Origin of the sequence: Halobacillus naozhouensis, from assembly GCF_029714185.1 — a bacterium.
Lineage (GTDB): Bacteria > Bacillota > Bacilli > Bacillales > Halobacillaceae > Halobacillus_A > Halobacillus_A naozhouensis.
Genome location: NZ_CP121671.1, coordinates 3,228,366 through 3,689,738 on the forward strand (window position 1 = coordinate 3,228,366; position 461,373 = coordinate 3,689,738).

The 461,373-nt window shown below is 41.6% G+C and carries 440 protein-coding genes, 3 pseudogenes and 1 riboswitch (2 of these 444 running past the window's edge); of the genes and pseudogenes, 85 read left to right on the top strand and 358 right to left on the bottom strand.

Annotated elements, in window-relative coordinates:
• From P9989_RS16745 to P9989_RS16975, 47 genes are all read right to left on the bottom strand, one after another.
• On the bottom strand, positions 1 to 559 hold the 5' portion of the coding sequence (locus P9989_RS16745; protein WP_283076006.1) for an SDR family oxidoreductase. The gene continues 215 nt to the left of window position 1, outside the view; 559 of the gene's 774 nt are visible here — the first part of the coding sequence; the start codon lies at positions 557 to 559; its stop codon lies off the left edge, out of view.
• A gap of 16 nt (positions 560 to 575) precedes the next feature.
• Positions 576 to 1,781, bottom strand: coding sequence for an acyl-CoA dehydrogenase (locus P9989_RS16750; protein ID WP_283076007.1), 1,206 nt, complete (start codon positions 1,779 to 1,781; stop codon positions 576 to 578).
• Between the two features lie 45 nt (positions 1,782 to 1,826).
• Positions 1,827 to 2,228, bottom strand: coding sequence for a MaoC/PaaZ C-terminal domain-containing protein (locus P9989_RS16755; protein WP_283076008.1), 402 nt, complete (start codon positions 2,226 to 2,228; stop codon positions 1,827 to 1,829).
• Positions 2,225 to 2,674: a MaoC family dehydratase N-terminal domain-containing protein gene (locus P9989_RS16760; protein WP_283076009.1), complete on the bottom strand. Its 450-nt coding sequence runs from the start codon at positions 2,672 to 2,674 to the stop codon at positions 2,225 to 2,227. The genes P9989_RS16755 and P9989_RS16760 overlap by 4 nt, the downstream gene beginning before the upstream one ends.
• Positions 2,675 to 2,707: 33 nt before the next feature.
• Positions 2,708 to 3,472, bottom strand: coding sequence for a 3-oxoacyl-ACP reductase FabG (gene fabG / locus P9989_RS16765; protein WP_283078956.1), 765 nt, complete (start codon positions 3,470 to 3,472; stop codon positions 2,708 to 2,710).
• Positions 3,473 to 3,513: 41 nt separating this feature from the next.
• Complete coding sequence (locus P9989_RS16770; RefSeq protein WP_283076010.1) at positions 3,514 to 4,683, bottom strand: acyl-CoA dehydrogenase family protein; 1,170 nt, start codon at positions 4,681 to 4,683, stop codon at positions 3,514 to 3,516.
• Between the two features lie 229 nt (positions 4,684 to 4,912).
• Positions 4,913 to 5,434 (bottom strand): hypothetical protein, encoded by a 522-nt coding sequence (locus P9989_RS16775; RefSeq protein WP_283076011.1) that lies wholly within the window; start codon positions 5,432 to 5,434, stop codon positions 4,913 to 4,915.
• Positions 5,435 to 5,615: 181 nt separating this feature from the next.
• The gene (locus tag P9989_RS16780) at positions 5,616 to 8,129 is read right to left on the bottom strand and encodes a PIG-L family deacetylase (RefSeq protein WP_283076012.1); all 2,514 of its coding nucleotides are present in this window, start codon (positions 8,127 to 8,129) and stop codon (positions 5,616 to 5,618) included.
• 96 nt (positions 8,130 to 8,225) lie between these two features.
• Positions 8,226 to 9,623, bottom strand: coding sequence for an argininosuccinate lyase (gene argH / locus P9989_RS16785; protein WP_283076013.1), 1,398 nt, complete (start codon positions 9,621 to 9,623; stop codon positions 8,226 to 8,228).
• Positions 9,624 to 9,643: 20 nt separating this feature from the next.
• A complete protein-coding gene (locus P9989_RS16790; protein WP_283076014.1) occupies positions 9,644 to 11,332 on the bottom strand; it encodes an ABC transporter permease in 1,689 nt (562 codons plus the stop codon).
• A 4-nt stretch (positions 11,333 to 11,336) separates the two neighbouring features.
• The gene (locus P9989_RS16795; RefSeq protein ID WP_283076015.1) at positions 11,337 to 12,437 is read right to left on the bottom strand and encodes an ABC transporter ATP-binding protein; all 1,101 of its coding nucleotides are present in this window, start codon (positions 12,435 to 12,437) and stop codon (positions 11,337 to 11,339) included.
• 30 nt (positions 12,438 to 12,467) lie between these two features.
• Positions 12,468 to 13,580, bottom strand: a complete 1,113-nt coding sequence (locus tag P9989_RS16800; protein ID WP_283076016.1) for an extracellular solute-binding protein — start codon at positions 13,578 to 13,580, stop codon at positions 12,468 to 12,470.
• Positions 13,581 to 13,594: 14 nt separating this feature from the next.
• Positions 13,595 to 14,758 (bottom strand): ROK family transcriptional regulator, encoded by a 1,164-nt coding sequence (locus P9989_RS16805; RefSeq protein ID WP_283076017.1) that lies wholly within the window; start codon positions 14,756 to 14,758, stop codon positions 13,595 to 13,597.
• 207 nt (positions 14,759 to 14,965) lie between these two features.
• A complete protein-coding gene (locus P9989_RS16810; RefSeq protein WP_428841957.1) occupies positions 14,966 to 17,455 on the bottom strand; it encodes a rhamnogalacturonan lyase in 2,490 nt (829 codons plus the stop codon).
• A gap of 117 nt (positions 17,456 to 17,572) precedes the next feature.
• Positions 17,573 to 18,880, bottom strand: coding sequence for a TRAP transporter large permease (locus tag P9989_RS16815; protein ID WP_283076018.1), 1,308 nt, complete (start codon positions 18,878 to 18,880; stop codon positions 17,573 to 17,575).
• Positions 18,871 to 19,377: a TRAP transporter small permease gene (locus tag P9989_RS16820; protein ID WP_283076019.1), complete on the bottom strand. Its 507-nt coding sequence runs from the start codon at positions 19,375 to 19,377 to the stop codon at positions 18,871 to 18,873. Before P9989_RS16820 ends, P9989_RS16815 begins: the two co-directional genes overlap by 10 nt.
• Positions 19,378 to 19,401: 24 nt before the next feature.
• Complete coding sequence (locus tag P9989_RS16825) at positions 19,402 to 20,436, bottom strand: TRAP transporter substrate-binding protein (protein WP_283076020.1); 1,035 nt, start codon at positions 20,434 to 20,436, stop codon at positions 19,402 to 19,404.
• A gap of 192 nt (positions 20,437 to 20,628) precedes the next feature.
• Positions 20,629 to 21,819 carry a Gfo/Idh/MocA family protein gene (locus P9989_RS16830; protein ID WP_283076021.1) on the bottom strand — a complete coding sequence of 397 codons (1,191 nt, stop codon included), beginning with the start codon at positions 21,817 to 21,819 and terminating at the stop codon, positions 20,629 to 20,631.
• Complete coding sequence (locus P9989_RS16835) at positions 21,816 to 22,922, bottom strand: Gfo/Idh/MocA family protein (RefSeq protein ID WP_283076022.1); 1,107 nt, start codon at positions 22,920 to 22,922, stop codon at positions 21,816 to 21,818. Before P9989_RS16835 ends, P9989_RS16830 begins: the two co-directional genes overlap by 4 nt.
• 78 nt (positions 22,923 to 23,000) lie before the next feature.
• Entirely contained in the window at positions 23,001 to 23,822 is an 822-nt protein-coding gene (locus tag P9989_RS16840; RefSeq protein WP_283076023.1) for a sugar phosphate isomerase/epimerase family protein, read from the bottom strand.
• Positions 23,819 to 25,003 (bottom strand): dihydrodipicolinate synthase family protein, encoded by a 1,185-nt coding sequence (locus P9989_RS16845; protein ID WP_283076024.1) that lies wholly within the window; start codon positions 25,001 to 25,003, stop codon positions 23,819 to 23,821. Before P9989_RS16845 ends, P9989_RS16840 begins: the two co-directional genes overlap by 4 nt.
• A 14-nt stretch (positions 25,004 to 25,017) precedes the next feature.
• Positions 25,018 to 26,169 carry a Gfo/Idh/MocA family protein gene (locus P9989_RS16850; protein ID WP_283076025.1) on the bottom strand — a complete coding sequence of 384 codons (1,152 nt, stop codon included), beginning with the start codon at positions 26,167 to 26,169 and terminating at the stop codon, positions 25,018 to 25,020.
• 138 nt (positions 26,170 to 26,307) lie between these two features.
• The gene (locus P9989_RS16855) at positions 26,308 to 27,123 is read right to left on the bottom strand and encodes an AraC family transcriptional regulator (protein WP_283076026.1); all 816 of its coding nucleotides are present in this window, start codon (positions 27,121 to 27,123) and stop codon (positions 26,308 to 26,310) included.
• Positions 27,124 to 27,266: 143 nt separating this feature from the next.
• Positions 27,267 to 28,028 (bottom strand): DeoR/GlpR family DNA-binding transcription regulator, encoded by a 762-nt coding sequence (locus P9989_RS16860; RefSeq protein ID WP_283076027.1) that lies wholly within the window; start codon positions 28,026 to 28,028, stop codon positions 27,267 to 27,269.
• 98 nt (positions 28,029 to 28,126) lie between these two features.
• Positions 28,127 to 30,193: a bifunctional aldolase/short-chain dehydrogenase gene (locus tag P9989_RS16865; RefSeq protein ID WP_283076028.1), complete on the bottom strand. Its 2,067-nt coding sequence runs from the start codon at positions 30,191 to 30,193 to the stop codon at positions 28,127 to 28,129.
• Between the two features lie 162 nt (positions 30,194 to 30,355).
• A complete protein-coding gene (gene rhaA, locus P9989_RS16870) occupies positions 30,356 to 31,612 on the bottom strand; it encodes an L-rhamnose isomerase (RefSeq protein WP_283076029.1) in 1,257 nt (418 codons plus the stop codon).
• Complete coding sequence (gene rhaB, locus P9989_RS16875; protein WP_283076030.1) at positions 31,603 to 33,033, bottom strand: rhamnulokinase; 1,431 nt, start codon at positions 33,031 to 33,033, stop codon at positions 31,603 to 31,605. Before rhaB ends, rhaA begins: the two co-directional genes overlap by 10 nt.
• A 91-nt stretch (positions 33,034 to 33,124) precedes the next feature.
• Entirely contained in the window at positions 33,125 to 34,450 is a 1,326-nt protein-coding gene (locus P9989_RS16880; RefSeq protein WP_283076031.1) for an MFS transporter, read from the bottom strand.
• Positions 34,451 to 34,483: 33 nt separating this feature from the next.
• Positions 34,484 to 34,798 carry an L-rhamnose mutarotase gene (gene rhaM / locus P9989_RS16885; protein ID WP_283076032.1) on the bottom strand — a complete coding sequence of 105 codons (315 nt, stop codon included), beginning with the start codon at positions 34,796 to 34,798 and terminating at the stop codon, positions 34,484 to 34,486.
• A gap of 272 nt (positions 34,799 to 35,070) precedes the next feature.
• Positions 35,071 to 35,535, bottom strand: coding sequence for a hypothetical protein (locus P9989_RS16890; RefSeq protein ID WP_283076033.1), 465 nt, complete (start codon positions 35,533 to 35,535; stop codon positions 35,071 to 35,073).
• A gap of 94 nt (positions 35,536 to 35,629) precedes the next feature.
• A complete protein-coding gene (locus tag P9989_RS16895) occupies positions 35,630 to 37,234 on the bottom strand; it encodes an aryl-sulfate sulfotransferase (protein WP_283076034.1) in 1,605 nt (534 codons plus the stop codon).
• 131 nt (positions 37,235 to 37,365) lie between these two features.
• The gene (locus P9989_RS16900) at positions 37,366 to 38,628 is read right to left on the bottom strand and encodes a PucR family transcriptional regulator (RefSeq protein ID WP_283076035.1); all 1,263 of its coding nucleotides are present in this window, start codon (positions 38,626 to 38,628) and stop codon (positions 37,366 to 37,368) included.
• A 261-nt stretch (positions 38,629 to 38,889) separates the two neighbouring features.
• Positions 38,890 to 40,437, bottom strand: a complete 1,548-nt coding sequence (gene pruA, locus P9989_RS16905) for an L-glutamate gamma-semialdehyde dehydrogenase (RefSeq protein ID WP_283076036.1) — start codon at positions 40,435 to 40,437, stop codon at positions 38,890 to 38,892.
• An 18-nt stretch (positions 40,438 to 40,455) separates the two neighbouring features.
• Positions 40,456 to 41,373 carry a proline dehydrogenase gene (locus P9989_RS16910; protein ID WP_283076037.1) on the bottom strand — a complete coding sequence of 306 codons (918 nt, stop codon included), beginning with the start codon at positions 41,371 to 41,373 and terminating at the stop codon, positions 40,456 to 40,458.
• A 414-nt stretch (positions 41,374 to 41,787) separates the two neighbouring features.
• Positions 41,788 to 44,367, bottom strand: coding sequence for an ABC transporter permease (locus tag P9989_RS16915; RefSeq protein ID WP_283076038.1), 2,580 nt, complete (start codon positions 44,365 to 44,367; stop codon positions 41,788 to 41,790).
• Positions 44,364 to 45,047, bottom strand: coding sequence for an ABC transporter ATP-binding protein (locus P9989_RS16920; RefSeq protein ID WP_283076039.1), 684 nt, complete (start codon positions 45,045 to 45,047; stop codon positions 44,364 to 44,366). Before P9989_RS16920 ends, P9989_RS16915 begins: the two co-directional genes overlap by 4 nt.
• A gap of 124 nt (positions 45,048 to 45,171) precedes the next feature.
• Positions 45,172 to 46,176, bottom strand: a complete 1,005-nt coding sequence (locus P9989_RS16925; RefSeq protein ID WP_283076040.1) for a sensor histidine kinase — start codon at positions 46,174 to 46,176, stop codon at positions 45,172 to 45,174.
• Position 46,177: 1 nt separating this feature from the next.
• On the bottom strand, positions 46,178 to 46,867 hold the full coding sequence (locus tag P9989_RS16930; RefSeq protein ID WP_283076041.1) for a response regulator transcription factor: 690 nt from the start codon (positions 46,865 to 46,867) through the stop codon (positions 46,178 to 46,180).
• 253 nt (positions 46,868 to 47,120) lie between these two features.
• Positions 47,121 to 48,431: a GntP family permease gene (locus P9989_RS16935; protein WP_283076042.1), complete on the bottom strand. Its 1,311-nt coding sequence runs from the start codon at positions 48,429 to 48,431 to the stop codon at positions 47,121 to 47,123.
• A gap of 134 nt (positions 48,432 to 48,565) precedes the next feature.
• Complete coding sequence (locus tag P9989_RS16940; protein ID WP_283076043.1) at positions 48,566 to 49,576, bottom strand: LacI family DNA-binding transcriptional regulator; 1,011 nt, start codon at positions 49,574 to 49,576, stop codon at positions 48,566 to 48,568.
• A 79-nt stretch (positions 49,577 to 49,655) separates the two neighbouring features.
• The gene (gene hisD, locus P9989_RS16945) at positions 49,656 to 50,930 is read right to left on the bottom strand and encodes a histidinol dehydrogenase (protein WP_283076044.1); all 1,275 of its coding nucleotides are present in this window, start codon (positions 50,928 to 50,930) and stop codon (positions 49,656 to 49,658) included.
• Positions 50,931 to 50,982: 52 nt separating this feature from the next.
• A complete protein-coding gene (locus P9989_RS16950) occupies positions 50,983 to 51,744 on the bottom strand; it encodes an SDR family NAD(P)-dependent oxidoreductase (protein ID WP_283076045.1) in 762 nt (253 codons plus the stop codon).
• Between the two features lie 24 nt (positions 51,745 to 51,768).
• Positions 51,769 to 52,704 carry a 3-hydroxyacyl-CoA dehydrogenase family protein gene (locus P9989_RS16955; RefSeq protein ID WP_283076046.1) on the bottom strand — a complete coding sequence of 312 codons (936 nt, stop codon included), beginning with the start codon at positions 52,702 to 52,704 and terminating at the stop codon, positions 51,769 to 51,771.
• 165 nt (positions 52,705 to 52,869) lie between these two features.
• Positions 52,870 to 54,330 carry a CoA-acylating methylmalonate-semialdehyde dehydrogenase gene (locus tag P9989_RS16960; protein WP_283076047.1) on the bottom strand — a complete coding sequence of 487 codons (1,461 nt, stop codon included), beginning with the start codon at positions 54,328 to 54,330 and terminating at the stop codon, positions 52,870 to 52,872.
• 53 nt (positions 54,331 to 54,383) lie between these two features.
• Positions 54,384 to 55,721: a GntP family permease gene (locus tag P9989_RS16965; RefSeq protein ID WP_283076048.1), complete on the bottom strand. Its 1,338-nt coding sequence runs from the start codon at positions 55,719 to 55,721 to the stop codon at positions 54,384 to 54,386.
• Between the two features lie 18 nt (positions 55,722 to 55,739).
• Positions 55,740 to 56,933 (bottom strand): iron-containing alcohol dehydrogenase, encoded by a 1,194-nt coding sequence (locus P9989_RS16970; RefSeq protein WP_283076049.1) that lies wholly within the window; start codon positions 56,931 to 56,933, stop codon positions 55,740 to 55,742.
• A 150-nt stretch (positions 56,934 to 57,083) separates the two neighbouring features.
• Positions 57,084 to 58,895 (bottom strand): sigma-54-dependent Fis family transcriptional regulator, encoded by a 1,812-nt coding sequence (locus tag P9989_RS16975; protein ID WP_283076050.1) that lies wholly within the window; start codon positions 58,893 to 58,895, stop codon positions 57,084 to 57,086.
• Between the two features lie 200 nt (positions 58,896 to 59,095).
• Between P9989_RS16975 and P9989_RS16980 the strand changes: the two genes are divergently transcribed.
• Positions 59,096 to 59,275 carry a hypothetical protein gene (locus P9989_RS16980; RefSeq protein ID WP_283076051.1) on the top strand — a complete coding sequence of 60 codons (180 nt, stop codon included), beginning with the start codon at positions 59,096 to 59,098 and terminating at the stop codon, positions 59,273 to 59,275.
• Between the two features lie 132 nt (positions 59,276 to 59,407).
• On the opposite strand, the gene P9989_RS16985 is transcribed toward P9989_RS16980, so the two are convergent.
• From P9989_RS16985 to P9989_RS17005, 5 genes are read right to left on the bottom strand one after another with little or no spacing between them, the layout of a single operon-like run.
• Positions 59,408 to 60,100: an ABC transporter ATP-binding protein gene (locus tag P9989_RS16985; RefSeq protein ID WP_283076052.1), complete on the bottom strand. Its 693-nt coding sequence runs from the start codon at positions 60,098 to 60,100 to the stop codon at positions 59,408 to 59,410.
• Positions 60,100 to 60,855 carry an ABC transporter ATP-binding protein gene (locus P9989_RS16990; protein ID WP_283076053.1) on the bottom strand — a complete coding sequence of 252 codons (756 nt, stop codon included), beginning with the start codon at positions 60,853 to 60,855 and terminating at the stop codon, positions 60,100 to 60,102. Before P9989_RS16990 ends, P9989_RS16985 begins: the two co-directional genes overlap by 1 nt.
• A gap of 14 nt (positions 60,856 to 60,869) precedes the next feature.
• The gene (locus P9989_RS16995; RefSeq protein WP_283076054.1) at positions 60,870 to 61,850 is read right to left on the bottom strand and encodes a branched-chain amino acid ABC transporter permease; all 981 of its coding nucleotides are present in this window, start codon (positions 61,848 to 61,850) and stop codon (positions 60,870 to 60,872) included.
• Entirely contained in the window at positions 61,847 to 62,719 is an 873-nt protein-coding gene (locus P9989_RS17000; protein ID WP_283078958.1) for a branched-chain amino acid ABC transporter permease, read from the bottom strand. The genes P9989_RS16995 and P9989_RS17000 overlap by 4 nt, the downstream gene beginning before the upstream one ends.
• Positions 62,720 to 62,746: 27 nt before the next feature.
• A complete protein-coding gene (locus P9989_RS17005) occupies positions 62,747 to 63,964 on the bottom strand; it encodes an ABC transporter substrate-binding protein (RefSeq protein ID WP_283076055.1) in 1,218 nt (405 codons plus the stop codon).
• Positions 63,965 to 64,452: 488 nt separating this feature from the next.
• On the opposite strand from P9989_RS17005, the gene rbsK (P9989_RS17010) reads away from it, so the two are divergent.
• Both rbsK (P9989_RS17010) and P9989_RS17015 read left to right on the top strand, forming a co-directional pair.
• A complete protein-coding gene (gene rbsK, locus P9989_RS17010) occupies positions 64,453 to 65,376 on the top strand; it encodes a ribokinase (RefSeq protein ID WP_283076056.1) in 924 nt (307 codons plus the stop codon).
• 53 nt (positions 65,377 to 65,429) lie between these two features.
• Positions 65,430 to 66,353 (top strand): nucleoside hydrolase, encoded by a 924-nt coding sequence (locus tag P9989_RS17015; RefSeq protein ID WP_283076057.1) that lies wholly within the window; start codon positions 65,430 to 65,432, stop codon positions 66,351 to 66,353.
• A gap of 98 nt (positions 66,354 to 66,451) precedes the next feature.
• On the opposite strand, the gene P9989_RS17020 is transcribed toward P9989_RS17015, so the two are convergent.
• From P9989_RS17020 to P9989_RS17045, 6 genes are all read right to left on the bottom strand, one after another.
• On the bottom strand, positions 66,452 to 66,955 hold the full coding sequence (locus P9989_RS17020; RefSeq protein ID WP_283076058.1) for a hypothetical protein: 504 nt from the start codon (positions 66,953 to 66,955) through the stop codon (positions 66,452 to 66,454).
• A 115-nt stretch (positions 66,956 to 67,070) separates the two neighbouring features.
• Complete coding sequence (locus tag P9989_RS17025; RefSeq protein WP_283076059.1) at positions 67,071 to 68,867, bottom strand: M3 family oligoendopeptidase; 1,797 nt, start codon at positions 68,865 to 68,867, stop codon at positions 67,071 to 67,073.
• 112 nt (positions 68,868 to 68,979) lie between these two features.
• Entirely contained in the window at positions 68,980 to 69,450 is a 471-nt protein-coding gene (locus P9989_RS17030) for a hypothetical protein (RefSeq protein ID WP_283076060.1), read from the bottom strand.
• Between the two features lie 471 nt (positions 69,451 to 69,921).
• Complete coding sequence (locus P9989_RS17035) at positions 69,922 to 71,523, bottom strand: ABC transporter permease (RefSeq protein ID WP_283076061.1); 1,602 nt, start codon at positions 71,521 to 71,523, stop codon at positions 69,922 to 69,924.
• On the bottom strand, positions 71,523 to 72,440 hold the full coding sequence (locus P9989_RS17040; RefSeq protein WP_283076062.1) for an ABC transporter ATP-binding protein: 918 nt from the start codon (positions 72,438 to 72,440) through the stop codon (positions 71,523 to 71,525). The genes P9989_RS17035 and P9989_RS17040 overlap by 1 nt, the downstream gene beginning before the upstream one ends.
• A gap of 12 nt (positions 72,441 to 72,452) precedes the next feature.
• Entirely contained in the window at positions 72,453 to 73,085 is a 633-nt protein-coding gene (locus tag P9989_RS17045) for a TetR/AcrR family transcriptional regulator (RefSeq protein WP_283076063.1), read from the bottom strand.
• Between the two features lie 332 nt (positions 73,086 to 73,417).
• On the opposite strand from P9989_RS17045, the gene P9989_RS17050 reads away from it, so the two are divergent.
• The 4 genes from P9989_RS17050 to P9989_RS17065 all read left to right on the top strand — a co-directional run bounded on the left by P9989_RS17050 (position 73,418) and on the right by P9989_RS17065 (position 78,487).
• A complete protein-coding gene (locus P9989_RS17050; RefSeq protein ID WP_283078959.1) occupies positions 73,418 to 74,410 on the top strand; it encodes a glycosyltransferase family 2 protein in 993 nt (330 codons plus the stop codon).
• Positions 74,346 to 74,732 carry a GtrA family protein gene (locus P9989_RS17055; RefSeq protein ID WP_283076064.1) on the top strand — a complete coding sequence of 129 codons (387 nt, stop codon included), beginning with the start codon at positions 74,346 to 74,348 and terminating at the stop codon, positions 74,730 to 74,732. Before P9989_RS17050 ends, P9989_RS17055 begins: the two co-directional genes overlap by 65 nt.
• 13 nt (positions 74,733 to 74,745) lie before the next feature.
• Positions 74,746 to 77,337: a YfhO family protein gene (locus tag P9989_RS17060; RefSeq protein WP_283076065.1), complete on the top strand. Its 2,592-nt coding sequence runs from the start codon at positions 74,746 to 74,748 to the stop codon at positions 77,335 to 77,337.
• Between the two features lie 385 nt (positions 77,338 to 77,722).
• Entirely contained in the window at positions 77,723 to 78,487 is a 765-nt protein-coding gene (locus P9989_RS17065) for a sulfite exporter TauE/SafE family protein (RefSeq protein ID WP_283076066.1), read from the top strand.
• 99 nt (positions 78,488 to 78,586) lie between these two features.
• Here the strand turns inward: P9989_RS17065 and P9989_RS17070 are convergent, their stop codons facing one another.
• The 4 genes from P9989_RS17070 to P9989_RS17085 all read right to left on the bottom strand — a co-directional run bounded on the left by P9989_RS17070 (position 78,587) and on the right by P9989_RS17085 (position 81,752).
• Positions 78,587 to 78,751, bottom strand: coding sequence for a hypothetical protein (locus tag P9989_RS17070; RefSeq protein WP_283076067.1), 165 nt, complete (start codon positions 78,749 to 78,751; stop codon positions 78,587 to 78,589).
• Between the two features lie 184 nt (positions 78,752 to 78,935).
• Positions 78,936 to 80,300: an amidohydrolase gene (locus P9989_RS17075; RefSeq protein WP_283076068.1), complete on the bottom strand. Its 1,365-nt coding sequence runs from the start codon at positions 80,298 to 80,300 to the stop codon at positions 78,936 to 78,938.
• 24 nt (positions 80,301 to 80,324) lie between these two features.
• On the bottom strand, positions 80,325 to 81,029 hold the full coding sequence (locus tag P9989_RS17080) for a small-conductance mechanosensitive channel (protein WP_283076069.1): 705 nt from the start codon (positions 81,027 to 81,029) through the stop codon (positions 80,325 to 80,327).
• Between the two features lie 12 nt (positions 81,030 to 81,041).
• Positions 81,042 to 81,752, bottom strand: coding sequence for a DUF5058 family protein (locus P9989_RS17085; RefSeq protein WP_283076070.1), 711 nt, complete (start codon positions 81,750 to 81,752; stop codon positions 81,042 to 81,044).
• A gap of 212 nt (positions 81,753 to 81,964) precedes the next feature.
• Here P9989_RS17085 and P9989_RS17090 point away from each other — a divergent pair, with 212 nt between their 5' ends.
• Positions 81,965 to 84,088 (top strand): helix-turn-helix domain-containing protein, encoded by a 2,124-nt coding sequence (locus P9989_RS17090; RefSeq protein ID WP_283076071.1) that lies wholly within the window; start codon positions 81,965 to 81,967, stop codon positions 84,086 to 84,088.
• Positions 84,089 to 84,188: 100 nt separating this feature from the next.
• Here the strand turns inward: P9989_RS17090 and P9989_RS17095 are convergent, their stop codons facing one another.
• Positions 84,189 to 85,703 carry an AbgT family transporter gene (locus P9989_RS17095; RefSeq protein WP_283076072.1) on the bottom strand — a complete coding sequence of 505 codons (1,515 nt, stop codon included), beginning with the start codon at positions 85,701 to 85,703 and terminating at the stop codon, positions 84,189 to 84,191.
• Positions 85,704 to 85,894: 191 nt separating this feature from the next.
• Between P9989_RS17095 and P9989_RS17100 the strand changes: the two genes are divergently transcribed.
• The 6 genes from P9989_RS17100 to P9989_RS17125 all read left to right on the top strand — a co-directional run bounded on the left by P9989_RS17100 (position 85,895) and on the right by P9989_RS17125 (position 90,124).
• Entirely contained in the window at positions 85,895 to 86,341 is a 447-nt protein-coding gene (locus P9989_RS17100) for a hypothetical protein (RefSeq protein WP_390304730.1), read from the top strand.
• Between the two features lie 636 nt (positions 86,342 to 86,977).
• On the top strand, positions 86,978 to 87,253 hold the full coding sequence (locus P9989_RS17105; RefSeq protein ID WP_283076073.1) for a hypothetical protein: 276 nt from the start codon (positions 86,978 to 86,980) through the stop codon (positions 87,251 to 87,253).
• Positions 87,254 to 87,342: 89 nt separating this feature from the next.
• The gene (locus tag P9989_RS17110; protein WP_283076074.1) at positions 87,343 to 88,116 is read left to right on the top strand and encodes an ATP-binding cassette domain-containing protein; all 774 of its coding nucleotides are present in this window, start codon (positions 87,343 to 87,345) and stop codon (positions 88,114 to 88,116) included.
• Positions 88,085 to 89,482, top strand: coding sequence for a hypothetical protein (locus P9989_RS17115; protein ID WP_283076075.1), 1,398 nt, complete (start codon positions 88,085 to 88,087; stop codon positions 89,480 to 89,482). The genes P9989_RS17110 and P9989_RS17115 overlap by 32 nt, the downstream gene beginning before the upstream one ends.
• Positions 89,479 to 89,850, top strand: a complete 372-nt coding sequence (locus tag P9989_RS17120) for a hypothetical protein (RefSeq protein ID WP_283076076.1) — start codon at positions 89,479 to 89,481, stop codon at positions 89,848 to 89,850. Before P9989_RS17115 ends, P9989_RS17120 begins: the two co-directional genes overlap by 4 nt.
• Positions 89,843 to 90,124: a hypothetical protein gene (locus P9989_RS17125; protein ID WP_283076077.1), complete on the top strand. Its 282-nt coding sequence runs from the start codon at positions 89,843 to 89,845 to the stop codon at positions 90,122 to 90,124. Before P9989_RS17120 ends, P9989_RS17125 begins: the two co-directional genes overlap by 8 nt.
• A gap of 490 nt (positions 90,125 to 90,614) precedes the next feature.
• Here P9989_RS17125 and P9989_RS17130 read toward each other — a convergent pair whose 3' ends face one another.
• The 3 genes from P9989_RS17130 to P9989_RS17140 all read right to left on the bottom strand — a co-directional run bounded on the left by P9989_RS17130 (position 90,615) and on the right by P9989_RS17140 (position 95,131).
• Positions 90,615 to 92,585, bottom strand: coding sequence for a PTS fructose transporter subunit IIABC (locus P9989_RS17130; protein WP_283076078.1), 1,971 nt, complete (start codon positions 92,583 to 92,585; stop codon positions 90,615 to 90,617).
• A gap of 98 nt (positions 92,586 to 92,683) precedes the next feature.
• The gene (locus P9989_RS17135) at positions 92,684 to 94,600 is read right to left on the bottom strand and encodes a BglG family transcription antiterminator (RefSeq protein WP_283076079.1); all 1,917 of its coding nucleotides are present in this window, start codon (positions 94,598 to 94,600) and stop codon (positions 92,684 to 92,686) included.
• A gap of 183 nt (positions 94,601 to 94,783) precedes the next feature.
• Complete coding sequence (locus P9989_RS17140) at positions 94,784 to 95,131, bottom strand: hypothetical protein (RefSeq protein ID WP_283076080.1); 348 nt, start codon at positions 95,129 to 95,131, stop codon at positions 94,784 to 94,786.
• A gap of 393 nt (positions 95,132 to 95,524) precedes the next feature.
• Between P9989_RS17140 and P9989_RS17145 the strand changes: the two genes are divergently transcribed.
• On the top strand, positions 95,525 to 96,355 hold the full coding sequence (locus P9989_RS17145) for an STAS domain-containing protein (RefSeq protein ID WP_283076081.1): 831 nt from the start codon (positions 95,525 to 95,527) through the stop codon (positions 96,353 to 96,355).
• A gap of 264 nt (positions 96,356 to 96,619) precedes the next feature.
• Positions 96,620 to 97,144, top strand: coding sequence for an SRPBCC family protein (locus P9989_RS17150; protein WP_283076082.1), 525 nt, complete (start codon positions 96,620 to 96,622; stop codon positions 97,142 to 97,144).
• A gap of 60 nt (positions 97,145 to 97,204) precedes the next feature.
• On the opposite strand, the gene P9989_RS17155 is transcribed toward P9989_RS17150, so the two are convergent.
• Complete coding sequence (locus P9989_RS17155; protein ID WP_283076083.1) at positions 97,205 to 98,122, bottom strand: aldo/keto reductase; 918 nt, start codon at positions 98,120 to 98,122, stop codon at positions 97,205 to 97,207.
• Between the two features lie 271 nt (positions 98,123 to 98,393).
• On the opposite strand from P9989_RS17155, the gene P9989_RS17160 reads away from it, so the two are divergent.
• Complete coding sequence (locus P9989_RS17160; RefSeq protein WP_283076084.1) at positions 98,394 to 99,248, top strand: STAS domain-containing protein; 855 nt, start codon at positions 98,394 to 98,396, stop codon at positions 99,246 to 99,248.
• 552 nt (positions 99,249 to 99,800) lie between these two features.
• Here the strand turns inward: P9989_RS17160 and P9989_RS17165 are convergent.
• From P9989_RS17165 to P9989_RS17220, 11 genes are all read right to left on the bottom strand, one after another.
• Positions 99,801 to 100,853, bottom strand: a complete 1,053-nt coding sequence (locus tag P9989_RS17165; protein ID WP_283076085.1) for a galactitol-1-phosphate 5-dehydrogenase — start codon at positions 100,851 to 100,853, stop codon at positions 99,801 to 99,803.
• Between the two features lie 215 nt (positions 100,854 to 101,068).
• On the bottom strand, positions 101,069 to 102,100 hold the full coding sequence (locus tag P9989_RS17175; protein ID WP_283076087.1) for a zinc-binding dehydrogenase: 1,032 nt from the start codon (positions 102,098 to 102,100) through the stop codon (positions 101,069 to 101,071).
• 43 nt (positions 102,101 to 102,143) lie between these two features.
• The gene (locus tag P9989_RS17180) at positions 102,144 to 103,403 is read right to left on the bottom strand and encodes a galactitol-specific PTS transporter subunit IIC (protein WP_283076088.1); all 1,260 of its coding nucleotides are present in this window, start codon (positions 103,401 to 103,403) and stop codon (positions 102,144 to 102,146) included.
• Between the two features lie 72 nt (positions 103,404 to 103,475).
• Positions 103,476 to 103,760 carry a PTS sugar transporter subunit IIB gene (locus P9989_RS17185; protein ID WP_283076089.1) on the bottom strand — a complete coding sequence of 95 codons (285 nt, stop codon included), beginning with the start codon at positions 103,758 to 103,760 and terminating at the stop codon, positions 103,476 to 103,478.
• A 2-nt stretch (positions 103,761 to 103,762) separates the two neighbouring features.
• The gene (locus P9989_RS17190) at positions 103,763 to 104,248 is read right to left on the bottom strand and encodes a PTS sugar transporter subunit IIA (protein WP_283076090.1); all 486 of its coding nucleotides are present in this window, start codon (positions 104,246 to 104,248) and stop codon (positions 103,763 to 103,765) included.
• Between the two features lie 39 nt (positions 104,249 to 104,287).
• Positions 104,288 to 106,345: a BglG family transcription antiterminator gene (locus P9989_RS17195; RefSeq protein WP_283076091.1), complete on the bottom strand. Its 2,058-nt coding sequence runs from the start codon at positions 106,343 to 106,345 to the stop codon at positions 104,288 to 104,290.
• 317 nt (positions 106,346 to 106,662) lie between these two features.
• On the bottom strand, positions 106,663 to 107,037 hold the full coding sequence (locus tag P9989_RS17200) for a hypothetical protein (protein ID WP_283076092.1): 375 nt from the start codon (positions 107,035 to 107,037) through the stop codon (positions 106,663 to 106,665).
• Positions 107,037 to 107,573, bottom strand: a complete 537-nt coding sequence (locus P9989_RS17205) for an acyl-CoA thioesterase (RefSeq protein WP_283078960.1) — start codon at positions 107,571 to 107,573, stop codon at positions 107,037 to 107,039. Before P9989_RS17205 ends, P9989_RS17200 begins: the two co-directional genes overlap by 1 nt.
• A 225-nt stretch (positions 107,574 to 107,798) precedes the next feature.
• Positions 107,799 to 108,695 (bottom strand): cidABC operon transcriptional activator CidR, encoded by an 897-nt coding sequence (gene cidR, locus P9989_RS17210; RefSeq protein WP_283076093.1) that lies wholly within the window; start codon positions 108,693 to 108,695, stop codon positions 107,799 to 107,801.
• 136 nt (positions 108,696 to 108,831) lie between these two features.
• Entirely contained in the window at positions 108,832 to 109,215 is a 384-nt protein-coding gene (blaI, locus tag P9989_RS17215; protein ID WP_283076094.1) for a penicillinase repressor BlaI, read from the bottom strand.
• Positions 109,216 to 109,267: 52 nt separating this feature from the next.
• Positions 109,268 to 111,061: a BlaR1 family beta-lactam sensor/signal transducer gene (locus tag P9989_RS17220; RefSeq protein WP_428841942.1), complete on the bottom strand. Its 1,794-nt coding sequence runs from the start codon at positions 111,059 to 111,061 to the stop codon at positions 109,268 to 109,270.
• Between the two features lie 449 nt (positions 111,062 to 111,510).
• On the opposite strand from P9989_RS17220, the gene bla reads away from it, so the two are divergent.
• Positions 111,511 to 112,410: a class A beta-lactamase gene (gene bla / locus P9989_RS17225; protein WP_283076095.1), complete on the top strand. Its 900-nt coding sequence runs from the start codon at positions 111,511 to 111,513 to the stop codon at positions 112,408 to 112,410.
• A 263-nt stretch (positions 112,411 to 112,673) separates the two neighbouring features.
• Here the strand turns inward: bla and P9989_RS21720 are convergent, their stop codons facing one another.
• The 4 genes from P9989_RS21720 to P9989_RS17240 all read right to left on the bottom strand — a co-directional run bounded on the left by P9989_RS21720 (position 112,674) and on the right by P9989_RS17240 (position 116,397).
• Positions 112,674 to 112,997 (bottom strand): DUF4181 domain-containing protein, encoded by a 324-nt coding sequence (locus tag P9989_RS21720; RefSeq protein ID WP_390304715.1) that lies wholly within the window; start codon positions 112,995 to 112,997, stop codon positions 112,674 to 112,676.
• A gap of 51 nt (positions 112,998 to 113,048) precedes the next feature.
• On the bottom strand, positions 113,049 to 113,804 hold the full coding sequence (locus tag P9989_RS17230) for a hypothetical protein (protein WP_283076096.1): 756 nt from the start codon (positions 113,802 to 113,804) through the stop codon (positions 113,049 to 113,051).
• Between the two features lie 215 nt (positions 113,805 to 114,019).
• On the bottom strand, positions 114,020 to 114,679 hold the full coding sequence (locus P9989_RS17235) for a carboxymuconolactone decarboxylase family protein (protein ID WP_283076097.1): 660 nt from the start codon (positions 114,677 to 114,679) through the stop codon (positions 114,020 to 114,022).
• Between the two features lie 158 nt (positions 114,680 to 114,837).
• The gene (locus P9989_RS17240; RefSeq protein ID WP_283076098.1) at positions 114,838 to 116,397 is read right to left on the bottom strand and encodes a sodium:solute symporter family protein; all 1,560 of its coding nucleotides are present in this window, start codon (positions 116,395 to 116,397) and stop codon (positions 114,838 to 114,840) included.
• A gap of 315 nt (positions 116,398 to 116,712) precedes the next feature.
• Positions 116,713 to 116,828: riboswitch (SAM riboswitch) on the bottom strand.
• 393 nt (positions 116,829 to 117,221) lie between these two features.
• On the opposite strand from P9989_RS17240, the gene P9989_RS17245 reads away from it, so the two are divergent.
• From P9989_RS17245 to P9989_RS17260, 4 genes are all read left to right on the top strand, one after another.
• Positions 117,222 to 118,046, top strand: a complete 825-nt coding sequence (locus P9989_RS17245) for a pyruvate, water dikinase regulatory protein (protein WP_283076099.1) — start codon at positions 117,222 to 117,224, stop codon at positions 118,044 to 118,046.
• Positions 118,039 to 120,705, top strand: coding sequence for a pyruvate, phosphate dikinase (ppdK, locus tag P9989_RS17250; protein WP_283076100.1), 2,667 nt, complete (start codon positions 118,039 to 118,041; stop codon positions 120,703 to 120,705). Before P9989_RS17245 ends, ppdK begins: the two co-directional genes overlap by 8 nt.
• Positions 120,706 to 120,799: 94 nt before the next feature.
• Positions 120,800 to 121,036 carry a hypothetical protein gene (locus P9989_RS17255; protein WP_283076101.1) on the top strand — a complete coding sequence of 79 codons (237 nt, stop codon included), beginning with the start codon at positions 120,800 to 120,802 and terminating at the stop codon, positions 121,034 to 121,036.
• Positions 121,037 to 121,246: 210 nt separating this feature from the next.
• Positions 121,247 to 122,200, top strand: a complete 954-nt coding sequence (locus P9989_RS17260) for a D-2-hydroxyacid dehydrogenase (protein ID WP_283076102.1) — start codon at positions 121,247 to 121,249, stop codon at positions 122,198 to 122,200.
• Between the two features lie 454 nt (positions 122,201 to 122,654).
• Here P9989_RS17260 and P9989_RS17265 read toward each other — a convergent pair whose 3' ends face one another.
• From P9989_RS17265 to P9989_RS17460, 41 genes and pseudogenes are all read right to left on the bottom strand, one after another.
• Entirely contained in the window at positions 122,655 to 123,131 is a 477-nt protein-coding gene (locus tag P9989_RS17265) for a DinB family protein (protein ID WP_283076103.1), read from the bottom strand.
• Between the two features lie 221 nt (positions 123,132 to 123,352).
• A complete protein-coding gene (locus tag P9989_RS17270; RefSeq protein ID WP_283076104.1) occupies positions 123,353 to 124,051 on the bottom strand; it encodes a class I SAM-dependent methyltransferase in 699 nt (232 codons plus the stop codon).
• 355 nt (positions 124,052 to 124,406) lie between these two features.
• Positions 124,407 to 125,711 (bottom strand): hypothetical protein, encoded by a 1,305-nt coding sequence (locus tag P9989_RS17275; RefSeq protein ID WP_283076105.1) that lies wholly within the window; start codon positions 125,709 to 125,711, stop codon positions 124,407 to 124,409.
• A 275-nt stretch (positions 125,712 to 125,986) separates the two neighbouring features.
• A complete protein-coding gene (gene larE / locus P9989_RS17280; protein ID WP_283076106.1) occupies positions 125,987 to 126,823 on the bottom strand; it encodes an ATP-dependent sacrificial sulfur transferase LarE in 837 nt (278 codons plus the stop codon).
• Between the two features lie 39 nt (positions 126,824 to 126,862).
• Complete coding sequence (gene larA / locus P9989_RS17285) at positions 126,863 to 128,137, bottom strand: nickel-dependent lactate racemase (protein WP_283076107.1); 1,275 nt, start codon at positions 128,135 to 128,137, stop codon at positions 126,863 to 126,865.
• Between the two features lie 32 nt (positions 128,138 to 128,169).
• A complete protein-coding gene (locus tag P9989_RS17290) occupies positions 128,170 to 129,327 on the bottom strand; it encodes a UxaA family hydrolase (protein ID WP_283076108.1) in 1,158 nt (385 codons plus the stop codon).
• A 44-nt stretch (positions 129,328 to 129,371) separates the two neighbouring features.
• Positions 129,372 to 129,677, bottom strand: a complete 306-nt coding sequence (locus P9989_RS17295) for a UxaA family hydrolase (RefSeq protein WP_283076109.1) — start codon at positions 129,675 to 129,677, stop codon at positions 129,372 to 129,374.
• 21 nt (positions 129,678 to 129,698) lie between these two features.
• Positions 129,699 to 130,820 (bottom strand): UxaA family hydrolase, encoded by a 1,122-nt coding sequence (locus tag P9989_RS17300; protein ID WP_283076110.1) that lies wholly within the window; start codon positions 130,818 to 130,820, stop codon positions 129,699 to 129,701.
• Positions 130,821 to 130,922: 102 nt separating this feature from the next.
• A complete protein-coding gene (locus P9989_RS17305; protein ID WP_283076111.1) occupies positions 130,923 to 131,837 on the bottom strand; it encodes a dihydrodipicolinate synthase family protein in 915 nt (304 codons plus the stop codon).
• A 42-nt stretch (positions 131,838 to 131,879) separates the two neighbouring features.
• Positions 131,880 to 132,782 carry a fumarylacetoacetate hydrolase family protein gene (locus P9989_RS17310; protein WP_283076112.1) on the bottom strand — a complete coding sequence of 301 codons (903 nt, stop codon included), beginning with the start codon at positions 132,780 to 132,782 and terminating at the stop codon, positions 131,880 to 131,882.
• Positions 132,783 to 132,856: 74 nt separating this feature from the next.
• A complete protein-coding gene (gucD, locus tag P9989_RS17315) occupies positions 132,857 to 134,323 on the bottom strand; it encodes an alpha-ketoglutaric semialdehyde dehydrogenase GucD (protein WP_283076113.1) in 1,467 nt (488 codons plus the stop codon).
• A gap of 83 nt (positions 134,324 to 134,406) precedes the next feature.
• Positions 134,407 to 135,312 (bottom strand): fumarylacetoacetate hydrolase family protein, encoded by a 906-nt coding sequence (locus P9989_RS17320; RefSeq protein ID WP_283076114.1) that lies wholly within the window; start codon positions 135,310 to 135,312, stop codon positions 134,407 to 134,409.
• Positions 135,313 to 135,400: 88 nt separating this feature from the next.
• The gene (locus P9989_RS17325; RefSeq protein ID WP_283076115.1) at positions 135,401 to 136,177 is read right to left on the bottom strand and encodes an IclR family transcriptional regulator; all 777 of its coding nucleotides are present in this window, start codon (positions 136,175 to 136,177) and stop codon (positions 135,401 to 135,403) included.
• 84 nt (positions 136,178 to 136,261) lie between these two features.
• Complete coding sequence (locus P9989_RS17330; RefSeq protein WP_283076116.1) at positions 136,262 to 137,206, bottom strand: U32 family peptidase; 945 nt, start codon at positions 137,204 to 137,206, stop codon at positions 136,262 to 136,264.
• Between the two features lie 18 nt (positions 137,207 to 137,224).
• Positions 137,225 to 138,499, bottom strand: coding sequence for a nickel pincer cofactor-dependent isomerase, group 22 (locus P9989_RS17335; protein ID WP_283076117.1), 1,275 nt, complete (start codon positions 138,497 to 138,499; stop codon positions 137,225 to 137,227).
• A 14-nt stretch (positions 138,500 to 138,513) separates the two neighbouring features.
• Positions 138,514 to 139,557 carry a TRAP transporter substrate-binding protein gene (locus P9989_RS17340; RefSeq protein WP_283076118.1) on the bottom strand — a complete coding sequence of 348 codons (1,044 nt, stop codon included), beginning with the start codon at positions 139,555 to 139,557 and terminating at the stop codon, positions 138,514 to 138,516.
• A gap of 17 nt (positions 139,558 to 139,574) precedes the next feature.
• Complete coding sequence (locus P9989_RS17345) at positions 139,575 to 140,624, bottom strand: C-terminal binding protein (protein WP_390304698.1); 1,050 nt, start codon at positions 140,622 to 140,624, stop codon at positions 139,575 to 139,577.
• Positions 140,625 to 140,645: 21 nt separating this feature from the next.
• Entirely contained in the window at positions 140,646 to 141,926 is a 1,281-nt protein-coding gene (locus P9989_RS17350; RefSeq protein WP_283076119.1) for a TRAP transporter large permease, read from the bottom strand.
• A gap of 20 nt (positions 141,927 to 141,946) precedes the next feature.
• Positions 141,947 to 142,474 (bottom strand): TRAP transporter small permease, encoded by a 528-nt coding sequence (locus P9989_RS17355; RefSeq protein ID WP_283076120.1) that lies wholly within the window; start codon positions 142,472 to 142,474, stop codon positions 141,947 to 141,949.
• Between the two features lie 13 nt (positions 142,475 to 142,487).
• The gene (locus P9989_RS17360; RefSeq protein ID WP_283076121.1) at positions 142,488 to 143,516 is read right to left on the bottom strand and encodes a TRAP transporter substrate-binding protein; all 1,029 of its coding nucleotides are present in this window, start codon (positions 143,514 to 143,516) and stop codon (positions 142,488 to 142,490) included.
• An 81-nt stretch (positions 143,517 to 143,597) separates the two neighbouring features.
• On the bottom strand, positions 143,598 to 145,799 hold the full coding sequence (locus P9989_RS17365; RefSeq protein ID WP_283076122.1) for a dihydroxy-acid dehydratase domain-containing protein: 2,202 nt from the start codon (positions 145,797 to 145,799) through the stop codon (positions 143,598 to 143,600).
• 209 nt (positions 145,800 to 146,008) lie between these two features.
• Entirely contained in the window at positions 146,009 to 146,428 is a 420-nt protein-coding gene (larC2, locus tag P9989_RS17370) for a nickel pincer cofactor biosynthesis protein LarC2 (protein WP_283078963.1), read from the bottom strand.
• 55 nt (positions 146,429 to 146,483) lie between these two features.
• Complete coding sequence (gene larC / locus P9989_RS17375; RefSeq protein WP_283076123.1) at positions 146,484 to 147,227, bottom strand: nickel pincer cofactor biosynthesis protein LarC; 744 nt, start codon at positions 147,225 to 147,227, stop codon at positions 146,484 to 146,486.
• The gene (gene larB, locus P9989_RS17380) at positions 147,224 to 147,994 is read right to left on the bottom strand and encodes a nickel pincer cofactor biosynthesis protein LarB (protein ID WP_283076124.1); all 771 of its coding nucleotides are present in this window, start codon (positions 147,992 to 147,994) and stop codon (positions 147,224 to 147,226) included. Before larB ends, larC begins: the two co-directional genes overlap by 4 nt.
• A 25-nt stretch (positions 147,995 to 148,019) precedes the next feature.
• On the bottom strand, positions 148,020 to 148,664 hold the full coding sequence (locus tag P9989_RS17385; RefSeq protein ID WP_283076125.1) for a sulfite exporter TauE/SafE family protein: 645 nt from the start codon (positions 148,662 to 148,664) through the stop codon (positions 148,020 to 148,022).
• A gap of 642 nt (positions 148,665 to 149,306) precedes the next feature.
• Positions 149,307 to 150,149: an aldo/keto reductase gene (locus P9989_RS17390; RefSeq protein ID WP_283076126.1), complete on the bottom strand. Its 843-nt coding sequence runs from the start codon at positions 150,147 to 150,149 to the stop codon at positions 149,307 to 149,309.
• 140 nt (positions 150,150 to 150,289) lie between these two features.
• Positions 150,290 to 151,359 (bottom strand): annotated as a pseudogene (gene cobT, locus P9989_RS17395) (nicotinate-nucleotide--dimethylbenzimidazole phosphoribosyltransferase).
• 387 nt (positions 151,360 to 151,746) lie between these two features.
• Positions 151,747 to 152,748, bottom strand: coding sequence for a LacI family DNA-binding transcriptional regulator (locus P9989_RS17400; RefSeq protein ID WP_283076127.1), 1,002 nt, complete (start codon positions 152,746 to 152,748; stop codon positions 151,747 to 151,749).
• 197 nt (positions 152,749 to 152,945) lie between these two features.
• Positions 152,946 to 153,572 carry a bifunctional 4-hydroxy-2-oxoglutarate aldolase/2-dehydro-3-deoxy-phosphogluconate aldolase gene (locus tag P9989_RS17405; protein WP_283076128.1) on the bottom strand — a complete coding sequence of 209 codons (627 nt, stop codon included), beginning with the start codon at positions 153,570 to 153,572 and terminating at the stop codon, positions 152,946 to 152,948.
• Between the two features lie 24 nt (positions 153,573 to 153,596).
• Positions 153,597 to 154,445 carry an SDR family oxidoreductase gene (locus P9989_RS17410; protein ID WP_283076129.1) on the bottom strand — a complete coding sequence of 283 codons (849 nt, stop codon included), beginning with the start codon at positions 154,443 to 154,445 and terminating at the stop codon, positions 153,597 to 153,599.
• Positions 154,445 to 155,521, bottom strand: a complete 1,077-nt coding sequence (gene uxuA / locus P9989_RS17415; RefSeq protein ID WP_283076130.1) for a mannonate dehydratase — start codon at positions 155,519 to 155,521, stop codon at positions 154,445 to 154,447. Before uxuA ends, P9989_RS17410 begins: the two co-directional genes overlap by 1 nt.
• 33 nt (positions 155,522 to 155,554) lie before the next feature.
• Entirely contained in the window at positions 155,555 to 156,571 is a 1,017-nt protein-coding gene (locus P9989_RS17420; RefSeq protein ID WP_283076131.1) for a zinc-binding alcohol dehydrogenase family protein, read from the bottom strand.
• 20 nt (positions 156,572 to 156,591) lie between these two features.
• Positions 156,592 to 157,866, bottom strand: a complete 1,275-nt coding sequence (locus tag P9989_RS17425; RefSeq protein ID WP_283076132.1) for a TRAP transporter large permease — start codon at positions 157,864 to 157,866, stop codon at positions 156,592 to 156,594.
• Complete coding sequence (locus P9989_RS17430; protein ID WP_283076133.1) at positions 157,863 to 158,351, bottom strand: TRAP transporter small permease; 489 nt, start codon at positions 158,349 to 158,351, stop codon at positions 157,863 to 157,865. The genes P9989_RS17425 and P9989_RS17430 overlap by 4 nt, the downstream gene beginning before the upstream one ends.
• Positions 158,352 to 158,417: 66 nt before the next feature.
• Positions 158,418 to 159,416: a TRAP transporter substrate-binding protein gene (locus P9989_RS17435; protein ID WP_283076134.1), complete on the bottom strand. Its 999-nt coding sequence runs from the start codon at positions 159,414 to 159,416 to the stop codon at positions 158,418 to 158,420.
• Between the two features lie 53 nt (positions 159,417 to 159,469).
• Positions 159,470 to 160,483: an ureidoglycolate dehydrogenase gene (gene allD / locus P9989_RS17440; protein ID WP_283076135.1), complete on the bottom strand. Its 1,014-nt coding sequence runs from the start codon at positions 160,481 to 160,483 to the stop codon at positions 159,470 to 159,472.
• Between the two features lie 64 nt (positions 160,484 to 160,547).
• Entirely contained in the window at positions 160,548 to 161,504 is a 957-nt protein-coding gene (locus tag P9989_RS17445; protein WP_283076136.1) for a sugar kinase, read from the bottom strand.
• A gap of 1,050 nt (positions 161,505 to 162,554) precedes the next feature.
• Positions 162,555 to 163,028, bottom strand: coding sequence for an RsfA family transcriptional regulator (locus P9989_RS17450; RefSeq protein WP_283076137.1), 474 nt, complete (start codon positions 163,026 to 163,028; stop codon positions 162,555 to 162,557).
• A gap of 151 nt (positions 163,029 to 163,179) precedes the next feature.
• Positions 163,180 to 163,347, bottom strand: coding sequence for a hypothetical protein (locus P9989_RS17455; RefSeq protein WP_283076138.1), 168 nt, complete (start codon positions 163,345 to 163,347; stop codon positions 163,180 to 163,182).
• A 131-nt stretch (positions 163,348 to 163,478) separates the two neighbouring features.
• Complete coding sequence (locus P9989_RS21605) at positions 163,479 to 163,799, bottom strand: hypothetical protein (RefSeq protein WP_390304683.1); 321 nt, start codon at positions 163,797 to 163,799, stop codon at positions 163,479 to 163,481.
• A 20-nt stretch (positions 163,800 to 163,819) separates the two neighbouring features.
• The gene (locus tag P9989_RS17460; RefSeq protein WP_346274864.1) at positions 163,820 to 164,212 is read right to left on the bottom strand and encodes a COG4315 family predicted lipoprotein; all 393 of its coding nucleotides are present in this window, start codon (positions 164,210 to 164,212) and stop codon (positions 163,820 to 163,822) included.
• 607 nt (positions 164,213 to 164,819) lie between these two features.
• Here P9989_RS17460 and P9989_RS17465 point away from each other — a divergent pair.
• Positions 164,820 to 166,307, top strand: coding sequence for an APC family permease (locus tag P9989_RS17465; protein WP_283076139.1), 1,488 nt, complete (start codon positions 164,820 to 164,822; stop codon positions 166,305 to 166,307).
• Between the two features lie 375 nt (positions 166,308 to 166,682).
• On the top strand, positions 166,683 to 167,393 hold the full coding sequence (locus P9989_RS17470) for an amidohydrolase family protein (RefSeq protein WP_283076140.1): 711 nt from the start codon (positions 166,683 to 166,685) through the stop codon (positions 167,391 to 167,393).
• Positions 167,394 to 167,617: 224 nt separating this feature from the next.
• On the opposite strand, the gene xsc is transcribed toward P9989_RS17470, so the two are convergent.
• The 7 genes from xsc to pdxR form a co-directional block, all read right to left on the bottom strand.
• Complete coding sequence (gene xsc / locus P9989_RS17475) at positions 167,618 to 169,396, bottom strand: sulfoacetaldehyde acetyltransferase (RefSeq protein ID WP_283076141.1); 1,779 nt, start codon at positions 169,394 to 169,396, stop codon at positions 167,618 to 167,620.
• Positions 169,397 to 169,442: 46 nt separating this feature from the next.
• Positions 169,443 to 170,363, bottom strand: a complete 921-nt coding sequence (locus tag P9989_RS17480; protein WP_283076142.1) for a selenium metabolism-associated LysR family transcriptional regulator — start codon at positions 170,361 to 170,363, stop codon at positions 169,443 to 169,445.
• A 57-nt stretch (positions 170,364 to 170,420) separates the two neighbouring features.
• Entirely contained in the window at positions 170,421 to 171,812 is a 1,392-nt protein-coding gene (locus tag P9989_RS17485; protein ID WP_390304678.1) for an aspartate aminotransferase family protein, read from the bottom strand.
• Positions 171,813 to 171,910: 98 nt separating this feature from the next.
• Positions 171,911 to 173,047 (bottom strand): alanine dehydrogenase, encoded by a 1,137-nt coding sequence (ald, locus tag P9989_RS17490; protein WP_283076143.1) that lies wholly within the window; start codon positions 173,045 to 173,047, stop codon positions 171,911 to 171,913.
• Positions 173,048 to 173,160: 113 nt separating this feature from the next.
• A complete protein-coding gene (locus P9989_RS17495) occupies positions 173,161 to 173,883 on the bottom strand; it encodes a GntR family transcriptional regulator (RefSeq protein WP_283076144.1) in 723 nt (240 codons plus the stop codon).
• A 349-nt stretch (positions 173,884 to 174,232) separates the two neighbouring features.
• Positions 174,233 to 175,297 carry a YeiH family protein gene (locus P9989_RS17500; RefSeq protein ID WP_283076145.1) on the bottom strand — a complete coding sequence of 355 codons (1,065 nt, stop codon included), beginning with the start codon at positions 175,295 to 175,297 and terminating at the stop codon, positions 174,233 to 174,235.
• 674 nt (positions 175,298 to 175,971) lie between these two features.
• Positions 175,972 to 177,360, bottom strand: a complete 1,389-nt coding sequence (gene pdxR, locus P9989_RS17505) for a MocR-like pyridoxine biosynthesis transcription factor PdxR (protein WP_283076146.1) — start codon at positions 177,358 to 177,360, stop codon at positions 175,972 to 175,974.
• A 126-nt stretch (positions 177,361 to 177,486) separates the two neighbouring features.
• On the opposite strand from pdxR, the gene P9989_RS17510 reads away from it, so the two are divergent.
• Both P9989_RS17510 and P9989_RS17515 read left to right on the top strand, forming a co-directional pair.
• On the top strand, positions 177,487 to 178,416 hold the full coding sequence (locus P9989_RS17510) for a DMT family transporter (protein WP_283076147.1): 930 nt from the start codon (positions 177,487 to 177,489) through the stop codon (positions 178,414 to 178,416).
• A 67-nt stretch (positions 178,417 to 178,483) separates the two neighbouring features.
• Positions 178,484 to 179,401: a DMT family transporter gene (locus tag P9989_RS17515; RefSeq protein WP_283076148.1), complete on the top strand. Its 918-nt coding sequence runs from the start codon at positions 178,484 to 178,486 to the stop codon at positions 179,399 to 179,401.
• A 129-nt stretch (positions 179,402 to 179,530) separates the two neighbouring features.
• Here the strand turns inward: P9989_RS17515 and P9989_RS17520 are convergent, their stop codons facing one another.
• The 14 genes and pseudogenes from P9989_RS17520 to P9989_RS17585 form a co-directional block, all read right to left on the bottom strand.
• On the bottom strand, positions 179,531 to 179,698 hold the full coding sequence (locus P9989_RS17520) for an ATP-binding protein (protein WP_283076149.1): 168 nt from the start codon (positions 179,696 to 179,698) through the stop codon (positions 179,531 to 179,533).
• Between the two features lie 188 nt (positions 179,699 to 179,886).
• On the bottom strand, positions 179,887 to 180,438 hold the full coding sequence (locus tag P9989_RS17525; protein WP_283076150.1) for a DUF4871 domain-containing protein: 552 nt from the start codon (positions 180,436 to 180,438) through the stop codon (positions 179,887 to 179,889).
• 231 nt (positions 180,439 to 180,669) lie between these two features.
• A complete protein-coding gene (locus P9989_RS17530; RefSeq protein WP_283076151.1) occupies positions 180,670 to 181,092 on the bottom strand; it encodes a nucleoside 2-deoxyribosyltransferase in 423 nt (140 codons plus the stop codon).
• Positions 181,093 to 181,094: 2 nt separating this feature from the next.
• Positions 181,095 to 181,286, bottom strand: coding sequence for a hypothetical protein (locus tag P9989_RS17535; RefSeq protein WP_283076152.1), 192 nt, complete (start codon positions 181,284 to 181,286; stop codon positions 181,095 to 181,097).
• Positions 181,287 to 181,379: 93 nt separating this feature from the next.
• On the bottom strand, positions 181,380 to 181,535 hold the full coding sequence (locus P9989_RS17540) for an SRPBCC family protein (protein ID WP_283076153.1): 156 nt from the start codon (positions 181,533 to 181,535) through the stop codon (positions 181,380 to 181,382).
• 2 nt (positions 181,536 to 181,537) lie between these two features.
• Positions 181,538 to 181,875, bottom strand: a pseudogene (locus P9989_RS17545) (ArsR/SmtB family transcription factor).
• Positions 181,876 to 182,089: 214 nt separating this feature from the next.
• The gene (locus P9989_RS17550) at positions 182,090 to 182,434 is read right to left on the bottom strand and encodes an SRPBCC family protein (protein WP_283076154.1); all 345 of its coding nucleotides are present in this window, start codon (positions 182,432 to 182,434) and stop codon (positions 182,090 to 182,092) included.
• Positions 182,435 to 182,628: 194 nt separating this feature from the next.
• Complete coding sequence (locus tag P9989_RS17555; RefSeq protein ID WP_283078965.1) at positions 182,629 to 184,188, bottom strand: BCCT family transporter; 1,560 nt, start codon at positions 184,186 to 184,188, stop codon at positions 182,629 to 182,631.
• 371 nt (positions 184,189 to 184,559) lie between these two features.
• Complete coding sequence (locus P9989_RS17560) at positions 184,560 to 185,936, bottom strand: alpha/beta hydrolase family protein (protein ID WP_283076155.1); 1,377 nt, start codon at positions 185,934 to 185,936, stop codon at positions 184,560 to 184,562.
• A 162-nt stretch (positions 185,937 to 186,098) separates the two neighbouring features.
• The gene (locus P9989_RS17565) at positions 186,099 to 186,449 is read right to left on the bottom strand and encodes a VOC family protein (RefSeq protein WP_283076156.1); all 351 of its coding nucleotides are present in this window, start codon (positions 186,447 to 186,449) and stop codon (positions 186,099 to 186,101) included.
• A 528-nt stretch (positions 186,450 to 186,977) separates the two neighbouring features.
• Positions 186,978 to 187,661 carry a hypothetical protein gene (locus tag P9989_RS17570; protein ID WP_283076157.1) on the bottom strand — a complete coding sequence of 228 codons (684 nt, stop codon included), beginning with the start codon at positions 187,659 to 187,661 and terminating at the stop codon, positions 186,978 to 186,980.
• Positions 187,662 to 189,101: 1,440 nt separating this feature from the next.
• Positions 189,102 to 189,521, bottom strand: a complete 420-nt coding sequence (locus P9989_RS17575; RefSeq protein WP_283076158.1) for a DUF3888 domain-containing protein — start codon at positions 189,519 to 189,521, stop codon at positions 189,102 to 189,104.
• A 581-nt stretch (positions 189,522 to 190,102) separates the two neighbouring features.
• On the bottom strand, positions 190,103 to 190,216 hold the full coding sequence (locus P9989_RS17580; protein ID WP_283078966.1) for a pentapeptide repeat-containing protein: 114 nt from the start codon (positions 190,214 to 190,216) through the stop codon (positions 190,103 to 190,105).
• A 136-nt stretch (positions 190,217 to 190,352) separates the two neighbouring features.
• Positions 190,353 to 190,928: a hypothetical protein gene (locus tag P9989_RS17585; protein ID WP_283076159.1), complete on the bottom strand. Its 576-nt coding sequence runs from the start codon at positions 190,926 to 190,928 to the stop codon at positions 190,353 to 190,355.
• 459 nt (positions 190,929 to 191,387) lie between these two features.
• On the opposite strand from P9989_RS17585, the pseudogene P9989_RS17590 reads away from it, so the two are divergent.
• Positions 191,388 to 192,250 (top strand): annotated as a pseudogene (locus P9989_RS17590) (IS110 family RNA-guided transposase); the annotation flags it as partial.
• A 230-nt stretch (positions 192,251 to 192,480) separates the two neighbouring features.
• On the opposite strand, the gene P9989_RS17595 reads toward P9989_RS17590, so the two are convergent.
• The gene (locus P9989_RS17595) at positions 192,481 to 193,473 is read right to left on the bottom strand and encodes a DUF3231 family protein (protein ID WP_283076160.1); all 993 of its coding nucleotides are present in this window, start codon (positions 193,471 to 193,473) and stop codon (positions 192,481 to 192,483) included.
• Between the two features lie 527 nt (positions 193,474 to 194,000).
• Positions 194,001 to 194,453: a hypothetical protein gene (locus P9989_RS17600; protein WP_283076161.1), complete on the bottom strand. Its 453-nt coding sequence runs from the start codon at positions 194,451 to 194,453 to the stop codon at positions 194,001 to 194,003.
• A 372-nt stretch (positions 194,454 to 194,825) separates the two neighbouring features.
• Between P9989_RS17600 and P9989_RS17605 the strand changes: the two genes are divergently transcribed.
• Positions 194,826 to 195,692: an AraC family transcriptional regulator gene (locus P9989_RS17605; RefSeq protein WP_283076162.1), complete on the top strand. Its 867-nt coding sequence runs from the start codon at positions 194,826 to 194,828 to the stop codon at positions 195,690 to 195,692.
• Between the two features lie 126 nt (positions 195,693 to 195,818).
• On the opposite strand, the gene istB is transcribed toward P9989_RS17605, so the two are convergent.
• Together istB and istA are read right to left on the bottom strand one after the other, a co-directional pair.
• Complete coding sequence (istB, locus tag P9989_RS17610) at positions 195,819 to 196,541, bottom strand: IS21-like element helper ATPase IstB (protein ID WP_283075641.1); 723 nt, start codon at positions 196,539 to 196,541, stop codon at positions 195,819 to 195,821.
• Positions 196,538 to 197,983: an IS21 family transposase gene (istA, locus tag P9989_RS17615; protein ID WP_346274861.1), complete on the bottom strand. Its 1,446-nt coding sequence runs from the start codon at positions 197,981 to 197,983 to the stop codon at positions 196,538 to 196,540. Before istA ends, istB begins: the two co-directional genes overlap by 4 nt.
• 633 nt (positions 197,984 to 198,616) lie before the next feature.
• On the opposite strand from istA, the gene P9989_RS17620 reads away from it, so the two are divergent.
• Complete coding sequence (locus P9989_RS17620; protein ID WP_283076163.1) at positions 198,617 to 198,805, top strand: YjzC family protein; 189 nt, start codon at positions 198,617 to 198,619, stop codon at positions 198,803 to 198,805.
• A gap of 130 nt (positions 198,806 to 198,935) precedes the next feature.
• Entirely contained in the window at positions 198,936 to 199,349 is a 414-nt protein-coding gene (locus P9989_RS17625; RefSeq protein ID WP_283076164.1) for a CBS domain-containing protein, read from the top strand.
• A 528-nt stretch (positions 199,350 to 199,877) separates the two neighbouring features.
• Here P9989_RS17625 and P9989_RS17630 read toward each other — a convergent pair.
• From P9989_RS17630 to P9989_RS17645, 4 genes are all read right to left on the bottom strand, one after another.
• Entirely contained in the window at positions 199,878 to 200,261 is a 384-nt protein-coding gene (locus tag P9989_RS17630; RefSeq protein WP_283076165.1) for a DUF2512 family protein, read from the bottom strand.
• Between the two features lie 163 nt (positions 200,262 to 200,424).
• Positions 200,425 to 200,697, bottom strand: a complete 273-nt coding sequence (locus tag P9989_RS17635) for a KGG domain-containing protein (RefSeq protein WP_390304637.1) — start codon at positions 200,695 to 200,697, stop codon at positions 200,425 to 200,427.
• 84 nt (positions 200,698 to 200,781) lie between these two features.
• Positions 200,782 to 201,063, bottom strand: a complete 282-nt coding sequence (locus tag P9989_RS17640; RefSeq protein WP_283076166.1) for a hypothetical protein — start codon at positions 201,061 to 201,063, stop codon at positions 200,782 to 200,784.
• Entirely contained in the window at positions 201,039 to 201,713 is a 675-nt protein-coding gene (locus P9989_RS17645; RefSeq protein ID WP_283076167.1) for a DUF2254 family protein, read from the bottom strand. Before P9989_RS17645 ends, P9989_RS17640 begins: the two co-directional genes overlap by 25 nt.
• Positions 201,714 to 202,001: 288 nt before the next feature.
• Between P9989_RS17645 and P9989_RS17650 the strand changes: the two genes are divergently transcribed.
• The gene (locus tag P9989_RS17650; protein WP_283076168.1) at positions 202,002 to 202,181 is read left to right on the top strand and encodes a hypothetical protein; all 180 of its coding nucleotides are present in this window, start codon (positions 202,002 to 202,004) and stop codon (positions 202,179 to 202,181) included.
• A gap of 143 nt (positions 202,182 to 202,324) precedes the next feature.
• Here P9989_RS17650 and P9989_RS17655 read toward each other — a convergent pair whose 3' ends face one another.
• The 4 genes from P9989_RS17655 to P9989_RS17670 form a co-directional block, all read right to left on the bottom strand.
• Entirely contained in the window at positions 202,325 to 202,846 is a 522-nt protein-coding gene (locus P9989_RS17655) for a DUF3231 family protein (RefSeq protein ID WP_283076169.1), read from the bottom strand.
• Between the two features lie 747 nt (positions 202,847 to 203,593).
• Positions 203,594 to 203,794 (bottom strand): hypothetical protein, encoded by a 201-nt coding sequence (locus tag P9989_RS17660; RefSeq protein ID WP_283076170.1) that lies wholly within the window; start codon positions 203,792 to 203,794, stop codon positions 203,594 to 203,596.
• A gap of 219 nt (positions 203,795 to 204,013) precedes the next feature.
• Positions 204,014 to 204,304 (bottom strand): hypothetical protein, encoded by a 291-nt coding sequence (locus P9989_RS17665; protein ID WP_283076171.1) that lies wholly within the window; start codon positions 204,302 to 204,304, stop codon positions 204,014 to 204,016.
• Positions 204,305 to 204,540: 236 nt separating this feature from the next.
• A complete protein-coding gene (locus tag P9989_RS17670; RefSeq protein ID WP_283076172.1) occupies positions 204,541 to 205,218 on the bottom strand; it encodes a hypothetical protein in 678 nt (225 codons plus the stop codon).
• A 271-nt stretch (positions 205,219 to 205,489) separates the two neighbouring features.
• Here P9989_RS17670 and P9989_RS17675 point away from each other — a divergent pair, with 271 nt between their 5' ends.
• The 3 genes from P9989_RS17675 (at position 205,490) to P9989_RS17685 (ending at position 209,159) form a co-directional block, all read left to right on the top strand.
• Positions 205,490 to 206,020 (top strand): sigma-70 family RNA polymerase sigma factor, encoded by a 531-nt coding sequence (locus tag P9989_RS17675; RefSeq protein ID WP_283076173.1) that lies wholly within the window; start codon positions 205,490 to 205,492, stop codon positions 206,018 to 206,020.
• Complete coding sequence (locus P9989_RS17680) at positions 206,001 to 207,419, top strand: DUF4179 domain-containing protein (RefSeq protein ID WP_283076174.1); 1,419 nt, start codon at positions 206,001 to 206,003, stop codon at positions 207,417 to 207,419. The genes P9989_RS17675 and P9989_RS17680 overlap by 20 nt, the downstream gene beginning before the upstream one ends.
• Before the next feature lie 540 nt (positions 207,420 to 207,959).
• Positions 207,960 to 209,159 carry an IS110 family RNA-guided transposase gene (locus P9989_RS17685; RefSeq protein ID WP_283076175.1) on the top strand — a complete coding sequence of 400 codons (1,200 nt, stop codon included), beginning with the start codon at positions 207,960 to 207,962 and terminating at the stop codon, positions 209,157 to 209,159.
• A 156-nt stretch (positions 209,160 to 209,315) separates the two neighbouring features.
• On the opposite strand, the gene P9989_RS17690 is transcribed toward P9989_RS17685, so the two are convergent.
• From P9989_RS17690 to P9989_RS17755, 14 genes are all read right to left on the bottom strand, one after another.
• Positions 209,316 to 210,077, bottom strand: a complete 762-nt coding sequence (locus P9989_RS17690; RefSeq protein ID WP_283076176.1) for a class I SAM-dependent methyltransferase — start codon at positions 210,075 to 210,077, stop codon at positions 209,316 to 209,318.
• A gap of 176 nt (positions 210,078 to 210,253) precedes the next feature.
• Positions 210,254 to 210,736, bottom strand: coding sequence for a DUF4871 domain-containing protein (locus P9989_RS17695; protein WP_283076177.1), 483 nt, complete (start codon positions 210,734 to 210,736; stop codon positions 210,254 to 210,256).
• A gap of 283 nt (positions 210,737 to 211,019) precedes the next feature.
• A complete protein-coding gene (locus tag P9989_RS17700) occupies positions 211,020 to 211,514 on the bottom strand; it encodes a DinB family protein (RefSeq protein WP_283076178.1) in 495 nt (164 codons plus the stop codon).
• 236 nt (positions 211,515 to 211,750) lie between these two features.
• Positions 211,751 to 212,245, bottom strand: a complete 495-nt coding sequence (locus P9989_RS17705) for a GNAT family N-acetyltransferase (RefSeq protein WP_283076179.1) — start codon at positions 212,243 to 212,245, stop codon at positions 211,751 to 211,753.
• Between the two features lie 209 nt (positions 212,246 to 212,454).
• A complete protein-coding gene (locus tag P9989_RS17710) occupies positions 212,455 to 213,036 on the bottom strand; it encodes a DUF1062 domain-containing protein (RefSeq protein ID WP_283076180.1) in 582 nt (193 codons plus the stop codon).
• A 409-nt stretch (positions 213,037 to 213,445) separates the two neighbouring features.
• Complete coding sequence (locus P9989_RS17715) at positions 213,446 to 213,904, bottom strand: DUF3995 domain-containing protein (RefSeq protein ID WP_283076181.1); 459 nt, start codon at positions 213,902 to 213,904, stop codon at positions 213,446 to 213,448.
• Positions 213,886 to 214,044, bottom strand: a complete 159-nt coding sequence (locus tag P9989_RS17720) for a hypothetical protein (protein ID WP_283076182.1) — start codon at positions 214,042 to 214,044, stop codon at positions 213,886 to 213,888. Before P9989_RS17720 ends, P9989_RS17715 begins: the two co-directional genes overlap by 19 nt.
• A gap of 309 nt (positions 214,045 to 214,353) precedes the next feature.
• Positions 214,354 to 214,698: a hypothetical protein gene (locus tag P9989_RS17725; RefSeq protein WP_283076183.1), complete on the bottom strand. Its 345-nt coding sequence runs from the start codon at positions 214,696 to 214,698 to the stop codon at positions 214,354 to 214,356.
• A 140-nt stretch (positions 214,699 to 214,838) separates the two neighbouring features.
• Entirely contained in the window at positions 214,839 to 215,096 is a 258-nt protein-coding gene (locus P9989_RS17730) for a SunI/YnzG family protein (RefSeq protein WP_283078967.1), read from the bottom strand.
• A gap of 185 nt (positions 215,097 to 215,281) precedes the next feature.
• Complete coding sequence (locus tag P9989_RS17735) at positions 215,282 to 215,602, bottom strand: hypothetical protein (protein ID WP_283076184.1); 321 nt, start codon at positions 215,600 to 215,602, stop codon at positions 215,282 to 215,284.
• A gap of 98 nt (positions 215,603 to 215,700) precedes the next feature.
• On the bottom strand, positions 215,701 to 215,958 hold the full coding sequence (locus tag P9989_RS17740; protein WP_283076185.1) for a DUF3953 domain-containing protein: 258 nt from the start codon (positions 215,956 to 215,958) through the stop codon (positions 215,701 to 215,703).
• Positions 215,959 to 216,185: 227 nt separating this feature from the next.
• Positions 216,186 to 216,668: a small multi-drug export protein gene (locus tag P9989_RS17745; protein WP_283075648.1), complete on the bottom strand. Its 483-nt coding sequence runs from the start codon at positions 216,666 to 216,668 to the stop codon at positions 216,186 to 216,188.
• 296 nt (positions 216,669 to 216,964) lie between these two features.
• Positions 216,965 to 217,276: a hypothetical protein gene (locus P9989_RS17750; protein WP_283075649.1), complete on the bottom strand. Its 312-nt coding sequence runs from the start codon at positions 217,274 to 217,276 to the stop codon at positions 216,965 to 216,967.
• 173 nt (positions 217,277 to 217,449) lie between these two features.
• Positions 217,450 to 217,875, bottom strand: coding sequence for a hypothetical protein (locus tag P9989_RS17755; protein ID WP_283076186.1), 426 nt, complete (start codon positions 217,873 to 217,875; stop codon positions 217,450 to 217,452).
• A 179-nt stretch (positions 217,876 to 218,054) separates the two neighbouring features.
• Between P9989_RS17755 and P9989_RS17760 the strand changes: the two genes are divergently transcribed.
• Entirely contained in the window at positions 218,055 to 218,279 is a 225-nt protein-coding gene (locus P9989_RS17760) for a hypothetical protein (RefSeq protein WP_283076187.1), read from the top strand.
• Positions 218,280 to 218,721: 442 nt separating this feature from the next.
• Here P9989_RS17760 and ppsA read toward each other — a convergent pair whose 3' ends face one another.
• Positions 218,722 to 221,346, bottom strand: a complete 2,625-nt coding sequence (gene ppsA / locus P9989_RS17765; RefSeq protein ID WP_283076188.1) for a phosphoenolpyruvate synthase — start codon at positions 221,344 to 221,346, stop codon at positions 218,722 to 218,724.
• A gap of 891 nt (positions 221,347 to 222,237) precedes the next feature.
• On the opposite strand from ppsA, the gene P9989_RS17770 reads away from it, so the two are divergent.
• Positions 222,238 to 223,512, top strand: coding sequence for an MFS transporter (locus P9989_RS17770; protein WP_283076189.1), 1,275 nt, complete (start codon positions 222,238 to 222,240; stop codon positions 223,510 to 223,512).
• Positions 223,513 to 223,589: 77 nt separating this feature from the next.
• On the opposite strand, the gene P9989_RS17775 is transcribed toward P9989_RS17770, so the two are convergent.
• Positions 223,590 to 224,171 (bottom strand): DUF4256 domain-containing protein, encoded by a 582-nt coding sequence (locus P9989_RS17775; protein ID WP_283076190.1) that lies wholly within the window; start codon positions 224,169 to 224,171, stop codon positions 223,590 to 223,592.
• Between the two features lie 573 nt (positions 224,172 to 224,744).
• On the opposite strand from P9989_RS17775, the gene P9989_RS17780 reads away from it, so the two are divergent.
• Positions 224,745 to 224,951: a hypothetical protein gene (locus tag P9989_RS17780; protein ID WP_283076191.1), complete on the top strand. Its 207-nt coding sequence runs from the start codon at positions 224,745 to 224,747 to the stop codon at positions 224,949 to 224,951.
• Between the two features lie 185 nt (positions 224,952 to 225,136).
• On the opposite strand, the gene P9989_RS17785 is transcribed toward P9989_RS17780, so the two are convergent.
• Together P9989_RS17785 and P9989_RS17790 are read right to left on the bottom strand one after the other, a co-directional pair.
• On the bottom strand, positions 225,137 to 225,982 hold the full coding sequence (locus P9989_RS17785; RefSeq protein ID WP_283076192.1) for an endonuclease/exonuclease/phosphatase family protein: 846 nt from the start codon (positions 225,980 to 225,982) through the stop codon (positions 225,137 to 225,139).
• Between the two features lie 205 nt (positions 225,983 to 226,187).
• Positions 226,188 to 227,567 carry an alkaline phosphatase gene (locus P9989_RS17790; RefSeq protein ID WP_283076193.1) on the bottom strand — a complete coding sequence of 460 codons (1,380 nt, stop codon included), beginning with the start codon at positions 227,565 to 227,567 and terminating at the stop codon, positions 226,188 to 226,190.
• Positions 227,568 to 228,136: 569 nt separating this feature from the next.
• Between P9989_RS17790 and P9989_RS17795 the strand changes: the two genes are divergently transcribed.
• Complete coding sequence (locus P9989_RS17795; protein WP_283076194.1) at positions 228,137 to 228,283, top strand: hypothetical protein; 147 nt, start codon at positions 228,137 to 228,139, stop codon at positions 228,281 to 228,283.
• Entirely contained in the window at positions 228,238 to 228,441 is a 204-nt protein-coding gene (locus tag P9989_RS21725) for an IS3 family transposase (protein ID WP_390305280.1), read from the top strand. Before P9989_RS17795 ends, P9989_RS21725 begins: the two co-directional genes overlap by 46 nt.
• Before the next feature lie 4 nt (positions 228,442 to 228,445).
• Here P9989_RS21725 and tkt read toward each other — a convergent pair whose 3' ends face one another.
• The 8 genes from tkt to P9989_RS17835 form a co-directional block, all read right to left on the bottom strand.
• On the bottom strand, positions 228,446 to 230,455 hold the full coding sequence (gene tkt / locus P9989_RS17800; RefSeq protein WP_283076195.1) for a transketolase: 2,010 nt from the start codon (positions 230,453 to 230,455) through the stop codon (positions 228,446 to 228,448).
• Between the two features lie 13 nt (positions 230,456 to 230,468).
• Complete coding sequence (gene fsa, locus P9989_RS17805) at positions 230,469 to 231,125, bottom strand: fructose-6-phosphate aldolase (protein ID WP_283076196.1); 657 nt, start codon at positions 231,123 to 231,125, stop codon at positions 230,469 to 230,471.
• Between the two features lie 16 nt (positions 231,126 to 231,141).
• Entirely contained in the window at positions 231,142 to 232,095 is a 954-nt protein-coding gene (glpX, locus tag P9989_RS17810) for a class II fructose-bisphosphatase (protein ID WP_283076197.1), read from the bottom strand.
• Between the two features lie 22 nt (positions 232,096 to 232,117).
• Positions 232,118 to 232,606, bottom strand: a complete 489-nt coding sequence (rpiB, locus tag P9989_RS17815; RefSeq protein WP_283076198.1) for a ribose 5-phosphate isomerase B — start codon at positions 232,604 to 232,606, stop codon at positions 232,118 to 232,120.
• 218 nt (positions 232,607 to 232,824) lie between these two features.
• Positions 232,825 to 233,481, bottom strand: coding sequence for a dihydroxyacetone kinase subunit DhaL (gene dhaL / locus P9989_RS17820; RefSeq protein WP_283076199.1), 657 nt, complete (start codon positions 233,479 to 233,481; stop codon positions 232,825 to 232,827).
• 19 nt (positions 233,482 to 233,500) lie between these two features.
• The gene (locus P9989_RS17825) at positions 233,501 to 234,505 is read right to left on the bottom strand and encodes a dihydroxyacetone kinase subunit DhaK (RefSeq protein WP_283076200.1); all 1,005 of its coding nucleotides are present in this window, start codon (positions 234,503 to 234,505) and stop codon (positions 233,501 to 233,503) included.
• Positions 234,506 to 234,617: 112 nt separating this feature from the next.
• Positions 234,618 to 235,898: an MFS transporter gene (locus P9989_RS17830; RefSeq protein ID WP_283076201.1), complete on the bottom strand. Its 1,281-nt coding sequence runs from the start codon at positions 235,896 to 235,898 to the stop codon at positions 234,618 to 234,620.
• A gap of 28 nt (positions 235,899 to 235,926) precedes the next feature.
• Positions 235,927 to 237,036, bottom strand: a complete 1,110-nt coding sequence (locus P9989_RS17835) for an MDR/zinc-dependent alcohol dehydrogenase-like family protein (protein WP_283076202.1) — start codon at positions 237,034 to 237,036, stop codon at positions 235,927 to 235,929.
• Positions 237,037 to 237,295: 259 nt separating this feature from the next.
• On the opposite strand from P9989_RS17835, the gene P9989_RS17840 reads away from it, so the two are divergent.
• Both P9989_RS17840 and P9989_RS17845 read left to right on the top strand, forming a co-directional pair.
• Complete coding sequence (locus P9989_RS17840) at positions 237,296 to 238,084, top strand: DeoR/GlpR family DNA-binding transcription regulator (RefSeq protein WP_283076203.1); 789 nt, start codon at positions 237,296 to 237,298, stop codon at positions 238,082 to 238,084.
• A 72-nt stretch (positions 238,085 to 238,156) separates the two neighbouring features.
• Positions 238,157 to 238,924 (top strand): SDR family oxidoreductase, encoded by a 768-nt coding sequence (locus P9989_RS17845; protein WP_283076204.1) that lies wholly within the window; start codon positions 238,157 to 238,159, stop codon positions 238,922 to 238,924.
• Positions 238,925 to 239,048: 124 nt separating this feature from the next.
• On the opposite strand, the gene P9989_RS17850 is transcribed toward P9989_RS17845, so the two are convergent.
• Both P9989_RS17850 and P9989_RS17855 read right to left on the bottom strand, forming a co-directional pair.
• The gene (locus tag P9989_RS17850) at positions 239,049 to 239,810 is read right to left on the bottom strand and encodes a DeoR/GlpR family DNA-binding transcription regulator (RefSeq protein WP_283076205.1); all 762 of its coding nucleotides are present in this window, start codon (positions 239,808 to 239,810) and stop codon (positions 239,049 to 239,051) included.
• Between the two features lie 268 nt (positions 239,811 to 240,078).
• Positions 240,079 to 241,173, bottom strand: coding sequence for an alcohol dehydrogenase catalytic domain-containing protein (locus tag P9989_RS17855; RefSeq protein WP_283076206.1), 1,095 nt, complete (start codon positions 241,171 to 241,173; stop codon positions 240,079 to 240,081).
• 197 nt (positions 241,174 to 241,370) lie between these two features.
• Between P9989_RS17855 and P9989_RS17860 the strand changes: the two genes are divergently transcribed.
• Positions 241,371 to 243,071 carry a ribulokinase gene (locus P9989_RS17860; RefSeq protein ID WP_283076207.1) on the top strand — a complete coding sequence of 567 codons (1,701 nt, stop codon included), beginning with the start codon at positions 241,371 to 241,373 and terminating at the stop codon, positions 243,069 to 243,071.
• Positions 243,072 to 243,164: 93 nt separating this feature from the next.
• On the opposite strand, the gene P9989_RS17865 is transcribed toward P9989_RS17860, so the two are convergent.
• The 16 genes from P9989_RS17865 to P9989_RS17940 form a co-directional block, all read right to left on the bottom strand.
• On the bottom strand, positions 243,165 to 244,604 hold the full coding sequence (locus P9989_RS17865; protein WP_283076208.1) for an aldehyde dehydrogenase family protein: 1,440 nt from the start codon (positions 244,602 to 244,604) through the stop codon (positions 243,165 to 243,167).
• Positions 244,605 to 244,610: 6 nt separating this feature from the next.
• Positions 244,611 to 245,663 carry a homoserine dehydrogenase gene (locus P9989_RS17870; protein ID WP_283076209.1) on the bottom strand — a complete coding sequence of 351 codons (1,053 nt, stop codon included), beginning with the start codon at positions 245,661 to 245,663 and terminating at the stop codon, positions 244,611 to 244,613.
• A complete protein-coding gene (locus P9989_RS17875) occupies positions 245,653 to 246,894 on the bottom strand; it encodes a M20 metallopeptidase family protein (protein ID WP_390305269.1) in 1,242 nt (413 codons plus the stop codon). Before P9989_RS17875 ends, P9989_RS17870 begins: the two co-directional genes overlap by 11 nt.
• An 18-nt stretch (positions 246,895 to 246,912) precedes the next feature.
• The gene (locus P9989_RS17880) at positions 246,913 to 248,127 is read right to left on the bottom strand and encodes a cystathionine gamma-synthase family protein (protein WP_390305308.1); all 1,215 of its coding nucleotides are present in this window, start codon (positions 248,125 to 248,127) and stop codon (positions 246,913 to 246,915) included.
• A gap of 33 nt (positions 248,128 to 248,160) precedes the next feature.
• On the bottom strand, positions 248,161 to 249,357 hold the full coding sequence (locus tag P9989_RS17885) for a M24 family metallopeptidase (protein WP_390305266.1): 1,197 nt from the start codon (positions 249,355 to 249,357) through the stop codon (positions 248,161 to 248,163).
• Positions 249,358 to 249,577: 220 nt separating this feature from the next.
• Positions 249,578 to 249,880, bottom strand: coding sequence for a hypothetical protein (locus P9989_RS17890; protein WP_283076212.1), 303 nt, complete (start codon positions 249,878 to 249,880; stop codon positions 249,578 to 249,580).
• Positions 249,881 to 250,154: 274 nt separating this feature from the next.
• A complete protein-coding gene (locus tag P9989_RS17895) occupies positions 250,155 to 250,697 on the bottom strand; it encodes a hypothetical protein (protein ID WP_283076213.1) in 543 nt (180 codons plus the stop codon).
• A gap of 21 nt (positions 250,698 to 250,718) precedes the next feature.
• Positions 250,719 to 252,347: a sodium:solute symporter family protein gene (locus tag P9989_RS17900; RefSeq protein WP_283076214.1), complete on the bottom strand. Its 1,629-nt coding sequence runs from the start codon at positions 252,345 to 252,347 to the stop codon at positions 250,719 to 250,721.
• Positions 252,344 to 253,501 carry a glycerate kinase gene (locus P9989_RS17905; RefSeq protein ID WP_283076215.1) on the bottom strand — a complete coding sequence of 386 codons (1,158 nt, stop codon included), beginning with the start codon at positions 253,499 to 253,501 and terminating at the stop codon, positions 252,344 to 252,346. Before P9989_RS17905 ends, P9989_RS17900 begins: the two co-directional genes overlap by 4 nt.
• Positions 253,501 to 255,219 (bottom strand): sugar phosphorylase, encoded by a 1,719-nt coding sequence (locus P9989_RS17910; RefSeq protein ID WP_283076216.1) that lies wholly within the window; start codon positions 255,217 to 255,219, stop codon positions 253,501 to 253,503. The genes P9989_RS17905 and P9989_RS17910 overlap by 1 nt, the downstream gene beginning before the upstream one ends.
• Positions 255,220 to 255,356: 137 nt before the next feature.
• On the bottom strand, positions 255,357 to 256,565 hold the full coding sequence (locus P9989_RS17915; RefSeq protein WP_283076217.1) for a CdaR family transcriptional regulator: 1,209 nt from the start codon (positions 256,563 to 256,565) through the stop codon (positions 255,357 to 255,359).
• A 128-nt stretch (positions 256,566 to 256,693) separates the two neighbouring features.
• Complete coding sequence (dnaB, locus tag P9989_RS17920) at positions 256,694 to 258,013, bottom strand: replicative DNA helicase (protein WP_283076218.1); 1,320 nt, start codon at positions 258,011 to 258,013, stop codon at positions 256,694 to 256,696.
• Entirely contained in the window at positions 258,003 to 258,335 is a 333-nt protein-coding gene (locus P9989_RS17925) for a replicative helicase loader/inhibitor (protein ID WP_283076219.1), read from the bottom strand. Before P9989_RS17925 ends, dnaB begins: the two co-directional genes overlap by 11 nt.
• Positions 258,314 to 259,006, bottom strand: a complete 693-nt coding sequence (locus P9989_RS17930; RefSeq protein ID WP_283076220.1) for a DnaD domain-containing protein — start codon at positions 259,004 to 259,006, stop codon at positions 258,314 to 258,316. Before P9989_RS17930 ends, P9989_RS17925 begins: the two co-directional genes overlap by 22 nt.
• Positions 259,007 to 259,303 carry a hypothetical protein gene (locus tag P9989_RS17935; protein WP_283076221.1) on the bottom strand — a complete coding sequence of 99 codons (297 nt, stop codon included), beginning with the start codon at positions 259,301 to 259,303 and terminating at the stop codon, positions 259,007 to 259,009.
• Positions 259,304 to 259,537: 234 nt separating this feature from the next.
• Entirely contained in the window at positions 259,538 to 260,002 is a 465-nt protein-coding gene (locus P9989_RS17940; protein ID WP_283076222.1) for an RNA polymerase sigma factor, read from the bottom strand.
• 197 nt (positions 260,003 to 260,199) lie between these two features.
• Between P9989_RS17940 and P9989_RS17945 the strand changes: the two genes are divergently transcribed.
• Both P9989_RS17945 and P9989_RS17950 read left to right on the top strand, forming a co-directional pair.
• Positions 260,200 to 260,694, top strand: a complete 495-nt coding sequence (locus P9989_RS17945) for a sigma-70 family RNA polymerase sigma factor (protein ID WP_283076223.1) — start codon at positions 260,200 to 260,202, stop codon at positions 260,692 to 260,694.
• 65 nt (positions 260,695 to 260,759) lie between these two features.
• Positions 260,760 to 261,059 (top strand): hypothetical protein, encoded by a 300-nt coding sequence (locus P9989_RS17950; RefSeq protein ID WP_283076224.1) that lies wholly within the window; start codon positions 260,760 to 260,762, stop codon positions 261,057 to 261,059.
• 183 nt (positions 261,060 to 261,242) lie between these two features.
• On the opposite strand, the gene P9989_RS17955 is transcribed toward P9989_RS17950, so the two are convergent.
• The 3 genes from P9989_RS17955 to dcuS all read right to left on the bottom strand — a co-directional run bounded on the left by P9989_RS17955 (position 261,243) and on the right by dcuS (position 265,041).
• Positions 261,243 to 262,511: a 2-hydroxycarboxylate transporter family protein gene (locus tag P9989_RS17955; RefSeq protein ID WP_283078969.1), complete on the bottom strand. Its 1,269-nt coding sequence runs from the start codon at positions 262,509 to 262,511 to the stop codon at positions 261,243 to 261,245.
• A gap of 212 nt (positions 262,512 to 262,723) precedes the next feature.
• Positions 262,724 to 263,437 carry a response regulator gene (locus tag P9989_RS17960; RefSeq protein ID WP_283076225.1) on the bottom strand — a complete coding sequence of 238 codons (714 nt, stop codon included), beginning with the start codon at positions 263,435 to 263,437 and terminating at the stop codon, positions 262,724 to 262,726.
• Positions 263,434 to 265,041 carry a DcuS/MalK family sensor histidine kinase gene (dcuS, locus tag P9989_RS17965; RefSeq protein WP_283076226.1) on the bottom strand — a complete coding sequence of 536 codons (1,608 nt, stop codon included), beginning with the start codon at positions 265,039 to 265,041 and terminating at the stop codon, positions 263,434 to 263,436. Before dcuS ends, P9989_RS17960 begins: the two co-directional genes overlap by 4 nt.
• 232 nt (positions 265,042 to 265,273) lie before the next feature.
• On the opposite strand from dcuS, the gene P9989_RS17970 reads away from it, so the two are divergent.
• The 4 genes from P9989_RS17970 to P9989_RS17980 all read left to right on the top strand — a co-directional run bounded on the left by P9989_RS17970 (position 265,274) and on the right by P9989_RS17980 (position 268,882).
• The gene (locus P9989_RS17970) at positions 265,274 to 265,804 is read left to right on the top strand and encodes a CBO0543 family protein (protein ID WP_283076227.1); all 531 of its coding nucleotides are present in this window, start codon (positions 265,274 to 265,276) and stop codon (positions 265,802 to 265,804) included.
• Complete coding sequence (locus P9989_RS17975) at positions 265,792 to 266,274, top strand: CBO0543 family protein (protein ID WP_283076228.1); 483 nt, start codon at positions 265,792 to 265,794, stop codon at positions 266,272 to 266,274. Before P9989_RS17970 ends, P9989_RS17975 begins: the two co-directional genes overlap by 13 nt.
• Positions 266,275 to 267,188: 914 nt before the next feature.
• Complete coding sequence (locus P9989_RS21730; protein ID WP_428841958.1) at positions 267,189 to 267,299, top strand: hypothetical protein; 111 nt, start codon at positions 267,189 to 267,191, stop codon at positions 267,297 to 267,299.
• The gene (locus tag P9989_RS17980; protein WP_283076229.1) at positions 267,296 to 268,882 is read left to right on the top strand and encodes a sodium:solute symporter family protein; all 1,587 of its coding nucleotides are present in this window, start codon (positions 267,296 to 267,298) and stop codon (positions 268,880 to 268,882) included. Before P9989_RS21730 ends, P9989_RS17980 begins: the two co-directional genes overlap by 4 nt.
• Positions 268,883 to 269,061: 179 nt before the next feature.
• Here the strand turns inward: P9989_RS17980 and P9989_RS17985 are convergent, their stop codons facing one another.
• The 11 genes from P9989_RS17985 to paaA all read right to left on the bottom strand — a co-directional run bounded on the left by P9989_RS17985 (position 269,062) and on the right by paaA (position 277,521).
• Positions 269,062 to 269,301 carry a DUF362 domain-containing protein gene (locus P9989_RS17985; protein ID WP_283076230.1) on the bottom strand — a complete coding sequence of 80 codons (240 nt, stop codon included), beginning with the start codon at positions 269,299 to 269,301 and terminating at the stop codon, positions 269,062 to 269,064.
• Positions 269,302 to 269,375: 74 nt separating this feature from the next.
• The gene (locus P9989_RS17990) at positions 269,376 to 270,575 is read right to left on the bottom strand and encodes an acetyl-CoA C-acyltransferase (RefSeq protein ID WP_283076231.1); all 1,200 of its coding nucleotides are present in this window, start codon (positions 270,573 to 270,575) and stop codon (positions 269,376 to 269,378) included.
• A 13-nt stretch (positions 270,576 to 270,588) separates the two neighbouring features.
• Positions 270,589 to 271,443, bottom strand: coding sequence for a 3-hydroxyacyl-CoA dehydrogenase (locus P9989_RS17995; protein ID WP_283076232.1), 855 nt, complete (start codon positions 271,441 to 271,443; stop codon positions 270,589 to 270,591).
• Positions 271,444 to 271,464: 21 nt separating this feature from the next.
• A complete protein-coding gene (locus P9989_RS18000; RefSeq protein WP_283076233.1) occupies positions 271,465 to 272,991 on the bottom strand; it encodes an aldehyde dehydrogenase family protein in 1,527 nt (508 codons plus the stop codon).
• A 19-nt stretch (positions 272,992 to 273,010) separates the two neighbouring features.
• Positions 273,011 to 273,793 (bottom strand): enoyl-CoA hydratase/isomerase family protein, encoded by a 783-nt coding sequence (locus P9989_RS18005; protein ID WP_283076234.1) that lies wholly within the window; start codon positions 273,791 to 273,793, stop codon positions 273,011 to 273,013.
• 3 nt (positions 273,794 to 273,796) lie between these two features.
• A complete protein-coding gene (locus tag P9989_RS18010) occupies positions 273,797 to 274,570 on the bottom strand; it encodes an enoyl-CoA hydratase/isomerase family protein (protein ID WP_283076235.1) in 774 nt (257 codons plus the stop codon).
• A complete protein-coding gene (locus tag P9989_RS18015) occupies positions 274,563 to 274,868 on the bottom strand; it encodes an EthD family reductase (RefSeq protein WP_283078970.1) in 306 nt (101 codons plus the stop codon). The genes P9989_RS18010 and P9989_RS18015 overlap by 8 nt, the downstream gene beginning before the upstream one ends.
• Positions 274,869 to 274,889: 21 nt before the next feature.
• The gene (gene paaD, locus P9989_RS18020; protein WP_283076236.1) at positions 274,890 to 275,390 is read right to left on the bottom strand and encodes a 1,2-phenylacetyl-CoA epoxidase subunit PaaD; all 501 of its coding nucleotides are present in this window, start codon (positions 275,388 to 275,390) and stop codon (positions 274,890 to 274,892) included.
• Between the two features lie 22 nt (positions 275,391 to 275,412).
• The gene (gene paaC / locus P9989_RS18025; RefSeq protein ID WP_283076237.1) at positions 275,413 to 276,228 is read right to left on the bottom strand and encodes a 1,2-phenylacetyl-CoA epoxidase subunit PaaC; all 816 of its coding nucleotides are present in this window, start codon (positions 276,226 to 276,228) and stop codon (positions 275,413 to 275,415) included.
• Positions 276,225 to 276,587, bottom strand: coding sequence for a 1,2-phenylacetyl-CoA epoxidase subunit PaaB (gene paaB / locus P9989_RS18030; protein ID WP_428841943.1), 363 nt, complete (start codon positions 276,585 to 276,587; stop codon positions 276,225 to 276,227). The genes paaC and paaB overlap by 4 nt, the downstream gene beginning before the upstream one ends.
• Positions 276,588 to 276,609: 22 nt before the next feature.
• On the bottom strand, positions 276,610 to 277,521 hold the full coding sequence (paaA, locus tag P9989_RS18035; protein WP_283078972.1) for a 1,2-phenylacetyl-CoA epoxidase subunit PaaA: 912 nt from the start codon (positions 277,519 to 277,521) through the stop codon (positions 276,610 to 276,612).
• Between the two features lie 312 nt (positions 277,522 to 277,833).
• Here paaA and P9989_RS18040 point away from each other — a divergent pair, with 312 nt between their 5' ends.
• Entirely contained in the window at positions 277,834 to 279,168 is a 1,335-nt protein-coding gene (locus tag P9989_RS18040) for a phenylacetate--CoA ligase family protein (RefSeq protein WP_390305247.1), read from the top strand.
• Between the two features lie 242 nt (positions 279,169 to 279,410).
• Positions 279,411 to 280,262 (top strand): phenylacetic acid degradation operon negative regulatory protein PaaX, encoded by an 852-nt coding sequence (paaX, locus tag P9989_RS18045; RefSeq protein WP_283076238.1) that lies wholly within the window; start codon positions 279,411 to 279,413, stop codon positions 280,260 to 280,262.
• Between the two features lie 54 nt (positions 280,263 to 280,316).
• Here the strand turns inward: paaX and P9989_RS18050 are convergent, their stop codons facing one another.
• Positions 280,317 to 280,847, bottom strand: coding sequence for a gamma carbonic anhydrase family protein (locus P9989_RS18050; protein WP_283076239.1), 531 nt, complete (start codon positions 280,845 to 280,847; stop codon positions 280,317 to 280,319).
• A gap of 68 nt (positions 280,848 to 280,915) precedes the next feature.
• Between P9989_RS18050 and P9989_RS18055 the strand changes: the two genes are divergently transcribed.
• The 4 genes from P9989_RS18055 (at position 280,916) to P9989_RS18070 (ending at position 284,365) form a co-directional block, all read left to right on the top strand.
• Positions 280,916 to 281,866 (top strand): NAD(P)H-dependent flavin oxidoreductase, encoded by a 951-nt coding sequence (locus P9989_RS18055; protein WP_283076240.1) that lies wholly within the window; start codon positions 280,916 to 280,918, stop codon positions 281,864 to 281,866.
• Positions 281,867 to 282,027: 161 nt separating this feature from the next.
• A complete protein-coding gene (locus P9989_RS18060; RefSeq protein ID WP_283076241.1) occupies positions 282,028 to 283,041 on the top strand; it encodes an NAD(P)/FAD-dependent oxidoreductase in 1,014 nt (337 codons plus the stop codon).
• 46 nt (positions 283,042 to 283,087) lie between these two features.
• A complete protein-coding gene (locus P9989_RS18065; RefSeq protein WP_283076242.1) occupies positions 283,088 to 283,864 on the top strand; it encodes an enoyl-CoA hydratase-related protein in 777 nt (258 codons plus the stop codon).
• 51 nt (positions 283,865 to 283,915) lie between these two features.
• On the top strand, positions 283,916 to 284,365 hold the full coding sequence (locus P9989_RS18070) for a PaaI family thioesterase (protein ID WP_283076243.1): 450 nt from the start codon (positions 283,916 to 283,918) through the stop codon (positions 284,363 to 284,365).
• A 264-nt stretch (positions 284,366 to 284,629) separates the two neighbouring features.
• Here P9989_RS18070 and P9989_RS18075 read toward each other — a convergent pair whose 3' ends face one another.
• The 6 genes from P9989_RS18075 to P9989_RS18100 are packed head-to-tail and all read right to left on the bottom strand — an operon-like array spanning position 284,630 to position 292,861.
• Positions 284,630 to 286,582 carry a beta-galactosidase gene (locus tag P9989_RS18075; RefSeq protein WP_283076244.1) on the bottom strand — a complete coding sequence of 651 codons (1,953 nt, stop codon included), beginning with the start codon at positions 286,580 to 286,582 and terminating at the stop codon, positions 284,630 to 284,632.
• Position 286,583: 1 nt separating this feature from the next.
• Positions 286,584 to 287,519, bottom strand: a complete 936-nt coding sequence (locus P9989_RS18080) for an aldose epimerase family protein (RefSeq protein WP_283076245.1) — start codon at positions 287,517 to 287,519, stop codon at positions 286,584 to 286,586.
• Positions 287,520 to 287,542: 23 nt separating this feature from the next.
• Positions 287,543 to 289,063, bottom strand: a complete 1,521-nt coding sequence (galT, locus tag P9989_RS18085; protein ID WP_283078974.1) for a UDP-glucose--hexose-1-phosphate uridylyltransferase — start codon at positions 289,061 to 289,063, stop codon at positions 287,543 to 287,545.
• Between the two features lie 21 nt (positions 289,064 to 289,084).
• Positions 289,085 to 290,074: a UDP-glucose 4-epimerase GalE gene (galE, locus tag P9989_RS18090; RefSeq protein ID WP_283076246.1), complete on the bottom strand. Its 990-nt coding sequence runs from the start codon at positions 290,072 to 290,074 to the stop codon at positions 289,085 to 289,087.
• Between the two features lie 16 nt (positions 290,075 to 290,090).
• The gene (locus tag P9989_RS18095; protein ID WP_283076247.1) at positions 290,091 to 291,248 is read right to left on the bottom strand and encodes a galactokinase; all 1,158 of its coding nucleotides are present in this window, start codon (positions 291,246 to 291,248) and stop codon (positions 290,091 to 290,093) included.
• 26 nt (positions 291,249 to 291,274) lie between these two features.
• Positions 291,275 to 292,861 (bottom strand): solute:sodium symporter family transporter, encoded by a 1,587-nt coding sequence (locus P9989_RS18100; protein ID WP_283076248.1) that lies wholly within the window; start codon positions 292,859 to 292,861, stop codon positions 291,275 to 291,277.
• A gap of 315 nt (positions 292,862 to 293,176) precedes the next feature.
• Between P9989_RS18100 and P9989_RS18105 the strand changes: the two genes are divergently transcribed.
• From P9989_RS18105 to rbsB, 7 genes are all read left to right on the top strand, one after another.
• Positions 293,177 to 294,391 carry an ROK family transcriptional regulator gene (locus P9989_RS18105; protein WP_283076249.1) on the top strand — a complete coding sequence of 405 codons (1,215 nt, stop codon included), beginning with the start codon at positions 293,177 to 293,179 and terminating at the stop codon, positions 294,389 to 294,391.
• A gap of 270 nt (positions 294,392 to 294,661) precedes the next feature.
• Positions 294,662 to 295,657, top strand: coding sequence for a LacI family DNA-binding transcriptional regulator (locus P9989_RS18110; protein ID WP_283076250.1), 996 nt, complete (start codon positions 294,662 to 294,664; stop codon positions 295,655 to 295,657).
• Complete coding sequence (rbsK, locus tag P9989_RS18115; protein WP_283076251.1) at positions 295,654 to 296,550, top strand: ribokinase; 897 nt, start codon at positions 295,654 to 295,656, stop codon at positions 296,548 to 296,550. Before P9989_RS18110 ends, rbsK (P9989_RS18115) begins: the two co-directional genes overlap by 4 nt.
• Positions 296,547 to 296,936 carry a D-ribose pyranase gene (gene rbsD / locus P9989_RS18120; RefSeq protein WP_283076252.1) on the top strand — a complete coding sequence of 130 codons (390 nt, stop codon included), beginning with the start codon at positions 296,547 to 296,549 and terminating at the stop codon, positions 296,934 to 296,936. The genes rbsK (P9989_RS18115) and rbsD overlap by 4 nt, the downstream gene beginning before the upstream one ends.
• Positions 296,937 to 296,952: 16 nt before the next feature.
• Positions 296,953 to 298,452, top strand: coding sequence for a sugar ABC transporter ATP-binding protein (locus P9989_RS18125; protein WP_283076253.1), 1,500 nt, complete (start codon positions 296,953 to 296,955; stop codon positions 298,450 to 298,452).
• Positions 298,453 to 298,454: 2 nt separating this feature from the next.
• The gene (locus tag P9989_RS18130) at positions 298,455 to 299,390 is read left to right on the top strand and encodes an ABC transporter permease subunit (RefSeq protein WP_283076254.1); all 936 of its coding nucleotides are present in this window, start codon (positions 298,455 to 298,457) and stop codon (positions 299,388 to 299,390) included.
• A gap of 59 nt (positions 299,391 to 299,449) precedes the next feature.
• Positions 299,450 to 300,397 (top strand): ribose ABC transporter substrate-binding protein RbsB, encoded by a 948-nt coding sequence (rbsB, locus tag P9989_RS18135; protein WP_283076255.1) that lies wholly within the window; start codon positions 299,450 to 299,452, stop codon positions 300,395 to 300,397.
• A 209-nt stretch (positions 300,398 to 300,606) separates the two neighbouring features.
• Here rbsB and P9989_RS18140 read toward each other — a convergent pair whose 3' ends face one another.
• Positions 300,607 to 301,650, bottom strand: a complete 1,044-nt coding sequence (locus P9989_RS18140) for an N-acetylmuramoyl-L-alanine amidase family protein (RefSeq protein ID WP_283076256.1) — start codon at positions 301,648 to 301,650, stop codon at positions 300,607 to 300,609.
• Positions 301,651 to 302,195: 545 nt separating this feature from the next.
• Positions 302,196 to 302,381: a hypothetical protein gene (locus tag P9989_RS18145; protein ID WP_283076257.1), complete on the bottom strand. Its 186-nt coding sequence runs from the start codon at positions 302,379 to 302,381 to the stop codon at positions 302,196 to 302,198.
• 154 nt (positions 302,382 to 302,535) lie between these two features.
• Here P9989_RS18145 and P9989_RS18150 point away from each other — a divergent pair, with 154 nt between their 5' ends.
• A complete protein-coding gene (locus P9989_RS18150) occupies positions 302,536 to 302,766 on the top strand; it encodes an AbrB/MazE/SpoVT family DNA-binding domain-containing protein (protein WP_283076258.1) in 231 nt (76 codons plus the stop codon).
• A 224-nt stretch (positions 302,767 to 302,990) separates the two neighbouring features.
• Here the strand turns inward: P9989_RS18150 and solA are convergent, their stop codons facing one another.
• From solA to P9989_RS18185, 7 genes are all read right to left on the bottom strand, one after another.
• Positions 302,991 to 304,130, bottom strand: coding sequence for an N-methyl-L-tryptophan oxidase (gene solA, locus P9989_RS18155; protein ID WP_283076259.1), 1,140 nt, complete (start codon positions 304,128 to 304,130; stop codon positions 302,991 to 302,993).
• Positions 304,131 to 304,184: 54 nt separating this feature from the next.
• Complete coding sequence (locus tag P9989_RS18160) at positions 304,185 to 305,615, bottom strand: sodium:solute symporter family protein (RefSeq protein ID WP_283076260.1); 1,431 nt, start codon at positions 305,613 to 305,615, stop codon at positions 304,185 to 304,187.
• A 128-nt stretch (positions 305,616 to 305,743) separates the two neighbouring features.
• Entirely contained in the window at positions 305,744 to 306,838 is a 1,095-nt protein-coding gene (locus P9989_RS18165; protein ID WP_283076261.1) for an NAD(P)/FAD-dependent oxidoreductase, read from the bottom strand.
• Positions 306,835 to 307,164 carry a (2Fe-2S)-binding protein gene (locus tag P9989_RS18170; RefSeq protein WP_283076262.1) on the bottom strand — a complete coding sequence of 110 codons (330 nt, stop codon included), beginning with the start codon at positions 307,162 to 307,164 and terminating at the stop codon, positions 306,835 to 306,837. The genes P9989_RS18165 and P9989_RS18170 overlap by 4 nt, the downstream gene beginning before the upstream one ends.
• On the bottom strand, positions 307,165 to 308,265 hold the full coding sequence (locus P9989_RS18175; protein ID WP_283076263.1) for an NAD(P)/FAD-dependent oxidoreductase: 1,101 nt from the start codon (positions 308,263 to 308,265) through the stop codon (positions 307,165 to 307,167).
• Positions 308,255 to 308,578, bottom strand: coding sequence for a (2Fe-2S)-binding protein (locus tag P9989_RS18180; protein ID WP_283076264.1), 324 nt, complete (start codon positions 308,576 to 308,578; stop codon positions 308,255 to 308,257). The genes P9989_RS18175 and P9989_RS18180 overlap by 11 nt, the downstream gene beginning before the upstream one ends.
• A 44-nt stretch (positions 308,579 to 308,622) precedes the next feature.
• Positions 308,623 to 309,345 (bottom strand): GntR family transcriptional regulator, encoded by a 723-nt coding sequence (locus P9989_RS18185; protein WP_283076265.1) that lies wholly within the window; start codon positions 309,343 to 309,345, stop codon positions 308,623 to 308,625.
• A gap of 419 nt (positions 309,346 to 309,764) precedes the next feature.
• Between P9989_RS18185 and P9989_RS18190 the strand changes: the two genes are divergently transcribed.
• Positions 309,765 to 310,979 carry an MFS transporter gene (locus P9989_RS18190; protein WP_283076266.1) on the top strand — a complete coding sequence of 405 codons (1,215 nt, stop codon included), beginning with the start codon at positions 309,765 to 309,767 and terminating at the stop codon, positions 310,977 to 310,979.
• Positions 310,980 to 311,168: 189 nt separating this feature from the next.
• Here the strand turns inward: P9989_RS18190 and P9989_RS18195 are convergent, their stop codons facing one another.
• From P9989_RS18195 to P9989_RS18255, 13 genes are all read right to left on the bottom strand, one after another.
• On the bottom strand, positions 311,169 to 311,339 hold the full coding sequence (locus P9989_RS18195) for a DUF1427 family protein (protein WP_283076267.1): 171 nt from the start codon (positions 311,337 to 311,339) through the stop codon (positions 311,169 to 311,171).
• A gap of 37 nt (positions 311,340 to 311,376) precedes the next feature.
• A complete protein-coding gene (mtnA, locus tag P9989_RS18200; RefSeq protein ID WP_283076268.1) occupies positions 311,377 to 312,453 on the bottom strand; it encodes an S-methyl-5-thioribose-1-phosphate isomerase in 1,077 nt (358 codons plus the stop codon).
• 53 nt (positions 312,454 to 312,506) lie between these two features.
• The gene (locus tag P9989_RS18205; protein ID WP_283076269.1) at positions 312,507 to 313,115 is read right to left on the bottom strand and encodes a class II aldolase/adducin family protein; all 609 of its coding nucleotides are present in this window, start codon (positions 313,113 to 313,115) and stop codon (positions 312,507 to 312,509) included.
• 12 nt (positions 313,116 to 313,127) lie between these two features.
• Entirely contained in the window at positions 313,128 to 314,573 is a 1,446-nt protein-coding gene (locus P9989_RS18210) for an amidohydrolase family protein (RefSeq protein WP_283076270.1), read from the bottom strand.
• Positions 314,574 to 314,582: 9 nt separating this feature from the next.
• Positions 314,583 to 315,389: an MTAP family purine nucleoside phosphorylase gene (locus P9989_RS18215; RefSeq protein WP_283076271.1), complete on the bottom strand. Its 807-nt coding sequence runs from the start codon at positions 315,387 to 315,389 to the stop codon at positions 314,583 to 314,585.
• A gap of 21 nt (positions 315,390 to 315,410) precedes the next feature.
• Positions 315,411 to 316,265 carry a nucleoside phosphorylase gene (locus P9989_RS18220; RefSeq protein WP_283076272.1) on the bottom strand — a complete coding sequence of 285 codons (855 nt, stop codon included), beginning with the start codon at positions 316,263 to 316,265 and terminating at the stop codon, positions 315,411 to 315,413.
• Complete coding sequence (locus tag P9989_RS18225) at positions 316,249 to 317,097, bottom strand: energy-coupling factor ABC transporter ATP-binding protein (protein ID WP_283076273.1); 849 nt, start codon at positions 317,095 to 317,097, stop codon at positions 316,249 to 316,251. The genes P9989_RS18220 and P9989_RS18225 overlap by 17 nt, the downstream gene beginning before the upstream one ends.
• Before the next feature lie 21 nt (positions 317,098 to 317,118).
• Entirely contained in the window at positions 317,119 to 317,979 is an 861-nt protein-coding gene (locus P9989_RS18230; RefSeq protein WP_283076274.1) for an energy-coupling factor ABC transporter ATP-binding protein, read from the bottom strand.
• On the bottom strand, positions 317,966 to 318,871 hold the full coding sequence (locus tag P9989_RS18235) for an energy-coupling factor transporter transmembrane component T family protein (RefSeq protein ID WP_283076275.1): 906 nt from the start codon (positions 318,869 to 318,871) through the stop codon (positions 317,966 to 317,968). The genes P9989_RS18230 and P9989_RS18235 overlap by 14 nt, the downstream gene beginning before the upstream one ends.
• Before the next feature lie 39 nt (positions 318,872 to 318,910).
• Entirely contained in the window at positions 318,911 to 319,939 is a 1,029-nt protein-coding gene (locus P9989_RS18240) for a LacI family DNA-binding transcriptional regulator (protein WP_283076276.1), read from the bottom strand.
• 234 nt (positions 319,940 to 320,173) lie between these two features.
• The gene (locus tag P9989_RS18245) at positions 320,174 to 320,956 is read right to left on the bottom strand and encodes a fumarylacetoacetate hydrolase family protein (protein WP_283076277.1); all 783 of its coding nucleotides are present in this window, start codon (positions 320,954 to 320,956) and stop codon (positions 320,174 to 320,176) included.
• A gap of 205 nt (positions 320,957 to 321,161) precedes the next feature.
• Positions 321,162 to 321,773 (bottom strand): hypothetical protein, encoded by a 612-nt coding sequence (locus P9989_RS18250; protein WP_283076278.1) that lies wholly within the window; start codon positions 321,771 to 321,773, stop codon positions 321,162 to 321,164.
• A gap of 504 nt (positions 321,774 to 322,277) precedes the next feature.
• Entirely contained in the window at positions 322,278 to 323,234 is a 957-nt protein-coding gene (locus P9989_RS18255) for an LCP family glycopolymer transferase (RefSeq protein ID WP_283076279.1), read from the bottom strand.
• A gap of 344 nt (positions 323,235 to 323,578) precedes the next feature.
• Between P9989_RS18255 and P9989_RS18260 the strand changes: the two genes are divergently transcribed.
• Positions 323,579 to 323,677, top strand: coding sequence for a putative holin-like toxin (locus P9989_RS18260; RefSeq protein WP_240339660.1), 99 nt, complete (start codon positions 323,579 to 323,581; stop codon positions 323,675 to 323,677).
• 513 nt (positions 323,678 to 324,190) lie between these two features.
• Here the strand turns inward: P9989_RS18260 and P9989_RS18265 are convergent.
• From P9989_RS18265 to P9989_RS18280, 4 genes are all read right to left on the bottom strand, one after another.
• The gene (locus P9989_RS18265; protein WP_283076280.1) at positions 324,191 to 324,523 is read right to left on the bottom strand and encodes a T7SS effector LXG polymorphic toxin; all 333 of its coding nucleotides are present in this window, start codon (positions 324,521 to 324,523) and stop codon (positions 324,191 to 324,193) included.
• A gap of 65 nt (positions 324,524 to 324,588) precedes the next feature.
• Positions 324,589 to 325,029: an SMI1/KNR4 family protein gene (locus P9989_RS18270; protein WP_283078975.1), complete on the bottom strand. Its 441-nt coding sequence runs from the start codon at positions 325,027 to 325,029 to the stop codon at positions 324,589 to 324,591.
• 483 nt (positions 325,030 to 325,512) lie between these two features.
• Complete coding sequence (locus tag P9989_RS18275; RefSeq protein ID WP_283076281.1) at positions 325,513 to 325,764, bottom strand: hypothetical protein; 252 nt, start codon at positions 325,762 to 325,764, stop codon at positions 325,513 to 325,515.
• A 14-nt stretch (positions 325,765 to 325,778) separates the two neighbouring features.
• Entirely contained in the window at positions 325,779 to 327,539 is a 1,761-nt protein-coding gene (locus P9989_RS18280; RefSeq protein WP_283076282.1) for a ribonuclease YeeF family protein, read from the bottom strand.
• 360 nt (positions 327,540 to 327,899) lie between these two features.
• Here P9989_RS18280 and P9989_RS18285 point away from each other — a divergent pair, with 360 nt between their 5' ends.
• A complete protein-coding gene (locus tag P9989_RS18285; RefSeq protein WP_245804749.1) occupies positions 327,900 to 327,998 on the top strand; it encodes a putative holin-like toxin in 99 nt (32 codons plus the stop codon).
• Positions 327,999 to 328,210: 212 nt separating this feature from the next.
• Here P9989_RS18285 and P9989_RS18290 read toward each other — a convergent pair whose 3' ends face one another.
• Positions 328,211 to 328,750: an NUDIX hydrolase gene (locus P9989_RS18290; protein WP_283076283.1), complete on the bottom strand. Its 540-nt coding sequence runs from the start codon at positions 328,748 to 328,750 to the stop codon at positions 328,211 to 328,213.
• Between the two features lie 348 nt (positions 328,751 to 329,098).
• Here P9989_RS18290 and hmpA point away from each other — a divergent pair, with 348 nt between their 5' ends.
• The 3 genes from hmpA to P9989_RS21735 all read left to right on the top strand — a co-directional run bounded on the left by hmpA (position 329,099) and on the right by P9989_RS21735 (position 330,935).
• Positions 329,099 to 330,319 carry an NO-inducible flavohemoprotein gene (gene hmpA / locus P9989_RS18295; RefSeq protein WP_283076284.1) on the top strand — a complete coding sequence of 407 codons (1,221 nt, stop codon included), beginning with the start codon at positions 329,099 to 329,101 and terminating at the stop codon, positions 330,317 to 330,319.
• Positions 330,320 to 330,368: 49 nt separating this feature from the next.
• Positions 330,369 to 330,524, top strand: coding sequence for a hypothetical protein (locus P9989_RS18300; RefSeq protein WP_283076285.1), 156 nt, complete (start codon positions 330,369 to 330,371; stop codon positions 330,522 to 330,524).
• 159 nt (positions 330,525 to 330,683) lie between these two features.
• The gene (locus P9989_RS21735) at positions 330,684 to 330,935 is read left to right on the top strand and encodes a TIGR04104 family putative zinc finger protein (protein ID WP_428841959.1); all 252 of its coding nucleotides are present in this window, start codon (positions 330,684 to 330,686) and stop codon (positions 330,933 to 330,935) included.
• A 173-nt stretch (positions 330,936 to 331,108) separates the two neighbouring features.
• Here P9989_RS21735 and P9989_RS18305 read toward each other — a convergent pair whose 3' ends face one another.
• The 4 genes from P9989_RS18305 to P9989_RS18320 form a co-directional block, all read right to left on the bottom strand.
• Positions 331,109 to 331,831 carry an amino acid ABC transporter ATP-binding protein gene (locus tag P9989_RS18305; protein WP_283076286.1) on the bottom strand — a complete coding sequence of 241 codons (723 nt, stop codon included), beginning with the start codon at positions 331,829 to 331,831 and terminating at the stop codon, positions 331,109 to 331,111.
• On the bottom strand, positions 331,831 to 332,490 hold the full coding sequence (locus tag P9989_RS18310; RefSeq protein ID WP_283076287.1) for an amino acid ABC transporter permease: 660 nt from the start codon (positions 332,488 to 332,490) through the stop codon (positions 331,831 to 331,833). The genes P9989_RS18305 and P9989_RS18310 overlap by 1 nt, the downstream gene beginning before the upstream one ends.
• A 71-nt stretch (positions 332,491 to 332,561) precedes the next feature.
• Positions 332,562 to 333,359, bottom strand: a complete 798-nt coding sequence (locus P9989_RS18315; protein ID WP_283076288.1) for a glutamine ABC transporter substrate-binding protein — start codon at positions 333,357 to 333,359, stop codon at positions 332,562 to 332,564.
• Positions 333,360 to 333,703: 344 nt separating this feature from the next.
• On the bottom strand, positions 333,704 to 335,149 hold the full coding sequence (locus tag P9989_RS18320) for a YfcC family protein (RefSeq protein ID WP_283076289.1): 1,446 nt from the start codon (positions 335,147 to 335,149) through the stop codon (positions 333,704 to 333,706).
• A 130-nt stretch (positions 335,150 to 335,279) separates the two neighbouring features.
• Between P9989_RS18320 and P9989_RS18325 the strand changes: the two genes are divergently transcribed.
• Together P9989_RS18325 and P9989_RS18330 are read left to right on the top strand one after the other, a co-directional pair.
• On the top strand, positions 335,280 to 336,116 hold the full coding sequence (locus tag P9989_RS18325; protein WP_283076290.1) for a MurR/RpiR family transcriptional regulator: 837 nt from the start codon (positions 335,280 to 335,282) through the stop codon (positions 336,114 to 336,116).
• Positions 336,117 to 336,143: 27 nt separating this feature from the next.
• On the top strand, positions 336,144 to 337,268 hold the full coding sequence (locus tag P9989_RS18330) for a M20 peptidase aminoacylase family protein (protein ID WP_390305215.1): 1,125 nt from the start codon (positions 336,144 to 336,146) through the stop codon (positions 337,266 to 337,268).
• Between the two features lie 222 nt (positions 337,269 to 337,490).
• Here the strand turns inward: P9989_RS18330 and P9989_RS18335 are convergent, their stop codons facing one another.
• The 27 genes from P9989_RS18335 to P9989_RS18465 all read right to left on the bottom strand — a co-directional run bounded on the left by P9989_RS18335 (position 337,491) and on the right by P9989_RS18465 (position 367,134).
• Complete coding sequence (locus tag P9989_RS18335; protein WP_283076292.1) at positions 337,491 to 337,715, bottom strand: hypothetical protein; 225 nt, start codon at positions 337,713 to 337,715, stop codon at positions 337,491 to 337,493.
• A gap of 176 nt (positions 337,716 to 337,891) precedes the next feature.
• Positions 337,892 to 339,055 carry an aminotransferase class I/II-fold pyridoxal phosphate-dependent enzyme gene (locus P9989_RS18340; RefSeq protein ID WP_283076293.1) on the bottom strand — a complete coding sequence of 388 codons (1,164 nt, stop codon included), beginning with the start codon at positions 339,053 to 339,055 and terminating at the stop codon, positions 337,892 to 337,894.
• A 27-nt stretch (positions 339,056 to 339,082) separates the two neighbouring features.
• The gene (locus P9989_RS18345; protein WP_283076294.1) at positions 339,083 to 339,706 is read right to left on the bottom strand and encodes an acetyltransferase; all 624 of its coding nucleotides are present in this window, start codon (positions 339,704 to 339,706) and stop codon (positions 339,083 to 339,085) included.
• Positions 339,703 to 340,317, bottom strand: coding sequence for a sugar transferase (locus P9989_RS18350; RefSeq protein ID WP_283076295.1), 615 nt, complete (start codon positions 340,315 to 340,317; stop codon positions 339,703 to 339,705). Before P9989_RS18350 ends, P9989_RS18345 begins: the two co-directional genes overlap by 4 nt.
• A 73-nt stretch (positions 340,318 to 340,390) precedes the next feature.
• Positions 340,391 to 341,557, bottom strand: a complete 1,167-nt coding sequence (locus tag P9989_RS18355; RefSeq protein WP_283076296.1) for a glycosyltransferase family 2 protein — start codon at positions 341,555 to 341,557, stop codon at positions 340,391 to 340,393.
• Between the two features lie 514 nt (positions 341,558 to 342,071).
• Entirely contained in the window at positions 342,072 to 342,782 is a 711-nt protein-coding gene (locus tag P9989_RS18360) for an acyltransferase (protein WP_283076297.1), read from the bottom strand.
• Positions 342,779 to 343,870 (bottom strand): non-hydrolyzing UDP-N-acetylglucosamine 2-epimerase, encoded by a 1,092-nt coding sequence (gene wecB / locus P9989_RS18365; protein WP_283076298.1) that lies wholly within the window; start codon positions 343,868 to 343,870, stop codon positions 342,779 to 342,781. The genes P9989_RS18360 and wecB (P9989_RS18365) overlap by 4 nt, the downstream gene beginning before the upstream one ends.
• A 9-nt stretch (positions 343,871 to 343,879) precedes the next feature.
• Complete coding sequence (locus P9989_RS18370; protein WP_283076299.1) at positions 343,880 to 345,001, bottom strand: DegT/DnrJ/EryC1/StrS family aminotransferase; 1,122 nt, start codon at positions 344,999 to 345,001, stop codon at positions 343,880 to 343,882.
• A gap of 19 nt (positions 345,002 to 345,020) precedes the next feature.
• Complete coding sequence (locus P9989_RS18375; RefSeq protein ID WP_283076300.1) at positions 345,021 to 346,118, bottom strand: glycosyltransferase family 4 protein; 1,098 nt, start codon at positions 346,116 to 346,118, stop codon at positions 345,021 to 345,023.
• Positions 346,118 to 347,413: an oligosaccharide repeat unit polymerase gene (locus P9989_RS18380; RefSeq protein WP_283076301.1), complete on the bottom strand. Its 1,296-nt coding sequence runs from the start codon at positions 347,411 to 347,413 to the stop codon at positions 346,118 to 346,120. The genes P9989_RS18375 and P9989_RS18380 overlap by 1 nt, the downstream gene beginning before the upstream one ends.
• Before the next feature lie 24 nt (positions 347,414 to 347,437).
• Positions 347,438 to 348,049 (bottom strand): oligosaccharide flippase family protein, encoded by a 612-nt coding sequence (locus P9989_RS18385; protein WP_283076302.1) that lies wholly within the window; start codon positions 348,047 to 348,049, stop codon positions 347,438 to 347,440.
• A gap of 41 nt (positions 348,050 to 348,090) precedes the next feature.
• Positions 348,091 to 348,753, bottom strand: a complete 663-nt coding sequence (locus P9989_RS18390; RefSeq protein ID WP_283076303.1) for a lipopolysaccharide biosynthesis protein — start codon at positions 348,751 to 348,753, stop codon at positions 348,091 to 348,093.
• A gap of 29 nt (positions 348,754 to 348,782) precedes the next feature.
• Positions 348,783 to 350,123 carry a nucleotide sugar dehydrogenase gene (locus P9989_RS18395; RefSeq protein ID WP_283076304.1) on the bottom strand — a complete coding sequence of 447 codons (1,341 nt, stop codon included), beginning with the start codon at positions 350,121 to 350,123 and terminating at the stop codon, positions 348,783 to 348,785.
• A complete protein-coding gene (locus P9989_RS18400) occupies positions 350,110 to 351,147 on the bottom strand; it encodes a Gfo/Idh/MocA family protein (protein ID WP_283076305.1) in 1,038 nt (345 codons plus the stop codon). The genes P9989_RS18395 and P9989_RS18400 overlap by 14 nt, the downstream gene beginning before the upstream one ends.
• Positions 351,148 to 351,182: 35 nt before the next feature.
• Positions 351,183 to 352,511, bottom strand: a complete 1,329-nt coding sequence (locus P9989_RS18405) for a UDP-glucose dehydrogenase family protein (RefSeq protein WP_283076306.1) — start codon at positions 352,509 to 352,511, stop codon at positions 351,183 to 351,185.
• Between the two features lie 21 nt (positions 352,512 to 352,532).
• Positions 352,533 to 353,411, bottom strand: coding sequence for a UTP--glucose-1-phosphate uridylyltransferase GalU (galU, locus tag P9989_RS18410; protein ID WP_283076307.1), 879 nt, complete (start codon positions 353,409 to 353,411; stop codon positions 352,533 to 352,535).
• Between the two features lie 23 nt (positions 353,412 to 353,434).
• Entirely contained in the window at positions 353,435 to 355,282 is a 1,848-nt protein-coding gene (locus P9989_RS18415) for a polysaccharide biosynthesis protein (RefSeq protein WP_283076308.1), read from the bottom strand.
• A 69-nt stretch (positions 355,283 to 355,351) separates the two neighbouring features.
• Positions 355,352 to 356,119: a tyrosine-protein phosphatase gene (locus tag P9989_RS18420; RefSeq protein ID WP_283076309.1), complete on the bottom strand. Its 768-nt coding sequence runs from the start codon at positions 356,117 to 356,119 to the stop codon at positions 355,352 to 355,354.
• 354 nt (positions 356,120 to 356,473) lie between these two features.
• On the bottom strand, positions 356,474 to 356,773 hold the full coding sequence (locus P9989_RS18425; protein WP_283076310.1) for a VanZ family protein: 300 nt from the start codon (positions 356,771 to 356,773) through the stop codon (positions 356,474 to 356,476).
• Between the two features lie 402 nt (positions 356,774 to 357,175).
• Positions 357,176 to 358,294, bottom strand: coding sequence for a GntR family transcriptional regulator (locus P9989_RS18430; protein WP_283076311.1), 1,119 nt, complete (start codon positions 358,292 to 358,294; stop codon positions 357,176 to 357,178).
• Between the two features lie 127 nt (positions 358,295 to 358,421).
• Positions 358,422 to 361,529, bottom strand: a complete 3,108-nt coding sequence (locus P9989_RS18435; protein WP_283076312.1) for an alpha-mannosidase — start codon at positions 361,527 to 361,529, stop codon at positions 358,422 to 358,424.
• Between the two features lie 24 nt (positions 361,530 to 361,553).
• A complete protein-coding gene (locus P9989_RS18440; protein ID WP_283076313.1) occupies positions 361,554 to 362,378 on the bottom strand; it encodes a carbohydrate ABC transporter permease in 825 nt (274 codons plus the stop codon).
• 14 nt (positions 362,379 to 362,392) lie between these two features.
• Entirely contained in the window at positions 362,393 to 363,247 is an 855-nt protein-coding gene (locus tag P9989_RS18445) for a carbohydrate ABC transporter permease (RefSeq protein ID WP_283078976.1), read from the bottom strand.
• Between the two features lie 125 nt (positions 363,248 to 363,372).
• On the bottom strand, positions 363,373 to 364,755 hold the full coding sequence (locus tag P9989_RS18450; protein ID WP_283076314.1) for an extracellular solute-binding protein: 1,383 nt from the start codon (positions 364,753 to 364,755) through the stop codon (positions 363,373 to 363,375).
• Between the two features lie 498 nt (positions 364,756 to 365,253).
• The gene (locus tag P9989_RS18455; protein ID WP_346274868.1) at positions 365,254 to 365,958 is read right to left on the bottom strand and encodes a tyrosine-protein phosphatase; all 705 of its coding nucleotides are present in this window, start codon (positions 365,956 to 365,958) and stop codon (positions 365,254 to 365,256) included.
• A 285-nt stretch (positions 365,959 to 366,243) separates the two neighbouring features.
• Entirely contained in the window at positions 366,244 to 366,573 is a 330-nt protein-coding gene (locus P9989_RS18460; protein ID WP_283076316.1) for a helix-turn-helix domain-containing protein, read from the bottom strand.
• 231 nt (positions 366,574 to 366,804) lie between these two features.
• Positions 366,805 to 367,134 carry a helix-turn-helix domain-containing protein gene (locus P9989_RS18465; RefSeq protein ID WP_283076317.1) on the bottom strand — a complete coding sequence of 110 codons (330 nt, stop codon included), beginning with the start codon at positions 367,132 to 367,134 and terminating at the stop codon, positions 366,805 to 366,807.
• Positions 367,135 to 367,307: 173 nt separating this feature from the next.
• Here P9989_RS18465 and P9989_RS18470 point away from each other — a divergent pair, with 173 nt between their 5' ends.
• On the top strand, positions 367,308 to 367,460 hold the full coding sequence (locus P9989_RS18470; protein WP_283076318.1) for a hypothetical protein: 153 nt from the start codon (positions 367,308 to 367,310) through the stop codon (positions 367,458 to 367,460).
• 68 nt (positions 367,461 to 367,528) lie between these two features.
• Entirely contained in the window at positions 367,529 to 368,239 is a 711-nt protein-coding gene (locus P9989_RS18475; RefSeq protein WP_283076319.1) for a CBS domain-containing protein, read from the top strand.
• Positions 368,240 to 368,331: 92 nt separating this feature from the next.
• On the opposite strand, the gene P9989_RS18480 is transcribed toward P9989_RS18475, so the two are convergent.
• The 4 genes from P9989_RS18480 to P9989_RS18495 all read right to left on the bottom strand — a co-directional run bounded on the left by P9989_RS18480 (position 368,332) and on the right by P9989_RS18495 (position 372,121).
• On the bottom strand, positions 368,332 to 368,775 hold the full coding sequence (locus P9989_RS18480; protein WP_283076320.1) for a hypothetical protein: 444 nt from the start codon (positions 368,773 to 368,775) through the stop codon (positions 368,332 to 368,334).
• A gap of 269 nt (positions 368,776 to 369,044) precedes the next feature.
• Complete coding sequence (locus P9989_RS18485) at positions 369,045 to 370,067, bottom strand: phosphotransferase enzyme family protein (RefSeq protein ID WP_283076321.1); 1,023 nt, start codon at positions 370,065 to 370,067, stop codon at positions 369,045 to 369,047.
• Between the two features lie 15 nt (positions 370,068 to 370,082).
• Complete coding sequence (locus P9989_RS18490) at positions 370,083 to 370,832, bottom strand: MerR family transcriptional regulator (RefSeq protein ID WP_283076322.1); 750 nt, start codon at positions 370,830 to 370,832, stop codon at positions 370,083 to 370,085.
• 590 nt (positions 370,833 to 371,422) lie between these two features.
• Complete coding sequence (locus P9989_RS18495; protein ID WP_283076323.1) at positions 371,423 to 372,121, bottom strand: YetF domain-containing protein; 699 nt, start codon at positions 372,119 to 372,121, stop codon at positions 371,423 to 371,425.
• Positions 372,122 to 372,444: 323 nt separating this feature from the next.
• Here P9989_RS18495 and P9989_RS18500 point away from each other — a divergent pair, with 323 nt between their 5' ends.
• Positions 372,445 to 372,921: a YndM family protein gene (locus P9989_RS18500; protein ID WP_283076324.1), complete on the top strand. Its 477-nt coding sequence runs from the start codon at positions 372,445 to 372,447 to the stop codon at positions 372,919 to 372,921.
• A gap of 61 nt (positions 372,922 to 372,982) precedes the next feature.
• Here P9989_RS18500 and P9989_RS18505 read toward each other — a convergent pair whose 3' ends face one another.
• Genes P9989_RS18505 through P9989_RS18515 form a run of 3 tightly spaced genes read right to left on the bottom strand, consistent with a single transcriptional unit; the run spans position 372,983 to position 374,300 of the window.
• Complete coding sequence (locus tag P9989_RS18505; protein ID WP_283076325.1) at positions 372,983 to 373,249, bottom strand: FAD-dependent oxidoreductase; 267 nt, start codon at positions 373,247 to 373,249, stop codon at positions 372,983 to 372,985.
• A gap of 2 nt (positions 373,250 to 373,251) precedes the next feature.
• Complete coding sequence (locus P9989_RS18510) at positions 373,252 to 374,160, bottom strand: FAD-dependent oxidoreductase (protein ID WP_283076326.1); 909 nt, start codon at positions 374,158 to 374,160, stop codon at positions 373,252 to 373,254.
• Between the two features lie 5 nt (positions 374,161 to 374,165).
• Positions 374,166 to 374,300 (bottom strand): NAD(P)-binding protein, encoded by a 135-nt coding sequence (locus tag P9989_RS18515; RefSeq protein WP_283076327.1) that lies wholly within the window; start codon positions 374,298 to 374,300, stop codon positions 374,166 to 374,168.
• Between the two features lie 222 nt (positions 374,301 to 374,522).
• Between P9989_RS18515 and P9989_RS18520 the strand changes: the two genes are divergently transcribed.
• The 3 genes from P9989_RS18520 to P9989_RS18530 all read left to right on the top strand — a co-directional run bounded on the left by P9989_RS18520 (position 374,523) and on the right by P9989_RS18530 (position 377,544).
• Positions 374,523 to 375,995 carry a spore germination protein gene (locus tag P9989_RS18520; protein ID WP_283076328.1) on the top strand — a complete coding sequence of 491 codons (1,473 nt, stop codon included), beginning with the start codon at positions 374,523 to 374,525 and terminating at the stop codon, positions 375,993 to 375,995.
• Between the two features lie 199 nt (positions 375,996 to 376,194).
• Positions 376,195 to 376,569: a hypothetical protein gene (locus P9989_RS18525; protein WP_283076329.1), complete on the top strand. Its 375-nt coding sequence runs from the start codon at positions 376,195 to 376,197 to the stop codon at positions 376,567 to 376,569.
• Positions 376,570 to 376,848: 279 nt separating this feature from the next.
• A complete protein-coding gene (locus P9989_RS18530; protein WP_283076330.1) occupies positions 376,849 to 377,544 on the top strand; it encodes a hypothetical protein in 696 nt (231 codons plus the stop codon).
• A 113-nt stretch (positions 377,545 to 377,657) separates the two neighbouring features.
• Here the strand turns inward: P9989_RS18530 and P9989_RS18535 are convergent, their stop codons facing one another.
• The 5 genes from P9989_RS18535 to P9989_RS18555 form a co-directional block, all read right to left on the bottom strand.
• Positions 377,658 to 377,777, bottom strand: a complete 120-nt coding sequence (locus P9989_RS18535; protein ID WP_283076331.1) for a YjcZ family sporulation protein — start codon at positions 377,775 to 377,777, stop codon at positions 377,658 to 377,660.
• Between the two features lie 198 nt (positions 377,778 to 377,975).
• On the bottom strand, positions 377,976 to 378,734 hold the full coding sequence (gene kduD / locus P9989_RS18540; RefSeq protein WP_283076332.1) for a 2-dehydro-3-deoxy-D-gluconate 5-dehydrogenase KduD: 759 nt from the start codon (positions 378,732 to 378,734) through the stop codon (positions 377,976 to 377,978).
• 21 nt (positions 378,735 to 378,755) lie between these two features.
• The gene (locus P9989_RS18545; RefSeq protein WP_283076333.1) at positions 378,756 to 378,902 is read right to left on the bottom strand and encodes a hypothetical protein; all 147 of its coding nucleotides are present in this window, start codon (positions 378,900 to 378,902) and stop codon (positions 378,756 to 378,758) included.
• Between the two features lie 65 nt (positions 378,903 to 378,967).
• Complete coding sequence (locus P9989_RS18550) at positions 378,968 to 379,972, bottom strand: class F sortase (RefSeq protein WP_283076334.1); 1,005 nt, start codon at positions 379,970 to 379,972, stop codon at positions 378,968 to 378,970.
• 299 nt (positions 379,973 to 380,271) lie between these two features.
• Complete coding sequence (locus tag P9989_RS18555; RefSeq protein WP_283076335.1) at positions 380,272 to 381,609, bottom strand: copper amine oxidase; 1,338 nt, start codon at positions 381,607 to 381,609, stop codon at positions 380,272 to 380,274.
• A gap of 584 nt (positions 381,610 to 382,193) precedes the next feature.
• On the opposite strand from P9989_RS18555, the gene P9989_RS18560 reads away from it, so the two are divergent.
• Positions 382,194 to 382,883 (top strand): sulfite exporter TauE/SafE family protein, encoded by a 690-nt coding sequence (locus tag P9989_RS18560; protein ID WP_283078977.1) that lies wholly within the window; start codon positions 382,194 to 382,196, stop codon positions 382,881 to 382,883.
• Positions 382,884 to 382,965: 82 nt separating this feature from the next.
• Here P9989_RS18560 and P9989_RS18565 read toward each other — a convergent pair whose 3' ends face one another.
• On the bottom strand, positions 382,966 to 383,976 hold the full coding sequence (locus P9989_RS18565) for a DUF3231 family protein (protein ID WP_283076336.1): 1,011 nt from the start codon (positions 383,974 to 383,976) through the stop codon (positions 382,966 to 382,968).
• Positions 383,977 to 384,233: 257 nt separating this feature from the next.
• Between P9989_RS18565 and P9989_RS18570 the strand changes: the two genes are divergently transcribed.
• Together P9989_RS18570 and P9989_RS18575 are read left to right on the top strand one after the other, a co-directional pair.
• Positions 384,234 to 384,539, top strand: coding sequence for a PadR family transcriptional regulator (locus tag P9989_RS18570; protein WP_283076337.1), 306 nt, complete (start codon positions 384,234 to 384,236; stop codon positions 384,537 to 384,539).
• 18 nt (positions 384,540 to 384,557) lie between these two features.
• On the top strand, positions 384,558 to 385,760 hold the full coding sequence (locus P9989_RS18575) for a chromate transporter (RefSeq protein ID WP_283076338.1): 1,203 nt from the start codon (positions 384,558 to 384,560) through the stop codon (positions 385,758 to 385,760).
• A gap of 79 nt (positions 385,761 to 385,839) precedes the next feature.
• On the opposite strand, the gene P9989_RS18580 is transcribed toward P9989_RS18575, so the two are convergent.
• The 3 genes from P9989_RS18580 to P9989_RS18590 form a co-directional block, all read right to left on the bottom strand.
• Positions 385,840 to 388,914 carry an efflux RND transporter permease subunit gene (locus tag P9989_RS18580; RefSeq protein ID WP_283076339.1) on the bottom strand — a complete coding sequence of 1,025 codons (3,075 nt, stop codon included), beginning with the start codon at positions 388,912 to 388,914 and terminating at the stop codon, positions 385,840 to 385,842.
• Positions 388,915 to 390,258 (bottom strand): efflux RND transporter periplasmic adaptor subunit, encoded by a 1,344-nt coding sequence (locus P9989_RS18585; protein WP_283076340.1) that lies wholly within the window; start codon positions 390,256 to 390,258, stop codon positions 388,915 to 388,917.
• 318 nt (positions 390,259 to 390,576) lie between these two features.
• The gene (locus P9989_RS18590; RefSeq protein ID WP_283076341.1) at positions 390,577 to 391,200 is read right to left on the bottom strand and encodes a hypothetical protein; all 624 of its coding nucleotides are present in this window, start codon (positions 391,198 to 391,200) and stop codon (positions 390,577 to 390,579) included.
• 206 nt (positions 391,201 to 391,406) lie between these two features.
• Between P9989_RS18590 and P9989_RS18595 the strand changes: the two genes are divergently transcribed.
• Positions 391,407 to 391,643, top strand: coding sequence for a YjfB family protein (locus P9989_RS18595; RefSeq protein WP_283076342.1), 237 nt, complete (start codon positions 391,407 to 391,409; stop codon positions 391,641 to 391,643).
• A 264-nt stretch (positions 391,644 to 391,907) separates the two neighbouring features.
• On the opposite strand, the gene P9989_RS18600 is transcribed toward P9989_RS18595, so the two are convergent.
• The 4 genes from P9989_RS18600 to fabZ form a co-directional block, all read right to left on the bottom strand.
• A complete protein-coding gene (locus P9989_RS18600; protein ID WP_283076343.1) occupies positions 391,908 to 392,204 on the bottom strand; it encodes a hypothetical protein in 297 nt (98 codons plus the stop codon).
• Positions 392,205 to 392,390: 186 nt separating this feature from the next.
• Positions 392,391 to 393,749 carry an N-acetylmuramoyl-L-alanine amidase gene (locus P9989_RS18605; protein ID WP_283076344.1) on the bottom strand — a complete coding sequence of 453 codons (1,359 nt, stop codon included), beginning with the start codon at positions 393,747 to 393,749 and terminating at the stop codon, positions 392,391 to 392,393.
• Between the two features lie 137 nt (positions 393,750 to 393,886).
• Positions 393,887 to 395,203 carry a S8 family peptidase gene (locus tag P9989_RS18610; protein ID WP_283076345.1) on the bottom strand — a complete coding sequence of 439 codons (1,317 nt, stop codon included), beginning with the start codon at positions 395,201 to 395,203 and terminating at the stop codon, positions 393,887 to 393,889.
• Between the two features lie 349 nt (positions 395,204 to 395,552).
• Entirely contained in the window at positions 395,553 to 395,975 is a 423-nt protein-coding gene (gene fabZ / locus P9989_RS18615) for a 3-hydroxyacyl-ACP dehydratase FabZ (protein ID WP_283076346.1), read from the bottom strand.
• 91 nt (positions 395,976 to 396,066) lie between these two features.
• Here fabZ and P9989_RS18620 point away from each other — a divergent pair, with 91 nt between their 5' ends.
• The gene (locus P9989_RS18620) at positions 396,067 to 396,216 is read left to right on the top strand and encodes a lmo0937 family membrane protein (RefSeq protein WP_283076347.1); all 150 of its coding nucleotides are present in this window, start codon (positions 396,067 to 396,069) and stop codon (positions 396,214 to 396,216) included.
• A 94-nt stretch (positions 396,217 to 396,310) separates the two neighbouring features.
• Here P9989_RS18620 and P9989_RS18625 read toward each other — a convergent pair whose 3' ends face one another.
• Positions 396,311 to 397,393, bottom strand: a complete 1,083-nt coding sequence (locus P9989_RS18625; protein WP_283076348.1) for a class I SAM-dependent methyltransferase — start codon at positions 397,391 to 397,393, stop codon at positions 396,311 to 396,313.
• Position 397,394: 1 nt separating this feature from the next.
• Positions 397,395 to 398,723 carry an FAD-dependent oxidoreductase gene (locus P9989_RS18630; protein ID WP_283076349.1) on the bottom strand — a complete coding sequence of 443 codons (1,329 nt, stop codon included), beginning with the start codon at positions 398,721 to 398,723 and terminating at the stop codon, positions 397,395 to 397,397.
• Positions 398,724 to 399,027: 304 nt separating this feature from the next.
• Between P9989_RS18630 and P9989_RS18635 the strand changes: the two genes are divergently transcribed.
• Positions 399,028 to 399,807 carry a hypothetical protein gene (locus P9989_RS18635; RefSeq protein ID WP_283076350.1) on the top strand — a complete coding sequence of 260 codons (780 nt, stop codon included), beginning with the start codon at positions 399,028 to 399,030 and terminating at the stop codon, positions 399,805 to 399,807.
• A 410-nt stretch (positions 399,808 to 400,217) separates the two neighbouring features.
• On the opposite strand, the gene P9989_RS18640 is transcribed toward P9989_RS18635, so the two are convergent.
• From P9989_RS18640 to rpoE, 43 genes are all read right to left on the bottom strand, one after another.
• Positions 400,218 to 400,481, bottom strand: a complete 264-nt coding sequence (locus P9989_RS18640; RefSeq protein ID WP_283076351.1) for a DNA-directed RNA polymerase subunit beta — start codon at positions 400,479 to 400,481, stop codon at positions 400,218 to 400,220.
• A 19-nt stretch (positions 400,482 to 400,500) separates the two neighbouring features.
• A complete protein-coding gene (locus P9989_RS18645) occupies positions 400,501 to 401,343 on the bottom strand; it encodes a flagellar hook-basal body protein (RefSeq protein ID WP_283078978.1) in 843 nt (280 codons plus the stop codon).
• A 57-nt stretch (positions 401,344 to 401,400) separates the two neighbouring features.
• Positions 401,401 to 402,228, bottom strand: a complete 828-nt coding sequence (locus P9989_RS18650) for a flagellar hook-basal body protein (RefSeq protein WP_283076352.1) — start codon at positions 402,226 to 402,228, stop codon at positions 401,401 to 401,403.
• Between the two features lie 27 nt (positions 402,229 to 402,255).
• A complete protein-coding gene (gene mreB, locus P9989_RS18655) occupies positions 402,256 to 403,257 on the bottom strand; it encodes a rod shape-determining protein (protein WP_283076353.1) in 1,002 nt (333 codons plus the stop codon).
• Positions 403,258 to 403,427: 170 nt separating this feature from the next.
• Entirely contained in the window at positions 403,428 to 403,706 is a 279-nt protein-coding gene (spoIIID, locus tag P9989_RS18660; protein WP_283076354.1) for a sporulation transcriptional regulator SpoIIID, read from the bottom strand.
• A 321-nt stretch (positions 403,707 to 404,027) separates the two neighbouring features.
• Positions 404,028 to 405,059, bottom strand: coding sequence for a stage II sporulation protein SpoIIQ (gene spoIIQ / locus P9989_RS18665; RefSeq protein WP_283076355.1), 1,032 nt, complete (start codon positions 405,057 to 405,059; stop codon positions 404,028 to 404,030).
• 376 nt (positions 405,060 to 405,435) lie between these two features.
• Positions 405,436 to 406,479 (bottom strand): stage II sporulation protein D, encoded by a 1,044-nt coding sequence (gene spoIID / locus P9989_RS18670; RefSeq protein WP_283076356.1) that lies wholly within the window; start codon positions 406,477 to 406,479, stop codon positions 405,436 to 405,438.
• Between the two features lie 135 nt (positions 406,480 to 406,614).
• Positions 406,615 to 407,925 carry a UDP-N-acetylglucosamine 1-carboxyvinyltransferase gene (murA, locus tag P9989_RS18675; RefSeq protein ID WP_283076357.1) on the bottom strand — a complete coding sequence of 437 codons (1,311 nt, stop codon included), beginning with the start codon at positions 407,923 to 407,925 and terminating at the stop codon, positions 406,615 to 406,617.
• Positions 407,926 to 407,959: 34 nt separating this feature from the next.
• Positions 407,960 to 408,676, bottom strand: a complete 717-nt coding sequence (locus P9989_RS18680) for a YwmB family TATA-box binding protein (RefSeq protein WP_283076358.1) — start codon at positions 408,674 to 408,676, stop codon at positions 407,960 to 407,962.
• 84 nt (positions 408,677 to 408,760) lie between these two features.
• The gene (locus P9989_RS18685; protein WP_283076359.1) at positions 408,761 to 408,994 is read right to left on the bottom strand and encodes a DUF1146 family protein; all 234 of its coding nucleotides are present in this window, start codon (positions 408,992 to 408,994) and stop codon (positions 408,761 to 408,763) included.
• 556 nt (positions 408,995 to 409,550) lie between these two features.
• On the bottom strand, positions 409,551 to 409,955 hold the full coding sequence (locus tag P9989_RS18690) for a F0F1 ATP synthase subunit epsilon (RefSeq protein ID WP_283076360.1): 405 nt from the start codon (positions 409,953 to 409,955) through the stop codon (positions 409,551 to 409,553).
• A 91-nt stretch (positions 409,956 to 410,046) separates the two neighbouring features.
• Positions 410,047 to 411,438, bottom strand: a complete 1,392-nt coding sequence (atpD, locus tag P9989_RS18695; RefSeq protein WP_283076361.1) for a F0F1 ATP synthase subunit beta — start codon at positions 411,436 to 411,438, stop codon at positions 410,047 to 410,049.
• Between the two features lie 42 nt (positions 411,439 to 411,480).
• Positions 411,481 to 412,347 (bottom strand): ATP synthase F1 subunit gamma, encoded by an 867-nt coding sequence (gene atpG / locus P9989_RS18700; RefSeq protein WP_283076362.1) that lies wholly within the window; start codon positions 412,345 to 412,347, stop codon positions 411,481 to 411,483.
• A 127-nt stretch (positions 412,348 to 412,474) separates the two neighbouring features.
• Positions 412,475 to 413,983 carry a F0F1 ATP synthase subunit alpha gene (gene atpA / locus P9989_RS18705; RefSeq protein ID WP_283076363.1) on the bottom strand — a complete coding sequence of 503 codons (1,509 nt, stop codon included), beginning with the start codon at positions 413,981 to 413,983 and terminating at the stop codon, positions 412,475 to 412,477.
• Positions 413,984 to 414,005: 22 nt separating this feature from the next.
• Positions 414,006 to 414,548 (bottom strand): F0F1 ATP synthase subunit delta, encoded by a 543-nt coding sequence (locus P9989_RS18710; RefSeq protein ID WP_283076364.1) that lies wholly within the window; start codon positions 414,546 to 414,548, stop codon positions 414,006 to 414,008.
• Positions 414,545 to 415,009 carry a F0F1 ATP synthase subunit B gene (gene atpF / locus P9989_RS18715; RefSeq protein ID WP_283078979.1) on the bottom strand — a complete coding sequence of 155 codons (465 nt, stop codon included), beginning with the start codon at positions 415,007 to 415,009 and terminating at the stop codon, positions 414,545 to 414,547. The genes P9989_RS18710 and atpF overlap by 4 nt, the downstream gene beginning before the upstream one ends.
• A 240-nt stretch (positions 415,010 to 415,249) precedes the next feature.
• Positions 415,250 to 415,462 carry a F0F1 ATP synthase subunit C gene (atpE, locus tag P9989_RS18720; RefSeq protein WP_079528275.1) on the bottom strand — a complete coding sequence of 71 codons (213 nt, stop codon included), beginning with the start codon at positions 415,460 to 415,462 and terminating at the stop codon, positions 415,250 to 415,252.
• Between the two features lie 39 nt (positions 415,463 to 415,501).
• A complete protein-coding gene (gene atpB, locus P9989_RS18725; protein ID WP_283076365.1) occupies positions 415,502 to 416,224 on the bottom strand; it encodes a F0F1 ATP synthase subunit A in 723 nt (240 codons plus the stop codon).
• Between the two features lie 24 nt (positions 416,225 to 416,248).
• Positions 416,249 to 416,620, bottom strand: coding sequence for an ATP synthase subunit I (locus P9989_RS18730; RefSeq protein WP_283078980.1), 372 nt, complete (start codon positions 416,618 to 416,620; stop codon positions 416,249 to 416,251).
• 542 nt (positions 416,621 to 417,162) lie between these two features.
• Positions 417,163 to 419,388 carry a S8 family serine peptidase gene (locus tag P9989_RS18735; protein ID WP_283076366.1) on the bottom strand — a complete coding sequence of 742 codons (2,226 nt, stop codon included), beginning with the start codon at positions 419,386 to 419,388 and terminating at the stop codon, positions 417,163 to 417,165.
• Between the two features lie 269 nt (positions 419,389 to 419,657).
• Positions 419,658 to 420,806, bottom strand: coding sequence for a non-hydrolyzing UDP-N-acetylglucosamine 2-epimerase (gene wecB / locus P9989_RS18740; protein WP_283076367.1), 1,149 nt, complete (start codon positions 420,804 to 420,806; stop codon positions 419,658 to 419,660).
• Between the two features lie 12 nt (positions 420,807 to 420,818).
• Positions 420,819 to 421,451: a uracil phosphoribosyltransferase gene (upp, locus tag P9989_RS18745; RefSeq protein WP_283076368.1), complete on the bottom strand. Its 633-nt coding sequence runs from the start codon at positions 421,449 to 421,451 to the stop codon at positions 420,819 to 420,821.
• 386 nt (positions 421,452 to 421,837) lie between these two features.
• Positions 421,838 to 423,091: a serine hydroxymethyltransferase gene (locus tag P9989_RS18750; RefSeq protein ID WP_283076369.1), complete on the bottom strand. Its 1,254-nt coding sequence runs from the start codon at positions 423,089 to 423,091 to the stop codon at positions 421,838 to 421,840.
• A 20-nt stretch (positions 423,092 to 423,111) separates the two neighbouring features.
• Positions 423,112 to 423,657 (bottom strand): TIGR01440 family protein, encoded by a 546-nt coding sequence (locus tag P9989_RS18755; protein ID WP_283078981.1) that lies wholly within the window; start codon positions 423,655 to 423,657, stop codon positions 423,112 to 423,114.
• Between the two features lie 209 nt (positions 423,658 to 423,866).
• Positions 423,867 to 424,310 (bottom strand): ribose 5-phosphate isomerase B, encoded by a 444-nt coding sequence (gene rpiB, locus P9989_RS18760; RefSeq protein WP_283076370.1) that lies wholly within the window; start codon positions 424,308 to 424,310, stop codon positions 423,867 to 423,869.
• A 91-nt stretch (positions 424,311 to 424,401) separates the two neighbouring features.
• A complete protein-coding gene (locus P9989_RS18765; RefSeq protein ID WP_283076371.1) occupies positions 424,402 to 425,016 on the bottom strand; it encodes a low molecular weight protein arginine phosphatase in 615 nt (204 codons plus the stop codon).
• A gap of 65 nt (positions 425,017 to 425,081) precedes the next feature.
• On the bottom strand, positions 425,082 to 425,621 hold the full coding sequence (locus P9989_RS18770; RefSeq protein WP_283076372.1) for a manganese efflux pump MntP: 540 nt from the start codon (positions 425,619 to 425,621) through the stop codon (positions 425,082 to 425,084).
• 54 nt (positions 425,622 to 425,675) lie between these two features.
• Positions 425,676 to 426,713 carry an L-threonylcarbamoyladenylate synthase gene (locus P9989_RS18775; RefSeq protein WP_283076373.1) on the bottom strand — a complete coding sequence of 346 codons (1,038 nt, stop codon included), beginning with the start codon at positions 426,711 to 426,713 and terminating at the stop codon, positions 425,676 to 425,678.
• A 285-nt stretch (positions 426,714 to 426,998) separates the two neighbouring features.
• Positions 426,999 to 427,325 (bottom strand): hypothetical protein, encoded by a 327-nt coding sequence (locus tag P9989_RS18780; RefSeq protein WP_283076374.1) that lies wholly within the window; start codon positions 427,323 to 427,325, stop codon positions 426,999 to 427,001.
• Between the two features lie 87 nt (positions 427,326 to 427,412).
• A complete protein-coding gene (gene spoIIR / locus P9989_RS18785) occupies positions 427,413 to 428,030 on the bottom strand; it encodes a stage II sporulation protein R (RefSeq protein ID WP_283076375.1) in 618 nt (205 codons plus the stop codon).
• Between the two features lie 110 nt (positions 428,031 to 428,140).
• Positions 428,141 to 429,001, bottom strand: a complete 861-nt coding sequence (gene prmC, locus P9989_RS18790; protein ID WP_283076376.1) for a peptide chain release factor N(5)-glutamine methyltransferase — start codon at positions 428,999 to 429,001, stop codon at positions 428,141 to 428,143.
• The gene (prfA, locus tag P9989_RS18795; protein ID WP_283076377.1) at positions 428,994 to 430,064 is read right to left on the bottom strand and encodes a peptide chain release factor 1; all 1,071 of its coding nucleotides are present in this window, start codon (positions 430,062 to 430,064) and stop codon (positions 428,994 to 428,996) included. The genes prmC and prfA overlap by 8 nt, the downstream gene beginning before the upstream one ends.
• Before the next feature lie 224 nt (positions 430,065 to 430,288).
• Positions 430,289 to 430,690 (bottom strand): hypothetical protein, encoded by a 402-nt coding sequence (locus tag P9989_RS18800; protein WP_283076378.1) that lies wholly within the window; start codon positions 430,688 to 430,690, stop codon positions 430,289 to 430,291.
• Between the two features lie 272 nt (positions 430,691 to 430,962).
• On the bottom strand, positions 430,963 to 431,583 hold the full coding sequence (locus P9989_RS18805; protein ID WP_283078982.1) for a thymidine kinase: 621 nt from the start codon (positions 431,581 to 431,583) through the stop codon (positions 430,963 to 430,965).
• 210 nt (positions 431,584 to 431,793) lie between these two features.
• Positions 431,794 to 432,039 (bottom strand): type B 50S ribosomal protein L31, encoded by a 246-nt coding sequence (locus P9989_RS18810; RefSeq protein WP_079528299.1) that lies wholly within the window; start codon positions 432,037 to 432,039, stop codon positions 431,794 to 431,796.
• A 164-nt stretch (positions 432,040 to 432,203) separates the two neighbouring features.
• Entirely contained in the window at positions 432,204 to 433,493 is a 1,290-nt protein-coding gene (gene rho, locus P9989_RS18815; RefSeq protein WP_283076379.1) for a transcription termination factor Rho, read from the bottom strand.
• 374 nt (positions 433,494 to 433,867) lie between these two features.
• Complete coding sequence (gene glpX / locus P9989_RS18820) at positions 433,868 to 434,833, bottom strand: class II fructose-bisphosphatase (protein ID WP_283076380.1); 966 nt, start codon at positions 434,831 to 434,833, stop codon at positions 433,868 to 433,870.
• A gap of 305 nt (positions 434,834 to 435,138) precedes the next feature.
• Entirely contained in the window at positions 435,139 to 436,425 is a 1,287-nt protein-coding gene (gene murA, locus P9989_RS18825) for a UDP-N-acetylglucosamine 1-carboxyvinyltransferase (RefSeq protein ID WP_283076381.1), read from the bottom strand.
• A gap of 69 nt (positions 436,426 to 436,494) precedes the next feature.
• Positions 436,495 to 437,136: a fructose-6-phosphate aldolase gene (gene fsa, locus P9989_RS18830; RefSeq protein ID WP_283076382.1), complete on the bottom strand. Its 642-nt coding sequence runs from the start codon at positions 437,134 to 437,136 to the stop codon at positions 436,495 to 436,497.
• 101 nt (positions 437,137 to 437,237) lie between these two features.
• Positions 437,238 to 438,101 (bottom strand): class II fructose-1,6-bisphosphate aldolase, encoded by an 864-nt coding sequence (fba, locus tag P9989_RS18835; RefSeq protein ID WP_283076383.1) that lies wholly within the window; start codon positions 438,099 to 438,101, stop codon positions 437,238 to 437,240.
• Between the two features lie 394 nt (positions 438,102 to 438,495).
• A complete protein-coding gene (locus P9989_RS18840; RefSeq protein ID WP_283076384.1) occupies positions 438,496 to 438,864 on the bottom strand; it encodes a response regulator in 369 nt (122 codons plus the stop codon).
• Between the two features lie 258 nt (positions 438,865 to 439,122).
• Positions 439,123 to 440,733, bottom strand: a complete 1,611-nt coding sequence (gene pyrG / locus P9989_RS18845; RefSeq protein WP_283076385.1) for a CTP synthase — start codon at positions 440,731 to 440,733, stop codon at positions 439,123 to 439,125.
• A 153-nt stretch (positions 440,734 to 440,886) separates the two neighbouring features.
• The gene (gene rpoE / locus P9989_RS18850; RefSeq protein ID WP_283076386.1) at positions 440,887 to 441,435 is read right to left on the bottom strand and encodes a DNA-directed RNA polymerase subunit delta; all 549 of its coding nucleotides are present in this window, start codon (positions 441,433 to 441,435) and stop codon (positions 440,887 to 440,889) included.
• A 286-nt stretch (positions 441,436 to 441,721) separates the two neighbouring features.
• Between rpoE and P9989_RS18855 the strand changes: the two genes are divergently transcribed.
• Complete coding sequence (locus tag P9989_RS18855; protein ID WP_283076387.1) at positions 441,722 to 442,039, top strand: hypothetical protein; 318 nt, start codon at positions 441,722 to 441,724, stop codon at positions 442,037 to 442,039.
• A 334-nt stretch (positions 442,040 to 442,373) separates the two neighbouring features.
• Here P9989_RS18855 and icmF read toward each other — a convergent pair whose 3' ends face one another.
• The 8 genes from icmF to P9989_RS18895 all read right to left on the bottom strand — a co-directional run bounded on the left by icmF (position 442,374) and on the right by P9989_RS18895 (position 453,902).
• A complete protein-coding gene (icmF, locus tag P9989_RS18860) occupies positions 442,374 to 445,619 on the bottom strand; it encodes a fused isobutyryl-CoA mutase/GTPase IcmF (protein WP_283076388.1) in 3,246 nt (1,081 codons plus the stop codon).
• Positions 445,620 to 445,633: 14 nt separating this feature from the next.
• On the bottom strand, positions 445,634 to 446,263 hold the full coding sequence (locus tag P9989_RS18865; protein ID WP_283076389.1) for a TetR/AcrR family transcriptional regulator: 630 nt from the start codon (positions 446,261 to 446,263) through the stop codon (positions 445,634 to 445,636).
• Positions 446,264 to 446,265: 2 nt separating this feature from the next.
• The gene (gene meaB / locus P9989_RS18870) at positions 446,266 to 447,198 is read right to left on the bottom strand and encodes a methylmalonyl Co-A mutase-associated GTPase MeaB (RefSeq protein ID WP_283078983.1); all 933 of its coding nucleotides are present in this window, start codon (positions 447,196 to 447,198) and stop codon (positions 446,266 to 446,268) included.
• Positions 447,199 to 447,219: 21 nt separating this feature from the next.
• Positions 447,220 to 448,359 (bottom strand): acyl-CoA dehydrogenase, encoded by a 1,140-nt coding sequence (locus tag P9989_RS18875; protein ID WP_283076390.1) that lies wholly within the window; start codon positions 448,357 to 448,359, stop codon positions 447,220 to 447,222.
• A 15-nt stretch (positions 448,360 to 448,374) separates the two neighbouring features.
• Complete coding sequence (locus P9989_RS18880; protein WP_283076391.1) at positions 448,375 to 449,520, bottom strand: acyl-CoA dehydrogenase; 1,146 nt, start codon at positions 449,518 to 449,520, stop codon at positions 448,375 to 448,377.
• A 21-nt stretch (positions 449,521 to 449,541) separates the two neighbouring features.
• Entirely contained in the window at positions 449,542 to 450,393 is an 852-nt protein-coding gene (locus P9989_RS18885; RefSeq protein ID WP_283076392.1) for a 3-hydroxybutyryl-CoA dehydrogenase, read from the bottom strand.
• 12 nt (positions 450,394 to 450,405) lie between these two features.
• Positions 450,406 to 451,593: an acetyl-CoA C-acetyltransferase gene (locus tag P9989_RS18890; protein ID WP_283076393.1), complete on the bottom strand. Its 1,188-nt coding sequence runs from the start codon at positions 451,591 to 451,593 to the stop codon at positions 450,406 to 450,408.
• Between the two features lie 176 nt (positions 451,594 to 451,769).
• The gene (locus P9989_RS18895) at positions 451,770 to 453,902 is read right to left on the bottom strand and encodes a heterodisulfide reductase-related iron-sulfur binding cluster (RefSeq protein ID WP_283076394.1); all 2,133 of its coding nucleotides are present in this window, start codon (positions 453,900 to 453,902) and stop codon (positions 451,770 to 451,772) included.
• A gap of 203 nt (positions 453,903 to 454,105) precedes the next feature.
• Between P9989_RS18895 and cls the strand changes: the two genes are divergently transcribed.
• Complete coding sequence (cls, locus tag P9989_RS18900; protein WP_283076395.1) at positions 454,106 to 455,290, top strand: cardiolipin synthase; 1,185 nt, start codon at positions 454,106 to 454,108, stop codon at positions 455,288 to 455,290.
• Here the strand turns inward: cls and P9989_RS18905 are convergent, their stop codons facing one another.
• From P9989_RS18905 to speE, 6 genes are all read right to left on the bottom strand, one after another.
• Positions 455,291 to 455,470, bottom strand: coding sequence for a XapX domain-containing protein (locus tag P9989_RS18905; RefSeq protein WP_283076396.1), 180 nt, complete (start codon positions 455,468 to 455,470; stop codon positions 455,291 to 455,293).
• 194 nt (positions 455,471 to 455,664) lie between these two features.
• Entirely contained in the window at positions 455,665 to 457,332 is a 1,668-nt protein-coding gene (gene argS, locus P9989_RS18910; RefSeq protein WP_283076397.1) for an arginine--tRNA ligase, read from the bottom strand.
• The gene (locus P9989_RS18915; protein ID WP_283076398.1) at positions 457,329 to 457,757 is read right to left on the bottom strand and encodes a YwiB family protein; all 429 of its coding nucleotides are present in this window, start codon (positions 457,755 to 457,757) and stop codon (positions 457,329 to 457,331) included. Before P9989_RS18915 ends, argS begins: the two co-directional genes overlap by 4 nt.
• 79 nt (positions 457,758 to 457,836) lie before the next feature.
• Positions 457,837 to 458,283, bottom strand: a complete 447-nt coding sequence (locus P9989_RS18920; protein WP_283076399.1) for a hypothetical protein — start codon at positions 458,281 to 458,283, stop codon at positions 457,837 to 457,839.
• A 667-nt stretch (positions 458,284 to 458,950) separates the two neighbouring features.
• Positions 458,951 to 459,823, bottom strand: a complete 873-nt coding sequence (gene speB, locus P9989_RS18925; RefSeq protein WP_283076400.1) for an agmatinase — start codon at positions 459,821 to 459,823, stop codon at positions 458,951 to 458,953.
• Positions 459,824 to 459,826: 3 nt separating this feature from the next.
• On the bottom strand, positions 459,827 to 460,660 hold the full coding sequence (gene speE / locus P9989_RS18930; RefSeq protein WP_283076401.1) for a polyamine aminopropyltransferase: 834 nt from the start codon (positions 460,658 to 460,660) through the stop codon (positions 459,827 to 459,829).
• Between the two features lie 144 nt (positions 460,661 to 460,804).
• On the opposite strand from speE, the gene P9989_RS18935 reads away from it, so the two are divergent.
• Positions 460,805 to 461,373: the 5' end (the start) of a transglycosylase domain-containing protein gene (locus P9989_RS18935; RefSeq protein WP_283076402.1), read on the top strand. It continues 1,483 nt past the right edge of the window; only the first 569 of its 2,052 coding nucleotides appear in the window; the start codon lies at positions 460,805 to 460,807; its stop codon lies off the right edge, out of view.

Sequence of the window (461,373 nt, forward strand, 5' to 3'; positions counted from 1 at the left end):
TGCCTCTTGGTCCCCATTTGACAGCTAAGTCTTTTGTAAACGTCAAGACGGCTCCTTTACTAGAGTTATACCCGATCGTATCCATGAACTTCGGATCAGAACCCTTAAGTCCGGCTACAGAAGCGATGTTGAGAATTTTGCCTTCTCCTTGCTCAAGCATCACTTTTCCAACAGCCTGTGACATGAGAAAAGTTCCGGTCACATTGACATTAATGACCTTCTGCCAAGCTTCTAGTGGCATTTCCTCAACAGGTGCTCCCCAAGTAGCTCCACTATTGTTCACTAAAATATCGATGCGGCCGAACCGTTCCACCGTCTTCTCAACCACATGTTGAATATCATCTGTATTCGTAACGTCACATGGTAAAGCGAGAGACTCAACGCCGTGCTCCGTAAGCGCCTCACTCACTTCCTGACACGCCTCGAGCTTCCTCGAACAAACGACAACATTGGCTCCGGATTCGGCAAATCCCTCAGCGATCTGTTTTCCTAAACCTCGACCTCCTCCCGTTACAATGGCGGTCTTACCTTTCAGGTTAAATAGTTCTTGTACATGCATGAACGTTCCTCCCTTGCTATTGATATTTTTTCAGTTCTGCTCGGGCAATCGCTCGGCGGTGAACTTCATCCGGCCCGTCGGCTAAACGCAATGTGCGGATATTCGCCCATTTAGCGGCTAACGAGTAGTCATCGCTTACCCCCGCTGCCCCAAAGGCCTGAATGGCGCGGTCAATCACCTTTAAGGCCATGTTTGGCGCTACCACTTTGATCATCGCGATTTCCGCTTTGGCCTCTTTGTTGCCAACCGTATCCATCATGTAAGCGGCTTTTAACGTTAGTAATCTAGCTTGCTCAATATCGATGCGAGAATCAGCAATCCATTCCCTGATCACACCTTGATCAGCAAGCTTTTTGCCAAAAGTCTCCCGTTCATTGACCCGCTTGCAGAGATCCTCGAGCGCCCGCTCGGCGGCACCGATCGTTCGCATGCAATGATGAATGCGTCCCGGTCCGAGCCTTCCTTGTGCGATGGCGAACCCCTTTCCTTCGCCCCAAATCAGATTCGCAGCAGGAACTCGGACGTTGTCGTAGTCAATCTCAGCATGACCATGTGGAGCATGATCATACCCGAACACCGGAAGCGTTCTTTTAATCGTGACCCCAGGTGTATCCAGAGGAACGAGAATCATCGATTGCTGCTCATGTTTTGCGGCATCTGGATTGTTTTTGCCCATGACGATGGCAATCTTGCACCGCGGATCTCCCGCCCCGGATGACCACCATTTCGTTCCATTGACCACATACTCATCGCCGTCGCGAACAATACTCGTTTTAATGTTCGTCGCATCTGAAGAAGCCACATCAGGTTCTGTCATAGAAAAACAAGAACGGATTTCTCCATCCAGTAACGGAGCCAGCCACTTTTCCTTCTGCTCCTTTGTGCCATACCGTTCCAGCAGCTCCATATTGCCTGTATCAGGGGCTGCACAATTGAACACCTCAGGGGCAATGCTCGAACGTCCCATAATTTCACATAACGGAGCATATTCGATGTTCGATAACCCAGCCCCGGCTTCGCTGTCCGGTAAAAATAAATTCCACAAGCCTTGCTCCTTCGCCTTCTCTTTCAATTCTTCTATAATTGGCGGAACTTCAGAGAAACGTGCGTTCTCGTTTAGCTGCTCTTCATACACCGACTCATTCGGATAGACGTATTCTTCCATAAACGCATTTAGTCGTTCCTGCAACTGTTGAACTTTTTCCGAGTATTCAAATTGCATAGCGAACCTCCTTAAGATGGGCCAACCTATATGTAGCGCGTTTCTTTACGCTTTGCGAAAGGCTACATTGCCCTTAATGACTTCTTTGCCATCCTGATTAGTCGCCTTCACGTCAAAATTCAGTTTTTCTTCCTTGTTTTCGATTAAAACAGCATGTAACGTTACTTCATCGTTTAGAAAAACCATGCCTTTAAACCTGATCGTGTAATCCTCGATAAACCCTTCCTCATAATAGGGAGTGAAAAGTTTAGATAGATTCCCCATCGTCCACATGCCGTGGGCGATAATCCCTGGCAAACCAGCCTTCTCTGCTTCTTCATCAATTGTATGAATTGGATTATAATCCCCCGATGCCCCGGCATATTTAATCAAATCCAGACGCGAAACTGGGTCAAGCGTAACTGGCTGTAGCGACTCACCAACTGCTAGCTCCGTTAGCACACTCACACCTTCATCCCCTTTCGAACCGCCTCCGTAATGATGACGACCTGCTCTTCAGTAAAAATCAGCTGGCCATCAGAGTCTTCCCCATAGCGTTTAATTTGCAAAAATCCCATTTCACCACTTTTTCCATTTCGCTCATAGTAGTCATGTACTTCCTGATAACAGTGGATTTCCTCGCCTACGAGCAGCGGCCGTTCATAATGATAGAGTTGTTCACCGTGGATCAACCCTTTTTTCGGCAAATCCAAACCTTCGATGACTCCATAATCAAACACTCTTGGAAAAGTAGGCGGAGCAATGTTAGCGCGATAACGTGATTGCCGCCCAGTTTTCTCGCAAATGAAGATCGGATGGGCATCGTCAATTGCCTCCGCAAACTTCTTGACCGCCCCTCTTTCGACTATGTTCTTTACTTTTCCGGATCGTTTTCCAATACTATCCGTTAACATGTGACCACCTCGCTTTAGATTTGGATACACCCTTTAATCTTTTGGACCCCCAGCTACATACAGAACCTGACCATTCACAAAAGAAGACCTTTCATCCGCATAAAAAGCAACCGCATTCGCAATATCTTCAGGCTTACCGCTTCTTCCAGCAGGGATTTTGTCCACACTCGCTTTCACCAAATCTTCAAAGGAAATGCCAATGCGTGCAGCCGTCTCCTTCGTCATTTCCGTTTCAATAAACCCTGGAGCAACCGCATTGACAGTGATCCCAAATTTGCCTAATTCAATCGCAAGCGTTTTCGTAAACCCTTGCAGCCCAGCTTTAGCCGTGGCATAGTTAGCCTGACCGCGGTTGCCGAGAGCTGATGTTGAGGAAATATTAATGATTCTTCCATATTTATTTTCGACCATATACGTCTGAGCTGCCCGTGCAGCATTAAATGAGCCCTTCAAATGCACGTCCATCACAGTCTCCCAGTCCGAATCGGTCATCTTAAACAACATATTGTCACGAATAACCCCGGCATTATTAACGAGAATATCAATCGAGCCGAATCGCTCATGAGCCTCTGCCATAGCAGCTTTCACCTCGTCAAACTCTATCACATTGGCCACCTGCGTGAAGACCTCGACGCCCTTTCCTTCGAGTTCATGCTTCGTCTCACTAAGGGCTTCCTCGTTTACATCGATGATCGCTACCCTGGCGCCTTCATCGGCAAACCGCTCCACAATTCCTTTTCCAATCCCACGACTTCCACCTGTTACAAATGCTACCTGGTTATCAAATCTACCTGCCATCATTTATACCTCCCATATTTTCCTTGAAAAAGTTCCTTCTCTTATCCTATTTTTACATGTCCCCGTAATAGATTCCTAGAAATAATTAAACGCTGGATCTCATCTGTACCATCATAAATTCTCCACAACCGCGCCTCCCGGTACCAGCGCTCAATCGGCAGCTCTCTTGTATAGCCCATGCCACCGTGAATCTGCAACACACGATCTACAACCCGATTTCCCATATTAGAACCATATAACTTAGCCATTGAAGCCGCATGACGGTTGTCCTCACCCTGATCTAGTGTGAAGGCCGCATTAAGCACAAGCCATTTAGCCGCTTCAATTTCCACAGCTGAATCGGCAATTTGCCACTGAATCGCCTGCCTGGCCGCGATTGGTTTTCCAAACGTTTTGCGCTCATTCGCATAGTCAATCGCCATGTTTAACAGCCGCTCCGCTGAACCAACGGCACGCGCTCCAACAATCCACCTCGCGAAGCCAATCCACTCAAGACCGAGGTCATATCCACCATTCACTTCGCCTAAAATATTCTCCTCCGGAACCCTGACATTATCGAAAACTAACCCCGCCGGACCCCATTCACCCATCGTATCAATATACTCAGATTTCCAACCCATCGACCGATCCGCAATGAAGCAGGTTACCCCTTTACGACCTCCAGAAGACTGGTGCAGCTCCTTATCAGTGATCGCAATCACCATGACAAAATCAGCCTCGTTCCCGCCGGTTATAAAAGTTTTTTCACCATTTAACACCCACTCGTTGGCATCTTTGACAGCCGTCATGCGAATATTCCTTGTATCCGAACCCGCATCCGGTTCCGTCATGGCAAAACAAGACTTTTTCTCCCCATTGATGGTGGGGAGGAGGTATTTCTCCTTCTGCTCCTCATTTCCATAATAAAGGATGTTATCCGCCGAACCGCCAAACTGGAACGGTACGAATGTCCTCGCCACCTCCATTTGAACAATTGCCAGCATCATTTGGCCAAGATCAGCCCCACCGTATTCTTCCGGAGTATTGATTCCCCAGAACCCGGCTTCCTTCGCTTTCAGCTGCAGCTCTTGCATTTTTTCGGGCGAGAGACTCGGCTTGCCCTCCCGTTCATTGCGGAGCACCTTATTTTCTAAAGGCATTAACTCCTTTTCTACAAACTTCCTTATCGTTTCTTTCACCATTTGCTGTTCATCTGTTAACCGTAAATGCATATGAAAATCCCCATTCTCTTAAGTATTTTTTCATAAAAATGCAAGACTCAATATTACATACCGACTGGTTAGTACGTCATGATTCTATACTATTTTAAACTTTCAGAAAATACAACCCATAAATTCGTCTTATTATGTCGAGAAATGGAATCCAGTAAAAGATATAAGTTATTTCAAAGAATGAAAATCACGGCATGTGAGAGGGGTTTTCTCCAAGATCATTTCTCCTCTAAAACTGATTAATCGACATAGCGTTAACCTTCCATTTGTCATTTTCTTTTATTATTTCAACCCTAAGGTAGGAATCGATAGTACTAGTTACATCACTTACAGTAAATCTGTTGTTAAACGTGAAAAATAGAGACTGAGTGGTGCTTGTATGCATTCCATAATAAACAGTTAAATCGCTTATAGTCGACTTAACACCACCAGCGTATTTCCGTTTTGATTCCTGGAATGTTAAATCCTTCATAAGGTTATCGGTTACATACGTTTCCACTTCCTCTTTTACAGGATGACGAGTATACCCAAAATAAGAATGCACAAAACGTTCAGCTATAGAGACAGCTTTTTGCTGAGGGGTGGTCATAACAGGTATTTGATTATCTTCTTTTGATTTCAATTCTTGTTGAAGTGCGTTTACTTTTTCCTCAGCTTGTTTGCGTTCATCCCTTAAACCCAGGTTGTTGTGTACTACCACAAAAAGAAAAACTACTAATACTCCTATAGTAACCAGCTGTAAAATCCTCATAATATCCCCCTATTCTTAATGTAAATGAGCTCTATGCCCCCTTCTTTATCTCTAAGTAAGCACTGGGATCTTACTAGGGCATGGACATATTACCAGATATATACTCGATAAATTCATAAATTTATTACACTAATATAAAAAAAGAGTTACCAGTCATTACCGGTAACCCTTCTAGAATTTCTTATTCGTTATGCAATGGGTAACTCACAAGATTGGTAAAAATACGATAGCCGCCCGGAACCTGATTCTGAATTTGCCGATACCAGACAAGATTCGTATACAAGTAGGTTCCATCTCCGTAATCTGCCATCAATATTCCGCCCTCATAATGTTCTCCATTCGGATCAGCCATGCTGACAAACGTTTCAAATCTCTCATCCCATTCCATTGGATAGTACAAACCGCGTTCTTGAATCCAATTGGACCAATCCTTCTCTGTAATGGAGTTTGGATAATTAAATAGTGGGTGATTTGGTTTTTGCACAGCGACTTCAGCTGTTTCGTCTGTAACTCGCCACTGAATCGATGGCTGGCCAATCACAAGGTTGTATGGCGGTGTTTGTTCTGGATCCCAGTTATCCCATGGTTTATTGTACTGTACAACAAGGTGTCCGCCATCTTCCACATATTGAAGCAGTAGTTCATTATTCTTTCTCAAATCTTCACGTGATAGGTACGCCCTGACGCCGGTGACGATGGTGTCATATTGGGTTAAATCTCCAGATTGCAAATTTTCAACTCCGAGTTTAGTGACATCCATTCCAATGCCTTGCAAATGATTGGCTACTTTATCAAAGCCGCTGTCGATGTAGCCGACCTTTAGTTTGTCGGGCAGTTTCAAATCGAAAGCTACTCCTTCAATTTTAGCCGGCTGCAAGTAGTACGAGGTATTGATATGTTCATAATCAATTTTTTGTACGTGTGTACTTAACGACTTTCCATTCGCTTTTACTACGGGCTGAAGAGTAAATTTCCCTTTACTAACTTTTTCTCCAGGGGAAACTGTGAAGACGATTGTTTTTGTTTCGTTCTCTTCAATAAAAGTTACAGGCTTCGCTGCAGGATCTACCGACCAGCCATCAGGTACATCAAGTTCCACGGATGCCTTAAGCGATCCGGAAGTATTATTTTGAACTTCGGCTTCTATGGTCACTTTTTTCGGAATGTCTAGTGTATTCACTACTAAGCTGGTTGGATTCGTCTGTACGGAAACATCGGGTAAAATAGCCACTGTACTCTCGGTCTGGTAACTTTGTTTTACCTTGGTAGGACCAACCGAATAGGTTAGTTCTGACTGAATACTAGGATCATCATATGGTTTAAAGTATTCAGCGTTAGAAGGGACGTTGACAACAAATTCTATGGTTTTATTCTCCCCGGCTTTCAAATGGAAAGTTTCCAAAGTATGTTCAATCGTCCACCCTCTAGGAAGGCTTAAAGTCGCATGAACATTTCTGAGAAGGTATTTTCCATTATTTTTCATAGTAACGGTTACCTTCGTCTGCCCATCTTGAACGAGTGTTGCATCTTCAACCATTGTTTCAACTTCCAAACTGGAAGCGACTTTACTTACTTCAGTAAGCTGCTTCTCTTTCACGTCAAGGCGGAACAAGATGTCTTCTTTTTCCTTGGCTTTCAAACCGCTTTCTTCAATTTTTGATTGTAAACGTCTCACTTCTTTAAGCGCTACATGAGATTTTTTCAAAGCTTGAGAGCGATCTGGATATTGTTCGATCACTTTATCAAGTGTTTTCTGGAAGTGTGTCAGTTTAGCACTAACAGCCGGATGTCCATTCTTTAGGCGAGCACTGATTTCCTTGAAGTCGTAAGCTAAACCATCAAACATGCCTTCCTTACTTGGAATCTCCGTAACCGATTTGGCTAGTTTTAAATGCACCGTCTCAGGTTCAGCCGGGATGTCTTCCCCCATTCCCTGACTCTTGTGAAGATAACGCGATTTCTCACCCAACTGCGGGTAGGTCATGCCATAAATAGGATCCTTTTTTCCAATTTCGAGTGAGGTTGTTGCCTTTTCTGAGTTGGCAGGAAGATACAGTTTCTTCACTTGCCATGTAGACAGCCCTTCTTCAAGCTGTTCTGGAAAAACAGTGGGGTCGGCTGCGTCCTCAAATGCTTTTACTGTTAATAGGTTAATCGCCCTGTGATGGCCATGCTGCGATTCAACATTTAAAAACGACGGGAATAAGATATCAGGCTTATAGGTTCGAATTCTACGGATAAATCGTTCGTAAGTAAGTTCTTCTCCCCATTTTTCTAGCGTCTCTTCAGGACTCTTGGAAAAACCAAAATCGTAAATAGGATCATTGGTCGTTTGGCTCAAATGAAACACCTCGACACCTGTAACCTTTGAGGCTTCCTTCATTTCGTTTGAGCGGATGATTCCCAATGCATTGCCAAGCTCTTTACCGATCTCATTTTGTCCGCCTTCTCCGCGATTGGCAATCAAGCTGGCTGTTCGGATTCCAAGTCCTCTCGACAAATAAGCAAGCAAGTGACTGCGCTCATCGTCAGGGTGCGCTCCCGTATTCAAGAAACTGAGTGTCGTATCTAACGGCTTCAGTGTATTCCAGAGCTCAACATCCGGTTTCGCTTTCTCTTCCCCATATGATGATATTCGAGCAGCCAATGGAACAAGCAACATCACGATCAGAAATAATAACGAAAACTTTTTCATCCCATTCCCCTTTCTAAGTTGACACGTTCAATAGATTTCGAGAAGATGAGGAAACTTAAATCAGAATCACCCCCTAAGCGGGTTTAGGCAGTATAATCATTTCCTTCTCGTAATCATTTCCCTCACAACATCGGGATTTGGCCCGCCCGTCACCTTTCTTCTTTCTACAAAACAAACGGGGTCAATAATCGCTTCCCAATCTTCTTTCTTAAGTTCCACATCACCTATCCACTCATTAATTTGGGATAACGATACTTCGTATAATTCCTTTTTCAAGTGCATAGCTTTTTTGGCGATCATACTAGCTTTTTGATGCGCTGTTCTAAATGCAATCCCATAGTCACGAGCGAGCACATCTGCCAGTTCTGTAATCGTAATCAGATTTTCACGGGCTTGCTTCCGGGCCCTTTCCTTGTCAAACTCCATCGTTAAAATGACAGCATGCATAAGACGTAACACGCGTGAACCCTTCCTGTATCCATTATAAATATGCGGCTGCAAGTCATCCTCCGTATCATTAATATCTCCGTAAGGTGTATTGTGAACCATATGAACCACCGCCATCCCTTCAGCCGCTGCACTGCTAGCTAACGCCCGAGAATGTTCAACCGAAACAGGATTTCGTTTTTGCGGCATGATGCTGCTGACTTGAACATAGGCATCGGAAACTTTTAACAAACCAACTTCCCTGGAAGCCATTCGGAGTAGTTCTTGTATCCATCGACCGATATTGGTCATTAAGCTGACCAGTGCCTGCCCCGCTTCAATCAAATAGTCTCCCGCTGCAATCGCATCATAGGAGTTTTCGATCAAACCATCAAAGCCAAGCAGCTCAACCATCCGCTCTCGATTGATCGGGAATCCAGTTGTTGTAATGGCCGCCGCTCCCATCGGTGATTGATTAACCGTCTGATACGCCTGCTTTAACCGTGTTATATCTCTTTGCAAATTGTCATAAACCGCCACTAAATAGTGCCCTAGCGTTGTCGGCTGGGCTGGCTGTGTATGAGTATGTGCTGGCATTACGGAATCAACGTGTTGTTCTGCCTGCGTTAAAAGGGCTTCACTAAGATTCTCTGTCTCATGTATCACCCTTTTTATATAATCCCGAATCACGATTCGATACATTGCCTCGCCCATATCGTTTCGGCTTTTAGCGATGTGCATTTTTCCCGCCAATTCTTCACCGATGCATTCACCTATTCTGCTTTCTACTAAAAAAAATAAATCCTCGTAAGCCGAGGAATATTCTAGTTGATTTGGATCAGCACTTGCTATTTGTTCAATCCCTTTTAGAATGTTCACTTTCTCTTCGTGAGTCAGTATTCCTTGTTCCTCAAGCATAATCGTGTGCGCCCTATGAATCCTAAACATAGCGTGAAATAAATGGTCTCTTTGATCGTAAAATACAGGCTTCAGTAAAGCTTCCACATACATTTTTCCTGGAAAAGTCATCCCGTCACTCAATTCGAAATCTTCTTTTGCACGGCTCATTAGAAACATGCACCTCAAATTTATAATGTATTTTCAGATTTGACACCTAGGAACTTGTAAGCCACAAAAAGTACGATTGCGATTAAGCTTACCTGAATCATTCCATAGGCTGCTGCCTGACCGATGTTAAACTGCCTTAATTGGTTCATGATCTCAATCGAAATAGGCCGGTTCCCAATAGTATAAAGCAATACGGACGTTGGAAATTCTCCTACAGCTTGAACAAAAGCGAGTAACGTACCACTCAGCACACCCGGCATGATAATCGGAATAACGACACGTCTAAAGGTGTAAAGCCACCTGGCACCTAAATTTTGTGCCGCCTCTTCAATCGAATCATCCATTTGTTCTAGTACAGCAGATGTTGATCTGACCACCAGGGGGATGAACCGAATAAAATAGGCAAGTGGCAAGATCCAGAATGTCCCTACGAGCACTTTTCCAAATGAGAAGGGAGACGCCTGGTTAAATGCCAGTATTAGATTCATACCGACAACGGTAGCGGGTAAAGCCCAAGGAATCATAACGAGAATATCAAGCAGATTCTTCCCTATAAAACTACGCTTTACAAGGGCATAAGACGTGATAATACCAAATATGAACACACCTATACACGCGAGTGCTGACATGATCAAACTATTTTTTACTGGGTCCCAAATATCTGGATCTTCAAATAAAAGCCTGAAGTTTTCAAGGCTAAAGGCTTGCGGATAAGTCTGCCATGTCCATCCTCCCTCAGGCACAAGGGATAGAATAAGTAAAGTAGCATGTGGCAGTAACAAAATAATCATCGCCACTATTCCTAGTGACACCAGACACCACTTCAATACTGAATTACTCACTTCACTGCGATGAGCACCGATCCCTTTGCTGGCCATCCGATAATCCTTGCGCCCCTGATACCAGCGCATAAATAATAGAAAAGAGATGGAGACAGCTGATAGAATAACAGATTGGGTTGCTGCCATTTCCAGATTGCCATTTACTTTTGAAAAATAGATTTGAAGACTTAACACCCGATAGCCCCCTGCAAGTAGAAAGGGTGCACTGAAGGACGCCATGGAAACCATAAACACTAATAAAGAGGCGGCCACCAATCCCGGGGTTAATAAAGGAAAAGTCACTTTTCTAAACACACTAGTTTTACTAGATCCTAGATTGTAGGCTGCTTCTTCCAAAGAAGGATCAATGTTATTTAAAGCGGATGAAGTGGTCATATAAAAATAAGGGTACATCGTATAAGCATGCACGAGTAAAATCCCGGAAACTCCCCCGATACTAAAGGGGATCTCAGCTAAGTTGAATAAATCTTTAATCGCGTTAGGAATTAATCCTGCTTCCCCATATAAAAACATAAAGGCCATGACCCCAACCAGAGAAGGTAGAACAATCGGCATAATAGCAATGTTTGAAAAAAATTGACGTCCCGGGAAATCATAACGGTTAAATATATACGCTAAAGGAATCCCAATTAGAGCACTTAAGAGTACCGATAGTAGGGAAATATAGACGGAGTGCCAAAGTGCTTCTAAATTGGCAGCGGCCTTTGTTCCAAAGAAATCTTGATAGTTTTGCAGCGAAAAAAGTCCATTTTTTCTAAAACTCTCAAGCAGTGTTTCGATCGATGGATAGAGGACATACCCTATCAATACGACAAGTACAGGGATTAATAGAAGTAATGTTTTTCTATTTTCAGCATTTAATTTCATCGTGTCACTCCCTTGCCCTTGGAATCACGCGTATTTGGTCCTCCGGCATGTGAACACGGACTGTTGTCCCCTCTTCGAAATACGTACTTGGTCCTTGATTTAAACCGGTAGCCCTAATTGTAGTTTCTTCATTTATCTTTATAAATGTATGAACAGATGCACCCGTGAACTGCACGAGAGAAACTTCACCTGTCCATACATTGTGCTGATCCGTTAACGCCGTATCGCTGACATGAATTGCTTCAGGTCTGATAGATATCAACAATTCATCACCTTCGTCGTAGGCTGCTATGTTCTGTTTAGAATCCTTCACACGGATGGGACTTTCAAGAGGTTCGGAATGAAAAATGAATTCCGCCTCCTGCTTCTCCTTAAAAGTAACTGGTGACAAATTGGTTTCTCCAATAAACTCCGCTACAAAGTCATTCACAGGCTCGTTATAAATATCGGTTGGGGTCCCCATCTGCTGGCACTCCCCATCCTTAAATACGGCGATTCGATCACTCATCGTTAAAGCTTCGACTTGATCATGGGTAACATAAATGGTTGTAATGCCATATTCACGCTGCAACCTTAGGATTTCCGTACGCATTTCATCTCGCAATCTAGCATCCAAATTACTTAGCGGTTCGTCTAAAAGTAAAATATCAGGTTCAATTACGAGTGCCCTGGCTAAGGCAACTCGTTGCTGCTGTCCCCCACTTAGCTGGCTAACCTGACGCTGTATAAATGAATCCAGACGAACTTTTTTGAGGACATCTTCCACCCTTTTCCTCATATCCGTCTTATTAACTTTTCTTACTTTCAAACCAAAAGCCACATTTTCAAACACAGTCATATGAGGAAAAAGGGCATAGTTTTGAAACACCATGCCCGTATTCCTTTTTTCAGGCGGGACTGTCGTCATATCTTTGTCGTTAAATTTGACTTTACCACGGGTAGGGTAATAGAATCCGGCAATCATTCGAAGCGTTGTCGTTTTCCCGCATCCGCTAGGACCTAGAAAGGTGAAGAACTCGCCTTCTTCGATTAATAAATCTAGGTTCCTGACTGCCGTTACATCACCGAATTGTTTTGTAATCGTTGATAAATTCACTGTTGACATGAATCAACAACTCCCTTTATCTAAAGAATTCTATTGCTGGCTTTTATCCTTCTCTGTGTTCTTTATTTTTGTATCCCAGTGTTCCATCCACTCTTGTGACTTCTCCTGGAAAAGACCCCAGTCAATATCCATTGGCTTAATATCAGTTTCCGTTATCCAACCAGGCAAATCCTCTATATCCTCACGTGTTGGAATACGATAATACTTTTCAGCCAATAGTTTGGCAGCTTCTTTCGTATTCACAAATTCGTAAAAGGCTTTAGCAGCTTTAGGGTGCGGCGCATCTTTTACAAGGGCAATTCCTTCCGTCAACACAGGTGTCCCACTCTCTGGAATAACATAGTCAAACGGATACCCTTTCTCTTTTGCTAACATGACCGTGTCCGGCATATTCCAGACGGATAAGGAACCGACACCTTTTGCGACCTGGTTATACATAATTTCCGGGTTAGCGGCGTATTCCTTCGTATTCTCATCAAGTTTCTGCAGCCACTCATACCCTTCTTCAGGACTTTCGGTTTCTTGATACGTACGATAAACCATTGCTGAGAATATCGTGCGCATCGTCCCTGAAGCTAAGGGATAGCGAATGATGATTTCGTCTTTCCACTTAGGATCCAGAAGATCGTCCCAATCCTGAGGTGCTTCTTCTGGAGAGATCTCTTTTGTATTGTACAAAATAACTTCTGGCGTAATGGATGTTCCTGACCACATCCAATCCTCATCATGGTACATATCAGGAAGGGCATCTGCATAAGAAGGTTTGTATTTAGCCAACAAGCCTTCTTCTTTGGCTTTATCAAAATTTACCTGAGGTGCACCCCACCATACATCAGCCTGAGGATTATTTTTCTCCGAACGAACCCGGTCTAAGATTTCCTGGGATCCCATATCTAAAAATTGCATGTCAACGTCATACTCAGCCTCGAACTGCTTTTCAAAGTCACTTAAAATGTCACTGCCATGCGGCGAATAAACAACAACCTTGTCTTCCAGCTTTTCAGAGGACCCAGCGTTCCCTTCATCCTTACTTGCTTTTTCGGGTGTTTCCTCACTTGACCCCCCTGCCATACATCCCGCAAGAACAAAAAGTAGTGCCCCTACGAAGAAACAGATAATCCAATTCTTTTTAAAGCTATCCATAATACAACCCCCTATTAAATTTCAATTAAGGTATCGGACTCTTTTAAAAACAATGCCACAGCTCCAACAACCCCCGATTCTTTACCAAAGGCAGTAGGCAGCACTTCGTATGTTCCTGGAGTATAACGATCGATAATCTTCACCATCTGCTCCCTGATGATTGAATAAGATCCGCTAACACCACCCCCTAATATCACGAGCTCGGGATCAAATAATGACACGTAATTGGCAATCCCAAGCGCTAAATTCTCCAGGGCAAAATCTATTACTTCTACAGCCTGCCTGTTTAGCTGCTGGTAAAGGTCGAACGCCTCTTTCGCCGTAACTTTTTTACCTAGCAGTTCAGATAACCGGTTCCCAATAGATGAGCCACTGGCTATACTCTCCAAAAACCCATACCCTTCATAAACGGGGTGGTATTGATCTGCATATACTCGATCGGTGACTAAATAACCAATCTCCCCTGCACTATAATTACTCCCTCTAAATAACCTTCCGTTCACCATGATTCCACTGCCAATTCCTGTACCGATCGCAATGTAAATGAGATTATTCTTGCCGCGCCCGACTCCTTTCCAATGCTCACCAAGCACATTTATATTCACGTCATTATCAATATATATGGGAAAGTCAAATATCTCCTTTAGCTTTTCTCTTACGGGGAAACTGTTCCATTTAAGGGCAGGAGCCTCTTTTACTATTCCTGTTTCTATGTTGGTGATCCCAGGTATTCCAGCCCCAACACCCAGGATTTTTTGACTATCTATATTCAACTCCTTTTTCATGATGTCCACATGCTGTTTGATGACGTTGAACAAATCATTATTCAAATGTTCCTGAGTTGGAAAATCCCGATAGGCGCAAACATGCCCATTTAAATCAGTTATGCCAAGGGCTACATTTGTCCCACCAAAGTCTATTCCGATCATGAAAGCTTTTTCAGGATTAAAGGTGAGATTTACCGGCTTTCTCCCCCCATTAATGGAAGCCTCCCCACTTCCGATCTCCCGAATCCACCCTTCTACCAATAATGTATCAACAAGAGTGGATACGGTTGGTTTGCTAAGTGAAAGCTTTTTGGCAATATTGGCTCGGGAAATAGATCCCTCCTCCCGTACACATGTTAAAATTCGCTTTTGATTGACTTTTTTAATGTAACTGGCATTTCCTCTCTGCATTGAACGAGCCCCTTAGCCTACGGATTTAGACTTACGATTTAGTTAGTTAAGCTTACTTACTAATTTGATATGTATGCCAAGGAATATGGACTTAGAACTTTTCTAATAGGAGAAAAGCTTTTATGGGCACGCTTAAAAAGCCTATTAACACAAAAAAACTCCGAACAGCTATAAAGCCATTCAGAGCCTCTCAAATCTAAATTTATGTTACTTACTTTCCAACATCCGCACTATATATTCAGCCTGACTAGCCAAGTCAATTTTAGCCTTATTAGAAATGTAGGGGGCACTAGATTTTCGTTCAAGATGAAACAGAAATTTTTTCACAAGTCTAATAGCATTCTTAGTCGAACCTTTTTCAAGATGGTGATTAGCTTGATCGATTGTTTTGCTCAATTGAACAGCTAAAGGACCTGTCAACTCCCCAATAACTTCATATTCGTTTACTTGTTTTTGCAAAGTTGACAAAGTACTAGGAGTCTGTATGTTCGGAAGCGGCACACTTCCCCATTCTATATCAGATCCAAAGTAGAAACTTGGATAGGAAGGCTGGTTGTAGCCTGAATTTTGCCAGGCGATTCCTGTTCTATATTGAACATCCTGCATAAGTGTGTATAATTTGTGGTCTGTTTCTTCCGTACTTACATACATTCGTATCGAAGAGCTGTCCTTAGTTCGAACTAGAAGCTCTTCCCTCCAGTCACCAAAGACATCAGCGACCAGTGACGGGTTCCCTTTTGTACCGTTATTTGTTCTTGTTCCGGTAGCCGTCAATACAGTCCCTTTCACTGTATTTTCAATAGTAGGGGTCTCCTCCAATTCACCATTTACGATTTGCGTAGTCATGTCTGCAGACCATTTGATGTTCATATTTGTACCAGGAGTATCGGAAGCGAGCCGTTCTCCATCGGTTGTTCGCAGGTCTACTGCCCATGTTTCCAGCCCTCTATAATTAGGGTCAATATCACCAATCATCCCACGTCCTGTATCTTTCCCCGTATATTTACCATAAATGACTTCTCCAGTTTCCGCGTCACGTAATGAATAACCATATGGAGCCGAAGTCGCGCGTTCGTGCACTGCGTATATTTCTAACCCTGATCGATCAGGGTCAATATCCGCTACATGAAGAGCATCACCATGACCTAGCCGAGCTTTTGCCCCAGGGTCTGCACTTCCTTCAGGCAATGTATCAAACGAACTATATAACAACGAACCATCATGATCAATCGTTGCCGAACCATAAATTACTTCCTGGTTTCCATCATTATCCACATCAGCTGTACTCATCGAATGGAAGCCTTGCGTCGTTAGGGAACTAAATTCATTATTCGTTCCAGGGGTACCATGTGGACTATCATTAAAAGGGTTACTCATGGGTGTCCATCCGCTATCAACCGTCCAATACTCCTCTAAATCTTCTCCATTCCAACTATAAGAAACAATCGCTGCTCTTGTATAATATCCGCGAGAAAATATGGCATATGGTTTTTCACCGTCAAGGTAGGCCACTCCTGCAAGGAAACGATCTACTCGGTTACCCGGTTCAATTCTCGATGTCGCGTAGTCCCCCCACATTAAACCATCGTCATGACGGCCAGGCTTATAATGAATGGTGTCTAGTTCATCACCTGTTTCTCCATCAAAAACAGTTAAGTATTCTGGTCCTTCTAAAATAAAGCCCTCAAATTCTCTGAGGTTGTTATGGCTACTTCTTTTCGGCGCATACTCATCAATGAAGTAGTCTGCCAAGCTTTCAGCATCTTCCTTTGACAGTGGATAATCATACTTCGGTTCGATTCCAAAACATTCTTCAAGAGTCTCAGGCCAGTTTCCCTTCACAACTTCTTCATGCTCGTGCCAGCCCATAAACATCTCCACAATATGCTCATAATAATCTTTGCTGCTCATACGGTAATCATCCTGATGACTGTACCCTGCTTCACTATCCTTCTGGGGCATCGTGATATATTCTTCTGAGGTAATATTACCCTTCTCATCATACTTAATGATCTTTGTCCCAGGGGCGGTTTTCATCATTATTTCTGCTTTTCCATTTCCATCAAAATCATAAACTAAGAATGGAGTATAGTGTGCACCCGACCTGATATTCACCCCAAGGTCAATTCTATACAACAATTCTCCGTCAAAGGTGTACGTGTCAATATACGTTTTTCCAGTATATCCTGATTGCGATACATCTTTTGAATTTGTTGGATCCCATTTGACTACAAATTCATATTGACCATCACCATTCACATCCCCCACGTTCATGTCATTAGCATTATAAGAGTATGATTCGCCTGTAGGAGTAACTCCCCCTTCTGGCTTTTGTAATGGTAGCTCATAATAGGAATTCTTCCATGGGGAAACCGGTGAACTTTTCTCTACTTCTTCTCCATCTATTACTTTAGCAACAACATACTCAGAATCTAGATTCCCCTCCTCATCCAAATAATTCGTGCTATCATTGACTGTAGCAATTTTCGCCCCATCTCGATAAACATTAAAATTTGCCCCTGTCAAACCTGTGTCTGAGTGACCTGTTACCTCGTCCGCCATAAGCCTCCAGCTTATGAAAACACCTTCTGAGGTCGTAACAGCCACCAGCCCTCGATCGAGATGTTCTAGCATCGCTCCCTTCTCTGCATGTCTTTCTGCACCTTTTTCTTTCGTTTCCGCTCTACTGTACCCCATACTTCCAATCTGGGGAAGCAATGAAAAAAGCATGATAAACGCCAAAAGTATTGATAGTTTTCTCACCCTTATTACATCCTTCCTATATCATAATCTACAGGACTTCCCAATTTGTATTTATTCCACCAATCCAAACAACCGAGGTAGAAACAAACTGATTTCCGGAATAAATGTGACTAGGACCAAAGCAACTACCAACGGGACATAAAAAATAATTAGTTTTGGAATTACTTTTTCAATACGAACACCACTAACACTGCTGCCGATAAACAGCACGGTACCAATTGGCGGTGTCGTTACACCGATCGCAAGGGCAATAGCCATAATTGTTCCAAAGTGTACGGGGTCAATTCCCATTTGAGTAGCTACCGGGAAAAGAATTGGTGTAAATATTAATAATGCTGGAGCTACATCCATAAACGTTCCGACAATTAATAGAATTAAAAGCATAATCAATAGAATCAAAACTTTACTATCGGTTATAGAAAGCATGGCATTCGTAATCGCCTGTGGGATACCTGCATAGGCGAGCACCCATGACATGGATGTTGATACACCGATCAACAGCAAAATAATGCCGGAATAAATCACAGTTTCTTTAAGTATCTTTGGGATATCCGAGATTGTTAACTGGCGATAAATCAAACTGAGGATTGCTGCATACAGCACGGCCACTGCAGCACCTTCAGTGGCTGTAAAAATTCCAAATGTTATCCCGCCAATTACGACAACAATCAATAACAAACTGGGGATTGATTGCATGACGACTTTGAGAGCCTCCCTACTGCTTGTCTTTGAAGAGACAGGATAATTTGCTCTTTTTGCTAAAATATAGGCAACAATCATAAGCAATAAAGCCATAAGAATGCCTGGTAAATATCCAGCAACAAATAAAGCACCGATTGATGTCCCTCCACTAAGTAAGGAGTAAATGATTGGTATCCCACTGGGGGGAATAATTAAACCTGTCGGGGCAGAAGCAATATTGACAGCGGCTGAATAGGAGGGGTCATATCCTTCCTTGGTTTCTTGTGGATGCATAATGCGCCCCATCGTTGCAGCAGCTGCAATGGCAGATCCAGAGATAGCACCAAATAACATATTTCCAATTATATTCGTATGGGCCAAAGAACCAGACATTCGTCCGCCGATAAGTTTAGCTACATTAATTAACCGATCGGCAATCCCGCCGTTATTCATAATACTTCCGGCTAACATAAAGAAGACAAGAGCTAACAGAACTGTGCTATCTACCCCTGTTATTAGCTGTTGGGAAATGGCCAACAAGGAAGATGACATAGGAAGCACGATCAATAGTGCTGCAAAGGCTGCTACAGCAATGCTTACTGAAATGGGTACACCGATAAAAAGAAATAAGAAAAACAAACCGAATAAAACAATTCCTGTCCAAACCGTTACATCCATTCATGCTCACCGCCTTCCAACGGATTTGAATCTTCTACCTCTTTGCGTTTGGTCATATTTACGACCTGATAAAAAATAATAATGACTCCACAGATCGGTAAAATACCATAAATCATTCCCATCGGTATGCTCAGAATAGGAGATAGTTCAGCCATCGTTGCATTGGATATTTTAAATCCTCCAATGACTAATACAAATAGAGCAAAGGCAATGACTAATAAATCAATCAACCAGCGCAGTACTTTGTGTGATTGACCTTTTATTTTATCTCTCATAAATGTTAATGCTAAATGTTCGTCCTGACCAAAGGCGTATGTGGCTCCAATAAAAGCAATCCAAATCAGGGAAAATCTCAGTACCTCTTGGGTAATAATACTCGGATCCTGCAATACAAAACGAGTAAACACCTGCCAAATCGCACCTACAACTAAAAATAAAATAAGAATGCTGGCAACTGTTAATAACACTAGATCCAGCCAACGTTTAAAATTATTCAAAGCAGTACCCCTCTCACCTAACATTTATTGTAATGCTTCAATTTTATCTAATAGTCTATCTATCTCGGGATTCTCTTCACGTTGTTCTTCAATGAGTGGTTCTACTTTTTCACGGAAAGGTGCTTGATCTGGATGTGAGAACTCCACTCCCATTTCCTTTTTCGCCTTTTCTATACTTTCTTGAATCATCTTATCCCATCGCTTATTGTGCGCCTTCGTGGTTTCTCTCCCTGCTTCTATGATTGCTTGCTGCTCCGACCCACTTAATTTGTCCCATGAAGCGTCACTCATAATAAGGAAGTCGGGAATTCGTGTATGCTTATCGAATGAAAACTGCTTGGCCACTTCCCCGTGATTGGCATCGGTCAACGCGATTGGACTACTTTCAGCCCCATCAATAATTCCTTGTTGTAAGCTGGTGTACACTTCAGTAGCAGACATTGGCGTCGGTGCTGCCCCTAACATTTCTACCATCTTAATAGCTGTCACGTTGTTCATCACTCTAATTTTCAAGCCTTTGAGATCCTCAGGAGTTTTAATTTTTGTACTGGCCGTATAGAAACTTCTTGCCCCGGCATCATAATACGTAATTCCACGCAACTGTATCTCCTCTAGACTTTTGTACATCTGTTGAACTGTATCGGTCTTCATAAAATTACGGAAATGCTCATCACTTTGGAAAACGTAAGGAAGACTAAATGCAGCGAACTTTTCATCAAATTTTGATACAACCCCTCCGTTTACCTTGGTCATATCAATAACACCGCTCTGTACTAGTTCCATTACTTTTGTCTCGCCGCCCAAAACCCCTTCGGCATAAATTTTCACTTTTACACTACCATTCGTTTTTTCCTCTACCTTATCTGCAAATGCTTCTAGACTGTGATAAACCGGACTTGCATCATTATGAATATGGGCCAGTGTGAGTGTTTGAGTTTCTTTAGTTGAAGTACCACTACCGGAAGCCACCTTTTCCGCACCGGAACAGGCTCCTAATACCAGTAATAACGACGTAACCGCTACAGCCAAACCGCTTTTTATTAAACGCCTTCTACTCATGTTGTAACCCCTTTCAATTTTTCCATTTGCAACTCGTTTGACTTTTCAAATTATTACCTCCATTTTAAGCGCTTTCAAAATACAAGTCTTATTAATATAAGAATTTCACTCTCAATTTCGGAAATAAGGATATAATTTTCACAAATGTTCCCTTCATAACCTGCAAGGGGCGAGCATTTAGGCTTGATTTTATTAATAAGTGTAATCTCTATTTGAAATGACAACATGTTTACCGGTTTGAGCCCATGGGTATCCCCTTTCACTTGGCAGCTCCCATTCTTTGTAGCAATTCAAAAGAGCTTCAGCTAAACCCGGTACATATGTAGTCATAGTTTCTGGATCTTTTTTCACTAGTTTTGGCGGAAAAGCCGGTACTTCTGGTACGGCTTCATGCATACCCTTAATAGCAAGTAATTGAGAGTAAGATGCTTCTATACCACAACAGATTTCCTGGTGCCCTTTTAATACGGCTTGTATACAGACTTCCAACTTGCGAATATGTTCGGTTTCTGGATCACCATAATCCTTAACTGACCCATCCCCCCAACGGGCTTTCATCGTATCCCCATCCTCATAACGTATAGTGGCTTTTTCAAATTCCATCTCAAATTGAGGTCCACTCTCCTGGTTAATGGCATGAGAGGCAATATAGGAAAGTTCTACGGACTGATCCGTCTTTGCACGCAGTGCGCATGTGTCAAATGTTTCGATCGGGTTGGCTCGATATAACTCTATATTCATTGATCGTAATTTGGCACTGTGTTCCTTGGAGTCTCCCAATACATAAAGCAAATTGTGCAGGAAATGAGAAGCAGCATTATTAGCGATACTGTCGAAAATAGCCTCCCCATTTGGACCTTGAAGTTTTCCAGCCCAGTGAGAGCGATTATAATAATGTTGATTCCTGGGCCATAATACAATGGTCTTCCCTCGAATTGGTGCACCGAACAAGCCTTTTTGAATGTCCTGCTTCCATTCTTGAACCGATTGACTAAAGGACCAATTAAACCCGATCGCTACAAAGCGTCCAGTCCGATTACGCACATGGCGCATGTGCTCCGCTTCCTCCCATGATCCAGTCATCGGCTTCTCGCAAAGGACGTGACTACCATTCTCCATCGCCGTTATTGCCTGTGGGGCGTGTAAATGAATAGGCGTTGAGATAATGGCCAAGTCTGCTGTATGATTCTGATAAAATGATTCGAGTGTGGAGTAAATCGGAATTTTTTGCTTCTTTATTTGGTCAAAAAAAGCACTACGCTCTGGATTAATATCAACCACTCCCTCAACCCAAGAAAGCCTATTCTGCTCGTAGAGCGCTTTTAAATATATTTCACCATAGCCAGCTATTCCTACTAATACAATCCCGCACTTTTCCTTCATACGCCCTCACCTCCCTTTCTTTGAAAATTAGTTGCCTGCTCCTGGGCCAACAAACAGAGCTCAGCAGCTTTAAAAATATGATTTTGTGGCATAGCGTTTGACGTATTCTCCAGGACATCATGGGCGAGTCTGTAAAAATACGGGTACCCCACTTTTCCCTTCAAACCATATTTCCTTTCTCCTCCATGATTTACTAAATATAACTGTTCCCCTTCGGACTGATGGGTGATATCAATATATTTTCGCAATTCAATATATCCATCTGTGCCCAGTATTGTCGTTCGACCGTCTCCCCAGTTTCTCAGTCCATCTGGTGTAAACCAATCCACTCGAAAATAATGGACAGCACCGTTATCTGCAACCAAATGAGCATCACCATAATCCTCAAATTCCGGGTATTCGGGGTGAGACATATTTATGGCTGTGCTGCTTAGTATCCTCGCATTGTTAGCTTTCGCAAACCAGAGAAACTGTTCAATTTGGTGGCTGCCGATATCGCACACAATCCCTCCATACGTTTCTTTCCAGAAGAACCACTCGGGACGTTGGTCGATATTTAATCTATGCGGTCCCATGCCAAGTACTTGTACAACATCACCGATAGCTCCTTTGTCTATAAGTTGTTCGGCAAAACCGGCACATTCAACTTGCAAACGTTCGCTGTAAAATACTGCCCAGTGAAGCCCTGTTTCTTTTACCTTTTGTTCAGCCGCTCTCAGTTGACTCATTGTCGTAAAAGGAGCTTTTGCTGAAAAGAAGTGCTTGTCAGCATCCAATACTTGTAATCCTATATCACAACGGGTTGAAGGTATGGCAGCACTAGCCACCATTTGCACGGATTGATCCTGTAAAATTTGTGAAAGGGATGTGGCTTGACTGGCCTCAGGAAACACTTGCTGAAAAGCTTCTATTTTCTTTGGATCTTCATCCCAAACCCAACGAATAGTCGCTCCTGCCTCCTTCATTCCCTTGCACATGCTGTAAATATGGCCATGCTCTAAACCGAAGGCTCCAATAAAAAGCCTATTTTCCTTTACAGGTGTCTCCTGGTGATGTTCAGGTTCAAATTTTGTATGCTGTGTGGATTCTGTTGCGTTCGACATAATCTATCTCCTCCTTTGCACTCCATTAATTAGGAACGAAAGAGAACGGAGCAATGAATTGCCCCGTTCCACTTTTAGTTATACATGTTCAACAAAGCTTTTCTTCATTAGCTTTAAAGTCTCATCTCCAGGCATATCCCAAATGTCCTGATTAATAATTTCAACTTCGATTGGACCATGATAATCATTCTCTTCTACTGCCTGCCTAATCCGAGGAATCTCAATCACACCATCCCCCATCATGGAACGTCCTTTAAAAATATCTGGAAGTGGTACTTTCCAATCTGAAACGTGAAAACCTAAAATATTTCCCCTCGCGTTCTCTATTTCTTGATATAAAAAAGGGTCCCACCAAACATGAAATACATCGACTATGACACCAACTTGGGAGCTGGCCAGTGAGTTCTGCAAGGCATTTGCTTCCCCAAGTGTCGTAATCACAGACCTGTCAGCAGCATACATTGGGTGCAGCGGTTCAATGCCCAATTTCACCTTATGTTGTTCGGCAAAGGGAATAAGTGTTTCAATCCCTTCCTGTACCCACTTGCGGCTTTCTGGTAAATTTTTATCCGGGGCAGCCCCACATACTAGTACAAGCACATCAGTACCCAGTTCAGCAGCCTCTTCAATTGCTCGTTTATTGTCATCAATACGCTGCACGCGCTCTGAAGCTGTAAGTGCTGGAAACATACCTCCACGACAGACGCTTGAAACACCAAGTCCAGATTCTTTTATCATTTTCTTGCTTTCTTTCAAGCCAACTTCAGAGATTTTGTGACGCCACACGGATATCGTAGGAATTTCATTTCGAACACAGCCGTCTATGGCTTCCCTTAGTGACCAATTTTCTGTCGTAATTTGATTTAAACTGATTCGATTTACATTTACAACTCCACTCATTTTACGGCCTCCATTTGCTGAACACCGGCTAATTGAAGAACCGGATGCATCCTTGCAATCGCTTGCTCCGGATCAATCAGTACATTTGCTTTATCCGCTAGTTCAAACAGCTCCGTAAAATGCAGGATAGACCGTGCACTTTCCGCTCCTGCAATCATTCGAAAATGAGGCTGATGTCCGTTCAAATACGCCAAAAATACTACACCCGTCTTATACGCATAAGTAGGGTTTTGAAAAATGTGACGAGCTAGCGGAACCGTACGATCTAACGTTTCCCGGAAACCTTTCACATCTCCCTGATCCAACTCCTGTAAGGCAGCAGAAGCAGCTGGTGCAATCGCATCAAAAATTCCTAACAGGGCGTGACTATACCCTTGTTCATCTCCTTCAATCAGGGATGGGTAGTTAAAATCATCCCCCGTGTACATTCTCACGCTCTCCGGCAGGCGCCTGCGCATCTTTATTTCTTTTTGATCGTCTAATAACGATATTTTGATCCCCTCAATTTTATCGGCATGCATTTCGATTATACGGAGGCAAACCTCCATGGCTTTATCTGAATCATGGTGTCCCCAATATCCAGATAAATTAGGATCAAACATTTCACCTAGCCAATGCAGGATGACCGGCTGGGATACTTGGTCTAATATTTTGCCGTAAACGTATTCATAATCTTCTGGTGACTTAGCACACGCTGCAAGAGCGCGGCTAGCCATTAAGATAACTTTACTTCCGACTCCTTCGACATGTGAAACTTGCTCTTCATAAGCGTTTACAACATCTTCTAAACTTATATTTGGCCTTGGCTCTAGGTGATCGGTACCAGCTCCACTGGCAATCTTTCCGCCCACACTTTTGGCTTCTTTTACTGAGCGAGTAATTAATTCTTTGGCGTGTTTCCATTGCAGCCCCATTCCGCGTTGTGCGGTATCCATTGCTTCAGCCACCGACAGACCAAGCGACCATAAATAATGGCGGTATTGCATGGTTTGCTCCCAGTCTATCGCTGGCTTTTTTACCGGGTCATCACTTCCAAACGGATTTGCCACTACATGTGCCGCTGAATAAGCAACACGAGATTTAAAGGTGCCTTCAGAAGGTTCAGGTAATGGTTCTTTTTGTGACAATTCGTATTTATACGTGGACCCGTCTTGTTTAGGCAAATAAATAAAATGAGTCATAAACTATACCTCCTTCACACATTCAAGCTGGGTACGTCAAGCCAGCAGCGTTCTTTGGAAGACTGCAGACCTAGGTCAGCTAACTGGGTCCCTTTAGCCCCTTCTAATAGATCCCACGGGAAAGCTTCATCTTGATACACATGCTTTAAAAACATCTCCCATTGGATTTTAAATGCATTTTCAAAGAGTTGATTATCTGGAACCTCTACCCACTGATCTTGAAAATCTATCGTGTTTTCTAAATCTGGGTTCCAAACTGGCTTTGGTGTGTTCACTCTATGCTGGGTTTTACAGCCTCTAAGTCCCGCTACAGCACTTCCTTCCGTCCCATCTACTTGAATCGTCAGCAGGTCATCACGATCCACGCGAACCGTCCATGAAGAATTCACACTGGCTATGACACCATTTTCAAGTTCAAAAGTAGCGTACGCTGCATCATCAGCGGTAGCATTATAAGTATTTCCAGCCTCATCTACTCGCTCGGCAATATGTGTAGCTGTCACTGCCGATAATGCTTGAACAGACCCGAATAGGTGATCCAGTACATAACGCCAGTGAGGGAACATATCAACAACGATCCCTCCGCCGTCTTCTTTTTTATAGTTCCAAGAAGGTCGTTGACACTCTTGCCAATCTCCTTCAAACACCCAATAACCGAATTCCATACGAACGGATAAAATATCTCCAAAAAACCCTGCATCTATTAACCTTTTCAGTTTCATGACACCTGGTAAAAACAATTTATCTTGAACCACACCATTTTTCACGCCAGCTTCTTTTGCAAGCTCTGCCAGCTCAAGAGAACCCTCTAATGAAGTAGATGTCGGTTTTTCACAATAAATATGTTTGTTTGCTTGGATAGCCTGTTTAATAGCTTCTTCTCTTCGGGTAGTTGTTTGAGAGTCAAAGTAAATGACATTATTCTCATCTGCTAATGCTTCTGATAGATCAGTTGTCCAACGTTCGATAGCATATTTCTCAGCAAGTGTTTTTAATTTCCCTTCATTACGACCGACAAGGATTGGGTCTGGCATGATGTAATCTCCGTTACCGAGTGCAACTCCTCCCTGTTCACGGATTGCGACTATAGAACGGATTAAGTGTTGTCTCGTTCCCATGCGGCCGGTTACCCCATTCATGATGATTCCTATATTATGTGTACTCATATGATTCCCTCCTCTAATGGTTACATTTAGTGTAAACCTAACTGTAAGCGGTGTCTTATTAGAAGGGGAAGCTAATTCTCAATTTCGGAAATCATTTAATTTAAATGCTAATGATTAGGGCAGGGACTTTTGAAAAACTCATTTACCTCTTTGCGTGGTACGGTACATATTGGGGGGGACACCTATGTGTCTTTTAAATAAGCGATAAAAAGTTGAAAGGGATTCAAAGCCAACTTCAAAACATATGGAGACAATATCTTTTTCTGTTTCTACTAGTAATTGCTTCACTAAGCCTAGACGAACCTCTGTCAAATATTGCATTGGCGTACTATCATAATAGTCGTTAAAAATACTTTGCATATAACGTTTACTCATACCCATTCGATTCGCAATATCCTCTGCATTTTTGATATCAAAATAACGTGTATCGATATAATGACGTAACTGTTCTACTCGTAAGGTATTCATATCCGTTTGAGGCGTATCCTGAGGAGATCGTGCTATGGTGAAAAGCAGTTCTGCCATATATAACTTTAACCCCATTTTCCAAAGGCGATCACCGTGGGACTGTTCATATAACATCTTCCGAAGAAGTTGGCGAAGCTCACTGCTATCAAACATATTGAGTTTTTGTACCCATGCCTTTTGGAAAACTGACTCAACTAATTGTTGCTGAATATCATCACCCAACACTGTTGCGTCAAACTCAAGCACTAAGACAGTCATTTTTGACTCTGCGGCTATTGAATGTTCGGTCAAAGGGGGGATAATAATAAAACTGTCTCGTGCAATTTGATATGGATGCTCATCCAGCGTACATTTCCCTTTTCCCTCCAATGTGTACAAAATTTGATGAGTCCTATGATGATGTGACTTCACTCTATCATTTTCATTGTGTTTACTTTCATAAAGAGAGATGATAGCAGAACGTTTATTTCCTGTGTGGTCATACACTTTTATTCCTCCTCACTGAAAGAGCTAAATAAAGGTCGATGTGTCAATACATTTTAATAACTGTGGCTTCAGCAGTGAGTAATAACATTCAAAGAAAGTTATAAAAAAGAGGCCATAATTATGAGCCTCCCTACCCTTTCTATTTAAACTCTTATTAAATTTAATGATTTATCGTGTAGTTGTTGAACAATACGGCTATCCATTTTTTGATCCGTAATAATATGGTCTACAACTTCCAAATCATAAAGTTTTGAAAAGGCTTGTACACCAAATTTACTAGAATCAATCATAATGAAAACCACATCAGCACTATCAATCATTTTTTTCTTAATTCGAGCCTGCTGTTCATTTGATTCACTAATACCCCGTTCTAAATGAACCCCTTTGCATGAGATAAATGCTTTATTTACATGATAGGTGTCTAATGATGCTTCAGCTAAAGGACCAACATAGGACAACGATTTGGGTAACAAGACACCACCCGTTGAGATCACAGTGACTTGTTTTTTAGAACTCAATTCCATGGCTACTTTTATCGAATTGGTCAATACAGTTATCTGTATATCTGGTAATGCTTTAGCCATATACCAAGCCGTAGTACTAGCATCTAAAATAACTTTATCTCCTTCATGGACTTGCTTGACTGCCTCGAGAGCTATTTCTTTTTTCTCCTCTACATTAGTTACTTCCCTTTCAGCATATGGGATCTCAAGAGAGTCCGAAGAATTAACACTTATTGCACCACCATGACTTCTAGATAGCTTTTTCTCTCTTTCCAATTTCTCTAAATCTCTGCGAATGGTTTCTTCTGTAACGGAAAAGGCCTGACTTAATTCCGTAACACGAATACTTTTTCGTTCATTTACAAGTTCAACAATTTTTTGTTGTCTCTCAGCAACGAGCATTTTTCCCCTTCTTTCTTACCTGGATACCTTTACGGCAATAGTTTTATATTAAATGATAGACTTCCTGCCAAAACAAGAAATCTATCATTTATACTTCTTTATCTAGTAAACGCTGCTGCTACTCCCCCATCAACAGTTACCATACAGCCTGTTGTTTTGGCTGCTTTAGTAGAGGCTAGGAAAGCAATCGATTCAGCAATATCTTGTGGCAGGATATTTTCATTTAATAGAGTTCTTTTACGATAATGCTCTTCTAATTGATCCGCCTCAATGCCGTAAGATGATGCCCTTTCTTCCTTCCACTCAGAATCCCAAATTTTTGATCCGCGAATCACAGCATCAGGCAGTACTGAGTTTACACGAATACCATATTGGCCACCATCAGCAGCAATTGTTCTGGCAAGGTGTACTTCTGCTGCCTTTGCAGTACTGTAAGCTGCAGCATTTTTTCCTGCATAGATTGAATTTTTAGATCCAACAAATACCATACTACCACCAATAGCTTGATCCTTCATCAACTTAAATGCTTCTCTTGCGACAAGGAAGTAACCAGTCACTAATACATTCATATTTACATTCCATTTATCAATGGTGGTTTCTTCAAACGGGCTTGAACTTGCTAATCCAGCGTTATTCACAATAATATCTAAACCACCATATTTTAAGACAGCTGTTTGGAGAGCAGCACTGACTTCCTCTTCCTTAGTCACATCCATCTTGACTGCGAGGACTCGATTTTCATCGAAACGCTCATTCATTTCAGAAGCAAGCTGTTCTGCTCCTTCGTGATTAATATCAGCTACGACAACGTGCGCACCTTCCGTTAGCAGACGATAACAAGTTGCACTACCTATTCCACCAGCACCGCCCGTTACAAATGCTACATGACGTGAAAACTCTGCTTCCGGTGGAGCTAAGCTTAACTTGTAAAGTTCTAACGGCCAATATTCAATTGCAAACGACTCTGCTTCATTTAACGATACAAAGTTACCAAGGATAGTGGCACCTCTCATTACAGATACTGCCCTATGAAATAAAGATTGACTTACATTTGCCGCACTCCAACTTTTTCCTGTATTAATCATACCAATACCAGGAATTAATAAAACACGAGGAACTGCTTCAACCATTTGATCTCCTTCAGATTTGTTCCGGTTAAAGTAAGCAACGTACTCCTCCTTAAAGGCATTAATTCCTTCTTTAACACTTTCAATTAAACGGTCCACATCCTTGCTGGCTGGATCCCACTCCACATACAACGGTACTCTTTTTGTATGTACTAAGTGATCAGGACACGCTGCTCCAACTTGTGACAGCTCCTTAGCGTCTTTACTATTTACAAAAGAAAGTATATTTTCATGATCATCATTCGTAACGATCATCTTCTTCTCTTCGCTAACTTGACCTCTTATAACAGAAAGCACACGACTCAGTATTTCGTCTCTCTCCTCCTGAGTCAATGAGTTATATTTTCTCCCCCCAAAGAGTTGTTTTCCTTCTGCTTTAGTTTCTATATAATCCTCAGCTTCTTGAATGATGGAAATGGTTTTATGATAACTTTCTTTAGACGTTTCCCCCCAGGTAACAAGACCATGTTTCTCCATGATAACTAGTTCGGCATTTGGATTGTTTTGGACACCTTCAGCAATCATCTTTGATAGCTTGAATCCTGGACGTATGTATGGCACCCATACAAAACGATCACCATAAATCTCCTTTGCAATCTCTTGCCCATTGTCTGCACATGCAATACTGATAATTGCATCTGGATGGGTATGATCGACATGTTTGTAAGGTAGAAACGCATGCAGAAGTGTTTCTATAGAAGAACGTGGATGTTTAGCATCAATCATACAATGAGCTAAATAGTCAACCATTTCTTCGTCTGTCATATCATCTCTTTCCATTAACGGTTTAATGTGATCCATTCTTAACCCGGTAAAGTTCTTACTTTTCATTGTAGCTAAGTCTGAACCGCTTCCTTTTACCCACATTACCTCAATTTCATGACCCCGAAAGTCCGTTTCTGTGGATTTTGCAGAAGTATTTCCACCACCCCAATTGGCCACTGACCTGTCTTTCCCTAATAAATTTGATCGATATACTAACTCATCTAAACCATCTTCAAGGCTTGATTCACTATCGTTCCATCGATTTTGTACCAATTGAAATTCCTCCTGGTTTTGTTTGTTTTAAACAGCATATCATGTTTCTGTTTGTTTTTGAATTATTATTTTTATGTTTGTTTAATTCTTTGTTGAAGGGATCTAAAAGAAGCAAAACCAAATATCCTTTCTAAAAAATTAATCTAAGCGATTCGTATAAAACTATCCTCTCTTAGAAAGGACTGATTCTTCATAACTCTTAACTTCCTCCAACCACTCTTCCCCTACAGGTACCCCCATTTCATCACAATAATAATTCCATATTGCACCAAAAGGATAGGTTTTGAATTCTTCCATCAATGCTAATCTTTCTGTGAAATTGCCTTCTTCTTGCAGTTGTTTAAGATGTTCGTTAGGTGTTAGCAGTGCATATAACAAAGCTTTTATCATATTCCGAGTACCAATCGTCCACGCTGCAACTCGATTAATACTAGCATCAAAGAAATCCAGCCCGATCGACACTTTATCTAACGCATTATTTCGAACAAGCTCTAAACCGATTTCACGGAGTTCGTCATCTAAAATGACTACATGATCACTATCCCATCTCACCGGTCTAGATACGTGTAGAGCTAACTTATCACTGTATAGCAGCATGGCTGAAATTTTATTGGACACGACTTCAGAAGGGTGATAATGCCCAGTATCAAGCAAACACAACTTATTGTTTTTCAATGCATACCCCATGTAAAATTCGTGAGAACCCACAACATAAGCTTCGGATCCGATGCCGAATAATTTACTTTCAACTGCATCCAAGTTATATTCTTCATCTATTTCTACAGCATAGATCTCATCCAAGGACTCTTTTAATCTTTTCCGTGGAGTTAATCGATCACTTGGAATATCCTTATAACCATCAGGGATCCAAATGTTCGTCAAAGCCGGCGTGCCTAATTCCTTACCAAAGTAGGCTGCTATTTCCCGACTAGCTATACAATGTCTAATCCAAAAATCTCTAATGTTTTTATCGGGATGGGCCAGCGTTAAGCCATCATCTGCTTTTTTATGGGAAAATAGTGTTGGGTTAAAATCTAAGCCGAGTCCATTTTCCTTTGCCCAACGAACCCAGCTTTCAAAATGCTTAGGTTCTAGTTGATCTCTCTCTACTACCTCTCCCTCTGTTTCTGCATAAATCGCATGTAAGTTAACACGATGTTTGCCAGGAATAAGAGACAGAGCCTTTTCCAAATCATCCCTTAGTTCTTCTGGCGTAGTGGCTTTACCAGGGTAGTTTCCTGTAACATCAATACCTCCTGATAACTCTTGTTGATTTACTTCAAAGCCAGCAATATCATCTCCCTGCCAGCAATGAATCGATATCGGGATGCTTTTTAAACGTTGGAACACTTTTTCAACATCGATGCCCCATTTTTCATATTGTTTTTTCGCAGCCTGGAAATCTTCTTTTACTGCCATGTGAACCCCTCCAATTTATTTTGACTAGAATATCTCTTCATCTTAAAAGAATCCTTTATCATCTTCCTGGCCTCATTAAGTCCATCTATTTCACCTAAAGTTATTAGTTGTGAAGCAATATTACCAATCGAAGTCGCTTCAACTGGACCAGCTGCTACTTGCTTATTTGTCATATCAGCGATTAATTGGTTTAACAATTCGTTTTGCGCTCCCCCGCCAATGACATTTATAGTTTTGAATTCCCTTTCATAAATTTCCTCAATCTGATGGATTGCTTCCCGGTAACTAACAGCCAGACTATCAAACACACATTTAGCCACTTGTCCAGGTGTCTCCGGGACATCTTGCTCTGTCTGCTCACAGTATCTTTGAATTTCCTGGATCATATGATCGGGTTTTAAGAATCTATCTTCATCTACATTAATTTTCGAATCAAAACTAGTTTCTTGATTAGCTAATCGCGCTAATTCTGCAAAAGAATAGTGATCGTCATAGTTTCTTTTGACTTCCTGAATCATCCAGAGGCCCATAATATTTTTTAAGAAGCGAAAGCGATACTCAAATCCGCCTTCGTTTGTGAAGTTGTAATCCAAGGCTTTTGTAACACAAATCGGAAAGTGATTTTCTGCACCGATTAAGGACCACGTACCTGAGCTAATATAAATTGTATCTTCTAATTCAGGTACAGCTACAACAGCCGACCCCGTATCGTGTGTGGGTGGCAGCAATACTTTCATATCGAAACCAAATTCATCAATTAAGTCCTCCCTTAGGTTTCCTAAAACAGATTTAGGTGGCTGTATTTCTTGGAACATTTCCTTGTTCAAACCTAATTGATCTAATAGCTCTGTGTCCCAATTTTTTGTAAAAGCGTTAACCAGCTGTGTGGTCGTGGCATTCGTATATTCATTTACTTTTCTCCCCGTCAGTAAATAATTTAAATAGTCCGGAATCATGAGGAAGGATTTGGCTTTCCTAATTAATTCGGGCCTATTTTTTTGGAGATAGTACAATTGATAGATCGTGTTAAATTTTTGGAATTGTATCCCTGTTTCTAAATACAACCGTTCTTTACTTACAATCTTAATAACTTCTTCCATCATTCCATCTGTTCTAGGATCACGATAAGCCACGGCATCTGTAAGCAACGCATCATTTTCATCTAATAGCACAAAGTCTACTGCCCACGTATCGATGCCGATACTTTCAGGTTGAAATCCGTGTCTAAAACATTGATGGATGCCTTTTTTAATCTCAAGGAAAAGTACTTCGAGATCCCAGCAAAAATGATTGTTCTTTTTAATAATTTTATTATCAAAACGATGAATTTCTGTCAGCTTTAATTGGCCACCCTGGATATAACCTGCAATCAGTCTTCCACTGGATGCACCTATATCCACTGCCAAACTACATTTGTTCATAAAATCCCCCTTGAACATTTACTTTTTACCATCCCTTCTGCTTATAGGGAGAAGGAGTTTACTAGTAGCACTCCAAATTTAATTGCTTTCTTTACTTAGATTGCGAGATCTCTTCACTTTCCATATCAGATAGGTCTCCATAACGTTCTCTTTCAATTCGTTCTAAGGATTTCCCCTTTGTATTGGGTGCCATTGCTAAACCAATAACCATATGAATAATCAGGAATATAATCATGACTATTCCAGCCACTTTGAACCCTAGAGTCATCATTAACGAGGGCAGGACAAAGGACCATATGGCGATACCAGTTCTTACGAAGAAATACATTATCCCCTGCGCACTAGCACGATACCGCGTCGGAAATACTTCACTTGTCCATAATGCATAGAATGCCTGAGCTCCAATACCTGCAGCACATCCCCACAAGACCACAAACGCAATTAATGTAGGCCATGTCATCGGCATGAAGGTCAAGATCACCCAAGCTACGATCCCCATTCCGGCTCCTATCCCAAACAGTAGTTTCCTGCTGTATTTATCACCTAGTTTCATAAACACAAAGTAAGTTGTAAGGACTGTAAACATCCACAAAAACGCCTGTAGTAAGTTAGCCTGCAGTGTACTCAGGCCACCGACATTTTCATAAATGTAAGGCATGAAGTATCCCATAGCTCCAGCTGTTAAATTCCAAAATAAATAGATTCCAAATAGCAGGAATAAAGCTTGACGATTGGGTTTAAGTGTAAATAATTCTTTTAATGAGCTTTTTTGAATCTTACCTTGCGCAAGCTCTCTCTTCTCTTGTTCTTTTTGTTTTTCCCAAATTTTTGATTCATCCAATCCCCTTCTTATGTACCAAGCTACAAAGGCGATCACTAACAAATGAAGGAAGATAATCCTTGAACCAAGCAATCCGAGCGGCGCTACCAATACGGCTAAAGCAAATGTAATCATCGGACCAATTGACCAAGCCAGCTGGGCTGTTCCAACCCTTGCTGCACGTTTATTTTCAGGGGCTTCCTCTGCGATATATGTCCAAGAAACGGGTACTCCGACACCGACAGCGATTCCTGTAATAATTGTACCTATTAATAACATCGGGAAGTTAACGGATGCAGCAATCAAAGCAACACCAACCATATATACAAGTAGATCATAACTAAAAATAAATTTCCTGCCATATTTATCGGTTAAAGGACCGCCAATTATCGCACCGATCGCGGCACCTAGGGCATTTGCACTTAAGGCACTTAATAAACCGACTCCCATACTCTCAATGTTAAGATATGCTTGCCAAAGCGTTAAGCTGCTAGCAGCTGCTATAATGGAGCCTGCTTCAATGTAATTGGCCATCGCTACAGCAACAGTGGCTTTCCAGCCCGTCACATTTTTTGCAGCAAATCTTTTATTCGCCATCTTCTCTCCTCCTAATAACTGGTCTCCCTTTCCTTAATCCATATGAAATACTAGTTTAAGATCTTTAGAAACCGGACTATTATCTGAATGCGTTTCCATAACTGGTTCCATAAAGTCCCACCATTTTTGATTAATTTCGGTGAAAGCCAACTTGTTCCAGGTTTCCTCATTCTCTACCTCTACATATCCAAATAGTTTATCTGTCTCCTCGTCTAGAAAAATAGAATAATTGCTTACTCCATGCCGATGAAGTTCGTCAACCATTTCAGACCAAATTTCCTTATGGCGTTTTTCATATTCTTCGTGCTTGTCCGGATAAACAGCCATTACAAAAGCTTTTCGAATCATTCATATCATCCCCCTGATTGGTAACGGTTACATTTTTAATTAACTGAAAACTCCATTTGTATATAGAATAAGGTTATTAGATTTAAAAGTCAACATAAATAAAAATAAAACAAAGTAAAACAAATAATTAAAGGTTTGTTTGTTTGGATGCTTAATAGTTGAGTGATTCTATTTTTTTAAGCATATAAAGTGAAAGATTCACTAAGCAAGAAAAGGAGACTGTCCCACATGTTAGGACAGTCTCCTTTTAAATTAAGTATAGAAGCCCAGTATTACTTCTTATAATCCCACAAAACCTTCCACTCTTCTTTTACCTTCGCAACAAAAACATCCTGGTGCAGCGCAAAGTTCCCATATTCTCCTTTATACGTTTGGGTAACAGTAGTGGCGTACACCAAATCGATCGGTTCCGCTTCTTTTGTCATCGACCATCCTTCTATTTTTTCCATATCACTTAAAGAATACGTAAAAGTAGTGACGCCAAAATGATTCATAAATACATGAGCACGGTCCTGAATGTAGTGGCCTTTGGCAAACCTTTCTTTCATGAGCGGGTGAAAGAGTTGCCAGGATGAGGCAAATTCCCCTTTTTGCTCATGGTCGTAAAAGGTTTCAACTGCTTCCCTTGCCTGTTCACTCGGCGATTGCCGCAGTATAAATATCCCCAGCACCACAAGTCCGATGACCACTACTGCTGCTATGAGGAAGACTGGTAGTTTGCTTTTCTTCTGATGCACGGCTGCCTCCACCCCCGTGATGACCTTTATATCACTAAACTATGCAGAAACACGGAGCGTTTAGTACAAGGGCCGTGGAGATTAAAACTGCTTTCTACAGTTCAAAATTCACTTGTTCAGGATAAAGGGGCATTCGTTCCGACCGATAAATCTGGCGATGGCTTCCTTCTTCAAATCCAGTCACCTTCAACTCATATACAACTTCGGCTTGATCGTCCTCAGTTACCTCGACGATGATACTGCGCATGTTGTCATCTTCGCTGTACGTGTAACCCGCTGTAATCAGACGGTTTCCTGTTTCGCTTAAATAATTCGCATCACTGACGATGCGTGAGTAGAATGATTTTCCTCGTTGTTTACCGTAAGACCAGACTTCTTTTACCGTCATCTCTTCCGTGTTGATACGGTACTGAACGCCACGGCTGTACTCTTCACTTACGCTTTCGTCCCCTCTTGTAATCGCAATATTGTTATCAAACAGCAAAATATCCTTTGTCGCTTCATCATTATCCTGATCCAGCAAGGTCATGACGGCATGAGGACCACCTGGAAATTTGAAATCCTCACCAATCGGTTCGAGTAAATACTGTTCGTACTCCTCTGGCCATCCTTCATGGGCAGCTAAAATCCAGTCAATTTCCCCTTCAGGATAACTCATTTCCATAATGAGACTTTGATGGCGGCTCGAGACGAGAATGTCCTCTTCTGATTCATCGTACCAAATCGCATTTTGATGAAACCAATCGCCATCTTCTGCTGATGGACCATCATACTCCTCGTAAAAATCTTCCGGTAGAATGTTTCTCATGTTCAACTGGTCGACCAACTCCCCCGTTCCCCTGTCAATTTCAACCATTTCATCTTCAATATATTGTGAGGTATCATGTGCTGTCGCCAGTAAGTTTCCATTCGGGAGTTCCACTGCATCGTGATGAATAATTCCCCATCCCTCATAATTACTGACCTCGACGACATAGGAATTAGAAACTTGGCCCATCATGTTCATTTCTACTAACTGATTATATTTATCTGTTTTTCTCGTAAGAAAAAGAAAATTGTTGTTGTCCATCCTTTTTAAAATATGACTGTTGTACAAGGTGGAATACCAGCGCACATCGGCATTGGCATCTACAGCGTACGCATACATGCTGCTAGGGATAATGAACGTCAACCCATTTTCCATCTTTCCCTTCTCGACCTTAACCAATTCCGTGTTGAGAAAGTCTTCCGGCAGCGGCTCAGTGCTGATCGTTAATTCTTTCTTTGTAATGGTACCATCCTTGCTTTCTCCTTCGAGAATTACCGTATTTTTATAATCAGGATATAACCCGAGAACCGGGATTTCATGACTCGTTTCATACCCTGAAAATGTCTTCGTTATCGTTGAGGCCTGATCTTTTCCTTTTACCGTAACCGTTATTTTAAGCGGCTCGTCTGTTTCGAATTTAACGAGAGCCGTCAAAGGAGCTATTCCATAAGGATCAGGAATAACGTATGGGTCCTGTAAATTATAATTTCTTTGTTTGTATGTAGTTTGAATCACATCTTCGATCGAGGCTTGTTCTGTGATCAGCTCTGTGTCTGCTGATACCGTTCTCGTTCCTCCCGCTACTCGTTGTTCTTCACGCATGTTAAAAAAAATCAATGCGACCCCGACTACGACGGCCACACTGAAGACTCCAATTAACCACTTCTTCATAGTGTTGTTTCTCCCCTTAACTTCCAAAACTATTTACCTATCTAGAATAACATACTAGTCTTTGTTACCCAGAGGTTGTATTTTTTTCACAAAAAAAAGAAAACCCATGTTAAACATAGATTCTCTTTCATTTACAAAGCATCCCGATATCGCTGGTAATAAGCTTCCACATTATTAAGCAGCAACAACTCCGTATACAGGTAGGTCTTCATGTTAAAGTCGTGGAAATCAATCGCCGTCAATTCCTGAATTTGTTTGATCCGATAATTTAACGTGTTCGGATGAATGAACAATTCATTGGCGGTCTGTTTGCCTTTTCCATTATTAGCTAAATAAACTTCAAGCGTCCGCAACAAGTCCGTCTGTTTTTCTGTATCCTTCTGGATCAAGGTCAATAAATCATCACTGTAATAATCTTCTGAGCTATTTTTCTCATAAAGTGTAGCTAAATAACGGTAAATCCCCAGCTTGGTGAACTCGCGCGGCATCGATTCAGGACGTGGCGTGATGAAGTTGGCAATCTCAATCACTTCAAGTGCTTCAAGAAAACTTTTCCTCATTTGATACAGAGTCGTGTACTCTTTTCCAACCCCGATTAGGAAGTTGTAAAACTCTTCTTCCCCAGCCTCAGATTTGACCTCTTCAATCAATTCCCTGGCCATGTCCCGAGTAGACAACTTGTTCCCCGACTCGCCATGAAGGACAATAATCATTTGAAATTCCGTTTTCAAATAAATAATGCTCTTCTTATTGGAGGATTGGTGGACCGTTCTCTCCAAATAATCCAACATGTAATTATGCTGGGCAGCGGTTACCGAAAAAACCACTACCGAAAAGCGTTCCGGCAAGGTCAGCTTGGCAAGAGAAGCATCGTGACGGAACTGACTCTCGCTGCCATATTCATGGTGCAACAGTTTCCACAACAACTCTTCTCTTCGCCCTTCTTTGGCGTTGGCCTTTTCATACACGTCGTAAATCAATTTTCCAAGATGCGGGGTGACCTCTTCCAGTAAAGTCAACTCCTCATTGGTCAAAAGATGATCTGATTCCTGTACCCAAATGTACCCCATCGTATGACCAATATGCTTGGCAGCCGTAACGACCCGCTGGTGAAATCCCAGTTCTTCAATCGGATGGACACGAATCGGATCTGGACTCTGTTCCAGCCGCTGAACAATCCCTTCCTTTTTAAGGCGATCGATAACGAAGATCGGGCATTTTTTGGAAAGAATAGTCTTCTGCAAGGATTGGTCGAACTCATCCATGGATGAACTGTAGGAAATCAATTCAAAATTCTTATTCTCTATGATCACGGGCTTACGCAATGTCGAACTGATCAGCTCAGTGGCTTTATGAATATCCTCTACTTGGAGGATCAATTCTTTTACTTCCATATAAACCCTAACCTTTCCAATTAGTCTATTATGACTATTGATCTCACCTAATTACACACTATTATAGCGAGTTACATTGGAAAGAGAAAGGGAAACATCTGTTTACCTGCTTCGATCACCCCTTCTATTGGAGCTCAGTTCCTCTTTATCAGTCGTTCACTCCCACTTTATCGGCCCTGAACTCCCTTTTATCAGCACTCACAAGAATGCGCACCAAAAAAAGCTCCCCCGCCATCGGGAGAGCTTTTTACAACTAGGTTCTTAGAATTTTTCTGAAATCGTCTTCGCTTGCATATGAAGCGCCAAGTAATCTGGACCGCCGGCTTTAGAATCTGTACCGGACATTTTGAATCCGCCAAATGGCTGATATCCGACAATCGCGCCTGTGCAGTTACGGTTGAAATACAAGTTACCAACGTGGAAATCGTATTTCGCTTTTTCAAGATGATCGCGGTTATCAGAAATAACTGCGCCTGTTAGGCCGTACTCGGTATTGTTGGCAATTTCAATGGCTTCGTCAAAATCTTTCGCTTTCGTGAAGCAAACGACTGGACCAAAGATTTCTTCCTGCTGCATGCGGGAGTCTGGTGCCAAGTCAGCAAAGATCGTTGGCTCAATGAAGTACCCTTTAGAGTCATCACCTTTTCCGCCAGTTACTAAGCGGCCTTCTTCTTTACCGATTTCGATATAGCTCATCACTTTGTCATACGCGCCTTGGTCGACGACAGGTCCCATGTAAACATTGTCTTCGGAAGCGTTGCCGACTGTCAGTTCTTTAGCACGCTTCGCCACCATATCAAGCAGCTCATCGTACACATCTTCATGAACGACTGCGCGTGAGCCTGAAGAACATTTTTGTCCGGAGAATCCGAAAGCAGATACGATAATCGCTTCTGCAGCTGTCTCAAGGTTAGCATTGCTATCTACAACAACCGTGTCTTTACCGCCCATTTCAGCAATCACTTGTTTTAAGTGGTTTTGACCTTCTTGAATTTCAGCGGCACGTTTGAGGATGCGTGTACCAACGTCACGTGAACCAGTGAAGGAAATAAGGGCCGTTTTCGGATGATCAACAAGGTAGTCGCCCACTTCGCCGCCGCTTCCTGGTACATAGTTCAAGACACCTTTAGGAAGACCGGCTTCTTCAAGAACCTCCACAAATTTCGCTGCAATAACCGGGCTGTTACTAGCCGGTTTCAGCACAACTGTGCTTCCTGTAACAAGCGGTGCAACCGCTGTACCCGCCATGATCGCAAAGGCCAGGTTCCAAGGTGGAATGACAACTGCTACACCTGTAGAAGTGTAAATGTAGCGGTTTTGTTCCCCTGGACGGCTTTCAACTGGCTTGCCGTCTTTTAATTCAAGCATTTGACGACCGTAGTATTCTAGGAAGTCAATGGCTTCAGCTGTATCTGCATCAGCTTCTTTCCAAGGTTTACCTACTTCATAAACAAGATAGGCAGAGAATTCGTGCTTACGGCGTCTAATGATGCTCGCTGCACGGAATAGTAGTTCAGCACGAGCACGCTCACTCCATTTTCTCCAATCTTCGAATGCTGTTGCAGCTGATTGCACGGCTTTTTCAGCAATCTCTGAATTGGCTTTAGATACCGTGCCCACCACTTGCTTCGTGTTCGCAGGGTTCGTAGAAACGATTTGTTCATCAGTACGGATTCTTTCTCCGTTTACAAGCAAATCATGCTTCTTCCCTAGTTCATCTTTTACCATCTTTAACGCCTCTTCAAAGGCTTTTTTGTTTTCCTCAATTGAAAAATCTGTGAATGGTTCATGTTTATAAGGTGTGACCATGTCAAATTCTCCTCTCCATTATTTACTAAATATTCCTTTAATCGCAAATGCGATATTTGCAGGTCTTTCAGCTAAACGCCTCATAAAGTATCCATACCAATCATCACCATAAGGCATATACACTCTGACCGTATAACCTTCCTTCAACAGATCATACTGCGTTTGGTTTCTCATTCCATACAACATTTGAAACTCAAAATGATCCTTTGAAATGCCATGCTCTTTCACTAATTCTTTAGTAAACTTAATGATCGCATCATCATGGCTGGCGATAGCTGTGTAATGGCCATTTAAAAGATTCTTCTTAATGAGTCGTTTTAAATTGGCATCAACCTCCGGCTTATCTACAAAAGCCACTTTGCCCGATTCCTTATAAGCTCCTTTAACAAGCCTTAAATAAGGGTCGTATGCATGCAGCTCCTCAACATCCTCATGGGAACGATGAAGATAGGCCTGAATGACTGTTCCCAAGTTGCGATATTTCTCTTTCAATGCTTTATAAATCTCTATAGTTGCCCCACATCGAGTGGAATCCTCCATATCAATCGTCACTGTGATATCATGACGCTCGGCCTCCTGCAGAATTCGCTCCATGTTTTCCATGACGATCTCCTTGCTAATATCAAGACCAAGTGACGTCAACTTCAGCGATACTTCTGAATTCAACTGATGATGAGCAATCGCCTGGATTGTTTCGATACATTCTTGAGAGCGCTTTCTCGATTCGGCCTCGGATTCGACAAATTCCCCAAGGTGGTCAACCGTGACTTGCAATCCATCATGGTTCAGCTGCTTAATCAATGGAATTGCCTGGGAGAACGTTTCTCCCCCTACAATCTTGTCAGCCCCAAATCTCGTTCCAAACCGCTTTGCTAAACGATCTAATACTTTGTTATTGGAAAGGTATAAGAAAAAATTCTTACTAATGGCTTCCAAGATCACCACACTCCTTCATCTGTGTCTATTTATGGACACCATGTGGATTCAAATCGATGAGATTCATAGAATTTCATCTGTTAAGAAAATTATAACGATTGTGACTTGCTTTAGACAACGTGCAGAAACCACAATCTTTCCACTATGGTTTTATGGTTATAACACAATTGATTTCTCTCCCTGTTTATCCACTGTGGATTTCACCTAAACATAAAAGCTTCCAGGAAGCGAAAATACTCGACTGTTTCTGACATAAATATTCCTTATTCTACAGCGTAAGCCATTGGCATGAAAAGGTTTAAGTAGGTATAGAGCGCTTCACAGTACAGGTGTCCCATTGGGTAAAATTGCCACTGTTTCACACAAAAAAAGGGTCACCAGCCAAGAGGTGGTGACCCATCTTTCTTTCGTGAATTAAATATTTTCCTGTTTCAATGCATCAATAATATTTTGCTTCTTAATCTTAGTACTTGAATAAAACATCGCCGAACTAACGATAATAAAAATTGCTATCGTAACATACAACATGCTCATCCAAGGTAAAGCAAACCCATATACAAAGGTGTTTCTGATGGATAAATAGATTGCAGCCATCACCGCGATACTAATAGGAAGTCCATAAAGGAGAGCCTTTAATCCATAGAAAAAACTTTCGTAATTAATCATTTTGTTAAAGCCTCTCGGGGTCATACCGACTGACTTCAACATGGCGAATTCCCGTTTTCTAAGCGAGATACTTGTAGAAATCGTATTAAAAATGTTCGCGATCGATATCGCGGAAATCAACCCGATAAACCCATACGTAAAGACAGACATAAGCAATAGCACTTGTTGGTCCTGCTGCCTGTTTTGGTAGACATTGTACACTTGCATATCAGAAGGTTTGGCTTCATCGAGCGCTTCCTGGGTTTTCATAGGATCCGAACTGTTCATGTACAAATACGTCTGGACTTCCCTTCCACCCTGCTTTTGGATGAGCTGATCAAACGTGTCCTTAGAAACAATAACACTTACCCCTCCTAATCCAGGGGAATCGACACCCATTGGTGCTTTTTTTGTTAAAGTACCTATTTCAACCGTATTTAAGAATTGCTTTTCTTGTGTTTCGTAATCCATGGTATATAATTCGATCGTTTCACCTGCTTCAGTGTTGACCGACTCTCCCTCGATAAGTTTCCCCGTATCAGGATCGCGGTAGCTCATCTGATTCAGTACGATAGCTGAAGGCTGCTTCGAGTCAAGTAGTTTTTCCACATCTGCGCCTACCCGTTCAGCATAATCGCGAAAGCTATCCTCATCGAGCCCGTAGATCGGAACATAATAAGAATACTTTCCGTTCTTAAGAGCATCTTGGCCCTGATTTTCTTTCACCCTGTCAACAGCAGCTGACTTCTCTATCCATGTATATAAGTGGGATTGTTTAACAATACTGGATTCTGTCACATTCGTCAGGTTCGTGAATGGTCTGTAGTCCTCTGCCCCATAGTTGGCATTGCCCATTACTTGGATGTCATAATTAATATCACTTTGAGAAAGCTCCAATGATTTTTTTAGATTTTCCGTGAAAAAGGAGACGGTTAAGAACAGAACAATGCTGATGATAAGCGAAATGACTGTCGCCTGGTACCTCTTTTTATTCCTTTTCAAATTTTTCAATCCAATTTCCGCTTCCATCCCGAAAATCTTCCGGACCAGCTTAGATGTTTTCACTTTCTTTTTCGATAACTTGATATCCTGCGTCTGCCGAATGGCATCAATGGCTGAAACCTTTGATGCTTTACGTGCTGGCAGGTAGGTGGAAATGAAGATCGTCACCATTGAAATCACGCAGGCAGCTATAATAGATAGCGGTGTGACCACTACTTGAAGCTGTTCGGTAATTCCGAGTGCCCCTTCAATAAAATGATTAATGGAGTAGAAGGTCACAGCCATCCCAGCCAACCCCGCAAGGATACCAATGGGGATACTAATACCTCCAATAACGACACCCTCAAAAAAGACTGAGTTTCTCTTTTGCTTTTTCGTGGCTCCCACGCTCGAAAGCATTCCCAGATGTCTCGCCCGTTCCGATACACTAATGGCAAAAGCGTTATAGATTAAAGTGACAGATCCAATGACAATAACGGCTATAATAATGGCTGCCAAAGAATACATCGTTCGATTTAAGCTGTTATTATCGGAGACTCCGTAAAGTCGAAGCAGAGAATCGTTAAAACTGACACTTTCGATCTGAAGTTGCTCGGCCAATTTCTCAGCATGTTCAAAAAGGGAACGCGTGACCTCATTCAACACAACAATGGCATTTCCGGTATTTTGTTGTGACAAAAGAGTTTGATTAACATAGGTTATCGCTGTATAACCTGGAGACCATGCAGGTTCCCATGTAGGCCGTTCGATGATACCTACAATGTTGTACGTTCTTGTCATTTCTATTTGCAGTGATTCGATGGAACCGCTCCGGTCCGTTTGCAGCGGATCCATTTGCGTTAAGGGGCCCTTTTTCCCGTCTGCATAACGTTTCCCAAGATCAAGTTTTAGGCGATCACCAATTTCATATCCTATGCCATCCTTGCCTGCCACTTCTTCCGAGATGACGATTTCATTTTCGTTCTCTGGAAGATGTCCCTCGCTCAATTCGATTGGGAACTGATTGAAGCCTTGTTCATTATAGGCTTTGACAAATAAATAAGGCTTGCTTTCACTTTCTGAATCAGGAAGAGCGGCATAGCCAAGGTTGTTTTCTAAGACCACGGTGTCGGTTGCTTCATCTTTTTTAATCGCTTCGATCTGCCCTGGATTTACATTCTCGTATTGAACATGCCATTCCCCATCTGTTGCAATCGATTGCCTTTTCATTAAATCTAAAAAAGAAACAGCCAGAGTGACCACGGCCGTAACCATGGCCACGGAGATGATGACCCCAAAGATCGTCACCAGCGTTCTTCTTTTGTTTTCTTTCAAATGTCTTACGGTCAACTTATTGACAATGTTCACGGCCTGATCACCTCGTCTTTGGCAATCTTGCCATCCTCAATGGAAATGACCCGGTCAGCTTGCAGAGCAATGCGTTCATCATGGGTGATCACAATAAGCGTTTGGTTATAGGTTTTATTAAACATCTTGAGCAGCTCCATGATTTCGCTGCTATTCTTACTATCCAGGTTACCCGTCGGCTCATCCGCAAGCATCATAGCCGGATTGCTGATCAAGGCTCGACCGATTGACACTCGCTGCTGTTGACCACCTGAAAGCTGATTCGGCAGGTGACTTAACCGATTATCAAGTCCTAATAAGCTGACAATATCCTGAAACTGTTTCTGATCCACCTTGTGATCATCCAACAGCACTGGAAGAGTAATGTTTTCTTCAACTGACAAAATCGGGATAAGGTTATAAAATTGATAAATTAAGCCAATTTGCCGCCTCCTGAAAATAGCTAGCTGTGTTTCATCCAACTGATAGATGTCTGTGTTATCGACGGAAACCTTGCCGCTCGTCGGCCGGTCAACACCACCTAACAAATGAAGCAACGTCGATTTCCCCGACCCCGACGGACCGACAATGACGACAAACTCGCCCTTTTCCACTGAAAAAGACACATCATCAAGTGCCTTAACCGCCGTTTCTCCTTTTCCGTACACTTTAGACAGATTTTCTATTTGTAAAATTCCCATTTTGTGAAACCTCCATGAATTTGATGTTAGGTTCAGTATATCTGCCTAAAATGACTTTAAAGTGACTCCTAAAGTGACAATTTAGTCACCTGCGTTTATCGGGACCAGATGTAAGCAGACCGCTTCAGATCACGCGCTTATAAAATTTGATCGCAAACTGTGTTCCTTCTTCATGGTTACTCGACACCTCAATATCGCCATTTTGACTGGTAACGATACTATAAGCCATGGCTAATCCAATACCAACGCTATCATCTTCCGCGTTCTTGCCTTTGTAAAAACGTTTAAAGATATAGGGAAGATCTTCTTTTGGGATTCCTTTACCAGTATCCTTTATGGTTAGCTCAGTAAAAAGGGTATTCTCTGAAAATGAAATATGAATCACTCCTCCCTCTTCAGTATGCTCCACACAATTTTTCAAAATGTTGAGAACCGCTTCAGCCGTCCAGTTAAAGTCCCCGAGGAAGGTCACCGTCTCCTCCCCTGTAACCGTGAGCTGCTGCTCTTTAATATCGATAGGAATTAGTACAGGTTCGACAGCTTTCTGTACCATATCGGTAACGTAAACTTTCTCCTTCTTAAATGATGCCGTGCCAGCATCTATTTTCGATAGTTTTAATAAGGAAGTGACGAGCCACTCAATCCTTTCTAATTGAACACGGATATTCTGCGTAAATTCCCCCCTCTTTGATTCGTCCAAGTCAGGATCACTTACTAAATCTGCCATCACCATCATCGAGGTAAGCGGTGTTTTTAACTGATGAGAAATATCCGAAATAGCATCCGTTAACGTTATCTTGTCGCTTTCCAGAAGAGACCTATGTTCAGAGAGCATTAACGTAACCTTATACATGTCATTTTTTAATATACTAAGCTCTCCTTCATGGTTATCACGAATATCTAAAGAATAATCGCCACTGCTGATCTGCCTTAAATAGGCGGACAGTTTTTCGATTTCCTTATAACGCCAGGTTGTAAAAAGCAAGCTGCAACTGATGAGCAGCACCGCAGTGACGATGACAAACAGGGCTGCTTGAACAGATAAAGCAGCTGCGGTTGCCCCAGCAACAATTAAACTGATCGTACATAGCGTTAGCAGCAAAAGTTGGATCTCTCTATTGCGGAACATGCTAATCACCAACCTTATATCCACGTCCACGAACGGTTTTAATAATCCTCGGTTTTTGAGGGTTATCTTCAAGTTTTTCCCGCAGTCGCTTTATGTAGACCGTCAACGTATTATCGTTCACAAAATCCCCCGCTACATCCCAAATCCGTTCAAGTAACTGGCTTCTCGTTAAAACCTGGCCAATATGATTAGCAAAAATGAGTAACAATCGATACTCCAGAGCCGTCACTAACACCTCTTCACCATTTTTATAAACCTTGCCTTCTAATGTGTTAATCCCAATATTCTTGATTTCAATCGTATTCTTCGGCTGTGATTGTACTTGCCTGTTATAACGGCGCAAAACCGACTTAATCCTGGAAAGCAACTCACGAATACGGAATGGCTTGGTGATGTAATCATCCGCCCCCATATCAAGACCCATAACCACATTGACCTCGTCATCAAATGCCGTCAGGAAAATCACAGGTTTGTCGCTCCGCTTTTTGACAAACGCACACAGATCATAGCCGCTCCCATCAGGCAGGGAGAGGTCGAATAAACAAAGGTCTATATCCTCCAGCTTTTCGTTTATTACCTGTTTGGCCGCCTCGTAATGATGACAAAGAATAGTCTCATAGCCGTCGTTTTGCAAAGAATATTCTAAACCAGAAGCGATGGTTTTATCATCTTCAACCAATAGTATTTTCATCGATTACATCCTAACATTGGTTTATTTTCTACTCTCAAGTGTGCCTCTATCATATTTTATACAAGTTCTCCGGTCAAAATAAGGTGAAAGCTAAATGAATCATATGGCTATCATAAACGGCTAGAAGCAAATGACAGTAGACTCAAGCACCTCTCGAAATTTCTACTAAACAAACAATTAAAAAAGTCTAAGGTTTAAGTTTGGTAAACTTAAACCTTAGACTTTTCTACACCATCACTTTTCTTCTCTAACCCTACATAACACTAAATAATGTAACAGCCAATATTACTCCTAATAATGGTACAATTACAGTCAGCGCACCAAACGCAGGGTAAGCATCCTTATGCGTCTCTCCAGCGATCGCCCGAATTGTCGTTACAACGTAACCACCGTGAGGCAGCGAATCAAGTGCACCTGAAGAAATAGCAGCAACCCTGTGCAGCTCTTCTGGATCCACACCTATATCTAAATAGTGGGGGGCCAGTAATGGCAGCGCAATCGCCTGTCCACCTGAGGCCGAACCAGTCATACCCGCAATGACACAAATAGCAATAGCGCTTCCGATTAATGGACTTCCCGGGATACTCGTCATGGCTTCTACCGTCTGATTAAAAGCAGGTGTGGCTTTAGCGACACCACCAAATCCGACTACTGCGGAGGTATTCGCAATAGCAATTAATGCTCCCATCGTCCCCTCAGAAACTGCCTTCCAAATATCCTTAAAGTAATTAAAGCTAATGACAATTGTGGCAATACACCCACCTAATAATGCCACAATCAATGCGGATTTACCTAATGTGTCGTGAAAAATGAAAGAAAAGGCTAGGACAACAAACAATGGAATGATACTTAAAATGGGGTTAGGCAAGTTCTCTCTCGTGAGCTCAGGGTCATCTGCTCTTACATCGAAGCTCTCTCCTTTATTAACTGCCTTTTTGATCATACGGGTTAACCACCAATACCCTATAATCATCATAAATACTGCCACGACTAAACTAACTTCCCATGCAGCATATGGGGAGGTTCCTAAAAATTCAATAGGAATCCAGTTTTGAATTTCCGGTGAACCTGCAGAGGTCATTGTAAAGGTCGTTGAACCAAAAGCAAGCGCCGCCGGAATAAACCGCCTTGGCAAGTCAGCTTCTTTAAATAAGCTCAATGCCATAGGGTAAACTGAAAAGGCCACTACAAATAAACTAACACCACCATAAGTTAAAACAGCACAGGCAATAACAATCGCTAATGCTGCATGTTTAACCCCGATTTTGTCAATAATCCATCTAGAAACACTATCTGCTGCTCCACTGTCTTCCATTAACTTCCCGAATATTGCCCCCAACAGGAACATGAGATACCACGAGGCAACAAATCCAGCAAATCCATCCATGTAATTAGTTACAAAGTTGGCTTCACCTTCACTTGCTAATTGTGGAAAAATGGGCAAGCCGCTAAAGATCGCGACAATGAACGCTGAAAATGGAGCCGCAATGAGCAAGTTCATTCCTTTCATAGTTAAAACAATCAGGAGTAAGAGTCCCCCAATGAGTCCAATCATACTTAACATATGGTTTCCCCCTCTTTTCAGGCTTTTGTATGGTTAACCTTAACGAAGCCTATCGTTATAACAATTCATTAGTTCTTTTTTGAAAAGGCTTACAATAAAAGAGGCAAAATTTCCATTGTTTATTAAATCGATTTCTAGTGTATGGTTCTATCTTTTACAGATTCCCTTGTCACCAAGTACCCATCCAATTCAATGATTTCAGGTGTATCTTTCTCACCATTTAAATCCTCCATCAGTAGGCGGATCGTATTCTCAACCATTTCCTCCACGGGCTGTTTCCACGTAGTAAGTGAGTAGGGAGACCAATTAGATACTTGTACATCATCAAAGCCTATAACAGAAATATCTTCTGGCACGTGCTTTCCAGCAGACTTAATGGCATCGATGGCCCCAAAAGCAGATATATCGTTCCCACAGAAAATACTGTCTATATTCTCATGATCTCTTAAGAGATTAGTAGCTGCCTTAAAGCCACCTTCATAGGTATAATTCCCATCCTCAATGACTAATTTAGAGATCCCGCCTTTTGCCAAGGCTTCCTGATAACCTCGTTGACGATCGATGGTTGTAGACGTGTTAAATGGACCAGAAATAAAAGCCGGATACTGGTGGCCTTTTTCTATAAGATATTTACCGATTTCCTTACCTGCTTCATAGTTTTTACATGATACAGCACTACATTTTGAATCTGGAATATATCGATTAAATAAAACAATGGGAATATCATTTCGCACAAACCGTTCCACAGCAGAAGATGTTAATATCGCATCTGTTATGATTACGGCTTCTGCGTTGTATTCTATTAACCTGCTGATTTCATCTTCCTCAATCTGGTGATTCATTGAATTGATAAAGATCAGTTGATAACCTATCTTGGTTAATTTTGAATAAAATTTCTCCAATACTTCTGGGTAGAAGGGATTTTTAATATCACGCATAACAATGCCAATAATATGGCTCTTATTTGTGATAAGCCCTCTAGCAATCGCATTGGGTTGATACCCTAGTTTATTGGCAGCCTCAATAATTGCCTTTCTTTTCTCTTCCGTAACACTCGAACTTTTACTAAACGCCCGGGAGACACTCGACTGGGATACTCCAGCCAGTCGAGCAACATCCGTAGCGGTGACTTTTCGCTTATCCATTACTTAAAACCTCCTGCCTTCTAGACAGAAAATAATAGCAATCATCTATCACCTTTTCAATCCTTAACCAGAGATTATTCTACTTTTTATAGCGTCTCACACGAAGTGAAGCTTGTTCCTTATGCCCCATAAATCCTTCAAGCTCACAGAGGCGTTCAGCATATTCTCCAATTTTCACGCTGGCTTCCGGAGTAGCTTTCTGGTAGGTAACGGTTTTAATGTATTTACCGACCCATAAGCCACCTGTGTAGTTCGCCGCTTTTTGGGTTGGTAACGTATGGTTTGTTCCAATTACTTTGTCCCCATAAGCCACGTTTGTTTCAGGTCCAAGGAAAAGCGCTCCGTAGTTCGTCATATTTTTCAGGAAGTAATCTGGATCTTCTGTTAAAATCTCAACGTGTTCATAAGCTAGCTTGTCAGCTTCAACCACAGCTTCCTCCAGGCTGTCCACTAAGATAATGGTTCCGTTGTCTTCCCAGGAAACCTTTGCCACATCAGCTGTAGGAAGAATTTTTAATTGACGTTCAATCTCACTTATTGTGTCTTCCACGATCTTCTCAGAGGTTGTGATTAAAGCTCCAGGAGAAGTTGGGCCATGTTCACCCTGGCCAAGAAGATCTGTTGCAATCATTTCCCCGTCAGCTGTTTCGTCAGCAATCACCAATGTTTCCGTTGGACCCGCTAATAAGTCAATTCCAACCTTTCCAAACAATTGACGTTTTGCTTCAGCTACGAACGCGTTACCAGGTCCGACAATCATATCAACAGGATCAATCGTTTCCGTTCCTACGGCCATGGCGGTCATCGCTTGCACTCCGCCTAAAATGTGAATCTCATCAGCACCCGCTAAATACATCGCCGTCACAGTCGCTGCTGGAATCTCACCATTGATTGGCGGTGTACATGCGATCACTCTCTTAACACCTGCCACTTTAGCCGTTAAGATACTCATGTGGGAGGAAGCAACCATCGGATAGCGGCCTCCAGGAATGTAGCAACCGACACTGTTTACAGGGATATTTTTATGACCCAGGGTAACACCAGGGATGGTTTCTACCTCAATATCTTTCATAGACTCCCTCTGTTTTTGGGCAAAAAACCGAATTTGTTCTTGCGCAAACTTAATATCCTCTTTAACTGACTCATCCACTGAATCAACCACTTCTTTAATTTGTTCATCCGTTAAACGGAAGGTTTCAGGAGACCACTTGTCGAATTTTATAGACAATTCACGGACAGCCTTGTCACCATTTGCTTCAATGTCTTTGATAATCCCACTTACTGCCTCTTGTACCTTCGTACTTGTTTCTTGTAGCTCCTGTTCACTTTTCCCTTTTTTTAAGAACTTTGCCATATTAATTCACTCCTCATCACTTTTGAATACGTATGCAAAACAAATTAAAAAATTAAATGGCTGTCCAGCCACCATCTACTTTAATAGTATCTCCTGTAATAAATTTACTTACATTTGAAGAAAGGTACAATACTGCACCAGCTACATCCTTAGGATCAGCTAGCTTCCCTAATGGAATTCTACTGTAGACGTCCTTTTCAAAAGCTTTATCTTCAAACATTTTTTCTGTAAGCTCTGTCTCTATAAACGTTGGGGCGACCGCGTTTACGTTCACATGATGTTCAGCCCATTCAACTGCGAGTGCTTTCGTTAGCTGAACCATCCCGCCTTTACTTGAACAGTAAGAGGCACGATTCCAATAGCCTACAAACGCCATTTGTGAAGCAATATTAATGATCTTTCCCTCTCCATTAGGAACCATGTATTCTGCAGCTTTTTGGCTGCAAAAAAAAGATGCTTTCAAGTTAATATCGAGCACTTGATCCCAATTCTCCTCTGTTATTTCGAGGGCAGGCTTCGTAATGTTGACCCCAGCGTTATTCACTAACACATCTAGTGAGCCCATCCTACTTACAGCTTGATCGATCATTTGACGGATTTCATCCACATTCGTTAAATCGGCTGAAATATAGGAACAATCTGGATTGTGCTGCTTCAATTCATTCACCGTTTGCAAAAGATCTGTTTCATTCCTCCCGACAATCAATACCTTTGAGCCATGTTCAGCGAAAGCTAGGGCAATACTTTTTCCAATACCCTTACTTCCTCCTGTCACCACAACTGACTTATTTTCAAGGTCTGGAAAATATTTCACTTAAAATAACTTCTCCTTTCGGGATTAACCATTATCTAAATCCTGCTTCAAGAAATGAATAAGTTCTTTCTCTCTTTCCCCATTGATTTTTTCAAAAAAAGATGAACCCCATTGATAAAAACCTTTTCCAGATTTCGTGCCTAGACTGCCTTCCTCTACTAAATGACTTATCGTTGGTAGAGAAGAATCTGCTTTACTCAGATCATTAAACAAGTAGTTTGAAATGGCAGAGAAGACGTCAAGCCCTCCCATATCAGCCGTCATAAATGGACCTGTCTTAGGCAACCTTCTTCCAATGCTATAAGTGACTGCAGCATCAATATCTTCTGTCGAGGCAATTCCCTCTTCCAATAAATGTTGCGCCTCGCGAAAAAGCGCGTATTGTAGGCGATTACCTACAAAACCTGGAACATCTTTATTCACTTTGATTGGCTTTTTATTCATTTGAACCATTAGTTTCATAGAACGACCTATGGTACTTTCATTGGTTTTTTCACCGGGGACGACCTCCACGAGCGGTATGAGGTGAGCAGGATTCCAAAAGTGTGTAGCAATGAATCGCTCTGGATTAAACATGTCAGAAGCAATGTCTGTCGGACTAAGTCCCGACGTATTGCTCGCAAGAACGACCTGAGGATTACACAGATTGTCGACCTCGTTGAATAATTCCTTTTTTAACTCGATATTCTCTGGAATGGCTTCAATAACAAAGGTTGCATCCTCCACCACTTGCTTAATAGACGTGGTAGTAATTATTCGATTCCTCAAATTCTCCAACTCATCACTATCGAACATATTATGTCTTAAAAGGGCATCTGCTTTAGCCATCATGCTTCTCCAGGCCTGACTTAACACAGCGTCATTCAGCCCATGCAGCTTTACGTCAAAACCAGTCCAAGCTGCGTTTAAAGCAATGGAGTGCCCCATTGTTCCACAACCGATCACCGCAATTCTTTCCATTTCCACCCTCCTTTGAATACGTATGCAAAGTATATGTTAAGTGATGATTTGGATTTTGTAAACGCTTTATACACAATTTTTTTAATATTAAATTAAAGAGAGCCTGCCCCAAAGTAAGGTACACCCTTTGAGGACAGGCCTTCAGCTTATTTAAAAAATCCCTGCTTACACCCAGCGAGTAGTAAGAACCTTCTTACGTGTATAGAATTCAATCCCATCTTTTCCGTTGGCGTGAAGGTCCCCATAGAAGGAATCCTTCCAGCCAGAGAATGGGAAGAAAGCCATCGGAGCTGGGACACCTATGTTCACACCTAACATCCCTGCATCAATGGTTTCACGAAATTGACGTACACTGCCTCCATCATTTGTGAACAGACATGCACCGTTGGCAAAGCGAGATTGATTAGTTAGTTCAACCGCATCGTCAAGGTCATTTACGCGTGCTATGGATAGCACCGGAGCGAAGATTTCATCCTTCCAGATTTTCATTTCTGTGGTTACATTGTCAAAAATGGTAGGCCCTACAAAATAACCTTCTCGTTGTGCGTCTTCATCATTACGGCCGTCACGAACAAGTTTAGCCCCCTCTTTTTCCCCAGTTTCAATATATTGAAGAGTTCTTTCTTTATGATTATCACGGATAACCGGGCCAAGAAACACACCTTCATCCAATCCGTTTCCAATCTTCACATCATTAGTTTTTTGTGTAAGTGATTCAATAAATTCATCGGCAACGGAGTCTTCCACGGCTACAACAGAAGCTGCCATACACCGTTCTCCAGCAGAACCGAATGCGGCGTTAAGAATTTGAGTTGTCGCATTGTCGATGTTCGCATCTTTTAGCACAATTGAGTGGTTTTTAGCTCCGGCAAGCGCTTGAACACGTTTCAGATTGTCTGTACCGCGCTTGTATACGTATTCAGCTACAGGTTGAGAACCCACGAATGAAATAGCTGCTACATCTTTATGGTCTAATAACCCGTTCACCACATCGTGTGCACCATGTACGATATTGAATACGCCTTTTGGCAAGCCAGCTTTTTCAAGTAATTCTCCCAAACGATTGGCCAATAATGGTGTGCGCTCAGATGGTTTTAGGACGAACGTATTCCCTGTAACAATGGCCATTGGGAACATCCAAGCAGGCACCATCATCGGAAAGTTAAATGGAGTGATTCCGCCCACAACCCCGATTGGGTAGCGATACACACCAGACTCAAGGCCAGCTGCAATCGATGGCAACTGTTCACCCATCATAAGGCTCGGGGCCCCCGCGGCAAATTCAACGTTTTCAATTCCACGTTGTACTTCTCCTTGTGCTTCCTTGAAACTTTTCCCATTTTCAATCGTTATGATTTCTGCCAGCTCATCCCAATGTTCAACAAGTAATTGTTGAAACTTAAACATTATGCGAGCACGTTTAGGCACCGGGACCTCTTTCCAACTTTTAAATGCTTCGTCCGCTAATTTTACTGCATCATCCACATCTTCATCGCTTGAAATCGGAACTTCTGCAATCACTTCTCCTGTTGCCGGATTATATAATGATTCTGTTTGATCTGTCTTTGCGTCTACCCATTCCCCGTCAATATAATTTTGAAGTATTTTAACCTTTATCTTACTCATTTATAAAACCTCCTGATTATTAGTTTACGATTTTAAAATTTTACAATTTTTTCTTAAAAAATAAAATACAAGACTACCGCTACAAACAATACAGCGACGGGTACAACGACACTTAACTTAAAGATAGGTGCATAGGCTCTTTTATGCGTTTCTCCACAAATGGCACGAATTGTTGTCACGACATAGCCGTTATGGGGAAGTGAATCGATTCCACCAGAAGCCAACGCAGAGATCCTGTGCATAGCCCCTGGATCTACTCCCTGACTAAGATAAATAGGTGCTAGAATCGGCAGGGCAATGCCCAACCCTCCTGAGGCGGACCCTGTGATGCCACAAACAACCGTTACCCCAATAGCTAACCCTAGCAAAGGTGGGCCGGGCATCCCTACTACGGCATCGACAACACTATTAAATGCCGATACTTGTGCTGCCACACTACCAAAACCTACTACAGCACATGTGTTAGCAAGCGCAACTAGTGAATTTTGAGTGCCTGTTCCAAGAGCTTCCCAAAACCGTTTAAGGTATTTATTCATTAAAATACAGGCTAAGAATATCCCTGTTGTCAATGCAATTAACAAGGAAGATGTGGGATCGATAAATATAGAGAGTGTATTTAACAAGGCAATGACACTCACAAGGGGCAAAAACGCTAGAATTACATTAGGTAAATCCTTTGTTGTTTCCAGCACCTGTTCTTCTTTAACAGCTAGGCTTGATGCTAATTCATTTTCTGCTGGCAAAGATCCAGAGAAAGTTTCTCCTCTTTCCACCGCATTTTTCACCATTCTTCCAAGCCAAACACCCCCGGAAACCATAATGAGAAGTGCACTCAGCACCCCAATAAATCCACCAGCTGTAGGTGTTGTCCCAAAGAATTCGGTTGGGATGATATTTTGAATTTCAGGAGAGCCTGGGGCAGTCATGGTAAAAGAGATCGACCCAAATACCAGGGCAGCAGGTATAAATCTGTGTGGTAAATTCGCTGCCCGAAACAAGGAAAGAGCTATCGGGTAGACAGCGAAACCAACTACAAATAAACTAACTCCACCATAGGTCATAATAGCTGCCGCCGCTACAACTGCAAATACGGCACGCTTCGCCCCCAATGTACGCTTGATCCAGTTGGCAATACTTTCAGCTGACTTTGTTTCCTGCATTAGTTTTCCAAAAATCGCACCAAGTAAAAATACTAGGAACCATGAAGCAAAATAATCAGTAAAACCGGTCATATAATTATCCATTAGCGCAGTTCCTAGGTTCAAACCACCCGTCACAGCCACTACAATTGAACTTAAGATTGCTGCAATAATAATGTTTATACCTTTCATCGTAAGGTAGACCAGTAATACTAACGATGCAATTAATCCAAGCATTCCGATGAGATCCATGAATCTATCACCTGCCCCTTATCTCACATTCTCTGTGGCGAACTCGTACGCATAACAAATATGGTAGAGATCTTCAATTTCCATTTGTGTAGGGACTCTTGGATTGTTCGCTGGACTCCCGCTTGCTAATGCATCTCCAGCCATCTTACTGGTAACGCTCTCAAACTCTTGTCTATCAATACCCCACCCACTAAGATTAGGAATATTTAAGTCTAAACAAAGCTTTTTAACCGAGGATACAGCTAGATCCGCCGCCTCTTCATTTGAAAAGTTTTGCGCATCTGCTGAAAAAATCTTTCCTAAATCAGCCAATCGACCAATGGAAGCTTCCTTGCTAAATTCTAATACAGCCGGCAACAACATTGCGTTAGAATAACCGTGTGGAACATGAAAAAGGGCCCCAATTGGTCGAGACATTCCATGGACTAAACATACGGAAGAATTTGAAAAAGCCATACCTGCCTGCAGGGATCCTAAGGACATCGCTTCTCTTGCATCAATATTTTCACCATCTTTATAGGCCATCCTAATATTCTCAACAATTAATTTCATTGCAGAAAGCGCTATCATATCTGTCATTGGATGAGACTGTTTAGATAAGTAACCTTCGATGGCGTGACTTAAAGCATCAATTCCTGTCGCTGACGTGACATGTGTAGGAGATGATAGTGACAGTAATGGGTCAACAATAGCCACAACGGGCATAAATGATGGCTGTTTAATCATCATTTTCACATCATTTGTTGTGTTCGTAATAATCGTTGCATCTGTGGCTTCAGAACCCGTGCCTGCTGTGGTAGGGATCGCAATATGCGGAATTGGCTTATTTTCCGCTATTTTAGTCCCCCCCATATAATCTCCTATATAGCCACCATTTGTCGCTAAAACGGCAACTGCTTTTGCTGTATCAATACAGCTACCGCCACCAAGAGAAATTACGATATCACAGTTTCCCTTACTAAATAAATCTAACGCTTCTGTGACATACGTATCGGTAGGTTCAGATTCAACCCCTAGATAAACCGTACTTTCAACATATTCATTTGATAGATAGTTACGGCAATCGTTTACATTTCCAAGTCTATCCATCACCTTATCACTAATAATAAGGGCCTTTCTTCCTTTTGCTGCCACTTCTACTCCCACTTTTTCAAAAGCGTGACGACCATAAATAATCGTCTGCGGCATGTGCAAAACAGCATGCTTTTCCATTATAAGTTACTTCCCCCTTTCTAGGCTTTCACTTATATACATGCAAAAGGCATGCCAACTTTCAAACCGGATAGGTCGGTCTTTCCATATTACGAATTGTAGATGAAACGCTACAGTTCGTTCATTTGTTGTAGTCCTTCTCCTACACCCTCAATCGGATAACCGATATTTCTTGATCTTTTGATATAATGTGGTTCGGTGGATGCCCAGTTCATCTGCAGCCTTTGACTTATTCCCCTTTGTATCCTTTAATACCCTTTGAATGAGTTCTTTTTCTTTCTCATGTTCTAGTGTTTTCACATCACTAATAATCATCATCTTTCCATTTGACTGCTCGTTTCCCTCTTTATTAATTACAGACGCAGGTAAATCGAACCTATCAATGGTATCTCCATCGACCATGACGACAAGTTTTTCAATGGTGTTCACTAACTCCCTTATATTCCCAGGCCACCCATAATGAAGACATGCGGCCACTGCTTCTGAAGTCATTGTTTTTACTGCCACTTGATACTTATTGCAAATCACATATAGATAATGGGAAATCATTTGGGGGATATCTTCTGTCCGCTGACGAAGCGGTGCAACTGGCAATTCGATAACATTTAGTCGATAGAAAAGATCTTCTCGAAACTCTCCCGCTTCCACCATCTTTTCTAAATTACGGTTTGTCGCAGTAATTATTCTTGTATCCATTTGAACCTTCCGGAGACCTCCGACAGGTTCAAATTCCTTATCCTGCAAAACCCGCAATAACTTGGTCTGCATCATTAGGGGCATCTCGCCAATCTCATCCAGGAACAATGTCCCGTTTTGAGCTAAGTCAAATTTACCTGGCTTACCACCCTTTCTAGCCCCGGTAAAGGCTCCTTCTTCATATCCGAACAATTCGGATTCAAATAAATGTTCAGGAATACCCCCGCAGTTCACACTAATAAACGGCCCCTCCGAGAAAGGACTTAAGTGATGGATGCCTTTAGCATACATTTCTTTACCCGTGCCGCTTTCACCTGTAATTAAAACGGTGACCGTGGTTTTAGCAACTTTTCTGGCCATACGTTTTGTATTTGAAGTACTTGGACTAACCCCAATGATTTGATCCAGTGTAACTTTGTTATTTTGTTTGCCTCTAGTAGGAAGAGTAGTCTGTTCAGCTGTATGTTGAATCATATTTTCTTGAAATCTCTCATAAATTCGATATAACTCCGTTACCCCTTCGAAAATGAGCATGCCGATCGCTCCGACCACTCGATCATTTTTCCAGATAGGGATACGATGAACAATCATAGCCTGCCCTTGTATATACTGTACAGCCCCTCGTTCAGGTATGCCTGTTTTTACTGTATTATGCAAATTCGTGTTGTCGATGACCTGCTGCACATGCCTGCCAATCGCTCCTTTTTGGTCAATACCCGTAAAACGGCTGTATGCTTCATTAAACTCCCTTATAACGCCACCTCCATCCACCACCACAACACCTTCATAAGCACTCTCCAAAATAACATTTAAAGTTTCGGCGGAGTGTTCCGATTGATGAATTTCTTTAGCATGCCAGGAAAGCCCTTTCAAAATTTCAGTTCCGGAAACCATTCCGACTAACCTATTCTGATCATCAACGACAGTGAAATAGTTAAAGGGCAAGGTGTACATATCTAATAGAGAGTCATCTGAACGAACGATAGCAAAATTCTTTTTCGAGATAGTGGTTATGACAGATTTCTCTCCTTCTCCACGCAATAAACTTGTTAACATCGCCTTTTCCGTAACCACACCAACCGGTTTCATTCCCTCACTCAGAACTGGGATATAATCTACATCTAAATGATCCAATAGATGTGCTGCTTCCCTTATCGTTTGATCTATTTCAATATAGGAATGGTTCTGCACCATCCATCTTTTAATCTTAAACATCTCTTCTTTTTGTACCGTTCTCTCTGAGCTTCGGATGAACTCCTGGGTCATCTTATTCCCCCCTGAAATATGCTAGAAATCATGACTTTTTCAAAAGTGATTAAATTATCTGATTAGTATCTATTCTACTTCAAGACATCTATTCGATAAAAATGAAAAACTTACTATTCGACCTTTTAATTTGCAAACCTATTAACTAGGGATCATATTCACCGCTGCTAAAGAATAGATTAAACCAGGAGGTGGATAGCTTGGATAATGACAAAAAGTTAGCATTAGAGTTGACCAGGAGCTTTATTCAAAACAGTAACGTACAACCTATCTCTGTAAAGGGCGAGATCGAATATCTATTTGATAATACGATCTACCCTTTCTCTACTATAGTAGATCATTTCCTCACGAATATTGAGGACATTAATGAATGGGAATAGCAGAATAAGAGAAATGACTCTTATTCTGCTATTCCCTCTAGTACAGAAAAACTGGCCCCGGAGTACCCGGAACCAGCTTTAAATAGTCATCAGTTTAGATTATAGCAATGCCTGTCTATAGGTCTCTATTAGCTAAGAACTTAGCGCAAGATGCTTCTGTTGAACTTCCTCGTCAAACGTATCCGCAGCCCCTTCAAATACGACCCTGCCTTTATTTAAAATATAGACATGATCAGCGATTTTCTTAGCCATCGCCAAATTTTGCTCCACGAGCAGCATCGTGATCCCCTCGTCCTTGAGCCGCTTAATAATGTCACTAACTTCCCCGACCATTAGCGGTGACAGCCCTTCCGATGGTTCATCAAGCAGGAGTAAACTCGGATTGGTCAAAATCGCTCGGCCGATCGCAAGCATTTGCTGTTCTCCCCCGCTGAGGTTGCCTCCCATCGAATGCTGACGTTCTTTAATTCGCGGAAACAGATCAAACACTTTTTCCAGTGTCCAGCCGTTTTTTATATTAGTCTGTGTGGTCAACAAGTTTTCTTTTACAGTAAGATTTGGAAAAATTCTTCTGCCTTGTGGGACTAACCCGACACCAAGTTTTGAAATGTTATAACTTTGTTCTGAAATTAAGTTATGGCCATTTACTTCAACAACCCCTTCTCTCCTGGCCACCATCCCCATGATCGAATGGATGGTTGTTGTTTTCCCCATGCCATTTCTCCCTAAAATGGCCGCTACTTTTCCTTCTTCAACCTTTAAAGAAAGGCCATGTAGGATATGGCTTTCCCCATAATAAGCATGAAGGTCTTGAACGTGAAGCATCAGACTATCTCCTCACTTCCCATGTAAATTTCGTTTACCTGTGGATGATCACGTACGATCTCTGGGCTGTCATCAATCAGCACGTGCCCGTCGTGCAGGACAATCATTCGTTCAGCCAGGCCAAATATGATATCTAAATCGTGTTCGATGATCATTAAGGTTAATTCTTCGGGTAGTTTTGTTAATAAATTGACGATATAGTCCGTTTCCGACTGGGACATACCTGCTGTTGGTTCATCTAATAGAAGGATGGAAGGGTCTGTGGCGATACCTAGCATGATTTCAATTTGCCTCTGTTCCCCGTAAGAGAGATTTTTCACATTAACATGGCGCCGCTTATAGAGCCCCCAGGTATCAAGCAGCTCTTCCGCCTCGCTGTAAAGTTTCGCATAATATTTTTCTTTACGGATTCTAAACCACGTATATTTTAATCCGTGTTTTCGCTGCAGGACTAGTAACAGGTTGTCTAGAATGGATAGCTCATCAAGTAAATTGTTCTTTTGAAATGTCCTCACTATCCCCCGTCGTGCCCGTCTATAGTTCGGTTCCTTTGTAATATTGCTTCCATTAAAGTAGATGGTGCCTTTTGACGGACTCAAATCTCCAGTCAGCAAGTTGAAGAACGTAGTTTTACCTGCCCCATTCGGTCCGATAACGCCAATCCGTTCTCCCTGATTGACGTTAAACGACACCTCTTTTAAAATTTCAAGACCGCCGAAGCTCTTATTGACCGCGTCTACCTTTAGTATGGTCACCTGATTCCTCCTCTCTAGGAAGCTCGTTCCTTATTGATTTTGGCTGCCTCTGGGTGGATATGTTGTTTTTGAAAGCGGCTAACAATATCTTGCCAAATCCCGTAAATGCCAGAAGGGAAAAAGATAACGAACAGAATAAATATGGAACCAAGAATCAACATCCACATATCTGTATAGGTCGCAATAACAGTCTCAAGGATGACGATCATCGCTGCCCCTAAGACAGGCCCGATCATCGTTCCAGATCCACCGATTAATACCATAATCAGTACCGTTCCTGACATCGTCCAGTACACATCGCTTGGAGCGATAAAGCCATTAAAATAGGTATAGAGAGAACCCGACACCCCGCCTAGAGCACCGGAAATCACAAAGGCCGCATATTTATAAAGATACGTGTTGTACCCCATCGACTTCAATCTCTTCTCATTTTCTCTAATCCCTACTAATACTTTTCCAAAAGGCGATCCGACAACAATTCGAAGCCCGGCATAAAGCATCATAAACAGGGCGGCAATAACATAAAACAGCCAGACGATGTTGGGAATCTCCCAGCCGAACAAGACCGGGCTTGGAATTCCTGATAAACCGTTAGAGCCTCCCGTCCATCCCGTTGATTGATAGACAAACGAATACACCATTTGTGAAAAGGCCAGGGTAAGCATGAGAAAGTAAAAACCATTTACCTTCATACAAAACAAGCCGATGATTCCAGCAAGAACAATCGAACAAAGGACCGCCCCAAACAAGGTGATCAGCATATTAGCGGATATATGTTGTGCTATAATCCCCGCCGAGTAAGCTCCTGTTCCAAAAAAAGCCGCATGTCCTAATGACACCATTCCTGTATATCCAACAAGCACGTTTAAACTTAGGGCAAAAATTGCTAAAATAAGTATTTCAGTCAGCAAGGTGATATGAAACGAAGATATAAAAAACGGAGCAGCAGCGAACAATAGAAGAACGACCGCACTTTGAAGATAGACGTTTTTCATCCTTCCACCACCTGCTTTCCTAACAAGCCATTCGGACGCCACACTAGGATCATGGCCATAAGTCCAAAGATGAGAAACATGCTTAACTCAGGAAATAGATAACGACCAAAAGTTTCCAACAGGCCAACAAGCACACTGGCCGTGAAGGTCCCTGCGATCGATCCTAGTCCGCCAATCACCAGCACGATCAGAGCGAGAATCAGTGTCTGAAACTCCATATCCGGATAGAGCCCTAATATAGGAGAAGCGACGACTCCACCGAAACCAGCCAAAATACCTCCAAGCACAAAAATGGCCGTAAATACAAAATTAATATTAATTCCGAGAGCCCCTATCATTTCACGGTCACTTAACCCAGCCCTGATAATGGCTCCCCATCTTGTTTTGTTCTGGAGCCACCAGAGCCCAGCGGCAACTACCACGCCCACACCGATGATCACCAGTCGATAAAGGGGAAATGTCTGGCCGGCGAGTGAAACAGATCCAGACAATAGATCTGGAACACGTATAGAAAGCACATTCGACCCCCAAATCAATTTTGTCAGATCGTGAAAAACGTAGGCTAATCCAAACGTTAATAACACTTGAGATAAGTGTCCTAGTCGATACGTCACTCGCAACAGTGTGCGCTCAATAATAAGCGCGATCACTGCAACGACAAGAGGGGCCACAACAAGAGCTGTCCAGAAACTTTGGGTAAAAGTTGTGGTTATCGAATAAGCGACATAGGATCCTATCATATATAAAGAACCGTGCGCCAAATTGAGAACCCCTAATATACCAAAGACAAGGGCAAGTCCACATGTAAGGACAAACAGTAACATCCCATAGGACAATCCATTGATGAATTGAGCAATGATCACCTCGATCTCGTCCACCTCCACGTTACTTTGTTGTTATTTTCCAGGGTCTTGTACATTCTCAATCTTCTCAACCACTTTATTTTCCGTGCGTCCCTCTTCCATAACCGTCTCAAGGACATACATGTTCTGAATGACATGATGTGTTTCCTGGTCAAAAGCAAAAGGTCCGCGGGGGCTGTCAAATTCAACAGCAGACATAGCCTCAATGACTTTATCCGGGTCTGAAACATCACCATCTAAGGATTCAATTGTTTCTACCAGAATACGGGCAGCATCATAGCCTTCTAAAGATTCAACGGTCGGGCGACGATCGTAAGCTGCTTCATAAGCTTCAACAAATTTCTGGTTTTGCTCATTTTCTAAATTGTAATCCCAGAAACTTGCAGCATAGATGCCCTCAGCCGCACTTCCAATGGATTCTCTTAAGTCTTCAGATACTAGCCAGCCAGAACCAAGCAAATCAATTTCCTCTTTCAACCCATATTCCTCGAACTGCTGAACAAAACGAACAGCATCGCTTCCAGCGAAGAAGGCATACACTCCATCAGCTTCCGAATCACTTATCGTTGTCAAATAGGAAGCATAATCATTATTTCCAAGCGGTGGATAAACTTCCCCGACAATTTCCCCGCCTGCCGCTTCATAAGCTTCCATAAAGGCTGAGGATACTTCTTTTCCAAAAGCGTAATCTGCAGCGGCCACATAAATTTGATCTCCTACATTATCGTAAGCCCACTGACCCATAGAGTTACCAATTTGCCAGGAGGAGAATGAAGACCTCCATATATAGTCGCTTCTTTCACCTCTCGTCAGATCATTTCCGCCGGCATGTGAAGCCAGGTATGGCAGTTGATTAGAATCCACTTCATCACGAATCGCATAAGCCACCGCTGTACTCACAGCACCCGTTAAAATATCGACGTTATCCTGATCCATTAACTTCCTCGTGCGTCGCAATGCTTCCTGAGGATCAGCTGCCGTATCCTCTTCGATCAATTCAATCTTTTCTCCAGCCGCTTCCCAGCCGACACTTTCAAAATACAACTTCATCCCAGCAGATAAGTCTTTTCCAAGGGAAGCATAGACTCCTGAAAAAGGTAAGATGGCCCCAATTTTGATCGTGTCATCTGAGTCACTGGATGCCTCTCCATCAGCAGAATCTCCAGACTGGTTCATCGCACTATTTCCGCAAGCGGACAACAACATCAGTAAGGCTGCCCTACAAAGTAATTGACATACCGATTTCCTCATGTTTCTCCCCCTTATCATTTTTCAGACTGAAAAAGAACCAGAAAACGCTTTCAAAATAGTCGTAATTTCCTCCTCCCCAAATGTTACTTATATCGTATAGTAATCTACAGAAAATTACAACATTATTTTTTCTTTCGTTAAAAAAACATTATAAATTAAAAAGCTAAAAACCTTATAAACTGATGTTAATTTAATTTTATATTGTTTTTACAGCATGTTAATTTATACTTTCGTTAAAGTAACGTAATTAAAAGAGAAGAAAAAATCCAAAAAGTTGATCGCCCTCATTTGACGATAAGCATTTGTTTCATGTAACCTAAGTATATAATTTAGTTACCACCTTGGTGGTAACCTTAAAATAATACAATTACCTTAAAAAAGTGGTATGCTTCATTTAAACTGAGAGTAACCAATCATCATGCCTACAGGTAATAGACTACTTAGCAGAAGAGGCTATTGAAAAAATGTTTATTGAGGGAGGAACACTCATGAAAGAACCAACTGTTGTCGTTGTCGGAAGCTTAAATATGGACATTGTCATTGAGGCTGACCGTGCCCCATTAGAAGGCGAAACAATCATGGGAAACCAGTCAAACTTCATCCCTGGTGGAAAAGGAGCGAACCAGGCTGTAGCCTTATCCAGGCTTGGTGCAGAAACGACAATGCTTGGCACGATCGGAAACGACCCTTTTGGTACGAGTTTGCTGCAATCCTTAGAAAAGAACGGGGTCGACACGGGGAAAATAAAGAAAGTGGATGATGCACCAACAGGCATTGCCTCCATTTTATTAGCTGAAGGAGACAATCGTATTGTTGTTGTGCCCGGCGCCAACAATGCTTGTCTCAGTGAAGATATTGATGAACAGGTCCTAAAGCAGGCTGATCTCGTCCTTCTTCAACTGGAGATTCCTTTGCCCACTGTCATTGCAGCAGCACGATTAGCAAAAAAGCATGGGAAGATGGTTGTGTTAAACCCTGCTCCTGCTCAGAGCTTACCCCAGGAATTATTGCAGAACGTAGATTACATTACCCCAAATCAATCGGAGCTTGGAGTCTTATCAGATATGGTTCCGGATGCTTTTGACTTATCGAAGGCCATGAGGAACTTACAGAAACTTGGCGTGAAACACGTGATTACGACGTTAGGGGAAAAAGGGTCTGCCTATATGAGTGACGATTCAAATATCCAAACGATCGCTGGATATGAGGTACCGGTGGTGGACACGACAGGGGCTGGGGACGCTTTTAATGCCGGTCTTAGCTACGCTCTTGGAATGAACATGTCGCTTGATGATGCCGTTCGTTACGCCAGTAAGGTCTCTGCCCTGGCCGTCACCAAGTTTGGAGCTCAAGGTGGAATGCCTGATAAGCAGGAAATACTAGCATTTAAGAACCCCTCTTCGGAGTCTTAACATCAACACGAAAAAATCGTAATGGAATTTTTACATAAGGGAAAGCTGGCAACATGGAACACATTATATTAGATGTCGATACGGGGATTGATGATGCGTTGGCGATTGCGTACGCGGTCCACTCCCCCGAATTGAATGTGTTAGGAATCACGACTGGTTTTGGAAATGTTTCACAAAAAGAGGCTACCCGCAACACACTGCAAGTCCTTGACGTGCTGGATGCCGATCAAAACATCCCTGTCATTCCGGGGGCAACTACACCAATATCGGGCCGGCATATCAAAGAAAAGTCAACCCGCATCCATGGAGAGGATGGTCTTGGAAATAGCGGCCTTCCCTTCTCCAAACGCACACCCCATCCCTATGAAGCGGCTGACTTCATCATTGAAAAAATGGAGGAATATCCGGGCCAGATTACAGTAATAGCTGTCGGCCCTCAGACGAATATGGCATTGGCTATTCAGAAAAAACCGGAGATTGTACATCTGGCGAAGCGCGTCGTGATCATGGGAGGGGCCGTCACTGTACCCGGGAATGTGACCCCGTATGCTGAAGCAAATATTTACGCAGATCCGGATGCCGCTTCTATTGTCTTCGAGTCATGCATGCCTGTAACACTCGTAGGGCTCGACGTCACGATGCAAACCTTATTACGTGTTGAGGACGTTCAAAAATGGACGGCAGTCAACTCCGATTACAGTGACTTTTTACAAACAATTTGTCATTACTATATCAACGCGTATCACCAGTTCGACCCTGCGTTAGGCGGTTGTGCCCTGCATGATCCTCTCGCCGTGGGAGTCGTGATTGACCCCTCTTTTGTAAAAATGACTCCGATGCATGTAGGAGTGAATATAGAACGAGGAGATTCATTAGGAAATACGCATGAGGTCTCCAAGAATAATAAAAATGTCGAAGTTTGCCTCGACATTGATGTGGACCGTTTCGTTTCGCATTTTTTAAACCGAATAGTATAAAGCCCGTTAAATGGACGGGCTTTTACGGTCAGTAAAAATAAACTTGATTTCTAAATAATGAAGCCGCATTTTTCTATTGAAAAATGCGGCTTCTTCATTCAATATTTAGATTCGTAATTCTCAACAATATCCTCTGAACCGTCTTTTTTTACAAATTTCACTTCAACTTCCTCAATATCTTGTTGTTTGGAAGTGACTATGTACCAAAACTTTTTTTCATTCTCTATAGTAATAAACTTAGCTGTGTTGTTGTTTACATACACTTTTGAAATATCATTGTTGCAAATCAATCCAGAAAAAATATGTCCATTGGTTGATGTCCAATTAACAGGTGTACCACAGTTTAAACCATGTCCCTCTTGATGACTCCACTTATTCTCAATTTTTTCAAAGTAGGAAATCCAAATTTTATCTTCTTGCCTATAAATAGCTACAGCGTCATCTCTATTCACCACATCCAACTCTTGATGAATTAGACTATGTGGACTCCCTTGTTCCTTCATTGTTTCGTTAAAGTGTTGCTCAAAAGATTCTTCTCTTGTACATCCCGTTAGTAATACTAGAACCAAACAAATCGTGCCAAATGATGCTACCCTTCCCATATGTATCTCCTATTCTTTGGTTGGATAAAGGACCCTGAGCTGATCTTTAATAAATGAGTACAACCTTTTATATTAATTCACGCTACTTTTTCTGGGGTAAGCATGTGCCAACCCCTTAATTAGATGTTAAGGTAATAAACTCTTGAGCATCTTTCATGCATAATTTCATGCCCTTTTCCCAAAAGCCCTCTTGCATGATATCTTCTCCTAAATGCTTCATCACTAAATCTTCTGTAGACATACTTCCTGAATCATGAAGTATATTTAAGTAATTTTCTTCAAAATCTCTCCCATTTTCTTTTGCCTTTGCGTAAATACTTAGAGAAAATAAGTACCCGAATGTATAGGGAAAGTTATAGAATGGGGAATGGGTAATATAAAAATGAGGTGTCCAGACCCACGAATGGATAGAGACATGATCAAGAGAACCTTCATACGCATCGTCTATTGCCTCTTGCATGAGTTCATTTAAACGTGTTGAGGAAACAAAACCCTTTTTTCGATTTTCGTAGAAATTCTGTTCAAACAAAAACCTAGAATGAATATTCATGAAGTTCAACACACTACGCTTTAACTTTTCATCAAGTAAGAACACTTTTTCTTTGTTAGTTTTCGCATTTTCAATTGCTGCATCTAGCACGACCAATTCAAAAAATGTTGAAGCTGTTTCAGCCATACTCATTGGATAATATTTATTCATTGCATGTACAGACTTCATAGCATGGTTATGAAATGCATGACCTAATTCATGTGCTAAAGTTAATACATTTGTAATTCTACCGCCATATGTCATGCAAATTCTTGATTCACCCGAATGCGGAAACCCTGCACAAAACGCCACATTTGATTTGTTCGGGCGATCCTCTGTGTCTACCCACCCCTTATCAAATGCATGGTGCGCAAAACTTTCTAATTCCGTTCCAAATTGACTAAGGTTCTCTAAAATAAAATTAACAGCATCGTCGTAACTAATATATCGATTACTATTTGTCATGGTGGCCCAAAAGTTATGCGATTGCATATCTTGATCGCCAAACATTTTTGCCTTTTGGTTTAGATAATCAGCAAAAGGTTGTTTATACTTACGGACCGTTGTCCACATAGCATTCAGCGTTTCCTCTTTCATACGATTGTCAATAAGAGGTTTTTCAATAACATACTCTATTCCTTTACGTTTGTACGTTTGTAATCGGAAACCTGCAATATGATTAAGAATCAGTGCAAATAATTCTTCTTTTTCTTCCCATATATCTTCTAAAGCCTTGTGCGCCTCTTTACGAACCTCTTCATTGGGATGTGAACGGAGATTTATCGCTTGAGCAACTGTTAATTCACTCTTTTCTCCATCGATATGGACAGGAACACTTATACTACTTACAAGCGAATTATAAAATTGCCCCCAACCATGGTAACCATCAACCATCAAAGAAGAAATGCTGCTTTCTTCTTTATCAGAGAGCTGCATGTCTACATTTTCGCGCCATTCGTTTAAGATAAATTTAAAACGCTTTAGTTCATCTGTATTTAACAGACATTGCCAAACAGCGTCATCTGTTTTTGCAAGGACCTTTTGTACTTTTTGCATAGAAGAAAAAAAATGTGCTTTAATAGTAGATACTTTTTCCTTAAGAACTGCTGCTTTTTTGTCCTTAGTGTCTTGTGCGATCAAACATGTTATGAATGAACTAGCATCGGAAAGCTCCATACGCACTTTATTGGCGGTGTCAATGACACTTGCCACATCAATTACGTCTCCTATATCTTCTGGTGTGCGAAAGGTATCTACCTTTTTCATAAAATCACTAACTTCTTTTTCTAAGTAATCTAATCGCTCATTCAGTTGTGTCGATTTGCTGCCTCCAGGGAAAAATACATCTAAGTCCCATGACTCTGCATACTTTGTGTTTTCCAAGCTACTTCCCACCATTTCGCAGTAAACTTAAAACAAAAATCTCCAACGTTTCATAATACGTTAGAAACTTTACCACCAACAAATCACTAAATATCTTAGCCGTTTCAGGAGTTTATTTCAAAAAAGTTTTTTCCTTTTTAGGCTGGTTATATAAATCTATTCTTTCTTTAACGCTTTCTCCTTTACTCATGTCCCACCAACCAACAATCATATAAATGGCTCTAATATTGTCGAGTGTTATAGGCTCTCCCTTTTCATTCAGATATGTTCCACCTTCAATGGCTCCTGTTGTTTCTTCTGCGATATCTATCCCTGCACCAGTTACTGAACCAGAATGAACTGTTATATCTTTGTCAGCTATGACAGCGTGTGTTTCAAAATGGAAAGAATTTGTGATATATTTGTTCTTATTTTTCATATTCAGTGTTCCGTTACCTGCCTTTAACTCTTCCGGCGTTATTACAACTTCATACCCAATTAAACCCCAGTGTTCACTTTTCCCCATAAGTGTCAAATGATAATTTGTATTATTATGTTGGGTATTACAACCAGCCAGTATTGCTATAAATACAACTACAAGCAACCATGGTACTTCCCTTCCGTATATACACTTTTTCACTTCCTAAACATCCTTAATTATTGTGTCTTATCTCATTCCAATTCTTTTTCAATAAATGGCTATCCGAAATTAGAATATTTTTATGTACATCAAGGCGCCATATCTACAAACATAACAAAGCAATAAATAGTTTTACAAAAACACCAATAATCAACCCCACTAAACTTAATAAACTTCTCTCAGCTCCCTCCTTTACCCACGAGACTCCTTACACACCTATACGCTAACATAAAATGGGAACTTTTTTATTCAACAATTTGTTGATATTTAGAAAGGACACATTATTCAATAAAAACGCCCTTTCTCAGAAACAGGCGGATGTCTATATTAGCTGATCTTATGAATGGCATAATGAAATAGCGTTAATGATCGGCTTAAAAACCAAAAGGGCCCCTGGTTCATCTATAAACTATAGAACCAGGGGCCTTCCTTAAATTACCCTTCGATATCTCGTCTATTATAGCCAACAAATCCTAAAATCGTTAGAACAAGGGCAAGAAACATCAGGATGGTAACCGGTAAATAGTCCATTTCTTCTACCGGGAGTTGAGGGATGTATCCATATGGTGAAATTTGTCCAACCCAATCCGGAAATTGAAATATCCCCCCTAAATAAAGAACGACAAATGAATAAAATACATACAACCAAATGAAGATACTTAGTTTCGGTGCAAAGCCAATTAATAACACGACTATACCAATCATCACTAACATCGCTGGGTAGTAAGCAACAGCTGCACCATAGATCATTCCAAAATCAAATCCCTCTTCCATAACAGAGGTTCCTGCAGCCCATAAGCCGATTGCAGCAAGGGAAATCATTAAAAATCCGTTCACTGCAGAGATGATATAATAACAAAACATCAGCCGGGTACGTGAAACTGCTCTTCCAAGCAGATGTTCGATACGATTCTTTTTTTCTTCGCCATAAAGTTTATTCATGGCCATTAGAGGAGGAATCGTTCCTAACAATGCCATGACCACCATTAACATCGGGATAAACTGCTCCGTTAAAGAATGGCCTTCTACTGGTTTTAAAAGCTGTTTCATCATATCACTGCTTTTAAAAAATGATTCTAAATCACCCAGGACAGATCCATAGGAAAGCCCCGTTACAAACATGCCGACAGCCCAGGCGATGATTCCTGTCCGTTGAAGTCTTAAAGCAAGACCTATAGGATTTTTCAAAAAGAATGAAGCATGTTTTTTTCCAGGCCTTGCAGGCAGAAAACCTGCTTCTAAGTCACGAACAGCATTCAAACGATAGGCAATAATAAATAATAGGAGAGACACGCCAATCATCAATAAGATCGGCCACCAATGGTTACTAGAGTAAGCCTCTGTTTGAGGCACCCATCCTAAAGGCGAGAGCAGCGACAATGTTTCATTACTGACATCCCCAATTGCACGTACAAGATATGATATTATGAGTACTGCAATTGAATAACCAATCGTTCCCCGAGAACTCTCTGACAGCTGTGCGAATACAGCGGTCACACCTGCAAAAATGATACCTGTTGCGCCTAAAGCGGCACCATATAGTAAAGAACCTTCTAAATCCATACTTTCTATCCCTAAGGCATATAATCCAAGGCCTGTAATTAACGCCAAAACCACATTAGTTACAAACAAAACGAATAAAGTAGCATGTAAATTAGATAACCTTCCTACCGGCAATGAACGAATCATTTCGATTCGTCCGTCTTCCTCATCAGCTCTTGTGTGACGGTTCACCAGCAGAATACTCATAAGACCGACAACAACAGCCGTCAGCAGCAGCATCTGATGAGTTGTCATCGCCCCAATAGTGTAATGATCAAGGTTACCGGGCCCTACCATCGCTGTCATCGCAGGATTCCGCATGGTTTCAGCCATAGCGTCCCTAGCCTGCTGGGTGGGATAGAGGTCCTTAAAGGCCCCAGGTACGATTAACGTAAAGAAGGAAAGTCCAAGCAACCATAACGGAATACGAAGTCGATCCCGTCGCAAAATGAAGCGCGACAGCCGTCCCGTTCTTCTAAACAGATTCCCTTTCATCAGGAAACACCTCCTGCTCCTGTCTCTGTAGGATTGTCTGGGCCCTCATAATGGCGCATGAACAAGTCTTCCAACGTTGGCGGTGCACTTTCCAATTTAACGATGCCGTATTGCGTAATATATTTTATTACTGCATCCATTTCCTCTGTATCTACCTGGAAGGATAGACCTTGTGCTTTTTCCACGATATCGTGCACGCCTTTTAATTCTGCTAGTCCTGACATCGGCTGTTTTGTTTCAACGAGAAGATTTGTACGGGTTAAATGGCGTAACTCGTTTAACGAACCTGTTTCAATCATTTTACCCTGACGAATTATGCCGACCCTGTCACATAACTTTTCGACTTCAGATAATATATGACTGGAGAGAAGGACACTCTTCCCATCGTTTTTCGCCTCCATCACACATTCCTGAAAAACCCGTTCCATCAATGGGTCAAGTCCTGAGGTCGGTTCATCTAAAATATAAAGGTCTGCATCTGATGAAAAAGCAGCAATTAATGCCACCTTTTGGCGATTTCCTTTCGAATAGGTTCTGCATTTCTTGGATGGATCCAAATCAAACTTCTTAATCAGTTGTTCCCGTTTGCTTTGATTCTTTCCCCCCCGCAATGTCACAAATAGGTCAATTACTTCACCGCCTGTTAAGTTCGGCCACAAATTTACATCACCGGGGACATACGCAATACGTTTGTGAATCTCAACCGCATCTTTCCAGGCATCCTTGCCGAATATTTTCACTTGTCCCTCTGTTGCTTTTAAAATTCCGAGAAGCACACGAATGGTTGTCGATTTCCCCGCGCCGTTTGGGCCAATGAAACCATACACTTCTCCTTCATTCACTTCTATGTTAACCCCATCTAATGCAGTAAACTTTCCAAACTTCTTCGTTAAGTCAGTGACTTGCAACAAGCTCATTTTGAACCCCCCTCATTTTTTATAAAAGCATGTTTTCAAGACATCCAGATAATCATAAAATTCTGTCCAGTATGGATCTAAATCAATAGAAGCAATTTGTTGACCTTTAAAATGGTTCATCAACTCATTTTGGTATCCCTCTATCGACCAACGGATAAGTTTGAAAGCTTTATCAACATCAATATCATCGCGGAACAATGTCGGATCAATATTGTCATACAACATCGAATTACCTGATTTCTGCAAGTCGGCAAGCCGCTTTTCCATATTCTCTGGTATTTCCATTTCATCATTTAAAAACACAGTTGCTATAAAATTACTCACATCGGGATTCTCATTGTAATACTTTGTTTTAACCCGAGCTATCTGCTTTAACCGTTCTATAAAATCAGGCTCTGTCGTATCGATCAAACTAAAAAACTCTTTAGTCATGATGTTCATCGCATAATCAATAAGATATAGATAAATTTCTTTTTTATTGTTGAAATAGTAAAAGAGCATCCCTTTTCCTATCCCGGCGTTTTTGACAATTTGATTGGTTGAACCTTTCTCAAATCCGTTTTCTGCAAACTCCTTAAGTGCAGCATCTACTATTCGCTTTTGTTTATTAGCATCAAGATTTTCAAATGTTTGGCCGATCTCCATAACCTCCTTTGTAATGGTTTATTCATGCTTTCGCCTAAATAGACCAGTGTGGTCGATTTGAATATAACACTGTTAGACCACCCTGGTCAATCGGTTGTTAGCCGAAAGTAATGTTATTTTCATTTCGACAGCATCTAGCCGTGTTCATCAACGGAAAATGCGACTTATTCAGGGAATAGTCCTTTACTACTACAAGCTGTCAATTTAAGAAAGAGCCTTCTCATTTCAGTATTAAGCATTTTCGTGATTGCTTATAAAAATGATAATCGTGAGCAAACTATCCATAACCGTTATGATTTGTCATGGAAGATACATTAAAAGTAGGTGCAATCATGAACCCCGGTCTTATTTCAATTATCATTCCCTCTTACAACGAATCTGGGAATGTCGAACTCATTTACAAAGCTATAGATAAGGAATTCGAGGACATCGCTTATGATTATGAAATCTGTTTCATTAACGACGGCAGTACGGATGATACACTGCAGCGGATTAAAAAACTGGTGTTAACAAATGCAAAGGTCAAGTATATTTCGTTTACGAGAAACTTCGGAAAAGAAGTGGCCCTGCTTGCAGGTTTTCAACATGTAAAAGGTGATGCCGTGATTCTCATGGATGCAGATCTACAGCATCCCTGTTCCTTGATTAAACCTTTTATCGAAGGTTACGAAGAAGGGTATCATCAAGTGATCGCCCAGCGTAACCGTAAAGGAGACAACTTATTTCGATCCTGTCTTTCCTCGCTTTACTACTGTCTCGTGAACAAGATTGTAGAGGTGGATGTGAAGGATGGGGTCGGAGATTTCAGGCTGTTGAGCCGACAAGCTGTTGATGCCCTCTTGCTGTTAAACGAAGGAAACCGCTTCTCAAAAGGGTTGTTTTCCTGGATCGGGTTAAGCCAGAAAATTATTGATTACGACAATGTCACTCGTCAGAAAGGGAAAACAAAGTGGTCGTTTTCAAAGCTGCTGAATTACGGCATGGACGGCGTCCTTTCGTTTAATAACCGCCCCCTCCGAATATGTTTTTACATTGGGGCATTCCTTCTACTTCTATCCCTGCTTTGTATAGTCACAACAGCCATAATCCTCATTAGGGATGGCGTTGACGTACAAGGATTCTTACCCATGATTTCAGTATTTCTGTTCTTTGGTGGCGTTCAACTGTTCAGTCTTGGGGTCATTGGTGAATACATTGGGAGGATTTATTATGAAACGAAGAAACGGCCTCATTATTTAATCGAGGAGACAAATTTATCAAATGGAGAACATGATGAAGGGAATCAGCCAGGAATTTATCAGATTTATCGTAGTGGGGATCATTAATACGGCCAATTACTATGTTTGCTATTTATGTTTACACGAAATATGGGATATCGGTTATATGACGGCACATATCGCAAGCTTTGGGTTCAGTTTCGTGATCTCCTTCTTCTTAAACTCTTACTATACTTTTAAAATAAAACCGACGCTGGCTAAATTCTTGCAATTCCCGCTCACCCAGCTGTTCAATATCGCAGTTTCCTCTATATTCGTTTATTTATTCGTGGAACACTTTCTAATCGATAGTACGATCGCTCCTATTCTATCCATTTTTATAACCGTACCGCTCACCTTTATTATAACGGGCAAAATTTTAAAAAAGTAACGGAGAATATAACATGATAACCAAACGAAACCTGGCCATCTTGTTTGTTGTAAGTCTTGTCCTCACGATTCTGGCCCATTTGTTCTTTTTAAAAGAATGGACACAAGAGCAATACATGGTAGGGCCAAATGACGGTTTGCAGCAAATGGTAACCTTTAAAAAACTCCTTTATGAACAATATACAAGTGGGAATTTCTTCTACTCCTATCAGTTCGGTTTAGGAGGGGGTACATACAGCCAACTGTCCTTTTATTTCGCCACAGCTTTTGTGTTTATCATAACAACAGGGATTGTCTTCGTATTAGAATCCCTGAACCTAGTCGGCACACCTGATACACTCTTCTGGGCACAGGCTGCTGTTTTCATTAGTATTTGCCGGCTGACATTAATTATTGGGATTACCACCCTCGTATTTCGCTATATGAAAATCCAATGGCTGCCTGGGTTTGTCGGGGCTAGTGTGTATGCCTTGTCCGTCATCTACTTCCGTCATGTCGTCTTCTGGGAGTTCTTTGCGGATGCCATGCTTTGGGTTCCGCTGCTTGTCCTCGGTGTGGAAAAAGTTATCCGGGAAGCACGATGTGGATGGTTAATTGCAGCTATCGCGATCACACTTTTCAACAATTTTTACTTCGCTTATGTCAATCTGATTTTCGTTGCGATTTATGTTGTATTTCGAATGATCATTCATCTGGAAAGCAGCGAAACGAGCAAGGGAAAGCAATGCAGACTATATATCATTAGTGGACTGCTGGGATTTGGGATCAGTTCAGTAGGATTTATTCCGGCTGTGTACGGTTACCTTCATAATTACCGCCCCACTTATCCTTTGCCAATTGAAATGATCGACGCTCCGTACAATATTATCTATACAAGTCCTTATGTAGTCGTTCCAGCGATTTTCTTACTGTTTCTCTTCACTTTTTCCTTATATAAGATTCCGATATTCCGCGTATTCGCTGCCATAAGTGCCATGTTTATTTTGCTCCACTTCAGTCCGTATGTCGCAAGTGCCTTTAACGGATTTTCCGCACCCCAATACCGCTGGGAATACTTACTGTCCTTTACGATGGGCGGCACCGTGGCTGCAGGATTACAATATTTACAGCAAGCAGGGAAACAGAATATCATCCGAGCAAGTATTTTGGTAGGGCTCACTTACCTGATCGGCTGTCTGGCTGATCCCTCTATAGAATTTCTTTCGGCCAGAGGCGTCGGAATGGTTTCCGTCATGCTGCTCACCCTAACCCTGGCTTTCGTACTAAGCTGGAATCGCCGCAAACATTGGCAGCTTCTATTGTGTACCTTTGTGCTGCTAACCAATATCGGCCTGGCCAATGTGACCCAATACGCAATTTCAGAACATAGCGTTAAGAAAGTATCCAAAAGCTATTTGACCAGTAAGGATTACAACGGCGAAGAACAACGAACATTGTTACAGAAAATTAAGGAGCGGAATACTAGTCCCTTTTACCGAATTGATTGGACAATTGGTTATTTAAATAATACACCGATTGTTCAAGACTTTAATGGATTCAGTGCCTATTCAAGCATTCTCAATCAGAACCTGCTCTATTTGTATTTGTACGATTTAAACATCGACATGGGTCGGGAGAGCGTCAGCCGTTTTTCTACGCTCGGAAACCGGGCAAACTTATACAGTTTACTTCAAGGTAAATACATGATGAGAGAAAAGGAAAACGCCGATGACATTCCATATGGTTTTAAGAAAATCATGGAGTCTGAGCACTATGTCGCTTTCGAGAATACAAATATCCTGCCGTTTGTCCGTACGACAGACGAAGTCTTTTCTGAAAAAGAAATGGGAGATGCAGTAATACTGGAAAGAGAGCATGCCATGTTAGAAGGCGTAATTGTCGCTGATCCTAAGCAGAAAACAAACGGGAACACACACGAGGTTCCTAATATCATTGACCAGGTTACGATCGAAACCGTCGGCTCCTCCTTTAAGCACAACAAACTCACAGTCACAGAGAAAGAGGGCGGACTCGACCTTATAGTCCAGCAGCCGAAAGCAGACACAAAAGATTACTACGTCAGCTTCCACCTTGAAAGTTTAGCCGAAAGTGAGGGCTTTGCTGTAAAAGTCAATGACTATAGGACGACTCGCAAACACAATCAATCGATCTATAAAACGTACGTGGATGACCTTACAATTCGAGTAGCCGCAGCCGAGAAGATTTCCATTCGCGTGCCAGAAGGAGAGTACATTCTAACAGACCTTGCCTTATACGAAGAAAATTATCAAACATTAGAAACAGCGAAAAAACAAGCATCAACGTCTGCGCAATTCAAGTGGGTAGATAACAAACTTACGATCACCTATAATAATCAAGGTCATGATCGTTATATGATGCTGCCCATCCCTTATGAACGAGGGTGGCAAGTTGAGATTAACCATCAAAAGCAGCCCCTGAAAAAAGTGAACTATTCATTCGTCGGGTTCCCGATCAAAGAAGGCATCAATCACATTGAGGTTGTCTACTATCCACCCTTTTTTAAAATTTGTTTAGTTATATCCATTGTAAGTATCACACTGGCGGTTCTTTTTGTAAGGCGAAAAAAGTATAAGAGGACTAATTAAGATACGCGGCTGAGACAAAACTGAATAAGGCATAAAATAATCCGAACGATTCTATTGAAATCAGCCCGGATTATTTGCAGGCCAAGAAAGAGTTTCTACCATCACGTCAAAATGCTTCGCTTTCCGCGGGCACGGCCTCAGCTTCCTCGGAAAGCAAAGGACGCTTTCCAGCGGGATCTTTGGCTCACGCTGTTCCCGCAGGAGTCTCCGTATTTTGACTACGCTAATTATCTACGTTTATACAATTCACGTTTTTTGCCAACATCGCTTTACTTATGTCTCATCCTCTTCCACATTTATGATGACTTCGTGGTCATGGCCTCGCTCCTCTGTTACATTTAAAGAGGCAGTACGTATCATCTAAGAGGACCTCAGGAGTGATTCAATGGAATTAGCAACAGGGCTACTACTCTTATTCATAGGCATAATCGCCGGAGCATACGGAACTATCGTAGGAGCAGGCGGAGGATTTATCTTCGTGCCCGCCTTACTCCTCTTGCTGCATATGGATCCGGCTATTGCAGCAGCATCAGGGTTAGTCATCGTATTCATCAACTCCTTATCTGGCATACAAGGCTATGCGCGGCAAGGCAAAATTCATTACAAAGCTGGTCTGACCATCGCGCTTGGAGCCCTTCCAGGAGCCCTCATAGGCGTTTGGCTGCTCCAAGTGTATTCATCTAGCTACTTTTATGTCATATTCGCATCGATTCTGGTCGGACTGGGAGTATTCTTACTGATTAAAAATTCTATTGTAAAGAGAACCAAAACAACCGAACCATCGACACAACTCGGCGATCCGTCGATGTGGTTCGTGCCCCTCGGCTTTTTGATGGGTATCCTATCCAGTTATTTAGGGATTGGCGGCGGTTGGCTGCTCGTTCCGATTCTTATTTATGTATTTAAAATACCAACACATACCGCAACGGCCACCTCAATTTTTTCACTTTGCTTGTATACGTCAGTCGGTGTCGCGGCCCAGCTCTTTTATAACAGTATCGATTGGATAACCGTTTTATGGGGAGGGATGGGTGTAATGATCGGAGCCCAGCTCGGTGTCGTGTTAGCAAAGAGAATACCTGGTAAAATCGTTATACAAATGCTGTCCGTCTTACTCATTGTGATTGGTTTTCGTATGTTTTTCCAATGACTAACCATTAAAGTTATTTTATGTACAAACATGATATTCGCCTCCCCCTTTCTCACTATAGTCTTAACGAACACTCAATCAGACATGAGGATTCTGATTTCACCCAAGGTCTCTTTGTTGAATTTCGTCAGCCAATAGATCCAAAAGGTAATCTAGGAATTCTAAGACCTCAGATCCATGACGCCCACGATGTTTAAGAGTGCAGTCATGCATCACAATCAACTCAGAATTGGTGAACCTTTTAACAACGTCTCTAGTATTCAAGTTATCACCCCCCTTCATGCGGGGGAGACAACCAAATTCTAGCAATATTCTACAGTAAAGTTCTACAAAAATGACACTTTGAAACTTTGCTACTGATCATAAATAACTAGTAAAGACAGAATCATTTAAAAAGCCACTTTCTCGTTTAAAGAAAGTGGCTTTTTAAATGATTCTATTTTATTTCCTAAACCCCGGCTGTATATTTTTCACCTTTTGTTCGGTCGTTAAATTCTTCCTTCGCCTTTTCAAGGGTGTCGTGTTTATTCACTAATAGGTCATAAGCTGTTAGCGACATGGTTTTTGCGGCTAAGTGCATTCCTTTATAACCAATAGAGGAGCCAAATGAAGCAGTAGCCTGCCAGGAATGAAGCTGGACCCCAACTGGCGCACACGTAGTACTGACCATTCCCGTAGGGGTAATCCAACTTACATCCCCTACATCCGTTGAACCTTGAATAGATTTGCCGGCTAATTGTTTGTCATAATAGAGATCGACAGGTAATAAGCTATCTACTTTATTGCCAAATGTACCCCTGTTGTTTTGGGTATTAATCGTTTCTACTAATTTTTCCGCAAATGTTTGCTCATCTTCTGTGAAATCGAGCGAATGATTTTCTTCCATGTTGCTGTACATTAACTCATTTAATTGATCATTTGGCAGTGTATCATAAGGGAACGCCGTAATTTCATGTTCGACTTCTGTTTCGGTCATCAGCGCTGCTCCTTCTGCAACCTTTTTTACCCTTTTGAGAATATCCTCAACCTGACTTTTTGATTCAGCCCTTATATAGTACCAAACACTGGCTGCTTCAGGTACAATATTAGGGGCCAGTCCTCCATTTGTTATCACATAGTGAATGCGTGTCCCATCTTTGACATGTTCTCGTAAATAGTTTGTTCCGACATTCATGAGTTCCACACCATCAAGGGCACTCCTCCCCGCATGTGGTGCTGCAGCAGCGTGGGCTGTAATTCCTTTAAAATGAAATTTAATGGAAACCATCGCTTGCATACTCATATTCATGACAGTATTTGAGTTGCCAGGATGCCATGTTAAAGCACAATCCAAATCATCAAAAACCCCAGCTTTAGCCATATAAGTTTTTCCTGAAAGAACTTCCTCTGCTGGGCAGCCGTAATAGCGAATGGTACCACTTAAGTTTTCCTGTGCCATCTTTTCTTTTAAGGCGATCACTGCTTCCACGCCGGCCGTACCCAATAAATTATGGCCGCACCCATGACCAGGTCCCCCTGGAACAACTTCTTCTTGTGTATAAGCCGCTTGTTGGGAAAGCCCCGGTAAGGCATCAAACTCACCCAATAGACCGATAATCGGTTTACCGCTTCCGTATTCAGCGACAAACGCTGTATTCACATCGCCAACAGGATTGTTCACACGAAAATCAGCTTCTTTTAACGTAGTCATTTGTAAATGAGCCGCATATTCTTCTTCGAAAGCAAGCTGAGGGTTATCCCAAATGTTTTGCGCCATTTCCGTGAATGTCTCTTCGTTTTGTTCAATCCATTGTAATAAATTTGTTTTACTCAAGATGACTCACTCCCCTTTACAATTTTACTCCCCGGCTCTCCTTTTTTCTAACAAAACACAAATAACAATGGTTAGCATAATACAAAGTAACATTTTTAAATAGACGACGAGTGAGGTCAGGTTAACAAGCAGCCCAACTGCTAAAGCAATGACTCCATAAATAGGCTTCTTTATAGCAAACTGGGCTAACACTCCTCCGAAAATTGCCGGTAAAACAAGCGGGAAAATTCGTTGTATGTTTTCCGGAATGGTAGAGATAAGCACGGATCCTCCTAAAATAATCGGAATAAGAAAAAGTTTATTTACGATCGAGGCCGCTCCTATTCCCAGGGTTGCTGTGATTTCTCCTTTTTTTGTGCCCGGCTCTGCGCCGACAGCATGTTGAGCTGCTGCTGCAGAAGGAAGACACATGTTGCCTATATTTCCTGTAAGAAAACTGATATATGTTCCAGATACACCTAAAACAGGGAAATACATGATGGGCTCTAATACCCATACAGCAGCCACAATACTAGCGTACGCAATAAAGCCAGCCAGAATAACGCTCCAGCCTGGATGATAGCCAAGAACGAATGATAGAATCACCGGTAATGAAAGCGTTAGAATAATAGCAGACCAAAGCGTTAATCGGCCCCAAAAATGAGCTTTTCCATGAAAATTTTCCATGGCAGCCTCTTGAGCACTAGTGGAACGTTCCTCATTTACAACCCTTTCTTGGTTGATACCCATAATTCAGCCTCCTTATAATGCAAAGTATCCGACGAATAACCCGGCAATAATTGAAAATCCAAGTGACCACTCTCGCAGCCAATTAAGTTGATGTTTATTGGCAAGTGATGTAAACAGAATCATGGTTAGACTTGATGTGATAACGACTAAAACATAGGCAAACCCTTTAATCATTTCGGCACTTGCTAAATTACCGAAGGCAGCAACCATTGCTGCTGTGGTGATGATCGTCATCGTTTTTTTACTCTTTTCACTTTTATTCGTTACTTTTTTCTCGACTCTGCTCATCGACTTGGTAGCTAAAGCAGTAAAAACTAACCACCCTACTCCTCCAAGACATAATGTCCAGACCACGGTAGTAAACGCTTGATAGTTAAAACCGGAACTACCTAATTCCGTTCCATAGGCCTCTGCACCAAGGGTCGCCCCTACGGATTCGATCGGTGCTGAACCGATAATTCCAATTCTCATCAATGTCAGAGGATCACCAAGAAGCGGAATTAGAGAGATGGCGACGATGATAATTGCGAATGAAGGGCCTATTGCCGCGATGGCTCCCGTTTTAAGTGCACTATGTACCTCCCCCCTGCTCATGCCTATCTCTTTACTTGCTCCAGCGGCCAGCATGATAAACTTAATAGCTTGAAAAATAACAACAGTTAAGACGAGTGTTGCAATAATCCAAACGACACCACTATTCGCCAGTCTCATGACATCTTCCAAAATCATCGCCCCTTTTCAAAAAAATAAGTACTAGTGCTCTGGATCTCTAGTGCAAAATTCCCAAGTATGTGAACGCATACATTTTAACTTTTAATATTTTCAAATTATTCTGTTTACTATACACTTAGCGTAACAGGAAAACAATGTGGATTCCTCTACAATTTACTAGTGATTTATAGAGGTTTTTACATAATAAAGGGAGAGAGATATCAATGAAGCTGCTTGAATATGGGTACCAATTTTTAAAGAATAAGTTAAATCATAGTAACTTTTGTATTTGGGGATATGATTGCTATAAAAACGAAACCCGCTTCATTTACGGTTGCGACCATCAACAAGCTGAGCCGCCCAAGTTTTCCGATTTTTCATTGGATGAGTATGGGTATAAAATCATTAAACAACAAAGCTCAGTAACCTTAAGATTTTATTATGAACGAGGGTTTCAAATAGATGTATGTATTTTTCAGGAGTCGATTCCTTTGACAAAGGAAGAAGTGAAATACGTCTTTAACCTCATGCGTGTATTCGATCTAGAGCAGACGATTCAACTAAAAACACAAGAAATGGAAACCATGGTGGATAGTCTTCGTTCCATTACCTCCTCCCTTCATCTTGATCAAGTATTAGAAAATATCATTCGAAATGCGTTAAAAGTTATCCCAGCAGCAGATGCAGGGTATTTAATGCTCTATGATCCGGATGAAGAAAAACTTATATCTAAAGCCCCTGTAGGATTTAATGATTTAATTTACCAATTTAAAGTAAAAGTTGGTGAATCCATTACAGGGAAGGTTTTTGAAGATGGGAAAGGAAGGATATTCAACTCACGACAGGAGCTTTTTGAAGAGATGCATACCCATAATATTTCGGATGAAAACCTTGCGTATATTAATCGATCAGCTCACTATACCGAGGGTGCCATTTGTGTACCTATCTCAATCGAAGAAGAAAGAATCGGCGTTATGATTATTCATCAATGGAAGATCAAGCGAAATTTGACGGAACATGACTTGAATTTATTACAAGGTTTCGCGGGACAAGCGGCAGTGGCGATTCAAAATGCCCGGTTTCATACAGAAACTAATGACAAATTACAGGAAATTACTGCATTGAGTAAGAAACTAACGATTAAAAATACTCAACTCGAAAAAAGGCAGGAAGTCCATGAGACATTAATGAACATTTCGATTAGAAATAGAGGAATAAAAGTGCTTGTTCATGAGCTGAAAAACATGATGAACCGAACGGTGTTATTATTTAACGGTCTGGACAATACATTTTATTGCCCTACCCCAGGTGAAAATCCTTATTTCAGTATGTTCGAAATGAAAACCATATTTTCAAAGAAGCGTCAGGCTTCCCACGTGAAAGTCGGTGGAGAATCGGATAAAACGTTTTATTTATACCCTATTTATAACGGAGACGTCTTTCTAGGGTGCCTCATCATCCAAATCGACGACTCCCTATCTAAATCTGACCAAATCACCCTCGAACAAGGCAGTTCTATTCTAGCGTTAGAGCTAGTTAAAAGACAAACCATTACAACCCTTTATAATCGAAAGGCGTATGAAAAGTTTCAAGAATTGTTAATGTATGAAGACCCTGCTCACTTGATGAAACTCGGCAAAGAGTTTGACCTCAATCCTTCTTCTTATTGGATGATTAGTATTTTAGAAATTCCAAAACGCGCCGTCGATGTACACTATTTAGACATCGTTATTTATCAACTCATCTCTAAAATAAACAAGGAATTCCCTTCCTTAGAAAAACTTGTTTACGGGTTTTATAATAAAATCTTTTTATTGATCTCCCTTCCAGGGCCAGCTGAGGCGAATCACATAAAGGACAAACTGGATGGAATCAGAGACGAATGGGAAAGTAGTGACAATCCGATGTTTCGGGGTGGGATGAGCAATGCTTATAGGGGGCTTGAGAGTATAAAGAAATGTTATGAAGAAGCTAATAAAACATTGGATTACGTAGACCAACTTGCCAGTACCGGGATTATTCGGTATGAAGACATTGGGTTAAATCGTTTATTTCTAAACCAATCTACAGAAGAAATCGAACAGTTTATTAATGAAACCTTCTCCCCCTTATCAACTGCTAATGAAAAACATAAAGAGCTCGAAAAAACACTGTTCACATACATCGAGCTGAATCGCTCAGCCAATAAAACAGCTGAACATTTGCATATTCATATCAATACACTTTATCAAAGATTAAAGAAAATAGAAGACGTCTTACGTGTTGATTTACGTGATAATGAAGATCTTCTAGAGATACAACTCGCCTGCCATCTTAAAAAATCAAAAATGACTACAATCGGTATTTAGAAGGTGTTATTGCTAAAGGCAAAAAGCAAAGCCATAGGTAGGTTTACTCCTACCTGACTTTGCTTTTTCATGAACATGTGTGTCCAATTATACTGTTTTCCTACAAATACACTTCGACTCCCGGTCCAAACGGGATTCCCAAGAACACAAAAGCCAATAACAATACAATCCAAACGAAAAGGAAAGTTAAACTATAAGGAAGCATTAATGCAATTAACGTCCCTAAACCAGCCTTCTTATCATATTCCCTCATGAATGCGAGCACGATAATAATATACGGATTCATCGGTGTAATGATATTTGTAGAAGAATCCGCGATCCGATACGCAGCCTGAATGAATGCCGGATGATAGCCAAGAAAGGAAAACATTTTCAGAAAAATTGGTGCTTCCAGCGCCCAGAGAGCAGATCCGCTGAAAATAAATATGCTTAGTAAAGCCGTTAGTAACACAAACCCTACCACTACGCCGAGTCCTGTCACTCCTATAGATTCTAAAAATTGAGCTCCACTTACAGCCAGCCAAGAGCCGATATTCGTCCATTCAAAATAAGCGATGAACTGAGCGGCTGCAAAGATGAGAACGATAAATCCAGACATATCTTTCATCGCTTCTCCCATAAATTTCGCAATCGAGCGAGTGGATTCAATTTTCCCAACCGTCACGCCATAGGCCACGCCAATAGTAATAAAGAAGAGCATGAGAATCGGTACAATTCCATCCAGAAATGGGGATGGGATAAGGCCTCCCTCTTCGTTTCTCAGCGGTGAATTTGGGATGAAAAGCAGAAGCACGATCAATCCAATATAAACCAAACTGGCTAACCCAGCATTTCGTAACCCTTTTCTCTCGATCGGTGTGGTATCCTCAAATTCTTTTTGGGCATTTCCTTCATATACACCGAGACGGGTTTCTACCACCTTTTCAGTAATGAAAGCACCTGCAACAGATAAGACGACAACCGACACTAACATAAAGTAGTAGTTATCGACTGGAGTTACGGTAGCTGCTGTATCAATAGTTGCCATAACTTCAGAGGAAATTCCTGAAAGAACTGCATCGGTGTTCGTGACGAGGATATTCGCTGTAAAACCAGAACCAACACCGGCGAACCCAGCCGCCAAACCTGCCAGCGGGTGTCGCCCTACATTGTAGAAAACCATCGCGGCAAGTGGCGGGACAATTACGAACGCGGCATCTGCTGCGAGGTTCCCTAAAATCCCTGTAAAAATCACTGCATAAGTGATCAGAGATTTCGGTGCTTTTAAGATCGTATTTTTGATAAACGTTTCAATTAAGCCGACTTTATCAGCCAGTCCAATCCCGAGCATCATTGCTAATACAATGCCAAGTGGTTTGAACCCGACAAAATTATCCAGCATAGACGTCAGCATGTACTGAAGACCTTCACTGGAAATTAAGTTTTTGATTGCTACTTCTTCTTCCTTGCCCGGCACTGTAAACGTTACATTAAATAAAGAAATAATCCAGGATACGATTATAACGCCGACTGCCAGGTAGACAAATAAGATGAAGGGATCTGGTAATTTATTGCCGACACGTTCAATTCCATTTAAGAGTCTGGAAAACGTGGAATGCTCCTTTTGCTTGCTCATGTGTTCACCTCATTGCTGTTGGTTTGATAGAGTTCAAATAGGAAATATGCCGGGATATTGCGTCAGCCTGCCTATTTGAACTGGACATTATTATACACGACGTCCAATCCCAAGCATAGTAGTACGAATTACTTTTCAGCAATAGTTCTTTGCGTTCAAAGGGCATACGGATAATCCTAAGAGATGGAAGCATGGACAACAACATGGAAACATTTTTTGCAAACTTAGAATCTAAAGACAAACCCCTTCAATACGAGGCCTACAGTAATATTATGGAGGCGACCGAAGAACAAATAGACTGGGGTTATGAAGTATGGGATCAGCTTAAAGACGATCTAACGCACCGTGATAACCATCGGCGTTCAAGAGCGGCTCAATTTTTAGCCAGCTTAGCGAAAAGCGACCCTGCGAAGAGAATGCTAGAGGACTTTCCGGCTGTATGGGAAGTGACGAAGGATCCTAAGTTTGTTACGGCTAGCCACAGTCTGCAAGCTATTTGGAAGGTAGGATTGGCCGGCCCTGAGCAAAAGAAAATGGTAGTCGATCATCTCATAGACCGTTTTCTAAACTGTGAGGACGAAAAGAATCATACGTTAATTCGAAATGATATAGTTTACGCCATCTATGTAATGAAGTGAAGGATGAAGAGATTGAGCGACAGACGTTGGAATTAATCGACAACGTCAAAGACAGCAAATACCGAAAGAAATATTTAGCGGGCTGGCGGAAACATGGAGCTGCCTAAAAGGAATTCCCGACTAAGGGGACAGAATTTCACTCTCCCTTGTCTGGATCATTCCACACTTTTCCTCATTTAAGATATCTACAGTTTTTTCACATTTAAAAAGACCCTAACAAAGCTAACGGTCCCACAAAACAAGCTTCAGCATCAAAATCTCTATCATTAGGTTTCTACCTCGTGACTTTTTCTTCAAGCAAGAAAGACTTCTCCCCCCTCTAGTAGTCCAATTTTACTGTGAGCACCAAAACCAATTAGTATAATAATACCTTTATGACCTTTTTCTGGAAATTATATTGTTTTTAGCAGGTGATGGTGGTAGCCTTTAATTGTCAGTATTTATCATAAAGTTCTGAAAACATCAAAGAAAGCGATTTGAGGGAAATTCTTTTAAGGTACATACTTCCAGAGAGAGACTATAAATCTATGAGAAAAGCTTGATTGACTTTTGAACACAAGTAACTAGTTCAAAAGTTTATCAATAAAAAACTGCTGTTTACCAAACAGCAGCACTAAGAGAAAAGGAGGTGAAGATATGACGGCCTACTTAAACAAAACAAATACGGTTCTTGCACAATTATACTTTTTAGTTATGAATTTCTACCACAACATAACTTTGTCCCAGCATGAATTAAGAAATTCAGAAAGAACCCAAAAAAATGCAGCATTTTGGATCACAGTATTGTTTATTATATTAGGAGTAGCTAGTATAGCTGCATTAATTTGGGCATGTAACCACTATGGAAACGGCGCTAGTTTCCTGGGAGAATTTAAATTCATGGGTATCTACATCAAAATCAAGTGTGGCTAAAACCACTTTAGGATTGCTCAGTTGCTTACACCACTAAGCAACTGGGCAGTTCTAGATAAAATTATAATGGATATATTAGGAGATTTGCAATGATTTCACTACACATTGAGAAGAAAGCATTTGATTCATTTGAGTTAACTGATATACCAATTGATATCAACAGGGGAGAAATAAATCTTCTTTTAGGGCATAATGGTGCAGGCAAAACAACCATTATTAAATCAATGTTTGGCCTGTTAACGTTTGAAGGCAAGGTTTTGATGGATGGACATGATATTTCTTTCAATTCTCAGGAGGATGTGGATTTTTTCAAAAAACGCTTGGCCTACATACCAGACGATATTTCTTTACTGGATTACTTAACACCCAGAGAATATTTTCAGTTGATGAAGAGCTCATTTGGAAGTGAAAAAAATGAAAGCTTTTTACAAAATTTAATCGATATATTTGAACTTGAAAAATACTTAAATATACCCATTCTTAATCTCTCCCACGGAAACCAAAAAAAGACCCAGATTGTGTCACAACTTTTAAGAAAAAGTGAGTTTATTGTATTCGATGAACCCACAAATGGTCTTGACCCAGATATGATCATCATTTTAAAAAAAGTGCTGGAAAAGTTAAAAGCCCAGGGCGTGGGGATCCTCTTATCTACCCATAATTTAAACTTTGGGCAAGATCTATTTGACAATGCCATCATTCTGCGAGATGGCGAAATCAAATTGAATAAAAGAAGAGAAGATATCCAAGACATATTTGGGAACATAACTTTGGAGGAAACATATACTAAAGTCAATGAAGAATATTACGAATACGTTGAGGGATTGCTAAATGACATGGATTCAAATAGTAAGAGATATTGAAACCCCGAGGCTGACAAGTAAAATTAAGGATTACCTAACGAGCCACTTACCTCATGTGATGACAATGGTAGTTGGACTTTTATTAGTATATACAATATATACAGTATTCACCTTAAGAACGATTACCCGAGTGGAAATCAAGATGGACGATCTTTATTTAAATCTTCTTGGAGTCGCAACCGTTCTCGCTTGCTTTTGTATTGTTATATCAAGAAATAAATTAAAGAATAACAGTTACATATTTTTATATTTAAATACAAATATCAATGGCTATCAAACAATTGTGGGAAGTATGTTTTATCTCTTTCTTTTCTACATGGTTATCATAATGTTAACGTTCTTCCCTGCTTTATTGGGAATTATTATACAAGATAAAACCATTGACCCTCTCTACTTCCCGTTATTAATTTTCACCCTAATCTTATTATTTATACTAACCGTTACCGTGTGGGTCATTGTTAAACTGCTTATTATGAAGCTGACAAGTGTTGAGAAAGAGCATTTAACTGCCAATACCATCTCCTTGTTAATCATAATGTTTGGTATTTTAATAGCGGCTGAGACTTATCTTAAAAATTTTCTTGAACAAAGAAGTTTGATTCATTTTCTTTTGGTTGCATTTCTCCTTGTTATTACCGCTTATGCTTTGAGAAGAACTGCAACTAATTTTTTAACTCAAACGTTCAGGCAAAAAAATGCAGGCACATTATTAAAAAGGTATGAAACCAATCATTTAAATCACAGTAATCCATACATGCTACAGACTAAAGTGGAATGGTTGAATTTTTTTCGCAATCAAGTTTTTAAAGAGCAAGGTTTACTCTTAATTATACTGGTCATGATTATGATCGGAACCTATTATACCTTTGATTCGACTAGCTTCTTTACATTATACTCGTTCATCATTCAATTTGGCCTGAAAGAGATTCTGATCATGCTGCCATTAACTATCGGCATCCATTTTAAAAATTATAAGTTTGCCATTTATCATTTAAATTCTGGTAAACATTCATATTTTGTTACTAGAGTAATTTTTATTTATGTCGTAAATTGTTTCACCTACTTTTCCTTTTTACTACTTACAAGGGTATGGTTTGGGGTAGACGCTGGCGGAATACTTAGCGCATTGATTTCAATAGGCTTTATCACGATGATTTCTATTTTGACTGCCTTTGTTATAAAAATAGATGATTTTAACAAAACATTTGTAGTTATTTTCCTGCTTGTATTTGTAAACGGGTTTGACCTCGTTATCCACCAGGTCATGAAAGAAGCGCTTCTTCTGCAGTCCGCCTATTTAGGGTTGACCCTGTTTATCTTTTACTTTATTCAATCCATGTATATAAGGAGACCCATCATTAAATGATAGACTTTCTATTGGCATTAGCTTTAGTGTTTATCATGCATGAATTAGGTCATGTACTGGCTATTATGATTCTAAATGGTACTGAGAATATACCTTTCTATCATCTTGGCTTTGAATGGAGTTTCAAATACTTCTATGTTATCCATGAGAAGTTTGAGGCTCCCTTTAAAAATTTAGTTGTTGCCGTATCCGGTTCGCTATTCCCGATTGCGTTATCAATAGCTTTATTGTTAACGTTCGATAATCAGTTTAGTAACATTTTTACACTTTTGTCTTTTGCCAATCTGATTATGCTCCATCCCAATCTGCCTGATGGCAAGAACATTATAAGTTCACTTAACGAATGGGGGAAAAAAGTAGATGGTTAAATTTTTTAAAGCTATTTCAAGTGGCATAAGTTTTGCTTTATTGTATTTGTTTGTAGTGTTTGTAAGTCCTATCGTCCTGTTATTACTTGGTTATTCTAATATTACTTCAAACCCGTCTCTATTCGGTGCCACCTTATATAGCATTGAAATAGAAGGACAACATTTTGTATCTGAAGCCACCATATTAGGGTTTGTTTTAGCGCTAATCTGTGGGTTAATTATTTATTTCTTATCCAAGTTGCTTGTGTCCTCCCTTCGGAAAACTGCAGCATAAGTTCATAAAATTTCCGGCGCTTTCAAAGGGATGATTTTACGAGGGGATAAAGTCTACTGTCTGTTTGTCAGTAGACTTTTCTTGTGGCGAAAGAACGAAAACATGTAGGGTTTAATTATTCATAGTATAATAAAAACTGCAGTAAATTTAGTGCTTCTCTCCATTACAATAGCAATAGTTTACAAACTTGAGAACAGCTGTAAAGATCACTCTGGAGGTACATATATGCAAATCACTGAAGAAAATTTATCTAATGGTTGGAAGTTATTCACTCTCATGAACGAGCGAGGAATGTCTGTCAGTTATGTAAGCACTTTCATTATACCTGCATCAACTTAGTTCATCCAGTGGATGAACTAAGTTTCTTCTGAAAATTCCTAAAACAGTAAATAAGTTATGGTATGTTTTTCCTACACGATCTCAATACAAAAAGGCCAACGATGCAGGGACACCGTTGGCCGAGAAATTAGCAGTTATTCGAAATAGCTTTCTATTGAATCGTTTCCAGCAGCCGATACGCTTCCTCTTTCGACGACACGTGTAATAGTTCTTCCCTGAAACTCTCATTCATCAAACGGCGCGAAAGCATTTGGAGAATCTTCAAATGATCGTCTCCTTCTCTTTCTTTCGGAACCGCAATCATAAAAATCAGTTTCGCATCCGTTCCGTCCATGCTATTCCAGTCGATACCTTTTCGTTTAATACCAAACACCACGGCAGGTTTTTTAACGGCTGAAGATTTCCCGTGTGGAATCGCGATATTCATACCGAGCCCTGTAGTGCCTTCCTGTTCACGATTCACAATCGCTTCTTTAAAAGATTCAGAGGATTGCAAGACATCCTGTTCATCTAGGGTTTGAATAAGCTCATCGATCACTTCATCCCGAGTGGAGCCATTCAAATCTATTTGAATAAGGTCTGGTGTAGTGATATCTGTAAGCTTAGTAATATCGATGTGTTCTTGTGCTTGAGATGGATGGCTGTCCACCTTTTCCTTTTCTTTACCAGCTTCTTCAGGAGCTAGGTCAAAGGTAGATTCAGTTACTTCCCCTACTGGCATTCCAGCAGGGGCCACATCTTTTTTCAATGCGTTCACCATAAATGCTGTAATGACGACACCAATTGCTGCAGCAACGAAGAACATGAGTACGTTATCGACAGCCCCTAACACCGCTACGATTGGTCCGCCGTGGGCAACGCGATCCCCGACGCTGCTCAGCATGGCTACGACTGAGCCGGCCATTGAACCAACGACGATACTCGGTATGACACGAAGTGGATCCTGGGCGGCAAAGGGGATGGCTCCCTCGGTAATCCCGAATAATCCCATAGTGAAGGAAGCTTTCCCCGTTTCCTGCTCGGCCTGGTTATATTTTTTCTTGTTCAAAAATGTTGCAAGTCCCATACCAAGCGGCGGGATACAGATCGCCACGGCAATCGGTCCCATGATTTCATAATTTCCTTCTGCAATCATCGCGGCTCCGAATAAGAAGGCTACTTTATTAAAAGGTCCTCCCATATCAATCGCAATCATTCCTCCAAGGATGAGGGCAAGCACAATCGAACTAGTTCCTTGCATCCCTTCAAGCCACTGAGTTAATCCTTCGAAAATTGCAGCCACAGGCGCACCAATGACAAAAATGAAAGACAATCCGACGATCAATGAAGCGATGATCGGAATGAAAATGATCGGCATTACCGGCTGAACCGCCTGAGGTACCTTGATTTTCTTAATGCCAAGCACTACATATCCAGCTAGAAACCCAGCAATAATGCCTCCAATGAATCCTGCACCCGCTTCACTGCCATAAAAACTACCATTGGCAGCGATAAATCCGCCAATCACCCCTGGCGCTAATCCCGGGCGATCCGCAATACTTACCGCAATGAACCCGGCTAAGATCGGTACCATGAAGCTGAATGAAGCGGCTCCTAAGCTTTCAATTTGCTTCCAGAATGACCCTTCAGGAATGACAATACCGCCATTCGTCTGTTCGCCTCCAAGTGCCAGAGCAATCGCGATCAGCAACCCTCCTACAACGATGAACGGAATCATGTAGGAAACCCCATTCATTAAGTGACGGTAAATCGGATTTTCTTTTTGCTTCTTCTTCTGTTTAACAGCTTCCGCTGAAGGCATCTCACCCTTGTAAACGGATACATCTCCGTCCACAATCCGCTGAATTAATGTTTCAGGCTGACGTATCCCTTCCTGAACCCCGACAACGATCAGTTTCTTCCCGGCAAATCGTTCTTTAGAAACATCCTTATCACTGGCAATAATGACACCGTCTGCTTCCTCAATGTCTTTTTCCGTCAAGGCGTTTTCCACACCGATGGAGCCCTGTGTTTCCACTTTCATGTCAACATCCATCCCATCGCCGGCTTTCTGAAGGTTCTCAGCAGCCATATACGTATGAGCAATGCCGACTGGACAGGCTGTAACAGCTAGTATTTTCATAAGCATTTCCTCCCTCACTACTTTGCTATACGTTCATTTTACGATAGCTTTACTCATAAAAAATAATTCATTTTTACCACAGCTGCGGTAAAAATGAATTATTGCCGGAGAATCTGGCGAATGGATGACAAATCTTGTGCTTCTTTCAGATTCTGGATCAGATCAGGGTCTTCGCTCATGTTTGCAATCCCTTGAATTAGCGGCTTGATCAAGGATCGATCCTGTTTGGTCATTGCCAAAAGAAACACCACGGAAACATATTCGTGTCCCCATTCCAATGGTTCTTGAAGAACCGCAACGGCTACTGTTGAATGAAGCACTTCTTCTGGATGGGCATGAGGAATGGCGATTCCTCCCCCAATGGAAGTAGCAGATGATCGCTCTCGCAGTAAAGCACTGTGCGGGAATGACTGTGTGACGCTCCCTTTTTTGACGAGCCCATTGGCAAGTAATTCTACCACTTTAAAACGGTGCTCGAGATGTACCCCCAGATAAATGAGCTCATCCTCAACGAATCGATCAATTGCCCCTGAATCCTGCTCTGAGCTGCTATCTTGCACAATGGACTTCAAGAACTGATCCAAGCGTTGTTTATCTTCACCTTCTAGCAGGGGGGAAACGACGATCACAGGGAGCGTCTGATGCTGCAGTGATTTTGTTGAGATAATCAAATCGATGGGTTGTTTGGCTAAGACCGCTTCAATTTCCCACATCCCGACACAGTCGATAATATCAAATCCCTTGTACGTTTGTTCCAATTTGGCCTGTAGCAAATGAGACATCCCAACACCCAAGTCACAAACGATCAGCACTTTCTTCACCTTGTTTCTCTGTTTCTGCAGCCGTTCAACTGATGCTTGGAAATGCAGGACAATATAAGCCGCTTCATCTTCAGGAATGATGAGCTTATATGGGGGTGCCACTTCTTCCAGAGCAAGCACAACCATACGGAACATATAAGGATACATCTTTTTGATTTCCTCCAGCATCGGATTATGGATTGTGAACCCATAATGCAGACGATGGATTGTCGACTCTAGGTGAGTGTACAGTCCGTCCTTTAAAGTTTGGTCATCGGAAAAATCGATCATCGTAAAATTCTCCATTCGGGAAATCAACCGGTCAACCATATCTTCTATTAAACGATTGGAAGCCTTTTTCGATGAACGAGGGGTTCTTTTACTACTGATCAGATGTCTCGTAAAATAAATACGTTCCTCCTCCGGAAAAACGACCCGAAGAACCCGCTCTAACCGTTTCAAAAACCAATCCGCCATTCCATACTCCTCCGTATGAAATACAGAGTTCCCTTCTGACTCATCGAGCGTAATCGGGGAACGCTGTGTGGTGCGTTTAATCATGACAAGAGTATGGATCAGCATGCTTTCATAATCACCTGCCGTAGAAAAAACAGAGAAGTGGTGCTGCATATCACGGAGCAGCTTGCGAACAACCTTTACTTCATAAGAAGAGAAGAGACTTAACATCTCCTTGCTAGTGGAGGAATGAGATGAGGCCAATTCAGGTAATCGAGCCAATGCATTTCGTTTCTGTAACTCTTCCCCTTTCACGACATGACCGAGGCGCTGCCTCGAGACCAGTTCCAAATCAAAACGTTCAAGCCAGCGGGCAACCTCGTTCAAATCTCCTTTAACAGTCGACTTGTTCGTGAAATACTGTCTGGACAGATCGCCTAAAGTAACCGGCTTTTGACTGACTAGTAACTGATACGTGATTTCGATAAGACGATCTTCCTGAGACTTTGGCTCTGTTTGCGAAAGTCGATCGAACAAGCGAGATTTCTCTTCGGGCTCAACTAACAGCCGAATTCCAACTCCTGGCTTGCGATTAAGAGCGGCAGCAGGATACTCTTTTAGAAACTCCTCTATCACCTTCAAATCATTACGAACCGTCTTTTCAGAACAACGGAGAGAGTCTGCTAAGTCGTGGACATGAGTAAATTCATTTGTATTCAGAATCAATATGCGGACAAGTTCTTTTTGTCTGTCGTTCATTTCTACACCTTCTGTACTATGAAATCACTTTCATTCTATCTCATAGACGGTAGATCGACAAACTTCCCCTCTTTTCTACCCAAGTTTCAACATGTATAACTCTATCCGCAAAAAACATTACCCAGCAAAAAAGCTGAATGGAAAAAAGTCAAAGGACTCCTCTCCATTCAGCTTTGATTCATGTTAGGAATTCGTTTCTTCGGCTGGTTCCTTATCTAGATCTGGCTCCTCGGCATCAGCGCCCGTATTGCCACCTTCTGCGGGTTCCTCATCCATGTCTGACTCTTCAGTGTCTGCCCCCGCATTACCTGTTTCTTCTGCAGATTCTTCACCAGCGGCAGGCTCCTGTTTCTCGGTCTCCTCACTGCTGTTACCATCGGTAGATTCCTGATCCGTATTCGTTTCTTCATTTTTTTCCTGAGGATTGTCCTGTTCAGCATCAGACGGTTCCTCAGATTCACCTTCAGAACATCCAGCTAGCAGCAACCCGGTTCCAAGAGAAATAGACAATAAGAACTTTTTCATTTTCATGCTTGATAACCTCCTTAGGATTTTAGTACATCTTTATGATGTCTAGTTTCCATTCTAAGGATGAATTGTGTAATGAATTTGAAAAAAATGTATCGAAAATGTAAAAATTCCAGTACAGAATGATTTTTGATAAGCTTTGCTCCCATGCTACCTCTAGAACAGGTGGTATCAAGCTAAATCCAAATAACCTTGCCACTAAACATGACCAGCCTCATGGACTAATGTTACAATTGGTAAAATAAGAAAGAAAGTTAACGAAAAACATCGAAATGTCACGCAAGGTAAATATTGTAAAACCCGCTTACCACAAGATTTGCCAAGTTTATATCGATAAAAACAAAGAGTCATAGGCTAACACGTAAAGTAAATAAGTAAAGATGGGGACGGTGCTTTATGCAAAACAAATTTAATGAATTAGGGTCTTCTTTATATCAACATAGTGACAGCATTGCAGAGAAAGCCTTAGAAGCGCAAGAGTTTGTAGAATTCAAATCCCAAGTTAATAAGTCCCTCCAAACACAAATCACCCAAGAGACAACAAATTCTTTAATTGAGTATATAGGAAGTAAGTTACAAAATAACGAAGGAACCAAAGGTGTCAGGAATTTAGCAGGAACAAAGGGAGACGAGGCTGCGATTAATGAACAGCTGGTAACCACTACATTAAGCACCATTCCATTCATTGAAAAAGGAATTTGGGAATTCTTCAAAGAAAAATGCCTCGAATTGGATTTTAGTGTTTCGGAAGTAATTGAACTTAACCAGATTATCAACCCTCTAATAAGTGAGTTCTCGTACTATTATGTTTCGAGTTTTGTTGAGAATAATACTAGGCAAAAAGAGGACTTCAACAAAAAACTAACTGAATTATCCATTCCCATTATTCAAGTCTATAAAGAAATTGCCATATGCCCATTAATTGGAGAGATAGATGATGAAAGAGCAAACTTATTAATGGAAACCTCTTTAAGTAGAACCAAGGAGGCTGGTATTGCTTACTTAATTTTGGACCTCTCAGGTGTTACATCAGTCAATACGTTTGTAGCACAGCATTTACTCAACACGGCCGAGGCCTTGAAGATCATGGGAGTTAAGGTAATTATAACAGGGTTGAGTCCAGCCATATCTACAACCATAGTAGAACTAGGGATTGATCTTCAGAGTATCTCAATTACAAGCAGCCTGCATAAAGCTTTTGTTGATTTGGAGTTATTTAAGAAATAATAACCCCAGAAGTCTTATCCAAAAAAGAACAAGCCGTCCAAAACCTTTAAAGTGTTTGGACGGCTTTTTAATTCCAGATTACATTGTACTGGAGACTGACTTCTATTTTGCTTTAAACGCAGAGGAATAGGCAGCGCAAACATGAAAGAAATAAAAAAGGTCCTCCATTGTTCATGACTTTCTGTATAATAAACGTAACCATTCATAGAAAGAAGATGCTAGAGTACATTTTCTCTTGAAAAATGGATAGGAGGAGGAAACGATATGGCAGGTAACAAAGAAACTAGCGATTTGAAAACAAGTGTAGAGGGACGCAACCTCGTTATGGAGCGGACCTTTGCCGCCCCGCGGGAACTTGTATTTAAAGCTTTTTCTGAGTCTGACCAATTGGCCGACTGGTGGGGACCACAAGGCTGGCAAACAGAGAATCGCACCTTTGATTTTAAGCCTGACGGTGTATGGCATTATTGCATGCGCTGTGTTGATAAGGAACAGGGAGATTTCTATGGCCAGGAATCCTGGGGGAAAGCTGTTTACAAGGAAATTGATGCACCAGAGAAAATTGTGTACAGCGATGTATTCGCCGATGAAGAAGGAAAAGCTGTGGAAGGAATGCCAGAGGTCCAGGTCACTTATACCTTCTTGGAACAGGATGGACAGACGAAACTGAAGGCCCAGAATCAATTTGCCTCCGAGGAAACACTGCAAGCTATTCTGGATATGGGGATCGTTCAGGGGTTTTCATCGCAATTGGGCAAGCTGGACAATCATCTTAAACGAGCTGAGTAGAGATTCTAAGAAAGCCTCAAGTCATCAAAGTTGACTCGAGGCTTTTTCCATCTTTGAAAACTATGGCAGTTCGTTCCCTGCAGCACGATAGAGTTCGTACCATTCTTCCCTCGTTAGTTCAATATCAGAAGCCTTCACAATATCTCTTAAACGTTCTGGATTCATCGTTCCGACCACAGGTTGAATCTTCGCAGGGTGACGTAGGATCCAGGCAATCGCAATGGCAGAATCCGTTACATCCTTCTTCTCAGCTAGTTCCTGCAGCTTCGCATTCACTTCTGGAAACTGTTTATTCCCCACAAATGGCCCTTCGATCATACCGTGTTGAAACGGCGACCACGCTTGTACCGTTATATCATTCAACCGACAGTAATCTAGCACATTGCTATCTCGGACAATAGCCGGATCATGACTCATGTTCACATTGAATCCTGCATCAATCATCGGTGTATGTACAACACTCAACTGCATCTGGTTAACAATTAAATCTTCATCTAAATACTTTTGCAGCAATTCGATTTGCATCGGATTCTGGTTGCTTACACCAAAATGGCGTACTTTACCACTCTCTTTTAAGATAGAAAATGCTTCGGCTACCTCTTCAGGTTCCATTAAAGCATCCGGACGATGGAGCAGCAAACTGTCGACATAGTCGGTTTTCAACCTGCGCAGGCTGCCTTCGACTGATTCCAGAATATGTTCTTTCGAAAAATCAAAGAACCCCTTTCGAATACCACATTTCGTCTGCAGCTTCATATTTTCCCGCACATCGTCATTCATATCAATTGCTTCTGAGAAAACCTCCTCCGATTTTCCCTTGCCATAAATATCAGCATGGTCGAACAAATCGACCCCGGCGTCCATCGCATTTTCGATCACATAGGCGGCCTCTTTTTTCCCAAGTTCGTGAATGCGCATGCACCCTAATGAAATTTCTCCAACTTCTAATTCGCTGTTGCCTAATTTGACTTTTTTCAAAAATAGCACTCCCCTTTCGTTGGTTATTCTATCCTACCACAGGTTGTTACGTATTCTCCTGTAATTGCTTGGATGATAGCTGTGAACGTACCTCTGGAGTGCTTTGCTTTTTAAGCTTAAAGTTTCAAATTAATGAAGCAAAGCGTATAATAGTTGTAAGATGGTTCTTCTTACAGTCTTTGAGACTTAACAAGCGTTCTACACGAACCCATCGTCTATTTACAGATCGATAGACTTACAAAGATAAATAACCACTGAAGGGGATATGTTCATGGTAAACAATTATAATTTAGACTCCTCTACCTTCAACTCACTAAAAACCGTATCTAAAAAAATGTTTGCAGCGATTAGCAAACAATTAAATGTGAACACAGCTTACATCACAAAAAAGAGCGAAACAGAGATGACTGTGCTTAGTTCCTATAACCATGATGAAGAGATTATTCCGGAAGGCTATTCTGTGGAATATGGTGGTACGTATTGCCGGCTCATTATCATGAATGAGAACAATGCCTTAAACAAGGCGAATCTGACAAAGGACGAGGTGACCCGGCAATTGGAAGTTACCGACCAATTGCAAGTCAAGGGATTTCTCGGAGTCACCCTGATGGATTTAAATGGAGAAGTATTTGGAACATTGTGTGTGATGGATAAAGAGGAAAAAGAATTCAGTGAGAAAGATAGAGAGTACCTTAAGTCGATGGCTGATATCTTATCCCACATCATTGAATTGGATCAGACAAAATATAATATGACCTTTTTAAACGTCCCAATTATCCCGATTACAAAGGGAATTTCGATTCTCACTCTTCAAGGAATCATTGATTCATACAGAGCCGAAAAAATCATGCAGGAAGTGTTGAGCTATAGTGCAGAGCATCAAATTGATTACTTCATTATTGATGTTTCAGGCCTCGTCATCCTCGACGACTTCTTTCCTCATGTCATCGTCGATCTCGTTAAAGCACTTCAGGTCATGGGAATCGAGACCATCATTACTGGCATAACACCCGAAATTGCCAGACACGATGGCAGCAATAAGCAACTGATATTCTCCAAGGTCAAGACTGTTCCTAATCTCGAATCAGCTCTTGAATACATAGGATTTTACTTATTAGAAAAATAGTCGAAAAGAAGAACCCCTCAAGTCATCGAATAATTAGGAACTCGAGGGGTTTTGTGAATTTTCGAACAAATCCCTTTCCATTTACTGAAAGTTATACTATTATTAGGTTAAAAAATGGGGGAGTTCACTATCGAGGGAGAAATTTTTCTAAAAAAGCTTGAATCTATAATGGAACACATCGACAAGAACCCACCACAGCAGCCGGACACCCTCAAGGAAATTGAGGAGTTTTATCAGGAACTGCAAGATTTTTCGAAAAAAATAAAAAGTAAAAACCAGGACCCTTATCTTACGCACCCCTACAGAAAAAAAGAATGACAAAAAAATAACCCACTAAGAATAGTGGGTCAAAAACTTATATAGGGAGTTTAGGAAGAATGATTAGTAGTAGTCTAACCTCTTCTTTCTGCTTTTATACATAAAATCTATAAAACTTTTAATAAAAATCTTTGACCTCACAAATTTTCTAGCGAAATCAGGGTATTCCCAATTTGAATAAAGAAGGACAGCGTGATGAGGGTCCCATAACGCTGTCCTTCTGTTTAACATCCCTTACCCTCTCTCCGGATAAAATAACACCTTCACATGTGAACCTCTTCTATTAATCAAATCCTCAAACGTTTCAGGTCCTTCTTTCAATTCCAATTGATGCGAAATCATTGGTTTTACATTAATTTGACCTGTACTCATATAATGAACCGAAGCCTTCCACTCGCTGCCTGGAAACGGAGCGGAAATCGCATTCCATGAGCCAAGTACCCTTAGTTCATTCCGTACTATTCTTTCAAAATAGTACCGTTCAATATGAATATCCGCATACGGGATCCCCATGAAGACGACTTCCCCACCTTTCTTCGGGAGAGCAAATACTTGCGCAGATGTGATAGGAGAGCCTGCCGATTCTACAGCCAAATCAACACCCTGCCCGTTAGTATAGTCAACAATCTGCTCATGGGCTGGTTGCTCTAGTGAATTAATTAATACGTCCGCGCCTACTTGTTTAGCTACTTCAAGCTTTGTTTCATCAATATCGACCGCATACACTTTCTTCGCACCGAAAATTTTTGCCCATTGAATCGCAAGCAAACCAATACTCCCGCAGCCCATAATGGCCACTTCTGCCCCCGGCTGGATAGTTGTCCGGTAGAAACCGTGAACCACAACAGAGGATGGCTCAATCAATGCTGCTGTATCGTAGTCCACATGATCTGGAAGTGGTACGATATGTTCTGCTGGAAGCTTTACATATTCCGCATAGGCGCCAGGATGACGCGCACCGATCACGGTTAATTTTTCACATCGTGATAACTCACCCTTTTGGCAGCTCAAACATTTACCACAATGGTACGTTGGACAGCCAGCTACTCGGTCACCGATTTTAATCTCCTCAACACCAGCTCCAACCGCTGCGACTTCCCCTGCAAACTCGTGACCAAATGTCATTCCTTCTACATAAGGTCCCAACTTTTTATACCTGGAGAGATCTGACCCGCAGATCCCAACCGCTTTCACTTTGACAATCACATCATCTGCCTGCTCAATAACTGGCTCTGGCGATTCTTCAAAACGAATATCACGTTCATCATAAAGATTCAGGGACTTCATCTCTCTTTCCCCTTTCTATCAATCTCTTACTAGTTTGCCGATGATTGTTGAGTCCTTTTTCCTCTGAAAATGATGCTGTATAAGGCGTATCCTACGACAAGTGAGTTAAAAATAACCTGGTATTCGTAGTAAACATCCCCTATCACTCTCATAGGTCCTAGCATAAAGTCTAATAGATCATCTACCATCTAATCCCCTCATTTCCACAAATATTGTTACTCAACAGGAGTTAATAAAACTTTGATCGCTTCTCCGCTTTTAATGGCTTGATAAGCTTCTTCCCACTGGGTAATATCAAATTCATGTGTCACCATTGCTTTAGCATTCACACTGCCATTGTTCATTAACTCAAGAGATGGCTCCCAATCTGCTGGCTTTTGACTCCTGCTCCCTACTACACGGATTTCCTTTTGAATAATTTTTTCAAGGTCGAATGGCACTTCTGGTTGAGGAAAAATGCCAACCTGACCATATTGACCTTTTTTACGCAGCAGATCCAATCCTTGTTGGGCTGCTGGGACCGCTCCAGAGCACTCAAATACAACATCTGCTCCATATCCGTCAGTCAGGCGGTTCACCAGTTCTTGAATATCCTGCTCCTGCGTATTCACGGCGTAGTCGATTCCTAATTCTCTTGCTTTGTCCAGGCGGACTTTATCGCTGGTTAATCCTGTGATTAGAACTTGAGCCCCGTAACTCTGAGCCACTTGTGCTGTAAACAGACCAATTGGACCTGGCCCCATCACAACGACAACATCGCCATCGTTGATCTCTGTTTTTGCCACAGCATGATACGTACAAGCTAAAGGCTCAGTCATTGCTGCAGAGTGGTAATCGACTTTTTCAGGAAGGCGATGAACGCTGTCTTTACGGGCGATTAAGTACTTGGCAAAACCTCCATCCTGCTGAGTGCCAAGCCCTTTACGATGGTTACATAAGTTAAAGTCACCGGATTGACAGTACTCACATTCCCCGCAAATATAAAAGGTCGTTTCTGAGGTCACTCTATCGCCAACATTAAATTCATGAACTCCTTCACCGACTTCCACAACCTTGCCTGAAAACTCATGTCCTAACGTAACAGGCACTCTCACCTTGTAATGTCCTTCATAGGTATGAATATCAGACCCACAGATCCCTGCATAAACCACTTCAATTTTCACTTGATCACGACCGACTTGCGGCTCTTCTTTATCTTGAATTTCCAGACAACCAAATCCGAGTTCCTTTTTTACTAGTGCTTTCATTTGAACTCCTCCAGTTTGATCTATTTCTGTAAATATAAAAGGATTAATTAAATAGACTAAACAGCTTAAAGATGATCCAATTCACTAAGTTCCCACCTTGGTCAATACTCGAAATCCTGGTTGACCCTTCTGGCATATTAAAATCTGTATTAAGGGCCATTTCCGTGAAAATAGGTGCGATATCTGTTGCCATATAAAGAGACAACGCAATCATAACTGTCCCTACAAGAACAGAATGAACAATATTTCCTTTCGCGCCACCGACGATAAAAGCCACAATAAATGGAATAGTAGCCAGGTCACCAAATGGCAGCAAAGCGTTCCCCGGTAAAATAACGGCCAATACAACTGTAATAGGAACGAGGATAAGGGCTGTGGAGATGACAGCAGGGTGGCCGAGTAACACGGCTGCATCAAGTCCAATGTAAATTTCTCTTTCACCAAATCGTTTTGATAACCATTCGCGAGCAGATTCAGACACAGGCATTAATCCTTCCATCAGAATCTTAACCATACGCGGCATCAGTACCATAACTGCAGCCATTGCCATACCGATTTCAATGACTTCCCCAGCATTGTATCCTGCCAATAAGCCAATGGCTGCACCAAGGAACAATCCAATGAAAATGGATTCTCCAAAGATACCAAACCGTTTTTGAATCGTATCAGGATCTGCATCCCATTTTTTTATAACGGGAGTCTTTTGCAGTAGTTGGACCAGGAAAATTCCTGGAGCGTAAGAAATCGTACTGCCTGTAGCAATGGATACTCCGGGTAATTCATAAAAGTCACTGACCATTGGTGCTGTCCAATCGGCGACTTTCAAACAGACAATCTGGAATAATACCGCTGCGATCAGACCTTGGATAATACTCCCGGAAATGGCGTAAACCAGCGCTGCCATGAAGGTATAGTGCCAATAGTTCCAGATGTCCACGTTCATCGTTTTCGTCGTCTTCGTAACAAGCATGACAACGTTTACAACTAGACCCAGTGGAATAATAAAGGCCGCTACAACAGATGCCCATGCAATCGAGGATGTGGCCGGCCAGCCTACATCAATCACATTTAACTCCACTCCTAATCGATCAACCATTCCCTGGGCTGCAGGACCAAGATTATTAACGAGCAAATCTACCACTAAGAAAATACCAACGAAAGCCACACCGATCGTTAAACCAGAACGAAAGGCTTTGCCGGGTTTCTGGCCGAATAGTAACCCTAACAAGAAAATGGCAACCGGTAATATGACTGTTGCACCTAAGTCTAAAAAGCTTTGTATTACATCAACAAACCCTTGCATGTTCGTTTCCTCCCCACTTATTTAAAGTGAACCTCATTCGTCAATTAGACAGTCTTCTAGTCTTGCAGCCGCCTATTTTTTCAGTTCTTCTAAGATCTGCTGTTTTGTATTTTCCGTTCCAATTCCTGTCAGGAAAGATTGGGCGTTAATCACCGGGAATGGATAATCTTTTTTCGTCATCGCCGTCGTGACTAGTAAATCAGCTGTGTCTACGTAGCCGCCTATCTCTGCAATCTTAATTTGAACTAAATCAACTTTCAGGTTATTATCTTTAACCATTTCTTCAATTGCCCCATTCACCACCGTTGATGTTGCGATACCTGCTCCGCATGCTACCAATACTTGTTTCTTTTCCATGTTTACTCATCTCCTTTAAGTGCAATAAAGTCTAATTTTTCTTCTAATAAACATTTAATCTTTGTTTTATCTCGTTCACTTATTAAATATTTCAAGGTGTCTTCATTCTGAAAGATTTGCATCAGTGTTTGCAGAAGGGATAACTGTGAATGGGCCTCATCCATGGCCAGCATAAACACTAGTTTCACGGGTGTAGTTTCGCTATCATCCCCCATAACGCCGAAATCAACAGCCTGTTTTAAAACGCCTATACTAATTGTTTTTTTATTCACATGCTCCACGTCAGTGTGTGGAATCGCAACAGATACCCCTGCTGTGGGTAAACCTGTCGGAAATTCACCTTCTCTTTCGATCACAGCTTGGATAAAGCTTTCTTTTACTAGATTTCTGTCTACTAAATTACGGGCCATTGTAGTTAAAACATCTTCTTTCAGTGTGCCTTCTAAATCTAGCAGGATGACGGATTCATTAAAAAAGATTTCACTCATTTTCTACCCCCACGATCTTCTTTTGTAATGACTGCTGGTTCAATCCATAGAATAGGATTTAATTATTTTATAAATCTCTTTGACTGAGTTAGAGCTTATGATGCGATTTCGATCTTCTTCCGAGCCGGCGAGCTTCATCAGCTGCATTAGAGCATGGATATGCTGCTGTTTATCAACTGCAGCAATAACAATGATGAGGTTTATCTGATAGTCCCCTGTAAAATCAACCCCCTCCTTGAGCCTGAGAAGACTCATTCCCACTTCATTTACGCCCTCCTCTGGAGCTGCGTGTGGAATAGCGATATTTGGCCCGATCACAATATAGGGATCCTCTACTGTACGATGAATCATCGCTTCCACATATTCCGCTTCGATCTTACCTTTATCTATTAATGGCTGGGCACTTACTCGAAGTGCCTCCTCCCAGGAAGCAACAGAATTCCTTACTGTAATATGACGTTGAGGAATTAAGTCATTAATATTCATATCTCTTTTTTTGACAGACTGTTTAACCGAGGATTCCTCATCGCGATCAATGTACGTTTGCAAATCCTCAGCGAGTGACTTCTCATTTTCAATCACGGCATGATTTCTGATAATATCGATTAAGTGATTCACATTCATGTCTTTTGGAATATAGCCGTGCAATTCCAGCATGACCTGTTTTCGAAGACGGTATTTTTCATCTTCTGCCAAAAACGCACTGGAAATGAACATTTTTTTATCTGTCTCTAGTGATGTTGGAGAGAAGACAATATCGTAATCTAAGTTGTAATTGAGAAATTCACGTACAGATAAGGAATCAAGAAAGATAAATCCCGGAAATAACTCCCTTAATTCGTTGAACATCAGTCTTGATACCGAAACACCTTGAGGGCAGACAACCACTGCCTTTATTTTTTCCTCAATACTATCTCCCTGCCTGGTCATCCACCCGCCAATAAGCATCGTGATATAAATCGTTTCGCTTTCGGGAATAGCCATGCCGATTAAATCTTGAAGCGGCCCTGTTGACCGTTTGACCAGATGGTGCAATTCCTTGAACTCCTTATTTAAAGAGTCCTGAACATCCATGGTTTCAGTTAGCTGGTACTTAATTCGATAATAAGCAGGCTTAATATGCTGGAACAGCTTATTCATCAGCTGCTGTCGATCCTGCAAATAGATACAAGCACTCTTCTCAAATAAGCGCAGCATGTCATCAATGGCAGGAATTAATTCTGGAATAGCATCATCATTCGTTAAATACTCCGACCAATAAACATTGGTCGTTAACAGATGGAGGGTAATGAATAAACGTTCTACGACTGGAATTTGCCTGGCATCATGGAAAATCTCCTCGGTCGCCAAATATTCCTTCGTATCAGATAATTCCTCATACTCGATAGAAAATGAATCGACCTCATTACCTTGCTGGATCCTTCTTAGAATTAAGATAAGAATATAAGGCATCGTGTCTAATTTTTCATCGGTGAATTTCAAATTCAGCTTGCTCTCGACGTTCTCAATTCGCTGATTAAACTCATTGATTTCTTCCGTATCAATATTCGCTAATTGTCTTATCCTCTTCTGTCCACCATGGACCTGCAGGAGTTGATAGGTGATCGTAATAAGTAATTTTCGAATTTGAAACTCTTTTCCTTCGATCAAATAACCCGATGCCCTTGAATAGCGAATCAGCAATCTATATTCGTCTAACTGTTTCTGTACTTGCTTTAAATCACTAAGAACCGTATTTTTGCTAACGTCAAGTTCACTCGTAAAATGGTTAAGTGACAGTTCTTCTTTACTGCTCAAGAGCATCATGATGATAAGATCAACACGTTGGCTTTCCGTGAGAGCAGTTAGCTTTAAAGGAGTACTTTCTTCTTCACAGCAGAGTTTCGTAAAAACGGATTGGTCGATGATAAAATGACCTTTCCTCGTTCTTTCTATTACTGGAAGGTTCTCGACCATAAGCCACTCATTGATTTTGTTAAAGCTGTATCCAAGCTGGCGACGAGTTAAGTTATATTTCTTCTCTATGGCCAGGCTTGTGATGCTTGGATTGCTGACCAATTCATCCAAAATCCGCTTACTTCTCTCATCAAGTGACAACCTTAGCCCCCCTTTTCAAATTTATTGTAGCATTCAGAAAACTCGTAATGTATACGCTTTCATCTCAAGTAAGCGTACATTTAATGTACAATATCGTGATTTACATCGAGAAACACAGAAATTGAACAATCATACACTAAAAAAGCAAAGCCTAGGCAGAACTAGTCTTCTGCCTAGGCTTTGCTTCCTATAAATAAACACATTTGGTTTTAAACCACAACCGATATTGGTGCAAACGTGAACATTCTTCCTTTGTGTTCTTTCTTACCGGTTAAATGCTTGCACAGGTCCTTTTTCCTGGAAGTGCACCCTTCCGTCTATTTCATTATCGTGGAGCCATGAAGCCGTTCCGGTTTCGCCCCAAGAATCAACAGAAATATTCTGGAGTCCCCTATTTTCCGATGCTTTGTCATGAAGGCTTTGACAACATGAATGTCCGAACATTCCTTCAGGGTCTGTACTTCACAATGGTAAAGTCGAAGAACCGATTCCCTAACAAACTTTGGCTTATATTCCGGAAGTTCCTCATCCATTAATAAGGAACCCATATATCCATATTTTAGTTGTAATTGTCTAGTTAAACTGACCACATGAAGCAATTGTTCATAGAGCTCGGAATGCTGCCGCTTTATTTCCTCTAAGTCATTCCTTGCCTTACAAATGTCATTTAGACCGGCTACCGCTAGTGCCATTATGCTTCAACTCCTTTTTCCCATGGTTTCTCTAGACCAATGATTTCGGTTAATTCCTGACTGTGTTTTCTACGGATCCTCCGTGTTTCTGCACGTTCTTTTCCAGATTCGTAAAGGAATCTCTCCTCTTCTGTTTCAGGCACAAGATCCGGAACTTTAATCGGATGTTTATTCTCATCCAGGGCTACGAACGTAAGAAATGCGGTTGCTGCCATGCGACGTTCCCCTGAGATCATGTCTTCAGCAATTACTTTGCAGAAAATTTCCATCGATTTGCTGCCTGTGTAGGAGACGAATGATTCTACACAAACCGAATCAGTTTGATGGATAGGATGCAGGAAGTCAATGGAATCAGTAGAAGCCGTTACACATTCCTTGACCCTGGCATGACGGCGGGCGGACAGGGTGGCGTTGTTATCGAGTTTCTTCATCAATACGCCGCCAAATAGTGTATTGTAATTATTCAGGTCATTGATCATCACTTGATCAGTATTCACAATTAGACTTTCTTTCGGGTTTCTCGTTTTGATCGTCATTGTATTCCCTTCCTTGCCTTTTATGGTGTTCAATGCATTGACATTACCCAGTGTAGAACGGTGTGAAAGATAAGTGAAATGGTTATTCCTCATCTAAACAATAGATCTTATCTATGGAAACGCATCCACCCATACCATATAGGAATACAATTGGCATAATAATGTAGAAAATTTTTATAAAAAAATGAGTCTGGAAAACTCCAGACTCATCTTCTAGCACACAAACTAATTAGAAAAACTCCCCAATGTTAAACGCTCCTGGGTAAACTTCAGCCACTCTTTCGTGGCATAAGATTGATAATGATCTTTCTTCCAAATCAAAGCAAGATCCCATTCTATCATCGGCTTCACTACTTTAATTCTGTGGACATCTTCCTTAAGAAGCATCGATACACTGTGCGGCAAGATTGATATCCCTAAATCGGCCGCAATCATTTTTCCAATAAAGTCCCACTGGGTACTCTCGGAAACGACATGCGGCAAAAACCCCGCTTCCTTACACGCCTCTTTAATTCGGTCATTTAAAGCGAAATCTTTGTTGAACAGAATCAATGGTTCATCTTTCAATTCTTCAAGCTTCACTTGTTTCCTTGACGCAAGGCGATGAGACGGAGGGACTATTACTTTCAAGCCCTCTTTCATAAAAGAAAAATAACGGAAGTTCTCCTCCTCTGTTGGCAGCACCGTGATCCCAACATCTAACTGATCATTGAATATATCCTCTTCAATTTTCTTCGTTCCATTTTCCAATAGCTGAAAGGTAATGTTCGGGTAAAGCTGATGAAACTCTCCTAGAATACGGATAAAATGATCGGCATCCATAATCGGAGGCAGACCAATTCGAATATGACCCTTTTGCAAACCTAATAAATCATCCAATTCAGTCTTCAGATTATCAAAAGCTCGATCAATCGTTTGAGCTTGATCGAGAATCACGCGGCCGGCATCGGTTAGGACAAGTTTCTTTCTGGACCGATCAAACAGCTCAACCCCAAGCTCTTCCTCTAAGTTTTTAATCATTTTACTGATCGTCGGCTGTGTTAAAAACAGATGATCTGCAGCTCGGGTAAAACTGCTAAATCGTGAAACTTCTATAAAATACTTCAGGTGTCGAATATCCATAAGTTCTTTCACCTATCCTGTTCACTAAAAATACTTATATATTGGAGCGCTCATACCTTGGTTGCAGCAAGTAAGTGTGTAAACTTTAACAAGCACTCTAAACACAGAGTTACCTAGCAGCAAATTCGAGTTCAGTTTATTTTTTTTTAGGCTTTTCGTCCAAAATGGAACGTAATTCTTTAATATCGTCTTCTGATAAAGAATCCTCCTTGATAAACTGAACCAGCATTGACTTTAACGTTCCGCCATAAATTCGTTTAAGAAAGGACTGTGCCTCGGCGCGCTGACACTCTTCTTGCGAATAAAGCGGGACAAACGTATAGATCCTCTGATCTTTATTAACCCCAACCACTTCTTTGTGAACAAGACGATCCAAAAGAGTCCGTACAGTTTTTGCCTTCCAATCCGTTTGCTCCTGTATAGAGGATATAACTTCATTGGCCGTTTGTGGAGTCTTTTTCCAAAGTACATGCATAACTTCCCATTCCGATTCTGAAATTTTAGGGATTTTCTTCGTCATCCTTATCCTCCCTCCTCTTTTGGACACATGGTTATATCTAATGATTCTTCTCTTATTCCTTAATGATTCCTTTATCTCTCAAAATAGCTAACGTGATTTTTGCCGCCTTGCTTCCATAACTATTATCTTGATTTTGTATATTAGTTGCAAAGAAATAAGTATTGTCCTTGGTCTCTACATATCCAATAAACCAACCGTTTATATTCTTTCCATTAACATTGCCGGTACCAGTTTTCCCGGAGAGCCTTGCCTCATCGTATATTTCTAATAAAAGAGAATCTTTAACTTTTTGGATATTCTTACTTTCGAATCCAAACTGATTTGTATAAAACGCCATCAATAATTGTACTTGTTCGACTGGAGAAATTTTTAATGAAGATTCCAGCCAATAGTCTGTTCCACCAGAAATATTATAATTCCCATAACCTATCTGTTTCAAATAAGCTTGGGTGGTATCTCGCGGGACTTTTTGGTCTAATTCCCTAAAATACCAGGTTACTGAGTTTTTCATAGCTGTCGATAAGTTATGGTCCTTATTCCAAGATTCATAAGGATATTTCGTGCCATTCCATTTCATTGTGGAGTGGTCACGTGTTATTACCCCTAACTCTAATCCAATTAATGCGATATAAATTTTGTAAGTAGAATTCGGGGAAACTCTCAGCGTACTTTTACCTTTATCATAGATGGTATATTGGTCAGATTTCATATCATACAAAACAAAACTTCCATTATACCCATCAAAATATTCGCTTAAATCCTCATAATGCGTGCCTTCATTATTAAAATCATAACGGCTATTATTCGCCGCCATGGCAGAAATAAATGGTAGCTGACTTGCTATAATGACACCCGCAAGAGTAAAAATTGAAATACTCTTCAGCTTCAACCACTTCGATTCAGTCGTAAACGCTGCAATTTTTTCAATTCGTTTTTTAATTTGATTCTTGGGGCCATTAAACTGATTAGTCCAAGTATAATTCTTCGAGTGCGATGCTGGATCCACGAAATGAATAATCGTATTCCCATAGTCTAGATAACAATGCTCATCCAAAGATTTTAAAACAGCCGTATCACAAGCAATCTCACGGTCTAACCTCATTTCTTTAAAAGCCATCCACACAAGTGGATTAAACCAGTAAAAAATTTGATAAAGGATGGTGAGGTAATTCGTTGCGATATCTCTGGTTTTATAGTGATACAGTTCATGCATAAAAATGTATTTAATATTTTCTGTAGACATCTTTTCATCGAGATGCCTCGGCAGTAAAATGCAAGTCTTAAACAGCCCGAACGTCATTGGAGATTTGACTAGCGATGATTCTCCTACGAATAAAGGTTTAGATATCTTTAAACGATGCTTGCACTCTTCAAATAGCTGTAAAACGTCTTCATTGTGCAGGACAGTTGCTGTATCTTTAATTTTCTTTAATTTGAACCAAGCATGCAGGGCCAGACCAGCCATAACCAACATGCCTGCAACCCAAATGCTGGCTAATGCAATATTCAAAAAATCCAGATTGAGACGATTGACAGATACCGTAAAGTCTTTCATCCAGTTTTCGTTACTAAGCCCTGCACCATCTGTGTTGTTGATAAAAGGAGTGCTCATTCTATTGCTTTGATTCATATCGAATGAAAAGAAATGATTTTCAAAATGAATCAACTGCTTCGGTATAAATGGAAGTGTCAACGCGATTAACAATAAAAACCATATATTGTATTGCCATTTCGCTGAAAGGTGTTTCGAAAATAATTTCTTAATCAGCATAATCATCACTATAGTAATAGAGGACACTATAAAACTAGTTACTAAATGAGTGAAAAACATTTTTCTTACCTCCATTTTCCGAAACTATGACTGCCGCTGATTTCTTCCAGGAAGGGTTAACAACCTCATCCCCAATTGTTGTTGAATAATTTCTCTGTGGGCATTTGAAGTCTAATAATCCATTATTAGTTTATCAGTTTTCAGTTAAAATTGTTGGGATCTATCATACTCCGAGCTCAGTGGCTTTTTAAAAGAAAGTTATATATTCCTATATTTGGATTTAATGGGATTGACATTTCATTGACTACAATTGTAATATTGTATTACAGTTGTAGTCAATGAATTTGAAAAGGGGGGTATTAATTTTAATTTGTTCTTCGGAAACCATTGAGATTTATGTACAGTCATAGATGAATACGGTACAAGTTAGTCATTTCAGGTCAAATCATTCAGTTAACTTTTTAAAAGATAAAAAGAAGAAAGAGGTTATCAATTTGAAAAAAACATCTCAATACAAATCCATTATGCATAAATTTACACTGTTTATGTCGGTACTCGCATTAATTACACTCACCGCTTGCGTGAATGAAAACAGTTCAACCGCTTCCCCATCTAAAGAGGAGAACGAAGAGGGGCAAACAGTAAATAGAGATGAGAAGTTTGCCGAACTCGAGAATAAGTTTGACGCTCAAATCGGTGTCTATGCGATCGATACGGGAACGAATCAGACCATCGAATATCGAGCAGATGAGCGATTCGCCTTTGCATCCACCTACAAAGCTTTGGCAGCAGCCATCATGCTTCAGCAGAACTCTATAGAAGATCTTAAGAAAGTCATTACTTACACCGAGGAGGATTTAGTTACCTATTCTCCAGTTACCAAGAAACACGTGGATACCGGCATGACAATTTTGGAACTAAGTGAAGCAGCGGTCCGGACCAGCGACAACACCGCGGGGAACCTCTTACTTAAGGCGCTGGGAGGCCCCGATGGATTTGAAGATGCCTTAAGGCAAATCGGCGATAACGTGACCCAATCTGATCGATACGAACCACACTTGAATGAATTCACTCCTGAAGATAGTCGTGATACCAGCACACCGCGAGCCCTTGCTACCAGTCTACAGGCATTCGCAGTCGGCGATTTGCTTTCTGGTGATAAACGTGAAATGTTCACGGATTGGTTGCGGGGCAATGCTACAGGAGATGCCCTGATTCGCGCGGGCGCACCTGAAGGATGGGTGGTCGGTGATAAGAGTGGGGCCGGAAGTTACGGAACGAGGAATGACATTGCAATTGTTTGGCCCCCAAACAGAGAACCAATCGCCATTGCGGTTATGTCCCGCCATGATACGAAAGATGCTCAATATAATGATGCGCTGATTGCGCGTGCTGCCAAGGTCGCACTTAACGCCCTAAAGTGAATTGAATAACTTCGATATAGTGGGTGTTCTTGGATATAAATGATTTTGGATCAATCGAAATCCCTATGGGTGAGAAAATTCATCAAACCACACCACCATTTAGTATCAATTTATTAGTTAAATTGCAAAGGTTTAAGTCTTATTTTGCGTTAGGAAAAGAAAAAGGGTCACACATGTTAGTTAGGACTAACGTGTGTGACCTTCTATTTATTTACCATAAAATGTAAATTTTTGTTCACCTAAAAGCTTCTAAATCTATAATCTTAATTCATTATGAGACTGGTGATATACAGAATAGCAATGGTTGCAGCCAATAACCATTCGTGATAATAAGCTTTGGACTGCCTGTCTTCCTTCCATTCTTCAAAACCTCTTGCTATAAATATGGCGCAAAATAATAAGAACATGAGGGCTGGCGTTACACTCTCGGAATTGGCCATAGAGAAAATACACAAAATAATAAGTATGTAGATGATAGATTCAATCACTATGTATATTCTTTTCCTATCCTCATCTAATAATCCCTTATGCTTAATTTTGAATCGTCTCTTCAAGTAAAATTCCTTTATACATAAATATGCGATCATCGTAATCGGAACTAGTAATAAGAAGGGGTTGATACCATCACCACCCGTAAGTTAAACGTTAATCTCCCATTCCACCTTAAATCTTCCTAAGGATACACCATTTCCAGTCACTACAATATAATAGGTTCCTTTAGTTTCCGCTGCCACCATCATTCTTTCTCCGCGTGGTTTCATGGGCACTTTCTTACCACTTTCGTTTTCTACAGAGTGCCCGATTCTTCCCCTTTCGGATTCAATATTGAATAAGAGCTTTTCACCTTTTTCGAGATGAATAGGAATCTCATGCATGCCATCAAAATAGGAGAAGGACGCTTGAAAACTAGTTTTTGTTCGGTCTGCTGTCCAGTGCTGTTTTTCAGTAAAATCGATGGTCAATGAAATGGCCACACAGGTTGGAATGACAAGAGCAAATAACCACGCCCATTTCAGTCTTTTGGCAAAAAGTTTTACACCAACATAAAATAATACGGCTGCAAGCGATCCAAGCGGACCAGCTATCAATACGTATTCCAATGAACCCTTATATAACACAAAGAATATCGCACATCCTGCTGTGATATAAAGAAGGAGTCTATAACGTTTTACCGATGGGACGACCCTTAACAGACCATCAATTAGAATTGAACAACTAATTCCATACCCATAAAAGAATAACCAAAATATCGGGTTGGAAGCTGTTTCAACGAAATCATACATGTCAAATGAGGCAAGCATTAATGCATAAAGAGCAAATATCGATAATGAAAAGCCAGCTCCTATTAATTTTGTATAAAGGTAATATATCGTTTGTCTTACTGAACCCTGCAAAACCGCATCTTCCTAACCTTCTGTTATTGCATCGAGTTAATCGATTGCTCAACCTATCCCCATGTATCATGGGCAGCATATAGTTTAACACATAATGGTAATTGAACCCATGCAAAAGACGCCCTCTCATACAAAAGAAGCGCGCCGATTTTTGAACTATTTTTACATATCTATCCCACCTGGTGAACACCAAGCGGGATAAGTTTTGTTAAGAACTATTCATCATCATAAGCATTTAATGCGTTCACGCCGTGAGCAAGAGCAGAGCCAGCTTTAAGTGCAGTGGCAACCATAATAGCTTCAGCTATTTCTTCCTTACCAGCCCCTTGTTTTTTCGAACCCCTTGTATGGATGTCTATGCAATAGGGGCAGCCTGTCGTATGAGCAACGGCAAGTGCGATCAATTCCTTCTCCATTGCTCCAATTAAGCCCGGCTTCATCGCCTGTTTGTCGAAATCAACAAACGCCTTAAATGCATCACCGTTCAACTCAGAGAATTCTTTCAACCTTTTAAAGTATTCTTTACGATAAAGTTCCTCTTGTCCGTTTTCGTCATAGGCATTTAACGCGTTTACACCATGGGCAATCGCAGACCCAGCCTTCAACGTGGTAGCGACCATAATGGCCTCACCCATTTCCTCCTTTGACGCCTCTTGTTTTTTAACATTTTTCACATGAAGGTCAATACAGTACGGGCACCCCGTCGTATGGGCAACAGCAACGGCTATTAACTCCTTTACTTTCGCCGAGAGCTTTCCAGCAGCTAAAGCCTTTTGGTCAAAATTGCCAAAGGCGCGAAAAGCATCAGGGGCAAGTTGTTCGAACTCTCCAAGTCGATTGAAGTTAGATTGTTGATACAAGACGTCTTGAGTCATGATTTCCCCTCCAGTAATTTTCTGAAAAATTTAAATCTATTAAAAGAATACTATCAACCATTTCACGTGACAACTTAAAGACATTAGATTTCCCAATATGAATCAGCCGAAGTTATGGTGCATGCAATAAGTGAATATCCACCCTATAATTTCAATGCCTATCCTAGTTCAGAATGATCAGCTTTATCTTGAGATTCTTCATGGGAATTGTCTCTAATCGTTTTCATCACCTGATTAGTAGAATCGCTGACTTCTGCCTTAAAATATGGCTCATAGGCTTCAAGCGGGGCCTTTTTAGTGAAATATACGGCGAGTAACACCCCTATTAATGATGCTGAAACCGCTATTACGAATGGCGTCGTATTACCCATAGCCTTCGCCACAATATAAACAACTGAGCCAATGATGATCCCAGCATAGGCTCCTGCCCTATTCATTCTCTTCCAGTAAAGTCCCAGGAAGACAACCAGGAAAAACGCCGCACCAAATCCTCCATAAACATAGACAAAGCCCATGGCTAAGAACCAAGGTGGATTAATAGCCAGAATTACCGCTGCGGTTGCAATAGCAAATATACTGATTCGCAGCCAGTTCTTAAATTTTCGGTCACTGATCCTTTTTGGAGATATATTCAAATACACATCATAATAGAGAGAAGTGGCACAGTGCAGCAGCATTGAATTCGCAGTAGATATGGCAGCCGCACAAATAGCAACCAGTGTAATGCCCCCGACAATAGGTGGTGTGTACTCCTGGATAACTAATGGAATAATGTAGTCTGTCGTTTTCCCTGCAGGTATGCTAGGTAACAGAACTTTCGCCCCTAATCCAATGACGATTAATGGACCCATGATAAAAATTAGAACTAGAATGGTTCCCATGACCTGCAATATCGCAACTTTGACATTTTTAGGAGCCAGCATCCGTGTTACCCAGTGCGGTGAAGAAGGAGTTCCTAATGAATTGGAGATAAAAATGGAAAACAATGTACCAAAGCCAAATGTCCCTAAAGGAGACAGCAAAATGCCCTCATCAAGGGGCGGCCCACCTACATTTGTAGGCGCTGTAGTCGTCGCAAGCGTTTCTACTATATTTCCGAGTCCACCTGTTAGCGACCATACTACGCCGCTCGCCAGTAATACTCCGATGGCAATCAAAACGGTGTTTAAAGTATCTGTCGCAGCAACAGACCAAAATCCTCCAACACTTGTGATTAAGATAAATATTAAGAAGCCAAAGATTGCTAGTTTATAATCAATGCCTGTTATGCTGGAAAACACAATTCCAAAGCCAGTCACCTGGATATTAACTAACAACAAATAACCAATAAACATTAAGATGCCGACAATCGCTTGCAGCGTGCTTTTTTTCTGGAAGGGTTCAAACCTAAGACGAATAAATTCCGGAAAAGTCCTGGCTGGTTTTTCTGGCCGCCTTATTTTGTAGGCCACAATGGGGATTAACGCTCCTCCAAAGCACCAGCCCGCTACCCAGCCTATGACAGCTGCCACACCTGAACTGTACAAATAGCCAGGGACCCCCACGACCGAAGCCACACTGACCCATGTTGCTGCCGTCGTGCCAATCCCCATGATTAATCCCATTCTATGTCCACCAGTCGTATAATCATCGACTGATTCTGCAGTTTTCAAGCTTTTTACATTTGCCCATATTAGAAAGATTATATAAAAACTGAATACAACCAAATACCATATCATGTGTAACCAACTTCCTTCCTAAAACCTTATTTGTACTTGAATAATCGCCCAGTGGCCCCCCACCGTTTAACACCTGATTTTTCGACTTTGTAACAGAGGAATGTACCTAATAGAAAGGAAAAAACCATCGTCCCCACCCAAGTCATCATCGCTATTACCATATGAAAATCCCTCCCCTCTGAATGTTGCCCGCTCCTATTCAGATACGAACATCAATTAATAACTTTTCACCAGCCCTCCTTTTAAATATAAAAAAACCCTTCACTCACGAAGAGAGAAGGGTCGAATGCAACCGTTTTACCGTTTGCCAATCGATTCTCATCTTCGGAATAGCTTTCGCCTTCCTCTGAAATTGGCACCGTACACCGTAGATGGATCTGCCGGTTGCCGAGGCTTCATAGGGTCAGTCCCTCAACCTCTCTTGATAAGAAAATTTAAAATATTCAAGTAAGAGCTAGGCTTAATTCTATCATAATGAACGATTTAATCAATTCTTTCTTGGCATACTGCTCTGACAAAAGGGATATGTAGGTAAAACCAAAAGAATAGAATCATAGTTCTGCAAAAAAGATTGTAACGAATCAAATTTAATGATAATATACTATTCAACTAAACAGTATGACATATTTAAGTGATATCTCGAATATTGGTATGACACAATACTTTAACGAGGCAAATTACTGCTTAATGGTTTTAGAATCCTTTGTCTACTTTAGCGAGTACATACAAGGTGCCTATCTAGCAGACTAGCAAACCACAACGCAACCAAGAACGGCTAAGTGATCGAGCGAACACTAAACTCTAACAGAATAGGAAGGTCGGATGTGAAAAATAAAGAAATTGTCTATGTAGTTTCTGATTCCGTCGGAGAAACGGCCGAGCTGATGGTAAAAGCCGTTTCAAGTCAATTTAATAAGAGCGACGTAGAGATCCAGCATATCTCCTATGTGGAGGATACTCAGGATCTTAACAATGTTATTGCTGTCGCGAAATATACTCATTCTATCATTGCCTACACGATCGTCATTCCCTCTTTAAAGCAATATCTTGACGAAAGAACACGTGAGGAAGGAATAATTGCAGTGGATTTAATGAATCCGCTTATGCAGGCATTTATGCAAAAATTTGATGCGGCGCCCGAACGGCAGCCAGGGTTAATGAGAAAGTTGGATGATAACTATTTTCGAAGAGTTGAAGCCATTGAGTTTGCGGTAAAGTACGATGATGGGCAGGACATCCGAGGAATTAAGCGGGCAGACATTGTATTAATTGGGGTTTCCAGGACATCAAAGACTCCCCTCTCCATGTATTTGGCCAACAAAAAGTTCAAGGTGGCCAATGTGCCGCTAGTCCCAGAAATACCTCCACCTGATGAACTTTTTGATATTCCAAAAAGCAACTGTATCGGTTTAGTGATCACACCAGATAAGTTAAATGAAATTCGTGAAGAACGATTAAAACACTTAGGATTAACCACCCAGGCGAACTATGCAAAACTAGATCGGATCCTTGAGGAACTGGATTATTCAGAGAAGATTATGAAACGAATAGGCTGTCCCATCATTAATGTCTCCAACAAAGCGGTAGAAGAGACAGCCGATTTGATATTAGCCATGTTAAAAAAAAGGAGAGTTATGTACCATGAATAAACTTGTCTATATGTTCGATCAAGGAGGAAGCGAGAAAAAGGAGCTTTTGGGCGGGAAGGGCGCTAATTTAGCCGAAATGACCCGAATTGGTTTGCCCGTTCCTTATGGGTTTACCATCTCAACAGAGGCTTGCAATTCATACTACGATGCAGGGGAATCTATTCCTGCCGAGATTGAATTTCAAGTATTAGAATCACTTCAAATCCTTGAACAGCAAACAGGGAAAATACTCGGTGACCCGTCCAATCCCCTGCTCGTTTCGGTTCGTTCCGGAGCCGTCCATTCGATGCCGGGAATGATGGATACCGTTTTAAACCTCGGAATGAACGATGACACGGTAAAAGGAGTGGCACACCTTACAGAAAATGCACGTTTTGCTTATGATTCTTACCGAAGATTTATTCAAATGTTTAGTGATGTTGTCCTTGATGTCGATAACTTTTATTTTGAGCAATTTTTAGAAGAATACAGAGAAGAAAATGGCTATGATTCCGACCCTGAAATGTCTGCTGCAGATTGGCAGGAAGTGATCAAAGGATATAAAACGATTGTGCGAAAACATACGAAAAGGGATTTTCCAGAGGATCCAAAAGAACAATTATTCCTTTCCATTCGGGCTGTTTTTGATTCTTGGAATAACCAGCGGGCTGTTGTTTACCGCCGTCTTCAAAAGATCCCTGGTCACCTTGGAACAGCCGTGAACATTCAAAGCATGGTGTTTGGTAATATGGGCAACGATTCCGGGACCGGAGTGGCCTTTACACGAAACCCATCAACCGGTGAAGCGAAGCTCTATGGAGAATACTTGATCAATGCGCAAGGTGAGGATGTAGTGGCCGGGATTCGTACACCGCAGCCCATCGCAACCCTTCAGGATGAAATGCCAGAAGTTTATCAACAGTTTGTAGAAACTTGTAATCTTCTCGAAGAACACTATCAAGACATGCAGGACATTGAGTTTACAGTAGAACGCGGCCAGCTGTTTATTCTTCAAACAAGAACAGGTAAAAGAACCGCCCAGGCTGCCATTACCATTGCTGTTGAATTAGCAGAAGAAAACATTATCAGTAAGGCAGAAGCACTTCTACGTGTTGATCCTGATCAGCTTAGTCAGCTGCTCCATCACCGAATTGACGATGCCTATGAACGGAAACAGTTAGCCAAAGGTCTGCCAGCCTCCCCCGGGGCCGCAACAGGGCAAGTTGTGTTCGATGCAGATGAAGCGGAACAATTAGCGAAAGATGGCGTAAAGGTGATTCTAGTTCGTCCCGAAACGACGCCTGATGATATTCATGGGATTGTTGCCTCGCAAGCAACAGTCACGAGCCGGGGAGGAATGACGAGCCATGCAGCCGTTGTAGCCAGAGGGATGGGTAAGGCCTGCATATGTGGCTGTGAAACCTTAACCATTGATTTAAAAAGTAAGCAGTTTAAGGTAGAAAATACGATCGTGAACCAGGGGGATAAGATTACCATTGATGGGTCAACAGGTGACATTATGTTAGGTGAGATTCCTATGATTGAGCCCCAGCTTTCCGCCGACTTTCAACAGCTGCTTACCTGGGCAGATGAAGAGCGGAAGCTTGGTGTTAGGGCCAATGCAGACAATCCTAAGGACGCTGCAAAAGCGCTGGAATTCGGAGCAGGTGGAATTGGATTGTGCCGGACTGAACATATGTTTATGGATGCCCGCCGGATTCCAATTGTTCAGGACATGATCCTGGCTGAAACCTATCCAGAGCGAGAAGAAGCTCTTACAAAGCTATTACCGATGCAGCAGGAGGATTTTGAAGGAATCTTTGAAACGATGCAAGGCCATCCCATCACGATTCGTTTACTGGATCCCCCTCTTCACGAGTTTTTACCTGATAAAGAAGAACTGCTTGTCGACGTAACCAAGCTGCAAATCACAGATCCAGACTGTAAGGAATTAAAGGATAAGGAAGAGCTGTTAAGAAAAGTGCGTGTGCTAGACGAATCGAATCCGATGCTCGGACACCGCGGCTGCCGATTAGGAATGATTTATCCTGAAATTTACGTCATGCAGGCAAAGGCCATCTTTTATGCGATTTCCAAAGTGATGGAAAAAGGAATAAACGTCAGTCCGGAAATTATGATTCCTTTAGTCGGACACGTCAATGAGTTGAAGGAAATGCGTCAACTGGTGATTAAAACGGGAGAGCAAATTCAAGATGAATCCGGGCAGCACTACGATTATCTCGTGGGTACGATGATTGAAGTTCCGCGAGCTGCCCTCACCGCAGATCAAATTGCGCAAGAAGCGGACTTTTTCTCCTTTGGCACAAATGATTTAACCCAAACGACCTTCGGATACAGTCGTGATGATGCGGAAGGTAAGTTCCTGCAAACGTATATTGAAAACAAAGTGCTCTTAGAAAACCCGTTCGCCTCCCTCGACCAGGACGGTGTAGGCAAACTGGTCGAAACAGGGGTAAAACTTGGGAGAGACACAAAGCCGGGATTAAAGACAGGGATTTGCGGAGAACACGGTGGAGAGAAGGATTCGATCCAATTCTGCCATGAAACGGGCTTGGATTACGTAAGCTGTTCCCCATACCGAATCCCGCTGGCACGTCTTGCAGCGGCTCAAGCTACTATTAAACAGGAACAAAAACAGGTCGTAAAGGAACTTATCTAGGATAAAAATAAAGGAAGCTGTCTCCTTGAGCAGCTTCCTTATTTCATCTACAAAAGACTGACCTATCGTATATTTCATCCGTATTTCGGAAACCATGAAACTATCAATCACTATTCACAAAGGAGATGTGGATGAAATGAAGACAGTAGATTATACATTGGCCGATACCGGATTATATGTGAGTGAGGAAGAGCGAGAAAGCCTGGTCCCTGAAGAAGAATATTGGTTCTTAAACGGAAAGTTTGTCCAAGCCCTTCGAAATGTAGAGGCATTCTATCACTCACAACATAAAGACCCTCAAGAGCTTTACCGCCCTTTTATAAAGGCCTAAATCTATCACTTTTTTATACGAGTACGAAAGCATACTTGAAGCAGGGCATTGTGGAATCAATGTCCTGTTTTCCTATTCCCTCTCTCCTCAAGAACACCCTTTAATGATTAACTTAACCTACTACCTATTCAAAGAACACGTTAATCTATTTAAAAGAAAACCTGTACCTTCTATAATGAACTAAGAACGTAAACAAAAAGGAGAGATTCAATGAATACATCCCAGCCTACGATCCTTGTGTTCCATCCCAACCAGTCAAAAGAATATGCCGCCTGTATCCATGATTATGGATTTACCTCAGTAAAGACCGCCTCCACCCCGGAGGAGGCAGAAAACCAATTACCTGGCACCGAAGTTATTCTGGGCTGGAATTTTCCTACCCAACTACTACATAAACCAGCTGCTTCATCTGTCCGCTGGTTTCAATCGATCGGAGCCGGAGTTGATGATTTAATGGCCGACCCATCGATACCTGAGAACTTGCCCATAACCCGAATTGTCAATCAGTTTGGCACGTATATTTCTGAATATGTATTTACGTTTCTCTTATACCTGTTAAAAGATGTCCCCCGCATAAGACAGTCGCAAATTGACCGCAGCTGGGACCCTTTCACCTCTGAATCTTTGACAGGGAAAACAATCGGGATAGCCGGGATCGGATCAATCGGAGCCGAAATTGTCCGCAAAGCTCGGGCTTTTGATATGGATGTGCACGGATTAAGCTTTAGCGGCAAACAAGCTCATCTAGTGGACCGCCATTTCACAGCGGATGAGTGGGAAGATTTTGTAAAAGAGCTTGACTATTTAGTCTTAACGCTTCCTCTTACTCGTGCAACACACCACATTGTAAACCGCGACATTCTTTCAGCCATGAAGTCAAATGCCAGCCTTGTCAACGTCGGCCGTGGTGAATTGATCGCTGAAGAAGATTTGCAAGCGGTGATGCGCTCAGGACATCTTCAGGCTGCAGTCCTTGATGTATTTGAAAAAGAACCTTTACCAGAAGACCATCCCTTCTACTCCATGCCAAATGTGTATATCACTCCTCATTTATCGGGACCAAGCACCACAGAAGGAGTAAGTCATTTTTTTGTAGAAAATGTAAAGCGATTCCTAGAGGGACAACCTTTACACGGGTTGGTGGACCGGAAACGCGGATATTGATAAGAAAGACCACCCTTCGGAGAAATAGTTAGTCTCCGGAGGGTGGTCCCTGTTGCCACTTTTCTCCCACTGTCATCCCTTGGGTTTATCAGGATGCTTATTGGTGTTTACAGCAACCTGGTCCGTTTCCTTTCATCTTTTGAAAAACAACCTCCGTGGCTTCACGAAATGAATACACACTTCCTCCAAACCCTTTAGTAAATTTATCTGCATGTTCCTGCCATTCGAATGCTAAAACCTGTGGTTGACAGCATTCTATATGAATCGAGGTGTCCATGACATACCAGGCTAAAGGTGCACTGATCGTCGTATGTTTTAGAAAATCGTGACTAATAGCCTGAATTACCTCGTCACCCAGTTGGCGGTGGCGAAGAAGCCCGCAGTGAGCACAGCAGGCCACTTCAATTTTATTATTCGATAAAATGAGTCGATATTTGGCCCATAGTCATCTCCTTTACTCAAATAATTCTCTGTCAATTAGATTTGCCGTAACAGGCTTCCATCCCATTTCGCGTGACCATACAGATAATTGACCTATGTGGTGGATTTCGTGGGCAATGACATGACGGATTATTTCTCCATATTTGAAACTGACCGTTTCACCATTGGAATCAGTTTCTGTAAGTTTCCAGTCTTCCATTTCGTCCGTCCACGATGTCACGAATGACTCTACTTCCCCATGGTACCGGCGCGAAAGATCCCGGACTTTGGATAAGTTTGCATAGGATTCAAACGGTGGTTCTGTCGGCTCTGGTTTGCCTTGCAGTCCGCAAATCCAACTGTACTCAACTTCCACGATGTGAAACAGGGTATATAGAATACTGCCGACTCCCCCTATTCTTTTCACCAATAATTCTTCTTCAGGAACCGTTTCACACCATGTAAACCAGTCATCCCGAACTTGCCAATTGTACTCAAATAATTTCAGCATGCCTAAATCGCCTCCACTTACGTTTATTGAGCAACATTGTTCTTATAAAATGTTCTTCCAATGAGGGCCTAAACCCTTTTATTTATCATGTGAATCTTTTCTGCATTCAACAAATTTCATTCCAGGTAAGCCCGTTACTTGTATAAGAAAAGGGCTTTGCTTGTTATTCCAGCAAAGCCCTGACAGCACAAATGAACCTTTAACATTGTATGGTCGATAAATCATTCTGCATGGCAAATCCATCCGGCAAAAAGCCCTGTAGCATAAAACCTCGCTATATTCGTAAAACCGGATTCCTCCAACAGCCATTCGATTTGTTTTTCAGGAATGAGAGAAATATTCATAATGATTCTATCTTCCATCTCGTCTACTTTAGATGGTTCATGCCCTTCGTCCAAGAAAAAACTTTTCCATACATTTAATCTGTTATGAAGTTCGGCATCATCACGGTCTCCATACGCGCTGACGAGTACGAATGGTGCTCCCGATTTTAAATTATCTTTAATGGTTCTGAGCAGTTTTAACTTCTCTTGATCATCGTCTATAAAGTGAAGAACCAAGATACAACTTGCCGCATCGAACTTCGTATCTGCAGGCGGCAGGTCATCAACCGTTCCTTGAATGAGTCTGATACGGCTTTCCAAACCTAGTTGAACTGCATTATTTTTAGCCATCTTGAGCATATCTTCAGAAGGATCGACTCCAGTAAACGCCCATTTCGGGTTAGAGGGCCCCCATGCGGAAAATTCATTTCCACCGCCCGCGCCGACTACGAGCAGTGATGCTGCTTTGTCTCCCAATTGAGCTCGAAAATAAGATTGAACCATATCGAATAACGTATCATATGTCGGAACTGAGATTCGGGTGTTTTTCTCATATGCCTTAGCTACTTTGGAATTAAATGCAAATTCTTCTTTCATTGTTGATCGCCTCCATTGTTTGATGATGCCATGCCTCACAGAAGTCACCTGCCCTTATTAGGTTCCGTAAGAGTATCCATCATCTTTGGGTTTTAATAAATACTTTATAGACCTTTAATATCTATAATTGATTTAAAAAAATATAGCTAGATGTTCCTACTATATTATTTCCACCATTAAAAAGAGATTAAATAGTCCTTCCTTAACAAGTTTTGTTAAAAGCTTAGAAAGACCTTTACTACCTGTAATTGATTTTAAATCAATATGAAACAAATATCAAGAAGTTCCTATTCTCTGTTTAGCTAAAATCTATCAGGGCACCACCGCTTACGGCAATGCCCATTTCTTTATCACATTATTCTATTGCTTTCGCAGCAGCCTTCACAAGCTCAACTCCTTGATCAACAATCACTCTGCGTTGCTGCTTTAATTCCTCATCAATATAAGCCAACGGATCTTCGGGATAATCCAGTGATGCGACATGCAGGTGTCCACCTGGAAGTTCTTCTAAACCGAAACCAAGGCGGAGACGATTGGAACGGTAGCCTACTTCATTCGAAAGATAACTTCCTCCACCGCCTGCGCGTGCCTGTGAATTTGACGCAGGACCATCGTCACTGCAAACATACGGTTCAGTTTTATATTCAGGCGCGAGCCATTCACACACATGATCATCGCGCTTAACAGGTAAAGGGCCTGTGTCCGCTTCGACCATCGCCTCAGCCGGGAGAGTCGTTTCGATAAATTCCGGAAGCTCTTCAGGCATCGGCCAATCAGAAATGGTTGGGATTACCCCTTCCCTCCAACTGCCATTATTACCTGTCCCCACATGCCATCTGCCATGGTACCCTTCGATTTCCATATCACCAGGTCCGCCCTGACTGATCGTCATCATTAAATCCAATTGCTGCAAATAAGGCCCAAAAGCATCCTCAACAATTCCCTGTTCAAAATCCTTCCAACGCACGGGGAAATTAACAGCCTGAACTACAGCCGGCCCTTCGTCTGTCTCAACACGAAGACCGTCGAGTTGTAACGCAATAGCACCGGACGGATTGCTGTGGCGAGCTCCATATTCCGTCCCGAACCCGTACGGATCAAAGCCACTGACCAGGATCCGCTGAACTCCATTCCCTTTAGGGAACTGGACAGAAGTAATTCCCCTGGATGTGTATTCGAGTTGCTTGATCAATGCTTGACGTTGGCCATCCGTCACCCCAAAGCCCGGACTCCATTGACGTAATGCCTTCGTCATCGACAGGCGTGCCCAATACAAAGGACGATCATCGTATTGATCTAACTTTCCCATATTCGGCCGCTCCCCTTGAGCACGAGCCACAGCCGTCTCCCATATTTGGGATCCATGCTTAGTAATAATGTTCTCGGCGTTCGTTAAATTTGGGGCTGAACATAGCTGCTTCTCAAACTTTTCTACGAATTGATCAAATTGACTATCATGAAGGATCTCCTTTGCATAAGGGCCCCCTTCAGTTATCCGCTGCTCCTCAAGCGTCAACGGAACACTAGAATCATAGCAGTCAGCCTTTTCTTTAGCGTAAGACTTCACAGGTAAAAAAACTAGCAACACTAAGGAAACGAAACTTAAGCAAGCCAGCATCTTGTACGCTGGTTTTTGTAAACAACGACTCTTTGGAACCATATAAATCCTCCTTTTAAAAATGGAAAGAATACTAGAAACGTGCTAGCACAAATAAAACTAAAAGTCTGCTTTACCAGACAAATTGTGGCATCTATTCATAGTTTCTCCATGGAGATCGGTGATTCCTTGCGTCGAAAGTTGCCTTTTTGAAGATGGGGCTTTTGATATAATCCAGCTTCCCATAACGACCCCCCTTACAAAAGTAGCCCTATGGAGAACGAATTCCATAAGGCTACTATCTTTCACGTATAAAAGTTCTTGGAGGATTTTAATGATCAACTAACTTCTGCTTCCTCTGCCTTATCCACTATTGTTTCGTTCATGCTGCCTGTACGATAACCAAGCAGATCCACGGAAACATAGTTAAACCCAAGGGAAATCAGTTGTTTGTGAATGTTATCCCGGTGGTTCAGCAGTTCTGAAACTTCTTCCTGATCCACCTCAATACGTGCAACACTGCCATGGTGGCGTAAACGCACGCGATTGAATCCTAGTTTAGATAGGAATTGTTCTGCTTGATCTACTTGCTCAATTTTACGCTTATCTAGTTTTGTTCCATAAGGAATTCTGGAGGCCAGACTGCATGAGGCGGGCTTATTCCAGATCGGAATCTCCAGTTGTTTCGACAGATCTCGAACTTCCTGTTTATAAAGATTTGCTTCCTGCAGAACACTACGGACCCCTGCTTCGGTTCTGGCTCTTAATCCTGGTCGGAAATCATCGAGGTCATCCATAATCATTCCATCGACAACATGGGCGTATCCTAATTCCTCTGCCAGCTGATTTAAATGAGCATAAAGTAACTTTTTACTGTAATACCAGCTGTCTGGTGTGTTATTGACAATTCCCTCGTCTTCCAGTTCGTTGATTTCGGTCTGATAGACGTTAATCCCCATCTTTTCTCCCAGTTCAACAGCACCTTCAAATTCCTCTTTACGGAATAATTCAGATCCCACCACAACAGCCAGCACGTTTGCGGTTCCTAACTCCTGCTGGGCCCGTTTAACGACAAGTGTACTGTCAACTCCGCCGGAAAACGCTACGATCACACGGTTCATGCCTGCAAGAATTTCACCTAAGTGTTGATTTTTCTCAGTACTCGTCTTTTTCATGCTTTTCGCCCCATTTCGTTTTGTAATTTGATTAGCTTTTTAAGACAATGCTTTCTCTTCAACAAACGGAATCGTTAAAGGACCGAGCGGCAGGACAGCTATGGTCATATCCTCTCCGTATTTCTTCTTCAAGTCTTCTATCGTTTGTTCAATGTTATGGGTTGGTTTTAGCATGGCCCCTTCCACCTGATCGTCAGTAAGCTTAGAGTAGATATAAACATCTGCCCAAACCTGGACCACCGCCTGCTTTTGAACTTGCCACTGGTCAAACATTTTGAAGTCTGGAGCGTTAATCATGTCGAGTAATTCCCCGGGTGTTTCAGCCATTTCAAATAGTTTGGAGTAGTTGCCATGATTCGGTAATCCGTCAGAACACTCGGATGCTACAATAATAGCTCCTCCCTCTTTAACAATCTTGTGGGCAGCACTCATACCTTTTACCGCCTGGTACAGATTTTGATCCAAAGGATAGCCCGAATTCGAAGTGATAACGACGTCAAATCGCTCCTCACATCGATGCATCGAATGTTCCCTGACAAATTCACACCCCTTTTTGTGTGCTTCATAAAGTTCTCCGGCAAACACCTCTGTGATCTCCTTTTCTCGGTTTAAGGTCACGTTGAGCATAAAATCAGGTTTGCACAACCGATTTATTTCACGAGTCATATCCTGAACAGGATTGTTCACCATATTCCCCCAAGTAGAAAGGGGGTCACCGATCATTCGTGAATTATGAAACGTCATGATTGTTTCAATTCCGGCAATCCCCGGCATCACCCCTTTGGGGCCGCCGGAGAATCCTGCAAAGAAATGCGGTTCGATAAAACCAGTTACAATCCGGAAGTCAGATTCTACATATTCTTTATTTAGATAGATGTCACAACCGAACTCACTCTTACCAAGATTGACGAGTGTGTCTTTATCATGACAATGGTTATTGATAATACGAATGTGATCGACAACCCACTGACCAAGCATCTGTACAAATTCTTCCCTCGTTTGATCACGGTGTGTCCCTGTTCCATTAATAATGACGAAGTTTTCTAAAGGAACATGATTTAATTCTTTGATCAATAGTGGGACTAAGATATGATTAGGCGTGGGTCTGGTAATGTCACTGATTACAATCGATACGGTGTCTGTTGATTTTACCGATTCCCTTAACGGCTTCGTTCCAATTGGATGTCTCACAGCCTGACGTATTGCTTCTTCAACATTTGGTAAACCGGGCAAGTTATCCGGTTCTATTATATGGGTATTATCGGGTAAATCTATTGAAACCCCATGTTTTCCATAAAGTAATTCTAGATTCATACAGCCCCCCCTTTCAACAGGTATCGATTTTTTCATATCGTTTCAGCTAATCTCCAAATCGCAAACTCCTGGTTTTTATGGTTCTCAGCGGCCGTTATGGCACCATTTGCTGTTTCTATCACCTTCTGATAGATTTCCTCACCAATTTCTTCGATTGTGCTTATCCCCTCAATGATTTTCCCGGCATTCACATCAATATGTTCAGACATTGTTCGGCAGACTCGGGGGTTCGTACCAATTTTTATAACCGGAGCAATAGGTGACCCTGTCGGTGAGCCTTTTCCTGTTGAAAATAAAACAATCTGGGCTCCGCCGGCTGTCAGGCCAGACACTGACTCTACATCATAACCAGGAGTATCCATAAAAATGAACCCTTTCTCTGCTGGCGATTCAGCGTAGCCAATCACTTCTCTTAAAGGTGAATTTCCGCCTTTTTTAATACACCCTAAAGATTTTTCCTCCAATGTTGTTAACCCGCCTGTCATGTTGCCCGGGGAAGGATTCGCTGAGCGTATATCTTCACCTGTTTCTTTAATTCTTGCTTCGTAGTCCTGGACAATCTGAAGAAACTGTTGACCTACATCTGGGTTGATCGCCTGTTTTGCTAAAATATGTTCCGCTCCAATGGCTTCTGTTGTCTCAGCTAGAATACTCGTTCCGCCATCCCTGACAATAGCGTCCGAGAACGAGCCGATAGCTGGATTTGCCGTAATTCCTGACCAGGCATCTGATCCTCCACAATTGAGTCCGATCCTTAACTCCGTTACATCAGCTGTAACTTTCTTTTCCCTTTTACTTTTCTCAACGGCTTTTTCCAGCCATTGCTTCCCTTTGTTAAGAACTTCAGATAACGATTTACCTTTATTAAAATACATCGCCTCAACATGGTGATGCTGCTCCTTTAGGTCCTCCTTGACCTCTTCCGCAATGTCGTCCTCCCCCATCCCTAAGAGAAGCGCACCACTTACATTTGGATGTCCAACTGTCCCTGTTAACGTACGGATGGTCTGATTTAGATCCTCTTTATACTGGGCCCTGCCACCTTGCTGTACGACAGGAATAACCCCCGGAACGAGTTGAGCTATTTTTTTAGTCAGACTGCTTAGTTCCCCTGCCGTGTTCATTACGATTACATGGTTTCTCACACCAATACTTCCATTTGGTCTCCGATACCCTTCGAATGTTCTCATATCGCACCTTCCTTCAGAAGAAATAGATGATACTTCACCAGAGTTCACTTAACCTCCGCTGTACTTAATCGCTCATTGTTTTTCAGACCGCGGACATTAAACACGTGAACATGATAACCTGGAGGAATTTCCTCTGTGGACATCCCCATGCACTCTCCGTACTTAATAACCTTCTCCTCCTTATCAATAAATGAGATTGCTATTTTGTGCCCATACGCAATGCTTTCCTTCACTTTAATCGTTTCCTTTACTCCCTGGATGGAAAGCATTTCACCAGATTTAATCGTTCTTAAGGCAACGGCTACATTATCCTTCTCATTTAACTGAAGTGCATTAAATGTTTGTTCCATTTTGCTTCCTCCTACCATGGATCAGAATGTTGTCCCTACATGAGGAATCGAAAATTCGCCCAGTTCAAACTCTTCCAGCTTTGTCTGTTTTCCTGAACTGATGTCCAGCAGCTCTTGTATTACTTTTCTCGCCTGTATTGAAAAGTCCTCCCCAGTAACCGTATAATCAACAAGTTCGTCAAACGTACCACTGGCACTTTGTGGTGTAAGCGTCATACATGGAAGAGCGATGGATCCTGTCAAGGTCCCTCTGCTGCTGACGACTAACGCAATATTACATCCGCATGAAGCCATATTTGATAACGTCTCAACGAGGTTACTGGATGCTTTCGTCATATAAAACCCGCTTCCTTCAGGCCGCTCATTATAGTGAAGCAAGCTTTTTATAGGGCTTGTTCCTGACATTTTTTCCTCAAGAGCTGCTAAAGCTTTTTCCTGATCGGAAAACGGACGAGGGGAGATTAGCTCCTGATTGGCATCTTTCCAACGTTTGCGCTGCATGCCGCTTCCTAAGTCTGATAATCTAGCTTTTACCTCCTCTTTTTCTGCCCGGTCTGCAAGCGAGCGGCCGGCTGGTTCTAGACGATCTGTGAGAGCCATAACAACCTTCGCATCTTGTTTTACTAATCTATCAATCACTTCACTTACTACCGGATAGACCTGCTCTAAGGATTCTTCATCTATATCAACCGTAACAATCCCAACCGTCAAATAGGACAGGGGCAGGCGCTCTCTATTTCGTTCAGCCGCTTCTGACCACTTCTCCGCGATATGGACACCTTTTCTAATCGTATTTTCTCCGCCAGCTAATTGCTGAATACCGATTCCTTCAATCGGCTTCGTTTTCGGAATGCTATCAAGTAATCCTGAAATCTGGTTCGTCTCACACCCTAATCCTACAAGAAGTGCTGAATACAGATTTGGATTGGAAGCTACACCTACCAGCATATTTTTGGTTACATGAAAATCATCTCCAAGTTGTGCGCATCCGTTCGAATGGATAAGGGGAATCGCTTCGGGTAATTGGTCCGAAATCTCCTTGGCAATCACACTGGAACAAATCACTGAACAAACCACACCGATATAATTTCGTGTACCCGCGGTTCCATCGTTTCTTACATATCCTTCAAAGTAATTGTCCATGGGCTAATCTCCCCTTTCTTTCCCTAAAGCTATGAGTTAGTTTTTTAAAAAAAAGAGCCCGATGCAAATCCGACTCTTCCTCTAAGCTGCCAACGCAGCACTTCAGTTTGAAAAAGTATATTCTTTTAATAGTTTGCTGACTCTTTGTTTCAATTCATTGGTACTTGGCAGACAAGGAGACCTGGAACCCGTTTCATTTTCTAACACATGTTGATGGACAGCCTCTTTTATGGCCATAAATAATGGATCACTATATTGATAGATTGGCATTAATTCAATCAATTTCTGATGGTATTGGATCGTTTCTAAGTATTCTTCTTTCTGAAATGCTTCATAAAGCTGGACAGATAAGCGTGGTTCAAAAACGGCGGTACCATTTATCGAGCCATCTGCTCCAATTTGCAAAGCTGGCAGAAGATGTTCATCGAAAGCAGCAAACACGGAAAAGTCCGGACGCACCGGTTTTATCGATAAAATCATATCTCTGATATGCCCGATATCTGCTACCGTTTCTTTGATTCCAACAATGTTCTGATGGTCCTTAGCAAGTCGGCAAACCAAGTCACTGGACAAATTTTGCCCGGTTAATTGAGGAATATTATATAACATGATAGAAGTTGATACATGGTCCGCGATGGTGGTGTAGTAATGGTATAGTTGATCTTCTGAATACTTCCAGTAATAAGGGTTCACGATTAAGACCCCGTCAGCCCCGACAGACTCTGCATGCTGAGACAGTTCAATGGTTTCCTTTAAAGACGTAGTCCCCGTGCCAACAAGGACAGGAACTCTTCCATTTACGTGCCGAACCATCTCTTCAGCGAATTGCTTTCGTTCCTCTTTCGTCAAAGCTGAAAATTCTCCAGTACTTCCCAAATATAAAAGTCCGTGTACTCCTTGATCGATCAGGACGTCTGTTAACCTTTGGTTTTCATCCCAGTCAAATTCTCCATTCTGGTCAAACAAAGTAACTACCGGTGGGAAAACTCCCTTGAATAAAATGTGTTGATTTTCCAAAACAGACCCTCCCTTCTTTCCTAGTTTCTCCTTAGTAGGGGCCTACTCCTGCCCGTCAATAAATTGATTCGTTAACGAACCAATATTTTCAATCTCGATTGTCACTTCATCTCCGGCCTTAAGCCAGCTTTGTTTCTCCTCAGGGTATCCCATAATCACACCCTCCGGCGTCCCCGTCATAATCATATCGCCAGGATAAAGGGTCATGTGATCAGATAGATAAGCGATGATTTCCTCGCAGGAGAAAATCATATCCGATGTTTGTGAGGATTGCCGGACTTCTCCATTGACTACAGTACTTATGGATAGTTGATTTGGGTCAGGAATTTCATCTTTGCTGACTAAGTAAGGTCCGACAGGTGCGAATCCATCACATGTTTTACCGAGCAGCCATTGAGGTGTTTTCATTTGCAAATCCCTTGCCGACAAGTCATTCGCATTACAATAACCGTACACGTAGGAAAGCGCCTCTTCCTCCTTAACACGGCTTACCTCAGCACCAATAACAATCGCTAGTTCAGCTTCATAATCCACCTGCTGCGATTTTACAGGCAGCTTGATATCTGCACCGTCACCTGTGAGAGCGTTGCTAAACTTACTAAATACAATCGGGACTTCTGGGATCGGCATATTCGACTCTGCCGCATGGTTCCGGTAATTTAATCCTATACAAATAATCTTTTGAGGATTGTCAACACACGGGCCAAATTCAAGTGTTTCTTCCTTATGAAAAAGCGATGATTCCCCTTCCTGTAAAGCTTGTAGGACCAGCTCTTGCAACAGTTCTCTGCCCTTTCCTCCTGAATAAAGGAGCTCAGTGGCAGTGATTGGCACTTCTGAATAACCTGCGAATGTTTTGGCAGCAGCGTCCACATCAAGGATTCCCCTGTCCGTCTTCACGCCCATTTTTAGGCCATGATGCGTTTGATACATCACCGTTCTCATTGGACTTCCCTCCATTGTAATCAGAAGAGATATGAGGTGGCGATTACCCCATATCTCTTCTGAAAATTGTTTCATTAAGGTTTCACATAAACGGTCTTAATAGATGTGAAAAACTCTTTAGCAGCTGTACCTTGCTCGCGTGAGCCGGAGCTTGAGTCTTTCATCCCGCCGAATGGAGCCTGGAGCTCTACGCCGGCCGTTTCAAAATTCACACGGACTAAACCTGCCTCCACTTCGTCGATAAACTCAAACATATTATCGATATTCTTCGTGAAGATCGATGCACTTAGTCCGAATGTGACGTCATTGGCCATTTCTAACGCCTTCTCAATGGTATCGACTTTCATTAAAGCCAGAACAGGTCCGAAAATCTCTTCCTGAGCAATGGTCATGTCTTGATTTACATCTTCAAAAATAGTGGGTTCAACATAAAAGCCATTTTCCAGTTCAGGGTCCCTTGGCCTTTCACCTCCCAGAGACAGTGTGGCTCCTTCTTCCTTCCCTGTTTCAATGTAAGAAAGAACGGTATTTAACTGGTTTTCATTGACACAAGGTCCCATCCACACATGGTCTTTCATTCCATCCCCGACGGTAATTTCTCGTGTCCTTTCTAGTAACCTTTCTCTGAATTGTTCATAAATTCCTTCTTGTACGATCACCCGGCTAGTCGCCGTACACTTTTGTCCGGTCGAACGCAGACCACCGCTAATCGTTGCTTCAACAGCCTGTTCCAGGTCTGCATCATCGGCCACAATGATTGGGTTTTTCCCGCCCATTTCCAGTTGGAATTTTGCTCCTCGTGCTACCGCTCCTTCTGCTACACTTTTCCCAACTTTATTTGAACCGGTGAATGTAAGCCCGTTTACACCAGTATGCTCAATGATTCGCTGACCAACAATTGAGCCTCTGCCAGTGACCAGATTAACGACACCCTCAGGCACCCCTGCTTCTTCCATACATTCAATAATCTTTGCTGCTGTAATAGCTGCTTCCTGGGCAGGTTTAATCACCACTGTATTCCCATAAATAAGCGCCGGCGCCATTTTCCAGATCGGGATTGCTACCGGGAAGTTCCATGGGGTAATAATTCCGGCAACTCCGAGCGGAACGCGATTGGTGTACATGAGTGCTTTACTGTCTGAAGCAGGGATGACATCTCCCGTGTCCCTCATGCCTTCGCCTGCAAAGTAGCGGAGAATCGCAATTCCCCTTGAAGTTTCTCCTTTTGCCTCTAGTAGGGTTTTCCCCATTTCTTTCGTCAGAGTTTCGGCAATCTCCTTATGTCTTTCTTCCATAACAGAGGCTATCTTGTAAAGATAGTTACCTCGCTCCGCTCCAGAAAGTTTCCTCCAGCCTTTTTTAGCTTTTTTAGCTGCCTCTACTGCCCTGTCAACATCTTCCTCGGTAGAGTTCTGGATATAACCAACAATCTCATTTCTATTCGCTGGGTTTAAACTAGAGATAAGATCTTCAGATGTTGAGTTCACCCACTGATTATTAATAAAGTTTTGATAGGTCACTGCAGTTGTTTGAACAGTCATTTAAGTCACTTTCCTTTCCGTAGTACGTTTTGATAAAATTCCCCGAACCGTTAGTCCGCCCTTACATCTCACAAAGAACACTTCTATTCGCGGTCAAAAACAAGCTGGCTGACCTGGCTTTTTACACTGTTGACGAGAACACCAATCCCAGGTACTTCAATTTCAATTTGATCTCCATCCCTCAGGCTGAATTCATTAGGCGGAACGATACACGTACCTGTTAAAAGCACGGTGCCATCAAACACTGTATTATCCTTTAAAAGATAAGCAGCAAGTTCATCAAACTTTCTTTTCAGCTGTTTCATACTGGCGGTTCCTTCAAAATGCTTCTCCTGATCACGGTAAATCCGACAGGTGATTTCCAGCTCATAAGGATCTTCCACCGTCTCGGATAGACGAATCGCCGGTCCGAGCGCACATGAGTTTTTCCATACCTTTGCCTGCGGTAAATATAGCGGATTTTCCCCTTCGATATCTCGACAGCTCATATCATTTCCGATCGTGAAGCCAAGAATCTGACCTTTATTGCCCAGCACGAGACCAACTTCGGGTTCTGGGATTTGCCAATTGGAATCGCTTCTTAAATAAACATCTTCTTCTGGTCCAACCGTTCGTTTATTAGTTGATTTAAAAAAAATTTCCGGTCTCTCGGCATCGTACACTTTATCGTAGAATGTCGCTGCATCCAGTTTTCCGCCAGTAGCTTCATAGTTCCGTTCATCACGACTTTTTTCAAAAGTAACGCCCGAAGCCCATACTTCTTGTGCTTCAATCGGGACAAGCAGCGACAACTCATCGTACGGTATCTCAAGGGGAAGAGACTGGCTGATGATTTCCTCAACGACTTGAAGCGCAGTAGACTCTTTATCCTCAGCTTGTCTAACAATCTCCAAAAAATCTTCAAAAGGTAAATCGTATATTTTGTCCTCGTCTGTTACTGCAGCTAGAGCTGGTTTATTTTCTTGATTTGAATACCGGATAATACGCAATTTCTCATCCTCCAATTAGTTTTATATTATAAAACTTAGTTTTTATTTATAGACATAGCGAACGAAGGCTCTTGTTCTTTTAAAAAAATTAATTTCTCATAAATGAGCTGTGGTTATACCCCATTTGAGCGGAGATGTTTTCTCCTGTTTTTTTCAGCTGTAAGATGACAGCATCCAAATCCTCCATCTTCATTCTTGCTGAAGGCATGGAAAGGCTAACGGCAGCAACCACCTGGTTCATGTGATCTCTGACCGGAACAGCAAAGCAACATACTCCTGGCTCATTTTCTTCCTTTTCAAATGCATAATCACGTTTTTTAACTTCTTCTAACTCATTACGAAACGATTTCTCGCTCGTAATCGTATGAGGTGTTTGTTTTTTATAAATATATCCATCAAGAATTCTGTTTAGTTCTTCCTCTCCCTTAAAGGCAACTAACGCTTTCCCGACAGCACTGCAGTGCACCGGAATTCTGCGGCCGATACGAGAATAAAGAATCGTCCCGGAGGTTCCTTCCACTTTGTCTATATAAACACCTTCCTTATCATCTAATATGACAAGGTTAATGGTATGACCTGTCTTCATGGAAAGGTCAATAAGATGCCTTTTAGCGGTTGAGCGAATGTCAAGATTGTGAATCACAAAGTTCCCTCGCTCAAAAAGCTTCATCCCTAACTTATATTTACCATTCTCCATATTTTGTTCAATATAGTGGTTCTTTTGAAGCGTTTTCAAAAGGGAGTGGATCGTACTTTTATTTAAATGCATGCGTTCACTGATTTCGGTAATCTTTAATTCTGGAGAGTACTCGTCAAACAAATTTAGAATAGAGAGTGCTCTGTCCACAGATTGTATAATTGGCATTTTGATCATCCTTTTTTGACGTAAGTTAGTTCTATAATATCATATAGAGTTTTATTTTTTGTGGACAGAAGATATCGCAACAAGTTATGGTACGCGTATTTTATCTACGGGAAGCCCCAATCCCTCAGCACCTCTTTCTGAAACTTTGAGGTGTAGACTATATCTATGAAGCAGGTCCATCCCGATACGCGCTCGGCGGACACGTTCCTTAGACAGTGCGATAGAGGTATCCTCAATATGGGTGCCCGATGGATAAATGTTCGGTGCATTTCGCAAACCAAATTTAATGTACACCGGGGCCGCCACACGGATGATTTCCGGAATTTCGTAATGTCTGATAAAACCGCCGATATCATCTGGGACTTCTACGTAAATATCAAGCGGAATATCTACAACTTGCCTGATGGCTGAGAGTCGAGCAAGCGTCAGGTCAGTCGGTACATTAAAGGTATTGGCCCCATGATTCTCCATCATGTGAATCGATATCGGGTTGGACTGCCCCATTTGTACAGAGACTTTGACAACCAAATCATGTGGCAGTTCCCCTGACTTCTTAAATTCATTGACTAACCATAACAGTCCCTCATCAGCAACTAAAATGCTGCGGATTCCCAGGTCGCACGCACGCTTGACATCCTCTAGGGAATACACAAGCTGATCCATTCCCTGGACACGATGTCCTGCTATTTTTCCTCCACCTGTCCATTGCATGGCAGTGACATCCCAGCTTCCTCGTGGACCAACGAACAAACTAACCTCAAGCTGTTCCTTTCTGCCTAAATCGGCCATTTCCTTCAGTTCTTCATCCGTTAATAGCATAATGCCGCTTCCCTGGGATATACGATGGATGGAAAGATCATACTTACTACAAGCCTCAAGGACCGCTTCAAATGACCTTGGCCCTTCAACACTTGGAATTTCTACACGATATTGCGCACCATCGGGAAACGTTTTTGCCGAACTTGGCAAGTCATAGGCATCCGAATCCGGAAAACCTAATTCTTTTAATTTACGTCTCGTTTGCTCCATAGTTACAAAACCCTCCCTTTACTTGATATAGCTTTTCTCAAGCCATGAAAAATCAGGATCGTCAGGCCTCGTTAACATTTCTAGGTCATCCCGACCCTCCGTTTCTGGAAGCATACTTTCTGATATCCATATGTCCTTAATGTCAAGGGTGTTGCGAATCCGAATCATTCTGACCTCACTTAGGTCGAGCGCGTTGCACGTTTTAATGGCTGCTTTCACAGCAAGTTCCTCCGTTTGGAGAAACATAGGAACTTTTACAGTTCCCACGACTGTACTAGTCAATGCGTTGGCGTATCCTTGCGCGAAATCAATACTATCAAATACTCTCTTTGTTGTGATATCTGCCAGACCAATGCCATTGGCGTTACCATGAGTTTTCTCTGTTAACCCAAGAACGACAATCCGTTTCGCATCAAGGCCCCCGCTAGCATAGGGGGTGGCGTAGTTCCCGGTAATATTAGGGTCCATACCGTCGCCCGAAATATCTTTTCCCAGCTCATCAACTACTAGAACATCTGCTGTATCAAACAAGATTCTCGGCATAAGACGCTTCGCTTCAAGCAGTAGCTCGGGCTCAACTTCAAACATTTTATCTGCCGGGACTACAATAATTTTGGCAGGACGATCATAGGCATTTTCGATCGTGCCCAGCCCAAAGATAACCGGTGTTTTATCCATGACGATCTTGGCCATCTCGGGCACGTGATCCGCCATATACTTAAAACCATAGGAATGTGCAGCCTCTGCCCCCCTTTGCTTCCCAAGTCCAATGGTAATCATCTTCATCAGACCGCTTTCAATCGGCCCCCGAAAAGCCGTATGCGGCTTAATTCGGTTAATTACAATGACTTTATCGGCCTGGTATGCGTTTTTATCCGTGAAGATGGGGAGTCCATTGGGCAGACTCCCTACCTCCACAACATCCATACTGGACTTTATCGGCGATCCAACAAATTCTTCGGTCACTCCTAACTGCTCAAGGACCTTGATCTGGCCTTCAGCTGTTGCACCGCCGTGACTCCCCATTGCCGGTACTACAAAAGGGACGCCGCCCGCTGATTTAACCGCCCGGGCGACCTCTCGTACCAGGATGGGGAGATCGGCTACCCCCCTGCTCCCTACAGCCAACGCAACCTGATCCCTTTCTGAAATGGATGACAGCACGCCGGACTCCCGGATTTGTTCCCTTACTTCCTCTGAGACATCAGGGATTTCCGTGTCATTAAACCTTTGCCTCACCTTTGCCATTCGAGGAATTGGTGTATCTCGCACCAACCTGTTTACAGTTTCCATGGAAACCTCCTTGTTTAGTTTTCGCCGCGCATTTTCTTCAGCTGTTCATTCATTTGCTGATACAGGTCTTCACCGTATTTCTTAGAATATTTGTCAATAACCGGCTGAATCAGTTCTTTGATTTTTTCTTTCTCTTTCTGAGAAAACTCGTTCACCTTTATACCTTCTGCTTTTAATTCTTCAAGCGCTTCTTCGTTTGCCTTCCGGTTCGCCTTTCTCTGATATTCACCTGCTTCAATTGCTGCTTCCTTAATGATTTTCTGCTCTTCTTCCGAAAGATCGTCCCATGTCATCTTACTGATCAAAAAGACGAATGGCGTATAAACATGTTTCGTTAAGCTGAGGTAATCCTGCACTTCGTAGAATTTGTTTGACAAAATCGTTGCCAGTGGGTTTTCCTGCCCATCAATCGTTTGCCCTTCAAGTGCTGTAAAAACTTCGGAAAAAGGCATCGGTGTTGGATTCGCACCGAGCTTTTTAAAGACATCTAAATGAACTTCATTTTGCATGGTTCGGATTTTTAATCCTTCAAAGTCTTCTACGCTATCCACGGGATGGACACTATTCGTCAAGTTTCTAAAGCCATTCTCCCAGTAAGCTAACCCGACCAGACCATGCTGTGGTAATTTATCCAGCACCTTTTGACCCACTGGTCCGTCAAGAACAGCGTCCGCTTCTTCACCACTGTTAAATAGGAACGGAAAATCAAAAATACCAAATTGCTTAATGGTACCGACCATTGGGGATGTAGACGGAATGGTAATATCCAGAGTACCCGCCTGAAGTCCTCCTACCATCTTTTGGTCATCACCTAATTGGGCATTATAATAGGCGTCAATTGTAATTTTACCGTCCGTTTTTTCCTCGACTATTTCTTTGAACTTAGCCAATCCCTGCCCCTCTGGATGTTCTTTCGGCAATCCGATCCCCGCGCGAAGCGTACGTTCCTGAATGCCTGTTTCACTCGAGCCGCTGGTTTCCGTGCTGCCACATGCCCCAAGTACTACCAAACAAGGAATCGCTAAACCAATCATTAGACCTTTCAGCTTTTTCTTCATGTACTTCCCTCCATTTATTAATTTGATAAAAGTGCGTAACGCCCGCCTCCATCATTTGATTGAAGACGTAACGTTTCTTTCACCTTTTGATTAATCAAATATTTAGGATACTGATCGTGTAAAAGGACATCCGCAACTCCCATAGCCACTTTCGAACGCATTTCTTTTTCAGCTTCCTCAGAGTACCAGGCCATGTGAGGGGTCAAAATAACTCCCTCCATTGTTAAGAATGGATGATCACGGCTAATTGGCTCTGTTTCCACGACATCTAGGGCTGCACCTGCTATCAGGTTGTTTTCAAGCGCATCAATCAATGAAGTTTCATCGACAACCGGCCCTCTTGATGTGTTAATCAAAAAAGCATGGTCTTTCATCAATTTGAATTCCTGATCCCCAAGTAAACCTCTTGTGCTTTCAGTGAGAGGAGCATGTACGGAAACTATATCGGATTCCCGGCATAGATCTTCCAATGAAACTAATTTCACTCCATGTTTGGCTGCCTCCTCTTCCGGAAAATAAGGATCATACGAGAGGACATTCAACCCGAGAGCTTTAACTTTTTCGGCCAGTGCCTGAGGGATTTTCCCGAATCCTATCAAGCCGAGTGTACGCTCTCTCAATCTATGAATCGGCCTCGTCTTCTTAAAGTCCCATTGATTTTGCTTCGTTTCTTTATCTGCCATTGGAATCTTTCTAGTCCAGCTCAATAATAAAGCCAGGGCATGGTCGGAAACTTCGTCCATACAGTAGTCGGGAACATTGGTCACACAGATTCCCTTTTCTGTCGCTGCAGTCACATCAATAGTATTTACGCCAACTCCATAGCGAGCAATCACCTTACAATGCTGCAAGGATTCTATGACATTACGGCTGATAGGAGCATATTGATTAATGATCGCATCAGCGTCCTGGCAATAAGCAATTACCTCGTCTTCTGATTTGCATTGAACAGGAAGCACCTCAATTTGATCGTGTTCGAGAATGTCCATTTCATAATTTAAGCTTTCAAACTCCCAATCTGTCACCACGACTTTCCATTTACCCATAATAGATTTCGTTCCTTTCATTAATAAGTTAAATTCTCCACGTTAAGTAAACCATCCGAGCGGAACTGTTACGATTTCTGGGAAGACAATTAGTAAAAATAGAACAGTTACATGGACCAATAGAAACGGCCATATCCCTTTCGTCAACTCCACTATACTGATTTTACTTATTCCACAAGCCACATAGAGAACAGTGCCAACCGGCGGTGTAATTAGTCCGATACTTAGATTGATGATCATCACAATCCCGAAATAAACAGGATCAATACTGGCCATTTCAGCGATCGGCAGCAGCACCGGGGTGAAAATCAAAATCGCTGGAGTTAAATCCATTACACAACCAACTGCTAGTAGTAAAACAGAGATCACAATCATGAGGAGAATTTGATTATCCATAAAGGGTGATAACAAATTCGCCATATCCTGAGGCACATGCGCTACCGTGATTAACCAGGCAGCGACAATAGCTGCAGCGGCCACCAACATGACGACACTGGTTGTTTTAGCCGACGCAACAAACACGTTATAAAGGTCACTGATTTTTAACTCCTTATAGACGAACATCCCAATAGCCAGGGCAAAAAACACAGCTACTACAGATGCTTCTGTTGGTGTAAAAACACCTGCACGGATTCCGCCGATAATAACAACCGGCAACGTCAGAGCCCACAAAGTCGGTTTTGTAACTTGCCAAATTTCTTTCATACTTTTTCGTTCGGGCAATTCACTTTCATCATTTTTTCTTGAGATAAATAGCCATACTGCCCCTAATCCGCCTGCCATAAGAATTCCTGGAACGATCCCCCCCATGAATAATTGGGAAATGGAGACACTGCCTGTTACTCCAAATAGAATCATCGGAATGCTCGGCGGGATGACGACTGCAATGATTCCCGCAGCTGCTACTAACCCTGTCGATCTATTTTTGCTATAGCTGCGCGCCGTCATCATCGGGATAAGGATGGCACCGAGTGCAGCTGTATCTGCTACAGCCGATCCGGACAAACCGGCAAACAATACACTGGCAATAATAGCAACATAACCGAGCCCTCCTCTAATGTGGCCGACCAATGCCATCGCAAAGTCTACAACTCTTCTGGAAATCCCTCCGGCGTTCATCAGTTCACCTGCCAGAATAAAGAAAGGAATAGCCATTAATGAAAAGCTGTTTGCTCCACTAATCAGGTTTTGGGCGACGATTTGACTATCAACCATCCCTAGCAAAAACATTAAGGCGACGGCACTTAGAATCAGCGCAAATGCGATAGGAACGCCGAGTGTCAGGGCACCAAATAGCGATCCTAAGAAGACACCTAAAGCCATTCATTTCACCTTCTTTCCCATTAATAGTTTTCTACTTTGTAATCCGTTTGCTCTACTTGCTCGTCCATTTGAGATGCCGGCTTGTCTTGAATCAATGCCCTCACCAGTCTCACCAGGACGATACCACCCATTGCAATACTCGCGATAATTCCAACGCCGTATACATACCCAAGCGGGATATTTGTAGCTGGAGAAAGTCGCTGCATCGTTAGCATCGTCATCGACCAGCTCCCTTTAAGGAAAAGTCCCAGCGTACCAAGAACAAGGAGATTGCTGATGATGAAAAATACTTTCTTGGCCTTTGGCGGCAAAATCTCTGTAACAATATCCATATTTAAATGCATATTATCCTTCATTGCTGCAATGGCTCCTAGGAAGACCAGCCAGACAAACAAGTAACGGGACATTTCAGAAGACCAAGTAATCCCGGAGTTAAATGCATAACGCAACACCACATTAGCAAACACCAGAACAAACATCGTTGATAAACAAATGAATATGGTAACACCTAATGTGTGATGCAGAACCTTGCCTAGTTTGTTTAACATCCTTATCCCACCTCTATTCCGCTGCTTTTCTGATTCTCTCTACTAGATCCTTTGCCCAAGGGTATTTTTTATAGTGTTCTTCATATAAGGGTTGTACGGCTTCTTTCATCTTTTCCTTGAATTCCTTGCTTGGTGTTATAAACTCCATTCCATGCTTTTGAAGATATTTCTTATCCTCTTTGTAGCTTTCCGCAAGCAACTCCCATTCGTGATTGGCTGATTTCTTCGCAGCTTTTTCTATAATTTCCTGCTGCTCTTTAGATAAGCTGTCCCAGAATTTACTGTTGATGATATACAGATTCGGACTGAACATGTGACGCGATTCCAGCTCATGAGTCTGTACTTCATACCACTTGGAAGCTCTTACTGTTGCGATTGGATTATCCTGACCATCAATAACTCCTTGTTCCAACGCTGAAAATACTTCTGAGATCGGCATAGGGGTCACATTAGCGCCTAAAGCTTTTCCTACATTAATATAGGAATCAATCTTCGGCATTCTTAAACGCAGGCCATCAAAATCCTCCATGCTTTCAATAGGCTGGTTACTTGAGAACATCCTAAAGCCGTTCGCACTCCAAGCTAGAGGATGAACCCCATGCTTTTCCTCAAGATTAGCCAGGAGTTCCGCTCCAATCGGACCTGTTAACACCTTTTTCACATGTTCAAAGTCTTCAAAGAGAAACGGCCACTCTGGAACCCCCAATTTAGGAAGGGTGTTCTGCATAATCATTCCGGGGATCCCCATCTCAATGGTTCCGTTACGAACGCCGTCATAAAATTCTTGCTCAGCGCCTAATTGGCTGTTCGGATAGATCTCCACTTTAATTTTTCCATTCGATTGTTCTTCAACAGTAGGCTTAAACACTTCTTTTAAAGCAATATTTTGCGGGTGGTCAGGTGCGAAGTAGTTGGCCACCTTGATGGTGACCTTTCCTCCTCCCGTTCCACCTGAAGCACTGTCACTTCCACATCCTGCGAGAAAAGCGGCTACAGCAACCAACGAAATGAAAACATACACCAAGCTCGATTTAAGTCTCATCGTCTCCTCCTCATTGTTCCATATTATAAAACTAAGTTCTGTTATTTGGTTGCAGATAGGTCATGGATGTTCCCTAAAATACTACTTCACAACACGAGATTCTGTCTTGCCCTCTACCGTAAATGGAATATCGGCATCTTCCTTAACAGCCAACGGAACTACCCCTTCAGCTGCATCCGTACATCCTATAAAGCGATTAGAAGCGGCCACTGTCTTTTGGCGTTTTTTCATTACAGATTTTCTCTGCTTGCCAAGTTCTTCCCTGTCTTCGTTCAACTCACCTTGATAGTACTCGATTTCTCCCTTATTAAATTGGTGATGATCAAGCAATTCGATTCGTCTTGAACGAAAACGTAAATGGAGGACATCCCCCTGTTGCAAGTATAAAACTCCGCCGCCATGATAGGATTCCGGTGTCATATGCCCGATCGCAGCTCCATAAGAGACTCCTGAATACCGGCCATCGCTAATCAGAATAGCAAGGCGTCTTAATTGGCGGTTTGCATTAATATGTTGCATGGGTGTAAACATCTCCGGCATTCCAAAGGCCTCTGGACCTTGCCCGGCGATAATAACCGATAACTTCAAGGTTTCATCTTCCACCATACGGTCAAACAGTTGATTATAGGTTAACGGTGACGATTCAGAGTATGTGTCTGGACTATTGTATTCCCACATCTGCCGTAAGTGCTCCTGCGGGAAGGCTTTCTCGTCCCGTAATTCACTTAATAGTTTGTCATTGAGAAGCTGCTCATTCGCTTCTTCCTCATTCTCAAAATAAAGCACGAAAGAAATCTTCTCATCAAACTGATCCAGCTGATGTGTAGGCATTCCACTAATTTTAACGACAGCGCTTTCAAAGAAATTACCACTTAACACATCAACACCACTAAAGTTCCTTCGCGGTTGGCTTAAGATAATAGGATTTTCTTTTACCCCATCTGCGCTCAATCCCTCTGTGTTGCTCAGTCTTTCTTTCCATGTCTGTCCAGTAACGGTCAGTGCATCGACATCCATCGGCACTCCATTTTCCATTAATTCATAAAAAAGTGTCTCCGTCCCTCTGATATCACCGGAACAACATTGCTGGGCCAAAGCGAAAATATCTCTGCCCTCGGTTAAACTGTAATTAAACAAATCAGGTATTGGATTCAGCTGATGGATTTTCTCAACATCCCATAGGCTAAATTCATATCCTGCATAAATCATCGCCCCGACAATGTGCATCATTAAATTGGATGACCCACCACCGGAACTATGGATGCAAATCGCATTCTTCATATTAGCTCCGACTAACTCAGCAACACTGCACTCAGGACGGTTCACAATGGAAAACAGTGATTCAATTGCTGGATTCAACTGCTCCTGGGTAGGCGGTTCTGTTAAAATTTCTAAGTTCGGATGAGCTAATCCGAGACCCGCCATCACGTCCCGTGAACTATTACCCGTCCCGTGAAAGGCACAAATCCCGCCAGCTGCATCACAAGTATTAACAGCGAGCCTTTTCTCAAAGTAATTATGCCGCTTCGAGTTGATGATACCGCTTTCAACAGCACGAGTTAAAACACCTTGAAACTGCGTATTCGAGCTGCATTGTAAAATGTAACTTAGGGCGTCGTACAAATCATCGGCAATATTTTGCTCCCCCATTTGTGAAGCTTTTTCCGCAACCGACTTTAGATCCTCCTGTAAATCTTGCGGGATTTCTCCACCTTTTAACACATGTGATGGAGCAAAAGTGGCAAATACCGGCGCTTCCCCACGTAAACGGCGGACCCGATCAAGTAGTGCTAGTCCACTTAATACACCCAGCGGCTGCTTATCACACCCCTGAATAACGAAAGCACCATGATAACTATGAGCCTCCATCTGATTAACGACCATCTCAGCAATCGCATTGCGGCTCTGGAGAGAATATGACATTCCCATATTACTTTGCGCGGTTCCATCGCATAGTACCGGTGTACTGAAGTAAAATGGAACTCCGCCTTCCTGCCAGATCTTAATGGCTGCCCTTGAGACGGTCTCCATGTCTAAAATATGGGCAGGATGGTCAGACGATCCTCCAATAATAGCTATCCTTGGTGCATTCTCATGTAGTCGATTATAAATTTCCCCTAGTGTCCAATCAGATTCTACCTCAGTGTAGCCGAGAAGCTGCTTCGCGCGATCCAGTAATCCAGCCACCGTAATCGGTTCGTTGGCTTTACCTTGGACATTGTCTCGGTAAGGATTAACGGAATTGTTAATCCTTGGTGATTTGATTTCTCCTTTTTTTCCCATAAGCATCCCTCCGTAATGTGTTAGGTTGTCCTGCTCAATGGCGACTTCAATTTGTTTTACATTATAAAACTTAGTTCTATATAGATATTACAAATAAGATATTACATGATCTTACAAAACAAGTCAACGACAATTAGCAATTTTCTAACTATTTTAACACCCATTGCCGAAGACCGTGGTTGAGCCATTACCACTTGTTTTGAGTCCTTTTACATATTGCTCCATACCTCTTGATAAACGTTTTTTAAAGGAATATTGTGTTGTGCAGATATTTTTCGACAATCTTCATATTCAGGAGCCCTCTGAACAACTTCACCACCGTACCGCCCTTCTTTTACTGAAACTTCCCCCCATGTTGTGGACACTTTATAAAATCGCCGCTCCAAACGATGCACGGAGACAGGGAAGTACCGAATCCCAAGTGTTGTCGTTTCCTGAAATAAAATGCTCCTCACTTCGCCAAGTTTCCCTCGTTCCGCTAAAATTTGCATCATCACACCAGGCCGGTTCTTTTTCATGTAAATCGGAAGGTAAAATACATCATTCACTCCCGCTTCCAACAGTAAATCCATCACATGTCCCAGCCACTCACCAGGAATATCATCGAGGTTTACTTCAATTTTCAGCATGTTGGCATCGATGTGTTCATCTTTATGAGAAAATGTCACTACTGCTCCCCCTTGATTAGTACGTTTCCCCGATCATGACCCGAAGGACATTGGGATGATCTTGAAAATCTTTCGTTCCCGCTCCATAGCCTACAGTGTCTACCTTAATCGACGGAACCGCTCCGAATGACTGAACAAGTGCAGCAATTATCCCGGCACCCGTTGGTGTTGTGAGCTCTCCTTTCACTTCAGTTTGCTGCAGGGGAATACCTTTTAATATTTCCATCGTCGCCGGAGCCGGTACTGGATAAATTCCATGGTCGATATGGATTTTGCCGCTACCTGTTGGTATAGGTGAAGAGATAATCTGATTTACTCCTAACTGTTCAAGGGCGATAGCTGTACCGACAATATCAACAATGGAATCAATTGCCCCTACCTCGTGAAAATGAACTTTTTCAAATGGAATGTCATGTATTTTAGCTTCTGCCCGACCTATTTTCTCAAAAATACTCAATGCCGTATCTCTCACCTTGTCTTCGAAGCCGGCAGATTTAATCATGTGGACAATATCCGCATGGTGTCTGTGATGATGATGGCTGTCCTCAGTACGTTGTTCTTCAGTAAGGTGAACATCAAACTTTGTGGCGGAAATGTCGTTCTTCACAACCTTCGTCCACTCTAGTCGATACTCTGATTCAATATCAAGTTTTCTTAACTCCAGCTCAATGATGTCTGGGGCAACCCCTGCATCGACTAAAGCTCCTATCGTCATATCTCCGCTGATTCCTGAAAAACAATCGAAATATAATGTTTTCATACCTTCACCTGCTTTTCTGTTATTCGCTGGATTAATGTTGCATTGTAACCTGCTCCAAATCCATTATCGATATTGACCACACTGATTCCAGGGGCACACGCATTCAGCATGGATAGTAAAGCGGACATCCCTTCAAAATTAGCCCCATACCCAACACTCGTCGGTACAGCAAATACAGGGTGATCAACAAGACCGCCTAAGACACTTGCTAAAGCTCCCTCCATTCCTGCCACTACAATAGAGGCCGAAGCACTCTTAATGGTGTCAAGATTTTCAAACAACCGATGAATCCCCGCTACCCCCACATCATATACACGTTGTACTTCACAGCCGAATACTTCAGCGGTCACCGCAGCTTCTTCTGCCACAGCTAAATCTGATGTTCCTGCACAAACCACAGCAATATATCCATTTGACCGCACTAAAGGCAGTTCCTGAGTTTTTGAATAAAGGGCTCTAGCTGTTGCTTGATAGCTGAAATAGGGGAGCTCTTGTAAAATAACCTCTGCTTTTTCTGGGGCTATACGAGTGGCCAGCACACTCTTATTTGTTTTCACCAATCGCTTTAAAATCACGATAAGCTGTTCAACCGTTTTTCCCTCACCAAACACAACTTCCGGGAAACCTGTTCTTTCCTGACGGTGATGATCAAGTTTGGCAAAACCAAGATCTTCATACGATTTCAATAACGAGGCAGCTTGTCCAATATCGAGTTCTCCCAAACGTACTTTTTCTAATATCATTTCAATAGATTGTCCCTTAGTCATATATCCCACCACCTTATCTAGATTATTAGCTCATCCATAGCTTAAATAGGCCTTCCGTAATGCCCAAATTATAAACATAGTAAAGACCGAAACCCATACTTATAAATCCGGTCGCTCCCGTAAGCGTTCTGTTCAGGCGTTTTCTGCCCGCGCTTAAAACAAAAGGAACCCCGATAATCGTTGTAAATAGCAGCATACCGGCAACCGTACCCAAACCAAACACAAGTATGTAGACAGCACCTTCCCAGACGCTTGATACCGTTGATGCCGTTAACAAAATCATCGCAGCACTGCCGGCTAATCCATGAACGAAGCCTATTACAAATGATTTCATTACTGTCATATTTCCCGAATCTTTCTGTACATGAGCACTTCGATATGCAAACAATCCTTTAATTCCTAAATAAATCAGCATCAAACCAACGAGAAACTCAAAGGACATCGCCCAGACTTCAGCAATTTGAACCTTCATCATGATGACAGTCAACCCAATAATGAGCAGGGTAAACGTGTGACCAACACCCCAACTCACCCCTGTAATTGATGAACGTCTTAACGTTTTGGTCTCACTGGCGATGTTTGAAACAGCAATCACATGATCTGGTTCTAACGAATGCTTTATCCCTAACAAAAAACCAAATAACAAGATAGATAGGAAACTGACTTCCATGTTTTGTACGCCCCCATTTTATAAAATAATAGATGTGTTCCTTTGCTTGCGGTAACTAATTCTCCCTCCTTTTTAAATTGTTTAAGAGACAATTGAACTTAGCATTTGGTACTGCTAGTTGTATCCAAAATGTTCAAAAAGTTCTGGATATGAACGTTTAAAATATTTTATCATAACTTTCTGAATTTGGAATTTATAAATGTAAAAACGGAAGCAGAAAATCAATCTTATAAATGGGGATATCCGTATTTTTTACTAGGTATAAATAACTATTCGATTTGTACTGCCAAAGACTACTTCAGCGCGCAGCACAATGAAAGGCAGACTTCATCTTATAGGGGTTTCTAAATCTATTATTGTAGCCATAGCAGCCCAGAACCTTGAAGCCCATTGGATCATAAAGCCTCTTTTATCTAGAAAAGTTATTAAATCTATCAATGTTATCTCTAATTTGATTAGTTATTATACAAGCCCAAAATCACCCTTTATAGGATGAGGCTTTTGATACATTTAGGATGTTAAAAAGATATTACTTAAGAATCAATAACCACACAATGTAACCTTTTATTTTATAAAACTTTTTACCAAAAAAAGCCCATCACTCATTCAAACAAGTGTGGGCTGATAGGTTGCATCTAATTGTTAAAACTCTTCATAAATAGCAGGGTCTTGATCTTTAATTCTGCCATCCGGGCGAGTCAATTCTGCAATCATATTCATTTCGGCCTCGTCTAGTGAAAAATCAAAAATGGATAGATTTTCGATTTGACGTTGAGGAGATGAGGATTTAGGAATGGGAATGCTCCCCAGTTGATAGTGCCAACGCAAAATAACTTGCGAAATCGTCTTGTTATGATTCTCAGCAATCTTTCTAATCGTTTCATTTTGTAATACGTCATTGGCTCGAGCTAACGGACTCCAGGATTCTGTTTTAACGTTGTTCTCTTCGTGCCATGCTCTTTGCTGTTCCTGATTGAAAAATGGATGCAGTTCGATTTGGTTAATGCTCGGTATTACACCGGTTTTTTTTTCTAGTCGCTCCATATGTTCAGGTAAGAAATTACAAACACCAATCGAACGGATGAGTCCCCATTTTTTAGCGTCAATTAATGCTTGCCAGGCTTCTACATAGAGACCTTGCTTAGGGTTGGGCCAATGGATCAAATATAAATCATAATAATCCAGATTTGCGCGATACAAAGATTCTTGAATGGTAGTGAGAGCTTTATCGTATTCCTGATAACGTCCTGGTAATTTGGAAGTTATTTTTAATTCTTCCCTCGGAATCGAACTGCGCCGAACGGCTTCACCTACCGTGCCTTCATTTTCATAATTATAGGCCGTATCAATGAGCCGATAACCTTGATCAATGGCACTATTGATAGCATGGACACCTTCATTTCCATTAAGTTTATATGTACCCAAACCTATAACCGGCAAAGTTACACCATCATTAAGCGTAATCTCCGGGATTGATTTACCCATAACCCGTCACTCCTTTCCTATTATTTTAAGATTACCACCTACTTGGATTGAAATCCAAATATTCAATTTCAAATGCTTCAATTATAAGCTTGTACCTTCCCGGAGGCATCTTCTTACCATTACACGTGTTATCTCTTAGCCTATTCACTTTTGTCTTTTGAAGAAACTCCTGCCGATTCAAATGTAGCCATTTCCTTCAACAATAAGGTTGCCGCTTTTAAAATAGGGAATGCGACGGCTGCACCCGTTCCTTCACCAACCCTCATCCCCATATTGATCAGGGGTTGTTTTCCAATTAATTCAATCGCTTTTTCGTGGCCAGGTTCAATAGACTGGTGGCCGATAAACATATAATCTATCACTCTTGGTGTAAATAATTTTGCAACAACCGCGGCCGTGGTCGAGATAAACCCATCCACCAATATGGGAATACGGTAACTGGCTGCGGCAAGCATTGCCCCTGTCATCCCGACAATTTCCAAACCACCAACCTTCGACAATAGATCAATCGGGTCATTCCGATCTGGCTTTCTGTTTAAAATAGCCTTTTCAATGACGTTCCTTTTATGTATAACACTTTCTTTTGAAAGACCTGTACCCCTGCCCACCAGTGTATCAATCTGTTCACCACTCACAACTGAAATAATGGCCGACTAGCTGACGTATTTCCAATTCCCATTTCACCGAGAATCAGGCATTTTGCTCCTTGTTCAATCATCTTCTGTCCTTGCTCATAACCTATTTCCAGCGCTTCGATGACTTCATTCCGTGTCATGGCATTTTCTTTCGCAAAATTACCTGTTCCGTGCCGTACCTTTTTTGCAGTTAATCCTTCCTCTTCGATATCCGAGTCGATACCAATATCGACAATATTAAAATAAGCATCGATGGATCTGCTAAGAACATTTATGGCTGCTCCATTGTTTAAAAAGTTCCGGACCATTTGTTCGGTTACCTCTTTTGGATAAGCAGAAACCCTTTCAGCCGTCACACCATGATCGGCTGCAAATACGATTACCCCCGGTTTTGAGACCTCTGGGAAAGAACTTCCCGTTATCTCAGCCAACTCAACGATTACCTCCTCAAGGCGACCTAAGCTGCCAAGCGGTACGGTGAGAGAATCTAAATGTCTTTTTACACGTCCTCCGGCATCCTGATCCAATTCAGGTATGGAAAAAGACGATAATATAGTATCAGTCAATCTAATCATCTCCTTAAAAACTTTCCCTTAGAAAGGGTTAACATCAATAAAGTAGAAGCAATGTAACAAATGGAAATGTATCAAACATAAATCCATTCACACCAAGTATATTTTAGAGTCTTCTCTGCACTCGATGTTAAAAACCTAACTAACTCATCTAACGAACCTATAAACTTCTCAACCTCAGTTAGGTAATAAAAGGTGGTTGTAGTAGTAAAGATATCAAATCTATTTAGGTCAGAGTATCCTAATAGCATGGTTCGACTTCCGTACTCAAAACTCCTTTTTCCTCCAAACAAATTCTCAGTCAGCACACAGATTAAAAAGGGCGCACTATTCGAATAGTGCGCCCACTTCATAAATAAACTCAAATCCCAGGTCGTTTTGGTCATCTTCCTACACGGAATCTCTGATCTTCAATTCTGGTTCGAAGCGGAAGTTGCCGTAATCTTCCACGTCCTTTTGGTTAATTTTTTTCAACAACGCCTCCGCTCCCCTTTTTCCGATCTCAAAGGTCGGCTGGGCGATAGTAGTGATAGCAGGAGTGTAGAAGCTGGCGAAGGATACATCATCAATCCCAATCACAGCCAGGTCCTCAGGGATCCGCAACCCATGTTGTTTAACATATTTCAAGATTTCGATTAGGACCAGGTCGTTTCCAGCCAGGATAGCTTGAGGCGGTTCATCCAATTTCAGTAAATCTGCCATGGCCTGTTGGATGTCCGTCGATTTTGAAGTTCGCACATAATTATCGATGATCGGTAATCCTTGTTCGCTCATTGCTTTTTCATACCCTTTGATCCGTTCAATCCGTGGAGTAATATGATTAATGATCGATGTCGTGATGATGCCGATCCGGCGATAACCTTGTTCAACGAAGTGTTCAACCGCGAGTTTGGATGCTTGAAGATTATCTAGCAATATCGATGGAATTGAGATATCTTCTACCGTCCGGTCTAGAAAAACGACCGGGTAACGCGCGTTCAACATCTGCTGATATAAATCCCGGTTGTTGCCTGTCGGGAAGATGATCAAGCCATCAACCTGTTTCGCTCGCAGCATTTCAATATAATGCTTTTCTTTGAGCGGGTCGTCATCTGCATTACAAATAATCGTGTGATAGTCGGAACTGATGCAAGCATCTTCAATAGCGCGTACGACCTCTGTTGTAAAATTATGAAGGATATTGGCGACGATGACGCCAATTGACCTCGTCGATTTCAGTTTTAAACTACGCGCGACGATATTCGGCTGATAACCGAGTGTTTCGATGGCTTCTTCAATTCGTTGCTTCGTGTTTTCCCTCATGGAGTCGTACCGTCTATTCAAATAATGAGATACTGTGCTCTTCGATACTTTCGCATGAGTAGCAACATCTGATATCGTTACCGTTTTCATTTAAACTCTCCATATCTGTAAATAGATTCCGTTTCATAAAACGGTTTAGTCTTTGTACTATTACTATTATAGAGTTCTCTCCCCATCAATGAAAATCCCACTCTGTGTAAGAATTCGCCATAGAGAGAAAACACCCGTCTTTGAGCGAGCGACAGGTGCTTTATGGATAAAATAGGGTCGTTTCATCACTTATACATTTATAACTGAACGCTCTCTACATACTCCTTGGCGAGCTTTTCTAATTCCCGCCAATTCTCCTGTCCGATCAATGATTTATTGACGAGCGATCCTCCGACTCCCACCGCAACAGCCCCAGCTTTCATAAAGGACTCGATATTACCCAGATTAACTCCGCCTGTCGGCATCATTGAAATATGACCGAGTGGCCCTCTGGCATCTTTGATGAATTGCGGTCCGACGACACTGGCCGGGAAGACCTTCACCATATCGGCGCCCCAGAGATCAGCTTGATGGATTTCTGTTGGTGTGAATACACCTGGAATCATGATGACGCCTTGTTCTTTGGTGAACTGGATCGTCTCTTGATCAAGAATCGGGGCAAAAATGAAATCAGCACCTGCAGCAATCGCATTTTTTGCTTCATTCTTGTTCATTACGGTGCCGGCGCCGATCACCGCTTGGTCTCCATGCTCCGCTTTCAGCTCTTCAATGAGTCGGAGTGAATCATCGGAATCCATTGTCACTTCAATGCCGGTGACTCCACCTTTGACTAACGCCTGCACGAGCGGCTTCACTTTTTCTGGTTCGACCTTCCGGATCACAGCGACAATTTTTGACGATAGCATCTGATCTAGCTTACTCATTTCAAGCTCCTCCTTTCATTCCGTTTACACACCTGAATAGGCTAAGAAGCCACCATCGACTGGAATCGTAATGCCGGTTACGAAACCAGACATATTTTCATCGACCAGCCAGATAAGGGTTCCCAGCAGATCTTCCGGTGTTCCGAACCTTTGCAATGGGGTGTGACTGATGATTTTATTCGAGCGTTCGGTTAACGAACCATCTTCATTTTTCAGTAAGTTACGGTTCTGATTGGTCAGGAAAAATCCTGGTGCGATTGCGTTGACACGGATGCCGACATCTGCCATATGAACGGCCAGCCACTGGGTGAAGTTATTGATTCCAGCTTTAGCTGCACTATAGGCGGGCACCTTGGTCATCGGGGAAGGTGCACTCATTGATGACATATTGATAATCGTCGCGCCTTCACGGTTGATCATTTTTTTAGAGAAGACTTGCGTCGGGATGAATGTGCCGACTAAATTCAAGTTGAACACGAATTGAAAGCCTTCGGTGGTCATATCGTAAAATGTCGACAAATCCTCCTCATTTAGGTCCGTTTCATTCAGAGTTTCCTTCTCTGTCGCCCCGTCAGGATGATTGCCGCCAGCCCCGTTTAGCAAGATGTCACAGACACCAAATTCAGAGTTCACCTTCTCCTCTGCTTGTTGGACACTGTTCCGGTCCAACACGTCACAGGAGATCGCTAGTGCTTCTCCACCTTCTGCTTTTATATCCTGTTCGACTTTCTCACCGGCGTCTACGTTGCGGTTCAGGATCGCAACTTTGGCCCCCTGCCTGCCAAGTTCTCTTGCCATCGCACTGCAAAGTACACCACTCCCGCCTGTGATGACGGCAACTTTCCCTTTCAGATTCTCATTCAGCATCAACATCAGGCGTTCACCTTTCCTTTCGTGCGTTCAAATGCATCCCAGAGCCCCCATAAATACATAACCCCTAACCCGCGATCATAGAGACCATAGCCAGGTCTGCACTCTTCCCCCCATATGTGGCGGCCATGATCTGGTCGAGCATAGCCGGTAAAACCGATGTCATGGTAAGCTTTTACAATTCCATTGATATCGACAGAACCATCTTCAGTCCGGTGGGAGGTTTCAATAAAATCGCCATTCTCATACGTTTTTACATTTCTTATATGAGCAAAATGAATCCGATCGGCGAAGGTCCGGACCATGTCAGCAACATCGTTATCTGGATTCGCTCCTAAGGATCCACTGCACAAAGTAAGGCCATTATACGGATCATCGACCAGGTTCAAAAATCTCTCCAGTTTTTCTTTACTCGTAATGATGCGTGGTAATCCGAACACAGACCAAGGCGGATCATCTGGATGAATTCCCATTTTGATATCATGCTGTTTAGCTACAGGAATAACTTTTTCTAGGAAATAGCGGAGATTCTCCCATAAATCTTCCTCTGTCACATCTTTATACTGTTCAAAAAGGTCGGCCAAGTGCTTCAGGCGTTCCGGTTCCCACCCTGGCATCGTATAGGCGGAGTTCTTGGAAATCGTGTTCACGAGTTCCATAGGATCGATATCCTGCAATTTTTCATTCTTGAAAAATAAAGCGGTTGAACCATCCTCCATCTCTTCAAAGAGATTCGTCCTCGTCCAGTCGAACACAGGCATAAAATTATAACAGATCACCTTCACACCGACCTGGGCCAGTTTTTCGATTGTCTTGATATAGTTATCAATATAGTAATCGCGTTTCGGCAGACCGAGCTTGATATCTTCATGGACATTAACACTCTCGACAACATCGATATTCAGACCATAACTCCCAGCCTGTTCTTGTACTTTCTTAATTTTTTCTAGCGGCCATTCCTCTCCTACAGGTACGTCATACAAGGACCAGACGACTCCTTCCACTCCAGGAATTTGTTTAATATCCTGCAATGATACCTGGTCATTTTCTTCACCGAACCAGCGCATCGTCATTTTCATAGATTGTCACTCCTTACGTTCTACTTGGATCACTTATAAGCGGATGATGACCTTCCGAACTTCCGGCGGTGCCTCTTCCATCAGTTGAAAGGCATCTTTTGCTTCACTTAACGGAAACTGATGGCTGACTAAATCCTTCACATCAAATGCTGAAGAATTGAACAGCTCGATCACCTTAGGAAAACGGTGGGTCTGCAGCCGAGAGCCGCAAATCGTAAGCTCTTTTTTCGTAATGCCAACTTGAGCGATTTCTGACACTTTTTGATCGAATCCTAACAGAACCACACGGGCGGCCACAGAAGTGACTTCAATCGCCTGTTCCACGGTTTTCGGAAGTCCGACGGCATCGATAACGACATTCGCTCCCATGCCGGCTGTCCACTTGTCAATCTCGTCTTCGACTACTTGGGTTTGAGGATGGATGACACAGTCTGCCCCCCAGCCTTTGGCAAATTCCAAACGTTTTTCGTTAAAGTCAGAAATAGCTACATGAGCTCCCGCCTGCTTGGCCATTTTTAAGCAGCATAACCCGATCGGTCCAGCCCCGATGAGGAAAACATAATCCCCTTCTTGAACTTGGCTACGATAGATTGACTGCGCACCAATCGTAAAAGGCTCGATCAAAGCAATCTCTTCCCAGTTCAGGGAATCATCCACCCGATGGACCAAATGCTCCGGCATTACCATCACTTCACGACCGCCGCCTTCGCGATGGACACCGTACACTTCGACATTTTCACAAACATTAGGACGGCCCTGACGGCAGGCGTAGCATTCTCCACAGGCAGTCATCGGTTCTACGACGACTTTGTCCCCGACTGCCAAATCTGACACGGATTCTCCTGTCTCAATGATTTCTCCTGAGACTTCATGACCGATGATTCTAGGATAGCTGGCAAACGGGTTTTCTCCATGGAGGATGTGCATATCCGAACCACAGATCCCCATCGCTTTCATTCGAATTTTAACATCATTAGGTTCACTTAATTCTGGTTCTTCTAATTCAACCACACGTAAGTTATTGGGCTCTGTTACCTGTATCGCTTTCATAGTAAAACACCCTTCTTTAATTATTTAAAAAGACTTGGCAAAAATAGCGTTATTTCCGGTATAAAACTAACTAGTAATAATACGACTAAGCTGACACCAAGAAATGGTAGTAGTGCTACCGAAGCTCGTCCTATAGATATTTTGCCAATACCAGAAGCTACAAATAAACAAACCCCAACTGGTGGTGTTGAAAGTCCAATCATTAAGTTCAATACCATCATGACACCAAAATGAATTGGGTCCATCCCCATTTGTGTTGCAATTGGTAAAAGTACTGGAAACAAGATAACGATAGCCGCAATGGTTTCAAGGAACATTCCTACGAAAAGTAATAACAAGTTTATTAATAAAATAACAATGATTGGATTCTCTGATATAGACAATATCACGTCAGCAACAAGCTGAGGTATTCGTTCGCTAACTAAAATCCATCCGAATAAATTCGCAAATCCTACTAATATCATTATCCCAGCTGCATCTACCATGGAATTCAGAATTATCTTAGGTATTTCACTTACTTTTAAGTCTCTGTAGATGAAAAGCCCAACAATTAAGGCATAAACAACTGCTACAATGGATGCTTCAGTAGGCGTAAAATAGCCACTCAAAATTCCGAATAATATGACTACTGTCATCAATAAGGCCCAGAAGGCTCCCCAGAATGACTTAAATATTACTGATATGCTTTGGCGTTCCCCACGTGGATATTTACGTTTCGCTGACATAATATACGTAACAGTCATCAACCCTCCACCAAGTAATATCCCAGGAATCACACCCGCTATAAATAAATCCCCTATAGAAACGGTTGCCAAAGTCCCTAATATAATCATAGGCAGTGATGGTGGAATTATAGGACCAATAGTAGAAGATGATGAAGTTACAGCGACAGAAAAAGGTGCATCATACCCCTCTTTTTTCATGGAGGGAATCATTACTGAACCAATACTGGCCGTATCAGCAAGGGCTGTACCTGAAATCCCAGCAAAACCCATTGATGCACCAACATTAGCTAAGCCAAGACCGCCACGAATATGGCCTATTACATTATTTGTGAATTTAATTATTCTAGCTGTAATTCCTCCTGCATTCATTAAATTCCCTGCTAAAATAAAGCCAGGAATACATAGGAGAACAAATGAGTTAATCCCTTCAAACATTTTTTGCGGGATAATGTTTAACGGAATATCAGTTAAGAGAAGGTAAATTAATGATGACAAACCCAAGCTAAATGCTATTGGCATACCAACAAAAATCAAAACTAAAAAGGATATAAACAATATTAACGCCATCATAACTCAACACCCTCCTTCTCCTCTTCTGTGTTTTCCGTAAGGCTTTGATATATATTTAAGAAGCTGTATATTGCTAAAAATATAAGAGTAATAACCATACTGAAATATATATAAAACATATCAATTTCGAGTGTTGCAGAAGTCTGACCTTCTCCAAGTTTTGCAAATCTATATGCATATGTAACTAGCATTGAAGAGAAAACTCCCAGTACTAGATAAATAAATGCATTATAATATTTCTTTACTTTGTTAGGCAGTAACTCAACAAGTAGATCCACTCTAATATATTCTCTTCTTTTCATGGCTACTGGAGCACCAAAAGCAACGGCATAAATAAAGAAATATCTCGTAAGTTCTTCTGTCCATACAAAAGTGAACGGTGAGTATCTGCCAAGTATTTGAATAATAACTACGATCATCACACCTGAAAACATAATAACCGTTAACGTTTCCAATAACCCACTAAGAACTTTTACTGCTTTCATAAGCAATTTCACCTCTTTTAAGATGATTAGGGGGGGAACATCCCATTTGGGATGTTCCTATTTTCTCTACTGTGCTATGTTCTGAATTTTTTCATATAATGCTAATTGTTCTTCAGAAAGACTTTTCTTAACTGCTGGTTTCATAGCTTCTGAAAAAGCCTCCTGATCAACATCAACAAATTTCATACCCTCATCCTTCAACATGTTCTTGTATTCGTTTGTTTCTTTTTGATAAAGTTCCATACCGAATTTCTGAGCTTCTTTAGCAGCTTCCCTAACTGCTTTTTGCATATCTTCATCTAATGAATTGAACTGTTTATTACCAACCACTACATAGATCCAGCTACGAACATGTTGTGTTTTATTTACATAATCCTGTACTTCATAAAAACTAGCACTATGAATTAAATCAACTGGATTCTCTTGTCCATCAATCACACCTTGTTGTAAAGCTGTAAATACTTCACTAAAACCCATTACTTGTGGACGAGCTCCAGCAGCTTCCCATGCATCCATAAATAAAGGAACATTAGGAACCCTCATTTTAAACCCTTCTAAATCAGCAGGTGATTTAATTGGTTTATTTGACGTCAGGTTACGTGGGGCTCTTAAATGATAATAAAGTGGAGTAACGCCGACTTTCTCTTTGATTGCGCTTTCAATTCCCTTACCTATCTCACCTTCTACTACCTTTTTAACGTGCTCTTCATTTTTAAATAAATATGGCACTGCCAGTAGTGCCGCCTCAGGTGCCCAATTTTGCATTGTCTCCCCCGAGATAGTCATATCTACTGTCCCAGCCTCAATTCCATTGAGCACTTCTGTCTCAGATCCTAACTGTTCATTTGGATAAATTTCTATCTGCAACTTACCATCTGTCTTTTCATCAACCAGCTCTGCAAATTTCTCTGCAGTTTTATGCCACATATGGTCTTCGTTAGATAAGTGTGCCAATTTCCATGTAATTGTTTCACTTGAGTTTCCAGATGCTCCCTCATCACCGCCGCATGCCGCTAATACCAATACCAACATTAATAAAGACAGAAAACTTACTGTTTTTTTCATAATTTAGACCTCCTAGTTATCTTTATATTTAAAGGCGAATCACCTTTATGACCTTAGCTTGATTTCAAATATTCATAGATGCTCTGAGGAATCGGAATCCCTTCCTTCTTCCGTGCTTCCTCTTTCCGTTGTTCCGGCTCACCAGGGACCATCACAGAAGAAAACCCTTCTGCTGGCTTGATATCATGCAGTTCATCGATCATTCGGTCGATATTTTTCAGGAATTCATTTTTATCAATAAACAAACCAGGGTCGATCGTGACGATGGTATGACTCAATTTTCGGTACTGATTGTAATCCCCGTACATCTTCGATATCCCCGGTCCGAAAGCGGAACCAGTCAATACTCCTGTCAATATATCGACAACCATGGCGAGCCCATACCCTTTCGGCCCACTTACCGGTAATAAATGCTTCACCAGGTTCGGGTCCGTCACCGGTTTTCCGTTTTCGTCTACGCCCCAGTTGTCCGGGATCTCACTTCCTGTTTCTCTTGCATGAAGCACTTTTCCGAGTGCAACATTACTGGTCGCCATATCCAAAATGATTGGCTTACGTTGACTCGCGGGAAAGCCATAAGCGATCGGATTGGTACCGAAAAAGGCTTCAGCCCCGCCAAAGGGTACGACCGCACTATCAGTATGTGTCATAATCATACTGATAGTATCTTGTTCGGCTGCTTGTTCAGCATAATAGGACAATGCCCCGCAATGACTGCTCTTGACGATACCGACAATGCCGATCCCGTTTTCTTTCGAGAGTTTGATCGCTTCTCCCACCGCTTCCTTCGTTACGACATGGCCTAACCCATCGTCCCCGTCAAAAAGCACTGCCGATGACCCTTTTTTCTCTACCTTGAAGTCGGGTTTCGGGTTCATTCCACCTTTTGATAAGCGCTTGACATAGTGCTCGGTTCTTAGTACACCATGGCTGCTGACTCCCCTTAAATCGGCATGAACAAGAATATCTGCTACTACTTTTGCATGCCCTTCACTTACTTTCGATTCTATTAATTTACCAACGACTAGTGATTTAAGTTCTTCTTTTTGAAGTATGATCTCTGACAAGATGCTCCCCTTCCTCCTTTTTCAAAATGATTGTTTCGTAGATTGATTGATCAAGTAGTAAGTATTATCGTTCAATGAGTGTTTTTTCACCGAGCTTCTCGAGCACTTCCTCATAATAAGGTAGCCCTTCATTGTCTCCATAGACACTGACAACCATCGCACCGATCGTGTTGGCGAACGGAAGAATCCTTTCGGGCTCCCATTTGTTTATCAGTCCATACAGAACACCAGCAACGAAGCCATCGCCAGCTCCTACCGTGTCTGCAACGGTTTCCAGTTTTACAGGAGGAGCGTCCATGACCCGACTATCACCTTTTTTCCAGACTCTCGAACCATCTTTCCCCAGCTTCAAGTACAATTGCGATAGATCATAACGCTTCACATGTTCGATAATCTCATTGGTATCACTCGTTCCAAACAATAATTCGGCTTCTTCCAAACCGGTTAACAAGTAATCCACATCTGGCAGCCACTGCAGCAGTGTCGTACGTGCCTGTTCCTTACTCCACAGCTTCAAACGGATATTCGGATCCATGGAAATCTTCAATTCATGTTTTTTGGCTAACGAGATCGCTCTCTCAATAATCTTGATATTTTTCTCCCCGATGGATGGAAATACTCCCGTGATATGGAGAATTTTAGCGCTTTCAAAATAATCCTCATTTAATGAGTCCGCAGTCATGGTCGAGGTTGGTGACTGATTACGGTAATAGTTCGTCTTCCCTGTACCGTCCGCCCTGATTTCTTTAAAGTTGAGCGAAGTCGGGTACCCTTCCATCAATTGCACCTCAGAAACGTCGATGCCCTCTCCACGGGCAAAGTTATAAATGTACCGACCGAACTCATCTTTTCCTAACCGGCTGATCCAGCCCGTATGAAGACCAAGTCTTGCGCAGCCGATCGCTACATTTAATTCGGCTCCTCCGACCTTCCGCTTGAATGAATCGGAATGGCGAAGCGGACCAGTAGTTGAAGGATCGAATGTGATCATGGCATCTCCGATGGTAATTACATCATTCATGACTTATCCCCTACTTCCTAATCGAATTTCAAGTACTATTCATTTGTATAAAGTTCATCAGAGAAAGAACCGCTACATCCCTTGATAATTAAAGTGATTCTTAAAGTATTTCTTGTTAACTTTTCTTTTTCTTGGAAAGAAGTTAGATCTACTAAACCGATTCACTAAATCGGTTCATTAAATCGGTTTAGTGAGATTTTATCATAATGAAGGCGTTTTTAAAACTGAATTTTTAGATTTTTTTCAAAGTTGTGATTGTTTTTCTGGAAACGCTTAAATGATTTTTCCTTTAGACCCCGAGCGAAGTGCGTTCCCAAAAGGGAATTATTTTTCCCTTTTGCTACGGAGAATCTCAAAACACACATAAAACACCGTCAATACATAATGGAATACCGTAGCGAAAGCGTTGGCTATGCCGTGAAAGGTGTTTTCATTTTCTTAGCTTACAGCAGGAAAGGTTAGGCGTAGGCCTGCTGCCGAATTCTTGTATCCAATTTTGACCTTCGACTCGTTCGGTATAGCCAAAGGCAAACAGGACAGGAACCTAAGGAATGTAGGCGTTAGCCGTACAGGCCGTGGTTATCGATCTGTTTAGTACCGAAGCGACACGTAGGGAATGAGGAAAAACGTACTTTGTTTTCGATTATCCTTAATAAAGATAATTAGAAATCTGGGAAGGTTTAAAGTTAGCCTATAATAACTGATTTAGAGGGAAAATCGTACTTTTGAAAAAGGATTAATCAAAAATCCATACTATTCGCTCGGATGGGCATATTTTATTGAACATCCACTCGATAGACCAACATATATTCAATTCGTTTACCTTGAGAAATGACAAAACACAAACGTAAACATTTACGTTTGTGTTTTGTAGAATGTCATGTGCCCACGTGACCGTGTACGACGGTTCTACTATGCTGAACAAATGGATATAAAGTTGAGATAGAAACATTAGTAATCATGAATAAAAAGATGATGTTATCGTTTCTATTTAAAGAGACTTCCATAATTACAAATGTCTAAGGGAGGGTATGGAGATATGGACGTGTACTATTTAATTTTTTGTTTTTCTTTTACTCCATAGACTAATTTATCCATTTCAATCCACGAATCTTCTAATTTCTTTATTTGATTTTTTAATTGACGGTTATCCTCTTGTAATCGCTCAATCTCCTCTTCTAGCTTTTTCCGTCCTTGATGTTCATATTTTTCCTTTTTCATTTCCTTTAAAAAGGATATAGCTTCATCAAAAGATATGAGCGTTTCTTCGGCTGGATTAGTTGCTACGAACACTGCACGTTTCCCTTCTCTATCTTGTTTCGCTTCTTTAATTTTTTCTTGGTATTCTTGCCGTACGGTTGCATTCCATCTAAATCCACATGCTGATGGCGTCCTATTTAAACGTTGTCCAACTTCTTGAAAGGCTGACAGTTGTGTATTTCCTTCCCGAACATACCTTAGTACGGTGTCTGCTAACAGAAGATCCTCATCCTTGTTCCAGGCGGCTTTTCTAGGGGTGTCCATATTATCACTCCTATATCGTTTACTAAATAATATGCATGGGGCTATGAATATAGACACCTATTAGTCTCTTCGCACTCCCCCTTGATAAGATGAAATCTTTAGACATCTGAAGGATGAAGTCCCCGCGATCGTTTACGTACAACATGTGCTCTTAATCCATTTCCCTGGAGTGAGTGACCTGTTGATCTTCTTTTTCCTTATCCGAACTTGAACTGGTCGATTCGCTATGATCACCACTACTGCACCCTGATAAGAGTAATACGGATAACAACAGAAATGGGGCACCTTTTATACTCTTGATGTGGTCACTAGATATCACGAAATCTCTCCTTTTTTGAAATCCATTTTAAAAATAAACCACACATTAATGAGTTTGATGATTGTTCTCCGTTTGATTAAGAAGATGAGTCTATTTGCTGTTTGAGCCCTTTGAGTTTGTCCGTAGTCTCTTCAACCAGCCGTTGCATCTGGCTGTTTTCTTTTTGCTTCAGCGATGAGGGGATACAAACTCTTTTCGATATGTTCATAAGCCTCAGCACTTCGTCTTTCAACCACTTTTTCAATAGGCTCCCAGCTTTCCGACAGAGCTTCCCCTTGATTGTTTATCTTTTTGGCATCATTAGGCGAGGACTGAAGCGTGCCTTTTAAATCTTGAAGAGAGGTTAATACCTTATCGATTCCTTCTGTTAACGAAACGTCTTGATCTACATGTTTTCTAAAGGTCTGGCTATTGACCACATACCAGACACCTTTAACACCTTGACCTTTCACGTTGCCTTTTTCTTTGTCCTTTACAAAGTAATAAAGGGGATACCTTTGTACGTTGTTTGTTTTTCACCTGTATCTTTCCTGGTAATTGTCCCGAATTCACTTTTGTCATACCCTTTGGGTACCTCGAAATCCTTGGAGTAAAAAGCGGGCCAATTGCTGAGGCACTTTCCCGTGCAATTACTGAGACCTTTTTCATCATTCTTGAATATGTACAACGTCATGCCTTCCGAATCTGACAAATATCTCCCGACTTTTTCGTTTTCCATTACCTTAAGGCCTGATTCTGCAACCTTATTCTTTTTTTCACTTTGGCCTGCGTTGTTTGCAGCACCTTCGCTGTCACTCGAACATGCCGCCAGAACCACTATAGCCATCAAGACTGTTGTTAAGAACAATGATTTTTGCTTTCCCATCTAAAAAACCTCCTAAGAATATTCTCGTTGGTGGGGCACTTTCTACATGCTCCTCTCCAACTTTTTTTTACCATACCATAGAAATTGGCCCTTAAATTATACGAGTCATTAATGGCTGTTATATAAAAAGATGATAAGACAAACCTGAGTCCATTATTTAGTATTTATTACAGAGTTTGATACAATAGGTATTGATAAAAGGCCCCCCATTTCTCCAGTCGTTTCCGTATCTCCTTCATTCATGTATGAAGGTATTCAAAATGCTTGAGAAGGTGTAGGAGAGGCGGGGATACTTAGAAGCACTTATTGTCCTCTTGATCGTTGTTTGCTCTGCTCAGTGCAAGACCCATGATACTACTTCATAGGCAAAACAAATAATCTTCCTAATACCACGTATTCCTCATAGGTCCTATTCCTTTCCCCTTCCCTCCTTATCAAAATTCAAAATAAACATTATCCGTATTTTGAATAATCGAAACTTATCGATAATATTGAATCAATTTAAAGACTCTGGTTTAATTAAGTCAACTCAAAGTTTTAAGGCTTAGTGATTTGTTCGACCATGTATGATAACGCTTACAAAAAGTATACTGAAGGGAGAAAAAATATGGAGGAAAGAAGTGAATTGAAAAAGACGTTGAAGCCACACTGGGTCTGGGCAATTGCGTTTGGTTCAGCTGTAGGCTGGGGAGCTTTTGTTTTACCTATGGATTGGATGTCAGCAGCCGGTCCTCTTGGAGTTATTATCGGTTTTAGTATCGGTGCAATTTTGATGATATTAATCGGGGTTAGTTACGGGTATCTCATTAAAAAACTCCCTGTTTCAGGTGGAGAATTTGCTTATGCTTATTATGGGTTTGGGCGCTACCATGCTTTCTTTTGTGGGTGGTTTTTAACCTTAGGTTATATGTGTATTGTAGCCTTAAATGCATCAGCACTTGCCCTGTTAGTAAAATTTGTGCTCCCTAGCGTAGCGATGCAGGGACTGATGTATAATATTGCTGGCTGGGATGTATATGCTGGTGAGGTTTTGATCGCTTGCATTGCGCTCATTGCTTTTGCCTACTTAAACATCCGAGGTACTAGCTTATCTGGGCTTATGCAATTTATCTTCTGCATTACATTAATTGTGGGCGTAATTTTATTAGTTATATCCATGATCCTTCATCCTTCTAGTTCATTTACAAACATACAACCTCTTTTTAAACCAGGGGTGAGTGCTGTCGCCGCTGTTATCGCGATTGTCGCCATTTCCCCTTGGGCTTATGTGGGGTTTGACAATATTCCACAAGCAGCCGAAGAATTCAACTTTTCTCCACAGAAAGCCTTTAAGCTTATCGTTATTGCACTAATTTGTGCCGCTGTTACTTATTCATTGACCATTATAGCTACAGCTGTTGCAATGCCATGGCAAACGTTGATTAACCAAGAAACGATATGGGGGACCGGTGACGTCGTTAATAACGCTTACGGTACGATTGGCGTATTGTTACTGTCTTTATCGTTGTGTATGGGAATTTTCACAGGATTAAACGGCTTTTATGTATCAACCAGTAGACTACTTTTCGCTATGGGAAGAGCAAGTATTCTCCCGCGCGCTTTTGCTAAGCTACACCCGAAATACGAAACCCCTTATGTGGGGATTGCCTTTACATGTATCATAACTTTATTTGCACCATTTTTTGGTAGACAGGCATTGTTGTGGGTGGTTGATATGTCAGCCATTGGTGTAACCATAGCTTATTTCTATTGTTGTGCGGTGGCATACCGACTGTTTAGATGGTCTGAATCAGGAAACAACAAAACATTAGCTGTCTCACCTTTTAAAAAATTTATGACGCTATTAGGTCTGGTTAGCAGTATAGGTTTCCTATTATTACTCATCGTACCCGGATCACCAGGATTTTTAGGTAAACCATCTTGGGTCGCCCTCGTTATATGGGTTATTTTGGGTCTGGTTTTTTTCGCAGTAAAACGTAAAGACCTCGCTAGTATTCGCAAAGAAACACTTGACTACAATGTATTCGGCAAGACACTTGATCACGGGTCTGCACCGCTGAGCGATGAAAATGATATTGCCAAAAAGGATGCTTAGTTGCTAAGAACAAAATTAAAAGAGTTCAAGCTACCCCTAGTCAGTGGGCAACTTGAACTCTTTTTTTTATAATGGGTGTATTGACTTCGGGACTAGATAACAAAGCTGTTTTGGGTGCTTAATTTCGACTCTTTTGTTTAATATTGCTCAGGTCTAAAATTCTAAAACATTAGAATTGGCTGGCATTTCAGATGAAACGCCCAATCCAGATGGTGGCTTCTTTGGACAGGAAAACTCCGGAAGATTAAATGGATTTATCCATTAGACCCCTGCATTGAAAAAAATATCCACTATCCTGCCAGTATATAATGAAGAAGAAAATATAGAAAATATCGGGAAAGCTGCACAATCCTATCTATCTCAAGGTATTACTACTTGTACAGATGCAGGAGTTGGGCTAGACATAGGAGAACGAATAACAAAGTTAACCTGGACAGTGCGAAATTATTTCAAGATGGATCCATTCAGGGCTATACAGCGGCACTTAGGGAACCATATTATAGTGACGAGTCGGTTAAAGGGAACCTGCTACATGATCAAAGGGCATTTAATGAGGAAATATTAGGTTTACATGAACGGGGCTTTCGGATTGCAATCCATGGCAATGGAGATAAGGCCATTGAATCAAATATCAACGCGCTTCAAGAAGCCCTTACTATGGCTCCAAGGGAAGATCATCGTCATCGAATTGAGCATGTTCAGACAGCTTCTTTTTATGACTTAAAACTAACGAAAAAGCTTGGTATTGCGGCTTCATTCTTTATTAATCATGTTTATTATTGGGGAGAACGGCACAGAGATATCTTTTTAGGTGCGCAAAAAGCAGCGAGTAAAGGAAATGTTTTAGGAGAATCTCAAAAAATAGACGTTTTAACTGCTTTAAGGTCCATGACAAGCTATGGAGCAGCAATAAACTTTGAGGAAAATGACCAAGGAACAATTGAGGTTGGAAAGAAAGCGGACTTTGTTGTATTAGAAGATAGTCCATTATCCTGCCTACCAGAAGAAATTAAAGATATCCCTATTTTAAGTACGATTATTGATGGAAAAATTGTTTGGACAAATAAGATAAAAAGCATTGTATAGTCTAGGTGTCCAAATTTCCTAGACTAGTACACTAAGATAACAGGCTATTATTTATATGGTGGGCTGACCCTGTATTAAAAAGGGGTCAGCTTGTTTAATGTCATTATAAAAAGCCCTTTAGCTACGCATTTCTTCCTAACACTCCCCCATAATACATAAAAAGAGGCTGTCACTAAAGGCCGCAAATTGCGGACCTTTAACAAGACAGCCTCTTTACTAATCATTTATTCTTTACCCCAGCTTTCAAAATCCAGGTGCTTATATTTAGGTAGGTGACGTGTTGGCATTTTCAATGCATCTTTCCTAAATGGTGGCGCCAGTTGAGTACCATCTACTTGTATATCGATAACAGTTGGCTTTTTGGATTTAATGGCTTCAGCTATTACTGGCCCGACATCCTCTGGTTTATCTACTCTGTACCCTTGGGCTCCCATTGATCTAGCCACTTCAGCAAAATCAGGGGAATCAATATCTGCACCTACAAAGCGATTATCGTAGTAATCTACTTGGTTCTTCTTCTCGGCACACCATGCGTTATTATTGAATACGCATGCGACTACTGGAATATTTTGTTCTACTGCTGTACTAACTTCATGCAGACTCATACCCCATGCGCCATCACCGACAATAGCCACAGTCGGACTATCCGGGTCTCCCAATTGCGCACCTAATGCTGCCGGATAAGCAAATCCTGTATTACCAAACGTAAGTGCGGCAATATGCTTTCTTCCCTGATTGAATTTCAAATAAGCGTTGGCTGTAGAAGAGACGTTGCCAATATCAGTTGAGATCATTGTTCCTTCTGGGACGGCTCTCGTCAACTCAAGTAAGGCGCGGCGAGGGTTTATAGGATTTCCGTCTTCCATTGCTAAGGAGACAAGCTCTTTTTCCCATTTTTCTCTTTCATGTGTGACTTCTTGTAAACGCTCTTGGTTTTGTACCGAATGAGGGTTATCAGCCTGCAACCGTTTATTAAGTTCATCACATGCCGCTTTTGCATCGGCGATTAAACCGACCTCAATCGGATGTGTCCGTGCAATATTTCGAGGGTTAATATCAACTTGAATAATTTTAGCGTCCTTAGGAAAATAATCAATGTCATAGCAAGGTAACGTTCCAAACACCGATAACCTTGTGCCGATGGCGAGTACGACGTCTGCTTTTTTCAACGTATTCATGGCAGCTTTTGAACCCATATACCCAATTGGACCGACAGCTAATGGATGATTATCCGGAAATGCATCGTTATGCATGTAGGATACCGCCACAGGGGCTGTTAAATGTTCGGCAATTTCTTTGACCGCATTAATCCCATCAGAATCTACGGTTCCTCGGCCTGAGATAATGACTGGATACTCTGCTTTCTTTAGCAATTCAACTGCGTTATCCAACTGGCCAGGATCACCGCTTCCACGTGAATCCACACGATATTGATAAGGTTCCAAAATCTGATCTTCTAGTTCACCATAAAAATAGTCACGCGGGATATCGAATAATACTGGTCCTCGTTCTGCATATGCGATTCTAAACGCTGTACGCAGGCAATCAGCTACGCGGCTAACATGGGTTACCTGAACCGTTTCCTTCGTAATGTCCTCAAACACTGAGACTTGATTACATTCTTGGAAGCCGTCCCACCCAACTGTTGGTGTACCTGCAGATGGTGAAATAACGACCATAGGCGTGTGTGCCTGATTCGCTGCAGCGACAGAAGTTACCATGTTGGTAATCCCCGGCCCATTCTGACCAACTACTACACCTGCCACTCCAGTTACACGAGTATAGGCATCAGCCATATGAGCCGTTGTTTGTTCATGACGTACCGGTAAGAATCGAATATCGGCTGTAGGTAATAGATCAAGCATATCCATAAACGCTGATCCTAAAATTCCATAAACCTCTTTTACTCCTTCTGCGACTAATGTTTCTACAATCGCTTCACTTGGCGTCATTTTAACCTTTTGCCCTCTTAGTTGCTTCATTTCGGATTCTACTTTTGCCATATTGAATTCCTCCTCATTTAATAATTTTTTATATTCATTCCCCTATCTAGCATAATGGGGATTCTAACGTTAGTTCTTTATTTAAAGGTGTAATAGAATGAAGAAATACTTCTGCTGTAGACTTCAACACTACATCCCGATGATAGACTATATAGAAATTCCTCAAAAAAGATAGATCCTCAATAGGATACATTTTCAACAAACCTAATTGTAATTCTTTCTTGATTGCACTTTTGGATAAAATGGAAAGACCCAGTCCGGATTCTATCGCTGATTTGACAGATTCCGTACTACCTAATTCGAATTCAACTTTTAAGTTGGAAGGATTTAAACCGCTGTTTATCAGATGCTGGTTCATGACTGTTCGGGTACCCGATCCACTTTCTCTTAGTACTAGTGGGATTTCCTTTAATTCTTCCAACGTAACGGATGCTTTCTCTTCTTCAAAATAGTGAGGCGCTGCAACTAAAATTAGTTCATCTTCTAGAAAAGGTTCTAGGTATAGTTCCGGATCTTCAATTGGCGCTTCAATTAAACCAAGATCCAGGACATGGTCTTTAATCTTATCCAAAATTCGACTCGTGTTTGAGATGTCTACACTCATTTTGATTAAAGGATATTCTTTTCTAAACTCCCCTAAAATTTGTGGGAGAATATTCTCTCCAATCGTTAGGCTGCAGGCGATCTTTAGATCCCCATAAACTTGTTCAGACATTCTCATAATTTCCTTTTCAGCTGTTTCGCTTATTTTGATGATTTCTTTGGCATAACGATAAAGAACGTTGGCAGCCTGTGTCAGTTGAACCTGTTTCGTCGTTCGTTCGAACAATGTTGTATTCAAGTCTTTTTCTAGTGATTTTATCTGGGATGTGATCGTTGGTTGGGATAAATAGAGTAATTTAGCTGCTTCAGAAAAGCTTTTTTTATCAGCCACTGTGATGAAGGTTTGTAGCTTCTCATAGTTCATAATCGCTCACCTTTCTATGAGAGAGTGTTCAAAAACACCTAATAATAAGCTGTGAATTCAATTTTTTCTAGTTTTTTGAATTTTAACGTAGGCTTTTAAACCATAAAACGCTGACTTCACTGTATCTACTAAAAACTCTAAATCATCTTCTGTTGAGGATAGAGGTGGTGCAACAATTAGTACGTTATTATAACCTGGTATGGTGTCGCCATTGCGACCAATAATTAATCCGTTCTCTTTACATTTTCCAATAATGGACCCGATCAGTTCGTCAGATGCTGGTTTCTTGGTCTGCTTATCCTCTACCATTTCAATACCGTAAAGGAAACCAACACTCCTTACCTCCCCTACATTTTCGTGTTCGATCAACTCTTTTAGTTTCCCTAAAATGGAATTACCTAGTTCATCGACTCGATTTACGAGATTTTCTCTCTCAATAATTTCTATATTTTTCAAGGCAACCGCACATGATGCTGGATGCCCCCCATATGTGGAAACATGCCTGAAGTGGTTATGGTCGCCTGTTTCTTTAAACTTTTCATAGATGTCTGATTTAACTGCGGTTGCACCTAAAGGCAAGTAGCCACTTGTCAATCCTTTTGCCATGGTAACGATATCTGGTTCAACATCTTCTGTGTGCATGAAGCCAAACATCTTCCCGGTACGTCCGAAGCCTGAAACCACTTCATCCATTATGAGAAGCACATCATGTTTTTTACAAATCTCAGAAACTCGTTTTAAGTAGGCTTTAGATGGGATAATGACACCTCCGCCAGAAATAAACGGCTCCATAATGACACCGGCTACGGAATCTGCCCCCTCCCACGTAATCATTTGATCAATCATTTCTGCAGCGATTAAATCACTTTTTTCCGCATCTTGATCAAAAAGGCTACGGTAACTATATGGAGGCGTGGTATGAAGGAAACCCGGTACACCTGGATCATATTTCATGCGGCGATTCGCTTGAGCTGTTGCACTTAACGCCCCTAGAGTTGTTCCATGGTAGGCTCGGTATCTTGAAATGAATTTGTATTTTCCCGGGTTCCCATTTTGATCATGATATTGCCGGGCAATTTTAAAAGCAGCCTCATTTGCTTCTGATCCACTATTGGAAAAAAAGGTTTTATAGGATCCCCCTAAAAGCTGACTGATTTTCGCAGAAAGGTTAATGGCCGGGACATGACTCAACGTCAATGGAAAATAGGATAATTGCTTCATCTGCTCAGACGCAGCATCGATTATTTCTTGACGTCCATGACCTAAATTCAAACACCATAAACCTGATACACCATCTAAGTATCTATTCCCATTCACATCTGTAAACCATGCACCCTCACCAGACTCCGCGACCATTGTCGGTTGATTTTCAACATGACGATGCATGGCATGCCATAGATGATCCGTATCCTTTTTCACCAAACTATCCATTTCTTCTTTTACCTTCATCACATTCATCTCCTTTAAACAGATGATTAATATACAAGCTCTAGAAATCGGCAACAGAAACATCAAGCTACCTCTAATATCTTTTCTTTACGAATAAATCATGATGAAGTGGTGGCTAAATCCTCTAGCAATAACTCGGCCGGGTGATAAGGTAAACCTAAGGCTTTGGCTACCGCTGGATGCGTTACATATCCCTTTAACGTGTTAATCCCTTGTGCTAAGGCTTTATTTTCGTTTGCTGCTTGCTTATATCCTTTACTTGCAAGCAATAAACCGTACTGAGTCGTCACGTTTGTTAATGCATAAGTCGATGTACTTGATACTGCCCCGGGGATATTTGCGACTGCATAATGAACGACACCATGCTTTACATACGTTGGCTTATCATGAGTCGAAATTCGATTGGCTGTCTCAATAGACCCCCCCTGGTCAATAGCTACATCAACAATTACTGAACCATCTCTCATCGTTTTGACCATGTCCTCTACAACCAGTTGAGGAGCCTTTGCGCCGGGGATTAATACAGCGCCAATCAATAAATCCGCTTTTTCCACTGCCGCTGCAATATTGAATTCATTTGACATAACCGTGTTGATTCTGCCGCTAAATTCATTATCCAGTTCTCTTAGTCTGTTTGGGTTAATATCCAGCAACGTAACATTTGCACCTAAACCGAGTGCCATCTTAGCCGCATTCGTCCCTACTATGCCTCCACCGATAATGACGACTTCCCCTGCTTGAACCCCGGGAACTCCACCTAAAAGGGTGCCTCTACCTCCATTTAACTTTTCTAAAAAATGAGCTCCAATTTGTATAGACATTCTTCCAGCTACCTCGCTCATAGGCGTTAGTAATGGAAGGGCGCCATTATTAAGTTGGATGGTTTCATAGGCGATGGCGGTAACCCTGCTTTCAAGAAGCGCCTCGGTAAGGTCCGGTTCCGCAGCAAGGTGAAGATAAGTGAACAAGATTAATCCCTCACGGAAGTATTGATATTCCTCTGGCTGCGGTTCCTTCACTTTGAGCACCATTTCAGCTTCCCAAACATCTTGCGGTGAAGGCATAATTGTGGCTCCAGCTGCCTTATACTCTGAATCAGAAATCCCACTACCTACTCCCGCACCACTTTCCACCCAAATTTCATGGCCCTCCTTTCTATAAGCCGTTATGCCAGCAGGTGTAATAGCCACACGTTTTTCGTTATTCTTTAACTCTCTAGGTATCCCTATAATCATTTGCTTTCCTCCCTCTTTATAATTAATCATTCATTCTTCATCTGCACCTTATTCCCATAATGTCATTCGGACATCACATTGTCCGGACCAGTTTAAAGATAAAATTATCCTAGTCAGCTATTTCTTCTTGATAAATTTATAGAAAACGAATACATGTCTGAACGGTAGAAGCCTTCTTGATATTCAACGACGTCCCCTTCGTTATCATAAATCATCCGATTGATGATCAAAGTACATGAAGCCGGAGATACACCTAAAAGATTTGCATCGTTTTCATGAAATGGACCACTCGTGATCATTTGTTCCGCATCTGCAAAATTGATTTCTAATTTTTTCTCAAGTAAATCGTAAAGGGTTGCGTTATCCAGGTCATATTTCTCAAGCTTTCTCCCAATCTCGACAGGATAGTACTGATTTTCTATAGCGATTGGGCTATCGTCTGCATATCGAACCCTTTTAATAAAGTATGCAACATCAAGTCCGGTTAATGTACTAACTGATTTATCAGGTTTAATAATACCGTGATCAATTAGTTTTGCTCCCGGCTTCATTCCCATTCCTCGAATCGTTTCCGTCGTACTACTCAAGTACCCTAACCACTCTTGAATGGGCTTAAATGAAACAAACGTCCCTTTACCCTTTCTTTTTTCTAGAACACCATCCCTGACTAACAGATTAATAGCCTCTCTAACTGTGCTACGGCTAATCGAGAACTGCTCCATAAACTCCCTTTCACTGGGGATTCTGGTTTTATATTCTCCATCAAAAATTTTCTTTTCCAGGATCTCCTTCAGTTGAATATGAAGTGGAATTGGGTTTGTATGATCTAAAGACATTGTTGAGACCTCCACTTTTTTGAAAATTAAGCACCCTATCTGTAAACGGTTTCAATTTAGCGAAAAAATTACCCTCTTTATTCTTCCATCACTCCCCTTTCCACTCCATCCCACTTTTACAATGAGTTTTTAGTTTCTCTATATCTGATTATAAACTACAGTCTTCACAATCTTCAATAAATTCTGATATCAGAATCCTTAATAATTGAGATAGGGAAATGTTATAAAGCGAGCCATATTGCATCATTTTCCACACCTTTCATGATGACCCCCTTTTATAAGCATGTTCCCGAGCCAAGCCACGTAGAATATGCATTTGTTTTGAGCTAGAGGCCTTTTTAAAAATCAACTATAAGGTGAAAAAGGTTATGAAAGACAACAGTAGAGATGTGATAAGCATCGCAATAAACGGACGGGAAGCTTTTGTTCGTAAAGCCTGGAAACTGACATTTAACCCGAGCCCAACCATTGCCATGGTTAAAATAAAAGTAGATAAATCAGCCACGCCATCCATGATAGCTGCTGGTATTTGAATGTGCTCTCCGATGACGTAGCTTCCGAAGAGACTCATGCCTATAAAGCCAATTAAAAACCAAGGGAAATCAACTTTTGTTTTCTCAGCGCCATTCGCGTTTTTTTTCTTCATCCAGTACATTAAAATAAAACATAAAGGAACCAATAAAAAAACTCGACCTAATTTAGCTAATAAAGCAATCGCTAAGGCATCTTCCCCTCCAGGTGCAGCAGCCAAGGCCACATGGGCAATTTCATGTAGGCTCACTCCGGACCAAACCCCGTAATCGGCATTTGTTATTGGCAAAAAAGGGCGAATCACAGTGTAAAGCAGAGCGAAAATCGTTCCTGCTAAAGCAATAATCCCCACCCCGATCGCCGTATCCTCCTCTTCAGATTTTACGATGGGGGATACAGCCGCAATAGCTGCTGCACCGCAAACGGCCGTCCCGACCGCAAGGAGAAGGGATAATACAAAATCTGCCTTTAACCATTTCGCTATCAACAGCATGACTGCCATAGCAAAAACAATGGTTCCAATGTCTCGTACAAGCAAGGGCATACCCTGGTTAAAGATAACGGCAATATTAAGCTTTAATCCGTATAACACAATGGCATACCGAAGTAATTTCTTGGAGGAAAATTCGATGCCTGGACGGATTTTTTCAGGATATTCCCAAATTTGACGGCAAATGATGGCGATTATAATTGCACAAGCAAGAGGGCCTACACGGTCAAACCCAGGTATTTTTGCTAACCCAAGCCCCAATAATGCAATGAAAAAAGTGAATGCAATTCCGCCGATCCACGGTAACGCCCGATTTGGTCTCTTCCCTAATTTCTTCTGTTGCCCTGAAGAAGGTACCTCATCTAACTTTTCCGCAATTGGTTGTTGTGCCATTTTTCCATGCTCCTTTCCATCTTTTTTTTACCATAGCACAGAAAATGGCCTTGAAATTATACGGATAATTAATAGTTGTTATTTACAAAGATGATAAGATTAATCTGAAAGATGGAAATGCCGTAAAAGTGTATTGATGGTTTTTAATCTTCCAATGGGGAAAGGCATACCCGGTACTTGCCCCATTGGAAGATTAGAGGCTGTTTTACGATTCGAAGGGCAAAAGGAAAAACAACCATAATAAAAAGCAGGCGTATGCCTGCTCTCCGATTTAGATAAATGGGATGCTGATCTAGTCCGTACCATCCGACTTAAACAACACCAAGCAACAAATGTATTCGCTTTACCATGTAAACGGTGTTATCGAAGTATGATAGATCCTAATACCAATCCATCCAAGGATGAAGATATTGATTAGGTCGTCCATTTTCGGTAACCGAAAATGGACGCTTGGCCACAGAGCATAAAGGAGAAAAGCTCCTGATGCTATAAGATAACGTATAAGTACTAAATGGCCTGGAGTGTAGCCACCATGTAAGCTGGCACGAATAGCAGCAAAGGTAGATCCCCATATCATAATTGTGATGAATGCCATCAAGAAAGCCTTTAAGTTCTTTGGTTTCCCCTCCCTATCTTATCTCGAAGTTGAGCTTAGCCTACTATTTATTTGAAATTTAACCAAACCATGCTTCCGACAACAGCTGAACGGCGTTCTGTATTTTTTTCTCCGACAAAGTCGCAAAGCCGAGTAGTACTGTTTTGTTATCATTCATCCCATAATCTGAAACAGGGTATACTTTTACACTATATATTGCCGCCTGATCAATGAGTTCATGCTCTGTCATGCCATTGTTGGCACGCACCAATAAATGCAAACCCGAATCTTGACCAATGATTTCGGCGCATTTCGGAAAATATGTTGAAATCGCTGAAACAAGTGCATCTCTTTTCTTACGATAGACGCCCCTCATTTTCTGGATATGTCTTTCCCAGTACCTGTCCTGCAAAAACCTCTGTAAAATTTCCTGATCGATTCGTGAAACGGTCTGCGCATAAAAGAAATAGTCTTTTTGGTACACTTGAGCAAGCGATTTAGGTAGAATCATATAACTCATACGCAACGATGGCAGTAATGCTTTGGAAAATGTGCTCATATATATCACATTGTCATTTGAGTCCAATCCTTGCAATGCCGGAATTGGCTTCCCTGTATAGCGAAACTCACTGTCATAATCATCTTCAATAATATAACGTTCTTCCTTCTCTTCCGCCCAATTTAGCAGCTGCATTCGCCTTGAAATCGGCATGATCATTCCGCATGGAAATTGATGGGATGGTGTAACAAGTGCCACACCCGCCTCGCTTTCCTCTAAATGGGAGATAAGCATCCCATCTCCATCGAGCGGAACCATTTCTACCTGCTTTGTTTCTTTTTCGAACGTAACCATTTTACGGTGATAACTAGGATCTTCCACAGCAAAAATACTTCCCCGCAACAACTGAAATAAAATTTTCATTAAATATTGCGTCCCGGATCCGACAATAATTTGACTTGGAGAACATCGCACACCTCGGGATTCGTATATATATTCTGCAATGGTTTGTCGCAGCTCCCATTCACCCTGCGGGTGCCCCATCATCAGCACATCTTTATTATCGTTTTGTATTACTTCACTTGCTAACTTACGGTATAGTCCAAATGGAAATGAATCGGTATCCACTCCTGTATAAGCAAAATTAAAGGTATAATCACTACCACCGTATAATCTTTCTTCTACGTACTGGACGCTTCTCTGTATTTCGAATAGATTTTGCTCCATTTCACATACAAAGAACCCTTTGCGAGGGCGTGCTTCTATGTAGCCTTCCGCAACAAGCTGTCCGTAAGCTGTTTCAATTGTGTTCTGACTGATTTGCAGATGATGGGACAGCTTTCGCTTAGAGGGCAGCTTTGTCCCAGATGTTAAATTTCCCAATTCCATTTCTTGTTTAATATGGTGATATAACTGTTCATATAACGGTTCTCCACCATGAGGATTAAGCTTCAGTGTTAATTCCAACATATAACTGACCCCATTAATTTTTATAAAACTGATACTTACAATAGTATCAGAACTTAATTATAATACCTCCATATTAACCAGTTCTTTTTGTGGAAATCAAGAAAAAATTAAGAGGGGGACTCCATCATGAAGAAATCCCGTCGTATAGGTCTTATTATGATTATTAGTGGCGCAACGTTATGGGGACTGTCTGGTCCTATGATTCAATGGTTCTTTCATCATACTGAATTATCATCCATAAGCTTTTTGGTCGTTCGATTGTTGTTAGCAGGTTTTTTTATCTTGAGTTACCTATTTTTCCGAAAGAAGAATATTTTCGGGATTTGGAAGCTCCCACGTCATTGGATCCAACTTATTATTTTTGCGGTTTTTGGCATGCTGGGAGCTCAATATGTCTTCATTGAAGCCATCCACGTAAGCAATGCCGTCACTGCGATGCTGTTTCAATTCTTTGGACCCGTTTTGATCACCATTTACGTTGCCATTCAGATTAAAAGACTGCCATCTCTTACGCAATTCCTAGCTATCATTACAGCATTAACGGGACTCTATTTTTTGATTACCAACGGATCAGTGGAAAATGTTGTGCTATCAAAAAAAGCCATCGCCTTTGGTGTACTAACGATGCTTGGTTTTACTTTCTATACACTCCACCCTGAGTCTCTTATCAAACAGTGGGGGACCATAGTCATTGTCGGCTGGGGCATGTTCATTGGAGGGATCGTATTATTTTTATCTCACCAAACATTTAGTGTCTACTCCCTAACCGAAACATTAACCATCAACACTTTCTCTATGATGATCCTAATTATTATAACCGGAACCCTTTCATTTCTATTTTATATCGGAATCTTAAAATACCTATCTCCAACAGAAACCAGCATTTTAGCTAGCATTGAACCTCTGGTTGCCGCAATCATTTCAGTAACCTGGTTAAACGAATCATTCGGAGCCTACCAACTGTTAGGAGGTATTTTCATTATTGTTGCTGTCATTTTCTTAACCATACCAAAGAAAGAGATTGAACTATATGCAGCAACACAGAAAGTATCCTGAGGGGCAACTGTCTCTTCATTTGTATAAGTAATAAAAAGACATAAAAATTTAGTGGAGGAATAGACCGATGGAAAATAAATCCGCATTGCTATTTATTGGTGCCGGGGCATCGTTATGGGGAATAATCAGTGTATTTGTAACGTATCTTTATGAAATAGGCTTTACACCAACACAAGTTGTTACAATGCGTGTTTTATCCGCAACTTTATTTCTAATTGTTTATGCTCTGTTTAAGAATCGTCAACTCCTAAAAATTAAAATATCAGATTGTAAATACTTTGTAGGGACAGGTATTTTTAGTATTATCCTTTTTAATTGGTGTTTGTTCAGTGCAATTGAAGAAACATCTGTTTCCATTGCAACCATCCTTCTTTATACGGCACCTGCCTTTGTGACTCTTTTTTCAAGACTTATATTTAAAGAATCACTAACAACACGAAAAGTTGCAGCTTTACTTATAACGATTGTCGGCTGCTCTTTTGTTATTGGCATATTACCAAACGCGAATGGATCGACATCTTTATATGGATTAATCCTTGGTCTTGGTTCAGGTCTCTTCTACGCGCTTTATAGTGTATTTGGAAAAATCGCACTCAGGAAATATAAGTCTTTAACCGTTACTGTCTATACCTTTTTGTTTGCAACCGTTGCGATCACACCTTTTAGTGGATTGTGGTCTATAATTCCTCTATTTTCAGATCTTACAGTATGGATTTATATAATAGGTCTTGGTTTTCTCTCAACCATGCTACCATTTATTTTTTATACAAAAGGATTAAACACAGTAGAATCAAGTCAGGCATCTATAATCGCAACAATCGAACCAGTAGTTGCTACTCTAGTGGGCTTTTTAATCTTTCACGAAAAATTAAATTTGTGGCAATACCTCGGTATAGTTATGGTTATTGCTGCCGTTATTATTGTTCAAGAATCAAGAAAGGGCTCTAAGAGGAAATCATTTTTATCCAATGCATCCTCGCTTTGATAGTATATGTAACAATTTATCGGACATTTCAAACATCATGACTTAACTTTACTAAATTACTTATTGGATCTACCTATTGGTGTTTTAACATAAGAATGCCCTTTGCTGAGAAGTACTTGGAAATCAATATTAACAAAGAGGTAAAATAAACCAGAAGGTATGGTGAGTACCTCTTGAACTGACGCCAACCCTTCCATTATGATGGTCTACAATTTCTTTTGTTATCGCTAAACCTAATCCTGTCCCCCCTGTTTCACGGTTACGAGAGGAACAATTGCAGTAAGGCTGAAAATCCATAAGTAATGAAAGAGAGTTGAATTAAATTGGGTGACCGGGTTATACATCATGCCCATGCACTTACATTTACAGGAGATAGTTACAGAGTCAGCCATGCTTTATCAAGGCAAAACAACTGAACAAAATCGGCTGGCAAGCTTATGTATTTTTCATTGCATTATTATGTACTTTTCTATTGCAAAACACAGCTAGCCTCCTGCAACAACTTCTACCACAATATTCCCTGAAAGTTCATCATTTATATAAACGAGAAGATTCCAAACCCCTGCGGTTGGAAACCTTAAATTTGATGGCATATTTACTTCATCCTCATTAATTTGGGCACCTTCGTAGAATTCCCCTGAAAATACCTTGATTAATTCTTCGGATCCCTTTTTATACGCCATTATTTTAACTGGTTGATTCTTAATATTTTCTTTCCCCCAATAAAACCAAAAAATCTTTTGGTCTTTACTGGACACAATCGGGAAACTGCCAGTTATGCCAAAACTATTTTTCTTTCCGATAACTTCGTAGATTACCCTTTCACCACTGTAAGAGCTAGTTTCATAATTAAATGTTGGGGTTAGGTTCCACTCATTATATTCATCCTTTAGTTCAATTACGGCTCCTTCATAAGTCAATTCCATACTATTAGCGTTTTCTTCTTCAGGTTTACTTTTCATGTCGCACCCAGCTAAAAACAATAATAAAAGAGTAAGGTTACCTAAAAAAATAAGTATTATTTTCAAATACCTCATACCTTCTGGTTCTTTTTAGCAGCTTTGGCATTACACAGTTCCCTCCCAGTTATTGGATAAAAGAAAAGCTGAAGATCTCTCGGACAATCCTCAGTTATCGCGCTCCGTTTACAGACTTAATTACATTAGGATAAGTAGGTTGAAAAGCCATTTACTTTGTTAATGATAGGAATGGACTGACTGAAATTTCTTTCCTTTACTAGTTGGGTGGTTAATTAGAAAAACGTCTTATTAAATAAGCTTGTCCTTAGTATAGTTGAAGGTCTTCTCTGCACTCGATTTTAAAAATTCAACTAACCCATCTAACGAACCTATAAACTTCTCAACCTCAGATAGGTGATAAAATGTGCTTGTGGTAGTAAAATTATTAATTTCGTTATTAGGTGAATAAAGGATAACTTTTTTATTAAGTCCCAGGGCTATTCCTAATTCAATGTGGCTCCCTTTTCCTGCTGGCAATAAAACAACGATAAAATCAGACTCCGCCACAGCATTCATTTCTTGTTGGCCAATTTGCTTTAGGTCTTCAAGTGTTGATGCTTTTTCATGCTGTGTCCAATCATATGTATGTACGTAACCCTGAGCCTTCAACTGTTCACTAACGTACCGTACTTTATCTATATTTTTGAAACTTGATGCAATATAAAACTTCACGCTTATCCTCCATTTTTTTTATGAGCTCTGTTCTCCCACAATCCTGCTACAATTCTGGCGGAAAGAGGACGGTCACTTATATGTAATTGTGACTTCCCATAATTAGCATTTAGGATTGCCTCTGTCTTTATCATTACCTTCATCATTTTCTTCCTCTTGTTCATCCGCTTCATTCTTTCGACTTCCGTACTCAAGATTCCTTTTTTCCAACAAATAAATTCTCGGCCAACACACACAGATTAAAAAGGGCGCACTATTCGAATAGTGCGCCCACTTCATAAATAAACTCAAATCTCAGTTAATTGTTCCTCAAGAAGACCCATCGTTGACTTTGCTCCATCTATTGCCCCGTACTTCTTAACCGCCTTTTCCAATTCCGCAAAAGATGGAAAAACCATGCGCATAATGAGCTCGGTATGATTGTCTTGTTCATCAAAAGTCACTGTTACTTACTGCTCTTCGTCTTGGTCCTTTTGTTTCTTTGCAAATCCTCCAGATAATCGTCCAAGCGATTAAACCGCTCATTCCAAACGTTCTGGAAAGAGTGCAGCCAGTCGTTAAGTTCCTGGAACGGTTGTGGGCGAAGCTTATAAATTCGACGATTGGCATCGCATCCACCTCTACAAGCCCAGCATCCATTAGCACACGAAGATGCTTGGAAGTTTGCGGTTGATTGAGTCCAAGACACTTGGCAACTTCCCCTACAGAAAGAGGGCCATCTTTCAAAAGTTCAACAATCTGTAAACGATTCGGTTCAGATAAAGTCTTAAATGTTATATTCATGGTCGCTTCTTCTTTCTTCCCGATTCAACGTAACACCATGTATTTGGCTAGTTTACTGAATTTCTCCTAAATGTTTTCCCAAGTTGTTAATGGTCTCTTTTAGACCTTCCATCATTCCCATATCCATGGTTGCTCTAAGATCTTGAGCCGACGGCAATTGAATATTGACTGTAAGTTTGGTCTGTCCTTCCTTTTCCACGAACGTCACTGTAGCCTAGTGCTCAGGAAGAGGGCCTTCAATTGGGTTAGCTTTTTCATCTGATAAGGTGCTGGTGTAAACGATCTTCTCAGGCTCCACAATTTCTTGATATACACATCTGGACCAATGTCTGTCACCCTCAGGCGATTCAAAGCAATAGTGCCAGATACCACCAGGGCGAAGATCAATGCTGCAGACTGGCATCGTAAATCCACCTGGTGCCCACCATTGAGATACATGCTCGGGCTCAGTGAATGCCTTAAAAACAAGTTCACGCGGTGCATTAAAGATACGCTCTAGGGTGAATCCCCTCTCCCCAACGTTTGTAGTAAGGGTTGCCAATTCATTGCTTTCTGCCATTGTAACCTCCCCTTTATATATTGGACGCAGTCTTGTATGAGACTGTGTCTTCTTATGAATACAGTATACTTCATAAAGAATATTCCTTTAAAGGAATATTTAGTAAAGATTTAGCTTATTTAACTCATACAAACTAAAAAACTCCGACAACCTTTCCTAAGGTGTCGGAGTTCATTCCATTTCGCAAAAAAGCCCTATGAATCTTTATTCCGTGTTTCTTCAATGATACCTTGTTCTTTAGCTAGCTTCTTTGCAATCCGAGGCGCGTGCCATAACAAAGGAAGCATTAAAATCGAGACGGGCACAGCCGCAATCACGACAAATGACTGTAAGGCCCCTATTCCTCCCCCGCCAATTTTAATTAAAATCGTAGCAATCACAGCCATAATCACGGCCCAGAACACACGAATCATTTTCGGAGGATTCCCTGTCCCTGTCACACTCATTGAGATCGAATAGGCCATCGAGTCAACGGTCGTGACGACGAAGAGCATGGTTAAAATCAAAAAGACGAATGGCATCATAAATCCTAATGGCATTTTCTCTGCAATGGCGATGATCGCCGCTGGCAGTCCGCCTTCCATTAATGGAGCGCTGATGGAACCAGCATTTTTCAACTCCTGATAAATGCCTGTTCCGCCTAGAATGGTAAACCAAAAGTTGGCGGCCAAGGGTGCGATAATAGCGACCACAAGGAACACCTCTCTGATCTTGCGCCCTCCAGCGATTCTAGCCACAAGCAGAGAAACTAGCGGGCCAAAACCTATAAACCAGCCGAAGAAAAAGAGCATCCAGCTGCCCAGCCATTCCTGATCAGCGCGAAACGTACTAATCGAAATAAATTCATTTGTGTACATTCCAAAAGATGAGATAAAGGAATCAATGATAAACCCGCCGGGGCCAAATAGCAATAAGAAGAAAGCAATGGTCACTGCCATCACCACATTTACTTTACTTAACCATTGGATTCCTTTTTCAATACCAGTTAACGTAGAGATTAAAACAACAGTAATGAGAGCTAAAATGATGAACACCTGTGTCGTAAATGTATCAGGCCATCCAAATACCGCATTGACCCCATAACTAACTTGTAAGCCAAGGAAGCCAATAGGGCCGATCGTTCCAGCCGCTGCTCCAATAATACAGAACACATCAGCCAGTGTTCCCCAAATGCTGTCACGAATTTTTTCGCCAAAAATAGGGTACAACAGTGTTCTCGGCTTTAGCGGCATTCCCTTATGGTGATGGGCATACATAATCACGATGGTACTAATCGCCCCATAAACCGCCCAGGCCGTGAAGCCCCATGACATATAGCACTGAGCAAGTGCCGGCGCCACGGCTTCTTGTGTCGCAGCTATAATCCCTGAATGCATGGGCGGAACTTCCATAAAATAATACATCGGCTCGGCAGCAGCCCAGAAAACCCCGCCAGCCCCAAGTCCTGAAGTAACGACAATCGCAATAAATTTAAAAAGGCTCATCTCCGGCTGCTTGCCCGGATCACCAAGTTTTACTTGTCCGTATTTTGAAAAAGCGATCACAGCCCCTACAATAAAAGTCGCTAACAAGAGCAGCTGCCAATAAGCTCCAAAATAACGAATCGATAATTCAAAACCTATATCTACGTAGTGTTTAACCATATCCACTTTAACGATCGAAAGTAAAACAAAGAGAAGAAGAAGGCCGCCGCTTAGTATAAAAACGGGCCAATTCACTTTCTCTTTTAACGAAACCTGATCACCATTTGACATCCATTCACCCCATATAAGTAATATACTTGATCGCAAGGTTTCATCCCTGTCCATCAAGAATCTTTCATTGCCTCTGCAAAAGAACTTCGACTCCCCGATCACACTCGATTATGTCTTCACATTCACCGCTGGGTGTTTAGTTATATGAAAATAGAAGAAACGAACCCCATTTTGTTCGACAGCTTACCATTATACAGGAATGGCAACTCCAATCAAATGTTATGGAATGGATGTAGCAAACATCCGCACAGAAAAAGCGCAATTCATATAACTGAATTGCGCTCATTTTTTCAGTATGTTAGAAAAACACTACTTATCATCAAATTCATTTTTATCAAACGGCCGATGCTTTATTTTTCATGATTCTTCCCTTATTTTAAAAATTCAGTATTCCTAAAAAAATTGACTATTCCTTTTACCAGGCCATCTGCTAACGGCAGGTCTGGATTGGAATACGTCTGTAAATTCCCCGTTCGATCCTCAGGAGCCTCTTTTAACACGTGATTCATTTTTTCGATTAATAATAGTTCAGCATCGGCTTTTGCCTCATGTAACTCTTCAGCCTCTGAAATGGGAACTTGAAGATCGCGCTTTCCATTAATGATCAGGACTGGGATATCTAGTTTCTGTATTTCCTGAGCAGGGTTATACTGCATCCATGAAGACAGGAAAGGTTGAACAGACGAGCGGAATACGCTTTGTAATTCCTTCGGTACCTGCTCTACCCGTTCACCTGCCTTTAGCTCTTCTAGAATTTGCTTGCTTTGCTTTTTCAAGTCTTCGGGGAGGCTAGCTTTTAGCTGATCATAGAGAACTTCATTGATCGGGCGACCAGCACCTGCGATCGATACAAAGGCGTCAACGTCTGCTTCGGCTATTGCCAGCATGCCAACGAGAGACCCTTGACTATGCCCCATCACACCTACTTTAGAAAATTGACCCTTCTCGTTTAACATGTCTATCCAGGCCTGAGCATCCTGGGCAAATTGATCAAACCGAAGTTCAGTTTCAGGAATCGCCGCACCTTGGTTTTTCCCTACACCACGCTTATCGTAGCGCACACTAGCTATTCCTTGTTCAGCTAATGACTCAGCTAAAAGCTTCAAACTGTTGTTTTTTCCTTGAAGGGTGGCAGAATTACCGTTACGGTCAGTGGGTCCTGAACCCGGAATAATGACCACCACTGGATGTGGCCCCTCTTCTTCTGGAGTCTCAAGCTCCCCATACAACTTCCCTTCATTCGTATCGACACTAAGAAATTGCCCCTTTTCCTCCTCTTCAGCATCCGTTTCAGACGATCCCTTTTTCAGTTCAAAAGGAAACGATTGACCTTGCTGTGTAAAGGTTCCTGCTATCGTATCTCCCTCTTTCTCCCCCTCAAAGCTGATCGTTTGGCCAGCTAACTCCATGTGAAAAAAAATAGCTGACGCATTAACCTTTACCTCAGAAAACGGATAGTCCTTTACACCCTGGACCGGATTGCTTATCGCTCCATTCCATCCGTCCCCTTTTTCAAAAGTAGTCATGATGGGTAATGGCTGATTAGGTACATTTATCGTTCCACTCCAACTGCCTTCCAGACCTTCCATGGGCACTCCTCCATCTTCTGATTTACGCTGATCCGTTTGGCTTTGATCGGATTGGCTGCTGCAGCCTATCATCAATAGCATGATAGCAAGCAGTAGACCAATGATTTTCCCCTTCCTATTCATCGACTCATCCTCTCTGCGATAACCAAACTCCTTCATCTTTCTAACGTTACGAATGGAGCGCAAAAAGGTTTCATAGGTTGCTTAAAATTCAGAAAAATGATTAGAACGGGGTAACCCCTTTGGCCTGTCAAAAGCCTACGTTCAGAAGACGAAACTCCGTTTGTGTTATGCTTGAAATGCGCCTATCAACGCATTCATTTATAGATGGACTAAAATATTGACGAGTTTCCCGAACGGATCTCTCACGTAAAAACGCCGCACACCCCAAGGCTCCTGAGTTGGTCCGTACTCAATTGGAATTTCAGCTTCTTTTATCCGAGCTAATGCATGATCAAGATCATCAACCTCAATTGACAAATCAGGCACCGGTGTCCCGGAGCCACCTTCTGAAAGGAAACTAATTTGGGTGTCCATTTTCTCATGCGAGCCGTAGGTTGCAATAAATTCCATATTCATTAATTGATCAAGTCCAAGTACTTCCTCGTAGAAGTACCTTGCTTTGGTTAAATCCTGTGTTTCCACATTGGCAACAATTCGTTTAATCCTCATTCTTATCACCTCTCAGTTGCTATTAATTTCTACAATAACTACAAATAATCCTTGTTATACATCTAATTTCCCTTGAAAGACTAAACTCAATTAAAACAGGCACTGACTTTATTCAAGAAAAGCCCACCCTATTCCCTAACTATGTAAAAAAGGCAATTCCTTATGCAGAAATCGCCTCAGCTTAATAGAACATTAACTAGTCCTTTTCAATAGCCTATCAGAGCTTTTGATTTAGTTTGTAATCCTCCTGTACTGCTTTTTAAACCCGAATTTATCTCAAAAACTGAATCTTCAATAATACTGTCCGTTTCTTCACTTATTCTAAGAAAAGTTCGAAAAACGTACTACCATAATAAATGTAAAAAAGTACAGCGCCTGGATTATCAATAAAGCTACCAGAATAATTATAAAGTTCTTCACAGCTGATTGTTTAAGTTGAAGGTAATAATCCGTCGCCCATATAACGTAAATTAGCATAGTACTAATGCTAATCGTTAAGCTCATTCTAAGATTAAAGCGCCCGTTAGCTTAATGATGGACATTTAGGGATTTGATTAATTCTATGATTTTTTCATCATCGCTCTGGTCAATAGGCACTTGTTTTGTATTTTCAATAATACCTGTATAAAATTTTTCACCAGCAGGATTCTTGCCATCCCACCGTAATGGAACGTTGTAGACATTAATCGTGCCATCCCCATTACCACTGTAAGTTACCGAACCAGCCACTAAGCGACTACCTGCTAGCTGAATCACATCTTCCGGATAGCTTGCACTGGTTTCATCCTCAGGATTAAGTAATGTGCCAGCTGGAATATGTCGAACATTCAATTCATCTACATCCTCTATAACTCCAAGCTCTAACCAAACTCGAGCGTATTCGATTTCCTCGGAAGAATATCTAGACAACGCATTATCTTCTTCACTTTTAGCTGTATTATTTGACTCCTCGTTTCTTGTTTCTTCTGAAGAGGTTTGATTTGAATCGTTAGTTGCGGTTTTTTCTGACTCTGTTGTGGATACCGATTTATCTTCCTTCTTGTCTAGGTTGCTTTCTTCTGTATCGTCAGTCTTCTTTTCGGATTGAGAAGCAGAGGCATTCTCAGAAGAATCTGTTTTCGCCTCTTGAGTCTTATCACTACACCCAACAAGCAATAGAATGAGCAATAATAGGGCAACATTATAATAAAAAATAGTTTTTCGTTTCTTCATCCAATCATCCCTTTCACTATTGTAAATCCAATTAAAGTTCGAGAAGTATATGTAATCTCATAAAAATAACTTAAAGGATACTCTTAAATAAGCTTCTCTCCCTAGTGCATATGTCATCTTACAAATGGTTACAATTACAAAGGTTCAACCAGCTTCCAACTGTAGAAGAAGAGCTGCTAGTTCGCTTCAAAGTCCTTTATTATCCTTATGATCCAGTATAAGACAATCCACGGAAGTATAAATTTTGTTAACCATTCTACTACCCCAATAAGTATTACCGTTATAGAAAAAGTGTCAGCCCCGAAATATGGTAATGTAAAATAAAGAGTAATAACAAATAAAGAACCTAGAATGATATCTTTCCATGGCAATTCAATCAATCTCTTTTTCATTCCTTCTCACCTCACAACACTACGTACTTAGTCTATCTTGCTTATTAATTCTACAATCCTGCTAACCTGAGTATGTAACTATCGATTGTCTTATACAGCAGTACCAGCTAATAGAAAGTCATTAGGCTGGGCTAAAAAAACTAAAAAAGTCCGAAGAGGTCTGAGTCAACTTCTATACAAAACTTTACAACCCCTGCAAATCATTGTGGAATAAAAAATCAAGGCATAGAACTTGTAACAAAATATATCCCAATAGTAATTACAGTCAGAAAAACCATAAAGTAACTTGATGACAATAGTAGTTTTTTTACCAACGATTGCTCATTTATCTGTTTTTGGACAATAAAACCTACGGCAACAGAAATAATCCAAAACACTACTCCAATCAACGAAAATAAGTATCCAGAGTTCATTATCCAAAGTATTAAGATAGCTGTATGAAAAAATAATAGAACCCACGCAGACACTTTCAAATTCTTCTCTCCTTAATACTGTTAAATTGTTAATTCAATCCTCCAAGAAACTGCCCTTTTCTTTGTACGAAGAAGATAAACCATGTTATTAAAATGGTGCACCCTCCCTATTGATACGAAGAAAAAGGTAATTCGTTTCACCAAGAATACAAAATGTAAAGTTATCCTTATCAATTTGAACTTTTTCATAAAGAAAGAGCGCAAGTCTTATTCCAGATTTGCACCCCGCTTACGGAAGATCGAAAAGTTTAAAAGGACTTCGAAATTAGTTATTATGCTAATTCGTTGAAGACCTTTTTTTAAAAACTGTCTAATAAGACGTACCCAAAAACAATCCCAGCTACTGTTTTAATTGTCGGACTTCCAATTAGAATTATCTCTGGTATAGGGATGGAGCCTTCACCCAAAGATGAGTATGGCAGAATTGACATTGTTATTATGTAGAGAGATGGTAATGCAATTGCTATGAACCTAACCCAGTCAAGACTCCGATTCAAGATAATATTGCACAAAGCAATTATCAACCTTCTATTAGCTGGGTTGGAATAATGACATCCTCTCTACAGTCATGTTTTTTATTTAACGATGTGTTGCCAATTTGGAGGAAGTTCACAGGTCTTTATGTGATTAAAATTTTCAAGTTCCACTTTTGAACTGTCAATTTTAAATGTAAATTTGTCAATTCCTACTGAAATATGCGGACCGACTACAGGAATAACCTTAAGTGTTACTGAGAAACTAAAACCACGGAAATGATTTCTTTCCGCATTCTCAACATAAACCATGTAAGGATAAACAACTGGACTTTTAGTAAGTATCGTTGAGTAATATTTGTGTGTTTGTTTTTGAATATTTGGCAGAAGCATAGAAATAAATATGTCATGATACAATAATTCCTTCGGTTTGGAGGTGTCAACTTCGGCATGAGCTTGGGAGTGAGAGAGCATAATTGTCATTACAATTGTTATGAATATTGTTATAACGCTTTTTTTCATAAAATCCCTCTTAGTTTTTTTCTTATACTCCCCTCAAATTTAAGATATATGTGATAGTAGTTCAGAAAAGATGCACCCGTATTCAGGAAGTGTCCTAATATGCTAAACGGACGTTGATCCTATTCTGAACTGCGCCCTTTTGTTTAGTAAGAACTATTTATATATTCAGCTTAAAAATCATGTCCAACAATAACTTTCCAGTCGCTTTCTTGTTTTTAAATTAGAAATGTAAGTTCATTTTAGTTCCCACCTGAAACCCAACAGTAGCCTCATTTTGGAAGGTGTTTTATTCAGTCTCAAATTATTAGGTTTTAGGATTTTCTTTCATTTCAATCAATAAAACGACTAGTTCTTGAAATAATAAAAGTGAGGGGAGTGAAAAACATGGCTCAAGGAAACAAAAAGCTCTCAAATAAAAACGCACAGCAACATGCAAGGAAAGAAGAGAAACAACCAAGAAAACGCTAGCCATAAAGAATTGATCTAGAACCAAATGTGAAAAAATGATGGGAAGTTCCTCAGGCTGTCGAGAAAGTCTCGACAGCCTGCAAGTTTTTTATTCACTTTTAATATCGGATATGTTATGTGACTAAAAGTCTCATAACCACAACCAATTTACAATTTTTAAAGGTGGCCCTGTGCAACACACCTTCCAAAAAGCTGGTATTAGACAAATCACAGTTCTCAAAAGCCACATCAATAATATCTGCCCCTTGATTTAACAACCTTTATCTAACAATCCGTTTCCATTTCTGTATTCTGATATGACTCTCTATACATAAGATCACCACTACTTTGTGTATAGTAACTATTTGTGCCTCTATCGAAGTATTAACTAAGCGTGAGCACATAAAAAGTGATCCCAACAAACATTGCAAAGGCTACTACTAATCCCACCACTGCCCCTATAATGTTGGTCTTCAATGTGTACCCCTTAAAATCCGATTGTAATTTTGAACGATCAACTTTTCTTATATGTATACATAATGCTATATTGATCATAATCACCAAACATAGAGCCAGCAACAGCATAAAACGAAGTTCCATTTGGATAGCAATATCAGTTGATCCGCGGGACCAAAATGCCTGCAACAAAAATATACCACTCAAAAAGAAGTTACATATTAAGCCTGTATTATATTGCTTTCTCCATTCATTTCCCATTTTTTGTTTTTCATAGATCGCCACTTGCTCAAAAAATGGAATAACTGATTTCGTCGACTTTCTACTTATCCATCTCAACAAGGTTTGAGCAAAGACAATAGCTCCTAATACGAAAAACATTTGTGACATCCTTACCTCAAAAGCACTCAAGAGCGCTAAATAAATCGCAAAAAGAGCTATAACTAGAGCGTTTGTGCTAACTAATTGCTTTATTCTCATTATTTTTAATGCTCTTTGATCCATTTTAATAAGTTCTCTCCTTCACTTTCAAAATTGCCCTGTTTGCTGAAGACCTTAGAATGTATAGGCTTCTCTGATGTTCCAGATAAAGCCCCATCCTAACTGAGTAATAGTTTTTAATCATTATCGAAATCATTATCAATAAAGGAGCTTCTTTCTTCTCTAATATCTAATTTTCTGTTTATTTCAGAAAGATTTTTTAAAATTGTCCGTGTATTTCCAGATAACTGCCCTATAATTGAATAAAAACGGCAATGGACTATTTTTTTATAGTCATTCCATGGAGATTACTCACCTATGTTTTTTAAATGTACTACCAACCACATATGTAGAAATCATTGAAAGTGGAATAAGAAGCAATATAATAAACAGAGATAAAATGTGTGTCTTTGGATTTAGAGGCACAAAGGAGTTAAATATATACTCACAAATATTCCAATATAATACAAAGAAGAAAATAGCTATGACAAAATTGACGAATTTCACTACAAAACCACTCAAACCCAGTTAACCCCTTCCTTGAGAATTCCTCAGCTAACGCGCCAACATGACCGTTAACAGGAACTTATGTACAAGTTAAACTTCAGTTCCAAACCGTATTGGATCAAGTCTTTCCGGAATATAAAACTGTCTTTGGAGCACTCTATTCACCCACCTCCTTACGAACGTTACTCCACTATCAAACACCTCAAGGTGTTAAGGAGGAAACGAAGGAAAAAATCGCTGAAGTGATTCTCCAACAAGGGGTTAAACGCTCCTATGGATGGGCATTAGATAAAGCCCATCAGCTAAAAGAGGCAGCTGAGCGAGACCCTTTCAAACGTAATTTATATACGAGCCATGTGGTGAGTTTAACGATGTTTATTCAACTTCTTCTTCAATACCAAAGGCACCTATCGAAGCTACTGAAAGAGATAGATGCCTTGGCTGAAGAATTTGATGAGTATGAAATTATCCGATCACTTCCCGGTATTGGTGGAAAGATTGCAGCAACAATCCTTTCCGAGATTGGGGAGATTGACCAGTTTAACCACCCTAAGAAACTCGTCGCCTACGCAGGGATGGACCCAAGCGTCCATGAATCTGGACAGTTTAAAGCAACCATTAACCGAATTACAAAAAGAGGATCGGCTCGCCTGCGACAAAGTCTATATAACGCGGTCCAATGTGGAATAACCAAGAATCGCAACCCAAAATTAAGAGCATATTACGATAAAAAGCGAGAAGAAGGCAAACCACATAAAGTGGCGATCATTGCTTGTGCAAACAAGCTCATTCACTGGATTTATGCCATCTTAAAAAGTAAAAAGGCCTATGTGGTTTAAAAGGAACCAATAAAATACTTTTATAGAAAATACTTCAAATCCATTAATATTGAAGTTTTAGTATGTTCTTTTTTATTGTACCATGTCAAATTAATCTTTTTTACCTTTAGCCATTGACCTTCTATTAGCTGGTTGCTGAAAACTAAATTAATGATGGTGACATCTGATTTTACTGAGAACACCTCAGTTGAAGATTAATTTATTTAAAAAGACTCCACCCTTAACACCTATTAATTTTGTAGGTTATCTCGGTCAACTGCTTCTGGGGGTTGTTCCATCCATCCGTGGTCAATCATGATATTAGCACCATCCTCTACATATAACGATACATCCAATAAACAACGGGCATATAAAGCCCCGATATCACTTCTTCCATTGAGTGATGCCCCATTGGAATATTCTCTTATCTTCATTGAGAACATGTCAATTTTATGAAAAACCATGAGTTTATCTGAAAACGGAGGCGTGGTAGAGGAAGTCACTAAATGGTCTAAAAGTGTAGGTGAAGGCAAGTGAGACTCTGTTAACTTTTTTGACATCTTTTCTATATGCTTTGTATTAATATTCTTCCCACGCGCTAAATACTTTCTTACCTCTTCATCTCGTGCTCCTTGTTCAAACCCATTAATGAGCGCTTTGCTTGTGATATCATTGTTAATGTTACCGAAAAGATGAGCAATTTCTAACCCATGAAGAGGCCTCATGTCTCTAATAAAGCCATTCAAAAAATTTTGTTTGGTTACGAAATCTACTCTTTTAGGCTTCGGTATGGGTGGTGCATTCATTAAAATGCCTTTTGATTTTAAGATGTCACTCACATCTGTCATCAATTTGACAGTATGACTAAGGCCATTGACAAAAAAATCCCTTACATCTTTCCTTGTCACCAATGGAATAGCGACACTATAAAGACTCATTCCTGCTTTCCCTAAATATTGCAAGTAATAAAGATAAAACTCATCCTCAAATAGCTTAGGCGCCTCTAAGTCCACATCGTCATCAGTAAATCCAACGGGTATTGGGAAATCCTCCTTATCAAAAATCGTTTTAATATCCCGGGTATATGACTTAGTTAAACTCAAAGCATATTCTAAAACTTTTTTAATGTCTGGATCATCCACATGCTTCAGATAGTAACTAAGCACACATTTACCCATACTATTCCCAACGTACGACGCCCAAAGCTTTCCCATTTCTGCTGATGTTAAATTTGATTTATTCATCTTCATAAAAGTCAACATTTCCTTTCATCATCTTTTTTGTCTATTCCTGATTTATCTTTTGTACACGTAAAATTTGTCTAACCTATATGGTTTGAATGGGTTGAAGATGATTTTAACGTTTGTGAAAGTGGATAGAATTTTCGAATGAATAGGGAGAGGTTTCTTTTTATAAAATAGGACCAATATACATATTTATTGCACTTGCTATTCAGAACATGCCTTTCCCTCTCTTTTTCTTCTAAAGCAACAGTTATAGATACGTCCTTATACTTTCCCTTAAGAAAACCTAATATACACCACATAGGGGTACGGCAACGATTCTTAGAATGAAGCGCCACTATGGGAATTAATACCATTTAAACGATTTTGATAAATGTATTTGAGACCCTTCTCAGCGTTTAAAAACAATAAATCGTTACTTGGCAATAGATAAACCCTAATGAAATAAAATGGACTGAACGGTAAAACCGATCAGTCTATAAATATTTATCTTACAAAGCCCCGTTTCAGGAAGAACGTCTCCTTGTTCAGTTGAAGAAGGTTTTCTTACTAAATAAATTTATTCTTTCTTCTGAGGTCTTATTTTTATTTGTATCCTGCCATTTGATAACCATATAAATATTGTTAATATTATCAACAGGAATAGGTTCCGTAATTTCTGTGGTTCCAGTAGTTTCCTGTGCTATATCAATTTTTCCCCCACTCGAAGTTACTGATTTCCCCTGAATAATTTTATCGTTATTATCAATAACAGCGTGGACTCTAATACTAAACAAATCAGTATTATAATTTGTTTTATCTTTCATAATAACCTTTCCATTCCCAGCTCTAGACATATTTGGTGTCATTTCTATATCGTAGGATTTTACTTTCCAACTTTCACTTTCACCAGACAACGATAAATAACTATTATTTATTGTCATTTTCTCATTGCTACTACATCCTGTGAGTAGTGCGATAAGCAATACCAAATAAAACAAATAACTTAAGCTAAAAGCCAGGTTCAAGCCTTTTTACAAAGGTAAAAACCATATAAAAAAATCTTTAAGTTTGCGCACCATCTACAAGGGCTACATACATTTCATCAGTTTTATCAAGAAGTAATAAGCGCCCCTTTTCTGGAACACCAAATAATGATTGTTGCCTTCCAATAATCATATTCGTTTAAGACAAGTTAAGTATGTTTAATAGCTATTAACGCCGCCACGGATAACTAATAAAGAATGTTATGAAATGATTATTTAAGTGACTGTAATAATAATGAAAGACAAGTTCCGATAAACTCCGTATATAAAATATCGAGTAAAAAATGAATTTCACCGATATTATGTATTTGTAAAGGAGGGAAATGAATGTTAGAGAAATTCAATAAATTGATGGACTATATTGAAGCACATTTGACGGAAGAAATCTCTGGAAAAGATATATCAAAAATTGTAGGAATATCTGATTATCATTTTAAAAGGATGTTTTCGTATATGGCTGGAATGTCATTGAATGAGTACATCAAAAACAGGAGATTGTCCGTTGCAAATGTTGAATTAATTAAAGGAGCAAGAGTGACAGATATTGCCTATAAATACGGTTTTCAATCTATAGAAGGATTCTCGAGAGCCTTTCGTGAATGGAGTGGTTTTTTACCTTCAGAAGTAACTAAAAACAAAATTCGAAAATCATTTCCCAAATTTTCATTTTTTATAGATATAAGAGGAGGAAAATCAATGGAATTTAAAATTGAAATGAAAGCGAAGTTTAATATAGTAGGTGTATCGAAAAGGGTGCCAATTCAATTCGAAGGTGAAAATAATGCGATCTTAGAACTAGCCCAGTCAATTACCGAACAACAAAGAAATGAGATGCATCAGTTAGCTGATTTATACCCTCATCAAGTCCTGAATGTATCTTATGATTTCGACAATGGTTACTTGGAAGAAAGAGGGAACCTAACTCATATGATTGGTTTGGCAACTACAAAAGAAAATCCTTTCGATGATTTAGAACAACTGTCCATTGAAGAAAGTTTATGGGCGATTTTTCCGAATGAAGGACCATTTCCTTCTACGCTTCAAGAAACTACCGCTAAAATTTATTCTGAATGGTTGCCTTCTTCAGGTTATGAAGTAGCAGATATACCTGGGATTTCTTTTACCAACCACAATGGTACTTCGGAAAATGTATATAGTGAAATTTGGATGCCAGTAAAAGAAAAAAATAGTTAGCGATAAACTTTGATTATTCCGTTAAATCCCCATTTACCATATTAGACCAGTCAGCTAATGTGTTTTGCAATAGAAAAGTACATAATAATGCAATGAAAAATACATAAGCTTGCCAGCCGATTTTGTTCAGTTGTTTTGCCTTGATAAAGCATGGCTGACTCTGTAACTATCTCCCGCAAATGTAAGTACATGGGCATGATGTATAACCCGGTCAACCAAAGCTGCCGTAAGTCTCGAGTCCACAAAAATACGATTCCATTGACTAAATTCCAGGTTTGAAGTGATTATGATGCTCTTCTGTTCATACCAATCGGTGATGAGTTGAAAAAGCAGCTCGGCTCCTTCTTTACTAAATGGAATGTATCCCATCTCATCTAAAATGATTAGATCCACTTTTTTAAAGCGATTCCTAAACTGTTGGAGCTTTCCTTCTCTCCACATTCTTTCTAACATATCAACTAGATCAGACACTCGGTAGAATCGGACCTCATAGCCTTTCTTACACGCCTCCCGGCCTAACCCTGTCGCTAAATGAGTCTTCCCTGTACCTGGAGAACCTGTTAGAACTACATTCTCTTTCTGAGAAATAAAGTGTAGATCTATCAATTCAGTACGATCTAGCTGAGGAGGAAACCTTATTTGATCTCCCCATTGAAAATCCGCAAGGTTTTTATAATTAACGAACTTTGCTTTTTTAATCAGACGTTCAGCTTTTGCTTCTTCTCTTAATTCAAATTCCTTACGGAAGAGTGCTTCTAAGTATTGCGTTTCATTTTCAAATGGAATTTTTTCGTAAATGTCAGCTACATAAGCCAATCGTAAGCTTTTACACATATCCCTAATGTTCATATTCGCTGCTCACCATCCTCTTTCGCGCTTGGTTGTAATAGGTCGTATTTGGACCAATCAACGTCGTAAGGATGGGAAGTAGAATCAGAGATTCTTTCAGGTTGGTGTTGGAGGAGATCATAAAACCTTTCATTAATTTCCTCCATATCATGATTGATTAATAGGTTGATCAACCAATGCAATCGTTCTTTTCGTAAAGTAAGTGATTCAATATTTAGATAAGCTGCTATGCGCCCTGGCAAATATGGGTTATATCTTGAATAAGGAACTGATCTTGGTTTGGACGCCCAGGCTCTCATAATGGAAAGCCAAGGAATATTTCGACTTTTGTTCATATATGGACGAAAGTCCGAGTGCAGAATTTCTCCGTAAGGAGAGACCACTTTATAACGGTCCCAATAAAGTACTAGATGAAGATAACTAAAATTATATCCTTTAGGAATATGCTCTTTCTTGCTGTCTATAGTGATTTCTCCATACTTGTTAGCCGTCACCTTCATTTCTTTAAATATCGGATAATCTTCCTCCGGCAGAGCTAGGGCATGGTTCATTTCTTCATCAAGCAATTCTTGAATACGGACTTCCTTTGAGTAGTGAATTCGCTGACGATCTTGTACTAGTTTTTCATTTAAGATATTGGTTAGATCCTCATAGCTTTCTATGATTGGAGAAGGAGTAACGAAGTTATATCTTACATATCCTACTTTATTTTCAACGTGCCCTTTCTCATTCCCCTTACGCACATTACACGCTTGGATTTCAAATCTATAGAAATTAGCGAACTGAAGAAATTCATCTGTAAAGATGGCTTCGCCATCCTTATCCCTTGCTTTAATAACGGCGGCTTTCAAATTATCGATTCTAAGCTTTCGCGGTACTCCACCCAGTCGCTCGAAGATCTTCTTTAACCCGTATAAAAAGCATTCCTGATTTTCCCCCGGGAGAGGAACAGTTAAAGCTGCATTACTATAAGGTAGGCTCATCACTAAACAATGAACATCGATAAATTTACCGTCTTTAACAGCTTCAGTTATTCCAAAGTCCACTTGGGCTTCAGCCGGGGGGTGATTTAACCTTTCACTATTTTTATCTTTAATTTCCTCTGAATTATTCTTTCCTTCTTTCCACTCAGCAATGAAATAACAGACGGTCCGGTAGGACCCTTCAAACCCATGACCTTGAAGTTGTTGAAATATGGTCTTATTTTTCCTTCTCAGTTTTAGCTTTAGTTTTCGATCTTCTATAAGCCAGTCCGTTACGATTTCTCCCCAATGTTCCTCATACATCATTCCTTTTCGAGCCATCTGTTTTTCTTTTGGGACTTGCTCTTCATCCGCATATTTCTTGGCGGTACGCCAATTCACTTGAGCTCGATTAGCGATTTCATTAATAGAAACGTCTTCATGATTTCGTAAAGTTTTGATATGATTGATTTTAGTCATTGCTAGCAATCCTCTCGACCTCCACTGTGTTTGATTCGACACCAATTACAGTAGAGTTATATTGGATGGCTGGCAAGGCTTTTTTTTATCTAAAAAAGAAGTGCAGAGTTATGTACGTTTTCATTGCACATCTCTGTACTTCTATATTGCACTACACAGCTAAGAAGATATTGACTGGTCTTTTTAATTTATACATTGCTCTTTTGTAATAATTTTAGAAATCATTTTTATTACTTAATCTGGCCCTTAAATGTAAAACGGAGGCGTTATTCGATAAACGCGCTCCTTTAAGAGAATACTTGGGTTCAAGATAATATTTGAAACACAAAGCTTCTGTCAGCCGGTAGATATTGAGCAGTCTACTTCCTTAGCGATGGATCTAATCTATTAAAAGAGACTGACTCTTGACTAAGTCAGTCTCTTTTTTATTTCTATAACAAAAGGTGATGATAGTGAGTAATCAAGTTTTACGGTTATTAGCCATAAGTTATGGTCCGTAATATAATTACATTTTATTTACAAACAGGAATTCATCCTTAAAGACGTTTAATCCCTTAAGTGGAGGGAACAAGTTTAGTAGAAAAGAGAACAGCTTAATTTCTTTTCTAAAATTTATATCGGAGGTGGAGTAAGATGACTAATAACAATCAGACGTATAAAACAGGTGAAAAAGCACCAGAAAGCGGTAAGTACAAAGTACAGAGTTTAGTCAACGGTGGTTCTTCTAATCAAGATGACACGGAAGTCAAGGTAGAGGAAGGAGAGCAGTTCCCCCCTTCTCCATCAAGTAACGATGCTGCAAACTGGGTAAAAGTCTCATAACTATTTAAAAAGATAGATAAGTACCTGGGGGAAGAAGGGAGTTCTTCCCCCAGGTACTTTTTAAATCAGTTTTAAGGAAATGAAACATGGATAAAATTAAAACTTTAATGATAGAAAGGGTGCAACAGTAATGGCTTTATTGAAAGAATATATGACCACGAACGTTGAGAGTAGTAAAACTTCCGATGATTTGAAAACGTTAGCAGAGAAGATGGAAAAAGATGATGTGGGATTTCTTCCGATTGTTGAAAACGAAAAATATGCCGGAGTAGTAACGGATCGAGATATTGTAGTAAAAGGGTTAGCTAAGGGCACAGGAAAAGCAGAGGACATTATGACAGAAAACGTAGTCACAGGGTCTCCTAACATGGAAGTGGAGGAAGCTGCGAAATTAATGCAGGAGCACCAGATTAAGCGCCTATTAGTGGTAGATGATGAGACCATCAATGGTGTTGTCACGCTAGGTGATTTAGGAGTGGAACATGCTGATCAAGTAGCCGGAAATATAGTAAGTGAGGTATCTAAAGGAAAAGGGAACAATTGATTCTCTCTGTATATTCACTTTTTTTGGGGGCCGCAAAGTTTTTGTGACCTCCCTCTTTTAATAAAAGTGAAGAAAAAAACTTTATCTTTTTGTGGTAATTAACACAAATATATGTAAATAAAATGATAAGGGTCGAAATAAGGGACCAATTTCCGAAGCTTATTACCCGGAAAAAGGAAGCCTTTCCTACTGGCTGCTAGAAAAGTATTATTTATGGTCCTATAAAAAAAGGCTTTATTTAGAGGAGGCATTCATCATAAACAATGGAAAATTCATGATGCGGTAGCTCCTATAGAAGATCAGCACATGATTCCTTTTTCACCTGATACCTTTTTAATTAAAGAATCTCTTTTTCATTACGCATTCTCCCAACGTGTTCTATTCTGGCCAATTAAAAAAATTAAGTAAAAGAGCTTCCACATAAGTGAAGCTCTTTTTTTAGTTCCTCTGAAGGACCAAAAGAACCATTATTTTATAGATTTATTGTAAAAAAAGAGTAGCCCTATTCAGAGCTACTCTTTAGTGGCTTTAATGACTATATGAAGCTCTTAATCCCTTGTTGGCGCCGAGATGTTTCTTTGAAATATAAAAATGGAAGAAGTATTCACCTACAGCAATTGCTATAGCTGAAATAGCAGCTGCCCAAGCCATTTCCCCTAGGTCCATGCCTGTTAAAACGAACCCAAGCAGCCAAACAATTATGAAGGTGACTCCTAAGTCTGCCATAGTAGCTGTCATATTATTGGTTTTAGGTAAAATATAGAGATCCCCTAGTGGATAGGAAACAGCACCTATCACGGCAGTTAAAATGAGCATGTTAATGAAAGAAACTTCAAAACCTAAACTAAGGATCAAGTATAGGACTACCAGTGTCATAATCCCTTTAATTGCAAGCGCCTTTACATGTTCCATGGTGTCTCTCCTCCTTTTTTAAAGTAAAGATCTTGCTTACACTCAGATAATCTTCTTCAACTTTTAAGTGTCTTTTATGATTGATCCAAACCGTTAGCATTTAATTATGTTCAAATGCTATAGAAGACCCGTCCACTATTTAGAACAGGCCTTCTCTCTAATTTTATGAGCTTTTTCTATTATTATTTTGCTTACCGCCTTTTGACCCGATTTCCTCATAAAATTCTTGATCATGTTCTTGGGATGTTGTTTCTCCGCCTTTTTGGCCAATATCTTGATAGAATTCCTTGTCATGTTCTTGGGATGTTGTTTCTCCGCCTTTTTGGCCAATATCTTGATAGAATTCCTTATCGTGTTCCTTGGAGGTCTTGTTTCCGCCCTTTTGACCTGCTTCCTCTACAGTCATTTTGCGATTGCTATTGTTTTGTTTAGCCATTTTCAATTCCTCCTTTTGTGTTATATATAGACTATTCCTTCTTAGCTTGGAATTAAAACATATATTATCCATAAATGGATCAATTTAATTTTTCTGTAATATACTGTCGTTATATTTTACAGAGGACCCTTCATATTGTTTGGAGACCTCCTCCATAAGACTCCTATAATCGTCCTCATTTCCCGTTGCTTGTGCGATATTTAACAGCTCATTATAAAATTTTCTTTCATCCAAATGGTGCATATACTCATATTCAAACCCGTTAGCCGTATATACGGCAAATTCCCAGACAAATTGCTCATCTCGTTTACTCACTGCCCGCGCAATCGCATTGAGAACTTTCAGTAACTCAACAGTAATGACCACGTTATCTCTTGCATAATATTCCCAACTTTGTACTCTAACCGAATAATGAGTTCATCCCTACGTGCCTCCTCAATCAATGGAATAAAATCAATGGTTTGTAAATAACCAGAAGAATCAATCCCTATTCGATGTCCCTGGTATTCCTGGATTTGGCCCTTTATTGTCTTTTCATCCTCTACCCTGTAAGGCTCAAGCTCACTAAGCAAGGAATTCTCAATAATTCCGATGGATTCCCTTTTCATTTCACCCGTCATATTGGATACTTGAAGCCAGGTGACAATGTGATTAATAAAAAAAGCAAACGTCCCGATACATAAAGCCGTCAGAAATGTAGCTGTTACGGGAATCAAGAAATATTGAGAAGCTGTTTCCCCGTTAAAAATCCCAAGTGTTCGCTGGGTCACTTTCGTCATCATAAAGTTCTTTAGGATTCTTGGTGAATATTGGCCGGCGAAGGTCGTTAGAGCTGTTAACACCCCATAAAAGGTAAAGGAATTTAATGATAAAAGTCCTCCTGTTAGAGTACTTAATATGGTTTTGGTTAATTGATAATTTGCACTTAGAATCGAAGGCAACATGTTGCCAAACTCCATCTTCAGGTCTGCCCACACGGTTAAGGCAAAAAGCAATAATGATAACCCTGCATACATAATCGGCGTAACCCAAAGGTTTGAGTAAATCTAGTGCCATTTCTCTCTTTTTGACATGTTTTTGTACTTCTTTTTATTTTGGAGTTTATTCCGATTCTTCATCTCGCCACTCCTTTAAGGACATGATATTCCCTCTATCCCCCCCTTTGTCGTGTTCTAATCTGCACATGGATTTATTATTGGGGATGGACTCCCGCTGTAATAAAAATGTTATAGTATCGACATTTTATCTTTTGCTTCCTTGTGTTACCGTTTTATTGTAACCCACCCATTTTCTGGAGGGATAAAATGAGTCAGTACCAGGTAGGAGAATGGATTCAAAAACGATGCAGAAAATGTTTTCATAACGAGTCGCAAATTATTAAGGTTGATGAAAAGGACCTCAATGAAAAGACAGGCACTCTTCTGTGGTGTCAATGCCCGGAATGCGGATTGAATGATCATGAACTTACACCAGTAGAAGCCTAAAGAAAGGACCAGAGTTTAACTCTGGTCCTTTCTACATATTCCATTAAAGCGCCCGATTAGGGAGGATCGTTCAACTTCTAGTAGTTAAATAAACACAATAAATGAATGAAGCCTCCTTTGGAGAACGGAGGCTTCATTCATCATTAATCAGTCTGATTCCTTTTGCTTTTTTTATGAAGAGGAGGCGGAACTAACCAACCTTTCTCCTTATTCATTTTTAACAACTTTGCTCCCATTTGGGCTTTTTTCATGTGAAATTGACCATACATCATGGCAATGTCTTCTCTAATACATTGTCCAATAAGCGTACTGTCCGCGACTAATCCTTGAGCAATATCTTTTGAAATAACGGCTGCGATCTCCGGGTCCATAACCCGTGCCCCTACAGGAATATCTTCCCTGTTAGCTTCAGATCGTTCAGGCGGGGCAATAGGTAGACCAACGCTATTTTGTTTTAAAAGGGTCTCATTTTCCTCAATGCCTGGCTTAATAATATTTTCTACTATCTCTCCAATTAGCTTCTTTAAATCTTCATCACCCGCATGGTTATAATACACTTGGTAAGCAGCTAGTTGCCCTTTGGCCATAGCCAATGCCGACCATACCCCAAAAACTTCACCATAGTGCATTGGCTCCTGTTTTTGGTTACCGCTAAACATACCCATCTTCTAACCTCCTATAAGATATTCTTACCAATAGGTAGGGTAACCAACCTAGCGTTTTTTATTATACTTTAAACCGAATAGTCCTTGTTTGAACGTTTTCGAAGGGGGAGCATTCTAATAAGTTTCACAAAGCAAGGATGATTATACAGTTTTTATTCAACTATACGGCCCTTAAATGTAAAAAAGACACGTTATCCACTAAACGCGCCCGTTTCTTTAATAGGATTAAAAGAAAATGATTGATCCAAAATAAATAAAGCTCATAACAAAAAACACAGTCAGAAAAGTAGTTAATCCATTGGGTAACTTTTCGTAAAAATAAATTAAAGCCAAGCCTATAATTAAATGAAAGACCAGAAACAATGTAACACTCATTTTATTCATTCCTCAAACTAAATTTGGAATACGCAAATGCTGATAATCCCTTATCCCTCTTTGTACCTCACATACCTTTATTTTCTATCTTTAAAAGTAACAAAGACATAAAAGGAAAAAAGCACAAATAAAACAATACCAACATTAATCAGTATATTAATAATCAATTCCATAAAGGTCACCCTAACTATTCCTGCTTAATTATACCATAATTCCATAATTTCTTATTCAACTGTTCTACCCTTTAGCTTATTAACAACTATTTCAAACTTTACTCATTGGAACAATACTTTATTCCAGAATATGGACCTTCTCACAAAGAAAAAGCGCAAGTCTTACCCCAGATTTGCGCCTATTGTTGAAGACTGCTATTTAGATACTTTCTATAATAGTTCCCGCAATAAAAACAAGACCACCGACAAAGTATATGTAGGACATTCCTTTATTTTTGACTCGCAAATTATGTATTCCAAATAAAATCATTGCTGCTCCAAATATAACGATTCCAATATTTATATTAACTAACATTATTCCTATTGAAACAAGAAGTAAAAAAAGGCCAAGCCCTCTCATTGAGTTTCCACCACCCTCTGGAATTTGACATCCTTTTTTGTAGTTCTGACAAGATATACAATCAGAGTAAACATTTACTTAACATCGATTATTTCAAATCTCCATTAATCTCACAATAATTAATTCCACAAATTGTCTCTTATATGCAAAATGGGGGCAATGCTTATCCCGCGAAAGCGCCCTTTAACGGAGTAACTTTTCATATTTATATTTAAGAAGTTATGTAGCTAAACTTCTTCCAATTTCTAACCCCCAAGGTATAGCTCCCCACGTAACAATAATAGAGGCAAAAAGAAAAAGTTTAGGGAAGAAGAATTTTGTAAAGGTTAACAATCCAATTAAAGCCCCGATAGCCCATATTGGTATTACCACAAAAAACTCGGGTGCTATCCAAGTCTCGTCAGTATAGTTCTCAGCAATTGTTCCCGCAGCAAAAAAACCTGCAATTAAGGCTGCGATACATCCACTTATAATCGTGTTAATTATGTAGATGGTCTTTATTTCCCTCACCCTTTCTAAAAAATATGCTCCACTAATTGAATTCGCTAATTCTCTGTTAAATCCCCTTTAATTTCCAGTTCGTAATTATCAATAATATTAACACCAATTATTTTTATGCAATCGTTTATTCAATTTTATGTCCCTTAAATGTAAAACGGACGCGCTATTCGATAAACCCGCCCTTATGCTGAAGACTCAATTTCAAGATAATGCCTGAAGTCTTTAACTAAATTTTTCCCGCATACTTAATTTATTTTCTCACCGTCTTCACTATAGATCTCGACGGGGGATGTCTCATTTTTAGACTCTAAAACATCTCCAACCAATTTTTGAATTTCGTTCCCTAAATCGTTTATGCTTTTATTGGAACTTTGCATTGATGTTTGAATTCTAATTAATTTATTGTCAATAGTTATATATCCACTAGTTTTATAATCCTTAAAAACCTCTTTTAAATCTTCTTGAATCAGAAGATTAATATTGGAATACTCCTCGATAGACAGGCTGTTAGTTGTATTCTTCTTTTGTTCTCTTACAATAATTTCATAATCCTCGTTCTCTTGTAGTAGTGATTTTTCTTTTGCTAACTGAACAATATCATTAACCTTTCTTTCAACGACTTCACGGCCCTCTTGGCTACTAGCCACTGGATTAATGTAAATCAGTAACTTCGGGAAATTTTCTACATCAAATTCAATAGCACTTAGTCTAACATTTATATCTTTTTCCTTTAAACCGTCTTCAATAAAGGGTATTAACTCAACAGTCCTCTGTCTTAAATCATCAATATAATCTTCTTCAAAATGTTTACCACCGACATTTATTTTTCCTTCACTACTCGATGAATTATTAAATACCATAAGTGATCCAAGAATCACACAAGAAATTAATAGACTTAATGCTACAAAATGGACTTTCTTCATTTGAATCCCCCCTATAAGGAGATGTCCAATAACATTAAGTTATTCCTAATTCCGGAATATGGTTCTTAAATGTAAAAAAACATACTAGCCATTTTCTGCTTTGGCTTTCCTTCGATGAGCAACCAAACCCCTATGGCATTTCGGTGATTTCCTTTAATCCTGAGGGTAGTTCATGTGAACACATGGTAGACTAAAAAGATTCAGTAAAATCCCTAAAGAATTTGAAACTTTTTTTGAGGATAATCACTCATATGGGTAAGGAGGTGTTTCATTGTTACATAAAAAAGTCGTAAAAGCCATCAAAGGTGATGAAGAGGCCTTTGAATTATTGATTAAAGAAGAAGGGGATAAGTTATACAAATCGGCTTTTCTCTACGTCCGCAATAAAGATGATGCCCTGGATGTCGTTCAGGAGGCTGTTACAAAAGCATTCATATCTATCCATCAACTTAAGAAACCTGAGCTTTTCAGTGCTTGGCTCATGAAAATTTTAATTCATACAGCATATGATCTTCTTCACAAGAAAAAGAAGGTTGTTCTTACTGATGACTTTTCCACGTTTAAAGACGAAGAACGCGTAGGTTATGAAGAAAAGCTCGACTTGCTCTCAGCTATTTCTACATTAAGTCATAATTATAAAACGGTCATTATCCTTTTCTATTTTCACGACCAGTCGATAAAAAGTATTGCTGAATCGATGGATAAGCCTGAAGGAACGATAAAAACCTATCTTTACCGTGCCAAAGGTGAAATAAAAAAGTTGTTAGGGGGAGTGAATCTCGATGAAAAAAGAATGGTTTAACAAGCAATGGAACGACATGGAAGTACCTCAAGAGGAGTTGAACCAGGCTATTACGAATGGCATTCAATCAGGAAAGCGAGCGAAGCATAAGAGAAAGCGCTTGAAATCAACGACTATCATTTCATCGGCTGCTGCTTCACTCGTCCTAGCCTCTGGTTTATTTTTCTCACCTGTTACGGAAGTGCTTGCAAAGGTTCCTTTGCTCAATCTCATATATGATGAGATCACTACATCGGTTGGGAGTCAACTGTTCGCAAGTGATTTAGTTACAGAACTTGATGAAAAGGCAACAGATAATGGTGTTGATATCACGATTACGAGCGCCTATTACGACAACCACGTACTAGGTATTACCTTTAAAGTAGAAGGAGATCAGCTTTCTATCGAAAACTTGGATAAAAGAAACAGCCCCCAATCAGGGTATGGATACTATTTATTTGATGGTAAGGAACAAAACCAATTGTCAGGATCGATGAGCAGACTGAAAGAAACAGAGGATGGATTTATTGGTACTTTGGAATTTTATAAATCGGATCAACCCATTGCCAGTAACTTTACCCTCCCGATAACCTTCACTTCCATATTAGGAGAAAAAGGAACATGGAGATTTGAAGTTCCTATTGAAAAAAGGCCAGCTGAGAAGATTATGGTTGAAGGTGAAACAAGCACAAAGGATGGTTCCTACTCCCTCATTATGAATTCGATAACGAAAGGAAAAGCTACAACGATTTTAGATTATAAAACCATTCGGCCAAAAGGCGGTAAGAACGATCATATCAACATTGATGTGTTTGACGACGAGGGGAATCGGCTGTCGGGGAGAAACATTGGAAAGACAATGAGTATAGAAGAAAAAAGTGGCACGATACAAGTTCAAGAGCGCTCTCTTTTTACGAGTGCAATAGATGTAAATGATGATTATTTAATGATTTATCCTGAAGTAAGTAGAGACGAATTCGATACGATTCATGCTATTCAAGACACTACATTTGAAGTGGAGAGCGATCGCTTTGGATACAAGATCGTTGTAAACAAAGTTTTAAAACAAGACCAACATTTTATCATTGATTATTATATCAAGAATGTTGATTCAGAAAGCTACCAAAAGGATATTTTTCAAAATTTCGCTGATCAAATCAAACTTATTCGATCTGAAGATGTGATTTCAAATGGTGATGGTCAAGACCAGTATGAAGCTTTAAAAGAGGATTCCCTCATTTTAGGTAAAAAAGGAAAAGTAATCAACCAAGAAGAATTGCACTTTCAATCACGGTTTAAGCTCGACAAGCCGGAAAAATTCACGATGGATGATTACTCGCTTATGGTGCCGTTTGGGATTTTCGGAATGAATGATTCTATTAAGATGGAGCCTGTCAAAGTGGATTTACCTAATCACTAAACAAAAGAAGGTCAGCTCTTTAATAACAGGAGCTGACCTAACTTTTCTAATGAGGACGTGCCTACCTATACTTAAGCTGCATGTAGATAAGTATGGAATAAACCTAAATTCGATCATTCAATCACGTCCTTAATGACTAAAGGTTAGTAAAATACTTGTACGTCTTTAATCAAGAATACGTTTCAGAATTTACATAGACCTAAATTCACGTCAATATCTCGAAATCAAACATTCCAGAATATGGCCCTTATATGTAAGAAGGGCGCTTACCTTTATTCAAGATAAGCGCCCGTTCGTATTATAAGGTTAACCAGTTTATCTGGTTGACCTATTTCTTATAGGTTATTCTTTAGGTAGCCGGGGTAGGACGCTCGCGCCCGTGGGACTCTGATCCCGTCCGCAATACTGTCCACCCCCTACTTGTAGAAACATGATTGAGGCTGGTTGGGACCTAGATCCCGCATAACAAGCGAAGCTATGACACTACAAGCTAGATATAGGGGCTGCCGGCGAAACTAACAAAAGGAGACGTGATAATGAATGGATCCAGTCATTGGCCTGGATATTGCGAAGGGAAAAAGCCAAGTACAAGCCTTTTTACAGAAAAAAGATCCTTATAAGAAAAGCTTTGTTTTCGAGCATAACGTTTTAGGCTTACATGATTTTTATCAGTTTTGGTTAGAGGTGGAAGAAATCACAGGGCGACCTCCGGTCGTCGTTTTTGAATCTACTGGCCATTACCATGAACCAGTTTTGCAGTTCTTAGAGGACCATCAAATTGTCTATTATTTGGTGAATCCGGTTCTTTCCCATGAAGCTAAGAAGATGAGCTTAAGGAAAGTAAAAACCGACGCCATTGATGCCTTTCGTTTAGGGGAGATGTATTATCTATATGATGACCTCCAACCTTTCAAAAAGAAAACCGTCAAAATCATGAATTTGAGGAATCTAACGCGCCAACATGACGCGTTAACAGGAACTTATGTACAAGTTAAACTTCAGTTCCAAACCGTATTGGATCAAGTCTTTCCGGAATATAAAACTGTCTTTGGAGCACTCTATTCACCCACCTCCTTACGAACGTTACTCCACTATCAAACACCTCAAGGTGTTAAGGAGGAAACGAAGGAAAAAATCGCTGAAGTGATTCTCCAACAAGGGGTTAAACGCTCCTATGGATGGGCATTAGATAAAGCCCATCAGCTAAAAGAGGCAGCTGAGCGAGACCCTTTCAGACGTAATTTATATACGAGCCATGTGGTGAGTTTAACGATGTTTATTCAACTTCTTCTTCAATACCAAAGGCACCTATCGAAGCTACTGAAAGAGATAGATGCCTTGGCTGAAGAATTTGATGAGTATGAAATTATCCGATCACTTCCCGGTATTGGTGGAAAGATTGCGGCAACAATCCTTTCCGAGATTGGGGAGATTGACCAGTTTAACCACCCTAAGAAACTCGTCGCCTACGCAGGAATGGACCCGAGCGTCCATGAATCTGGACAGTTTAAAGCAACCATTAACCGAATTACAAAAAGAGGATCGGCTCGCCTGCGACAAAGTCTATATAACGCGGTCCAATGTGGAATAACCAAGAATCGCAACCCAAAATTAAGAGCATATTACGATAAAAAGCGAGAAGAAGGCAAACCACATAAAGTGGCGATCATTGCTTGTGCAAACAAGCTCATTCACTGGATTTATGCCATCTTAAAAAGTAAAAAGGCCTATGTGGTTTAAAAGGAACCAATAAAATACTTTTATAGAAAATACTTCAAATCCATTAATATTGAAGTTTATTTAGTATGTTCTTTTTTATTTTACCATGTCAAATTAATCTTTTTTACCTTTAGCCATTGACCTTCTATTAGCTGGTATTGTTTAATAAAATAAAGTTTACCCTTTGCTTGCTACGGCCTCAAAGGTAACTATTTGATCTGGGGATTTTGGGTATTCTCCAAAATTATAGTCTGATGAAATTTCAATGTTCACAAAGCCAATTTCCTTAAGAATCATTTTGAATTCTTCAATCCCATACCATCTTAGTGGAAAGCGTTCCAGTTCAGTTTGTATAAGTCTCCCATTTCTCCATTTCTCGAATCGTCCATGGGAAACTGTATATTGTTGAACATAATCTACTTCCACATTTCTATCTTCCAATGTGATAATATCCCCATTGGAACACTGCCATGTCCTCGTAGAAACTTCCCCCATTGGTATTTCAGTTTGTAAGAAAATATCGAGAATGAGCTTTCCACCATTGCAAAGATGCTGAAAAAAATTCTTTAATGCTTTGATGGACTTTTCCCTTTCGTGCAATAACAAAAATGTTCCCGTTGGGACAATAATAGCTTCATATTCAGTATCCACTGAGAAAGATTCCATTTGTGCTTCGAAAAGCTTAGTAGTCAAACTTCTTTTTTCGCAGTTTTTACGGCATATTTCTAACATATCGGAGGAACTATCAAAACCATCAACATTCATTCCCTTTTCCAAAAGTGGAATGAGAACACGCCCTGTGCCTGTAGCAGGTTCAAGAATGTGTCCTTTGACAGAGGTTAATCTATCTATGTAAAATTCTACATCCCCAAATGAATGACCAATAGGTTTATCCATATCGTACACTTCAGATGATAGTGTGCTGTAATACCCTAACAATTTTCCCACCCCCTCAAAATTTAGTATCATTATAACAAACTTTGGAATTTATTCCTCCCAATATAGCCCTTAAAATGTAGAGAGGACGCGTTATTTGATAAACGCGCCCTATTCCGGAAGAATGTTTCTAAGACTTTAAAGTATGGCAGCCGTTAGCATAAGAAATGAAGACAAATTTATTTCTCTTCTACATTAATTACCACACTTCCAAATAAATTCTCACCAAAGTATGCTTTTAACTTCCATAATCCTGGACTCGGTAACATCATCAATGAAGGAATATGATGGTCTGCACCCATATGAGGTGTAAGATCGGGATTGTTATTTGGGGTTTCAAAAACGGTTAGGTTTTCACCTGTTTCTTTACTTACCGCAATAACTTTAAACGATTGCGTTAATACTTTTTGTTCGCCCCAAAAATGCCACATATATTTCTGTTTTTCGCCTTCAATAAACGGTCCATACTCTGCAAAACCTAATTTGCCATTATTACCAATCCTAAATACAAAATCACCTTTTTGCCCATCATCAGTGACTACAACTTCCCTTACTAATGTTCCGCTCACTTCCCAGTTTTCAGTCTTAATGGTTGGCTCTTGTTTTGAACAACCAATTAGTAATAGGCATATTATCGTCACTAAACTAAGTATTTTTTTCATCTTGTCCCCTTTCTATATCTGCGTTATTAGTAACTCAAATGATGGTGGTTATTCTAAATCAGATAAATTCTCCCTATACCGCGTTAACATTACTAACAATTATTTCAAAATTCCACCATTTCCACAATTCCTTATTCCATAATATGGCCCTTAAATTAAAAAAAGGACACGTTATTCGATAAACGCGCCCCTTATCTTGAAGTATTGATTTCGAGGTAATTCATATATAATCTTCCGTTTTAGCCCCCTATAATGGAAAAACTGTAAAGCTAATGAAGCCTTTTTAAAAGCTGCGTTTCCCTGCCCAAGCTCCCTGCATTTTACTAAGGAATACAATTTGCCCAATATGATATGCGTCGTGCATTGCTAAACTCTTCAATTCAAGCACTAGTGAATTATCTTCTCCTGGAACCTTTCTATACAAATCTACATGTTCTGATTTTGCTAGTATTTTTTCAAGTTCGCGATGAACATAAAAGTATTCTTGTTTTGTTTCCTTCCAATTTTCTACCGTCTCAGTTGGTAATCGAAATGTAGATTCATTATTTTCTGCCTGTGGTTCATTCGCTGTTTCACCAAGAAATCGCATCAGATATCTCTTTTCATAGAAAAGTAAATGACTAACTAATTCCCAAATGGAATTCATTGTCCCATTAGCTGGTTTCCAAATTGCCTGTTCAAAGGTAATATCCTCTAGCACTTTTTCAAGTGGCGGAAACCAATCTTCTTCATCTAAGCAGCTTGCCCATTGTTGTAACAAAAGTGTTTTTACCTCCATTTCCCATTCCCTCCAATTTAATCAGTTTAATAGATAAAACCATACAGAATTCTCAAAGGAATTTTAAATACCCACTTACCAAAATATTCAATGTGTTTTTCCATTTTCCTGCACAATTCTTAAGATAAAAAAAAGGCAACTATTCTTATTGAATAATCGCCCCCTCGTATATTATTATTAACCAGATTTTCCAGGTTACTAATAGATTTCTTCATTATCAGCTACATGAAAAAATATCAATTCATACCCTCTCTTAATTTGACCATGTTATACCAACTTACTCCACCATGTTTTGATTCAGACATGCCATGGTTATCAAACCTTAATTTTTCATAAAAAGATACTAATTCCTGTTTACAAGTTAAAGTAATTCCTTCTCTTTCATTTTCTTTTACAAATTCTTCCATTCTATCAATTAAATTCTTTGCAATCCTTTGACTTCTTGCTTGTTTGGACACTGCTAATCCTAAAACACTCTGATATCCTCCTTTTTTCGGATTCTCTTTGATTTCCGTAAAAAGATTATCGGTTATGTAAGGTTGATTAATAACAGGTCCATTAATATATCCAAGAATCTCCCCATCCCTTTCTGCCACAATAAAGGTATCAGCTATCAACTGACTCTCCAAAAATATTTCTTTTGGTGCAGCTTCTTCTAACGAAAAGCCCTCATTCTCAATAAGTAATAACTGTTCTAAATCTGCATCTTGAACATTTCTTAAAGAAATCATCTTGTTAAAACCCCATTCCTAGCTGGATTTACCAATAAAAAAAGATTTTCCCTAAACAGGATTCATAGCTTTCTTCCCCCAAGGCCTCAACAAAAGCTTTTTTGGTATTGAAGAAGGGGCTGAACTCCTTCTGAGAGTTAGCCCCTTTAATTACTTATTAAAGCCCAAATAACATAATAACTGAAGACTTTCATGAATAAATCACAGCCTTAACTTTTATACAAACTACCTGCAACTGTTACTTGTAAATTATCAATAATTTTTTTCTTCATATTTATATTTGGATTTAGCATTAACATTCCATCAATCTCCAGTTTTTTTAGATTGGACCTTGAAATGCCAAGTATTTCTGCCAATAGTTTATCAATTCTAAGATCAAAATCATATTTAGAGTAAAACCTAATGATGAGATTGTGAGATTTTGATTCAAGCCTTTCCTCCTTTAACTCGAAACGTATATTTGTATTCACTTCATTACATAGTTTTCGCAAATGAGTGAATTGAAAAGCATAGTGCCAGATTGTCTCTTTATCATTATCCATAAATTTGTAATATAGTTCAGAATTAATTTTGTTTACGTGTACTCTAGATAAAATAGGTAAATTCCAAGTTCCCTCACAATGTGTACAGTTATAAATGACCCAAACATCAACCATTTTTTGATTTGAATTTATCCTGAATTTCTCACTACAATAGAATTCTGTATCCCTTTTACATTTACTACAGTTCCTGATTACGTTGGGTATTTCTTGAGGAATAATCTCATATGTTAATAAATCATAAACGCTCATACATCGCTCCTCCTGTAATTCAGAGGAACGCCAATAACGGTTGAATGGAGAAAGATTTCCCATTTTGAAAAGCGGGATACCTTATAGGGATCCCGCTAGGAATTAAACCAACTGATTATCCCGCGTTCCCTGTAATGGTTAAAAATAGACACACTTATCCTATGACTAAAAATGCTAAGAAAAAATGTACTATTGAGTTACTTTTTAACCATTACAAGTTGTTGGCAAATCAATTCCACCTTCCATATTTCTCCTATATATCAGTATACCACTATGGTACTCTGTGTCAAAGCTATTCTCTAACAATATTATCAGTGAAAAAAAGGGCGATTGCAAATTATGTTCGGCTTGTTCCATTCTAGCCCGTTTCTTTAAGACTCGAATTCAGGATAATATTGCGATTTAAGAACTATGCAAACCTTACACCTAACAGACCTGTAACCAGGCCAGTAATTATCCCTATTGTACATAAAATCAGCCAAATCTGTTTATTACTCGGCTTCGTATGGTAATGCCAACCGACGACTCCTAATAGGAGACCTTCAATTATAAACCATGGTTCAAATAGGAGTAGATCCCAAAGTACATAGGCATGTTCACTTATGTTAAAGGTTTCTGATTCCAACCCCACCACACCTGTCATTTGAAGAATCCGATAAATAATTCCATAAATGCCATGGGAAGTAGAAATAGCACAACCGATCAAAGCTATTGTGAGCAGCAACCAGGTTAGAATTCTTCTTTTCTTAAGATGAACAAAGGCCAGACCAAGAAACCCTGCAGCTGTAAGGATGACTGAAGCTACCCAGTTTATCAGCTGAAATTCTGGAAGTTCAGCAACAGATGGTTTTAGAAGCGAAAAACCCACTGTTCCGCCATAGCCCAATAAAGGTGGGGCAGCATATAGGCAATTGACCAAATGAATACACCATACCCCGCCAACATCAGAGATTGATTTCGAGATCGTTCAGGCTGCCGGTCAAGTAACATGAGTTCTTTCGAAATCATAACTATTCGCCCTTTCTACATGATTAATTATTAAGGAAAACGAAACATTCCTTTGTGACCATAAATTGCTGGGATCCCTTCAATCACATCTACGCCTAAAAACTCTTCATTAGGCTAAAGAATTCTATAAAAAAAGCTCAATCCTTTTAAAAGAATTACGTAAATAACTAAGGATGAATTTAATATTATCTCGAAACTGAGTCTTCAACTATCCTGCCCGATTGTTCCACAAACGCGCCCCTATCACGGAAGACTTGATTTTAAGATATCTTCAAGATCTTCAATTAACGCATCCAATAGGTTAATAATCTAATTCACCGTATCTACTTCAAAATTTAATCTATCTAAATCCCAGACATCTTCATCATAATTTTTGATAACCTTCACCTGTACTTTTTGCCCTTCACCATATTTCTTTGGATTGGTCACTCGTATAGTTTGTGAATCTGGCTTATTTTCAAATTCATATGACTCTGTAGAGAATCCTGCATCGCCAACTGTTGTCCATGATTTGATTTCAATTTCCATATCCCCACTTTTTTTATTGATTTCTTTTATTTCTCCTTGAATAAATGTTCCTTCTTCAACCTGTGAACAACCTATCAAAGTAATAGCTAAAGCTGCAATAATGAAGAACATCTTGCTTTTTAACATTTGGTAATCCCCTTTAAAGATACATCTATAATAGTCCCTGTGCTTAAATAATTAGGAAAAATCATCTTTTTAGCATTCCGCCCTCAATACATAAAAACTTGATACTGAGTTAATCTCCCGTCATTCACGAATCTATGTACTTATTTAATCATTCGATCTATTTTGTTTTTTATGGATGTGTCGTTAGTAAAAAGAATGTAATTCTGTTTACTTGTTTTTATTACAACCCTTTCCGTCGTAGCATAAGGATATCCAATTCTCATAGCAGTTTGCTCTTCCCCACCATATGTTTCATCACTAATGACTTCTATGGTTTCATTTTTCGGTATCTCTACTTTGCTAAGCTGCCATGAAACAATAATATTTTCGTTACTCTCTTTTACTTTTATTCCTATCATAAAAAACCCCCCAAAACTTAAATTATATGTCCAATACATTTCGGATTTAACACCTATTATTATAGATACGATACCAATCCAATTTAGTTTCAACTGACTATTACCTCGAAATCAAGTCTTCAACTATCTTGCCCTTATATGTAAGAAGGGCGCTTACCTTTATTCAAGATAAGCGCCCGATTGTTTTACAATGCGCCCCTATCCCGATATAAAAACAACGTAAGTGCATTTAATAAAATGGTAACAATGACAAGTACTGTTGAAGCAACAGCTACACCACGCATTGTATCCCCCAGAGCAGCCCAGTCTTCAATTTTTACCAAGTGAAGGTTATAAAAAATTTGTAAACATATTGCGATAGCGCAAGCGCTGAAACTGATAATAGAAAGAGCAATCCATTTCATATTCTTCTGTTTTTTATCTCCCGCAAGATTAATAATAGGAATTATCCAAGCTACTAATCCAAGTATCAAACTTCCGACGTTAAGCCAACCAGCATCAATCATATTTCATCCCACCTTCATTTTTTCTTTCTAAATTTCTCCTTAACAAATGGCCCTATACATTAAGAAAAGCGCAATTCTTTGCTCGAGAATTGCGCCCTTTAGTTTAACAAGAATCCCTGTATAGCAACGAAAAAAACAAATAAAGAAACAATTATGTTCGCATACCCCCAAAATCTTTTATTGGTTTTATGAAGGTCATTTCTGTGTTTTTGAAGTTCGTCTAACCCTATTACTAACAAGAACGCTCCTAGGGATAACATCGTAAACGGCTGTAATTCAGGGGTTTGATTAAACAAACTATATCCTGATAGAAAAACAACGACCAGTGCCAAGATAATTCTACTAATTTTAAACAATATTTATCACCTTTTCTTCCTTCCCCCTCGCAATCTGTATCTATTTTAACATAAATATCCAAATATCTTTTGAAAGGATCTTCAACAATCTGGCCCATTTCATGCAAAAGAGCGCAAATCCTTATTCCGGATAAGCGCCCGATAACAGAATACTTGATTTCAAGATAATTTTAAAAGCCAATAATAGTGATCTTCCACTATTGCCCCCGTTAATGGAACAATGTTTGTTATTGATTTAAAAGTCTTGTGATAAAACCAAAATTATCATCATCTTTTACTAGAAAATCAAAACCCAAATAAGCTGCACTACCAAGTAAAATTGCCCAAAATGCGATACTAGCCGTCATTAATGCTAAGGTTTTTGAACGTGTACCGCCAAATGAGACAGCTAGTAGTGCTGTTAAATGACTACCTACAAAAAACGGTCCAATGAATGCTAAGCCAGGCAAACCGTATTTATCCCAAATATTCTTCGCACGTTTATTTTTAGAGTCACTTTTTTCTTTATTGCCTATTTTCTTCTTACGCCAATTGCGAACTGAGTCTACAAACACAATAAGTAAAACTAGCGTTAATAAATTGCCTAAAAATGCAATAATAATAACTGGGATTGCTGGAATACCACCTATAATTGCAATCGGTACTATCATTGCTACCTCAAAAAAAGGGATTGCTGCTAATAAAAAAATAATAAAATACGTCCATATCATTCTCTAATACCCCATATATGCTTTACCTTCACTTTCAGCATATTTCCTTTCAAGTTCATCAGTTTAAAACAAAAGCTTTTCAACAAAATGGCCCTTTTCATAAAGAAAGAGCGCCAATTATTATGAGAATACAATTTGCCTCCTTTTATAAGAATTATGAAAGCCATTTCATTCTAACATAAAATGGAATAATCATTTCCTTCTTTCTTCAATTATTCTTGTTCAACAAACTGGTCCAAAATGTAAAAAAGACGCGTTACTCGATAAACGCGCCCCGTTAACGGAGGAAATATGATTTATTTCTTCTCAAAACTCTTAATAAGTCTTATAAGCCAATATAATACTATCCAAGGAAGTATAAATTTTGTCGCCCATTCCATTAAATTTGGAACTACATATGATATGTTGACTCCTATAAAATCGAGAACAAACCAAAGTAACAATATAAGTGCTATATCAATGACTATGTATATAATTGGCATATTATCAATCTGTTTAGATCGTTTAATCGTTTCTCGAAAAGCTAACACAATTAGTACAATGGTTAGTATTAAAATTGCAAAAGTAATTAATTGGACTACAATATCACTCCAAACAATTTCATTCATATAAACAACACTCCAGTAAGGTATAATCAAGATGAAAATATTATACCAATTATTTCAAATTGGCTTTGTTTTTGCAATGAGTTATTCAGTTATCTGGACCTTCGTATTAAAGCAAAAGTAGCGCAAGTCTTATCCAATTCTTGCGCCTTTTTACAGAAGATTTGATTTCAGAACTAATCTCCCTTACCTAGATACGTTTCCTCAAAACTATTTCCATCTACATTCTCTACAGACAACTCACCCTCTATAGCACCTAGTCCTACCATTATATACGGGTTATTTTCGCCATTTTTCTTTTCGCTCTCAGATAGAGTAATTTTGGTATCCCCTAAAACTATATCTACATTATCTAACTCCAATGATTTATTTTCATTTCCAGATGATACTACAACCATTTTTTTACCTTCTGATATTGTAAATACTTTAAATCCTCTGGTATCCGAATTATTCTGCAGTTTCGTTACATATGTTTCAATTTCACCTACTTCACCCAACCTGCTTTTTTCCAAAACCCAGTTGTTTTCAGGTGAATAACCTCCACAAGCAACTAAAATTGAACTGATAAATATAACCATAAATACAAAAAGAACCTTTTTCAATAGTCTCCCCCTATCCGTTAAACCTTCAATTAAATTCTTACTATATACTACAAATTTTTCAAAATTTGTTTCCGTTTTAACACAAAATGGAAACAAAAAATCGCTATGTCTTTAATAATCCTTATTCAACAATCTGGCCCTTATCTTGAAGACTTGATTTCGAGATAGTCTAAACAAATATGATGGCTTTGCCAATTACAGGACTCTTAATTACACTTACCACGAAGGAGCTTGCAGTTGTCATACACAAACTTGTAGCAGAAGCTGAAGTGAAAAAGGATTATAAAAAATCAAAAAGATACTTATCGTTTCGTTATGCACTACGAGTTTCTCTGGGAGTATTAATAATGATCGGAACACTTGTAGGAGCAAAACACCTTGCTCCAGTATTTTTTCACGGATGAACGTGGCTTGTATCCTATGTTGGCAGTTATCCCACTTATCCCAGTCGTAGCTATATCTTCAGCGATTAAGGGATTTTTTCGAGGAAATAGAACATAACTCCACTGGCTTCATAATTACTCCAATAATTATTTGAAAATGTTTATTTTTTAACAAATGTATCCCATCTCCCATTATGTTAAAGTTTAGCTTAACAACAATTATTTCAAATTGTCACCAGTTTCACAGTCTAGTATTCACGAATATGATCCTTTCCATAATGAAAGAGCGCAATTCTCACTCCAGAATTGCGCTCCTTTTAACAGAAGATCCGATTTCAAGATAACCATAACGACATTAATATCGATCTTCAGTTACTATCCCCTTGTATGTCCTAGTGATAAGGTTCTTAATAATGATTCTCCTAATTCGAATGCTTTTCTTTTACGATCTAAAATGTATCAATTATAGTATTTCTATATACCCTTCTGTTCCATTCACCCTGATCCTTTGTCCATCCTTGATCAACTTCGTAGCATTTTCCACTCCGACAACTGCTGGTAAGCCATATTCACGTGCGATAACCGCTCCATGGGTCATCAGTCCCCCCACTTCGGTGACCAGACCTTTAATGGATACAAACAATGGTGTCCAGCTAGGGTCAGTAAAGGCGGTGATTAATATATCTCCATCTTCTAGATCAGCATCTTTCATGTTTAAGATGACACGTGCTCGTCCTTCTATAACTCCCGAAGAAACGGGGAGACCTACAATAGCTCCGGCTGGGAGATTTTCTCGTTTGTACTGCCCTGTAATGATTTCACCATCAGACGTAATAACACGTGGAGGAGTTAGTTTTTCATATAGTTTGTGCTCGTCTTTTCGTTTGCTGTTGATCTGGTAATCCAATTTATTTGTGCGGACGACTTCGTGAAGTTCTTCAAAAGTGAGGTAGTATATATCTTCTTTTTCATGAATAACGTTGGCTTGTACGAGTTGTTCAGCTTCTTTCAGTAAAGCCTGCTTATAAAGGAAGTAGCGATTAATCATGCCGTATTTTGGATATTCACGATAACCGATGAAATTCCGTATTAGGCTGATCATACGTTTTGTTTTTTTGGCTTTTTGTTCACCATCCGGTAATTGTTTCAAACGATCTAATAACTCTTGTTCTTTTCTCAAAGCCTTCTGTCGTCCTTGATCAAATATCTGATTGCTAGCATTTGGCTCAAAATTTTTGATGTTACTGAGAATCATGGGGACAAGTGTAGTTGGTTTTTCGCTCCAACGGGTTTTAGTAATATCGATTTCTCCGACACACCGCATGCCATATTTGTTGAGATATTCATAGATAGCGGCTTGTGCTTCCTTTCCACCATCGAACTTTATCAATTCATTTAAAAAGTCATCATCTTCCTCTTTTACATGGTGTAAATAATCAACTACTTCTGGATAAGGACGAATCACATCTGCGACATCCAGCAGTGCTAGCCCCATTTCCGAAGTAATATTGTTTGGTACAGATTGAGATAGCGTGTCTGCTACGTTCTTTTCACCCAACCACTCATTCATTTTTTCATTGATCCATGATGAAGCGTCCATAGCAGCCCTAATCACTTCCAAACTTTGTGGGTCAAATAAAACTTTCTTTAATTGCTGGATATCTTCTAGAATAAACCTAAATAATTCCGGTCCTGATTTCGTTTGGATGTTTTGTTTTAACTCTTCTATCGATGTTTGACTACTCTTAATCAATTCATGAACGATTGTCGGATCGTTTTCCATTTTTTCTAGAAAACTCTCAGACGTATCTCTATTGCTTTCACTGTGACTCGGAGCTTTTTCTTCTTCACCATTTGATATCGATCTTATAAAACCTTCTCGCTCTGCTATAGTCATGAGCGCGTCTTTTATGAGCGGATCGGATTGCCCCAAGGTATCTACTATATTTCTCCTGCTAACAGGTGAAGCCAACATAGGTGTTACATCAACAAACAACCTTCCACCAGCTTTACGCATGGGTGCAGGAGTGGTTAACAGGAATAGAGACATTCCCAATGGTTTCATGGGGTCGGTCATCATTTGTTGATGTCCAACAGATACATAGACGTGATTTTCTTGGACATTCGTTTCAGGGATGGGGTATAGAGTCGTAATTGGACGACTCTGAACAATGTAAAATGTATCATCAACCAAACACCATTCAATGTCTTGTGGGCAACCAAAATAAGCTTCGATCTGTCTACCGATCTTTGCTAGTTGTAAAATTTGTCGGTCAGTAAGGGTTTGAGTCTTTTGCTGACCAGGCTCGATCTGCTGTGTCTCTGTTCCGCCTTCTTTTAAGGCATAGATGGCTAGTTTTTTAGTTGCTATCATCTTATCGACGACTTCCTCTTCCTGTACTTTATAACAATCCGCAGATACTAAGCCAGAGACAAGTGCCTCACCGAGTCCAAAGCTAGCATCGATTGACAGCATCTTACGGTTTGAGGTAACTGGATCAGCTGTAAATAATATTCCGGAAGCTTGTGGAAAGATCATCCTTTGAATAACAACAGACAGATAAACCTTGCGATGGTCAAATTCGTTTTTCATTCGATAAATCACAGCACGATCAGTAAATAGTGAAGCCCAGCACTTACTAATATGTTGTAAAATGGTGTCCTTTCCTTTGATGTTTAAATAGGTGTCCTGTTGACCAGCAAAGGAGGCAAATGGAAGATCCTCGGCTGTAGCACTTGAACGAACAGCATAGGCATGCTCGGCGCCAAAAGTTGAGAGACAGCGATCGATCTCTTCTTCGATCCCCTTCTCGATCCCGGTCCCCTCAATCAACTCACGAATCTTCCTGCTGACTTCACTAATTCTTTCTCGTTCCTCCACTTTTAGAACTGCTAGTTGATCCAGTAATTGATGAAGCTCCACATTTTCTCCAATGACTCTTTTATATGCCTCAGTGGTAACACAAAATCCCTCTGGTACAAGTGTTCCTTCAATCCTCGAACATTCGCCCAAATTCATCCCTTTGCCACCGACTAACATTTGTCTCGTTTTATCAATCTCCCGAAACTCTAATACATATGGTTTCATTTCTTCCCCTCCCATTTATCACTCAATACCAATACGAATCATACGAAAAAAATTGGGCATCTGATCAACCAATTACACTGTCCACTCGTTCCTGCTCCTGGCGAAGTTCCATGTTCCTAGCAAACACTCCTTTTTAAAAAAATAAAAATAGGGGTTGACTGAAAAGAATTTCGCGAGGTATAATTAAAATAAGGGAAATTATACGGAAATCCATTAACAGCGTATATCTATATAAATCTACCACAGTTTTATATTTTTATCAATTTATTTACGCGCCCATCGCTATGATGGATCATAATGTACAAGAAAAAACCTATTTCACAAGGCAAATGTATGGTCATGTAGTGGTAGCGTCAGGAAAATACGTATTTACGACGTTAAGGAAACTCCAATATGAAAGCCCAATTTCTTAGTATTAATACTAAGAAATTGGGCTTTTTTCGTTACTCTATTAAAGAGCCCGTTTGTTTAAGTACATTTTTACAAACAAACTGCCAGCTTCCACTGGCTCAAGTTATTGGGTGAACACTTAAATGGAGAATCAATTATTCGTTAAGTGTTGAAAAATTACTTCATCTCATTTGCAACTTAACTCGTAGCCACTCACTGAATCCCCCCTTTAGTACTTTACTGAACATTATTGAAAGCGCTCACGCATACTGCTATGGTAAGTTTGTACCATGTTTTACCTTAAATGTATTTTATTATTATAAGAGGGAGTAGGAAGTGATTGTTATAGCTAAAGGTGGAAATCAAGTATCTGATCAATGATGTCTTCTTTGCAATATTAGGATGTTGTCTCCTTTTTAACGTTCTAATAGAAAGGCTGGTTAAATGATTAATACATTAGACGAGGTACAAAATAAAAGGTTTATTCGAATTAGATTGTGTATGTACATTTTATTAGTCTTTATCTTCATGCTTGGTTTTTTTGAGAGATTTGCTCCTGGAGCATTTGCATCTGATTTGATGGTTGAATTTAAAATCACCGGTGCTACTCTAGGGTCTATAACAGCCGTTTATTTTGTTACCTATACCGCTTTACAAATCCCAGCAGGAGTTTTAGCTGATCGTGTAGGTCCAAAGAAAATTGTAAGTACGGGCGCAATTATTGCAGGTCTTGGTTCACTAATATTTAGTTTATCCCCTACTCTTGCGTTGATTAGTTTCGGTAGATTTCTTGTTGGACTTGGAGGAGCCACAGTATTTATTGGTATTATGAAATTTAATACTCAATGGTTCAATAAGAAAAATTATGGCATGATTAGTGGGGTCACATTATTATTAGGCAACCTTGGGGCAGCGATAAGTGCAGGTCCACTGGCAGTTCTTTTAAGTTACGTTACTTGGAGAAATACTTTCCTTACTACCGGTGTCACCGCTATATCATTAGGAATTTTGATATATCTTTTTGTAGAAAACAGTCCTAAGGATGCAGGTTTTAATCAGAACATGAACGATTCTAGGACAGAAGGAATGAAGGAAAAATGGTATAAAGAGTTAATACAGGTATTTTTAAATAAAGATATTTGGCCGATTTTTATTGCTAGTATAGGAACAAACGCAACATTCTACGCTTTTGCAGGCTTGTGGGGCATTCCCTTACTAACGGATAGTTTTGACCTATCAAATAAGCAAGCATCCCTAAACACTACTATAGGTTTAACAGCTTACGGATTCTTCTCACTTGTGATCGGATGGTGGTCGGATAAAGCTGGAACAAGGAAACCTTTTGTAATTGGAAGTTCCCTAATTTCCGCATTGGGCTGGTTGGGATTAATCATTCTGCCTTGGCAACCAGGGTGGTCTGGGATTTTACTGTATTTAATGATTGGTTTAGCAGCAGCTCAAATGGTCGTTTCTTTTGCCGTTGTGAAAGAAGTGGTTCCATCCTGGGTAGCAGGGATGGCTCTTGCATTGGTAAATACGGGCGTTTTCTTAGCTGTGAGTTTAATCCAACCTTTGTTCGGATTGATGATAGACCTTAGTTGGAGTGGTGCATGGATGGATGGTGCAAGGCAATATTCGTTTGAAAATTATAGGAGTGGTTTATGGTTAACCTTTGCTATAAGCTTTGCAGGTTTAATCGCTTCTTTTTTTGTAACAGAAACCTATTGTGGAGAAAAGGAAGTAAGGGATATCCAGAAAAAAGCCTCATCTATTTGATCAGCAAATAGATGAGACTCCTTAGATTTTCTTTTATTCTTCTGCTTCTTGAGCAAATTTAGCTGTTTGTCCAGAATTTAGACCCTTAGCGAGCCACGGAACCCCCTAGCAGCATAGTAGGATTCTGCTCCGTTGTGATACACGAAAACGTGCCCGAAGCGAAAATCGCAAAAAAGAGCACCGCCACGCTCTCTAATATCAGATGGTGTTTGCACCCAACTCGACGTTTTCTTATCGAGGTTTTCATGTTTCTGCAACGCGCGATATTGTTCTTCCGTTAAAAGTTCAATGCCCATGGTCGTTGCCATATCAATAGCATTATTTTCCGGTTTATGTTTTTTCCTTGACTCCAGTGCTTCACGGTCGTAACAAACACTTCTGCGACCTTTAGGACTTTCCGCTGAACAATCATAAAAAATGAATTCGTCCTTGTTTTTATCATAATCAACAACATCTGGCTCACCGCCAGTTCTCTCCATTTCATTGAGTGACCACAGCTTTTCAGTATTAGCATCCAGCTTTGCTTGGACTTTAGACCATTCAAGATCTTTATGGCGGTTCATGTTTTTCTCAAAACGGGCTTTCAATACTCTGTATAATTCTTCACGTTGCTCTAGTGACAACTCCTTTTTATTGCTGATTTTACTACTCTCTGTCATGTCAATTTGCCTCCTTATTATTTTTACTCATAATGGTATTTGTTTTTTAATAAATCGCTTACATAATTGTAAATTCAGTTTACACTAAATTATAGGAGTTAGTAAAATCCACCCCTCCACAATCTGTTGTTCCAATACATTAATAAAAGCGCAATCCTTTGCTTCAGAATTGCGCCCCTTTGATGAATAAAGATTAAAGAGTTTGTGTGTATTCAGATAGATTGTATGTCGCTTAACTAATTATCCCTATTTTAGAACTATGCTTCAAAGTTTACTGCATCTAGCCAGGGTTCTGTTAATTATCCCCAATCTAGCCCTATAGATAAATAAAGAGCGCGATTCTTACTTCAGAATTGCGCTCCTTTTCATAAATTAACCTATTTAACTCCTGTTATAAGGGGATTATCCATCGTATTTCATTTACTCACCTTGAAGAAGAATAGATGTTTTGTTTTCTACCAGACCTCTAATTTCCATACATACGTTTCAAAGGGATTAAAGTAGTTAATACTTTGGTAATATTAAGGTAACGTCACGGTAATATGTGTAACGTTCGCTAAAAAGGGAGATTGCATGGATCAAAAAGGGCACATTCAATATGTACTTGCTCAGTTAGTGACAATGGACGACATAACAATAGAAGATTACCCTCACTTGCCGTATGGTAAAAAGGTGATAGACCAACAGGATGATTATATGATTATTTACTGGGATAAGAAAACAAAACATGTCAAATATACGTTTAAGGGAATGGACAATTACTTTTTTATACTTTCCTAGAATATTCATTGAATACCTAGGAGAAGTGGGAAATAATAAATACAAAAAGCATGGCCCCCTCAATTGCAAATTGAGCACGATTCAGGGGGTGTTTTTCAATTATTTTACTATTCATTTACTGAAGATACCATTGTTCCTCAAGACTTTATCGTTTTGTTGGCCAGTAAGAGTTACTACTTTTTCGTTTATTTGTAATAAGGCTCAGACCGATCCAAAGTAATTTCCAAGGTGATTGGAAGATGATCAGATGCCAGTGTTTCAATCACTTGGCCGTTTTTTGTTTTCATATCTTTCGAAGTGAATATGTAGTCAATTCTTTTCGTAGGGTTTGTCGCAGAATAAGTATAAGCCTTATTTTGCCCTGCGAAAGCATCACTGTAATGGGTATACATCGCCCTCATTTCTTCACTTGTCGGTGCTGCATTCAGATCTCCCATTATTACTTTTGGTCCGTCTGATCGGCCGGCAATATCGATAATCTCTTTAATTTGCATGTTCCGTTCTTCGGAAGTCAAAGCAAGGTGAGTGTTATAAAATTGAAGATGCGTCCCTTTTACATTAATAGTAGCTTCAAGGAGCCCTCGTTGTTCTGTATTTCCGATTTTAGGAAGGGAATGATTTACAGAATCTATAATTGGATACCTACTTAAAATTGCTGTTCCATATTGTCTGTTGGCCGCATCCTCTTTTGAAGATTCATAGTCAAGGTTTGCAGCGTATGTATAGAACATGCCAAGTCGTTCCGCAAGCAGTTTTGCCTGATCCTTAAAATCGCTGCGGGAAGACCAGTGCTTATCTACTTCCTGCAAGCCAATAATATCAGCATCTGTTCCTTCTATAACCTGCGCAATTCTCTCTAGGTTTAAAATACCGTCTTCACCTTCAGCGTGATGTATGTTGTAGGACATCACCTTAACGTTGACTGATTCTCCACGCGAAAACTCTTCTTTTTCAGCAAAAACACTAGATCCTGAGTTTGTCAAAGGTACAAATAACACAACAGCAAGCAAAGCAAATAATATCTTTTGCACTATACCACTCCTTCTTATAATAGTTTCCATTCTAGTTTAATCAAAGATTATGAACCTCTTATTTAGGGATCTTTCCTTTTATGTAAAATTGAGCGAAGATATGGATCTTATTTTCCTGACTCGATCCCTTGCTGGACGAAGCACGGAGAAATCACGAAAAAAGAGAGTGAACTTTTTAAGTTCACCCTCCCCTAGTTTAGGTCATTTATTTTACTTTCATAGCGTTTGATATAACTTCGGCAATTTTTGTGTTGTTGATCGTTCCGGTTAGTTTATCCGATTGAGGTCCATACGAATAGACAGGGACATTGGTAGCCGTATGACCTGTTGTGGTCCACCCAATCAATGCACGGTCACTAATCACTTGGGCAATCGCACTTGCTGCATCTTTTGATGTTTTAATTGCAGTTTTTTCTTTCTTTGTTAAGTCATTGATTCCAGCATATTTAGCCATCACTTCTTCAATATTAGAACGTTCACTGTTTACTTTCTCTCCCATAAATTCAGCGGAGTGTTTTACATTTCTAATGACATCCTTGTTAAATCCATAAGTTCCATTGGCACCAACGGACATTCCGCCGGTAGCGTGGTCAGCTGTCACAATGACTTGTGTGTTTGGATCATTTTTAGCATATTCGTAAGCAACTTTTACGGCTTTGTCAAAGGCTAAGGTTTCATGCATATTGGCAGCTGGAAAGTTAGCATGTCCTGCATGGTCAATTCGACCACCTTCTACCATTAAAAAGAATCCATCTTTATCGTCTTTTAGCACTTTAAGAGATTTCTTAGTCATGGCAGCAAGACTCGGTTCTTCTGTTAATTCGCGATCCATTTCATAAGTCATGTGGCTTTTATTAAATAGGCCAAGAAGTTTGTCAGCATTTTTATTTTTCAGTTCTTCTTTGTGGTCAACAAACTCGTAACCTTTCTTTTTAGCTGCATCAATTATGTTTTTGCCGTCCTCGCGTTTACCCCCATCATCTTTAGGAAGGAAATGACGCTTTCCGCCACCCAGAAGGACCTCGATGTCATGGTCTAATAACATTTGTTTAGCAATTTCATTTTCGTTATCCCGGTTCTCTACATGAGAAGCAAAAGCGGCCGGTGTGGCATGAGTAATTCTAGCTGTTGAAACAAGCCCTGTCGACTTACCAGCTTGCTCAGCGGATTCAAGGACAGATTCAACATTAAAGTGATCTTCGTTCTCACTGTGTTCAGCCGTTTTTGGCGCTTTGCCAACGACCCCGTTATCCGTTTTATGCGCAGAGGAAAATGCTGTTGCAGCGGCAGCTGAATCCGTTACGGTATTATCGTGAGAGAAGGTTCTTGCATAACCCACGTTTGAGAATTGATCCATTGTTAATTCACCTGCACCGTATCCCTTTCCTTTCAGGTAGGCAGCAGCAGAAACTTGGCTTGGTCCCATACCGTCACCGACTAACAGAATTACATTTTCTGCCTTCTTTTGATTAGATTTTACTGAAGAATCAACTTTTGCTTCAGCATCCAGTCCAGAAATTAGTCCTGATATACTTATAACGCTTGCCATAGTAACCCCAGCTAACGTTTTAAATCTCTTATTCATATTTTCCCCTCCGTTTGTCGAAATTTGTAGATTATTTATTTCATTTGCTAGAATACTTGAAAGTTGTAAATCTATTATTAATTTTGAGTTAAGGTTTATTAAAAAAACTCTCAAACTCTTTTGAGAAAGGTGCCCTTCTTGAGATAAAATCTCAAATGTTCGTTTTTGATACAAGTATCCGAAGCATAGGATTTGTTGTGAATTTCAGTGATAAATGGCCCGGTTAATTTGAGAGCTATTTGTCATAAAGGGCTGATCCCTGGGCAAAAAGTTGGTGGATATATAAAAACCATACGATTTTTTAGTATGGTTTAAAAAGATTATTTATGAATTGGACGTTCCACACTAAGGTTTCTCGAAAAAGTATGCAACCTTCTGCAATTACGCTCTTTCATGAAGACTTTATCTTTAGCTTCTATCCTTTTATCTTGAAGATTCGAAATCGAGATAAATAATATATAAGTTCATCTTTAAGGATCTCCATTTACAGAGTCAAAGAACCTCTCGCCGTATTTTGGTGAGAGGTTCTTTGTGTACGAAGCTCTTTGAGGGAAAAACTCTTTTTCGTAATGATTCCTAATCGAATGGAAACAATGATGGAGGCTACATTTAAGGTAATTAAAATAAAGTTTACGGAAGACAACATTTCGGGACGTAAGACGAACTCGAATTGGCCTTATTTTATTATGTCCACTGGTACAATCAAATTCGTTTAAACGGGACGTTAGGATACCTTAGCCCTGTTGAATACAAGAAGAAACACGTTAACAAAATTGTCTGGGTTTTTGTTGACATTCCAATAATGAGCAGCTACTCCCTTGAAGAAATAGCTGCTCATTTTTTTGAAAGGTTAGATTGCTTACATATAGGATGAGGATTTACCTCACTAATTCTTCTACCTCTTTCACAACATTTTCAACCGTAAACCCATATTCCTTCATAATTTTTTCACCATTACCAGAGGCACCAAACCTGTCAATTCCAATTACTTTACCGTGTTCACCAGTATATCGGTCCCACCCAAATGATGATGCCATTTCAATGGCCACTCGATTTTTAATTTCTGGTGGAATGACCTGATTTTTATATTCTTGATCTTGTTCATTGAATCGGTCCCACGAAGGCATACTCACAACAGATGCATCTATACCTTTTTCTCTCAGCGCTTCCTGTGCTTTAACGGCAAGTTGTACCTCTGACCCCGTAGCAAGAAGCAGTACATCAGGCACTTCACTTTCAGCTTTACTTATAATATAGGCTCCTTTTTTAACACCTTCACGAGCATGTTTTATGGAGCCTTGGATAGTAGGTAAGCCTTGCCTTGACAAAACAAGTGCTGTAGGTTTTTCGCTCGTTTCCATTGCAGACTTCCATGCTTCCCTCACTTCATTACCATCAGCTGGACGGAATAATGAAAGACCTGGCATTGCTCTTAATGAGGCTAGTTGTTCAATTGGTTCGTGCGTCGGGCCGTCTTCCCCTACTGCAATGGAATCATGAGTGAATACATAGGTGACTGGAGTTTTCATAATTGAAGAAAGGCGAATAGCCGGACGTAAATAATCACTGAATACGAAGAAGGTCCCAGCATATGGCTTTATCCCGCCATGCAGTGCCATTCCATTTACTGCAGCAGCCATGGCAAATTCCCGCACTCCGAACCATATATTCCGACCCGCATAGTTTTGACGTGAAAAATCATTTTGTCCTTTAAGCGTCGTTTTGTTAGACCCCGCGAGATCTGCACTGCCCCCAAAAAAATACGGAACAGCTTTCGAAATTTCATTTAAGACTTCTCCCGATGAAGCGCGAGTTGCCTTTTCAGGATCCTCTTGCTCATAAACTGGAAGCTTTTCATCCCAGTTCTTAGGAAGGTCACCTTTTATGGCAAGTTCGAGCTCAGTTGCAAGTCCCGGATAATTTGCTTTATACTTTCCAAAGTTTTGGTTCCAGTCTTCCTCCGCTTTAGTACCTTCATCCACGATTTTTTGATAAAAATCATCGTAAACTTCATCGGGAACATGAAAATGCTCATGTGTCCAATTATAATATTCTTTGGTCAATTTCACTTCATCTTGACCAAGCGGAGCACCATGTGATGCAGCTGATGCAGATTTATTTGGTGAACCATAACCGATCACAGTTTTAACTTCAATTAAAGTGGGCTGATCTGTATTGGTTTTGGCTTTCTTAATCGCCTTACGAATTTCGTCAAGGTCATTTCCATCCTCAACACGTATAACTTGCCACCCGTATGCTTCGAAACGTTTTTCCGTATTATCTGAAAACGAACGATCTAGATCACCATCCAAAGAAATATCATTAGAATCATAAAGCATTATTAATTTTCCTAGGCCAAGGTGGCCTGCCAGAGAAGCTGCCTCATGTGATATTCCTTCCATGACGTCACCATCACTAATCAAGGCATAGGTATAATGGTTAATGACTGAAATACCGCGGTTATATGTGGCTGCGAGATGTGCTTCAGCCATCGCCATCCCTACAGATATTGCTACTCCTTGCCCTAGTGGCCCTGTTGTTGCCTCAACTCCATCTGTATGATGTACTTCTGGATGCCCCGGAGTTTTAGATCCCCACTGGCGGAAACTTTTCAAATCATCAATGGTTACGTCATACCCTGATAAATGTAATAGTCCGTAGAGCAGCATGGATCCATGCCCTGCTGATAACACAAAACGATCGCGGTTAAACCAACTTGAATTTTTCGGATTATGCTGCATAAATTCAGCCCACAACGTATAGGCCATCGGTGCTGCTCCCATTGGTAACCCAGGGTGACCAGATTCCGCTTGTTCGATGGCATCAATAGACAAAGTACGGATCGTATTAATCGATAGCTGTTCAATTGATGTTTCGGTAACTGCCACTATATTCACTCCTTTAAGATTTTACTGTGTTTGGAACATTACCCCAGTCTTCTGAGAATTGCTTAATACCTTTATCAGTTAGGGGATGGCTCCATAATTTTGGAAAAATAGAACCTGGAATGGTAGCAATATCCGCTCCAGCAACAGCTGCTTTTTCTAAATGATTAATAGTTCTAATACTTGCCGTAATGATTTTTGTATGATAATCGTAGTTACTCAAGGTTTGTTTTAAATTCCTAATCAGCTCTATGCCATCTTCTCCCATATCATCGATCCTTCCAATAAACGGGCTGATATAAGTAGCCCCTGCTTTTGCAGCCATTAACCCCTGGGCTACTGAGAAGATTAGCGTTACATTAGTTTTAATCCCTTCTTTTGCCAAAATACTTACTGCTTCCAACCCGGCCTCTGTCATAGGGATTTTCACTACGATGTTTGGAGCCCATTGCGCGATATCTCTTGCTTCATTGATCATTTCTTCCACTGAAAGTCCAATGACTTCCGCGCTAACTGGACCTTTAATCGCATCACAAATTTCAATAATAATTTCTTTAAAATCCCTGTTTTCCTTGGAAATAATAGTTGGGTTCGTAGTAATTCCATTAACCAATCCTATTTTTTTAATTCTATTAATCTCGTCCATATTAGCTGTATCTAAGAAAAACTCCATCTGTAAAACCTCCTCATTAACCGTTCACCCGTTCATGTTTCCTGTGCTTGCTTTCTATTAATCTAACTTGACGTTCTGTTCCCCCAATTAAAATAGAATGGGTTACATAGTACTCTGGGGAAGATTGAATGCCTTTTAAAAACATATTTTCTGTAATACCTGTAGCAACAAAAACGCAATTGTTTGTACGGACAAGCTGATTATGATTTAACTTGGCCTCAGGATGATCAAGGCCCATTTCTTTACAACGGTCATATTCCCCATTATTCCTTGGTAATAATTTCCCCTGCATCTCTCCGCCTAGACCTTTAATTGCCACAGCACCCAAAACTCCTTCAGGTGCCCCACCGATTCCAAGAAACATATCAACATCTAAATGATCTAAACAAGTAGCAGTTGCGTAAATAACATCTCCATCTTTAAACAAATGTACTTTAGCCCCCATTTCTCTTATTTCATTAACGTATTGTTGATGTCTGGGCCTATCTTGTATAAGCACATTTAATTCGTTTATTTCTTTACCTTTTGCTTTAGCGACTGTTTTTATATTCTCTGATAAAGGAGCATCAATATCTATTTGTCCTTTTGCAGAAGGTCCTACAGCTAGCTTCATCATATACATATCAGGTGCATGGAGAAGTGTTCCTTTTGGTGCAGCTGCAATGACTGTCATGGCATTACTTTGTCCATTTACTGTTGGAGTTGTTCCCTCAATAGGATCTACAGCAATATCTACTTCTGGGGGATCACCCGTCCCTAGTTTCTCACCAATAAATAGCATCGGTGCCTCATCTATTTCCCCTTCTCCAATAACAATTCTTCCATCCATGTTTATCTTATTTAATTTTTCTCGCATTGCATGTGTAGCAGCTCCATCAGCTTTTATTTTATCTCCACTACCTATCCAAGGTATCGCAGCCATAGCAGCCGATTCTGTGACTTTCAAAAAATCTAACATAAGTGGCTTCATGAAAGTTCCCTCCTCAAGGTGTCTAACCGCATTGGTTTCCAGAAACAGGTTCAGGAACATCCTCTTTTTTAAATTCCTTTTCTTTCTCATTGATTTTGTCTACTTTTCTTTTGGAGCCTTCCGACCATTCAGAATTCAAGTAAGCACCTACTACTTTTTTCCCTACCTCTACACCGATAATTTGAGCACCCATTGTAATAATTTGTGCATTGTTACTTAACTGCGCCCTTTCAGCAGAATACGTATCATGTGCTAACGCCGCCCGGATGCCTGGATATTTATTAGCTGCAATCGATACTCCAATCCCTGTTCCACATATAAGAATTGCCCGATCTAACTCACCGTCATGGATATCTTTAGATACTTCAAAGGCAACATCTGGATAGTCTACTGCTGAGCAAGAATGACAACCATAATCAATCACCTCGTGTTCTGTTGTCTCCTCAACAAACTTTTTAATTCCTTCCTTAAATTCAAAGCCATTATGATCACTGCCAATACCTAATTTCATGACTTCCCCTTCTTTCGTTAAGTTTTATCTGTTTTCATTTTAAATCAAATATTATTGTTTTTCAACGATAATTAATTTTATTTTTCATTTATTTTCGTTTATTGTTTCGTAATTAATAATAAATGTGAAAAAACGATAAAAAAAGAATCAGAAGCTATCTGTGTAGCCCTGATTCTCCTATATTCTATTTTCAATTACTCTCCATTTATCTCCTAAAGTCACACTGTTTTAGCAGAATTGCTTTTAATAAAATGCAAAAACTTAGATAAAATGAAATAAGCGGATGTTGCTCCTGGATCTTGAACACCAATCGACCGATCACCCAAACGGCTGGAACGACCTTTTTTTGATATAATATCCTTTGTTGAATTCATTCCTTTTTCTGCAGCTTTCACAGCGTCTGAAAATGCCGCCTCGAATTCCTGGGAGTTATTAATACTAACCTCAAGTGTGTTCGCAAATGGTTCAAGCGTATCCACCATTGTTTTATCTCCAACTTCTGCTTGTCCTCTTTCTTTTACTCCTTTTGCAAAAGCTACCCAATACTCTGTTAAGTCACGTTCATTTAATACCGTTTTATTTTTTGCTATTTTAGCCCCCCTCATAAAACCCGTAGCATATAAAGGACCTACAGAAGAACCCACTGCATTTAGAAATGTCTTTCCTACCGTTATACTTACCTTTCCACAGTCTTCTATATCTGCAAGCTCGTTATTTAATTTGTTATTAACCGCTTGCCACCCAATAGACATAGTTACTCCGTGATCTCCATCTCCTAATTTACGATCTAATTCACAAAGGTAGTCCTTCTCTTTTTCAATCATTTCTACAACTTCTTTAAAGAAATCTTTTAATCCACTAGATGTAAGTTCCACGTTGAACACTACCTTTCATTTATTTTTGTACAAACATAGGACAATTTACAGGGTGGTCAATCGTGTCCGTCAGCTCTTTGTCTAACTTCATAAGAGTAACGGAGCACCCTCCCATTTCTAAAGAAGTAATATAATCTCCAACGTATGAGCGGTAAATCTTAATTCCACGTTCACTTAAAATTTGTTCGACTCTCCGATAAACAATATATAAATCCATTTTTGGAGTAGAGCCTAGTCCATTAACTAACACAGCTACTTCCTCGCCTTTTGTAATCTCAATATCTGCTAGGATGTCATTTACAAGTCGATCAGCTATTTTATCCGCCGTTTCCAATGGACCTTTTTCTATACCAGGTTCTCCATGATGGCCTAATCCAATTTCCATTTCATTATCACCAATTTCAAAGCTTGGTTCCCCCGTTTGAGGAAGGTAGCAAGGGCTCGTTCCCACTCCCATTGACCTAGTATTTTGATTAGCTTTCTTCGCAATCCGGACTACTTCTTCTAAATCGTACCCAAAGTCAGCAGCCGCTCCCGCAGCTTTATAGATAAAAAATTCACCCGCAATGCCTCGGCGTTTATCTTTTTCTTCTTTTGGAGCAGAAGCAACATCATCAGTTGCTAGGGCCATACCTACTTTAATGTCCTCTTCCAAATCTGCCATTTCAGCTGCCATCCCAAAGTTCATTACGTCTCCAGCATAGTTACCATATAAATAAACGACACCCGCTCCTTTATCAATTGCCTTCGTTACTTCTAAGATCGGATCTGGTGATGGGGAAGCAAAAATATTTCCTACTGCGACACCATCGGCCATCCCTTCGCCAACATATCCTAGAAATCCCGGCTCATGACCGGACCCGCCTCCGATTAATATTCCAACTTTATTTTCTTTTGTTTCACGAGCATTTACTAATGCACGGTCGTTACTTTGTAGTTGCTTTATGTAGTCGGGATGGGCACGAACATATCCCTCAACCATTTCCTCTACGACGTTAACCGGATTATTAACAAGTTTTTTCATCGCTAGACACCCCTATTAAATAAAATATATTCAAAGCCTAAACCTTATATTTTTTTAACAAATCAGTTGATTAAATAAATGGACAGCCCTCCTCTATAGGGAGGGCTTAACATTAGACAACAGAATGACTATCTTCTTCTACATAATCTTTTTCATTAGCAGTAGGTACCTCTAAGAACCTTGTTAAAATCGCCGCTCCGAAGTATAGCCCTCCTAGGATCCACATCATTCCTTGCGTATTTACCAAACCATAGAACAAGGCTACTAGTGCCGGACCGACGAACACACATAACCCTGCTCCTAAATTTAAAATAGACATCGCAGCTCCCTTGTCTCCATCACCGACTAGCGAAGGGGTTAAAGCGGATAGAGGAACAAACCCAGCTAAACACGCTCCCCACAGCATTCCAATTAAGCCAACGACAAAGATACTCCCAGTAAATATTTGCGGCATATAAAACAACATGATAGTGAAAACTCCGCAACCAACTGCACCAAACCAAGTTACTGTATTCCTCCAACCAAATTTATCTCCTACGAAACCGAAAATAAGGTTAAAAGCAATATTGGAGATGAAAATGGTCCCCCAAATATTTAACCACACCGTTGTACTAACACCTTGGCTAGCTAAATAAATAGGCAGAAAGAGAGGGAACGCATATTGTGCTGCTTGGTTAACAATTCGTACAATACCGGCTATTCCAACTTTAGGTTCCCTTTTCACGATCATAACACCATTGAGCAATTCTTTTAGTTTTGATGAATGATCTGATTTCTTTTCGAGTTCAAATTTATCACGATTCACCACAATGGCTAAGAATGCGCCAATAAATACCCAGATCAACGCGCTCCATAGTGTAGGAATATGCCCAAACATTTGAATCGACCAACTAGAATAATAAGCACCTAATACACTTAAACCTCCAGTAAATACAAACCAGAACCATCCAACTGCCTTACCAAGTTGATGTTGAGGAGTTCGATAAGTAATCCAAACTAGAAAAGCATAGGCAAATAACGGATAACCAAAACCTCTAATGGCATAAGTCGGAATCATTAAGGAGTAATCAAATGCTGGTATAGCAAGCCCGACAAACAGACTGTGTCCTAAGACATACATGAATACTCCCAATAGCATTGTTCTTCTAGGTCCTATCGCTTCTACCAATACACCTGAAAACCAAGCACCGATAGCAATAGTTACACCGTAGGCAGTTGTAAGAAAGGCTGCTTGCTGCACAGATAGACCTTCCTCAACTAAGTAAGGGCTAATCCAAGCAAGCTCCAAACCATCTCCCATCATAAAAATTAAAACTCCAATGTATCCCCAAATTAAATGAGATGGTAAACCAATTCTGTCCAGAAACGTATCTTTATGGGCTAAATTTTCCACGCAATCCCTCCCCATCTTTATTCAAAGTTTACGGCTGCAAAATTATTTTCAGAGATTTTTCACCCTTCTTCATCAATTCAAAACCTTCTTCAAAGTCCTTTAAGTCTAGCTGGTGTGTAACGACATTTTCTGTAGGGAAATCCCCATTCGCAATCCCATCGATAACTAACGGGTAGCAGTAAGGCCCTAAATGAGAACCTAGTAAATCTAGTTCTTTCCTGTCGCTAATAATGCTCCAGTCAACTGATACAGGTTCACCAAACACAGAAAACTCTACAAACCGGCCTAACTTTCTAATCATATGAAGCCCTTGCTCTACTGATTTTGGATGCCCGGTAGCTTCAATGTACACATCACATCCGTATCCTTCTGTCATATCTTTTATTTCTTGAACTACATCAACTTCACTTGGGTTTAAAACAATGTCTGCACCAAATTGCTTAGCCAGTTCCAAGCGGTCTTCTTTTAAGTCAAGGACCACTAATTTTTCAGCCCCTGATTTTTTAAGCGCTCCAACCATTCCTAGTCCAAGCGTTCCAGCCCCAGACAACACGACTACATCTCCTAATTGAACCTGAGCTCTTTGAACAGCATGAAGACTACAAGCATATGGCTCTATTAAAATCGCTTTTTCAATCGGTAAGTCTTCTGGAACCTTGTAATTAATGGCTTCTTTCGTAAATTTCATATATTCAGCCATCCCGCCGTTCACATTATTTTGAAACCCATATAAATCATGTTTTTCACACATCCAATATTGACCTCTATTACAGAATCGGCATTCCCAGCATGGAACGATCTGTTCAGAAATAACTCGGTCTCCTATTTCAAAATCTTTAACGGCTTCCCCTTTTCGAACTACTCTAGCAACAAATTCATGCCCAGGAATCATTGGAGCCTTAATATAGGACGGCTGTTGTTCATCTCCCCAGAAACTCGGCGCCCCATCATATGCCTTAATATCACCGGCACAAATGCCACAAGCTTCTACCTTTACAATAATTTCTTCTTCATTTTCTAATTTCGGGGTTTCTACCTCCTCATAACGATAATCCTTCGGACCGTATGCAACAATCGCCTTCATTGTTTCCGGAATCTCTTTAATCACTTCTTGCTTACCTGTCACTGTCTCATTCATCTCGTCTCTCTCCCTCTATTAAATAGTTATAGAAAATCATGCAACCGATACTCAAATAATACTTTTGTAATCGGTTTCAATAGTTGAATCAATCTTATCATTAATTTTTGTTTTGTCAAATTAATTTTCGAATATTTTCATTTATTGGTTTTTTAAAGGCCGATGATTCGTATATCGATAATGAAATTGGTAAAACTGTTGATAAATCATTAAAAATCAAATAACATAAAACTACAATAGACCAAGAGGATGAAATGTAATGAAAATGTTTGTAAGCGAAAGAAGAAACAAAATTATGCAACTTTTAAATGAAAAAAAACGGGTTACTGTTAAAGAACTGTCTTCTCATATAGGAGTATCTGAAGCAACTCTTCGTGCAGATCTCAATAAAATGGAAACAGATGGTCTCCTAACTAGAACTCATGGAGGGGCTACGCTAAAAGAAGAGTCAGATAATGAAACTAGTTTTACCGCCCGTGAAAAGAAAAATAAGGAACAAAAAACGGTCATTGCTGACAGGGCCTTTGAATTAATTGAAGAAAAACAATGTATCTTGTTAGATGCAAGTTCTACTGCGTTAGAATTGGCCCGGTACTTAAAAACCCAACCTATGCGACTTACTGTTGTAACTAGTGGAGTATTAACTGCATTAGAATTAAAAGAGAACCCAGATCTAACCGTCATCATGATCGGTGGAGTTGTAACCAACCGCTCTTCATCTATCGAGGGGACTTTAGGATTAGATATTTTAGACCATGTAAATATTGATATGATGTTTACCTCAGGAAATGGTTTTTCAGTAGATAAAGGACTGACAGACTTTAATTTGTATGAAGTTGAGTTGAAGAAACAACTCGTTAAGCGATCTAATAAACTAGTAGCAATCGTAGATTCCTCAAAAATAGGAACGACTTCAAGTGCAGTTTTTGCAACACCTAATGAAATTGATATGTTAGTCACGGATAAGCCGTTGGATGATCAATCGTCTAAACAACTGTCAGAAAATCAGATTGATGTACTAGCACCCTCTTTAACTTCACAAAAATAAAGAATGCTTTTTTGTGGAGTAATGAATTATTTTGTAAGCGTTTAAATGAAATATATAAATAGGAGGCTTATCATGGATTTTAATGGATTTGATAAAAACTTTAATATCACGGATAAGGTAGCGATTATTACTGGTGGTGCTAGTGGAATAGGCAAAGCGATTGCTTCATTATATATAGACAAAGGGGCAAAAGTCGCTCTTTTTGATATTAATAAGGACGTAAGTCAAGTCGCGAAAGAATTAGGTGGCGACAAAGCACTAGGAATTACTTGTGACATAACAGATAATAAGAGTATGGACCATGCGATCGGAGAGGTTAAAAATCAATTCGGAAAAATTGACATTTTAGTTAACTGTGCAGGGGTAGTCTTTTTAGATGACGCCGAAAACCTTTCAGATAATGAGTGGCAAACGACAATTGACCTTAACTTAACAGCTTCCTTTAAAATGTCCCAAAAGGTCGGAAAAGTAATGATTAAAGAAGGAAAAGGCGGCTCCATCATAAACTTAGCCTCACAAGCTGCTCTCATTGCGCTGGATAACCATATTGCTTACTCAGCGAGCAAGGCTGGGATTTTGAGTATCACAAAAAGCCTTGCCTATGAATGGGCGCAATATAATATTAATGTAAACGCTATTTCTCCAACCGTCGTTTTAACCGAACTGGGTAAAAAAGCTTGGGCCGGAGAAAAAGGAGAAAAAGCAAAGAGAGAAATTCCACTAGGGCGCTTTGGTTACCCAGAAGAAGTGGCAGCTATTGCCTTGTTTTTAGCAAGTGATGCTACGAACATGATTACTGGCGAAAATATTGTCATGGATGGTGGCAACACGATTAAATAACACTAGGTTAAGCTCTATAATTTACTACAAGGAGTGCGATGTTTCAGACATACCAAACATTGCACTTCTTCCAATTACTATATATCACCACGGGATACCACTACTCCATATCTCCATTTACACCTTAAGCCTGAAAGATTTGTACATTTTCTTGTTTAAATAAATCAATCTCCTCTTTACTAGCTCCAACATCCGTAACTAAATGATGTACATCATTAATCGAACTTACATTATGCAAAGAGACTCGACCAAGCTTTGTATGGTCGGCAACAACTATAATTTCTCGAGCTACTCGAATCATTTCTTTTTTTGCTGGAACAAGTTGATCGTCAAAATGCATTAATCCTGACCTGGCATTTATAGCAGGTGTTCCAATAAATGCCTTATTAACTTGTACTGTACGAAGCATTTCATTTGTATGCATACCATTTAGCATAAAACTTCCCGGAGTTAGCACCCCTCCTGTTACAAATACTTTTAAATGTGAAGCATTTCTTAGTTCCACAGCAATATTTATATCATTTGTTATAATGGTTAACTGATTAAAATTCAGTATATGCTTTACAATTTGCAACGTAGTTGTGCCTGAGTCTAGGATGATTGTGTCCCCTTCTTCAATTAAAGATGCAGCTAAAGCCCCGATTCTTTCTTTTTCATTGGTATTTTCCATAACTCTTTCCGAAAAGTTTGGTTCGGAACTAATGTCTTGCGCTAGTACAACTCCCCCATGAGTTCGACGTAAAGTCCCTTCTTTCTCGATTTCTGACAAATCACGCCGAATGGTAGCTTCGTGAACGTCAAATTCTTTTGCTAGTTGTGCAACTGATGCAAGGTAGTGCTGTTTAACATATTCAATGATTCTTTGCTTTCTTTCTACAGCAATCATAATAGCCAACTCCTCATCATTAATCTTTTTCTATTGTAGTTGAAATTCATTATATTTTTAAGTGTACCTATATACTCCCAGTTCCTATTGGCTTCCTCCAAGAACTTGAGAACAAAATAACGTCTGTCAATTGTCCCCGTATACAATGATGAATTCAGGAGTTGGTTGAATAGTGAAATCACATTCTATGTTAAGTAAAATTTCACCTCTATTTCAATACATCTAGTTTAGCTCTTTCATGATAGGTAGAGGGCGTACCCCTACCTTTCTACCACTCAAATGATATAATTGTTTTTTTCCACGCTTTATGTTCTGCTGTCTGTTTCATAACTTCATTTAAGTCATTCACACCTTTAACTATTACATGATTATTGGGTAAGAGTTTCTTAAATGCTTCCCGGCAATCTCTTTGCCTCATTGCTTCTATCACACGTTGATAGTCTGGCACACTCGAACGACTACTCCCGTGAAGGGAAAGACCTTTCTCTAATAGATCTCGGGTGTTTATTGGTACACGTTCTTCGGTAACACCCATTAATACAAGATCCCCTCCACGTGCTAAAAGATCGATTGCTTGGTTGGAAGCACTTTCCGAAAATGGTCCTCCCGCACATTCAATAGCTAGATGAACGGGCTCTGCCGACTTAAAGTCATATTCCTGGACAAGATGTGTTTCAGCAAACGTAAATTGCTCTAATTTTTCTCTAACTGCTCCAAAGACACGAAGTCGATCTTTAGGCACATGGAATACATAGTGAAGCATCACTGCCGTAAGATAGCCCACAGGCCCATCGCCAAATACAGCTACCTGAGAATCGTCGAGTGACGCAGCCGTTCTCTCAATAGCATGTAAAGAAACCGTACTAAGCTCCGCTAAAACAGCAATTTCTTCTGGAACTTCCTCTGGTATTAATACAGCACACTCGCTAGGTATGACAACATGTTCTTGACCAATTCCATCGTATCCACTCCCCATAAAAACTCCTTGCTCACAGTAATTATCCGCTAAACCTCTCTTGCAGGAACTACAACATTCTTCTTTAGTTGTTCCTTCCACTAGGTACTCTGGAATATTCGGAACAATTACCACTCGCTCACCAACTTTACGATCTGGATGATTACTCTTAACAATCACTCCAACACCTTCATGAAAAAGTGCCATAGGTAATTTCTTCTGCAATGCTTCCTTCCTGCGCTTTCCAGTGAAATAACGTAAATCAGCATGGCAAACACTTGCAAGTACAGGCTTTACAACTACATCTCCTTCAGAAACTTCTCTGGATAATTCTTCTTCCTTGAATATCCAGGGGGCAGTTAAGCTGTAGGTTTTTGATTTTACATCCTCTACCGTCTTTATTGACATAAGCGAAATATTTCCTCCTTCGTAAATTTCCAAAAAGTTTATTTTTGCTTGTAAATGAGCATAAATAAAAATAAAACGCTTGTCAATTGTTTATTTAATTAATATTAATGTTCATTTTTGCTTGATTTAATAAAATATTTAATTTATCATAAAATTAAATATTTACTGAAAGCGCTGTCTTCAGAGGGGGAAAGAAAATGAATGAACACTTTTCAATTGGCATTGATTTTGGAACTGACTCTGGGAGAGTTGTTATTGTTAACGTAGAGACTGGGGAAATCGTTGGCAGTGATGTAACTTCATATGAACATGGGGTTATTAATGAGAATCTGCCTGAAGCCCGCATGTCTCTTCCACCCGATTATTCCCTTCAGCATCCCCAGGACTATTTAAACGTTCTAAATAAATCTATTCCAGTTGCTATGTCAAAAGCTGATGTGATCGGAGAACAAATTATCGGAATGGGAGTAGACTTTACATCTTCCACTATGATCCCAACAGATGAAAACTTGACACCTTTATGTTTTAAAAAAGAATGGGAAGATGAGCCTCACGCTTATGCTAAGTTATGGAAACACCACGGTCCATCACGTGAAACAGATATTCTAAATGCTTTGGCCACAGGTACTCGTCAAAAGTTTTTATCATATTATGGAGGTTCAATTTCCGTGGAGTGGATGATACCAAAATGTGTAGAACTTGCTGAGCGGGCACCGGCTTGCTATGAAGCAGCAGAATATTTTATAGAAGCGGGTGACTGGATAATTTCCGTACTTACAGGTAAGCTAGTCCGAAGTAATTGTGCTGCAGGTTTTAAATCATTTTGGGATAAGACTCGTGGGTATCCAACTGATTTCTTTGAAAAAATTAGTCCAGTAATTGGACAGCTAGAGCATACGAAATTACGAGGGGAAATCCACCAAGTGGGAACAAGAGCTGGCTTACTTCATAATTCATATGCTCATAGTTGGGGGCTTTCATCAGAAACTTCAGTCGCTACTTCAATTATTGATGCCCATTCTGCTGTTCTTGGGATGGGAGCGTCTGAAGCAAAAACTATGGTGATGGTAATGGGAACTTCCACATGTCACATTACACTTAGTGATAAAAAACAAGCTGTTCCCGGCATCTCTGGAATGGTAGAAGATGGAATTATACCTGGATTGTATGCCTATGAAGCTGGTCAATCTGCCGTAGGGGATATTTTTGCGTGGTTTAAAAAGAATCAGGTTCCTGCTTACATTGAATATGAAGCAAAAAGAGAAAACCTCGATGTTTTCTCTTATCTAGAAATACTATCCCAAAACATAAAACCCGGGGAAACAGGGCTTTTAGCTTTAGATTGGCATAACGGAAATCGTTCTGTCTTAAATGATCCTAACCTCACTGGGATGATGATTGGTCAAACATTAAATACTAAACCGGAAGAAATATTTTTAGCTTTAATGGAAGCTACAGCCTTTGGAGCTAAAGTGATCATGGAAGCTTATCAAGAAGGAGGAATCCCTACGGATACCATCTATGCGAGTGGAGGGCTGCCAGCTAGAAATAAACGATTTGTACAAATTTATGCTGATGTAACGAATTGTCCTGTTCGCATCGCATCAAATCCATATGTATCTGCAGTAGGGGCGGCCATTTTAGGCACAGTAGCAGCTGGTGAAAGCCAATACGGCTATGATTCTTTAGAAAAAGCTATGAAACATATGAACCAACTGAACGAAAAGGTTTACAATCCTATTCCGGAAAATGTTCAAATCTATAAAGAATTGTACAATGAATATCGTACTTTATCAGATTACTTTGGTAGAGGCGTTAACAACGTTATGAAACGTTTAAAAAGCCTTAAGACACAGAGTTACCAAAACGAAAGAGAAACTGAAACAACACTTCCTTAAAAGAAATCCCAACCATACAAGACTTACCTAGAAACTTGTATGGTTGGGATTCTGGGTCATAAATTTTCTATTAAGTTATAACCCCTTTGTTCTTTACCTGGCCAAATTAAAGCAAGCCACTTTCTTCTCCGTCATCGATTCAATCGCAAACCGAACACCTTCACGTCCTATCCCTGAACCTTTGACACCGCCGAACGGCATCGCATCGATGCGGTAGTCACTACTGTCATTGACGATCACACCGCCGACCTCTAATTTCTCAATAGCTTCGTGTGCTTTATCGATATTAGGGGTGAAAATACCTGCTTGCAGACCAAAGTTAACATCATTTGCCTGCTTAATGGCCTCTTCCAAATCTTCTACAGAAAAGAGGGAGACGACGGGAGCAAATGCTTCTTCACACGCAATCTTGGAGTGTTTAGGAACGTTGGTAAGAACAGTCGGCGTATAATAGGCGCCCTGGCGCTCGCCTCCGCAAAGGATTTCCGCACCTTCTTCGACTGCTTCATTTACCCACTGTTCAATGCGTTTTGCTTCGTCTTCGCTAATCATAGGTCCCATGTCCGTGTCTTCTGAAAGTTTGTCACCCATTGTCAGCTGCTTTGTTTCATGAACGAACTGCTCAGTAAAAGTGTCCACGACATCTTTTTCAATAAAAACACGCTGGACCCCGATACAGTTTTGACCTGCAGCTGAAAAGCTACCGCTCACAGTTTTTTCAACGGCACTTTCAAGATCAGCATCGTTCAGCACAATGACGGGTGAGTTTGACCCTAGTTCCATTCGCAGCTTTTTAACGCCAGATTTCTGGGTAATTTGTTCTCCGGTTTCAAGTCCGCCGGTAAACGAAACCATTCTTATATCAGGATGCTTCACGAGCGGATCTCCGAGTTCACTTCCTTTTCCCGTCACAACCGAGAGCAGCGCAGATGGCAGTCCTGCATCGAGCAGTGCTTCCCCTAAATAAAGGGCACTCAAAGGGGTGACACTTGTCGGCTTGACGACCACAGCGTTTCCAGAGGCAAGCGCCGGGCCAACCTTATGAGCTACTAGATTTAACGGGTCATTAAAGGCCGTAATGGCGCCCACGATGCCAACTGGAAAATAGGTATAGTAGCCAACTCGATTCTCACTTCCTGGCACCTGGTCGAAGGAAATCGTTTCGCCCTGAATCCTTCGAGCTTCTTCGGCACTGATTCTTAGAATTTGAATCGTTCGGTCTACTTCATCTCGCGCTTCATTGATCGTCTTGCTTCCTTCTCGCGCAATAATGGTAGCAAACGTTTCCTTTCGTTCGTTGACGTTATCCGCTGCTCGGTTTAAGATTTCAATGCGTTGATGAACAGGCAGCCTTCTCTTTTGGTCGATTTCCTGTTTCGCCCACTCAATCGCTTCGTTCATATCGTTCGCTGAAGCAGCCGGGACGGTATCAATCAGGCTGTTATCCCCTGGATCACGAACTTCAATGGTCTCATCCTTCTCTTTCCATTCACCGGCAATTAACATCTTTTGACCTGTTACCTCTGTTGTCATACTCGTTCACCTCATTTCATAGATTCGTGTTTTGTTCATATTGATTAAATCCGTCAACAGAGAAAACCCTGTTTCCAGTCGGCCGGCCCCTGCACCTGTGACGGTAATCGGTCCCGACAAATCACATTCATAGGTGATTGCATTTGTGGCTCCCATCACCGAAGAAAGCGATTCATCAAGGGAAAGCTTTTCTGGTTTAACGGATGCTTGAACTTTACCGTCTTGATGGGTAATTCGCGCGAGCAGCTTCCATCTCTTTCCTTCTGACTTCGCTTCGTCAATATCTTCAGCAGTAAGGTCCTTCATTCCCTGGCATTCCACTTCATCTTTTGCTAGAGGTACATCCATTACAACGTTTGCTAAAATAACTACCTTATATAAAATGTCATGACCTTCCACATCACTTGTCGGATCAGCTTCTGCATAGCCGCGTTCCTGAGCTTGCGCTAATGCGTCATCATACGTCATGTCTTCTTCCATTTTGGATAAAATAAAATTCGTTGTTCCGTTGAGGATCCCGCGGATTTCGTTGATGGTATTTCCGGAAAGTGATACAGTGGGCATCCGCAGTGTTGGGGTTCCGCTCATAACCGTGCCTTCGAATCCCCACCCAACACCATTCTCCTCTGCAAGGGCAGATAATTCTTTGTATTGAAGGGCAACAGGACCTTTATTTGTGGTAATCAGGTTTTTCTTATTTTGAAAAGCCTCCCGGCAATGATCGATCGCCGGCTGTCCTGTTTCTACATCCGTCGGGGTTACTTCAACAATGGTATCCGCGTTCGTTTGCCTAATGGTTTGAAGACTGTCCCACCCTCTAATTAAGCCGGGGTGTTCAGGGTAATTCTCCAGACTATTATCCTCCTCCACCACATCTAACAATGTCTGTAGATTTAGTCCATCTGGGTGATAAATGGAACCCAGGTTCAAGTCTGAAATCGCAACAATCTCTGCCTCTAAACCAACTTGATTCGCCAGCATGTCCTGCTTGTCCAACAGGATTTCCGCTAATCCACTGCCGACAACACCGAATCCAACAAACGCCAGTTTATGCGTCACTTGTTGTCACCTCCTGATTTTGATCTTCCAACTTATAACGACCTGACAAATACCTCAGGGCCGTTTCCGCTAAAATGGCGGCACCATAAGGCAGGCATGCTTCGTCAATATCAAATTCCGGGGTGTGTAAATCACGCTGCTGATCATCAGAGCTTTTACAGCCAAGGAAGAACATCACCCCGGGCATTTCTTTCGTCACTATGCTAAAATCCTCACCGCCAAGACCGAATGGCCCTTCATACACCTGGAAGGATGGATAAAGTTCTTCCATCGTTTGCTTCAACCACGTATTCACCTGCGGATTATTTTTTAAAGCAGGTTCTCCGTGCGTAATCTCCACGTCAGCCTCGCCCCCAAGCGATTCAACGATGGAAAAAGCTTTCTCCACCTCGTCCACGAGAAATTCCCTTACTTCAGGGTTGTAACTTCGAAGCGTACCTTCTACCTCGACCTCTGAGGGAATCACATTGGTTGAGGTCCCGCCATGAACTTGGCCAATTGTTAAAACACCTGACTCGAGAGGTGATAATTTTCGTGAAATAATGCCGTATAAAGCTTGCATGGCTGGACCGAGCATCCAGATCGGGTCCTGACATTGCTGGGGGTAAGCCCCATGACCGCCGCTCCCGCGGATCGTTCCTTTGAACATATCGATATTAGCCATGCTGTCTCCATCATTCACTTGGGCTTCTCCCACTTCCCGCCATGGGCACATATGCAGGGCAAAAGCGGCATCCGCCTCATCCAATACGCCTTCTTGAACAACGTAACTAGACCCCGTATGGCCGTTGTCATCAGGTGCCTCTTCTGCCGGTTGGAACAGAAGCTTCACCGTCCCTTTACATTCATTTTGGTTAAAAGATTCACCTAACAACTGAGCAACACCAAGTAAAATGGCCGTATGAGCATCGTGACCACAGGCATGCATGACACCATCATTCTGGGAACGATAATCATGTGAGCCTTGTTCCTCAATCGGCAGGGCATCCATATCCGCTCTTACCGCAATCGTCGGCCCTTCCCCATTAGAAAGTGTCGCTACTACACCTGTTCCGGCAATTCCCGTTTCGACTTCCATTCCGCCGATTTCTCTCAGTTTATCTTCCACAAAGGATGACGTATCATGTTCTTGAAAACTAAGTTCAGGATGTTGATGAATATGCCGTCGAAAGCGTTTCAGTTGATCTGAAAGCTCATTTGCACGTTCCGTTATCGGATGGCTGCGTGCCAATTGGATCATCTTCCTTTCTTAACGGTTGGTATATTCCAGTTGTTTTTCAGAAAGTTTTTCGAAAGCTTGATCTAAATCAGCAATTAAGTCTTCGGTGTTTTCCACCCCTGTTGAATAACGAATCAGCCCTTCAGGAATACCCATGGCTTTCCGTTCTTCAGCTGAACTTTCAACATGACTTGAGGTTCTCGGTATGCTGGCAATAGTTTCAACAGCCCCTAAATTGGCTGCCAGGTGGGCGTGATTAAGAGTGGGAAGGAATTCACGGACAGCATCAAGACCGCCTTTCAATGAAAAGCTGAGCATGCTGCCGAAGCCTTCCATTTGCTGTGCCGCAATGTCATGTCCCTGATGTGATGGAAGTCCCGGATAAAAGACCTCCTCAACGAGTGGCTGACGTTCTAAATAATGGGCGATTTCAAGGGCACTCGCTTCTTGCTGTTTAAGGCGAAGATCTAGTGTTTTCATGCCTCGGAGCAGCAAGTAAGCGGACATAGGGTCGAGTGTTGACCCATTGATTTCACGAAAGTGATACACTTTATCGACGAGTTCTTTAGGACCACAGACGACTCCGCCAAGCGCATCAGCATGGCCGCCGAGGAATTTTGTTGCACTATGAATTACGAGGTCAGCTCCGAGCGCTAATGGATGCTGATTGATCGGAGTGGCAAACGTGTTGTCGACAATCACCAACGCGTCCTCACGCTTGGCCGCTGTGACCAACCTGTCAAGATCCACAATTTTTAACGTTGGATTCGTAGGCGATTCCAAATAGAGGAGATCACAGCCTTTTTCAATCTCCCTCTCTATGGCTTCAAAGTCTGTCGTATCGCAAAGCTCCACATCGACATTAAATTCTGGTAAAAACTCTGAGAAAATTTTATTGGTGCCGCCATACGTATCCTTTATGGACACCACTCGATCACCTGAGGAGAGCAAGGCAAACAGTGTATTGCTGATGGCAGACATCCCCGTTGAGGAGCTGGTCACGGCCTCAGCATTTTCCAACAGCCTTACTTTTTCTTCAAACGCATCAACCGTTGGATTCGTATTTCTCGCATAAATATGCCCTTCCTGTTTATTTAAGGCAACGTCATACCAATCATCAATATCGCTATAGCCAAAGGAAACACTGTGAACGACGGGAACTTGAGTGGCACCTTGCAGCAAATAACGGTCTTCACCAGCCCAAACAGACTGTGTTCCATAATCCCAATCATACTGATTAACCATCATTCATTCCTCCCTTGATCATCGGTTTATCCTTTAAGAAAAAGTTGTCTCCCTGCCTTCCTTAATAATCAGTTCACGTGGATAATCGGCGAGAGTTTCACAGCCATTTTCCGTCACGACGAACGTTTCACTGAATTCAACCCCGCAGTCTTCTTCCCAGAGGCCAGGGATTAAATGAAACGTCATATTAGGCTGTAAAACGGTTTCATTTCCTTGCCTGATACTCGCTGTATGCTCGCTCCAATTCGGCGGATAACTTAAGCCAATGGAATAGCCGAGCCTGTCATACTTTTCAAATCCATGTTTCTTGATGACCTCACTCCATACCATAGCCACCTCACCGCACGTTTTGCCTGGTTTAACAGCTGCAAGTGTCTCATTAATCCCTTCTTTCACAGCATCCTTCAGCCGTTTCTCTCTTGAATTCGGCTGCCCGAGCTTGATCGTTCTTGCGAGTGGGGAGTGATAACGTTTATGGACACCAGCCAGTTCAAGAGTAATAATCTCATCTCCTTGAAAAGCTGTCCCATCCCACGTCAAATGAGGGCTGGACGTTTTAACCCCTGAGAGCAATAACGGAACAATGGATGGATAATCCCCATCAATCCCTTCGGCTCCGTTAATCTGAGCATGATAAATGTCAGCAGCCACTTCATTTTCGCTCACACCTTCACGGATTGAATTTATGCCGACTTCCATCGCATGTTCTGCATTAGCAGCGGCATTTCTCATGTAGTGCAGCTCTTGCTTCGACTTAATCATCCGCACATTAGGGACTAAAGTGGTGGCATCGATAAAACTGGCATCTGGTAACCAGCCTTTGAAGTTTTCATAATTCATAGCCGAAAAATAATAACTGCCCAGCTCTACCCCGATGCGCCGCTGATCCTGATTCAGTTTTTTGAGTAAGTCGGTGATGACATCCATCGGGTGCTTCGTATTCGAATGAAGATAGTCGTCCGTATAATGATAGATGCGATCATCATCCAGCCAGGTGGTTAATTTGGCACCGTTTGCATCTTCCCTTCTGCCGATCCAAATCGGCTGATCGTGCTCTTTGATCACAATTAATGCTTGCACGACGTAGAAGGAATACGCATTATAACCAGATAGGTAATTGATATTGGATGGATTGGAGACGAACAGAACGTCCACTCCCTGTTCTTCCATCCTTGTTTTCACCTGGCTAAGTCTCTGCTGATATTCATCTAAGTTAAATAATTGTTGCACTGGGGATCCTCCTTCCTCTAACATTTTATGGAACTGTTCCCACAACAAAGGGGGACTAAAACCTACGTCATTCAATAAATTAATGCATTACAGCTTTCCTCTTTTGCTCACTTCAGGCTGGTGTGTTGAGGCGAAGGCCGATACGAGCACATAAAAAAGCACCCTACCGTTTAATAGGATGCTTTTTCGAAATCTCTTTTTCTACCTTTGTTTACTTTAACTATGAATTGGAAAGGTGTTTAAATTGTGGTGCATGTTCCCTGGCAAACGTAATAATTTGATGATAAGTTTCAGGCGCGACATCTTTTTTTGTCAGTGTGTAAAGTTGTGCTGTATCTTCGTCAATCAGTTTAATTCTCGAGCCACCGCGAACATACAAAGTCACGTATAAAAAAGGGTTTTCTAAGCTGTTCTCCAAAAGGAAGTCTTGAGGAAAGTCTGCCGTAATCAAAAGGCGGTCCTCTACTTGGTGTAAGGAAAGCTGACTATAAAATTGAAGATGTTTTACTTCGTTGAGAAACAAATTCCTGCACTCCTTCTTGTTCGACTTTTTCTCCGTGTGACTATCCTTATTTCACGTACATCGATGATATTCTCCTTTTCAGAAGAAAATCATCATGTACTACTACCGAGTGTCCATCACAATTTTAAGACCATGTATATGGATCAACAGTAACCTTGTAAAAATAATTTCCCTGCTGTAAAAAAGGCAAAGCCAAGTATTTCCCTGGCTTTGCTCTAACACTTCTAGGATCATAACCTCATACCCTACTTCACTTTAACTTAAACCATTATTTTTAAATAGCAGACGCATGAGCAATATGCTGTAATAATGCATCTTTTATCGACAGATCTACCTTCCCTGTTACAGCATCAACGGCGAGAATATCGATCTCATCAGATTGCAGATATCCGATCCAATATGGCATATAAAGAATCCATGCTGAATTAATTTCTACATCAATCTTTTCACGTTTCTTCTCCTTGTAAAAGGCCTCCCAGTAGATGACTTGGTGAGCAGCACTCGGATCTTTCTCCTTAGTGACCTCAAATGTATTTAATACGGTTTCAATAGGATAAGTCGGATATTCTACAGGGAGAATGGCAGACTGATTTGTAATCGGTTCGATTGCAACTTTCCCTTTGATTCCATCTTTAAGAGTATTACTTACTAACCGATAGCCGTAACACCAAAATGGGAGATAAACTAGTTCTATAGATTTCAGCTTTTTACGGTTATGGTCAAAAAGCTTCATAACCAAACCAGATCGATGTTGCATAATGCTGTGAACCGCTTCATCTTTATCTAATTCGGGTTTAACATAGGATTGAATACACATCACATGGATTCCTTTCTATGGTTATAGATTCTGTAGGAACAACAAGAATAGCAGGGCCAAGACAAAATACAGAACTAAATACAATGGCCATAGACTTGTTTTTCGCTCTTCTTTCATCTCTTCTTCAATAGCAGCAGCGGCTTCCGAACGGCTTGAAAGAGCTTGTTGCATTTCTTCGCTTCTCGTCTGGATGGTGAGGCCTGCGAGTTTCTCTTTTGTTGGCTGCTTCCCTAATAGACTAACTCCATAGCCGACCACTACGGCCACCACCGCTCCGACAAAGTTGTTATAAAGCCACGAAATAGCCAGGAACTGGGTCGTAGCCCAAACAGCAACCATTCCGGCAATAACTCCGACAAATGATCCGGTACCATTTGCTTTTCTCGTAAAAATAGCCAGGAGGAAAACACCTAGTAAGGCTCCATAAAAATAGGAACCGACTTTGTTGACGGCCTCAATCACCGGCCCGAGATTTGAAGCAAAAAATGCAAAAATCGTGGCATAGATTCCCCAAAATACGGTCGCCCATCGTGATGCCTTCAGGTAATGAGCTTCTGATGCATTTTTCTTAAAAAACTTGCTATAAAAGTCTCGAATGGAAACAGCTGATAAAGAGTTTAAGGCTGAGTCAAGGCTGGACATAGCCGCAGCAAAAACCCCTGCAATAATTAAACCAGATACACCAGACGGTAGTTCGTTCACAACGAATAAAGGAAATAATTCGTTAAGATTATCGATATTTGGATCGCCGACATTTTGATAATAAGCATATAATAGAATACCAATAAATAAGAACAGCAACATCTGCGGGATCATGAGGAAACCACCGAGCATCAGGGAAAGTTTACTTTCTCTAATCGATTTACTTGTAAGCACACGCTGAATTTGACTTTGGTCTGTACCAAAATAGGCGACGTGCAGGAAGAAACCTCCTATAACCCCAGCCCAAACACTGTATTCTACAGATAGATCAAAGGAAAAATCCAGGGAATCCAGCATGCCTGCTGATGTAGCCGTATTAATGACTTCTGACATCCCGCCTGGAATCGTCGTCAGGATTACAACAATACTAATCGCTGCACCTAACCATAGCACGAGCATTTGTATCACATCTGTCCAAATAACCGCACTGATTCCCCCTAGCACAGTATAAGCGACGGAGATTACAGCCATAAGAATTATCGTTAATGTAAGATCCCATCCCGTTACAACAGATAATACGAGGGCGGGTGCATATAGCACAACCCCAGTCGCTAAACCTCGAGCAACTAAAAATAAGGCTGCTGTTAATGTACGAGTTTTAACATCAAACCGTTTCTCTAAATATTCATAAGCAGTGTATACTTCTGTACGATAAAAGAACGGAACAATCGTCGCAATCAGAAAGGCCATGGCAAGTGGAACATTAATAAATGTGTTAATGCGCTCAAGTCCGCCTTCATATCCCCAGCCTGGGGCACCGATAAATGTAATGGCACTGGCTTGAGTGGCCATAACAGATAATCCAATTGCCCACCACGGGATACTTCTTCCCCCTAGAAAATAATCTTTTGTAGTATTTTGATTTTTACTAAAAGCTGCACCTAGTAAAGCAATGGCAGCTATATATACGATTAATACTGTATAATCAAGCGTCGTAAAATTACTCATGACTCCGTGTCTCCCTTCCAGCCTTTTGCAAACTCAATACTTTCAAATAAACGAGTGCTAGCCCTTTGTAAGAGGATGCTTCCATTGGTAAGGGCTGCCTCCAGCGTCATCGGTTTATCCACGATCGGATAAATTAGAGACAATCCAAATTCTTCAGCTTTGACTCTATCCTCTTCAATCGCTCCAGCAAATGAAATCGCTGGAACATGATGCTTCTTCGCTACGCGAGCGACCTCAACGGGCACTTTTCCATAAAAGGATTGGGAATCAAATTTTCCTTCGCCGGTGATCACTAAATCTGCTGATTGAATCTTTTCTTCAAGGTTACTTAATCGAGCAATCAGTGCGAATCCGCTCTCAAAAGTAGGATGAAAGAAAGATTGCAGTCCAAAGCCAAACCCACCTGCTGCCCCGCTCCCCTCAGCAAATTTATAATCATGACCTGTGTGTTCAGCAACATGGCGGGCGAAATTCTCCATCCCGGCTTCAAAGAAAGCCAACTCATCTGCCATCACACCTTTTTGCGGACCAAATATAGTGACGGCTCCTTCATCCCCTAATAAAGTATTGGTTACATCTGATGCTACGACGATTTCTACACTTCTTAACCGTTCATCAAAATGGTCCGAGTTGAGGGACGCAATCTGGTTCAGTGTTCCACCTGAGGCCCGCAGTTTATTAGAAGAGGCATCGTAAAACTCGACCCCAAGCGCTTGGAGACAACCAGTTCCACCATCTACTGTGGCACTGCCTCCTAAACCGATGATTATTTTTTCGGCGCCCATGTCCAAAGCTTCCTTCATAAGCTCACCTGTGCCATAGGTTGAAGCACGATAGGGATCAAGTTCCTCTTTTTTTAAAAGCGGCAGCCCAGAAGCCGCTGCCGTTTCAATCACAGCCAGCTTTTGTTTCTCTACCCAGCCAAAGGCAGCCTTTACGGGCCGATCCAGCGGGTCCTTTACGCATTTCTCAATGATTTCCCCCTCTAACACTTCACAGATCGCCTCAATCGTACCTTCCCCACCATCAGCCATTGGAACTTTGGTGACGTGGATAGATGAATCTACTTCTTTTAATCCCGAGGCGATACGATTCGCTGCTTCCATACTAGACATCGACCCTTTAAAAGAATCTGGTGCAATAAGTACGTCCATTAGTCCATCTCCTTAACAGGTTTCATCCATTTCACTTCATAAGGTTGAAGCGAAATCGTTGGGGAAGCTGTTTCTTCATCCCCAAGTAGATTCGTAAACTTCTGTCCACCTATACGAATAGGAACGTGAACCACTTCATTAGACACGTTGGTAAACACTTGGACTTGATCACGTGTTTGCTCATTTGTCCGTATGACAGAGAATATTCTATTATCCGCCGTAACTACTTCCTGACTCGCATTCGGCGCAAAGGCTTTTTCATTCCTTCTTGCATGAAGGAATGGTTTGAAGTCGTTAAACACTAAATATCTCAATGTGCTCTGCTCTGATAACTCCGCTTCAACTTCCTGACGGTTTAACGTCTCACGATTAATGGAGCGATAGCGTCCCGTTTCCTCTACCCCTTTTAGATCATTGGTCGAACCGAGCAGACTGTGAATATAAATCCCAGGGACCCCAGCCATCGATAGCAAAATACTTTGTGCGGCCATAAAGCGCTTGGCTTTCTCCTTGTTTGCATCATGGCTATTCGATAAAGCCTCAAGGTAATTAATATTTAATTCATAGGGGCTTTTGGTGCCATCCCCATTATCTTTATAGGAAACGAAGCCGCCACGATCCTGCACCCGATCAACCATGGCTTGTACCTCTTCTTTTGATAAAATCCCTTCCACAGGGCGGACACCTATCCCATCATGGGAAGCTAAAAAGTTAAAGAATGTAGTGTCCTCCGTTGTAGCTTCAAGGGATTGTGCCCAGCCGGACAGCTTTGAAGCATCTCCTGTTTGCAAAGCATGCAAGGTTAAGGGAGGTAACGGGAACTGGTACACCATGTGAGCCTCATTATGGCCATTGCCGAAATAACTGATATTTTCTTTATGAGGCACATTGGTTTCCGTAATCATGATCGTACCAGGACTCACGTTTTCAAGAACTTCTCTCATAACTTGCACAATTTTATGTGTCTCTTCAAGGTGAATACTAGAAGTCCCAAGTTGCTTCCATAAGAAACCAATCGCATCCAACCGCAGGAAACGCGCCCCGTTTTCCACATACTTTAGTAAAATATCAATCACCGTAATAAGTAAATCTTCGCTCTTATAGTTGAGGTCAATCTGATCCTCACTAAACGTTGTCCATACATGTTTGGAGCCTTGATTCGTTTGAAATTCTGTCAGTAATGGTAAAGCTCTTGGACGTACAACAGAACTGTAATCCTCATTTGGATCCGCTTCTATAAAAAAGTTACGGTAATCCGAATTTCCTTTTACATATTCTTGGAACCACTCACTTTTTTGTGAAATATGATTAATGACGGCATCAAACATAAGGTCAAACTTTGCGGCAAATTGATGGACATCCGACCAACCTCCAAGCTCCGGATTCACCTTTAAATAGTCAATCACCGAAAAGCCATCATCTGATGAATAAGGGTAAAAAGGGAGCAAATGGACTGCATTCACAACATCCCCCACTTGCTTCTCCAAAAATTGCTGCAAACTCTGTAAAGGGGCCTTTCCTTCCTCTACTAGAGAGTCCCCATAGGAAATCAACATGACATCCTGTTCATCTACCCAAGTCTTTGATTTCGCTGGCAGATTAGCATAAGATTCCATCAAATCTTCTATTCTATCGAGTAAGCGAGAACAGACTTCCTCACCATACACTTCCGATAACTTCCGTTGTAAACTACTTCTTTTTTCAATTGTTAATACCATTAAATATCACCTGTTTTATTCATGATGCATCTTATTTTACATACTCATTGAAAGCGATATCAATGGTACTAGTAACATATTATCTTGTATAATAGGAGTTTTTATTGGTACATATAACAAAAAAAGCAGCCTGATAGCTACTCTTTAGAAAATAGTTCGTTCGCTTGGTAAAAAGCTGCAGCGATTTTTAACAGAACTGCATCTGAAATAACTCGCGGGTCATACCCCGTGATCGTATAAATCTTTTTCAAACGGTATTGGAGTGTGTTTTTATGAATAAATAGTTTCTCTGCTGCACGATTGATGGAGCCATTCTCTTGAAAAAAAACATCCATGGTCTCAAGTGTCTGATTTAAACGAGGGAACTCATCCGGCTGAAGAATGCGGTAAACGTAATCGTTTCTCACTTCAGGATCTAACTCATACACGAAAGACTCGATCCCAAGCTGATCATACGAATAGGCCTGCTTTTGCTGAGTTTTTGCGTATTGTAAGGCAAGATAAGCTTCCTTCTCTGACTTCCTTATTTCCCGCGGTTCCACATACATGCGCCCAATACCTGCGACAGATTGAAATGGATACGAAGATGCGATCGCCTTCTGAATTTTACTTAACCGATAATTGACTTTTTCCCAGCGTTTTTTCAAGGTGATTTTCTCATCTACTGATAACAGCAGCGTGTATCTCGTACTACCTGAAGGGACAATTACATGCTGGCTTTGCTCAGGAAAATGATCTTGAATTAACCTGAGTATTTCCCTGCGAATACGCTGCACTTCAAGCTCCCCACCGACATCCGCCTGGTAATTTCTAAGTTTTTGATAAATCCAATCATTAAACCCGACTAAATCAATAATGACAGCTATTCTCGGTACCTGGATATTAATCCCTAGGATCCAGCCACGGGAAGCGAACAGCTTGTCATCCTCCCAATTCCCTTCAATCCATTCCTCAATATAAGACTGCTTCGCCCTCTCCTCTAACTCAAACTGCTTATCAAGATAAGCTTCTCGGACTAACACTTCTGTCATCTTTCGAATAATTTCGGCCATCTGACTATACTCATCAGGATCTCCTGTGATCCCAATGACGCCAACAATTTGATGATGCAGAAAAACTGGCAGATTGAGCCCCTGCTTGGCCCCGACCCATTTCTCATCCGTCTGAATGACAACTGTTTCCTTTGTTTCAATAACTCTAAAGGCACCCTCATGAAAATCGCCAATCCGGTTTTTATTCATACTCGCAATAATCTTGCCTTCATTATTCATAAAGTTTATATTTACGCTTACGACTTTTTGGACTTCCTCCACAATAGATTGGGCCACTTGTTGAGAGATAATCATTTTGTATTCACCCTTTTGCCTTTACTTGCTGTCCTTATCTTCTCAATATTAGATAAAACTTTCCACATTATAGTCGGAATAAAGAAGAAAAGTCTCCGAAATGAAACTATACCTTTGGTTCTAATTTTTTATATGGTTTTCGATTTGCTACTTTTCCAATGAAGTAGATGATTATTCCTTTCTCCTAAACTTTCAAACCTTCCATACTCTTTCACAAACCTTAACTCCACATTCCCTACCGGACCATTCCGCTGCTTCATTAACAAAATTTCTACACGATCCTTCAGCTCCGAATCCTTTTCATAATAGTCATCACGATATAGGAAATATACTACATCTGCGTCTTGCTCAATGTTGCCGGACTCCCTTAAGTCAGACATTAACGGACGTTTATCCGGCCGTTGTTCTACCTTTCTCGACAATTGTGATAACAGAATGATCGGCACGTTCAATTCGCGGGCGAGCAGCTTTAGTTCTCTCGTCATCACCCCAATTTCCATATCACGGCGTTCGTAGCGGCCTTTCGGCGGTGTCAACAATTGCAGGTAGTCGATGATTACCATATGGTTGCGGCCTTCCTTATCGTCCTGCATCGCTTGACGAACACTCGCCCGGATCTCATGGACAGTCCGATGCTGTTCATGAATATTCAACGACCAGTGCGCGATCTCCCCTATCGATTTCATGGCCTGTTCATAATCTCGAGTGGAAAAACTCATCGAACGCCATTTTTGCCCATCGACCACCGCTTCCATTGAGATGAGCCGCTGCAATAGTGATTTGACACCCATCTCTAAACTGAACAAATGGACTGTTCCCCCTGTCCTGCAGTGATGGGCTGCCATGTTCAAAGCGAAAGCTGTTTTCCCCATGGAAGGACGGGCGGCAACGATGGTTAAATCCCCTCGCTGCGATCCGCCTGTCATCTGGTCGAGTTGCAGGTAGCCGGTTGAGAGACCGGTTAGCCCGCCGTCAGGAGGGTGGGTCATTTCTTGTGCGATTTCAATCAGGTGCTCGTACACTGTTGTCTGGTTCGGCTCGATTCCAGTGTGGCGCACCTCCTCCAGCCGGCCCATCAGCTGATCGAGGGATTCATCTGTAGGGTTGCCGGCGTACGTTAAGGCCAGTTCCTTCGTTTTTCGGTTGCGATAAGCTTCCAAGACCAGCCGCTGATCATGCTTGAGCGTAATCGTAGTTGGAACCGATCCAGCCAGGTCCAGCAAGTATTGGACTCCACCGGCTTGGCCCACCCGTTCTCCTAACTCAGTCGTGACCGACACGATCGTGACCGGCTGCTCCGCCTCATCCACTTTTTTAATCGCTTGAAAAATATCCTGATGATCACGGCTCTCAAAGTGTGCCGTGAGCAGAAACACATCTTTCACGAGAGCCCCTTCCTGTAGAATCGCCCCGAGCACCGCTTGTTCTGCTTCACGATTATGAATCACGTGACATCCCCTCCACCAGTTGCTGCAGCTGCTTTAGAAAACGCTGTTTCGTTTCTGCCGATACACTAGCTGCTTCCTGCTCCCATTGCTGTATTTTTTCCAGGGTTGTGTTTTTCTCCGGTGGATACACCGCGATTTCCGAGAGGGTCGGAGGAAAAACGTTACGCGCAGCAAAGGCTGACAGTTTTTTCATCACCCCAGGAAAGTCCATTTCCATCAGCTCTGGAATCAGGATGTCCGCTACCCTTTTTGTAATCTCGAACTTATTGGAATACAATTCACTAATCGTTTCCAGCACTTCTAACGCTTCTCTGTGATCCATTTGTCGCCCTCCGCCCTCAGTTCGTCAAAAATACTTTGATTCGCCGCTTTTTTCGATTTACGGGATGGGACCTTTTTCGATTCCCATTCCACTAGGTTAGCTGTCTGTACGGTCTTTACTCCGCGCTTCTCCCATTGTTTCAAAATCCCCTCACAATACTGAAATAACAGCTTATTCTGCTTGACTGCAATTTTCATAGACTCCATCACCAGTTCATCCGACAGCTCCTCACACCATTTCGTAATGGATTCCGCAATGAACGGCGTCAGCATGCCCATATTTTGTTCATAAAAAGAATGCGGTCCCCCTTCCACCACTACTATTTCTTTCTGTTTCTTTTTCTGTTTAACTAATGGGGCCGTTTTATCGTACACATTACGGTCCATTGTGGCTTGCAAAGAGACCATTTGGTAAGCCGCACTCAAGCGCGATCCCCGTGCTCTGTGGATCAGATAACCATACTCCTTCAATTCATTTCGGGCCCGCTTAAAGGTCCCCTCACTTAACCCTGCCTTGGCACGAACGACCCATGATGCAACTGTAAATTCTTCCTTCCAATCGGCAAGATTGTTAACATTCATAAAAGCATGCCATAACGATATAGCTGAACCTGACAGCGGAGTTTGTTCCAGTTTTTTATAAAACGCATTGATCTCCTTAAGGTAATTCACTTAATGTCCTCCCTCTTTCTGCAATGAAATCATTTGATAAGTAGGGATTTCTTTCGGCTCACCAGCGATGTGAATAAGGTAGCCTTTCTCCCTCAATTCTCGGCGTGCCTTCTTGAACGTGCTTTCCCCCAATCCCGACTTCACACATAACACCAGCGCCCCGACCCTGAATTCCTTACGCCAGCCCGATTTGTGGTGGAAATACAACATCGTGTGCCATAAGCTGGCCGCCGATGCCGAAAGCGGCTTAAGTTCCACCTGCTCATAGAATGCTTGAATCTCATTTACATAGTTCATCTTGTGTTCCTCCTTGATTTGTGTGTGGAAGGGTTCCTTTTACGTTGAAAAAAATTCCCCCTTCATGACCTATAATCGGACGAGCCCCGAGTGAGGTGTCATCCATGTAACATAATTTTTCCCTCCAGAAAAATACCTGCATCTTACTGAGTGAAGTATGAAGCAAGTTATCAAGTATTCTGTTTTTTAGAGAAAGGAAAATAGTACGTGAGAGAGGGAGAAATCAGGAATCGATTAAGGGCGGAGACGGTGCCTTGTCTTTTCCCTAATCGCTTTTCTCGCACGCTTCACCGTAGCTGGACTGACCGCTTCAGCAGCAGCGATCTGCCCAACCGTACAGCCTTGAAGAGATAAGCGAAGAACATTCTTTTCAAACTCATTTAAACAGCAATAATGGAAAATATCGTGGAAGAAAAGCCAATCCATAATCGGATCTGGTGAATAAGAACCGTCATATCGGCAGAGCGAAGACAGCCGCGACGATTGAAACTTTTGCTTACGAAACAGGGATTTAAAGTAAAAGATGAGCCGGTTGGTAAAATACGTAGAAAAATTTGCCCGGGAAGGGTCGAAGCTTTTCTTGCATTCATCATAAATGAAAAAAGCTTCCTGGAGATAATCCTCATGAGGTTTCCGAACGTTTAACTTGTACAGGACTAAGTAGACGAGGCCTTGATAGGATGCGTAGGGTTCATTCAATTCTAGTTTCCATTTCTATTGGATATCCAATCTTGAATTTGTGCACCCCCTTATTATTACCTAAGAACCACAAAAATGGAAGAATTATTTAAAATATTTGTCAACTTTTCAAAAATTAACAGTACTTATGACACCAAAACCCTTTTTCGACACGATAATAGTTATGAAAAAATAAATCGGAAAAGGTGACTGACCACATGTGCATAGACTTCGAGGAGATTGTTAGAGAAAATAAGCAGCTGATTCATTTCCATATCCACAAACTGCACATCAAAGATCGCAACGGAGATTTTTTTGCTGAAGGATTAGAAGCCCTTTGGAAAGCATCCCAAAGCTACAACCCCGCCATGGGAAAATTCTCAACCTACATAAGCTGGAAAATCCGCAACGCCCTCATCGACGCCATCCGCAAAGAAGCGACCACCTCAAAGTATGACCAACTCTATATCCAGGAGCAAATCACCTCCCCGCTCCATACCGAAGACCTCATTGAAGACCACTACATGTGGGAACAAGTAAAAGGAATACTGACATCAAATCAATGGAAATGGGTCTACTATTTTATCATCCACGACTTGTCGGTTGACCAGATTGCAAAGGTAGAGGGCGTGACGAGGGATGCCGTGAAGAATTGGGGCCGTCATGCGAAGAAAAAGCTGCGTAATGCTTTGGAGGAAGTCGGAGAATTTTAATATATTGAATAAATAAAAATAACTTGGAAATAATAGGAGACAAAATGATTTAATGAGGTGAGAACATGAAATGGAATAAACTAACATTTAGTCTACTTACAGTCATTCTATCCGCCGGATTATTGACGGGATGTGGCAACGCTACTGAGGAACAAGAGCCAGCCCCAAATGAACAGCAGCCTACTGATCAAAATTACGAAGGCGGAAACAATGACGAACAAGAGCCGGATCCAACCGAAGAACCTTCCGAACAACAAAATCAAAACAATGATGAGCAAGAACCAGATCCTAGCGAAGAGCCTTCAGAGCAACAAAACCAAGGTGATGATGAGTTAGACGAAGAACAAAATAACAATAACGGGTAAATGGCAAACCCGAACTATTGGACAAAGGATGGTTTTCTTAAACAGAAGACCATCCTTTTTTGTATTGTATTTTTTCGTCTTTAAACGAGCGGCCAGCCATTAGCCTATTCACAAAAAAAAGCCTTGCAGAAAAAACTGCAAGGCCCAACCATTAAAGGTTTTTACTAACAAGCACTATATACCTTAATTAAACAGCGGTATAATCAAACCAGCTAGCAACAAAATTAATGCTCCGCCTAACCTGGAAGATATCTGAGCAAAAGGCATCAGTTCCATTCTCTTCGAGGCAGAAAGAACAGCGACATCACCAGTACCGCCCATATTGGCCATACACAGCCCGGCAGTGATCGCGGCTTCGATTGGATAGAAACCAACAAGTTTTCCGATCAGCCCAGCTCCGATGATCGCTCCGAATACAACCCCAAATACCGTCAGAATATACTGCAGGGTCAAGGCTTCAATCACCGTGTTCAAATCGGTATAAGCGATTCCGATTCCGAACAGCAAAGCGAGCGTCCAGTTGTTGGCCACGAATTTATACCATTGGCTCGCCCCTTCAATCACATTTCGGGGGATCACATCTGCTATTTTCGCGACAGCGACAATAATAATCATCAAGGCGTAAGGGTGAATGGGAATATAATCTCCAAGTAGCGTACCGACCGCAAAGAATGAAACAGCAGCCAGTAAGCCAATCCCCATTTTCTGAATATCATAGGTCGGCTTTTCCTCTTTGTAATGAAAACCGTGAATCAGTTGACCATTCCCCGTCAGTGAGGGTACTTTTTTCCCGAGCAAATTGAGCATGCTTGCGAGCACAATAGCGAATACATTGCCTAATGCCAGAGCAGGAACGAGCATAGATATATAATAGCTTGGACTATTTCCCATCAACTCTGAATAGATTTGGCTCATTGGCACAGCACCTGCTCCCATGCCTCCTCCCATGATTGGCATCGTGATGACAAGAACTGCATCACGTAAAGAGAATCCGACCAGAGATCCTAGTAGACCAGCAATAACCACAGCTCCGATAACCGCACCCATAATCGGCAAAAAGTAACGCAGGCCTACTTTCATTAGAATTTTTTTGTTCATGCCAAGGATACTCCCTGTAATTAGTGCAGCGATGTAAAAGTTCAAGAAGCCTCCGTCTTTCATGAATGTCGTCATAGTGGTCACCGAAGAATCTGGCAGCCAGCCTGCGTACACCATGAATGCTGCTCCGAAGATGGCGATGATCGCTCCACCGCCGAGAAATGTTTTGACGATCGGGGTATGGTCTCCTATCCAGCCAAATAGTTCCCCAAATACAATCATCACGAGCAGGCTTCCGATCATCCCGCCTGGAAGATTGCCGGTATAAAGACTAATCAGGGTAATCGCCGTAAAAATGGCGAACCATAAGACTGGAATTTCAAAAATACTAAAGCCTTTCTTTCCGTCCTGCATTTCCGTGACTTGTCCGTTATCATAGTTCAGCTCTTGAGCTGGTTGTGACATTTTAACCACTCCTTTTCATTTGTACTAAAATGACGAATAAATGCTCAAAGCGTCGGTAAACGCTTTCATTAAACTTATCTTAATGAAATTCACAAAAAATTCACACATTATAAAATTAATAATGTTATTGTAATTAAAAAAAGCAGCCGAAGTTGGCTGCTTTACAAATAATGATCGATTCGATCACGCATGGATTCATTCAGTTTATATTGATAAATCGGTCTCCCGACACCATAGATCAAAGTCTCTTCCAAATACTCAATGTCACTAAGAAATTTCAAGTACTTTCTTACAGAAACCCTGGAAATCTGGGCAGCTTCTGCAATCTCATCCGTAGAAAAAGGATCCCGTTCCTTAGTGAGAATAACATTGTTGATCGTATCTAATGTGTTTTTCGTAAGGCCCTTCGGCAATCCCTGTCTCTTTGCTCCCTCTGCCCTGGTGCTTGGCTTCCGAAGCAACCGATCAATTTCGTGCTGGTTGACCTTATCTATGTCGGTTATCTTATAATGACTGTTTTTATACTGAGTGAGCGATTTCTTAAAGCGTTCAAATTCAAACGGTTTGATTAAATAATCCACAGCACCAAGTCTTAATGACTGTTGAATCTGGTGGATATCCGACGCAGCGGTGATCAATATAACGTCAATATCCTGATTTTGTTCACGGATCCGGGTTAGAAAATCAATTCCATTCAGACCTGGCAAATAGACATCCAGCAACATGAGGTCTAATTCCATTTTAGCCATATGCTCAATCGCCTCGTCTGTATTGGCAGCGATGCCACTGAGTGTGAACCCGTCTATTTGCTCTATGTAATTTTTATTCAATTGAGCTACCATCGGGTCATCCTCCACGATTAAAACGTTGATCACGTTCGCTCACCTCCTGCTTCAAAAGGAATAATCAACGTAAAGGTTGTACCATGTTCCGAATTGGATTCTATGTCGATCGAACCCTCCATTTTCTCCACACTCTGTTTGGTAAGGTAAAGACCAAATCCACGATGATTCCCTTCTTTTGATGATACTCCCTTGTGAAAAATATCCTCCTGTTTGTCCTCCGGAATTCCTGAACCAGTATCCATCACTGTAATGGTCAATAGCTCATCTATATAAGACAGACGGACATCAATTTGTTTCTGTATGCTCTCCCACACACTATCAATGGCATTATCAATAAGATTCCCAAGGATCGTAATCAGCTCATGGGTGTTCTCAGGATCCTTAGGCTGGGGAATTTCTGTTTCACATTCGATACTCAGATGCACATGCGATTCTCTAGCGGCACTCATTTTACCAATCATGAAACCGGCAAGTGCCGGGTCCTTAATATGCCGGGTAACGTTTCCCACTTCATGTGCTTGATGATGAACCAGTTTACTGATGAAATGGTTCACTTCCTCGTAGTCCTCCATTTTAATCAAGCCGAGTAGTACATGAAGCTGGTTCATAAACTCATGAGACTGGGCCCTTAACGTATCCGCATACATTTGTACACCTGTCAGCTGTTCCGCTAACTGATTCACCTCTGTTTTATCACGAAACGTAGCGATCGCCCCAACAACCTGGTCTTGCACAACTAAGGGAACACGGTTCGTAATAATCGAAACTCCATTAATCGTTTGCTCTTCGTCTAATTCCGTTATTTCTTCATCTAAGACATGCTGCAGCATGGTACCTGGTAAAAAGTCATTGATTTTCATTCCTACCGGCTCCTGATCCATTAACCCCGCCTTTTGGAAAATTTGCCGCGCAGACTTGTTCACAAGTACAATTGTGGCTTCTTTGTCAATCGCGATAATGCCTTCACGCACAGAATGCAGCATCCGATTCCGTTCCTCGTGAATACGTGCAATAGCATGGGGCTCAAGGCCAAAAAGACTATTCTTAATATACCTAGCTAAAAAAATAGCACCAATGATGCCTACTAACACACCGGCAATCGAGCCGATGATGACCCGTTTATGACTTTGCTGAATCGAATCCTGGACAGCTTGCAAAGAAATACCCACTGCTACAGCGCCAATTTGATTCTGGTTTTGGTCATAGATCGGGGTGAAAGCTCTTAAGGATTTTCCTAACGTACCTGTTGATGAAGAAATATATTCCTCCCCCTGAAGCACGCGCCCCTCATCTCCACCTACGAAATGCCTCCCAATTCGATCAGGTTCAGGGTGTGACTTGCGGATCCCGTTCATATCCATTACTACAACGAACAAGACATTGGTTTCCTCTTGAATCGTCATAGCATATTCCTGGATCTTATCTTGATCCACTTCCCCCTGTAATCCTTTTTTAACAACTTGGGACTCTGCAACCGTCCGAGAGACAATAGCCGCCTTCTCCTCTAATTGATCGTGGATGTTTTTACTTGTGGAGTCTGTGATGAGGAGGTCCGTAATGAGCAAAGACACTAATACCACGAGGCAGACTAAAAGCAAGATGATGGTACTTAACTTAAACCGTGGCTTGGGCACTATGTCTCACCTCTACTTATGGGGTTACTAGATAATTGAATACACTATTATGGATTTCAGTTCCTATATTGTAGCATAGCAACTTTCCAGGAGAGAAGATGAGCAAGATAAAGCCCCTTCAATCAATATCTAGTTTATACCCCATAAAGCGCTTTGTACTGGATAAGATACATAACTGACCACCGATTGGATATTCTAAATTTAAAACAGATTTTAACCAAGGCGGGGTCATATGCACATTCTAATAGTACTTTGGGCCATGTTAGCAGCCTGGCGCTGGGCTGATTGGAGCCGGTTCCGTGAATTTCACGCGACGATGCTCTACATGCCGGCAATGGATTTATTATACTTTTACTTTACACATGATTACCTATTATGGACGGTTCAATCACATTTCGGAATCCCCCATACTGGAGTAGCATTGTTATACACGTTTATTGTCTTTCCCTGCACAGTTATCCTTTTCCTATCCAACTATCCGAATAAACTGGGCAGACAAATTATTCATGTTGGAAAATGGGTCATACTATACATTGGTACCGAATGGATTGGTCATTTAGCTGGAGCTATTCATTATAATAATGGCTGGGCATTGGGATGGTCATTCTTATTTGTGATCGTCATGTTCCCTATGCTGTTCCTCCATTATAAGCGGCCGTTTCTTGCCTATTTAGCTTCAGTGATCATTATTATTTTCTTAATTAATTGGTTTGATGTACCTTGGGCTTCCCTGCATGAGGAGACATTACTATGGAAATCATAATGCTGCGTATGTTTCTCTTTATTGGAGTGGGACTCTTTATATTGGCTTTACGAAGACCGCCACAGAAGGATTGGCTGCTTATCTTTTTTGTTACAGCCTACTTCGGAAGCTTTATAGGAGCTCTTGTAGTTGAAAAAAACCTCATTTCTTATCCGGTAACATTTCTTAAACCACCCTTTCAGTCCAGCGTTCTCTTTGAGTTTCTGTTATTACCCGTGTTAAGTATGTATTATTACCAAACATCCTACCATTCCAATGTTTTCGGATTTATATGGCAAGCAGCATCCTATAGTAGTGTTATGACGATCATTGAATTCTTCTTGGAGAGATACACGGATCTCATCGAATACCATCAATGGAAGTGGTATTTTACTTTAATTACTGTGTTTACTTTCTTGATTTGTGTGCGTTCGCTTATGTGGGTGATCAATAAGAAGTCAGGTATGTTGAAAGATCCGAAATTACAGTAAATTTAATAATTCCCCTTTTTAAGTAGATCCTGTCGCCTTCCGTTAATTCACGTATATCGCCAATCCTATAGGATCCAGTCTGTCGAGAAAGTCTAGAAATCCCTATTTTTGGTTTAACTGTGTTCGCATAGATAGTTGTCTGGGTCCGCCGTTGATACACACTTCGCTTTCCACGGGCGGCCTGCGAGCCTCCAGCGGAAAAACGAGCGATCCGAGACCCCACAGTGTGGGTTTCACGAGGAGGCTTGGGCGTTCGTCCGCGGAAAGCGAGTGGTTTCACCCGCACGTACGCACAGAAAAATAGCTTGCAGAAAACAAGGGGTTTCTCTACAAGCTGAATCCTAAAGTACTTAAAAGGTACTTTAGGATCTTTTTTATAAGTAATTATCAGAAAATTCTTTGCAAATTATTAAACTATATGTTAATATAACGTTTGTATAACGTTATTAAAATATTTGTATTATAAATATGGAGGAGGAACTAAAATGCTGAAATAAATATTAGAAGCTGAAAGTTATAATCTCTTTTCGTACAAACCCGGAAAATTGAGACCAAAATGTTCCTGCCTATCCCATGATGGTCTTTCGGAGAACAAGATTAGGCAGTAGATCGAGCATAGATAAACGCTACCTCCCCACATCAACGTTTTAACAAAAAATCCACTCATCTTAGCTAACTCACTCGCTGCATAGATTCAAAAAACCCGATAGTACTTAGATCCATACGTTAAACATTTGTCCTAAAAAAGCTAAGTTCAGTTTTTGCTCGGGATCTTATCGACCGATAAATAATGAGTTTAATTAATAACGTTAAATTAACGTATTATATTTAACTATTTTGTAAGGGCTTACAAAATAGTTAATCTGCATTGAGTTTTTAAGTTTTATAGAAAAGGAGAGATAGCCATGCTAGGAATGGACGGTTTGATTATTGTATGTGCTTGGGTTGGAACAGTTTTATCTGCACTCGGCTGTGTCATTTTTGGGTTAATAAACTGGCACAAAGGAGGAGGTGATTCCAAATGAATTTATCAGCACTTATCCCACTATTAGTTGTTTACATAGTCATCATGTCCGGGCTCGCCTATTACGGTTACCGAAAAACAAATACGGAGGCAGATTATCTTGTCGCAGGACGTAGTATTAACCCTGTTGTTATGGCCCTCTCCTATGGAGCGACATTTATTAGTACTTCCGCGCTTGTCGGTTTTGGCGGTGTTTCGGCTCTATACGGGTTTGGGATGTTATGGCTGGCTTTTCTCAATATTGTTTTGGGGATTTTTGTAGCTTTTGCACTATTTGGGACAAGAATCAGAAAACTATCAGCTGAAATGAACGTGTTTACCTTCCCGTCTTTTTTAGGAGAAAGATATAACTCTAAATTCATCACGGTATTTTCGGGGATTATGATCTTTGTGTTCATGCCGGCCTACACGAGTATTGTTCTCATTGGCGGCGGTCGATTTTTAGAAGAAACCCTAGCGATTGATTATAATATTGCTTTGATAGTATTGGCATTTATCGTTGGCGTCTATGTAATCAGCGGCGGACTTAAAGCCGTCATGTACACCGATGCATTTGCGGCAGTTGTTATGCTTGTCATGATGATCATCTTTCTGTTCGGAACTTATCAAGCAGTTGGAGGATTGACAGCAGGACACAGCGGATTAACAGCGTTGAAAGATCTCGTTCCCGACGCTCTTGCAGAACAAGGACACCGTGGCTGGACTTCTATGCCGGCGTTTGGATCACCGATCTGGTGGACACTAGTTAGTACATTGATCATGGGTGTTGGAATTGGTGTATTGGCCCAGCCGCAGCTTACCATGCGATGTATGACTGTGAAGGACGATCGTGCCTTAAATCGTTCCGTACTAGTGGGCGGTATATTTATATTCTTTATGACTGGTGCAGTTTTTATGATAGGCCCGCTCAGCAATCTTTATTTTTATAATACGACGGGTGAAATTGCCTTAAGTGCTGCAGGCGGAAATGTGGACCTTGTGATCCCGACATTTATCAATGACATGATGCCAGATTGGTTTGTTTATTTGTTTACATTAACAGCGTTATCAGCAGTCATCTCAACGGTTAGTTCGTTAATTCACGTCCAGTCAGCTTCTTTTAGCGAAGATATTTTAAAAAACATCGGGATCAACTCAGTATTTAGCAACAAAATCAGTTTGTCACGACTAGGCGTGATCATCGGTATGTGTGCTGCCATCATATTAGCCTATATCCTGCCGGGTGGGGTCATAGCTCAGGCAACCTCCTTCTGGTTTGGTATTTGCGCCGCAGGGTTTTTACCCGTACTCGTCGGCAGTTTATATTGGAAAAATTCAACTAGAAGCGGCGCCATCTCAAGTATCGTTGTCGGTTTTGCTGTCAGTATTCTTGGATTCCTATTTTTCCATCAAAAAGAAGCTGCTGCCATCGGGTTATCCAACGCAGTCTTTGGAGTAGACACTTTATTAGGATTTCCGATGACCCATATTAATCCGTTATTTTACGCTCTTCCCCTCTCAACAGTTGTATTTATCGTTGTAAGTTTGAGAACGAACGAGCAAGTCGATTTAGAAGTAAATGAGGATTCTGTTGTTTCGAAGTAATGAAAGATGGTAGATAGGAAGACTACAGCAGAAATGTGAACGTAATGTAAAAGCGGCTACTCGAAATAGTAGCCGCTTTTCTAAGCTTAATTGCTATAAAATAAATTCTGCAATAAATTATGAGAGAACTGAAACACCATCAGTCCCCTCTTCCTATAAATTACTTTTACAATTATGCTCTACCCTGCTTCAAAAAATTTGCGATTCAATTGAACATATTCATTTTCTTCTTCAGGAACTTCGTCTTCCATATAGATAGCTTCTACGGGGCAGGCTGCCTCACATGCACCACATTCAATACATACCTCTGGGTCAATATGAAACATATCCTCCCCTTCTTCTATACAATCTACCGGACAAACTTCTAAGCATTCGGCCGCCTTTTCGTCTTTGCAGGGTGATGTTATCACAAAAGCCAAGTGAAGGGCTCCTTTCCTAACTATAGATTAATTATTTACAAAAAAGTTGAATCATAGATTTACTAGGATTGGACTCAATCCCTTTTTACAATCATAGAAATACCTTGACCTACCCCGATGCACATCGTTGCTAACCCATGCTTACTATCCCTCTTTTTCATTTCATGCAATAATGTCGTTAGAATTCTAGCCCCACTAGCTCCAAGAGGATGACCATAGGCAATGGAGCCCCCGTTAACATTAACCCGCTCCTGGTCTAAATCCAGTTCACGGATGCATGCGAGTGACTGGGCAGCAAAAGCTTCATTCAACTCGATCAAATCTAAATCGTTAACGGTCATCTTCGCACGATCAAGAGCTTTCTGTGTTGCATCAATGGGGCCAATCCCCATAATTTTTGGTTCCACTCCTGCTGTAGCCGAGGTCACATACGCAGCAAGCGGTTCTAGCCCAAGTGACTCTGCTTTCTTACGACTCATCAGTAAAACAGCCGAAGCCCCATCATTAACCCCAGATGCATTCCCAGCAGTAATACTTCCATTCGAAAATAACGAGGGAAGTTTATTGAGTTTCGCGATGGTAGTGGACGGCCTAGGGTGTTCATCTTCAGCCACCTCATATGTACCTGCTTTACGGTCATGGATGGATATGGGTGTGATTTCTTCTTTTAAACGGCCACTTTCCATCGCTTCTTTGGCTCGTAGTTGACTTTGATACGCAAACTCATCTTGATCAGCACGGGAGATGTTATATAACTCAGCCACATTTTGAGCCGTTTCTGGCATGGAGTCCGTACCATACATTTCTTCCATAGAAGGGTGGGTAAAACGCCAGCCGATTGTCGTATCCTGGAGCTGTTGATCACCCCGTTTGAAACCTTTATCTGGCTTTCCCATAACATAAGGGGCCCTCGTCATGCTTTCCGTGCCACCTGCGATCATAATATCTCCTTGCCCTACAGCTATCGCCCGGGCCGCATAAGTCACAGCGTCTAAACCAGAACCACATAATCGGTTGATCGTTGTTCCCGCCACACCTATTGGATATCCGGCAAGAAGTGTCGACATACGTGCGACATTTCGATTATCTTCCCCAGCCCCATTGGCATTTCCGAGGATGACCTCCTCTATTTCTTCAACAGGAAGCTTTGGGTTGCGTTCTCTTAAGGAGCGAAGAACATGTGCACCTAAATCATCTGGTCGAACACTTTTTAAAGCCCCATTATATCGCCCAACTGGAGTTCTAACTGCATCAACAATTACAACTTCCTCCATTTATTTAGCCCCCTTACGCGTTATACTTATAAATACCGCGGCCACTTTTTTTCCCCAACCTGCCCGCTTGAACGAGTTGCTCCAACAAAGGTGCAGGTCGATATTTTTCACCAAGGGTTTCGTGTAAATACTTTAAGTTGTTCAGACGTGCATCTAAACCGACTAAATCTCCAAGCTCCAGCGGCCCCATTGGATAGTTCAATCCTAGCCGAACCGCTTTATCAATATCTTCTGCTGTGGCCACGCCTTCCTGCAGCATGTGGAACGCTTCATTTCCAACGAGGGCACTGATCCTGCTCGTTACAAAACCCGGAAATTCATTCACCTCAACGGTTTCTTTTCCCATTTTTTCTGAAGAGAATTTAATAAGATCAACCGTTTGTTCACTCGTTTCTAACCCTTTGACAATTTCCACTAAAGGCATGCGGTGAACAGGGTTGAAAAAGTGCATGACGACCACTTGCGAGGCTCGATTTGTATAGGAACCAAGTTCTGTAGGACTGATGGTCGACGTATTTGAAGCAAAAAGAGTATGCTCTGGGGCATGTTGATCCGCGGTCTCCAATATTTTTTTCTTAAGCTCCCGCTTTTCTGGTACTGCTTCGATTAGAAGATCAGCCTTATTCACTGTTGATTCAAGATCTGAGGAGGTAGTTAGATTAGCTAACAGATCTTTGGCCTGTGATTCGGTTATTTTTTCTTTTTTAATTCCTTTTTGTGTTGTGTGTTCAGCAAAGCTATATGCATCTCGCCGCTGCTTTTCCGATACGTCTACTAATGTTGTATGAAAGCCAGCAAGGGCCGAGGCATAAGCTATGCCTCGCCCCATTACACCAGCCCCCACAACCGCAACGTTTTGTATGGTCATGGTAAGCCCTTCCTTTCTAGTTTATACCCCAAATGGATTTAAAGGTTTTGGTCCGTAATAGGAAAGAACACTTTTATCTTCCATATATAGGTCTAGTGTTTCAACACAAAGCTCTCTTCCGAATCCGGATTGTTTATATCCTCCAAAAGGTGTGCCAGGGAAGGCTGAGAATGGAGTGTTGACCATGACGATTCCCGCTTCAATTTGGTGGGATACACGAGTTGCTCTTCCTTGATTTGTTGTCCATACCGCTGAGCCTAATCCATATTCAGTATCGTTTGCCCGTTTGATCACATCTTTTTCATCAGTGAATTTTTCTACTACAACGACTGGCCCGAAGATTTCTTCTTTCACAGCTTTCATATCAGATGTGACATCTGTAATCACAGTAGGCTCATACCAATGACCGTTTTCAAACCCTTCAATTGTCATTGGTTTACCACCTGTAGCAATAGTAGCCCCTTCTTCTCTGGCGGATTGAACATATCCATCAATCACTTCCAGTTGGTTGCGGCTGATAATCGAACCGAGGTGAGTTCCTTTGTCAAAAGGATCACCAGACTTCAGCTTCTCTGTTTTCGCAATAAATTGTTGCATAAATTCATCGTAAATAGATTCGTGGACAAACATGCGTGAGCGTGCTTCGCAGGATTGACCAGTGTTAAAGAAAATGCCAAATAAAGAGCCCGGTACAGCCGCGTCTAAGTCTGCATCTTCAAAAACGATATTTGGTGATTTTCCACCTAGCTCGAGGGTGAGTCGTTTTAACGTCTCTGAAGATTTACTCATAATATCTCTTCCTGTCGGCGTTGACCCTGTAAAGGCTACCTTATTGATATCTTTGTGTTCAACAAGATAGTCACCAACGACTTTACCTGACCCTGGGAGGGTGTTTACGACGCCTTCCGGTACCCCCGCTTCATGACAAATTTCATTAAGAATAATCGCTGTAATCGGTGTCAAACTGGCTGGTTTAATAATGACAGAGCAGCCAGCTGCAATAGCCGGGGCTATTTTCCAAGCTGCCATCATCATAGGGTAGTTCCAAGGAATAATCTGGGCACAGACACCAACAGGCTCTTTATGCGTATAGTTAAAAAAGCCATTTGGCATATTATTTACCGCACCTCGGTGGCCTACAATCGCCCCAGCGTAAAATTCAAAGTCCTCAATTGACTGATTAATTTGAACTTGTGCAGCACCCACAGACTTTCCGCTATTTAAGACTTCCGCTTCTACCAATTCGTTAAAACGTTCCCGCATAATGGCCGCAATGTTATTCAGCACGCGTGAACGTTTGCCAACCGGGTATTTATTACTCCATTTCCCGTTATCAAATGCTTGCCTAGCTGCTCGTACGGCCTTCTCAGCATCCTCTTGATTGGCTTTAGCCACTGTCGCCAGTACCTCGCCTTTTGCTGGGTTATACACTTCAAATGTCTCGCCAGAGGCGCTCTCCACACGCTCACCGTTGATAATCATTCCATAATGGTCACGCTTCATCTCTCCAACTTTTGTCACTGCTTCCGCTGTTACTGTGCTTGTCATATTTCAACACTCCTTTAAATTAGTTTCCAATAAATTTTGGCTTGCGTTTTTCTTTGAATGCCTGCAGCCCCTCTTGATGATCACGGGACCGACCTGCTATACGCTGCGCTTGGGCTTCTTTTTCAAGCATCTCTTCAAACGTAGAATTCATGCCATCCATCATGTATCGTTTCACTAGAGAAATAGATCGTGTAGGCAAGGAGGCTAGTTTCTCGGAGAATCGAGTTACCTCTTCCTCCCATTCCGACGCCTCGATCACCTCGGTTGCGAGTCCCAACTGATACGCTTCTGCCCCCGTAATCGGTTTATCGAGCAAAGCTACCTCTAATGCTTTGGCATAACCAACTAGACGGGGCAGGACATACAGAAAGCCAGAATCAGGGATTAAACCAATACCCATAAATGCGCTTACAAATTTAACTTCTGGTTGAACTAAACGAAAATCGGCCGCTAATGCTAGACTCATCCCCGCCCCCGCTGCCGTACCGTTAACAGCGGCAACAATAGGCTTAGGTGTTTGCTTAATGGCTTTCATCATAGGATGATAGCGGTTACGAAGGAACTCAGCGTGATTCGTATGTTCATCCACTCCGCCCAAATCTTCCCCCGCACAAAACGCCTTACCTTCTCCAGTAATCACAATACTTCTTACTTCATCATCTTTGCCCGCTATTTTCAGGGCCTTAATGATCTCTTTGTTCATGTCCTCTGTGAAAGCATTGTAGGCAGATGGCCGGTTTAACACGATGGTCGCTACACCTTTGCTTTGTTCATAAATAATGGTCTGAAATTCATTCCCCATTCGTCACACCCCTTTAAAAGAAGGAGAACGCTTTTCTGTAAATGCCTGCATTCCCTCTTTTTGATCCTGAGAAGCAAAGGCCAAATAGAAATTTTTCCGTTCTAATTTCAATCCATCTTCTATCGGCGTATCCACAGCCTCATCTACTGATTCTTTAATCAGGCGGACGGCGACAGGTGCCTGTTCGGCAATCTGGTTGGTAAGCCTCATCGTTTCTTCCTCAACCATCTCAGGTGCAACCACTCGATTAACCACACCGTATTGCAGTGCTTCCTGAGCACTCATTGGCTGACCTAACCATATCCATTCCAACGCTTTCGCCCGACCCATTGCTTTTGTTAATAGTTGTGTTCCCCCAGCTCCTGGCATGACGCCCAAAGTAACTTCCGGAAAGCCGAAGCTTGCATTCTCAGCGGCGACGATAAGGTCACAGTGTAGCGCTAATTCAAAACCTCCACCTAATGCGAAACCATTTACAGCTGCGATAATCGGCTTTTTAATAAGCATTATTCGATCCCAGACAGCAAAAGGATTGGATAGCTCTAGGGACAGCGGCGAGTCTTCCATCATCTCATCAATGTCAGCCCCTGCAGCAAAAGCCTTTTTGTTACCCTTTACTACAATAGCTCGAATCGAATCATCACGGTCGAACGTTTCCATTTGCCCTACGATTTCGTCAACCATTTGCCGATTCAGTGCGTTGGCTACGTCAGGCCTATTTAACTGAATGATTCCTGCTTTATTCTCGACAGATGTTTTTATAAATCTATTACTCATCTAATTCTTCACCGATCATCAGCGTAACCATGTCCCCGGCAAATCCCATCAGATCTTTCCCAGAAGCCTTCCCTTCATCCGATTTCATCCCTTTTTGGAGAGATTCATGGTCATCGTAAAACATTTCACAAAGTAAGTAATACTTGCTTTCTCCCATGGGAGAGCCAACTATTTTTGTCACTTTCATGTCTCTTAAGCCAGGAATCTCTTTTGTAATCGGAGTATGTGTATTAAAATAGTGCTCGTCAAACGCCTCTTGATCTTCTGGCTGTTTATATAACGCTATAAGTTTTACCATCATTCAATCCCCTTTCTTTATTTAAACAACAGAGTAGTCTACCACTGGCTTCATCGCTTCAAAAGGATTTTTACAGGATCCACAGTAGAGAATACTGCGACATGCCGTGGGTCCAAACACATTGTCCATAGATGTAAAAGAAGATCCACAATACGGACAATCGACAGACCATTCTTCCCCAGGCCGGTAGTTTTCCGGAGGAGGTGACACGCCATGTTTTTTCAATTGTTCTTTCCCTTCATCTGTAATGGCATCGGTTGACCACTTTTCCTGAAATGAAAAGTCGACCTGACACCCCTCCACCCAGTTCATATTTTCTACCGCATGTTTCACATTTTTCTCAATAAAATCGAGGGCGGGACACCCTGCAAAAGTTGGGACCATGGTAATCGACACCTTATTTTGGTCTACCACGACTTCATGAACCATCCCGAGATCTGCAACGCTAACCGAGGGGAGCTCTGGATCATCAACAGTTTTTAAAATGGCATGAACCTTCTGGTGCTTTTGTTCATCATTCACGCTTATCCCTCCTTAAAAAGTCTTACCACACGGCATTTCGATCGCTATCATACACTTCAGCAAGCGTTTGAAGGGCTTGTTCTAAATCTGGAGTATGCTCTCCTGATCTTCCACTGCCAAACTTTTTACCTAGCGGGGATGCCGGTGGAGTTTTTATTGTAGCTTGCACTTCTTTCAACCACTGATTTCTCAAATAGTCTTCACCAGCAATTAATTGATGGTGTTCCAGCTCCTGAGCCTGAGGCCCTAATTCCAAGATGTCCTGACCCTCGCTCCACGCCTCTTCTAACCGTGAGTAAATCTTTGTTTTCGCTTCTTCGGTTGAGGCTTGAAGTTGTTGCATCCACATTTTCCAGTGGGCTAAATGATAAGGCTGCTCCATTAACACTTTCTGCGCGGTATTCGCTAGTGGTTGATATGAGCTTTTCACTGCCGCTTCAAGTTTTACCTTTTTCATAGTTTCATATAAAAATTGCCGAACAACAGTCAGTGCCCAATCATACCGCGGCTCTCCCATGTAAGAGCCCTCTCCATTTCTCTTCTCAAAATAGCTGGCGTTTCGCCTTTGCTCGGGAGGCCGTTCGTGAGCAAGTACATCAACCTCCCCCTCCCCTAATTCCTCTAACAATTGGTAGTAGAGAAACGCGTGCCCCATCGTGTTCTGCGTAATCGATGAAAAAGCAACATCTTCTTCAATATGAGGAGCGAGCCCCAACCATTCAGACCCACGGAATGAAATGATAAAGTCATCATCGGCTAACTGATAAAGCAATTCAGTTAAGGCCTGATAATAAGACGTGTCTTGTTTCGCTTGATCCGCTGTTTCGATCGATTTCATGATTTTTTCACCTCTTTCCAGGACATGATTTCTTTCTCATCTAACATTCCCTGTTCTTTTTCACTCCATTTTTTCCTTAAGTACCCATAACCTTTTGTATTGCGGTATTCTTTATTATTTAAACGATATGTCCATTGTTGCCGCTCTTCACTGGTCATCGAGCGGATATTATCTCGCTGCACCACCCAGACATCGAGCACCTTTTCCCGGCGCATGAAATTTTCCTGTGCCATATTCAGCGCCATCTCATCATTTGGAGCCAGCAAGCTGAATTGGTGTTGGATTGGCGATTTTTCATTTTTTTTGCTGAACACTTCATATTCTTGATAAAAGGTAGATTCATTCTGCTTTTCCATCATCCTTCTCTCCCTTCCTTTATCCCTATGAGACAACCACCTGCGGAGCCAATGCCTGCCTGACCCAACGATTATTTTCATAGGCAATTTCCCTTAATCGCAAACGTTCTTTTGATCGCGGTCCGTTATTGCTGATAATTTGCTTGAACTCATTCCAATCTGGCTGCTGATACACCCAATGACCTTTTTCTTCGTCATAGTGGACGGTTTCATCAGGGACCGTTAATCCTAATGAGAATACCCGAGGTAAGTATTTATCTAGAAAAGCCTGACGCAATTCTTCATTAGAACTCTTACGAATGCGATATTTAGTCGTAACTTCTTGCTTAGATGATCCAGTAGTTGCTGCAGATTCAGGACCGAAGAACATTAAGAGTGAGGGCCACCAGCGATTCAGTGATTCTTGCAGGATTTGTCTCTGAGCCTCCGTGCCTTCAGCTAGCGCCATAATCACCGCTTCACCATGTTGAGCGTGGAAAACTTCTTCCTGACAGATCCGCTTAAGAGCTCGTTGGTATGGTCCGTATGAAGCGTCCAACATATTCGTTTGCGAAATAATCGCTGCCCCATCAACTAACCATCCAACCATACCTGCATCTGCCCAGGTTTTCGTCGGCATATGAAATACGTTATGGAATTTCAGATCTCCCTTTAATAGATCTTCCATTAGGCTTTCCCTGTTTTTTCCAGAAGGTTTCATTAAGTCTTCAGCTACTCTTAAAAGCAGTTGCCCATGGCCCATTTCATCCTGAACTTTAGCCATGATCCCTAGTTTCCTTTTAACAGTGGGCGCTTTCGGAACCCATTCTTTTTCAGGCAGCGCCCCCATTATTTCGCTAATTCCATGCATGGAAATTAGTTTAATGAGCGTTTGACGGTACTCGTTTGGCATCCAGTCGTCAGCCTCAATTTTTTCGCCCGCCTCAATACGCTCCATAAACTTAGCGTATTGCTCTTTATCTTCATCAGTATGATTTGCAGCCAATGTGCCACCGTAGTTATACACTACACCACTCCCTTGTTACGTTTGTTTAACGTCATTATAATTTAACGTTATATAATAATCAACACCTAAAAGTTTTTCATTTTATTTACCATCACTAAAAACCGCTTTACAATAGTGATCAAAACGGTTATTTTAAGTGTTTAAATTTTCTAATTATATTGACAGCGTTTTCATTACCAGATATCTTTAATATGACAGTTTTTAGTACAACGTACAATTTATATCATGGGAGGAGATCATAAAATGTCTACTTTTTCACAAAAAGAAACTTGGAGTCCCTCAAGAATGAAAGAGTTTCAATGGGAAGGCTTGAAGAAGACAATTGGACGTGTTTATAATGAAGTCCCTTTTTATCGGGAGAGTTTTCAGCAATTAAATATTACCCCTGACCATATTCAGTCATGGGAAGATGTACAAAAGCTCCCTTTCACCAGAAAACATCATTTACGTGAGAATTATCCTTTTAATTTGTTGGCCGCTCCCATGAAAGATGTTGTACGATTACATGCATCATCTGGTACAAGCGGGAAACCAACTGTAGTTGCCTATACAAGAAACGATATGGAAAACTGGGGAGAGATCGCAGCTCGTGCTATTTATATGGGGGGAGGACGTCAAGAGGATGTTCTTCATAACGCCTACGGTTATGGCCTATTTACCGGTGGATTAGGTATCCACGTTGGGTCCGAAAATCTAGGTTGTGCCACCATCCCCATTTCAGGCGGGAATACAACCAAGCAAATCACACTCATTCAAGATTTTAAGCCACGGGTTATTTGCTGTACGCCCTCTTATTTGTTGAACATTGGAGAAACCATGAAGAGTAAAGGGATTGATCCTGCTTCTACTTCTTTGAAATACGCAATACTTGGCGCAGAACCCTGGTCTGAGGAAATGAGACATACCATTGAAAAAATGTTCGATTTAAAAGCGTCAGACATATATGGCCTAAGTGAAATTATGGGACCTGGGGTCGCTATGGAGTGTGTGGATTGTCAAGATGGGCTTCACATTGCCGAAGACCATTTTTTAGTTGAGGTGATAGACCCTGAAACACTAGAACAAGTACCAGATGGAGAAGATGGAGAGTTAGTATTTACGAGCCTCACTAAAGAAGCCTTGCCTATCATCCGTTACCGTACAGGCGATATTGCTTCTATTACGAGAGGGACGTGCGCTTGTGGACGAACTACAACAAAAATGAGTCGTGTTAAAGGGCGCATTGATGATATGTTGATTATCCGCGGAGTGAATGTGTTCCCTTCTGAAATTGAGCGTTATATCTGCAGCTTGGAGGAGCTCGTCCCCCATTATCAGATTCATCTCCAAAAAAAGGGAGTGATGGATCACGTAGAATTACATGTAGAGGTTTGCGAAGATTTTTTTGAGTCACTGCCAATGCAAGACTTTGATCACCCAGTAGCTCAAGACCTTATCAAAAGAATTCAAAAGTCATTAAAAATGGAAGCACTGGTATCGATGGATGTTTATCTGGAAAAACCAAAAGCAATCCCTCGATCTGAAGGAAAAGCTAAACGTGTTATTGATTACCGTTCTAGCTTTTCTACAACTCCATAAAGAAAAAAATAATAGTATAGTATGTGAAAGCGAAGGATTACCTTCGCTTTTTTCTTTTCCTCAATAAAATAGTATGACGCTTTTTCATTTTGTAGTAGAATATTTATTAGGTCAATTTTACGAATCGTATCATTTCTTAGCTCTTGCAAAATTATACCTTTAAGATTATTTGATGCGAGAAGCGAGCATGATAGCATAATGTAGTAGATATCAACAATGAAGGAAAAAGGGAAGGACATCAGATGGATAAATTATTTAATACTCGTTCAATGATTTTTACGTTATACGGAGATTATATTAGTCAGTACGGAAATGTCATTTGGATCGGAAGCTTAATTCGATTACTTCAAGAATTTGGACACAACGAACAGTCTGTCCGAGCCGCCATTTCCAGAATGAGCAAGCAGGGGTGGGTACAGTCTGAGAGGAAAGGAAATAAAAGCTATTATTACTTAACGGATCGTGGAAGAGACCGAATGGATGAAGCGGCAAATCGAATTTTTAAAATTGAAGCCCCTTCATGGGACGGGGAATGGAGATTACTTCTCTATACGATCCCTGAAGAAAAGCGTCACTTGAGGGATGAACTAAGGCGAGAATTAGTTTGGAGTGGTTTTGGCTTATTGTCTAACAGTTGTTGGATTACTCCTAATCCATTAGAGGAACAAATCCACAATTTAATTGCCAAATACGAAATTGGCTCCTATGTTAATTTCTTTCGGGCGAAATATGAAGGAATGAGCGAGAATAAAGACTTAGTAGAGCAATGTTGGGACCTTGATGAAATTAATGAACGCTACTCTGAATTTATACAAAACTATAGCCAGAAATATATTATAGACAAGAACAAGATTGAAAAGGGAGATTTGAGTGATGGAAGCTGCTTCGTAGAGCGTACCTTACTTGTCCATCAATATAGAAAGTTCTTATTCATAGATCCTAGTCTTCCTCAGGAACTATTACCTGAAAATTGGCTGGGAGATTCAGCCGCATCCCTATTTAGAGATTATTATCGTATGTTGGAAGAACCAGCTACCCGCTTCTTTGAGTCTGTATTTGAACCAGGAGAATCTCTGAATAACAAAGATTCTTAGTTCTAATTTTATAAAGGAAAAAAGGCGTACGGATATCCGCACGCCTTTTTTCCTTTATTCAAAAACCTTTTCAAGCACTTCTATTTTTAGAAATTCCTGCCCTTTTTGAACGTAAGTATCGATTGTCTCTTCAATCATTTCGAAATCTTTATCGGATAAAGTTCGCACTACTTTTCCAGGTGATCCTAACACGAGTGAACGAGGTGGAATCACTTTCCCAGAGGGAACCAGACTATTTGCTCCGATAATCGAATATTCCCCAATCTCCGCTCCATCTAAAACGGTAGCTCCCATTCCTACAAGTGCCCCTTTTCTTAAGGTACATCCATGTACAATAGCGTTATGGCCGACAGATACCTCATCCTCCAGTGTAAGCGGGAAATCCTCGTAAAGATGGCACATTGTATTTTCCTGGATATTGCAACGCTCCCCAATTCGAATTGGCCCCTCGTCTCCTCTTAATACAACATTAAACCAAACGCTTGATTGAGCCCCAATCTCTACATCTCCAATAATTTTAGAGCCATCTGCAACAAAAGCGGTTTCGTGAATACGTGGCGAAAAATCTTTATAACGATAAATCATCTATATTCCTCCCATGAATTCATGTTATACTTTTTAATATAACACATTTATAACGGAGGTGCATAATTATGAATGATTTAACAAAAAAACTAGAAGTGACGCTTCCATTCATACAAGGCGGAATGGGAAATATTAGTCATGCTTCACTGGCAATAGCTGTCTCAGAAGCTGGCGGGTTAGGTACTATCGGCGCCGGTACGTTACACCCTGAAAAGGTTGAGCGCATGATTCAGGATATCCGTCACGGGACGTCAGAGCCGTTTGCCGTCAACATTCCCCTTACCGTCAATCCTTACGTCAAAGACATTCTAGCTCTTATAAAAAAGCATGCAGTACCTATCGTTTCTTTATCAGCGGGAAATCCCGCCCCTTACATCGAGCCATTAAAGGCGGAAAATGTTGTTGTGATGTGTGTCGTTGCTAATGATAAACAAGCTAAAAAGGCTGAATCAGCAGGAGCAGATGTCATAATCGCTGAAGGGTATGAAGCGGCAGGAATTAATGCGCGGGAAGAACTCACAACGTTCACATTAATTCCTAAAGTGACGTCATCTGTAGATATACCTGTAGTAGCGGCCGGTGGAATTGGAGATGGGCGCGGTGTGGCAGCTGCTATGAGTCTCGGAGCACAGGGAGTCCAGTTAGGTACACGGTTAATTGCCACCGAAGACGCCCAAGTTCACTCAGCTTATAAGGAAGCCTTACGCTCTGCAGGCTCTGACGGAACAATAATTGTCGGACGTCCCTATAAACAAGTAAGACGGATACTAAAAACGCCCTATGGGGAGCATTTACTCCACTCGGAAAAAGAAAAAATGCCCTTGAATACTTACTTAGAGAAAACAAACGAAACCCGCCATATTACAGGGGCAATAGAAGGAAAACTAACGGAAGGCCATGTGAATGCCGGCCAAATAGCTACGATGATTGAGGACATCCCTACGGTTCAGGAACTTTTCACACGAATGATCCGTGAAGCACAACTTGCTTCAGAACATCACTTCCCTTTTCAGCATTAAGTTAATCAGCGAATACCAGCCAATGGTATTCGCTTTTTTAATAATTGATCACTCCTTCGTGTTGACAGCATTAATTAAATTACGTATCCTTTGTATAACAAAATATATAAATGCGTATTTTTTACGTTATACTAATTAATTATGAAATATAAGGAGGAGAGATGAGAATAATGGCCGAAGAAAAGATTTATGATATGACGATTATTGGCGCAGGTCCAGTTGGTCTTTTTACAGCTTTTTATGCAGGGATGAGAAAAGCTTCCGTTAAAGTAATCGATAGTTTACCTCAAGTTGGAGGCCAGTTATCAGCTTTATATCCTGATAAATATATTTATGATGTAGGTGGCTTTCCGAAAGTTAAAGCTCAGGAATTAGTAGATCAATTACATGAGCAGGCACAAACTTTTTCACCTACTATAAGCTTAGAGGAATCTGTTGAACAGGTGATTCGCTTAGAAGACGGAACATTTAAATTGGTGACTTCATCAGATACCCACTACTCCCGAAGTATTATTATTACAGCCGGTGCCGGTGCGTTTCAGCCTAGAAAACTGAAAGTGGAACGGGCAGATAGCTACGAAAGAAATTGTCTGCACTACTCCGTAAAAGAACTCAACCAATTTAAAGATCGACGAGTGGTCGTGTGCGGCGGAGGAGATTCTGCCGTAGATTGGTCCCTGGCCTTAGAATCCATTGCGAAAGAAGTTACTCTAATTCATCGTCGCCCCTCCTTTCGCGCCCACGAGCATAGCCTTACCCTGTTAGAGCAGTCTAGCGTTGACATAAAAACTCCATATGAAGTGAGTCGATTAATCGGAAGAGATGATCGACTCGAACAAGTATTAATTCAAGAGGTTAAAGGGGAAAAAACTCATTTGCTTGATGTCGAAGATCTTATCGTAAACTTTGGCTTTGTCACTTCGCTTGGCCCTCTAAAAACATGGGGACTGGAAATACAAAAGAATGCGATCCAAGTCAACTCAAGAATGGAAACAAATATTCCAGGTATATTTGCTGCAGGAGACGTCTGTACTTATGAAGGCAAAGCAAAGTTAATTGCAACTGGATTTGGCGAGGCCCCTATTGCTGTCAATCATGCTAAATTATTAGTAGATCCCACAGCAAAACGTCAAGCAGGACACAGTACGAGCTTATTTGCGTCTTCCACTAAATAGACTTTTTATAGTATCAGTAAAAACATGTTCATAGGAGGAGAAACCAATGGCCAAAGTGAGTATGGAAATAACAGATTCCCTAGCTACTATTACATTAAACCGTCCAGAAAGATTAAATTGTTTTGATTATGACATGCTCCAACAATTAGAAGAGACGCTTCAAACTTTGCAATTTGATCGAAATATCCGCGCGGTTATTTTTACCGGGGCAGGTGAGAAGGCCTTCAGCGCTGGAGCTGATTTGAAAGAAAGACAAACATTGACCGAAAAAGAAGTGCGACGTAACGTCAATAAAATTAGAAATGTGTTCACCCTTATTGAAGAAATGCCGCAACCTACTATCGCTGCAATCAATGGCTACGCATTGGGAGGTGGTTTTGAACTCGCTTTAGCTTGTGATTTTCGTTTAGCCGTTTCCCAAGCAAAAATGGGATTAACGGAAGTGAGTTGGGCCATTATACCGGGTGCTGGCGGGACTCAACGACTCACAAATTTAATTGGCCCCTCTCACGCCAAAGAGCTTATCCTGACCGCTCGGAGGATTGATGCTAAAGCGGCTAAGGATTTAGGCATTTTGAATAAGGAAGTGCCAGAAGAGGAGTTACTTAAACAAGCAACATCTCTCGCAAATGAAATCACATCTAACGCTCCACTGGCAGTGACTCAGGCTAAATACGCAATTAACCAAGCAACTAACGTCGACATTCACACTGGTTTAGCAATAGAAGCTAAAGCCTATGAAGTGATAATTCCTACTGAAGACCGAATTGAAGCCTTACATGCTTTTAAAGAAAAACGACCAGCCAACTTCAAAGGAAAATAATCTTACGAGGAATTTAAAGGGAAGCGTAATAAAACAAAGGGAGGAACTGACTTGAAACCAGTAATTGACGAAAGCGACCTGCATCACCGATATAAAAAAGAAATAGTTCACACAATGGAGAGTGAGCCGTATGCTCAGTTCTTGGGAATTAGATTGACGGAGATCGGTGAAGGAACGGCCGTGGCAGAATTAGATATCGAGGACCACATGTTAAATTCACATGGAACAGTTCATGGGGCGATAACATTTGCCATCGCCGATTATGTATTCGCAGCAGCTTCCAACTCTTACGGAAAAACCTCTGTCGGCATATCCACTACGGTTAACTATATGGCTGCCGGAGAAAAAGGAACTCGACTTAAGGCAACAGCAACTGAAGAAAAGAAGAATCACAGAATGGCCTGGTATAAGGTCAAAGTCGAAAGCGACAATGAACTAATCGCTACTATGGAAGCGGTAGCCTACCGTAAAAGTCACTATTTTGTTCCATTAGAAGAGTAATAGATCCATCTATATAGCGTAAGAAGATTTAAAAAGAGCATCATGTGTCAACCGCCCCCACTTGTTAGTTGTTTCCATCAAGTGGGGGCAGTTTTTTATAGCATTTTTTCTCCAATACCGTTAAGAGATATACAATGGTAACCTTTAGTTTAACTAAATGAATTAAATGGGCTACCCAAAATCATTAAAAGTTCTTTTGACCTGGGTGTTTGTGCGTGATGTGATTTATTTCAATCTATTATTCTATGGTACAGAAACAAACGGTCAGTGCTTAATAATTCGACTTTCATAAGGCTGCAGAGTTAGGTGCTCAAAAACTTTCATTTGATCACTATGATTCATAACAAAAGTAAAGGACTCTTCCTCTGTATGACGACGATAGACTTCCACATCGTTCTCAGATGCCACAATTGAAATACCGTTATCGCCCACTATTTCCTTGGCGATAGCATCCATCGATTGCTCTCCAAGTCCTCCGCCGATGTAGTAAACTTTCCCTTTTCCATACGAATTTCGAGTTACTGCAGCGTATTGTCCATAAAGCCCATCCTGATACCGAAACAGAACTTCCGCTGTTTCAGCAATGATTAAATCTCTCCAAATCGCTACATGCGAAGTTTCTCCATTAAAGTCGCCTTTTCCTTCGACTGCAGCCGTTCTTTCTTTTGTTAAAGATTCAACTTCTTCGACCCTTATTCCTGTTAAGGAGCGGACTGGACCTGGGAGCGGCTCTTTGAAATAAATCGTGTTATCTTTATTCTTTAAACCCGCTCGATAGGAAAAGACGACCGTCCCGCCTTTCTCCGCAAAGGCAGCTAACTGATCCGCTAATCTTTGATCGATGATTTGCATAGCAGGGACAAGGACAACCTTATAGGTCGAAAGGTCTCTGTCACTAGGAATAACATCGATATGGGTATTCAAAGAATAGAATGGCCGATATAGACGCATAAGTTCTTCTTTAAAATCGAAATCTTTACTCTGAATCTGTGAACGCCACGACCAAATATTATCGTAATCATAGATGACAGCAACCTCGGACTTTATGGGTGAGTCAAGGACATCTTCATACGAAGAAATCTCATCGAATAACGATTGGACTTCTTCATACTTCCTCCCATACTGATTATCGTGATCAATGACCCCATAACAAAACTGCTCGGCTCCCCTTGTCATTCCTCGCCAACGGAAATAGAGCATATGGTTGCAGCCGTGGGCAAATGCCTGGTAAGACCACATTTTAGCTTGGTTAGGACGCGGCAGGTAACCAATCACATCGTGTCCCTGGGCCCCCATCAATTCCTCGACGATCCAGAAGTTTTGATCTAGTAAGCCGCGATTGAAATCAAGCGTCATTGCAATCTCAGCCGGAGGGATCGGTTCCTCAAGCCCGCCCCACACCGGATAGTTATCATAGGAAACGAAGTCCATTGGCCACAGGTTCTCTGCATGATCAAACCATTTGTTGAAAAATCCTCCGGCTACGTTCGTAGTCACGTGCTGGTGCGGTCCTTTATACCATTTTACGATATTCGTCATTTCATGGGCGAAGCTATTGAGGGAAGCTGAACGGAATCTTGCCCAATCCAGTTTTAACCCGGGGTTGTGGGTCGTGATGGTTGGTTTTGGGACTGGAATTTCATTGAACTGGTTGTACGTCTGTCCCCAAAAGATTGTTCCCCAGCGTTCATTTAAGCTGTCAATGTCGTGGTATTTCTCAGCCAGGAATTCATGGAACTTAGCATGACACTGATCACAGTAGCATTGGTCACTGCCTTCATGGCCGAACTCATTATCGACTTGCCATACCACAATCGCTTGTTCATTTTGATAGTGTTGCACTAATTCTTTCGTAATGCGAGCGCTATGCTCCCTATAGACATCCGAATTAAAACAATATTGGCGACGCCCGCCAAAAACCCTTTTATGACCATATTCATCTTCAGATAATATAGAAGGATATTGATCCGCAAGCCAAGCGGGGAAGGTTGCAGTCGGAGTCCCGAACATCACATCCAATCCATTCTCTTTCAAGGATTCAATCACCGTATCAAAATATGAAAAATCAAATTCTCCCTCTTTACTTTCCATCAGGTGCCAGGCAAACTCTCCGATACGTACGATATTGGCCCCCATCTCTTTGATTCCTTGAATATCTTCTTTCATCATGTCCTTTGGCCAGTGTTCCGGATAATAATCTACTCCAAGATATGGCATCTTACAAACCTCCCAGTTGGATCGTTAAATTCCACGAGTATGTTCCTCGTGGAGAAATTTTTGATACCTTATTGATCTTATTTGCTACATATACATCATCATACATCCCCGTACAGGGCTCTAAAGCAAAATTATAATCACCGCGATAGCCTCCCTGCGTCTTCCATACTCCTAAGTACGGCACTTTATCTGGAGGGAAGGTATACGTTAACGTCCTTCTAATGTCGTGCTGAATAGCCTGACACCACCCCTGGCTTACCATTTGTGTAAAATAAAACTTCTCAATATTGTTCGCAGCCTCGTCTTCCATTTTCGATAAATCGATGGAGTCACCTGTTCGCTTTGATTGAGTTATGGGATACCTATGGATAGTTCCCCACTGTCCAAGGTGGCCAGAGGCTTGTTCAACATTTATGACTTCATTCATATCCGATGGCACGCGAATGGTTGTAGCACGGTTCATGTTCAGCAGGGAATGGGCCGCCCAAATAAAAGGAAATGGTTGGCTGGACAAATTAAAGGCTTGATAGTTTAGTTCGACACGGTCCGCCTTCAGATACACTTGTTTTTTTAATCGATACGGAAAAAACGGGCTAGCCACTTCTAAATCCAGTCCGTACGATCGTTCCGTTACCTGCCAGGGCATCGCCCATACTTCCCCATGATCAGGAATGCGCGAAAAATCATGCGGGTGCGGTCCCTCATCTATTCCAGGGAACATTTCATCAAACCCACTGGAATCAAAATTAGAAAAATCTTGTCCGTAGGCAGGAACTGTCATCTTCTCTACCTCTGTTTGATATAGCCATTCATAGTTTGCTTTTTTATCAAACAAACTAGCCATTTTACCCCCATAAGAAGGCAGGATCGTACACCTAATGTGTTCATTTTCCAAAATAATAGACTCTATCCCTTTAAAAGTGGAATACGTGATCATTAAGACCTCTCCTACAACGCAAATTACAATACCCCTCTTAGAAAACGCCGGAACCCTTCCTGCCCTTCTTCCGTTCGTTTGAATACGCCGGCATGTTCTAATACCGTTGAGAACGTCCTTCCAATTTCCTCTTGTACTAGTTGCTTTATATTTTGTTCGTTCAACTGTTCATGACGGGCAATGATTTGCTTCGCCCAATCGACATGTTTAGCGGTACGCTCATCCTCCATCCCTCTCTTGTCCAGGTCCCCTTGAAGCATGTACTCACTTAGCACATCCATTTCTTCTACAAGGCGCCCTGGTAATACAGCCAGCCCCATCACTTCGATCAAACCGATGTTTTCCTTCTTGATATGGTGGACCTCCTGATGAGGATGAAAGATGCCCATAGGATACTTCTCATTCGTACGATTATTTCTCAACACGAGATCAAGCTCAAATACTCCATCCCTCATGCGGGCAATCGGCGTGATTGTATTGTGCGGCGTCCCATCTGTTTCTGCAAAAATGCCCACACGTTCATCACTGTAGCCTTTCCATGTCTGCAAAATTCGTTCGCCTAGTCTTGCCAATTTCTCACGGTTTTTCCCTTGAAGACGGATTACGGACATAGGCCATTTTACGACCCCGACAGTGATGTCAGGCTCATCACTTACGCTGAACGTTTCATCCATTGGCGCTTGCGCCATGGGAAAATCGTGATGACCGGCCTGAAAGTGGTCATGACTTAGAATCGACCCCCCCACAATCGGCAAATCGGCATTCGATCCGACAAAGTAATGAGGCAGTTGCTCAACAAAATGGAGTAAACGATCAAAGCCTTCCCGTGAAACTTTCATGGGCCGATGCTCACGAGAAAAGACGATCGCGTGCTCATTGTAATAAACATAGGGAGAATATTGTAAAAACCACCTATCCTGTTGCAATTCCATTGGGATGATCCGATGGTTTTGACGAGCCGGATGATCGAGCCGTCCGGCGTATCCAACGTTTTCTTTACATAGCAAGCATTTCGGATAGGAAACACCGGCCTTCGCTTTCGCTGCTTCAATCGCTTTCGGATCTTTCTCCGGCTTAGACAAATTAATCGTAATCTCAAGGTCGCCATATGCGGTTGGACTGTACCAATGAACATTCTTGGCTACACGATCCGTCCGGATATAATGGGAGGATTTAGCCAGTTCATAGAAATAATTCGTTGCTGCCACTGGTCCCTCCGTCTGATAGTGATGATAAAAGGTTTGAATGATTTCCTTTGGACGAGGAATCAGCTTATCCATGATTTTCGGATCAAATAAATCTCGTTGTGTAACGGTATCCTCAGGGATCAACTGATTCTCGACTGCATAATCAAGCATGTTTCCTAAAATGTCAATCGGCGTCTCAAGCTGCTCCTTTGGCACATCTGCCGGCTGATAGTCTTCTAAATGGAAGAGTTCTAACAAACCATTTCGAACATAATCGACGTCCCATACAGCAATCATTTCTTTGTACAAACCATAATGAATCAAACGATCAATCTCTCTATGAATGTTGACGGTCATCATCCTTCACCTCACTTCTAATTAGTTTTCATAACCGCCGGGATGTTCTTGAAACCAATTCCAAGCCGTTTGAATCATGTGATCTAAGTCCGAATGTTGGGGTTTCCAGCCTAGTTCATTCATCGCTTTTTCGGAAGAGGCAACGAGTTGTGCTGGATCGCCTGGCCGCCTAGGAGCTATTTCTGCCGGAATGTCGTGCCCTGTTACCTTTCTTGCTGCATCGATGACTTCTTTCACTGTAAAGCCCTGGCCATTCCCGAGATTATATGTGGCACTGCCGCTTTGACTTCTCAATTTTTTAATGGCCAGTAAATGGGCATCGACCAAGTCAGTTACATGGATATAATCACGGATACAAGTCCCGTCCTTGGTAGGATAATCATTACCGAAGATGAGAATTTCCTCCCGTTTTCCTAAGGCTACTTGCAGGATGATTGGAATTAAATGAGTTTCCGGATCATGATCTTCGCCAATCCGCCCTTTCGGATCCGCTCCGGCCACATTAAAATAACGTAAGACTACAGATTGGATGCCGTGGGCCTGCTCTGCCCATTTCAGCATGTTCTCAATCGCAAGCTTCGTCTCTCCATATGGATTCGTCGGCACGGTTGGATCGGTTTCCTGAATCGGTACCTGTTCCACTTCTCCATAGGCTGCAGCAGTTGATGAAAAAACAATCTTCTTCACCTGATGGGCTGCCATAACCCTCAGTAAACATACAGCTCCGTACACATTGTTATCGTAATATTTCAATGGATCCTCGACACTTTCCCCTACTTGTGAATCTGCCGCAAAGTGAATGACCGCATCGATGTCGTTTTCCTCAAAGACTTCGTTTAAAAAAACTCCATCACGAAGATCACCTTGATAAAAAGCAGCCCCTTCGACTACAGCTTCCCGATGACCTTTTTGCAGATTATCCACCACCACGACGTCTTCGTTACGATCCAACAATTGAGCTACGGCATGGCTTCCAATGTACCCAGCTCCCCCACATACTAATACCGCCATATTGTGTTACCTCCTGTTATAATGTTTTTGCTCCATCTCCAATATCGACTACATAAAAATCTGCTTCGAGACCAGTAGCTTCTCTATACTTTTGGCCGACGCGATCGATAAAGCGACTAGTGATCTCGTTTGGAACAATACTAATCGTACAGCCCCCAAAACCAGCCCCTGTCATTCTCGATCCAATCGCGCCTTCTTCCCATGCAGCCTCAACTAAGGCATCCAGTTCTTTTCCGGTCACTTTATAATCCTCCCTTAATGAAATATGGGATTCATTCATTAACTTACCAAACCCTTTAACATCGCCTGCTTTTAATTTTTCCACCGCATCGATTGTACGGAGGTTCTCATAGACCGCATGCTTTGCGCGTTTTTGCACCAGCTCATCATGAATCAAATCTTTATGGGCCTCAAACTCGTCTCCTGTCAGTTCTCCAAGTTTGCTAATATCGAGCTTGGCTTGCAGATCATTTACGGCTGTTTCACACTGCTGCCTTCTTTCATTATATTTGGACTCAGACAGACCTCTCCGTTTATTCGTATTGGCTATAATCAGCTGCTCGTTCATTAAGGAAATAGGAGTGTGTTGATAATCCAATGTATCACAGTTTAATAGAATCGCATGATCTTTCTTCCCCATGCCACTAGCGAACTGGTCCATGATTCCGCAATTCACACCAACAAATTCGTTCTCCGCTTTTTGAGCCAGCTTCACCATGTCGATCCGATCCATCTCAAGCTGGAATAACTCTTTCAGCATAACAGCCGTAACTAACTCAACGGAGGCTGATGATGACAAACCTGCCCCGTTTGGAATATTTCCATAGTAAGCAGCATCGAAGCCAGAGGATAACTTGTAACCAGCTTGCTGGAATACAGCAGCCACACCTTTAGGATAGTTCGCCCAGTCGTGGGCTTGTTCATATGTCAGGTCGTCTACCTTAGTTTCGATCATTCCTAACTCGCTAAAATTCATAGAATGCAATCGCACCTGGTCATCCTGTCGTTTGCGAGCAACAACATACGTCCCGACACTGAGCGCACACGGGAAAACATGGCCCCCATTATAATCGGTATGCTCCCCAATGAGGTTGACACGCCCTGGAGCAAAAAAAGATCCAAGTTCTCCATGATCACCAAACCGATGAATAAATTCCTTTTTCAATTGTTCCATCTTTTCACCTTACCCTTATGATAGATTTAGATAATACCTATTGGAGATAGCAACGTATAAATAATGATCATCGCCAATGTCACCGCCACTCCGACAGGGAATACTAGTTTCCACGGGGTCATATCGACTTTTGATTTTTCTTCTAAAATGAAATCCTTCTCGCGAGGGCGAAGTTTGCCGATAAGCAGCATTAACCCTGAACATACTACGAATAAGATTGCTAATATATGAAGGAAGTGAATACCTGTGTCCCAAACTAGCTGGGTGACAGCATAAATAGAAATAAACACAAACAACGATACCTTCGCCGCAATAGCTGGAACACGTTTTGTTAAATAGCCAACAATGAGAATCGTGAAGATCGGGACATTGTAAAAGCCATTAACGATTTGTAAGTATTGGAAGAAACCTTGTGGCACCAGATCAATCAGTGGTGCGATACACATCGCAAACAAAGCGAGTACGATCCCAATATATTTCCCTTTACGGACAACCTCACGATCAGGTGCATTCGGCTTGAAATAGGGCTTATAAATATTGAGTGCAATCAACGTCACGGATGAGTTCAACGCTGAGTTGAATGAGGATAAGATCGCACCAAACAGGACAGCGGCGAAGAAGCCAACCAAAGGTGTCGGCAATACTTCTTTAACCAATTTGGGATAAGCATTCGTCGGCTCAAGTCCAGGGCCGAACATATTGAAAGCGATGATTCCAGGGAGAATCAAAAAGACAGGACCTAAAAGTTTTAGAAAAGCGGCAATCAACACCCCTTTTTGGCCTTCCTTTAAACTTTTTGCTGCAATCGCCCGCTGCATAATATGCTGCGCCGTTCCCCAGTAAAAGAGATTGACTAACAGCATCCCTGTAAACATGGTTCCAAATGGTACTGGGCTTTCGGAACCGCCGACTGAATTCAACTTCTCTGGAGATTCTTGGACAATTGTACTCAAGCCGTTGGTAATCGAACCATCTCCTAAGACAAACAACCCGATAATTGGGATCATCAATCCCCCAATCAGAAGACCAATCCCATTGATAGAATCAGACACAGCTACTGCCTTTAACCCGCCAAAAATGGCGTAAATTGAACCAATAATTCCAATTGCGAATACCGTAATAAATAAAGCCGTCATACGGCTTACACCTAGTACTTCTGGAATACTGAACAAACCATTAATGGCAACTGCTCCCGAGTAGAGAATCGGCGGCAACAGATTAAATATGTAACCGAACAAGAATAGAATGGTGACAATTTGTTTTGTTCCAAAGTCAAAACGATCTTCTAGGAAATCAGGGATAGTCGTAATGCCGCCCTTCAAATATCTAGGTAAAAGAAATAAGGCAACAACAACTAACGCAATAGCAGAACCAACTTCCCAGCCCATAACAGCAATGGTGTCAGAATAACCTTGTGCATTTAATCCAATTAATTGTTCCGTAGAGAGATTAGTAAGCATCAAAGAACCAGCAATTGTCCAGGCTCCTAAACTCCTTCCACCTAGGAAATAACCATCCTGTGTGTTTAAGTTCTCTTTACGAGTCAGGAAGTATGAGATAAGCGCTACAAGTCCAGTAAAAAATAGAAAAGATATAATTGTAAACAGATTCATAGTTGTCTCTCCTTATCCAATTGTTTTGTATGGATCACTATATAGTTAATAAAATTAATTAATTAACTTATGAACAACTTATCATAATTTTTCGAAAAATGAAAACCCTTTAGTAAGATTTATGCATCCCATTCCTCCTTGTCAATCAAACAGTGAACAGTATTATCACAATCTATTCGAGTTCTTTCTTCATTACATAATTTTTTTATAAAAAAGAGGCAATGATCATCCAACCCACCAACTTAATTAATAAATTTTATTTAGTATGCAGGCCATGTTATAATGAATGTAATTAGAATTGATGGAGGAAGAATTATGTCTTCGAAGTATAATAGAGGAAGTTTTCAGCTGATGAAATCGATCAATCGATCCATCATTTTGAATATGATTCGGAAAGATGGCCCTATTTCCCGGGCAGAAATTGCAAAACAAACAAAACTCACCCCTCCCACCGTCAGTAACATCGTCAAAGAATTGCTTACCAGTCAATTCGTCATTGAGACGACACAAGGTGCCTCGCAGGGTGGAAGAAAGCCTACTTTGCTAGCCATTAACGCTGAACATTTTTACATAATCGGCATTGACGTAGGGCGCTACAAGATGAATTTCATGGTCACAAACTTGTTTGGTGAAGTAAAAGATTCAACCCTATTAGGGATTAAGGAATACCCTACTAAAGAAGATCTGCTTGAAACCATGAAGCATGGTATCCGTTCCTTATTACAATCAGGCAAGAGTAATACAGAAAAATTCCTTGGAATTGGCGTAGGGATGCACGGCATTGTTGACGTGGACAAGGGAGTCTCTCTTTTCGCCCCTTCCTTCGATCTTCACGATATTCCTATTAAAGAAGAGTTGGAAAACGAATTTAAGATGATTGTCAAAATAGAAAATGATGCCCGTACCATGACACTTGGTGAATCATGGTTTGGAAACGGAAAAGATGCGGACAATATCGTGGGCATTAATGTCGGTCATGGCATCGGCGCAGGCATCATGATTAATGGAAGACTTTTTCATGGGGAAAACAACATTGCCGGAGAAATCGGGCATGTCACCATCGATCTGTCAGGACCCAAGTGTACTTGCGGAAATTATGGTTGTCTACAAACATTAGCTGGTGGTCCAGCGATTGCAGAACGAGCTAAGAAGGAATTAAAAACCGGAAAAACATCATGTATTCTAGACTTAGTAGACCATGATATTGAGAAGATAGACGGGGAGACTGTTTACCAAGCCGCCTGTGATGGAGATGAATTCAGTGTTGAATTATTAAATCAAACGGGGAGGTTTTTGGGCATCGGCATCGTCAACCTCATGCATACATTGAACCCGAAACGAATCATTATCGGAGGCGGAGTTGCAAACGCAGGCAGCTTTTTGATGGAAGGACTAAAAGAAACCATTCAGGCAAGGGGATTGACAAAAGAAGCAAAGGAAACCCCCATTGTATTATCAAGTCTCGGAGAAAATGCTTCATCCTACGGTGCGTGTGTATTGATTTTAGAAGAGTTTTTCTCCCAGCATTAAAAAACTTTTTATGGAATAACCATACATTTTGCAACAGTCCCCACTCAGGATACCATTAAAGAACCGATAAACTGAGCGCGCTACCCTCTCAGCTATCGGTTCTTTTTCATTTCTAACAAGTATTTGAAGGCTACACTTCAAATATTTTGTATGACAACCTTGACTTTCAAATGTAAGCGTTTTAACATATGTGTAACGGGTTACATACCCCTTTTTATTTTGACCAATGTGTAACCGGTTACACATTTAGGCGTGAAGGTGATTGAATACATGACAACCATAAAAGATGTCGCAAAACTAGCAGAAGTTTCCGTTGCTACTGTTTCGAGGGTTTTAAATAAGAACGGCTACGTCCACTCCGAAACGGAAAAACGTGTTGCTTATGCGATTAAACAATTAAACTATAAACCTAATGATGTAGCTCGAAGTCTTTTTAAAGGGCGATCAAAGATGATTGCTCTTCTTGTACCAGATATCATGAACCCCTTCTTCCCTGAACTTGCCAGGGCTGTAGAGGATATGACAAAACAACATAATTTCACCTTTGTTCTATGTAATACGGATGATGATATCGATAAGGAAATGGCTTACTTAGATGCATTAAAGCAAAAATCAGTTGACGGGATCATTATTGTTTCGAGTACGATTTCTGCTGATAACATTAGCGGGATGGGCACCCCGATAGTAGCACTCGATAGGATTCTTAGTTCAAGTTTATCTTCCGTTACTGTGAATAATTATGTTGGGGCAAAAGAAGCTGTCCAACATTTAAAAGCGATTGGCTGTAAGAGAATCGCACATATTTCAGGACCAGAGAATGTGAGCAATGCCAAACAGCGTTTGAAAGGTTACCTTGAAGAAGTACAAGACGAAGAATGGTTTCTCCCCAGTTATATAGAACAAGGAGAATATCATTTTGAGGATGCCAAAGAAGCTACTAAAAAGCTGCTTACCACGCATAGGGATATCGATGGCCTTTTTGTAGCGAATGACCTTATGGGGGTTGGTGCATTAAAGGCTGCGGAATCACTGGGAATTAAAGTACCTGAGGAACTTTCGATCATAGCCTTTGACGGAATCAGCCTTGGCGAAACTACCTCCCCTGCTTTAACCACCATGGCACAGCCCATTTACCAGGCAGGTGCTAAAGCAGCTGAAATAATCATTGAACAAATTGAGAACCAGCACTCTTTTGTAACGAACGAAGAATTTTCTGTAAAACTAGTTGAACGACAATCTACTAAATTTGGGAGGTCTTCACTATGAGTTATCAGCCGACGGTAACGGTTGTCGGGAGCATCAATATGGATTTAGTCGTTTCGACAGACGTGATGCCGCTTCAAGGGGAAACTGTCCTTGGGAACAATTTTGCTACGTATCCTGGAGGTAAGGGGGCAAACCAGGCTGTAGCTGCGGCGAGAATGGGTGCGAACGTAAATATGATTGGGGCTGTTGGGGGAGACATATTTGGAAGGGATTTACTTCAGCACCTTCACAACGAGAATATTGATACAACGGCTGTTCACGTATTCGACAGTATTCCTTCAGGGACGGCGACGATTATATTATCCGAGCAGGATAACCGAATTATCGTTGCCCCTGGTACAAATGGGATGCTCTCGCCTGAATTGGTTCAGAACCATAAATCTATGATTAAAGATAGTGATGTGATTCTATTACAATTAGAAATTCCAATAGAGACGATTAGTTACGTGGCATCATTAGCTTACGATATGGGGATTCCAGTCATACTCAATCCCGCCCCTTATCAAAAGCTCCCGTCTGCTTTGTTATCTCAAGTTGAATTTCTTACACCTAATGAAACCGAGGCGAGTTCTTTACTTAAAGATCCCGTGCTTGATATTCTTCGTGAGAAAATGATCATCACTCAAGGTGACCAGGGAGTTGTGATTCATCAGAACGAATCAGATATTACCATTCCAGGTTACAAGGTGCCTGCTCGAGATACCACTGGTGCTGGTGACACCTTTAACGGCGCACTTGCGACACAGTTAGCCAAAGGAAAACGTCTAGAGAAAGCTGTAATGTATGCTAACGCAGCGGCAGCCATGTCTGTTACGAAATTAGGTGCTCAAAGCGGCATGCCAATGAAGGATGAGGTCGAACAGTTTTTGCAAGAAAGGTCTGATCAACAATGAAGAAAACAGGCATATTAAATCGTGACCTAGCTGCGATTCTAGCAAGGCTTGGCCATACGGATACCATCATCATTGCTGATTGCGGCCTGCCAATACCTGATGAATCAAAATGTATAGACCTTTCCGTAACCCTTGGTGTTCCAAACTTTGAATCCATTCTACAGGCTATAGCAGATGATATGGAAATAGAAAATATTACTCTAGCAAAAGAAATGAAACAGCATAATGATTTATTACATGAGAGAGTTCTAAGCTATTCGAAGTCGATAAATTATATAAGCCATGAAAATGTGAAGGCACAAATCAAACACGCCAAGGCAGTGATTCGTACAGGGGAGAATACTCCTTATGCGAATGCCATTCTGCAGTCAGGAGTTATTTTCTAACTAAGGAGGGTGAGAGATGGTGGATACACCTTTTATTGAGATGAGAAAGATTAATAAATCGTTCGCTGGCAATCAGGTGTTAAAGGATGTTGATTTCGCTGTGCATCCAGGAGAAGTGCATGCTCTCATGGGGGAAAATGGTGCTGGAAAATCAACCCTAATCAAAGTGTTAACAGGAATTCATTCAAGAGACGGCGGGACTATTCAGTTAAAAGGTGAGGATGTTACGTTTACTAATCCCAAGCAAGCTGAACATAAGGGAATTGTGGTCATCCACCAGGAGCTGAATATTATCCCACACTTAACCGTCACCCAAAATATGTTTCTTGGAAAAGAGCTGACCTACGGAAAGTCTGGAATTCTTAAGATGAAAGAAATGCGGCAACAGACGCTTGAGAACCTGGAACGCCTCGGTGTAACGAATATTAATCCAGATGAAGAAGCTGGCAATCTTTCCGTTGGGAAACAGCAGATGGTAGAGATTGCCCGTGCCGTTTCTACAAACGCTGAAATGATTATTATGGACGAGCCCACAGCAGCATTGACTGAACGTGAAATCGAAAGACTCTTTCATGTAGTGAACTCCTTAAAAGAACAAAACGTCAGCATCATTTATATTTCCCATAGGATGGAGGAAATCTTCCATATATGTGATCGTATCACGGTCCTTCGTGACGGTTCATACGTCGGAACAGAAAATATTTCTGAGACCTCCTTTCAAGCTATTGTAAAAATGATGGTTGGCCGCGAACTTGGGGAACGTTTTCCTGAGCGGACTGGCGAAATCGGAGATGTTGTCCTGGAAGTGAAGAACCTGGCTAGAACGGGACTTTTCACCGATGTCAGTTTCTCCGTCCATCAAGGGGAAATCCTCGGTGTCGCTGGGTTGATGGGAGCTGGTCGAACTGAAATTATGGAAGCCATCTTCGGGTCCCGTAAGAAAAGTCATGGCAGTATTTCCTTAAATGGCCACCCGTTAACGATTAAACACCCTCGGGATGCCATTCGATCAGGTATAGGCTTTATAACCGAAGATCGAAAAGATGAAGGACTCGTACTTAACCTGTCGATACGAGAAAATATAGCATTGACAAATATGAAAACGGTTTCCAAAGGTGGCTTTATTTCTTCTACTAATGAAATGAAGTTGATTGATGAGTTGATTGAAAAGCTTCATGTAAGAACAACAGGACGCGAACAGGAAGTTCGCTCATTAAGTGGCGGGAATCAGCAAAAGGTAGTAATCGCAAAATGGCTTGGTATTAAACCGAAGCTTCTCATCCTTGATGAACCGACCCGAGGTGTAGATGTTGGGGCAAAAAAAGAAATTTACCATATTATGAATGAGCTTACTGAACAAGGCGTCGCTATCATTATGGTTTCATCTGAACTCCCTGAGGTCCTAGGAGTAAGTGACCGGATTATGGTGATTCATGAAGGAAAAGTTGCACGTATCATCAACAGAAATGATGCTGACCAAGAAAAAGTAATGCAAGCAGCTACAGGAGGGGAGTAACGATGAAGCAAACATTAATGAGCAATTTTTCTAAGCTTGGCCCGCTAATTGGTCTACTACTAATTATGATTATTTTATCTATTTTAAGTGATAACTTTTTAACCGTTGATAACTTACTCAACCTTCTAAGACAGATTTCGATTAATGCTCTGATTGCTTTTGGTATGACATTTGTTATCTTAACTGGTGGAATCGATCTATCTGTTGGATCCATATTAGCATTCGGCAGTGCTTTAACTGCTGGTATGCTGGCTAGCGGTATGGACCCTCTACTTGCCGTATTGATTGGATTATTAGCAGGATTTGCTATGGGAGCTCTAAACGGACTTGTGATCACCAAAGGCAAGGTCGCTCCCTTTATAGCCACCCTAGCCACGATGACGGTCTTTCGAGGCGCTACGCTAGTTTATACGGAAGGGCGTCCAATCACGGGTTTATCAAACAGCTTCACATTTGAAATGATTGGGGGAGGTTATGTATTCGGCATTCCTTTTCCAGCCATATTAATGCTTGTTGTTTTCGTCATTTTATTCTTTATACTGCGTAACACAGTCTTTGGAAGACAAGTTTATTCCGTCGGTGGAAATGAAGAAGCCTCTATCCTATCAGGAATTAAAGCAGACCGCGTCAAAATATGGGTCTACTCTTTGACAGGGATGCTATCTGTTCTGGGTGGAATTATTTTGACAAGTCGGTTAAATTCAGCGCAGCCGACAGCAGGAACCATGTACGAACTTGATGCAATTGCTGCTGTTGTACTTGGTGGGACAAGCCTGGCAGGCGGTCGAGGGCGAATCGCTGGTACATTGGTCGGTGCTCTCATTATTGGAGTCCTTGATAATGGACTGAATTTATTAAACGTATCATCCTTCTATCAACAAATTGTCAAAGGCGGCGTCATTCTACTCGCTGTCTTGCTTGATCGTAAATCTAAATAACGAACATGATGTTCTTCTATGGACATGATGAAATAAATTATTTCAAGGAGGAAATACACATGAAAAAATGGATCAAATCACTTGGCCTCTTAGCTCTATTGTTGATGGTTGCTACAGCCTGCTCGACCGAAGCACCAGGATCTTCTTCAGATGATTCAAGCAAGGAAAGCGAAGGATCTGATAATGACACAGTTAAAATCGGACTCTCCCTTTCAACTTTGAACAACCCGTTCTTCGTTTCCCTGCGTGATGGCGCGGAAGCTGCTGCAAAGGAAGCTGGCTTCAAACTCCTTACCTCAGATGCACAAAATGATTCAGCAACACAGGTAAGTGATATTGAAGACTTACTACAGCAAAATATTGATGTCCTGCTTGTAAACCCAACAGACTCTGCTGCAATTGTTTCTGCCATAGAGTCAGCGAATAACGCCGGTGTTCCGGTTATTACAGTTGACCGAAGTGCTGATGGCGGTGAAGTCGTGTCACACATTGCTTCTGATAACGTAGCCGGTGGGGAAATGGCGGGCGAATTTATTGCAGAGCAATTGGGTGGAAAAGGTAATGTAGTGGAACTTGAAGGGATCCCTGGGGCGTCAGCTACACGTGAACGCGGGAAAGGCTTTCACAACGTGATTGATAGCATCGAGGGTATCGAGGTTGTTGCCAAGCAATCAGCAAACTTCGATCGTGCGGAAGGATTAACAGTTATGGAAAACATTTTACAGAGTACGGACGACATTGACGCTGTTTTTGCCCACAATGATGAAATGGCCTTAGGTGCTGTACAGGCTTTAGAAGCAAACAATTTGCTTGAGGATGTTACGGTCGTAGGCTTCGATGGCACAGATGATGCAAGGGCAGCCATTGCTGAAGGACGCATGGATGCTACTATCGCCCAACAGCCGGGGCTAATTGGTGAAAAAGCGATTGAGACAGCCGGAAAAGTAGCTAACGGCGAAAGTGTTAAGGAATTCATCCCTGTTGAGCTGCAGCTTGTAACAGAATAATAGGTATATTTAGCTGCTTTTAGGTCATTATGTACAAACATTAAATTAATCATAAAAGAATCCCTTCCTTTGACAAGAAGGGATTCTTTTACGTTTACTCTATTTTATCTACGGTTAGCCTTTTTTGGGAATAGAAAAAATACTCAATTAGGTTCCTACATAACCAAAACACCTCCAAGCGCCGGTCTACGCTTGGAGGTGTTTTGATTTTAAAAATAATCCATAAGACCTTGCGTAATCGCCTCAGCCACATTAGCCTTATAAGCAGCCGTCTTCAACTTCTCCACCTCTATCGGATTCGAGAGAAAACCAAGCTCAACAAGAATCGACGTATCATTATTCTCCCTCAACACATGAAAGTCACCAAACTTCACACCATCATTCTGCAGACCCGTATGAGCGATTAACTGATCCTGAACCTGATCCGCAAGCCCCTTGTCTGTGTTCGAATAATAATACGTGCTAATGCCGCGAGCGTTTGAGTAAATACTAGAATTATAATGCAAACTAATGAAAGCGTGTGTGTTGTAATCATGACTGATCGCCACCCGCTCCTCAAGGGATAAATAGCGGTCACTCGACCTCGTCATAATCACGTTCGCGCCTGCCTGCTCCAGTTGATCCGAAACGACCTGAGCAGTTGGCAACGTCATGTTCTTCTCATTGCCGCCATAATACCCGACTGCACCAGGATCATACCCGCCGTGCCCTGCATCGAGCACCACGTTAATGCCTTCTAACGAGGATGAGCTTGGAGGCTGAGATGATGAACCACCCTTGACCAGCCAGCCTGCGATCCAGCCAGTACTTCCATTCGATAACTGAACATGAACCCAGTCACTAGACTTTTCTATGGATGTAAAAGTATCCCCGCGATAAACGAGTCCAAGACTTTCATACCCTGTTCCAGGGCCTGTCCTAAGATGAGCCGCATCCACACCGACGGTAACTTGTCCGCCCGAGGATGAACTGGAGTCCGTCTCAACCAAATAATACCCGGCAACCCAGCCCTCCTGGCCATCATAATTAATGCGAGCCCAGCCAAATCGATGCTCATAAACCGTCACCAAAGCCTCGTCATCCAGTGAACCAATGACGGACGCCTCAAGACCTGGTCCACTTCTCACATTCAGATTAGTGGCTTCCACCCGATATGTAGTCCCTTCTTCCGCAACAACCTTAGGTGTCAAAAAAGCGAAAGCCATCATAAGACTGAGACATGCAACCATCAACGTAAAACCGCTTTTCCTCACAACAGAAATAAAACCCTCACTCCTCTCTCCTAACTTCTCTAGTATCTAAAACTATAGAATCATAGTTTTAAGTTGGTTTGGTCACAACATTGTAACAATATTCTGCAAATCGTAACATATCTCTCCATAAAATTAATTCTATTCAACTATTGTGGGAAGAAATATAAGGATTTAATGGAAATGTATACCGATTGAAGGGTACTTTTTAATACGGAGGCGAGGGGTACTTTAAGCGCATAAAGCGGAAAAGGATCACTCCCTCCCGCCTCTCAAAGGGTTAATGTATTCTCCGCCGTACAACTAGCCTAGTTTCACAGTTATCGAAAAAGTCCCAAAACAATCAAAGACTCATATCCTCTAGTGTTAATATTAAAGAAGAAAAATCATTAGGTATCGTTTCTCGTCGGAGGATGTTGGAATAGATATTTCCTGGGAAATTATCAGAACTTTTAGGAGTAATATGTCAAAAAAGCGCCTGAGCAATGAAGCTCAGACGCTTTTCCCATAATTTTAAGTTGATTAGGATCTGTTAGTGAATTGCAGCCTTATTGTTTCTCCATATTCCGCTTAAACTCCCTCATCTTCTCGTCGGCTACTAATTCAATGGGCTTTTTCTGTTGACCCGCAGTGACACCTATTTGTTTTCCATGATCATCATTGATGATTTGATCTCTTCGGCCATCGCGATGTGGACTAGTTTCGGAGTGGGTGTTCTCTGAATCTTTAGGCATAAGGTTCATCCTCCTTTCTCATAATTTGGATGAACAACCTATGAATTATACCTCGTCAGTAGATGACTTTGTTATAAGGTATCTTTGCACAGTTGCCCGTATTTAATAATGTTAGGAAACCAACAACTTTGGAAATGGAACGTTCATCAAAGAGATGGCAAACATAATAGTAATTTATTTACGCATTTTTACAGTTGAACCTAAGGAGATAATTATAGGAATAGTTCTTGGAGCAAAAATGATATTAACTGTTGATGATAACGGTATTCGTTTAGAGCCAGACAAGCAGAAACCCATATTAGATACCTTGTTATCTCAGGTCACTCCAGATAATCAGCACAAGGAAGTTGACTTTGGTTATCCTGAAGGAGATGAGCTAATTTAACTGCCAGTTCCAGATCGTGGCGATTTAGTATATATCACCCCCAATCATGTTTGATTTCCCTGAAAAAATAAGACAAGAAAAGCAATTAAACTGCCATACCCGTAAGAGTATGGCAGTTTAGAGCAAATCATGGCAGAAAAAATCTCTTGCAGAAATAGCCCACCTTGTTTGGCTTTAAACACATACCAGGTTTTCCACAAAGGAATTTCCTTAAAAAGATATTCTCAAGTTAAGTTTTCTACATAACGGTTGGGGTCCATGTGTTCAATATCATATGATGTCTTCCCATTTTCTAAAAGATCCGCAGCAATTTTTCCTATTACCGGGGCCATTTTAAATCCGTGACCTGAGAATCCGCTTGCTATCATTACATTTTCGCTTGTACCCGGTAGGTATCCTACGACTGAATGATCATCCGGGGTATAGGCATCCATGTAAACACTAGCCCGTACAGGCTCGGGAATAAGATCAGGAATTAACTCTTTAACCGCTTCTCCTACTTCTCTAAGTTCCTCAACTTTAACATCTCTATTTAATTGTCCTGGATCTTCTATTAACTCAGGATTTTTTGTATTAGATGCTTTGACCATAGTACCATCCAATGTTGGAGCCCCCGTCAATCTAAAGCCCTTTCGCATACGGGCGAATATGGGGAAATTCTTTGGGTAAAACTTAGTGATATCCTTTGCAGAAAACCATGTCAGCACCAAACGTCTTGCTTTTAAATGGTGGCTTAAGCCCGGTAAAAAAGTAACCGACCATGGACCAGTGGTAACTAAAACTTTTCCTACTCGATATTTCCTTTTATCGGTTGAGATAGATACACCCCATTGGTCAGGCTGAATATCCTTCACTTCTGTATAACGCAGGATGGATGCCCCCAATTTTTCGGCCTGAGTAGCAGCTGTTGTAACCGCTAACTCAGGCCGGAGAAACCCGGCATTCTTATCTAGTACCATAATTTCTCCAGCAAACAATCGATGTTGCGGAAATCGTCTATGGGCTTCTTTTCCTTGTAAAACCTCATGGTCTAAATCAAAGAATTCTATACTATTTTGTACATTTCTCATAACTTGGGTATCCGGATCGCCGATCATCAGTCCACCATTCAATGTTAATAAACTTTTGCCTGTTCCATACTCAAGTTCTTTCCATAAACGTTGGGAGTCTTGTAATAAAGGTACATATTCCTTACCTTCCATATAGGCTGTTCTAAATAGACGGGATTCGCCTCCCACAGCAGACCTGTCGTTTCCAATTCCGTACTTTTCAAATCCTAAAACAGATACACCCCTCTTAGCAAGTTGCCATGTCGCCATGCTCCCCATTGTTCCTACACCAATCACGGCTACATCTGCATCCATATAAACACCCTTTCAATTATAAGCAACAATAAATTGATAGAATATTCAGTAATTTTAACCTAATCGAGTCTCATCTTTCTCATTTTTATATTGGGCATTTTCATCCTTAAAGAGATAGTTACATACAATAAAGCCAATTAATGAGCCTACTATCCCAAATGCAACGTAAGGTATTTGTGTCCCCATCATTTGAGCAATTGCAGCACTAACAACACCTGTTGCTATACTTCCTATAGCTCCTTTATCACTCAAAATATTGGTATTCCTTAAAATAAACCCGCCGAAAATAGGTACAAGTAACCCAGAAGCAGAATAGGCGTAAGTTGCCACAAGCCATCCTAAAGCTTGTGGGTAATACAATGCTAAAAGAACTGATAATGCTATGACCACAACTGCCATGATTCTCGACATTTTCAGAAGTTTATTGTCACTGACTTGTGGGTTAATATACGATTGATAAATATCTTTCGTAATATTTACTACGACCGATTGAACAGCACTGCTAACCGTAGACATTATGGTTGCAATGATGAAAGCTGAATAGATGGCCATAAACCAAATTGGGATTTGAGTGAGGAACCATCCTGATGCCATTTCTGAATTCTCTAAGGAAGGATTCATTGAGAAAATGGTAATTCCCATGAAAGAAGCCCATATACCAGCAATAACACCTACGATTGCCGCTATGAGAAAGGCTTTCTTTGCTACTTTCGGACTTTTGGAAGCATATATGCGCTGGTACGACATCTGATTAGTTAGTGCCCCAGGGAAAATAGCTAAAATCCAAAATAGAATGGTTGTCATTCCTACAGCACCCAAACCTTCCGGGAATCCAATCATAGATTGAGGGACAACACTTGATATTTCCGACCAGCCCCCTGCTAAATTCAAAATGTAGAAACCGCTTACAATTGACATAATAAGCATCATACATCCAAATATGAAGTCGGTCCACGCTACAGAAGTCATTCCACCTGGTAAAACAAACAAGAGACTAATTGCTGCAAAAATAAACACTAATAAAGTGAAGGATATACCCGATATACTCGAAAATAGATTACCGAATGCAACCAACTGGGTACATAACCAACCAAAAGGCACTACGATTGCCATAAAAGTAACAGCACTCATCAGTAATTTATTTTCCCCATACAACTTCTTGAAGATTTCCGGCATAGTAGAGAATTTTTGTTTTTTAAGCCAATCGGCAAGTAATACCAGAATAATAATCCCTATCGAATATAAAAAGTTATATGTTATAGCAGACCACCCTGCACTATATCCTATCCCGATGTGGGCTACTAACACTCCACCTCCCATCCCAGTAGCAAACTGACTTCCAGCCACTACATACATGGGTAATGAGCGTCCTCCTACAATCCAACTTTCACTACTTTTATCTTTTCTTCCAATCCAGAAAGAAAACAGAGCAGCCCCGGACAAAACAACAGCAGAACTTAACACAAGCACTAATGTAGGATTCATTATTCCCCTCCAAATCATTTTAGTTATCTGGTTGTGTCATTCTGGAAGTGTCCCCGTGAATTCAGGATAGGCATCGACGCCAGTTCAACTCTACACCACTGTAGCCACCCCCTTTCATATCCAGATCATTATATTTTTTCTGAGGCCTTCATAAAGCGCCGAAGACTTAAGCGTCCAAGGTCAATGGAAGTTTCCCCCTCCATTAATAATTCGGTCATAAGGGTGCCAATTAAGGGGGATAGTGTAATGCCGCTATGCATCGTTGCAATGAAGGCGTTCTGCACGCCAGGTATAGTACCGACAATAGGAAAACCATCTTTCGGGATAACCCTTATGCCCGAAAAACTCCTGACTACATTAGCTTTATCTAGTGCTGGAACATAATCTACTGCCATTCTGGCAGTCTCTTGGATCACATCTAACGTTGTCCGGCGGTCATATCCTACTTCTTCTTTAGAATAGCCAATCAATACCTCTCCATTTTCCGCTTGACGCATACCACCGATAGTATGAGTAAGGAAAGGAGCAAGCGGTTCTGTAACTATGATTTGACCGCGCACCTGTTTCACAGGGATGTGTACACCCATCATTTCACCAATTTCTTTTGTCCATGGCCCTCCAGCTACAATTACTTTGTCAGCGGTGATCGTTTCCTCCTTTTTTGTTAAAATCTTAAAAAGACCTTTTTCCTTCTTGATATCTAGAACAGGGTTATAAAATGTGAACTGTACATGATTTCTTTGTGCAGCTTTAATATAGAGTTCTACTAGTCTAAAAGGATTTACATTACCGTCAATATCACTATAAGTCGCGCCTGCGATTGATGGTGATAGAGAAGGTTCTTTCTGAAGTACTTGGTCCCTATTTAACACATCAACTTTTATACCTACTGCCGCCTGAGCTTCAGCGAGCTTTAAAGCCTGCTCCCGTTCTGACTCATTAAAAAACGGTGCGATTCCCCCGGTCCTTTTATACTCCACATCACCTATTTTCTTTCCTAAGAAGGGATATAGTTCTGCACTGTACATACTTAACTCTCCATACCAAGAGGGAGTCTTATTATGAACCCACACCCAAGCCTGTGTAGAACCTGATGTCCCCGACAATGGGAATCCTTTGTCCACTACCAATATATCCTTTTGTTTTTGTTCAGATAGGTGATAGGCAATGCTACTACCAATTACTCCACAACCGATAATTACAATGTCATAGTACTTAGTCATTTTTGCTGATCGCCTTCTTCCAAAGATGATTCACTAAAAACAGAAAGGACACTGTTAGATGATTCCTTTCCAACTAGAGCTCCTAAGCGAGTAATTTTTAATGGCATACGCATTCTGGAAGGAGGAATTTCCTTTAAAGGCTTTCCTAAGCTTTCACTTAATAACTCCCGGACAAGATTCATGCAAACCTTAGATTGGCAAGGTCCCATGCCACACCGAGTAAGTCTTTTAATGTCATCGAAAGTAGAGGCACCCACTTTAATAGCAGTCTTTATTTCATCTATATTAATTTCTTCACATCGACAAACAATTGTGGATCTATCCATTTAGCATTCCTCCAAGATTGCATGAAATGAAGTCGGTAATGGTATGTTATTTTTGTCATGAAATTCTTGTATAGAAGCAACTCTCGCATAGAATACTTCACTATCAGTCTGAGTTTCGATGCGTAAAAGTTCCTTCCATAAATAAGTGCTTTTTTTCGCTGCCTCTTCACCATCTAACACTCCCAAACAGACAAGAACATCAACGGCTGCAATTTCTGCAGTTAGTAAAATACCACCCATACAAGTTATTCCAGCAGCATTACCAGCGACATATACCGAAGAGTTCTCTGTTCTTAGATTACTATCGTACCTCGGTAGCAATCCCCCTAGCTTTTCTTTATATATAAATGAGCAATCGAGTATTTCAAACGGCTCTAATATGGGAGACAGTCCATTTCCGATACAAATGAGATCAGTTTCCCATTCCTTTTCAACACCATTATGATTGATAAAAACCTTTTCTACTTCTCCTCTCCCCATCGCTCTAGTAATACTGCTATTTAAGAATAGGGGAATTTCCGAGCGTAGCCTTTCCCAGCTTTCGCTATCTAACGAGTTATTCTTTTCAACAATTCCTAGAATATTAACCCCGCACTCCTTTAATTGTAGTGCGACTTCTAATGAGAAAAAGTTGTACCCTAAGATGACTGCATTCTTCCCAGGTAATACCCTTTCCCGGTTAAGTAATATTTGTGCTGCTCCTACTGTCATGACTCCTGGTTGAGTCCATCCTGGGAATAAACTAGCCTCTTCAGCTGCTCCTGTGGTTACAATCACTTTCTTAGCTTTAATCGGGAAAGTGCTTTCTCCGTTAGATACTCCAATGCTTCCGTCCTTGTAAGCTCCTATCATAGTATGTTTATAGAGCATGGTCACAGGTAGGGAATGAAGACGATGGGTCAACGTTTCTACTAGATTTATTCCTCTCTGAGTTTCAAACTGCCTTGGAAGATTATTTAAATACTGTGTTTGTTGTTTTAACTGGCCACCCGGAGAGAAAGATTCGTCAACGATGATTGTCTGAACACCATTGGCAGCCATTTCGTAAGCTGCATGTAAACCCGCGGGTCCAGCTCCGATAATTAACACGTCAGTTTCCATAATCTCCCCTCCTTACGTCAGGATCTCCACTATTAGGACTGACTTCCATTCCATCTTCTATTAGAGTCATACAACTAAGTACATGTTCAAGGCCGTTAACAGTGACAAAACAACTACAACACCTTCCATTTGCACAATACAACCCTCTTGATTGCTGCAGCTTGCGAGTTATGCCGAATTTCTTAATACCATTAGCCATCAGTGCTCCAGCGATCGTCTGTCCATGGTTAGCTTTAAGAGTTGTTCCTTTATAGAAAAAAGTAACTTCTTGGTTGTTATCCTGTTTTAAAATTGGATGATTCTCAATATACATAACAACCCTCCTAAAAATATAATATTATAATCTTATATCATGAATTAAAGAGGTACCTCAAGAAAGTATCTCGACTGGTCTTGTTTTAAAATAAACCTTGAGTACTCGATCACATCTTTTGCCTCGGTAAGTGTATAACGTTCGAGTACAAATAATTGCTCTCCTAACGGTATTTTCAACAAATTTGCTTCATATTCATCAGCTAAAGTGGTATTAAAATACACCTTAGCTTTTTCTAACTTTACATGGTACCTCTCTTCAAACAAATTATATAGAAGTTCATTCTCGATATCGCTGGGATTTAGGTTCGGAACTAATGACGTCGGTATAAAAGAATGTTCAATGGCAATAGGTTTATCTCCTTGGAGCTTAATTCTATTAATTTTATAAACTTCTTGCTTTTCACTCAATCCTAATAACTTTCCAATCTTCCTGCCGGCTTTTTCTCTGTTGAAATTTAACGTGCGATGCGGATGGTTATGATCTTCCCAGGCTTCATTTCGTAATGAAACCAACCTTGAAATATTTTGTTCCTTTTTATCAGTCACAAATGTTCCTTTGCCACTCTGTCGATATAGGAACCCCTCGTCTACTAAATCATGAATTGCTCTTTTTATCGTAATTGTGCTTACGTTAAATTGAGATGATAATTCCTTTTCCGTTGGTAATCGATGTCCAGCCTCCCATTCCTTCAAAGTGATTTTCTCTTCTAAGTATCTCTTTACTTGTTGGTATAAAGGTAACGATAAGCTCTTATTAATCTTCATATTCTTCTCCTTCTAATCGAGTATAAGTTATAATATTATAACTTTTCTGATATTATTACATTTTCGATACGTTATTTGAGAAATCCTTCAAGTTTTTAAACTAAATAAATTTCACTGTGTACCTAGATTAAGTTATTTAGCAACCTTACTTTATCCATTGAGCAAATTCCCAAGACAAAGAGATTAGTAGAATCAACAATCCATTATGGTCATTCTGTTCATTGCTTTCACAAAAGGATAATGCCAGAAATAGAAGAAAGCCGCCTCTACGCAAGCGCTAGGAGGCAGCTTTTAAAGTTTAAGAGCTGTATTCCTTAATCATATTGTGGACTTTATATTCTATTAGTCGAAATAGAGTGAATAATTAGACAATAAATGGTATCATAAAAGGTAACCACATAAATGTAGGTGATGTGTAGGTGGAAGTGACACAGAAGTCAGAAGAAAAGCTTTGGTCCTTCAGTTTTGTAACTTTAATTCTTTCTACCTTTATGCTTTTTTTGGGTTTTCAAATGTTATTACCCACTTTACCGGTCTATGTGAAGGATCACGGAGGCGACAGCACGTCAGTTGGCCTTGTGATTGGTATGTTTACGATTACCGCCTTAATCATACGCCCTTTTGCAGGGTCAGCAGCTGATCGAATGGGGAGAAAACCCATTTTATTCATTGGATTAATCATTACGATTCTATCCATTTCCAGCTACATCTTCGCCATAACGGTTTTTCTTCTCTTAATGCTTCGGCTCATCCATGGGTTGGGGTGGGGGATGTCCACGACCATCTACGGAACGATTGCTTCGGACATTATTCCCAAAAGCCGCCGTGGAGAAGGAATGGGTTACTTTGGTCTGTCGATTAGTATAGCTATGATGCTGGGGCCCTTGTTGGGGATTTGGTTGATGAATACATACGGGTTTCTTATCCTATTTGTTCTTGCGTCGCTTTTTTCACTTGGATCATTACTCCTTTCAAATTTCAGCGCACCTGACAAGCAGAAAGATAATCGTGGTTCTACCCACAAACCTTTCTTGAGTTCTCTTTTTGATCGTAATGCTTTATTCCCTTCTCTTCTGATGCTCATTATCGCCATCACTTACGGTGGCATCGTTAGCTTCATTACTCTTTTCGCAGAAGAAAAACAAATTGATCATGTTGGATGGTTCTTCTTTACCAACGCTTTATGTCTCATTATCATAAGGCCTATTGCAGGAAAGGTCTTTGATCGGAGAGGAGAATTTCTTGTTTTATTCCCTGGAGGAGTTCTGGGAATTGCTGCTCTCTATTATATATCTTTCACAGATTCCACCATCGACCTAATCATTTCCGCTATTTTATATGGATTCAGTTTTGGATTGATTCAGCCTTCTTTACAAGCCTGGACAATCAATCGGGCTTCTCCGGAAAAACGTGGAGCAGCGAACGGAACATTTTTCTCTGCTTATGATTCTGGGATTGGGATAGGAGCGATTTTACTTGGAGCGTATGCTAATGTTACGAGTTATTCCTCCATGTTCAAACTTTCTGCTTTCACTTTCGTCCTATATTTACTCGTATATGGCTTGTATTTATGGAAAGCAAAAAGAAATAAGGAATCCAATAGTCATCCAATTGAAAGGACCACTCCCTATTAATGAGGAGTGGTCCTTATTCTTTACTTCTTCTCTGACTTTTGTTTCCGATCGACGGCAGTGTAAACGAGGTTACGTGCAACCACTTGGTTATTCAGGCCTTGGAAGACAAGGTCACTATTCCGGTTTAAGGGTAGAGCTTTTGAGTTAATAAACCGATCAGTATCACGTAGCATTTCCTCCGTAGTCACTTCATTGCATTCTGACCAATACAATCTCAATGATTTTTCCGCCAATGTACACTCCCGCAACGCCAAGAACACCGGCAAGGACGGGAGGGGCAGGTAATGGAAGTTTGATGAGTTTAAATACTACTCCAATTACTATTCCTGCTACCATCGCTAGGAGGGCTTCTTTTACCATTCCTATACCTCCTCATAAAATCCCGGCTTCCTTTGGGTTATTTTTGAAAAACATTCTCCTGATCGATCACTTTTTTCAAGTTAGTTTCGTATGGGACTGAAACCACCCCTTTTTCCGTAATGATTCCCGTAATTAAATGGTGAGGCGTTATATCAAACGAAGGGTAGAGTGCTTCTGTTCCTTCTGGCGCCGTCGGAATCCCTTTGAAATGGGTCACTTCAGCAGCATCTCTCATTTCCACTTCAATGGATTCTCCACTAACAGTACTGAAATCAATGGTATGACTCGATGTTGCAGTGTAAAATGGAATATTATGTTCCTGTGCCGCTAACGCATGCATGTAAGTTCCTACTTTGTTAGCCAAATCACCATTGGCAGCTACCCTATCGGACCCTACCACGACTTTATCGATCTTCCCTTCCCTCATACAAAACCCCGACATGTTATCAGTAATCAGTGTGTGGGGAATACCGAATTTCTTCAATTCAAGTGCAGTGATTCTTGCTCCTTGTAAATACGGACGTGTCTCGCAAGTGTACACATGAATGTTTTTGCCTTGTTCATGTGCTGTCCTGATTACAGATAGAGCTCTTCCGCCATAACCCGCTCCGCCAAAGGCACCGGAATGACAATGGGTCATAATCGTATCTCCATCTTCGATCAAATTTGCCCCATGACTCCCCAAATCATACTCAAACTCTAATTGCCTTTTCAGGATTTCAACGGCTTTCTTTTCTACGTTTACAATAAGTTCTTCACCAGAGCCTTCAGCTACAGAGGTCATTTCATCCACGGTCTTCATTAAATTCACCGCTGTAGGACGTGTACTTTTTAATAACTTTGCTGCTTCTCTGACAGCTTGGGTATTACCGTTAGACTTTAAAGCTGCCAACAATATTCCATAGGCGCCGCAAATACCAATCGCACCAGATCCACGAATCATCATCGAGCGAATCGCATCCCCTAACTGTCCAACATTCGTAAACGTGTAAATTTTCTCTTCAAAAGGAAGCCTCGTTTGATCCAATACTTTTAAGGACTCATTTTCATACCAAATGGGAAGAGCAAGTTCTTGATCTTTAAAGCTGCCGACAAGTTCTTCGATTAATCTCATAAAACCTCTCCCTTTATTGTGTGCATGCAGATTTCTCCAATGTTTGCAGTTATTTAATTGGTAACGGCACTTTTTTCCCCAACACGGAGCTGTGAAAGAATATAGGCTTGTTTTGCCGTTGCTTCAGCAAGATCTACCACATTATAGGCTGCCTCCAATGTAGGTCCGACGGAACACACACCATGATTTTTCATTAAGGCGATTTTTATATCGGGGTATTTCGTATAAACATCGGTTACATGCTGGGCCAGCTCTTTAGAACCCGAAGGAGCTGCATCAGCAATCGGAACGTGTCCTAACAGCTTTTGAGCGGTAACAGTCGGCAGTGGAAGTTCTACTCCCAAGCAGGCATAACCAATCGAATAATTTGGATGACAGTGGACCACCGCATTAACATCAGGGCGAACTTTATAAATCCCTAAATGGAAACCAATTTCCTTGGAGGGTTTTCCTTGCCCTTCGATCACTTCCCCATTCATGTTTACAATCAAAGCATCTTCACGACTGACTTCGCCAAGGCTGATTCCACTTCTCTTAATCAATACATGGTCGGTCCCAGGAATACGAACGCTGATATTTCCTCCTGTTGCCTGCGTGTACCCCTTTTGATATACCTTATGAGAAACATATTGCAATTCCTTTTTTAATAGATCTAAACTCATAATGACCGCCTCCTATTTTTGAAAATTCCAATAATTATTTTCGAAATATGGTTTAAGTTTTTCCGCTCTATGGACAGCCTCACGAGAGTTTTCCTTCAAAGAATCGAATCGTTCTTGAACACGATTGAGTACCTTTTGTTCATCAAAGGCGAGAATTTCCCTATTCCGCAAAACCCACTTCCCCTTGATCATGACCGAATCCACAGATTGACCATTTTCATGAAAAACGATCTGGGAGATGAGATCATGAGCTGATGCAAATGTTGGGCTTCGTCTACTCAGAAAAACGATATCTGCATCATACCCTTCTGCGATTTTCCCTCTGAGGTTTTCATACCCCACCATTTCTGCCCCAGAGACGGTTGCCATTTCAAAAACATCCTGCGCTTTCGGCCACTTCTTATAGTCCGGGGTATGGATGCGTGGCAGCATGGCAGCAAGCCTCATCATTTCGAAGTGATTATGGGTCGTCCCACAATTCGACGCGTCCGTACCAATCCCCACACGTATTTTTTTCTTAATATAGTCGGAAACCGGGGCGACTCCGCTGCCTAATATCATATTACTTGCCGGGTTATGAATGACAGCTACCCGATTATTCTTTAATTGATCGATTTCAGTTTCCGTCAACCAGACAGCATGGGCAACAGACAATTTACTATTAAGTAAACCCAGTTCATCTAAACGACCGAACAATCCATTGTTGTAGGTCGTGCGCCCAACCTGCTCCTGAATTTTTGTCTCCAGAAGATGAGTATGGACCTTCAAATCAAACTGATCGCTTAACTCTTTACATAATCCTAGTAATTCCCCGCTGCATCTCTGAGGAGCATTGGGTCCAAGCATCAAATGGATTTTTCCATTTTTTGTGTGCCACTTTTGAGTAACTTCTGAAAAAAATGCTCTCCATTCATCGGTGGACCAAGGTTCTTTGATTTCCAGTTTATCCAGAATATAATCAGGAAATGATATATCCAGAAATTCCTCGTCCGTGATATCCTGCATCATGGGAGCAAAGGATACTTGCATTTCTGATTCCTCATAAGCTCTTAACGCTGCATCCATTCTTGGAAGATGCGGAAAATGATCGATGCATCCGGTTATTCCGCTTCGAATCATTTCAGAAGCTCCTAAAAGCACTGCCAGATAAATATCTTCATCCGTTAAGGAATGACCATAAGCGATCGTGTATAATGACCAGATTTCAAGCGGAAAATTATTTTCCGTCCCCTTCAAAAGGTTGGAATAAGAATGATAATGGGCGTTGGTCATGCCTGGGATTATAATATCCCATCCTGCATCGATGACCTCAGAAGCGTCTATATTTGGACTAGATTCCTCTTTTTCATGCGGGAAGATCCGAGAGACTTTTCCCTCTTCAATTAAAATGCTTCCTTTCAGAATCCCCATATCAGCTTCCATCGTAATGATTTCAGCATTTTTAATTAATGTAGACATGGAATCACTCTATACATTGGCTTCGGTAGTTTCCGCTTGAGCTAACTTTTCTTTACGTGCAGCCAATGCTCGTTCGTAGGCTTCATGAGCTATAGATGGCTTATCGTCCGAAATAAGTTCAATCGTTTTCAAAAATAGATTCTTAATCTTTTGCTGATTGTCTTTCACTACATTTTTATGGGCTTCCAGATCAGGCGGAACATCTGTCGTACCTGCAGCTAAATCTGTCGAGATCGTGACGACGGCATAAGCAATCCCCAACTCTCTTGCCAAAATGGCTTCGGTAGCATTCGTCATCCCAACGACATCCATTCCCCACTGTTTATAGACATTGATTTCTAGTGAAGTTTCATAACGTGGACCATCGACGCAAATATAATTAGCCTTGGGAGTAATTTCATATTCCAGTGCATCCGCCGCTTCTAAAAAGCTTTGATTCAAGTCAGGACAATAGGGTTGAGTAATTTCAACTGAGTACTTCCCGTAGGTGTTCACCCGATTCGTTGTGACATCCATAAACTGATCTAGCAACGCCAGGGCACCTACAGGAATATCAGGGTTTAACGACCCTACCGCACACATACCTACGACATGGTTTACACCTAATTCCTTTAGTGCCATCATATTTGCACGATAATTGATTTGGTGAGCAAGACTATCATGGGATTTCCCGTGTCTTGGAAGAAAGTAAATGTCTTTCCCTTCATGTTTTCCTTCATATACCACGACTTCTCCATATTCAGTGGAAACATTATTTTCCTGCATTCCATCAACCAAATTGTAAAAACCTGTACCTCCAACAATTCCTATTTTCATTACTTCTCCTCCTTATATAATTTATTTTGAACTCAATAGAGATGGATAGAAATATGGCTTTCCTGAACGCTTCTTCAATTCGTCCCATTCGTGCAAGATTTTCGTAGCCTCTGTAGCTACAGCAATGGACTGTTCTACTCCTTCGCCTTTATAGGCAAACTCATCTTTGACTCGATTGGCAACAGCGGTAAAAATGGCTCCTGCTCGCAGGTTGAATAAACTGCTTAAGGTTAGGACTGTCGCGGCTTCCATTTCAAAATTCAGAACACCCGCTTTTTGCATATCATTCATAATCGTATCCATGAAGCTTTGATTGTAATTATTGTAACCAGGACGCCCCTGGCCACAGAAGAAAGAAGCTGAAGTATAGCCGATTCCTACATGGTAATTGACGCCGAGACGTTCAGCTGCTTCAATCAACGACATGACCACTTCTTGGTTGGCGACCGCCGGGAATTTAGCGTCGACATACTGATCACTTGTCCCATCATAACGAACAGCCCCAGCACAGATAATTAAATCCCCTGGTTCAATCTTCTCTTGCATAGCTCCGCAAGTTCCTACACGGATAAAAGTCTCTGCTCCAATTTCAGCTAGCTCCTCAAGCGCACTAGCTGTGGATGGTCCCCCCGCTCCCGTAGAACACGCCGATATATCTACATCACCGACTTTCCCAGTGTATGTAACATGTTCTCTGTAGGTAGCAATGTGTTCCTTTTCATCCCACTGGTCAGCCATCTGTCCAACTCTTTCCGGGTCTCCAGGTAAAAGAACATATTTGGCCACGTCACCTGGACGGCATCGGATATGGTACTGGGATTGGTCCTCTAATTCTGGTCGATTGGCTTTTGATTTCCATTTAAGATCTTGAAGCAACTTTTACACTCTCCTTTTTGTTAGCCTTCATTGATTCTAAGATTGAATGAATCGTTAAATAAGTTTTACTTTGATCTAAATGAGATAGTTCATTAGCAAAAGAGGTGATTTGCGGGGGCTGAAGTCCTGCTTTCCCCATAATTTCTTTATCTGCAAAAACCACATCAGCTTGATCATCTGCGATTTTTTCACTTTGATGCATAACGACCGTGCGACAATTCAATTCACCTATCAAATGCATGTCATGAGTAATCAAAACGACAATATGACCGTGATCTCGGAACATCCGCACCAGTTCGAGAACTCGTTTACAACCTTTATGGTCCTGTCCCGTCGTAGGTTCATCTAAAATAATAACTTGTGGAGAAATGGCCATAATCGAGGCCATAGCTACTTCTTTACGTTGGCTCGAATTCAAATCGAATGGATTCTCGTCAAGACGGTCATGAAGTTCAAATAATTCAACGGCTTTATTCACACGCTCTTCCGTTTCCTCTTCTGACATCTTTAAGTTTTTACAACCATAAGAGAGTTCCTGACTGACTTTTGGCAAAAATGTCTGGTGATTTGGATTTTGAAATACATAACCGACAAGACTTGATAATTTCGAGACTTTTTCTTTCTTTGTGTTCAAGTTCCCTACCGTGATTTTTCCCTTGGTAGGAGTTAACAGACCGTTAAAATGTTTCACCAAGGTGGTCTTGCCAGAGCCATTGCTCCCTAATATGGCAACCACTTCTTTTTCATAGATATCTAGATCAATATCTTTAATGGCGGTCACTCCATTCGAATAAACATGTGACACATTTTCCACCGAAATATAAGGGTCCATTTCTTGCACCTCCTGTTTCTATTAATCTTTAACGTAAGCGCTTTCTAAAATTTCAATAGCTTCCACCAAATCAGTAGACAGTTTTAAATCCTGTCCAAATTCCTGGTTATATTGAAATAAAAACTCTGTCACCTGAGGCGCATGAAGGGTTAATTGATGAAGTCTCTCAACCCTTGTAAATATCTCATTCGGTGTGCCCGACATTTGGATTTGTCCTTCATCGAGAACCAGAATTTTATCACAGTAGGCAGCAATCCTTTCGACTTCATGGTCAATAATAACCCCAGTCATTCCATAATCCTTTAAATTTTTCAATACATCATACACTTCATTTTTCCCTTTTGGATCAAGCATCGAAGTAGGTTCATCCATAATCATGACTGTCGGGCGCATCGCAAGTACGGATGCAATTGCCAGACGTTGCTGCTGCCCCCCTGAAAGAGCAAGAGGACTACGTTTTTCAAAACCGGATAACCCTACTTGTGCAAGAGCGTCCTTTATTCTAGGTTCCATCTCTTGCCTCGGAACTCCCAAGTTACCCATTCCGAATGCAACCTCTTCTTCAATAGTCATCTGACTCAATTGATTCTCAGGCTCCTGAAATACAAACCCAACATGTTCTGACATTTTCGCTACATTTCCCTCATGAACATTGAGACCTTTAACAAATACTTCCCCTTCCATTTCCCCCTCGATCACTTGGGGGATTAAACCGTTGATACACATGGCTAAGGTAGATTTCCCAACACCAGTAGGCCCGATTATTCCTAAGATCTCACCGTAATCTACCGAAAAGTTGATATCATTCAATACCTTTTCTTCCGTATCGGGATATTGAAAGGATAAACCTGACACGTCAATTGCTTTTTTAGCTTCTGGCATCGGCCAGCCCTCCCATATACACCTGAATTCGCTTGAATAAGAATTTAGCAATCATGAAGCCGAACAAGATCCATGTACCGATTAAAGAATAAGTCAGCAAAGCATCTGTTGTAAGATTCAGTGATTCTATCATGAACATCCTTACATAAACTTCAAAAGCTAAGACAATTAAAATCCCTAATAGAAAGAAGTAATCTTTTGAACCAATTTTAGTGTCACGCAAACTTGTTTTAGTCCCCTCTCTGCTAAAAGCTCTACATTCTAGTACATACGATAGTTGATGGACCTTCATGAAGGTGATAATAAAAAGAGGAGCAAAGATAGGCACCAAATTTTTAACTCGCTGTATAATACTTCCCTTCGCGTCTAAACATCTTGCTTGTTGGGCTTCCATTACTATTTTTGCTTCGCGTGCAATGATCGGAATGATTTGGAAGGTGGACAACAAGATGAAAGCAAAGGAGTGAGGAACTTTCCATTTTACTAATGCAGAGGCCATATCTGATGGGTGTGTCGTCATCACAAACAGAACGGCTGCAGTACCAATAACAAGAATTCTGAAGGACATGACGGCAGCATAAACCATAGATTCATATTTAAAGGTTAGGCCCCCAAAGATCTCAAAAACAGGCGTTTCACCTATTGGATTGTAAATTCCATGAACCGTCATAATCAGTACAGCGAACAATAAAAGAAATTGAATGGAAATCAAGTAGGGAGTCACCAATTTTGAGATCACGACTAACGGAAACAATGCTGCTAGAAATAACAATTGCAAAGCGGGATCATTTAAAATGAAAGAACTGATCACAACAAAAACAACAAATATCATCTTGGTTCTCGGGTCTAAACTATGAATCAAGCTGTCTTTAGGAATATACAAACTGTTCACGTACTTTCCTCCTTTTCGCCCTACAGATAAAGGGCTATACTATTTAGGATAGTCCTTGTTCTCTTTTACCCTGCCTGTTGAATCCCTTTCTATTAATGAAGGCTGGTAAGTAACCGTTTCTTTAAAGTTCTTACCTTTTCTTGAGATTTGAATAGCCAGATCAACGGTTTTTTCACCCATTTCTATAATCGGCGTCCTAATTGTGGTGAGTGGCGGGTACACGATATCCGCATATTGGGAGTCATCAAAACCGATTACCGACAATTCATCTGGGATATTGATATCTAGTTCTCTTGCTGCTTTATAAACACCGACCGCAATAGCATCATTCGCTGCAAATATTGCAGTTGGCCGTTCGGATAAGGATAATAAATCTTTTCCAATGTTGTAACCACTATGAATTTTAAATTCATCTAACCTGACATAACTTTCATTAGGAGTCAGTCCATAGTCATTAAATGCTTTTTCATACCCTTTATACCGTTCTGAAGTGGCATAGGAATCTAATTGCCCCCCGATGAAACCAATCTTTCTATGACCTAGTTCTAATAGATGCTCTGTAGCTTGATAGCCACCTTCGAGGTTATCGACTAGTATCTCATCGAGTTGGACGCCCTCTACTTTACTGCCAATAATGATAAAAGGCAGATCTGGACGCTTCTTCATAATTTCCCTAATGTTTCTATCATTCATTTCAGGTGTAGAGAAAATAATTCCATCTACTCCTTTTCGTAATAAAAAATTAAGATAGTCTGCTTCTTTGTCTAAATCATTATCTGTATTGCAAAGAATTACGTTAAATCCATATTGATTCGCTTTATCCTCTATGGCTCTCGTTAATTCTCCATAAAAGATGTTCTTTATATCGGGAATGATTAATCCCAAAGTCGATGTTTTTTTCTTAATCATGGCAGTTGCTACCATGTTTTTTTCAAAGTTCAATTCCTCTACAGCTTTCATTACTTTTTCCTTTGTCCCCGTGCTCGTGTATCCGCTTTTATTCAAAACCCTTGAGACCGTTGAAATCGATACATTAGCCACTTTCGCTACATCTTTGATGGTAACCATATTTCTCCACTTCCTATCTTTAAATGTGGAAACGTTTTCTTATGAATATAAAAAATATATTTATCAATATTCTTTCACCCGTAATGAAAACGCCCTCTTTAAATTCCATTATACGGTAAGAAACAGAAATATTGCAATAATTTTCAGAAAACTAATAACCCCTGTCTTTCATTACTTTAGGAATTAATAAAAACGTTTCCACATCATGAGGAATAGAGAAAGAGTGATTTAATTTTATACCAGTGAACTATTTTTCACTTTAGTCACTGAATTCTTAAGAGATCCTATCCCTTCCACCCTACATACAATTTCATCATTCTCTGCTAGAAAGTCAGCTCCTACTGGACTTCCCGTCAGAATGATATCACCTGGTTTCAGTATCATTACATTACTTAGATAGGCTATCATCCTTTGAATGGAGACTATCATTAGATCTGTTTTACTGTCTTGCTTTTTCGCACCATTATGAATCGCTTCTATTCTAGCTTTTGTTGGATCAAAGTCGGTTTCGATGACTGGACCTAGCGGGGTGAACGTATTAAATGATTTCCCCAACGTCCAATGCCCATCTTCATGAAAGTATTGGGGAGCGGTCACATCGTTCCCGACTGTATATCCGAATATGTGATCCAATACATCATCCTCTTTAATCTGATTTGCTTCCTTCCCCATGACGACCGCAATCTCAGACTCAAATTTTACCTCTTCGATTGAGTCTGGAATCTTGATTTCAGACCCCGGCCCCGTAACAGAAGGAAGAGATTTGAAAAAGAATACAGGCATTTCCGGTGGCTGTTCTGGGAGCTCTTTAATATCTTTTACAAAGTTAGCCCCTATTCCAATCACTTGATTAGGTTCGATCGGGGCTAACAACTCGATCTGACTTCCCGCAAAGGTTTCACCCGTATACTCCCAATCATTAAAAATATCTCCGCTAATTTCTTTGATTTCTTCTGAGGAAAGAATGCCTTGCTTAGTTACCTCATCATTTTTCAGTGCAAATCTTACAAACTTCATATTCTACCTCCCGCTTTATTGGGCCATAACAACAATTTACCCCGTATAGAAATGACCAAAGTGTTGGAGGCACTCCGGCCATTTCAATTATGGACCCTAAGTGCTTTCAATTGATTTACGCAGCGCTTTTATATACAATATTTAGTAAGTAGTTGGAGCATCATTCAACAAATTTTCATTAATTTGTTGTTTTGATGTTCTTTTTTTATGCCGAAATCTTTTTATCTTTTTCTTTCGTTACACCAATTTTTTCTCTAATATCTTTAGCATTCGGCAAGAACCTAACGGGAAACGTTTTCAAGATCATCCAAACGATCCAAAACGTCAATACTTTATCTGCCACTGTGCCAGGGATGTTTGCCAAAAAGGCTGCATTAAAAATTTCTTGTCCCGAAGCAATTAACCCTGCTGTCAATACGTCAACCGTATGGCCTGAAAAGCCTCCGAAAGCATAAACTGAGATAACAGTTGCTATCAGTGACGCCACTAACCCTACGATCGAACCGCTGACAATTACTTTCCAAGTTTTCTTGAACCAACCTTTTCTAAAGAAAAAATAAGCCATAAAGGCTACAAATACGCCTACAAGAGCAAATGGAAGGTAAGTCCAACGAACAATTAATGCCAAAATGACATTCGTCATCAAAGCAGTAGCAGCTCCCCAAACAGGACCAAGGACAATTGCATTCAATACCGTTCCTATATTATTTAGGAACAGAGGTAGTTTCAACATTTCAACAATAGAGTTGGCTACCCAGTTTAAGGCGATCCCAGCAGGAATCATCGCCACAACAAAGCTTGAATTCTTTTTCATCATCTGCTGCATTTCCCTCCTCGTTTTAATATCCAGAATGATTGGTAACTTGTCTCTAACTTCACTCCCTTCTCTCTCAATTGTGAGAAAAAGCTGACTCTACCCAACTTTTAATCCTCTGCCAAATGTAAAAACGTTTCCACAAAAAGCAAAATGAAATTAATCGTCAAGTGGAAACGCTTTCTTATACGTCATTATACATAGTGATGTTTTCAATTTCAACAATATTTTGAAAATACTTAATATTATCAGGTGACATGCTTTTGTAGTTATCTTTTTTAAAGCTGGTTAACACATAGTCTATTTCACAAAAAGTACTTTGGAAAAAATGAACTATTCAAAACACACGAATCTATTTATAAAAAAACAAAGCCAGGTATTTATTAATACTCGGCTTAGCAATAAAATATATATAAAATTCTTTTGGGCAACGTTAAAAATGATCAAGAAAATAGTGCGCCTATACAAAAGGGGTGCCTCCTAGTATATGAAGACACCCCTTTTAGCTTATGAACTGTATTCCTTAATCATATTGTGGACTTCCTGAACTTCCTGGTCTGAAACCCTCAAATAATAAGTCCCGTTAATTTTAGTTCCGGTTCCCGTCATTTGATAAGTCACCATGTTCTGTTGAGCGCTGCGATAGTTCAACATAATATCTTTCATAACACTGAAACTCATATTCGTCTTCACATTATTGCCAAGAACATCCATGATATCACCAATCCGGCTCACCGAACTAATGCTTGCCCCTTTATCAATGATCGCCTGAATCACTTTGCGCTGACGTTCGTTACGCCCAGCATCACCATTTGGATCCTGATATCTCATTCGTACATAGCCCATCGTTTGCGGGCCATTCAGCGTAATTCTACCCTTTTCATAATGATATCCTTTTTTATAATACCCCGTATCATACCAATTCAGTGAATTGTTTACAGTAATACCACCCACTGCATCGACCATTTCAGAGAGCCCCTGCATGTTCATCTTCACATAATAATTAACTTCAATATCTAGAAAATTCTCCACAGTGTTGATCGTCATGTCGGTGCCGCCAAACGCATACGCATGATTAATCTTGTCTTTCGTTCCAGCCATCGGATCGTCACCCACAAGCGTTGTTCTCGTATCACGCGGAATGCTGATCAGTTGGCTGCGATTGTTGGCAGGATCTAATGAAAGTACCATTAGAGCATCTGATCTGCCACGATCCCCTTTTCTTTCATCTACACCCATCAGCAAAATATTTAAAGGTTCCTGTTGAGAGATTTTTTTCTTGGCCGCTTCATGATCAATAGAAGCTACCTTCTCATGCATTTCCTCATCAACCGTGCTTTTCGCTCCGGCATAAATGGTGTACAGGTAGCCTCCCCCGCCTACAATCAGCAAGGCGATTAGGATAAGCGGTATCTTCCACCACTTGCCCTTCTTTTTCTTCTTGTGTATATCTGAACGTTTCATATTTATTGTCTCACTCCATTATTTGTAAATCTACTATCCTTCATTATACCTATAAAGTTCACAGACAACAAGAATACGACAAAATTCTTAGAATTGCAAACAGCTTAATAGATTGACCTAGGTGGGGTCATTTCACGCAAAAAATAGACACCTCTGGCCACCAAGCAGAAAGTGTCTATTTTCGATGAATTGTATTACCAGAACTGCATCTTGATTTCTTCAGAAAGATCTATTATTTAGGAAGTATTACCAGCATATTTATGTAATAATAGAGAATAGATAGTTGCTCGAATTGAATAGGGTGTCGGCTAATCCCCACGTCAAATAATGAGGGGGGTGATGCCATGAGCGTTTATGAAGCATTGATGGTTGCTATAGCTTTTAGCACCTTAAATGTATCATTGATTGCCTTAGTTGTGGCAATTTCACGCAAAAGAAAATAGACACCCTACCAACCAAACGGGAAGTGTCTATTTTCACCAAACAGCCATGCCCTAATCAAGAGCAACTATCTTAGGGATCACAGTAGGAGCTGTGATCTCCTTTTCTTATGTGTATCCTGTTTCTAGCTTAATTATACCATGTTTTGAGCGAAAGTTAAATGAATAGTGGATTACATCGGTTGCATCTTCCCTTGCTCAGGTATTCGGCTTGCTTGATCCATTGTACCTACCACAGCCAGTGCAGCTATCCATAAATAAAATTCTTATACTCAGATATGATTATACTTCATACCATGGGGGCTAGCCCCCAAACCCCAGAAAACTCATATCCCAAAACAAGGATAAAATTCAAAGTCATTTACACCCAGCCGAAAATCCCTTACAGAGCATTAGACCCATAATACGATTCCCCTTCTGACGTGAATTCATACTCCAACGATACAGGGGCCAGCATCTTTTGGTCCTGAATAAACCCGCCTACTTCACCTGGGGGGATAATCTTCGCACTCGTTGCTAGATTGATAGACGCCCAATCGGAAGCTGACCTGCTTGATAACTTCTTATACTAATATCTCCGGCCTCAAACTGGGAAGAAATCGATTCTATGTATTGATTCATGGTGGATAAGCTTTGCTTCAACTTCTCCAACTGGCTCGACTCCGTCTGATCAAACTCTTGTAACTTCTTAACAGTCTCGTCCTTCTTGTTCCTCGCCTGTTGAATTTCCTGTAAAAACGCACTGTCTTCAACAGACGGCAGCGACACAATATCCTGAACGCCGCTAACGACTTGATTGACCTCCTGAACGATCTCAGTTGTGACGGTACTTGCCTTATGTAAGCCCATTTCAACGAAAAAACCTTGAGAGGCGTACAACCAATCAAGGATGAAATAATAACCTTGTAAATTTTTTAATCTACTAATAAATCGAGGTAATAATTATCATTTTCATCTATCTTCCTTAAAAAATCTGTTAGAGAAGTCGCAATTTGTATATCATAATAATAGATCGGATTTTCATTATTATTATTCAGCTCGATTGACATTAATGCTGATTCACTACCTTCAAAAAATATTAATTTATTATTCTCAAATTCATCATATATTTCTATATCAGGATAAAATTCAAAATCATTTACTCTCAACCTAAAATCCCTTACAGAATACGGATCCATAATACGATTAATATTATGTTCTGACCCCTTAATAAATCCATAACCAACTTCTAGATAGAAATTAACTAATTCATTAGGAAATTTAATATCTAGAGTTTGCTCAACTTCGTTTATCTCACTGTCAGTCACGGCATAAAAACTATTTTCTTGGTTTGCTTTAATAAAATTATAACTCATCATCTTTTACCTCCTCTAAACAACTCTTTAGCTGGTGATCCTGTTCCATGAATACCCGCCTGGTGCTCACTTTGATAAGCTTTGCTTCAGCTCCGCCACCTGGTTCGACTCCGTCTGATCAAACTCATGCAACTGCTCAACAGTCTCGTCTTCTTGTTCCTCGCCTGTTGAATCTCCTGCAAAAACGCATGATCGTCGATAGACGACAGTGCTACAATGTTCTGAACACCGCTAACAATCTGATTGACTTCCTGAATCAATAGTCGTGACGATCACTTGTTTTTTTATGTAAGCCCAACAACATTTTCTCTTCAAATCGAAAGAGACCTTGAATGGTTTGTAGCCAATCAAGGTCTCTTTGTTACAGCTTGCCTCTTTTTCCCTCGAACCGAATCTATTAATTTTTTATCAAAAAACAAGTTAAATCATCTGTAACACTCGAACAGTTGATCCATCTTCTAAATAATTCTATTTGCTTTGTTTTTAATTATTAAGTCTGTTATGTGCACTTAGTACTAATTCATAGAAAAAATCAAATGCTTCATTTTCACTTTCAGTTTCTTTAATAATGTAGTGACCTCCTCGCTCCTTTGTTTTGTAAATTTTCCACATCCCTTTATCAAATGCACATCCCATAACAAGCGGAGCGTCTGATATCTTTTCGAGTATTAATATGTACTCCCCTATGTTCAGTTTTTCAGACTCAAATTTATTTAGAAACTGTTGTTTTGTCATATTATTATACCCCTTTAGTATTTCGGAATAATTCCGATCATTTCTAACATCTCAGCATTTAGTGGTGTTACAATTTGCTCTGCTCCCCCATTCATTAAATCTTGTCCTGTAGAACTGTTCTTCCATGGAGCAGCAGTACCTTTCAATCCATACGCGTTCTTTGTACTACCAATAACTTCTTTTACATTATCTTGGAAATCGGTATAATGTGCCTTAAAATCCATAAAATCCACATTAGAAATTGGATTCTTTCCATTAGCAACTACGATTTTATTCAATTCCCCAAGGTCTCCTATGTTAATTGCATCAATCGCATTAAAATAGGATTCATTATCAAATGTTCCTACATGCCTTGCTGTAGGGTTTTCTACATAGGGGATTGCACGTTGATCATAAGTATGTGGAATACCGTTATCAGGTAAAACAGTGAAATTCTCTCCACCCTTCCCGCCTACTCTATCCCATCTTTCTGGTAAAGGATTTTTTCTATTAATTTCCTGAATGGAACCCTCTAAAAATCCCATCTTGTTTGGCCAATCCACATTCATTCTTCCATCGACAAATCTTTCAGGTTTCAAGAATTTCATGTCAGAGACAACAGTAACATTACCTTTCATTTCTAATGCAGCATACGCCTCATGAATCTTTACAAATTTTTGCTCACTTGTTAAATCTGTTCGCTTTCCGATGTTATTGATATGATTAAAGTATTCTCCAGCATTCTTAAGTTCAAGGTTATCCGCACCCTTAACAACACTACTAACACCCTTAGCACCTTTCCCAACTACCTTAACCATTCCCCCGCCAACAACAGAGGCTGCCAAGATCGCCCGTTCCCAGCCTTCATATTCCACACCCGTAATCAGGTTCTCACCGGTATTCGTCTCAATAGCCGCCTTGACATTCCCCACAATAGGAATAAAATCAAGGACAAAGGAAGCCGTCTTCTTCCACCAGACCACATCCGCTCCTTCCGCCGAAGCCGCCATCATGTCTTCCCTTGTACATACCCCTTCTGACGTGAATTCATACTCCAACGATACAGGGGCCAGCATCTTTTGGTCCTGAATAAACCCGCCTACTTCACCTGGGGGAATAATCTTCGCACTCGTTGCTAGATTGATAGACTCCCAATCCGCATTTGATTGAAGCTGACCTGCTTGATAACTTCTTATACTAATATCTCCGGCTTCAAATTGGGAAGAAATCGATTCTATGTATTGATTCATGGTGGATAAGCTTTGCTTCAACTCCTCCAACTGGCTCGACTCCGTCTGATCAAACTCATGCAGCCGCTCCACCGTCTCGTCCCTCTTGTTCCTCGCCTGTTTAATCTCCTGCAGAAAAGCACTGTCATCAACAGACGGCAGCGACACAATATCCCGAACGCCGCTAACGACTTGATTGATTTCCTGTACGATTTCCGTCGTGACGGTACTTGCTTTATGTAATCCCGCTTCTACCTCTTGCTCCAGAAAATCTTCCCGAATCACTCCATCAGAATTCGGTTCAAACTCACGCAGGGAAGCCAACATCTTTTGAATCGCCGCTTCATATTGCGAAAGGAATTGCTCCAAATAGCTCAAAAACGGAAGATGGGCTTCCTGGTAAAACGCTCGAATCGCTTCCCCTCCTTGCCCGCGAAGGGCATCTTCCAAGTTAACGATCGCCTCAATACTGGTCTTCACATGATGGATGGAATTCTTCAAGTGATCTAGCGTATGTATAGTTCCTTCTCCACCCTTCTGAAGGTCCGAAACATCCAATACTTTCATGTAAAACCCTCTTTCCGCTTATTCACTTCAAGTATATAGAATTTTTTACCAGAAAGAAATACATGGATTCAACTCTTCGTATTAAATGGATGGAAGGTAATAGGAAAATTGAAAACTTTTATCCTATATCCATAAGCACATCTAGGTTAACTAAAAATATAACGCGCCAAGTCCGATTAATTGCTCATCGTAACAAAGGCCCGAGGAGATAATATAAAATTAAACGTACCTAAACAGACTTTTTTCAATACTTTGAAAGGATTACAAGCATATTTATGTAATAATAGAAAATAGATAGTTGTTCGAATTGAATAGGGTGTCGGCTAATCCCCATGTCAAATAATGAGGGGGGGTGATGCCATGAGCGTTTATGAAGCATTGATGGTTGCTATAGCTTTTAGCACCTTAAATGTGACATTGATTGCCTTGATTGTGGCGATTATACGCATAAAAAAATAGACACCCTGTCTGGAATAACGGGGAGTGTCTATTTTTACGAATAGCCTTGCCCTAATCAAGAGCAACTATCTAGGAGATCACAGTTGGAGCTGTGATCTCCTTTTCTTATGTTTATCCTATTTCTGACTTAATTATACCATGTTTTTCACAAAAGTTAAATGAACTAGTCAAGCTGCGTCGAGTGCTTTTTATTTTTTATGGGTATTCCCGGTTCAGTCTTCCAAACAACGATACCTAAGAACCGCAGCAAGTCCCGCGCCATGCCTGAAATCGCCACTCCCAATAAGCGCATACAATTCATCCATATCAACCAGCTGCATCTCGATTTCTTCACTCGCTTCAAGGTCTTGCTCCCCAGCCTTGTAGGCGTCAGTCGCTGCAAAAAGGTGAATCGCTTCAGATGTGGATCCTGCAGAAGGATGAACGAACCCAAGGTTGGTCCATTGATCCGCTTGATATCCAGTTTCCTCAAGCAATTCGCGTTTGGCTGTTTCTAGCGGGTTATCATTATGGTCAATCGCGCCAGCTGGGAGTTCTAATTCCCACTGCCTGACCGCATGGCGGTATTGTTTTAGCATGATCACTTGATTGTCCTCTGTTAGCGCCAATACGCATACACCGTGGGGGAAACTCACATAGGAAAATTCCATCTCATCCTCATTTGAGAGTTGAACTTGCTCCTTCTTCACGGTAAACTTACTCACTTCAACATTTTCAGACTCTATCATCTTCCACGGTTGTTCGCTCGTCATAGTGAACTCCTTTTAACAAATTATGATGCCACTTATTTTCCTGCCAACGTTCCATCATGTCAACTTATTTTATCTGACAAAAACACTTCTCTCTTCTTTCAAGAGAAGGACTTCTATAAAGCAGCGATGGTTGTTATAGCCTCTAGCACCTTACAGGAATGGCCCTCCTTCTCTCATTTATTTTTTCTCACTCACCCTGACTTCTTCTTTATTGTTACGAAAATATTCAAATGTGACCATTTTTTAAAGATGTATTGAAAATACTTCTTTTCGGGTTGTTTATGATCTAACCTTTTAATGGAGGGTTAAGATAACAATGTCATCAGCGTACACGGAAGGAGATTTTTTATGTTAGACACAAAAACCATCGAAGTCGTTAAATCGACCGCTCCGGTATTGCAGGAGCACAGTCAGGAAATTGGAGAGAGATTTTACGAATTGTTGTTTGCGCGTGTTCCTGAGCTGTACAACATGTTCAACCAAACCAATCAGAAACTAGGCATCCAGCAAGGCGCTTTAGCGTACGGTGTGTATTTAGCTGGAGCCAATATTGATAACCTTGATGAGATTCAATCCATGGTGGAGAGAGTGACGGAAAAACACCGGGCGCTAGGCGTTCGCCCTGACCAATATCCTATAGTCGGAGAAACGTTACTGCAAGCTGTGAAAGATGTCCTTGGGGAAGCGGCAACAGATGAAATTATCGATGCCTGGGAAAAAGCCTATCAAGCGATTGCCAATATCTTCATTGACTTGGAAGATCAACTTTACCAGGAAACCGAGCAGCAGCCGGGAGGATGGATCGGAAATCGGTCTTTTTATGTAGACCAAAAGGTGAAAGAAAGCGAAGTCATTACATCGTTTTACTTAAAGCCTGAGGACGGAAACACGCTTCCCCCTTATCAGGCTGGGCAATACCTTACTATACAGGCAGATATCGAAGGCGAACAATATTCCCATATGAGACACTACAGCTTATCTGATGCCCCTAATAAAGAATACTATCGTATCAGTGTGAAGCGTGAAGATCCAGAAGACGATGCACCAGCCGGGATGGTATCCAATTACCTCCATAACCAAGTTTCAGAAGGTGACACACTAAACATCGCTGCACCGGCAGGAGATTTCACGATTTCAAGCGAAAAACAGCCGATTGTACTACTAAGCGGCGGTGTCGGAATAACCCCAACCATGAGTATGCTCAACACCCTGGTAGAAAACGATCCCGACCGTGAAATTACGTTTATTCATGGCGCAGAAAACAGTGAAGTTCATGCGATGAGAGAACACGTCGAGCAGTTGGCGTCAGACTATCCGAATGTCACCGCATTTTTCTGTTACTCAGAGCCAACAGAGCAAGATCGCGTAGAAAAACGTTATGATAAAGAAGGATACATCGATTTAAATTGGCTGCAGTCCGTGCTCTCTGATAACCAGAAAGATTTCTACTTTTGTGGGCCGCTTCCTTTTTTAAAAGCGATCAATCAGGCACTAAAGGAATGGGGCGTGCCAGCAGAACACCGCAACTATGAATTATTCAACCCGATGAGCACACTTGAAGAGAAGTAAATTTTCCATACCATACACGTTTCAAGAAAAATGAAGGGAGACGAAACGAATGGAGACAAAAGAAGATCCTAGAGCACTCCGCCTTGAAAAAATGTTGCAAGAAGCGCTAAAACCGATCACAACTAAATTAGAGAACCTAGGGCAAGAGGTCGAATTGATTCATAAAGAACAAAGAGAAATTAAGAGGATGCTGGAAGAAAATTAAAGACTGGCCCCACCACCTATCAGCATAATATATCTTAACCAGAAGATGACTTCAGTTACCAATTAATGGTATAATGGTAAACACACATCATTATGTATTTGAGGTGATTTTATGCCAAATTGTCAAAATTGCGATCATATGTGGTCATGGTCTCAATCCATGAGAAGTGGGTTTAGAATGCGCCGAGGTATGGATTGCCCACATTGCGGAAAAACGCAATATCAAACCCAACCTTCCATGTGGAAAAGTTCCATGATCTCCTTGATCCCACTTATATTGATTCCACTGGTTATTTCATTTAGTATGTCTGTTATTTTTGAAGTCGCCATCCTCTTCGTTTCAGTAGTCTTCTATCTCAGCATCCTGCCATTTGTACTGAAACTCTCTAATGAAGAGGAACCTCTCTGGTGAGGACGGCTGGAGCGCACTTCGATAGGAGAAGTGCGCTCTCTTTTATAGAAATAATAGCGGGGCCGCTCACTCTCTCTTAATAATTCGGTCCCCTCCCCAGCCAATTAACACACTCACTTTCGAAAAAAGGCTACCGGCCTGCAAAAATTACAGACCAATAGCCTCTTTTATCGTTACAATATTTTATTCAGAAATTCTTTCGTCCGCTCCGATTCAGGATTCGTAAAGATCTGTTCCGGATCGCCTTCCTCCATTATAATTCCTTCATCCATAAAGAGGACTCGATCCCCAACTTCTTTGGCAAACCCCATTTCGTGTGTGACAACGACCATCGTCATACCTTCATAGGCAAGCTGTTTCATAACGGCTAATACTTCCCCAACAAGCTCTGGATCGAGTGCAGAGGTTGGTTCATCAAACAACATCACCTTAGGCTCCATGGCAAGTGCACGAGCAATGGCCACGCGTTGCTGCTGTCCGCCTGATAATTGATTGGGATACATGTCAGCTTTTTCACTCAGACCGACCTTTTCCAGTAACTTCTGTGCACGGTCCTTTGCTTCATCTTTACTGATACCACGCGCTTTTTGTGGAGCAAGCATGACATTTTCAATTACGGATTTATGCGGAAACAGATTAAATTGCTGAAAAACCATTCCCACTTCTTTTCGAACTTCATTAATATTTGTCTTCGGATCATTTAAACTTGCACCATCAACAACAACATCACCGCTTGTAATTTCTTCAAGCAGATTTAAACACCTTAAAAATGTACTTTTTCCGGATCCACTCGGGCCGATTACACAAACCACTTCTTTTTGTTCAACCTTACAATCAATCCCCTTCAGGACCTCTGTCTTTCCGAAACTTTTATGCAATTTTTCAACCGTAATCATTATACATCCAGCCTCCTTTCAACAATGCTCAAGACGAAGGATAATGTTAAGGTAATGGCCAGATAGAACACGGCAACTGTCGTATAAATTTCAACAGCATTAAAGTGGTTGGCAGCAATCAAACGCCCTTGGAAAATCAGTTCCGGAACGAGTATGACTGATAACAGGGATGTATCCTTAATACTGATAATGAATTGGTTGCCCAGTGGCGGAATCATTCGTTTAAAAGCCTGTGGCCAAATAATATGACGCATCGTCTGTCGATGATTCAGGCCAAGTGAACGACCAGCCTCCATTTGACCTTTTTCAATAGATACTACGGCACCACGTACAATTTCTGCGATATATGCCCCCGAATTTAAAGCAATTACTATAATACCGGCTGTAACTGAATCAAAATTATAGTAAATAATCAACGGCAGCGCATAGAATATCCATATGGCCTGAACTAGAACCGGAGTACCGCGGAGAATCTCTATGTACACACTTGATATCCAATAAACAATTTTAAATCTTGAAATACGCCCCAATCCAAAAATGGCACCAAGAACAAAGCCTATCAAAAGACCAACTACCGAGATCAGCAGCGTATAATAAAGACCCGTCATTAATTCTGGTAAAAATTCAACCACACCTGAAAAATTAAATCGATCCAGCATATTCTCACCTCTCTTGTTGTCTATAAAAAGTAAAGGGTGTAACATTTGGATGGTTACACCCTTTACTGCTCTTATGATTCTTTTGGTGCTTCACCAAACCATTTTTTATAAATTTCATCGTACGTTCCATTTTCTTTCAGCGTTGCCAGGGCATCATTGATAGCCTTTACCAAATCTTCTTGCCCTTTGGAAATGGCAATTCCATATTGCTCGGCTTTATACAATTCGCCGACCATTTTCAGCTTATCACTGCCTTCTGTTTTGACGTAATAAGCAACATTTGGAGCATCATACAGAACAGCATCAGCACTTCCATTTTCCACTGCCAGGTACACCTGACTCATCTGCTGGTACTCATTTGGTGTTGCACCTTTAATATTCTCTTTTATAAATGCTGCACTAGTTGACCCGAGTCTTGTGGCGATAGTTTTTCCTTCCAGATCCTCAAGACTTTTGATTGATGTATTATCTTTTGGAACACCAATACGCAGCCCTGATTCATAGTATGGATCACTGTAATCAATCTTCTTAGCACGCTCCTCTGTAATACCAATTCCGGCTATGGCAATATCAAATTTACCCGTTTGCAGTCCCGGAATAATACCATCAAAGTTTGTTGGTGCTAATTCTATTTCAAATCCCGCTTCGTCGGCTATCGCCTTAATGAGTTCAATATCGAAACCTGTATACTCACCGTCTTCTTTAAATTCAAACGGAACAAATCCAGTATCCGTTGCAACGGTATATTTGTCCTCTAATTCACCATCTGAACCACTCGATTCTTCACTACTTCCGCATGCAGCAAGTCCAAGTATCAGACAAGCAGAAAATAAGATAAGACCTAATAACTTCCAATTATTTTTCTTCAATGTTGCTTTCCCCCTTTTGTTGGTCTAACTGGTTTCGAAACCAGCCCCCCTCATGACTCCTTTAATGATTTCTCGAACTCAACAGTTCTACATATAAAAAATTTTCTCAATATTCTTATATTATACAAATGTTTCATATGTATTTCAAATATTAGGAAAATGTGTATTTAGAAGTCGTCAGTTGTTAATTGGTCAAGAGTTTTACGAAATGATTTTTCAAAAAGTTGACCCTCGCGAAAACAGCCTTGCTATAAGTATATTCTTCATAATCACACAACGGCTCAGGAAACCAATAAGCCACCCCGCTTCTTTGTTCAAAAAGAAGCGGGGTGGCTTATTCTCACTTAGTAATTCGGTCCCCAGCCAATCAATACCCCAATCGCCAGGAATACCATCGACAACACATACCACATCGCAATTAACGGCAGCATGAACCTTACCCACTTCGTCCATGGCACCCCGCCAATCGCCAGGCAAGCTAACAGCACACCAGACGCTGGTGTAATACTATTCATAAAACCATCAGACAATTGATACGCCGTCACTGCCACTTGTCTCGGTACTTCCATCAGGTCAGCTAATGGTGTCAGGATCGGCATCATCACGACGGCGTTCCCGCTCCCAGACGATACAAGCAAGGCGAATAGAGAGTTTCCAATAAACATCGCAATCGCACCGAACACTGAGGAGAAGGGTTCCATCGCCACGGCCAGCCAGTGCACGATTGTATCGAGGATTTCTCCGTTCTGCATGACGAGGACGATAGCTCTGGCTAGTCCGATAATTAATGCGCCATAAACGAGATTCTTCGCTCCGCCCATAAATTCTTTTACAACAAAGTTTGGCGACATTTTGGCAATCAGCCCTGTTCCAACTGTGATAATGAGGAAAATAGCTGCCATATGATTAAGTGACCAGCCGAATTGTAAGGCTCCGACAATGTAGAACACAATCGCTAAGACGACAAAAGATAGAATCAATTTATGCGTGCCGGTAAATTTCTGATGAACATCCTCGTCCACTTTTCCATCGCCTTTTGGAAAACGATTGGCCCCCATCAGACTCTTCGCCGGGTCATTCTTCACTCGCTTGATATACCAAAGAATATACGAGATCGTTACGGCAAAAATCACTACGGTCATGATCGACCTGAACAGAATGCCGGAATACAAAGGAAGTCCGGCAATGTCTTGGGCAATCAACACGGTAAACGGACTCATAAATGAGGTATTAAATCCTACATATGCCGTTAATTTAATAATAGCCACACCAGCGATCGCATCTAAATCAAGCGCCTTCGCCAGGACAATCCCGATCGGAATAAAGGCAATAACCGCATTCGATATCGCGCCGGTAAGACCGCCAATCATGAGTAAAATCCCTACGAATAGGACAAGTAAATGTTCACGGTTTTTTGTCTTATTGACCGCCTTCATAATTGAAGCATTGATGGCCCCGGTCGATTCAATGACGGCAAAAGTTCCACCGATAATTAAGACTAAGAAAATGATACCAGCTGTCTCGACCATGCCATTTTGAATCGATAAAAAGAAGTCCATAATCCCCGTCGGATCTCCATCGACAGAATGAAAGCTGTCTGGAACGACCACCGTAATATCTCCCTGTTCCACCCGCTCAAATGCACCCGATGGCAAGATATACGTTGCAATCGCCGCTACCAGCATAATCAGCAACATAATAATGTAAGCATCAGGCATCGCCCACTTCTTCTTCCGCTTCTGCGGATGTTGATGATGCTTCATGTCCGAATTACTCTGTTCAACCGCCATAAAAAAGCTCCTCCTTTTTGATTTAAAAATATTGTGACAATTTATAAGTTATGGTAGATTATAATAAAGTATTTCTTGCAAATCAATATATTTTTAAAAATATTCTTTTATTTTATCAGGAGGAAGCTTTGTGGAAGATTTTTATAAGAAAATCGAACAATCCTATGATGATCTGTCAAAAGGGTTAAAAAAAGTGGCGAACTATTTACTGGAGGAACCGACAGCTTTTGCAGCCAACCCAGCCAAAAAGGTTGGTGAAGCACTTGATGTGAGTGAATCGATGATCACCCGCTTCTGCCTAACGTTAGGGTATAAGGGGTACAGCGAACTGCAAGCTGAAGTACGCGACTATGTGTTTAACCAGAAGCGGATTTTTGAGGATTATCCGTTGTCACAGGATGAGCAGAAAGAGCAGTCCTTTCATAAACGAGTGATGCTGCACGACCAATTTAACATCCAATCAACGGCCGAAAATATAAGTGAAGAGCAATTCACGGAGGCCACTGCTACCCTGGCAGATGCCGAGCAAGTGCTGATTGCCGGCTTACGTTATACCTTCTCCATGTCTCACTGGCTGACTTATGCACTGCAGTCGATCGGGGTCAATGCCAGATTATATCGTCCTGATCTCGATGCCCATCTTGATTTCGGATCAGCAAAGCACGTCTTTATCGTGTTCTCGTTCCACGCTTATTCAACAGAAACCTTAATGCTTGCCGAAGAAGCGAAACGACGCGACTGGACGATTATCGGCATTACCGATTCCGGCATCGCACCGATTTCCAAGTATGCTGATATTCTGTTCCCTGTTTACTTTTCAAAAAGGAGCCATTCAGAAACAGCCCCGATTGTGTTTTCCTTTATGAACGCACTCGTTTCTGGCCTCTCCCTTCAGGACCCAGAACGAACCCGAGAAAATAAACTAGTTATGGAAGAAAAGCGACTCAAGCAAACCTTTAAACTATAATCACCAGTCAAAGGAGATGTGAACCCCATGGCAACAAATCATATTGAAAAAAAAGTAATGGAAATCTTTGAACACCTGCACACCCATCCTGAAATTAGTTGGAAAGAAACCGAAACAACCCAATTTATCAAAAATATTTTAATAGAAAATGGCTGCCGTGTTCGTACGTTTGATGATTGTACAGGCGTAATCGGAGAAATTGGAGAAGGAAAACCTGTTGTAGGGATCCGCGCCGACATGGACGCCCTCTGGCAAGAGGTCGATGGAAAGTTCCAGGCCAATCATTCCTGCGGCCACGACTCCCATATGTCCATGGCCCTTGGGGTTCTCTTGTCCATCAAAGATATGGAACACACCCCTGACGGAACCATTCGCTTTATCTTTCAGCCCGCTGAGGAAAAAGGAACCGGTGCCCTAAAAATGGTGGAAAAGAACGTGGTTGATGACGTTGATTTCTTATACGGCGTACACCTGCGCCCTATTCAGGAAGTGGAGAACGGCATGGCTACCCCTGCCCTCTTTCACGGAGCTGCCAGACATATCAACGGAGAAATTAAAGGAGAAGATACACACGGTGCTCGCCCCCATCTTGGTGTGAATGCGATTGAAATCGGAGCGGAATTAGTGCAGAAATTAAATCATATTCACATGGATCCTATGATTCCACACTCCGTCAAGTTTACTAAATTCCAAGCAGGCGGTGAAAGTGCGAATATCATTCCAGGAAACGCAACCTTCAGCATTGATTTACGTGCCCAGAGGAATGACACGATCGAGGAATTGACTACTTCCGTACAGGAGGCCGTCCAATCAGTTTCTGATTACTATGGTGTTCCGATCGATTTATCTCTGGAATCTATGATGGCATCGGCGATTGTCGATCCAGAAGCACAAGAAATTATGGCGGAATCGATCAAGGAAGTTCTGGGAGAAGAGAATCTAGTAGATCCTGTAACGACAACAGGCAGTGAAGATTTTCATTTTTATACATTGAAAAAGGAACATATTAAAGCGTCTGTTCTTGGGCTGGGATGTGATTTGAAGCCGGGATTGCACCACCCGAATATGTCGTTTGATCATGGAATGATTATGCCGGGAGTGAGGATTTTGACGGGTGCGGTGTTGAAGACTCTTGAGCACTTTAATTTCTAAAAATTTCTAAAAGAAGTTTGTTAATTAACAATTCATTGATACTGTCCCTATACTCCTATTCTATTTGAACAAAATAAAATAACCCGCAAAGAATTTTCAGAGCAAGACTATTTTCATAATGAAAAAATCATAAAAAACTTCCCCCCTCTCAAAATAACTTTTAAGCTTCCAGCTTGCCCAACAACGTTCAGCAGAGGGAATTATACGTTGGGAGTGTAACTGCTAATCAAAAATCACTTGAATGTCACAAGTGTCTGATTCCACATCATAATAACCATCGTTTATTCTCTTAAGACGAGAGAATAAGAAAGCTTTTAAAACTGGTTCTTTTATGAGGAATATTTCTTGTGGATAATACACGTGAAATTTATTGCTCACTTTATCCTTTATTTTGATAGCCCTGTGACCATCTTGTTCGTTCTCTGTATGAATCAATTCATAATGCATATCTTACCCTCTTTATTTTGATAGATGTGTTTTATCATAGTATGTTGTAGTGAAGATCTTAACTAAGACAGTTTCGGAAAGAGTTAGATCGATTAGATCGTAACAAGTCCCTCCCTTTTATGAGGAAGGAACTTGTTACGATAAAATCAAGTTACAATTTGAATAAATAATATGAACTAGCTGGTAGGTTGTTTTAATTTAACAAGCTCCTGAATAATCCCTATTACGCTATCTTGCTGCTCAAGAGTCATATTCGATCCTGAAGGGAGGCATAAACCGTACTTAAACAGTTTATCTGAAACACTATAATTTATATCATGTGGATAATATTCTTTTCCTTCAAAAATTGGCTGAAGATGGAGTGGTTTCCATACAGGTCTAGCTTCAATATTTCTTTCAGCTAACGCATCAATTATATCCAAGTGAGATATTCCTGCCTGGTCTGGGTTGATTGTTAGTGCAGTTAACCAACGATTAGATTTAGTACCTTCTAATTCAGGCATAAAGTTAAAACCCGGAAGACTCCCTAAAGATTCCTGGTAACGTCTAAATGCTCCTCTCCTTTGCTCCACCCGGGTATCCAGGACCTCTAGTTGGGCCCTGCCAATTCCAGCTACTATATTACTCATTCTGTAATTATATCCTAATTCACTGTGTTGATAGTGTAGAGCCTTATCCCTAGCCTGAGTAGATAAAAAACGTGATTTTTCTAATGCTTCTTTATTATTAGAAACAAGTGCTCCACCACCGGAAGTTGTAATTATTTTATTTCCGTTAAAGGAGTAGATGCCGAAATCTCCAAAGGTCCCACTTTTCTGACCATTGTATTCACTACCAAGTGACTCAGCTGCGTCCTCTATAATTGGCACACTATATCTATCACAAACAGATTTCAGTTCGTTTATTTTTGCACTTTGACCATATAAATTAACAATTATTGCAGCTTTAGGCAGATTGCCATTTTGCCCCGCATCTCTTAATGCTCTATCTAATGCCTGTGGAGACATATTCCATGTATCTGGTTCGGAATCTATGAAGATAGGTTCTGCCCCTTGATACATAATAGGATTTGCACTTGCTACAAAAGTAAGGGAAGAGCAGATGACGCTATCTCCTTCTGAGACGTCCAATAGACGCAAAGCTAAATGAATCGCAGCTGTTCCCGATGTTACTACTGAAGCCCCTGCCATACCATTATACTCTGCAATATCTTTTTCAAATTCATTAACGTTGTTTCCAAGTGGGGCTATCCAATTCAGATCAAATGCTTCTTGTATGTACTTTTGTTCGTTTCCGCTCATATGAGGAGATGAGAGGAAGACTCTTTCTTTTTTTTGCATTATAAATGTGCACCCCTTTTTACAAGATTATGGTTTTAATTCTTTGGCTGGGACTCCAACTACAGTAACATTTTCCATAATATTATTGATTACAACCGAACCAGCACCAACAGTACTCCAGCTCCCAATATTCTTTGAAGGTATTACAACGCTGCCAGCACCAACATGAGTTCCTTCATCTACGGTGACTGCTCCAGATAACGTCGCATTAGGAGATATATGAACATAGTCCCCTATAATGTTATCATGCTCTATGACCGAGTTGGTGTTAACAATACAGTGATTACCAATAATGGTGTCGGCATTAACTACTCCATTTGGCATAACAACAGTTCCATGTCCAATTTTTGCGCTTTTACTAATAACAGCGCTAGGATGAACTAACGTAGCATAGGATTCCAACGGTATATTAAACTTGTTATATAAATTTCTTCGAATATTATTATTCCCAATTGCAACACAAAATAAATAATTTTTTACAGATATACCTTCCAAAAAGCTAGTGTTCGCATAGATAATCCCGTCTACTTCATTCATATCATCAAATGCATCATCCACTATAGCATATAAAGCAAAATCCTTATCTTCTGCTACAATATCTTGTATAACTTTACTATGACCGCCAGCACCAATTAGAATTAATTTAGTCATTTACCCGATACCTTCTCTTTATCAGAAGTACCCCTAAACTTCTCCATCGTTGCATTGCCATCTTGATTAATACCTTCAGACTTAAACACTTTTAGGACGGTTAAAAAAATAATTTTTATATCTAGCCAAAAAGTTCGGTTATCAACATACCATACATCCAATTTAAACTTATCTTCCCAGCTGATAGCATTGCGACCATTAACTTGTGCCCACCCAGTAATTCCAGGACGAACATCGTGTCTGCGCGCTTGTTCTCGTGTATAAAAAGGAAGGTATTCCATTAATAAAGGACGAGGCCCCACTAAACTAATCTCCCCTTTTATTACATTGAAAAGTTGAGGAAGTTCGTCCAGACTAAGTTTCCGAATAATCTTACCTGTTTTGGTTAGTCGAATATTGTCTGGTAAGAGATCACCATTTTTATCACGTTCATTTGTCATTGTCCTAAATTTATATACGTGAAAAGGCTTGCCATGTAGGCCAGGGCGTTGTTGTGTAAAAATAACAGGTGAGCCTAACTTTTTCTTAATTATAAAAAAAGAAATTAATAACACTGTACTAAAGATAATTATTAATATTAGTGATATGGTAATGTCAGTTAACCTCTTCATAGTTTACACTTCTCTCTATTAACCTCTACATATCGGTTGCTTTTATTTTTATAGGGCTTTAAATTAATAAATATCATCTCGTACTCCCAGCCTTTTCCCATGTTGGTTTCGCTTTACCTGTGATTACTTTCATTACCCCGACTATTTGTGCATATAGTGTCATACAATAATAATAAATCATATTGATAAATCTGTTATTGATATAAAAGAATCTTCTAAGTACAGCTATTGTATAGAATACTAATTGAAATCCAAAGGTAATAACATAAATTGAACTCTCATTAATTAAAATCATGTTCAACAACAGCACCATTATATGAGAAAACCAAAGTAAATATCGAGATGTTCTATGACCTAAATAAAAATAGGTAAACCATTTATATCTAAAAACATTTAAGATTTTTAGACTTGGCAATATAGATGCCAAAATAATTCGAGACATTCTTACCTTTCTATTAAACTCGTCTTTTATATTTTCTCCAGCTTTTTCAAACGCTAAAGCATCATGGTTAGCAATTGCATTCTTATTGTTCAAGGAATAATAAAGCGGCATTGAGCTATCGTGACTTTTAATTGGATCAAATTCAACATAATCTTTTCGTTTACAAGCGTATAAAGCACCATTACCAGCGGTTATAGTCTGAAACCTAGATTCAATATCTCTTAATGCAAGGTCTAAATCCCAATAAGATGATTCAGATTCACTCGCTAAATCAATATCCCTATTTGTGTAACACAGTTTCCCTGTTACATATGCAATACTTTCATCATAGAATGCCGCTGCTAATTCTATACATGCATTTTTGTCTAACATTGCATTAGCATCTGTAAATACTATTAATTCACTTTTAATTGTTCTTACCGCTTCATTTTGTGCATTAGTTTTTCCTTTACGATTTTTAGCCTTATAAATTCTTATATTCTTATCTTGATTGTTTACAATAAAATCTTCCACAATTTCATTAGTTGTATCTGTACTATTATCTGAAGAAATAAGAATTTCTAGTTTTTCTTTAGGATAATTTATACGTGATACATTCTCTAATTTCTCTTTTATAACACTTTCCTCATTATGAGCAACTATCAAGATAGTTATAGTAGGTTGATAATTATAATTTTTAGGCAATTCATTTTTTGTTAGTAATTTATCTAAAATTTTCAAAGAAAAAGGGTAACCTATTATTGCCCAAAATACTAAAAAACTAAATATAAAAAACAGTATTTCTAAAAAAATATACATATTGCACCTCAAAATCGCAAGTGGTTGGGTATAATTCTGAACATGATTCCCGAACTATCTGAAATTTAAACATTTAATCTATCAATATAAAATGAACATACATACATTGGCTATATATCTATTACTTAACTTGCGAGGATAAATTTAATCTGCGAATAATTCCATTAGATAGATCCACCAAGATAGATCCACCTTTGCTATATTTTTGATCCACTCACCTTTATAACTCACTTATCCAACCACGTTTCCATTAGATGTACCTATATAACTAGCAAGATAAGATCTTGACAGGAAGTTTCTGGGGTTATTTACTAAGTCAAGAATGGTAGCTTATGGGTAACCACCTCTCCTTGTAAGGATCCCTTTTATAGGAGATATCGACAGTAACTGATCCACCAATGTTAAAAGTGGGGTAAAATAGTATACTGTGTGAACCATGGCAAAGGTGGGAAATCTTAATGTCAGTAATCATACTGATCCATTTTTAATTAAAAAACCCTTTTCAAAAAATCAATCATTGATTCTTTAATAATTGACTTTTTGATACATCTCGAATTTTTTTTGCTGGAACTCCAACAACAACTTCTTCTTTTTTTACATTTTTAGTCACTACACTACCAGCTGCAACGGTTCCATCTTCATCAATAATATTACCAGGTAAAACCGTCGCATTCGCACCAATTCTACCACCTCTTTTAACAGTTACTCCTTTGAATTTACTAAAGCGTTCATTACTTCTACCCATGAAATTATCATTAGTAGTTACTGCACAAGGAGCTACAAAAACGTGATCACCTAAAGTTGAGTAGGCAGTAATATAACAATTAGTTTCTAATTTACAATGTATTCCAACTGTTGAATCATTTTCGACTGAAACTCCCCGTCCTATAATTGTATAATCCCCTATTTTCACCCTTTCACGAACAGTTGCAAGATCTGCAACAAACACATTATCTCCTATCCTACAATCAGCATATATTATAGATGAAGTTCCTATAGTGACTTCAGATCCTATTTCTGAGGCTGGAAGTCGATTTATATCTGGTAATATTGAGGATTTTGCTTTTGTTGGTTGTTTACCAATGATAGCGTTATCCTGAATTATTACATTATTTCCGATTTTTGTTCCAGAATAGATGATAACGTTATGACCAAGAGTAACACCCTCACCAATTTTAACGTTATCTTCTATTATTACGTTTTGGCCAATATTTGGTTCACTCATAATTTACCCCGTTTCTTATTGGAAAAATGCTCTTTTATTAAATAGGCTATTCTCTCTCCAGATTTACCATCACCATACAAGTTTTCCTTATACTCCTTTAATTCAAAGGAATTAATTAGGTTAGCTAAGTTTTCATTTAATGGATCTATCAGTTGATTCCAACCTGTTTCAACTGTTTCAACCCATTCTGTCTCTTCTCGTAATGTAAAGCATGGAATTTTAGCAAAATAAGCTTCTTTTTGGACGCCCCCAGAATCTGTCACTATTGCTAAAGCATGTTTTTCAAGTAAAAGCATTTCTAAATATGAAATAGGTTCGGACAAAATAATGTTAGGTGAATCATATAATCTATTTAATAGATTATATGATTCAAGTTTATTTTTTGTTCTAGGATGTAATGGCAAGAAAACTTTATAGTCTAGCCTTAGAAATGCATCTATAATTGCACTCATTCTTTCTTTATTATCTGTATTCTCAGCTCGATGAATAGTTCCTAAGATAAATGATTTAGAAGATAACTGAAATTCATCTAGCGAATGTTTTTCTTCTGCTATTTTCAAGTTATATAATACAGCGTCATACATTACATCACCTACTTGATGGATCCCCTCAGTAATATTTTCTTTCTTTAGGTTTTCAACTGCTAAACTAGTTGGTGAAAACAACAACTCTGAAACATGATCAGTTATCACACGATTTATTTCTTCAGGCATTTTTTTATTAAAACTTCTTAATCCCGCTTCGATGTGTAACACCGGAATATGTAATTTACTTGCTACAAGGGCTCCTGCTAAAGTAGAGTTTGTATCACCATATACAACCACGGCATCTGGTTGCTCTTTTTCAACAACCTCTTCTATTTTTATTATCATGTTACCGGTTTGTCTTCCATGTGTCATAGACCCTACACCAAGATCATAATCTGGTTTAGGAATTTTTAATTGCTCAAAAAAGACTCCCGCCATGTTGTAATCATAGTGTTGTCCTGTATTTACTAATACCTCGGTAAAGTGTTTCCTTAATTCCCTTGATACAGCGGCTACTTTTACTAATTGTGGTCTTGTTCCTGCAATAGTTAACAGTTTCAAAAAAATCACCTATTTTCTTAAAGAGTAAAATTGTTCTATCTTCTCAACAATATATTCTTGATCTTCCCGTCTCAGTTCAGGATACATTGGAAGAGATAATACCTCATCTATAGCTTTTTCAGTTACTGGGAAATCGCCTCTTTTATACCCTAGTTCTTCAAATACGGGTTGGAGATGAAGAGGCACAGGATAGTAGATCATTGAATCTATTCCATTTTCTTTTAGAAACTCTTTTAATTCATCTCTTCTTTTGACTCTTAAAGTATATTGATGATATACATGGTAGTTTCCTTCTCTTTCGGTAGGTGTAGAAACATACTCTGAAACAATTTCTTTTAATTTTTGTGAATAAAACTTCGCTCTTTGTCTTCTTTGTTCGCTAAACTCAGATATTTTTTTAAATTTTACATTCAAAATAGCAGCTTGTATCTCATCAAGTCTACTATTATACCCTAATAGATGGTGATGATACTTTGGTTTACTGCCATGGACCCTAATAACTCTACTATCTTCTGCAACCTCTTTGTTAGAAGTCACAATCATACCACCATCGCCATATGCCCCTAAATTTTTGGTTGGAAAAAAGCTATAAGTGGCGGCGGTTCCAAGTTCTCCTGGTTTTTTCCCTTGGTACTCAGCACCAATTGCTTGAGCAGCATCCTCTACTATTACAAGATTATGCTTTTTAGCAATTTTATTAATCTCATCCATATCAGCCATTTGTCCATATAAATGTACAGGAATTATTGCTTTTGTTCTATCTGTTATTGCATTTTCAATTTTTTGTGGGTCAATATTAAATGTTATAGAGTCGATATCAACAAATACTGGAATTGCTCCTAATCTTGCAATAGCACCTGCTGTTGCAAAAAAAGTAAATGGAGTAGTGATGACTTCGTCTCCTTCTTTAACCTTTGCCGCCTGTAAAGCAATGTGTATTGCGTCTGACCCGTTTCCAACGCCAATACCGTTAGTGACATTACTATATTTAGCTACATCTTGTTCTAACTCATTTACATTATTCCCTAGTATAAGTTGAGAAGAGCTTATAACCTCATTAATTTTATCTAAAATTTCTCCTTTGATATCTTTATACTGTTCTGATAGATCTAACATTTTTATACGTTTCATTTTATTAACTCCTTTCGTTTTAGGATAATTCTTTATATAATCTTAATAGTTTTTGACTTTCATATTCCCAATTATATTTAGATTCTATTGCCTTCCTTCCATTTTCACCCATTCTAATAGCCTCTGCTGGGTTATCGATAACCCATTGAATGGCTTTAGCAACTTCTTCATTATTTAAGGGATTCACACATATCCCGCATTCATTTCCTTCTATAATTTCCCTCCACAAAGGAAAATCAGACCCAATAACACAAACCCCTGCAGACATATATTCAAACATTTTATTTGGTTGAGCGTTAATGTGATTTGGTTCGGGATAAAAAAGTACCAAACCAGCAATAGATTTATTTAATACGTCTTTAACTTCATTTCTTTCTAATTGATTTAGATAAATAACTTTTCTCCATCCGCTTTTTTTAACAACATTCTCATATTCTTTCAAAGACGCAAACTTCCCACCTAAATAAAGCTTATTGGTAACTAAATCCATTGCGGATACCATTGTTTCGATACCACGATTTTTACTAATTGCACCTATATAAGTTACATAAGGTTCATTTATTTTCTTATTCGAATTTAACGTATGAAGTTCTGATAATATTGGGTAATTATTTACATTAATTGATTTACTATTGAGCTTAATAAATCTTTCATTAATATTAGGAGTTGCTGTAATTAAAGCATTAAATTTTCTTACAGATTTATTTTCATATTTCTTAAAGAGAACGGAAATAAATTTTCTTAATGGTTTTTTGATCCAAGTTTTAGAGAGAATTTGTTTGGGCACATCTTCATGAATATCATATATAACAACTTTTTTTTGTTTTTTTAATTTTAAACCTATTGGAATTAATTCCGGATCATGAAAATGATAAACGTCAGCATCAATTTCCAAGGCTTTCAAATAAACCTCTTTAGAAAACTTTTTAACTCTGTTGATTCTTCCTTTATACGGATTTGTAATTCCATGGACGTTTATCCCATTAAACTCTGTTTCTTTTGTATTTGGGGCAATTAGATGAACTTCATAATTATCTTCAACTAATGACCTGCATTCTTTTAGTGTAATACGGGTGTCATTGTATCTATGTACTGATGTTATATGACATATCTTCATTAATGTACACTCCTTTTGTCATTCCTAAATAATGAACTTGTCATCCATATTACAAATATCGCAAATAGGATGCCGTGTGTTACAAAACTAGTAAACATTGCCGAATTTACTAGTGCCATTGATGGGATAATAATTATTGACATAGATAAGATTAAAGGGGAATTCACAGAAACACTATCAAGTAAAATTAAAATTACGCTTAAAATTATTATAAAAATCAGAATTCCTAACAATCCAAAATTCAAATAACCATCACCAAAGATACCTACATTCGGGCTAAGGTTTTTATCATAAAGTTCCCTAGAAATTAAATCGACCGGACCAACATTATACGGTTTTTCAAAAACAAACGATAATATGTTCATTGATAATTTGTATTTTGAAATACCTTCAAAATACTCAAAATAGACGTAATGTAATTTGGCAGGAACAAAAAATAACCTTCTTAAAAAGAGAGATAGCAACATGACATTATCCGTTAATCTATATAAGACAATCAAAAAAGCCATTGATGAAGATAATGAAATTGATATAAATAGGAGTAAACTATTTTTAAAACCTTTATTAAATAAATAATATAATCCCACTACAACTAAAGGTGCAAAAAGGAAGCTTTTAAAGTTCGTCATTGAAAATAACAGTAACTGCAATAACAATGTAGTTATTATTAAACCTTTATTTCTTTTAATTAAGCCAAATATTAAAAAAAACAAGTTAACGACATGTGCTTGCCAAGGCAAAAGATAGCCTACTAAAGTATTCGTGTTTTCAGAGTATGCCTCCCTTGTCTCATATACTTGTAATAAATTCAAATTTATTCTCTGAAGCCCCCCCGTTGCAAGTAAATAACCATATACAAATACACTAATGCCAAGGAGGGTGAAAATTGCTACTTTATTTCCTTCTCTAAGTAATGGCAATTTGATGCTTTTAGTTTTTGTAATGATCAAATATAGTACAATAAACGAAAATGATATAGTAAAGAAAAAGTCCCTCGGTTCATCTTGTAACCAGTACAAACATGAAATGGGTAAATATAAATTGATAAATAAAATATAAACGACTACTTTACTTGGTTTATTAAAATCATCAAGTTTAGCTAAAAAGAATGATATTAATATAACTAATAGATATGATTCAATTAATTTAATTTGTGATGGAACCATAATGAATCCATTATATTGATATAATGGATTCACAAAAACATAGTATCCATATTCTAATATTGATTTAAATAAGATAGCCGACAAAATTATATATATATACTTTTTTTTAATTGCTAAATTATTTTTCATATTTTTTCCTCTTATTCTTCAATCCTAGATTGTGTTGTTATAGTCGCCTTTACTTTTTAGATAATGTAACGAAATAAAATATAACCCAATATATAATAGAGACATACTTACAGAATAAATTAATAAAGTTATTTCTGGTTTTAATAGTAAAACTTTTGAAGGGTAAATTATCGTAACCATAGACACAACTACTCTAGTGATATCCCATAATAATTGTATATTTTGTTTATTTAAGATATTTAATGTCTGTGATAGTGGAGCAACGGTAAATTGAGCAATAAACATTAAGAATAACACTTGTAAATAAACACCGGAATTTGCCCAAGATTCACCAAATACAAGAGTAAATATACCTTCTCCAAATATACCTAATAATATGATTGGTACAACACCTACAAGAAATAAATTTCTTGCAACTTTTTTATATAACTCCCTGACTAAGTATACATCTTTCTGTAAAAGTTCAGGTGCTTGACTTAAATATACTTGGGAGATTGATTGACCTACTAATGTAAGCGGTAGCCCAAGTGCTCTTTGAGTTAAAGCATAAAAACCCGCTATAGTTGGATTGTAAGCAAAGATTAATACAATGGGAGTAATGTGTGTTGAAAAACTGTTAATAAGACCAGCAGGCATTGAATATAATGGGAAATTCTTATAATAAAATGCAATTGCTTTTATATTATTAAGAGACACATATTTCTTAATATATATATATATATTTGGTTTAAACTTTTATTAAACACTAAGTATAAGCTTAGTATAGCCCCCAAAAAACGTCCAAAAATATCACCAGCTATCAAACCAAAATTTGAAGACGGCATAGTACCTAATAATAATTGTGAAACTACTTTCACCATAGTACTATTGACTTTAATACTCGCAATATTCTTGAACTTATTTAATTTCACAAATAGGTAAGTAATGTTGATAGTAATACCCATAAAAAATAATGTCAGGGGTATTAACCATCTCAATAGATCAACATAGCCATATACACCTAAAAGGGAAAATATATAGTCTCCAAATAACAAAAAAATTAACAAAAATAGGAAAGAGAGTATACTTATAAGCAAGATATTTAAAATAAAAAGATTAATTGTTTCTTTCAGATTTCTTGTTAATGGCAATGCCAATTCATATTTCATTGACACTACCGAACTTAGTATTGAAATTAAAGAAATAAAAATTCCTAATATCCCAAAGTTTTCGGGAGTGTACATTCTAGTTAAAATGGGAGAAGATAAAACCACTAGCCCCTGAGCAAATACAGTCCCCCCCACCAATAGCAATACATGTTTTATAAATTTATTCTCTGTTAACCTTTTAATAATATTCAATTTCTATCTCCACCATAGAGCGCAAATTGTCACAGCTTATAATAATTTGTATTATTCACATTATATTTAAAGGAATTTCTAGTATCAAAAATCGCTTTTGAATTTGATATTATTTTATTGTAATCAAAATCGCTATGATTAGTCGCGATAACTACTAAATCAGCTCTTTCTAACATCTCAACAGTTATTTCTTCTATAGGTGATTTAATAGTCTTCTTATACTTAAACTCTTTTACGTACGGATCTACTACTGTCCAGTTCGCTCCTGCATTATCTAGTTTTTCTAAAATAGGTAGGACAGGTGACTCTCTAAAGTCATCTATATCTTTCTTATAAGCCACTCCTAAAACTAAAACATTAGAGCCATTTAACGCTTTTCCATCATTATTTAGAATTTCCATTATCCTTTTTATAACGTAATCTGGCATATCATTATTAATTTCACCAGCTGTTTCAATTAACTTAGTATGGTAATTATATTCACGTGCTTTCCATGTCAAATACCACGGATCAATCGGAATACAGTGACCGCCTAACCCTGGTCCTGGATAAAATGGCATGAATCCATATGGTTTGGTTGCTGCTGCATCAATAACTTCCCATACATCAATACCCATTTTGTTACATAAAATTGCCATTTCATTTGCCAAACCAATGTTAATGTTACGAAATGTATTTTCTAGTATTTTCTCCATTTCAGCTACAGATGGACTGGAAACCTGGTGAATTTCACTCTCTAATACATTCTCATACATTGTTGCTGCAACTTTAGTACAGTTTTCAGTCATACCTCCAACAACTTTTGGGGTGTTTTTGGTTTTAAACTGCTTATTACCCGGATCAACACGTTCCGGTGAGTATGCAAGGAAAAAATCTTCACCACATTTTAAATTAGATTCTTCTAATATAGGTTTAAGAATTTCCTCTGTAGTGCCCGGATAGGTGGTACTTTCTAGTACAATAAGTGTTCCTTTCTGAAGGTATCCAGAAATTTCAACAGCTGAACTTTCCACATAGGAAGTATTAGGCTGTTTATAAATATCTAGCGGTGTCGGAACACAAATTGCTACTGCATCAACCTCTTTAATGAGCGAGTAATCAGTTGTAGCTTTAAATTTATTAGTACTAACAATATTCTTTAGTTCTTCATCAACTACGTCACCTATATAATTTATACCTTGATTAACTTTTTCAACCCGACTATCCTGTATATCGAAACCAATTACATCGTACCCCGCCTTTGCTTTCTCAACAGCTAAGGGTAACCCGACGTAGCCGAGGCCTACAACGCCAATTACTGCAGTCTTATTCTCTAGCTTATTGATTAAATTCTCAGTAAGTCTACTACTTACTTCTTTAGTTATTGGCATATTCTTTCTCCTTTGTTAATTGAATTGGTCGATTTTGTTTAGCAGATTCATAGAAGGATAAGACGAGTTCCACTGCTTTTCTCCCATCTTTTCCTGTTACAGCAGGTAATCTATCTTCATTAATTGCATTAACCATATCTTCAACTATCCATTGATGACCTGGTGTTCCCCATGGGTCCTCTTCTATCTTCTCTTTAATTTCTTCTAATTCCGCTTCAGGTACACCTTCTATCTCTACATGTTCAAAGTGTAGCGCATTTGTCCCGCCTATTTTCACAGTACCCTTTTCTCCAAAGATGGTGATCGATTCTTCAAAATTCTTTTGATATACCGTCGTTGCAGATTCTACCGTTCCAAGAGCTCCAGATCTAAACTTGATTAGGCCTGTTGAAACATCTTCAGCTTCAATATTCCTCAACCGTGTTGCTTCCATACTAAATATTTGTTCAGGCTTCCCCATGAACCATAATAACAAATCAAGGTTATGTATAGCTTGATTCATTAATACTCCACCATCATATTGTTTCGTTCCACGCCAGGGAGCTTGATCATAATAGTCCTGATTTCGGTTCCAGTTTACCGTTGCATTTACGTGACTGATTTTTCCTAATAAATTTTTATCAAGAATTTTACGAACTTCTTGGACAACTGGCCGATAACGGTTTGGATGAACAACCGATAGTTTTACTTTATTTTTTTCAGCAGCTTCAATAATTCGGTCTGTTTCCTCTAATGTCATCGCAATGGGTTTCTCGAGTATAATATGTTTTTCCGCTTCTGCTACGTGTACTGCTAAAGATGCATGATGTCCACTCGGTGTGCAGATACAAACAACATCAATATCCTCCTTTTCCAACATTTCACTTAGATCAGTATAAGGATTGGCATTATATTCTCTCTCATAAAAGTTCATAGCAGCAGAAATTTTATCACTTACAGCTACCAATTTTGCATTCTTTACCTCTTTGATTGCATTTGCATGTTTTTTAGCTATGAAGCCGCAACCTACTATCGCAAAATTCATTTAGACACCTACTTTTTCGTATTCATTTAAACTATTCAAATACTTTGTCTGTGTTTCACTTTATGGTTTTGTACCGGTCTACCTACTGAATGATACTCAATATTGTTATCCTTCATTTCTTCTAGTTCAAAACAGTTTCTTCCATCAATAACAAGAGGATAATTCATAGACTTAAACACATCCAGATCAACATTCCTTACTTCATCCCACTCCGTAAGAATAAGTGTAGCATCACTATTCTTCACAGCGTCTTCTACGCAACTTGCATACCGAACATCGTCATTAAGTATCTTCTTCGCATTGTCAATCGCGACGGGATCATAAGCCATTACTTCAGCACCTGAGTATATCAAATTTTCTGTAACTACTAATGATGCAGCCTCTCTCATATCATCTGTATTAGGTTTAAATGCCAATCCTAAAACAGCAATTCGCTTCCCTGTTAAATCAGGAATACGTTCATTTAGTTTCGCAAGCAATAACCCTTGTTGTTTTTGATTGACTTTAACTACACCTTTAAGCAACTCAAATTCATACTCAACGTTTCCAGCTATTTGAATCAGCGCTTTCGTATCTTTTGGAAAACACGACCCCCCATACCCAATACCTGCATTAAGGAATTTATCTCCAATTCGCTTATCCATACCCATGCCATTTGCTACATCCTCAACATTAGCACCCAATCTCTCGCAGATGTTTGAGATCTCGTTAATAAAGCTTATTTTCGTTGCAAGAAAAGCATTAGATGCATACTTAATCATTTCGGCACTTTTAATATCTGTTTTAAACACAGGAACTCCAAAGGGCTTATTGATTTCTTCAAGAATATTTGCCGCTTCCTTACTATTTGCTCCAATAACTATACGGTCTCCATTGAATGAATCATAGATAGCGGACCCCTCTTTTAAAAACTCGGGGTTTGAAACGACTTCAAGGTTAACTTGTTGAACTAAGCTTTCATCAATAATGGATTGGATTTTATCATTTGTTCCAACCGGGACTGTACTCTTAGTAACTACAACTGTATTCCTTATAGCGTGAAAAGCTATATCTTTAGCTACTTGTTCTACAAATGAAAGATCAGCTGACCCATCTTCTCTTTCCGGTGTTCCCACTGCTATATAAATTACTTCAGCACTTTCAAAACCTTCCTGGTGATCACTGGTAAAATGTAGTCTTCCTTCATGAATATTTCTGGTCATCATATCTGAAAGACCGGGTTCATATATAGGTGAGATTCCTTGTTTCATTTTCAAAATTTTTTCATTATCTATATCAATACACGTGACGGTATGACCAACATCAGACAAGCTCACACCCGTAACTAGTCCAACATAGCCGGTGCCTACTACTGCAATATTCATTTTATCCCCCTCACTTACGATTTAATTATGAACCTTTGGATTTACTAAAGAATTTATGAATTCCTCTACGTCTGAACCAATTTCATTATTTTTCAAAGCAAACTCTATCGTGGTTTTTATAAAACCAAACTTCTCGCCAACATCATATCTACTTCCTTCAAAGTCATAAGCAAATACACTTTGAAGTTCGTTTAATTCCTGAATTGCATCAGTCAACTGAATTTCTCCACCAGCTCCTGTTTTCTGTTGTTCTAGGGATGAGAAGATTTCAGGGTTAAGAATATAGCGCCCCATAATAGCTAAGGTTGAAGGTGCTGTGCCCTGTGCAGGCTTCTCTACAAAGTTTTTTACCTGGTAACGGCGGTTTTCACTACTAGAAGGATCAATAATACCGTAACGATGTGTTTGGTCATCGGCAACTTGTTGAACCCCAATAATGGACGACTCAGTTTCTTCATACTGATCTATTAATTGTTTAAGACAAGGTGGGTCTGCCTCAACAATGTCATCACCCAATAGTACTGCAAATGGTTCATTACCAATGAATTTACGCGCACACCATACGGCATGTCCCAATCCTTTAGGTTCTTTTTGGCGAATGTAATGAATATCTACATTAGATGTTTCATTTACCTTATCTAGTAATTCAAATTTTTCTTTTTTTATTAAATTGTCTTCAAGTTCAAAGTTATTATCAAAGTGATCTTCTATTGCACGCTTCCCTTTGCCTGTAACAATTATGATATCTTCAATTCCTGATGCAATTGCTTCTTCAACTATGTATTGAATAGTCGGTTTATCAACAATAGGTAACATTTCTTTAGGCATAGCTTTAGTAGCTGGTAAAAAGCGTGTACCTAACCCGGCAGCAGGAATAATCGCTTTTTTAATTTTGTTCATCTAATATTCCTCCAGTAATCTATTTAATTTGAAACAGGTTCTTTTTTATCAATTAATCTAAAGACATTTGATTTAATATCTTCATTAGTCAGGGCATCCATCTCAAATTCAATGAAATTATAGAGAGCGGTAACCGGCACATCATTATTTTTCCCGATATAGATTTTCGGAAAAACTTGCTTAGAATGAACTTCGCCTTCACCGAGAAGTTCTTCGTACATCTTCTCACCAGGACGTATCCCAGCAAACCTAATCCCAATCTCTTCCTCCCTAAACCCTGAAAGAGAAATAAGATTCTTCGCCAGCTCAACAATTTTTACTGGCTCACCCATATCAAGCACAAAGATCTCTCCACCACGAGCTAAAGCCCCCGCTTGCATCACTAGCCTTGAAGCCTCAGGAATCGTCATAAAATATCTTGTCATATCCGGGTGTGTTACTGTCACAGGACCTCCACTTGCAATCTGTTTCTTAAACAAAGGAATGACACTTCCACGACTCCCAAGCACATTACCAAATCGAACTGCCACAAACTTAGTAGAACTGGTTCGACTTAATGACTGAACTACCATTTCAGCCACACGTTTTGTAGCTCCCATCACGTTCGTAGGGTTTACGGCCTTATCAGATGAAATTAGAACAAAGTTTGCGACTCCAGCAACGTCCGCTGCTTCAGCAACATTCTTTGTTCCTATCACATTATTCTTAACCGCTTCTTTCGGGTTTGCCTCCATCAACGGAACATGTTTATGTGCAGCAGCATGATAGATATAATAAGGCTTGTACTCATTTACCACTTCAAAAATACGGTCACGGTCCTGAACGTCTGCAATAACCGTTACAAGCTCCGTTGCTATGTCTAACTGAGACAATTCCATATGAATGGTATAAATACTGTTCTCCCCATGACCTAATAAGAGCAGCTTCTCTGGTCCAAATTTGACTAACTGTCGACAGATTTCTGAACCTATAGATCCACCCGCACCTGTTACTAGCACTGTTTTTCCGTTGATTTCACTAGAAATGGAGTCAATGTCTAACTCAACTGGTTCTCGTCCTAATAAATCCTCAATTGATACATCACGAATTTGATTGACTGAAACATTTCCAAGAGCTATATCTTCAATCATTGGTAGAGTTTGGACATTTTTAACGACCTTTTGTGATTCTCGAATAATGTCTTTAACCCGATTTCGTTCAATCGAAGGCATGGCAATAACTATGTGATTGATTCCATAACTCTGTGAAATCTCCTCAATTTTTTCTGTACTTCCAAGCACAGGTAAGCCACCTATCGTTAGGTGATGCATGGTGAAATCATCGTCAACAAAACCAATTAGGTTTGTATTCACTTCTTCTGAACCCTTCATCTGTCGTGCCAGCATACGTCCAGCAGATCCTGCACCTACAATTAGTGTTGTTTTTAAATTTGGGTCATTTTTTACCAATTTTGCTTTTTTCCCTTTAGGGTTAACCGTAAGTCCGTAGGTTTTATAATATCTCCAGGCGAACCTTACTCCACCTATTAGTAAAATATGTAGCATCCAAGTAATAACAAGTGCACGTTCATAAATAGAACCAAAGGCTAAAGCTTGAACAGCTGCAGCCGATAAGATAGATAAAGAGACAACGACTATAATTCCGAGTAATTCTTCCATACTGGCATAACGCCACTTTTTCTTATACATCCCAAATACACTTGAAAACATATGGTGAGTTAACAACAATGTTAAAGCTGAAACAAACATCATCCAATCAAATGTAGTCACATAAGGATTCAGGAAAAAGTGGGACATATAGATCGAAAAAGATACTATGATTGAATCTATAATAATTAATAAAGCCAATCTCTTTCTAAAAGCGTTAGTCATTTTTAGTAAACACCCCTTCCCTCACAAATTAGAGGTCACACAAAAAAACTTGTGTAACCCCATATCTTATTAAAATAATCCCAAAAACTTTTTCTTTTTAACATGCTGAGGTACATCCGAAGCTAACGCTTGTCCTTCCGCTACATACTCCGCATTTTCCGCAAATAAATAAACCATGGACTGACCATAGTTTTTTCGTAACTCCCTATAGGCATCCTTCATACAAAACCCTCTTGAAGTGGTGTTGTGAGCATCAGATGCAATAAGGTGGGTCAGGTTCGCTTCGATCAGTTTGTGAGTGAACTTCTGAATGTTCTTTCCGAAGCGTCCGCATAGGCTGGCTGCTGTAATTTGCGTGTATGCACCTTTTTTAACAAGGTTGTAGAGTGTGTCGGGATGCTGGATAATATGTCGATTGCGTTCAGGATGGACAATAACGGGCTGATAGCCTTCTACTTGCATGTCGAATAGTAGTTTACTAGCATATCTCGGAACAGTATCGGACGGAAATTCGACAAATACATAGTTCCCTGTTTCGTTTAAAGTGAGGATTTCATCGTTTCTGAGCCCCTCTAACAGATCTCCGTGGATGCGTGTTTCTTGTCCAGGTAAAACGGTTAATGGAATCTCATAATCTGACAAATGTCGATTGAGCTCAGCCACTTGGATCATGATGTTGTTCTTGTAGTTATTGTAGGCCCCGTTCTGGTGGTGAGGTGTAGCAATAATGGTATGTATGCCGTCAGCTACCGCCGCTTCGGCCATCTTGATGCTTTCTTCTATGGACTGAGCACCGTCATCAACACCCGGGAGTATATGGCTGTGAATATCAATCAATAGTCCCTCTCCTCTCTAGTACTTATAATGTATATTTTGTTTACATCTTTAAAATACTTTGTATTAAAGACATTATAGCAGGTTTCTTTAGGGTAATGAAGGGGGTTATTTGGAGAATATTCCTAGCTCGCTAACAATTTTAGGGAAAAATGTTTGTAAATCAAGGATATATACGACGGATTTTTTCAAAACTTTTTTACTAGGACATTTTCAGTATGCGCTTACATTATATATAGATTATTAATAACCCCTCACCACTATATAGAATACTATCAAATTGTTAATTGCATATTACACTCGTGTTTCATTCTATTTAAGTTTTTTAGCGAAATTTGTAGGTATATATTATATATCTTAATCAGGCCTCGCCCTAAATCTACTTGCTTCCTGCCCGAAATAATAAATATGAACCATCATGCAAGCTAGCACAACACCTATGCAATTTTTTAGTAAATCAATAAGCGTAAAAGACCTCCCCACAACATATAACTGATGAACTTCATCCACTAACCCATATAGCATTGCAACGGCCGCTACTGCATAACTGGTAGCCTTCGTAAACTTCTTGTTTACCCTTAGTGCTCCAACCAATAGTAAATACAAGAAGGCAAACTCGATCACATGCAAGCTTTCAAACAAGATATTGATGGTCATGGAAATATACCGATGAAGCTTTTAATTTCTGCGATCGTAGAGCTCGATTGCAACCAAATTAGAATCATATAAAGGACGGGTAGGATCGTAAATAAAATACGACGCATGGAATATACACTTCTTTCTTATTATTTTGTGCTTATTCCTCAAGTATTGATCGTTCATTTCGATAACATACATACAGTAAAAAAAGAGACCCCTTAAGGTCTCTCAGAATTACTTGCCCTGGCAGCAAAAATCTCTTTAAGTGAGAACCGAACAGTAAAGTTGTCTTTTCGATGGATCGTTTATTAGTCCCCGACATTTCTAACCCCTTCTTCTCTGAAACTGCACGAATGATCGAGGACCGTGCACACAGAAAAGCCTATGGAGAAATGTAAACTCTCCATGGGCTTTTTCCTGTTATGAACCAGGATAAATTACGTTCATTTGCTGAGTAGAACTTCCAGTAATTAATTTTGCCGAAATGCGGTCCTTTTTAATAGTAAATTCTCCGTTATGCATATCTAAGAGCCTTTTCACAGCAAGCTGTCCAAGTTCTTGTTCGTTTTGCTTTAAATGTGTGAAGTCCATTTGGAGATCATTCCATTCAGGGCTGTCAAAACATATTATCGAGATATCCTCTGGCACCCGAAATCCTAACTGTTGGATCGCAATTTTCGCCAAAACAGCAATATTATATTCTAACGCAAACAATGCCGTTATGTGCGGGTTGTTCTTAAGGTGTTGGGTAATAACTTTTATATCTTCCTCTTTTGTAGCTAGAGGAGTAGGTAAGGTGCTTTTTATGTCAGAACACCAAAGATCACGATTGACGATGCCTTTCTTTTCAGCAAATGCATTGACAATTCCATTGAGGCGATCTTCAATGGTGGTGGTTTCAAAATTTTCAGGGATGAGGACTCCGATGTGTTCATGGCCTAAGTCAAGTAAATAATGAGCGCCTGTTTTTGCTGCCTCTTCATTCTCTGTTGATACGGACGTCGCCGCAACTCCTTTAAACGATCGGTCAATAAGGACAAGCGGAAATTTGTCCACGACCATCTTGAGGATCTCAGAGCTATAATGTTCTGCCTGTGCTGGAAAGACAATTAAGCCGTCTACACCAAAATCAAGCAGTTCTTTCACTAGCTTCTCTTCTCGTTCGGCGTCTCCTAATGAGCATTTTAAAATGACCATGCACTGATCGGTTGATGCTTTCTCAATAGAAGTAATCAACTTGCTTCCATAGCTATCATTAAAATTTGTCACAATTAAACCAAATAGAGGTTTATCTGTGTTTCTGTGAGGAGTTCCCTTATGACTGGTTTGGAAACTAGCTACAAATGTGCCCTTTCCGCGCTGCCGATACACATATCCTTCATTCCTTAACTTCTCGAGAGCTTTTTTACTGGTAATTCTACTTACCTGGAACATCTCTGACAAGTTTGTTTCTGAAGGAACTCTGTCTCCTACTTTATATTTAGACGAAATTATTTCATTTTTTAATGATTCGTAGACTTGTTCATATAACGATTTCATGCCGTCACCTCTAATTTTTAAAAGCACCTTTAGTATAACAATATACCAACTTCAAGCAAAGAAAAGGGTAAGGTCCATAACTTCTCCCCCGCTACATGAATGAGCGGGGGAGAAGCTGAACATCCAGTTAATTTGTTAAGCTGACACGGAAAGTTTTGATCTCATAAGGTTTGATCTCAAATTGGAATGGTCCCGTATTCTTGTCAGCGTCTAATTCGCGCTCCATTAAATCGCATTCCTGCCACGAAGATACGTTAAATTCACTGGATATTTCCACTCTTCCTCTTGCTCCAGTAAATTCATGTAAACGCACAATCATTTCATCAGCATCTTCAGCTTTCTTCACGGCATCTACCCATACATGTTCATTATTTACACTAAATAAGGAGGTTCTATTTGAATTCCCCTCGCCGTAGGTAAATGGATTATTTAAGGACCAAGCTTCTTGCACAGTCCCAGCTTCTCTCCAATCTCCTTTATGCGGTAATAGTGAATACGTAAACCAATGTTCACCTTGGTCCTGTTCAACATCCGGATCTGTAGAGCATTTCAGTAAAGTTAACCGAATGACATTGTCTTTCACATCATGGCCGTATTTACAGTCATTAAGCAGGCTGACTCCATAACCTGTTTCGGATAAATCTACCCATTGATGGCCTACAGACTCAAACCTGGCGTGATCCCAACTCGTATTCCAATGAGTGGGCCTTTTTACATTTCCGTATTGAATATCGTAAGTAGCTTCCGTCGCCCTTACATCAACTGGAAAGGCAACCTTAAGCAGCTGTTCTCTCTCATGCCAATCTACATGTGTCTCAAAGTCGATCCGTGGGTTTTTGGCGTACACCATCATGTGTTGCTTAATCGTTGATTGGTGGTGCTCCCAAGTGAATTCAATCACGGTTCGAACTGGTCCCTCTTCTACTACCTTGGCGAATAGTAATGATTGGATTTCTTTTTGCTTTTCCTGATAATAGAGATCAATATCCCAGGCATCAAACCTCATCGGTTTATCTTCAAATAACTGAAATACATTCCCTTTTTGGTTTGCAGCTAGAACATTTCGGCCATTGGTAACATCTACAACTTTCTCTAGTTGTCCGAGATCATTCCATTCGATTTCGTAATAGGGTGTTAAAATTCCATTGTCCTTTAGCGTAAAGGGTGACGACTTCGTTTCCGCGCCTGCAGAACTATGAATAGAAGCTTTCCCCAAAGAAGGAATCTCTTCAGCACGCACGATCCAATCTCCTTCCGCCGTTCTCTGAGCGTCTAGGGTTTCTCCGTTTTCGTCTGTCCAAGTAACCTCTTCACCTTCCTGAGCTATCCGAACCATATCTGTTCGTTGATGAGAGCCAGAGTTAAAGATGGTATAGTTCCCTTGCGTATGATCTACAAGCTCATTCCTCGCATCGGACCATGCACTCTCTGCTAGTTCTCGAGCTTCTTCGTACTCTTCTTTGCTATCCTCATATACTTCTCGAATCGACGAGCCCGGGATAATATCATGAAATTGGTTGCGTAAGACTGTTTTCCAGCTCTCTGTAAGGTCCTCTACAGGGTAGGAGGACCAGGATTGTTTTTGGACACTTTTTAAAGAATTTAACCATTCCGTTTCCCTGAGTAGGAGCTCCATCTTCCGATTCATGCGCTTATTGTATGCCTGACTCGTATAAGTTCCGCGATGGTATTCTAAGTATAATTCGCCATCCCACGTATGGACGTATTGGTCCGTTCCATCAATGGTTTCGTGTAGACGCCTGAAATATTCATCTGCACGGCCGGTTTTAACTTTTGGAAGGCCTGGTATTTCATCGAACCGCCTTCTCTTTTCAAGCATTTCACGGTTCACCCCGCCTCCTCCATCTCCATAACCATAAGAAAGGAGCAGTTCCTGGTTTACCTCTTTATCTCGATAAGCATCCCATATTCCTTTTACAGTCCGTGCGTTGATTTTACCGTTATAGGTGTAGAACCAGCGATCATCCTCAGGTGTCGTAATAAAATGGGTAAGGATTTCAGTCCCATCGATCCCCCGCCACTTAAAAGTATCATGGGGCATCTTATTGTATTGACTCCAGCTTATTTTTGTAGTCATGAATGTCTTTATTCCTGATTTTACAAGGATTTGCGGCAACGCCCAGCTATAACCAAACACATCTGGCAGCCACAAATATTCACATTCCTTCCCAAAGTGCTCCTTAAAGAATCTAGTACCAAGCAACAGCTGACGTACAAGTGACTCTCCTGAAGTTAAATTACAATCGGCTTCCAGCCACATTCCCCCTTCAGGCTCCCAGCGCCCTTCTTCAATTCTCTTTTCCATTTGCTCGTAAATCTCAGGATAATCTTGACTAATATAGTCATACAACTGTGGCTGGGTCTGAAGAAATACATAATCAGGATATTGTTCCATAAGACGCAATACGGTAGAAAACGATCTGGCCGCTTTTTCTCGTGTATGCTTCAGCCTCCACAACCAAGCTACATCAATATGGGTGTGACCTATGGCATTAATGGTGATCATGGATTGGTTAGGAATTTGCTGAATCTCTTCTCTTAATCTTTCCTGCGCTTGGTGCACAGTTGAATAAAATAAGTCGCTTCCTGGTTGAGACCAATCTATTAAATGAAAGGCTCTGTCCAGCGCTTTTAGAAGGGCTATGCCTTCAGATTGGTTTTCGTCAAGGTATTTCACGGTATCCAAAGCGGCCTCAGCTGTAAAAAATAAATCATCCGTCTTTTCATCAAGCCAGGAAACAAACGCCTTCGTCAGCTGATGTTCCTGAATGGTTGGCGTTCCTCCTCCCTCCAATCCAGACCATAAACGAAAGCAAAGCTCCACATCACTCCCCGCTAATCCGCCGTTCATAAAAACTTCCTGATGGTTCATATCGACCCCTTGAAAAGGACGATTGTTCAAATAAAGCAGTGACTCGAACCCGGAATTATGACCACCGCCCGTTTTTCCGAAATCAAAAACGCCTACTATTTTTTTATCTTCCCAATGTTGTGGAAGGGAAACCGTAGTCTTCAACCAAAGGTATTTATCCCGTCCTTCCCAACGGTCCCCGGTACTCATTGTTCCCCATTCTCCTTGTTGAGGGGGGCGCTCACCAATTTCTCCTTCTTCATCGAGCATATACGAAAACGCCTGAATGGGATATAAATCTCTATATCTATAAGAAGCTAATTCTTGAATTCGATCTTCTAGTTTTTCGATAGTCCAAAACATAGCAAAACTCCTTCCTATGATTTTCTAACCTTTTGTCGCTCCACCTAAGCTAAACCCTTGAGACATAAAGCGTTGGGCAAAGATGTAAAGAATAACAGCAGGCATTGTGTAAATAATTGAGAAAGCTGCTAGTTTCCCATATTCAACCATTCCGTACGACCCGAAAAATTGATAGATTGTCACAGAAGCCGGGAATTTATCTGGTGATTGAATTAAAATATACGGAACAAAGAAATTTCCCCAGCTCATCGTAAAGGTGAAAATTCCTACTGTACATATCCCCGGTATCATTAGCGGGGCGACAACCCTTCTAACACCGCGCCAAATGGAAGCCCCATCCACCCATGCCGATTCTTCTAATTCTAGAGGGACAGCATCCATAAAGTTTTTTAACATCCATATGCCATAAGGGAGCCCCGAAGCCGTAAGAAAAAGCATGGTCCCAACTAAAGAATCCTGGAGATTCAAATAGATAAACAACTGATAAACAGGAACCATAACAGCTGTAATCGGCAAGGATGTCATAAACAAAATCGTAAACATAAATGGCTTCTTATACTTTTGTGAATACCGGGATAACGGGTAAGCCGCTAACACCCCGACAATCACGACAAGTACAGCTTGACCACCTGATAAAAATAGTCCAATGATAAAGGAACGGATGGTGGCCGGATCAGACAAAATGGAAGTAAAGTTACTAAAGGTTAACTTGTCAGGAATAGTCAAGGCTTGCTTCGCATTCATATCAACTGAAGCAAACAACACCCACAAGAGAGGCAGAATAAAACAAAGTGCGATAATCGACAAAATTACATAGGGTAATACCTTTTCCATCTTAAAGCGATTCATTCTTTCCACTCCTTCTAAATCTGTACTTTCATGGAACGAATGTAGAATAAACTTGCAATGATCCCAATGACCAGAAGAACTAACGAAATAGCTGTGCCATAACCTAGTTGATAATTTACAAACGCCTGATTATACATAAAAATTGGGAGCGTTTGAGTTGAATTGCCAGGCCCGCCACCTGTCATGGTATAGATAAGAGTGAATACTCCCAGGGTTTGCAGTGTAACGAGAATCATATTGGTCACAATTGACCCTTTCACCATTGGTAGAATTATGCGGAAAAGCAACTGAAATTTAGATGCCCCATCGATGATGGCTGCCTCTTCCACCGTTTTAGGGACGTCATCCAAGGAGGCTTGAAAGATCATCATAGAAAATGCTGTCCCGTGCCATATATTCGCTATACACACGCTGATCATAGGAAAGGTGAACAACCATGCGACCGACTCTAATCCAATGGAGTTTAATAACATATTCAGTGTTCCATTATCACTGAGAAAAGCCACCCAGCAGAAGGCAACGACAATTTCGGGAGTTACCCACCCGGCAATTATGATGATCCCGATAGTCCTTCGAAACGTTGTGTTTTTTCCTTTCATTAATATTGCTAAGAGAAACCCCAGGACTTGCTGCCCGATAATGGCGGACAAAAATAAAAACACAATTGTTCTCAAGACACTTATTCTGAAGCCAGGATCTTGAAACATGGTCACAAAGTTTTGAAAACCGATGAATTCCGTACTTTGCGCTTGCGCTCCCGTTAAAGCTAGATTTGTAAAGGAAAAATAAAAGGTTAATAGGATAGGACCCACGAAGAAGATCAGTAATAAAATCCAAGAGGGCAGCAAGAAAAATATGGATCGATACATGACTGCCTTCTTTTTTCTCTTCCTTTTATTGACTTTTGCAGCTATCGCTTGACTTGCATTCACACAACCACCTTCTCCCTCACCATATTTGAAGGGCAGCTCCCTCCGGAAGGGAGCTGTCTATTTTATCTTTCTGTGACCTTATCTTTTCCAACAATGCTAGTCACTTCTTTTTTATACTGCTCAACGGCCTGTTCCGGCGTGATGGTATCGGTCACGACTCTTTCGACGAGCGTTTGGATCACTGTTGAAACATTAGGGTATTTATCTACTGCTGGTCTGAAATGGGTATTTTCCAGGAATGAAGAGGCTTGCTCAAAAAAGTCCATTTCCTGATACTTTTCTTCCTTAGCAACATCTTCACGAGGAGTTAAGTTTCTATCTTTCAACTGTAACTTAAGGTTATTTTCTTTCGTTGATGCCATCTTTATGAATTCCCATGCCAAATCCTTGTTATTAGATTTAGAAGGAATTGAAAAAGCCCATCCACCTGACATGGAAGTTGTCCCTGGTTCCTGACCATTTTGGGTAGGCATCGGAGCAAAACCTAGGACTTCGCTAGATTCTGGCCATGGAGTGGGACCACCTTCTCGCCAAGTGCCAGTTTGCCAAATTCCATCAAGCCCAATAGCAAGCTTTCCTTTTGGCATTAATTGTTGGTACGCAATTGTGCTGGCCTGGCCATTAAGTACTTTGGAGAGTTCAGGACCTAGATCCTTTTCGTAAATCGTATCGATAAATTTGAAAGAGCTTAGTAATCCATCACTTTCTACAATCCATTTTTTCGTATCCTTATTATATAAGGGATCACCTGTCCCATAGAGGAGCATTTCAAAGGTTTGCATAGAGGTCGCTTCACCTGTTGCTTTACCTGAATTCATCCAAAGAGGAACGACATCTTTTGGAAGGTTTTCTTTCACAGCTGTTGCGGCTGATATGATATCTTCCCAATTCTTAGGCTTCCAAGGAACGGAAACTCCAGCTTCTTTTAACAACTCTTTGTTGTACCATAGCCCTCTTGAATCTGTGTTATAGGGAACGCCGTAAATTTCCCCATCCTCAGCTATAACACCAGCCTTTACATTTTCGGTAAATGAACCCCATTCATCCCACTCTTTTACACGATCGGTAATCGGCTCTAGATAGCCAGCATTTGCATCAGAGTTCAAGATAAAGGTGTCTTCGGTGACTATATCCGGCGCGGTATTTTCTGATTGTAATAATAGGGAGACTTTTGCAAAGTAATCTCCTTCACTTACCTCCAGAGGTGATAAGTTCACGTTTACATCAGGATACTTTTCATTAAATTGCGGGATGATATTTTTGTTCAGCCAATCGACTAATCCTTCATTTGTTCCCCCACCCGAACGGAAGGTGATGGTTAAATCGTCTTTAGAGTTTCCTTCGCTTGTGCCACTGGCTCCTTCATCAGAACAAGCAGTCATGAGCAAGAAACAGATAAGTATAATGGATAACCCGGTAAGCTTTTTAGCATACTTTAACCTCATAACATCGCTCCTTGTATTAAGAGTTTTGGTAAGCGCTTTCAAACATACACAAAAAATAAAAGCAGCTGCTTAACGACAGTTAAAGACCCAACACTCACTTGTTATACTCCATCACCTCTTTTACAAAGTTGGTATATAGTTAACTTACCTGATATATATGTATAGGTCAATATAATATTAGAATTTTCTCACTATTTGTTTTGATTATTTTCTAGTCTAAAAAACCTGAAGCTGCGAATCTATCAGCTTCAGGTTTTTTCAACATTCCTCATTATGCGATTGAAGGGGAGAAGCTAGAGTATCCTAATCCGTGAAAACCCGGTTTCTCATTTTAGGAAACCGGGTTTTCAGCCTGGCTATCATCGCTACTCTCCTATTAATTTCACCTATACAAAAGAAAAAGCGTCTTACACACTAAACAAAATTATTAATGTACCGATACCATACATACACAGTAAAAAAGAGACCCCTAAAGCGGGTCTCTTTCCTAAGCGTGAATTAGAATATCCCTAATACTTTTTTCTTTTTCACTCTTTGTGGGGGTTCGGTTGCTAAGGCCTGGCCCTCCACGACATACTGTGCATTTTCAGAGAAGTAGTAGACCATCGATTGATCGTAGTGCTTCTTAATCTCCCGGCAGCTATCCTTGAGATTAAGTCCGCGTGACTTCTGTGCGCCTGACGCAACCAGGTGCACTAAGTTTGCATCGATCAATTGATGGGATAACTTCTTGACTTTACTGCCGTACTTGCCAAGTAAGCTGGCAGCCGTAATTTGAACAAATGCCCCATTCCTTACGATGGAATAAAGTAGGTTCGGCTGCTCAATGATTTGTTCATTCCGTTCGGGATGCACGATGATCGGCCGGTATCCTTCTACCTGGATGTTAAATAAGAGTGTATTCAAATATCCCGGTACATGGTCACGAGGCAGTTCGATCAATACATAATCCCCTTCATTGACAGCTAAGATCTCATCTTTCTTTAGCGCCTCTACTAGATCACCATATACGCGTGTTTCCTGTCCAGGAAGAACGGTTAGCGGAATATCGCGTTCCTCAAACTGCCGATTCAATTCACTGACTTGTATAAGAATATTGTTCTTATAATTATAATGACTCCCATTGTTGTGATGCGGTGCCGCTACGACTGTCCGTATTCCATCCTTTACTGCTTTCTGTGCCATTTTCATACTATCTTCCATCGTCGAAGCCCCCTCGTCAACGCCTGGAAGAATATGAGTGTGAATATCTATCATTGCCCAAAACCCTTTCCCCTTAGAATTTCTATACTTTTTCTATCTGTTTTGCCAGCTAAGCTCTTTCTATATATCTAGCAAAATAGTTTCTCATACCTTATCATTCCAACATTTACCTCTATTTCTACCAGAGAAAAAGCTGATATCATATTCTTATAGATATTCGTGTTGTATATTTCAACATCCAGAATCTAGGGATCGAGATTCTCGAAATAAAAAATAAGCAGTCCCTTACAGGTTGCTTTTATAACCATCATTCTCTTTATTCTCTTCTAGGTATTCACGAAACTTTTCCTTCGATACTCCCAGATTCTGTGCCTTTTGGATCAAATGTTGCCAATCTTTATCAAGAACATCATCATTCTTATCACCATACAATAGATAATTTAGCGACACATCAAGTTCTTTAGAGATACTCTCTAAAAATTGAATAGAAGGATTCGTTTGTCTGTTTCGTTCTATCGAGCTCACGTACGACTTAGCGAATCCAGATCGTTCCGCCAGCTCGGCTAGCGTCATCTTTCTCTTTTTCCTTATTTGTTTGATGTGTTCACCGATCAATCCCATAAACCTCCTTCCTTGCGTAGTAAAACAATTATACTCCCAATTTTTATGTAAAAAAGTGAATATATTGTACAAATATAGGTAATTTTTGGTTTTCTAATGGTAATTACCTATGACTTTCTGTATATATTACCATGTTAAGGGGGGTAAAACCAATATTTTTAATACACTTTTTTTCGCTAAAAAAAGCGCTGTTTTGACACAGCGCTTTATAAGCTTGACGTAACATTATGGTTTTTGTCGAATTTTCCATTTATTAAACTCTAAATACTCGCGAAATTGTTCTTTGGAGATTCCAGAATTCATTGCTTCATGGACGAGGTCAAGCCAATCGTCATCTAAGTTCTCATCTTTGCCTGATGACTCTCCATGCAGCAGGAAGTTGATCGATATGTCTAGTTCCTTGGAGATTTTCTCAAGAAATTGGATGGATGGGTTGGTTTGTAGGTTTCTTTCTATAGAACTGAGGTAGGACTTGGCTACACCGGCTCGATCGGCCAGTTCGGATAAGGACATGTGGCGGTCTTTACGGATTTGTTGGATGCGGGTACCGATCATGCTTTCACCTTCTTTCTGAATAACAAAATTATAGCACAATTCACCCCTGCGTTCTATTTAAAGTACGAAAATCCGTAACTTGTCCTAGTTCTATGTAATTTTATGGGTCTTCTTTCGTTAAAAACTTCTTTTTTCCTAGTTGTTTCGATAAGATTTACTTGAGATGCTGTCGAATGATAAATATATGTGGGTGCTGGTTTCCTGGTGTGGTGGTTATTTGGGCGGGTATTGTTCTTTATTGGAGACAGCAGAGAAACCAGGCGGGTAGTTTGGCCCCCTGGATGGCGACTGGCCTGGCAGATGCTTTTTTTAACGACTTTTTATAAAGAAGGTGTGGACTTGGTTATACTAGGGGATAGATGAATTCGGTGAGTACATAGGAGGCGTGGTCTGTATGAGTGATGAGTTAGTGGAGCGGTTTGAGCTGGCGTTTAATAAGATTCATCAGCATTTAAAGGAGATGAATCGTTATCCGAAGAATGATAATTTCGCGGAGCTGTTGAATCATTCGAAGGATCGGGGTGTGGTTCGGGAGTACTATGATGTGCTGAGGCAGTATGCGAAGCTGCGGAATGCGATTGTGCATGAGCGTGTTCGGGATGGGTATTATATTGCGTCGCCTCATGTGGAGGTGGTAGAGGAGCTTGAGCGTATTAATCAAACGCTTGATCAACCTCCGCTCGGGCTTGATATCGCAACGCGTCCGGTGCTGTTTTTCTATGAGGAAACGGAATTGTTCCATGTGATTGAGGCGTTTGGGAAGCATGGGGTGTCGCAGTTCCCGATCTATCGTGATGGGGCATTCACAGGGTTGCTTACGGATGCTGGGATCGTGCGTTGGCTTGGGGAATCGGTGGATGGTGGTTCTGTTGTAGTGGATCGGATGACGGTTGGAGATGTGCTACGGCATGAGAAGGTGCATAATGTGGAGTTTGTGTCGGAAGCGGCGTCGGTGTTTGAGCTTGAGGATTTGTTTGAGTCGAGTCATGGGGAGGGTGAAAAGCTGAAGGCCGTGATGATCACGGAGGGCGGCGAGCGTGATGGGAAGCTGCTTGGGATTGTGACGTTGCTTGATTTGATTAAGGTGGATGGGGCTGAAGGGTGATTCAATGGAGATCTAGGATGAGAGATCTCATTGAGTACGAGAACTTAAAAAATCCCTCTTCTAAGCCTCACCCCTTCCCTCTTTCATTTTTATCAAAAGAAACTGTTTATCTTCTCAAGCTCCCGAGCTACTGGAATAAAGGCAATAAATATACCGAGAAGACTGCCCCTTCCTATTACAACCTTCCACAGTGGTTTTCTTTTTAAGGTTTCAGATACAAGGTAGGACACGTACAAAAAAATAGTAGTGAACCATAACAGCAGGGATTCCTTCTGGTCCTGGATCTGATCGATCAGGTAGTCCATTTTCCATTCTTCGTCTGCTGGCGGAGCGTACTGGATCTCTTTTTCTTCAGCGCCTATTGGATTATAGGACTGGATAAGTAGAGAATTTTTTTGTTGGGAAATGACTTCATAACCATTGGGGAGATAGGAGAATTTGTAGATCATGATGTAAGAAAACAGGAGGCCGGCTAATACGAAGCCAACCCTCAATAAATAGATTCTTATCTTCTTTATGGTCGACTCGTCGATCACTTTATCACCACACTTCGCTTAGGATGCTTCCCCTCTTTATACGAAAACCTCATCCAAAAGTTTCAGACTCGACCTAGATTAATCCTCTTTCCTATTCCTTGAACTAGGTCTGTACCTCTCTTTACCAGCGTGACAATCCCATTCCCATAAAGAAACAAAAAAAGAGATTACCTGACTAAAAAATAACCCACCCCGCAAGTAAGAAGCGTGGTGGGTTTATTGTTCATGAATGAGGGTCCAAGTTACGATTTCAAGTGGTGGTCCATCCGTTATGGAAGTTTTACTTTTTCCAGAATGTCTTGATAATCCAGTTCGACCATAGGTTCCTCGTTCAAGAGCTGGGTACGGATTTGAGCAACGAGCTGTTTCTCTCCGTCGGCCAGCTTTTTGACATCAAACTTTTTATGAAACACCGTGTAAAGAGTGTAATCACGAAGCCTTAGGAATAGTGGAAGCCGGGAAATCCAGACAGGATCAACACTGTTTTCCTTTTGGTAGCCTTTTAAAAAATGGGTAAGGAATTCTTTTGCAAAATGAGAGCGGGCGGCGAGTTCTTCTCCCCCGCATTTCACCAGGACGGCATAGTACATCGGAATCGCGATGTCGCTCACGTAATAGCCATACGTGCTGTCATCGAAATCAAAGATGTGAAGCTCTCCTTGATCGATAAAAAAGTTGCCGGAATGAAGGTCGTTGTGAATCAATCCAAAGCTATCCTTATTCTCCGGGAGGGCCTGGATATCGCGGATTAGTTTCTCACCACTTGAAATAATCGCGCTGTCCTGCTTGCTGTTTAGATAAGAACGGAAGTCCAGCAAGTCGTCCTGGTCCCACCTTTCCCGCCGGCTGATACCCGGCTTAAATTCCTTCGTCCAACGATGCATTTTTCCTATCACGCTTCCCCATTTTTCAAACAGCTCTGGACCAAAGGCTTCATCGCTTGCTTTTACAGGCTGACCAGGTGCTTGATCAAACAGGCAGACATAAAACGTGCCTTTTGCGATGGGAATTTCTGCTACGAGATCTCCTGTGGTCGAGGGGTGGACAGAGGAAGCGTTGAGTCCTTGCTTGTGCAAATAGTTAATCCATTCCAGCTCTGCTTCAACTTCGCTTTTACTGCGATGGCTTGAATGTGTGAGCCGCAAAATATAAGGCTGATCGTTCCGGTATACTTCAAACACATAGTTCTCGAAGTCGCCGAGCTTTTTCGCATCAGCAGCGTCTGCTTGAAATTGGCGGCTTGCTTGTTTTAACAAATCCTCTGAGAATTGATCTTCAATCCACTGTTCCATCTGGCCCCCTCCTCTTTATTGAATATGGCGATCGGCGAAAAGAGCCATCGCGTCCCGCATGAATGCAGCCAGGCCTTCTCCATATTGATCGATGTTGTTCGTAAACCGCTCATCATCGATATAAAGCTGGCCGATGCCTTTAAATTTCATGAGATCGTTATTGTTAATGCTATCGTTCAAGAAAAAGTACCATTCTTTAATAGCCGTTTGAGCTGTTTCTGAATCGGGTGGATCGTGTCTTAACGTGGCCAATTTCCGATAAATCGTGTCCATTTGTCTCGACATATGGTCTTTTTCCTGCTGAGACATCTTGTTGAACCTGGCGTTCGACTGATCCACTGCTTCATCGCCCCAGCGCTCGCGGGCCTCTTGTTCGTATGGGTTACGGGTAAAGTCAAAGCCTTCGAATTTATCTTTATTCGTCATATGAATCTCTCCTTTCTGTTGTTGAATCGTCTTCTCTACCGTCTGGATCATGCCGTCGAGCCGGCGCCGTTTCTCAAGCAGCATTTTCCGATGCAGCTGAAGTGCTTCCTGCTGATTGTAGTCAGGATTTGTGATGATCTCTTTAATTTTTTTCAAAGGAAAATCGAGTTCCCTGAAAAATAAAATCTGCTGCAGCGTTTCCAGATCCTGATTGGAGTAGAGTCGGTAGCCTGCCTCGGTCGTAGCCTCCGGCGACAGCAGGCCGATGTTGTCGTAATGATGAAGGGTGCGGATGCTGATTCCAACGAGTTCGGCAACTTCTTTCACTTTCATCGGCATCTGAAGGATCTCCTTTCGTTTAGATTTTAAGTGCATTTCGCCCCCTCACTGATTGACTATAAGGTGTGACGTTGCGTGAGGGTCAATAGGTTATTTGAGATTTTTTTAATATAGTGATTGGTCTGGTTTTGCTTTCGAGCTATTTTGAGTATCCCTGAGAGGAAGAATTGGGTCTTGCGATGATGATCAAGAGGTGCGATGATGCAGGCGGCATGGGGCAAGTTTGTTGCTGATCAGCTATTGTTCAGTTAGACCGCGTGTAGACAGGATCTTGCTAGCGAAAGACCATCAGCTTGGGATCTTCATAATGCACTCTACTTCTACATTATTCTACCAAAATGGCGAAACTCCTTTATTGCTTTGGTCTAAGATTAGTAGGTAGTTTTGAGATAAGTCGGAATGTTTATGCGTTAGAGCGGAATCGATAATCGTTAAGTCGCTATCCCATCGAGCTAGGGAGCTATAAAAGCCCCCCTCACGCGATCCAAAAACTTCCACCTCAGGTCATCCATAATCTGGATGACCTGAGGTGGAAGTTTTTGGGTCTATATGATTGATTTTTTCGTCATATTCGTCATAATGATTTCCCTTTAGTGAATGGCGTTCCCTTTATCTACATGAAGGGTGCCATCCTGTTGGACTTCTGCATAAAACACATCGGCCGGCGAATTTACTCCAGCCTGTTTCAGTTGTTGATCCAGCCAATTTTCATCAAGATGCAGCTTAGATAGGTTTTTGCTATTCACAGTTCCGTCAGAGATCACTTCAGTAGCCATCGGATAAGCATGAGGTGCGGTAGGCATGTTATTCATACTACCTTTGGTCAGTGGCTGTTGAACATCTTTTTTCATAACAGAAAGTTTTCCATTCGTTTCAAAAATAGCATAGTCTACATCTTCTATTTGAAAAACGTTATGCTGCTGCCTTAACATTACCCTCAAGGTATCTATATCTAACCGTGTCTTACGAAGTGCATCTAATGCCACCTGACCATCTTTAATTACGATCCATGGGTTACCGTTCGTTACTTTCCGGATCGTTTTAGATTTAATATCCAGGACGCCCATGATCAGTGTGAAAGTGGCCCACCCAGCTAATGCAATGACACCATTACGGATGCTTAAATTCTGGTTAACAGCAAGACTTCCAGCAATCGTACCGATAGCAATGGCGGAAATAAAATTAAAAAAGGTCATCTGACTAATTTCTTTTCTGCCCATTATTCGTGCTAAACAAAATAATACGATGAATGATATAGTAATCCGAAGAATTAATTCCCAAACTCCCATAAACACCTTTCCTTTCTAACGTGCTTGTTTATTTATTTGTCAGTCTCGCCTCTTCTATTCACCTTTCAACCGGGTCCCATGAGTAACCTATTCTAGATCATCCGAAAATCCATGAGTAATAATTAAGGGAAAAGGCTGCATTCTCCCATTATTGGACATGCAGCCTTTTGTTTTTGGGGGAGCTTTACTTTTGTGTCGACCTCACTCCCTTTCTTTGTTAAATTGACCCACTATCCGTGGTTTACCCCTATAGGAAGGGAAAGATTAAAGACCGAAAGAATGGACAAAATAAACTGAAGTCATTGATAAGAAAGGAGGAAAAGATGATGAAACACATTAAAGCATTACTCATAAAATTTGTAATGGTTACAGCCGTGCTATGGATCGTTTTAGGAGGTTTTTATGATGTTTCTTTTGCCGACATATTAACCACCAGTGTGTTATTAACAGCCACTGCCTATTTAATCGGTGATTTGTTTATTCTTCCTAAAATGGGTAATACAGCAGCAACGATTGCTGATTTTGGTCTCGCATTGGCCGGTACTTGGATCCTTGGGGCTTTCCTATTCGAGGCACCTGTCCCATTAGGAACCGCTTCGCTTATATCTGCTATATTGATCGCGGTAGGAGAAATGTTTTTCCACCGCTATATGGAGAAAAATATTTTACCGAATCATCCCGCTAACACGAACGATGAGAGGAATTTTTCCCAACAAGGAAACCTGCAGACTGAATTTGGTTCAGATGTGGATATCAAACCAACTGCCAAGAAAGCGAACGAAACAGACGAAGAAGAGTAGGAATCCCCTACAACAAAAATCCTTCCATATGGAAGGATTTTTGTTTTTATGAAAAAGAAGTTTATCTTATAAGCATTGCCGCTTTGATTCCTGAATACGCAGCGCCTTCCATGGTCGAAAAATACGGCTGTTTCGTGTAATCACCAGCTAAGATGAGTCCGTCGACAGGCGTATTTTGAGCAGGTCTTAACTGTTGATGTCCAGGCTCAAGGCTATGGAAATCATAGGCATGATTGATTTGTCGATAGTCGATGATTTTATCCTTAAGATCCAAGCCAATTTTTTTCGCATCGGCAAGAACCTTCTCAAGCGTTTCCTCTGGATCCATTTCTAAAATTTTTCAGGAGGTGAAAGAATTATCGATAACCTGCCCTTTGACTGCTGGAACGTCGTTCTGGATTGCTCAGCAAAACTGGACATACACGTTAAAGGAGCGAATGTTGTTATATCCACTGGGTAAGCAGGTTCACTTAACTCGATCTGCAGACAGGCAGCAGGCATCAACGGGAGATTTCCTATCGGCTTAAACCATGCTTCTTTTTTGAAATGCTGTTCTAATAATGGCTTGAAAGCATATAAAGTGGTCGCCAAGATTGTGTGAGTGGCGTAAAGGTTTTCACCATTACTTAACCGCACCCCTTTAATTTGATGATCCTCATAAATGAGTGATTCCACTTTTGCATTGACCCTGACCTCTCCACCTTTTTTCTCAATCCAATCTGCCATCGGCTGACACATTACTTCCGTCATCCCACCTAGAAAAGCACCGATCCTCATTTTATAAAACTTCGGTATGCCTGGAGCAAATAGTCCAAAAAACACATAAGCAGAATAGCGATTAGGTGGCAGAAAGTAGATGCCTGAACTCAAAGGGACAATTAACTGATGAAAAGCGTCTGGAGTGACCCCATGCTTAAAGGCATATTCTTTAATATTGAATGAGTCTAATTGTTTAGGCCTTACTAGATAATCGATCATTCCTCTTATAAAGAAAGGAAGCAGCGAAAGCTTGTCCTTAACCGACAAATAGTCTTGATTGCCAATAAACCCCTGTATTGTTTTAACCATCCCGTGTACAGGCGCAAGCCCTAACACTAACGGCTTTCCGTTATTCATACGGACGTGTACTTTTTCCTCCCAGGTGAGAATGTCGGAAAGCTTGATTCCTACTTTTCTAAGCAAAAGGGGTAAATGGGAATAAAAACCTATGTAACGATGAAACCCCGATTCCACCTTCATCCCGTTTAGTTATAAGACGAGGTTCGCCCTCCGACCACCCCTTCTGCTTCAAGGATGCGCTTCCCTTTCGAGGTCAACAGAACTCCGCTGGAAAGCCCGGCTAATCCTCCTCCAACGACAATTGCATCATACTTTTCCACACGAGTCCCTCCTATCTTCTTCCATTATTTTATCTAGTATTTGTAGGTGGCTTGCTTTCATGCAGGAAAAGATCCTTTAACAGAACACATCACTCTCTGGATGATCTAGATTAGGATGTCGATTCATTCACGTTCCTTATCCTCTATAGCCTTCAATTTCTTAAACCTGCATGTATGAATCGAGTTCCAATTGGAAAGAAATGTGACGGAGGAGGTGTACTTATGGGCTACGAAGGATATAGACGATCGAAGCAACCTGTCTATGATCGTTTTACAGATAACATTGACTTTATGAAAAAAGAGCTCGGGATCGGGGAAAGTTTCGATGCGATTCATCTGGACTTGAACTATGCCGGGCGTGATATGGGCATGTTTTTAATTGACGGTTTTGCGAAGGATAAGATTCTGCATTACCTCATGAAGCTGCTGGCTGGTCTTGAACCAGAGCAACTTGATGCGGAACCGTTGACGAAATTGATGAAAACGTATCTTCCGTACATAGAGATTAGTACTGAAGATGATTTGGATAAAACCATATTCTGGGTACTAAGTGGTGCGACAGCGCTCGTCGTGGACGGCATTGATAAAGTAATTATTATTGACGCGAGGACGTATCCTGTCAGGAGTCCGTCCGAGCCTGATCTAGAGCGCGTGACACGCGGGCCTCGAGACGGTTTTGTCGAGACGGTCGTATTTAATACAGCACTAACGCGGCGCCGTGTACGTGACCCTTCCCTCAGGATGGAGTACATGTCAATCGGGAGACGATCGCAAACCGATATTTGTGTATCGTACATTAAGGATATTGCCGATCCTCACATCGTAAATAAAATTAAGGATTCGCTTAAAAAAATTGATACCGACGGACTGCCGCTTGGTGAGAAGACGGTGGAGGAATTTCTATGCGGACGAGGGTGGAATCCGTATCCGACGGTTCGTTATACCGAGCGTCCGGACACGGCGGCCATTCATTTATACGAGGGTCATGTGCTTGTCATCGTCGACGGATCACCGAGTGTGCTGATTACGCCGGCAACATTTTGGCACCATCTGCACCATGTGGAAGAGTATCGACAGCGTCCGATCGTTGGGGCTTACTTCCGTATCGTCCGGTTTCTTGCGATCTGGATGTCGGTCTTCCTGCTGCCGCTCTGGTTCTTTTTTGCAGAAAACCAGCATTTACTGCCCGAAGCGTTAAGTTTTATCGGACCAAAAGAAACGATACTAATTCCATTGTTGATCCAGCTCATACTCGTCGAGCTCGGGATGGATATGTTGAGGATGGCAACGATTCATACGCCATCCTCGATGGCCACAGCTCTCGGTCTCGTATCGGCAGTTATTATCGGGCAGATTGCCGTAGCTGTTGGGCTGTTTACCAATGAAGTTATCTTGTACATTTCATTTGTTGCGATTGGTACATTTGCAACACCATCCTATGAATTCGCGTTGGCGAACAGGATCTATCGACTCTGTCTGCTGTTTGCAACGGCCGCTTTTGGCTTAGTTGGGTTTGTGATCGGTCTTGCTCTGTGGATCGTTTCACTTGCCCGCATCAAGTCATTCAACATTCCTTACTTGTGGCCGTTCATTCCGTTCAACTACCGGGCGATTAGAGATGTATTCCTAAGAGCTCCGATGCCATTAAAAAACAGACGGCCTAGAGCGTTCCACCCAAGGGATCCCGACCGTTAATTAGAAGTCTTTTGAAAAGGATGTGACTACTCGTCGTATCCTTTTTTATATGAGGATTAACAATGCTGAAATGGCCAAATCCACTCAACTCAAACTTTCTCCCTAGAGTGATTCTTTAGGCTTAATCGTATAAAAAACTGATCCACTGAATACTTGAGTGCGATAGCTTAGTGAATTCAATTTTAAGGAGGAATTATTTATGTTTAAAACTGTCGCGACGACAGGAATAGCTTTAACTTTAGGTTTGGGAATTGCATCCGCTGGTACCGTCTCCGCAGCGGAAAGTGAAACAAATGTACAAGCCCAAACTGGTGTAAACACCGTTCTGCAGAGTGAAGAAGGTTCTTCTAGTATTGACCTCGATTCAGCACTAGGATTGGATGTAAGTCTTGAAGACGAAGACGATAGCAGTATCAACCTTGGGACAGGAGCTGGCCTTGACTTAGAGCTAGACAGCATTCTAGGTGATGAAGAAGATGAAAATAATACAAACGTAGATGTTGAAACAGGTGTAGAGGGATCTGTTCAAAATAACAATGAATCAGATGAAGGATTGTTAAGCGACATTCTATAATAACGGAAATAACTTCTTAAAGCTGCGCCACTCCCCTAACGGCGCAGCTTTATTTTTTATGTACGGGTCCGCTTTTTAGTATGAATCACCAGACCACATCATATCCCCGTATTAACTTTTTCTCTCCTCTACCAATGAGTTGTGATTTTGCCAATCAACCGTGGAAACCCTCAATTGTAAGAAGCTGCTCAAATTGATAACTGATGCCTGCAAAATACTTATATTTAAAAAGGAATAGGCACATAGTATACATACATTAAAATTCTTGGAGGCGTATCAATGGAACAAGACGAAAAGTTAAAAACGGCCGGCATTTCTATGGGGAGCGATATAAAAGTTCAAACCTTTGGCGGGGCTGAGAAAACAACCAAAGACGTGATGAACATGGAAATAGTTAAAGAAATTATTAAAGATTGGAATGCGATGTCTAAAAACGCGGCGAACCATACAATCGACCAGTACGGCCCCCCAAATGAAGCCATTCAAAGTAGACTAATCTGGTATAACAATGGACCATGGAAACGAACGATCGTTTATCGTGATCAAATCCCGCATGATTTTCCGCAGCCCCATACCGATGTGATCGAGAACTATATTAATTATTCCGTACCCCCTGAAATGTTTAGTGAGCTTGCCAAATTTGATGGAAGTGTCATCATTGAACGAACAAGAGGGGAAGCGTCATCTCGGTGTGATATGGAAGCGGCTAATATTCTTGCGCTTAACTTAATGAATGAGATCGTTACAGGTAAGCTGGATGCTGAAAAGGCTCGAGACGTCTATTGTGAAGTGACTTCGGCTTTTATGATGAATCAACCCGCTCCGTATGCAGAGAAACTTCAATTTGACGTTTCAAAAGACGAAAAATTTGATACAGATAACGTTATGATTGCAGATGAAATGGTGAGACAAGCCTACGAAAAAGTTAAAGATATGGCTGAACGTTCCAATCACGAAAATAAGAACTACCATTAATCAAAACCATCTACCGCGATGAAAAAGGCTGACGATATTTCTCGTCAGCCTTTACCATTCAGGAACCAGATTTCTGGGGGAAAAATTGGTCCTGATCCATAATTCCACTCAAATTAATAACCACCGAAACCACCGCCGAAGCCGCCGCCAAAAGCGCTAGCTCCTACGATTATTAGTAGGATGAAAAGGACTACAATCAAAGCAAATCCTCCACCTGCATTTCCATAACTCATTATCTCACCCCCTTTTTAACTACAATATGCCAGGGGATCCATAGTGGGTGGACAATAAGCCACCCTTTACCAGAAATAGGTTTCCGTGCAGGGATAAATTGGAATAAATAACCACCTCAGGTCATCCAGTTTCTGGATGACCTGAGGTGGAATTTTTTAGAAAAGCAATAGGATATGTAAATGCACGCCGGCCTGTCCTTATCTTCCCATCCAGCCTCCGTCTACTACTAGAACCTCTCCATGAATATAGTCTGCTGCCCTAGTTGCCAAAAAGACGATAGCCCCTGCTAAATCCTCAGGGTTTCCCCAGCGGCCAGCAGGGATTCGATCTAAAATTTCTTTACTCCTTTTTTCATCTGCAATGAGGGCCTCGTTCATTTCTGTAGCAATGTATCCCGGTGCCACTGCATTCACATTAACGCCTTTGCTTGCCCATTCATTGGAGAGAGACTTCGTAAACATAGCAACAGCCCCTTTACTGGCTGCATACGCAGGTACTCTCAGTCCACCCTGGAATGACAGGAGTGAAGCTAGATTAATAATTTTCCCATAACCACGTTCCAGCATACGCTTTCCAAATGCCTGGCAGAGAAAAAAGACAGCTTTCGCATTGACATCTTGAACAAAATCCCAATCTTCTTCGCTGAAATCAACGGCATCTGCCCTTCTCTGAACCCCTGCGTTATTAACTAAGATGTCAATTTTGCCACACAGGTCCAGTGATTTAGAAACTAAGTCATTGATCTGATCGAGTTGTGATAAATCGTGTTGAATTACTTCACAGCGTTTTCCTTTTTGTTCAATTTCCTCAATAAGTTCGTCGGGTGCCCCAGAGCGGCTGACAATTAAGATGTCGGCTCCTGCTTCGGCCAGACCTAAAGAAACAGCTTTCCCTACACCTTTATTGCCCCCGGTTACTAAGGCTGTCTTTCCTTGTAAATCAAAGTAATTGTTCATAGGACCTCCTTAACTGTCTACTTAATGGCATGCTTTACGTCTGTTTGTTCTAAGGTAGCTAATCCAGCTGATCAGCATGAAAATTGTTCTAGTTTCTACAAGTACACCAGAAAAGTCCATAACGGTCAATCTTCTAATGATCCAAAGAAAAGATCTAAAAAATAACATAAAATGCCACCTCAGGTCATCCAGTTTCTGGATGACCTGAGGTGGCATTTTTTTACTATTTCCGATTAGGTGATGGAATAGGTGGATTTATCGGCCTTGGCGGGTTCGGATGGCTCTGATTCCGTTCCGTCCAGGTAGACAGTGGTGACATGATACGTATATTTCGATGCTTCAGGATCGGTGTATGTTTTGCGTTCGTGTTCAGAAATGCTGGCTACTTTTTTGAAGTTCTCGCCATCTTCACTGCGATAAACACGATAGCCTGCCACTCCATCTACACGGACTGCGTGCCATGTTACGAAGGTTCCGTTCACTTCCACATGGGATGGTGCTTTAATCTCGTAATCTGCCTCTTCTTTTGGCTTTTCCTCGCCATCATCCAAGGAAGATTTCAGTTCGGTGTACACCACCAAACGTTCTTCATGGGTGCCTTTGTCATGGTTAAAGTTCCCTGTGCACGTAATCAAATTGAGCCTTTTTTTATCGGTTTTACCGAAAACTTTTTCAATCGGTGCATCGTTACGCGGGTAACTTTCGAGCTTCTGGACGACGAACGTAAGCTCTTTGCCTTCTTCATTGGTGACAATGATTTCATCACCTTTTTGTAAATCGTCCAGATAGAAGAAGACGGCTGGACCAGACTGGTTATCGACGTGCCCGGCCATGACAGCGTTCCCGGTATTGCCCGGTTTCGTGCCTGGCTCAAACCATCCGACCGTTTTATCATCTTTCGGCACACCCATTTGTCCGCTTTCCAGGACGCCTACTTTGCTTACAGGCGCATCGATGTCGAGACTGGGAATCTTCAAATTGGTTGGAATGATTCCGCTGCTCATGTCCGGTTTATCGGTTTCGAAATCGACCTCTTTGATGTCCCCTGATTGATCAACAAGAGTAAACTCTTCCGATTTCAGGGAGAGATCAGATGCTTCCTGCTTATTATTTTCTGACGTTTCTGTTTCGACTGTCGGATCATAAGGGGAGGTAAAGTTCGCCCACACGTTTGAATTATACCCCGCCAGCAACAGGGCCCCTAAGCCTACAATAGTAAAATACGTTCTCCACTTCATACCCATCACCTTTTTTGATTTATTTATTAAACAAAAGCGCAGGGCGCTCTTTCCTTGCGCCGCGCTGCTTTTTTATAAAAAGAGAGAGGGTTTCCCCTCCCCTCTAGCTTATCATTTTCCGGCTCGTATCCTTCGCATATGACCTTGAGAGGGTTTTCTAAGGAACTCGCCGTTTTTTATAAAAATTAAGTGAAGGACAGTCGCATTCACCTTGATCCGAAGATGAGGTAAATGCGGGTGTCCTTTAGGCTCCCCAGAGGCTGGACCCCCTGGGGAGCGACCTTGCGCAGCTTACTTGTTTATTGCTGTGCTCTTTTTCTCATCATGAAGCCGCCTGAGATCAAGACAAATGCTCCAAATGCTGCCCATGTCCAAAGACTGCTTGTGGCTGTACCGCCCATACCGGTCTTCGGCATGTCAGATGGCATTTGCTCAGCAGAGAATTTATCAGGCATTTGTTTTACAATCGCATCACTTAATGTTTCACCAACGCCGAACATGAAGCCATATCCGTCACGGAAAGACTCATATGTTGCCTGATAATCGCCGGCTACATAGTGATCAAACGTTTGGATGACATCTTCTTCGTGTGCCCAAAGTGCATTCGTTGCGGCATCAGCTGGCAAGTTTCCGCCCGTTGCTTTTCCTAGGAATTGACCTAGCGTTTCAGCAAATTTCTGCAGGCTTTGCTCGGCTTCCATGCGAGCTTTTTCGTCATTTTCCAGTGTTGCGGTTACCAGTTGACCTTGTGCTTGGATGTGGTTTTTCTGCCAAATTTTTTGAAACTGTGTGGCCGCTTCCGCACCATAAATAGATTCGATAGCTTTAGTGAAATCCTGAGTATTCATGTTTTCTGCCCATGTTATAAAATCATAATCTTCAGCCTGGTTATAGCCTTTTTGCATCCCCAGAACAGCTAGAGCGAAGTGCTCGGCAGCCAGACTGTTCAATTGGGAGCGCAAGTCAGCGGCTGGTGTTACGGCCTCTGTGCCTTCAAATTTCTCAGGCATTTGCGTTACAATCGCGCTAGATAGTGCTTTACTGATCGCAAACATACGGTCGAAGCCTTCACGGAACGCCTCATATGCTTTTTTGTATTCTCCAGCTGCATAATAATCAAATACGTTAATCACATCTTGTTCGTGAGCTGCTAACACTTTTGCCGCTGCTTCTTTAGACAGGTTGCCTTCTGTTGCTTTGGCAAGGAAAGAACTGAATTTATCTACGAATTCGTCAACTTCTGCTTCAGCTGCTTGACGAGCTTCCTTGTCATTGTTCACCTTTGCTTCAACAAAATCAGGTGTGTAATCGTTATGTCCAAGAAAAATATCTTCAAACTGTGCGGCTGCTTTTTCACCATAAACCGAAGCAATTACCGGTGTCATATCTTTCGCGTTCTGATCAAGAGCTTTATACACTTCATCAGCGTCTTCTGCATTGTTGTAATCCTTAATCATAGCGGTTGTCGCTAACACAAAGTGTTCAGACAGCAATTGATCCAGACCCGCTCGCAGATCAGCGGCTGGTGTCTTGGATGTCGGTTTCTCATGCGTTTCTCCATTGTGTGCCATCGCAAGGGATGGAATAAGTAGCATGATCGCCATAAACATTACGACTGCTTTTTTCAATGTTTTCAAGTGATTCACTCTCCTTTAAGTATTGGCTGTCCTGTTTTTCTTACTAAGCTATCGTCAATGGATCAAAATTGGATCACTTTTTTTATATATTTTTTTAGATTTTTTGCGGATTTTTTGAAAAATGTTGTCGTGGTGGGGGTGGGAAGGTGACATTTGCTAGATATTTTAAACATAGGAGGAAGTAGATCTTGGAGTCATGCAGAGTTAGGGATCAATCTTTGGGCGTTAAAGGACAATCTTTTTAGTTAGAGAACAATCATGCTGAGATCGGGAACAACATTGACCGTAAAGAAAGAATCTTTTTTCGATTCGGAACAATAACAAGTCTCCCCCTTGCAATGGAAATAATCACCACCTCAGGTCATCCAGATTAAGGAAAACTATCGATGTGTTAAAAATCGATTAGGAAATGACCTGGTTTATAAGATGCTCAGCCCGTTAGAATCCTATCAATAAATGATGAAATATCGTATAATCTACCAATAACCAACACAGTTACAGTACAAAGGAATGAAATATATATGACGATTCTCTCATTCATAGCCATATTAGCTGCAGGAATTGCAGTAGGATTTATCAACGTCATGGCCGGAGGCGGTTCACTACTGACCCTGCCGCTATTGATCTTCTTTGGGCTTCCATCCTCCGTAGCAAACGGTACTAACCGGATTGCCCTGATGGCGCAGAATCTTGTTGCCATCACCTCTTTTCGAAAAAGCGGATACTTTGATTGGAAACTGGGATTGCGGCTGGCGATTCCCGCCTTCCTTGGGTCGATCGTTGGAGCAAGATTCGCCATCTCCCTTCCCGACGAACTCTTCAACCGCATCCTATCCATTGTGATGTTGCTCGTCTTAGCCATCATCGTTTGGAAACCGCATAAAAAACTATCCCAAACGGCGGAACAAGACACTGTTGGAAAAAAGATCGGTCTCATCCTGATGTTCTTTCTCGTCGGCGTCTATGGCGGATTCATCCAGGCAGGAGTCGGATTTATCATCATTGCTGCCCTGACCTTAATGTCCGGGCTGTCCCTTGTGAAAATCAACAGCTTAAAAGCATTTATCGTTGCGGTCTATACAGTTTCAGCACTTGTCGTCTTCATCCTCAACGACCAAATTCACTGGGGATACGGATTAACGTTGGCACTGGGCACAAGTATCGGGGCATTTCTCGGCAGCCGGTTTGCGGTAAAACGAGGAGAGAAATGGGTGCAGCGAATCTTAGTAGCCGCTGTACTCTTAATGGCCATCAGACTCTTTTTCTTTACTTGATATGGACATGGAAATAAACCCCACCTCAGGTCATCCAGAATTTGGATGACCTGAGGTGGGGTTTATTGGCAATTATTATTCTTTATTTTTTTCTAGCTAAATTTTCACGGTCATCCGTCAATGGAGGCTGCTCCAGCCACCCGTTTTTGATCAGAAGATTGCAGCCATCCTCAGCATACAGCCCAATCTGTCCAATAAGACGTGCGTACTGTACTGCCAAGTCCCGCCTTTGAACAACAGATAAGGCAGCTCCGTAAAACCCGGCAGCTGTGGAAACTAGTGAAACAACATGGAATAGCATCAATTTATTCGAAAAAGGAGCAGTCGTGGAATTGGTGATTTCAGACTCCCACTTCCTAGGAGCAGGCAGATTCTCTTTAGACAAGATAGAATCCAGAATTTCCACTTGTTGTTGACAGAGTTTTTCACCTCTTTGAAAAAATTTACGAAGTTCTTTTGATGAGGTCACCTGGCTGAAACCAACTTCCAACACAATTTTCACCATAAGTTTTTGTGCATTAAAAAAGAGCCCATCGATCTCTATGGCGTTAAGAGGACGTTGTTTGCCAACCCATCCATTTAAATAATTTTGATTGTTAACAAATTCGATATGGCTCGGCGCGTTAAGGTTTGGAGGTCTGCTGAAAATCCCCTTTTGCACCATAACTTCTACAATTTTATCGTATAGTTTCATCGCTTCTTCATTACATTGAATAAAATAGCTTCTTTGGTCGGCGCGTACAGAAGTACCTGTGGCAGCAGCATAACCTGTTAAACCGTGCAATGTCATAATGTACATATAGTATAAAGTGAGGTGATCTGAGAATAACGGAGGGGCCTCACGGTTTACATCTTTTTCTGAAAATCCTTTTGGAACAGGATAAGAAGCTTGTCTTAAAAATTTTGTGATTTTCTCAACATGTGATTTTGATAATCCTCCAGCATACTCCAAAATTTCTCGTACATCTTGATCTTCTACTTTTTCTAAAAAATAACTTATAACAAGGAAGGACATGCTGTCATTCTGATATTGTGTCCAAAGATTGGCCAATTCTGAAGCATTTAAACGAACATGATCATGCGTGCTTTCCATCAATAGTCCCCCGATTCTAGATCCATTATTAGATAGTTTATTGTTTCACCTAATGGAAAGAATATTCTCGCTGATCGGGCAATTAATGAGAACGAAGGAATTCCGGCTGGTGGAATGGGACAGCAAATAAAATGCCCTACCCACAACCCGCGGCCGGAACGTCTGATAAAAAGCTTGCATTTATAAGAAATAAATTATACAATCATTATCGAAAATCGATATCGGATTTCGTTATCAACCTCGAAAGGAGAGATTATTTGGATAATAAAGTATTGCGTAAATTATTTCTCGGATTTATTCACATTCATATTCTACATCATGCCAAGGAAGAGGCGATTTACGGTTCCTGGATGCTGGAAGAGTTGCGTGAACATGGCTATGAAATGAGCGCCGGAACGTTATATCCGATCCTTCACAATATGGAAATCGATCAGCTGCTGGATAGAGAAGAAGTCAACGTAAATGGGAAAATCAGAAAATATTACCGGATCACAGACAAGGGAGAAACTGTGCTTCAGGAAGCCCGAGAAAAGGCTTATGAACTTTTCAAGGAAATTAAGTAGACAAAACGGGGTGAGGATATGGAAAAACAATCAACCAACAAAAGTACGTTCCAAGTTTTATTAGAAATTCTATTGGCTTCGACAAAATTGGGGCTTACATCTTTCGGAGGCCCTGTTGCCCATCTTGCTTATTTTAAAGATGAATATATTGATCGCAGGAAATGGCTCGATGATAAAACGTACTCAGATATCATTGCCCTATGCCAGTTCCTGCCTGGGCCGGCAAGCAGCCAGGTGGGGATTTCAATCGGGATGCTGCGCGGAGGAATACTGGGAGGAATCGTGTCGTGGATCGGATTCACACTCCCATCAATCATAGTTCTCGTGGTCTTTGCCATGCTGTATCAAACGTTCACCTTAGGAGACGCAGGGTTTATTCATAGTTTGAAGATCGTCGCTGCGGCGATTGTCCTGCATGCTTTAATCGGGTTAGGGAAAAAACTGACCCCTGATAAAACACGGCTGGCTATCGCAATTGTAGCGGCCTTTATTATGCTGCTTTATCCTTCCGCGTGGATACAGATTCTCATCATTGTGGCAGCCGGGGTGCTGGGTTTGACGCTTTTTAAAGGTCGAGCCGAAACGAACGTCAAACCTTTTTCGGTTAACATTTCTAAGAAAACAGGAATCATTTCACTGGGGATTCTGGTCTTTGGTCTCGTCGCCCTGCCGATTGTTACAGCAGTGACGAACAACCCGTTGCTTAATATTTTTGATATCTTTTTCAGGGTAGGTTCACTGGTGTTTGGCGGCGGTCATGTGGTCCTGCCTATGCTGGAGCGAGAAGTTGTCCCAACGGGCTGGATGTCACCGGAAGAATTTCTGGCTGGATATGGCATGGCTCAGGCTGTTCCTGGCCCCTTATTTACGTTTTCCAGTTATTTAGGAACGATGATGGAAGGAATCGGCGGCGCGATCGTAGCAACGATCGGAATCTTTTTGCCATCGTTTCTGCTGGTTATCGCGGCGCTGCCGTTTTTAAATGAATTGCGTAAACGTTCTACTTTCCAGGGAATTCTAATGGGTGTGAACGCCAGTGTGGTCGGAATCTTATTAGCGGCATTCTATGACCCCGTGATCAAAAGTTCAATCTTTGAAGCATCCGACTTCGCCCTCGGTGTCGTACTATTCGCCCTGCTCAACATCTGGAAAGTCCCAGCCTGGCTCATCGTTATATTAGGAGTAGTCGGTGGCTATGTCATTAATTTAATAGGCATGTAGTTTGAATCAAAAAGGTAATCCTTACCACCTCAGGTCATCCATTTTCTGGATGACCTGAGGTGGTAATTTTTTGGATCTTTTAATCCTCTTGTCTCTTAAAGAATCCGGTAATTTTACTGGATAGGTCGTCGAAGTATGTGTAGACAACGGGAATTAGGATGAGCGTGAAGAAGCTTGAAACCGTCAATCCAAAGATGATCGTGACTGCGAGCGGCTGTTGGGCTTCAGCACCTTGCCCGATACCGAGCGCGAGCGGCAGCATCCCTAACACGGTCGTAAGCGTGGTCATTAGGATTGGACGCAGGCGATTTGGCCCCGCTTCTAAAATCGCTTCCCTGCGATCGTATGAATTTCTCCGTAAAATATTGATGTAATCAACGAGCACGATCGCGTTATTGACGACAATTCCGGCAAGCATAATAATCCCGACGAAGGCTGGCAGGCTGAACGGCAGGCCGGTGATGAACAAACCTCCCGACACCCCTACGATCGTCGCGGGCAGCGAGAACATAATAATTAACGGGAATAGGAAATTCTCAAATTGGACCGCCATCACGGCATACACGAGAAAGATGGAAAACACGAGCGCCAGGGCCAGATCACCAAAGGCCTCACGCATGTCTTCAGCTTGTCCGCCAATCGAATAAGAATAGCCTTCCGGGAAGTTCAAGCTATCGAGCTGGGCACGGACTGCTTCGGTCGTACTGCCAAGATCACGGCCGACGACTTCTGCTTCCACGTTCACCTGGGGCTGCTGCCCTTCACGCAATAAGGAAACTGGCCCCTGAACTTGCTGCAGATCCGCGATCGTTGCCAACGGAATGACCGAACCGCTTGGCGTCTGCACCGACATCCCTTCTAAATCGGCAATCGTTTGGCGCTCTTCTTTTGGAAGTATTAAACGAACATCAATTTCGTTTCCGCCCTCGCGGTAGCGGGTAGCGATTTGCCCGCTGAAGGCGAGCTGAATCTGATTGATGACCTGTTGATCACTCAAACCGTACTGTGCTGCCTTCTGATCGTTGACATTGATTTGCATTTCCGGACGTCCTTCATCAGTGGAAGAGGTCGGTTCACTGATCCCTTCAACATCTTCCATCAAATAAACAACTTGACGGGACAGCTGATCGAGCACTTCGTATTCTGGTCCATTCAGCTGGATTTGCAACGGGGCTCCTATCCCAAGTCCGGCTTCCATTTCACTGACCGCAATATCGGCTCCCGCTATCCCTTGTAGAGCCTCATTGATGTCTTCTGTGACAGCCTTGGTGCTCTGCCCACGTTCTCCCGGATCAACAAGCTGTATCGTATAGGACGCAAAGTCAGAGGAACTGTTGCCCGCTCCTCCGCCGAATCCTCCACCCCCAATCGTCAGGTAGCTCACTTCGATGACGTCACTAAACTCCTTGAGGTGATCGTCCACCTGATTGGTAAACTCCTGAGTGGTCTCCACACCCGTCCCTTCTGACATGTTTACACTAATTTGCACTTGTCCTTGGTCAGAAGGCGGAATGAACTCCGTGCCGATCAACGGGATCAGTGCGAATCCAATCGCCACGCTGATCCCTGTCGCAAGCACCGTTGTTTTCCTATACTGCAGCACTTTTCTTAGCAATCCGCGATACGCATCGTTCACCTTTTCTAAAAACCGGTCGAACCAATAGCGGCGGCCGCTTGATGCAATTGTCTTGGTCAGCAGTTTCGATGATAGCATCGGCACGAGTGTAACCGATACGGCAAGCGAAGCGATCAGCGCAAACGATACCGTTAACGCGAGTGGCGTGAATAGCTCTGACGCAATCCCTTCTACGAAAATAATGGGTAAAAACACGACGAGCGTCGTCGTTGCGGAGGCGATAACAGCTGGGGCCAGTTCGGAAGCGCCCAGCTTTGAGGCCTCGACCATCGAATACCCCCGCTGCCGATAACTATAAATACTTTCCAAAATCACGATCGAGCTGTCAACCATCATGCCAATTCCGAGCGCCAGTCCGCCCATCGTCAGCACGTTAAGCGTCTCGCCCGTGAAGTACATCAAGGTAAATGTTGAAATAATTGCGATCGGAATCGAAATTCCGATGACGAGCGTCGCACGAATACTTTTCAAAAACAACAGCAGGACGAATACAGAGATAATCCCGCCGATGATAATATTCTTTACAACACTATTGATGGAGGTTTTGACAAATTCACTCGTATCGAGGACGACTTCGAGGTTGACCCCCTCTGGCAGCTCACTCCTAGCTTCCTCCATGGCTGCGTGAATCTGATCAGCCGTTTCCACTGTGTTGCTGTCGGTTTTCTTCAAAAAAGACAACACAACGGCCGGCGTGCCATTCACCTCGGAGATCGTATTCGATTTAGCAAAATTCTCCTCGACTTCCGCGATCTGATCAAGAGTGAGGCTGGTGCCATTTGGTGTTTGGATAATCGTCTCGCGCACATCTTCAATGCTTTCATACTCCCCACTGATCCGTATTTGCAGATCCTTCTGTCCTTTTTGAATGTTGCCGGCGGAAGCGGATTGGTTCGAGGAATTCAAGGCTTGAATTATTGTCTGCGAGTTCAGTCCGTATTGCGCCATTTTTGCCCGGTCAATCATTACTTGAACTTCGCGTGTTCGCCCGCCTTCAATGGTGACAGAAGCTACCCCTTCCTGACGTTCAAACAAGGGAACAAGCCGATTCTCGGCCAATTGCTGCAAATCTTCTGGTGTATCGCCAGACAATCCGATTGTCATGATCGGCAGCTGCTGGGGATTGAAGCGCAGCACGCTCGGTTCGCCCGCCCCTTCTGGCAGCACACTCGTTACGGAATCGACCTTCTCTCTCACTTCCAGCAAGGTATTGTCAAGATTAACACCAGTATTAAACTGCATCATCACGAGCGATGCCCCTGCTTGAGAACGGGATTGCAAGACTTCAAGCCCCTCCAGCGAACTGACCGCAGATTCAATCGGACGACTGACCAATTTTTCAACCTCTTGGGGGGCTGCCCCCTCATAACTCGTTGATACAACAGCGATCGGCAGTTCAATGTCTGGAAAAAGATCGATAGTAAGCGACCGCAGTGATACGAAGCCAAGCCCGAGAATGGCAGCGACAATCATGATTACTCCGACTGGACGCTTGACGGATTCATTTACAAGCTTCACTTATGCGTCCTCCTTCATAATCGTCACATTGGCCCCATCACTTAAGGTCAGCTGGCCGCTCGTTACGACAGGTGCCTCCATGTTTACGTCACCGGAAATCGCTGTTTGCTTCGTTTGGGATTCGATCACTTCTACATCCACACGCACAGCCTTCTGATCGATCACCTGGTAAATATACGACTGGCCGGCCTCCTCGGCGACAGCATCTGTTGGAACAATCAGTGTATCTTCGACAACCGTTTCTGGTAAAAGAAACGTCGCCATCATGCCTGGTTTGATCGCTCTATCTTGATTTTCAACGGTCGCTTCTACAGGGTAAAGCCCTGTCTCATCAGGAACCGATGGAACATAGCTAATCGTCGACGTTATTGGTTCTTCCAGCGTATCCATTTGGACTTGAAGCTCTTCCCCTTCAGAAAATAGCCCAAGTTGTTCTGCCGTCACGGCCGCTGTGATCGTCATCGGATTTAAGCTGACAATCGTGGCGAACGGCTGCTGATTCGTGACCATATCACCTTCGCCAGCCTTCAGTGAAGAGACTTCTCCGCTGGCAGGAGCAGTAATTACTTCGTTAGCGCCTTGTTCCTTTGCTTGATTAAGCTGTACTTGCGCTTGTTCCACTTGAAGCTCGGCTTGCTCAACACCAATTCGGGCTTGTTCAAGCTGCTGCTGCGCCTGATCGACCTGTGCTTCAGCCTTGGCAACAGCTGAACTGCTTGACGCTCCCTTTTCGCCGATTAGCTGCTGATATTGGGCGTAAGCTTGATCAGCACGGGTTTGTGCCTGCTCGTAGAGCACTTCCGGCACGGTGCCTTCTTCGACTAATTGTTTCGTCTCATCGGCCAGGGCTTGCGCCTGTTCATATTGTTGTTTGGCCGCAGTAGCGGCTTTATTGCCTTGAGTCGCTTTTGCATTGGCCGCTTCCTTAGCAATTTCAACTTGTTCTTTCGCATTCTCTACTCCAGCTTGGGCTTGTTCATAGGCAATTTGTGCGTTTTCCAGCTGTTTCTTCGCTTGCTTGACCGCAAGCTGCTGGAGTTCAACCTGGCTGCTCATATTGCCGGGATCGACGACGCCGACCGTCTCCCCTTCTTCAATGCGGTCACCCTTGGCTACGTTTAACGTCACCAGTTCGCCAGGAACGCTCGAAATGACGGGAGAGGTGTCAGCGGTCGTGGCCCTCCCCACTATTTTTCTTTCAATAATGAAGTTATCTTGAATCATTTCAGTGGTTTCGACGGGTGTTGTTCGGGTTTCGGCTGTTTCTTCGGCGTTATCTGAATTGTTGCAGGCGGTTAGTGTTGTGATGGTTAGCAGGAGGAGAAAATATGTAAGACGTTTCATAGGTTCAATATCCTCTCTTGTGTGGTCATAATTATGGATAATGTTACTAAAGTGCGAACGGGATTGCAACTTGTCGAGGGGTGACAGATTGGTGAATGTTTGTAAAAGCTGTGGGGAGAGTGTTGTGATTATTTGAGTTATTTCCGGGGAAATAATCTATTCCCCACGATTAATAAAATAATTGCTCGAATCGTCTTGGGAATAAAGATAGTGGAAGTTCGTTTAAGACCGAATTAAGAGGAAGTTCGGTTAAGAACGGCACGCCTGTGGGGCAAAAATAAACCGCCTGGCTCGAATAGAGTCAGGCGGTTATGTAAGTTATTGCATCGTGTTGCCGAGTTGGGCAATAATGAGATCAAGTTTTTTCACTTGAGATAGCTGCTCGTGATCAGGGAATTTCTCATTAAAGTGCTGGAATAGCGGCATGAGGGCTTCGTCATCGAGTAACTCTTTATACGTTTGATACGTATGTTGATACTGCTTAATGTAGCGTTTCATTTTTTTCTCAAAACCTGCTAGATGATAGGTAGATGAGAAGTCAAAGGCTTTCGCGATGTCGCTGTCATAAGAAGGGAATTCCGGGTTGATCGCGTGCAGCATAGCAGCGGCGAGTGGAAACTGCATCGTTGGATTGCCTTTATGATTCTTAATCTCGTACAGGCGTTTCGTGATGTGCACGATGTTCGGGCGTTCTTGCTCGCGCTGTTCTTCCATGACCTTAAAGTATTCAGATTCGAATTCTTTCGTAAGGCTTGGGTTGTCCAGCTTGAAGAAATGGCGAAAGACGAATTGATAAATCGTATCATCCGGAACGTACGTGCTAACGAACTCTTGGTTTAGATAAACGTAAACAGCGACCTTTTCTCTCGGAATTTTGTTTACGACTGCTTCTTGGTCATCCAATAAAAATTGCTTGATGTCTGCGGCTGTTCTGTATTTCATCGATTTTCACCTCTCCTTTCCCTATTCCACACATATTCCCTTGGGAAACTTCTGATTTTGAAAAATTACGCCGTAGAATGAGGGGATTTAATGCGTGCCATTTAGAAGGTCGAGCATTCTCTAGTAGTTTCTATTTTACCGAAGTGTTACGGTGTTGCCAAGTTTCCGGGCAAATCGTAAACGTATTGTAAAAGTATAACGGTTGAATGTTCTATCGTGTGGGCCGATATAAGCAGGGAGAGGAGTGTGATGTGATGGATATTGCAGCGGCCTCAAACATGATGAGCCATGCGCAGGTAAGGCAGCAGGCGAGCCTTGCAGTTATGGATAAGGCGATAAAAATAACCGAGCGGGATACCAGTCATATGATCCAGATGCTGCAGCAGTCAACGCCTGCTGTTCCGCATCCTACTCATGGGAATCAAATTGATGTGAAGGGGTGAAGAGGAATAGGCGGCAAATTCCTTGGCTCATTCAGGGAGGAATGGCTGCATGGACCTCACCCAATCAGGGAGTGTGAGCAATATGGCAAAGCTTTTTGTGATTGGATTGGACTGTTTTTCGCGGGGATTTCCTTGCTGTTGATGGACTTTTTGGCTAGACTCGCCCCCTTTTTACCATGGGAGGGACCAGCCTCGTAGGCATCGCAGTTTAAGCCAAACGCAAAAAAAATAGCCGCTCTTAGTAAGCGGCTGTAGGTGAACATATTATTGATTATTCTGGTCTTCTCCATTTTCCATGGTATCTTCGTTCGATCCATCTCCGTTTCCATCGTCAGTGTCTGTATCACCATTGTCGTTGTTGTTCTCTTCTGTACCCTCACCATTTTGCTGCTGTTCTTCTTCCATGCCGTCTTCCTCTGGCGGAGTACCTTCTTCTGTCGGATTATTGTTGTTCTCTTCTTTTTCTTCCTCTGCTGGCTGATCTTCTTGTTCAGAAGCGCAAGCTCCAAGAACTGAGATGGCTAGAAAAGCGATAAGTAATTTAAGGGCAATATTCTTCATACTTATTTCCTCCTTCAGAATCATATACGATTTCTAGTGTGCCCGGGGCATTTGGCATTTATACCAAAATATAGAACTCGATGCTCAGCTTATTACCCAACGTTCGCCTCATAAAGAAGAAGCCGCCCGAGCGCTAAAGCTTCTGACGACTCCTTGGCAAAATCGATTCAGTTTTCTTGAATCAGGTTAAGAAATTTTAATCTGTTCCAGAACCTCTTGCAGTTGTTGGATGCTAACCTTGACCATGTTTTCATACAAACCTAAGATTAATTGTCCATATCGATCACCAGGTACAGCCCACTTTCCATTTAAACCGACCCAGTCTTTTGCACTGCCGCGGGTGACAAGGTCAAAGCGCGGATCAACTAAAGGGTGGCCGTCTGGCAATGGTTTCGTTGATGCATAAGCATACAAGTGCTGCAAATGCGCCAACACCCCGTCTTTTGGTGTGTCAAAACTTGCTCCGGAATTATCGGGTCCTGTAGCACCGATTCCGGCATAGTTATTCTGCCCTTTATCAACCACCCCTGTGAAACGAAAATAATCGGTTTCGTGAAGGGCTTGCGCGAAAGCCACGTCCCCTCTTATTCCATAGAAACTACCCAGGGTTTGATAGTAATGCCCTAACAATGGAGCATCAGGATTTACGCTTCGAGCGAAACGATCCATTTGCTCCGGTGATAACATGCCGGGCCCCATAATACTATAGCCCGACACCTCCTCTTCACTGTCTTCATTGCCACCGCTGCCGTCATTACCTTCCACATCAATATAAGCATCTGTGATCCCAGCTTCTTTTACTTCAGCGAGCCGTTGTTCCGCATTACTTCGGCTTGAGAACGCTCCCGCCTGAACACGATACCAAACCTGACCAGAAATCGTAACCTGATCAATAAAGGATGGGATTCCCTCGGAATCGAGATAATCAACACGGTCCTGCGCATTCTCCTTTGCTTGGAAAGAACCTGCAATTATTCTATACAACGTTTTCGGAGCTACTTTTTCAAGATTAAAAGCTCGGGCAAGACCATTCACATGGCCGCGGGCCACTTTTTGACGGTAGGCGGAACTTTTCAATTTTGCAGCATCGGTTGGATTGTCAATAAAGCCATTTTCCGTTAACAGCGCATGCATTGCTGACTCTCTTAATACGTGAAAATTGGCTTTCTTCTGACCTCGGTCCGGCAATTCATTGACGGCCGTGATCTCTTGGTGCATAATATCCTGATATTGAGCGGTTTGGGACGAATCTGACAATCCGATATAAATATAATCCTCGTATCCTCTGACTGAACCATTAAAGGCATTACAATGGATCGATAAATAGTAATCGGCATTCCAGGCATTCGCTTCATTCGTCCGCTGATCCAGACTTTTTGTGATATCGGATGTCCGGCTCATTTTCAAGTCAACATTACGATATTCACTATTTAATATACTGCGAATTTTCAGCGCGATATCGAGTGTAATGTTCTTTTCCATTAACCCATTTCCAGTTGCACCTGAATCACTACCACCATGTCCCGGATCTAAATATAACTTCACGGTTTCATCTCCTCCTTTTACTTTTTCTCAAAAATGATAACGGACCTTTCCATTGCGATCCGTTATCTGTAATAAAGATATTTGTCCAACACCTCCTTCCCCTTTGCGACATAGAATTCGAGTGTACTTAAATTTACCTAGGCGTCGTCACTAGAGTCTACTGCTTTCGCTGCATCTACATACCCTGCACCTTGAACATACTCTGGTAATCCTCTATCGATTGCTGTATCAAGCAGGCGCTGCTTCACCTGATCTGGCGTCTCTTCAGGATGAACCTGAAGAATGAGAGCCACGATCCCTGCACAAATCGGGGTCGCCATCGATGTCCCTGATAATGAAAAATATTCATCATCTACACGACTCGACTTCGACGTTTTATCTAAAAAGGAACCAGGTGCTCTTAAGGAAATAATGTTCACACCCGGAGCCAGGATATCTGGCTTCGATACTTCCCCACATGCAGGTCCACGGCTTGAGAAAGGAGCAATATCTTCATCAGTACGATTAATCGTATCCTGATCATCCATGGCCCCTACTGTAATCACCTTCGAGCTGATCCCCGGCGTCCCAATTGTTCGTTGGTCAGGTCCGGAGTTCCCTGCAGCCACACACACCACAATGCCGCTTTCCCATGCTTTATCAACGATTTGAACAAGGGGGTCATTACAGTCTGATTCATCTGCAGCAGCTCCTAGCGAAAGTGAAATGATATCGATTCCATGCTCCTCTTTATGGTCGATACACCATTGTACACCAGATACAATCGTGGAGAGTGAGCCTGACCCCATTTGGTTCAGTACTTTCACCCCAATAATCCCTGCTTCAGGGGCAGAACCACGGTATCTTAAATCTGAAGAAAAACCATTACCTGCTGCATCCCCGGCACAATGGGTTCCATGACCATTATCATCATAAGGTTCAAGTTTGTCGTTTACAAAATCTTTAAAGGCCACAATCCGGTTCGTAGGCTGTGTTAAATCCTCGTGGGGGTAAACCCCTGTATCCACGATTGCAATGTTTACGCCTTTCCCGGTAATGCCTTTTTGGTTGAGCTGTTGCGCATGAACCGACGGGGAGGCTACATCTAGTAAAGCCTTCACTTCGCGGTCATAGTATATTTTTTTGATTTGACAATCATTGTTCATCAGCTTCTCGATCGTCTTTGCGGTCAGTTCGGCTGAACAGCTGGATGTGCTCGGGAACTCCTGCATGACCTTGGACTTCCCATCCAATTCAACCACATCATGAACTTTGTTCAAAGCTGAATACATGTGTTCGAATTCAATAATAACAGGAAATTTCTTCGATTTTTTTAGTCTATTTTCTATAAAACGGTGTAGAAAACAAGGAGTACGACGTAAAGGTTTATACAAATGGATTAATTGTTGGCGCAATTCTTTGTCAAACTTGTCGCTATGCTCTCGTGTTAGTTGAATCATAGAGAATCCTAACATTCTATCACCTCCTTTGATCGTCATGCTGTATTCTATGAAAAAGTGAAGAAGAAATGGCGGTATTTGTAGGGTTATGAGCGAAAAAAGGCGCTTGTCTGATAGAAAATTCTATGTGTTTGAGGCTGTCAGGCGAAAAAGAGTATACGTTGTGGCATGGATGGAAGGGATCTTAAGAGGCTTTGCCTTAAGGAGGAATGTTCTTGCGCCAGGGCGGTATCTTTCCGCATTAGGGAGCTATCTACTTGCGTTAAGACACTATGGTCATCCCACGTACTAAGGACTATCCCATTCAACACAACGTTTCAAGCTCATTAAAAAACCGCCCCATTCAGGACGGTTTTCAGCATTATTATTTAAGAGCAAACATGATTTCCGCTTCACAAGCAGTTTCGCCATCTACTGTGGCGAGGGCTTTTCCTTTGCCCATCGGTCCTTTGAGACGAACGATTTCAACTTCCAATTTGAGTCGATCCCCTGGTTTGACCTGACGCTTGAAGCGGCATTTGTCAATCCCTGTAAAAAAGGCGAGCTTGCCTTGGTTTTCTTCTTTTTTCAGCATGGCGACAGCCCCCATCTGAGCAAGAGCTTCGGTAATGAGCACACCAGGCATTACAGGATAATCTGGAAAATGGCCCTGGAAGAAAGGCTCGTTGGCGGTAACGTTCTTATAACCGACAGCACGCTTGCCTTCCTCGATTTCTTCCACCTGATCGATCAGCAAAAATGGATAGCGGTGGGGAATGATTTCTTTAATCGCTTGAATATCTAACATAGGAATACTCCTTTCAGTACAAACTATACCTATTATAATCGTATCCATCACATTCGACAAAACTTTCCTGATGGTGAAAGGAGGAAACCTTATGCTTTGGACGATTATCCTCATCTTACTGGCGTTCTGGCTAATTGGCGTTATCATTGATATTGCTGGGGGATTAATTCATTTGCTGCTGATCGCCGCTATTATTTTTCTCGTGATTCGCTTGTTCCGCAGACGTGCACCGCGCGATTAGGGTGATATGTTTTGTTCCGAACTGAAAAAAATCACCCTGGCAAGCCGTTCATCCATTGCACATTTCAATCCAATCCCAGTCTCTTCAGCTAAAACTAAGAGGACTTGGTCAGCTGACGGTTGCTGGTATACGTCTGCTCCGTCCCTTCGTCCTGCTGATAACGGCCGATTTCATTCACCCGGATGCTCGGAGTCAGCCAGAACGTGTACCACGATCCTTCTTTAATAATTGGGTCAAAGTCGAACAGATCGAAGTGGCACGATTCGGCTAGATCATTGAGTTCATCTGTATTCGGCAAGGCGAATAAGTTCGAATGGGCGACGAAAAAACTGTTAAACGCTGAAGAGAACTCTTCCCCATGTTCAGTTTCATTGACCGGGGTGACGACTGAAATCAGGCCGTCTTTATTCAGATAGCTGTATAAATGATTCATCAGCTGCTCGCGCACGTCGGGCTGAATATAATGAAACACATTGTGCAGCAGAATCACGTCAACACCAGATCCTTCTGGGGTCCAATCCATCACATCCGCTACTTCAAAGCTGAGATTTGGGTAGCCTTCCGCTAACTCGCTGGCGCGGTCCACGACGTCTTGATTGAGATCGATACCGATCATTTGGACATTGGGATAAGACTCGGCTAGTTTTCGTAAATACCCGCCGTGGCCGCAGCCCAGATCAACGATGGTGTCGAGTTCCCTGTCGTGTATCATCTTTTTTATTTTTTTAATCGAAAAATGTTCGAGCAGTGCTGATGTTTCGGCTACTACTTCGCCGTGGCGCTCGTGGTCGAAGTAGGCGCGTTGGTTGTTTCTCATGTATTCCGGATAGCCAAGAAGTGTCGGCATGTGGAGTTCCATCACTTCCTTCAACAGGGCTTTCACGCCGGTGGAGGCGTTATCGCCCATTAGAGAGGCACAGCGTTTCTTCGAGGTTCGATAGCGATGGTTGGGGCGTTTCTTCAAATGTTTCACGGCAACTCCGACACGGACCCAAGAGGAGAGCAGGTCATACGGATAGCCGGTTTCATCGCTGACGTCAGCAACGGTTTTGGCTTTGGCAAAATCGTCAAACAGGCCGAGTTCTGCTCCTACATAAGCATGCCACCCTGGTAAAAATGATTCGTTCTTCTTCATCCATTTTCTTGCTTGCATCGCGGTGACCCATTCGTTCATCATGTCACACCTTCCCTTTCTGTAATGTTCTCCACGGGTAATCCTCCGCTTCACTGAACAGAAATTGCTGCTGCTTGCGATCGCTCACCTTTTTGCTGCGGGCGGGAAGAATACTCCCTTGAATCGCCCGGTCAACCAGGGTAAAGTTCCATTTTCCCAGACCCGATATGTTTAACATTTGCTTAACGTGAAGTTCATCATCGTCATACATCCGCTGCATCGCACGCCTGCGGATGTTGCGCCACCACTGATACGGGAGCGAGTAAACTAAAGCGGACAGGTGACTGATGTTTAACAAAAATTCTACCCGCGGCTTACGGACATCTTCATAATAGTGCAGGTGCTTGTGGAACGGTTCTCCCTGCTCCCTGCACCAGGCAAGCAATTCGCCGAGCACATCAGCGTCCTGAATGGCGAGGTTCATCCCTTCCCCGGCCATCGGATGTACCGTATGAGCCGCATCGCCGATTAAGGCAAGATTCCCTCTGTAATAGGAGTCCACGTGATACGTAAACGGAATCATCAGCTGCACCGCCTTCCAATCCTGGATCGCTCGTACACCTTCCGATAATTCTGGCTCTAGTTCACTGTATGCCTGATAAAGATAGGGAAGACCTCGCTCTTTGATTTGCTTAAACGTGCCAGCTTTAATGAGATAAACGGTACGTACTTGCTGATCGGGAAGCGGAAAAAGTCCAAGAAATTGATCCGCTGTCGTAACCATTTTTCCTTTTGTAAAATCGCTGGGCCTCGGAATCGTCACCGTGAGAAAATGGTGGTTGTAGTCACGCCGCTTCACTCGAACATTCATCGCTTCACGTGTCGGGGAACTGCGCCCTTCTGCCCCGACATACACGTCCGCTTCGATATACTGGATCGATTTCTTTTGCCTAACCTTTGCCATTCCATTCTCAAACCCGAGAAACCGCGTTCCAGCTAAATAGTTGAAATGCTCGGCATAAGCGGCTCCTTTTTCCCGCAAGATATCTTTCGTCGTTTCATGCGGCACCATGAGCGAATGATCATATTTGCTGGCCACCCGGCTATAATTGAGCTCAGTTAATTGAATCTCATTAGGGTGATCATGTGCTTGCCGCTCCACTTCCAGAAAGCGCAGCTGATCAATCACATGACCGTTCGCCTCTGTTTCTGCCAGCACATTGAGCGTATCTAAGATCGCAAGCGTCTTAGGCTGAAGCAGCTCCCCTTTATAAGCCGACGACTTTTTAGCGAGCTGTTCAACTACCGTGACATGAACCCCCCTGCTCGCCAATTTGACGGCCAGAGCCAGTCCGCCTACTCCGCCGCCAGCAATGAATACGTCTGTCTTCACAAGTCGCACCCTCCCTGAATCCTTCTATAACAGGTTCATTCCACAAATCATTCAAATGAAAACCTTCTTCATCCAGACGGTGCGCTTCAGCTGCGAATAGAGGTTAGAGAGCAATCTTTTGACATTAGGGAACAACCATGGGGAGATCAGGAACATTCATGCGGAGAATGGAAACAATCAACGAACGTTACGGAACAATTCCAAATGAGATCTAGAACAATCAACTGTAATTTTTCTAAGGATAACCATCAAACATTGGCAAATAATAACGAAGAAGAGTGACATCACTAAGGAGGGTATACAAATGAACAAACTAGTCGGCAACATCGCTCTTATCCTTTTGTTAACAGGCACCAGCCTTGGGATCAATTCGACAGCCAATGCTGAATCATCTAAAGAACAGGCACTAAACGCTGTTGTTCAATTTCTCAGTGCTCAGAAAAATTGTGACGCCGAGGAAATGATGAAAACATCTGAACACTCCCAAAAAATCAGTAACGTGAAAGAATTTTATACCGGATTTTGTAAAGCCCATCCACTAAAGCAAGCAGAAATAACCGACTTGACCATGGTGAATGACACGACAGCTATTGTTTCAACTCACTCCACCTATGAGGACGTGATTGCAGTGGGAACGAACCCTGTCATCAAAAAAGACGGACAGTGGAAAATCATTAGAGGTGTGTACGGCCCTGGATACGTAGAATTCCCTGACAAATCGAACCGCAGAGTAACGGAAGATAAAGTGCGGCAAGCCATCGAAAACTATTCAAAAGCCATCAATTCCGGCAATGTCAAAGCCATGAGGAAGTATTTGAAACCTTTATCGCAAACAGACAAAGATCATCTCGATAAACACCTCAAGGCTATTTCCGAAGGGCCTGCTCCGGAAGTGACAGCGCTCGGCGTCAGAAAGATTTCCGATTCAGCAGCCATGGCTCAAATTGAAAAGAAATACGAACATTTCCGCTCCACGAGCAACGTCCTCATTTGTAAGGAGGATGGACAGTGGAAGGTTGTCTTTGGTGGTCATCTTCAAAACGCCATGATTCCTACAAGTGACGAAACTGTTGAAATAAAATAGAGATTTAGGCTTTCATTACTGTGGGATCTCAACGTCTGCATTTTCCGGTGGGGGGCATCATGTATATCCTTCGCTGGTATGGCAGTTGATTGAAGCGTAGGGCAGTCGACTCCTGCGGGAAAAGCAATAGCTAAAGATCCCGCTGGAAGCGGTTTTTGCTTCCGAGGAAGTTGAAGTGTTGCCCTCGGAAAGCGACTGCCCGAAGCAACATCACAAGTAGGAGATAGAGAATTGCTCTCGTTCTATGCATGACTGTTCCGTAAACTAAAAGGAAAACTTATATTCCGCAAGCGAGAGGGCTCGCAGCGCAAACCCGCGAAGCCCTTAATAAAAGGAAAAAACGCACGAGCCAAATAGGCTCGTGCGTTCTATTTAAAGCAGTCCGCTCATAGAATAATGAGGACAACCATTTATTCCTTTTTCATAACAAGATTCCAAATACGCTCCCATGTTGACCAATCAAGCGCATCGAGTGGATTTCCGTCACCGATGACACCATAGCCGACGACAAGGCCGATCAGCAGGGCTAGAACACTAAGGACAAGCACAATAACGAGACGCAGCCAAATCGGCAAAATGCGACGGCGAGTCTTCCTTGATGTCTTTTTCTTTCCTTCTTTGTGCTGTTTGCGTAATTGTTTCTTCTCTTGTTGTTTAGCTTCTTTTGTCGCCATAGTTGTCTAGCTCCTTACCTTATGACCTGAGCTGGCTGATGAGTCCCATCATTTGATCGCTCGTGGAAATAGAGCGTGCGTTGAATTGATAGGCACGCTGAGCCATCAGCATGTCTGTCATTTGTTTTGAAATATCTACGTTAGAGGTTTCGAGAGTGCCGCTCTGTATTTGACCGTCCACATTCTCGATGATCCCTTCACCTGCGAGCACCTCATCAGCAGGCAGGCGGAAGCGGTTGCTGCCTGCTGCTTCAAGAACACGAGGACGGATGGCTTCTACGATCCCGAGTTGAGCTTCAACGGCTGTGTTGCCATTTCGGGTGACAAGAATCGCACCGTCTTCCCGGATTTCCATACCTTCCATGTTGTCAGTCAGTTGAATCGGCTGACCATCTTCTCCTAAAACAGGCAGTCCATCCGCATTCGTCAGCAGTACTTGTCCATTGTTTAATGCACTAAGGTAAAAGTTACCAGAGCGCGTGTACTGCGTTTCGAACCCATTTTCTATCGCTACTTGCAATTGAAACAAATGATTGCCTTCAAGTAAAGCGAGATCCAATGCACGGTCGGTTTTTTTTAGATTTCCCTGACTTAAATCGATATTCGTATGGGCAATCCTTGCACCTGAACCACTGCGAAATCCGTCAGGCGTCAGCCTGTTTTGCACACCTATCTCATCAGTCGCTTCTTCCTGCCCCTCATCCAAAAAATTGTCGATTTGCTGAAACAATAAAGAAGAGAAATCGGCTTGTCTGCTTTTGTAACCCGGTGTGTTCGTGTTGGCCAGGTTATGGCCGATTATATCAAGTTTATGCTGAATTTGCCCCATCGTTACGGAGGCCTGCATCATCGTTCGATTCATCAAGGCATTTTTCTCCTTTACTTCAAGTCTTCCATTCTATTAGCATAAGAAATCAGCCTAACGTATCCTGGCTATCTCAGTAACAGTTTTCTGAAGACTTTGGTCATACGCCTTCAGCACACGCTGGTTCAATTCAAAGGAACGGTATGTATTCATCATTTCTGTCATAACTCGGGCCGGGGCCACATTGGAACGTTCAAGAAATCCCTGGCTTATTGAAAAATTGATTCCCCCACCTGCGCGGGCATCGACAATGGGTGCGGCGTCTTCTCCAGGCGCGTACAGCCCATTTCCGACTTTTTCTAAATCAAAAGAATTGGGACTGTAGGACAGGCCTAGCTGGGTGGTCACGTCTGCTGCGGTCAGGGTTCCGTTCTCACTGACGTCAAAATCCATGCCTCCGGTTTGAATCGGGCTGCCAGCATCATCCAGTACATAGTAGCCCTGGGTCGTCGTCAAGAAGCCCTCACCGTCCACGGTAAAATTGCCGTTTCTCGTATAACGCAAGTTGCCTGCTTCATCCTGCACATTAAAAAACAGGGAGCCGTTATCGTCTGGTAAATTGCCATTTAAGAGAGCCAGGTCTGTCTTAATCCCTGTCTCCCTTAAATCGCCCTGAGAGAATTTCGGTACTGTTTCCTGCATGTACACCCCGGTATGGAGGGAACCGATTTGCTTGCCTGCAGGGAGGTTGAGTCCTCCGCTACGTGTCGGAACGGTGGTTTGGTTCATTTGCTGAATCAATAATTCAGGAAAGGCACGCATCGTTCCCTGGTCTGCTTTATAGCCTGGTGTATAGGCATTAGCCAGGTTGTTCGACAATGTTTCCTGCATGCGCTGGTTCGCCATCATACCTGAGGCTGCGGTATAAAACCCTCTCAACAAGACGATCTCTCCCTTACTAAAAGTTGCTTAGCTGATTTTATGTCGTGTGACTTTGTCTATATTCTCAAGCATGATTCCTGTCCCTTTGGCCACACAATCCATAGGATCTTCGGCGACAAATACTGGGACTTTCAACTCTTCAGCCAGCAGCTGATCAATGCCGTGCAATAAGGCACCGCCGCCTGTCATGATCACACCTCTGTCAATAATGTCCGCTGACAGTTCTGGAGGCGTGCGCTCAAGGACTTGCTTCGCGGCCTGTACGATGGTCTGGACAGCTTCGCGGAGGGAGGACTCAATCTCTTCCGAATTCACCGTGATCGTACGCGGCAATCCAGTCATCATATCACGACCGCGAATTTCGATTTCTTCCTTACGTGACCCTTTAAATACGGTCGCCACACTCATTTTAATGGTTTCAGCTGTACGTTCGCCGATTAACAGCTTATAGTTTTTCTTAATGTAACTTAGAATTTCCTGGTCGAATTTGTCTCCTGCCATCTTGATAGAGGAAGCAGTCACGATATCACCCATGGAAATAACGGCTACATCTGTTGTACCGCCACCAATATCCACGACCATATTTCCGCTCGGCTGGAAAATTTCCATCCCTGCGCCAATGGCAGCAACTTTAGGCTCTTCTTCCAAGTAAATCTTTTTACCGCCTGATTTTTCTGCTGCTTCTTTAATCGCTTTCTGTTCGACCTTCGTAATGTTCGTCGGACAGCAAATCAGCATACGAGGCTTGGATAAAAAGCCACGCACGTTCGTTTTTTGTATAAAATGCTTGAGCATCGCCTCCGTGACATCAAAGTCAGCGATGACCCCGTCCTTCAATGGGCGAATAGCCTCGATGTTTCCTGGTGTGCGTCCCACCATTCGACGAGCTTCTTCTCCCACTTCAAGGACCTTGCCTGTATTTCTGTCCATCGCTACCACAGAGGGTTCATTTAAGACAATGCCCTTCCCTTTTACATGAATAAGTACATTCGCTGTTCCTAAGTCTATTCCGATATCTCTTGCAAACATCTTCGGTTGTTCCTCCCTATTTCTAAAAAAACTATTCGGTCCAATTTTCATTAAACATAAGCACATCTAATTCTATATTCTAACACAAAGTTACATCATTCGTCGCATTTCTCATGAAAAAAGTTCCATAACCATGAAGTATGTTGTAGGTGGGAGGTTGGATACAATGCCTAGTGGGTCGGTTCTGCAGGTGCATCTTCGATAATCGTTCGATATTTCATTCGTGTTGCTTCTCCTCCACGGAGATGCCTAATTTCCTTATGATGATCGAGAATCAACTTGACTTGTTTGGCCAAATCCGCATTAATTTCGGGCAACCGCTCTGTCAGGTCTTTGTGTACCGTACTTTTCGACACTCCAAATTCTTTCGCAATCACTCTTACCGTCTTCTTCGTTTCGACAATATACTCCCCAATCTTAATTGTCCGTTCTTTGATGTAGTCATGCACATCACTCGCCTCCTGTGATTGACTATCCAAGGGGTCGCTTCTCGAGACAAGTTTAGAGTTAGTGGGCGTTCTTCAGCGGTATAGGATTTCTCTAGTTGTGTCACCCTGGATGCTACCGACTGCTCGGTTATCCTCATTGTATTACTCGAACTCCTCAGATATGTCAAAAGGCGGGGGAGAGGAAACACAAACCTTTTATTTCTACCAAACATCGGCGAGTGATTCTCTGTGTCCTGGACGGGACTTCATCGTATAGAATACGCATTATGGACGTAGTAAAACATAAAAAAATGGAGGTTTTAAAAAACCCCCATTTTTTGCTTAAGCTTGTGTGGTTGCAGCAGATGAAGAGCTGTCCTCACCTGGCGCCGGCTCTTCTTCCTCAGTTGGCGTTTCTTCTGAAGGAACTCCATCCTCTTCGGTTGGTGTTTCGCCTTCAGTTGGGGCATCTCCTTCGGTTGGAGTTTCACCCTCAGTTGGGGCGTCCCCTTGAGTTGGAGCTTCTCCTTCTTCTGGAGCTGGCTGCATTTGACCTTCACTCTCAGAAGATTGATCCGGCTCGATCTCAGTATCTGGATCTTCTACATTAGCTGACGGCTGTTCCTGTTTTTCAGCAGGGTCAGTTGATGACTGTCCCTCTTCACCAGAAGCATCTTCGCCTTCTTCAGCATTAGCTTTCTTTTCCTTAGCTTCTATCTTGCCCACTGCTGTTCCGAAGAAATCCTCCGGGTTTAGTGGCTCACCATCTTTTCTTACTTCAAAGTGTACGTGGACACCGTCTGCCTGACCAAAAGAATTCTGACCAGCTTGTCCAATCACATCACCTTGTTTGACTTCAGAACCTGCTTCTACTTTAACATCAGACAGGCTGGCATAAACCGTTGCTACCTTATTGTCATGGCTGATCTGAACGACGTTTCCATAGAGCGGATCCTCTTTCACTTCTGTAACAGTTCCTGATAGAGCTGCTGTTACGTCAAAAGTAGATCCATCCGCTTTTGCTAAGTCGATTCCTTCACTCTGATAATACTTATTGTTGTAAAGTACCAGTGCACTTTCTTGCGCTTCTTTTGATGCGTCATAATCAAAGAACTTTGTAACGACGGTTGTTTGCTGCTCGCTGGCAACAGGCATTTGCAAACTCTCTTCCTGACCGGTAACGGGAACGGATTCTTGGTCTTGTACGTCGACATCGTCTTGTACACCTGTTTGATCCTTCATCTGTTCAGCTACGTCACTAGAGCTTTGCTGGAACCAGAACACTCCTACAAGTACTAAAGCTGCTACGGTTAGATACAATGCTGGATAGATCCACTTCTTGCGCATTAAGCGTTTAAACTTTAATTTAGTCACGCTTTTCTTTCCTTCCTCTCTCATGTTCATCACCTCAAAAACCATTCTGATCACTTTTTAGGGAATCTATACATAGAGAGGAAAATTTTTGTTTAGAAAAGCGGAAAAGACCGGTTAGACACTTTAGATGAAGTTTGACTAAGAACGGCACGTCCTTTGCCAACGTCGAACTGATCCGCGTCCTGCGGGCCCCATTTCAAAAAGCAAAGGAGCGGCTGCATCCCCTGCAAGCCACTCCTTTCGTAAGCGATTCGGCTTACCATAGCATATAACGCCCTAACGGAGGAACATTCCGACCTAACGCCAGTACATATGTCCCTAACTAAAATTCGGCATGAAATAATCCATCTATACCTCCCTATAAAAGGGCTTTCTCTTAATTTACTGTCTGCTTAGCGGTCGTGATGGCAGCCGTTTGCTTGCTCATTGGCGAGATTTCAGTGTTTTGATAGTAATGGTGGATGATTTCCTTGTACGTCTTTCCTGCCTTAGCCATGCCGTTGGCACCATATTGACTCATTCCCACTCCGTGACCATATCCTTGAGTAGTGAAGATCACGTGATTGTTTTTAACTTCCATCGTAAAATCACTAGATTGCAAGTTAAACTCTTCCCGTATCTGTCTGCCTGAGAAGGTTTCGCTGCCAATCGTGATTTGATCAACACGCCCCCCTTCTGTTTTGGTCAATTCCATATTAGACAGTGTCGGCATGATATCTACCCCTAGGGAGGATTCCAGCCCGCTGACCGGAATGATTTTTTGATCGTTAAACTTCGGTGAGGCTTTATCCCACGGGCTTTTAACGCTTTTTAAATAAGGGATCTCTGCTTGCCAATAGTCCTCGGAGTTTTCTGTGTAACCATTGCTGGTGGAGAAAAAGGCTGCGTCAATCGGCTGCTGCTTATAAGTAATGATCTCTCCAGCCGTTGCTTTTACAGCTCGATTAATTTTACTTATGTTTTCTTTATAATTTTCTCCCCATAAATCTCGAAGTTCCTGATCATTTTTATAAACCTGGTGCTGGACGGTATCTGTCACATCTGCGTTCTCAGATATAGGCTCTCCCTGCGCAAGATGCCGGGTGATGTACGTTCGTGCAGCAAGGGCCTGAGCTTTAAGGGCTTCAAGCTCGAAACTTGCCGGCATTTCAGATGCTACCACCCGTGATACGTATGTTTCTAAAGGAACTTCTTCGACTTCTTTCGTCTTGCTCCTTAGTACGTGGATACTAAATGGAGATAGACTGGCTGGCAGTTCTGTCACTGATTCATCTGCATTCGTTGCTGGAGCTGGTGTTTCTTCGACTTGTGCTGTGTTGTTTGAGCCTGTGAATGGCACCACAATTAGTGTCGGGATCAAAAGAATCCCTACAAAAATACTGCTCAACACGATGATGCCTATGCGATTCCTTCTTTTCATATCTCGTCCTCCTGAACCAATAGTAGACCCCTCTACTAAAATGTATCCACGTAAGTCAGATGATAGAACTAAAAAAGCAATCCCCTCGTCAGAAAATTGACGGGGAATTGCTTGATGAGTAAGTGATTAAGAGAATTATAAAGTCGATATTGATTCGCTTGGCTCAATCTCTTCTACATATGATTCGTCTTCGTTGATACGCTCGATATTGGCACCGAGCTGGGATAGTTTCTCAGTAAAGTCCACATACCCACGATCTAAGTGTTTCAGTTCCGTTACACGTGTATAACCGTCTGCTACGAGGCCTGCTAAGATCAGAGCAGCTCCGGCTCTTAAGTCCGTTGCCTGCACCTCAGCACCTTGAAGCTTAGATGGCCCTTCTACAATGACACTACGGCCTTCAATTCTCATTTTTGCATTCATACGGCGGAATTCTTCCACGTGCATAAAGCGATTTTCGAAAACCGTTTCCGTAATGACACTTGTGCCTTTTGCATTAAGCATCAGAGCCATCATCTGTGACTGCATATCTGTTGGGAAGCCTGGATGAGGCATTGTTTTAATGTCTGTTGCTTTAAGCCGCTCTGGACCAATAACACGCAGGCCATCATCTTCTTCCTCAATGGTTACGCCCATTTCTTCCATTTTAGAAATAACAGAACGTAAATGTTCCTGCATTGCTCCTTGTACGAGCACATTACCTCCCGTTATCGCAGCGGCTACCATAAAGGTACCAGCCTCTACTCGATCGGGGATGATCGTGTGTGTCGCACCAAACAGCTTATCGACTCCTTCAATTCGAATCGTCTCTGTACCTGCGCCGACAATGCGTGCTCCCATTTTGTTCAAGAAGTTAGCAAGATCCACGATTTCAGGCTCTTTTGCACAATTCTCAAGAACTGTTTTCCCTTCGGCTAGGGCAGCAGCCATCATGATGTTCTCTGTAGCCCCTACACTAGGTACGTCCAAGTAAATCTTAGCTCCTTGCAAACGTCCTTTTACATGTGCCTCAATGGATCCATTTCCAACAGTTACCTCTGCCCCCATTGCTTCAAAACCTTTAAGGTGTTGATCAAGCGGACGTGAGCCGATTGCACAGCCCCCAGGCAGAGCGACCTTAGCATGACCATAGCGGGCCAATAGTGGTCCCAGAACGAGTACGGAAGCTCTCATTTTGCGAACATATTCTATCGGAGCTTCGGTTGTCAACTCTTCTGAAGCGTCTATAGTTACTGTGCGTCCTTTCATATCTACATCTGCGTTCATATGTCTAATGACTTCATTAATGGTATAAACATCCGCTAAAGCAGGGACGTCGTGTAAAACACTTTTTCCTTCACTTGCAATTATACTTGCTGCGATGACAGGCAGTACGGCATTCTTTGCACCTTCAGCTCTTACAGTGCCTTTAAGCTGCCTTCCACCACGGACGATGATTTTTTCCAAGGTTCATTCTCCTCCGCGTCCATATTCATTATTATTAATATTCAGCAGTTATGATAGGTGTGCCAATTGTAACGATTGTTCGACCGCCCAATGTTCGCGTCGCGAATTGGACATTCATCGCCCCATTTGGTAATGGGATAGCCTGGCTCCACCTTGATGTGTAGCCGGATCTGCTAGTCCAGCTTTGTTCGGTAGCTGCTTCGATCGTTGTTATATTGAATGCTTTTTTGAATTTCTGATAGATTAAAACATCATCAATAATACCACCATCTTCAGCTTTGAGACAAGTGTATAAAGTGACATTTTTCGAAAAAAACCGCTTCTTAATCTGACTGATTTGCTGCATAGTTTCCTGTGTTGTTAATGTTTGTGTACCCCCGGTAGTAAGTGAGTAAACCACCTCCGAGGAAATGGTTTCATCTCTCGGGATGATCACTGTAAAACGTTCGATAAAATCAGAATTTTTTTGACCGTTTGTAAAAATTATTTTACGAGCCAGATTGGTTTCTTCCTCTATCATCTGATTATTAGAAACATAGGCTTTTATTTGCTGGATGGCTTGTTCTACTTTGTCTGTATTGATGGATTCTTTAAGTACAACCTTATACTCAGTAACATCAAGCTGCTCATCCTCAGCAAATGCTGCCAGCTCTAGCAACGGTGTGATATCCGATTGCTTCCCCACCGTTTCCTGCGGATGAACACCTGTTAATAAGGTTAATGTTAGTAAACCAGTCCATAGAATCTTCATATGTAATTCCTCCCCCTTGTAATACTACAAGTGTGAACAGGGAGAGTGAGTTTCATACGATACATTTCATGACATGTTCTGACATTAAAATAAATACACCAGACTGTTTGACCAGTTGATGAGATCCAGGAAGAAGTTACTAACCGATGTAGCAATGGCAATCGTGATCAGTATCATTAAGACTCTGATTTCGAAGACACGCCCTTTTCTAAAAAACGCATCCAGATTTACTGCCTGCAGGACCTTCCAGGTGATGATAATGAAGATAATATGAGAGGTCATGCTGAGGAGTGCATCTTGTAGTAGAAATTGATCCATTCGTCGAACACCTCACTGACGGATCTACCGATTTTGCACACATATTAAACAATTACATGAGATAGATAGTTTGTCAATAAGATAGCGTTTATTCGTCATGATCTCTGTGAACATTATGTGAACACCCATAGGAAGGCAGACGAATCGACGAGGTTCGAAATCTCGCATGAGCCATGGAAAAATGTTTAAACACAATCTGTCAAAATGATAATTACCTCAGACAGGAGAGAATATTTCCCGGGGAATAATGACAAATTAGATGAATAATTTCCTCATAGATCACCCCGACAAAGGTCGAAATTAACCGCATCTGCCGATACCCTCCGTTCTTGTCGAAGACGTGCCTTCTTACAAGTTCGGATGTCGTTAGTGGCTGCCTCATGGGCTTCTTAACTCGATAAATCGTAAATCGTTACTCGGTCAAAAAATCATATGTGCCTGGCGACCGGGATTGAGGAAGTTCGACTAAGAACGGTAAGTCCTGTGGCAACATCGAACGACCCTACGTCCTGTAGGGCCTAAATAAAAAAACTGCTCTCATAATGAAAGCAGTTTTTTAGAAGTTATTGTCGTGCACATCTAAACGGTTAATGGCTCGTTTGAGTGACAGTTCGGCTCTTCTCAAGTCAATATCGGATTGTTTGTTAGCCATGCGCTGCTCTGCGCGCTCTTTGGCTTTGCGGGCACGATCGATATCGATGTCGGAAGGTCTCTCAGCAGATTGTGCCAGAATCGTTACTTTATCCGGGCGGACTTCAAGGAATCCACCACTTACAGCAATTCGATCTGATTGTCCATTCCCTTTGAGACGAACAGCGCTGATGGTTAAGGGGGCGACCATTGGAATGTGGCCAGGCATAATACCAAGCTCCCCGCTCTCCGCCTTACAGCTAACCATGTCATACGCGTCTTCTAGTATCGGGCCATCAGGAGTGACAACACTCACCGTTAGTGTTTTCATAGCTATTCCTCCTTAGGCAGATCATAAGTGCCCGGGCATCAGGCGCGACAATGATTCGTCAGCACCTGAATGACACTTTAAAATGATATGCTTATTGCATTTGTTTAGCTTTTTCGACGACTTCTTCAATGCGACCGACTAGACGGAAGGCATCTTCAGGAATATCATCATGCTTGCCATCAAGAATCTCTCTAAATCCTTTTACCGTTTCAGCTACAGGGACATAAGAACCCTTCTGTCCTGTAAACTGCTCGGCAACGTGGAAGTTTTGAGACAGGAAGAATTGTACACGGCGTGCACGTGACACTGTTAGTTTATCTTCATCTGAAAGTTCATCCATACCGAGGATAGCAATAATATCTTGTAACTCTTTATAACGCTGCAGCGTCTGTTGAACTTCACGAGCTACTTCGTAATGTTCGTTCCCGACAACTTCAGGATCGAGTGCACGTGAAGTCGAAGCTAATGGATCCACGGCTGGGTAAATCCCTTGCTCAGAAAGTTTACGCTCAAGGTTCGTTGTTGCATCAAGGTGGGCGAACGTTGTCGCTGGCGCTGGGTCTGTGTAGTCATCGGCAGGCACGTAAATTGCCTGGATTGATGTAACAGAACCTTTGTCCGTTGATGTGATACGTTCTTGCAGCTGACCCATCTCTGTTGCAAGTGTCGGCTGATAACCAACGGCTGATGGCATACGGCCAAGCAAAGCTGATACCTCAAGTCCGCCTTGAGTGAAACGGAAAATGTTGTCGATGAAGAACAGTACGTCCTGTCCTTGCTCATCACGGAAATATTCGGCCATTGTCAGACCTGTCAGGGCAACACGCATACGAGCTCCAGGGGGTTCGTTCATTTGACCGAACACCATGGCTGTTTTCGCGATTACGCCTGAATCTTTCATTTCATAGTACAAGTCATTTCCTTCACGAGTACGCTCACCAACACCTGCGAATACGGAAATACCGCCGTGCTCCTGGGCGATGTTGTTAATAAGCTCCTGGATTAGTACGGTTTTCCCTACTCCGGCACCACCGAACAAACCGATTTTACCACCTTTTACGTAAGGGGCGAGCAAGTCTACAACTTTAATTCCTGTTTCAAGAATTTCCGTTTCGGTTGCCAGATTTTCAAAGGTTGGCGCCTGACGGTGAATTGGATCACGGCGAACATCGCTTGGAAGCGGTTCGTCGAGGTCAATTTTTTCACCTAATACGCTGAATACGCGTCCTAGGGTTACATCCCCCACAGGAACAGCGATCGGTCCGCCTGTGTCAATAACGTCCGTTCCACGCTGTACACCTTCTGTGGAAGACATGGCAACGGTACGCACAGTGTTGTCACCCAGGTGAAGGGCAACTTCTAATGTAAGGTCGACGTTTTCTGATTGTACGACCACGGCGTTATTAATTTCAGGGAGTTGACCTTCGTTAAACGTTACGTCAACTACGGGTCCCATAATTTGAGTTACGCGTCCTTTACTCATCGATTTCCCTCCTAACTTACTATTCAAAAAATCCACGGATCCCTATTCGAGGGCGGCTGCACCGCCGACAATTTCAGTGATCTCCTGGGTAATGGCTGCTTGACGGGCACGGTTGTAAGAAAGTGAAAGGTCGCCAATAAGATCATCAGCATTGTCCGTTGCACTCTTCATCGCTGTCATTCGGGCAGCGTGCTCACTCGCTTTTCCGTCTAACAATGCACCATAAATTAAGCTTTCTGCATATTGAGGCAGCAAAACTTCCAAGATTTCTTCCTGGCTTGGCTCATACTCATAGGAGCTTGATGCCGCTGCTTTGCCGTCCTCGCCTAAATTTGTCAATGGCAGTACTTTCTTCTCCGTTACTTCCTGAGTAATCGCACTGACATAGTGGTTGTAATAAATATATAACTGATCAATTTTACCATCCGTATAAAGCTGGACCGTTTCTGATGTGATCGTGCTAATATCAGCAAAATCAGGCTGATCAGATATTCCGGTCACTTCTTTATCGATCGGCATATTACGATTTCGGAAAAAGTCACGACCGACACGTCCAAGTGTAATCAAGGTGTATTCGTCAGTAGAAGTATGGTTCTGTTTGATCTCCTGGTACACTTTGCGCAGAACACTACTGTTGTAGGCTCCAGCTAAACCACGGTCTGATGTGATGACTACATATCCTGTTCGCTTCACTTCACGTGATTCGAGCATGGGATGTTTCACCGAACCCCCGCCAGCTGCAATGCCTGTTACGACTTCCTGAATTTTTTCACTATAAGGAACGAAAGATCGTGCATTCTGTTCGGCACGGTTAAGCTTGGAAGCAGAAACCATCTCCATCGCTTTCGTAATTTGTTTTGTTTTCTTCGTTGAAGTAATTCGACCTTTAATATCTCTAAGGGATGCCACGTTGTTTCACCACCCTTTCTAGTGTCAAGCTGCAGCAGCTCGCATGGGCACTTTCATTTAGCCACTTGCAGCAGTAACTTATCGTGCTTCATGGAGTGCTTTTTCAGCTTATCTAGTTACGATTTCATTAATTAGAAACGACAAACGTCTTCTTAAATTCCTGAACAGCTCCGTTCATTTCATCCTCATCAGCCAGTTTTCCTGTTTGACGGATTTGTTGAAGCAGTTCTTTACGGTTGTTATCCAACCAAGTGTGGAATTCAGACTCAAAGCGAGTAATATCCTCAACTGGAATGTCATCTAAATGCCCTCTTGTCAGAGCAAAAATAATCATAACTTGTTTCTCTACAGCTAGAGGCTGGTGAAGTCCCTGTTTCAGTACTTCTACTGTACGGGCACCACGGTTAAGCTTAGCTTGTGTTGATTTATCAAGGTCAGAACCGAACTGGGCAAACGCCTCTAGTTCACGGAAGGACGCTAAGTCAAGACGAAGCGTACCGGCTACCTTCTTCATGGCTTTGATCTGGGCAGAACCACCCACACGAGATACAGAAAGTCCGGCGTTGATGGCTGGACGTACACCTGAGAAGAATAGGTCGGATTGCAAGAAGATCTGACCGTCGGTAATAGAGATTACGTTTGTTGGAATATAAGCTGAGATGTCGCCGGCTTGTGTTTCAACGAATGGCAGTGCTGTTAAAGAACCGCCGCCTTTCGCATCACTCAGTTTAGCGGCACGCTCAAGCAGACGGGAGTGCAAGTAGAATACATCCCCTGGGAAGGCTTCACGACCCGGCGGACGACGAAGCAGCAAGGAAAGCTCACGGTAAGCGGCTGCCTGCTTAGAAAGGTCATCATAGACGACGAGAACGTTTTTGCCGTTGTACATAAATTCTTCACCAAGTGTTACCCCTGCATATGGCGCTAAGTATAGAAGCGGTGCAGGCTGGGATGCACTTGCTGTTACTACGATCGTGTAATCAAGCGCTCCGTGACGACGCAGTGTTTCTACTGTACCGCGGACCGTTGATTCCTTTTGACCGATCGCTACATAAATACAGATCATATCCTGATCATGCTGGTTTAAGATGGTGTCAACCGCAACAGATGTTTTACCTGTTTGACGATCCCCAATGATTAACTCACGCTGACCACGGCCGATCGGCACAAGGGCGTCAATCGCTTTAATCCCTGTTTGAAGCGGCTCATCAACAGATTTACGATCCATTACTCCTGGAGCTGGTGATTCGATTGGACGTGTGGACGTTGTTTCAATCGCGCCACGGCCATCGACTGGCTGTCCCAGCGGGTTCACGACGCGTCCAAGCATTTCCTCCCCAACTGGAATCTGCATGATGCGTCCAGTACGGCGAACTTCATCGCCTTCTTTGATATCTGTAAATGGTCCTAGAATGACAAGACCAACATTACTTTCTTCCAAGTTCTGTGCCAATCCCATGACACCATTAGAAAATTCAACGAGTTCTCCGGCCATGACGTTGTCAAGACCATGAGCACGTGCGATACCGTCACCTACTTCGATTACTGTACCTACGTCGTTGACTTCAATATCTGATTCGTAGTTTTCAATTTGCTGCTTAATCAGCGCACTGATTTCTTCAGCTTTGATGCTCATGCCATTTCACCCCTATCATCTTTTATACTTTCGAGACTAGCTCACGTTCCATACGACTTAGTTTTCCTCTGACAGATCCGTCAAAAATACGGTTTCCGACACGAAGGCGAATACCACCAAGCAGAGAAGTCTCTACTACGTTCGTAAGGTTTAATGAGCGTTTGTCAACTTTTGGTGCAAATGTCTTCGAAATTCGCTTGATTTCACGCTCTGAAAGTGGACGAACAGAATAAACGGTTGCATCTGCGATCCCATTTGCTTCATTCATTTGTAAAATGAAGTGATCGATCACGGAGAGGATGAACTCTTCTCTATGCCTGTCAATTAACAGCATGAGAGTATGAAGAATCTCCTTGGAGACATCCTTAAAGGAATCTTTGATCAACTGCTTCTTCTCTTCGACCGTTACACGCGGATGCTTAAAAAATGTAACGAGATTTCTATTGCTGCGAAAGACTTCTTTAATTGCGCGTAATTCTGTTTCAAATGTCTCTAGCTTAGATTGTTCTGAACCGAGTTGAAAAAGAGCGGTGGCATAACGCTTAGCAATGATCGTTTCACTCATCGCTCTTCTCCTGCCTCGTCAATGTATTGATTGATAAGTGCTTCTTGATCTTTTTCGGATAGTTCTTTTTCAATCACTTTAGATGCGATCATCACAGACATGGAAGCCACTTGATCTTTAAGTGTTTGAACAGCTTTATCACGCTCTTGCTCAATTTCCTGGCGAGCAGAAATCTTGAGGCGCTCTGCTTCTTTACGAGCAGATTCGATAATATCACGTTCTTGTGCTCCAGCTGTCTTGCGTGCATCTTCAATTATACTTTGCGCGTCTTCACGCGTTTTTTTCAACTCTTCAGAAGCTTGTTGCTGCATGTTGATCGCTTCCTGGTGGTTCTTTTCAGCAGAATCTATTTCATTTGAAATATAATCTTCACGTTCTTTCATCATATTCATGAACGGTCCCCAGGCGAATTTCCCCAATAGCGCAAGCAGCACTAGGAAAAGAACCAGCTGAACGAGCATATCACCAACGTTCAGGCCACTGACACCTAGGACGAATAATCCTGTAAAAGTTTGCACATTGCTCACTCCTTTCAAGCACGAATCCGTAATGGGCTATACATGACAAAAACCAGGGCTTAAAGATATTTAAGTCCAAGTTTTCATTTCGGTAATAATGGGTATATACATTTTTGGCAGGTGTAAAGGAAAGGCGAAGTCTGTCTTACGGTACTTCGCCATCACTCTATGAACGTTACCTAGTTATTGTCCCATTACGATAAATGCAATAACAACACCGATGATTGGAAGTGCCTCAACAAGTGCAACACCAATGAACATAGTTGTTTGAAGAACGCTGCGCAATTCTGGCTGACGAGCAATCCCCTCTACTGTTCTACCTACGATTAAACCGTTACCAATACCTGCACCTACTGCTGCAAGACCTACTGCAATTGCCGCTGCAATCAGACCCATGTTAAATTCCTCCTCATATATTTTAATAGATATTTTTTATTAATGGTCAGAACTCACTTTGTGAGACATATAAACCATTGTCAACATAGTGAAAATAAATGCCTGGATAAACCCTATGAATGTACTGAACGCTTGCCATGCAAGCAATGGTAAGAATCCACCTAGGAATCCTAAGATACTTGTAGACGCTATTCCTGCTAGAAGTCCAAGTAAAATCTCCCCTGCGTAAATGTTTCCATACAGTCGAAGACCAAGCGTCAATGTATTCGCAAACTCTTCAATAATCTTAAAAGGCAATAAGAACGGAAGCGGACGGGTAAAGTCTTTTCCATATTCTTTTGTCCCCTTCAGCTTCACACCGTAATAGTGAGTGAGTACCACTACCATAACAGCTAATGTCATTGTGATCCCTGGGTCAGATGTTGGTGATTTCCACCACAGCGTATGATGCGGTGCCCACATGGTCACAACCCCTAACATATTGGAAACGAAGATGTATGTGAAGAGAGTTAATCCTAATGGAAGGAACATTCTCCCTACTTGCCAATCCATGTTAGAACCTATAATGCCTTTAATAAAGTCGATAAGCCACTCCATGAAGTTCTGAAACCCTTTCGGTCTGCGTTGTAAACCTCGTGTCGCTGCTACACATACAATGAACACTATCGCGGAAGCTATGACCATCATCAGAACGTTTGATAAGTTGAAGTCCAGCCATGAGATTCCAAAAGCGTCATTCCACATCGGTGCTTCGTGATTCAATCTGTTCACCTCTCTTCCATCATGCTATTCTGTTGACTTGTTAAACAGGTAATCTATAAAAATGACAAAGTAGGCTGTCATTAAGCCCAATACTACTGAAACTAAATGGAAATGTTCCTCAAATTGAAGGACGATGACTGCGGCTAAAGCGCCGGTTGCCAATCGTGTTAAAGTGCCAATGCCCCTGGATGGCTTTTCACCTTGTGCAGATGTTTCACCAAGCTTGGTGATTTTCTTCTGCATCAGCCAGAGGTTGAAGAAACTGAGAATGCCTCCTAAAAGGAGCCCGAGGAAAACTGGTTGCCAGGGGGTGAATCCCCACCCTAGAACAAGTAAAGCTAGAAGGTAGAACATCCATTTTCGCTGACGGGTTATCATGTGTTGAAATTCCAAAATGCATCGTCTCCCGTGTACACTTGTACTAAAATGAATCGTTCCTATGTACCTTTACTCCAGCAATTGGCAACGCCAACTAGATGTAGTGGTACAGTGGAAAATTGTTCACGATCCTTCCCACGAACCACCAGAAAGAGATCTGGGCCCCGCTAACCAGGGAAAGCAGTAACATGGTCACCCGTGACCTGCCTTATATGAAAGGATTCATTGCGACAACTTTCGCTGTAGAAACATAGCGAAAATTCAATGATTCCATGGATGAAAACCTTATCATTCCACACTATGTAAGAATACAATAGGGGTTATATGATGTCAATGAGTTTGGAGGCAAAAGAACAATTGTGTGACACGAATTGATCACATTTTTGTCACAATTTGAACATACCTATTACGCACATGTAAAACCACTCTTTTTCTGGGTGGTTTTTTGTGCACAACACCGAATCAATCCCAGCCATAACCATAATATTCCCTTTTACTTCACCTCAGGTCATCCAGAATCTGGATGACCTGAGGTGGAAGATGATGGAGGTTAATGGTTGTCAGTCCTGGTTTTCCAGATAGACAGGGAATGGGTAGCTGTATGTTTGTTTGTCTTTTGTTACCGTAACGACAGCGATATATGGGCCGGTTAATGCTTCTTTTAAGCCGCGATCGATCTCACCTTCGATCATGCCTGCTCCCGTTTCTTCTCGTTTAAACAATGTGCCTTGATGCAGCATCGTGCCCGCCCGGTATAAATCAACCGTGATTTGATCAACTGTTTCGGTCAAGTAGAAGCGGTACGATAGATCTCCCTGTGTCTTCCAGTCTTTGTACAGCTCAAAACCTGACACCTTCTCATAATCCGCCCGTTCCATCATAAATAAATAGGGCAGTTGATAGGCCTGATCCTCGCTCTTCAACGTTATATATCCCTGGTGCACGCCTTCCTCCACAAAAGCCTTCGACACACTGAGCTCGACAGGGATTTCCACCTTCTCATCAGGGGCCAATTGGATCGTTTCCGGTACGGTCCATGTCACCCCGGCAGGACTGTCGGGCAGCGGCACAGAAATCGTTTGGTTCTTGTCCCCTTTATTGTGCAGCGTAATCATCACTTTTTTCCGAAAAAAAGAATCTGCAATCCGTCCAAAGTAAAGCCCACCTGGTTCAATCCATAAATCAGGCTGAATGGCCGCTTCGGTATTGATGACTCCCGCTCCTTGTGCGGTGGGCTGGTACGGCTGTCCCTCTTTCTTCGTCAACAGGTCAGCCGTCGTCATCAGCGATTGCTTGATCTGAGCCGGACTCCAGTTCGGATGTGCTTCAATCATAAGGGCGGCGACCCCGGCGACGTGCGGGGCGGCCATACTCGTCCCTTGCAGCGGTTGGTATCCACCTGGGACTGTACTGATAATATTGACACCGGGAGCAAGGACGTCCGGTTTGACTATCCAGTTCGTCGTCACCGGTCCTCTTGAACTAAATGGAGCTATGCCATGGTCAACCTTCACCCGAGTTGTTTCGAGCCACTGATCTCCTTCTACACCGTGCTCCATCAGCCATTTCCCATCTCTCCCTGACACTGCTGCTACCGGAATCGGAACTTCACTAGTAAGCGCCCCCTGAAACATTCCCGGCTGATTGTTATAAATGATTACACCGACGGCGCCTTGCTCATAGGCCATTTGCGCCATCTCCGTAAACGGCACCACTCCACGCTCCATCACGACAATTTTTCCAGTCGCCGGTGGTATAGCCGTTTCCCCAGATCCCCCGTTGATTAAGGGATATTTTTTCGAAAAAGTCCAGGGGACAGATCCCTGCATCAATTGGACGCCAACCTTTCGATCGAGTCCCGGTAAAGTGAGGACAGGCCGAGTTGTGGGAAGCGAGGATGCCCCGACGGTAATTGCCTTTGAAGATGTACCCGGCGACCCTACTGTCCACGTGTCGGGACCGGCGTTACCCGCAGCCACCACAACGGTTGTTCCAAGTTCCACGGCCTTATTGACCGCTTTCGTCGTCGGCCAGTCCGGGCCATTTACCGTGTTTCCGAGCGAGAGATTGATCACATCCATTCCATCTTCCACTGCCTGTTCAATGGCAGCGATCACCTGCACAGATGATCCCGTCCCGCCAGGACCAAGCGCACGATAAGCATAGAGCTCTGCTTCAGGCGCAACACCCTTCATATCCCCATTTGCAGCAATGATGCCAGCCACGTGGGTTCCATGCATCGTTGCGCCAAAGCCCCCCATCGTTTCCATAGGATCCTTATCAAAGTCCACAACGTCAAACCCGCCCTGGTAGCTTGCCGTTAAATCCGGGTGGGTGTAATCGATTCCTGTATCAATGACGCCAACCTTCACGCCTTCACCCGTGTAGGAAGTCTGTTCCCTGACCACTTCCGTTGTTAAAAGCGGTCTATCTTTCTTTGCCAATGATGTTATTTTCCCATTATTTGCCGTGCTGTATGTGTGTACAGGGTATTGATTGACAACAGAATCAAGGCGGACAAGTTTCTCAAGTTCTTCCGCCTCTCCCTTGATCGCTACCCCTTGAAAAATCGTATTGTACGTTGCCACTACTTCAAGAAGCGGGAGCCTCGTTTCAATCTGACTCGCAAATGCCTTCGGTGATTCGTCTAGTTCAACTATGATCGTGGTTTCCTCTGACGGTTCGGGCTGATCAAACAAGGCAGGCTGAGTAGGCTGCTGCCCTGGCTGACTAAAGCCAGCCGTCATAAGTGCTGTGAGGAGTACGAGTGCAGAAAACTTACGCATGCAGAAGCTCCTTTTTTCCATAGTTTGTGATGAATGGAAGTTGCTATGCACACGAAAAAGCCGATTGATTTTCTTATAAAAATCAATCGGCTATGAAAGTCATTACGCGCCTGTTTTGCATGTAATTGTTTCATTGCAAATCTTGCTATCGGCTGTGCAATCAAAGCTTCAACCCAAAATGCGATGAAAAATTTTCTAGGCCAGTCATAAAAGAAGTTTTGAATCGGTGCCCAGCTAATTTCACCCATGCCAATCCAGGATCCCATAAGTTAGTTCGTTTCAAATGTCTCCGGTTTGTCTTCCCGCTGCTTGAAAAAGTAGCGAATTGCTTCAGCAATACGGGCGGACGCTTGTCCGTCCCCATACGGATTAGAAGCTTGCGCCATCGCTTCATGCTTATCCGGATCAGACAAAAGTTCATTGGCAAGATTAAAAATATGCTCCTCGTCTGTGCCCGCAAGCTTCAGCGTCCCCGCTTCAATCCCTTCCGGACGCTCTGTAGTGTCGCGCAGGACAAGTACAGGTACTCCAAGTGATGGAGCTTCCTCCTGCACCCCGCCGGAATCGGTCAAAATCAGATGGGCTCTTGATGCGAAATTGTGAAAATCGATCACATCAAGCGGCTTAATCAGCTTAATGCGTTCATCATTGCCTAAAATGTGATCAGCCGTTTCCTGGACCACCGGATTGAGATGCACAGGATAGACGACCTGTACATCGTCGTGGGTTTCCACTAAACGCTTTATCGCACGGAACATTTGCTCCATATTGCTCCCAAGGTTTTCACGACGATGGGCCGTCATCAGAACGAGGCGTTTATCAGCTAGCTGATCGAGCACCTCGTGCGTATACTCTTGATCGACCGTCGTATTCAAAGCATCAATAGCGGTATTACCTGTCACAAAAATGTGATCTTCCGGCTTGTTCTCTGCCAGCAGATTATCTTTGGATTTATTCGTCGGAGCAAAATGAAGATCAGCCATGACTCCCGTCAGCTGACGGTTCATCTCTTCCGGAAATGGTGAATATTTATTCCACGTTCGCAAGCCCGCTTCCACGTGACCAACCGGAATCTGGTTGTAATAAGCGGCAAGTGAGGCAGCAAACGTCGTTGTCGTATCGCCGTGAACGAGCACAACATCCGGCTGTGTTTTCTTCATGACGTCGTCAAGACCCTCGAGCGCTCGTGCTGTGACTGCCGTCAGCGTTTGACGATCCTTCATAATGTTTAAATCGTAATCGGGCTCAATGCTGAAAATGTTCAATACCTGGTCAAGCATCTGTCTGTGCTGAGCTGTCACGGTGACGATGGGCTCAAATTGCTCAGACCTTTTTTTTAATTCTAAAACAAGCGGTGCCATTTTGATCGCTTCGGGACGTGTCCCGAAAATCGTCATTACTTTAATGCGGTTGGACATCGATGAGCCTCCTTACTTCGTGCCGAACAGGCGGTCGCCGGCGTCACCCAGGCCTGGTTCGATGTAGCCTTTTTCATTTAAACGTTCGTCCATGGCAGCCAGATAAATATCAACATCAGGATGTGCTTCCTGGACAGCTTCTACACCCTCAGGAGCTGCGACGAGACACATTAGGCGGATTTGACGGGCCCCGCGTTTCTTCAGCGACTGGATCGCTTCATTGGCGGATCCGCCTGTGGCGAGCATTGGATCGATGACGATCAATTCACGTTCTTCAATATCACTTGGAAGTTTGACATAGTATTCGACAGGCTGCAGTGTTTCTGGATCGCGGTAAAGACCAACGTGTCCTACTTTTGCAGCTGGAATCAATTTAATAATTCCGTCAACCATGCCGAGACCGGCGCGCAGGATCGGTACTAGACCAATTTTTTTTCCTGTCAGCACTTGAGCTTTAGCGTTATTGACTACTGGAGTGTCGATTTCTACTTCCTCAATCGGCAAATCCCGAGTGATTTCAAATGCCATCAGTGCTGCTACTTCGTCAACTAATTGGCGAAAATCCTTCGTTCCTGTTTCTGCTTTTCTTATGTACGTCAACTTGTGTTGAATTAATGGATGATCTAATACATATACATTTCCCATTGCCAGTCACTCCTTCTCATAGTTTGCATCCTTTAAATTGTACTGAAAATATATCGAACAAGCAAGCAGCGAAAAGCGGAGGTGCCCTGATAGAGACGACAAGCATAAGCAGATCGGCGCAGTGAAGTGGTTTTTCTTCACGGAGGCGAACTGCTTATGTCTCGAGTGTCTGGGCACCGGAGCTAGACACTCGAAAAGCGGAGAGGGACGGTAAGACCTGACACGCATAAGCAAGATGGCATAGTGAAGCGTATTCAAGGAAGTTCGGCTAAAACCGAAATGAGAGGAAGTTCGACTAAGTTCGGCACGTCCTGTGCCAACGTCGAACTACCCTACGTCGTGTAGGGTCAAAAAACCACCAGCCCCAAGGACTAGTGGTTTCGTCTTTAAGAAGTTGTTAGCAATGATGGGTATAGCGGGAAGCGGGATGTCAGTTTCCGAACACTTTCCGCTACTTCCTTTAATTTCGCCTCATCATCATGATGTTTCAGCGTCGTTGCAATTTGCTCTGCCATTTCTTCCATTTCCTTTTCCTTAAAACCACGGCTTGTTACAGCGGCTGTACCGATACGGATTCCGCTCGTCACAAACGGGCTTTCCGGATCAAATGGAATGGTGTTTTTATTAGTCGTGATCCCGACATCATCCAGCGCCTTCTCAGCTACTTTTCCAGTCAATTCAAGGTTGCGCAAATCTAGCAGCAATAAATGATTATCCGTTCCATCGGATACAAGACGAACACCATGCTTCTTAAGCGATTCGCCAAGCTGCTTTGCATTGGCAATAATTTGACGGGAGTATTGCTTGAATTCAGGCTGTAGTGCTTCCTTGAAGGAAACAGCTTTCGCTGCGATCACGTGCATGAGTGGACCGCCCTGCATGCCTGGGAATACGGATTTATCGATTTTCTTCGCAAATTCTTCTTCACAAAAAATCATGCCGCCACGAGGACCACGCAATGTTTTGTGAGTCGTTGTCGTAACAAATTGAGCATGCGGAATTGGATTTGGATGCAGCCCAGAAGCGACTAAGCCTGCAATATGAGCCATATCAACGAGCAGATACGCCCCTACTTCATCAGCAATTTCACGGAACCTGGCAAAATCAATTTCACGCGGATAAGCACTTGCCCCTGCAACGATCAGCTTCGGCTGCACTTCTTTCGCTTTTGCTAAAACAGCATCGTAATCAATCTGTTCGTTATCCTGATCGACGCCATATTCTTCAAAATCATAGAGTGTCCCACTGAAGTTCACGGGACTGCCGTGAGTCAAGTGGCCGCCATGGTTTAAATTCATGCCAAGCACTTTATCTCCAGGCTTAAGAACCGTAAAGTAAACCGCCATGTTCGCTTGTGCACCAGAATGCGGCTGAACATTGACATGATCCGCTCCAAATAATTCCTTAGCACGGTCCCTTGCCAGATTTTCAGCCACGTCTACGTGTTCACAGCCTCCGTAATAACGGCGGCCTGGATACCCTTCTGCATACTTGTTCGTTAACACTGAACCCATAGCCTCCATAACTGCTTCGGATACGAAGTTTTCCGAGGCAATCAGCTCAATATTGTTTTCCTGACGATCTTTTTCATCCTTAATTGCTGCAAACAGTTCTGCATCAGTTGATTTAACATGTTCCATGATCGAATTCCCCTCTCGAGTTACTTTTCAAGTTCGTAAACCGCTCGACCCCCGCCGACAAGTGGCGGACGCGTGCGAGCAACCGTGACATGTGCGTGTCCAATCGAATTCTGGGCAAGGCGAAGCGGTACAGCGACTCGCCTCAAATGCATTCCTATTAATGTGTCTCCAATGTCAATACCTGCATCAGCTTCAACTGCTTCTACTAAAACAGGATCGTTCATATGTTTAAAAGCATAGGAAGCCATCGAACCGCCTGCTTCTGCAACAGGTACAGCGGAAACTTCTTGATAGCGCTGCTCCCTCTGCACGGAATGTTCGACAACGAGTGACCGATTGAGGTGTTCACAACATTGGAACGCCAGATCGATCCTCTTCTGTTCTGTGAGCTTATGCCATTCATTATACACCACTTCAGCAATGGCTTCACTACCTGATGTGCCGATTCTTTCGCCAGCTATTTCACTTGTTGAGCAGCCAACGACGAGAAGACTACCTTGTTTAATGTGTCCACTCTCGAGTAATTGTCGGACAACGGTAGATACCTCTTGTTGAATCGCTTTAATATCAGTCATAGGCTCATCTCCTTTGGTAAGAAGCAAGTAGATTGCCTCTTATTCTATACGGCCATTCTATCACACTTTTCTAAAATCTTCGTTGGGTATGTAGGCCTAATAAGGAAGAAAACCTTTCCTTAACAGGAAGCGGAAGGTATAGAACAGCCGTTCTTCAGCCGAAGGAGTTTCTTGCCGTTAAGTTAATCTCGAGGATGTTCTTACGCTTTCCCTTCGTATTCGGTTATTTTCCCTACACGATTATTGTGACGGCCGCCTTCATAATCCGTCTCAAGCCATGTGCGGGCAATTTCCTTCGCTAAACCTGGGCCAATGACACGCTCGCCCATGCAAAGCATGTTCGAATTGTTATGTTCACGGGTCGCTTTTGCTGAAAACAGATCATGCACAAGAGCAGCACGAATTCCCTTCACTTTATTTGCTGAGATGGACATGCCGATGCCTGTCCCGCAAATCAAAATGCCTTTATCAAATTCACCACTTGCGACTCGTTCCGCAGCAGGAATCGCGTAATCCGGAAAGTCTACAGAAGTTTCACAGTCACAGCCTATATCCTCAAACTCAATATGCAATTCATCAAGCACGTCTGCTACTTCACGGCGCAGATTCACACCGCCATGGTCGGATGCCAAAATTACTTTCATTGTTTGCCACTCTCCTTGTTTCTTTTCGTTTAGTTTACCGCAGATCGCAGGGTTCTCAAAGTCCGTTAACCCAGGTTAAACAAACGTTTGATTAATTCTCTTTCAGCTCCTTCAACTTCGCCACCAGCAAATCAATGTGCCTGTTGAGCTCATCCCTGGTTTCCCTGTACACCTTTACATTTTTTCCGAAAGGATCGGTGATATTCAAGTTTGGAATGTCACTTTCAATCTGCTGAATCTTTTCGATTTCAGTGGCCAGTTCTTGCCGCAGCCGGGTCTCCATTTCAGCTTGTGTCAAGTCTTCCTCCAGATTACTGAGAATCCAAGTACGTTTTTCTTCAAAGGTGGTGTAAAGATCTTTCAGTTCCTGCCACTTGCTCTCATCAATCAGGACATATTCTTTCAATGTAAAAAACTTCGTCTGTTCATCAGGATACTGGAGGGCTAAGGTCTGTTTATGTTTATCTGTCATCGTCAACACGAGATCAGACCAATCAATGATCTCCTGGGCAATCGGTGTTGAGGAATGGTTGAATGATAATCCGACTTCACTGAGCACATGCTCAGACCCTTCCGATAACGGTTGTCCAGATCCAGCAAAAATGCCAGCCGAACGAACCTCAACGCCATTGTATTTAAACCTTAAAAGAGCCTCAGCCATCGGACTGCGGCATGTGTTACCTGTGCATACAAATAATAGATTCATCGTGGTACACTCCTCACTTGAGGCTTTTTCTCTATCATATCATATCTATTTTGCAAAGAAATAGTTTAGAAAATGGCATAAAGGCCAAGCGCGCACAATATGCTTCCCCCTAACAGTTCACTGTACGTGCCAAGCAGACCGCTTGCCCTTCTTCCGAGCACAAAACCTGCCCATGTGAGAACGGTGCTCACTACTCCAAAGGAAAGCACGGAAACGATGATCGCGGTTTGGTGAAGACCAAGGCTAAACCCGACAGGAAAGCTGTCTATACTTACACTAATGGCAAAAATCCATAATCCGGCACCAACGAGGGAATGGGCGGCAGAACGTTTTTCTGCAAATGACGCAAAAATAGTATAGCAGCCTAGCCCAAATAGCAAGAACCCTCCTGCTACAGCAGCCCATGTACTGGCATTCGACGATAACCAGGAACCCAAAATGATTCCAAGACCTGGCATAAACATATGAAATAACCCGACAACGATTCCAGCAAAAAAAGCATGCTTAAGCCTTACCGCCTGCATCCCCATTCCCAGAGATACAGAGAAAGCATCCATTCCGAGTGCAAACGATAGCAATACTAATGAAGCAGCTTGTTCGATCATGTGAGAAAGCCCCCCTCCGGACATGCTATGCGGGGCTTTCAGCTTGTATGTCAGTTACTGGATAACTTTTTGGACAGCAGCTTTTGATAAACGATTCATGACGGCAGCACCTACTCCATGGTCCGGAAAGGCTTCGCATAAAATAACATCAACGTCAGCTTTCTTAAATTGACGTAACGCACCATAGAGATTCCCGGCCACTTCGGCCAAGTTGTTTCTTGAGCCACAGCGAAGGGTGCGTGAATGGTCCAGCGCATCCGCCAGTTCATGACTTGCCATCACACCGACGCGTTTATCCACAGCCTGCAGCTGGTTGATTTGGTCTTGAAAAAATGAAACATCACCGTCAACGAGCCAGAGCGGTGCCTCAGGGGCATAGTGGGCGTATTTCATGCCAGGCGATTTCGGCTTAGACCCCTGAGCGGCCAGCGCCGGGTCCACAATCACTTCAGGGATCAATGGCTGCAGATCTTCTTTTGTTACACCACCCGGGCGAAGAATTATCGGGATCCTAGCTGTGCAATCAAGCACTGTAGATTCTACCCCCACCCCAGTCGGGCCTCCATCGACAATCCCGGCAATCCGCCCGTCGAGGTCCTGGGCAACATGAACCGCTTCGGTTGGGCTCGGGCGTCCTGAGCGATTGGCACTTGGGGCAGCCAGTGGTTTCCCTGCAGCTTTTAAAATACTCAACGCCACAGGATGATCAGGCATGCGAATCGCAATCGTCGACAGGCCAGCCGTTACATTTTCAGCAGCCGTACCATTGCTCGGTAGGATCAATGTTAATGGACCCGGCCAAAACTGTTCTATTAACTTGCGAGCAATAGGCGGAATCTCAGTTACAAGCTCCTCTACATGTGATTGGTCCGCCACATGAACGATTAACGGATTGTCCGCTGGGCGCCCTTTTGCATCAAAAATCCGTTGAACGGCAGTGGCACTCGTGGCATCTCCTCCAAGTCCATACACCGTTTCGGTAGGAAAAGCAACAACCTGCTGCTGCTTAAGCAGCTCAGCAGCCTCTACGATTGCCTCATCATATTCTGATATATGTGTGGATAGCTTCCAATGTTGTGTTGATTTATTCATGTCTGTTCTCCTTTTAATCAATCTAGGAAAGTATAGGTTGTGTATAAATGGTTTGTTTAGGTGTTTGACCCTCGTTGTAGCTGGGTAATTATATACTAACATTATGAATACTTCCGTAGTTAATCGCAAATCCAGACACTACTAACAAGTTATCCTCAACTTATCAACAGACATATCCACATATTCACTTGTTTTCACGTGTTCATCCTCCCACACTTATTCAGATACCCACAATTTATCCACGTTTTTTAATGAAAATGTGGATAATATCCATACTTATCAACATTAATCGTTGATAACTTTATATATCCACAACTGCTGTTGTTCATCTTTACATTCAAATTGTTGATGAGTGAGCAATCTGTTCAAGTTCTGTGAATGACTTTTCACTTGAAGTTCCCGAGTGCCTTCCTCTTTCACATAGTTCTGAATCAACTCAAACACGTATAACACCCCTGCTTTGGAGACATCGCTTGAAACTTGAAGCTGGCGCAGCTGTTTAACACCTTGCTCTTGTTCTGCCAAAATAAACGAACCCATTTCTTCGTTATCCCGCTTAATCAGATATCCACATTCCCCGTTATGCTTAAGTGCTAATTTTTCAATATACACAGCAAATCCCCCTTTTCCAGTACCTATTTAAAAGGCTTCCGTAATGGTGACCTTTCTAGTACTCTATGAGAAAAAGGGGAAAATATGCTAGGATACGATTTTATTCCAAAGTTTAACGAGAAAGAATTCCACTTCCTGCTTCTCCGGCTCCGCTGCTTCTTTTTCCTGCTCTTGCTCAGCACCTTTTTCTTCAGCGTGGGCGACCGTTGCTCCATTGGAGAAATCAAGAAAACAGAGAGGTGGGAACAGTACACACCACCAATTATCTCCTTCCCCTTCACCAAGAGTGATCAAAATCGCTTCATATTCACCTGCCGGGTAAATGTAGGAGCCGTAAAGCTTCGTTGGAAATTCTACCTGCTTACCATATTCCACTTGATAACTCTCTGTCATCTCTGACTGTTCAATTGTTTCTTTTACAATCGCATCTATTTCCTGAAGTCGAGATTGAATCAGGGCCCGCGCCGCATCAATCGACGTAAGGTCTTCTACCCAGGTTGTAATTTCCGCGTTGACTGCATCACGGACATCACGCTTTAACTCCTGAGCTTTCTCTTCATTATTATCCGCCAGAATCCGAAGACGTATCGCTTCGTCAGGAATCACTTTATATGGAGAACTTGAGGAGGCACCACTCATGTGTCCCCAAGGTAAAATCGATAAACTAAGTATAATAGCTGCCGTAGCCAAAATTATTTTTCTCATAAAAAAATCCCTCCCCTGTTACTAGCTAGTATGGTCAGGGAGGAAATCTTTTAAACCTCAAATCTATTAAAAGAGTTTGCAGCGTAGTAGATTAGGCTTTAATGTTCTGTCTAGACTAATTCAGCAAAAATCATGCGATCTCTTCGATTGATATCCTGCTTGATTTCCACACGATAGTCAGGCAGCCTTGTTTCGATGATCGCTTTAACCGCATCCCCTTGTTCGTGGCCAATTTCAAACGCAATTAACCATGGGGATAACTCAAACCGGACGATCTGATCAATGATGGTTTGATAAGCGGCTACCCCATCGTCCTCGGCAAAAAGAGCCAGCTCAGGATCGAAGTTTTTCACCGTATCCTGAAGAACTTCTGCACGTGAAATATACGGCGGATTCGATACGAGAACATCAATGGGCTGCTGTTTAACCGGCTCCAGAAAGTCACCTTGAGAAAACGTTACATCAGCCTCCAACGCTTCCGCATTCCGTTTGGCGATCTCAAGTGCATCCGTCGAAAGGTCTGTGGCTATTAATTGACTTGCAGGGTGCTCAAGCTTTAAAGTAACCGCAATAATTCCACTTCCCGTGCCCAGATCAGCAATGACAGGAGCCTGCAGTTGAGACTTTGACTGTATCCTTTCAATCGTACCTAACACAAGCTCCTCTGTTTCCGGCCTTGGTATGAGGACATCCTTGTTTACAGTAAACTCGCGCCCATAAAACGACGCTTTGCCAATCAGGTGCTGCACGGGCACACCCGTCTCAGCGTGGTCCTCAATCGCTTGTATAAAAGAGGACCTCACTGTTTCAGGAAAAGAATCATGTTCGTAAGCCAGCAGCCGGGAGAAGCTCAAGTTCAGCATATCTTCGAGCAGCAAATCCGCTACTCTCACCTCTCGTCCATGCTCTCGTAAAAAAAGAGAAGCCCAGCGGCGGGCTTCCCCAATGGTCGTAAACGGTACCTTATTCACCGATAGACTCCAGCTTCTTCGTCTGCTCTTCAATTAACAGCGCATCGATGATTTCTCCCATATTCCCTTGAAGCACTTGATCAAGTTTCTGCAGGGTTAAGCCGATGCGGTGGTCTGTGACACGTGTTTGCGGAAAATTATACGTACGAATCCGCTCTGAACGGTCACCCGTTCCAACTGCCGATTTACGGCTTTCATCGTACTCCGCCTGTTGTTCCCGCTGAACTTTATCGTAAATACGAGCACGTAAAACCTTCATCGCTTTTTCCTTGTTCTTAATCTGTGACTTTTCATCCTGACAGGAAACGACAATCCCAGTTGGCTCGTGCGTCAAACGGACAGCAGACATTGTCGTGTTAACACTCTGCCCCCCTGGCCCGCTAGAAGCAAACGTGTCGACACGAATATCTTTATCATGCACTTCCACCTCTACTTCTTCAGCTTCCGGCATAACCACAACAGTTGCGGTCGATGTATGAATCCGTCCGCCAGATTCCGTTTCCGGCACACGCTGCACACGGTGGGCGCCATTTTCAAATTTCATTTTCGAAAAAGCACGATCCCCATTAATCATAAAAATGATCTCTTTATAGCCGCCCACATCATTGGCATTCGCCTCAATGACTTCTGTCTTCCAGCCTTGAGATTCCGCGTATCTTGCATACATACGGTAAAGGTCACCCGCAAACAAAGCCGCTTCATCTCCTCCAGCTGCTCCGCGCACTTCCATGATGACGTTTTTATCATCATTCGGATCTTTTGGAAGCATAATGACTTTCAAACGCTCTTCCAGTTCCTGTTTTCGATCTGAAAGCTCGCCGATTTCTTCTTTGACCATCTCTTCCATATCATTATCAAGACTATCCTCGAGCATGACCTTCGCATCATCAAGCTGCCCAGTCACTTCCTTGTATTCACGATAGGCGGTCACCGTTTCCGCAAGCCCGGATTGTTCTTTAGAGTATTCACGCAGTTTATCCGTATCCGAAATTACTTCCGGATCACTAAGTAATTCATTTAATTTTTCATAACGATCTTCAAGTGTTTGCAAACGTTCGATCAATGGTATGCACCTCTTTCTCCATAACAGTCTAATTATATTATAGAGAGGGTGGGGTTACAACCACGTCCCTTGAAAAACAAGCTCTGCCTCAGCGGGAACTTCAATTAATCTGGGATGATTGCACGGAGTTTTCCTTAATTGCCTATTCGGCAACTTATTTGCACATAAAAGTCCAACATCGCATATACGGAACGTTTATGTGCCTATTTCTCTCTAAATCAAAATCATCGTATTTTCACGTTAATATTATAGCGGGGTACAGCCCTGTAAACAGCATCTTTAATCTGCTTGGTCCAGTCCATCTTCTCATCGCTGCTCAGCTCCCGATCGACTTCAACGGTCACCCACGCCTGGCCAGCCTCGATGATCACCCGTTTAACTGTGACGCCTGGAACCTGGTTAGCTGCTTCTTTCATTAAATTACGATCTTGCTTTAATCCCCACGTGTCCCCTACGCGATCCATGGAGCGAGGGTTTTCATTTTCCACCTCAGAAGTTTGTTCATTCTGGGTACTCAAATTCTCAATAGTTTCGCGGTTTGTACTCCCTTGATAATTGCTATAATTCTGTCCGCAAGCCGTCATGAGTAATGTCATGAGAACTCCTGCCATTATGATCCTTAGCATCTTTCACACCTCTTCTCTTTTTCAGTAGTGTGTACGGATGAAAAGAGGATTATGCGTAGATTAGCCGTCACTTCCATCATAATGCAGCACTTTTAAGGGATGATTGCTAAATGAGTACGCTGTTGATATACACTTCGCTTTCCGCAAGGGGCTTCGAGTATATAGACTGCTTCCGGATTCTGCTTAGATAAATCGTCTTTTTAAAGCAACAATCCATTCGAAAAGCAGCTAAAATAAAAACCGCCGACCCTTAAGTCAGCGGTTACGAACAATTATGCATGTTTTTCGGCGTGAGCCTTTACTTGCGCTTGCCTGGGTTTATTCGGTACCTCATGATGATGGCGGCACCTGGGCTCGTACGATTCAGAAGCACCGACTAAAATAATCGGATCATCATAGGAAGCAGGCTTGCCATCGATCAGACGCTGTGTCCGACTGGCCGGAGAACCACATACAGGACAAATCGCATTCAACTTTGTCACACTTTCACTCAAGGCCATAAGTTCAGGCATCTTCCCAAACGGTTCACCACGGAAATCCGTATCCAGCCCTGCAGCGATGACACGAATCCCGCGATCGGCCAGACACTCCACAACTTCAACGATATTATCATCAAAAAACTGCACTTCATCAATGCCGACAATATCTACTTCATCACTAACTTCTTTGAGGATTTCCAGCGATTCTGCTACCGGCCTCGCCAGTACAGAGGTACCGTTATGAGACACGATGGAATCCTCTTTATATCGATTATCAATGGCGGGTTTAAATACACGAACAGACAAGTTACCATATGTAGCTCGGCGTACGCGGCGAATCAATTCTTCTGATTTCCCGCTGAACATACTTCCACAGATCACTTCAACCCATCCGCTCTGTTTCATTACATACACGTCCACTGTCGCTCCCTTCACACATCTTCGATCCATCTATTTTTGACAAAAAAAGCTCCCTTCATGAGACGGGTAAACTCACATAGGGATGGCTCTACTATCCTGCTGTCCTTCGCTTTTCCTTTAACAAAAAAACAGGCAAAAGGTAAGACAATTTGCCTGTTTTTGTTCAAAATTATGCTGGGATCATCATAAGATGACCACACATTATTATGAAAGGTTATATTTTTTCTTGAAGCGATCCACACGGCCGCCAGCTTTGTCAGCTTTTTGTTTGCCTGTGTAGAACGGATGAGACGCAGAACTAATCTCAACGCGGATAAGCGGGTAAGTGTTCCCGTCTTCCCATTCGATTGTTTCGTCAGATCCTTGCGTAGATCCAGCGATAAATTTGAAATCAGAACTTGTGTCAAGGAATACAACTTTACGGTATTCTGGATGAATTCCTGCTTTCATGTTCTTCCACTCCTTTTTGCCCTGAGTCCCCTGGAAACAGAGTTATTGTAAGAGCCGTCGAAGGTTAGTCGATACACCTTTTACTGAAACTCACATAGAAAGATTATATCAGTCTACGTAGTCCAATGCAACAGCATGTACTATCCTTTTTTCTGGAAAAGCGATCAGCTGCGACGAGACGAGGTTGTTTTTCCCTTCATATCCTTGTCCATCAGATCGAAAAATTCCTCATTAGTTTTCGACGACCGCAGCCTGCGTAAGAAACGGTCGATGAAATCATGAGAATCTGACATCGTTTTACGAATCGCCCACACTTTATCCAGTCCAGACTTCGGCAGCAGCAGCTCCTCTTTACGTGTTCCGGAACGAGCAATGTCAATCGCAGGGAAGATGCGTCGTTCGGCCAGACTGCGGTCCAGATGAAGCTCCATGTTCCCGGTTCCTTTAAATTCTTCATAAATGACATCATCCATGCGGGAACCTGTATCCACTAATGCCGTGGCTAAGATCGTAAAACTTCCGCCCTCTTCAATATTCCTGGCCGCACCGAAGAAACGCTTCGGCCGGTGGAAGGCTGCCGGGTCGATCCCTCCGGATAGCGTCCGTCCGCTTGGCGGGATCACCAGGTTATAAGCACGGGCAAGACGCGTAATGCTGTCCATTAAGATAATCACGTCACGCTTATGTTCCACGAGTCGCATGGCCCGCTCAAGGACGAGTTCAGCCACTTTAATATGGTTTTCCGGTACTTCATCAAAAGTTGAACTTACGACATCAACATCTGGTGCTACAGAACGTTCGATGTCTGTTACTTCTTCCGGGCGTTCATCCACAAGTAAAATGATTAATTTTGACTCGGGATGGTTAACAGAAATGCTATTCGCAATTTGCTTCAACAGCATCGTCTTACCCGCTTTAGGCGGAGCAACAATTAATCCACGCTGTCCATAACCGACCGGTGCCATCAAGTCCATAATCCGTGTTGAAAGTTTTTTACTTTCTGTTTCAAGTTTCATATGACGATCTGGATAGAGCGGCGTTAAAGCTGGAAAGTGCACTCGTTCTTTCGCCGTCTCCGGATCTTCCCCGTTTACTGCATCTACGTGAAGCAATCCATAATACCGTTCATTTTCCTTCGGCGGCCGGACTTTCCCCGAAACCTTGTCGCCATTACGCAAATCAAACCTGCGAATTTGTGATGCGGAAATGTAAATGTCCTCAGCACTCGGAGAGTAGTTGATTGGACGCAGGAAGCCAAACCCTTCAGAAGGAATGATTTCCAAGATGCCATCCATAAATAGAAAGCCATCTTTCTCGGCCTGTGCTTTCAAAATTGCAAAAATCAACTCTCGCTTCGTTAGCTTAGCATAATAGGATACCTTGTACTGCTTCGCTAAAGAGTAGAGTTTCTTTAATGTCATGTCTTCCAGGTTGGATATTGATAGTTCTGCCACAAAATCACCACTTTAATTATTTTTAGCTAAAGCATCCTCGCAGATCGTCTTTCCCTGACGAGAAGATTATAAGGAAGTCGTGCTTGAGCCTTTTTTATAGATTGTGTGTATACCAGAGTAAGCTCTCTACTAATCTATGTTGATCTTAGTATGAGCGTTGATTGCCCTTTTCGGAAATAAAAAGAAGAAACAAGAGGGATGTGAAGCTTACAGAGGTTTACAATTACATTATTTCTTTGATTCTTTATTGTTAGAAACCTACCTTATTGTACATCTAGTAATCACGTCGGTTCAAGAGGTTTTTTTGGCATGTCATTCAGAGGGTAAAAGTAGGGCAGGGAAACTGAATATCTTCAGCTTCCCCATTTAACCTGCTATTTAATCACTAAATTCGGTTTCTTCTTCAAGCTGTGGTCTCCATCGATAAAACGAACGGTTCCTGATTTCGCTCGCATAACTACCGTCTGGGTTGTTGCCTTTTGTCCTTTAAATTGGACTCCTTGAAGCAGTTCTCCGTCTGTTACTCCTGTGGCTGCGAAGATGGCATCGTCCCCGCCGCAGAAGTCTTCCATGTATAGAACTTTGTTGATATCTTCAATCCCCATGTCCTTACATCTGTTGCGTTCTTCCTCATTAGAAGGAATAAGTTTTCCCTGGATTTCGCCACCAAGACATTTAAGCGCAACCGCAGCAAGCACCCCTTCAGGCGCTCCCCCGGATCCGAATAAAATATCAACACCTGTATCGTCAAAAGCCGTATTAATCGCAGCTGCCACATCTCCATCAGAAATCAGTTTAATGCGGGCACCTGCTGCGCGAATTTCTTCAATAATTCCTTCATGCCGTTTTCTGTTCAGTACAATCGCTACTACATCTTCCACATCTTTATTTTTCGCTTCAGCCACGGCAGCAAGATTTTCAGCTACGGATGCATTGATATCGACTTTTCCGACCGCTTCTGGCCCTACAGCGATTTTTTCCATGTACATATCCGGTGCATGCAAGAGCTGGTTGTGATCAGCAATCGCAATGACAGCCAGCGCATTCCATGTTCCCTGTGCGACAATGTTTGTCCCTTCAAGCGGATCTACAGCTACATCCACTCTCGGGCCAAAGCCATTCCCGAGCTTCTCTCCAATATAAAGCATCGGAGCTTCATCCATTTCTCCTTCCCCGATTACGACAGTTCCTTTCATCGGGATCGTGTCAAAAACGTCACGCATAGCGGAAGTGGCCGCATCATCAGCTTCATCTTTCTTTCCTCTTCCCATCCAGCGAGCTGATGACAAAGCTGCCGCCTCAGTTACTCTGACTAATTCCATTGATAAACTTCTTTCCATGGTTCATTCTCCCCATTCTCTATAGAATTTTCCTCATCTCCCCATGGACGGGCCTCGCGCGTAGTGGGGTAGTTCGGCCGTGCTTAGTCGAACTTCCTTTAACATAACTTTAACCGTGCTTCCTCTAGTCACGGTTCTAGTCAACCTTCCACTCACCTGTCTACCCGGGCACTACGCTTTTCTTACTGTCTAGCTCCGCGGGGCAGACCTTCGTGACATAAGCAATCCACCTCCGTGAAGAAAAACCACTTCACTGTGGCGTCTTGCTTATGCGTGTCAGGTCTAAACGCCCCGCTTCGCTTTTCTTATGAATTCTGAAATTGCTCGACTTCCTCTTCTGACATCTCCTCATACCAGATATTGGCTCCGAGCTCTACCAGCTTGTTCGTAATGTTTTCATAGCCTCGTTCAATGTGGTCTACACCAGTGATTTCAGTGACTCCGTCGGCCATTAACCCAGCGATCACCAACGCAGCACCCGCCCGTAAATCAGAAGCTTTTACTTTTGCTCCTTCAAGTTTAGCCGGACCTGCGACAATCGCTGCACCGCCTTCTACTTTAATCGAAGCATTCATGCGGCGCAGTTCATCGACATGCTTGAACCTGGCTTGATAGATCGTATCCGTAACGACACCAGTCCCTTCCGCCTTCGTAAGTAATGTGGTAAAGGGCTGCTGTAAATCTGTCGGAAATCCAGGATAAACGAGAGTCTTAATATCAACACTCTTTATTTTTTCACCAGGCCTGATGTAAAGCTGTTCATCGTTTTCCTCAATCGTTACACCCATCTCCCGCAATTTTGCCAGCAGTGATTCAAGGTGCTGCGGAATAACGTTGTCAATAATCATTTCTTCCCCTTGAGCTGCAGCCATGATCGTATAAGTTCCCGCTTCAATCCGATCCGGGATAATCGTATGCAGGCAGCCATTTAATTCTTCAACGCCTTCAATACGGATCACATCCGTCCCGGCACCTTTAATCTTCGCACCCATGCTCGTTAGCAGGGTGGCTACATCAATGATCTCTGGCTCTTTGGCCGCATTCTCAATCGTTGTCTTCCCTTTGGCCTTCACTGCTGCCAGCATTATGTTGATGGTCGCGCCTACGCTGACCACGTCTAAATATATTCTGGCCCCGCGCAGTTCTTTTGCACGTAAATAAATTGCACCTTGTTCGTTAGACACCTCAGCGCCAAGGGCTTCAAACCCTTTAATATGCTGGTCAATTGGACGCGGTCCGAGGTGACAGCCGCCCGGCAGTCCAATCACCGCTTTATTGAAACGACCTAACATCGCTCCCATAAAATAATAAGAGGCACGCAGCTTCTTCACGCGACCGTTTGGAAGCGGCATCGAGATCATTTTTGAAGGGTCGATTTCAATCGTTTGCCCATCTCGCTGAACGGTCCCCCCTATTTCCTCAAGCAAATCAGATAACGTTCCTACATCCGATATGTTTGGAAGTCCTTCAATCGTTACTTTGGAATTCGCTAAAATCGCAGCAGGTAATAGAGCTACAGCACTGTTTTTCGCACCACTGACACGTACTTGTCCGCGCAAAGGGGTGCCGCCTTCTACTAGTAGTTTTTTCATGGGAAACTCCTCACTTTAAAGGTAAAGATTATATCTTTATCATGTGCAATTTTTGCCAAATGACTCGTATTATTTTTGATTATTCCAGTCATTAAGGAATTTTTCAATACCTTGGTCAGTCAGAGGATGCTTTACAAGTTGGTCAAAGAGTTTAAACGGAACCGTTGCAATATGCGCTCCATTCAGGGCTGCGTCCGTTATATGAACGGGATGGCGTACAGAAGCAGCAATGATTTCCGTATCAATTGCATGACGATCGAAAATCTCAGCGATCTGAGCCACGAGCTCCATTCCGTTATGCCCAATGTCATCTAGACGGCCTAAAAACGGTGAAACGTAAGAGGCACCAGCTCGTGCGGCAAGCAAGGCCTGGTTGGCTGAGAAAATGAGCGTTACGTTCGTCTTAATATTCAGGTCGCTTAAAGCTTTGACAGCCTTCAGCCCTTCTAAAGTCATGGGAACCTTCACTGTAATGTTAGGGGCAATGGCGGCAAGCTCCTTTGCTTCCTTAAGCATCCCTTCTGTATCAAGCGAAATTACTTCGGCACTCACTGACCCATCCACTTCCTCAGTGATTTCTTTTAGACGCTCGTGAAAAGAAACCCCTTCTTTTGCAACTAAGCTTGGATTGGTAGTAACACCTGCAAGTACTCCTAATGCATTCGCTTCTTTGATTTCATCAATATTAGCCGTATCAATAAAAAATTTCATTGGAAACGTCCCTCCTGTGTCGGAAAATGTAGTATGATGGCGTTTTCATACATGTTGAAAAGGAAACCGTTACGGTGTAACGGCTTCCTTAAACACTATCTTTATGCTTTTTGAGAAGAACCAAATTCACGCATTTTGCCAATAACGGTTTCCTTGATCGCGTCACGGCCAGGTCCTAAGTATTTACGTGGGTCGTATTGCTCTGGCTGCTCTGCTAGAACTTTACGCACCGCTTTACCTTGAGAAATTTGGTTTTCTGTATTTACATTGATTTTTGCTGTACCGAAAGAGATTGCCTTTTTAACATCTGCAGTTGGGATGCCTGTTCCACCGTGAAGTACAAGTGGCTTGTCAACAAGTCCCATAATTTCTTCCATGCGGTCGAAGCCAAGATTCGGTTCACCCTTGTAAGGTCCATGAACGGATCCAAGAGCAGGTGCAAATACATCTACATCTGTCTCATCAACGAGTTGTTTACACTCGGAAGGAATTGCATAAGCTGCTTCAGCATCTTCTACGATGAGGTCGTCCTCTTGTCCGCCTACACGGCCAAGTTCTGCTTCAACAGATACACCGTGGATATGAGCAAGCTCAACGACTTTTTTCGTAAGAGCGATGTTTTCTTCTAACGGATCATGAGACGCGTCGATCATGACAGAAGTGAATCCAGCGTGAATCGCTTCTGCACACTTTTCGAAACTTGAACCGTGATCTAAGTGAATCGCAACAGGCACAGTTGTCCCATAAGATTCCATAAGTGATTTAACCATAGCAACCACTACGTTAAATCCGCCCATGTAACGTCCGGCACCCTCAGATACTCCAAGAATAACAGGAGACTGCTCTTCTTCAGCAGCCTGAAGAATCGCTTGAGCATATTCAAGATTATTAAGGTTGAACTGTCCTACTCCGTAACGTTCTTCCTTAGCTTTTTCTAGCATTTCTTTCATCGAAACTAACGGCATGAAAGATCCTCCTTTAGTAAAAATACGTCTAGTATTTACTCCCATATCTTCAATTTATCTTTTTGAAAAATATGTCGTATAAGTAAGCCACATTATAAGAATACCAATACCCATTCTAAGGTGCAACACTCCAAGGATGAGATAGCGCTTTCAACTTCAAAAAGATTTTGGGAAGTAATTATTCGTATTCCATATAAAGAAGAATTTAACAATTTAATTGTTCAGAAGATGCCATAATGCAGGATCATAAGAGAATTTTATAGAAATTGTTTACTATCCTGTACTATCAGAACTGCCATAAAAATAAGCTGAAGGTACGAAAAAATCGCCTTCCATCCGTGCTCAAAAATACCGCGCCAGTCAAGTTATTATGCTCAGTGTGATATCATCCCCTCTAATATTCACTTACAAGACAATCCGCAATCATTTGGCGAATTTGATGAATATCAAATGGTTTAGAAATGACATGCTTAACAAAAGAATAGTGTGTATCCGCCTGAATGGAACTTTCTGAAAGCCCTGTCATAATAAAAACTGGTTTATCGACATGTTGACGGTCTAAGTATTGAAGCACTTCTCCTCCGCTCATTATAGGCAGATTGTAATCCATTAGAATCAAGTCCGGATGATGCTCCATTACCTGTTCACAAGCCTGTTTCCCTGTCTTGGCACTAATCGTTTCATATCCTTCACTTTTAAGAAATTCCTCTAGTAACATTCGGATTCCAGGTTGATCGTCAATAATGAGGATCTTACTTGTCATGGGTATTCACAGCCCTTCTTTTACTGGTGCAAGCTGCCGAGTCACGAACCTTAAACGGTTTTTCATTATAAAAGACGAAAAGCCGCTCATTACGACGTGTCTACGGGATGCCACGCTGTACTATTCTTTTTCTAAGCCATACCTTTTTCTTTCTCTAATCTAAATACTTCTAGGTTCGACAGATAAACTCCTGCAATTATTGGTAATTTACATATGGTATGGAAAAAGACAGGCTACACAAGCCTGTCCCTCTGAAATTTATAATTTTTCGTTAATCACTGCACCGATAAAACCATGGAAGAGCTGTTGCGGACGCGTAGGTCGGGATTTAAATTCTGGGTGGAATTGACTAGCGACAAACCACGGGTGGTCTTCCACTTCGATAATTTCCACAAGGCGTCCATCCGGGCTCGTACCGGAGAAGATAAAACCTTTCTCTTCCATTTGCTCCCGATAATGGTTATTAAACTCAAACCGATGGCGATGCCGCTCATAAATCACTTCTTCCCCATAAGCTTCCATGGCCTTCGTATTCGCCTTAAGACGAGAAGGATATATTCCCAGGCGAAGCGTACCGCCAAGGTCAGTTAACTCTTTTTGTTCTGGCAGTAGATCAATAATTGGATGCGGTGTAGCTGGATTAATTTCAGCTGAATGTGCACCTGTGAGTCCAAGCTCATGACGAGCAAATTCAACAGTAGCCAGCTGCATGCCTAAGCAAATTCCGAGGAACGGGACACGCTCTTTGCGGGCATAATGAATAGCCGTGATTTTCCCTTCAATGGCGCGGTCTCCAAACCCGCCAGGCACAAGGATTCCATCTACATCCGCTAGCTTCTCATGGATGTTCTGGTCAGTAACTTGTTCGGAATTAACCCATTTTACTTCAACATCTGAATCATAGCTGTAGCCGGCGTGCTTTAAAGCTTCTACTACAGAAATGTAGGCATCAGGAAGTTCAACATATTTTCCGACAAGACCAATCGTAACTTTCCCTTTTAAATTCTGTACTTTATCAACGAGCTTGTTCCACTCTGTCATATCTGCCTCTTCTGTTTCCAGACCTAAATGGTTACACGTCAGCACATCCAGATTCTGGGCCTGTAATTCAAGCGGCACATTATACAGCGTATCAGCGTCGCCTGCTTCGATTACAGCATGTTTATCGATATCACAGAATAAAGCAATTTTTTCTTTCATTTCTTCTGAGATTTCCATTTCAGTACGCAGCACAACAACGTCCGGCTGGATACCTAATGAGCGAAGTTCCTTCACACTGTGCTGCGTCGGTTTTGTTTTCATTTCCCCAGCAGCTTTCAAGTACGGGACAAGTGTACAGTGCAAGTACATTACATGTTCGCGGCCGATGTCACTCTTAATTTGACGAATGGCTTCCAGAAAAGGAAGGGATTCAATATCACCGACCGTACCACCGATTTCAGTGATCACAATATCGGCATTCGTCTCATGTCCTGCGCGGAAAACGCGTTCTTTAATTTCATTTGTAATATGAGGGATTACTTGTACCGTTCCACCAAGGTAATCTCCACGACGTTCCTTCTTAATAACGTTTGAGTAAACTTTCCCTGTCGTTGTATTACTGAATTTGTTGAGATTTATATCAATAAATCGCTCGTAGTGCCCAAGGTCAAGATCCGTTTCCGCACCGTCATCAGTTACAAATACTTCACCATGCTGGTAAGGGCTCATCGTCCCTGGGTCAACGTTAATGTATGGATCAAATTTTTGAATCGTTACCTTTAATCCTCTGTTTTTTAATAAACGGCCAAGCGAAGCAGCTGTAATCCCTTTTCCAAGAGACGACACTACACCGCCTGTGACAAAGATATATTTCGTAGCCACAACCATCCCTCTTTCTTTTATGAACTGATCATCTTAGTAGTATTTACAGGGGGAGAAAAAATAAAAAAACGCTCCCCCGTCCAGGGGAGCGTTTGAACGTTCAAACTAAATTAAAGAGCCCAAGTAAAATATTACTGATTTGAACTTTGAAAGTCAACCTTAGGATTTATCTTCCTCATCTTCATCACCAACAAAGCTGACATCCTCATCTACGATCTCTTTTTCTTCTTCATCCAAATCGTCTTCTTCGTAGTCACCTTCGTAATCATCATCGTCGTCATCAAGGTCCAGTTCCTCATCAGTCAGATCGATGTCATCTTCGAGGTCATCATCGCTATCATCATATCCTTCTGCCCCTAACTCATCTTCAAGCAGCTTGGAAGGTTTCTTTTTTTTCTTCTTCTTCTTTTTTTTACGCTTTTGCGCGAGACTAGCGATTTCCTCTTCTATTTGTTCTACAGGGTACCAGCTTTTCAGACCCCATCTATTCGTTCCAATTGTCATGAATTGACCGTCTACATTTAAATCTGTGTAAAACTGGGCAATATATTGTTCTTTCTGAGCTTCAGTAAATCCTTTCATAGAAGAAATGCGATCAAAGATATCATTAAAATCCATCGCTTCTCTCTTTTCTTCCAAAATTAATGTTGCGAAATCAATCATAGATATTTCTTCAATCTGTTTTTTACTCAGTTCTTTTACACTCACGATCCAAGCACTCCTTTACTCATCAAATAATCTATACATTACATCATAGACATACGGATAACATTTAATCATACCAACCATTATATGTTCAGCCACAACAAAAATCAAATCCCATATGCATTCACCTGGATTATCCTGCCACCTCAGGTCATCCAGATTCTGGATGACCTGAGGTGGCAGGATATGGAAGTCAGTGAGAGGAAAGACCTCTCCATTCTAACCTCTTGGAGTTACCTAATATTTATCGTAAAATAGAGGAAGATAGATATAAAGGAGACATGACGCTATGAAGACGCACCCTTTTGATTGGGTATTACTTTCCATCATTGCTGTAGCCCTTGGCATATGGGTCTTTACAAATTACGGCATCATCCACGAAAAACACCTGACCGAAGCCACTCTGACTGAGAAAACCCACGGAGAAAACGGGTATTTCATAACCGTAGATGATCAAAAACTAAAAGTTAAGAATACCAGCACATGGATGATCCTAAAACCTGGCGAAAGCTATGAAGTTTCATATGAGTGGTATGGAAACAACCATCCGTACATAGTCGAAATTAATCAAGCACACGACGATGATAGTGTTGGAAGCGGTCATTAGGCCCCGCAGGACGCGGGGGCGTTTGGTGTTGGCACATGCCCCACACGACGTGGGGTAGTTCGGTGTTGGCACAGGACGTGCCGGTTTTAACCGAACTTCCATGGATGCCGATCTTAGTCGAACTTCCTCAGCTTCGAGAGCGTTTGCGCCTTTTTTATGCGTTTAATCTATTATGCACAAAACCGACTGTCGAATGCCCTCACAATCTGTTCGACACTACAACTTGTCTGTAAGCCTAATTGCACATGTAACGAAAGTAAACAGAAAGAGTCCATCCTTTCAAAAAAAGATGGACTCTTTTCTTTACCTGGCTAGCATGCCCAGCAAATCCTGCTTACATATTACGACGGTACTGCCCGCCTACTTCGTACAGGGCATTCGTAATCTGGCCAAGGCTCGCAACTTTTACCGTTTCCATCAATTCAGCAAAAATGTTCCCTCCGCCGCTTGCTGTTGCTTTTAAACGATCAAGTGCTTCAGCCGTTTCCGCTTCATTTGACTTCTGGAAGTTACGCAATTCTGTGATCTGGTGTTCTTTCTCTTCCTTATCAGCACGCGCAATATCCATAGAATTAATATCATCTTCTGTCAGTGGATTCGGGTTCAAGTACGTATTCACCCCGATAATCGGCAGCTCGCCAGAATGCTTCTTGCCTTCATAGTGCAACGATTCTTCCTGAATTTTACCGCGCTGATATTGACGCTCCATGGCACCCAGCACACCGCCGCGGTCGTTCATTCGTTCAAATTCCTGCAGAACCGCTTCCTCAACAAGGTCGGTCAGCTCACGAATAATGTAAGCCCCCTGCAAGGAATTCTCATTTTTCGTTAACCCAAACTCTTTACTGATAATCATTTGTATGGCCATCGCACGTCTTACAGATTCCTCAGTTGGCGTAGTAATTGCCTCATCATAGGAATTCGTGTGTAAGGAGTTACAATTATCCTGGATGGCAATCAAGGCTTGCAATGTCGTACGAATATCATTAAAATCAATTTCCTGTGCGTGCAGAGAACGGCCGGAGGTTTGAATATGATACTTCAACTTCTGACTGCGTTCGTTGGCACCGTATTTATTTTTCATCACAATCGCCCAGATTCTGCGGGCAACGCGGCCAAGAACGGTATATTCAGGATCCAGACCATTTGAGAAAAAGAACGACAGGTTCGGTGCGAATTTATTAATATCCATGCCGCGGCTTAAATAGTACTCCACATACGTGAACCCATTTGCCAGCGTAAACGCAAGCTGTGTAATCGGATTCGCTCCCGCTTCTGCAATATGGTAGCCGGAAATTGACACAGAATAATAGTTACGGACTTCATGATCGATAAAATACTGCTGAATATCACCCATCATTCTCAGGGCAAATTCTGTCGAGAAGATACAAGTATTCTGACCTTGGTCTTCTTTTAAAATGTCTGCCTGCACTGTACCGCGCACAACATGAATCGTTTCCTCTTTAATTTGCTGCGCTTCCTCTTGATTCGGCTCGCGTCCGTTTTCTACCGTAAACTTGTTCAGCTGCTGATCAATTGCCGTGTTAAAAAACATCGCCAGAATAATCGGGGCAGGGCCGTTGATCGTCATCGACACAGAGGTGGTTGGGTCAACGAGATCAAAGCCGTCATACAGCTTCTTCATATCCTCAAGTGTACAAATGTTCACACCGCTTTCGCCGACTTTACCGTAAATATCCGGACGTTCATCAGGATCTTCCCCATATAGAGTCACTGAGTCAAACGCTGTACTTAACCGTTTCGCATCATCACCCTCTGACAGGTAATGGAAGCGGCGGTTCGTACGTTCCGGTGTACCTTCACCCGCAAACTGACGCTTCGGATCTTCCCCTTTTCGCTTAAACGGAAAAACGCCGGCTGTAAACGGAAAAGCACCTGGCACGTTTTCACGCCGCAGCCACGTCAAACGGTCACCCCAGTCGTGATAGGCTGGCAGTGCCACTTTAGGGATCTTAGTGCCTGATAGGCTTTCCGTCGTCAGGTCCATAGTAATTTCTTTATCACGAACTTTAAATGTGTAGGTTTCGCCACTATAACGCTCGTGAAGATCATCCCAATCTGCAAGTTTTTCACTCGATTCACGGTCCAATTTGCGTTCATAATCTTCCACTAATCGCTCGATGCTTGCTTTATGCTCACTCTCTTCAAGTAAGTCAATGGTTCCTTTAAGCTGATAGAGCCTGCGCGCCTGATCTGCTTGTTCGTTTGTATGCTTATGATAATCACGAACCGCCAGTGCAATATCACGCAAGTACTGTTTCTGTTCATTCGGAATAATCACGTTTTGCTTTTCTACTTTATCAACACGTTCAAATGACGTATCATCCTGCCAATCATACGCTTCATTCAGCTTATCGATAATCGCAGCAAATAGCGTGTTCGTTCCTGGGTCATTAAACTGGCTGGCAATCGTACCGTAAACAGGGAATTTTGTGACATCCTGATGGAACAGCATGTGACTGCGTTCGTACTGTTTACGCACCTGGCTGAGCGCATCTTCAGAACCCTTTTGTTCAAATTTATTAATCACAATAAAATCTGCAAAATCAATCATGTCAATTTTCTCAAGCTGTGAAGGCGCACCAAATTCGGCCGTCATGACATACATGGACAGGTCGGTAATATCGGTGATCGCGGCATTGCCTTGCCCAATCCCGCTCGTTTCAACAATAACGAAATCAACACTAGCCGCTTTCACGACCTGAATCGCTTCTTCAATCGATGTGGATAACTCAGAACGCGCCTCACGAGTAGCGAGTGAGCGCATATACACGCGCGGGTTGAAGATCGCATTCATACGAATCCGGTCGCCAAGCAGCGCACCGCCTGTTTTCTTTTTCGTCGGGTCAACAGACAGAATCGCAATTTTCTTATCAGGGACTTCGTTAATGAAGCGGCGGATCAGCTCATCCGTCAGAGAACTCTTCCCAGCCCCGCCTGTTCCGGTAATTCCCAGCACAGGGATCGTCTTCTCGGTCGTCTCTTCGACCGCCGTTTCAAACGCGGCCACAGCTTCCCGTTCTTGCTTTGGCGTATTTTCTACATAGGTAATAAAGCGTGCCATCGCCTGGTGGCTGCCTTTTGTCAAATCTTCCACTGCTTCCTTAACGTTAAGCGGCGGCAGGAAATCACATTCTTCGATCATCGTATTGATCATGCCTTGCAGTCCAAGTTCACGACCATCTTCCGGTGAGAAAACACGAGCAACACCGTAATCATGAAGCTCCTTAATTTCACGCGGAAGAATAACACCTCCACCTCCGCCATACACACGAATATGGCCGGCTCCTTTTTCTCTTAAAAGATCGACCATATATTTGAAATATTCCACGTGTCCGCCCTGGTAAGACGAAATCGCGATCCCCTGTGCATCTTCCTGAATGGCCGCATTGACAACTTCTTCCACGGAACGGTTATGGCCAAGGTGGATAACCTCAGCTCCTGATGCTTGTAAAATTCTGCGCATAATATTAATCGACGCGTCGTGTCCATCAAATAAACTGGATGACGTCACAAAGCGCACCGGATGTTTAGCTTGATAAACGTGCGGTTGTTCCATTATGCCTCTCCTCCTTAGGATAAATTCTTTTCCTGAACGTTCAGCCCTTGCAGCAGCAGATGTATTTGTCTGTCTGTATATGATTCAAGTGTAAAGGTCCGTTGCAGCATCCAGCGTCTGAATCCCCACATCTGTCCCTGTACAAAAATATTATTGGCCACCAGCGCTGTATCCCCTTCCGGCAATTGACCAGGAAGACTGTTGATGATCACTTTCTCAAGCATCGCTACCATGTCACGCTCTTTCCGCAGCACATAATCCTGGGCATCTTTGGACAGCGATTTGACCTCTTGGTACATCACCACGACTTCATCCTGCATATCGTCCATTAAGGAAAAATAAGAGCGAACAGCACAGACGAGATTGTCGACACTCGTTTCATTCTGATCAATGGAGCTTTCCATCCGCTCCTTAACCCGTTCATAAATCGAGTCACAAACGAGGAACAGAACATCTTCCTTCTTGCGAATGTACTCATACAATGTCCCAATGCTGAACCCTGAAGCTTTCGCAATCTCACGGGTCGTCGTTTTGTGAAAGCCTTTTTCGGTAAAAAGGGATACCGCTCCTTTGACCATTTGCTTGCGTCGTTTTTCTACGAGAGCTTCGTCCTTAATTGAAGAGGGTACTTGTTTCTTTGTCATGATCAGTCACCCTTCCATTGTTGATACCAGGAGCGTGCGAGCCTATATGGATCAGCTTCAGGGTCACTGAGCTCCTGCAGCTTCGCCTGATCCTCTTCCACATGCCCCTTCACTTCGCGCCAAATCTCCTCACGTATCAGCTCATAGACTTCAAGCTGCAACTGCATTCGGCGCCGTTTTTCTCCTTGATCGGTTTCATATAAATAGGATCGATGGCTGGAAACACCGTCCCAAAGTTCTTCCATGCCTTTATTTTCGGTGGAAACTGTTCGAACAATAAGAGGACGCCAGCCTTTAGGATCAGCAATCATCATATATTCCTCAAGCGTCGCTTTTAGCTTAACGACACCGGGTAGGTCTGCTTTATTGATAATAAACAGGTCGGCGATTTCCATAATTCCCGCTTTGAAAATTTGCAGTACATCTCCGCTGTTCGGAGTGAGCACAAGTCCCGTTGTATCTACGACCTTCATAATATCAAGCTCCGACTGACCTACCCCGACTGTCTCCACTAACACGACATCGAAACCATAAGCATCACATACCCGTATCGCATCTTTCGTCGCCCGCGCCAACCCCCCTAAACTTCCGCGCGTTGCCATGCTTCGTATGAAAATGCCGGGATCAAGAAAATGCTGATTCATGCGTGTTCGATCTCCAAGCAAAGACCCTCCGCTAAACGGACTCGTCGGGTCGACAGCAATCACCGCGACGGTAAGCTCTTGTTTTCGCAGATGCGTGAGCAGCCGATTGATGAGTGAACTTTTCCCTGCCCCTGGAGATCCTGTGATCCCGATATAATGGGCGCTTTTTTTTATGGAAAAAATGTCACTCATTAAGGCAAGTTTATCGGGATGATCACTTTCGACGAGCGTAATTGCCCGTGCCAGAGCTCGCATATCTTTTTGTTTAATCCGTTCAGCTAAAGGGTGCATCACAAGTGACCTTCCTTTCTCTTACTGTGTAACCATACGTCCGATCACGAGACGCTGAATTTCATTCGTACCTTCATAGATTTGCGTGATTTTTGCATCACGCATGTAGCGTTCAACCGGATAATCTTTCGTATAGCCATAGCCACCGTGAACTTGCACAGCCTCCACCGTAATACGCATCGCTGCATCGCCGGCATATAATTTGGCCATTGCGGACGCTTTGGCATAAGGTTCTCCTACTGATTCCAGGTAAGCAGCTTGATAGGTTAATAGACGCGCTGCTTCGATTTCCGTCGCCATGTCTGCCAGCTTAAAAGAGATCCCTTGCAGCTTAGCGATCGGCTTACCAAACTGTTCACGCTCTTTCGCGTAATTCACAGATTCATCAAGCGCCCCTTGCGCAATACCCAGTGCTTGAGCAGCAATCCCGTTACGGCCGCCATCAAGCGTCATCATCGCAATCTTAAAGCCTTCTCCTTCTTGTCCGAGCAGATTCTCTTTAGGAATTCTGCAATTTTCGAAAATTAACTCCGTTGTCGGTGAAGAACGAATACCGAGTTTTTTCTCTTTTTTCCCAAATGTGAAGCCTTCTGTCCCTTTTTCGACGATAAAGGCACTCACTCCTTTACTGCCGGCATTTGGATCTGTCTTAGCAAACACGACATAAATATCGCCGACTCCGCCGTTAGTGATCCACACTTTATTGCCGTTGACCACGTAATGGTCGCCATCCAGTTTGGCTTGCGTGCGCATCGAAGACACATCACTTCCCGCACCTGGCTCTGATAACGCGTAAGCGCCTAATTTCTCCCCTGAAGCAAGCTGTGCCAGATATGTTTTCTTCTGTTCTTCGTTTCCGAATTTATAAATCGGCCAGCTGCATAGGGAAATATGAGCGGATAACGTTACCCCTGTTGATGCACACACACGAGACAGCTCCTCGACTGCAATCACATAGCTGATAAAGTCTGAGCCAATCCCGCCATATTCCTCTGGCCATGGAATGCCGGTTAATCCTAGTTCCGCCATTTTGTCAAAAATCTCCCGATCAAAGCGTTCCTCTTCGTCACGCTCAGCCGCTGTTGGTTCGACTTCATTCTTGGCAAAATCGCGCACCATTTTTCTAAGCATTTCTTGTTCTTCTGTGATTTTGAAATTCATCGTTGTTCCTCCTGTTCAGTCCTTTAATAGATGATTGCCAATCACAATCCGCTGGATCTCACTAGTTCCCTCATAGATTTCACAAACCTTCGCGTCACGGAAGAAGCGTTCTACCGCGTAATCCTCTGTATATCCGTAGCCACCGTGTACCTGAACAGCTTCAATCGCAGTGTTAACTGCCGCCTTTGAAGCAAATAGTTTGGCCATTGATGCTTGCTTGCCGCATTTCTCACCAGCTGCTTCTAACGTGGCTGCCTGATAGACTAACAGTTTGGCAGCCTCAACATCTGTTGCCATATCAGCAAGCTTAAACGAGATTCCTTGATGTTTTGCGATCGACTTGCCGAATTGCTCCCTTTCCTTCGCATAGGCCACAGCATGCTCTAGCGCAGCTTCAGCAATCCCAAGCGATTGGGCCGCAATCCCGATCCGGCCGACATTCAAGTTGGCCAGTGCAATCTTAAAGCCTTCTCCTTCCTCACCAAGCAACTGGGAGGCAGGAACTTTACATTGATCAAAGTTGAGCGAAACCGTACTTGATCCATGAAGCCCCATCTTCTTTTCCGCTTTCCCAATGGAAAAACCAGGCGTATTCCGTTCAACAATAAACGCACTAACCCCATTGCCTCGCTGCTCATCGCGGTTGGTACGAGCAAATACGATAAACGTATCGGCCTCACCGCCATTTGTGATGAACACTTTTGACCCATTTAAAAGGTAATGATCCCCTTGTTTCTCAGCACGGGTCTTTAAGCTGCCTGCATCTGAACCAGCACTTGGCTCAGTTAAGGCGAACGCCCCTAAGTATTCTCCTGAAGCCAATTTGGGAATATATTTTTGCTTCTGTTCTTCTGTTCCAAAGTAAAGAATCGGATTGGTGCCAACTGACGTGTGGACCGATAAAATAACGCCAAGTGTTGCACTAACTTTAGCAATTTCATGAATCGCAATAATGTAGGAAGTATAGTCCATTTCAGCGCCGCCATATTGTTCAGGAACCGGGATGCCCATTAAGCCAAGTTCTCCCATCTTCCGAATCAACTCAATGGGAAAACGGTCTTCCTCTTCCATCCGTTCAACAGCTGGAGCCACTTCCTTTTCAGCAAAATCACGGACCATTTTCCGCATCATTTGTTGTTCATCTGTAAACTGCAGGTTCATGTTCGTTCTCTCCCTCGCCTGTTATTCGTAGCTGTAAAATCCTCGACCTGACTTCTTACCGAGCCAGCCAGCCTTCACATATTGCCGAAGCAATGGACACGGACGATACTTGCTGTCACCAAATCCATCGTGTAGAACCTCCATAATATACAGACAGGTATCAAGACCAATGAAATCAGCCAATGTAAGTGGTCCCATTGGATGATTCATGCCGAGCTTCATCACCTTATCGATATCTTCGACGGAAGCCACCCCTTCATGTAAAGCGAAAATCGCTTCATTGATCATCGGCATCAGAATCCGATTGGCAGCAAATCCTGGGAAGTCATTGACTTCAACAGGAGTTTTATTCAACTTCTCTGTCATTGCTTCAATAGTCTGATAAGTTTCATCACTCGTCTGAATCGCACGGATAATTTCGACAAGCTTCATGACCGGCACCGGATTCATGAAATGCATCCCGATGACCTGGGAAGGACGGCTGGTTGAGGCTGCGATTTCGGTAATAGGTAATGATGATGTATTCGTTGCTAAAATGGCATGAGCTGGAGTGATTTCGTCCAGACTTTGAAACACCTTGGTCTTCACGTCCATGTTTTCAACAACAGCTTCAATCACAAGGTCGCAATCAGATGCATCGTTTAGGTCCGTAGAACCTGTCAACCGTTCCTTAGCGTTCGCTTGCTCATCAGCCGTTAATTTCCCTTTATCTACGGCACGTTGCAGGCGCTTTTCTATTCCTGCAATCCCCTTTTTTAATGCTTCTTCGTTCATATCGTTTAATTTAACTTTCAGTCCTGACTGCGCGAACACTTGAGCAATACCTGCCCCCATCTGTCCGGCACCAATGACCATTACTTGATTTATTGACATGTTGATTCCCCCTTACTGTTTCGGTACTTCAATCAATACGGCATCCCCTTGGCCGCCGCCTGAGCAGATCGCTGCAATGCCAAGACCACCGCCGCGTCGCTTCAGTTCATGTGCCAATGTAAGTAAAATACGCGCACCACTTGCGCCAATCGGGTGTCCCAGCGCAACAGCGCCACCGTTAACATTAACTTTTTCTGGATCTAGTCCGGCGATTTTACCGCTCGCCAACGATACCGTTGCAAAAGCTTCATTTACTTCAAACAGATCAATCTCTTCAAGCGATTTACCCGCTTTCTTCAGCAATTTATTAATGACCAGCCCTGGTGTTTCCGGGAAGTCATGGGCTTCCACGGCCACCTCATCATGAGCCAAAATAGTCGCAAGTGTTTCCGCTCCAACTTGTTGCGCCTTTTCGTCAGACATAAGCACCATCGCACAAGCTCCATCATTAACGCCTGGTGCGTTCCCCGCCGTAATCGTTCCATCTTTATCAAATGCCGGACGCAGCTTCGCTAGCCTTTCAGCCGTCGTTCCTTTTCTGGGTGCTTCATCTGTATCGACAACAATCGGATCACCCTTACGCTGTGGGACCTCCACTGCAACGATTTCTTCGGCCAGTTTGCCATTTTCAGTAGCCTGAAGTGCGCGCGTATGACTGCGAGCAGCCCACTCATCCTGTGCCTCACGTGTTAACTCAAATTTATTCGCGGTGCGATTTCCATAACTGCCCATATGGATGTTTTCGAATGAGCAAGTCAGTCCGTCATGCACCATCATATCTTTAACAGCCGCATCTCCCATACGCAGGCCCCAGCGTGCTTTCGGCATAAAGTATGGCGCGTTGCTCATGCTCTCCATCCCGCCTGCAACAATCACATCTTCTTCCCCTAAGCGAATGAACTGATCAGCCATCGTCACACTGCGCATTCCTGATGCACACACTTTGTTGACCGTTTCCGTTTTAACATCCCACGGGATGCCCGCTTCACGGGAAGCCTGGCGTGAAGGCAGCTGTCCCTGGCCGCCTTGCAGAACCGTCCCCATGATGACTTCTTTTACGTCTTCTGGTAAGACACTGGCTTTTTCTAAAGCAGCTTTGATCGCGATTCCACCTAGTTGTGCAGCAGTCAGTGGAGCTAAGCCTCCGCCAAATTTTCCAAATGGTGTACGTGCACCTGCAACGATTACGGTTTTTGTCATAATAAAATTCCTCCCTAATTTGTTAACGCTTACGAACGTGGCGATTGAACGCTCGCTCAACTTCTTCTCATAAGGAAAGTGTACATGAATTTGTACACTTTCCTTTAGTACATTAAATTTAGTCCTATCAAGGCTTAAGCAGATATCTAAACCTGGTTTTCACTGGTAACACTTTCTTATGCCGATTTCTCTACCTTCTCCGGAAAAATCGACTTCGCTAAAATTTCTGCAATATCCATTGTGCTAACCTGCTCTTCCACTTCCTTCGCTTTCGTTCCGTCCGAAAGCATCGTCAAGCAGAATGGACAGCCACTTGAAATCATCGTTGGCTCTACGGCCAATGCCTGTTCTGTCCGTGCCACGTTCATGCGGTTTCCAGATTTCTCTTCCATCCACATCATTCCGCCGCCGGCTCCACAGCACATACCATTTGAGCGGTTTCGGTTCATCTCCACCACTTTTACGCCTGGAATCATTTCAAGCACTTCACGCGGTGGCTGATATACTTCGTTGTAACGGCCAAGGTAGCAGCTATCATGATACGTAATCGTTTCATTGACCTCTGCTTCAGGCTTCAGCCTGCCTTCTTTCAGCCATTCAGAAAGCATCTCGGTATGATGATACACCTCAGCCTCGAAGCCGAAGTCCGGATATTCGTTTTTGAAAATATTGTACGCATGCGGATCGATCGTAATGATCTTCTTCACATCATGCTTTTCAAATTCTTTAATATTCTTCTCGGCCAGCTCCTGGAATAAAAATTCATTCCCCATACGGCGAGCTGTATCGCCTGAGTTCTGTTCTTTGTTTCCGAGAATGGCAAACTTAATGCCTGCTTCATTCATCAGTTTGGCAAAAGCCATGGCAATCTTCTGGCTGCGGTTGTCATAAGAACCCATAGAACTTACCCAGAACAGGTAGTCAAATTCTTCTCCTGACTTCTTCAATTCTTTAACGGTTGGGATCGTTACTTCCTCATTCGCTTCACGCCAGTTAACACGCTCTTTCTTAGAAAGTCCCCATGGATTTCCCTGACGTTCAATGTTCATCATCGCACGCTGGCCATCCTGATCCATTTTTCCTTCTGTTAATACTAAATAGCGGCGCAGATCGATAATCTTATCAACATGTTCGTTCATAACCGGGCAAGCATCTTCACAGTTACGGCATGTTGTACAAGCCCACAGTTCTTCTTCAGTAATCACATCACCGATTAAGCTTTTGCCTGGAGCCGCTTCTGTAGTGGCAGCGGCTTCATCTCCGGCTTGTGAACCAGCCATCTTGGCCAATGTATTGCCTTCAGTTTCGGAAAAAGCGTAAGAAGGAACCCATGGTGCCTTGCCTGTAACGGCTGCCCCAGTTTCTGTTAAGTGATCACGAATTTTCACGAGCAAGTCCATTGGCGACAGCATTTTACCAGACCCTGCAGCTGGACAAACATTGGTACAACGTCCACATTCCACACACGCATAGAAGTCAATCATTTGCAGTTGATTGAAATCTTCTACCTTTCCAACCCCAAAGGAAACATCTTCTTCATCTGCATCCTCATCGATTTCAAAGTCAATCTTTGAAAGCTTAGCAGGAGGGCCCTCACGGCTTAGGAAGACATTGACCGGTGCAGCCAGTAAGTGTGCATGCTTCGATTGAGGCACATAAACAAGAAATGTAAGGAGAACTAATAAGTGAATCCACCACATGACGAAAAACACACTCGCGGCTGCTGCTGGCGGCATCCATCCGAAAGCGTTTGCAATAATGGTCGCAACAGGTTCCGTCCATGCCCCTTCATGCCCGTGCCAAATAAGTGCCATTCCATTTCCAATAAGTACTGAAATCATTAATAATCCGATAAATAATAAGACCATTCCTGCTTTAAAGCCACGTTTTAACCGAACAAGTTTCTCAATATAACGACGGTAAAACGCCCATATGACTGCAACGAGAATGGTTAAAGTCACCAGTTCCTGAAAAAAAGTGAAGCCTGGGTAAAGCGGACCCAGCGGTAAGTGAGAATCTGGGGCCAGTCCCTTCCAAATGAAATCGATCGCCCCAAATTGAACGAGGATAAAGCCATAAAACATCATGACATGAATGGCACCCGATTTCTTATCCTTTAACAGCTTTTTCTGTCCAAACACGTAAATCCATATTTTTTGAAGGCGTCGCTTAATCTGCCCATCAAATTCGAATTTCTTTCCCATCTGGATATAGGCAATCCGCGTACGAACAACACGGACAAATAGATATAACCCATATATCGTAACTCCCAGGAATAAAATCCAATTTGCGAGTAACAACGGATTCATCTGTTCTCCCCCTCTAAGTTAGTCTGCAAGTTTCCGAACCGCCTCCCCCATTATCAATTCGGAACCCTGTCAATTTTCTGAATCTTATACATTAACTATAATAATGAATGAGCATTCAGTCAATACATTTTACATGATTTCCTTTTCAAACCTCCATGTTTGGGGAAACTAATAGAGGAAAATGCAAAGGAGGCCCTATTAAAATGCTACTCATAACCCTTTTAATTATCATCGTGATCTATTTGCTTATCGTGTTAGATTTTAAATTAGGCAGGAGGAACCATCAGAACCATGCACAGCACCTCCCTTTTAAAGAAACAACAGCAGATTATCACTTATATAAAAACGGATCCCCTTTATTTGAGGACCTTTTTCAAGAAATCTCAGAGGCCCAACAGCAAGTTGACATTTACTTTTATTTAATTAGCAATGATCGGTCGGGTCGTGATTTTCTTGAGATTCTGAAAAAGAAAGCTAGTGAAGGAGTGCTAGTTCGCCTGATGACAGATCGGCTGGGCGGCTATCAGCTGTCGAAACAAATCCGAGGTGAATTAGCAGAAGCTGGGGTGCAATTTCATTTTGCAGCTATTCCGGGATTTCCTTATTTCTTTTACAAATTAAATCACCGTAACCATCGTAAGATTACAGTCATTGATGGAGAAATTGCTTATGTAGGCGGCTTTAACATCGGCGACAACTACCTCGGGAAGAACCCCAAGTTTGGAGACTGGCGCGATTACCATTTACGCTTAACCGGGCCCGCCGTCAGTGAGCTACACCATATTTTCCTAGACGATTGGTATCGAGCAACAGGGGAAAAGCATTCCCCGCTCGTTACAAATAAAGAAGCGAAGCACTCTGTTAAAGTCGTTGCCACAGACGGGGCGAAGCTCGAGGATGAATTTTTGCGTATGATTCAGCGTGCTGACCAGGAGATCTTAATCGGGACTCCTTATTTTATCCCGACTGAGAAATTGATGATCGCTTTAAAACAAGCCTTACAGCGCGGGGTTTCCCTGCAAATTATGGCGCCGCTTAAATCAGATCATCCTTTTGTAAAAGAAGCGGCTATTCCTTATTTAGACCAACTCTTTCATGCAGGAGCGAAAATCTGTCTGTATGACGATGGGTTCTATCATTCCAAGGTTATGATTGTCGACCAGAATATAGCCGATATCGGGACAGCCAACTTTGACAGACGCAGCTTCTTCTTAAATAAGGAAGTGAATACATTTGTCTATGACAACGTATTTATCAGCGATTTACGAAAAGCGTATATGGAGGACGCTCAGAATGCAATTGCTTTTAACGAAGAATGGTTGTCCCAGCGTTCACTCGCCACAAAAATAACCATCCAAATCGCCAAAGTGCTGCGCCCAATTTTATAGTTACTTAAATATAGTACTTACCATTGGACCGACCCATGAAAACACCTTGAAGCCTAGATAAATGCCGATGATTCCGAATACTCCTGCTGCTGCAGGGGGTGCGGGTATCGGCAGTTTAACGGCTGCAAATACAATGCCTACAATAAATCCAGTTAATAAAGCTAGTATAATTTCCTTCATCGATATGCCTCCTCTTGCAAGTATGTTTATATTATTCCATTCACGGAGAGGCTATCCTCTACTTTTTCAACCTGAGTCAAAATCATTCTACCTTAACCTGGGGAAAAGTTCTAACTTCCTTGGCCGGGTCATTGGACAAAAAAAGAATGCCCCCGCCACATTCAGCAAGGACACTCTTTGGTTAGTATATGCAGCTACATTTGTTCTGGTGCGGAAACGCCGATCAAGCGCAGGGCATTCTGCAAGGTTGCGCGCACGGCTTTCATGAGTGCGATTCTCGCAGCAGTACGCTCCGTATGGGCTTCGTCGAGTACTTTTTCAGCATTGTAGAAGCTATGCAAGTTCGATGCTAAATCAAAAGCATACTGCGTCACACGATGCGGTGTACGTTTCTCAGCAGCATCGGCTACAATTTGCGGGAATTCACCGAGACGTTTCAGCAAGTCTTCTTCTTTTTCCGATGTTAGGAATTTGCCAGCGAATTCTCCGCCTGTAAGACCTTTTTCCTCTGCTTGGCGAAGCATCGTACATATGCGGGCATGAGCATACTGCACGTAATAGACTGGGTTCTCATTGGATTCAGAACGAGCGAGATCCATATCGAAGTCAAGATGAGAATCACTGGAACGCATCGAGAAGAAGTAACGCATCGCATCAATTCCGACTTCCTCCATCAGCTCACGAAGCGTAACAGCCTTCCCTGTACGCTTGCTCATTTTCACCTTTTCGCCGTCCTGGAACAAGTTGACCATTTGGATGATTTCCACTTCGAGCGTATCCTTATCATAGCCAAGCGCCTGAATCGCAGCCTTCATTCGCGGAATATAACCATGGTGGTCAGCTCCCCAAATATTAATCAGCGTATCGAAGCCGCGGTCTAGTTTATTTTTGTGGTACGCGATATCCGGTGTTAGGTAGGTATAAGTACCGTCATTCTTAATGAGTACACGGTCCTTATCATCGTCAAAAGCCGTCGTTTGAAACCATGTCGCATCGTCTTGTTCGTACACATAATTCTTTTCTTTCAACACGTTTAACGCTTGTTCAATTTTGTCACCTTCGTAAAGGGAAGTTTCGGAAAACCATTCGTCAAAAGGAACACGGAACTCTTCTAGATCCGTCCTGATTTTATTTAATTCGTAAGTCAGCCCGTATTTACGGAAAAAAGTCAGACGCTCTTCTTCAGAAGCATCCACCCACCTCGTACCGTCTTCCTCGACCAACTTTTCGCCAAGCTCAATGATGTCCTTGCCATGGTAGCCATCTTCCGGCATGTCCCAATCTTTGTCGAGCGCCTGCATGTAGCGGGCCTCAACAGACCGCGCCAAATTAGCGATTTGATTTCCAGCGTCATTAATATAATATTCACGAGACACCTCATAACCGGCCGCATTTAGAACATTGCTTAACGAGTCCCCGACAGCAGCCCCGCGGGCATGTCCTAAGTGCAACGTGCCAGTTGGGTTCGCTGAAACGAACTCAATTTGAATCTTATGACCTTTTCCAATATCTGTATGTCCATAGTTTTCCCCTGCAGCCAGAATCGCTGGGACAAGATCAGCTAAATACTGATTGTTCATGTAAAAGTTAATAAATCCTGGTCCGGCGATTTCAATCTTTTCAATAGAGGCTTTAGAACGATCAAATTGTTCCACAAGCTCTGTGGCGATCTGACGCGGATTCTTCTTCGCGATACGCGCCAGCTGCATCGCCATATTTGTCGCATAATCTCCGTGCGACTTATCTTTCGGCTGTTCCAGAACCACAACAGGCATTTGCTCATCTGTTGCCAGGCCTGCCTGCTTTACGGCTCGAACAATTTCATCCTTCAGCTTCTGTTCCGTCTGTTCGACAATGTTCATGATTCCCTTTCCTCCTCAAAAAGTAGCGTTAACCGATGGCGTTGCTCAACCTCATGATTCAGCGTCATGTGATAACTAATAAACAGACGGCCTTGAGAAGCTTCTGCAAGTGAACGATACTCAATTTGGTCTGTCCATGTCCTCATATGAAAATCACCATATGTATGATGATAAATATTCTCCGTCTCCCGCTTTTTCTGAAAAACCTGACGCATGTCTACGGGGCCCGTTCGTTTAATACTAATGTGGTCCGGCTTAATTGTCACCATCGTCTTCACCGGCTCCCCCTCTTCCGGGTGTTCCGTAAACGTAAGGACTTCCGTTTCATTACGCGTGTATAATTGCCCCTGTTCAGATAACGTCATCTCTTCTTTACGACCCGCATCTCTGATTTCCGTTATGAGCTTAATACGTACATCCTTCATTTAACCACTCCTCCATCCATCAGATTTCGAGCCTGTTTCTAACTAATCTATTATAAGAATACCGCAGCAAAAACTCAAGTTATTGCGTAATTTTTTGCACATATGTTTCGACTTCCTGGATTTGAGAAAAGTATGAAGGGATAGTAGCTGCTGCATAAATGACGACGATGGCCACCACAATGCCAAGAAACCATTTATAGGGAAGAACCTTTTTAAATGGCCGTTTGTCTTTAAAGATTGCAAATAAAATGAGTGGAAAGATGAGTGCCAGCAGAATGATATCTGTATGCCAGTGCGTTTTCACATCACTAACAGCTGCCTGAAACAGCAGCACATCAGCCATATTGTCAGCGATCTCGACCTCCGCCAGTACTTCATTCCCAAGTCCTTCCTTAACCAAAAGAGTAGAATCCTCTATCCCATAGCTATACCCGGAAGGATTCCAGTCAAATGAAAAGGTGAGGATGAGTAATGCAGCCATAACGAGGGCATAGCCTGCCGTTACGCTAATCAGTTTTTTATCCATTTTTGTAAAAACTCCTTATTTGTGGATCGGTGGATGGCGGTGAATGTAACAATTGCACGAAATTGGCCATTATTGCCTGTAGAATTATATGATTGCACATTTCACGATCTATTTGCATGAAACACCATCATAATTGCACACTTGCTAAAAATAAAGATCCGCTGCATGCAACAACGGACCCATTCTATCATTTATTTGAATCAATTTCATAATTTAAGCCCCTTGTGCCCCAAGGGATTCAAAATGTAATAAAGGAAACGCCACCCCAAGTCTAGTCAAGTAGGAAATTTGAAATCATTTTTATTAGGTTAAGGGGAGTTATCTGGAAGACCCAATCTCGAGATATGTTTCCGTTGCCTTGAACGGAGAAGGAGGTCTGGGAAATCACTCGCTTTCCGTGGGCATACGCTGAGCCTCCTCGGACTTCGTCCTCCGGGGTCTCACCTGTCATGTTCATCCCACAGGAGTCTCGCAATTTCCCGGGCCTCCTAGGGTTTGTGAGAAGAACGGAAACACTTTAGGTTCACAGTACCCAAAACGTGCTCAAACTTCTTTATAAAACTGAAGCTAAAATCTGCTGGATAAGAACCCATTTTGAACTTTTCCGAAAAGATTCTTATATTCTATCACTCTTTGGCGTTTTAAAAAGGGCAATTATGAGATTGATTCATTTAACAAACCCTAAAAGCATTTCGCGTACAAATTTGCTGGCAGCAATCGCTGTTTGCTCGGTTTGATCGTAAGCAGGAGCCACCTCAACTAAATCAGCTCCAACTACTTGAACATCAGACCCCGCAATCGCATGAATGGCTGCGAGCAGTTCTTTGGAAGAAATACCACCAGCTTCAGCAGTTCCTGTTCCTGGAGCAAAAGCCGGATCAAGAACGTCGATGTCGATCGTTACATAGACCGGACGACCGGCAAGCTCAGGCAATATCCGCTTCAAAGGCTCGAGCACTTCAAACTTCGACATATGCATGCCGCTTGCCTCCGCATACTGGAATTCTTCACGCATCCCGGAGCGGATCCCGAAAGAGTAGACATTCTCAGGTCCGAGCAGATCGCATGCTTTTCGCATCGGTGTCGAATGAGAAAGAACTTCTCCTTCGTACTCCTCTCTAAGGTCGGCATGGGCATCAATATGGATAATGGCCATGTTTGGCTGCGTTTTATGAAACGCTTTAAAGACAGGCCAACTGACGAGATGCTCTCCGCCGAGTCCGAGCGGAAACTTCCCTTTTTCCAAAAGTTCATCGATGTAGCCTTCAATAATATCAAGGCTGCGTTGGGCATTACCAAATGGGAGCAGCATGTCTCCGGCATCATAATAGCTGACTTCCTCAAGATGACTATCTAAATAGGGGCTATATTCTTCAAGGCCGATGGAGGCTTCGCGAATCCGATTCGGGCCAAATCGTGAACCCGGACGAAAGCTGACTGTCCAGTCCATCGGCATCCCGTAAATAACGGCTTGTGCTTCCTCTTCAGTCGGACGGCTCATGATAAATACTTTTCCTGAGTATGCCGGGTCAAATCGCATCGATTATTCCTCCTTGGTCATATCTTTAACGAATTTCGGCAAAGCGAAACAAGCCTTGTGAAGCTCTTTGGTGTAATATTTCGTGTCAAATGCCGTGAAACGTTCATCCGACACCTTAAGTGGATCGTAAATTTTGCTCCCCATTGTAAACGTCCACAAACCACTAGGGTAGGTGGGGATATTCGCTGTATACACGCGTGTAATCGGGAAGGTCTCTTTAACATCACCATACACTTGACGAATCAGATCTGCTTTAAACCATGGATTATCCGTTTGCGCAACAAGGATGCCATCCTCTTTCAGCGCTTTCGCAATTCCTTCATAGAACCCTTTAGTAAAAAGGGTCACGGCTGGACCTACAGGCTCTGTGGAATCAACCATAATAACGTCATATTCACGCTCGCTTTTCGCAATATGCATAAAGCCATCTGAAACTTGGACATCTACGCGGACATCATCAAGAGTGCCTGCGATGCTTGGTAAGTATTTCTTCGAGTATTCGATCACTTTTCCGTCGATTTCGGCAAGGGTCGCCTGCTCGACACTGTTATGCTTTAAGACTTCGCGAATCACACCGCCGTCGCCGCCGCCTACAATGAGCACTTTTTTCGGACTTGGGTGAGTAAACAGCGGTACATGTGCCATCATTTCGTGATAGACAAATTCATCCTTCTCGGTTGTCATTACCATATCATCAAGCAGCAGCATATTCCCCCACTCTTCCGTTTCCACCATTTCCAATTCTTGAAAATCTGTTGTTTCTTTATGCAAAGTCCGGTTCACTTTTGCAGTAATGCCAAAGTTCTCCGTCTGTTTTTCAGTAAACCATGTAGCCATTCAGAAGACTCCTTTCAACACTTTTGTAACCAATCAAATTATAGATTAAACGTTAGAAAAAGCAAGGAAATGTTTAATTTACCGGCTTTTTTCCCATAATAATAGCAATATCTATTATATCTTAACAGGTAGGAGTTAGGAAGAATGCTATTATTTATTCGTCTTAAATGGAAATGGATACGACGGTCAATGAAAGCAGCTTTCACATGCTGCATCCTTGGACTCATTGTGCTCGCAGCTGTGTTCATTTATGCAGTCAGCCTTGGTCCCCCTTCTCTTCATACCGAGCAGAATACGATCTACTATGGAGCTGATGGGAAAGTGATCGACGAGGACCATGGGGCACAGGAGCGTTACTGGATCAGTAAAGAGGAAATGCCTGAATCCATTGTCCAAGCCACGCTTGCGATCGAGGATCACCGCTTTTACGACCATTGGGGCTTTGACCTCAGACGAATTGCCTCTGCTGCGTTAACAGACTTGAAAGCTATGAAAATGGTCGAGGGAGCCAGCACGATCACCCAGCAATATGCTCGCAATCTTTACTTATCTCACGAAAAAACGTGGGCGCGGAAAATTAAAGAAGCGTTTTATGCGATGCGTTTAGAAATTTTTTACGAAAAAGACGAGATTATTGAAGGGTATTTAAACACGATTTATTACGGACACGGTGCGTATGGAATTGAGGCGGCCAGCCGTTACTATTTTGATAA

What these genes read in the sequence shown, in the direction of transcription:
- P9989_RS18310 (WP_283076287.1), bottom strand. Translation starts at nt 332,490, where the DNA reads ATGCTGGATCGATTTAATTTTTCAGGTGTGGTTGAATTTTTACCAGAA.
- P9989_RS18520 (WP_283076328.1), top strand. Translation starts at nt 374,523, where the DNA reads ATGGGCTACGAAGGATATAGACGATCGAAGCAACCTGTCTATGATCGT.
- P9989_RS17040 (WP_283076062.1), bottom strand. Translation starts at nt 72,440, where the DNA reads ATGAGCTTGTTGCAAGTCACTGACTTAACGAAGAAGTTTGGAAAGTTT.
- P9989_RS18375 (WP_283076300.1), bottom strand. Translation starts at nt 346,118, where the DNA reads ATGAAGATATGTCATATAACATCAGTACATAGATACAATGACACCCGT.
- fsa (WP_283076382.1), bottom strand. Translation starts at nt 437,136, where the DNA reads ATGAAATTTTTTATTGATACGGCTAATATTGATGAAATCAAAGAAGCG.
- P9989_RS17685 (WP_283076175.1), top strand. Translation starts at nt 207,960, where the DNA reads ATGGATCCAGTCATTGGCCTGGATATTGCGAAGGGAAAAAGCCAAGTA.
- P9989_RS18435 (WP_283076312.1), bottom strand. Translation starts at nt 361,529, where the DNA reads ATGTTTTGGACTATCGAAAAACTAGAAGATCGAATTCAAGAATTAGCT.
- P9989_RS17290 (WP_283076108.1), bottom strand. Translation starts at nt 129,327, where the DNA reads ATGAGAACATTCGAAGGGTATCGGAGACCAAATGGAAGTATTGGTGTG.
- P9989_RS17275 (WP_283076105.1), bottom strand. Translation starts at nt 125,711, where the DNA reads ATGGTTCCAAAGAGTCGTTGTTTACAAAAACCAGCGTACAAGATGCTG.
- P9989_RS17825 (WP_283076200.1), bottom strand. Translation starts at nt 234,505, where the DNA reads ATGAAAAAACTTGTTAATAATCCGGTTAACGTCGTAGAGGAAATGGTT.
- P9989_RS17620 (WP_283076163.1), top strand. Translation starts at nt 198,617, where the DNA reads ATGACTAATAACAATCAGACGTATAAAACAGGTGAAAAAGCACCAGAA.
- paaC (WP_283076237.1), bottom strand. Translation starts at nt 276,228, where the DNA reads ATGAAATCGATCGAAACAGCGGATCAAGCGAAACAAGACACGTCTTAT.
- P9989_RS17435 (WP_283076134.1), bottom strand. Translation starts at nt 159,416, where the DNA reads ATGAAAAAAACAGTAAGTTTTCTGTCTTTATTAATGTTGGTATTGGTA.
- P9989_RS18905 (WP_283076396.1), bottom strand. Translation starts at nt 455,470, where the DNA reads ATGAAGGAAATTATACTAGCTTTATTAACTGGATTTATTGTAGGCATT.
- P9989_RS16795 (WP_283076015.1), bottom strand. Translation starts at nt 12,437, where the DNA reads ATGTCAACAGTGAATTTATCAACGATTACAAAACAATTCGGTGATGTA.
- P9989_RS17180 (WP_283076088.1), bottom strand. Translation starts at nt 103,403, where the DNA reads ATGCAAGGGTTTGTTGATGTAATACAAAGCTTTTTAGACTTAGGTGCA.
- P9989_RS16800 (WP_283076016.1), bottom strand. Translation starts at nt 13,580, where the DNA reads ATGGATAGCTTTAAAAAGAATTGGATTATCTGTTTCTTCGTAGGGGCA.
- glpX (WP_283076380.1), bottom strand. Translation starts at nt 434,833, where the DNA reads ATGGAAAGAAGTTTATCAATGGAATTAGTCAGAGTAACTGAGGCGGCA.
- blaI (WP_283076094.1), bottom strand. Translation starts at nt 109,215, where the DNA reads ATGACGAAGAAAATCCCTAAAATTTCAGAATCGGAATGGGAAGTTATG.
- P9989_RS16880 (WP_283076031.1), bottom strand. Translation starts at nt 34,450, where the DNA reads ATGGCGAATAAAAGATTTGCTGCAAAAAATGTGACGGGCTGGAAAGCC.
- P9989_RS17790 (WP_283076193.1), bottom strand. Translation starts at nt 227,567, where the DNA reads ATGAATAAGAGATTTAAAACGTTAGCTGGGGTTACTATGGCAAGCGTT.
- P9989_RS17400 (WP_283076127.1), bottom strand. Translation starts at nt 152,748, where the DNA reads ATGAAAACGGTAACGATATCAGATGTTGCTACTCATGCGAAAGTATCG.
- P9989_RS17485 (WP_390304678.1), bottom strand. Translation starts at nt 171,812, where the DNA reads ATGAAGGTAAAAGAAGAAATGGATAGTTTGGTGAAAAAGGATACGGAT.
- P9989_RS18000 (WP_283076233.1), bottom strand. Translation starts at nt 272,991, where the DNA reads ATGACAAGCACAGTAACAGCGGAAGCAGTGACAAAAGTTGGAGAGATG.
- P9989_RS17145 (WP_283076081.1), top strand. Translation starts at nt 95,525, where the DNA reads ATGCAAAACAAATTTAATGAATTAGGGTCTTCTTTATATCAACATAGT.
- P9989_RS18765 (WP_283076371.1), bottom strand. Translation starts at nt 425,016, where the DNA reads ATGAATCTATTATTTGTATGCACAGGTAACACATGCCGCAGTCCGATG.
- P9989_RS17350 (WP_283076119.1), bottom strand. Translation starts at nt 141,926, where the DNA reads ATGGCTTTAGGTGTCTTCTTAGGATCGCTATTTGGTGCCCTGACACTC.
- P9989_RS16955 (WP_283076046.1), bottom strand. Translation starts at nt 52,704, where the DNA reads ATGGAAAGAATTGCGGTGATCGGTTGTGGAACAATGGGGCACTCCATT.
- larC2 (WP_283078963.1), bottom strand. Translation starts at nt 146,428, where the DNA reads ATGCTGAAAATTGAAGTAAACCTCGATGATATTCCTGGTGAGTGGCTG.
- P9989_RS17015 (WP_283076057.1), top strand. Translation starts at nt 65,430, where the DNA reads ATGGAACACATTATATTAGATGTCGATACGGGGATTGATGATGCGTTG.
- P9989_RS16840 (WP_283076023.1), bottom strand. Translation starts at nt 23,822, where the DNA reads ATGAGTGGAGTTGTAAATGTAAATCGAATCAGTTTAAATCAAATTACG.
- larC (WP_283076123.1), bottom strand. Translation starts at nt 147,227, where the DNA reads ATGAAAACATTATATTTCGATTGTTTTTCAGGAATCAGCGGAGATATG.
- P9989_RS18430 (WP_283076311.1), bottom strand. Translation starts at nt 358,294, where the DNA reads ATGAAATCGTTATATGAACAAGTCTACGAATCATTAAAAAATGAAATA.
- P9989_RS18535 (WP_283076331.1), bottom strand. Translation starts at nt 377,777, where the DNA reads ATGAGTTATGGAAATGCAGGTGGAGGATTTGCTTTGATTGTAGTCCTT.
- P9989_RS17480 (WP_283076142.1), bottom strand. Translation starts at nt 170,363, where the DNA reads ATGAACTATGAGAAGCTACAAACCTTCATCACAGTGGCTGATAAAAAA.
- P9989_RS16760 (WP_283076009.1), bottom strand. Translation starts at nt 2,674, where the DNA reads ATGTTAACGGATAGTATTGGAAAACGATCCGGAAAAGTAAAGAACATA.
- P9989_RS21735 (WP_428841959.1), top strand. Translation starts at nt 330,684, where the DNA reads ATGAGAAGTGGGTTTAGAATGCGCCGAGGTATGGATTGCCCACATTGC.
- P9989_RS17160 (WP_283076084.1), top strand. Translation starts at nt 98,394, where the DNA reads ATGGTAAACAATTATAATTTAGACTCCTCTACCTTCAACTCACTAAAA.
- P9989_RS17050 (WP_283078959.1), top strand. Translation starts at nt 73,418, where the DNA reads ATGAACCCCGGTCTTATTTCAATTATCATTCCCTCTTACAACGAATCT.
- P9989_RS18750 (WP_283076369.1), bottom strand. Translation starts at nt 423,091, where the DNA reads ATGGAACATGTTAAATCAACTGATGCAGAACTGTTTGCAGCAATTAAG.
- P9989_RS17080 (WP_283076069.1), bottom strand. Translation starts at nt 81,029, where the DNA reads ATGGGTATCAACCAAGAAAGGGTTGTAAATGAGGAACGTTCCACTAGT.
- P9989_RS18600 (WP_283076343.1), bottom strand. Translation starts at nt 392,204, where the DNA reads ATGAAGAATATTGCCCTTAAATTACTTATCGCTTTTCTAGCCATCTCA.
- P9989_RS18690 (WP_283076360.1), bottom strand. Translation starts at nt 409,955, where the DNA reads ATGAAAACACTAACGGTGAGTGTTGTCACTCCTGATGGCCCGATACTA.
- galT (WP_283078974.1), bottom strand. Translation starts at nt 289,063, where the DNA reads ATGACCGTCAACATTCATAGAGAGATTGATCGTTTGATTCATTATGGT.
- atpA (WP_283076363.1), bottom strand. Translation starts at nt 413,983, where the DNA reads ATGAGCATCAAAGCTGAAGAAATCAGTGCGCTGATTAAGCAGCAAATT.
- larA (WP_283076107.1), bottom strand. Translation starts at nt 128,137, where the DNA reads ATGAATCTAGAATTACTTTATGGAAAACATGGGGTTTCAATAGATTTA.
- P9989_RS18490 (WP_283076322.1), bottom strand. Translation starts at nt 370,832, where the DNA reads ATGCCGATGAAAGTGAAAGAAGTTGCCGAACTCGTTGGAATCAGCATC.
- P9989_RS17915 (WP_283076217.1), bottom strand. Translation starts at nt 256,565, where the DNA reads ATGATTATCTCTCAACAAGTGGCCCAATCTATTGTGGAGGAAGTCCAA.
- P9989_RS17980 (WP_283076229.1), top strand. Translation starts at nt 267,296, where the DNA reads ATGAATTTATCAGCACTTATCCCACTATTAGTTGTTTACATAGTCATC.
- P9989_RS18360 (WP_283076297.1), bottom strand. Translation starts at nt 342,782, where the DNA reads ATGAGTGAACCAAATATTGGCCAAAACGTAATAATAGAAGATAACGTT.
- P9989_RS17240 (WP_283076098.1), bottom strand. Translation starts at nt 116,397, where the DNA reads ATGATATGGTATTTGGTTGTATTCAGTTTTTATATAATCTTTCTAATA.
- P9989_RS18005 (WP_283076234.1), bottom strand. Translation starts at nt 273,793, where the DNA reads ATGGGGAATGAATTTCAGACCATTATTTATGAACAAAGCAAAGGTGTA.
- P9989_RS17935 (WP_283076221.1), bottom strand. Translation starts at nt 259,303, where the DNA reads ATGAACTATGTAAATGAGATTCAAGCATTCTATGAGCAGGTGGAACTT.
- larE (WP_283076106.1), bottom strand. Translation starts at nt 126,823, where the DNA reads ATGAAAAAGACGAGTACTGAGAAAAATCAACACTTAGGTGAAATTCTT.
- P9989_RS18890 (WP_283076393.1), bottom strand. Translation starts at nt 451,593, where the DNA reads ATGACAAAAACCGTAATCGTTGCAGGTGCACGTACACCATTTGGAAAA.
- P9989_RS18160 (WP_283076260.1), bottom strand. Translation starts at nt 305,615, where the DNA reads ATGAATCCTACATTAGTGCTTGTGTTAAGTTCTGCTGTTGTTTTGTCC.
- P9989_RS17565 (WP_283076156.1), bottom strand. Translation starts at nt 186,449, where the DNA reads ATGAGGATTAAACGAATTGTTGCCAATGTGGAAACACAGGATTTAACC.
- P9989_RS17840 (WP_283076203.1), top strand. Translation starts at nt 237,296, where the DNA reads ATGAAAATGTTTGTAAGCGAAAGAAGAAACAAAATTATGCAACTTTTA.
- P9989_RS21720 (WP_390304715.1), bottom strand. Translation starts at nt 112,997, where the DNA reads ATGATCGCATATTTATGTATAAAGGAATTTTACTTGAAGAGACGATTC.
- P9989_RS18545 (WP_283076333.1), bottom strand. Translation starts at nt 378,902, where the DNA reads ATGTTATTTTTTAGATCTTTTCTTTGGATCATTAGAAGATTGACCGTT.
- P9989_RS17270 (WP_283076104.1), bottom strand. Translation starts at nt 124,051, where the DNA reads ATGAAAGAAGAATTTGCATTTAATTCCAAAGTAGCTAAGGCATATGAG.
- P9989_RS17445 (WP_283076136.1), bottom strand. Translation starts at nt 161,504, where the DNA reads ATGAATGATGTAATTACCATCGGAGATGCCATGATCACATTCGATCCT.
- pdxR (WP_283076146.1), bottom strand. Translation starts at nt 177,360, where the DNA reads ATGTTGGAATTAACACTGAAGCTTAATCCTCATGGTGGAGAACCGTTA.
- P9989_RS17020 (WP_283076058.1), bottom strand. Translation starts at nt 66,955, where the DNA reads ATGGGAAGGGTAGCATCATTTGGCACGATTTGTTTGGTTCTAGTATTA.
- P9989_RS17680 (WP_283076174.1), top strand. Translation starts at nt 206,001, where the DNA reads ATGAAAAAAGAATGGTTTAACAAGCAATGGAACGACATGGAAGTACCT.
- P9989_RS18010 (WP_283076235.1), bottom strand. Translation starts at nt 274,570, where the DNA reads ATGAGTAATAGATTTATAAAAACATCTGTCGAGAATAAAGCAGGAATC.
- P9989_RS18340 (WP_283076293.1), bottom strand. Translation starts at nt 339,055, where the DNA reads ATGCAAAAAAAAGAAAGAGTCTTCCTCTCATCTCCTCATATGAGCGGA.
- P9989_RS17140 (WP_283076080.1), bottom strand. Translation starts at nt 95,131, where the DNA reads ATGAAAATGAAAAAGTTCTTATTGTCTATTTCTCTTGGAACCGGGTTG.
- P9989_RS16825 (WP_283076020.1), bottom strand. Translation starts at nt 20,436, where the DNA reads ATGAGTAGAAGGCGTTTAATAAAAAGCGGTTTGGCTGTAGCGGTTACG.
- P9989_RS18485 (WP_283076321.1), bottom strand. Translation starts at nt 370,067, where the DNA reads ATGGAACAGTGGATTGAAGATCAATTCTCAGAGGATTTGTTAAAACAA.
- P9989_RS18275 (WP_283076281.1), bottom strand. Translation starts at nt 325,764, where the DNA reads ATGACAAAACAACAGTTTCTAAATAAATTTGAGTCTGAAAAACTGAAC.
- P9989_RS17430 (WP_283076133.1), bottom strand. Translation starts at nt 158,351, where the DNA reads ATGAAAGCAGTAAAAGTTCTTAGTGGGTTATTGGAAACGTTAACGGTT.
- P9989_RS17910 (WP_283076216.1), bottom strand. Translation starts at nt 255,219, where the DNA reads ATGGTATTAACAATTGAAAAAAGAAGTAGTTTACAACGGAAGTTATCG.
- atpF (WP_283078979.1), bottom strand. Translation starts at nt 415,009, where the DNA reads ATGCTCGTTCAGCTGGTTCTTTTCCTAGTGCTGCTTGCGCTATTGGGG.
- P9989_RS18055 (WP_283076240.1), top strand. Translation starts at nt 280,916, where the DNA reads ATGAATGATTTAACAAAAAAACTAGAAGTGACGCTTCCATTCATACAA.
- P9989_RS17650 (WP_283076168.1), top strand. Translation starts at nt 202,002, where the DNA reads ATGAGTCAGTACCAGGTAGGAGAATGGATTCAAAAACGATGCAGAAAA.
- P9989_RS16900 (WP_283076035.1), bottom strand. Translation starts at nt 38,628, where the DNA reads ATGGAAGTAAAAGAATTGATCCTCCAAGTAGAGGATATTCATAAAGCC.
- P9989_RS16920 (WP_283076039.1), bottom strand. Translation starts at nt 45,047, where the DNA reads ATGGGAATTTTACAAATAGAAAATCTGTCTAAAGTGTACGGAAAAGGA.
- P9989_RS18150 (WP_283076258.1), top strand. Translation starts at nt 302,536, where the DNA reads ATGGCAAACATAATAGTAATTTATTTACGCATTTTTACAGTTGAACCT.
- spoIID (WP_283076356.1), bottom strand. Translation starts at nt 406,479, where the DNA reads ATGAAAAGAAGGAATCGCATAGGCATCATCGTGTTGAGCAGTATTTTT.
- P9989_RS17750 (WP_283075649.1), bottom strand. Translation starts at nt 217,276, where the DNA reads ATGAATGAAATTGTTTGGAGTGATATTGTAGTCCAATTAATTACTTTT.
- P9989_RS17630 (WP_283076165.1), bottom strand. Translation starts at nt 200,261, where the DNA reads ATGGAACATGTAAAGGCGCTTGCAATTAAAGGGATTATGACACTGGTA.
- P9989_RS17365 (WP_283076122.1), bottom strand. Translation starts at nt 145,799, where the DNA reads ATGGGAAAAAAAGGAGAAATCAAATCACCAAGGATTAACAATTCCGTT.
- P9989_RS17295 (WP_283076109.1), bottom strand. Translation starts at nt 129,677, where the DNA reads ATGGAACAAACATTTAATGCACTTCAGTTAAATGAGAAGGATAATGTA.
- P9989_RS18330 (WP_390305215.1), top strand. Translation starts at nt 336,144, where the DNA reads ATGGCAACAAATCATATTGAAAAAAAAGTAATGGAAATCTTTGAACAC.
- P9989_RS21730 (WP_428841958.1), top strand. Translation starts at nt 267,189, where the DNA reads ATGGACGGTTTGATTATTGTATGTGCTTGGGTTGGAACAGTTTTATCT.
- P9989_RS17905 (WP_283076215.1), bottom strand. Translation starts at nt 253,501, where the DNA reads ATGGACGTACTTATTGCACCAGATTCTTTTAAAGGGTCGATGTCTAGT.
- P9989_RS17495 (WP_283076144.1), bottom strand. Translation starts at nt 173,883, where the DNA reads ATGTCTTTAGATCATACAAACCCAATTCCACTTCATATTCAACTGAAG.
- kduD (WP_283076332.1), bottom strand. Translation starts at nt 378,734, where the DNA reads ATGAACAATTACTTTGATTTACAAGGAAAGACAGCCTTAGTAACCGGG.
- P9989_RS18865 (WP_283076389.1), bottom strand. Translation starts at nt 446,263, where the DNA reads ATGACAAAGAAACAAGTACCCTCTTCAATTAAGGACGAAGCTCTCGTA.
- P9989_RS18210 (WP_283076270.1), bottom strand. Translation starts at nt 314,573, where the DNA reads ATGTCTACATTAATTAAAAATGCTGAAATCATTACGATGGAAGCTGAT.
- P9989_RS18500 (WP_283076324.1), top strand. Translation starts at nt 372,445, where the DNA reads ATGATGAAACACATTAAAGCATTACTCATAAAATTTGTAATGGTTACA.
- P9989_RS18595 (WP_283076342.1), top strand. Translation starts at nt 391,407, where the DNA reads ATGTTCTATCGTGTGGGCCGATATAAGCAGGGAGAGGAGTGTGATGTG.
- P9989_RS16960 (WP_283076047.1), bottom strand. Translation starts at nt 54,330, where the DNA reads ATGAGTAAGATAAAGGTTAAAATACTTCAAAATTATATTGACGGGGAA.
- P9989_RS17865 (WP_283076208.1), bottom strand. Translation starts at nt 244,604, where the DNA reads ATGACAACAGAGGTAACAGGTCAAAAGATGTTAATTGCCGGTGAATGG.
- P9989_RS17100 (WP_390304730.1), top strand. Translation starts at nt 85,895, where the DNA reads ATGGACAACAACATGGAAACATTTTTTGCAAACTTAGAATCTAAAGAC.
- P9989_RS17005 (WP_283076055.1), bottom strand. Translation starts at nt 63,964, where the DNA reads ATGAGGAAATCGGTATGTCAATTACTTTGTAGGGCAGCCTTACTGATG.
- P9989_RS18080 (WP_283076245.1), bottom strand. Translation starts at nt 287,519, where the DNA reads ATGATCACGTATTCCACTTTTAAAGGGATAGAGTCTATTATTTTGGAA.
- pruA (WP_283076036.1), bottom strand. Translation starts at nt 40,437, where the DNA reads ATGGTCACACCTTATAAACATGAACCATTCACAGATTTTTCAATTGAG.
- P9989_RS17550 (WP_283076154.1), bottom strand. Translation starts at nt 182,434, where the DNA reads ATGGCAGAAAGCAATGAATTGGCAACCCTTACTACAAACGTTGGGGAG.
- P9989_RS17975 (WP_283076228.1), top strand. Translation starts at nt 265,792, where the DNA reads ATGGAAATCATAATGCTGCGTATGTTTCTCTTTATTGGAGTGGGACTC.
- P9989_RS17125 (WP_283076077.1), top strand. Translation starts at nt 89,843, where the DNA reads ATGGTTAAATTTTTTAAAGCTATTTCAAGTGGCATAAGTTTTGCTTTA.
- P9989_RS17510 (WP_283076147.1), top strand. Translation starts at nt 177,487, where the DNA reads ATGAAGAAATCCCGTCGTATAGGTCTTATTATGATTATTAGTGGCGCA.
- P9989_RS18610 (WP_283076345.1), bottom strand. Translation starts at nt 395,203, where the DNA reads ATGTTAGGATTCTCTATGATTCAACTAACACGAGAGCATAGCGACAAG.
- P9989_RS18370 (WP_283076299.1), bottom strand. Translation starts at nt 345,001, where the DNA reads ATGAAACGTATAAAAATGTTAGATCTATCAGAACAGTATAAAGATATC.
- icmF (WP_283076388.1), bottom strand. Translation starts at nt 445,619, where the DNA reads ATGGAACAACCGCACGTTTATCAAGCTAAACATCCGGTGCGCTTTGTG.
- argS (WP_283076397.1), bottom strand. Translation starts at nt 457,332, where the DNA reads ATGAACATTGTCGAACAGACGGAACAGAAGCTGAAGGATGAAATTGTT.
- P9989_RS17265 (WP_283076103.1), bottom strand. Translation starts at nt 123,131, where the DNA reads ATGCTGAAATTATTTGAGTACAATTGGCAAGTTCGGGATGACTGGTTT.
- P9989_RS16815 (WP_283076018.1), bottom strand. Translation starts at nt 18,880, where the DNA reads ATGGATGTAACGGTTTGGACAGGAATTGTTTTATTCGGTTTGTTTTTC.
- P9989_RS17725 (WP_283076183.1), bottom strand. Translation starts at nt 214,698, where the DNA reads ATGTTAAAAAGCAAGATGTTCTTCATTATTGCAGCTTTAGCTATTACT.
- P9989_RS18920 (WP_283076399.1), bottom strand. Translation starts at nt 458,283, where the DNA reads ATGGATAAAAAACTGATTAGCGTAACGGCAGGCTATGCCCTCGTTATG.
- P9989_RS18770 (WP_283076372.1), bottom strand. Translation starts at nt 425,621, where the DNA reads ATGATCGAACAAGCTGCTTCATTAGTATTGCTATCGTTTGCACTCGGA.
- P9989_RS16790 (WP_283076014.1), bottom strand. Translation starts at nt 11,332, where the DNA reads ATGAAATTAAATGCTGAAAATAGAAAAACATTACTTCTATTAATCCCT.
- P9989_RS17150 (WP_283076082.1), top strand. Translation starts at nt 96,620, where the DNA reads ATGGCAGGTAACAAAGAAACTAGCGATTTGAAAACAAGTGTAGAGGGA.
- P9989_RS18225 (WP_283076273.1), bottom strand. Translation starts at nt 317,097, where the DNA reads ATGGACCCTTATATTTCGGTGGAAAATGTGTCACATGTTTATTCGAAT.
- P9989_RS17990 (WP_283076231.1), bottom strand. Translation starts at nt 270,575, where the DNA reads ATGGAGGAAGTTGTAATTGTTGATGCAGTTAGAACTCCAGTTGGGCGA.
- P9989_RS16970 (WP_283076049.1), bottom strand. Translation starts at nt 56,933, where the DNA reads ATGGAAAAGCATGCTGTTTTGCACATGCCGCAGACGATTATTTATGGT.
- P9989_RS18215 (WP_283076271.1), bottom strand. Translation starts at nt 315,389, where the DNA reads ATGAAAATAGGAATTGTTGGAGGTACAGGTTTTTACAATTTGGTTGAT.
- P9989_RS17695 (WP_283076177.1), bottom strand. Translation starts at nt 210,736, where the DNA reads ATGAAAAAAATACTTAGTTTAGTGACGATAATATGCCTATTACTAATT.
- P9989_RS17235 (WP_283076097.1), bottom strand. Translation starts at nt 114,679, where the DNA reads ATGACTCAAGACGTCTTGTATCAACAATCTAACTTCAATCGACTTGGA.
- P9989_RS18305 (WP_283076286.1), bottom strand. Translation starts at nt 331,831, where the DNA reads ATGATTACGGTTGAAAAATTGCATAAAAGTTTCGGAAAGACAGAGGTC.
- P9989_RS17390 (WP_283076126.1), bottom strand. Translation starts at nt 150,149, where the DNA reads ATGGGTAAATCAATCCCGGAGATTACGCTTAATGATGGTGTAACTTTG.
- P9989_RS18230 (WP_283076274.1), bottom strand. Translation starts at nt 317,979, where the DNA reads ATGCCAGAAGCTAAAAAAGCAATTGACGTGTCAGGTTTATCCTTTCAA.
- P9989_RS18640 (WP_283076351.1), bottom strand. Translation starts at nt 400,481, where the DNA reads ATGGCGACAAAAGAAGCTAAACAACAAGAGAAGAAACAATTACGCAAA.
- P9989_RS18175 (WP_283076263.1), bottom strand. Translation starts at nt 308,265, where the DNA reads ATGGAAACTGACGTGTTAATTATCGGAGCTGGACCCGCGGGTTTACAT.
- P9989_RS17845 (WP_283076204.1), top strand. Translation starts at nt 238,157, where the DNA reads ATGGATTTTAATGGATTTGATAAAAACTTTAATATCACGGATAAGGTA.
- P9989_RS17760 (WP_283076187.1), top strand. Translation starts at nt 218,055, where the DNA reads ATGATGGCTTTGCCAATTACAGGACTCTTAATTACACTTACCACGAAG.
- pyrG (WP_283076385.1), bottom strand. Translation starts at nt 440,733, where the DNA reads ATGGTTGTGGCTACGAAATATATCTTTGTCACAGGCGGTGTAGTGTCG.
- P9989_RS18915 (WP_283076398.1), bottom strand. Translation starts at nt 457,757, where the DNA reads ATGAAGGATGTACGTATTAAGCTCATAACGGAAATCAGAGATGCGGGT.
- P9989_RS18050 (WP_283076239.1), bottom strand. Translation starts at nt 280,847, where the DNA reads ATGATTTATCGTTATAAAGATTTTTCGCCACGTATTCACGAAACCGCT.
- P9989_RS17660 (WP_283076170.1), bottom strand. Translation starts at nt 203,794, where the DNA reads ATGAGAGGGCTTGGCCTTTTTTTACTTCTTGTTTCAATAGGAATAATG.
- P9989_RS18620 (WP_283076347.1), top strand. Translation starts at nt 396,067, where the DNA reads ATGCTTTGGACGATTATCCTCATCTTACTGGCGTTCTGGCTAATTGGC.
- P9989_RS18165 (WP_283076261.1), bottom strand. Translation starts at nt 306,838, where the DNA reads ATGACTAAGTACTATGACATTGTAATTATCGGTTGTGGAGTAATTGGT.
- P9989_RS18465 (WP_283076317.1), bottom strand. Translation starts at nt 367,134, where the DNA reads ATGATCGGTACCCGCATCCAACAAATCCGTAAAGACCGCCACATGTCC.
- uxuA (WP_283076130.1), bottom strand. Translation starts at nt 155,521, where the DNA reads ATGAAAATGACGATGCGCTGGTTCGGTGAAGAAAATGACCAGGTATCA.
- rpiB (WP_283076198.1), bottom strand. Translation starts at nt 232,606, where the DNA reads ATGAAATTAGGTATTGGCAGTGATCATAATGGCTTTGAATTTAAGGAA.
- P9989_RS18885 (WP_283076392.1), bottom strand. Translation starts at nt 450,393, where the DNA reads ATGTCAATAAATCAAGTAATGGTCATTGGTGCCGGACAGATGGGGGCA.
- P9989_RS18445 (WP_283078976.1), bottom strand. Translation starts at nt 363,247, where the DNA reads ATGTATCGATCCATATTTTTCTTGCTGCCCTCTTGGATTTTATTACTG.
- P9989_RS17835 (WP_283076202.1), bottom strand. Translation starts at nt 237,036, where the DNA reads ATGAATGAGACAGTGACAGGTAAGCAAGAAGTGATTAAAGAGATTCCG.
- P9989_RS18180 (WP_283076264.1), bottom strand. Translation starts at nt 308,578, where the DNA reads ATGTATATTGAGAATCATCCAATTTTAAAACAGGATAACAACCAAGAA.
- P9989_RS17735 (WP_283076184.1), bottom strand. Translation starts at nt 215,602, where the DNA reads ATGATTGATGCTGGTTGGCTTAACGTCGGAAGTTTGATACTTGGATTA.
- P9989_RS17655 (WP_283076169.1), bottom strand. Translation starts at nt 202,846, where the DNA reads ATGGGTATGTTTAGCGGTAACCAAAAACAGGAGCCAATGCACTATGGT.
- larB (WP_283076124.1), bottom strand. Translation starts at nt 147,994, where the DNA reads ATGACTAAGGGACAATCTATTGAAATGATATTAGAAAAAGTACGTTTG.
- P9989_RS17460 (WP_346274864.1), bottom strand. Translation starts at nt 164,212, where the DNA reads ATGGGAAAGCAAAAATCATTGTTCTTAACAACAGTCTTGATGGCTATA.
- P9989_RS17260 (WP_283076102.1), top strand. Translation starts at nt 121,247, where the DNA reads ATGAATACATCCCAGCCTACGATCCTTGTGTTCCATCCCAACCAGTCA.
- P9989_RS18440 (WP_283076313.1), bottom strand. Translation starts at nt 362,378, where the DNA reads ATGAATCGCTTTAAGATGGAAAAGGTATTACCCTATGTAATTTTGTCG.
- P9989_RS16835 (WP_283076022.1), bottom strand. Translation starts at nt 22,922, where the DNA reads ATGTCGAACGCAACAGAATCCACACAGCATACAAAATTTGAACCTGAA.
- P9989_RS16995 (WP_283076054.1), bottom strand. Translation starts at nt 61,850, where the DNA reads ATGAAAAACGTCTATCTTCAAAGTGCGGTCGTTCTTCTATTGTTCGCT.
- hisD (WP_283076044.1), bottom strand. Translation starts at nt 50,930, where the DNA reads ATGGCAAAGTTCTTAAAAAAAGGGAAAAGTGAACAGGAGCTACAAGAA.
- P9989_RS17340 (WP_283076118.1), bottom strand. Translation starts at nt 139,557, where the DNA reads ATGAAGAAAAAGCTGAAAGGTCTAATGATTGGTTTAGCGATTCCTTGT.
- P9989_RS17335 (WP_283076117.1), bottom strand. Translation starts at nt 138,499, where the DNA reads ATGGAAACTGTAAACAGGTTGGTGCGAGATACACCAATTCCTCGAATG.
- P9989_RS16845 (WP_283076024.1), bottom strand. Translation starts at nt 25,003, where the DNA reads ATGACTCATTTTATTTATTTGCCTAAACAAGACGGGTCCACGTATAAA.
- P9989_RS18510 (WP_283076326.1), bottom strand. Translation starts at nt 374,160, where the DNA reads ATGAAGGTGGAATCGGGGTTTCATCGTTACATAGGTTTTTATTCCCAT.
- P9989_RS17425 (WP_283076132.1), bottom strand. Translation starts at nt 157,866, where the DNA reads ATGATGGCGTTAATATTGTTTATATCCTTTTTAGTTTTGATTTTTGTT.
- P9989_RS18170 (WP_283076262.1), bottom strand. Translation starts at nt 307,164, where the DNA reads ATGGATAGATCCACAATTGTTTGTCGATGTGAAGAAATTAATATAGAT.
- P9989_RS17970 (WP_283076227.1), top strand. Translation starts at nt 265,274, where the DNA reads ATGCACATTCTAATAGTACTTTGGGCCATGTTAGCAGCCTGGCGCTGG.
- P9989_RS18450 (WP_283076314.1), bottom strand. Translation starts at nt 364,755, where the DNA reads ATGAGGTTAAAGTATGCTAAAAAGCTTACCGGGTTATCCATTATACTT.
- P9989_RS18100 (WP_283076248.1), bottom strand. Translation starts at nt 292,861, where the DNA reads ATGAATCTGTTTACAATTATATCTTTTCTATTTTTTACTGGACTTGTA.
- P9989_RS17880 (WP_390305308.1), bottom strand. Translation starts at nt 248,127, where the DNA reads ATGGTTAATCAGTATGATTGGGATTATGGAACACAGTCTGTTTGGGCT.
- P9989_RS18495 (WP_283076323.1), bottom strand. Translation starts at nt 372,121, where the DNA reads ATGGGAGTTTGGGAATTAATTCTTCGGATTACTATATCATTCATCGTA.
- istB (WP_283075641.1), bottom strand. Translation starts at nt 196,541, where the DNA reads ATGAACATTAGGGATATGTGTAAAAGCTTACGATTGGCTTATGTAGCT.
- P9989_RS17450 (WP_283076137.1), bottom strand. Translation starts at nt 163,028, where the DNA reads ATGGACACCCCTAGAAAAGCCGCCTGGAACAAGGATGAGGATCTTCTG.
- P9989_RS18400 (WP_283076305.1), bottom strand. Translation starts at nt 351,147, where the DNA reads ATGAATTTTGCGATAGTAGGTTGCGGCTTCATAGCTAAAAAACATGCA.
- P9989_RS17795 (WP_283076194.1), top strand. Translation starts at nt 228,137, where the DNA reads ATGATTCCTAATCGAATGGAAACAATGATGGAGGCTACATTTAAGGTA.
- P9989_RS17710 (WP_283076180.1), bottom strand. Translation starts at nt 213,036, where the DNA reads ATGAGCGTTTATGATTTATTAACATATGAGATTATTCCTCAAGAAATA.
- P9989_RS17405 (WP_283076128.1), bottom strand. Translation starts at nt 153,572, where the DNA reads ATGAGTAAGCTAGATCAGATGCTATCGTCAAAAATTGTCGCTGTGATC.
- galU (WP_283076307.1), bottom strand. Translation starts at nt 353,411, where the DNA reads ATGAACAAAATTAAAAAAGCGATTATTCCTGCTGCCGGGTTAGGTACA.
- P9989_RS17780 (WP_283076191.1), top strand. Translation starts at nt 224,745, where the DNA reads ATGGATCAAAAAGGGCACATTCAATATGTACTTGCTCAGTTAGTGACA.
- P9989_RS17345 (WP_390304698.1), bottom strand. Translation starts at nt 140,624, where the DNA reads ATGAAAGGAACGAAATCTATTATGGGTAAATGGAAAGTCGTGGTGACA.
- P9989_RS17120 (WP_283076076.1), top strand. Translation starts at nt 89,479, where the DNA reads ATGATAGACTTTCTATTGGCATTAGCTTTAGTGTTTATCATGCATGAA.
- P9989_RS17165 (WP_283076085.1), bottom strand. Translation starts at nt 100,853, where the DNA reads ATGAAGTCCCTGAATCTTTATGATGAACGTGATATTCGTTTTGAAGAA.
- P9989_RS17300 (WP_283076110.1), bottom strand. Translation starts at nt 130,820, where the DNA reads ATGGACAATTACTTTGAAGGATATGTAAGAAACGATGGAACCGCGGGT.
- fba (WP_283076383.1), bottom strand. Translation starts at nt 438,101, where the DNA reads ATGCCGTTAGTTTCGATGAAAGAAATGCTAGAAAAAGCTAAGGAAGAA.
- gucD (WP_283076113.1), bottom strand. Translation starts at nt 134,323, where the DNA reads ATGACTGTTCAAACAACTGCAGTGACCTATCAAAACTTTATTAATAAT.
- istA (WP_346274861.1), bottom strand. Translation starts at nt 197,983, where the DNA reads ATGACTAAAATCAATCATATCAAAACTTTACGAAATCATGAAGACGTT.
- fabG (WP_283078956.1), bottom strand. Translation starts at nt 3,472, where the DNA reads ATGGCAGGTAGATTTGATAACCAGGTAGCATTTGTAACAGGTGGAAGT.
- P9989_RS18040 (WP_390305247.1), top strand. Translation starts at nt 277,834, where the DNA reads ATGTCTACTTTTTCACAAAAAGAAACTTGGAGTCCCTCAAGAATGAAA.
- P9989_RS18530 (WP_283076330.1), top strand. Translation starts at nt 376,849, where the DNA reads ATGGAACAAGACGAAAAGTTAAAAACGGCCGGCATTTCTATGGGGAGC.
- P9989_RS17575 (WP_283076158.1), bottom strand. Translation starts at nt 189,521, where the DNA reads ATGAAAAAAAGCGTTATAACAATATTCATAACAATTGTAATGACAATT.
- P9989_RS18875 (WP_283076390.1), bottom strand. Translation starts at nt 448,359, where the DNA reads ATGAATTTCAAAATCACAGAAGAACAAGAAATGCTTAGAAAAATGGTG.
- P9989_RS18425 (WP_283076310.1), bottom strand. Translation starts at nt 356,773, where the DNA reads ATGACCATCAATATCTTGTTTGAAAGCTTGCATGTGATCGAGTTTGCC.
- P9989_RS18810 (WP_079528299.1), bottom strand. Translation starts at nt 432,039, where the DNA reads ATGAAAGCAGGAATTCATCCAGAATACCGTAAAGTTGTATTCCTTGAC.
- P9989_RS17860 (WP_283076207.1), top strand. Translation starts at nt 241,371, where the DNA reads ATGAATGAACACTTTTCAATTGGCATTGATTTTGGAACTGACTCTGGG.
- P9989_RS17645 (WP_283076167.1), bottom strand. Translation starts at nt 201,713, where the DNA reads ATGTATGCAGGGTTATCATTATTGCTTTTTGCCTTAACCGTGTGGGCA.
- P9989_RS16805 (WP_283076017.1), bottom strand. Translation starts at nt 14,758, where the DNA reads ATGCAGAGAGGAAATGCCAGTTACATTAAAAAAGTCAATCAAAAGCGA.
- P9989_RS18625 (WP_283076348.1), bottom strand. Translation starts at nt 397,393, where the DNA reads ATGATGAACGAATGGGTCACCGCGATGCAAGCAAGAAAATGGATGAAG.
- solA (WP_283076259.1), bottom strand. Translation starts at nt 304,130, where the DNA reads ATGGATGCAGATGTAGCCGTGATTGGTGTAGGAACAATGGGGAGCATG.
- fsa (WP_283076196.1), bottom strand. Translation starts at nt 231,125, where the DNA reads ATGGAGTTTTTCTTAGATACAGCTAATATGGACGAGATTAATAGAATT.
- meaB (WP_283078983.1), bottom strand. Translation starts at nt 447,198, where the DNA reads ATGCACCCTTTAGCTGAACGGATTAAACAAAAAGATATGCGAGCTCTG.
- P9989_RS16830 (WP_283076021.1), bottom strand. Translation starts at nt 21,819, where the DNA reads ATGAAGGAAAAGTGCGGGATTGTATTAGTAGGAATAGCTGGCTATGGT.
- P9989_RS17700 (WP_283076178.1), bottom strand. Translation starts at nt 211,514, where the DNA reads ATGGAGGTAAAAACACTTTTGTTACAACAATGGGCAAGCTGCTTAGAT.
- P9989_RS18015 (WP_283078970.1), bottom strand. Translation starts at nt 274,868, where the DNA reads ATGGTAAAACTTATAGCGTTATATAAACAGCCAGAAGATCAAGAGGCG.
- argH (WP_283076013.1), bottom strand. Translation starts at nt 9,623, where the DNA reads ATGAGCCGTGCAAAAGAAGATTTCGAATTGAGTGACGGGATGACTTTT.
- P9989_RS18525 (WP_283076329.1), top strand. Translation starts at nt 376,195, where the DNA reads ATGTTTAAAACTGTCGCGACGACAGGAATAGCTTTAACTTTAGGTTTG.
- P9989_RS17775 (WP_283076190.1), bottom strand. Translation starts at nt 224,171, where the DNA reads ATGACAGAGAGTAGTAAAATCAGCAATAAAAAGGAGTTGTCACTAGAG.
- P9989_RS17385 (WP_283076125.1), bottom strand. Translation starts at nt 148,664, where the DNA reads ATGGAAGTCAGTTTCCTATCTATCTTGTTATTTGGTTTTTTGTTAGGG.
- P9989_RS17355 (WP_283076120.1), bottom strand. Translation starts at nt 142,474, where the DNA reads ATGTTAAACAAACTAGGCAAGGTTCTGCATCACACATTAGGTGTTACC.
- P9989_RS16780 (WP_283076012.1), bottom strand. Translation starts at nt 8,129, where the DNA reads ATGAAAAAGTTTTCGTTATTATTTCTGATCGTGATGTTGCTTGTTCCA.
- fabZ (WP_283076346.1), bottom strand. Translation starts at nt 395,975, where the DNA reads ATGTTAGATATTCAAGCGATTAAAGAAATCATTCCCCACCGCTATCCA.
- P9989_RS18800 (WP_283076378.1), bottom strand. Translation starts at nt 430,690, where the DNA reads ATGCTAAGGATCATAATGGCAGGAGTTCTCATGACATTACTCATGACG.
- paaX (WP_283076238.1), top strand. Translation starts at nt 279,411, where the DNA reads ATGGATAAATTATTTAATACTCGTTCAATGATTTTTACGTTATACGGA.
- P9989_RS18895 (WP_283076394.1), bottom strand. Translation starts at nt 453,902, where the DNA reads ATGAATCCGTTGTTACTCGCAAATTGGATTTTATTCCTGGGAGTTACG.
- P9989_RS18335 (WP_283076292.1), bottom strand. Translation starts at nt 337,715, where the DNA reads ATGCATTATGAATTGATTCATACAGAGAACGAACAAGATGGTCACAGG.
- P9989_RS16940 (WP_283076043.1), bottom strand. Translation starts at nt 49,576, where the DNA reads ATGGATAAGCGAAAAGTCACCGCTACGGATGTTGCTCGACTGGCTGGA.
- speB (WP_283076400.1), bottom strand. Translation starts at nt 459,823, where the DNA reads ATGCGATTTGACCCGGCATACTCAGGAAAAGTATTTATCATGAGCCGT.
- speE (WP_283076401.1), bottom strand. Translation starts at nt 460,660, where the DNA reads ATGGCTACATGGTTTACTGAAAAACAGACGGAGAACTTTGGCATTACT.
- P9989_RS17900 (WP_283076214.1), bottom strand. Translation starts at nt 252,347, where the DNA reads ATGAGTAATTTTACGACGCTTGATTATACAGTATTAATCGTATATATA.
- P9989_RS17605 (WP_283076162.1), top strand. Translation starts at nt 194,826, where the DNA reads ATGTTAGAGAAATTCAATAAATTGATGGACTATATTGAAGCACATTTG.
- P9989_RS18350 (WP_283076295.1), bottom strand. Translation starts at nt 340,317, where the DNA reads ATGAAGAGGTTAACTGACATTACCATATCACTAATATTAATAATTATC.
- P9989_RS17745 (WP_283075648.1), bottom strand. Translation starts at nt 216,668, where the DNA reads ATGATATGGACGTATTTTATTATTTTTTTATTAGCAGCAATCCCTTTT.
- P9989_RS17190 (WP_283076090.1), bottom strand. Translation starts at nt 104,248, where the DNA reads ATGAGTGAAATCTTTTTTAATGAATCCGTCATCCTGCTAGATTTAGAA.
- P9989_RS17895 (WP_283076213.1), bottom strand. Translation starts at nt 250,697, where the DNA reads ATGTGTATTCAATCCTATGTTAAACCCGAATTAGATAAAGATGAAGCG.
- P9989_RS18300 (WP_283076285.1), top strand. Translation starts at nt 330,369, where the DNA reads ATGGAGACAAAAGAAGATCCTAGAGCACTCCGCCTTGAAAAAATGTTG.
- P9989_RS18680 (WP_283076358.1), bottom strand. Translation starts at nt 408,676, where the DNA reads ATGAAGATTCTATGGACTGGTTTACTAACATTAACCTTATTAACAGGT.
- hmpA (WP_283076284.1), top strand. Translation starts at nt 329,099, where the DNA reads ATGTTAGACACAAAAACCATCGAAGTCGTTAAATCGACCGCTCCGGTA.
- P9989_RS18565 (WP_283076336.1), bottom strand. Translation starts at nt 383,976, where the DNA reads ATGGAAAGCACGCATGATCATGTTCGTTTAAATGCTTCAGAATTGGCC.
- P9989_RS18550 (WP_283076334.1), bottom strand. Translation starts at nt 379,972, where the DNA reads ATGAAGTGGAGAACGTATTTTACTATTGTAGGCTTAGGGGCCCTGTTG.
- bla (WP_283076095.1), top strand. Translation starts at nt 111,511, where the DNA reads ATGCATAAATTTACACTGTTTATGTCGGTACTCGCATTAATTACACTC.
- P9989_RS18245 (WP_283076277.1), bottom strand. Translation starts at nt 320,956, where the DNA reads ATGAAGTTTGTAAGATTTGCACTGAAAAATGATGAGGTAACTAAGCAA.
- P9989_RS18455 (WP_346274868.1), bottom strand. Translation starts at nt 365,958, where the DNA reads ATGGAAGATAGTATGAAAATGGCACAGAAAGCAGTAAAGGATGGAATA.
- P9989_RS17500 (WP_283076145.1), bottom strand. Translation starts at nt 175,297, where the DNA reads ATGGCACAACAACCAATTGCGGAAAAGTTAGATGAGGTACCTTCTTCA.
- P9989_RS18590 (WP_283076341.1), bottom strand. Translation starts at nt 391,200, where the DNA reads ATGAAATACAGAACAGCCGCAGACATCAAGCAATTTTTATTGGATGAC.
- P9989_RS17670 (WP_283076172.1), bottom strand. Translation starts at nt 205,218, where the DNA reads ATGAAGAAAGTCCATTTTGTAGCATTAAGTCTATTAATTTCTTGTGTG.
- P9989_RS18065 (WP_283076242.1), top strand. Translation starts at nt 283,088, where the DNA reads ATGGCCAAAGTGAGTATGGAAATAACAGATTCCCTAGCTACTATTACA.
- P9989_RS18345 (WP_283076294.1), bottom strand. Translation starts at nt 339,706, where the DNA reads ATGACTAAATTAATTCTAATTGGTGCTGGCGGTCATAGTAAAGTTATA.
- P9989_RS17055 (WP_283076064.1), top strand. Translation starts at nt 74,346, where the DNA reads ATGGAGAACATGATGAAGGGAATCAGCCAGGAATTTATCAGATTTATC.
- P9989_RS18125 (WP_283076253.1), top strand. Translation starts at nt 296,953, where the DNA reads ATGGTGGATACACCTTTTATTGAGATGAGAAAGATTAATAAATCGTTC.
- P9989_RS17220 (WP_428841942.1), bottom strand. Translation starts at nt 111,061, where the DNA reads ATGGAGGTAAGAAAAATGTTTTTCACTCATTTAGTAACTAGTTTTATA.
- P9989_RS16860 (WP_283076027.1), bottom strand. Translation starts at nt 28,028, where the DNA reads ATGCTCGTTGCTGAGAGACAACAAAAAATTGTTGAACTTGTAAATGAA.
- rbsK (WP_283076251.1), top strand. Translation starts at nt 295,654, where the DNA reads ATGAGTTATCAGCCGACGGTAACGGTTGTCGGGAGCATCAATATGGAT.
- P9989_RS17955 (WP_283078969.1), bottom strand. Translation starts at nt 262,511, where the DNA reads ATGCAGGACGGAAAGAAAGGCTTTAGTATTTTTGAAATTCCAGTCTTA.
- P9989_RS17465 (WP_283076139.1), top strand. Translation starts at nt 164,820, where the DNA reads ATGGAGGAAAGAAGTGAATTGAAAAAGACGTTGAAGCCACACTGGGTC.
- P9989_RS16965 (WP_283076048.1), bottom strand. Translation starts at nt 55,721, where the DNA reads ATGGATCTCATCGGAATGCTTGGATTAATTGCATCGTTAGTATTACTG.
- rbsK (WP_283076056.1), top strand. Translation starts at nt 64,453, where the DNA reads ATGAAAGAACCAACTGTTGTCGTTGTCGGAAGCTTAAATATGGACATT.
- P9989_RS18470 (WP_283076318.1), top strand. Translation starts at nt 367,308, where the DNA reads ATGATAAATATATGTGGGTGCTGGTTTCCTGGTGTGGTGGTTATTTGG.
- spoIIR (WP_283076375.1), bottom strand. Translation starts at nt 428,030, where the DNA reads ATGAGAAAAATAATTTTGGCTACGGCAGCTATTATACTTAGTTTATCG.
- P9989_RS17585 (WP_283076159.1), bottom strand. Translation starts at nt 190,928, where the DNA reads ATGGATCAAAGAGCATTAAAAATAATGAGAATAAAGCAATTAGTTAGC.
- P9989_RS18710 (WP_283076364.1), bottom strand. Translation starts at nt 414,548, where the DNA reads ATGAGTGAAACGATCATTGCTAAGCGTTATGCCACCGCTCTTTTTCAA.
- P9989_RS17035 (WP_283076061.1), bottom strand. Translation starts at nt 71,523, where the DNA reads ATGAAAGGGAATCTGTTTAGAAGAACGGGACGGCTGTCGCGCTTCATT.
- mtnA (WP_283076268.1), bottom strand. Translation starts at nt 312,453, where the DNA reads ATGAGATTAATCGAAGAACTTGTCGGCAGCTTTAAAGATCAAGAACTT.
- P9989_RS17310 (WP_283076112.1), bottom strand. Translation starts at nt 132,782, where the DNA reads ATGAGAACGGTGATGTATCAAACGCATCATGGCCTAAAAATGGGCGTG.
- P9989_RS17045 (WP_283076063.1), bottom strand. Translation starts at nt 73,085, where the DNA reads ATGGAGATCGGCCAAACATTTGAAAATCTTGATGCTAATAAACAAAAG.
- P9989_RS18475 (WP_283076319.1), top strand. Translation starts at nt 367,529, where the DNA reads ATGAGTGATGAGTTAGTGGAGCGGTTTGAGCTGGCGTTTAATAAGATT.
- upp (WP_283076368.1), bottom strand. Translation starts at nt 421,451, where the DNA reads ATGGGAAATGTATATGTATTAGATCATCCATTAATTCAACACAAGTTG.
- wecB (WP_283076367.1), bottom strand. Translation starts at nt 420,806, where the DNA reads ATGTCCAACCGCATTAAAGTAATGACGATTTTCGGGACACGTCCCGAA.
- P9989_RS18105 (WP_283076249.1), top strand. Translation starts at nt 293,177, where the DNA reads ATGTCTTCGAAGTATAATAGAGGAAGTTTTCAGCTGATGAAATCGATC.
- galE (WP_283076246.1), bottom strand. Translation starts at nt 290,074, where the DNA reads ATGGCGGTATTAGTATGTGGGGGAGCTGGGTACATTGGAAGCCATGCC.
- rpiB (WP_283076370.1), bottom strand. Translation starts at nt 424,310, where the DNA reads ATGAAAGTAATTTTGGCATCCGACCATGGCGGTGTGAATCTGCGCCGT.
- P9989_RS18185 (WP_283076265.1), bottom strand. Translation starts at nt 309,345, where the DNA reads ATGAAGATTAATAAGAGCTTATCGTTACCTTTATACCAACAAGTAAAG.
- P9989_RS18195 (WP_283076267.1), bottom strand. Translation starts at nt 311,339, where the DNA reads ATGGTAAAAGAAGCCCTCCTAGCGATGGTAGCAGGAATAGTAATTGGA.
- P9989_RS18840 (WP_283076384.1), bottom strand. Translation starts at nt 438,864, where the DNA reads ATGACAAGTAAGATCCTCATTATTGACGATCAACCTGGAATCCGAATG.
- P9989_RS17420 (WP_283076131.1), bottom strand. Translation starts at nt 156,571, where the DNA reads ATGAAAGCGATACAGGTAACAGAGCCCAATAACTTACGTGTGGTTGAA.
- P9989_RS18355 (WP_283076296.1), bottom strand. Translation starts at nt 341,557, where the DNA reads ATGTATATTTTTTTAGAAATACTGTTTTTTATATTTAGTTTTTTAGTA.
- cls (WP_283076395.1), top strand. Translation starts at nt 454,106, where the DNA reads ATGCTACTCATAACCCTTTTAATTATCATCGTGATCTATTTGCTTATC.
- P9989_RS18145 (WP_283076257.1), bottom strand. Translation starts at nt 302,381, where the DNA reads ATGCCTAAAGATTCAGAGAACACCCACTCCGAAACTAGTCCACATCGC.
- P9989_RS17185 (WP_283076089.1), bottom strand. Translation starts at nt 103,760, where the DNA reads ATGGAAAAGAAACAAGTATTGGTAGCATGCGGAGCAGGTATCGCAACA.
- P9989_RS17110 (WP_283076074.1), top strand. Translation starts at nt 87,343, where the DNA reads ATGATTTCACTACACATTGAGAAGAAAGCATTTGATTCATTTGAGTTA.
- P9989_RS18265 (WP_283076280.1), bottom strand. Translation starts at nt 324,523, where the DNA reads ATGGGCTTACATAAGGCAAGTACCGTCACAACTGAGATCGTTCAGGAG.
- P9989_RS18260 (WP_240339660.1), top strand. Translation starts at nt 323,579, where the DNA reads ATGAGCGTTTATGAAGCATTGATGGTTGCTATAGCTTTTAGCACCTTA.
- P9989_RS18505 (WP_283076325.1), bottom strand. Translation starts at nt 373,249, where the DNA reads ATGGATCCAGAGGAAACGCTTGAGAAGGTTCTTGCCGATGCGAAAAAA.
- P9989_RS18285 (WP_245804749.1), top strand. Translation starts at nt 327,900, where the DNA reads ATGAGCGTTTATGAAGCATTGATGGTTGCTATAGCTTTTAGCACCTTA.
- P9989_RS18645 (WP_283078978.1), bottom strand. Translation starts at nt 401,343, where the DNA reads ATGAATCGAACGATGATGCAGGCCTCCGTAACGATGGGGCAAATTCAG.
- P9989_RS17520 (WP_283076149.1), bottom strand. Translation starts at nt 179,698, where the DNA reads ATGGATTTTCAGCCTTACTGCAATTGTTCCTCTCGTAACCGTGAAACA.
- P9989_RS18880 (WP_283076391.1), bottom strand. Translation starts at nt 449,520, where the DNA reads ATGAACCTGCAGTTTACAGATGAACAACAAATGATGCGGAAAATGGTC.
- P9989_RS17770 (WP_283076189.1), top strand. Translation starts at nt 222,238, where the DNA reads ATGTACATTTTATTAGTCTTTATCTTCATGCTTGGTTTTTTTGAGAGA.
- mreB (WP_283076353.1), bottom strand. Translation starts at nt 403,257, where the DNA reads ATGTTTGCAAGAGATATCGGAATAGACTTAGGAACAGCGAATGTACTT.
- P9989_RS17720 (WP_283076182.1), bottom strand. Translation starts at nt 214,044, where the DNA reads ATGATTTCGAAAGAACTCATGTTACTTGACCGGCAGCCTGAACGATCT.
- P9989_RS17595 (WP_283076160.1), bottom strand. Translation starts at nt 193,473, where the DNA reads ATGAATAAATCAAATTTAACATCAGCAGAAATGGGAAAGCTTTGGGCG.
- P9989_RS18240 (WP_283076276.1), bottom strand. Translation starts at nt 319,939, where the DNA reads ATGGTTACCATCAAAGATGTAGCGAAAGTGGCTAATGTATCGATTTCA.
- rbsD (WP_283076252.1), top strand. Translation starts at nt 296,547, where the DNA reads ATGAAGAAAACAGGCATATTAAATCGTGACCTAGCTGCGATTCTAGCA.
- P9989_RS18380 (WP_283076301.1), bottom strand. Translation starts at nt 347,413, where the DNA reads ATGAAAAATAATTTAGCAATTAAAAAAAAGTATATATATATAATTTTG.
- P9989_RS17060 (WP_283076065.1), top strand. Translation starts at nt 74,746, where the DNA reads ATGATAACCAAACGAAACCTGGCCATCTTGTTTGTTGTAAGTCTTGTC.
- murA (WP_283076381.1), bottom strand. Translation starts at nt 436,425, where the DNA reads ATGAAAAAACTACTAGTAGAAGGCGGCACCCCTTTGCGCGGACAAGTA.
- P9989_RS16935 (WP_283076042.1), bottom strand. Translation starts at nt 48,431, where the DNA reads ATGTTAAGTATGATTGGACTCATTGGGGGACTCTTACTCCTGATTGTT.
- P9989_RS16850 (WP_283076025.1), bottom strand. Translation starts at nt 26,169, where the DNA reads ATGAGTACACATAATATAGGAATCATCATGAATGGGGTAACCGGCCGC.
- P9989_RS18405 (WP_283076306.1), bottom strand. Translation starts at nt 352,511, where the DNA reads ATGAATATTGCAGTAGTAGGCACCGGCTATGTTGGACTAGTTACGGGT.
- cidR (WP_283076093.1), bottom strand. Translation starts at nt 108,695, where the DNA reads ATGGATATTCGACACCTGAAGTATTTTATAGAAGTTTCACGATTTAGC.
- xsc (WP_283076141.1), bottom strand. Translation starts at nt 169,396, where the DNA reads ATGGCAAAAGTAGAATCCGAAATGAAGCAACTAAGAGGGCAAAAGGTT.
- glpX (WP_283076197.1), bottom strand. Translation starts at nt 232,095, where the DNA reads ATGAAGCCACTTATGTTAGATTTTTTGAAAGTCACAGAATCGGCTGCT.
- P9989_RS17945 (WP_283076223.1), top strand. Translation starts at nt 260,200, where the DNA reads ATGTGCATAGACTTCGAGGAGATTGTTAGAGAAAATAAGCAGCTGATT.
- P9989_RS17360 (WP_283076121.1), bottom strand. Translation starts at nt 143,516, where the DNA reads ATGAGACTTAAATCGAGCTTGGTGTATGTTTTCATTTCGTTGGTTGCT.
- P9989_RS17135 (WP_283076079.1), bottom strand. Translation starts at nt 94,600, where the DNA reads ATGAACGACAGACAAAAAGAACTTGTCCGCATATTGATTCTGAATACA.
- P9989_RS17065 (WP_283076066.1), top strand. Translation starts at nt 77,723, where the DNA reads ATGGAATTAGCAACAGGGCTACTACTCTTATTCATAGGCATAATCGCC.
- P9989_RS18385 (WP_283076302.1), bottom strand. Translation starts at nt 348,049, where the DNA reads ATGCCTGCTGGTCTTATTAACAGTTTTTCAACACACATTACTCCCATT.
- P9989_RS17205 (WP_283078960.1), bottom strand. Translation starts at nt 107,573, where the DNA reads ATGACGATCAAAACGAGAAACCCGAAAGAAAGTCTAATTGTGAATACT.
- P9989_RS17730 (WP_283078967.1), bottom strand. Translation starts at nt 215,096, where the DNA reads ATGATAGGAATAAAAGTAAAAGAGAGTAACGAAAATATTATTGTTTCA.
- ald (WP_283076143.1), bottom strand. Translation starts at nt 173,047, where the DNA reads ATGATTATAGGGATACCTAGAGAGTTAAAGAATAACGAAAAACGTGTG.
- P9989_RS16895 (WP_283076034.1), bottom strand. Translation starts at nt 37,234, where the DNA reads ATGAAGAAGTGGTTAATTGGAGTCTTCAGTGTGGCCGTCGTAGTCGGG.
- paaB (WP_428841943.1), bottom strand. Translation starts at nt 276,587, where the DNA reads ATGATGGAAAAGCAGAATGAATCTACCTTTTATCAAGAATATGAAGTG.
- atpE (WP_079528275.1), bottom strand. Translation starts at nt 415,462, where the DNA reads ATGGGTCTGATTGCAGCGGCAATTGCAGTAGGTCTTGCAGCAGTAGGT.
- P9989_RS16770 (WP_283076010.1), bottom strand. Translation starts at nt 4,683, where the DNA reads ATGCATTTACGGTTAACAGATGAACAGCAAATGGTGAAAGAAACGATA.
- P9989_RS16930 (WP_283076041.1), bottom strand. Translation starts at nt 46,867, where the DNA reads ATGAAAATACTATTGGTTGAAGATGATAAAACCATCGCTTCTGGTTTA.
- P9989_RS18575 (WP_283076338.1), top strand. Translation starts at nt 384,558, where the DNA reads ATGGAAAAACAATCAACCAACAAAAGTACGTTCCAAGTTTTATTAGAA.
- ppsA (WP_283076188.1), bottom strand. Translation starts at nt 221,346, where the DNA reads ATGAAACCATATGTATTAGAGTTTCGGGAGATTGATAAAACGAGACAA.
- P9989_RS18060 (WP_283076241.1), top strand. Translation starts at nt 282,028, where the DNA reads ATGAGAATAATGGCCGAAGAAAAGATTTATGATATGACGATTATTGGC.
- rhaB (WP_283076030.1), bottom strand. Translation starts at nt 33,033, where the DNA reads ATGAACAAATGTAGTTTGGCAGTGGATATAGGTGCATCCAGTGGAAGA.
- P9989_RS17515 (WP_283076148.1), top strand. Translation starts at nt 178,484, where the DNA reads ATGGAAAATAAATCCGCATTGCTATTTATTGGTGCCGGGGCATCGTTA.
- P9989_RS18585 (WP_283076340.1), bottom strand. Translation starts at nt 390,258, where the DNA reads ATGAAACGTCTTACATATTTTCTCCTCCTGCTAACCATCACAACACTA.
- P9989_RS18270 (WP_283078975.1), bottom strand. Translation starts at nt 325,029, where the DNA reads ATGAGTTATAATTTTATTAAAGCAAACCAAGAAAATAGTTTTTATGCC.
- P9989_RS18095 (WP_283076247.1), bottom strand. Translation starts at nt 291,248, where the DNA reads ATGGAACAATTGAAAAAGGAATTTATTCATCGGTTTGGTGATCATGGA.
- P9989_RS17255 (WP_283076101.1), top strand. Translation starts at nt 120,800, where the DNA reads ATGAAACTATCAATCACTATTCACAAAGGAGATGTGGATGAAATGAAG.
- rbsB (WP_283076255.1), top strand. Translation starts at nt 299,450, where the DNA reads ATGAAAAAATGGATCAAATCACTTGGCCTCTTAGCTCTATTGTTGATG.
- P9989_RS18280 (WP_283076282.1), bottom strand. Translation starts at nt 327,539, where the DNA reads ATGAAAGTATTGGATGTTTCGGACCTTCAGAAGGGTGGAGAAGGAACT.
- P9989_RS17995 (WP_283076232.1), bottom strand. Translation starts at nt 271,443, where the DNA reads ATGACCATACAAAACGTTGCGGTTGTGGGGGCTGGTGTAATGGGGCGA.
- P9989_RS16750 (WP_283076007.1), bottom strand. Translation starts at nt 1,781, where the DNA reads ATGCAATTTGAATACTCGGAAAAAGTTCAACAGTTGCAGGAACGACTA.
- P9989_RS17560 (WP_283076155.1), bottom strand. Translation starts at nt 185,936, where the DNA reads ATGAAGGAGTTTGGTTATCGCAGAGAGGATGAGTCGATGAATAGGAAG.
- P9989_RS17925 (WP_283076219.1), bottom strand. Translation starts at nt 258,335, where the DNA reads ATGGATCACAGAGAAGCGTTAGAAGTGCTGGAAACGATTAGTGAATTG.
- P9989_RS17635 (WP_390304637.1), bottom strand. Translation starts at nt 200,697, where the DNA reads ATGGCTAAACAAAACAATAGCAATCGCAAAATGACTGTAGAGGAAGCA.
- rhaA (WP_283076029.1), bottom strand. Translation starts at nt 31,612, where the DNA reads ATGGCAGTAAAAGAAGATTTCCAGGCTGCGAAAAAACAATATGAAAAA.
- ppdK (WP_283076100.1), top strand. Translation starts at nt 118,039, where the DNA reads ATGAATAAACTTGTCTATATGTTCGATCAAGGAGGAAGCGAGAAAAAG.
- P9989_RS18205 (WP_283076269.1), bottom strand. Translation starts at nt 313,115, where the DNA reads ATGAGTTTAGATCTATTAAAAAAGGAATTGCAATATGTTTCTCATAAG.
- P9989_RS18560 (WP_283078977.1), top strand. Translation starts at nt 382,194, where the DNA reads ATGGCCGGAGGCGGTTCACTACTGACCCTGCCGCTATTGATCTTCTTT.
- P9989_RS17950 (WP_283076224.1), top strand. Translation starts at nt 260,760, where the DNA reads ATGAAATGGAATAAACTAACATTTAGTCTACTTACAGTCATTCTATCC.
- P9989_RS18685 (WP_283076359.1), bottom strand. Translation starts at nt 408,994, where the DNA reads ATGGATCAATTTCTACTACAAGATGCACTCCTCAGCATGACCTCTCAT.
- P9989_RS17330 (WP_283076116.1), bottom strand. Translation starts at nt 137,206, where the DNA reads ATGGAGCAAACGAGACGTAAATTAAAAGAATTAGGTTTTCCGGATTCG.
- P9989_RS18290 (WP_283076283.1), bottom strand. Translation starts at nt 328,750, where the DNA reads ATGACGAGCGAACAACCGTGGAAGATGATAGAGTCTGAAAATGTTGAA.
- P9989_RS17570 (WP_283076157.1), bottom strand. Translation starts at nt 187,661, where the DNA reads ATGAAGAAACGAAAAACTATTTTTTATTATAATGTTGCCCTATTATTG.
- P9989_RS18415 (WP_283076308.1), bottom strand. Translation starts at nt 355,282, where the DNA reads ATGACTAACGCTTTTAGAAAGAGATTGGCTTTATTAATTATTATAGAT.
- P9989_RS18110 (WP_283076250.1), top strand. Translation starts at nt 294,662, where the DNA reads ATGACAACCATAAAAGATGTCGCAAAACTAGCAGAAGTTTCCGTTGCT.
- P9989_RS17555 (WP_283078965.1), bottom strand. Translation starts at nt 184,188, where the DNA reads ATGTCAAATGGTGATCAGGTTTCGTTAAAAGAGAAAGTGAATTGGCCC.
- P9989_RS18130 (WP_283076254.1), top strand. Translation starts at nt 298,455, where the DNA reads ATGAAGCAAACATTAATGAGCAATTTTTCTAAGCTTGGCCCGCTAATT.
- P9989_RS17705 (WP_283076179.1), bottom strand. Translation starts at nt 212,245, where the DNA reads ATGATTTCTTTAAGAAATGTTCAAGATGCAGATTTAGAACAGTTATTA.
- P9989_RS18250 (WP_283076278.1), bottom strand. Translation starts at nt 321,773, where the DNA reads ATGATGAAAAAGAATTCAAGCTTTGTTGTGGCGATGATTCCTGCTGGG.
- P9989_RS17175 (WP_283076087.1), bottom strand. Translation starts at nt 102,100, where the DNA reads ATGAAAGCACTAGTAAAAAAGGAACTCGGATTTGGTTGTCTGGAAATT.
- P9989_RS18075 (WP_283076244.1), bottom strand. Translation starts at nt 286,582, where the DNA reads ATGCCATATCTTGGAGTAGATTATTATCCGGAACACTGGCCAAAGGAC.
- rhaM (WP_283076032.1), bottom strand. Translation starts at nt 34,798, where the DNA reads ATGATTCGAAAAGCTTTTGTAATGGCTGTTTATCCGGACAAGCACGAA.
- P9989_RS16925 (WP_283076040.1), bottom strand. Translation starts at nt 46,176, where the DNA reads ATGTTCCGCAATAGAGAGATCCAACTTTTGCTGCTAACGCTATGTACG.
- P9989_RS18395 (WP_283076304.1), bottom strand. Translation starts at nt 350,123, where the DNA reads ATGCCAATAACTAAAGAAGTAAGTAGTAGACTTACTGAGAATTTAATC.
- P9989_RS17105 (WP_283076073.1), top strand. Translation starts at nt 86,978, where the DNA reads ATGACGGCCTACTTAAACAAAACAAATACGGTTCTTGCACAATTATAC.
- P9989_RS18255 (WP_283076279.1), bottom strand. Translation starts at nt 323,234, where the DNA reads ATGAAACGTTCAGATATACACAAGAAGAAAAAGAAGGGCAAGTGGTGG.
- P9989_RS16810 (WP_428841957.1), bottom strand. Translation starts at nt 17,455, where the DNA reads ATGGGGTACAGTAGAGCGGAAACGAAAGAAAAAGGTGCAGAAAGACAT.
- P9989_RS17095 (WP_283076072.1), bottom strand. Translation starts at nt 85,703, where the DNA reads ATGAGCAAGCAAAAGGAGCATTCCACGTTTTCCAGACTCTTAAATGGA.
- P9989_RS16985 (WP_283076052.1), bottom strand. Translation starts at nt 60,100, where the DNA reads ATGCTTCACGTTCAAGACCTTCATGCTTATTATGGGGAAAGCCATATC.
- P9989_RS17325 (WP_283076115.1), bottom strand. Translation starts at nt 136,177, where the DNA reads ATGCCAATTATACAATCTGTGGACAGAGCACTCTCTATTCTAAATTTG.
- atpD (WP_283076361.1), bottom strand. Translation starts at nt 411,438, where the DNA reads ATGAGTAAAGGACGCGTAACTCAAATTATGGGACCCGTAGTTGACGTA.
- P9989_RS18635 (WP_283076350.1), top strand. Translation starts at nt 399,028, where the DNA reads ATGAACAAACTAGTCGGCAACATCGCTCTTATCCTTTTGTTAACAGGC.
- P9989_RS17525 (WP_283076150.1), bottom strand. Translation starts at nt 180,438, where the DNA reads ATGAGGTATTTGAAAATAATACTTATTTTTTTAGGTAACCTTACTCTT.
- P9989_RS17115 (WP_283076075.1), top strand. Translation starts at nt 88,085, where the DNA reads ATGACATGGATTCAAATAGTAAGAGATATTGAAACCCCGAGGCTGACA.
- P9989_RS18855 (WP_283076387.1), top strand. Translation starts at nt 441,722, where the DNA reads ATGAAGACGCACCCTTTTGATTGGGTATTACTTTCCATCATTGCTGTA.
- paaA (WP_283078972.1), bottom strand. Translation starts at nt 277,521, where the DNA reads ATGGAGCGTATTGAGGCGGGCGAAAAAATTGAGGCTGACGACTGGATG.
- P9989_RS17200 (WP_283076092.1), bottom strand. Translation starts at nt 107,037, where the DNA reads ATGGCACTAGCGGTAGCCGGTCTAAATGACATTTGTAAGGCAAGGAAT.
- P9989_RS16775 (WP_283076011.1), bottom strand. Translation starts at nt 5,434, where the DNA reads ATGAGGATTTTACAGCTGGTTACTATAGGAGTATTAGTAGTTTTTCTT.
- P9989_RS16975 (WP_283076050.1), bottom strand. Translation starts at nt 58,895, where the DNA reads ATGACCCAGGAGTTCATCCGAAGCTCAGAGAGAACGGTACAAAAAGAA.
- P9989_RS18775 (WP_283076373.1), bottom strand. Translation starts at nt 426,713, where the DNA reads ATGAATAAATCAACACAACATTGGAAGCTATCCACACATATATCAGAA.
- P9989_RS17130 (WP_283076078.1), bottom strand. Translation starts at nt 92,585, where the DNA reads ATGAAAATACTAGCTGTTACAGCCTGTCCAGTCGGCATTGCTCATACG.
- P9989_RS17625 (WP_283076164.1), top strand. Translation starts at nt 198,936, where the DNA reads ATGGCTTTATTGAAAGAATATATGACCACGAACGTTGAGAGTAGTAAA.
- P9989_RS17090 (WP_283076071.1), top strand. Translation starts at nt 81,965, where the DNA reads ATGAAGCTGCTTGAATATGGGTACCAATTTTTAAAGAATAAGTTAAAT.
- P9989_RS17850 (WP_283076205.1), bottom strand. Translation starts at nt 239,810, where the DNA reads ATGATTGCTGTAGAAAGAAAGCAAAGAATCATTGAATATGTTAAACAG.
- P9989_RS18735 (WP_283076366.1), bottom strand. Translation starts at nt 419,388, where the DNA reads ATGCGTAAGTTTTCTGCACTCGTACTCCTCACAGCACTTATGACGGCT.
- P9989_RS18320 (WP_283076289.1), bottom strand. Translation starts at nt 335,149, where the DNA reads ATGGCGGTTGAACAGAGTAATTCGGACATGAAGCATCATCAACATCCG.
- P9989_RS17855 (WP_283076206.1), bottom strand. Translation starts at nt 241,173, where the DNA reads ATGTCAATAAAGACGGTAGAGGATGTAAAATCAAAAACCTACAGCTTA.
- P9989_RS17410 (WP_283076129.1), bottom strand. Translation starts at nt 154,445, where the DNA reads ATGTTGATGCTGAATGAGAATCTGAAAGGGAAAGTTGCCGTCATCACA.